Raw genomic sequence first — 461373 nt, 5'->3', positions numbered from 1 at the left:
CCTGCGATGATGCGTTTTTTCAGCCCTTCCGGGTCATTTTTGCGTTTCGTAATTTCGGACATGGTGCTCAATAAGGTGATTCTGACCGGGGAATGGTAGCACAGTGTTGAGGCGTAGCCCGCAATCGCGGCGTCAGCCTGGCACAGCCCGAAAGATTACAGGTATAATCCCGGACAATATTTAACAGATTCAGAGACGACAATGACAAAACTCACCTTACAAGAGCAGATGCTGAAAGCAGGTCTGGTATCCAGCAAAAAAATGGATAAGGTTCAGCGCACAGCGAAGAAATCCCGGGTTCAGGCGCGTGAAGCCAGAGCGGCGGTCGAAGACAACAAAAAAGCGCAGCTTGAGCGCGATAAGCAACTTAATGAGCAGCAGAAACTGGCCGTCCTGTCGAAAGAGTACAAAGCACAGGTTAAACAGCTGATTGAAATGAATAAAATCGAGGTGGCAAAAGGCGACATCAGCTTTAACTTTACCGACAACAACCTGATTAAAAAAATCGTGGTGGATAAGCTGACGCAGACCCAGCTGATTAATGGCCGTCTCGCCATTGCCCGCCTGACTGCTGACAAAAATGGCGAAAGCCAGTACGCCATCATCCCGGCCAGCGTGGCGGATAAAATTGCCCAGCGTGATGCCAGTGCTATCGTCCTGAACAGCGCACTGAGCGAAGACGTGCAGGATGAAGATGATCCCTATGCCGATTTCAAAGTACCGGACGACTTGATGTGGTAACCACGTACTGAGGCAGTCAGAAGGGGCTGGCGGCTGAGACGTGTAGAGGCTCACCGCTGACGGGATGTGTAAACGCTAATTCACTGGCGTGCAGCATCAGCCTCTCCGCCTGCTCAGCGCCCGGCAGCACCTGCCCGCCATAGAGATCACAGCCCAGAATCGGGTGCCCCAGATGCTGACAGTGAATGCGCAGCTGATGGGTACGCCCCGTTTCCGGCGTCAGCTCAACCCGCGTAACCGCCACCTCCATTCCTTCTTGTCCCTGCCAGTGGCTGCGCCCGATAACCCGGAAGCGCGATCGCGCAGGCTTTCCCTGAAGCGGGCAGACTGTCATGCGGGGAAACTGCGCCGGATCTTTCGCGATGGCGGCATCAATCACACCTTCATCCTCAGCCAGATGGCCGCACAGCAGCGCCTGATACGTTTTGCTCACGCTGCGCTGGCTGAACTGCTGACTGAGCGCCGCGTTGATCGCTTTATTCAGCGCGACGACCATCAGTCCCGAGGTGCCAAAATCGAGCCGGTGCACCAGCGTACAGCCCGGAAACAGTCTGACCAGCCGGTGATGCACTGAATCGAGGTTTTGCGGATTCTTACCGGAAAGGCTGAGCAGCCCGCTGGGTTTATTCACCACCAGCAGATGATCATCCTGAAACAGAAAGGTGATCTCGTCATGGCAGGGCGGAGCAATAAACGTATCGATAATGGCAGACATAGTGAAACCGGACGATGAAGGGCAGAGGATCATAACCGATTGCGTGTTGAGTGACGACTCCCGGCCTGTCAGGGCAGAGACAAACTGAAGGGATGCCAAAAAAACATTTAGTATTTTGTTCAGCAACTTGCGCTATTTTTAGTGATAAATTCGGGCAGTTCTCCCTTTTACGACTACAGTCTCTGGTGAGGTTGTTTTCAATTCGTACCAATGGAGGATTTTCTGTGTTAATTCAAAACGACGAGAAAGGCCACGTAATTATTGGCGAAGCGGCACTGAGCCTTGCCCTGGGTGAGAAAGAAATCAGTATCGCATCACTCTTTACTCAACTGGGACACATGGCGAAATCCGAGAGCAACCCCGACCGGCTGACGCAAATCTCCGAGGCCAGAAGCTGGCTGAGCAGTTTTACGTCTCCGGCGATTGCCCAGCAACAGGTGCCGTATCTGCAGACACTTACAGGCCTGAACGACGAACTGAACTAGCTGTAACTGAACTGACACCAGTGGACGTAGTCCGGCTCCGGCCGGAAAACGACGAAGCGAATAACCTCACAGGTTGCGCGAAAGCGTATACCGGCCGGAGAAACTGTCATGGACGACACTCCTCTCGCCAGAGCCTTTTTATCTCCCCACAGCCTGAACGATCCTCGCGCAGCCAGCCCTGTTGATCAGGACTGGCCAGACGATACCCTGTTAAAAACTTTCCCAGCTGCTCTCTACAGAAGCCTTAAGCGGCACGGCCGGAACAAGGCGAGGCGCTGAAGAAGGCGCGGGGCGGCTGACGGCGTGCTGAGCACCAGAAAGGCGGAACACCGCCACCGTTTTTTCCAGCTCCTCTGCCTGTGCTTCCAGTGAACTTGCTGCGGCAGAGGACTCTTCAACCAGTGCGGCGTTCTGCTGGGTCGTCGTGTCCATCTCTGCCATCGCCACGGCGATCTGGGAGATGCCCCGGTTCTGCTCGTCGGAGGCCGCAGCGATTTCGCCCATGATATCTTTTACCTGACTGACGGAGCGGACGATATCATCCATGGTGGACTCCGCGCGCTCTACAAATCCGGCCCCCTCACTGACCCGGTCCAGTGACTCACGGATCAGCGTTTCAATCTCTTTGGCCGCCAGCGCGCTGCGCTGTGCCAGATTTCTCACTTCACCCGCGACCACCGCAAACCCGCGTCCCTGTTCACCGGCACGTGCGGCTTCGACCGCAGCGTTGAGCGCCAGGATATTGGTCTGGAAAGAGATGCTGTTGATGACGTGAATGATTTCACCAATTTTGCCCGAACTCTGGCTGATGTTGTTCATTGTCACCGTCACATCACGGATGATCTCGCCACCACGACCGGCATTCACTGACGCCTCTGTCGCCAGCTGACTCGCATGATGCGCATTTTCCGCATTCTGTTTAACCGTCGACGACAGCTCTTCCATACTGGCTGCGGTCTGGACCACGGCCGCAGACTGCTGTTCTGTTCGGGAGGAGAGATCGGTATTGCCTGCTGCGATTTCCGCTGAGGCACGTGCCACGCTGCTGACGCCGTCACGCACGTTGGTGATGATGTTCTGCAGGCTGCTGTTCATGGCATCGACCGCCAGCATCAGCTGACCGAATTCATCGCCACGTGTTGTGGTCAGCGAGGTGGTTAAATCTCCCCCGGCAATACGCTGCGCGGCGCTCAGCGTCTCTTTCAGAGGCTGGGTAATGCTGTGGGTGATCCGCCAGGCGATCAGCAGACTCAGTACCACACAAATCAGTGCGGCAAAGGCAATGCGCCACTCTGCCTGTTTAATAAATTCCGCAGAGAGCTGTGACTGGAAAGCGAATGTATCGGAAACCGCCGCATTAAGACGCTCAGCGCTGGTGGTCAGACCCGCCGACTCACTTTTCTCTTTCTCTGCAGCATCGACATAGCGCGTTAACGCCTCGCGCTGCTGCGCCAGGGTGCTGAGGACCGTGCGGGAAACCTCGTTAATTGCAGGCTGTGCAAAGCTGTCCAGCTGCTCACTCAGCGTGGTGATCGCCGTGAACTCCTCAACAACCGACGCTCTGCTGGCCTCAGACGGTTTTTCCAGGAACGCCTGTTCAATGTTTGCGGCATCAAACAGCGCGGCGGCCAGACGCATGACCGGTAATCCGGCATCAGGGGTCAGTGCCAGATCCAGCGACTCCGACTGATGCGCAAGGGCAATCAGGGCGTCCGGTTTAATGGCATCAAAGACGTGAGATGTGGTCTGTGCGGCGGTGACAAATTTCTGTCGCTGCTTCTGATAATCGTTAAGCAACTGCCCCATCAGCGCGACTTTCTGCTGACCGAGTTCGTCCCACTGAAAGCCACTGAGGCGTTGATACAGCGTATCTAACTCCTTCAGCGCCTGTACGTTACGGGCGGCAAATTCCGGGTCTTTGGTGTACTGGTAGAGCGTGCGGTTGAGGCGAGCCTTACTTAAGGTGTTTACCATCTGAACAGTGATGGTGCGTCGTGCCGAGTTATCTTTGATACTGCTGAAACAATCGAAAGCGAGCCAGGTAATAGCCAGAGAGGCGGCGATGACGATGATAAAACCGGCACCCAGTTTTTTCCCAATTTTAATACCGGAGATGTGTTGAGCAAGGCCCATAAGTTTCACCTTTAATGAGGTTTCTGAAGCGGGATAGAGGCGATTAAATAATCTCTGTCATCTTCTTCTTATCGTCAGGGCGGGATGAAGCTTTAATAAAAATTATATATTTCAGTTTATCTTCTTAATTAGAATGCCATTGTTTTCACTGGAAACTATCCGCCTGCTAATCTTCAGAGGGGAACCTTAATGTCATTGATTTTAAAATCAAATGGGTATCTCTTGCGCTGGTGATGGCTTTACATTAATTGAAGAAATCTTTATTGATTAAGATCAATTTATTTACTCTTTTAAAGATAATATGTCAGACAGGCTAAGGGATTTGTTGCACAGAGCTGATTAATGCAGGTTGTTTAACTCACCCTTACGCACGCGAGCTTACATGAATGTCAGACTATAACTTTTACACCAGGGGCAGACACACGGTTGTAGTGAATCGATCAGACGTCACGCGTGCCGTCGCGCTGACAGAGCAGGGGTATAAAAAACAGTTTGAGGAGGTTCGCGCCCCGGATGAGCAGCAGGCAGTGACACGGCTGGCAGATATGCGCAGAAACCAGCGTATCGATCAGCACAACTTCCTCGCCGGTGCGGCGACGATGCCATTGATCGGTGTACTGACCGCGCTGGCAACTTTTCTGTTCTGGCGAAAAAAGCGCTGAAGTGAACCGGCTTCATTTTGCAGAAGCCGGACAAAGAGAGAGCATAGCGTCAGTAAGAAGGCGCATATTCTGCAACCGCTTACCTTCCCGTTTCACACCCTCCCGATTTATAAGCCCGCTCAGTCAGCCCGAGCGGGCTTTTTCATTCAGTGTAGCCATCCCCTGAGCCGCACCCTTATCTGATCCGGCGTGGATCGTAAAACAGTGAAATTATTATGCGTTCTTCACTGATAAGGCGGAATACCTCTCGCTGTTCGCGCCAGGGACGCATGCATTCCGGCTGATTCTGCATCACACTCGATTATCGCTTTACACCTATATAGTCCCCGAGCTATATTGATAAGTATATCTTGTGTGGCTGGTTAAAACGACCGACAGGTTTGATCGCTGGTTTCGCTTACTTAATGACACCGACCGTGCCTGTGTGCTGGCTGCATTAATGGTATTGCGGGAGAAAGGGCCGGGCCTGGCAAGACCTTATGCAGATACGCTCAGAGGTTCAGCCTATATCAATATGAAGGAGCTGCGTATTCAGAGCCGGGGTGATCCCATCAGGGCATTTTTTGCTTTTGACCCGAATCGTATTGCGGTCGTGCTCTGTGCCGGAAATAAGGCCGGCAGCGACAAACGCTTGTATCGGGAGATGCTTCCGATTGCCGATCGGGAATTCACACACTGGCTGAACACCTTTAAATATAGGGAGTAACGTGATGGGCAGAACGCTGGAACAGCTTATTGCGGATGAAAAACCGGACGTCGTTGCTGACGCTGAGGGGAAGGCAACGGATATCCTTCTTAACATACACCTTGCTGAACTGCGCGAAAAAGTGCAGAAAACGCAGGTTGAAATGGCGGAAGCGCTGGGCATCAGACAACCTACCGTTGCCGGAATGGAGAAACCAGGCCGTGACCTGAAGCTCTCAACCCTGAAACGCTATGTTGATGCGGCAGGCGGTAAACTGCGCCTGGTTGTGGAAATGCCGGACGGCTCACACTACGGGTTTGAGGTGTAATCCTCCCGCCCTGGATGACCTCCCGTATTGCCCGGAGAGAGAAAGCAAAAAGCCCGCTCAGGTTTCCCTGAGCGGGCTTTTCTAATTCTGGCTCCTCTGGCTGGGATCGCCTTTGCCAGTAATTGGTTGATAAGTAAGCTAAACCTGAATTCTCTTTCTGTCAAGACCACCAGAATGACCACCAATAGTTGGGTCTTAACTAACAATGTTTTCACGCTGTATCCAAATCGTGTTGTGAATCAAGGGAGGTCAGCCTTTGGCTAATCCCTTTTTCGTTTAAAGTGTCCATATTGTGTCCACGTGGATCACCCCCCGATGACTATGACGATTCGGTAATAAAAAACCTACCCACGCTTTTAGCATCAGCAATTTGCCCATCTTAACGGACATTATCCAACCGTTGCGTTCGGCCAGCCGCGATAAAAATACGGTGTTGGATTCCTGTGACTGATCGATGTGGGTAATCTGGATCTTCGCGAAAGAATCAGGCACCTAGTAGTCGGTTTATTACAGGCTGCAATTGCGCCTACCACCGCGCCGAGCGTGGTGTCATGCCATGACTCTTACCGCCGGGAATTAAGCGGGCCGCGAAAATCAGCACTGCGCACCCGGGAGCGTTACCGTGTTGGCTGTGCCGTGATGCTCCACCTCATCAAACGTAAATTTCTTTTTCCGACCAGTGCAAAACCTTTCCTACCGAGCCAGAACGACAGAACTGTGTCGCACCGGCAACTTGACAAGGTCGTTACTGTCGTCGAGTTGGTCAGCCTCAAATCCCCGGTTGTCGATAAGCGACAGACTAATCAGGCGGTCACTGATATTGTGGTAATGTTGTTACTGCCGAGGGTCAGCATAAACTGAGGCGTCAGGATGGCACCGGCACCAGTCATCACATCCTTCATCGTTAACCTTCCACCACTGAGAGCACATCACCTGCCTTGCCGACAGGTACAACTGATGGCAATCAGGAGGGGGTTATGATGGATGAGACAACAATCAGTCATCTAGGGAGTAAATTTTAGCCCTTAATAGTAGGAACCGATTTCTATGCACTTTTAAAAATGTGATTAGACGCTCGCCGAATACTCGTTTTCAAACCTCCCATGTCTGATTCGATGGGAAGTTGATCACTATGTTTACGTTAAAACTTGGACAAGTACTATCAAAAGAGTATTCTATATAAAAATTAATTCAAAACGGTTGTAACATGGAACTAATAGCTCTTTACATCGAAGATTTTAATGGCGTACTTGATAGCTTTATAAAGCTAAGTAGTAAATTTTCAATTAAATATGACCATAAAAACCTGACCATTCGTGAAGGGGTTAATCGTGATATATATTATGATGGCATCCCGTCGACTTTATTGATTGGACAGAATGGGACGGGTAAAACTACTATATTAACCTATATTGAAGATTTTCATTATGAAAATGAAAATACTGGATTTATGGTATGGTATTCTAATGATAAAATTCATATAACTTGCAAAGGAACTAAGCCGTCTCGTATTAATGCGCATTATCCAGTCGATGTAATTTATAACCCCATTAACTTTTTTTCCAAGAGTAAAATATTTACAATTAAATCTAATAATACTGTTGATTTTAACTCATATTTATTTGGCAGTAGAAAGGGCACAGCTAGGAATTTTATTGATATATCATTATCAAATACAGGCAGAGGCAAGGCAAATAAAAAACAAGAGATAGCTAAGATAGCTAGGTTTATTAATGCAGGGAAATCTCTACCGGATACTATTAATCAGGAGAAAATATCAATTCTAGCAAGGCTTTCACTTTATGGCGCGGAGCGGACAAAGAAAATCCTAAAAGACGCTGACTTCAGAAATAGGCATGGGGACATACTTGTTTCATTTTTTAATCATTATTACGAAAAATACAGAAGTACTCAGTTTCCACATGGATATCCTTCTAGAGAATATCAATTTATAAGGCATGATGATTTTTCTTCGTATGCTAATTTTAAAAATAGCAATTGGGGTCTGACATTTTTCTCTTTTATTTTTAGTAAGCTTTCAAATGAGAGAAAGTTAACTCATTCAGTAACTGATGTGATATTTTTTACGCTAACATCCATTCTGTATTCATTTTCTAAAAAGATAACAACCGAAAAAGATGGTGCAGATTTTTTATATTTGAAATTAGTTGTAGCTTCGTTTTTCTCCAATGATCGAAATTGCATAAATAAAATTGAGTGTACCGTTAAGGAACATTTCAATATTATTGATGAAGATAAGGTCATTAAAGAAATCATAAAGCTCAAAAAAGATATTGATCTATTTCAGTCAATAATATACAAGCTATTTGATAGTAACGAAAAATTAATAACTAAAAATTTAGAACTGAATTTTTATATAAGCTCACCTGGAAATGCCGCGGACTTAATAAGTATGTCAAATGCTTTGCCTAAAGAATTTGATGCTATATTTAGCATTGAATGGAATGGGTTAAGTAGTGGTGAGGTTTCGTTATTACATCTTTTCTCGAGTCTATATAATTCAATTTATAAAATATATTCCTCTAAAAACAAAAGCAAAATACTATTGCTACTTGATGAGATTGATTTGTATTTGCACCCTGAATGGCAACGGAAAATATTTTCTGATATTATAGATATGCTAAATGAATTCAACGATGGTGTAAGTTTTCAAATATTGATGTCATCGCATTCGCCTATAATTGCGTCTGATTTCTTACCCGTAGATATAATTTCTCTCAGTCGTGGTTGTAATAAAGAAATAGTCACAGGTAATCTTGATTCAATTGGTTTTGGAGAATCAATTGAAAAAACCATGAGTCAAGGTTTTTTCTTAAGAGCAACAGTAGGTGAAAGAGTTCTTAAAAAAGTGGAAGAATTAATTAAGAGAAAGAATGATAAATCATTCATTAACGATAATAAATATATAACCTCCTTGATAAAAAACAAATTCCTCACATATGTTCTGGGGATCAAAAATGATTAAAGTCCCGACTAGGTTTTCTTCCGAGTTCGTTGAGGAATATTATAATATTGTTTCTGATATGGTTTTTCTTAATAAGGTCAATGAGTACAATAATGACTCACAGGAATGCAGTGAGTTTATGTTTTACTTGAGTCAGAATTTTTGCAAAATAGTCACTGCGGATTTCAATGAACTCTTAGATATTTTAACAAACATAAACAATCTATTTCCTGTTATTTCCGAATGCTACAACCCCAAACATTTTTTCCAAGGAGTTGAGCTGAATCAAATACCTTCGATACTTGAAATAATTAGCATACATCTACGGGGAGATGTCAATCTTAATAAAATATGCGCACTAAAGAATGATGCAATACGTGAGATCTCATTTATAAATAGAAATCTTCAGAGTCATTTTGTTGGTTTGTATATCTCAGAATTAAATGACTCAAGTGATGCATGCTCAATAAAATCATGTTGCAAAAGAATTCACGCCACTTTAAATGATGGATATATAGATTTAGAAGTAATGCCTGAATGGGTTAGGATGTTAAAGGATATAATATCCTATGAGTCGATGCCTAGCGAAATTCTTCGTAAAATTGGTGATGAGCTTGCTTTGGATTATTGTCCTATGTGCAATGAATCTCAAGTGGGAAATATCACTGATGATAATAGGGTTTATAGACAGGCTCTTGATCATTTCCTACCAAAATCCAAGTATCCTATTTTTTCATTAAGCATCTATAACCTGATACCTTGTTGCAATACATGTAATTCTCTATTTAAAAGGGACAAGGATACTTTATATCCACTTCATGCGAACCCTTATATTCAGGGTGCTGATGAATATGTTATTTTCGACATCGAAAAACTAACGTTGGCAATGCTATATAAAAAAGAAGCTGGTTCGAGGGTGAAATTTATTGCAACAAACACGGCTGTTGATAATAACATAAAGTTATTCAAATTATTAGGCGTTTACAATAAAAGAGCAACCAAGGCGGAAATTTTTCGGCTTATGGGACTTTTTAAAAGCTATTATGAAAATTGGAGCGCATTTATGAACTATGAAGAATTCCTTATTAAGGTGGTTAATTATGATAGGTCTAAGCTACCATACGAAATCATTTATGGAAAATTCAAAATGGATCTATTAGGGTTCATGGAAGAGGTGAATCGTTAAACTTTTTTGAGCAATGAATAGTTCTATCGTACCTGACAGGACTGGCTGTATGTGGCAGTTGTCATCGAGCTCTTCACCTGGAATGTAGTTGGCTGGTCAATGATACCAACTCTCTCACGCGAACTGGCGCTGGATGAACTCATTGTGGCCCTGTGGCGACGAAAACCGGACGGTAAAGTTATATCTTGCATTCGGACTAGGGCAGTAAGTTCGGCAGCGACAACTGGAAGTGCTTCAGTAGGACAATAACCTAGCCCCAGCATGAGCCAGTATGGCAACTGCTGCAATAATGCTGTGGCAGAATGCTTTTTAAGCTCGCTAAAAAAGATTGGATCAGAAAACGGATATATAAAACTCGGGATATGGCCTGGGCTGATATCTTTGATTATATCGAAGTGTTCTATAACAGGACCCGACGCCTCAGCCACTTGGGAGGCGTCAGTCCTGAGACCTTTGAAAAGGCCTCGTCGTGAGGACAGGAAATGTCTAAGGTTGTGGGGTCAGTCCAGTGATGTCTCACGTTGAAGCCTCATGCTGCATGTTTGGTGGAGGCATTTATGTCAAAGTTTGAGTTTGGGAGAATAAATGAACTGCCTTATTAAGCACAGCCAGAGCTTTGTTATTGAAAGTATAGTCAAAAGACTAATCGAAGATGTCAATGAGTACTCTTATTTACTGACAACGGAAGATTGGCGGTTGCTGATGAGTTTGGATAATTTTGTTAGTGAACGGAAGATTTGTCAGAAGCAGTGTCTGGGCTGCTTGGAATTCGCTAGGACGATGACTATGCTTTCCAATTTCATTAAAGGGATCTGGAGCGCAAACAAGGAAAGTGAAGCGATCGTAACTGAGTTATGCCGTCTCTTTGACATTCAGGATGATTCCGATCATACCGTCCTTGCGCTGGACTTAGTCGTTTCTCCTGACTATGTAAAATCAAAAATTCCTGAAAAGTCCTTGCCAGACTATGAAATATACGTAGGCAAGGTCAAAGGGGAGGTTATTCGCTTGGCGTTGGATCATTTTCAACATGAACGGGCGAAGTGTAATGATACAATTCTTGCTTACGCGAATCTTGAGCGAGAGCAAATCATCGCTTATGAGCCAATAGAAATGCCTGTCGGAAAGGAATTGTTTTACGTTGATCAAAATGTTGTCAGCAAATATGGGCGTGATGAAAATTTTAGTCGGCAGGTTGATAATTTTAAAAGCAAGGTGGATTGCAAGTTCGTCTATAGCCCCTATGTGATTGAAGACGGTATTAAAATGAGTCGTGTTCGGCTTGCCGAGTACTTAGAGGCGATCGAAGCACTTACAGATAACACTATGCTGGTGCCCACTGAGAGCGGTGTGATGCTTGCGAGGGAAGATATTAAGGTTACGTTCGATCGTGTTTTGCTCTGGAGAAATGCAACGAGAGCGGCTGAGGATTTAAAAGTGAAACGGATGCACTTTAATCATTGGGGGTATCCTCATTACTCAAGGAAATCAAGGCTGTCGGATCGAGCCAATAAGAATATTGACGAGTTTTTGGCGTCGCTTCGTCCCTATTTAGATGATAGCTGCTGTGACTTTGATTTGAATGACTATGAAAGTGATCAAGCGTTGTGTCAAAGGCTGAGTGCGGCAACTATAGAGAAGTCATTTTCCTTGAAGGAACTTATTGATAAGTCGATCAAGCATGAGAGTGACGCTGAATGCATGACGCACATTGAGCATCTTTGCGACTTCTTTGACTTGATAAATTATAAGACGGAGTCTCTTTCTGAACTGAGCAAAATTCGTAGCAGCCTGCAGGATACCGAGCACTTGAAACATGCATGGAAAGCTGATTATTTTGTGACTAATGACAATAGACTACGTACACGTGGTGCTTTCATTTATTCTGTTCTTGGGTTAGATACAAAATTCATAAGCATCAAAGAGCTTAAAGAAATGGTCGTTAGTGAATTCAATAAATGATGGATGCACAGATTTTAGATGACGTCAGCGCTACCGCGACGTTCAATAGTGCCTCCCGAAGCAGCAGTATCAGTATCGGATGTAAAGATACTGGCAGTGTCAGGTAGGCTATCCAGGGCCGCATGGCCAGCTGCAGTAACACGGTCGTTGTCCGGATTTGATAAAGCCCGATTTCTGTTGCGATGAGCTACTACCTCCGTTGGAGCCGTAGATCTGATCAGCAAAGAATGTGTAATGACCATAAACCGTTTTGATCACAACCGAACCCGCTCAACAGATTTGGCAGGGCCAGACGGTATCTTGCGATTTGAGTGCTAATATTATTTTGGAAGACAAATAAGAATATAGGGAGGCAGTAATGCGGATTTCTCGAATCCGGTTAATTAATTTCGCCAACTTCTCTGATATTGATGTTGAAACGGGTGAGAGCATTGTTATTGTTGGTGAAAACAAGGTTGGCAAAAGCAATTTTATTCGCGGCCTGCAGCTGATTCTTGACCCTGGGTTGTCTGAGCGTGACCGTCAACTGGGTTTTGAACATTTTTGGGATGGATTGGGCGAAGAAAAATTGGGGGAGACCATCGAAATTTCGGTGGATCTTACGGATTTTACTGACGATGCACGATTGATGGCTCATCTGAACGATTGTGTTCTTAATCCGGGCCCACCTATGGTGGCCCGGCTTACCTACCGCTTTCAGCCCAAAACCGAGTTAAATCGAGCTCCTGAATCGTTAAAAGATTATGAGTATGTGATCTTCGGTGGCGCTGATCCTGACATGCATATTGGTGGTGCATTTCGACGTATGTTGCCCATCGATGTTCAAGGCGCGTTGCGTGATGCCGAGAAGGATCTTTCAAGCTGGCGTAATTCACCCTTAAGACCGCTTATTGAAGAACTATCCGCATCTCTGGACGACGAGACTCGTGAGGAGATTCAAACCTTGGTTGATAAGGCTCAGCGGGAACTAGCTGATCATGATGAGGTGGCAGCGACAGCCGAACGGATTAGCGAACGGTTGATTGCTATCGCAGGTAAGCAACATGCCGTTCCGGTATCGCTCGGACTTGCACCGACTCGCGTTGATGCGCTGCTACGTAGCCTTCGCTTGCTGCTTGACAGTGGCATTCGTGGCATTGGCGATGCAAGTCTGGGGACGGCTAATCTGATTTTTCTTGCCCTGAAAAGCCTCGAACTTGATCGTCTTGTTGATGACGGTGAACGAGACCATACGTTTTTCGTAGTCGAGGAGCCGGAAGCGCACCTACATCCGCACGTACAGCGCTTGGTCTACCGTTATTTCTTGGGTACTGACGGGGAAAATGGTGATGAAGGGACGCCGCTGACAACGATCCTGACCACCCATTCCCCACATATTGCCAGCGTCACGCCTGTTAGATCTATCGTTCTACTGCGTTATGACGCAGAGGACAAGAAGACAATTGCTGTTTCAACGGCAAACGCACCGTTTACGCGGCGGGATGAAGATGATTTGCAGCGCTATATTGACGTCACACGCGGTGAAATATTCTTTTCACGTGGTGTAATCTTGGTGGAAGGAGATGCCGAACGTTTTCTCGTCCCTGCATTCGCCGATGCTCTTGATATTCCTCTCGATATGCTTGGGATCACGGTGTGCTCTATCGGTGGAACAAATTTCACTCCGTATGTGAAGCTCTTGGGGCCACGGGGGCTCAATATTCCGCATGTGATTCTGACAGACCGCGATCCTATGGAGGGTGGAGTGCCGCTGGTTCGTAAGAGACTTATCAATATTTTAAGCGTGCTTGAGAACAATGTTGACCATGATGATATGGATACCGATGAGGTGATTGAATTTGCCGGGGGGTATGGATGCTTTGTCAATGAGATCACCCTTGAGCCCGAGCTGTTTACCGGTGGACTGGGCGAAGCCATGAAGTCGGTTATCGAGCAGGAATTGTCTCTTAGACGAGCTACTCTGAACGAGATACAGGCGTGGGTGGATGACACGGACCAGCTTGATAATGTCCGGTTGTTGAAACTGATTGAGCGAATTGGCAAAGGGCGGTTCGCCCAAGCGCTGGCACCTTCGGTGTCGGAGGATGTTTGCCCGAATTACATTCGTGAAGCACTGGAGCATATCCGTAATGCCGTCGCGTAGTGTCAGTGCAGCCTACTTGGCTCAGGCTGCCGAGCTGGCCGGGAATCCGGGCCAGTTAGCCGCGTATCACTCCCGGGGACACTGCGTGGTGCTCGCCGGGCCGGGTAGTGGTAAGACAAAGACGCTCGTGCTGAAGCTGGCCCGAATCCTGGCTGAGGATGTTCAGGCTCCACGTGGTGCGGCATGTATCACATACAGCCAAGAATGCGCACGTGAGCTAATCCGTCGTCTCGAAGCTCTGGGGCTCAGAGAGGCACCGAATCTCTTTATCGGAACTGTTCATGGGTTCTGTTTGCGCCATCTGTTGATGCCCTATGGACGACTGGCCGATCTGCCAATCCCATTTCCGATGTCAGTAGCGTCTCAGCGTGCGAGCGAACGGTTACTTCGACAATCCGGTGACCGTCTATTTGGCCCAAACCATCCTTATAAGGCTATTGATCTTGGGCGGCATCGCCGTTCAGTGCTGAACCGCAACAGCGCTGCCTGGCGTGCAGAGGAGGAGCTAGCAGCTTGGGCTGAGGCCTACGAAGCGGCATTGCGGCAGGAAGGGCTAATAGACTACGACGATATGGTGATATTCGGCCAGCGTCTGATCATTGAGCATGATTGGGTTCTGCCCCTAGTACAGGCGAAATTTCCGATCCTTGCTGTGGATGAATATCAGGACTTGGGCGTGGCGCTCCACCGTATGGTTAAACGCCTGGCTTTCGAGGGAGGCGTACGCTTATTTGCTGTGGGTGATGCAGACCAATCGATTTACGGTTTCACTGGTGCCGATGGTGCATTACTCCTAGAACTGGCAGGCAGGAGAGACGTTGAAACAGTTCGGCTCCAGTTGAACTATAGGTCAGGGGCGGGCATCGTCAATGCATCGGAGATGGTGTTGGGGGAGGTTCGTGGTTATCGAGCAAACGACCCGAACCGCCAGACAACCATTGCGTTCCAGCTGTGCCCGGATGGTTTGGTGGATCAGGCTGTCCATGCTGTCGCGCAGATTATTCCTGCTGCGTTGGCCGCTAAGCCGGGTCGAACGCTGGGTGACATCGCCATTCTGTACAAGGACTACCGTGCCGGCGATGTGGTGGCCGATGCGGTGACAGCTGGCGGTTTTGATTACATTCGTGTGGACACCGCAGCACCTTATCGCAAGGTTACCTTGACGAGCTGGGTGGAGGATTGTGCGGCATGGTGTGCTGGCGGTTGGCGTATTGGGCACCCTCAACTGCGCGGATTGATAGACCGTTATATAGCATTTCATCGGGCAAGGCTGGATGATGCATGCGCCCGGCGTAAGGGGCAGGAATTAACTAGGCTGCTTTGGGCGCTTCGTGCAGACCGACATCCTGCGTGCGATTTTGTCGCATCTTTGCGCAACGGTCTCGTTGATTCCATGCTGGCAACTGAGCCGACGCTTTCTGATCAGGCTGAGCAACTAGATCGCATGACTGCTGCACTTGCCGAAGGCGGTACGTTAGCGATGTTGGATATCACGAGCCTAGGTGGTCGTGACGGTTCACCTGAGCACCTCAATTTGCTGACACTTCACTCAGCAAAAGGTTGCGAATATGACGTGGTCATCATGGTCGGCTTAGATCTGGGGAATTTGCCGTGGCGCAATGAGGCGCCAGAGAAGCTGCGTGAAAGCCGTCGCCTTTTCTATGTGGGGCTGACCCGCGCACGGGACGAGGTGCATATGCTGTATTCCGGTTTTGTTGATGGTCGCTACGGCCCTATGCGTCTAGGGCGTTCCCCATTTCTGGATGAACTGGAGGTGCGTATGCGAGGGGCTGGTTTACAGTAGTCGGGAATAAATGCGTGATCGAATCTGTGGAAAGCCAGTAAAAGACAATGCCGGTGATCGCGCCACCTTCCAACACTCAACCTAAGGAACAATGCATCTTCCATATTTTAGTCTACCGAGCAGGCAAATTATCACCTGCGACTGAAACTGGATCGAAAATGAATCGTAATTTGATGGACAAAATTAGATTCTGTTAACGACTCACCAATAAAAAAATCAAATCAAAAAGCCTGCACAGCTTTACCTGAGTGGGCTCTTCAAATTGAGTGGGCTCGTACTTCATTTGTATTTCCTGCTACAAGGGATGATAATGTTTTAATAAAGCCACCCCTAATTCATAATGGGTGGTTTTATTTTGAACTAACTTGTAGTAAATAATTTTGACTTGTTGCTAGGCGCTTTAAAATCACTCAATCCTTTCTTTTGTCCTGCATCATGACAAACTAAATATATAGGATGTCGTTTATTGCCCCAATTGTTTCCATATCTATTATCTTGTTTTTCCCTTCAGCATGGTATTCACCGAACAGGGCAGGCTTTAAACGTGTATCCAGTCTGCGATCGGAAAGGATCTGAGCAGCAAAGTGAGCGCCAAACTGTTGCTGGAAAAAAATACCGCTACTGGTTGCTGCTCCACCGCCGTTAGCGGGACCGTTCAGATTTATATCAGACAAATTCCACCTTCATATATTGAATGCTGTGCTGACGCACTATCCTTACTGTTCTTGAAAACTATTTTACGGGTAGTTTGTCAATAAAACAGAGAAATAGTATCCAGAAAATTATCTTGTTGCTGAATGTGGAGCCGCTCAGGCAGAGTGGCTGATGCCAAATCAGTATTGGCAACCTCCACTCACAACCGCCTCTGACAGCGCCGCAAAAAACGCCCCTCTGACACCTTATCCGCAAAGGGGCGCACCAGCATTGCAACCTTCAGCGCTTCCATTTCATTGATATGGCAGTCGCCATCACGAAAGAGCGCCATCATACCGCGAAGCAGATAATCATACAGGGACGAATTCTTTTCATGAACCGAACTTTCCGTCCTATATTTTTGCAATGCTGTTACCACGGACTCATGGTCTTCCTGCGAAGCGCCGACGCTACTGCGGATATAACCCCAGTAATTGACAGTAGTCTTGTTTAACAAATAGAGAAAAGCGTCGCAAAGTTGCTCAAACTCATTTGCCTTAAAGTACACCCGGCGAGTGTAGATATTAAAAAAATCTTGTAGTTCATTCAGCAACGCCAGTAGACTCTGTTTGCTGTCTACTTGTTCAACAGAGATATTACTTTCCGGGTGGTAGTTGGAGTAAATATCATCGGATGTATAGGGGATATGGCGGGGGGCGCGAAATGGCAGTCGTTGCCAGCCCCTGCGTTCTGGAAAGTAATTAGCACAGTACCAGCTATCTGCTGCAGGGATAAATTTTTCCATCAGCCAGCAATATGTCGTCAACGCATCCCAGTAATTACGAGGTCCGATGGCGTCCTTTTCCATACTATCGATATCGTATCGACTGGGAGGTTGCCAGATTAGCGCCACGCGATGATTAGTAAGGCTATTAAAATTAGGGTCGCGGCTGGCTAATAGTGTGACGTGATGCCCTTCGTTCATTACTTTGTCTTTATGACGGGTAAAGACCATAATGCGCTCACGGGCAGGATTAAATATCGACCACTCGCCTTCGGTATCCAGATAATCATGATGTTGACAAAAGGTGCTGATGCGACCCCATAGCCAGTAAGGAATCGAAATAAGATGAATATTATCACCGAGGGGAGTACTGTTCGAGAAATCAACGGTGCGACAAATCCGGTCAATTTCTTCCATGCGCAGTTTATAGCACATCCAGAACTTATCAAAAGCTTCGCAGAGAGATTGAGTTTCATTTAGGGTAAGTACAAGGCGGCAATTACCAATATCGCAATAATAATTTTCGCCATGTAGTTCTTTTAAAACCCACGGTCTGACTCCCGCCTCCGGTGGGCTACCGACCCCTTCGAAGGCAGAATTTAGCAGGTCATTCTGACTCATCGTTAGCAAAACATGGCTATAGCGGCCATTACGAAAATCAATGAAACAGGAGAGGGGATTCCCCTTCAGGTTAGGTAAAAACGCCTGAATAAACACGTGATCATTCTGCAGTGTATAGGTATCACCAATAATGTGTTCATATGGATGCGTGTAATTTCGCCAGGCAGAAGATTCGTTATAGTCCCACAAGCCATAGTTTTTGATATTTAACAGTGCTCGCTCACCATAAAAAAGAGATACCCAGCTCTCGTGACAAAAACGATACAACAGCTCTGGGCAATGCAGATTTTTCAGCCAGTCGTGGATCAGTTCCGAATCAAGAAGACGATGTACTATATTCAGTTCCTTAAAAAAAGCCTCTTGTTTTTTGTATTCTGTGATTAATTTCGCTGACGCTTTCTCACTGAGGAAAATGTGAAACTCATTGATTTTAACATGCCATTTCTCCCTATGTTCATTAAAGCGATTGATAGTGGATAGATATTGATTCGTTGTGAATTTTTCACAACGTTTCACTTCGTATAACGAATAAATATCCTGATTGCCGTGCTGATGATGTGTGAAAATATCCGCCCCAAATTGTGATTGGCCGGAAATGCCAATCGTCATGGCATCAACTATTTCTCCGCTTTTTAGCCGTTTTTTTATGAGCTCACAACAAAATAGTTCAAACGTTTTCGGCTCCATAAGCTCCAGAGGTATATAAGCATCTGCTTTTCCTACTGGTGGTCCCAGCTTAACAATCTGTTGTTCAATAGTATTCAACTGACTCCCTCCGTAAAATTGGTGAAGATGACAGATTAGCGACCTGTGCTTAAATTTATAACAATCTGCGAACTGTATTACACCACTTCCTGTTGCTGTTTTTGCCCGACAGTGAAATCTTATGCCCGTGGCTTTAAATTCAGGGGCCGGTATTGGAACTCCGAGAAATGTTGGTTACTGTGGAAAAGAAAGCCCCGCGCTGGCTAATACGCTTACCCACCGCTGGCCCAAAAGCGGAAGATTGATTGCTTAAGCCTACGGCTTCGGGCCCGGATAAATCTAACCTTCACGCTACTGCTGATGCTCCTCCGAGACAGCCCTGATCCGGAAACCGCCTCGTATTTCGTTTATCCGATTCGCCATAATCCTTTGAACCGCAAAAACAGTTTTCTATTATCTGCCTTCTTAGTGACACATTTCGTTCCCACCAGCACCGCCCTCCGATGAATAACGGCTTTCTGCCCACTTCATTACGAAAAGGAAATCACCATGAATTTGATGAATAATTGCGCACCTCCCGCCAAGGATGTTATATCAAAATATAATATTTGGAGGTGCGCTATGTATAAAACTCGTCTTAAAAGGTCGGCGGATCCATCATGCTGGCGGTTCCTCCCGCCGTGCTTAAAACGCTGGAGCTATCTACGGACAGCGAAGTCGGCATGACCATTAACAATGGATGCTGATTATCGAACCCCAGAAACGACCTCATTATTCGCTTGAGGAGCTGCTGGCGCAGTGCGATCCGCACGCTGAAATGAGCGAAGAGGAACGGGAATGGATTGATGCGCCTGCGGTGGGCAAGGAGATCCTATAAATGGAAAGAGGGAAAATTTGGCTTGTTTCACTGGTTCCGATTGCTGGCCACGAGCAAAGTGGAAAACGTCCGGTACTTATCGTATCTAAGGCATCGTTTAACAAGCTGACCCGGCTACCGGTAGTGGTTCCAGTTACCAGCGGCGGTAACTTTGCACGTACAGCAGGTTTCACCGTTTCACTGGAAGGGGCGGGGACAAAAACAACGGGTGATGTTCGCTGCGACCAGCCAGAACCATTGATATGGTTGCCCGGAACGGCATGCGACTGGAACGCATACCTGACGCTGTGGTAAATGAGGTGCTTGCCAGGCTGGATGCGATTCTGAGTTAACATCAGAGACGCAGAAAAGCAAAAAGCCCGCTCAGGTTTCCCTGAGCGGGCTTTTCTAATTCTGGCTCCTCTGACTGGACTCGAACCAGTGACATACGGATTAACAGTCCGCCGTTCTACCGACTGAACTACAGAGGAATCGCTTGAACGGGGCGAATATTAGCGGCGCCGATCCCGCTTGTCAAAGCCCTGTTTAACGAAATGCGTTCGGATGCTCGTAAAAGCAGCGGATTGGTGAATTTTTCCCGAATCTGCTGGCTTTTCAAACTGCCAACAGGATCTCACTTTGCGGGCATTTCTCTGCAGATGTTAGAGGCATGTCAAAGTTTTGTTCTTTGCCGATGTCAAAACAGCCGTTTCAGTGCTTTTATGATAAAAATTTCAAAACGAGATTTTATGGAATAAATAAACTGCTTAGCGTTACGGTCGTCATTTTCCCCGGAAACTGAAACGGCAGGTCGGAAGTAACTGTTTGCAGATCAAGTGATTGTGAAAAGGAGTGGTCGATCACAAAAATAGCCAGAAGCCGAAGTCTAACCTCAAAATTCCCGAAACAGACGCCAGACAGGCTGGGTGAATGTAAAAGATATTTTTCATTCGCGGTCACAGCCGCTGAGCAAGTTAACAAATAAGAAGGGTCCCTATGAACATCAAAAAAACGATTGTCGCCTCACTGTTAGCCTGCATGTTACCTGCCGCGGTTATGGCAAAAGATATTTCGGTCGGCGTCTCAATGGCGCTGTTTGATGACAACTTCCTCACCATTCTGCGCACGGCCATGCAGAAAGAGATGCAGAAAGATGGCGTTAAAGGGCAGGTTGAGGATGCAAAAGGCGACGTTTCACAGCAGCTGCAGCAGGTGCAGAACTTTATCGGTCAGGGTGTCGATGCCCTGATCGTCAACCCGGTCGACACAAATGCGGTAAAACCGATTATGGATCAGGCGTCAAAAGCGGGCATCCCGCTGATCTTTGTTAACCGCCGTCCAGGGGCTGAACTCACCGGCAAAATGGCCTATGTGGGGTCCGATTCAGAACTGGCCGGGCGGTTACAGATGGAAGCGCTGGCTAAAGCAATGAACGGCAAAGGCAACGTCGCCATTCTGATGGGTGACCTGGCGAATGAATCGACCCGCGACCGTACCAAAGGTGTGGAAGAGGTGGCCGCTAAATATCCTGGCATCAAAATTGTTCAGAAGCAGACCGCCAAATTTACCCGTAACGACGCGGTGGATGTGGTCAGTAACTGGATGACGGCCGGTGATGAAATCAATGCTATCGCGTCGAACAACGATGAAATGGCAATCGGTGCGCTGCAGGCACTGGGTAAAAACCCGAACAAAATCCTGATTGCTGGCGTCGATGGTACACCGGATGCACTGCAGATGCTGAAGCAGGGCAAGATGGTCGCCACCGTCTTCCAGGATGCGAAGGGGCAGGGCGAAGGCTCGGTGCAGACTGCGATCAAACTGGTGAAAGGCGAACAGGTCCAGAAAATTATCAACATCCCTTACCAGCTGATTACCAAAGAGAACATGGAACAGTTTACCCAGCGTAACCTGAAATAATCGTTCCCGACTCAGCCTGACGGAGGTGATGTATGAACGCGTTTGCGCTTGAAGCCGAAGGCATCAGCAAGTTCTTCCCCGGCGTGAAAGCCCTCGACAACGTCTCGTTGCGGGTGCGTCCGGGAACGGTACATGCCTTGATGGGCGAAAATGGCGCGGGCAAATCCACTTTAATGAAGTGCCTTATCGGGATCTATCGTCCCGATAAGGGCACCATCAAAATTAAAGGGGAGCCGGTGCAGTTTCACGACACCATGGACGCGTTGCGTTCCGGCATTTCGATGATTCACCAGGAGCTTAACCTGGTGCCCTACATGACCGTCGCTGAGAATATCTGGCTGGGCCGCGAGCCGATGAAATTTGGTTTTGTCGATCACGCCCGGCTTAATCAGGTGACACAGGAACTGCTCAACCGCCTGAACATCCGCCTGAAAGCCGATCGGATGGTGGGTGAACTGAGTATCGCCTCACAGCAGATGGTCGAGATTGCCAGAGCGGTCTCCTGGGACTCGGACGTCGTCATTATGGACGAGCCCACCTCCGCGCTTACGGAAACCGAAGTGGCGCATCTCTTCACCATCATTCGCGACCTGCGCGAGCAGGGCAAAGCGATCATCTACATCAGTCACAAGATGGATGAAATCTTCACCATCACCGATGAGGTCAGCATTTTCCGCGATGGCAGCTGGATCGCCAGCGACCAGACGGAGAAGTATACCCGCCAGTCGCTGATCACCCAGATGGTCGGGCGTGAACTGACCCAGCTGTTTCCGAAATTTAACAGCGCCATTGGCGAAGAGGTGCTGACGGTGCGAAACCTCACCTGCAAAGATCGTTTCACCGATGTCAGCTTCAGCGTGCGGCGCGGGGAGATCCTCGGCGTCGCCGGGCTGGTGGGCGCCGGTCGCAGCGAGGTGATGGAGAGTCTGTTTGGCATGGAGAGCTTTGACAGCGGCGAGATCTTAATTGATGGCGTACCGGTGACGATCGACTCGCCGTCCACCGCGATCGAAAAGGGCATGGCGTTCCTGACCGAAGACCGTAAGAAATCCGGACTCTTTCTGGTGCTCTCGGTGATGGAGAACATGAGCATCGTCAATATGCCGGAGTACAGCGGTAAAAGCGGCTTTGTCAGCCATGTGAAGATGGCGCAGGACTGCATGGACCAAATCCGCCGTCTCAATATCAAAACCCCGACAATGGATCAGATCATCAATAACCTCAGCGGCGGAAATCAGCAGAAAGTCCTGATTGCCCGCTGGCTGCTGGCTCAGCCGAAGATTCTGATTCTGGACGAGCCGACCCGTGGCATTGACGTCGGCGCAAAAGCGGAGATTTACCGCTTAATCAGTGAACTCGCCAACCGTGGCGTGGCGATCATCATGGTCTCCTCTGAACTGCCGGAAATCCTTGGCATGAGCGACCGGGTGATGGTCATGCACGGCGGGCGTATAACCGGCATCCTCGATAAAGAAGAAGCCGATCAGGAAACCATTCTGTCGTTGGCATCCGAATGAGGCGCGAAACCACTATGAGCAATATGAAAGTTACTGCCACCCCGGCAGCCCCGCAGCAACCCTCTTTTTTTGCCAGTCTGCGTCATAAGCTGCCGAAAGATACCGGCATTTTTGTGGTGATGGTGGGGATTGCACTGATTTTTGAAATGTTCGGCTGGTATGTGCGTGACCAGTCTTTCCTGCTCAACACCAATCGCCTGATCCTGATTGTGCTGCAGGTGGCGATTATCGGGATTATTGCCGTCGGCGTGACCCAGGTCATCATTACGACCGGCATCGATCTCTCCTCCGGTTCCGTGATCGCCCTGGCGGCGGTGGTGGCTGCAAGTCTGGCGCAGACCTCCGACAGTCTCTCACCGATGTTCCCGTCACTGGTCAATATGCCCGCGGTCATCCCGGTTGCTGCCGGTATCGGAGTCGGGCTGCTGGCAGGGCTGGTCAACGGGGTGCTGATTACCCGTACCGGTATTCCGCCCTTTATCGCCACGCTGGGTATGATGGTGTCGGCTCGCGGCCTTGCGCAGTACTACACTCAGGGCAATCCGATCAGCTTCCTCTCTGACGGCTTTACCGCCATAGGCCAGGGCGCGATGCCGGTTGTGATTTTCCTGGCGGTCGCGCTGCTGTTCCATATCGCCCTGAAACATACCCGCTACGGCAAATATGTGTATGCCATCGGCGGCAACATGACCTCGGCGAAAGTCTCCGGGATCAACGTTAATAAGTATCTGATCATTGTCTACACCATTGCGGGTGCCCTGTCGGGTCTGGCTGGTGTGGTTCTGGCGGCGCGCGTCAGCAGCGGTCAGTCAAGCATGGGGATGTCCTACGAGCTGGACGCCATTGCCGCAGCCGTTATCGGTGGTAGCAGTCTGATGGGCGGCGTCGGGCGTATCACAGGTACATTGATTGGTGCGGTGATCCTCGGCCTGATTAAAAGCGGATTCACCTTCGTGGGTGTCGATGCCTACATTCAGGACATTATCAAAGGGATCATTATCGTGGCAGCCGTCTCTATCGATATGCATCGCAACCGCAAAAAACGCTGACCGGCAACCGTTGCCCTCTTCAGCGACAGGGAGAGGGCAGCACCTGCTGTTTATTCATCACGGCGCTTCATGATAAGAAATCCCGCTGATAGCGGTTACATCGTTTTCAGGCCGGTTAAGCCGCGATGCAGGCCAGACAGGCCTTCAGCCGATGTCATGCCCTTTCACTGCACTAAAACTGTACAACCCGTCATCACTTTTCTGCACACCCTCCTCGCAGCAAATGCACTGTCACAGTGCGTCCGGGCGGTCTGGCTTCCCGGCTCAGCCATTCCCGATCCTTATTAACCCCTAAGAGGTAATCAGAAACGCTTATTTTCCGGGCCGTTAGGAAAAATCCTGAGTCTAGTCAGGGAGCGATATTTAAACCTGGCCTGCATCTTGCAAAATCTCTCTCATCAGGCGAAGGACGCAGATCCTATTCGCTATTCAGGGCTAGTGACGGAGGCAAGATGAATTTAAGACGACTGAAATACTTTGTGAAAATCGTCGATATCGGCAGTCTGACGCAGGCAGCGGAAGTGCTGCATATCGCCCAGCCTGCACTCAGTCAGCAGGTCGCCACGCTGGAGAATGAACTGGATCAGCAGTTACTGATCCGCACCAAGCGGGGCGTCACGCCGACAGAGGCCGGTAAGATTCTCTACGGTCATGCGCGCACCATTCTGCGCCAGTGTGAGCAGGCCCAGACGGCGGTCATCAATGCCGGTCAGATCCTCAGTGGTCAGGTTTCAATTGGTCTGGCACCAGGTACCGCGGCCTCTTCGCTGACGATGCCGCTGCTGCAGACCGTTCGCGATCAGTTTCCTGAAGTCCTGGTCTACCTGCACGAAAACAGCGGTAGCGTACTGAATGAGAAAGTGATGTCCGGTCAGCTGGATATGGCGGTGCTCTACGACCGCGCGCCCACAGCCGGGATCAACAGCATGCCGCTGATGAAAGAGGATCTCTATCTGGTGGGCGCCACCGACTGCCCGGGTGCCAGCGTTGATCTGGCGGATGTGGCGCAGATGAGCCTGTTCCTGCCGCGCGACTACAGTGCGGTGCGTAAGCGGGTTGATGAAGCGTTTTCCCTGCGTCGCCTGAGCGCCCGCATTATCGGTGAGATTGAATCGATTTCTACCCTGACCGCCGCCATTTCCAGCGGCATGGGCGTAACCGTATTACCGGAATCCGCCGCCCGTTCGCTGGTGGGGTCGACGGATGCCTGGATGGCGCGCATCAACAGTCCCTCACTCAGTCTGCCGCTGTCGCTGAACATCTCCGCGCGGTTGCCGCTGTCGCCTTCCGCACAGGCGGTGAAAAACATCCTGCTGTCGCTGCTGAACACGCCGCTGAACGAGGAGCGGGAGCTGATGTTAGTGAGTTAATACTAGGGGGCCTGCCAGGCGCGGGGCGTTTTCACTTGGCGGTGGGGAGTGTTTACCTGGCGGCGGGCTGGCTCTGAGAAGGTTTCGCCCGCCAGGCGTGAGGGAGTTTCAGCCTGCCCGTGCAGGCGGACGCGTCAAGGGGCGGACGCCCGCCCCTTAACAATCCCGGCGTCCGGCAGCCTCCGCGCCCCGCGTTGCGGGGTACCTTCGTCACGCCCTGCGGCCGACGGACCGTCCGGACTCGCCATCCCTGGCTCGTGCCGTCCTTTCGCCGACGTCCTGTCGGCTCATCCTGGCCTCCGGTTGCTCCTCAGCGCGCCGGATGCCTCTCCCACACCCCCGCCTTTGATATCTTCGTTTTTCCTAAATGGAGCGTTGTCTGTTTGCACCGAAGCCAAAGACATTCTTTAAAACTCACCGCAGTAAAGTTCTTAACAGTAGAAGAAGAGATAACAGCGGGGAGGGAGGCCGTCTGAGCCGCTGAGCGGATGAGGGATTTCAGGACGAGCGACAGGGATGTCGCGAAGAGGCAGGGTCGCGCCAGGGATGGCGCGTCCTGCCGGTCCGTGAGAAATCCGGAAGAAGCGAAGGGACCGCGAAGCGGCGGTGAGGCAGGCCGGAGCCCGGGGTCAAGGGGGCGCGGCGACTGGCGCCCCCTTGTCGGTCGCCTGCAGAGGCGAAACTGAAACTGCCGGACTTATCCGGCGAACGAAACTTGCTCAGACTCAACCCGCGTAGCGACCTTCCCCAGCGCCCATTCACGCAACGAACAACCCCACCCTTTATTCCCTAAATTCATAAAGCCAAATTTTTTAGTATTTCCCGTTATCAATAATAGTTCTTACCATCACAGAATCAGATTATGTAAAGGGAGGTAAATACCGTGAATTTCCAGCAGCTTAAAATTATCCGCGAGGCGGCCCGCTGTGAATTTAATTTAACGGAAGTCGCTAACACGCTCTTTACCTCCCAGTCGGGTGTGAGTCGGCACATCCGGGATCTGGAAGATGAACTTGGCGTGGAGATCTTTATCCGCCGCGGTAAACGTCTGCTGGGAATGACCGAGCCGGGTAAAGCGCTGCTGACCATTGCCGAACGCATCCTTGATGAGGCGGGTAAAGTCCGCCGCCTGGCCGATGTGTTTACCAATGAAACCAGCGGTATCCTCACGATCGCCACCACCCATACTCAGGCGCGCTACAGCCTGCCGAAGATCATCAAAGCGTTTCGCCAGCTCTATCCGAATGTCCGGCTGGAACTCAATCAGGGCTCCCCGCAGGAGATTGTATCGATGCTGCTGGCGGGAGAGGCAGATGTCGGCATCGCCAGTGAGATGCTGGTTAACAACAGCAGCCTGGCGGCTTTTCCCTGGTTCAGCTGGCACCACGCCTTACTGGTGCCAAAAGGGCATGAGCTGGTGCAGAACCAGCCCGTTTCGCTGAGCACCCTCAGCCGCCATCCCCTTATTACCTACCGGCAGGGCATTACCGGCCGTTCCCGGGTGGATCGCGCCTTCCAGAGCGCCGGTCTGAAACCGGACATCGTACTCAGCGCTCAGGACTCCGACGTGGTGAAAACCTACGTTAAGCTCGGGTTAGGCGTCGGGATTCTGGCCGACCAGGCGTGTGAAACCGAAGAGAGTGAAGAGCTGGTGCGCATTGATGCCACCCATCTGTTCGATGCCAGCACCGTCTGGCTCGGCCTGAAGCGCGGTCAGCTGCAACGCAACTATGTCTGGCAGTTTCTGGAACTCTGCAACGCCAACCTGTCACTGGAGGAGATCAAGCGTCAGGCGCTCTCGTACAGCAGCGACGACGAGCCGGTTATCGACTTCCAGATTTAATCACTCCGCGCATCCGGCAGGATGCGCCGGGTTTCCCCCACGGCATAAAATTTCGAAAGCCTGCTTAAAACCTCTTCGCCAGCCTCTCTCTCACCCTGAAACAACATCCTGCACTCACCGGGCGCGATAAAGTGGAAGCAGCTCACTACAGGGGGATGTTATGTCGCAACTTCAACTCAACGACAGCGATCTGCTGCGCCAGCAGGCGCTGTTTGCCGGATGCTGGCAGGATGCGCAGCAGGGGGCCACGCTGCCGGTTACCAATCCCGCCACGGGTGAAACGCTGGCGACGATCCCGGCGCTGGGATACGCCGAAACGGAGCAGGCCATTGCTTATGCGGAAACGGTACGCATCAGCTGGGGCAGGACGCCCAATGCCAGCCGTGCCGCGCTGCTGGAGAAGTGGCATCAGCTGATTATTGAAAATGCCGATGACCTGGCAATCATCATGACCGCCGAACAGGGTAAACCGCTGGCAGAAGCCAGAGGGGAAGTGCTGTACGGGGCCAGCTTCGTGAAATGGTTCGCCGAAGAGGCGCGCCGCATTTATGGCGATACCATTCCCGCGCCCAGCGATGACCGCCGCATTCTGGTGCTGAAACAGCCGGTCGGCGTGGCCGCCGCGATTACACCGTGGAATTTCCCGATTGCGATGATCACCCGCAAGGTAGCGCCTGCGCTGGCGGCTGGCTGTCCGATCATCGTTAAACCTTCAGAACTGACGCCGCTCTCCGCGCTGGCGCTGGCCGTGCTGGCAGAGCGCGCCGGTTTCCCGCCCGGGGTATTGCAGGTAGTAACCGGCCTGCCCACGGAGATTGGCGCGGCCCTGACCGGGAGCCGCACGGTGCGCAAAATCTCCTTTACCGGCTCTACCCGGATCGGGCAGTTACTGATGCAGCAGAGCGCCGACAGCATCAAACGTCTGAGTCTGGAGCTGGGTGGAAACGCACCGCTGATTGTCTTTGAGGATGCCGATATCGAGGTTGCGGTGGCCGGGGTCATGCTCAGCAAATTTCGCAACGCCGGACAGACCTGCGTCTGCGCCAACCGCATTCTGGTGCAGCGCAGTATCTATGCGCGCTTTACCGCACGACTGCTGGAGGCGGTCGCCACGCTGAAAGTGGGCGATGGTTTTGCGCCTGACAGCACCATCGGCCCGCTGATCAATGACCGAGCGGTGGAAAAAGTGAATGGTCACATTGATGATGCGCTGAGCCAGGGCGCAACCCTGCTGACCGGCGGCATCAGCCAGGGCAATGGCACCTTTGTACAGCCTACGGTTCTGGGGGAGGTGACCGCCTCGATGCGCATCGCACATGAGGAGACCTTTGGCCCGGTCGCGCCACTGTTTATTTTTGACAGTGAAGAGGAGGCGATCGCCATGGCGAACGACACGCCCTATGGTCTGGGGGCCTACTTCTTCACCGAGAACATCCGGCGGGCGTGGCGGGTCGCGGAAGCGCTGGAGTTCGGGATGGTCGGCTTCAATACCGGTGCGATCTCACTGGAAGTGGCTCCCTTTGGCGGAGTGAAACTCTCCGGCATTGGCCGGGAAGGATCACGTTACGGCATTGATGAATATCTGGAACAAAAAACGTTTCATATCGGCAGTCTGTGAATAACGAGTAATTAAACGCCAGCCGGTTCATCCGGCTGGCGTTTTTTTTGTCGGCTATTCCGGATGATTTTTTTCGGCGTCAACGTATCGGGTTTAAAACATAAGAAATGATTCGGGATGTGAAGTGCTTCAGTAAACCGGCGGGGCAGGCTTCAGTTAATCATCCGCCTTGCCCGGAATATCCGCTTTGGTGCAATTTCCGTGCAGGCTGCACCAGCAGAGCGCAGGATTTTTGTGAAGTAAATCATCTGTTTAATTGTTCGGCAATTCCGCAAAAAATCATCCGGCAATACGGCAGAAAATTTTTTTGCGCTGTTTTAAACGCATTTTTATTTTTTGCCCGGCTGGCATACTTTCTGCATTAGCTTATTACCCGCGCAGAAATCGGCGGCTGAAAAACGAATTAACCAGCAACTGATGGGTGTAACAAATAAGGAATTATTCCATGTTAAGTTTCGACCCTGAAAACGTTTCTCTTCCGGCTGGCCATTATATTGGCGGCCAGCACGTGCAAGGCCAGGGTGCCCTGTCTGAGGTTAAACGCCCCTCAGACGGCCGGGTCTATGCGCAGCTACGGGACGCCACGCCAGAAGATGTCGATCACGCCGTGACCGTGGCGCATCAGGCGCTGAAAACCAGCGGCTGGTCAGGCTGCGCGCCACGGGAACGTGGCCGGGTTCTGCGCCGCTGGGCAGATCTGATTGAGCAGGATCCCCTGCTGGCCCAGCTGGAAGCGCTGGGATCGACCCGACCCATCAGCGACGTGGTGCAGCACGAAATCCCTTTCACGGCCGAAGCGATTCGCTTCTATGCCGAATGCGCTGACAAATACAGCGGCGATCTCTTTCCCACCCGCGACAGCAGCCTCGGCATGCTGATCGCTGAACCCTATGGCGTGATTGGCGCGATTACCCCGTGGAATTTCCCGTTGTCGATGGCGTCGTGGAAATGCGGTCCGGCGCTGGCGGCGGGCAATGCGGTGGTGCTCAAGCCGTCTGAACTGACGCCGTTCTCCACCGTGCGCATGGCCGAACTGGCGATTCAGGCGGGCTTACCGGCCGGGGTGCTGAACATCGTGCAGGGCAGTGGGGCGGTCACCGGCAGTGCGCTGGTGAAACACCCGCTGGTGCGCAAAGTCTCGTTTACCGGCTCGACGCAGACCGGTGCACGCATCATGAGCGACGCGGCACAGTTCGGCATGAAACCGGTCACGCTGGAGCTGGGAGGCAAAAGTCCGCAGCTGGTCTTTGATGATGCAGGCGACACTGAGGTGCTGGCCCAGCGCATTCTGCGCGGCTTCACCGCTAACGGCGGTCAGGCCTGTGTGGCGGGCACCCGCCTGATTGTGCAGCGCAACATCGCCGATCCGCTGGTTGAGCGGCTGGCGCAGCTCTGCCGGGAAGTGAAACCGGGCGTCACCTGGCAGGAGAGCAGCCGCTACGCGCCGCTGATTGATGCGCGCCAGGGCAACAAAGTCAGCTCGGTCATTGAGGCGGCGAAAGCGCAGGGTGCCGAGGTGATTGTCGGCGGCGCGCGTTTTGCCGACACCGACGAGGGCTGGTTCTGGCAGCCTACGCTGCTCAGCCACGTCACCCAGGATAACCCGGCGGTGCAGCAGGAGATCTTTGGCCCGGTGCTGACGGTGCAGACCTTTGATGATGAAGAGCAGGGACTGGCGATGGCGGCACATGCGATCTACGGCCTCTGTGCCGGGGTGCACACGCTGAGCCTGCCGCGTGCGCTGCGCGCCATGCGCGCCATTGACGCCGGCACCGTCTGGATCAACCGCTATGGCCGCTCCGGCGACTTCATCATCCCCACCGGCGGCTTTCTCGGCTCCGGCATTGGTAAAGATTTAGGGCGTCAGGCATTTCAGGCCTGCCAGCGCCAGAAGAGCGTTCTTATCGATTTCTAAGCACAACTGACGACTATGAGGGTGTGACATGGCTCTGTTTAAACCGAAATTTATCACGTTCGACTGTTACGGCACGCTGATTCGCTTCGATATGGCCGGCGCCGCGCAGCGCTGTTTCAGCGACCGCGTCGACCCGGCCGACATGGACGCCTTTACCCGGGACTTTTCAGCCTACCGCCTGGATGAAGTGCTGGGCGCATGGAAACCCTACTACGACGTGGTCAGCAATGCGATTCAGCGCACCTGTAAAAAATGGGGTGTTCGCTGGGAGAAAGCCGACAGCGACTTTATCTACACCGACTGCGCGAGCTGGGGCCCGCATCCCGACGTGCCGGCAGGTCTGGCGAAAGTCGCCGAAGCGTTTCCGCTGGTGCTGCTCACCAACTCAATGAAAGATCTGATCCCGCATCATATTCCGCGTCTGGGCGCGCCCATCCACATGACCATTACGGCGGAAGAGGCGGGTGCCTACAAACCGCAGATGAAGGGCTTCGAGTACATGCTGGACAAGCTCGGCTGCGGCCCGGAGGAGATCCTGCACGTCTCCTCCAGTTTCCGCTATGACCTGATGACCGCACACGATCTCGGCATCAAAAACAAAGTCTGGGTCAATCGCGGCCATGAGCCGGCAAACCCCTACTACGGGTACACCGAAATTAACGACATCGGCGGCCTGCCTGGCGTCGTCGGACTCTGAGGAACCCCCATGAAACTGGAATCGTTCTGGCAGGCCACGGCTCCCGCCTTTACCGGTGCCGCCCGCGAACCGCTGCCGGCCCACGCTGACGTGGTGGTGATCGGCGGCGGCTTCACCGGCGTCTCGGCGGCGCTCAGCCTGGCGCGCAGCGGAATCAGCGTTGTGCTGCTGGAGAGTGGCGAAGTTATGAGCCAGGCGTCGGCGCGCAATGGTGGCCACTGCAACACCGGTGTGGCGCAGAACTTCGCCGCGCTGGTGGCCAGTCAGGGCCTGGAGCAGGCCAGCCGCTTCTATCGGGCGTTTGACGATGCCGTGAGCTATGTCCGGCAACTGATCCAGGACGAAGCGATCGACTGCGACTTCCGGCTGTGTGGCAAGCTCAAGCTCGCCAGCAAAGCGTCTCATATGGCCGGGTTGCAGGAGGCTTATGAACTGATGCGCCGCACCGTTGACCCGGAGATCGCCCTGCTCGACAAAACGGCGGTGCGTGACGAGATCGCCAGCGATGACTTTCACGGTGGCCTGCTGCAGCAGCGTGGCGGTCAGATGCACATGGGCAAGTTTGGTGTCGGTCTGGCCGAAGCGGCCGCCCGCAGCGGCGCAAAAATTTTCCCCCATCACGCCGTGACGAAGTTAGAGCGGATGAAGGGGTATCAGCACCGGGTCCACACCGCGCAGGGCACGCTGCTGGCGGATAAAGTGCTGATGGCGACCGGCTGCTCCAACGTCGGTCCCTTTCCCTGGTTTCAGCGCCGCATCGTGCCGGTCGGCAGCTTTATTGTGGTGACGGAAGCGCTGGACCCGGCGCTGCTGCAACAGGTGCTGCCGCAGGACCGCACCTACGTCACCTCTCTGAATATCGGCAACTACTTCCGCACCACCGCCGATCGCCGTCTGGTGTTTGGCGGGCGCGCCCGGTTTGCGGTCAGCAATCCCACCTCGGACTCCCGCAGTGGCGAGATCCTGCGCCGGGCGATGACGCAGATGCTGCCCCAGCTCGGCCAGGCGCAGGTGGACTACTGCTGGGGCGGCATGGTCGATATGACGGCCGACCGTCTGCCTCACGCCGGTGAACAGGATGGCGTTTTCTACTCGCTGGGCTACAGCGGTCACGGCACCCAGATGTCGGTCTGGATGGGGCGGGTCATGGCCGACCTGCTGGCTGAAAAAGCGACGGACAATCCCTGGCAGCGTGAGACATGGCCCGCGCTGCCCGGTTATCACGGTAAGCCATGGTTTTTACCGCTCGCAGGACTCTATTACAAAGCAAAGGATCGCCTTTCATAACCCCCATCGGAGGCTGGCTGCCAGGTTGCCAGCACCGTAAGAAAATGATCCCCGGTTCGCCTGACTATTGAGGGTACAGAGATGAGTAAATTTGATAATAACGACGCTGATGCGGTAAATCCGGCACTGACGCGCATGATCACCGAAGGCACACTGTCACGCCGCAGCCTGATGAAAATCCTCTCCGCGGGTGCGGTGATGAGCAGCGGCCTGATCGGTTTTTCCGGGGCAGCACAGGCGGACGATAAGCCCGTGAAGGGCGGTAAACTGCGCGCGGCGATGTCGAATGCGTCGGCCACCGACACGCTCGACCCGGCCAAAAGTAACAACAGCGCCGACTATACCCGCCAGTTTATGTTTTACAGCGGCCTGACCGAGCTGGATAAAAATCTGATGGTGCAACCGGCCCTGGCGGAATCGGTGGAGTCGGGCGATGGCGTCACCTGGCATATCAAGCTGCGTAAGGGCGTGACCTTCCATGACGGCAAACCGCTGACCGCCAAAGATGTCATCTACTCACTCAGCCGCCACAAAGATCCGGCTATCGCCTCCATCGCTTTCAAGCTGGCCGACCAGTTCAAAACCTTCACCGCGGTCAATGACAATGAGGTGCTGCTGGAGCTGAACAGCGCCAACTTCGATGTCCCTTACATGCTGGCCACGCCGCCGTTTTTAATCGTGCAGGATGGCACCAAAGATTTCAGCAAAGGGATCGGCACCGGGCCGTTCATCTGCAAAGCCTTTATGCCCGGCGTGCGCGCCATCGGCACGAAAAATCCCAACTATTACAAGCCGGGCCTGCCGCACCTGGATGAGGTGGAGCTGATAGGCGTCACCGACGGTGCCGCGCGCGTCAATGCGCTGATGTCGGGCGATCTGCAGATCGTCGCGGCCATGACCGCCGCCGACTGCAAGCGCATCAAAGCCAGCAGCGACTTCGGCGTGCTGGAGAGTAAATCGGGGATGTACACCAACCTGATTATTCGCACCGACGTGAAGCCGGGAAGCAACGAAGATTTTGTGCTGGCGATGAAATATCTGCAGCCGCGCGAAATGCTGGTGAAAACGGTCCTGCAGGGCTACGGTGACGTCAGTAACGACACCCCGGTGCCACCGTGGCATCCGCTCTACAACGCCGACCTGAAACCGCGCCCGCTGGATGTGGAAAAGGCGAAATTCCACATCAAAAAAGCCGGGATGGCCGGGTCAACGGTGGAGATCGTAACCACGCCCAACATTGAAGGGGCAACCGAAGGCGGTCAGATGATCCAGCAGATTGCGCGCGGGGCCGGGCTTAACATCAAAGTGCGACGTGTGCCGTATGACGGCTACTGGTCGTCGCACTGGACTAAAGATCCCGTGGGATATGGCTCGATAAACCCGCGTCCGACGCTCGACATGCTCTTCTCACAGTTTTATCTCTCTACCGCGCCAAGCAACGAATCGGGCTGGAAAAATCCGCAGTTTGACCAGCTGGTGGTGGCGGCACGGGGGGAACGCGATCAGGCGAAACGCAAGCAGATGTATGGCGACATGCAGACGCTGATCTATGACCACTGCGGCACCCTCATCCCGACCTTTATCAGCTCCACCGATGGCTACAGCAAAAAGGTCAAAGGGGTGGAAGCCTGGCCGTCGGGCATGATGATGGGGTATCGCTTTCATGAGTTTGCCTGGCTGACCGCCTGATCCGGAACCTGAGTAAGGAGAACGCCGATGAACCGATATATGCTGTTCCTGATTGCCCGGCGAACCGGTGCCGGCATCCTGACGTTGCTTATCGTCTCGGCGGTGGTGTTTTTCATCACCAGCCTGCTGCCGGGTGACGCGGCGCAGATGATCCTCGGGCAGAACGCCACGCCGGAGACGGTGGCGGCGTTACGGCAGCAGCTGGGGCTGGATCAGCCTTTGCTGATGCGTTACGTCCACTGGCTGACAGGCATGTTGCAGGGCGATTTCGGCACCTCGTTTGCCAGCCATCTGCCAGTCGCACAGCTGGTGGCCCAGCGCATTCCGGCGACGTTTGAACTGGCGGGCATTACCACGCTGATCTGCGTGCCGCTGGCGCTGCTCATCGGCATCATCGCGGCGATGAATCGCGGGTCACGGCTCGATCGGGCGCTGGTTATCGGCACTATGGCAACGGTCGCCGTCCCGGAGTTTCTGGTGGCGACGGTCGCGGTGCTGATTTTCGCCGTCAGGCTGCACTGGGTGTCGGCGATGTCGTTCGGCAGCCCGGACAGCGACCTGCTGAGTTACCTCAAAGCCTATGCGCTGCCGGTGCTGACGCTCTGCTGTGTGCTGGTGGCGCAGATGGCCCGGATGACGCGGGCGGCGATCATCAATCAGCTCGACAGCCCCTATCTGGAGATGGCGCGGCTGAAAGGGGTGTCACCGCTCAGAGCCGTGCTGCGTCACGCCCTGCCTAACGCGGTTGGCCCGATTGCCAACGCGATTTCACTCAGCCTCTCCTATCTGTTTGGCGGGGTGATCATCATCGAAACCATCTTCAGCTATCCCGGTCTGGCCAGTCAGCTGGTGGATGCCGTCAGCAACCGCGATCTGCCGGTGGTGCAGCTCTGCGTCATGCTGTTCGCCGCCTGCTATCTGGTGCTGCTGCTGCTGGCCGACATCCTGACTATCGCCTTTAACCCGAAATGGAGAAGCGCATGAATACTCTTCTGCTGCCCTGGCGTTTCTTACAGTCACTCTCCTGGTCTGGCCGGATGGGACTGCTGATCTCCCTGTTCTGGCTGCTGATGGCGCTGTTCGGCACCGCGCTGGCCCCGCACAGCATCGATGATATCGGCGGCGGGCCGCTGATGGGCGGGCTGACGGCGGACAACCTGCTGGGCACCGACTATCTTGGCCGCGACATGCTGAGCCGCATTCTCTATGGCGCGAAGTTCTCAATCGGCCTGGCGCTGAGCGCGGCGCTGCTGGCCAGCCTGGTCGGCACGCTGCTGGCGCTGCTGGCGGCGGTCACGGGACGCTGGCTGGAGGAGTTACTGGGCCGTATCAACGATGCGCTGCTGGTGCTGCCGGGAAAAGTGCTGTCGCTGATGATCGTCGCCGTCTTTGGCTCGTCGCTGCCGATGCTGATCCTGACGGCGGTCTTTACCTACTGGCCGGGCGCATTCCGTATCGCCTTTGCCATGGCCAGCTCGCTGCGCAGCATGGACTACGTCCGCGCCTCACGGCTGCGGGGCGAAAGCCGCTGGCATATCGCCATTCACGACATATTGCCTAACATGGTGCACCCGATGCTGACCGACTTTGGCCTGCGCTTTGTTTACATCGTGCTGCTGCTCAGCGGCCTGAGCTTTCTCGGCCTGGGCGTGCAGCCACCCTATGCCGACTGGGGCACGCTGGTGCGTGAAAACATGCAGGGGCTGTTTGACGGCTCACCGGCGGTGCTGATGCCCGCGCTGGCCATTGCCAGTCTGACCATTGGCGCCAACCTGTTTATCGACAGCCTGCAGGCGATGCGTCCGCTGACGCTGGCGAAGGAGGGAGCATGAACGTGACACCCCATACGGCTATGCCGGTGATTTCGGTCGATAAACTGCGCGTCACCGCGCAGACCGATCGCGGCGAAGAGATCGACCTGGTTTCCGACATTCATTTTACCGTGCAGAAAGGCGAGGTGCTGGCGCTGATTGGCGAGTCCGGCTCGGGCAAAACCACCATCGCGATGGCCCTGATGGGCTACGCCCGCAGCGGCTGCCGGATTGCCGGGGGCAATATTCACGTCGCCGGCACCGACGTCAGCAGCCTGACGCCAGGCCAGCTGCGCGCCTTTCGCGGTAATAAAGTGGCTTATATCGCTCAGAGCGCCGCCGCGTCGTTTAATCCGGGCATGAAAATCCTCGATCAGGTGATTGAGCCGGTGGTCATTCACGGCACCCTGACCCGCAAAGCGGCGCGGGAAAAAGCGATTGGCCTGTTCCGTGAGCTGGCGCTGCCCAATCCGGAGAGCATCGGTGACCGCTATCCGCATCAGGTGTCAGGCGGTCAGCTGCAGCGTCTGATGACGGCGATGGCGCTGATTGGCGACCCGGACGTGGTGATTCTGGATGAACCCACCACCGCACTGGATGTGACTACCCAGGTCGAGGTGCTGAAAGCCTTTCGCCGGGTGGTGGTGCAGCGCGGCGTCACCGCCATTTACGTCAGTCACGATCTGGCCGTCGTGGCGCAGATGGCCGATCGGATTCTGGTGCTGCTGCGCGGCAAAATGGCGGAATATGGCACGACCGCACATCTGATTGGCGCGCCACAGGCGGAGTACACCCGCCTGCTGATGGATGCGGCGCGCCAGAAAGAGCGGCCCAGCAGCTGGTGTCCCGCGGCGGCCGATATTCAGCCGCTGCTGGAAGTGCGCGATCTCTGCGCCGGTTATGGCCCGCGCGACAGGGAGGGCCACCCGAAGGTGCGCATCCTGGAAGACGTCAACCTCAGGCTATGGAAAGGGCAGGCGATTGGCATTATCGGGGAGTCCGGCTCGGGCAAAACCACGCTTGCGCACGCCATCGCCGGGCTCAACGCCCCGAGTCACGGCCACATCCTGTTTAACGGTCACTATATCGCGGGCGATATGCAGAAACGCCCTGACAACGAGCTGCGACGCATTCAGTATGTGTTCCAGATGGCGGATACCGCCCTGAATCCGGCTCACAGTGTTGAGCGCATTCTGTCGCGTCCGCTGACGCTGTTTCATGGTCTGAGCGGTGCGGCCCGTCAGCAGCGGCTCAATCAGCTGCTGGATCTGGTGCAGCTGCCGCGCAGCGTGCTGGGACGGCGTCCCTGGGCGCTGTCGGGCGGCCAGAAGCAGCGCGTTAATCTGGCGCGCGCGCTGGCGGCTGAGCCCGATTTGATTCTGTGTGATGAGGTTACCTCGGCGCTGGACACCGTGGTGGCGGCCGCCGTGCTCGACCTCATCAGTGAACTGCGCCGGGAGCTGGGCCTCTCCGTGATCTTCATCAGCCACGACATGCATGCGGTGCGCGCCGTGTGCGACGAAATTGTGGTGATGAAAAGCGGGCGCATCGTGACCCAGCTGGCCCGCAGCGACTACGACAAGCCCACCAGCGAGCTCTACTTTGAGCGGCTGAAACGCGCTGTGCCTGAGCTGCGTCAGGGCTGGCTGGATGAGCATGAAGAGATTTTAAAAGCAGAGTAGGTGGCCGCTGGCGTCATGGCGTGCTCCTTTTCATTTACAACAGAGGTCGTTTTGTTATGCCTGCACCGATTCGTTATGTACAGGACAGTACGGACTTTCCCGACGCCGCCGATGTGGTGGTGATTGGCGCCGGTATTGCCGGGGCCGCCGCCACCTGGGAACTGGCGAAGCAGGGCGTTAAGGTTGTGCTGATCGAAAAAGGCCTGGTGGGGGCCGAGCAGTCGAGCCGCAACTGGGGATGGTGTCGTCAGCAGAACCGCGATGAGCGGGAGCTGCCGCTGATCATCTATGCCCTGCAACGCTGGGGGGAGCTGAACGCGGAAACCGGCGAAGAGCTGGGATTCCGTCGCAGCGGGCTGGTTTACGCCACGCGGGAAGAGTCAGACATCGCCGCCTGGGATGCGTGGATCCAGATGGCTAAGGGGTATGGCGTCAACAGCTCGATTCTTACCGCTGAGCAGGCAAAAGCGATGACGCCCGGCAGTACCACCGCCTGGCGGGGCGGCCTCTCTGCGCCAACGGACGGCCATGCGGAACCCCGCCTGGCGGCGCCGGGCCTGGTGGCGGGCGCGATGAAAAAAGGTGCGCTGCTGTTTCAGCAGTGTGCGGTGCGCGGGCTGGATATCGCCGCGGGTCAGGTCAGCGGCGTCTGGACCGAACGCGGGCTGATCAAAACCAGCCGGGTGATCTGTGCCGCCGGGGCCTGGACATCCATGTTCTGCCGTCGTCACGGCATCGATCTGCCGCTGGGCAATGTCATCGGCACGGCTTTCCGCACGCAGCCGATAGAGCAGGCGATTGCGATGCCGCTCTATACGCCGGGCTTCGCCTGCCGCCCGCAGATGGACGGCAGCTATACCGTCTCGGTATCGGGGCGCGGACGGCTGGAGCCGGGTGCGCAGGGGCTACGTTATGCCCGCCAGTTCTATCCGACATTTAAAAGCCGCCGCAAAAATCTCACCCTCAACCTTGGCCTGTCGCCCTTTTTCAAAGGCCCCGAAGCGATGGGGCGCTGGGCCTTTGATCGCCCGTCGCCGTTTGAGCGGGTGCGCATTCTCGATCCGGCGGCAGACAGCCGAATCGTGGAAGAGGGGCTGGCCGCGATGCGCCGTGAATATCCGGCGCTGGCGAATCTCAGGCTGGCCCAGGCGTGGGGCGGCATGATCGACAGCACGCCGGACGCCATTCCGGTGATCTCCACCGTGGCGAAACTGCCGGGGCTGGTGCTCTCGGCGGGCTACAGCGCGCACGGTTTTGGCATCGGGCCGGGTGCCGGACGCCTGGCAGCCGATCTGGCAACCGGGGCCACCCCGATTGTCGACCCTGCCCCTTATCGCTACAGCCGTCTGGTTGACGGCAGCGGATTAGACACCCCAGGCATGATGTAAGGAGAACGCAATGAGCCTGACACTACGCGCAATGACGCCAGATGATATTGAACAGTGCTACCGCATGACGCAGGCGCTGAAGTGGCCCCACCGGCGCGAAGACTGGCAGCTGGCGCTGCAGCTGGGCGAAGGCACGGTGATTGAAGAGCAGGGCAGAGTGATTGGCAGCGCCGTGCTCTGGCGCTGGGGCGAACACGCCGCCACGCTGGGACTGGTGATTGTGGATAATCAGCAGCAGGGGCGGGGCCTCGGCAAACAGCTGATGCTGGCGCAGCTGGAAAAAGTCCCCGACGGCAACGTGCGGCTGCACGCCACCGAAATGGGCAAAGGGCTGTATGAAAAGCTCGGTTTTGTCAGCTGCGGCGAGATCCGCCAGCACCAGACCCGCGCACTGGCGTCACTGCCCGACGTGGTGATCCCGGCCGGACTGCATCTGCGACCGGCGACACTGGCGGATCACGCCGCGCTGGTGAAGCTGGATCAGCAGGCGCACGGCATGCATCGTCCGGCGCTGTTCGACCATCTGCTGGGCGACTGTGAGACCCTGCTGTTACAGGACGATCAGCAGCAGATTCAGGGGTTCGCCAGCCTGCGCCGGTTTGGACACGGCTGGGCGATTGGGCCGGTGATCGCCGCGGAGCTGCCGGTGGCACAGGCGCTGGTGGCAACCCTGATGCAGCCACTGCAGGGCCAGTTTCTGCGCATTGATACCGACGCCAGCCTGCCGCTGGCCAGCTGGCTCAACACCCTCGGGCTGGATCAGGTGGATGCGCCGACCACGATGGTCCGGGGCACCCCCTGGACGCCACAGGGGATGCAGGCCTTTGGCTTAATGACCCAGGCGATGGCCTGATGCATATCGTCTATAAATCGGAACCGGAACGGGGACGGATCTGGCAGCGCTGGCTGGCGGAGCATGCCCCCGACATTCAGCTGCATATCTGGCCGGAGACCGGCGATCCGGCAGAGGTTGAGGCGCTGGTGGCCTGGCAGCCCCCCGCCGATATTCCGGCGCTGTTTCCCCGGCTGAAACTGCTGTTTTCTGTCGGCGCCGGCGCCGATCAGTTTGACTTCAGCGCGCTGCCGCCCGATCTGCCGGTCATACGAATGATTGAGCCAGGTCTGACGCAGGGCATGGTGGAATATGTCACCTTCGCGGTGCTCGGGCTGCATCGTGACATGCCACGCTATCTTCATCAGCAACGCCAGCAGCAGTGGCAGCCGCATCAGGTGAAGCCTGCGGCTCAGCGGCGGGTGGGCGTGATGGGGCTGGGCGAACTCGGTCAGGCTGCGCTGCAGCAGCTGGTCGCACTGGGTTTTGACTGCGCTGGCTGGAGCCGCACGCCGCGCCACGTGCCCGGCGTGCGCTGCTGGCACGGTGCCGGAGATCTGGCGGACTTTCTGGCGCACAGCGAGATTCTGGTCTGTCTGCTGCCGCTGACTGACACCACCCAGGGTCTGCTTAATCACACCCTGTTTACGCAGATGCCGCAGGGTGCGGCACTGGTGCAGGCCGGGCGCGGTCAGCAGCTTAATCATGACGCTTTGCTGCAGGCGCTGGCGAGCGGCCAGCTCCGCGCCGCCGTGATTGATGTCACCGACCCGGAGCCGTTACCGCCGGGCCACCCCTTCTGGCACCATCCCGCCGTGTGGCTGACGCCGCACATTGCCAGCCAGACACAGAATGAGAGCGCCATTGCGGCGCTGCTGGAGAACCTGCGCCGTTATCAGCGTGGTGAGCCGCTGCACGGTCTGGTCGACCGCTCACGAGGATATTGAGATGGAACATTTAGTGGCACTGCGCCGCGAACTGCATGCGCACCCGGAACTCGGTTTTCAGGAGCACCGCACCAGCGACAGGGTGGCGAACTTTCTGCAACAGCTGGGAATTGAGGTGCATCGTGGCATCGGCCAGACCGGCGTGGTCGGCATCCTGAAAAAGGGTAACAGCGAGCGGATGATTGGCCTGCGCGCCGATATGGATGCCCTGCCGATGCAGGATCAGAGCGGCACCGCCTGGCAGAGCAGCGTGACGCAGGTCAGTCACGCCTGCGGCCACGACGGTCACACCGTGATGCTGCTGGGGGCGGCAGAAAAACTGGCGCGCGACGTCAGTTTTGACGGCACCGTCTGCTTCATTTTCCAGCCCGCCGAAGAGGGGCTGGCGGGCGCGAAGGCGATGATCGACGACGGGCTGTTCAGCCGCTTTCCCTGTGAGGCGGTCTACGCCATTCACAACTGGCCGGAACTGCCGCTGGGCCAGGTGCAGACCCGGCCCGGCCCGATCATGGCGGCGGCAGACCGCTTCGATATCCGGGTGCTGGGCGGGGGAGGCCATGCCGCTCAGCCCCACCTGACCCGCGATACCCTGCTGGCGACCAGCGAGCTGGTGGTTCAGCTGAATACCCTGGTCTCACGCGCGCTCGACCCCTGTGAAACGGCGCTGCTCACCGTGACCCGGATGGAGGGCGGCTTTTCCCACAACATGATCCCGGCGGAGGCGAACATCACCGGTACGGTGCGCACCTTCAGCCCGACGGCACAGGCGACGATTGAAGCGCGGCTGCGTCAGATGGCGGAACATGTCACCGCCGCGCATGGCCTGCATGCCGAGGTACGCTATCTGCGCTACTACCCGGCGACCCTGAACAGCCCGGATGAGGCGCAGTTCTGCCTGCAGGCGCTGAAACAGGCGGGCATCGCCGCTGAAACCGCGCCGCAGCCCGCGCTCACCTCAGAAGATTTCGCCTTTATGCTGCAGGCGCGGCCCGGTGCCTATCTCTGGCTGGGGTCTGCGCCCTGCAGACCGTTACATCACGCCGCCTACGACTTTAACGATGCGCTGATCCCGCATGGCGTTAACGTGTTTGTCACCCTGATTCGTCAGGCACTGGCAGAGAAATTTCCCTGCTGAAAGCAGCGGGATTTTGACAGGAAATGCCGCTGCCTGCGGAATTACGGCAGCGTCGGAAACCAACAGGTTGCGATACTTGAGCCAACCGAACGTTACGTGGATGAGGGTTTAAAATGCAGAATGTCATGGCAGAGCAGCAAGCATACTCCGATAACAACCTGTTACTGGATGCACGTGAGCAGAACGTGCCGCGTGGCGTCGTCACCGCGCATCCGCTGGTGATCGAGCGCGCCAGAGGCAGTGAAGTATGGGACGTGGAGGGCAATCGCTATCTCGACTTTGTCGGCGGCATCGGCGTGCTCAATGTCGGTCACAATCACCCGGCGGTGGTCAACGCCGTGACCCGCCAGCTCGGTCTGGTCTCGCACGCCTGTTTTCAGGTGGTGGCTTATCCGGGCTACATCGCGTTAGCGGAGCGGCTGAACCGGCTGGTAGGCGGAGACGAAGCCTACAAGAGCGTCTTTTTCACCAGCGGCGCCGAAGCGGTAGAAAATGCGGTGAAGATTGCCCGCGCCCACACGCAGCGCCCCGGCATCATCGCCTTTGACGGTGCATTCCATGGCCGCACCCTGCTGGGGGTCACCCTGACCGGCATGTCCGCCCCTTATAAACAGAACTTTGGCCCGTTCCCTGGCGAGATTTACCGGCTGCCTTTCCCCAATCCGCTGCATGGCATTACGGAGGCGGATTGCCTCAAGGCGCTGGAGCAGCTCTTCGCAGTGCAGATCCTGCCTGAGCGGGTGGCGGCGATCATTATCGAGCCGGTGCAGGGCGACGGGGGCTTCCTGCCTGCAGGCCCGGCCTTTATGCAGGCGCTGCGCCGCATTACCAGCCAGCACGGCATTCTGCTGATTTGTGATGAAGTGCAGTCCGGCTTCGGGCGAACCGGCACCATGTTCGCGTTCCAGCAGCTGGGCATTAAACCGGATTTGATCACGCTGGCGAAAAGCCTGGGTGGCGGCCTGCCGATTTCCGGTGTGGTGGGACGGGCGGAGATCATGGACGCGCCAGCGCCGGGCGGACTGGGCGGCACCTACGGCGGCAATGCGCTGGGGTGTGCGGCGGCGCTGGCGGTGCTGGATCTGTTTGAGCAGGAGAACCTGCTACAGCGTTCCTGCCAGCTCGGTGAACAGCTCAATGCCCGGCTGCGGCAGCTGGCGGATAAATATGCCTGCATCGGTGATGTGCGCGGCGTGGGCTTTATGCAGGCGGTGGAAATCCTCGATTTCGAAACCGGCCGCCCGGATGCGGCCCTGACGCAGAAGATCCTCGACAGCGCCTGTCAGGAAGGACTGCTGCTGATCAAGTGTGGTCTGCATCGTAATACGATCCGTTTCCTGGCCCCGCTGGTGACGACCGACTCCCAGCTGGAAGAGGCGCTGCATATCTTCGATATCGCGCTGGCGCGTGCCACAGGCCGTCTGGGTTAAACTGCGATTCCTCATTGATTTTATTGAAGTAATTTAAAAACCTCCTGCTGGTATAACCACTGCGAAGCGCTGGCGCATTTACCGTAAAGCGTGATATATCTTCCGGAGGTTCTGAACATTTGCTTAAGCGCCTGGCCCGTCAGGCCAGGTTATTGCCAGCCTGCAATACTGACGCCTGATGGGCCAGGCTCTGACAATGAGGGGTGCTATGAACGGCTTAATGAAACTCGACCGCATCGACATCAACATTCTGGTGCAACTCCAGAAAGATGGCCGTATCAGCAACGTTAACCTCGCCGACGCAGTAGGCCTTTCCCCCAGCCCCTGTCTGCAACGGGTCAAACGTCTGGAACAGGCTGGTTTTATTACCGGTTATGAAGCCCACATCAATCTCACCCGCATTACCGATTCTGTGACGGTCTTTACCGAAGTCACGCTGTCGGGTCATCGCCGCGAAGATTTTATGAAGTTTGAAACGGCGATGCGCAGTGTCGATGAGCTGATGGAGTGCCATCTGATCACCGGCGGCTACGACTATCTGCTGCGCTTTATTACCCGCAGCATTGAACATTACCAGGAAGTGATTGAGAAAATGCTGGATGCGCAGATCGGCATCGACAAATATTTCAGTTATATCGTGATCAAATCGCCCATCATGAAAAGCAGCGTGCCGTTGCGTTCACTTATCGACAAGCAGAATTCTGTCGAACTCGGGGCGTAGTGACCAGAGCCGGGGGCCGATCCTCTGCGCTTTTTACGGCAGAGGGTCACTATCTCCATTCACCGCACCCGGCGCAATCCGCGCTCCGGGGGCTGTGCAGACCTGCACGGTTTACCCGGATTTTTCTCTTACCCGCCCATTCACTCTGCATCATGCATCGGCCTGACTCCCCTCAGCATAAAATTTCTTCCCGGCGCAAAATTCAGTCGCTGCATCCGGTTTCAGGGCGCGCTTCAGCCTCACCCGATCAGCGAACCCCCTTAGACTGTTTTTAACCGTTATCAGGAGTTGTTATGAGCTCATTACTGATTGCTGACCAGCAGTGGCAGCGCGATGCGTTCACCGTCTCCACCGACCGTCAGCGGCTCGACCTGGGGTGGATACACCACCAGCTGGCGGAGAAGTCCTACTGGGCACAGGGCCAGCCGCGCGAGAAAACCCTGCGGGCGATCGCCGGTTCGCTGCCGTTTGGCCTCTATCACCAGCAGGCGCAGATTGGCTTCGCCCGTCTTATCACCGATTACACCCGCTTTGGCTGGCTGTGCGACGTCATCATTGACGAAAACTGGCGTGGACACGGACTGGGCAGCTGGCTGGCGACCTGCGTCCGTGATCATCCGGAGCTGCAAACGGTGCATCGCTGGATGCTGTCGACCCAGGATGCGCATCAGGTCTACCAGCGTCTCGGCTGGCGTGTGGTGCAACACCCCGGGACGCTGATGGAATTTCCCCCTCCCTGACTCAGGAGTTAACCCGAGATGCGATACCGCGTTGGCGTGGATATTGGCGGATCCTTTACCGATTTTGCCGTGCTCGATCAGCAAACGAACCAGATTCATACCCTGAAAGTCCTGTCGCGCCCGGATCAGCCCGGCAGTGAAATCACCACCGGGCTGGCGCAGTTTCAGCAGCGTCAGGGGATCGACCCCGCGGAGATTGGCTACTTTACCCACGGCACCACGGTCGGCATCAACGCGGTGATCCAGCGGCGTGGCGTGCGGCTGGCGCTGTTCGCTACCGAGGGCTTCTGTGATGTGCTGGAGCTGGCCCGGCTGAAAATTCCCCATATTCATGACCTCTTTTCGCGGCGTCCTGCACCGCTGATCTCGCGCGACCGGGTTTTTGCCATCCGTGAACGCATGGACGCGCAGGGCAGGGTACTCCAGCCGGTGGACCGCCAGAGCGTACTCGACGCTATCGCGCAGGCGCGCGCTGCGGGCTGCCAGGGCATCGTGGTCTCCCTGTTGCACAGCTATCGCAACCGGCACAATGAAGCAGCCGTGAAAGCGATTATCAATGAGGAGGCACCCGAGCTGCTGACCTCCTGTTCTGCCGACATCTGGCCCATTATCCGCGAATATGAACGCACCATTACCGCGACCATCAACGCCTACGTGCAGCCGATGGTGATCCACTACCTCGAATCCTTTGAGCAGGCGCTGCAGCGGCTCGGCGTGCAGCCGCCGCCGCGCATCACCAAATCGAACGGTGGCGTCATGGGCGTCGACCAGGCGAAACGTGAATGTGTGCAGATGGTTCTCTCCGGCACCGCGTCCGGGGTCATCGGGGCCAGCTATCTCGCCAGCGCCTGTGGGTTCGGCAACATTCTCAGCCTCGATATCGGCGGCACCAGTGCTGACGTGGCGGTGATCATCGACGGCAATGTGGCGCAGGGCAACGGTGAAATCATCGGGGATTTCCCGATCTACATTCCCTCCGTTGCCGTTACCTCGGTGGGTCAGGGCGGCGGCTCGCTGGCGTGGATTGACGGGCAGGGCGTGCTGCAGATGGGCCCGGACAGTGCCGGATCGCTGCCTGGCCCGGTCTGCTTCGGGCGCGGCGGCACGCAGCCGACCGCCACCGACGCCTTTGCCGCCTGCGGCATGATGGGGCACGACGCGCTGGGCTACAACGCTGTCGCCGTCGATGTCGCGGCCGCCTGTGCCGCCTGGCAACCGCTGGCCGATGCCCTCGGCCTGACGGTGCAGGAGACCGCGCAAAACGCCATTGAGCTGGCCATCTCCGGTATGTACAGCGACACCAGCGGCCTGCTGTCACGGTTCGGCCTCGATCCGCGTGAATTCTGGTTCCTCGCCTTTGGCGGTGCCGGGCCGATGATGGGCTGTTTCCTGGCCCGTGAACTCAACCTGAAAGGGGTGATTGTGCCGCCGACGCCCGGGGTGCTGTCGGCGCTGGGCGGGCTGGTGGCTGACATCCGTAATGACTTTATCCGCACCCTCTACAGCGATCTGACTCCTGCCCTGGCCGATACCCTGGCCACGGAAGCGCAGGCATTGCAGCAGCGCGCCTGCGACTGGCTGGCTGAGGAGCACGGCAGCGCGATGCCTTACAGCCTGCAGTTCAGCGCCGATATGCGCTATCAGGGGCAGTCGTTTGAGATCGACGTGGCGCTGGAGCCAGGCTGGCTGACGCAGGCCGATTTTACGGCGCTGCATGACGCTTTCGATCGCCAGCATCAGCAGCTGTTTGGTCACTGTGATCCGCAGGCCCCGGTGCAGCTGATTAACCTGCGGCTGGTGATCACCTCACCGACGCCGAAACCGGTTATTGCCCCGCTGGCCCCGGCGACGGAACCGGTGCCGGTGCTGAAGCAGACGAAAGCGTGGATTGACGGGGCCTGGCATCAGGTTGATCTGGTGCTGCGGTCCGGGCTGCGCGCCGGCCATCAGCTCAGCGGCCCGGCCATCATTGCTCAGGATGACTGCACCACCTGTGTGCCGCCCGGCATGGGCGTCACGGTCGACACTTTTGGCAACCTGCTGATTACGGCGAACGAGGCATAACATGGCGATTGACGGACGTAACTTACAGATCCTGGCGAACTACTGCGCTGCCGCCGCCGATGCGATGGCCTTTACGCTGATGCGCACTGCGCACTCCACCTTCGTTAAGGAGACGGAAGATTTCTCCTGCCAGATTGTCAGCCGCAGCGGGCTGGCGTTTGCCTCACCCCGCAGTTTTGGTGCGCCCTGGTACAGCGGCATCGACTATGCGCCGGTGCTGGCGCTGATAGAGGAGTACGCCGAGGGGGACATCTGCATTACCAACGACGCCTACGCCGGAAACGTCGCGACCCACTCCCCCGACATCCACATCTGGAAACCGGTGTTCCACCAGGGCGAGATTGTCTGTTTCGTGGTGGGACATATTCACAACACCGATGTCGGCGGGGCCGTGCCCGCCTCGCTGTCGTGTTCGCTGACCGACATTGTGCAGGAGGGGATTCGCATCCCGCCGCTGAAGATCATGCGACAGGGTCAGCTCAACGAAGAGGTCGCCAGCATCATGCGGCTCAACGTGCGGGTGCCGGACCAGAACTGGGGTGACTTCAAGGCACAGCTGGCCTCGGTCAACGTGGGCGAGCGGAAAATTCACGACATTATTGCCCGCTTTGGCATCGACGATTTCCTGCAGGGCATTGAAGGCATTCTGGATTACGCCGAGGCGCAGGCGCGCACGATCATCGCGACCATTCCCGACGGTGAATACTTTTATGCCGACTACGCCGATGAGGATGGCGAGGGTGGCTATCCCTGCCGCATCGCCGTCACGCTGCGGGTGCAGGGCGACCGGCTGGAGCTGGATTACACCGGCAGCGACCCGCAGCTGGCCTCGTCGCTGAACATGCCCACGGGCGGACGGGAGCGACATCCGCTGGCGCTGGTCGGTGTCACCTATGTACTCTCCACGCTGGATCGCTCCCTGTTGCTTAACGCGGGCACGCTGCGGCCCACCCGCGCCATTCTGCCGCCGGGCACAGTCATGAACTGCGAGGCGCCCGCTGCGGTAGGCATGCGCTCGCTGACCTGTGCGCTGTCGCAGATTGCCACCGTCGGCGTCTTCTCACTGGCGATGCCCGATCGTCTGCCCGCCAACTCGCCCGGCGGCAACTCGATCATGAATATCCGCACCCAGACGCACAACCGCAGCGTGGTGGCTTCGCTGGGCCCGGTGGGCGGCGGTGCAGGCGGCACCCCGCGTCACGATGGCCCTGACGGATCCGGCGGTCTTTCCGCCTTCCTGAAGAATACCCCGATTGAGATCAACGAGGCAGAAGTGCCGATCCGTTTTCACCGCTACGGCCTGGCGCAGGACAGTGCCGGGGCGGGTCACTATCGCGGCGGCCTGGCGACAGAGATGGCGTTCGAGATCTTCTCGCCCAACACCACGATTACCGCGCGCAACCGCAACCGCTCGGTCTTCGCCTCGGCGGGGGGGGTGGGCGGACAGAGCGGGGCGCTCTCGCACTTCCAGACCCGGCGCAACGGCGAGGTCATCCGGCACGGCAACACCGATGTGATCCACTGCCAGCCGGGGGACGTGGTCGAAGTCCGCGGGCCGGGTGCCGGGGGCTACGGGCTGCCGTCACAGCGCGATGCGGAGGCGGTCCTGCAGGATGTGCGCTGCGGCTACCTCAGCCTCGACGCCGCCAGGGCGCAGTATGGCGTGGTGGTGGTGAATGACCGCGTGGATCGGGTCGCGACTGAGCAACTGCGTGCTGCCATGCCGCAACGGGTCACGCACCATTTTGAGCATGGCGAGGCGCGTCAGCGCTTTGAAAAACTCTGGACACCGCAGCGCTATCAGTCACTGACCACCTTTCTTGCCGCCGCGCCGGTCAGCTGGCGTCACTTCCTGAAAACCCAGGTTTTCCGGGCGGTCGCAGAGGCAGGCGAAACGGCGGACATGGCGCAGATATTCAGTGATTTGCGTCAGCGCTACCCGGCTATGGCGAACAATTAACGGCGATGGCGCATCGTCGACTACGCTTTAAGTCTGCATGGACTACAAGGGGAACCGCGACGATGAGCATGAAAACCAGTGATTTTTTTGTCCAGCGCCTGAAAGAGTGGGGTGTGAGCCGCATTTACGGCTATCCGGGGGACGGGATTAATGGCGTGCTGGGGGCCATTCAGCGCGCGAACGCCAAAGGGGACGGCATCGAATTTATTCAGGTGCGGCACGAAGAGATGGCCGCTTTTATGGCGGCCGGTCACGCGAAGTTCACCGGTGAGCTGGGCGTCTGCCTCTCAACCGGCGGGCCGGGTGCGACCCATCTGCTGACCGGGCTCTATGACGCAAAAATGGACCATGCGCCGGTGCTGGCGATTGCCGGACAGGCGGAAGCGACCGCGCGCGGGGCCAGTTATCAGCAGGAGATGAACCTGGACCGCATCTTCTCCGATGTGGCGAACTTCGTTCAGGAAGCCGCCACCCCGGCGCAGGTGCGTCACCTGCTTGATCGTGGCGTGCGGATTGCCAAAGCGCAGAATGGCGTGGCGGTGGTGATCCTGCCGAAAGATATTCAGGATGAAGCCTGGCAGCCGCCGCAGCATCTGCACGGCTTCACCCACTCCGGCAGTGGCTATCAGCGGCCGAAAGTGATCCCCTATGAGGAGGATCTGCAACGCGCCGCTGAGGTGCTCAACGCCGGTAAAAAAGTGGCGATTCTGATCGGGGCAGGCGCACGCAATGCCGCTGTCGAGGTGGTGCAGGTCGCCAATGTGCTGGGGGCCGGTGTGGCAAAAGCGCTGCTGGGCAAAGATGTGCTGCCGGACGATGCGCCCTTTGTGACCGGCTCGATTGGCCTGCTCGGCACCAAACCCTCATCCGATTTAATGCAGAACTGCGACACCCTGCTGATGATCGGCAGCGGCTTCCCCTGGACCGAATTTCTGCCGGAGGAGGGCAAGGCGCGAGCGGTGCAGATCGATATCGATCCCGCCATGCTCGGCCTGCGCTACCCCAGCGAAGTGAATCTGCACGGCGATGCGGCAGAAACCCTGCGCGCGCTGTTGCCGCTGCTGGAGCACAAAGAGGATCGCAGCTGGCAGGAAGGGATTGCGGTTCAGGTGCGTGACTGGTGGACGCTGATGGAGGAGCGCGCGATGGCACCGGCGAACCCGGTCAATCCGCAGCGGGTGGTGTGGGAGATGTCCCCGCAGCTGCCGGACAACGCCATTGTTACCTCTGACTCCGGTTCCTGTGCCAACTGGTTTGCCCGCGACTATCGCGTCAAACAGGGGCAGCGGGCCTCGCTCTCCGGCGGGCTGGCCTGCATGGGCGCAGCGGTGCCTTACGCCATTGCAGCGAAATTTGCGCACCCGGATAAACCGGTAGTGGCGCTGGTGGGTGACGGCGCCATGCAGATGAACAACATGGCTGAACTGATCACCATCCAGAAATACTGGCAACAGTGGGCCGATCCGCGCCTGATCGTCTGCGTGTTTAACAACGAAGATCTCAATCAGGTGACCTGGGAGCAGCGCGTGATGGAGGGCAACCCCCGCTTTGACGCCTCGCAGCAGGTGCCGGACGTGAAGTACGCGGAATTTGCCCGCTCGCTGGGCATGGTCGGGATTTTTGTGGATAACCCTGACGACCTCGTGGGGGCCTGGCAGCAGGCGCTCAGCGCCGATCGCCCGGTGCTGCTGGAGGTGAAAACCGATCCGGAAGTGGCGCCGCTACCGCCGCATATCACCTTTAAACAGGCAAAAGCCTTTATGGCCTCCATGGCGAAGGGCGATCGCGGCGCAGCGCAGATCATCAGCGACACCGCCAGCCAGCTGTTCCATAAAAGCACGAAGGGCTAAGCCAGGCGATGGCGCCTCGCTAGCCTTATCTGTCTCTCCCCGGATACGTTCGTATCCGGGTCTTATCGCTTCATCAAACGCAACAGGAGTCCTACTATGGCGGCTCAATCAGGCCCAGTCTGGTTTATATCGGGATGCTCGACCGGTTTTGGTCGGGAACTGGCGCAGCAGACTATCGCGCGGGGTTTTAACGTGGTGGTGACGGCCCGGAACCTGTCGGCCGTGGCCGATCTGGTGGAAGGTCATGATAATGCGCTGGCGGTCGCGCTGGATGTCACGCAGCAGGCGAGTATCGATCAGGCGGTGCAGGCGGCCATCGGTGCGTTCGGAACGATTGACGTGCTGGTGAACAACGCCGGTTACGGCTATCAGAGTTCGATTGAAGAGGGGGTGGAGAGCGAAATCCGCGCCCAGTTTGACGCTAACGTCTTCGGTCTGTTTGCCCTGACGCGCGCCGTGCTGCCCGCGATGCGCCAGGCGCGCAGGGGTCACGTTATCAACATTACCTCGGTGGCCGGATTGATCGGCTTTGCCAGCTCAGGCTATTACGCCGCCAGCAAACATGCGGTGGAGGGCTGGTCCGATGCGCTGGCCCAGGAGGCCGGGCCGCTGGGCATTCATGTCACCTGCGTCGAGCCAGGCCCGTTCCGCACCGACTGGGCCGGACGCTCGCTGCATCAGACGCCAAGCACGCTGCCGGACTATGCAGAGACCGCCGCCGCGCGAATGAAAGCCACCGCCGACTACAGCGGCACGCAGAAGGGCGATCCGGCGCGCGCCGCCGCAGCGATGATCGCAATTACTGAACATGATCATCCGCCCCGGCATCTGGTGATGGGAGCCTGGGGCCATGACGCCGTGACCAGCAAACTCAAAGAGCGGCTGGCGGAAATTGAGGCGTGGAAACAGACATCGGTGGAGACCGATTTTCCGGAATCGCAGTGAGTTGCAGGTGGCATGAAGCCGCCGCGGTTAAACCAGAAGCGATTTAAAAACAGGAAAGGCCCGAATATGGGCCTTTAAGCGCTAATCGGGGATGTTAGCTTCCTGCCTTTCGCGCGCGTTCAGTTCTTTTAACTTACGGCGCAACAGGGCAGATGAGGAGCGTTTTCTCGCCTGAGCTAACTGGGCTTTAATGGCGGGTAGGTCGGGCCTGTCCAGCCACTCAGCAATCAAAAGTGCCCTTAACTCCCTGTTCTCGGCATCAGCCGCATCTGTGATGCCATTGTGTTTATCGTAAAACGACATAGCAAGCTCTCCCTGTAGTCACTGTTTTATAAGCCTGGAAATAGTCCGGGATTAAAGGTTGCGGCGCTTTCTTCGGCAACCCGGTCCGGCGATTGTAGCGCAGTTCATTTTTTAAGCCAGGCAAAGCGTCGTAGATCTCCTCAAGGGGTGTCGGACGATTGCGGTCAACGATCTCTCCTGATGCAGCCTGGAAAACAAAACCGCCCACAAAGAAGCTTTCATGGTGTGCCATTAATGCCAGGAATACGCGTTTGATAACGACAGCACTGCCTAATCCTGCAAAGCTGATATGGCGGAAATCACCCAGGCATTCCATACCATCAAAGACGTCAAAACAAACTTCATAAATATCTTCTTCAATGCGCACTTCTCATCCCTGTCGTAACTTATAAATCCCTGAAACCCGATTTTCAGTTCCTGCGCAGCACCGTCAAACATCCATGGTAAAAATAAGGTTATTCATTCCAGCATTTCAGCCGCCGTTGCGGATTAACAACACCGTTTTGTAAGCCAGCCCGCAAAACCATTCACCTGTCACGCCCCCTTATCGCGCAGCCCTGCGCCATCATCGTGCTGAAAAAATAAACAGGCGCGCCCGTCCGCCACCATAAGAATTCGATCTTGTATCCCAGGCCGTATTCCATCTGGCATCCCTGCTTCAGAGCGTCCGGCCTGGTGTCAGCTGGCACGGTTCATGCACTACCTGACGGGTACAATTCTGGCGAGGTAATCCATGTTTGACTCCTTATTAGACGAAGATGCCACCACGATGGCCGCACTTATCCGCAGCGGGGAGGTGTCAGCCTGCGAGCTGACCGGGGCCGCACTGGAGCGAATGGCGGAACGGGAACCGGCAATACAGGCCTTTTGTACCCCCACACCCGAACTGGCGATGGCGCAGGCCAGGGCGCTGGATGCCCGTCGCGCTCGCGGAGAGACGCTGGGTGCGCTGGCGGGGGTGCCGCTGGCGGTGAAGGATTTGATCTGCACGGCCAGTGTCAGAACCACCTCCGGTTCGGCGGCTTACCGGGATTTCGTGCCGGAAGAGGATGACATCACGGTAGAACGCCTGCTGGCCGCCGATGCCATTCTGCTGGGTAAAACCACCGCACCGGAATTTGGCTACAGCGCGGTCGGGCACAATCCGCTGTTTCCGTCGCCGCGTAATCCCTGGGATCCTGAGATGACGCCCGGCGGCTCCAGTGCCGGCTCCGGTGCGGCCGTTGCGGCGCGGCTCTGCCCGATTGCGCTGGGCAGTGATGGGGGCGGATCGGTTCGCATTCCGGCGGCGCACTGCGGCATCTTTGGTTTCAAGGCGTCAATGGGGCGGGTGCCGCTCTGGCCCGGCTGCCGCGATGAACGCTATCCCGGCGTGTCGAGCTGGGAGTCGCTGGAGCACATCGGCCCGATGACGCGCACCGTGCGCGATGCCGCCCTGATGATGTCACTGATGGCGGGCCCGGATATGCGGGATCGTCACTCCATCCCCTGCAGCGACGTTGACTGGCTGGGCGCGCTCCGGCAGCCAGCCAGCAAACTGCGCATCGCGTTCAGCGCAGACCTGGGTTATGTCGCGGTGGACCCGGAAGTGCGGGCGGTGGTCAGTGCGGCCGTGCAGCGCTTTGCCGCTGAAACCGGCGCGGAACTGGAGCTGGCCGATCCTGGCTTCAGCGATCCGGCCGCCGCTTTCGGTGCGCTGGTGGCGATGGAGAGCGATCTCACCGGCATGCGTCAGATGATGGCGGAGCAGGGCAGCGCCATGTCACCCCATCTGATCGCCATGCTGCAGCGTGAGTGGCGGGCGGAAAACTTCACTGACGCTATCGCGGTGCGCAAAGCGGTCAGCAACAGCCTGTGGCGCTTTATGCAGCGTTACGACCTGCTGATCACTCCGACGCTGGCAGTGCCGCCGTTTCCGCTGGGAAGCCAGGGGCCGGAAATCATTGCGGGGCGGATGGTCCGCAGCGACCACTGGCTCTCATTCTGCTACCCGTTCAACTTCACCGGTCAGCCCGCGGCGTCGGTGCCCGCCGGTTTTACCGCCCGCGGCCTGCCCGTGGGTCTCCAGATTGTCGGACGGCATCTTGATGATGCCTTAGTGCTGGCTGCCAGTGCCGCTTTCGAGCGCATTCAGCCGTGGAATCACCTTCAACCGGGAATCACACAATGAAAACATCGTCTTCACCTGCGCTGGAGCAGGAGTTTGAACACCAGCCGGTGCCAGTGTCGCATCGTCACTCCACCCGCTCGGTCTCGGCAGTCTGGTTCGGTTTTCCGATGATCCTCACCAATGCGTTATTTGGCGGCATCATCACCTGGCATCTGGGCTTCTGGCCTGCACTGATCGCCATTCTGCTGGGAAATCTGGTGCTGTTTGCCTATGTTGGCGCGCTGAGCTGGTTCGCCGGAAACAGCGGCATGAATTTCGCCCTGCAGGCCCGGCGCACCTTTGGCAGCAAAGGCTATATCCTGGTCTCCGGTTTTCTCTCGACGGTGGTGATCGGCTGGTATGCCTTTCAGACCGGCCTCACCGGCACGGTGATTAATCAGACCTTTGGCTGGAACGCGCTGGCGGTGACGGCCTTTGCCATGCTGCTCTATACCGGCATCACCTTTCTGGGCGTGCGGGCGCTGTCGGTGCTGGGGATGATCGCCGCGCCGCTGTTTGTGGTGCTCGGCATCGTGGCGCTGTGGCTGATAGGGCGGGATCATGATTTCGCCGTCGTCACGCAGTGGCAGGGCAGCGCCAGCGCGGCGGGTGCCATGAGTATGGGCACCGCGGTCACGATGGTGGTCGCCGGTTTCGCCGACTCCGGCACCATGACGGCGGACTTTACCCGCTGGTCGAAGAATGGCCGCTCGGCGGTGATCGCGGCTTTTTCCGCTTTCCCGGTTGCCAACGTGATCTCCTACCTGTTCGGCGTGGTGATTGTGGCGGTAGGCGCGGCGGTTGACCCGCTGACCAACGGCGGAAATTTCCTGCCGATGCTGATGGGCCACAGCGCGTTTCTCTCGGTGGTCGCCTGTCTGTTTGTCTTTATTAACCTCGGATCGGTCTGCACACACTGTCTTTACAACGGCGCGGTGGGATTCAGTCATCTCTTCAGCAGCAAAATGCGGCTCTGGACGCTGATTCTGGGGGGCATCGGCGGCGTGCTGGCACTGGCGGGGGTCTGGTCTTACTTCCTGGAGTGGCTGAGCCTGCTGGGCATCGTGGTGCCGCCGTTTGGCGCAGTGATGATCGTGGATTTGATCTTTATGGCGCGCATCAGCGAACAGCGTCCGGCACAGCGTTTCCGCGGTACCGCGTTCGCCGCCTGGGCGATTGGCAGCCTCTGTGCGGTCATCGCTCATGTGGCCTTTCCGCAGTTCGGTGAAGCCGTCATCGGCCTGGTCACGGCCGCCCTCAGTTACAGCCTGATTAGCAAACTGCGCATGCCGCGCCCGGAAATGGAGAACAGTCATGCCCGACTACAGCGTTAATTCCACCCCCTACGCCTGGCCGTTCGATGGCCGTTTTACCCCGGCTGACACTGCCCTGATCGTCATTGATATGCAGACCGACTTCTGCGGCGTGGGTGGCTATGTCGATAGCATGGGCTATGACGTCAGCCTGACCCGTGCGCCCATCGCCCCGCTGCAGCAGGTGCTGGCCGCGATGCGTGCGCGGCAGTTTCCGGTTATTCATACCCGCGAAGGGCACCGGCCCGATCTCAGTGACCTGCCAGCCAATAAGCGCTGGCGGTCGCGGCGGATGAATGCCGGGATTGGCGATGTGGGGCCGTGTGGCCGCATTCTGGTGCGGGGTGAACCGGGCTGGGAGATTATCCCGGAGCTGGCGCCGCTGCCGGACGAAGTGGTGGTGGATAAGCCGGGCAAAGGCTCGTTTTACGCCACCGATCTGGAGCTGATTCTGCGCAGCCGCGGCATCCGCAATCTGATCCTGACCGGCATCACGACGGATGTCTGCGTTCACACCACGCTGCGCGAAGCCAACGACCGCGGCTTTGAGTGTCTGGTGCTCTCCGACTGCTGCGCGGCAACCGAACGGCGTCACCACGAGGCGGCGCTGAGCATGATCCATATGCAGGGCGGCATTTTCGGCGCGGTCGCCTCGTCTGCGGCGCTGCTGGACAGCCTGGGCGCATAGCGGTCTGCTGCTGATACGGATAGCCCGGGCGCACCGATGCGTTCAGGCTATCCTCCCGGCCGTTACGCCTGCGGCGTCGTCTCTGGCGCGGCGGAGGTCATCAGCGCCGCAAGCTGATCGGCGGGCACCGCCTGACTGAAGAGATAACCCTGCAACTGATTACAGCCTGCATCCGCCAGCGCCGACATCTGTCCCGGCGTCTCGACACCCTCCGCCGTCACCATCAGGCCCATGGCATGCCCCAGTTTCACCACCGACTCCACAATCGCCACGGAATTTTCTGCCACGCCCAGCGACTGGGTGAAAGAGCGATCGATTTTGATTTTATCGACCGGGAAGGTACTCAGATAGTTGAGGCTGGAGTAGCCGGTGCCGAAATCATCCAGCGCAATGCGGAAACCCGCTTCACGCAGCGCCACGATAATCGCGCGCGCCTCCCGTTCATCCTCAATCAGCACGCCTTCGGTGATCTCCAGCTCCAGGCGCTTCGGGTCGCCGCCGTGCTGGCTGACAATCGCCATAATCCGCTCGACAAAGCCCGCCGATCGGAACTGCACGGGCGAGACGTTGACCGCCACCAGCAGCGTCGGGAAACGCTGCTGCGTGGCACAGGCTTCAGCGAGCACCCACTCACCCAATGGCATAATCAGGCCGGTCTCTTCGGCAATCGCAATAAACTCACCGGGTGCGATCAGGCCGCGTGTCGGGTGGTGCCAGCGCAGCAGCGCCTCAATGCCGACCATCTGCTGACCGCCGATGTCCATCAGCGGCTGATACCACACCTCCAGCCCCTGACGGCTCTGCAGCGCGGAGCGCAGATCCGCCGCAATCGCCTGGCGGGTGCGCACCGACTCATCCATCGCCCGTTCAAACTGCCGATATTTACCACGCCCGCCGCTTTTGGCTTCATACAGCGCGATATCCGCTTTGCGCATCAGCTCCAGCCGATCGATACCGTCTCTGGGCGCGAGGGAGAGCCCGATACTGGCACCGCTCCACACCTCGCTGCCAAACAGCGTCACAGGCAGGGCCAGCTCGTCGACGATACGCTGGGCCAGACTCTGCGCCTGGCCCAGGTTTTCGACATCCGGCATCACCACAATAAATTCATCGCCCCCGATGCGTCCCACGGTGTCGCTGGCGCGCACTATCCGGCTCAGGCGCTGCGCCACGGCGATGATCAGCTCATCACCGGCGTGATGACCATAGGTGTCGTTGATGGTTTTGAAGCGGTCGAGGTCGATCAGCAGCAGGGCCACCCGCTGATCGTGGCGCGTCGCCAGCGCCAGCGCCAGCGCCTGCGTCATGCGCTCTTCAACCAGCGCACGATTGGGCAGACCGGTCAGCACATCATGAAACGCCAGATGCTGTGCCTGCGCCTCTGAGGCGCCGAGCCGCAGCATCGACTGCGACAGGCTGACCAGCGAATGCCAGAGCCGCCACACCATATAGAGACACAGCAGGGAGATTGCCAGCACCGCCAGCCCGGTTGAGGGGCCGATGGTCCTTAGCATCTGCGCACCGGGACGGGAGGGGATCCACTCCAGATACCCCACCGGATCGCCCGCCTGCGCCACCAGCAGATAGCGCGCTGCGCTGCCTCGCTGCGCCGTGCCGTCCGTGAAGTGCAGGTCCTGAAGCTGATTGCGTTCCGCCAGGCTCGCCAGATAGCCATCATCCAGAAATTTCAGGCTCACCAGCCGGAAACGGGGCAGGGTGCGGCTCTCCTGCTGAATATTGCCGACGGCCAGGGCGGCGGCACGGTTCGTGACCCGCGCATAGTCGGCCCTGTCCGGGCGCGCCGGATCGGTAACCAGCGTACTCTGCAACACCTCACCCGCCAGCAGATCGCTATCCGGCGCAGCGACCGGCTGGCCCTCGCGCCAGACTCTGACGATCTGGTTCTGCTGATCCAGCACCATAATCAGCTGATGACCGAACATTTCGTAGAGCCATTCACCGATGTTCTCATCCAGCCAGCGGTCGCTGTTGCTCGCGGAGAGGTGCTGCTCAAGCGGCGCCCAGCGCGACAGGCTGTGCAGCTGGCGCAGATGTTCATTCAGGCTCTGCGAAAACGAGGCTTCAATCATCCGCTGCTGTTGCTGCCGGGCTTCGGTGTTAGTGAGCGAGGTGCCGATAAACAGCGCCGTGCCGGCACCCGCAAAGGTGAGCAGCAGGATGGCGACCAGCGGTACCAGCACTTCACGCAGAAAACTGCGGCGGAAATCAGCGGAAAGTTTAATGCCATTAATCATATTGTTGTTTTTCTCAGCGACGGCGGGGCACAGTTTAAAATTAGCAGACAAGACTCTGTCGTCTACATTCAGCGGGGGTTATAGTGAGTCCGGCAGCAATTTTTGTTGTCCCAAAGGAACGAAAAGGGTCAGAAAAGCGAAACGGTTATATCAGGCGGGTTAATGATATCGGCCAGGGCCGCAGGCAACTTCTGTCACTGTCCGTCCTGGCTGAAAGGCAAAAGAGGCGCATCAGGGGCGCGGGCTGGCGAGGCTTTTCCTGTCAACTTTGCAGGTATGGTTCATACTTGAACCCATTGATTGTATTACAGACGGATGACCGTGAAGACAACGGTTACTGCATGTGTCACTTATCTGACAACCCGGTGTTGTCAGCTTACTAAAAGGGAAAATAATGCCATTGTTATTCGGTGAGTTATCTGGTTTCCCGTCGTGGGTACCTGTTGTATTACTCGTCTCGCTTTCATTTGTACTGGGTTTCCTGGGCCGTCTTATCCTGCTCGCGTTTATCCGCTACTGGCAGAGTCGCGACAGGAAGCTGTTCAAATCGCTGGAGAAGCACCTCAGTGGGTCGATGTTCTTTTTCATCCCGTTATTAATGATCAATGTGGGTCTTAATTACATTAACTTCCATCCTGACTCGCTGGATTTAATTACCAATATCATCAATGTCTTTATTATTATGTCGTTTTGCTCAGTGTTAATACGACTGACCAATGTGGCGCAGGATATGCTTTATATCCGCTACGACATCAATATCTCCAATAATCTGCGCGCGCGTAAAATCCGCACACAGATTATCTACGTCAAAAAAGTGGTTATTGTCATTCTGGTGTTATTCTGCCTGTCGCTGATTCTGCTGAGTTTCCCGAGCGTGCGTAAATTTGGCACCACCATCCTGGCAGGGGCCGGTGTGGCGGGGATTATCATAGGTTTTGCGCTACAGAAGTCGCTGGTCAATCTGTTCGCCGGTATCCAGATCGCCTTTACCCAGCCGATTAAAATTGATGATGCGGTGGTGGTAGAGAAAGAGTGGGGCTGGATTGAGGAGATTAACCTGACCTATGTGGTCGTGCGGATCTGGGATCTGCGCCGCCTGGTGCTGCCAATCACCTACTTTACCGAGAACCCATTCCAGAACTGGACGCGCAACAACGCTCAGATTCTCGGTTCGGTCTTTCTCTATGTGGACTACTCAATGCCGCTTGAGCCTCTGCGGACGCACTTTGAAAAGGTGCTGAGCGAAACCCGACTCTGGGATGGGGAAACCCAGGTGCTTCAGGTGACCGATACCACCGAGAAAACCATGACCATCAGGATGCTGATGACCGCGCAGAACTCACCAATCGCCTTTGATTTACGCTGCTACGTGCGGGAAAAGATGATCGAGTTTATTCAGCAGAACTACCCGGAAAGCCTGCCGCAGGTAAGGGCATCGCTGACGGATAGCGGGCGTGAAAAGGGAGAGAGAGGAGTGGCTGAGCAGGTTTCAGGCATGGCGGACTGAGTGGTTTTGAGCGCTCCAGGGAGGGTGACCGTCACCCCTGAATGACACAAATGAGCCCTGACAGGCTCATTTGTGCTTCTGGTTGCTTCGGGTGCCGTGACCTGAGTGGCGGTGCAGAAAATTCACACCAGGCGGATGCGCATACCGTGGATACCGGACGTTCGTAAGGGTGTTACAGAGCGTAGCCACAGAACAGGTACTGTAAGCAGGGTAGTGTCTGCTATGGGCGAGAAGCAGACGAGAATCGTCAATGGCATTCAATGCTCCGAGCGAGATGACATAGGCTAACTGAGCCGCCTGTTTGCGGAAATAATCGCTGTGAATGTTAAATGTGTTAACGCCAAATAACACAAATCACCTCATCTATGCCTGTCTGGCGTTATAGTATTTATACCTGTGTCATTAAAGTATTGAAAGAAATGTCAAAGCCTGAAAAACTCCTTACCGTCACCTGATATCAATTTTTTTAACATTTCATTAATAAATAATGAGGCTATTAATTTCAGGCAATTTAACTTACAGGCTGGGATAACTGACTATCATATTCATGCTGTGCTGCTATTACTGCTTCAAGATTTTCATTAGTCCATTCAAGTAAAGTGTGAAAAATTTTGTCTAGCGAGTGACCTAAGGGTGTCATTCGGTATTCGACGGCAATAGGTGAAGTGGCCACTACGCATCTTTCCACAATCCCATTTCGTTCAAGTTTGCGCAAACATTGCGTCAAAGCCTTCTGAGTTATCCCACCGATTTTACGCTTTATCTCATTGAATCTTATTGGCTTTTCGCTCACGGTCAATATTACCAGTACGGACCATTTATCGGATATCTGGTCTAAAATAATCCTATTAGGACAAGATGCAATTCTATTTGACGTTGTCATAAACTCGGTTTCCTAATTGCTACTTAGTAGATAAAAAGTGCCTGATTGACCTGTTCTGCATTCTGTATATCATCGAATCTGATTCCAGTGAAACTAAACCCTCTTAGGTCAGATCACTTTTCTCTTATACGTTGATGTTAAATTTAAAGGGTTAAATATGATTGCAGTGACAGGTGCAAACGGTAAATTGGGTAAGCAAGTCATTATGAAGCTTCTTTCCTTTTATCCTGCTGAAAAAATTGTTGGCCTTGCCCGGAACCCTCAAGACGCAGGAGATCTTATAAAGTTGGGGGTACAGATTAAACAAGCCGACTATGATAAACCTGAAACAGTATCAGCTGCGTTATTTGGCATTAAAAAACTGTTACTGATTTCGGCTGTGATTCCCAGTGAAAGGTTCAGACAGCATAAAAGCGTCATTGATGCTGCGCGCCAGGCTGGCGTGAGTTTAATTGCTTATACTAGCCAATTACGTGCGGATACTTCGGCGTTCTCGTTGGCAAAAAGTCATAGAGAGACGGAGAGTTATATTAAACAAAGTGGAATGGTGTACACCATCCTGCGTAATGGGTGGTACATAGAGAACCATACTGAGAATCTTAATAAGGCTCTCCAGCATGGTGTACTGTTAGGCTCATCAGGGAAAGGACGTTTTTCCTCTGCTACCAGGGGGGACTATGCTGAAGCTGCCGCTGTGGTTTTAACTCAGGCTGGGCACTCTGGAAAAGTATATGAGCTTGCGGGTAGTGATTCTTACTCCATGCCTGAGTTAGCTAGTCAACTTAGCGAGTTGAGCGGAAAAAAAATCGATTATCTCAATTTATCTTATTATGATCTTAAACAAGTGCTTTTATCAGTTAACATACCTGAAATGATTGCAGATGTTGTTATTGAAGCAGATAAGCTATCGCAAGAGGGCGAGTTATTTAGTGACAGTAATGATCTCTCTATCCTGCTAGGAAGAAAAACGCTATCTATTCAGCAGGTGATTATTAACGAAATAAAACAAAGACAGGAGTAATTCAATCTAATCCTGGTGTCGATATTAAGTTGTGTTTTTATATTTTCTGGTCTTGATACAGGCAGGGAAGCCCATTTGATTTTATCAATACCCGGTTATATGGCCCTGTTTTACAAGCATGTAAAGCTTTAGAATATCCAGTTTAGTCATGCTAGCCAGGACTGGTGTGGAAAGATCATCATACCAGCACGAGGGAACAAAGTTCGCTTAGCCTGAGTTGCTTTATTTATCTGCGGGTGACAATATTTTGCCTTTAGGTAAATTTCGGTTTTAGAAAAACTTGATAAAGTCATTCATCATAATAGTTGTAAAATAGAAAAGTAAGCGATGCTTTCTTCAGAAGTATTATGTAAACATATCTCTTTGTGTATCTCTATGGATATGCATAAGGTGAGGCTGAGGGGAAATTAGGATTGAATATTCGTAATATAAAAAAGACTTTAATGAAAGCGTTGGTAGCGTCTTTTTGCTTCTTTTTTATGACGTTTTCTAACGCAGAGTCGGGAGAAAGTCATGATTTCGCGCTTTCTAAGTCAGAAATCAATGGTGGAAAAGAAAAATATCCGCGATATTATGAAGTTGTGGCTAAGAACTTAGTCATTTCAGGATGCAGCCTCACTACTTCCTGTGCCAATTTAAGTTTAAAAAATGAAGGATTCATTCGCACAGGGTTTATTACTTATAAGCTGCGCTGGTTTAAATTTTTTGCGCAGGATGTTAGGTATTACCTCAATGAGATGTTCCGTCACCAATGAAACCCCTCTGCAGGCAACCGGCAGTTCAGGCGAACGCGAAGATCTTGAGGTGACCTTATGAGCAACGCCAGTGATAAATGACGCCGTAAGACCGGCCCAGATGATAACAGCTGTATATATCCTGCAATGCTTAATCCCTGTCCCGACAGCCCAATCCCTCCTTCAGCAATAAATGAGCGGATATCACATCGTTTACGGCTATATTGACGTTCAGTGAGAGAATAGACGGCGTGGCTTGTCGATCATGCTTATCAGATTCAGTGGCTATCAGGCTGACATTGATGAAGCGGTTACTAACCCGGTCAATTTTTTCGATTGAGGAGATTACCCTGAGCTATGTGGTGGTACGGATCTGGGATCTGTGCTGCCGATTACCGACTTTACCCAAAATCCTTCCCAGAACTGGACGCGCAACAACACTCAGATTCTGGGTTCAGTCTTTCTCTATGTTGACTACTCAATGCCGCTTAAGCCCCTGCGGACGCACTTAAAAAGGTGCTGAGCGAAACCAGCCTCTGGAATGGGGAACCTCAGGTGCTTCAGGTGACCGATCGATACTACCGAGCAAACCATGACCATCAGGATGCTGATGACCGCGCAGAGCTTACGCTGCTACCTGCGGGAAAAGATGATCGAGTTTATTCAGCAGAACTACCCGGAAAGTTTGGCGCAGGTAAGGGCGTCGCTGACGGATAGCGGGCGTGAGAAGGGAGAGAGGGGGGCTGAGCAAGTTTCAGGCGTGGCGGATTAAGTGGTTTTGAGCGCGCCAAGGAAGGGTCACTCCTGAATGAACACAAATGAGCCGTAACAGGCTCATTTGTGCTTCTGGTTGCTTCGGGTGCCGTAACCTGAGTGCCTGGTGCAGAAAATTCACACTAAGCGGATGCGCATATCGGATATTCGTCCGGATGTTACAGAGCGTAGCCACATACCAGGCACTGTAAGCAGGGTAATGTCCGCTATAAGCGAGAAGCAGACTTTCCAAAGTCCTTCGAACGAAGGCAGGCGGATATATTCTTATCAATTTCCCAGAAATTCTCCAGAGTAAATATCTGCTTACAGATGGATATTCAAATACATATCTTCGTTACATTTTAATGTTTTTTTATTGTTAAAAGTCTTAATTACTGTAAAAAAACAAATCTTCAAAATTTTACCCTGCCTGAACGGCAAATACCTTTTTGTTTGTTTTTAATAAGAATGCAACAAATTTAATCTAAAGATAACAATAAAGTAATTTGGTTGTTTTATCAGCATTTTCTCAAATTAATAGTGTATTCATCTCATCAGAAAAAGCTAATGTTACCGGTAACGCTGCCGATAGAAATTTTATCTTTTAGAGGGAGATTAAAATGTCGGTCATCAGAAAATTTAAACTTTCAAGAGTACTGCTCACCAGTGGCATATTCATCATCGTTATTCAGCTTTGCGTAGGATTAGTATTTCTCAACTATTTAAAGTCTGACAGAGATAATTTCAGAAACGCTGACGTTGTGAGTAAAAAAGTACGGCTTTTGAGCGACATCTGGACACAGTTAAACGAGGTGAGAGCAGACACTAACCGGATTGCTCTGTGGTTGATCAAAGATGGTCCGGGCAGTGAAAAAGTAAATTATTTTATTGCCCATGGTGAAAAGATCCTTAGTCAGTCAAGAAAAGATTTTTCCAGCTATCAGCAACTGGCTGATATCAGGGGAGTGCCAGAAGATATACAAAAATCTCTCCAGAAAAGCTTTCAGGCATATTCAGCCATTTTGCAGCAGTCGTTAAATAATGGCTATAAGAAGGATGTCAACCTTATGTTCTCGATTAATGCCGGCCCCTATAAGGATAAAATGCAAAGCGATTATGATGCATGGCGAAGCAGGGTGGCAGATATCAGCGTCCATATTTCCGAAAAAAGCAGCGAGACTTACTCTAAGGTGACTGTGTTTTTCTATGGAATGATAATTTTCAATCTCATATTTATTTTCGGACTTATCAGGGTGTTTAAAAACGTGCTTATCCAACCCCTGTCACAGGTTTATGCGCAACTGGAACGTATTCAGTCAGGCGACCTTACCAGTGAGGTTAAAACAGAATTCCCTCGCAAAACTGAAATAGGGGGATTATTCTTTAAACTCAGTGAGATGCAGTCAGGCCTTATCAGGGTAATTTCCGAGATAAAAGAGGGGTCACTGAATATTGTCAAGGGTATCAGTGAGGTGAGTTCCGGCAACAATGAACTTTCAGCCCGCACGGAACAGCAGGCAGCGTCTATTGTTCAGACAGCATCCAGTATGGAGGAAATGACTGTGGCGGTTAAAAATAACGCGCAAAACTCTGCTGATGTATCTGAACTGATTAACGACACCAGAACAAAGTCTGAACAGGGTAAATCCGTAGTCCTGTCACTGTCAGACAGGTTGAAAACCATGCAGGAAAAATCGTCAAAAATTAACGATATTACCGGCATTATTGAAAGCATCGCTTTTCAGACCAATATCCTGGCACTGAATGCGGCCGTTGAGGCAGCCAGGGCGGGCGAGCACGGAAAAGGATTCGCTGTCGTAGCCGGAGAGGTCAGGAATCTTGCGCAAAAAAGCTCATCGTCAGCGAAGGAAATCAGCGATCTTATTAGTGATTCAGTAACGGAAATTGAAGAAGGTGCAAAGCTATCTGATGTCGCTCAGGATTCAATTTCAGGCGTTTATGATGCGATACTGGAGATACATGATGTAATGCATAACATCAGAACCGCTACGGATGAACAAAGCAAGGGGCTTGAGCAAATCAACATTGCTATTTCTGAACTTGACACTGTTACCCAAAAAAACTCTGCACTGGCTGAAGAGACCTCATCAGCAGTAATGCTTGTTGAGAGTGAAACCGTGAATCTGAATCGTGTAGTTGATTCATTTAAAACCGGCTAATTCGATATGTCGCTTAACGAATAAATCAGATGGCGGGATATTCAAATGCTGAAAACAACTTTTGGATATCCTTGCTTTACGTCAATAGTGATATTTACATTAAGACTTCTCTGCGCCTGTTTGCTGCCTGACGGCCGTTTCCGGCACCTTTCCCTGTCCGTATCCTGAAAAGACGTCCCTGATGATCCCGGCATGTTTGCATTACTATGCGGTAAGATCTGTTCTACGCGGATTAGTAAATGCAATGTTGGAAACGTCCGCTTCTGTCGTGGACAGACCGTTGCGCCGCAACGGCCGCTATGAGCTAATTGTGGTCATCACGGTCGTCTTTTTACAGCTTTTACAGGCGTTACAACTTCAGTAAGGTCTTCGTCAGACCTGCCGGCTTTAAATATTGCAACGGCCTGACGCAGAAGGACAGCTTGCTCCTCAAGGGAAGGCGCCGCGCTGGCAGAATGTGCAACCAGCGGACTGATGGGATTTGAGGCTACGGAACAAAGCCCATTTCCGTATTCCGGTCTCGGATACTCAGGCGTACGGGCAGTTTGGAAACGCCATGGTGGTTCCGGTTTTTACTGCTGTGGAGCAGCTACTATTGCCGCTCATCGAACAACATCTTAGCCAAAAAACTTAGCGCCACAGGGCCATAATTTTTTTTAAGGCCGCGCATTATGCTGTTTTGCGCTGAATCGCGTCCGCTGTCACCAAATTGTCATGCCCACTCCCAATACTCTTTTTTATTTTTTTGGGGTCATTAGATGTCACTCCTTTCTGTAATCTCGTTACCGCTACGTTTACGCACGCGTCTTACCTGGCGTATGCCGCTTTGGCTCACCAGCCTTCACAGCCAGTTTTTGCTGTTTATCGTGCTGTTTTGTTTACTGCAGTTCGCGGGCGTAATACTGCTTAGTAATCACGTTAATCAGACGCAAATTTCACTTGAGCAAGCCAATCAACTGCGGGAAAGGTTGGCCCTGCTGGATAAAGCACGTATCGAGTTGCTCACTGCCAGTGATAACAGCCACCGCGCCGGTATCTATTTAATGCAGGATCAGCAAAGCGGCTCGGTCGATAGCTGGAAAAGTCTGGCGGCCGCCTCCAGGGATTCGTTAACAAAAGCCCAGTCGCTGTTCACCGCCTACCATGCTAAAGCGGACAGCCCCCTGGCTCAGGACTTCGCGATGTTAGCGGAAGGTTTGCAAGAGCAGTTGAAAGGGTTAGCAGCCAATGACATTAATGCCTTTTTTATTGTGCCGATGCAGGCATTCCAGCAGCAGTTTAACGATGCCTGGTTCAGCGAGCTTGAACAGGCCAACCATCAGTTGAGCAGCGTGAATCAACTTACCCTCAGTACACTGAAGCAGAGCCGCAATATGTCGCTGATCGTCAGTGCCATTTTGATGGCGCTACTGGTGCTGGCCTCCAGCCTGCTGATGCGCGGCGTGCTATTGCCGCTTCGACGAGCCAACCGACAGCTGGAACAGATTTCAACAGGCGACCTGGTACCGAACCATGACACGCCGGGTCGCCTGTGTTTAGAGACGCGCCAGCTGTTTCAGTCGATCGAATCGATGCGCTTCGGTCTGCAGCAGATTGTCAGTGACATTAATAATGTTGCGGTCAGCGTGGCGGCCGGTGCAGAAGATATGCAGCAGCATAACGAACAGTTCATGCAGCAACATCAGGCGCAGAATGCCAGCTTCCACTATCTGTCACAGCGTTTATACCGCGTGTCTGAAGAAGTCGAAATTGGTGCACAGCTCTCGCAGCAGGCCACACAGGAGGCGCAGTCAGCTGATGCTCTGATGCGCAATTGCGTCGCGGAAGTCGACAATATGGAACTTAAAATGCAACAGATCGTTGCTGCCTCGGGCGATATCGCCGGGATTGTCGCCATGCTGGATAGTCTGTCAATGCAAACCCGATTACTGTCGTTAAATGCCGCCATTGAATCCGCTCACGCCGGAACGTACGGCCGCAGTTTCTCCGTTGTCGCCAAAGAGATGGGACTGCTGTCGCAAAAGAGTGGTGAATCAACACGTCAGATTGATGGTTTAATTCAGCACACTCAGCAGCATGTGAATGATGGTTTTGACAAAGTTAAGGCGCTGGAAGTGCTGTTCACGCAAATCAGCGGCGCGGTTTCGGGGGTAGTAACACAATTGGATGAGTTACAGCAAAATAGCATCGCGCAAAGTCATCGCGTCAGTAAAATTGCGCAAGAAGTGGTGGAGATGAGTAACCAGCTGCAGCAAAACGAAGCGCTCAACGCCCATCAGGTCAATTCTGCTACGCAATTGCGTGAACTCTCTGATCGCCTCGCGCAGCGGGCACAGCAATTCCGCGTCGATGCAGCTTAAGTGCAGAGATAAAAAGCTCGTGAATGACGTAATACTTGTCAGTTAAGAGCTTAATGGGGATCGCAACAGATAACGTTGCATTGTATCACTGCAGACCGGGTTCCAGCATTTACTCAGGGCAGTCGCATCACGCCTGAACAGTCAAAATGCTTTCGCTTCCACAGGCTATTTATCAGTAAGCGTCGCATATTGACCGTGTTGACACTCGTATGGAGGTGTATCAGCTCAGACTTTAGCTGACAGGTTTTGTTGATTTGACACAATTAATCAGTGAGGGGCTGTTGTGAGCGGGAAGCAGACGTCAAAATGATAGCAGCAGGGACGTTCTGCCATAATAAATATAACAACCCGCTCGCGAACCCTTTTTGGTGTTGATTTTCAGACAGAAGTACAGGGCAGTATAAAACCTCCGTTTTTTACTGAAACCAGCCTACCCACGTTTTACTTTTTTAATTGCCATTTTTACTAACCAATATATGGCTAAAGCGTAAAACGCGATAACGGTCACAAGGGAAAAGAACGTAACCGGATCCGTACCGGCTTCGTATACGTCATCCTGATAACTGCTGAAAATTTGGTGAGAATGCTCAACGAGCCACGCCGTCAGCGGATAGAGTGGCATTCCGTAACGCGAAACCATAAAGGCCACAATAAAGCAGACGAAAAAAACCGCTGCTTTTCTAGCGAATTTTGCAGTTTGCAAAGTTACTTTCTCCCTGAACGTCAACATAGCCGTATGCCATCAGGCTGTTTCGCGAGCACGGCACGCGAATTTTTTTCTCCGGAGCAGCGCCTGTCTTACCGTATAGAAATCAGTACGCCGTACGAAGGTGATACACCCTTCACTTTCTCCGGAGACGTCTGGACTAAGAGGATGCAGGCTGAAACCGCCGCGGGCAACGCCATTGATGAAGATGGAATCACTCATCGTTTCCGAATTAAAGAGCGCAAACCACTCTGAATGATTTGAGCTGTTCCAGGTGTCGACGGCCCATCCTCTGATCCGGTTAGCGATACTGCCTTCTGGACGCGGAACAATCCAGTAGCGCCCGACCGGAATGGCACTGTCAGGCTTGTAGGTAAAATTTGGATCATTGGTATAAGGCTTTTGGCCGGAAAAGACCGGAAAGGTACCTACCCCGTAAACGTGCAGTTTTGCCTCGCCACCGCCCTTAGTCAGATCGTCGTAGCTCATTCTCATTAACTGCATTAAACGCTCCATGTAGGTTATAAGGCAAGCCAGTGAACCGGGCAATGTCATCATTCCACCCTGGAGAAGTTAACGGGCAGGCTGGCGCTTGACAGCCAGAGCTCTTCTGCAAGCCAGACAGCGTTATTTATCATAAGACTGCTTGCCGCGCTCCGTCAGGGCGCCTCGGCGCAATCCTGAACACAAATACTCACGTCCACTTCTGGGACAACGCGGAATTCGGCAGGCTAGGGTCCGTTATGAGCGATCTGCGGACGTTAGCCGCAACTCTCACAACTGATGTTAAATGACTAGATTCGTAATGACTAAATCAAAGCGGGGAAGGTCACTGTCGCTCTGTCCGAGTAATCTTTTTTGACTACAAGTATATCTGATCATTAAAGTTGGCTGACCTCGTATTGTTTGGTGCATACTCACAACATAAATCTTAGGCTTTAGCTTAAACATTTCTAATAACGGTAATATTCATAAAAAATGGAGGTGTTCATGGGCTGGGAACTTCATATCGTAAGAACAGAAAATTGGTTTGATAGTGCAAATGAGCCAATTAAGAGTGAAGAATGGCTTCAACTCGTTGATAGTGATGAAGAATTATCAATAGATAAAAAGAATGGTGATTTCTTTGCTACATGGAATGTCCATCAGCCACATGATGAACCCTGGCTTGAATGGTGTGATGGGCGGATTTACACTAAGCAGCCCTGTGAGGCCCTGTATTGTAAAATGTTGCAGATAGCGAGCAAGCTCGATGCTTTCGTTGTCGATGATGACGATCGCAAATATTTATTACCGAGTGATTTGAGAAATCCATCCTGGGCTAGTTTATCGGCTGACACTGTAAAGAAGAGTTCTTTATGGCGTAAATTAATTTCAAAGTTATTTTCATAATAATTAAAGCTAGCGGCATTAATAAATGCGTAAAGGTTCGATTACTTACTCAGTTTTTTCTATTAATATTTTATGCTGTTTGTAGATGTACAAGTTGTATCTTTCAGTTGACCTGCGAATCATAATTAGCATATCTCAATGTCCGCTTTTGGCACAAAGCGGACATTGTGCAGGCCAATGTCCTCTATGGGCAAAAAGCGGACATTATTCGGTTGATTTCAACTAATTTCCTGAAACCCGCTAACAATCAGTAATGAATCAGCCCGCCATCTACAGAATACTGGCCGCCAGTAACGTAGGATGCGTCATCGGATAGCAGAAAAAGCGCAACTGCAGCGGCCTCTTCTGCTGTTCCTGCGCGGCCCAAAGGAACCTGGCTTAACACAAACTCTTCGAACTGCTGACGCGACGTCTCTGGCATAAAATGCCTGAAGTTAGTTTCAATCGGACCCGGCACCAACGTGTTGGCGCGAATACCGCGTTCAGCCAGCGCAGATGCCCAACTTTTGACCATGGCAATAACGGCACCTTTCGTCGCTGCATACAGGCTCGTCATTGCCGCACCTTCATATGCCGATGAGGATGACGTTACCAGAACGGATGCGCCAGAATTAAGCGATTTGGAAAGCGCGGCCAGCTGTAGCATCGGACCGCGCACATTAGCATTCATCATATGATTGAAAGAGTCTGCAGTGACAGATTCCGGAGAGCCTACCTCTGCAAAGCCAGCATTAAGCCATAATCCATCAAGTGAACCCCAGCCTCTGATAGCTTCCCCCAGTCCGTTTATGTCAGCTTCGCTTGCAGCATCACTTTTCAGAATAAGCGATGTCGCAGGAAGTAAGCCGCGTGCACGTTCAAGCCTTTCTTCATTAAGCCCTGTAATGGCTACGTGGCCACCTTCAGTAACAATACGCTGAGCGCCTGCCAGCCCGATGCCACTGGTGCCGCCCGTGATCAGTATACGTTTACCCTGAAATCTACCCATGCTTACTTCCTTTATTTAGCTGCGGAATCAGCATTTACCTTACGTAATAAAAACACTATCAGTCATCTGTTTCATTACGTAACCATGGGAATGACAGGATTGCTGCGTGGACGCCCGCTTTTGGCACGAAGGGACTTATGAACAAGCCAGTGTCCGTTATAAGCGAAAAGAGCACATCTGTGGCTGTTATTACACTTAGATAATTTGCTTGCATAGGCTTGTATTCATTTACAGGGAGCATGTCACTGCGGCGAGCGAGAAGCACAGTCATCATCCAAAAATATTTCTAATGGTTTCGCTTTCGCTGTCGATAACCTGATGGCTGGCTGAGTGATGATTTCACTCAGCATTTATTTGTACATTTCAAACGATAAGGATATTTATGAACAAGCTTTGTGTTGCGGCGCTGTTGGCTCTGAGTTTAACCGGCTGTGCGCAGCAGACTTTCGTAATGAAACAGAATCAGGTTGGGGCGGCGACGAAAACCACCAGCCAGCCGTTCTTTGTTTCAGGTATCGGTCAGCGTAAGAGCATTGATGCGGCGCAGGTCTGCGGCGGCCAGGAAAAAGTCAGTCGGGTTGAAGTGCAGCAGACCTTTGTTAATGGCTTACTGGGCGTGGTGACGTTTGGTATCTACACGCCACGTGAAGCGCGCGTTTATTGCGCCATCTGATCATGCCTGAGGCCGGTTCGCCGGCCTCATTCTGCGCCTTTCATTAAATGATCGCTGATAGCTGTCGCCATGTTCGCCCCATCAGACAGCCTCTGTCCCGGCAATAACACGCACGCACAAAGAGGTTAATTCACCGTTTCAGGTGGGTTGTCGCCGATCTGCGCATGGTGCGCAAGTTCATACTCTATGAACGCCTCAATCATGCTCCTGTACACCTTCGCAATAATGACCTCAGGAAGTCCTTTCTCCGCCGCGAGTCGGCAGACTTTATCAATGACCTGCTGCACCCGGTCTGGCGCGCGCACTGCGGTGTGATCGGCTTTGAACGTTGCCGCAGCTTTCACACATTCAGCACGCTGAGCAATCATGCTCACCAGCTGAACATCGATCCGATCAATCTCTTTTCTGACCTCTTCAAGTGTGGCGAACATTATTTCTGAACCTGTGAGCTAGTACGATAGTTCGAAAAGATACAGCAGGTGTCGGCTGAAAACCAGCGGCAACGGGAAAAGGTAAGCCCGTCAGGCTTACCCCTCGTTACCCGGCTCAGGCCACGTTATTGCGTCAGCGAGAAGCCCGCGTCAAAATGGTTTGCCTTGTTATTGAACTGCTCGATCCGCGTTGCCAGCTGTGAAATATGGTCATAGCTGATGCGTTTGAAAAAATCATTATCACCGCTGTTGTGCACCAGCTGCGTGAAGGCGGATAACCAGCCGGCGCTGCTCGCTGTGGTGTCAGTGATGCTGAGCATGGCATCCCGTTCTTTCTGCGTGGCATGCTCACCGTGACTGATGCTATCCAGCTGTTGCTCAAACTGCGTGACGCCTGCCGTGTCGCCGTACTGGCGGGCGATATCCAGTGAGCGCTGGGTAAGATCCTGCAGGACAGCATCCTGCGCAGAGGCCTTATCTGACACAAATTTTTCCACTTCACGGTAACTCTCAGCCTGCTGATCCGCAGGAACAAATCGCTCAACCAGTTTATTTAACATGCCCTGGGTGACGGCCAGATCCATTGAAAGCGTTGTGGAGTTACCGGAGCCGGTATAGGAGTGCAGGGCATCGGAAATCAGTCCGGACATATCGGTTTTAGAAAGAGAGGAGTGGGACTGTAAAGCGGAAAACCAGGTGTCGATATCGTTGGTAATGCCGTTCGTCGTGCTGCTGTTTTTTTCGATAGTGCTGTTGCGTATCTGAATCACTTCTTTCAGGTTTTTATCTATTGCCTCCTTGCTGAGCTGTGTGGTCGAAGAAGGGGCATCTGCAATCAGCCTGTTGACCGTCTCCCGGGCAAGCGGAATAGTTTTGGGCATACTCTCCTGCTTGCTGAAAACGTCACTCTCTTTAAACCCGTTATCGATTGAGCTAATCATTACTCTCTCCATGTTGTGTGAAAGAAGCCTGATAATAATATCGGGTGTTCATAAGAAAACTTGACGCTTAACGGACAGAAGAGGGAAGCAGATTTCATCTGTTCAGTCAGTGATTATCTGAGATCAACGGATAATCAGAAGGTTAACGCGTTTTAGTGGCGATGTCCGGTTCAGGGACATTCGCCGAGATGATCCAGGCACCATTCCCACACCGCCTGCGCAGCCCTGCCAGGCAGATCCGTACGTTTGCGCACCAGATAATAGTCACCTGCGCTATCGCCCGCGTCAGCCACCACGACCAGCCGACCCGCTTTGATATCGGCCTGCACAAAAGCCCGGCTCGTCAGCGCCACGCCCTGGCCGGCCATCGCGGCATCCAGTGCAAGGGTGGTCTGGTTAAAGCGGGCGCCGGGCAGCTTTCCGTCCTGCTGCAGGAAGCGCGGCCAGCCGTCATGCGCGTCATGCAATAGCGGAAGCGACGCGATCTGACGGGCGGTCAGCGGCAGGCTGAGCCCCTCCAGAAGATGTGGGCTGGCAACGGCGATCAGATGCTGACGAAACAGCAGCGCGCTCTCCAGAGTCGCGGGCAGGGCGGTTCGTGACAGCCGCACCGCGATATCCACCTGGTCACGGGAAAAATCGGACAGGGCCTCGGTGGCGACGGTGCGCAACTCAATGTCAGGAAGATCTGCCTGAAGCTGGCCCAGCCGGGGGATCAGCAGTCTGGCGGCGACGGTCGGCGTCACGCTGATCGTCACCACATCCGGGCGCGCCAGCAATCGGTCCGTTGATTCGACCAGCATATCAAACGCGCGCGTCACGTCAGCAAGCCAGGCTGCCCCCTGCGGCGTCAGCGAAAGCCCGCGCGCAAGCCGGTTGAACAGGCGGATGCCCAGATGATCTTCCAGTGCGCGAATCTGCTGCGCAACCGCCCCCTGCGTGACGCCCAGCTCCGCCGCCGCCGCCCGGAAACTCAGCTTCCGGCCAGCGGCTTCAAACGCCCGCAGGGCATTCAGTGAGGGCAGAACGCGACGTGAGAGTGGCATAGTTATCCTGTAGTTTTTCTACATGCTCAGAGGATTATTTATCGCGCGATAATACACCGCTTTCCTGCGAAGATGCGTTTTTCACAGCAAAAGGAGCAAAAAATGACCGCAGAAAAAGTCGCCATCATTACGGCTGGTGGATCGGGCATGGGCGCAGCCGCCGCGCGCAGGCTGGCGGATGAGGGATACCGCGTCGCAATCTTATCCTCTTCCGGTAAGGGCGAGGCGCTGGCGCGGCAGCTGGGGGGGATCGGTGTGACGGGTTCCAATCAGTCACAGGCGGATGTGCAGCAGCTGGTAGAGCAGGTCATGCAGCGCTGGGGACGGATTGACGGCCTGGTCAACTCGGCGGGTCATGGCCCACGAGCCGACATTCCCGATCTGACGGATGACGCGTGGCAGACAGGCATGGAGGTCTATTTCCTCAGCGCCGTACGCATGGCGCGTCTGGTGGCACCGATCATGGCAGCTCAGGGTGGCGGGGCCATCGTCAATATCTCTTCGGCGTGGACCTTTGAGCCGACAGAGATGTTCCCGACCTCCGCCGTGTTTCGCGCCGGTCTCGCCAGCTTCACCAGACTCTTTGCCGACCGCTATGCCGCAGACAACGTCCGGATGAACAACGTGCTGCCCGGCTGGATTGATTCGCTGCCCGCCACCGACGAACGCCGCCAGAGCGTGCCGATGAAACGCTACGGCAAGGCTGAAGAGGTGGCCGCCACGATCGCCTTTCTGCTGTCCGAAGGTGCCGCCTACATCACTGGCCAGAATATCCGGATTGATGGGGGACTGACCCGCAGCGTCTGACACGCCATTCCCACATTCACCGCACCTTCACCCCGCCGTCACGCTGCTGTCATCTGAAGCCGTCAAGGTAACGCCATCCCGCAGTGATTTTTCACTGCGTTCCCACTCCGTAACCCGTGAGGATTTCATCGTGATGGAGTTATCCAGACATCCGACCACTGTCTACCAGGCGGTTGCCGCGCAGCTGGAGCAGGCGCTGAAAGAGCGTTACCGCTGCGGCGACTATCTGCCTTCCGAACAACAGCTGGCCGACCACTACGAAGTGAATCGCCACACGCTGCGCCGGGCCGTCGATGAGCTGGTGCAGAAAGGGCTGCTGCAACGCCGTCACGGCGTGGGCATCCTGGTGCTGATGCGCCCGTATGACTATCCGCTGCATGCCCAGGCGCGCTTCAGTCAGAACCTGCTGGAGCAGGGGAGTCACCCGACCAGCGAACGGCTGCTGGCGGTGCTGCGTCCGGCCAGCAGTGACGTGGCCAGTGCGCTGGGCGTGAAAGAGGGCGACAACGTCATTCATCTGCGCACCCTGCGCCGCGCCAACGGCGTGCCGCTCTGCCTGATTAACCACTTCCTTGCCGACCTCAGCTGGTGGCCGCAGCTTCAGCGCTTTAACAGCGGCTCGCTGCACGACTTTCTGGTGGAGCACACCGGCAAACAGCTGGTGCGCACCCAGACCCGCATCAGCACCCGCCGGGCGCAGGCGAAGGAGTGCCGTCAGCTCGATATCGCACTCCATGCGCCGCTGCTCTGCGTGCGGACCCTGAACAAAACCGCAGATGGTGCGCTGGCAGAATACTCCGTCAGCCTGACCCGCGGTGACATGATCGAACTGACTCTGGAGCACTGATGGAACAGCAAACGGATCGCCAGCGCTGGCTGTCGGTGCTGGCACACAGCAACGCCGCGCAGCTTGAAGCGCACTGGCAGGCGCTGAATCTTCACCCCGAGTTTACCCTGATCCGCCCGGCCGAAATCGGCATGACGCGGCTGCAGGCGCGAATGGGGGCCACCGGCAAACGCTTTGTGATGGGGGATGCCACGGTGACCCGCGCTGTGGTGCAGCTGAGCGACGGCACCCTGGGATACAGCTACCTGTTAGGACGCGACAAAGCGCACGCCGAGCGCTGCGCCCTGCTGGATGCACTGTTGCAGCAGCCGGAAACCCGGCCGCTGCTGGAAGAGAAGATTATTACCCCGCTGGCGGCGTGGCGTGATGAGCAGCGACAGCTGCGCGCGCGCGAAATCGCCAGCAGCAAAGTGGATTTCTTTACGCTGGTTCGCGGAGATAACTGATGACTTTACTGGCAAGTTTCAACCACCCTGTTGCGGACGCGCAGCGCGCCTTTCGCCGCATCCTGAAGGCGATGAGTGAACCGGGCGTGATGGTCTCGCTGCCGCTGCAGCAGGGCTGGGGTGCGCTCTCGCCGGCGGCCACGGCGCTGCTGCTGACGCTGGTCGATCAGGAGAGTCCGGTCTGGCTGGATGCGAAAATCGACAACGAACAGCTGCGCAACAATCTGCGCTTCCATACCGGCGCGCCGATCACCACCCGGCAGGATGCGCCTTTTGCCCTGAGCCATGCGGCGGCGCAGCCCGACCCGACGGCGTTTGCGGCGGGGGATAACCTGTCACCGGAAAAAAGCACCACGCTGATTATCGAAGTGCCCTCGCTGAATGGCGGTCTGACGCTGCGACTCTCCGGCCCCGGCCTGCGCGAAACCCGCGCCATTGCGCCGCAGCTGCCGGAGAGCGTGCTGGACTATCTGCGCACCCGGCCGCATCCGTTTCCGCAGGGCGTGGATCTCATCTTCACCTGCGGCGAAGCGATCATGGCCGTGCCGCGTACCACCGTTGTGGAGGTGTGCTGATGTATGTCGCGGTAAAAGGGGGCGAAAAAGCAATTACGCATGCCCACCAGCTGCAGGCCGATCTGCGCCGTGGCGATCGGGCCGTGGCTGAACTCGGCTGCGATCAGGTGGCGCAGCAGCTGGGTCTGGCGGTGGATAGGGTGATGACCGAAGGGGGGATTTACGATCCGGAACTGGCGGCGCTGGCGATTAAGCAGGCCAGCGGCGACCTGGTCGAGGCAATTTTTCTGCTGCGCGCCTATCGCACCACGCTGCCACGGCTGGCGGAGAGTCGCCCGCTGGCGACCGGGACGATGCGTATCGAACGCCGCATTTCGGCGGTCTATAAAGATCTGCCGGGCGGCCAGGTGCTCGGCCCGACCTGTGATTACAGCCACCGTCTGCTCGACTTCACGCTGCTGGCCAATGGCGAAACGCCTGCCGCGCCGCGGGATGATCGGCCTGTCGCGGAAAGCTGCCCGCACATGTTCAGCATGATGAGCCGCGAAGGGCTGGCGGCTGCGGAGGAGGATGACGGCAGTGAGCCGACCGATATCACCCGCGAACCGATGGCGTTTCCCGCCTCGCGCGCGGCACGGCTGCAACAGCTGGTGCGCGGCGACGAAGGCTTTCTGCTGGCGCTCGGCTACTCGACGCAGCGGGGCTATGGGCGCACCCACCCGTTTGCCGGGGAGATCCGCACCGGCTATGTCAGCGTCAGCATCTGTCCCGAAGAGCTGGGCTTTGAACTGGAGATTGGGGAAGTGCTGCTGACCGAGTGTGAGATGGTCAACGGCGTGGCCCACCGCGAAGATACCGCGCCGCACTTTACCCGAGGTTACGGGCTGGTGTTTGGCCGGGCGGAACGCAAGGCGATGGCGATGGCGCTGGTGGATCGGGCGCTGCAAAGCCGCGAACAGCAGGAGCGCATCACCAGCCCGGCGCAGGATGAGGAGTTTGTGCTGTCGCACGCCGACAACGTGGAAGCGGCAGGCTTCGTCTCCCATCTCAAGCTGCCGCACTACGTTGATTTTCAGGCGGAGCTGGCGCTGCTGAAACAGCTGCAGAATGACTATCAGGAGCGCAACCATGGCTGAACTGACGGGTTATAACAACGGTTATCTCGATGAGCAGACCAAACGCACTATTCGTCGCGCCATCCTGAAGGCGGTGGCGATCCCCGGCTATCAGGTGCCGTTTGCCGGGCGCGAGATGCCGATGCCTTACGGCTGGGGCACCGGCGGCATCCAGATCACCGCCAGTGTGATTGGCGATCAGGATGTGCTTAAGGTGATCGACCAGGGGGCTGATGACACCACCAATGCGGTGTCGATCCGCCACTTCTTTCAGCGGGTCAGCGGTGCGGCCACCACCGAACGCACCAGCGATGCCACGCTGATCCAGACGCGTCACCGCATCCCGGAAACGCCGCTGGAGGAGGATCAGATCCTGATTTTCCAGGTGCCGATCCCGGAGCCGCTGCGTTTTATCGAACCGCGCGAAACCGAAACCCGCCTCCTGCATGCGCTGAAGGAGTACGGCATCATGCAGGTGAAACTCTATGAAGATATCGCCCGCTATGGCCATATCGCCACGACTTATGCGTACCCGGTCAGGGTCAACGGCCGCTACGTGATGGACCCGTCACCCATCCCCAAATTCGACAACCCGAAAATGGACATGATGCCCGCGCTGCAGCTGTTTGGCGCCGGGCGTGAAAAGCGCATCTACGCGCTGCCGCCTTACACCCGCGTCGAAAGCCTCGATTTCGACGATCACCCGTTTACCGTGCAGCAGTGGGATGAACCCTGCGCGCTGTGCGGCTCGCGCCACAGCTATCTCGATGAGGTGGTGATGGACGATCAGGGCACGCGGATGTTTGTCTGCTCCGACACCGACTTTTGCCACCAGCAGCAGGAACAGCAACATGCACAGTGAACAGCCGCTGCTTGCGGTCAGCCAGCTCACCCATCTTTATGCGCCGGGCAAAGGGTTTGAGCAGGTCAGCTTTGATCTCTATCCCGGCGAGGTGCTGGGCATCGTCGGCGAGTCCGGCTCCGGTAAAACCACGCTCCTGCACAGCCTCTCGGCACGCCTCGCACCGCAGCAGGGCACGCTTCTCTATCAGGGGCGCAACCTCTGGCAGATGAGTGAAAGCGAGCGCCGTCACCTGCTGCGCACCGAGTGGGGCGTGGTGCATCAGCATCCGATGGACGGCCTGCGTCCGCAGGTCAGCGCGGGCGGCAACATTGGCGAACGGCTGATGGCGACCGGCGCGCGGCACTATGGCGACATCCGCGCAACGGCGAGCCGCTGGCTGCAGGCGGTGGAGATTGACCCCGGCCGCATCGACGATTTGCCCACCACCTTTTCCGGCGGCATGCAGCAGCGTCTGCAGATCGCCCGCAACCTGGTGACGCAGCCACAGCTGCTGTTTATGGATGAGCCGACCGGCGGGCTGGATGTCTCGGTGCAGGCACGCCTGCTGGATCTGCTGCGTACCCTGGTGCGGGAGCTGAACCTGGCGGTGGTGATCGTCACCCACGATCTCGGCGTGGCGCGCCTGCTGGCACATCGCCTGCTGGTGATGAAACAGGGGCGGGTGGTGGAGAGCGGTCTGACCGACCGGGTGCTTGACGATCCCCATCATCCTTACACACAACTGCTGGTCTCTTCGGTGCTCAATTAAATGACGACTATCAATCCGCGTCTGCAGGTCGGAAACCTGTGTAAAACCTTTGTGCTGCACAACCAGAACGGCGCGGCGCTGCCGGTGCTGCACAACGCCAGCCTGACGGTGGGCGAGGGCGAATGCGTGGTACTGCACGGTCACTCGGGCAGCGGCAAATCGACCCTGTTGCGCACGCTCTACGGTAACTATCAGCCCGACAGCGGCTATATCCGGGTCGCGCACCAGGGGGAATGGGTCGATATGGCGCAGGCCCCGGCGCGGCAGATTATCGCGCTGCGCCGCGACACGCTGGGCTGGGTGAGTCAGTTTCTGCGGGTCATCCCGCGCGTGCCGACGCTGGAGATTGTGATGCAGCCACTGCTGGAGCGCGGCGTCGACCGTCGGTTCTGCGAGGCGCGCGCCGCCGAACTGCTGAGCCGGCTCAACGTGCCGCAGCGCCTCTGGTCGCTGGCACCGTCCACCTTCTCCGGCGGAGAGCAGCAGCGGGTGAACATTGCGCGCGGCTTTATCGCTGACTATCCGGTGCTGCTGCTGGATGAACCCACCGCCTCCCTCGACAGCGTCAACAGCGCGGCGGTGGTGAGTCTGATTGAAGAGGCGCGCGCCCGGGGTGCCGCCATTGTTGGCATTTTTCACGATCGGGCGGTGCGCGAGCAGGTGGCCGATCGGCTGCATCTGATGCACCCCATTGAGACAGGAGCGCAGGCATGATCATCAACAATGTCAGACTGGTGCTGGAAAATGAGGTCATCAGCGGGTCGCTGGAGTTCCGCGATGAGCGTATCAGCAGCTTCAGCGAAACCCGCAGCCAGCAGCCGGGCGCGCTGGACGGCGAGGGGGCCTGGCTGCTGCCGGGGCTGGTGGAGCTGCACACCGACAACCTCGACAAGTTTTTCACCCCGCGACCCAAAGTGGACTGGCCTGCGCATTCGGCGATGAGCAGCCACGATGCGCTGATGGTCTCCAGCGGCATTACCACGGTGCTGGACGCCATTGGCGTCGGCGATGTGCGCGACGGCGGTCACCGGCTGGAGAATCTCAGCAGGATGATCGACGCCATCCGCGACAGCAACCGCAAAGGGCTGAACCGCGCCGAGCATCTGCTGCATCTGCGCTGTGAACTGCCGCACCCGACCACCGCGCCGCTGTTTGAGGCGCTGATGGGCACGCCGGAACTGGCGCTGGTCTCGCTGATGGATCATTCGCCGGGGCAGCGGCAGTATGCGTCGCTGACAAAATATCGCGAATATTACCAGGGCAAATACCAGCTGAATGACGCGGAGATGGATCAGTTTGAGCACGAGCAGCTCACGCTGGCGGCGGCCTGGTCGCAGCCCAATCGTCAGGCGATCGCCGGACTCTGCCGGGAACATGGCATCGCCATTGCCAGCCACGATGATGCCACCGCCGCGCATGTGGAGGAGTCCCACGCGGCGGGCAGCCGCATCGCCGAATTTCCCACCACCCTGGAGGCGGCGCGCGCCTCGCGCTATCGCAACATGCAGGTGCTGATGGGGGCGCCCAACATCGTGCGCGGCGGCTCGCACTCCGGCAACGTCGCCGCCTGGGAGCTGGCGTCTCACGGCCTGCTGAACATTCTCTCCTCCGATTACTACCCGGCCAGCCTGCTGGATGCGGCGTTCCGGCTGGCTGAGGATGAGCGCAACACGCTCGGCACGGCGCAGGCGATTGCGCTGGTCACCTGCAATCCGGCCCGCGCGCTGGGGCTTGAGGATCGCGGGGTGATAGCCGAAGGGTGTCGCGCCGATCTGGTGCTGGCGCACACCGCACATGGCTACCCGCATGTGCGCCATGTCTGGAGCAAAGGCCGGCAGGTCTACTGATGGCGCGGCTGATCTGGCTCACCGGTCCCTCCGGCTCAGGCAAGGATAGCCTGCTGGATGCGCTGCGGGCGGCACCGCCGCCGCGCCTGCTGATCGCCCATCGCTATATCACCCGCGCAGCGGATGCGGGCGGTGAAAACCATGTGGCGCTGACCGAGGCGGAGTTCGCCCGCCGCGCGGCGCTGGGGCTGTTCGCGGTGAGCTGGCAGGCGCACGGTTTCAGCTATGGCATTGGCTGTGAGACGGAGCAGTGGCTGCTGCGCGGACAGAACGTGGTGGTCAACGGGTCGCGGCTGCATCTGGCGCAGGCGCAGGCCCGCTTCGGTCCGCAGCTGCTGCCGGTCTGCCTGCAGGTCACGCCAGCGGTGCTGGCGGCGCGCCTGCGCCTGCGCGGACGGGAAGATGAGGCGGCAATCGCCCGGCGGCTGGCGCGTGCCGCCCAGCCACAGCCCGATGGCTGCCTGATCCTTAACAACGATGGCGCGCTGGCAGAGACCCTCCGGCAGCTGCGTCAGATAGTGGAGGCGGCGCAATGAAACTCACTTTTCTCGGCACCGGTGGGGTGACCGCCGCGCCGCTGCCGGGCTGCGACTGCCGTGCCTGCCAGCGGGCGCAGCGCCATAGCGATTACGCCCGTGCGCCCTGCAGTGCGTTGATTGAGACCGGGCGCGAGCGCATCCTGCTGGATGCCGGCCTGCCACTGCTGGCGTCGCGCTTTCCGCCCGGATCGCTGACGCGTATTCTGCTCACCCACTACCACATGGACCATGTGCAGGGACTGTTTGCGCTGCGCTGGGGGCGGGGGGCACCGATTCCGGTCTGGGGACCGCCCGACCCGCGCGGCTGTGACGATCTCTATAAACATCCCGGCCTGCTCGACTTTCGTCCCGCCTTAACCCCGTTTGTGGCACATGCCTTTGGCGAGTTACAGGTGACGCCGCTGCCGCTTCAGCACTCGAAGCTGACGCACGGCTATCTGTTCGACTGGCAGGGTCACCGGCTCGCCTGGCTGTGTGACACCTGCGGGCTGCCCCCCGACACCGCCGACTTTCTGCGCGGTCAGCCGCTGGATCAGCTGGTGATCGACTGCAACGACCCGCCGTCTGCCATGCCGCGCAACCACAACGATGTCACCCAGGCCCTGGCCATTGTGGCGCTGCTGCGGCCACGCCAGAGCTGGCTGACCCATCTCAGTCATGAGATGGACAACTGGCTGGCGGAAAATCCGCTGCCGGAGGGGGTGCAGGCTGCGCGTGACGGCCAGACGTTGCTGTGTGGCGCGCCCTGGCCTGTCACAGTTTGATCATCTGACTGTCATCCCGCTTTCATCGTGCCACGCCTTAATAACCGGCAGAACGCAATCAGAGATGACGGAGAACAGCATGGCACAGGCACTTCTGAAAACGGTGGTCGACCACGATCGGCCCCCGGTCAGTTTCAGCGGACAAAAAGTGTTGTCGGTGCAGGGATTGAGCAAAACCTACGGTGACACGCCGGTGCTGGATCGGGTCAGTTTCGATCTCCATGCCGGTGAGCTGGTGGCGGTGATCGGCCGCTCCGGTGCCGGGAAATCGACGCTGCTGCATATGCTTAACGGCACCATCAGCGCGACGGCGGGGGCGATTATCAGCCTGCATAAAGGGGAAGCCGAGCGTAACGTGGTCACCCTTAACAGCCGCCAGATGCGGGAATGGCGCAGCCAGTGTGGCATGATCTTTCAGGATTTCTGCCTGGTGCCGCGCCTCGACGTGCTGACAAATGTGCTGCTGGGCCGCCTGAGCCAGACCAGCACGCTGAAGTCCTTTTTTAAAATCTTCTCCGACCACGACCGGGCGCACGCTATCGAACTGCTGCAGTGGATGAACATGCTGCCGCAGGCGCTGCAGCGGGCAGAGAATCTCTCCGGCGGACAGATGCAGCGGGTGGCGATCTGCCGGGCGCTGATGCAGAACCCCAGAATCCTGCTGGCCGATGAGCCGGTGGCGTCACTCGATCCGAAAAACACGACGCGCATCATGGATGTACTGCGTCAGGTCAGCGAGCAGGGCATCAGCGTGATGGTCAACCTGCACTCCATTGAGCTGGTGAAACGCTACTGCACCCGGGTGATAGGCATCCAGCGCGGCGTGGTGCTGTTTGACGGCCATCCTTCCCGACTGACTGACAGCCTGCTGCAACAGCTGTACGGCGATGAACTTAACCAGATCCATTAACTTCCACAGCAAGAGAACAACTCCGAATGAAACTGACTTCTTTAGCACTACTGATCGGCGTTATGGCGTCGGGTGTCAGCGCAGCGGATGCGCCAAAACAGCTGAATCTGGGGATTCTGGGCGGTCAGAACGCCACCCAGCAGATTGGTGATAATCAGTGCGTGAAGGCCTTCTTTGATAAAGAGCTGGGTGTGGATACTCAGATGCGCAACGCCTCTGACTATTCGGGCGTGATTCAGGGACTGCTGGGCGGCAAAATCGATATGGTGCTGAGCATGTCACCCGCCTCTTTCGCCTCGGTCTACCTGCAGGACCCGAAAGCGGTGGAGGTGGTCGGCATCGTGGTGGATGACAAAGACAACTCACGCGGCTACCACTCAGTGGTGATCGTCAAAGCGGACAGCCCCTACAAAAAGCTGGAAGACCTGAAGGGGAAATCGTTCGGCATGGCCGATCCGGACTCGACCTCCGGCTTCCTGATGCCGAATCAGGCGTTCAAGAAGATGTTCGGCGGCTCGGTGGATGACAAATATAACAACACCTTCTCCAGCGTCACCTTCTCCGGCGGCCATGAGCAGGACATTCTGGGCGTGCTGAACAACCAGTTTGACGGCGCGGTCACCTGGACCTCGCTGGTGGGAGACTATAACAGCGGCTACACCTCGGGCGCGTTTGGCCGCCTGATCCGCATGGATCACCCCGACCTGATGAAGCAGATCCGTATCATCTGGCAGTCGCCGCTGATCCCCAACGGTCCGGTGCTGGTCAGCAACAAACTGCCTGCCGACTTTAAAGCGAAAGTGGTGGCGGCGATTAAAAAGCTGGATAAAGACGATCACGACTGCTTCGTGAAAGCGGTGGGCGGTAAGCAGCATATCGGCCCGGCCACCGTTGCCGACTATCAGAGCATTATCGATATGAAGCGCGACCTGATGAAAGGCAGCCGCGGCTGACGAACCTTCCTGACTTCCCCGCCTCGCGGGGAGAGTGGGACGCGGTCAGCGTCCCGCTGCTTTCACGCCGGAGATCCCCCTTGACCGACTTCGAACACTATTACCAGCGCATCCGCCGTCAGCAAAAACGTGACACGCTTATCTGGTCACTGCTGCTGGTCACGCTCTATCTGGCGGCGGGCAGGGTGGCAGAATTTAATCTGCTCACCGTCTGGCAGTCGCTGCCGCACTTCTTTGACTACCTGCATGAGATCCTGCCGGTGCTGCATCTGCCGCTGCTGTTTGCCGACGGCAAAACAGAAGGCTCACTGGCCTACTGGGGTTACCGTCTGCCGATCCAGCTGCCGCTGATCTGGGAAACCCTGCAGCTGGCACTGGCGGCGACGCTGCTGGCGGTGGGGCTGGCGGCAGTGCTCGCCTTTTTCGCCGCCGACAATACTCAGACGCCGGTCAGCGTGCGGATGGCGATTCGCGCCTTTGTCGCCTTTCTGCGCACCATGCCAGAACTGGCGTGGGCGGTGATGTTTGTCATGGCGTTTGGCATCGGGGCGATACCCGGCTTCCTGGCGCTGGCGCTGCACACGGTGGGCAGCCTGACCAAGCTCTTTTATGAGGCGATTGAGTCTGCGTCGGATAAGCCGGTGCGCGGCCTGGCCGCCTGCGGAGCCAGTAAACTGCAGCGGATGCGCTTTGCCTTCTGGCCGCAGGTGAAACCCGCCTTTCTCTCCTACAGCTTTATGCGGCTGGAGATTAACTTCCGATCCTCCACCATCCTCGGGCTGGTGGGGGCGGGCGGCATCGGCCAGGAGCTGATGACCAACATCAAACTCGACCGCTACGACCAGGTCAGCATCACCCTGCTGCTGATTCTGATTGTGGTGTCGCTGCTGGATACGCTGTCCGGTCAGCTGCGTCGTCGTGTCACAGGAGAGCGCGCATGATTCGTTCCGTTCCCGCCATCGCGCAGCTGAAGCAGCAGCATCGCGAGCTGTTTGCCGCGCAGCCGCGCTATCTGCGTCGTCTGGCACTGATAGCGCTGGCGCTCCTGCTCTACTACCTCTATTTCTTTTCGGTGTTCGGGCTGGAGGGATCGCGCCTGCTGGCGGGCTGCCAGCAGCTGGGGCGCTACTTTCTGCGGATGTTTGTCTGGCATGACTTTATGAACTGGCCCTTCAGCTACTATCTGTCGCAGGTCGGGATCACCCTGGGGATCGTGTTTGCCGGTACGCTGACCGCCTCGCTGATTGCGCTGCCGCTGTCGTTCCTGGCGGCGCGCAACGTGATGCACGATCGCACTGCGAAGCCGCTGGCGTTTCTGATGCGGCGACTGTTCGACCTGCTGCGCGGCATCGACATGGCGATCTGGGGGCTGATTTTCGTTCGTGCGGTGGGCATGGGGCCGCTGGCCGGGGTGCTGGCGATTATCCTGCAGGATGTCGGCCTGCTCGGCAAACTCTACGCCGAAGGGCATGAGGCGGTCGAACGTTCACCGGGCCGCGGGCTGGGGGCGGTGGGCGCTAACAGCCTGCAGAAACACCGTTTCGGCATTTTCACCCAGTCCTTTCCGCAGTTTCTGGCGCTGAGCCTCTATCAGATCGAGTCCAACACCCGCTCTGCGGCGGTGCTCGGCTTTGTCGGCGCGGGCGGGGTAGGCCTGGTCTACGCCGAGAATATGCGGCTCTGGAACTGGGATGTGGTGATGTTCCTGACGCTGATACTGGTCGGGGTGGTGATGGTCATGGATATGATCTCCAGTCGCCTGCGCAAACGCTATATCACCGGGAAGCCGGTGCCGCTGTGGCAGCCTGCTGCGCGCGATTAAGCCGTTCGCTGCGCTGCCAGGCGCGCTGTAACGCCTGCACCAGCTGCGCCTGCTGCCAGGGTTTGCCCAGCCGCTCACACAGCGGCAGCGTGACCGGCTGGTGGCGCAGATCCTGACCGCTGATTAACAGCGTGGCGAGATGCGGCCAGTTCTGCTGTGCCTGACGCACCACCTCCGCCCCATTGATTTCGCCGGGCAGCATCAGGTCGCTGATCAGCAGGTCGATATCGGGTGTCTGGCGCAGCAGCGCCAGCGCCGCTTCGCCGTCGCCACACTCCAGCGTCAGATAGCCCAGCTGGTGCAGATGTTCGCACAGGGTCTGCCGCACCGCCGGTTCATCATCCAGCACCAGCACCAGCCGGTTGCTGGCCACCGCCGGCAGGGCTGGCGGGGGAGGCGGCGCGACCGCTGCAGCGACCGCCTCCTGCGCGCGCGGCAGCAGAAGGCGCACCGTGGTGCCCTGGCCCGGCGCGGTTTCCAGCTCGATCTGACCGCCCGACTGCCGCACAAAACCGTAGACCATTGACAGGCCCAGCCCGCTGCCGCTGCCGGTGGCCTTAGTGGTAAAAAAGGGCTCGAAAACCTGTTCACGCACCTCCGCCGACATGCCGCAGCCCGTGTCAGTCACCTCAATTGTGACCCGGTCACGTTTCTCACTCCCCTCGATCCGCCGCTGATTCCAGATGCGCAGCCGGATTTCGCCGCTTTGCTGCTGCATCGCATCACGGGCGTTGACCACCAGGTTCATCAGCGCATTCTCCAGCTGACCGGCATCGATCCATGCGGGCCAGCCGGGATGCTGCGCATCGATAATCAGCTGCTGTCCGGGCAGCAGCGAGTGCTGTAATAATCCCTGCAGGTTGTCCACCAGCGTGACCACCGACACTGCGCGCGGAAACAGCGCCTGCTTACGAGAAAAGGCCAGCAGACGCTGGGTCAGCTGGGCGGCGCGGTCGGCAGCCTGGCGTGCCCGCTCAATCCGGCTGGCGAGCGGGCCGGGCATCAGCTGCCCTTCGGTCAGCGCCAGGCTGCCGATAATCACCGCCAGCAGATTGTTGAAGTCGTGCGCCAGGCCGCCGGTCAACTGGCCCACCGCCTTCATCTTCTGGCTGTGCTGCAGAGCCTCCTCCAGCGTTTTGCGCGAGGTGCGGTCAAGGACGGTGTTCACCATGCCGCGCCGGGGGATCGGGCTGAAGCGCAGCTCCAGCGTCCGGCCATCGGCCAGCCGGATCTCCTGCGGTTCGCCGGGATCGTGCAGATCCCCCGCCAGCGGAGCCAGCAGCTGCTGATAGTGGACGCCGCGATGGAGCTCCCGCGGCGCGATGCCGAGCAGTTCGGCATACTGCGCGTTCCACACCACCAACTGACCCTGATGGTCAAACAGGGCAAAGCCGTCGCGCATCGCCAGAAAGGTGGACTCCAGCTGGCTGCTCTTCTCTTTCAGCAGGCGTGAGGTGTGCGCCAGCGAGGCGGTATTGCGGGCAAAGACGTTAAAGGCCCGCGCCAGTTCGCCCAGTTCGTCGCGGCGCTGCAACCCCGGCACGCTGACGTTCTGCTCACCCTGTGCCAGCCGCGTCATGGCGGCAGCAATCGCCGTCAGGCTCGACCCGAGATTGCGGTAGATGTAGATCCCGGCATAGCCGGTGATCGCCAGCGCCAGCAGCACGAAAAGGGCGATAAAGCCGATGATGGAGTCCAGCTCGCGGTGGGTCGCCAGGGTTCGCGCTTCGCTCTGCAACGCCACCTGCTGCACCGAGGCACTGATATCCTCATTCAGCATCGCCACCAGCGCCTTAATCCGGTAGGTGGCGTAGGCGATCGCCAGATCGCTCTGTTCCAGCGCCTCCGCCAGCGGCAGCAGGCGCTGCTGGGTCGCCAGCAGTCGCGCAATGTTCTCGCCGGTGACGCCCGTCAGCGGCACGCTGCGCCACTGCGTCATCACCTGCTGCAGTTGCTCAATCACCGCAATCGGTGAGGGCGTGCGGATGGCGATGCTGAGCAGCCGCTCAGTCTGCTCGCGCAGTGCGTTATCCGGCGCGCGCTGCGGTTCCCGCTGCAGCCGCTGACTGATGTGGCCGAGCAGAATCTGCGACTGCCACAGGTCACTCAGCATGTTATTGCGCTGCAGGTGGCGCTGATGGCCGGTGAGCAGCAGGCGGTTAATCGTCTGCTCCAGCTCCAGGCTGCGGGCGCGGATACGGGCGATGCGCTCCGGCTGACGCGCGGCCAGCGGGGCGCTGGCGAGCAGGCTCAGCGACTGCTGCAGCGCCTGCTGATTCTGCTGAAGCCGCTGTGATTCGCTCTGATACTCCAGCGCGCCCACCACCTGCGACAGTCGCACGGCTGCCGTCGCCACATTGGCGGTGTCACGCGCCAGCGCCAGACTGCCGTTCATGTCCGCCAGCGTCTGCGCCTGTGCCTGCTCCTGAATCGTACCGGCATGGCGAAAACCGACGATCGCCACCACGCTGACCATCAGCGTGACGGCGACCACCAGCAGATTGAACATCAGCAGGCGGCCCCGCGCGCCAGCCTGCCACGGATAGGTGCGCTGCATCCCACCCCCTCTTTATCACGGCAACGATGGGCCGAGTATAGGAGCGGGCAGCCGGGTGAATATGACAAATATGAATGGCCGCTGACATTTTCCGTTTATCTGGCGTTGCTTAACTGACGGCTATCCACAGTCCGCAGGAGCGAGGCGATGACAGCCACACCGATACTGGAAATGCGCGGCATTACCCGGCGCTTCGGCAACTTTTACGCCCTGAAGGGGGTGGATCTCACGGTCTGGCCCGGCGAGGTTCATGCGCTGATGGGGGAGAACGGCGCGGGTAAAAGCACCCTGATGAAGATTCTGGCCGGGGCCTACAGCGCCAGCGGCGGAGAGATTCTGATCGAAGGCAAACCGCGGGCGCTGAAAGGGCCGAAAGCGGCGCTGGCCGCCGGGATCACCCTGATTTACCAGGAGATTAACCTGGCCCCCAACCTGACGGTGGCGGAAAACATTTTTCTCGGCAGCGAAATCGCCCCCGGCGGGCTGGTGAAGCGGCGGCAGATGGCGGAGGAGGCGCAGCGGGTGATTGACCGGCTCGGCGCGCAGTTCAGTGCCTGGGATGTGGTCAGCCGCCTCAGCATTGCCGAGCAGCAGCAGGTGGAGATCGCCCGGGCGCTGCAGCGTAACAGCCGCATTCTCGTGATGGATGAGCCGACCGCCGCGCTCTCGAACCGCGAAACCGAACAGCTGTTCGCGCTGATCAAACGGCTGCGCAGCGAGGGGATGGCGATTATCTACATCAGCCACCGCATGGCGGAGGTGTATGAACTGTCGGATCGCGTCAGCGTGCTGCGCGACGGCGAGTATGTCGGCAGCCTGACGCGCGATCAACTCAACGCCAGTGAACTGGTGCGGATGATGGTCGGACGGCCGCTCAGCGATCTCTTTAATAAAGACCGGTCGATTCCGCTGGGTGATATCCGGCTGGCGGTGAATCACCTGACCGACGGCGGCAAAGTGCACCCCAGCAGCCTGGCGGTGCGCGCCGGTGAGATTGTGGCGCTGGCGGGGCTGGTCGGCGCAGGCCGCAGCGAGCTGGCGCAGCTGATTTTCGGCGTTCACAAGCCGAAGGAGGGCGAGATCTGGATCGATGGCGAGAAGGTCACCATCCTCTCACCGCGCGATGCGATTGCGCGCGGCATCGGTTTCCTCACCGAGAACCGCAAAGAGCAGGGGCTGTTTCTGGAGATGGCGGCACAGGAGAACATCGTGATGGCGACGCTGGAGCGGGATGCCAGTTACGGCATGCTCAACCGCCGCAAAGGGCAGACCATCGCCAGCGAGGCGATTGCCTCCCTGAATATCCGCGTGCCGCATGCGCAGGTCCGGGCGGGCGGCCTCTCCGGGGGGAATCAGCAGAAGCTGCTGATCTCACGCTGGGTGGCGATTGGCCCGCGCATCCTGATCCTGGATGAACCGACGCGCGGCGTCGATGTCGGGGCCAAAAGCGAGATCTACCGCATGATGCAGGAGATGGCGCGGCAGGGCGTGGCGATTCTGATGATCTCCAGCGAACTGCCGGAAGTGGTCGGGATGAGCGACCGCGTTTACGTGATGCACGAAGGCACCATCGTCGGTGAACTGGAGGGCAGCCACATCAGTCAGGAAAATATTATGACGCTGGCAACCGGTGCGCACAGCGCAGCAGCAGGCGGAATCTGAGGAGATCACCATGACACAACTGGCCCGCACCCCCGCGCCCACGCTGAAACGCGCCCTGATGGGCGATCTGCTGCAGACGGTGGGGATCCTGCCGATTCTGATCCTCATCGTGGCGGTTTTTGGCTTCGTTACCCCCAACTTCTTTACCGAAGCGAACCTGCTGAACATTACCCGTCAGGCGTCGATCAATATCGTGCTGGCGGCGGGGATGACCTTTGTCATTCTCACCGGCGGCATCGACCTGTCGGTGGGGTCGATGCTCGGCACCACGGCGGTAGTGGCGCTGGTGGCCTCGCTCGACCCGATGCTCGCCTCCATGACCATTCCGATGGCGCTGGGCGCGGGTCTGGTAATGGGGCTGTTCAACGGCGTGCTGGTCGCCTGGGCCGGACTGCCGCCCTTTATCGTCACCCTCGGCACCTATACCGCCCTGCGCGGTGCGGCCTATCTGCTGGCGGACGGCACCACGGTCATCAACTCCGACATCAATTTTGAGTGGATTGGCAACGGCTACCTCGGCCCGGTGCCTTGGCTGATTGTGATTGCCTTCGCGGTGATCGCCCTCTGCTGGTTTATCCTGCGGCGCACCACGCTGGGCGTCCATATCTACGCGGTCGGCGGCAACATTCAGGCGGCACGACTCACCGGCATCAAGGTGGGCGGGGTGCTGCTGTTTGTCTACGGCATGAGCGGCCTGCTCTCGGGGCTGGGCGGTCTGATGAGCGCCTCCCGTCTCTACAGCGCCAACGGCAACCTCGGCGTCGGCTATGAGCTGGATGCGATTGCCGCGGTGATCCTGGGCGGCACCAGCTTCGTCGGGGGCATCGGCACCATTACCGGCACCCTGATTGGCGCGCTGATTATCGCCACGCTCAACAACGGTATGACGCTGATGGGCGTCTCCTACTTCTGGCAGCTGGTGATCAAGGGCGCGGTGATCATTATCGCCGTCCTGATCGACAAATACCGTACCCGTCATCATGTGAGTTAAGGCTGAAAGGCGGAGGCGCAATGTCGCCGCCGCCTCTGTAAAAACGCCATTAAGCGGTTGGCACTCTGATAACAGCAGGAGAAGGTCTATGCGTTTTAATCCGATTGTAACCGGGCTGCTGGCGGCAACGCTGTTCAGCGCCGGGCTGGCTCAGGCAAAAGAACTCAAATCCATCGGCGTCACGGTCGGCGATCTGGCTAACCCCTTCTTCGTGCAGGTCACCAAAGGGGCGGAGATGAAGGCGCGTGAGCTGGCGGGGGACAAGGTCAACGTGACGCTGGTCTCCAGCGGCTACGATCTCGGCCAGCAGGTGGGGCAGATCGATAACTTTATTGCGGCCAAAGTGGACATGATTATCCTGAATGCCGCCGACTCGAAAGGCATTGCCCCGGCGGTGAAGCGGGCGCGTGATGCCGGTATCGTGGTGGTGGCGGTCGACGTGGCGGCCGATGGGGCGAATGCGACCATTACCTCCGATAACACCCAGGCGGGCGCGATGGCCTGCAAATATATCTCTGACCGGCTGAAAGCGAAAGGCAACGTGGTGATCATCAACGGCCCGCCGGTGTCTGCGGTGCAGAACCGTGTTGAAGGCTGCATGAACGAACTGAAAACCCATCCCGACATCAAGCTGCTCTCTTACAACCAGAATGCCAAAGGCAGTCGCGAAGGGGGACTGGAGGTGATGACCGGTCTGCTCTCCGCTAACCCCAAAATCGATGCGGTGTTTGCCATTAACGATCCCACCGCCATCGGCGCGGATTTAGCCGCGAAACAGGCGCAGCGCAGTGAGTTCTTTATCGTCGGCGTCGATGGATCGCCGGATGGTGAAGAGGCGCTGAAGCGCAAAAATTCCCTGTTTGTCGCAACCCCGGCGCAGGACCCGCAGGTGATGGCGGCGAAGGCGGTGGAGATTGGCTACGACATTCTGCAGGGCAAACCGGCACCCGAAAAGCCGGTGCTGATCCCGGTGAAGCTGATCGATCGTGACAACATCGGCAGCTATCAGGGCTGGACGGTGAAATAAGGCGCAGGGCGGCATCTCCGGGTGCCGCTTCAGACTGCATCTGCCAGCTACGCATAACTTTATCGCGCAGGGAACACGGGCAGAGGAGGAAAGCGTCCCGCGCCAGGGACGGCGCGGGCCGAGTGGCCAGGGATGGTTTAAACGACTTTCCGATCTGACCGTGTTTCCTGCGCAGGCTCTGTCCTGCAGCTAACCGGGGCAGACTTTGTCAGCACCCTCAGGAGGCCACCATGCAACGTTCAGAGGTCAATCACTACCTGCAGCAGACACGCGAATTTTTCCGCCAGCAGGATGTGCATCTGCCGCCGTGGGCCGATTTCGGGTCAGGTCAGTGGCGGGCGCAGTCACCTGACGCGATGGCGGAGATTCTGGCACTGCGGCTGGGCTGGGATCTCACCAGTTTTGGCGCGGACGACTTTCTGCAGACCGGGCTGACGCTGTTTACGCTGCGCAACGGTTCACCCGGCGGACAGCCGTGGCACAAACCCTATGCGGAGAAGATCCTGCACGTACGCGACGGGCAGCTGACGCCGATGCACTATCATCCGCGCAAGATGGAAGACATCATCAATCGCGGTGGCGGGAATCTGATTGTCGAACTGCATAACCGCGACGGCGCGGCACTGGCTGACTCGCCGGTCACGGTATCGCTGGATGGTCTGCGCCAGACCCACGCTGCGGGTTCGCAGCTGCGGCTCTCACCGGGTGAGAGCGTGACGCTCGAGGCGGGCCTGTGGCACAGCTTCTGGGGCGAACCGGGTTTTGGCGACGTGCTGGTGGGCGAGGTGTCGATGCCCAATGATGACGAAAACGACAACGTGTTCCTGACGCCACTGGCCCGCTTCAATCCGCTTGAGGAGGATGAAGCGCCGCGCTGGCTGCTCTGTAATGACTACGCCCGCGGCTTTGTCTGACCCTCCCGGAGGCTGATCATCGCTGCGCGTGGTCGCCGAAAGCGGGCTGCCTCATCGTTCTTATGTTGCGCGCGGGCGGTTCACCAGACAGCCGAGCGTACTCGCGCGTAAACTGCGTCAGACTTTCATCGCCCACATCCGCCGCCACGGCGGCGACATTGCCGGGACGTTGCGCGACTCAGGCGATCTGGCTGGTGCGCGGGGCGGTTTCAGGTTTCATTACGTCAGCCGAAAAGACATAGCCCAGCCCGCGAATGGTGCGGATCAGATCGGGCTGATGCGGGTTGATTTCGATTTTGCGGCGCAGGCGCATGATCAGCACGTCGATGGTGCGGTCAAACACATCCAGACTTTCGCTGTGGGTCAGCTCCAGCAGTTGATCGCGGGTCAGCACCTTGCGGGCGTGACGCACCAGCGCCCGCAGCAGGCTGAACTCGCCCTGGGTCAGCGGCACCAGCTCGCGCTGCGGATTGAACAGCTGGCAGCGACTGTCGTCCAGCTGCCAGCCGCCGAATCGCCAGCCCGCCGGTTCCGGTTCGCTCTGGACAGGACGAGCGCCGCGCCGCAGGGCTGCCCGGGTGCGCGCCACTACCACGCGCGGATTAAAAGGTTTGGCAATGTAATCATCGGCACCCATCTCCAGGCCGACCACCATCTCCGCTTCGGAACCCATACCGGTCAGCATGATCACCAGCACCTCGGGGCGCTGACGCTGCAACTGCTGCAGCACCAGCAGTCCGTTGGTGTCGGGCAGCATCATATCGAGCATCACCAGCGTGATTTCCGGGTGCGTGCTGAGCATCAGCAGCGCCTCTTTTCCCTGATGACAGCAGTAGACCTTTAACTGATGTTCACCTAACGCATCCTGCAGGACGTCGCAGACAGCAGGATCATCATCCACCACCAAAATCGCTGGCTTCATGGCGCGGCCTCAATGTTACGAAAGAGTTAATTCAGGAGTCTACACAGGCCAGAAAAGTGCGCTGAGGCAGCGTGCTGAAACGTGACACGCCTCGCCCGTGAGTGTGCGGAAGCGTGCGCTGGCGCAGAGTTTTGCGGGGGTGGCACAGGGAGGCAGGAAAACGATTGCGCATCATCGGTGCATTGCACCATAATCGCGCCTCGTTTTGGTTCGGAATTCTCTGAGGCGCATCCGGCTCTGCCAGGTAATCGATTGCGTCGGTAAGTGGCATGGCAATTGCTTTGGGCAGTGGGTCAGTCAGGGATTTCAGACGATTCCGGCAGGTCAGTATGCAGCGGCCGGTATCCGCGTCCCGAAAACAGAATAATCAGCATGCAACCCCCTTTGGCAAGCGAGACCCACACCGGTGCGGTCTCCTGTATCGAGAGATGATGATGTTAGAAAAACTATTCAAACTCAAAGCGCATAACACGACGGTTCGTACCGAGATTATCGCCGGGATCACCACCTTCCTGGCGATGGCCTATATTCTGTTTGTTAACCCGAGCATCCTGGGCGCGACCGGCATGGATAAGGGCGCGGTATTTGTCGCGACCTGTCTGGCGGCGGCGATTGGCTGTGCGCTGATGGGGCTGATCGCTAACTACCCGATTGCACTGGCACCGGGCATGGGACTGAACGCCTTCTTCACCTACACCGTCGTACTGCACATGGGCTACACCTGGCAGATTGCGCTGGGTGCGGTGTTTCTCTCAGCAGTGATTTTCTTTGCGATGTCGCTGTTTAAAATCCGTGAGTGGATTATTGCCAGTATTCCGCTGCCGCTGCGCGCGGGGATTGGTGCCGGTATTGGCCTGTTTCTGGCGATCATTGCGCTGGAAGGCGCAGGCATTGTGGTCGATAACCCGGCGACGCTGGTGGGCATTGGCGATCTGACAAAACCGGGTCCGCTGCTGGCGATGCTTGGCTTTGTGGTGATTGTGGTGCTGGAAGCGCGTCGCGTAACCGGTGCCGTGCTGATCGGTATTCTGCTGGTAACCTTTATCTCTATGGGCATCGGCCTGTCGCCGTTTGCCGGGGTCTTCTCTGCACCACCATCGATCGCACCGACCTTTATGCAGCTGGATATCGCTGGCGCGTTTAACGTCGGCCTGGTCAGCGTGATTTTTGCCTTCCTGTTTGTGGATGTGTTTGATAACACCGGCACCCTGCTGGGCGTTACCAAGCGCGCCGGTCTGGCGGATGAGCAGGGTAACGTGCCGAAGATGGGCCGTGCGCTGATTGCTGACAGTGCGGCTGCGCTGTTTGGTTCACTGCTGGGCACCTCAACCACCACCAGCTATGTGGAGTCGGCGGCGGGCGTGAGTGCGGGTGGCCGCACGGGGCTGACGGCGATCGTGGTCGCCGTGCTGTTCCTGCTGGCGCTCTTCTTCTCGCCGCTGGCCTCCAGCGTGCCGGTCTATGCCACCGCGCCCGCGCTGCTGTTTGTGGCCGTGCTGATGACATCCAGTCTGGCGGATATTGACTGGAAAGATATCACGACTGCTGCCCCGGTGACGGTTACCGCGCTGACCATGCCGCTGACCTATTCCATTGCCAACGGTATCGCTTTTGGATTTATTACCTGGACGCTGGTGAAACTGCTGAGCGGTCGCGCCAGAGAGGTCAATGCCGCGCTGATTATCCTGTCGATTCTGTTTGTGATTAAGCTGGGCTGGCTGAGCGCCTGATGGTAGCCTGGCGGCCGGGGACGTTTCACCTGGCGGTGGGCTGGCTCTGAGAGGGGTTCGCCTGTCGGGCGGTGGGCTGGCTCTGAGCAGGTTTCGCCCGCCAGGCGTGAGGGAGTTTCAGTTCGCCCGTGCAGGCGGACGCGTCAAGGGGCGGACGCCCGCCCCTTAACAATCCCGGCGTCCGGCAGCCTCCGCGCCCCGCGTTGCGGGGTGCCTTCGTCACACCCTGCGGCCAACGGACCGTCCGGACTCGCCATCCCTGGCTCGTGCCGTCCTCTCGCCGACGTCCTGTCGGCTCATCCTGGCCTCCGGTTGCTCCTCAGCGCACCGGATGCCTCTCCCACACCCCCGCCTTTGAAATCTTCGTTTCTCCTGAATGGAGCGTTGTCTGCTGGCCTGAAGGCTAAGGCAGTTTCATTAACTCACCGCGATAAGAGAGCCAGATAAACTGAAGGGATAACAGCGGGGAGGGAGGCCGTCTGAACCGCTGAGCGGATGAGGGATTTCAGGACGAGCGACAGGGATGTCGCGAAGAGGCAGGGTCGCGCCAGGGATGGCGCGTCCTGCCGGTCCGTGAGAAATCCGGAAGAAGCGAAGGGACCGCGAAGCGGCGGTGAGGCAGGCCGGAGCGCGGGGTCAAGGGGGCGCGGCGACTGGCGCCCCCTTGTCGGTCGCCTGCAGAGGCGAAGCTGAAACTGCCGGACTTATCCGGCGAACGAAACCTGCTCAGACTCAACCCGCGCAGCGAACCCAGTAGCCCAGGCGACCAGCCGAACGAAATCTTCTGAGACTCCGCCCGCGCAGCAAGCGCCCTCAAGCCCCGTTCGTGCAGCGAACACCCCCCGGCAGCAACACTCTTACCGGAAAGGCGGCTCATTAAACGTCCGCAGCTTCCGCGAATGCAGCTTGTCACCCTCGGCGCGCAGCAGTTCTACCGCGTGGATACCAATCTGCAGATGCTCCGAAATCGCGCCTTCATAGAAACGGTTGGCCTGACCCGGCAGCTTGATTTCACCGTGCAGCGGCTTATCGGAGACGCACAGCAGCGTGCCGTAAGGCACCCGGAACCGGTATCCCTGTGCGGCAATGGTGGCGCTCTCCATATCGACCGCCACCGCGCGGCTCAGGTTAAAACGCAGCGCCGACGCAGAGTAACGCAGCTCCCAGTTGCGGTCATCCGTGGTCACCACGGTGCCGGTACGCAGCCGCTGTTTGACCTCTTCACCCGGCATATTGCTCACCGCTTTGGTGGCGTCATACAGCGCACGCTGCACCTCGGCGATGCTCGGCACCGGGATGTCAGGCGGCAGTACGCTGTCGAGCACGTGGTCGTCGCGCAGATAGGCGTGAGCCAGCACATAGTCGCCAATCCGCTGACTTTCGCGCAGACCGCCGCAGTGACCAATCATCAGCCAGGCGTGCGGGCGCATGACCGCCAGATGATCGCAGATTGTCTTGGCATTCGACGGGCCAACGCCGATGTTTATCAGCGTAATGCCGCGACGGTTGGGTGAGGTGAGATGCCAGGCGGGCATCTGGTGCTTCTTCCACGCGAGATCGGAGAGCATCGCCTCGCTGTCGGCCGTGTCGGCCGTCAGCACCACGTCCCCGGCGCAGGCCAGGCTGTCGTAGGGTGTCTCCGGGTCGCGCACCTGCTCGATCGCCCAGCGGACAAACTCATCAACATAACGGGTGTAGTTGGTGAACAGCACAAACGGCTGGAAATGTTCAACGCTGGTGCCGGTGTAGTGGCGCAGACGGGCCAGCGAGAAATCGGTGCGCAGCGCGTCGAAGTGGGAGAGCGGAAACTGAGCGTCGGCGTGGAACAGCCCGTCGGTGGTCTCATCCCCGATCTGCGACAGCTCGGTGGTCGGGAAGTGGCGTGCGATTCCGGCGCTCATGGTGCGATCCAGTGAGAGATCGGAGCCGTCAATCACGTAAGGATAGGGGATCTCCTGGCGGGAAGGCACCACGTCAATCTCCAGCTCATACTCCTTCTCCAGCATCGCCAGCTGTTCCGCAATGTAGTGGCGCAGCAACGCCGGGCGGGTAATGGTGGTGCTGTAACTGCCGGTATGCGTAAAGCGTCCCCAGGCGCGCGTGCGATTCTGCTGCGGGCCGTCACCGCGCCAGGTGATGCGCAGCTCCGGGTAAACAAACAGTCCCTGCTCCCGGGCGTCGGCATCGGGCAGCGTGCCGTTTTCGGTAAAGGTTTTAATCGCCGCACGCAGTGCATCGACCGCGCCACTGTAAAGGCGTTCAAGTTCATCCAGCGCCTGCTGGCTGGTCAGGTTTTTCCGTAATGTCGGCATGGTTTCTCCTTCCATTTTTTTCCGCAGTTTGCCCCAAGCTTAGCGGGTTTGTTGCAGAGATTGGTGAAGAATGTGTGATCGCCTTTTTTTTGCGCGAACCCGGCGGATAATCTGAACAGCGTGGCCGGATGCGCCCGTCAGCGGCGCTGAAAGCCCATAAGAAAATCTTCACGATCCAGGCCGGGGTTTTGTTTACGCTGCCCGCATTATAAAGGCGAAAAGAGGGCAGAATGGGTACCCGCTCGCGCGCGCTGTGCGTTCGTAACGTCGGGGAAATAAACAGGATTGCTACAGCGGGCAGGGCGACGGGGCAGAAAATACCGTGACAGCCCGAAAAAGTTTGTAACGATGATTAATTTGTCCCGGAAAGACTTTGCATATTTCTCTGCCCACTATCATCATTAGAACTCCTGTCCAGTCTCTTCTGATTTGGTAATCCTTTGCAAAATCCCGGCGTAGCAGTGATGCAGGCGATCAGGCGCACGGCGTGGTACCCGAAACGTCGCGCTTATCGCACGCTCTACTGGCGTGAAATATCGCCATTAGCAGTGCCTATCTTTTTCGAGAACGCCTGTGTGCTGTTGATGGGCGTACTGAGCACCTTCCTGGTCAGCTGGCTGGGCAAAGAGGCGATGGCGGGCGTGGGCCTCGCCGACAGCTTCAACATGGTGATCATCTCGTTCTTTGCCGCCATCGATCTCGGCACCACGGTGGTGGTGGCGTTCAGCCTGGCTAAACGCAACGGCAAGCGCGCCCGCGCCGCCACGCGTCAGTCGCTGGCCATGATGACGATACTCGCCTTCGTACTGGTGCTCGCCATCGAGTTCTGGGGGCATCTGATTATTGATGCGATTGCGGGATCGGCCGAACCCAAAGTCAAAGCGCTGGCGCTGAGCTACCTCCAGACCTCCGCCTGGAGCTATCCGGCTGCCGCCATCACCCTGATTGGCAGCGGGGCGCTGCGCGGCGCAGGCAACACCAAAATCCCGATGCTGATTAACGGCGGCATGAATATCCTTAACATCATCATCAGTAGTGTGCTGATCTACGGCTGCTTCTCCTGGGACGGTTTAGGGTTTATCGGTGCCGGACTGGGGCTGACCATTACCCGTTATATCGGGGCAATCGCCGTGATTTACGTGCTGATGATCGGCTTTAACGCCTCCCTGAAAATCACCCTGTCGAGCTATTTCCGGCGCTGGAACAGCAGCATCCTGATGGAAGTTTTAGGTATCGGCGTGCCTGCCAGCATCGAGTCGGTGCTGTTCAACGGCGGTAAACTGCTGACCCAGGTCTTTGTCGCCGGGATGGGCACCAGCGAGATTGCCGGTAATTTTATTGCCTTCTCGGTGGCGTCGCTGATCAACCTGCCGGGCAATGCGCTGGGGTCCGCATCGACCATTATTACCGGCAGCCGGCTGGGTAAAAATCAGGTGTTTCAGGCGGAGCGCCAGGTGCGGCATGTTTTCTGGCTGGCGACGATCTGTCTGAGCGCGATAGCGCTGATGACGGTGCCGCTGGCCGGATTGCTGGCGCGCTTTTACACCAGCGATCCCGAGGTGATAAACGTGACGAAACACCTGCTCTGGCTCAACGCCCTGTTCATGCCGCTCTGGGCCGCCTCCTGGGTGTTGCCCGCCGGACTCAAAGGCGCACGCGATGCGCGCTACACCATGTACGTGTCGATGTTCAGTATGTGGGGTGCGCGCGTGGTTGCGGGCTATCTGCTCGGCATTGAAGTGGGCATGGGCGTCACCGGCGTCTGGCTGGGGATGTTCCTTGACTGGACGGTGCGCGGCGTCTTCTTCTGGTGGCGACTCAACAGCGGCAAGTGGCTCGATCGCTATCGTCAGATGCTCGCCAGAATCGGTTAGCGGCCTGCTCACGCCTTCTCCGCTGCGGGGAGGCGTGGCGCATTCCGATGTAAAACACCCCAGCCGTCACATCTCCAGACTTTTACGCTACCGTTCAGGCAGTTGCACAATGCGCGACGCGCCCGGCCTGGCTATCGTCATTCGGATGCCCGGACCCGATAATCAGAAAGGTGATTCTATGAACCGTTTTAAAACGGCGCTGGCGCTTCTGCCGCTCCTCTGTAGCCCGTCAGTATGGGCAACGACCTTTGTTTATGTTTCGAATGCGGAGTCGGGCACCGTCTCCCGCTATACGCTTAATGAGGCCACTGGCAGCCTGCACTGGCGCGGCGAGACCCCCGCCGGGGGAAAGATTATGCCGCTGGCGGCCAGCCCGGATGGCCAGCACCTCTATGGCGCACTGCGCAGCCCGCCTTACGCCATCGTCAGCTGGCGCGTGACCCGTCCGCATGGCGATCTGCAGAGAATGGCGGTGACACTGGTCGCGGCCAGTTTTCCGTGGATCACCACCGACCGGCGCGGTCACTTTCTGCTGGCGGCCTCCTATGACAGCGATATCGTCACCAGCAACCGGATCGATAACCAGGGAAGAGTGACGGAGCAGGTCACGGGGAAGGTGAAGACCGGGCCGCACGCCCATTCGGTGATCACCGACGTCAGCAATCACGCCCTGTACGTCGGCAACCTGGGGACCGATCGGGTGCTGCAGTATGCCTTCAGTGACGATGGCGTCATCACCCCGCTGGGTAAAGGGTTCGTTCAGGGCGAGAAAAACAGCGGGGCGCGGCATTCGGTGATCTCACCGGATAATCGCTTCGTCTATAACCTCGCGGAGATGAGCGGCACCGTCACCCAGTTCTGGCGGGCGGCGGATGGCTCCCTGACGGCGTTGAAACGCTGGCCGAATGCGGTGGCGAAGCGCTATAACCTGCAGCACGGCGAGCAGCGCCCGGCGGGCTACAGCGATCCCACGCCACGTATCTGGGCGGCAGACATTCACATCACGCCGGACGGGCACTTTATCTATGTGACCGAGCGGACATCCAGCACCGTCAGCGGCTACCGGGTCGATAAAGCGTCTGGTGAGTTAACGCTGATCGGCAGCTGGCCGGTGGAAAAACAGCCGCGCAGTATCGCGATTGATGCACAGGGAAAATGGCTGATCGTCAGTGGAGAGAAAAGCGCAGTGATAAGCAGCTACGCCATCGATCCCGCCAGCGGCGAGCTGAAACGGGTGTCAGAAGCTCCCGCCGGTAAAGGGGCTAACTGGGTTACGCTCATCGCGCAGTAAAGCGGCGCCATCCGGTTGGTGGCTGGCCGGGCAGGGCGCGTTATGCCAGTTCCGGCATAAGCAGTGCAGAAATTTTTGGTTCAGATCCGGCGGATAAGCAGGTTTACTCAGGGCATCAACTGATGCGGAGAGTCTGAGATGAAACAGAAACAGAAAGCCTGGTTTGAACAGCTGCTGAGCGGCCCTGCGGCGGATGATGCCGGGCGCGATATTAACGTCGAACTGCTGCTGCCGCTGAGCCAGCTCTATGGGCTGGAGTATTACCCGGCGGTGCATCGCTACCATGAAAAATAGCGGTTGTTCTCTTCCCGGTTAAAGGCCCGCTTACTGAGCGGGCCTTTTTGCATTTTATAAGCGGCAATGACTTCCGCCCGCAACCCTGAGCGAGACAACATTTAATTCCCGCTCAATCCTCAGCGCTGTTACTTAAATCAGACATCCTGCGTCGATATTCCTTCACAACCGCATCGGATTACATTCACATCGTTAACACTCGCAAAAACACCCTTTGTAAATAATGCCCGTTCCGCCGTAGCGGATGGCACCATCACGGTGCTTTAGTCAGGAGCAGACGCAGAATGTCGCAGCTGGCGGGCAACAACACATCTGCAGGGGCAGCTGGTGCGGCAGGTGGCAAGCTTATGGCCCGCGCTATCCTCAGCACGATGTATCCTGGCAAGCAGGCCAGCGACCTGACGCAGGATGAGAAGCAGGTAGTCAGCTCGCTCAGCCAGCTGGCAGCACAACTATCGGCAGGAGTGACGTCCGGTTCTATAGAGGGCGAGGTTCAGGGGGCGGTTGCTGGAAAGAATGCGATTGAGAATAATGCGCTGGGAGCAATGGCTGGCTCGGATCTTGGGTTCTGGCTGGGTAAAACATCGGACTGTGATACGGCATGTAAGGCCGGTATAGCCAAAGGTGTTGCAGAGGGGAATCTTATTGTCTCTGCTGGCGTAGGTACAGCAGGCGGAGGAGCAATGATTGTTGCTGCTACTCCAGAAATAGCCGCTCTTGCTAAAACTGCTTTGGAGGGATGTAAAACCGCCCCAACAATTTGTCTGAATAATGCCGGTTTACAGGTTGCTGAAGCTGTTACGCCGGGAGGTATAGGTGCTGCTGGCGCTATAGGTGTTGGGAAGACAGCGGTAGAAGCCACGGCGGCGAAAGTGGAAACTGTGGCGGCTAATGCGGAGAAGAATACTGGGGAAAGTACATTTAATAATGTTTCCGAAAATGTTGCCTTTAGTTCAAAACAACTGGATAAAAAGTTTAAGCATGTAGGTGATTTTGGTGTGGTTACAACCAAGAAAAATAGTGAAACCATTGCTCAATATCAGACAGCTATTAAATCTCATTTAGATAATAAAACAACATATGAACATGGTACTTATTTGTTGGTTCCTGATTCAAAAGTGTTTTACAATCCTCAGACAAACAATGTTGTAGTGATTGATAAATCTGATAGTTTTGTCAGTGGATGGAAACTGGATCCTGCAACGAAGCAATATGAAAACTTCATTAAAAATGGAACGTTAAGATGAGTCTTGAACTTAAAGGTTACATTGAAAGTTTTATATCAGGAAAAATAGCAGCAAGCGAATTTGCAGATAATTACATGTGTAAATGGAAGCAGGAAAGAGATGGTAATTTACTTGGAAATGATGAGGGTAAGTTAAGTGAGTTATTATCCAGTGCTTTTTGCGCAGCTGATATGTATAACCCTGATGAAGACCGTGAAGAATATGAATTTAACGATGTAGAGTTACTAAATGAAGTTAATAAACTTGTATTAGTCTACGAAAAGGAATGAGAGATCCAGGATTTACGCCGGCATCTTTTAACTGTCACTCAGCCAGCGGACTTATTATCAGTTGCCCGTGTTCAACTGTGACTGTCACTGGCACACCGGTCATAAACCCCGCCTCTTCCAGCCAGTTCACCTTCAGGTTAAGGCTGGGGCAGCGACTGTAATAGGTAGTTATGTCGTTCCGGTCTAGGTGAGGGATGCTGGTATATCCCATCTACAGCCGCCGTAACGCCTTGGAAATACTCACTTCTGGCTTAGTATCTTGCGCAGCCATGATCAACTCTCAGATAGTTGGTGATGGTTAGCGGTGTTTATCTGCTGGGCGGCAGAGCGAGCATCCACTACGCGTCGGAGATGACAAGGCCGGTACTGGAGAGCTGGCAGCGGTATCTGTACCTGTACTGCAAGGAGAGGTTGAAGCTGTTCTCGAGCTGGACACAGCGGACGGCGCTCTAGCCACTTCAGGTTTGGTTCCGCTGGATGACGCGACAGAGTCTGATACTGGCAAATCCGGCGGCAGACCCGGAGCTGCCCCGGCTGAAGAAGCATCTGCCGCGCACCATCCTGAGCTTGGAGCAGGTAGAAGAGATACTCAGCCTGTGCAACCTGACGACGCTTCAGGGCGTCCGTGACCGTGCGCTGAGGGAGCTGCTGTGGTCAACGGGTAATGACAGCTGTGGCGGGGGTGAAAAAGTTGACCGGGTGCAGGCGCAGCGCCATGCCGGGGCGGTAGCGTGTGCGGGGGAAAAGGGCGTGTCAGGGCAAAAAGTTATCGCAGCTGAAACGTGACAGGAAAAAGCGGCTGTAAGTGGGGGAAAGCACAGGGAAAAGGTGGTTCGTCGCCAGACTGCGTGCCGGTTAATACACTAATGAATTTGGTGATAAGGCTGGAGCTTCAATCGGTATTGACTTCGGTCCCTATTTCCCAGGATTGTTGGGAGACTTAAGTCGTGATTATTCAACTAGCGTAGGTTTTGGTCCCGGTTCTGTAGGAAGCTCTGGCGGAAAAGATGGTATTGGTATTTCCTTTTCTATTGGGCCAGGCATTGATTTTACAGGTTCTGCCAATGGCTCTCATGCCGAAAAAGTAGATCTGAACGGTGACTCCACTAAGGGAAAGATATCACTATGATTTCAAATGATTTAGTTTCAAATGTATCATCTTTTATGTTGTTGTTTTTTTTAATTTTATGGGGCGGTTGTTTTTTTATTTTTGTTTATAGGTATCTTGGTGGGCCTAAGGTAGGTAAAGATTCCTTACTTTATTTTAATTATATTTTTTTAAACGGGATGCTTTATCAAACTACGCATTGGTTTTTCTTGTTCTTGGATATATTGCAGCAGCGATAGCTGAATATCGAAGAGAGGCTAATAATCTATTTTTAATATCTAATCTTTGCGGCGGGATTTCATTTCTTCTCTTTGCAATATATGGGAAGTTTTTTCACCAAAGATTAACTGATGATGAGAAACCATTTTATTTTATTAAGGTTTTTTTGACAAAAGCAGACCTATCCTTCGGCTCGATTTTTCTTTGGCTATCGAGAATAGCGTATGTAACATGGCTCATTGTTTTTATTGGCAACTAAAAATTGTTGAGCATAATGCACGGAGAAAAGATGATGATGAGTTGCAGAATGAATTTGGTGAAAACTGGATTCGTGGATGAAAGAGAGAATATACAGGCAGAGGGGCATGGTTATTATAAATAAATCAGATTCTGCTAAGCATATTCAGGATGCACTGGCAGCAGGTAAGACTACATCTTTAATCATTAAAATGGATGGAGAAAATAAAGAATGAATGATTCCGTTGAAAAACTGCTGTCAATTTGTAGTAACCCTCTTTCACCACTGGAAGGGGTTAAAGATTGCTCGAAGTTTTTTAGCTCCCCATTATCCTGTGAACTCAATACTCTGCTAGATAGAAAAAACGGATGCTATGGATTTGAGTCAGCTTTACACGTTTTTCCCTATCAAACAACCCATGAGGAAATCGGTTTAGCAGACTGGAATAACAAAAATCTCTGGATTTCTTCTTATGAAGATATGGCGATTGGTGCACTATATTTTGCTGAGGATATTTTTGGTGGCCAATTTTGTTTGAAGAGTGATGGTGTTTATTTCTTCGAGCCTGAAACTGCAGAATTCAAGAAATTGACTAATACCATAAATGAATGGTGCGAGATAGTATTATCTGATTATCAAGTCATTACTGGGTACACACTGGCTCATTCATGGCAAAAAATAAATGGCCCTATACCATCAGGACATCGTTTGGCTCCGAAAACTCCATTCGTTGCTGGAGGTTTATACGAGCTTGATAATCTTCATATTTGCAAGTCACTTAAGTTGATGAAAGCCGCAACTAATATCGCATTACAAATAAGAGACACTCCGGATGATAGTAGTGTACAACTAGTTGTAATAAATTAAATGTTATGTATTTCAACCTGAAGGACTTTTAAATTACAATTTACTTGCTGAGTTTCTCTCAAATCTGGAAAGCTGATTGTCGGAGTGCTGTTCAGGATTCGGACTACCATCATGACAGGGCTTGTCGCCAGCATCATATCCTTTTGGCTGGCGAGACAGCATTTGAAAAGGTATTGAAACAGCTAAGAATATAGAGAATATGACTTTATTTGAAGAGTGTCAAAAGGCACTTAGTGCCGATTTCGAAATTTTTGAAGGACAGGATGAGAAAAAAGCTCTTGAAATTCTTAATAGCTACCCTTTTGTAAAAGGAATTTTTTTGTGGGAAGAAATTGAATTTGTGGATTATGAAAGCATTGATGATTTATTAAATCTAACTACCATGAAAAATACAGAAATATACGTTCTTGTTGATGATTCCAGCATTCCGGTTTTCAGGACAAACTTGAGTCTGATAGCTAAAAATATTTATGACGTTATAGCTTTATCACCAAGGTTATTTATTTTTAATGATGAAATTATACTACAACCTTTATTTCCAACAGAAACCTTCCGTTTGGGAATAAGATCCAGATGAAATATAATCTGAAAAATAAACCTCAGACGGTTGGCTGGGGCTGATTTTTCAGTCAGTTACTTTTAAGTCGCCAGCTGGATGAGCAACTGCCCCAGCCTGGTGATCACTTCGATCTTCTGCCCGGTCGTAAAATCCAGCGTCTCCAGCCAGCGGCTGTTGAAGGTGAGCAGTGCCAGTGGGTTAGACTGGCCCTCATCAGGCCGGTATCCTGCACCCGGCCCGCGCCTGAATGGGCGTCAGTGGATTAACACAGGGCAAAGGGTTCTGGCTCACTGAAGTAGCAGGTATAACTGATGCTTATGCAGGGGCTGAGTTGCAAGGAAAAGAGGCACTTCCAATTGTTGCTGGGGCTGCTTTTGGTACGGGGGTTGATGCTGCAGGAGGCAGAGCAGTAGAGGTAGGGAATAAATATCTACCTTTAATTTCAGAAAAAGCAGCTGGTTTGGCTGGCGCTGTAATTGGTTCCGGAGCTTCAGAGGTCGCTGGCTCTGAACTTCAAAAACAGTTGGAGAATAAATAATGAAAAACATTATCCTAGTCATAAGGCTAATCTTTTTTTCTTTCTTATAACCACAATAACTCTATTTTTTGTTAGGTTAGGTGTGGCATCTTTTTTTATGATAAAAAATGGAGTCTTTGTTTATGAATGGCGAGAAAATATATTCGATTCGATACAAAGAGGTGCGGTTATTGGTTTGGTTTTAGGTGTTGGTATTATGTTTTTATCGAGATTAAAATGAAAGTAAGTTGAGAATAACTCTCTCGCCGATATCGCGCAGGCGCAGTCTGAAGGTAAAACGCTTGAGCAGAAAGCCGGTAAGCAGGTTGAAGCCGAAAATGAGCGCTATGAGAAGGCCAATTGCGGCGGCATGAGCGCCGAAACCTGCTCGGTGAAGATGTATCAAGAGCGGCGTGAAGCGCTGAAAGATATGGCGTCAGCGAGTGCAGAGTTTGGCAGCGACTTTAGATGTTGGCAGGTTGCAGGCTGATTATGCTAACCGTACCAGTGAGTTGCTGGAAAAAGCCCGAGCTGATGGTGGTCTGAGTCCGGCAGAACAGAACGAGCTTTCCATCCTTCAGGTAACGACGCTCCAGCTTGAGGCGGACAGAAATGCAGCGATTCATAATGCGTTGATGTCCGGTGATTCGGAAGAGGCGAAGCAGCTTGCGATAAACTCGCTGACTCAGGCGGTTTGAACAAGTGCAGCGGGATTAGCGGCAGGGGCTGGGAAGGCTGGGAAGGCTGGGAATCATTCATCTGGAATCAAAGATAATAGATTACCAATTCCTGAAGTAACAGTTGCAAAAAATGGATTTAAAATTGATTCTAATCCTAAGTATACACCGGGTGCGACTGGTTCCAGACCTAGTGCCGGGATAGAACCTAAGAATTCTTTGTCGCTCTTTGAGGATTCGACTGCTACAAAAGATCCTAAGATAAGACTATCAATTGATAATGATGGAAATATTCATCGATTCTTTAACACTAACAAAGATGGCTCTGGCACTTATCATTGGAGTGGTAGCACTAGTGATAGTAAAAATGCTTTAGGTAACAAAGAGCTGGGTAGCTTCAACAAAGAAATTAAAGAATTGAAGGGTAAAAAATGATCTTTGGCCAACCTTTTGAATTTGCTGTTTTTTATGAGGTTTTAGAAAAAACAGAGGATAACTACTGGAAGTATGGAATCTTTAGTTTTTTTATTGAGGATGAAATATATCCGTCGAAACGATCAAACTATACATTGCATATGGCTATTAATTATTTAAAAGATAGCCTGCAAGAAATAAATAGCTGTAAAAGTGTCGGTCTATCCTTGTCAGAAAATACGTCTGAATTGATAACGCAGCTGGCTCATTCACATGGTATGCTTCTTGATAGTGATCCTGATGATCTTGAAGTACCTGATTCTGAAACGTTTGGGGTTTTTTTAAGCCCTGTTGAAATATCAGATGTCGGATTTTATTTATTTTATTATCCCAAAGATAACGATGAAGAGTGTTTAATATATAGTTCAGATTATGGCAGCACTGCTAAAAAAACCACCTTAAAGAAAGGAACGGTCAATAACGTGCTCCAAAAACTTCCCTATCATGAAGCTATATAGAAATAAATCCCAGCCCCGCCTGAAGTGAACCCGAAAGTTGGACATCCAACAAACAGGGGCTCACTTCAAACCGGCTGGGATTTTGCTTTTTATCAGCCAGTTACCCTTCAGCCGCCAGCCGGATAATCAACTGTCCAGGCCCGGTGATCACCTCGATCTTCTGCCCGATGGTAAATCCTAGCGCTTCCAGCCAGCGGCCCTTGATGGTGAGTTGTGGCAGCGGGTTCGTCTGGCCCCTGTTAGGCCGGTATCTGACTCTGTAATAATGCGCAGCGGTTGTGGCCGTGCGGGTCTCTGGCTTATGATGCGTGTCAGCCATAATTAACTCCCATATAGTTAGTTGTGGTCAGCGGCTGTTACGGGTTGCCGCCCGCTTCAGCCGCGCTAAATATCGCTCGTTATGGGCTTGCTGTGCTTTCTTTCCTGTTTAAATATACACCTTCTGCTGCTCAAACTCGCTGAAAGCTGAGTAATAACCTGCGAGATGACTCTGAAAACGGATTTTTTTTCAGCTCTGCATTTCGCTTATCCCTTCTTCCTTTAGCCTCCCGGAATATCTGTTACGGATAAACTTTCATACTGCATATCCGTGTTAACCCGCCTTCACTCTGTACTGCGGATTGCGCCTCTGCTGATTATAAAATCAGTCATAGCGGCGGCAGCATTACGCTGTCGAATGGCGCTGGCATGGGTAAACAGATGCTTGCTAACGCCGCCTCCAACATACATGGCGGATGGTATGCTGGCGGGGCTGAGCGTAAGCGGCTACGTGAACAACGTGAACAGCACCATGAAGTCAGCGGTATGCGAAGGCATCATATTATCTGCGATAAGTTAAAACAGGTGCAGGACGTTTCAGACCTCAGCAGTGACGTGGCGAATCCGAATCTTATTCTTTAGCTTAGCGCCGCCAGAGTGAAGTAGCATTACCGAATTAATGCGGCTTAGCAGGATCCAATTTCTGCCGATAATGCGTTCATCGTTAGCCTGCAGCTACTCTGCTCGCACTTTCTGAAGTCTTACCTCTGCCTGTAGGTAAATCGAATGAGATAAATATGATCTTAGATGGCCGTGATATACATACAGAATCTGATCTTCATCGTATTCTGGCTGAGATAATGGATTTTGGCCCCTGTTACGGCAGGAATCTGGATGCTCTCTGGGATTGCCTGAGTAAAGATATTGAAAGGCCAATAATAATTACCTGGTGTCACTCAGATTTATCAAAAAAAGCCTGGAGAGCGGTTTGATAAAATCATCGAGGTTTTCGAAAGGGAAAGGCAGTAGGATATAGGTTTTTTCCCTGGAGGATAAATTTAATTACTGGCTCAAATAACCTCTTCTTAATATTCAGACTATGCGCTGAACAACTTTGCTTAATTCCCATGGATGTAAAAGATAAAAGCCTCATGCTTTCGCAACAGGCTTTTATCTTCCTTTTATCTCATCCTCAGTGCATCAATTGGCTAATCACACCGGTCACGTCGAATTTTTTATTAACGACACCTTCCGCTGAAGCCTTGTCCACCAGCTGTGGCAGATATTTGACCAGCAGATTCAGTGCATCATCGGTGTTGATACCCAGGCGTGAAGCGAGCTGTTCAATCGCTTCTGAGTGAATCATCTTCTGCACCATGTCACGGCTCAGGGCAACATTCTCCTCATTGCCGAGCCAGGAGTTCACTACCTCACTGTACTCACCACTCTGAAGATGGTTCACAATCGCGTGTAAACCGCCTTGCTGCTCAACCCACTCCAGCACACCTTTTACTTCCTGACTGGTCTGATTATTCAGGCCGCACATGGCCAGCACCTGGTCCAGTAAAACCATTCCGTTATTCCCCGATTTAAAAGATATCAGGACTGCCTGCAGGCTCTGATTTTATGAATGATGAACAGCACGATAACTGATCCCGCTGTCGCAATAGCAATGCTGTATATATTGAAACCGCTGACCTTGCCAAAGCCCAGAAAGGTGCTGACTAACCCGCCAGTCAACGCACCCACAATACCGAGTATCATGGTAATGAAAATACCCATATGTTCCTTACCCGGCATAATACATCTGGCGATGATGCCGGCCAGCAACCCAAATACTACCCATGACAATAGACCCATTTCCTGCATCCTTTATTTTTTATTAATCCTATCAGCGTTTAACTGTGGTTTAATTCGTCAATTAAGAGCGGGTGTATCGTACGCCGCCTGCCTTTTATCTGGCAATGGTGTTTTCTTAATTAAATTAAACGTATCGGAAACAACGGGAGAAGAATTATGAGCATTCTGGATAGTATTAAAAATATAGGTGAGGAGTTGTTAAATGCCGATAATAAGAATGTTGAAAATAAGCCTGATATCACCGCAGCAGGCAAGCGAACCTACACGGTAAAATCCGGTGACACGCTCAGCGCCATTGCAAAAGCATTCTACAGCGATGCCTCTCATTATATGAAAATCTTTGAGGCCAACAAAAATATTCTCAGCAATCCGGATAACATCGCGCCAGGTCAGGTGTTAATTATTCCGGAATAATCAGCAGCCAGCAGTTCACAGAGCGTGGCCTGCTGGTTTTTATTTGCCGCTTACAGTGATAAAGGATTTCTGACAGGGCAGAGAGCATTTACGGTGTTCTGGTTTAGTCAGCGTTGCGAGAAAACAGGGCTGTTGAGATGAACAAAGAGTGGGGCATCTGAAAAGCAAAAAAGTAGCTATCCGGGGATAGCTGCTTTTTCTAATCTGGCTCCTCTGACTGGGATCGCCTTTGCCAGTAACTGGCTAATATGCAAGCTAAACCCGAATTGCCATTCTGTCAAGACCACCAGAATGACCACCAATTTTGATCCCCCAAATGACCATGGGCTTTTCTGGCTCTGTTTAGCGCCGCTTTGTCGTTGGGCGAAGGCACCTGCAAAAAGCCGTGTGTCCACTGACTAATCTGTACCGGCTAAAGCCCTTTTTTACGGCAGTATTGCGCGAGCTCTGTTTCGCTGAGTGTGGCGGTTTCGATAATCACAGCCAGCTGGGCTTCGGCTGACCATTGGTCTGTGGTTTTGTCTGCACCCGGCACCAGTATTCCCTCTGCTTTCGCCTTGTTACGCCAGTAATGAAGGGTAGCTTCGGATATTCCTTCCATCTGTGCAACTGCGGTGACGGTCATGTTGTAGGGCGGTAGTAGTTTAGTCAGTGCGGCTGCTTTACGTTCTGGTGAAATTCGCTTCACTGTCTGTTCCCATCTTGTCATTAGTATTTTCGATGGGGGTGACAACTATCCTGACAGAGGGGGAGCTTGTGTAAGTGCAGGTTGCGTTAAATAATATAAGGCCAGCTTTTAGGGAGATGGCCTTATACTTTATAAACCTTATGCTAATAATTGACCTGGTTTATGGACAACATAAAACCTTAGGGCGGACTCCAACTTCAATACAGGAGGAAACAAACGATGACATTAACCAAAGTAATTGACTCTCGTGGGATGAAAGTTTTTTATCTTTAGCCTTATCTATCAATTTGTCAATATGTTCTTTGTTTACGAAATTAACAGCTAAAACAACTTCTCTTTGGCAATTAGGCGACGATACTATGTCTATTATGTGTTTTTTGACGTGACTGAAGTTGAAATTTGGAAGGTATGTTACCCTATTTATTTGAGAGTTAAAGCTTGGTATCTTCGGTTTATCTTTTGGGGTTTTTATTGATGGAGAGTATCCTTTTGTCCATAAACTCTTTTTATCTTCAATGTCTGAGTCGCTGAGAATGACTTTGCCCAAGTTTTTTATTGCCTGACTAACAACTTCTTGCATATCACTTGCACCGTGTGACTTTTTAGATTGTGCTTTACTATGGACAAGGGTAATACTTGGGGGCCCTGATTTTACTTTTTTGAAAATAAAGTGATCTGCCCACTCTTTACTACCTAAATCATCACAGATAATTATGTCTGATTGTTTTTCATAGTATTTCTCAACCTTATGGAATAGCGAGTGTGTTGGGAATTTTACGCTGTTTTTAGATATGAGTTTTTCTTCCTTTTCAGTACGTGCATACTTAAATGAATCAACGGCCTCATATATTCCCACTATAAAGCTAACGTTTTGAATCATGTTGGAGTCTTTGTAGAGTCTTTTATTTGTGTAAAAATAACTTAGTTCTGAAAAAGTTATATCAAAACATCCTTTTGAGTTTAAAAATGATATGATTGTTTTTCTTGTGTCATTGTCAGAGTTATATATGCTATATTTTGATAAGGCAGGTGATTTAAATCTAAATGAATTTTCATTTTTCTCTAAAAATAAGTAATTTTTAATGAGAGTATAGCTTTCCCCTTTTATTTCTTTTATAGTAAACATTTCCTTACTCGCTCTGAGTAAGCGTTTTCTCCTCTCGTCGGATATTGGTTTTGAATCATAATGTAACTCAAGACTTCCATCTATAGTTTCAATTAATCTATTAGCATTAATTAAAACACCAGTTGGGATGATTTCAGGTGGTAATTTCTTTAAATCTACAGATGATGAAAATTGCTCCATGAACTTATGGGTTTTGTTTTTTTCAATTCGCAATTTAAAACTGAAGCACCAATTTACTATGTTTTTAATTGAATCTTTTATGGAGTACTCTGTTATTCTGTTAGTGTTGATTGAAATTGAATAATTGCTTTTGCTTTCACTGAATTTAGCCGTTCTTGGAATTAACCTGTGGCTATTAAATGTCGGGAGGGAGTCTATGAGATTATGTGCTTCGTATGATTTTCTTAGTATATCGTATTTTCCGACAGACATCCCATTTACAGATAGTTTTTCACAGCAAGGATTGTTATTTTCATCTATATAGCTACTTAATTCACTGCTGGTAAAAAGATCCAAATATTCATTTAGTTCTGTAAATGGGTCTGAACAATTTTTTTGAAAAATAGCAAGATATTTGTCAAATTCGACTAGTATGATAAAGGCATGTTTTGTTTCCCTTGTATTTTTTAAAAAGCTAACCTTGCTTTCTATTTTAAAGCAGGCTGAAGATATTCTTGCGGTTTTACTTGAGTTAATTTTTAGTGTTTTTTTTATTTCATAGTAAAGGAAGTCGTCTTTTTTTTCTTTTGAAATATAACTAAAGCAATCTTCTATTTTTTTCTTTCTTAAGGTTTTTTTTAGCTTGTAAAACTTTGCTGATTTTGGGATTTCGAAATCCTGTAAATGAATTTTCATTATATCTCCAGGGATTAAGTCAAACCTTCAAAGGATATGTGATGATACTTATAATTTTTTGTATGGCAAGGGTTTTGTTGCCATTTTAAAGTAAGGTTTTGGTATGATAGTCTTCATCTTTTAAAGTTTATTCATTTTTTAAATATGATATTTTTATATTGCCATCGCCTTTAGTTTTAATGAATTATATCCTTATGGGCATGATGATTGACTCTGACCCAAAATCCCGCTCCATTCAGAAACAGAATTCCGGCATGATAAACACTCCCCAGAACGGAGGTGGTGCCGATGAAAAAGTCACGATTCACCGAAGAGCAGATTGTCTTTGCCCTGAAGCAGGCCGAGCTGGGAACGTCCGTGCCGGATGTCTGCCGTAAGCTGGGCATTTCTGATGCCACGTTCTATACGTGGCGTAAGAAATACGGCGGTATTTCCCCTCCTGAAATCAAACACATGCGGCAACTGGAAGAGGAAAATCTGCGACTGAAGAGGCTGGTTGCCGATCTGAGCCTCGACAAGGCGATGCTGCAGGACGTGCTGGCAAAAAAGAGCTGACGCTGGCACGCCTGCGCGAATGGGTCAGGGATTTGCAAGCCCGCTATGGGGCCAGCGAGCGGCAGATCTGTTTTGCACTACGGATCAGCCGCAGCTCTTTCCGCTACCGCTCTGTGGCGGCAGACGACAGCGCGCTCCGCCTTCGTATCAGGGAGATCACTGAAACCCGGGTCCACTATGGCTACCGCAGGGTTCACGTCATGCTCAGGCGGGAGGGCTGGCGGGATAATCATAAACGCATTTACCGACTCTATCGCGAGCAGGGTCTGTCCCTGCGTCTCAAACGCCCACGTCGAAATAAATCGGCACAGCGGCGACAGCCCCAGCCTCAGGGGTTGTATCCAAATCATGTCTGGGGCATGGATTTTGTCTCTGACGCCTTATTTGACGGGCGTCGGTTACGTCTGCTGACGGTCATTGAACTCTACACGCGCGAATGCCTGGGGATTTACGTAGGCCAGAATCTGCGCTCAACGGAGGTCGCAGAGATGCTGAACACCATTGCGCTCAGACGTCCTTTACCACAGTTGCTGAAAACCGATAATGGCTCTGAATTTGCAGGAAAAATGCTGGATAAGTGGGTATATGAGCGAGGGATCCGTATAGACTTCTCACGACCGGGAACGCCAACGGATAATGCCACAGTGGAGTCCTTCAACGGCAGGCTGCGGCAGGAGTGCCTGAACGAGAAATGGTTCATGTCACTGGAGGATGCACGGTGCAAAATCGAAGCCTGGCGCATACACTATAACCAGAGACGTCTTCATTCTGCGCTGGGCTGGATGACCCCGTCCGAATTTGCTGAAAAGTCTGTCGGTTGCCAGAACATGCAACCAACATGAAGCCGGTTATTCCTGATTATGACTGGAGCATATTCGGGGTCAGGGTCATCAACCGACATTACTAACTGATTATTGTGTTTAATACTGGGGGCAGGTCAGGGCTTCTCTAAATATTGATCCTCTGACTGAGATCGCCTTAGTCAGCCATGGGATGACCAATTAGCTAATTATGCCTGAGATTAACCAGAAAGTGGTATATCGTGACAGGTTTCGTGTTCCGAAGCCTCACCTCTTTCAGGATAACCAGGGTATCGGTTTTATCTCCCACGACGTTAAAATGCTCTAAATATTTAAAGCCATTATAGCTCCTGTTATAGCACTCTTTATGATACGTATCCGTCAGTGCAATGAAGTTATTGACGCTACACCAAGCAAAAAAGATGACCGTATCGAGTGATTGCTGATCATAAAGGGTAATTTTATCAATATGTTGTTTGATGTTATCACGATTCAAGCCTGTAAGGTTGAAGGCTTCCCCAATGGCTACCCGGCAAGAATTTCTTTGTGTGTAGAAGAAAAAGTCTATCTCGCCCGGAGCCTTGCCTCCGGGGCTTATACCTGATGGTTCCTGTTCGTGACAAGTGATACCGGCATATGTACCTCGATGCTTAAAAAGCGAGGCAAACCAGTTGTTGATAGCATTTTCATTGATGAGACTGTATTTTCCATTATCGTCTTTCTTGTTTAAATTAAATTTCATTCTTAACAGTTCACCGACGACCTCTCTAACATTTTCGAATAAGAAAGATTCGGTTGAGGGATTGTTGGCATTGATGATCAGGTCTATGTCAGATAGCGAGTGCGTAAATATTTGGCTATATGCACTCGCTAATTCATCTATAGTTTTTGGCGCGGAAAAATATTTTTTCGCCACCGCCATAGTGATTTCTGTATTCAGATCATCTGCAATGCCATTTTGAATATTAGTACGTAATTTAATCAGCTCGGCATCATCCAGTGGGGTCCTATGATAGTGTTCCCATTCATTCATTATTTCAATTGCCTGACTCCGATGATTCTGCCTGTGTTGTCTTTGTACGTAAATTTTGGTGATTGCTATTGTATATTTCTGGCATGGCAATAAATCACCCCAAAGAACGTCAATTTTTTCATTGTTTTCAAGTTTATATAGGCATGCCATCCAAGCCTGAACAAAAACGTCTTCTATTACAGTAGGCAAAGTGTCCTTGCAGGCGCGTAACCATTCATCCAGCACAGTTTGGTAGGAAGCCACATCCGCATTGGTTTTGACTAACAAATTGAATTTGGCGGAGAGTCGATTGCCGGCATAAAAAAGAGATTTTGTCTGCAGATATAAATTGTCATAAATATCGCTGGCGCGTTTAGAGTTGCTATCGATATACAATGTTGCAAGACAATTTCTGCGGAAATGATCACAATCAGTGCTATGGCTAACACTAATGTCTTGAACGTCGAGGTTATTTATTTGCTCTTCTTTTTCTGTTGAGGAGAGTAATGCATTATTGCAGATGGTTAGGGTTTTTACCTTGTATTCAATGGATTTCCAGAAGTCAATGGTTTGCTGATTTAAATATCTTGGTTGTTTATTGTAAAGTAGATCATTGGCTTGGGATAAAAGTTTTTCTGCATAGTCCATATAGTTATGGGTGCAGGCGAGGTTTAATGTTTTTATTATTTCATCTAATCCACTATTCGATAGTGTTTGGAGGTTGCCAGTGTAATGTTTTTCTATAAGAGATTTCACTCTCTGTTGTCTTTTTTTACGATTGGAGTGATGTAATAGCGAAAAAGCAAATTCAGCGTCAGGATGATCTTTCAGAAATGAGATTATACTTTCGAAGTTATCATCAGACCATGTGTCTACATTAGAGATAAGCAGGTGCCATAACGAGTAGTCTCCAGCAATAGAACCAAGGAACAATCCTTTTAGGCCATCATCAAAATCACCATAGGTACTATTTATTATCTTTAAGCACTCTCGATGAACAACATTGATGGCGGCACTATCTCGGTCTTTTTTAATCATATTCAACATGATCTGAAAATGACAGCGGCGAATTTGCAGATATGAATATTCACTGATATTTAAATCGGAATGTTGTCTGAAGAATTTAGTTCGGGTTCCAACAAGCATTCTGTATCGATCTAGCTGTCGCTCACTGAGTCGCCACCAGGGTAAGTTATCTAATAAGCTACAGACCCTTAGGTGTTTATTAGCATTGATAGATTCTCCGCTTAATCCATACTCAACGATATGGTAGATTTGATCTTCCAGCATGGAAATACAATCTGTACTCATTTCACCAGGGAAGTTCTGATGCTTTTCAAGAAAACGAAAGAGTAGATAGAGCCTGCCTGATATTGAAGTTCTAGCTTCAAGTCGATCGGGTTCAATTATATATTCTTGAATGCTCACAAGATATTGGACCGCTATTTTATCGAGGAGCGTATCCAGAATCGTTTTCTCGTAATTAGGCATGCCATTCCAGTCATTACGAATTGATGATTTACTCAATGTTTCAAGCAGTAAGCCAAGTTGTTGGCTTTCATTTTTGGAGAGTATGTTGTCAGTAAAATAGTGCCGGGAAAATTCATCACATACTTTGTCGAATATATGAGTGGCAAGGGTAGTATCCCCTTTGGGATGATGACTATCAAACAGTCGTAAAATCATATTTTTATAATATAAAACGGCGAGGCAGGCAGTATCTTTTCGTTGTAATAAATAATAGATATAGGCCGGGTTGTCGTGTTTTAATGCGCAAAGCAGTATATACTTCAACTCAGGATTTGTATCGGCAAGCGCAAATAATTTGTCCGTATAGCCCGATGTACTAAAGGAGTTATTATCTGCATGAAGATCAATGCTGATAATATGTAGCGGCAGGAAAAAATAGCGGCTTAATGTGTTAAATCCCAAGTCAGTCCAGCCTGAATAGTTTGCTTTTAACACGAAATCCAACGGCGCAGGTGATGTCGTTTCTAAATAGGTGACAAAGTCGGGGATAGTGAATCGATAGAATGGAGGGGCTTTATCTGTATCTGACTCGTTTTCAGCATGGTCTATATGCCAGGTTGAATCTGACATACAGAGCCAGTTGGCTGTCAATGTCTTGGGAGATACGTTGAGCTGTTTATCATGTTCTATTTTTTCTAACGCAGTTTGTGCAAGTCGATCTTTTTGCTCGTAACTGAGTTTGTTAATATCTATTTGGGTAAGAAATAGCTTGGGGAAAACTTGCGTAATAAGTAGCCATTTGTCAATGTCAAAGATGATTGCGCATCCATCTTCTTGTGGACTGGAAAATAATTCAGCAACAAGATTATCATGCAATTGCCGATAACCACTCCCGTATTTTAATTCTATAATATAATGGTCGTCACAAATTTCAATTTCTTTCAGATTTACCAGATTTACGTTAATCTCTTTGGCAGATAATAATTCTTCGGCTTTTGATCTGCTGATCGTGAAGTAAGGTTTAACGTCGTGAGCATAGAATACAGGATATAGTTTTTCTATGGTAGAGAGTAATTTTTTATTCTCGAACTGTTCTTCATCTGGAATTGAGCAGGGATTGAATTTACAATAGTCGTTGTAGAAGCTAAGGATTCCTGACTCTACCAACGCTTCAACAGTGACTTCACTCTTGAGGTTTAACTGATTTCCTTGTCTATCCGGCCAGGTTTTTTTTCCGCTAAGTAATTCATTTACATTTTCCCTATTCAACAGTAAGGGGGCAATGGTCGCATTGGCAAGCAGAGTGGCTAAGACAATGTCGCGCTGGATTTCATTTAAGGTCAGTAATTTTCTATCAGGGCCAGGGGATCTATCATGGTGTAGTTTAGAAAAGAGTTCTAAATATCTAAAGTTGTGCTGGGAGTGCATAATTTAATTCACCATTGAATATTGTATGTATAGTTATTATCTATTGGGAAAAGAGGACGATTTTATAGATTAATAATACATCATGTACATGATAGAAGAAAAGGCGCAGGTATCCATGCTGAAGAGGTTTACTGTTTTTTTTAATCAGACCAAAGCAAAAAGCCCACTTAAGTTTCCTTAAGCGGGCTTTTTGCAAAATTCTGGCTCCTCTGACTGGACTCGAACCAGTGACATACGGATTAACAGTCCGCCGTTCTACCGACTGAACTACAGAGGAATCGTTGGAACGAGGCGAATATTAACGGGGTCGCCCCGAGGTGTCAACAGCAAAAAATACATTATCATTCAACTGGCTAGGATTAACACAAAGCGATCGCGATTTAAGCAATTTGTACGCTGTCAGTGGCGATTCGGCTCAGGGGATCCTGCTGATAGAACTGACGCAGATGCTGATACATGGCCGGAAAGCGCTCAGCCAGCAGAACCGGGGCGGTAAAAAAGTATTCGGAGAGTACGGCGAAGCACTCAGCCGGATCGCTGGCGGCGTAGGGATCGATAGTTGCCGCCTGTTCTCCGACCAGCTCGACTTCACTCTCTATCTCCGCCATCGCAGCATGTAAATCCTTTTCCCATTGCGCCACGTCGCGCAGCGGGATCACCGGCACGCCGCTGGTGTAGCCACTGCCGCGCGCATCAAGTTTGTGGGCGACTTCATGGATCACCAGATTGAAACCAGAGAGATCGAAAGAGTCCTGAATATCGAGCCAGTTAAGCACCACCGGCCCCTGCGTCCAGCTCTGACCGGCGTGAACGGCAGGTGCACTGTGAACCAGCCCATCCTCATCCTGCCACTGATCGTCCACCTTAAACGGCTCTGGATAGATCAGCACATCATGAAAACCGTCCAGCCATTCCAGACCCAGTTTCAGCACCGGCAGAGAGAAGAGCAGGGCGATGCGCACGCTGCGCAGTTCATCCAGCGCTGTTCCTTCCAGCGGCACCAGCTTCTTCTGTTGCAGAAAGCGCTGCGCCAGCGCTGTAAGCACCTGCTGTTCGTCTTCACTGAGCAGGCTGAAGATAGGCTGGGCCAGCCCCTGCTGCCAGGGCAGCGCAGCCAGAAGGGTGTCGTTTTGCGTTTTCCAGGGCCATTTAAACATCGCAACTCCTGCACAGAACCGGACTCTTTCGCTATCCTGACGCGCCAGATATAAAAATGCCAGCATCGAATGCTGGCACCTTTGATCCGGCTGCAGGCCTGAGGGCTGTCTATTCAACCCGTTAGCGCGGCCGTTGTCTGTGATACAGCCCGCAAAGCGCAGGGCTGAAGGGCTAGTTGCGACCCACCCGCTGAAACTCAATCACCCAGACCCAGGGATTCACTTCCCAGCTGGTCGCGCCATACTGTTTTTGCCAGGCTTTGCGATAGGCCTCTTTCGGCGACTCTGAGTTCACGTTCATGGTGAAGAAGTTATTGAGGAAGTGCGAATCGGTCTGTACGCCCTCCGCCATAATGTCATCTTCGCTGATATCCTGAATCTTCTCAGCGCGAACGCCGGTGATCTCCAGATTGATGCGGCTGGCCCAGCGCGGCATGTGGATGGCGGTCTGCCAGCCAAACTCTTCCGCTTCCGGGGTACTCATCGCGTGCTGACCCAGCTCATTGCTATCGGCGCGGTACTGACAATATTCCGGCAGGCGGAACGGCGTCGGGTCACGCTCATATTCGGCCAGATCGCTCTCCGGCACCATCGGACCGCGCCAGGTTTCGCGTACCCACAGCAGATCACCCGGTTTGCCATAAGGACAGTGATAGCTGATGTCGCTCATCGACATCAGTTTATAGCCGTGCAGATGATTCGCACTGACATCAAAAGCGTGTACGCCTTCATGATGATCCTGACCCGGACCAAAAGCCTGAGTTTTCATAATGCGCCGGGTTTGCGTTTGCTGGCCAACCAACAGGGCACGGACACGCTGTTCGGAAAAAAGAATCGGCCGTTCTTTCATGGAATACCTCTTGTTATTAGTAAAACCCGGTTACTGCTGTATACGTCCATTTGCTTCACATCTCATAACTATCATAAAAGCTTTAAATCATTTTGCTTAATAATTTGTCGCCTGACAGTCACTTTAAAATTGTCACAGAGGTAGTCAGTATTCCGCAAAATGCAAAAAGTGCACCAGAGCTTATCATGCAACCTTCGCCAGACGACGAATAGCCGGGATACAGTACGTTATAACGGTAAAAATGGGAACCTTTTCAGATTTTTTCCCCTGTCAGCGGCCACACTTTTACAAATAATGACGTGACAAAAGCCTTTTTCGTACCCTTTGGCAAGGCTATCCTGTTCAGATTAAACATTACCCCCGTTAAACTAATCTTCTTAGCCACAATTTATTAAGGAAAGACTGAAAACCGATGAAATTGCGGTTATTGTCTGACAGAGATGCTATACAGATGATCCAGATCTCATTTTTCTGCCGGAAATCGCTGGCAGCCCCGCTCTTATCAACCGCTCTGTAAAAAAAATGTCATTAGCCAGTCGCTATGATGGCCTGACGTTCGCGCACCGATCACGACAGAGAACTGCTGTCGATCACCACAGGGAGATAGACTATGTCACTTACACTCTGGCAATCCCGTTATGAAAGCTGGTTTCAGGCGAACTGGGTCCATGACGACGGCGCGCACGATATCGCCCATCTGCGCCGTGTCTGGATGAGCGCACAGCGTATCCTGAACGGTACTCCCGCTGATCCGCTGGTGGTGCTCACCGCCTGCTATTTTCACGACGTGGTCAATCTGCCGAAGAATCATCCGGAACGTCATCTGGCCTCCACCTATGCCGCCACGGAAACCCAGCGCATTCTGCAGCAGGATTTCCTCGACTTCCCGGCTGAAAAGATAGAGGCGGTGATGCACGCTGTGAAAACCCACAGTTTCAGCGCCGGTATCCCGCCTCAGACCCTGGAAGCGAAAATCGTTCAGGATGCTGACCGGCTGGAATCGCTGGGCGCCATCGGGCTGGCACGGGTTTTCTATACCGCCGGGGCCCTGAACCGTCCGCTGTTCGACAGTCAGGACCCGCTGGCAAAAGATCGCGAACTGAATGATGCGCTGTGGACGCTGGATCATTTCCAGAAAAAGCTGCTGCGTCTGCCGGAAACGATGCACACGGAAGCGGGGCGGATGCTGGCTGAACATAACGCAGATTTCCTGGTGCGCTACATGGCGAAACTCTATGCAGAGCTCCAGGGTAATCTGGTGGGAATGGACGAGGCCGTACTGCGGGATTTCACGCCGCTGCGCAGTGAATATTAAATTTTTATGACAGTATGTTAATCGAAACGGTCATCCGGTAGCGTGTGAGCAATAACAAAAAAGGAGCTGCCTGATGACCGAAACTGTTAATTTAACGATTAAAATTGATCCTGAATTAAAAGAAACGATTAAACAGCTGGCGCTGGAAAACCAGATTTCCATGAGTCAGGAGATTGTGCAGCGGTTGCAGGCCAGTCTGGAAACGCATCCGCATCCGGCGATTGATAATCAGGACACTACCGAAGCGGCGGCGGAAGCCTCAGCCGCTTCTGATGCACAGGCCGATGGATTAAGCGCCAGCGAACTGAAACAGATACGGTTGCTGCTGAAAAAGCAGAGTAAGAAGAAGAAATAAACATGAAACCCGTCGCCAGACGGGTTTTTTTTGCATCAGGCTGGACTGTTTTGTGGTGAGACTGTGCCTGCGAAGAGAACAGGGTCAGATCGGAAAGACGCAAAAACCGTCATCCCTGACACGCTCGACCCGCGCCATCCCTGGCGCGGGACGCTTTCCTCTTCTGATCCTGTTCCCTGCGCGTTGAGCTTATTCGTTGCTGTTGAACTCGCTTTGTCTGGGCCTGCATCATCAGGTGGGTTTTCTTTTCAGGAATCAGGGGTTCAGCTGACGGATATGGGGCAGCAGCAGCTGCGCCACCGCGGCGAACACCGGGACCACCACCGAGTTACCAAACTGCTTGTAAGCCTGCGTGTCTGAGACCGGGATGCGGAACGGCTCGTGGCCCGGTACATCAAAGCCCATCAGCCGCGCACATTCGCGTGGTGACAAACGGCGCGGTCTGCGCGCCATGTTTGCGGCATCGTGAAACTCCGCTTCCCCCAGTGCGCTGTCCCAGCCGCGGTCAATCAGGATCTCCGAGCCATCTTTATAGTAGCGCGCCGACAGGGTGCGCACGCAGCAGTGCGGATTACGCGGATCGTTGAGGCCAAAGCCAAAGCCATTGCCTTTCGCCTTATGCTTTTTCGCATACTGATAGAGATAGCGCCAGAGCACCGGCGAGAGGATATATTTGTCATCCGGGTCGCTCTCCAGCAGGCTCTGCAGCGCAGGGACCTGAGCCGGGAAGAAGCGGCGGATATCGCGTAGCGTGAAATCCTGTTTTTTCAGGTCACGGCGGATCCCGACCAGCACAATCCGTTCGCGATGCTGCGGCAGGAAATGACGCGCATCGATCACTTTGGCATCCGGGCTGGTGTCACCGGCATCCGCGACGTCATAGCCCAGTTCATCCAGCGTCTCCATGATAATGGCGAAGGTGCGGCCCTTATCGTGGCTCTTGAGATTCTTCACGTTCTCCAGCACGAAGAAGGGCGGTTTCTTCGCGGCAAGGATGCGCGCCACGTCGAAAAACAGCGTCCCCTGCACCTGGCATTCAAACCCGTGTGCGCGGCCCAGCGCATTCTTTTTGCTGACACCCGCCAGTGAGAAGGGCTGGCAGGGAAAGCCCGCCAGCAGCACCTGATGATCGGGGATGGCAGCATCGATAGCGCGATAGATCGCCTCATCGTCGTTCAGGCCCGCTGGCTGTGTGACCTCACGGATATCGGTATTGAAGTGATGCTCCAGCGGATCGCTGTAGTGGTTAGCTTTATAAGTGCGAACCGCCTCTTTGTTCCATTCACTGGTGAAGACACACTTGCCGCCTATCGCCTCAAATCCTTTGCGAATGCCGCCAATCCCGGCAAAGAGATCGATAAAGCGAAATTCAGGATTATCATAATGGGCGGGCCGGGCCGGCAGCAGATCCTGCAGCAGAAGCTGTTCGGCTTCACTCAGCGGCGGCACGGCGCATTTGCCCTGGCGGATCCGGTTCAGGAGCGCGGGGCTCCAGCGGGAGAAGCCCGCCTGCTGCAGGCGGGCCGTAAGATCACGAACCGAATAGATTGCCAGGACCTGCTGTAAGCGATCGGACGCTTCAGGAAGTGAATGTGCAGCAGAAAGTGGTTCAGCGAGGGCGGCGGGATGCATGCGTTTTTCCTTAACAGTGAGGCGCCTATGCTATCACTCCTGAGGCAGTGAGGAAATTGCCCCGATGTGCCCTGAGCCGGCGCGCCGGAATCGTCTGTTTTTGCGGCGCACGTTGTGAAGGTTCGGTTGCCAGCTTTCGCTTTTCGTGGCGCAGACTAAAGTTGAATAACCAGCAAAAAAGGAGAGGCTATGGCTGATGTTCACTCCAGCGAAACACGCAGCAAAAATATGCGTGCCATTCGCGCTCAGGATACGGCCATTGAGCAACGTATTGCGCTGTTGCTGAAAGACCGGGGATTCAGCTTTCGTGTGCAGGATAAAAACCTGCCGGGACGGCCCGATTTTGTTCTCAACGACCAGCAGGCGATTATTTTTGTTCATGGCTGCTTCTGGCATCGCCATCACTGCTACCTGTTTAAACTGCCGGCCACCCGCACAGAGTTCTGGACGGGCAAGATTAACAGCAATGTTGAACGTGACCGGCGCTATGTGCAGCAGCTGCAGGCGAGTGGCTGGAAAGTGTTGATCATCTGGGAGTGCGCGCTGCGCGGCAAACTGCGGCTGGCGGATCAGGATCTGCTGGAGCGGCTGGAGGAGTGGCTGCTGGTCATGCCGGAGAGTGCCGAAATCGACCATCAGGGCATTCATCATTACAACGCTGATTGCTAATCAGAGTCATAATTGATTAGATCGACCTTTTCTCCGTGGCCAGGAAGGAGCCTGAGATGAGCAGCATAAAACTGACGGTAAAACGCCTTTACCAGCTTCGCGACGAGCGGATGGTGAATACCCGCGCCACTGCGCGGGTCTACAGCGGCGACAGGCTGATTGCCACAGAGGAGATCACCGGCATGACCGAAAGCCCGGTCAGCAAATACCTGCATGCTGAAGGAACAGCAGGCGAGACGATTCGGGTGGAGTGGGAATGTGAGGGCATCGCCGACATGACCGTAACGGAAATTGAGCGCTGCCCATGTTGTCAACATAACGAACCAGACTAAGGATACAATTTTGGCGGGAACCAGTTTACTGACTTTACTTGATGATATTGCAACACTTCTGGACGATATTTCCGTCATGGGGAAAGTGGCGGCGAAAAAAACGGCCGGCGTGCTGGGCGACGATCTGTCGCTGAATGCCCAGCAGGTCACCGGTGTGAAAGCCAACCGGGAGCTGCCGGTGGTATGGGGCGTGGCGAAAGGATCGTTTCTGAACAAACTGATCCTGGTGCCGCTGGCGCTGGTTATCTCTGCGTTTGCGCCCTGGCTGATTACGCCGCTGCTGATGCTGGGCGGAGCCTATCTCTGCTATGAAGGGGTCGAGAAGGTGATGCACAGCCTGCAGCATGACAAGCAGAGCAAATCGCCGGAGGCGCGCCAGCAGCGGCTTGATTCACTGGCGAAGCAGAACGCGGCAGAGTTTGAGAAAAAGAAAATCAAAGGCGCAGTGCGCACCGATTTTATTCTGTCGGCCGAAATCGTTGCCATTACCTTAGGCATCGTTTCCGAATCACCGCTGCTCAATCAGGTGATTATCCTGGCAGGCATCGCCATTCTGGTGACCATTGGCGTCTACGGCATCGTGGCGGCCATTGTAAAAATTGATGATCTGGGCTTCTGGCTGCGGGAGAAATCGTCGCGCGTTGCGCAGGGCATCGGCAGCGTGCTGCTGGCGGCGGCGCCCTGGCTGATGAAGATCCTTTCGGTCGTGGGCACCATCGCCATGTTCCTGGTGGGCGGCGGCATTGTGGTGCATGGCATTACGCCGCTGCATCACCTGATTGAAGAGGTCAGCGCTGGCTTCAGCGGCTGGATTGCGACGCTGCTCAGCAATGGCGCGAACCTGGTGCTCGGTTTTATCATTGGGTCGATCGTGCTGTTAGTGGTCAACCTTATTGCCAGAGTGCGTGGAAAATCGGTATAAAGCGCACTGCGATTTACGGTCAGGAGAATGACGATGAACGACGATATGTTTGAATTTGATATTGACGCACAGCTTGAGCAGGCAGAAGCGAAAGCAGAGAAAAAAGCCAGCGAAGTGCCGGACGATCTCGGTGATGAAGCCGATTGCGAAGGCTGTAAAATCTGACGTCAGCGTCGGTTCCTCATCAAAGCGGATAATATTTTTTATCCGCTTTTTTTATTTTCAATATATCCATCTGCTTAATTCCGAATTTGCCCTTTTTATGCGTGCCTTAACAGGCAGGAACCGCATTCGCCTGCTATAAAGAAAATAATCACTCAGGTTAATAAAAAGGAGCGCAGCATGGTTTTCGCAATCAGTGAAGAGGTTCAGCACAAGGAAGAAGGGCACACCATGGTGGTGACCGGCTACGCCAGTGGCATGGTCGAGTGTCGCTGGTACGACGGCTATGCGGTGCGCCGGGAAGCCTTTCGCAGCGATGAACTCTGCGCGCTGAATCCTGAGCAGCAGCTGGCGAGCTGAATCGCAGGCGGGCAGCGCGCCGCGAAGAACAGGCCCGTCAGGCTGCGGCGCTTTATCCCTGAAAGGCCTGCCACTCCGCAGGCCTGTTTTTCTATCCTGAAGCTTTATTGAGGCTCTGCGCCTCCACCGTCTGAACGCGGACACATTCCCTGTGCCGCTCCTGCTCAGACGTTGCCGTCGTTATCCTCCTCTACCGCCTGATAGATACGCTGCAGCACGTCAGGAAACGCTGACTGGACGCGGCTCCAGCTCGGAATAAAGGGCTTGTCGTTGGGACGTTCGATAAACGCCTGACCCGCCTCCAGAATCGACTGGGTAAACATCTCGACCGCCGCCTCTTCCACATGCTGATCGAACTTCAGGCCATTCATGACCGCTTCGTGGTTGTAGGTCTCCATCATATCCAGCGCATTGCGGTAGTAGGTCGCTTTCAGCACCCGGAATGAGTCGCTGGTGAGCGGAACGCCCATAGTGGCCAGCTTACGCAGCAGTGACTGAACAATGTCGCTGCTCATTCGCTTCAGGCCGCCTGTGCCATCATCTTCGGCCAGCGGCTGATGTTTATGGTCATAGTTATCGGCGATCTCGACCTGACACGACTGGCGGGTGGTGTAGTTGCGGTAAATCTCCGACAGCACGCCGATCTCCAGTCCCCAGTCGCCAGGAATTTTAATGCCGTTGAGGACATGGGTGCGCATGGCAAACTCGCCGGAGAGCGGATAGCGGAAGCTCGACAGGTAATCGAGATACTCTGAGTGGCCATAGACTTTCTGCAGCGAGCGCAGCAGCGGACCGACCAGCAGGCGGCCCACGCGGCCATTCAGCTTGCCGTCGGCCACGCGTGCATAGAAGCCCTTACAGAACTCATACTGAAACGCCGGGTTCGCCAGCGGATAGAGCAGACGTGCCAGCATGCCGCGCTCATAGGTGACGATATCGCAGTCATGCAGGGCCACACAGCTGGTGCGGTCGGAGGCCAGCGTGTAGCCGGTACAGAACCAGACGTTGCGCCCCTTACCCGGATTGGTGGGGGAGAGCCCCTCTTTATCCAGCTCCGCATCGATCGCCTTCAGCCGCGGGCCATCGTTCCACAGGATACGGTGGCGCTGCGGCAGCCGGGAGAAAAAGTCGCGGGCAAACAGGAACTGGTCGCGGTCGGCCCGATCCAGCCCGATCACAATTTCATCCAGGTAGGGCACTTTTGCCAGCTCATCGACGATATTGGTCAGTGCCGGACCTTCAAGTTCGGAAAACAGCGACGGCAGGATCAGCCCCATTTTGCGTTTGCGGGCAAAGCGAACCATCTCTTTTTCCAGCGACTCCACGCTGCGGTGGGTGAGGTTATGGAAGTTGGTGATTACGCCATTCTGATAAAAGTCACTCATCGCTTCATCCTTTTCATGCCCATGGGCAGCTCATTGAGGTTGAGTCAAAAAATAGTCGAGCCCTTCACGCCAGCCTTCAGGGCCGTGGTGAGCGGTGTGATAAACCTGCTGCTGATCGGTGCGGCTGAGGGTCACCGGCGTTTTACTGTAGCCTTTGATGACGACCGCATAATCCACCGTATCCAGCATCGGAGCGTCGTTTGGCCCATCCCCCAGCCCGATAGTGACGCGTGGCTCGCCGGGAGAGTGTGCCAGCAGCCAGCGCAGGGCTTCGCCTTTGCCACTGCCTGCCGGCATCACATGCCAGAAACGGCCGCCCTGAGTGAGCGCCAGCCCTTCTGCATGCAGTGCCTCATGAAACCGGTCAAAGGCCTCATCGCTGTCGCGCCAGACCACTACTTCTGACGCATCCCGCTGACGGGAGAGGGCCGCATCCGCTTCACTCAGACCGGTCATGGCGGCCACCTCCGGATCGGAGAAGTCGTGAAACCCGGTGAAGCGGAAGTGGCTTTTCAGTCCAGCCAGACGCTCACAGAGCGCCTCATAGCTGAGGGCGCTATCAGGCAGACGAATCCGTTGCTGATCCAGGGTCTGCACCACGGCACCGTTTTCCGCAATAAAGGGGGAACCGGCGATGCCGAGCTTTTTCTGCAGCGGGACAATTTCAGCTGCGGTCTTGCTGGAGCAGATGACCAGCGGCACCGCATGCTCCCGAAGTGTGGTCAGCCATTCCGTAGCCGCATCCCAGCGATAGCTGTGATGGTCGAGCAGTGAACCATCCAAATCGGTAATTACCATCAAGGGGTGCTGAAGATCGGGCATGAACAGGCTCCTTTCATCACGTTCGCCGCTAAAGCAGCGATTTTTCAATATTATAGTTGAATATGGCGCACACTTTTTTTCCTGCCACACCGGCCAGAAATCCAGGATTATTCTTAAAAACAGGCCCGCAGAAACGTGGGGGATGCAGGAATTGTGCAGGGCTAAGTGACTGTGCAGCGCGGTGTTTTTAATCTGTATCGCGTCAGCGTGAGTGGGGCGGTTGCAGAAACGTGCATATCTGATACTTGTTCAGTCCGGGCAATCAGGTATTCTGCAACGGTGTTAAGAATTCCCTGGTGTAACGAATTGAATTTTTACCCGGCTTCCATGCCGGGTATTTTTTTGAAATCGATTTCAGCGGTTAGCTTCACAGGCGCGACAGTCACTGATGTCGATCTCAAACGCCTCCCCCAGTTCGGCGCCGGAACGAATAAACTGACCATCAATCTCGCGTCGTGGCGACGGTCCCGCTTCCATAGCGTCCTGAATCTCACCCGATGTTCTGGCCTGAATCGCCGCCAGTAATCCTTCCATATCTACTCTGAGTTCGGCTGGCTGCGCCGCGCTGTCGTGCTTTTCCTCTGTCATTTTCAGACTCCTGAGAGCAAACAGAACTGTAAGTATAGAAGGCGGCAGAGAAAGGCGAGGAAGGGTTAATCGCAGATCAAAAAAAGCCCGCAGAGTGCGGGCAAAATCCTTGTTATTGCAGGTATGCTGCGCTGCCGGGGGGGCGATGCAGCAGGGAGAGTGTAACGGTCAGGCGCGTAAGAAATCCTGCCGTGCACTGTTAAAGAATCGAAAAAGGGCATCCTTACTCAGATTTACCTGACTTTTCCTGTTAACAGAGCAGATTCAGCTATAGTTGAGAATAAAGCTGAATTTTTTCAATACCTAAAGGAATGGTTATGGACCTCTTAAGAATTATTATCGCTATCCTGCTGCCCCCACTGGGCGTGTTCATGCAGGTCGGGTTTGGCGGCGCGTTCTGGCTGAATATCCTGCTGACCCTCTGTGGCTACATCCCCGGCATTATCCATGCCGTATGGGTCATTGCCCGCCGCTAACGCGCTGCATCCCTCAGGTTCTTCGGTTAGACTGTACGCAGTAAATCATCAGGAGAACCGACATGAAGGTAAATGACCGCGTCAGCGTCAGAACGGATGGCGGCCCGCGTCGCGTGGGCACCATTCTGGCGATGGAGCCGTTCAACGAGGGCACAATGTTTCTGGTTGCGCTCGAAGATTATCCGCTGGGCATCTGGTTTTTTAATGAGACGCATCAGCCGGATGGGATCTTCGTTGAGCCTTACCACGACGCCTGAGCCTGAAGCGCATAAAAAAGCCGCCTTTCCGGCTCCCGGAGGCGGCTTTTTGCACATAAAGGGGGCCTGAGCGCTGTCGCCCGCGACCCTGCTTAATGACTCAGAAGGTTTCCCAGTTTTCGTTGCTGCCAGCCAGCGCCGGGCGGGGCGCGACGGCCACCGTTTTAACCGGTGCAGCCGGACGGGAAGCCATCGCGGTCGCCGCCGGTGAAGCCTGCAGGCGGAAGGCGGCGACGGCCTGGGTCAGTTTACCCGCCTGATCCTCCAGTGACGCGGCGGCGGCTGTCGCTTCTTCTACCAGCGAGGCGTTCTGCTGAGTGACGTTATCCATCTCGGTCACCGCCTGGCTGACCTGCTGAATCCCGCGGCTCTGCTCGTCGGAGGCGGCCGCAATCTCTGACATGATATCGGTCACCCGACGCACCGCCTCGACAATCTCACCCATCGTATTCCCGGCTGCGCCCACCTGCTGTGAACCGTCGTTAATCAGTGCGACTGACTCGGCAATCAGGGACTCAATCTCTTTTGCCGCCTGCGCACTGCGCTGGGCCAGATTCCTCACTTCGCTGGCGACCACCGCAAAGCCGCGTCCCTGTTCACCGGCACGCGCCGCCTCGACGGCCGCGTTCAGCGCCAGGATGTTAGTCTGAAACGCAATGCTGTTAATGACGTTAGTGATCTCCGCAATCTTCTTCGAGCTGCCGGAAATATTGGTCATGGTTTTCACCACACCGCTGACCAGCTCGCCGCCGCTGCGGGCCTTGCCGGAGGCATCGGCAGCCAGCTGACTGGCGTGATGCGCGTTCTCCGCATTCTGCTTCACGGTGGCGGTAAGCTCTTCCATGCTGGCCGCGGTCTGTTCCAGCGCGGCGGCCTGCTGCTCGGTGCGGGAAGAGAGGTCGGTGTTACCGGCGGAGATTTCGCTGGATCCCTGATAAATGGCGACAGCGCCTTCTCGCACCGTTCCAACCGTGGTGACCAGTGCCTGCTGCATCAGTTGCAGGTTATGGATCAGCGTACCGATTTCACTGCGCCCACAGGGGAGCGGAGCGGAGGTCAGATCGCCCTGCGCGATGCGTTCGATGCGTTCCACTGACTGCCGTAAAGGATTAATCACAATCCGCCGCAGGAAGACAAAGGTCAGCAGAACCAGTATCAGTGCGGCCACAAACGCGACGCCCATCGCAATAAAACCGATGCGTGACTGCGCATCGGCTTCAGCGGTAATGGCATTCGCCCGGTCGGTCCGGATTTTAATCGCCTTCAGCAGCACCTGATTATATTCATCATCCAGCTTGCGGGTGACATCCGTCTCCTGAGCAATGATCCCCTCAAAGCTGCCCTGCTTGCCGGCATTGATCATCGGCAGCAGGCCTTTAGTAATGTAGTTATTGAAGCGTGCCTGCAGCGTGGCATCGAGTTCGGTATCAGAGGGTGACTTCACCTTACGCGCTTCATAGACCGCAAAGCCCTCTTTGGCCTGCTGGATACGTTTCTCGGCTGCCGCGACGTTCGCGCGAAACTCATCCATTTCGCCAATGCGGGCGGCCGCACCGGCCTGAATAATCGTCAGACGTGCCGTACGCAGATGGTTTGAACTGTTGGCGAGCCCCATACGAACCTGAATTTCATCGGTGGCATCATCGAGGGAGTGATTGCTTAAGGTAAGAAAGTAACTGGCGACGCCAATACAGAGTGCAAACAGCAGCAGAATGCCGCCGAAGATGAGGCTAAACAGCGGTACCAGGCGGAGATTCTGCCAGATGCCCGCGCTCTTTTGTCCATCATTATCTAATGCAGTGTTCATATCCTTGCTCTCTCAGGGCTGTTGTTATAAGGCTTAGCATCGGCAAAGGAGAGTAAAGGCTTAGCGGTAAGAGTGAGACGTGGCTCCCAGTTCTGAGCAAAAAAAAACCGGCCCATCGGAGCCGGTTTTTCTGGTTTAACGATCAGCGAATATTAACGTAAATACCCGAGGTCACATTATCGGTTAAACGCACCACATGATAAATCACCTGTTTATTATGGGTTTTGATTTTGCGTTTAATATTACCTTTGTGTGACGATACCGTTTTGGCCTTAATTTGCATTTTATCTGAGATCTGAATGGTGTCATGACCTGACATCCACATTTTCAGCATGTTTGACTCGGTCTGGCTCAGCGTCAGCGGGTGAACATCCATGCCCGAAGAGATGCGCGCAGACTGGTTGAGTTTCTTCTGCAAATAGGTGCTGAGTAAGGAATCCAGGGTCGACGTTTTCATCGATTTTGATGTAATAATCAGGTTCTTACGAACGTAGAGATATTCCTCAAAATGGATATTGCTAATCGCCATAAAGATAAAGAAGAGTGTATCAGGATGCTGCGTAATAATGCTGCGGATACGCTCACTGGAATCAGATTCATGAATGAAACAATCTTCATTAATAAATACGACACCAGGATTTAATTGCTCACATTTCTGCTGTAGTTGCTCAATGTCGGAGACGGAAGAGATATTTTTCTTCTTAACTCCTTTCAAAGACATGTAGTCTGTTAATCCCAGGCGTGTGTAGTTGCAGGAATCCATAATAATAGTTGGCATAATAGCGACCCTCACCAATTTGTTATCCGTTTAAATCAACGATGAATACGCGTTGCGATACGAGAGAGATTTCTTAGGTACTTTTTTATTCTGCTCGTGCAGTGTGGTAACAGGCAATCGCCCGTAAAAGTCTTCATCCCTGACCCGTTCTGCAAAAAATTTGTGCTGCCCTGACGTCACACATTCTCCGACTATGGCGGGGAGTGCCAGTGAAATGCCGGAGGTTAAGTATTACTCAATTTTTGGGAGCCTTGTCACTATCCCTGAAAACCCGGAGTTTTCTGATAGGACAATTCTCAAAAACATTTGTTTTACGAAAGTGTGATGTCTCAGCGTGCGTTGACAATGCCGGAAAAAACATTTTTTAACAAGAAAAATTCGTTAAAGATTTTTTCTTCGTAATTTCAATGGTTTGACCGATTTGCCTGCACATTCACAGTCTGAGAGCTTCTGTGAACCACCCAACTAAAATACGCGAAGCCCGGTTTAATAAGAATTATTTTCAGACTCTCAGCACATTTATCAGAATATCCTTAGTTGCATTCTGGAAAACATGGTTCGGAAAATGCACGGATGGTTTTGCGATACTTAAGTGTGGTGATGGAAAGATAGTTAGAAAGTTAATGTTCAGGTTCGGGATAGTTCTGTCAGGAACAGGGCGAGTAAATCAAATACTTCACCGAACAAATGCTCACAGAACGGGGCGAGAAGGGGCATCAGCAGGCTGATGGTTAAAATTCCGACTGATAAGGTAATCGGGAAGCCGATTGCGAAGATCGATAACTGTGGTGAAACGCGGTTTAACAAACCCAGTACCAGATTTAGCATGAGTAACAAAACGATTAAGGGCAGCGCTAACATCATGCCATTAAGGAAAATTAATCCGCCCGATTTCACCAGCGCCATAAAAGCATTGGCATTCAGCGGGTGACCGCCAATTGGCAGGGTATGAAAACTGTCCGCCAGTAACGACATCAGCCACAGGTGTCCGTTAAAGGTCAGGAACAGTAACATCGCCAGCATGTCGAGAAAGCGGGCCAGCACCGGCATGTTCAGACGGCTGCCGGGGTCGAAAAAGGTGGCGAACGACAGACCCATCTGCAGGCCAATCACTTCCCCGGCGCAGCGCACGGCTGCGAAGGCAAACTGCATGGTGAAGCCCAGTGCGATGCCAATCAGCATCTGCTGGATCAGCAGCCAGAATCCGGCAGGCGAAAAGAGCGTGACATTAACAGCAGGCAGCAGCGGCATCAGCAGCCAGGTGATCATCACCGCCAGTCCGATTTTGACACGCTTACTGACGGAACGTTCACTGAGGATCGGTGCGGTGGCGAACAACGCCATGATACGCACCAGTGGCCAGAAGAACTGGCTGACCCACTGAACCAGCTGGCTGCTGTCGAGAGTAATCATCAGCCGATGATGTAAGGCAGGTTAGTAAAGACGGTGCGGATATAGTCCAGCAGCAGATTCAGCATCCACGGGCCGGCAATAATTCCGGTGGTAGCCACCGCCAGGATCTTAGGAATAAAGGATAAGGTCTGTTCGTTGACCTGGGTCGCCGCCTGGATCAGGCTGATCAGCAGGCCGCTGACCAGCGCAGCCAGCAGCAGCGGGGCGGCCAGCATCAGGGCGACGCGCATCGCTTCCTGTCCCATTACCATTACTGATTCGGGTGTCATGTGTTGCTCCGGGAAGAAAAGGGGATCAGGAGTAGAAGCTTTGCGCCAGTGAACCGACCAGCAGCTGCCAGCCATCGACCAGAACAAACAGCATCAGTTTAAACGGCAGTGAGATGGTCGCGGGCGGCACCATCATCATCCCCAGCGCCATCAGCACGCTGGCGACGACCAGGTCAATGATCAGAAACGGGATAAAGACGGTAAAGCCAATCTGGAACGCGGTCTTCAGCTCGCTGGTCACGTAAGCGGGCAGCAGAATGCGCATCGGCACGGCTTCCGGACCGGCAATCGGTGCCACGTTTGCCAGCCGGGCAAACAGGGCTAAGTCCGCTTCACGCGTCTGGCGCAGCATAAAATCACGCAGCGGCTGGGCACCTTTCTCAATCGCCACATCCATGCTGATCTTGTCCTGACTGAAGGGCAGATAGGCATCCTGATAAATCCGGTCAAAGGTCGGCGCCATGATAAAGAAGGTCAGGAACAGCGACAGGCCAAGCAGTACCTGGTTTGGCGGGGCAGAGGGCGTGCCCAGCGCGTTACGCAGCAGACCAAACACAATGATGATACGGGTGAAGCTGGTCATCATCAGCAGCACCGCCGGAATAAAGGTCAGCGCCGTGATAAAGACCAGCGTCTGCACCGGCAGTGACCAGCTCTGACCGCCATTGGGCAGCGAATGACTCACCAGGCCCGGCAGCTGGGCATGGGCAACCGGTGCCAGTAACAGGAGTGGCAGTAAAGGAAGCAGTCGACGCATCATGGGTTTTTTCCGGGACGTTTAACCAGGTTCTGTAACAGCTGACGAAAATCCTGTGGTGCACTGTTGACCGGCGTCACTGACGCCGGTTCACCCGGCGGCAGGGTGTGCAGGTGAGTAATCTGCTGCGCGGTGATGCCCAGCACCAGACGGGCATCGGCGGTATCCACAATCACCACCCGCTCACGCTGGCCCACGGAGACACTGGCTGTGAGCTTCAGCTCCTGGCTGCTGACCTTTTTCGGCGCGAAGCCGACACGGCGTGCCAGCCAGGCGCAGGCCAGAATCAGTAAAATAATTAACGCTAATACGCTGCTGACCTGAGCCAGCATCGAGCCGGTGGAGATCGCCTGGGCCTGAGGTGCAGCCGGTTGCAGCGTTTGATTCTGGCTGGTCATATTCAGCGACTCAGACGACGCATACGTTCAGACGGGGTGATGATATCCGTGATGCGAACGCCATATTTGTCGTTCACGACCACGACTTCACCCTGAGCGATCAGGTAGCCATTAATCAGGATATCAAGCGGTTCACCCGCCAGGCCATCCAGTGACACCACGGAACCCTGCGTCAGACGCAGCAGCTCTTTGATGGTCATCTTGGTGCGGCCCAGTTCCACGGTGAGCTTCACCGGGATATCCATAATCAGATCGATGTCCTGCAGTGAGCCTGCCACATTCGGGCTGTCGAATGACTTAAAGACGTCATCGGTTTGCGGCGCGCTGCTGCTGCCGACCTGCTCATTCATCGCTTCAGCCCACAGATCGTCCGCAGAGATATCGTCAGACGGTTTATTACTGTCAGTCATGGGGCTGTTCCTCGTTCAGCGAATTCAAAATCGGGTTAATCAGGTGTTCGACACGGAGCGCATACTGGCCGTTCATCGTGCCATATTGGCTGGTTAAGACCGGGACGCTATCGACATGGGCGATAATGCGTTCCGGCTTCTCAATCGGCAGCACATCGCCGGGTTTCAGCTGCAGGATCCGTGACAGACGCAGCGAGGTTTCGGCAAAGTGAGCGATCAGTTCCAGCTCAGAGTGCTGCACCTGTTTGACCAGGTTGTCACGCCAGTGGTTATCTTCCTGGCGGGAGTTTTCGAGCGGTGGGTTCACCAGCAGCTCGCGCAGCGGTTCAATCATTGAAAACGGGATGCAGATATTAAACTCACCCACCAGGTTACCAATCTCCACCTGGAACGGCGTGTTAACCACGATATCGTTCGGTGAGGTGGTAATGTTGGTGAACTTTACCTGCATCTCTGAACGTACATATTCGACGTCCAGGGGATAAATCGCCTTCCAGGCGTCGCTGTAACCATCCAGCGCCAGCTTCAGCATGCGGCGAATAACCCGCTGCTCGGTATGGGTGAACTCACGGCCCTCGACCTTGGTCGGGAACCGTCCGTCGCCACCAAACAGGTTATCAACGGCGATAAAGACCAGGCTTGGTGAGAACACCACCAGCGCGGTGCCGCGCAGCGGTTTCAGGTGGATCAGGTTCAGGTTGGTTGGCACCGGCAGATTGCGGGCAAACTCATGATACGGCTGAATCTTGATCGCCCCGACGCTGACATCCGGGCTACGGCGCAGCAGGTTAAACAGCGCCATACGGAAACTACGGGCAAAACGCTCGTTAATGATCTCCAGCGCCTGTAAACGCTCGCGCACCACGCGGCGCTGGGTGTTCGGGTCGTAAGGACGAATATCGCCTTCCGGCCCGCTTTGTTTCTTTTCTTCTTCCGCGCTGCCACTGTCGCCGTTTAAAAGGGCGTCAATTTCAGCCTGGGAGAGAATGCTATCGCCCATTGATTCACCTCAAAATGAAGGCGGTAAACAGCACGTCGTTTACAGCCTGCGGAGGTTGACCTTTCACCAGCGGAGGTGTCAGCGCCTGTTTAATTTGTTCAACAAGCGCCTGTTTTCCCTGCTCTGTCGCCAGGGCCGAAGCACTCTGACGCGAGAGCAGCAGCAGCAGACGGCTGCGCACCTCAGGCAGATAGTCATTCATCCGACGACGGGTATCCTCATCGGCCAGACGCAGGGTAAAGCCTACGTACAGCACGCGGTCAGGATCGTTGTCGGGATTGACCAGGTTAACCGTAAATGTATCAAGTGCAAAAAAGACCGGAGCGGGAGGCGGTTCAACTTTCGCCACCTCAGGCTTATCGCCCTCGTGTTTGTTCATCATTCGCCAGACTGCATAGCCTGCCACGCTGCAAGCGGCCAGCGTCACAATGAGCAACACCGGTATTAAGAGTTTACGTTTGCGGCCTTTAGCTTTCGCGTTATCAGACATGGTTGCAGTTACTTCCTGTGAATTATGGGCAAGCCTCTCGGCTCACGGGACAGATTATCCCGCGTCTTAAGTCAAACCAATGGGCAGAATAGACGCGGGTTTTACGCTTACCTTCAGCGTTTATCGCTGTCAGGCAAAAGTGTCGACGGCGCTGTTACCGCTGACGCGAGCCTGAAGGGCGGCGGGGACGGCAATCGGCGTAATGTCGGTGTCACTGTCCTGGGGGAGGGAGAAGCGGCCATGCTGTCCGTCGCGGCGCGCCTCCTGTTGATTCTGGAAGCTCTGACTCTGCGCGGAACTGTCACTGCTCACCTGACTCTCGCCCAGGTTGATACCGCTCTCTGCCAGCGCGCTGCGCAGCTGCGGTATCGCGGCTTCCAGCGCCGATCTGACGTGGCTGTGGCTGGAAACCAGACTAATTTGTGCCTGGTCGTTATCCAGTTTCAGGCTGATCTGGATAGCGCCGAGGTCTTCCGGATGTAAACGCAACTCCGCGTTCTGCTGGCCGTTGCGACTGAACATCACAATCTGCTGACTCAGCGCCTGCTGCCACTCGTCGCTGCCCAGCTGCGCATTCAGCATCGGCGTTGAGGGGGTGCTGCTGGTCGCTGACGCGGTCACCGGCGCGGGCAGGGTTGCGCTCGTAATCGGGCCGCTGATGTTCAGACCAGTGTCGCTGGCGCTGCTGTGCGTCGCGGCCTGATCATCCTGCTTCATCATCGCACTCAGCGCCTGCTGGAAATGGCTGTCTGAGGCCAGGTTCAGGCTGCTGTTGCTGCTCTGCGCGGTGCTGCTGCTCTGGCTCGCCGCGTTGCTCGCCGCAGGGGCGTTCAGCGCCGCACCTTTTATCTCGTGCTTCTCATCTTTAGCCGGTGCAGTGCTCTGCGATGAGCTGCTCTCCGGTGTCGTGTTCAGCATCTGTGTCAGCGCGGTCAGCGCTTTACGGCCGCCATCGCTCTGACTGATCACCTCACCCGATTCACTGCTGACCGGCGGCGGCGTGCTGGCTGTCGCTGTGGCCGCACCCGGCAACATGGCGAACAGCGCCTGCACATTCTGTATCTCGCTGGCGCTTAAGGATGCCGCGTCAAGGCTCTCTTTATCATCGGCTGATTTTGACCCAGCTTTAATATTTTCCGGTTTCAGCAGGGCAGCCAGGGCAGCAGGATTATCCCGTGTTGCCAGCAGCGCACTGAGCGGAGAAGCCGGTCGACGCTCATCGGCCATTTCTGCTTTTGCGTCAGCGGATTGCGCCGCTTTTCCCTGCTGTTTTGCCAGGCCAAGCAGCTGGTTTCCCAGCGCGGTCAGAAAGTCCTGTGGCAGGGCATCTGACCCTGCCGCAGCGTCGGTTGCGACTGATGGTTCTGCGTCGGTTTTAGCCGTCGCTTTCATGGCAATGTTTGGCAGCGTAATCATTCGCCTCTCCTCAATGCGGCCCGTTGGGCAAATTCGTCCATCCGTTTCTGGTCGAGACGGTTTTCCTGTCGTAATGCATTTTCCGCTGCCCGCGTGATCAGGGTCTGATAGGCGTTCAGCCGCTGCTGTTTGTCACGCCAGTTGATCAGCGCCTGCTCCAGGCGCTGATTCCAGTTATTAAGCTGATTACGGTGCTGCTCAATCGCTTTTTCCAGCGTCTGAATAAACTGGTGATAGTTAGTCCAGCGAGTGCTGGCAATGCCGCTCGACATGTCATCGTTAAGTTTGTTGCGATATTCATCCTGATAGTCGAGCAGCATCGTCAGCTGCTCGTTGGCGGCATGCTGGCCGCGGCGCATATCGCCCAGATAGATGGCGGCCCGTTCGAGATCCTGCTCCGCTAAGTCGCGCAGCGTATCGATAGCATTTGCCGTTTTCATAGCCATTACCTCGCGTTAATCAGGTTGAGGCGCCAAACAGCGCATGGAGATGCAGGCTGGCGTCGTCATAATCGCTGCGCTCAAAGATGCCCTGTTGCAGGAAAGCTTCCATCTGCGGATAGAGCCGGATGGCTTTATCCAGCATCGGGTCGCTGCCGGCGGCATAGGCGCCCACGCTGACCAGATCGCGGTTACGCTGGAAGCTGGAGAGCAACTGCTTGAACTGGCGCACCTGAGCATAGTGGTTCTCATCGATCAGCGAGGTCATCGCACGACTGATCGACGCTTCAATATCAATGGCCGGATAGTGACCCGCTTCACCGAGCCGGCGCGACAGCACGATATGCCCGTCGAGAATTGCACGCGCGGAGTCGGCAATCGGGTCCTGCTGATCGTCACCTTCGGTCAGAACGGTATAGAACGCGGTGATGGAACCGCCGCCGTCGATACCGTTACCGGCACGCTCAACCAGCGCAGGCAGTTTGGCGAACACGGAAGGCGGATAGCCTTTGGTTGCCGGGGGTTCGCCGATCGCCAGGGCAATTTCACGCTGCGCCATGGCGTAGCGGGTCAGGGAGTCCATAATCAGCAGCACATGCTTGCCGCGGTCGCGAAAATCTTCCGCGATGCGGGTCGCGTAGGCGGCACCCTGCATACGCAGCAGCGGTGAAACGTCTGCCGGAGCGGCGATAACCACCGAACGGGCGCGGCCTTCAGCCCCGAGAATGTTCTCGATAAAATCTTTAACTTCGCGACCACGTTCGCCAATCAGACCAACCACGATCACGTCCGCTTTGGTGTAGCGCGCCATCATGCCAAGCAGCACGCTTTTACCCACGCCTGAACCGGCAAACAGGCCCATACGCTGCCCGCGACCCACCGTCAGCAGGGCATTAATGGCACGCACGCCGGTATCCAGTACGTCGGTAATCGGCGTACGCTGCAGCGGGTTAAAAGGCGGCGTGATCAGCGGGGCGCGATAGCCGGTATCCGGTGATGGCAGACCATCCAGCGGTCGGCCACTGCCGTCGAGTACGCGGCCCAGCAGTTCGGGGCCCAGCATCAGCTGTTTGCCCGCCTGCGGATTGTCGCCGCTCTGGCGCGCATAGACCCGCGCACCGGGTAAAATGCCGTCCACCTCTTCCAGTGGCATCATCAGCAGCTTCTGACCGTTGAATCCCACCACTTCGCTTTCGATTTCGCTGATGTTTTTGCCATCGTTGCGTTCGATGATGCAGGTTGCGCCCAGCGGCAGCTGTAAGCCTGTGGCTTCCAGCACCAGGCCGGTGGCGCGGGTCAGACGGCCATAACGGCGTACCGGCTGCACCTGGGAAATGCGTTTTTCAAAGGCATCCAGCGAGCCCAGCCAGCGGTTCAGACGGGTGGTCATCAGATTTCTCCCGGTGCGGCGAGGCGGCAGAGTTCCTGCCAGCGTGTCGCGACGCTGGCATCCAGATCGCCATCTTCCGCGCTGAGTTTGCAGCCGCCAGGGTGCAGGGTGCTGTCAGCGATCAACCGCCAGCCGTGCAGATCCAGCGTCGGACCCAGGGTCTGTTCAATGCGCTGCAGATCGTCAGGGTGGACGCGCAGCTGAGGTTTGCCGCTGAACATCGGTTCCTGTTGCAGTAAACCCTGAATCTGACGCAGCAGGGCGGTGCCATCCACCGTGGTGGCCTGGCCAATCACCGAGCGCGCGGCTTCCAGCGCCAGCTGCATCAGGCGGGCAGCGATGACGCTGTCCAGCGACTCCAGCGTGTTCTGAAACTCGGTGACCAGTTGGGACATCCGCGCCTGCAGGGGGGCCTGCTGCTGCTGAGCATCGGCCAGACCCTGCTGAAAACCGGCGTCGTAGCCCGCTTTCTGGCCTTCGGTGACGCCCTGCTGAAAGCCTTCGTTGTAACCCTGACCCTGCGCCTCTTTGCGCATCTGCTGCTGCAGACGTTCAAGCTGCTGCTGCTGCTCATCAACGCCGTCATCAGATTCAGCGATCTCGGGCAGTGCCTCCGGTTCAGGCTCATCAAAACGACCCAGATCGGTAGGCTGCCACAGCTGCCACGGGCGGGCAGAAAATGCATCAGACATAGGTTTCCTCGCCACCACCAATCACCATCTCGCCAGATTCGGCCAGGCGGCGAACAATCAGCAGGATTGCTTTCTGTTCGTTCTCTACAGCAGACATCCGCACCGGACCGCGGTTGGCCAGATCGTCGCGCAGAATGTCGGCCGCACGGGCTGACATGTTTTTGAGGAACTTCTCGCGCAGCGGCTGTTCGGCCCCTTTCAGTGCGACCAGCAGCTGCTCGGACTCCACTTCCTGCAACAGGCGCTGGATGCTGCGGTCGTCCACTTCCACCAGGTTTTCGAACAGGAACATCTCGTCGATAATTTTCTGCGCCAGCTCGCCATCGAAGTCGCGAACGGCTTCGATAACCGCCTCTTCCTGCTGGGTTTTCATCAGGTTGATGATCTCGGCTGCGGTTCTCACGCCGCCCATCTTCGCGCGCTTGAGGTTGGTGCCATCCAGCAGGCCGTTCAGCACTTCGGTCAGCTCGGCCAGCGCGGCAGGCTGCACCCCACCAAAGGTCGCGATACGCAGCATTACATCGTGGCGCAGACGCTCATCGAACAGCGCCAGAATATCGGCCGCCTGACCCCGTTTGAGGTGAACCAGGATGGTGGCGATGATCTGAGGATGCTCGTCGCGGATAAGGTCGGCAGCGGCCTGCGGCTCCATAAAGTTGAGCGTTTCCATCCCGCTGGTGGTTTCGCGCGTTTCGAGAATATCTTCCAGCAGACTGGCGGCACGCTCCTCGCCCAGCGCACGGGTCAGCACCGAGCGCAGGTATTCGTTGGAGTTCAGGCTCAGCGCCGCAAACTGCTCGGCATCGGTTTCGAACTCACGCAGTATCTCGGTCAGCTGCTTGTGTGACACCTGACGCATGCTGGCCATCGCGGCGCTGAGGTGCTGCACTTCGCGCTGGTTCAGATGTTTAAACACTTCCGCGGCGCGCTCTTCGCCAATGGTCATCATCAGGATGGCGCTTTTTTCAGTTCCGGTCAGACTCATAGCTCTTTACTCATCCATTCGCGAATCACCAGCGCAACAACGCGCGGATCGTTTTCTGACATGTCGCGGATGCGTTGACTCATCACTTCTGCGCTCATGCGGTTGTTAGACTTACGTTCCTGCTCCAGCTCATCTTTGCTGAGCTGCACACTAAAGGCTTCCTCTTCTTCCTGCTGCGTGGCGCGGGCGGCAACGGCTTCGGCGGCGGCTTTCTCGGCAGCCTGCTTACGCACCAGATGCGGACGCACCATCTTGCGGTAGAGAATGAAGGCCACCAGTGCAATCAACAGCCATTTACCCGCACTCATCAGCTGATCAAAGAAGGACTGCTGCTGCCAGAAGGGCAGGTCGGTGCTCACCGGCTCAGTCGAGTTGAACTGCGAGTTCACCACGTTGATGCTGTCGCCACGTGTCTGGGAGTAACCCATCGCTTCACGGGTCAGATCTTCAATCTGCTTCAGCTGCGCTTCATTCAGCGCGACCGTTTTGCCTTTGTCGTCGGTACGGAAGTTCACCACCACCGCAACGGAAAGCCGCTGCACGTCACCCACGTTGAGTTTGGTATGACGAATGGTGCGGTCCAGCTCGTAGTTCACGGTGTCATCACGACGTGAGTTGGTCGGCGTCGCGCTGGCTGTGGCGGTGCTGGTGGTCTGGCCGGCGTTGTTCTGTCCGTTAGCATTCTGACCATTGGCGTTCTGGCCATTGGCCGCAGTGTTATTTGGCGTTGTGACCGGCGCAGAGTTAGCTGGCGCAGGCTGGTTAGAGAGTGCGCCCGGCACGCCACCCGGATACGGGCTGCCCGACTGATCGCTGGTGCTGGTCTGACGCGAACGGATCGCCGTATTCGACGGATTCGCGTTAGGCTGATATTTCTCGTCAGTCTGCTCGCTGGTATCGAAGTTGATCTGCGCGGTGACCTGCGCATGCACGTTGCCCTGGCCCACGATAGGATTCAGGATCGCTTCAATACGTTGCTGATAACGCGCTTCCACTTCAGAGGCATATTTCAGCTGTGCATCATTCAGATCGCGCCCGACTGAGTCGGAGCGGGTCAGCAGGCGACCGGTCTGATCAACGACCGTCACGTTGCCCGGCGGTAAACCGGCGACGCTGCTGGAGACCATGTGGACGATGGCCTGAATCTGGCCTTCATCGAGCGCACGGCCAGGCTGCAGCGTTAAGGTGACAGAGGCAGACGGGGCTTTCTGCTCACGCACGAACAGGGTCGGTTTTGGCATCGCCAGATGGACACGGGCGCTTTTGACCGGGCCGAGTGATTCGATCGTGCGGGCCAATTCGCCTTCCAGCGCGCGCTGATAGTTAACCTGCTCGCTGAACTGGCTGATGCCGAACTTCTCTTTATCGAGCAGTTCAAACCCCACCGAGCCGCCTTTCGGCAGACCCTGCTGAGCCAGACGCAGACGCAGCTCGTGCACGTTAGCCTCAGGCACCATCAGTGCGCCGCCGTTTTCAGCGAAGCGATAGGGGATGTTCATCTGCGTCAGCTGCGTGACGATAGCCCCGCCATCTTCATCAGAGAGGTTGTTGTAAAGCACGCTGTAGCTGGGCTGCTTTGCCCACAGCACCATCGCGATGACGATCGCGATAACGGCGGCGGCGGCGACGATAAGAGGAATACGCGGATTGGCGCGCAGGCGAGCGAGCAGGTCACCGAAGCCTTTCTTTTCTTGATCTGTTGTGGCGGCTGTACTCGCATTCATGACCGATTCCTGCCTGACGTAATTGACCGGGTAAGTTGAGATGGCAAAACAGACTCCCTGACCTGCGTAGATAAAATTTCCACTTCAATGCCAGGCATTATTAGGTGATAAGCAAAATTCGATGCGTGGATAAGGTAGGTTTTTTGCTGTCATTTAGCGCCTTTGTCTCATTGACAACGTGTTAACTTTTGCCCACAGAAAAAATCCCACCCTCTTTTATAAGGTATCGTTCATGTCTATTCAGGCTATTGACGGCGTACTCCAGCAGCTTCAGGTCACCTCACTGCAGGCCAGCAACCGCAGCAGTGAAGCCACAAATCAGATCGACTTTGGTGCAACCATGAAGGCCGCACTGGATAAGATCAGCGAAACGCAGACGACCGCCCGCACCCAGGCGCAGGATTTTGAGATGGGGAAACCCGGCGTGGCGCTGAATGATGTGATGGTCGATCTCCAGAAATCCTCTATCTCCATGCAGATGGGGATTCAGGTCAGGAACAAGCTGGTCTCGGCGTACAGCGAGATTATGAATATGCAGGTGTAGGCGGGAAGCTGTCTGAGGCTGTTGAGGTTTTTCATACTGCCACTTTGGTGAAGCACATATGTAGAACAGAATCGCTCATTAATCTTTTAATGAGCGATAGCTGGCCGGTATTGTTCTCTGACATCCAGGCGCCATAAACCCGGTACACCATCTGCGCATCGGAGTGACCCATTTGCGATGCAACGTAGTTCGGGTTTGCGCCTGCTGAAAGAGCCCAGCATGCGAACGTGTGACGCGACTGATAGGCTTTCCGGTGACGCAGGCCTGCACGCCTCAGTGCGCCGGTCCATATTTGTCCCAGTGACTCTGTTGAGTAATATGCTCCCGACCTCCCGTTGACTGCGTTCACGCTGGGATTAAAGACGAATGTCTTCTGCTCCTCTATTCGCTCGCCATACTCCCTGGTATGAAAAGTAAAAGAGGTCTGAGGATACATTCTGGTCAACTCCCTTTGGTCACGCAGAATTTCGACAGCTGCATCCATCAGGCATATGACGCGGTTCCCTGCTTCTGTCTTCGGCGGCGTGAACAAACCCTGTGGCGTAAGGTTGCGGCTGACCGTCAGCTTTTTCGCCTCAAGGTCCACATCCTCCCATGCCAGAGCGCATATCTCGCCATGGCGTAATCCGGTCAGGATGGCGAGTGACCACATGTTCGCCGTCTGTCGTGTTGAGCATGCCGCGATGAGGCGAGGGTACTCTTCCCGGGTAATCGGATCCGGACGCTTATTGGATTTTTTGAGAGGTTTTATTCCTGTCATAGGATTTGCCTCGATATACCCGTTGCCATGAGCAAAGGCGAAGATCGCTTTCAGGTCTGCCATGCTGGAATTAACCGTGGCCGCCGTCCTGCCTTTCTTTTCTATATTCATCTTCCTGCCGGTAAAGTAGCTGCCATTGAGAAGTTCAATGCGCAGGTTGAGCAGGTCTTTCTGCATGACTGACCGGATGTGGTTTTTTGGCTTTAATATTGATAATGACTATATAGCCGGGTTTGACGAATGCGCATGGAGAGTGAATCTTTAATGGCTACAAATAATTTTAAACCACTTGCTATTGGCAGTGGGGCTAATGTCACTAGCCAGGCTGATTACGAAGCTCTGGCTGCTTTAGCTACTAATTTTCAGGCAGGAAAAGCCTCATCTGCCCAAGTTAATAAGGCACTCCGACAGGCCACAGTTATGGCTTATGTTTTGGCTTAATACATTTGTGATGCTGCCGCTGTGGACGTCCTAGACAATGGGTCGCCTGCAACTTTGCTAGCAAATCTAAAAGCAGAGCTTCTCTCTTCAAATACAGGACGTTAATTGGGAGCTGCGAAAGTATTTACTGCTTCGGGATCTTACACTAAAACACCGGGAACACGTCTGTTAAGAGTCAGGGTTTGGGGAGCTGGCGCTGGCGGACAAGGTATAAGCGCTGCTGACACAAGTTATACTTCTGGAGCGGCAGGAGCATAGGCGGAATCATATGTAGATGTATCTGGTGCAAGCAGCAGTATTCCCGTAATTGTAGGAGTAGGGGGGCAATGCAGTTGCAGCGGGCTCTGGTGCATTCGGTGGAGCAGGGGGAGAAAGTTTATTTGGTAGTTATATTACCTGCACGGGAGGTAAAACTAACGCATCAGGTACGACTGGAGGTATAGCGACAGGCGGTAATATTTTTAACGTTTTTGGACAAACAGGCCAGGGTGGTCGCTATGTTTCGTCACTATCATCGATAATTGGCGGGACTTGGTGCATATGGTGCATTGCCGCACTCATCAATACCCGGAGATACAGGTGGTTATCCTGGAGGAGGTGAAGCTGTGGGCTGTCTCTTATCTTCTTCCACTAGCTATGCGTCAGTTGCGGGTGCTTCAGGTCGGGTTATTATTGAGGAGTATGCATAATGAGTTCTTGTGCAGTCATTCAAAACGATATAGTTGAAGTTTTAAACACAATCATTGCAGATCCAGATTTTGAAATCGAAGGCTTTTACTAAATAGAATATGATTCAGATAAGGTCTTCTGCCAGAAAGGAATTTTTTATAATGAAAAGGATGGTGTTTTTTATGATGAAGAAGCTTTTAAATATATAAACGGCACTGAGATGTGAATTAAAAGCCCGTCATTTCGACGGGCTAGCCATTACTTTTTGAACTCTATGTCTGAAGGTTTCTATATTTTTTTCAAAAACAAAGTAAATGATAGCACCTAATAGCAATGAGGCTACTATCGATAGAAGCATCATAGGTATGCTGTCAGTGTACTTTTTTGCAAGCTGAGTCAACACAAACCAATGAGCTAAGTAGGTTGAGAAGCTATGATTTCCAATTTTACGCATTAGCGAACTTGAAAGAATACTTGATGTTACACCTGTGTCTAATAAAGAAAAATAGATAAAAATAGCCCAGACAATGCTTATAGATAGGTAACTTGTCGCCAGGTTTGGCACAATAACTGTACCAGTTATAAGCTTGCAGAAAGATGGTATTATTAATAGTATTAAAAACAATAAGGCAAGTATGTAAAAGCCGTATTTTCGAGGTGGGATATTCAGGTTTCTCAGAATGTAAGACAAAATAATCCCGACGATGAAACTAGATATATACCAGCGGGTTTCTATTGAGTTTTCCTGAAGTAGGCTAACAGGATAGAAGTATCTAAATGCAATAGTGATTAAAATTGCCAAAAACGCAACTGAGAACGCTCCAAATCGTTTTTTAATGGCCTGAAATGCTATCAAGAATATCGGCAGCATGAAATAAAACTTAAACTCTACTGGGATAGTCCAAAGGTGTGCAAATCCTTGCTGAAAAGCCAGGACGTTTTTTAGTGTTTCTGTATTATAATAGCCCATGTAAAAATAGAATACTGAAGCTATAAAAAATAGCGGTAATATCCTTAAAAATCTCCCAAGAAAGTATTCCGAGACGGATTTTATATTTATTCTCTTTTTTAAAAACTTATTTGTAAGCAAAAAAGCACTAAGAACAAAAAAGAGCCACACACCTATTTTCCCCGTTCCTCCTAAATAAGGCCTCGTAGCTGGTATGAACATAACTAACGCATGGGCAACCAGAACAACCAGCACTGCTAGTCCCCTGATTCCATCGGCTGCCGGGAAGTGACCGGCTAAGTTACTTCTTTGCTCTGTCAAAATTACACCATGTTCTGTTGGTTTAAGATTTTCCGCATACTTTGATTAATAAGTAGCTTACCGTCAAATGATAAATAAAAAAGCCCCGGCGATGGGGCAGAGTTATACCGCGCCTCTCTATGGAGGATACGGGGTGGGTGATTTGAGATTAGTCACAATGCAACCGCTAAGCCAACAAAAATCCCAGTGACCTCAGAGGCTTTACAAAACTGCGTCCCGCTTCAGCTTGCTCAAATCTATCGATAGATATTACTGTTCATCCATACAGTATTCATCAAAGAAGGATTTATCATGCCGCGTGACTACGAAATCATGATTGCTTTCCGGCAGGCTATAAAGCGCGATACTGCCGGTCGCTACACCATCAGCACACTGGATTTCATCAGAGAGCTTGACCGCATTAACTGGCATTACACGCTAAAGGCGGCCAACAAATGGATCGAGATGCACACCACAGCATTCCGCGACATCTCAACCACTGACGGCGAAGAGCGCCTGTTTCAGTTGTACAACCCGAATGGTGTTGTGTGATGTTTGCCCTGCTCGATGTTAATTCGTTTTATGCAAGTTGCGAAACAGTATTCAGGCCCGATTTACGGGGAAAACCGGTCGTAGTGCTTAGCAACAATGACGGATGCGTTATTGCCCGTTCAGCAGAGGCTAAAACGCTTGGGATACCCATGGGGGCGCCGTACTTCAAGCTGAAGAACGAGTTTCGCCGGCACAGGGTTCAGGTTTTCAGCAGTAACTATGCGCTTTATGCCGATATGAGTAACCGGGTGATGACGACGCTGGAGCAGATGGCACCCAGCGTGGAAGTCTACTCGATTCATGAGGCGTTTCTGGACCTGAGCGGTGTTCGCAATTGCATTGTTCTTGAAAACTTCGGCAGGGAGGTGCGGGAAACGGTTAAGCGTAATACGCATCTGACCGTTGGCGTGGGGATAGCTCAGACCAAGACGCTCGCCAAACTGGCTAACCATGCTGCAAAAAAATGGAAGCAGACAGGAGGAGTCGTTGACCTTTCGAATGTTGAACGTCAGCGTAAGCTCATGGCACTGGTGCCGGTTGAGGATGTCTGGGGCGTTGGTCGGCGCATCAGCAAGAAACTCAACGCGATGGGGATTCTGACCGCCAAAGACCTGTCAGAGCAAAGCACCTACACCATACGCAAACACTTTAATGTTGTGCTGGAACGAACCGTCAGGGAGTTACGCGGTGAGCCGTGCCTGCAGGTGGAAGAGTTCGCGCCCACAAAACAGCAAATCGTCTGCTCCCGCTCATTCGGTTCCAGAATCACGCAGTACGACGACATGCGCGAAGCTGTGTGCACTTTTGCAGCGCGAGCCGCAGGTAAATTACGCGGAGAGCGCCAGTATTGCAGTCAGATAGCAGTATTCGTAAGAACCAGCCCGCACGCGGTGGGTGAAGTGTTTTACGGCAACCAGTCCACAGGCAAGGTACTTACGCCAACTAATGACACACGCGACATTATCCGGGTGGCAATTGAGGCGCTTGATCGCATCTGGGTCGACGGACACCGCTATATGAAGGCAGGTGTAATGCTGGGTGACTTCTTCAGTCAGGGTGTATCGCAACTGAACCTGTTTGATGAAAACAAACCACAGGCCAACAGCGAGGCGCTGATGCGCGTTATGGACGGCATAAACCTCAGCGGGAAGGGTAATCTGTGGTTTGCAGGGCAGGGCGTTCAGAACACCTGGGCGATGAAGCGGGAAATGCTTTCACCGGCTTACACCACAAGATTCTCTGATCTGCCGGTGGTGTTTTGACCGCCCGGCTTTGATTGTAAGAGATAAAAAAACGGGGGCTGGCCTGAAGGAACTGCCGAGCAGGGAAAAGTCACAGCTGAGGTTCTGGCTTTGTACGATCCTTACCGGCCGATCATTTAGCCGTAGCACACATGTAGCACAAAAAAATACCGCAAATCATCTTAAAACCACCACTACGGCAGTTTGTGACTTGCAGTATGTCTCTGCAAAACAACGCTTCAATGCATAACAACCTGATATGCTAAATATTCAAAGTGAATTACGAGCATGCAGGTGTAGCAAAGCTGAACCGGCTGGACGGATAAAAACAGCGTGTGAAGGGTGAGGTCGCATAACGGACCTCCCTCCCGAGTCTGCACAGAAGAGGTGGGGCTGAGAACAACGGCGTCAGCAATCGCGCCACCCTTCGCTATACTCCTTCACATCCCGGGCGGCGAGGGAGGAAACGCGCTTTCTCCTGTATCGCTGCTCTGTTTCCCTTCGCTCCAGCAGGACGCCAGCATTATGAATAAAAGAGTCACCCTGATAGCCTGTCTGTTCGCCTTGTCAGCCCCCGCCTTCTCTGCGACGCAGTGCGGGCCGTTCTATCTGAAAGCGGATAAGAATCACTGGTTCTCCGTCAATGGCGAACGTGCGAAAACGCAGAAAGTGACGTTCAGTAAGGAGAAGGGGGATTACGAAAACGCAACGGTAAAGCTGCGGGTTAAAAACGCCCGGGCGCCGGGCATGGTTGATTTAGAGCAGACAACGCTTGCGGGGAAAGCAGAGCTCAGGGCTGAAATCGTCCGAACCAGCCAGAATCAGATTCGGATACGCGGATCTTACGATTGTGTACAGGCGGAGTAAGCCGGGCTGCCATAGCCGCCTCTGTCAGCGTGTCGCCGCTTCCGGTGGTCAGCATCGGACCCGGGCAGGCCATGCTTTGCTGCCTGCGTGCAAACGCCGTAATCATGGTCAGGCTATCAGACTAACGTGATGTCTTACACGCTGTGACCATATCTGAAATCGCGGCCTGAACGTCAGACGCCTTCGGGTCAGCGTAGAAGGTGGCACTGGTCTGATTGCGGCTAAACCTGTCAATTTCGACCCACGCGACCGTTTCGCCATCCTGTTCAAGGTTAAATCTTTTTGTTCCTCCCGGCAGCGGATCATCCTGAGCCAGGTAAAGCTGCTGATTCTGTGCCGCCTCACTCAGGCAAGACTCAAGCTGCCAGGGATGCCCGTCAAAATACGCCATTTTTACCTGAGGATGCAGTCCGACGCGTCCCATGTCCACGCATCCGCTCAGCAGAATCAGGCTCAGGGCAATAACGCTTTTTTTCATTCCAGACACTCTCATCGTTGCTGACACTCTGCGCCGTGACAAAGAAAACGGCTCCCTGTCATTCCGGACAGATGATAGCGTATTACGCAGTGATAATCCGGCTGCATCACGATGTTCGTGTGCTGTTAAGGCGTCGCAAAAGAGAAGGGGGAAAGCAGGCTGCGCATCAGACCGGTCAATCTTCAGCGGTCAAATAACTGTGGGGAGGGCGACAGAGAGCGTGACAGACCAGCGCGTCCGGAGGACGCGCCTCACAGGAGTTACTGCGCCTTGAAAGGATCTTTTTTATCGTCCTGGCTGTCGTCATTTTTGCGCGGCACTTCCCCGTGATCTTTTGGGGCATCCGTCGCAGGGTGATCATCTTCCTCATAAGCGTTGCCCACGTGCGGCGCTGCTTCCGGCAGACTCTTGCTCACATCACCTTCATGCTTACGTTCTTCGTTCGTTTTATGCTTAAACATCATTCGCTCCTTTTGGTTCCCAGTGCTGTAAGTCTAGACCAGCGCTGAGATCTCGCCTCCGGCCCTGTCAGAGACATCGACGTGAAGGGATCTCTCTTCACTACGGGTAACGCCAGCACCAGGCTGTCAGTAACTTCGATTAAAAAATTCGATTGAACTGATTAATAAAAGGCATATAGTGAGCTGCGTTACCAGGAGATAGAGATTATGTTACGAGATCATTTAAAGATTGAAGCGGAAGACCAGTTAATCGAGCAGCGGTCGCTGAGCCTGCGAAATCGGGGTCAGGAAGAGGTCACCGAGTGGATTATTGTTAACCGCGAAGGGGTTAAAAAGGGCGGCGTCACGCTGTTCGATAAACTCACAACCCGCCGCTCATGGCCGGTCAGCTACCGGATTATGCAGACCGACCTGCAGGGTAATGTGGTTGTCGATCGGCTGACCGACGCACTCTGATTTCCCGACATATTGCCACCACGGTTAAATGCAGAACCGATAACCCGCACCCGGCGGGTTTTTTTATGGCTGACGAAAGCGGCGCAGTTCGACCAGCGTGCCAATCAGCTTCAGGTTATCGCGCCGGGAGTGCAGCTCAGGGAAATTGATATTGACCGGCGCGAGCTCAAACTGCGTGACACCCTCTTCACTGCCTCGCTGACGCCAGGTTCGCAGCAGAGCGACCTGTTGCTGTAGCGCCAGCACGCTGTCGCCCGGCTGCGGTGACAGGCTGGGATCGATAATCACCACATCATCGCGCAGAATCGCCGGTGCCATCGACTGATCCTCTACCCGAAGGGCAAAACTCTGCTGAGACAGCGCCATATCGTTATGCATCAGACGATCCTGCCGGACAGAACCGGCATCACTTAGCCATTGCGCCACATCGCGCTGCGCCAGCAAAGGAATCTGGTGCAGCCCGGCCCAGGCGCTTTCGCTGAAAACAGGGCCATCACCCTCTATCAGAAAGGCCGGTGCGCAGCCCAGTGCTTCAGAGAGCCGGAGCAGGTTTTCGCCACGCGGCAGAGTCTCTTCTTTTTCCCATTGCGAAACAGCCACATGGGACACGTTTACCTGCTGCGCCAGCTGCTTCTGCGTTAACTGCAGTGACTTGCGTCGGAGTCGGATGCGATCACCCAGGGTTTCGTTTTTCATCTGCTTGACTTTTTGGTTAAGAGTGACTTAAGTATACTTAAACCTGGTATTTAAGCAATCTTAAATTCGTGGGGGAAAAGGTGGCTGTTAAGTATGCCGTGAGTTCCAGAGACCTTACCGGAAAAAGGGGTGTGGCATGGAAAGTAGTCTGATTACCAGTATGGGTGCGTTAGTTCTGGGTGGGGGCGCCGCAGCACTTTTCTGGAAACCGTTGTTGGCGGGTATCGCCTCAATCGTGACCAGTAATCGGGCAGGCGGCGAAATTATTACCAGTTACAAAGAGCAGGTGGTGTTGCTGAAAGAGAGCAATGCGCTGATACGGGAGGAGAATGATGAGTTACGCGAACGGCACGACAGAAATCTGCGGCGTATTGCCACGCTTGAAACCGATCTCCGGTTAATCAAAAACGCAGTGGGTATTTTACTGGCAATGACCGAAACCGATCAGAACGATAAGTTTCGTAATGAAATTGATCGGCTTATCTCAACTCTGGAGGATCGCAGCGATGACACCGATAAATAGTCCTTTGACCGTTCTGACATACCGGCGAAAAGTGATTCTCGGCGGAATTCTGCTGAGCTGTTCGATGATCTGCATCCTGATGACCATCATTTTTCTCTATGTCAGCAACACCGCAAATAAACGGGTCGAGGAGATCCGGGCGGATTACCGGGTCATCGCCGCACGCCGTGATGACAAAGTCGATCTGCTCACGGATCAGGTTGCGGCGTTGCAGCATAAGCTTGATGCGTTGCCCGATCGCACAGCAGATAAAACGGTCAACAAAGTTAAAGAGGTGGTGAAAGAGGGCGATTTACCTTCGGCCGAAACGGGGCAATAGCCGTAACTTCCGATTATTCTTAGAGCGGCTTCGCTATTATCAACTACGTTTAAATCTCCGGGCGACATTTTCTATCTTAAATGCAGGCCCGCTGATTGGCTGGTTGATGAACCGCAAAGCCTAATCACTTTGGAAAACTGACCAGAAGGAAAATTAGCATGAGCGATTCAACCGAAACCAAGACCAAAAACGATTATCTGCGTGACGTAGCGTCGCAGCTGAAAGAGATGCGCCACTATGCGCAGACCAACACTGAAACCCTCTCCAGCCACTGGTTAGCCTTTGATGCCGGTGAATATAAAGACAAGACCAACGCTGACCGAATCGACGCGTTGCTCAACAAACAGGGTAAACTGCTGGACGACCTGGATGCCGCCATTCAGGATATTGAGATTGAAATCAATCACAGTGAGCAGGAGAGCTGATTCCTCTCCCGCTGACTGATGCGGTGGCCGATCAGGGATTAATCGGCCACCAGCCACATTTCCGCTTCGTCGAACATCTCTTCCACGATACGCGCAACCGTCGCTTTATCGTTCTTACTCAAATCTGTGTCAATCGCATTACGCTCCATCGGCTTAACCTTAACTTCAATGTCAGGAAAGACCCGATGCACCCGCTTTTCCAGCTCCTCAAGAATCATCTCGCGAGCACCCGGTAAACCGGCAACGTTGCGCTTGTCATAAATCAATTCAACAAACATGATGGCAATCCATTCAGGGCAAAATCGCTGACCTATAATACTGTAAATAAAAACAGTAGCAAGGTTGCGCGCTGGTTTTGACGCAAATTTTTATGCCGTACGGGCCGCCATCTTCAGCTGGAAAAATGCGCGCGCATCGCGACATAATGGCGGCTTACTCTTCAGGAGGCCTGCGCGATGCGACAACTGGTAATCGATATTCTGCTTAAGCTGGCGAAAATGGATGTGGATGCGAAAGAGCTGACCGCTCAGATTGAAGCCCAGTCGCTGCTGGTTGCGGCGCTGCTGGTACAGGCAAAACAGGATAACTCCCTGACCATTACCGAAACCGTACAGGATGCGATTGTCACCGCCTCCCGCTCTTCAGCCGAATTTATGCAGTCCGATGTTGATTTGCTGCTGACCCACATTAATCGTCTGCTGGCCGTGGCCAGTTATGTTGAGGTGAAGGGCAGGACCCCCTGAACGCGCGGGCGGGGTGAAACTGACCTCTGAAGAAGATTAACCGGCACGCGTCTTCAGAGGTCGCCTCAATCAGAGTTCGTTTTTAATGCAGAACTCTTCCCAGCTCATCCCCAGTGACGCAGCATGCGATTTGAGATAAGCCTCGATAGCTTCAGCCGCCACCGCTTTATCCGGCTCAGCGAGCTGGATAGAAAAAATCATGCCATCCAGATTCTTCTGACGCAGGAAGGCTGCATAGATACGTTCAGCATGCCATTCGCGCAGCTCTCGCAGTGAGAGATTGGCCGCGCGGGCATCGCTCTCAGTCAGTTCATCAAGGGCAGCCTGAAAGTCCGGGTGGGCGGTAAAAAACATCTCGCGTGCCTGCGCGTAGTAGGCTTCTGGGGTTTTCATCATTCTGTTCCTGAAAGTCTGTTGCAGCGCGCCAGTGTAACGGGTTGTCTTACGGTTGTCAGGCACCGTCGCGCCGGAATGTCGCGGCGGGGGCCGCCCGCAGACGGCCGCGCCGGGAACGCCAGGTAACGGATAAGGTGAGAAATGGGCTGCAATCCGGGGGAAGCAGCAGCCCGAACCGTCAGATATCTTGCGCAGCGCGGGGAAAAAATTATAACGTAGCCGCCATTAACGCGATTTTAGGGATTAAACATGAAAAAGTGGATGCTGATTGCGGCGCTGGCACTGGGTGGCTGTGCGCAAATCAACGATTATGAAAATGCGGTGCAGACCCCGGCACCTGCCGATTTGCAGGGCAACTGGCAAACCGTCGGACCGCAGAGCGGTCTGATCAGCAGCCAGGCGACAGGCAGCATCATTATTAATGCGGATGGCAGCACGCTGGATTGCCGTCAGTGGCAGCGGGTGATCGCCAAGCCCGGCAAGCTGACCCGACTGAATGGCGACTACGTTAATGTGACACGTCAGCTGCGTGTGATGCCGCTGGATGTCGACAATGGCGAGCTTAGCTACGATGGCCTGACGCTGCGAAAAGTGGCCCGTCCGACGGTTGAGTGTCAGCAGGCGCTGGAGGAGATGGCAAAGCAACCTAAAGCCACGGTGATCCAGAATATCGAACCCCAGTTGCTGCGTACATCGATTACCGAGCACAACGCCCAGTCATAACCCCACCTGTAAAACAGCCCCGGCAGGGCAGAGCCATCCTGATGCTCTGACTGCCGGGGCTTCATACTGAGGTCAGCAGAAAATCAGTCCGCCACTACCCAGACGCTGACGCTGCCGCCGTTGCAGGCAAACACTGCGGTGCCGTGCTCATCGGCGGTGATTGTCTCTTCACGGTTACCCAGATAGTCGCGCCACACCTTACCGGCAAAGCCTTCACCCATGGGCACGCTTTTCTCACCCGCATCACCGTTTGACATAATCACCACGCAACCCGGCTGGGTTTCCGTGCCGCTGCGGCTGAAGGCGACACAGTTAGGATGATCAAAGTAGTCGGTCTGAACACCCCAGCCATACTGCTGCCGCGCCCGGATCAGGCCTTCGAGTTCCGGGATCACCGGCATCTCAATCTTATGCGTTTCACCGTCACCCCCCTCATCTTCGTAGGTCGCGCCGAACAGGTCAGGATAGAAAACGGTTGGCACGCCCTGTTCACGCAGCAGGATCAGGGCATAGGCCAGCGGTTTGAACCAGGCTTCAACCGGCGCCTCCAGCGACTGCAGCGGCTGAGTATCGTGGTTCGCCACGATAGTCACGGCGTGCCACGGGTCAGCAACCACCAGGGAATTGGCAAAAATCTGGCTCATATCGTAGGCACTGCCTGCGGTTGACGCCTGATGGAAGTTCATGTGCAGCGGGGCATCAAACAGCATGGTTTTGCCTTCCACCTGATGCACATACTCCTGCAGCTTCTCCGTTTCAAACGACCAGTATTCAGCGACGATAAACATCGGCTCTTCAGCCACCTCCTGAATATGGTCGATCCACTCCTTGTAGAACCACGCCGGGATATGTTTTACCGCATCCAGGCGGAAACCGGTGCAGGGAACCTGTTCCATCACCCAGCGCGCCCAGTATTTCAGCTCCTCTCTGACCGCATTGTTGCGGAAATCGATGTTGGCCCCCATCAGATAATCGAAATTACCCAGCTCGTTATCCACCTGGTCGTTCCAGCCTTCCGCGGTGTAATCGTTAATGATTTTAAACACACCGTTTTCGTCCGGATTTTCAATGTGGTCTACGCCGCTGAAACATTTGTGATCCCAGATGAATTTCGAATACTCCCCGGCGCGCGCCGGAAAGGTGAATTTCGTCCAGGCTTCACACTCGACGACCTCATCGTCAATTTCATCGCGGTTGTCCGGATTGACGCGGTTAACGCTGATCGCCTCTTTCTCGTCCGCGCCCATTTTGTGGTTCACCACCACATCGAGCAGCACCCCGATGTTATGGCTGCGCAGCGCCTCTGTGGCGGCCAGTAACTGCTGTTTGTCGCCATATTTGGTGGCAACCCCGCCTTTCTGATCGAATTCCCCCAGGTCAAAAAGATCATAGCTGTCGTAACCGACAGAATAACCACCCGAACCCCCTTTGTAACACGGTGGTAACCACGCCATCGTAATGCCAGTTTCGCTGAGCCACGCCGCGCGATCGGCGACTTCAGGCCACAGTTTGCTGCCATCCGGGTAATACCAATGGAAAAACTGTAATAACGTTGGGTTTTGCATGTACCGCTCTCCAGGGGGGATGATGAAAATCAAGTATGGAGTAAGCGGCAGAAAAGAGACGCCGCGCAGAAAAATAAATCTGGCGGCGTGGCAGAGCAGGGGATCAGGAGAGGGTTTCGCGGGGCACCATCACCACACCGCCCTGGTTACCATAGGCGGACATGACAGATTTCTGGCGGCTGCTCTGACCCACCAGCGCGGCCAGCTCATCCATCCGCGCCTGCAGCAGACGTTTCACTTCACTTTCGTTATCCAGGATATGCCGCAACACCGGGCGCAGCTGCTCCTGCGTCTGCGCCGACGGCGAGGCCTTATCTGTCGACTGGGCTAAATTCTGCACCGCGCTGACATACTCCATCTCCCTGCTGATCAATTCATCCCATTCGCCCTGTGCTGCGTGACGCAGCATGCCCTGGCTGAGATCGAGTAACTGTTGGTAAACGGCAATCAGATGCGGTGCAGTAGTCATTAAACGGCGTCCTGAATCAGGTTAGATTGAACTACTTCTTTCCACGCGTCCGCGATGTTGCGCAGCAGGCCTTCGACCTCCCCGACCGCTTCAACATCGTTGTGCAGGTTGGCCTGCAGCAGGCGACGCGTCATGTAGTTGTAAAGATCCAGCAGGTTATCTGCCAGTTCGTCACCACTGTTTTCAGCAAGCCCCTCTTTCAGGCCAGCTTCGATAATATTGATAGCTTTAGAAATTGAGGTGCCTTTACCTTCAATATTGCCATCCTGCATAAACAGACGGGCGCGGATCAGCGCGCTCAGTGCGCCGTCGAACAGCATCACGACCAGCTGCTGCTGGCTGGCGCTCATCACGGCACTTTCGACGCCAATTTTTGCATAGGCTTTGGTGCCTGTAGCGGTGTACATGGTCACTCCTATGATTTTTCAGAAGAACTTGACGTATCGAACTGCTGCGTCAGATAGGTACTGGTTGAGTTCAGTTTACTGATCGCCAGATCCAGCTGGGTAAACTGCGTTTTATAGCGCGCGATATCTGCGTCGATGCGGTCGCTGGTGGTGTTATAAAGGGCGGTTAAGTTGTTCAATGTTTTACTTACGCCGTCGGTCGCGGCCTGAACAATCCCTTTAGAGGCCAGCCATTCAGTCAGTTTGCTGTCTATCTTCGCGCTGATGCCGGTCTTACCATCACCGACGATCATCTCTTTGACGCCAGCGGCATCTTTATCCAGGGCTGCACTCAGCTTGGTGGAGTCCAGCTTCAGTGAGCCAGTCGTAGGGTCCGTGGTGACACCAATCTGACCCAGTGACTTGTAGGCGGATGAGCTCTGCGCATTGGTCAGCATGCTCTTCAGCTGGGTTTCAATGGTGCGTAAGGTACTGTCACCCAGCAGGGCGCCATTGCTGGAGTCCTGCGCATCGCTGTTGGTGTCGACTTTGGTATATTTGGTCAGCGTGTTGAACTGATCCAGCAACGTATTGTAAGCGTCGACCCAGGTGCTGATGGCGCTTGAGGCTTTTGACGTGTCTTTCGTAATGGTCAGCGTCTGGTCGCCTACCGTCTGCGCGGTAAGATTCAGGGTAATTCCTTCCAGCGCATCGCTGATCTGATTGCTGCTGTTCTCAATCGCGATGTTGTTTACCGTCAGTTTAGCGTTCTGCGCGGTAACGCTTTGCGTCATCGCATTGCTGCTGGCGGAGGCGTCGTAGCCAACGATCCCCTGCAGCGTGTCATCTCCGGTCACGGCAATCGTTGATACCGCATTGTCGCTGCCGGTTTTATTCGCACTGACAGAGAGACGGAAGCTGCCATCCGAGACTTTGATGATGCTGGCAGTGACGCCAGCGTTGGCACCGTTAATGGCGTCACGCATACCGGTCAGGGAGGTCTGTTCGTTGGTCAGCGTCACGCTTTTGCTGGTGCCATCTTTCAAGGTAATGGCAATGCTGCGGCTGGACGCGGAGCTGTCACCCAGCGCGGCGGTGTTGCTGCTCTGCACCGCTGAGGTCAGGACCTGTGCCTGTGCCAGCTGAGTAACACTGATAGAGTATTTACCCGCCACGGTGCTGCCAGAAGTGGTGGCGCTGAATGCGCTGGAGCTGCTGGTCGCCGTCGTTGCAGTAAAGAGATCGGCGCTGTTGAGCTTACTGTTCGCCGTCTGGAACGTCGTCAGTGAGCTTTTCAGCGTCGCGTAGGCGCTGAGCTTAGCGGTATACGCTGACTGTTGGGTAGAAATCGGTTTCAGCGCGGCTTTTTCAGCGGTCTGCAGACTGTCAAGCATGGTACTGAGTGGCAGGCCGGAACCCACACCAAGGTTGGAAATACTAGCCATGTTAATTCCTTTATAAGGTCGACAGGGAAAATGAATACCTGGGTTATCGGCCTTGAATGCGGAAAGTTTAAAGGTATTTGCCTTAGTGTAATGAGTTAAACAGGCACTATAGAGAAGGGTAATTCAGCGGTTAGAAAATTAATGAATCAGGTCTAAAGAAGTCGGAAAGGGTGGCGATAACCTCAAACGTGACAGGCAGAAGCAAAAAATTTCGCCTGGTACTAAAAAAATTCTAAAGGTTGTTTGACGGCAGACGATAACAACTTTGACGGCGCTGAAGCCGGCGGGTTGAAGCCCACACCTTAACCGAAAGACTTGATTAACAGGAAAATTTATCATGGCCCAAGTCATTAACACCAACAGCCTCTCGCTGATCACTCAGAACAACATCAACAAGAACCAGTCAGCTCTGTCTACTTCAATGGAGCGTCTGTCTTCTGGTTTACGTATCAACAGCGCGAAAGATGACGCTGCTGGTCAGGCGATTGCCAACCGTTTCACCTCTAACATCAAAGGTCTGACTCAGGCTGCCCGTAACGCCAACGACGGTATCTCTGCTGCGCAGACTACTGAAGGCGCGCTGTCAGAAATCAACAACAACTTACAGCGTATCCGTGAACTGACTGTTCAGGCTGCAAGTGGTACTAACTCAGATTCTGACAAATCTTCAATCCAGGACGAAATCAAATCACGTCTGGACGAGATTGACCGCGTTTCTGGTCAGACTCAGTTCAACGGCGTGAACGTGCTGGCTAAAGACGGCAAAATGAACATCCAGGTTGGCGCTAACGATGGCGAAACCATCACTATCGACCTGAAAAAAATCGACTCCAAGACCCTGGGTCTGGACAGCTTCAACGTCAACGGTCCTGCTGGTACCCCGACTGCAGCTGGCGCAACTGAGTTCAAAGCTGCTTACGGTTCTACCACTAACGTAACTGGCGCAACTGTTGCTGAATCAACTGCTAATGAGCTGTCTACCCGTCTGGGTGTGGCTGCTTCAGGTGTGGCTGTAGACTCTGGTACCGTCTACAAAGATGACAACGGCAAAATGTTTGCTAAAGTCACCGTAACTTCAGCAAGCGATGCTGAAACCAACAACCTGAAAGCAAATGGCTTTGACATCGCGAGCGGCGCTGCAAATGCTAAAACTTTCTATGTTGCTGTAGATCCACAGTCAGCTGATACCTCAACCACTACTGGCACCGCAGCGTTCAAACTGGACACGACTAACATGAGCCTGTCCAGCCTGACTTCAGGTGCATCAGCTAACCCACTGGCTAAGCTGGATGATGCGATTGCAAGCGTGGATAAGTTCCGTTCTTCACTGGGTGCGATTCAGAACCGTCTGAACTCAGCCGTGACTAACCTGAGCAACACCACCACTAACCTGTCAGCTGCACAGTCTCGTATTCAGGATGCTGACTACGCAACTGAAGTTTCAAACATGTCTAAAGCGCAGATCGTACAGCAGGCAGGTAACTCCGTGCTGGCGAAAGCGAACCAGGTTCCACAGCAGGTTCTGTCTCTGCTGCAGGGCTAATCATTCCCCTGAGGAATGGATGCAAAAACCCCGCTTCGGCGGGGTTTTTTTATGGGCGTAAAACAGAAGCGCCTGGCTGTTCTGACAGAATGGGCCCTTTTTGCTCTTTTACTTCACCGATTGAACCCAGGCACAAAGCCTATGCTAAAGCAAAATATGCGCTGCTCTTAGCCGGCTGTGACTAAGAGGAGTCAGTGAGAGAGAGCAAAATGCATCAACAAGACCTTGTCAGCATCATCATTACCGCAGACGTTGCCACCTGGTTTACTGAGGCGCTGGAGAGCGCGCTCAATCAGGATTATCAGCCGATCGAAATCATTGTGGCTGATTACAGTGACGCGCAATTCATTCATCAGACGCTGCAACGGTATCTTCCCCGGCACTGCGATGTTATCCGCTATTTAAAAACAGAAGGTACGGTCGTTCAGCTTCTGGAGGCAGCGGTTAGTGCTGCCCGTGGAAAATATATCAAGTTTCTCTCTGATGCCGATCTCCTTAAGCCTGACAATATCTCAACCTGCGTTGCTGGACTGAAAGCCTTTCCTGACTGCCGGGTCGCGTTGACACGGCGTGAGCGGGTGGGGCCACAGGGTGAAAGGCTTGACGGGCTTCTCTCCACTTCCGCCCTGAGCCAGGAAAATCTCATTATCAATGGCAGAGATTTTCTGCGTAATCAGACGCTGAAAGCATACAGTCTGCCGGGAGAACTGACGGCAGCGCTGTTTTACCGCGACGACATCAGCGCCAGCCTTATCGACCAGGCGCTGCTTACTCAGGGTAATCCGGCACTGCAGGCCATTCCGGCACTGGCCTTCTGCTACAGCCTTCTGAGTCATACTCATCTCCTCTGGTTTTCTGCGCCTTTGTGCTGCGTGCGTGCTTCAGATGTTGAGCGCCAGCCTCATCAACGCGAAAGTGATGAGCTGTTTACAAGCGGTCGTGAATATTTATATGAGCAAATCCGTCAGGAGAGCTGGTTCGGGGAGGCTGACCATGCGCCCCATCTGGCGCAGGTGGCCTGTTTAGAGCAGCCCGATCACTTTAGTCTGAGAAATCTGGCGGAGGAGCAACAAAAGAATTTTACGCTGGATGTGCTGGCAGCCTGGCGACGTTCGCGCACGCTGAATGCCATGCAGCAAAACAGGTTAACGGATATGGCCGCCGCTAACGCCCATGATGTGAGCGTGTTGGTGATCATCACCGTGACGGAAGAGAATGTCGCCGATCTGGAAACGCTGCTTAACTCAATCAGACAAGGTGAGAGAACCGGAGTCCGGTTCGAACCCGTCATCGTGACGCTGGATCTGGACTGTGTTGCTGACGCGGAATGCTATGCTGCGACGCAGCAGACTCGAATAAGCGTGATCAATCAGATTATCGACGCACGTCACGATGACTGGGTGATGTTTCTGGATGCCTCCTGCACGATGCATGATTCAGGAATGACCGCCCTCAGCGCCAGGCTGATCCCACAAAACAGTTATCTGGCGCTTTACGCGGATGAGTTTTTCTATATTGATAATGCGCCCGTGGGGGCCGCTTTCCGGCCTGATTTGAATCTCGATCTCTTACTCAGTTCACCGAAAACAATGGCGCAACACTGGCTGTTCCGGCGCGAATTACTTTTAGCGGCGGGGGGCCTGGATGCTGACTATCCGTCATCAGCTGAGTTTGATCTTATCGTTAAACTGATTGAGTCTCAGGGTTTCGAGGCCATCGGTCACGTGGCTGAGCCGCTGCTGACAGGGCAGCTTAAAAGCCGATCTATCCTGGAAGATGTGGCCATTCTTGAACGCCATCTGCAGAACCGTGGCTATCCCGATGGGCGGGCGGCGTTAGATAAATTTTTCAATTACCGCTTACGGTATAACCATCCTGATAAGCCGGTCGTCTCGATCGTTATCCTGGCGAACTGGCACCTTGCCTCACTGATTAGCTGTGTCACCACGCTGCTCGAGAAAACCACCTATCACCGCTATGAACTGATCATTATCTGCGATAACCAGGGAACGCCTGAGCGGGATAGATGGCTGTCCGATATTGGCAGCGTCGATCCTCAACGGATAAAAACGGTAATGTTCGACGGCGGATTCAGTCACGGTGCCATGGCGAATCGTGCCGCTGAACTGGCCGTGGGTGACTATCTGCTGTTTATGCATTGTGAAATGGCGGTTACTGATGGCGAGTGGCTCGACAATCTTCTTAATCATGGGCAGAGGCCGGAAGTGTTTGCCACAGGCGCAAAACATCTTTCGTCTGACAATAAAATTCGTCATGCGGGCTATGTTCTCGGTGTTAACGGAGCGGTCGGTGAGGTTTTCCGTGGCAACGATGATAATGAACCCAATTATCTGGGACGCATGCATCTCGATCAGAATTACAGCGCGGTGTCTGGCGAACTGGTGCTGATGCGTAAATCTGTCTTTGACGAGCTGGGAGGATTTGACGACAACAAACGTCTTTATGGCGATGTTGATCTCTGCCTGAAGGCGCGCGAGCAAGGGTATCTGACAGTCTGGACCCCCTATGCCCGACTGCATCGGCCGGCTGCCCGCAAAAGTCCTTTCCCGGATGAAACGGTACACGCCTCCACGAAATTAAAGCAACTGGAAGAAGATAAGGTCTACGCGCAATGGATGCCGGTCATCGCCAGCGATCCTGCCTATAACCCGAATCTCTCCCTGAGAAGCCGGCATTTTGAATTAAGAAATGATGAGTTCAGCTGGCAGCCACTCAGGGCAGAAAATCTGCCTTCATTCCTGGCGCACAATGCCGATATCTACGGCTGCGGTCACTACCGTATTACCCAACCGCTTAAAGCGATGATAGCGGAGGGCGTCGCTCAGGGTAGTAGCGGCATGACGCTGCTGACGTTAAGTGAAATGGGGCAGTTCAGACCGGACAGTCTGATTATTCAGCGTCGCTATTCACCGGCTTTTCACACCTGGATGGAACGGGTCGGTAAACTACACAACGTCTTTAAAGTGTTCGAGCTGGATGACTACATTATTAACCTCCCTATGAAGCATCATGGTCGTCAGGCGTACAAGCAGGAGACGGCAAAATTAATACGCAAGAGCCTGAGCTTCTTTGACCGCTTTGTGGTGTCGACAGCTCCACTGGCGGAAGCGATGAGGGATATGCATCCGGATATCGTTGTCGTAAAAAACCGCCTGCCGTCAGAAGCCTGGGGCACACTGCAATCCCTGCGCAATCAGGGCAGGAAACCGCGTGTAGGCTGGGCCGGAGGGATCAGCCATCGGGGCGACCTTGAGATGATTTTTGACATCGTGCGGGAATTGTCGGGAGAGGTTGAATGGGTGTTTATGGGCATGTGCCCGGATAAACTTCGACCCTATGTGCACGAAATTCACAGTGGCGTCGATCTGCCTCTTTACCCGGCCGCACTGGCGGCACTGAATCTGGACCTGGCGCTGGCACCTGTTGAAGACAACATATTCAACGCCTGTAAAAGTAATCTGCGGTTACTGGAATATGGTGCATGCGGCGTGCCGGTTATCTGCAGCAACGTGGCCTGCTACCAGCAGGATGATCTGCCGGTCACGCGGGTTAATAACAAATTTATCGACTGGCGCGAAGCTATCCGCATGCATCTGGCCGATCCCGACGCCAGCGCAAAAATGGGCAGAGAATTGCAGGCCATCGTCCGGCGAGACTGGATGCTGACAGGCGAAAATCTGCGTTTATGGGCACAGGCGTGGCGGCCCTAATCAGTTTCAGCAAAAGATAATGTCGGGCTATCACGTCAGATAGCCTGATGTAATGTCATGGTGACGCGGTCTGGAGATGCCATTAACGTGGCAGGCGGGAATGGTCATGTCTGAATTAAAACATCCGTATTATATTGTTTCACCTGACTATCGGGAGTCATCCGGTGGGATTCAGGCTTTGCACAAGCTCTGCCATCAGATAAACCTGCAGGGCGGTAACGCCTGGATGGTCGACTGCAATGTGATTAATGCCGCCTGGAAGACGCCAAGACTGGATGCGGAAACCTGGCGCCAGCATAAAAAAGCTCAGCTTACCCCCATCGCGGTCTACCCGGAGATCTATTCGGGCAATCCGCTTAACGCTGACGTCTGCGTGCGCTACATGTTAAATCATGAAGGGTTACTCAATGGAAACCGGTTAAACGAATCCGAAGAGGATCTCTTTTTCTGGTATAGCTCCCAACTGATTATCAATGAACCTGACGTTGATTTTCTGACGATGGTGGGGCCGGATTTAGAGCTGTTTTATGACGATGGCAGAGCAAAAACGACGACGCTTCTTTATCTGAATCGCGTACCGGTAGAGAAGGTGGATTTTACAACCTTACCGGACAACATCGTCATCATATCGGTGAAGAATCCTCGTCCTCTGGCGGAACTGGCTGAGATTCTGAAATCGGCCAGCGTGATGTATACCTTTGAATGGTCCGGGACCTGTAATCTTGCTGCGCTTTGTGGAACGCCTGTCGTCTCAATGGTTGCACAGGGGTATGAGAAACTCGCGATCTCAGAGGCGTCGATTCGCGATATGGGAGGGGCCGGGGTCTGCTTCAGTGATGATACCGCTGAATTAGAGCGCGAGCGTGCCCGGCTCTGGAAAGTTCGCGACCACATGAGAAAATTTGAAGCGGATTTCTCACAGCAGCTTCGTCACTTTTTTATTAAAACGCAGACGGCTGCCGGTATTAAAAATGAAGAGAAGGTTGTCTCAACGCAAAAGTGGCTTGCCGACTACCCGGTAAAAAATTACGCGCACAGCAGCGCAGAAACGGCTCTCTCTGTTCGCGTTATCATTCTGGACGATAATCCTGCCGTTGCGTGCGACAGCATACTTTCATCGCTCAGGTATGTGGGGCTGGAGGCTGAAATTTATGCTGTCGATGCCTCCGCTGAACAGGAGCAGGGCAAGGGTCACTTTAGCGGCTGGTTACATCAACTGCTTATCGAAGACCTGTGTGAATGGGTATTATTTCTGCGATCCGGTGACCTCATTTATCCGGAGCTGTTTTCCGGCCTTTGGCTTTTCAAAGAGCAAACCGCGGCGTCACTGGCATTTTATTCTGACCGGGTTGTCCGGCAGGCTGACGGCCTGTGTGAGATGTTTTTACCCGATTTTGATCGGGATTATTTTCTGGCGCTGCCCGAGCGATTTGCCCGAGGAGCCTTCTTCAGGCGCGAATTGTGTCTGGAGATTGTCCGCGCGCGAAATATTTCTCCTCACACTGTCGAAACAGCGTTTTTATTACAGCTGGTCAGTGCTGGCCTTGCTGCCGATATCCGGCACGTTCCGGTTCCGCTGATTCAGCTTTTATCAAAAGAACGTGAGCATACCTCTTTAAAGGAATCTCTGCTGGCTGAATATCTCGCGGGCAGCGAGTACAGCCAGGCGTCGGTTGAAAGAGAGGGCTCTGTTTTTACTGTCCGATACGGCGCCAGCGGAATCAGTAAGTTAACCGTTATTCTTGTCGTGGAAGATGACATTAACCGCACTAAGCGAGCAGTAGCGACCTTTGTCGATACCGTTGTGGATGTCGACTATGAAATTATTTTTATTGATAACGGCTCAACGGACCCGGCGGTCAGAGAGTGGCTCTCCTCTCTGGCAACGATGAATAACGCTATCTTCAGGGTCTTTTTTGTAGACGAGAAAATTAATGCTGTCAGCGCCATGAATTATGGCATTTCAGTGGCGCGAGGCGAATTTACACTCTGCCTCTCTGCGGGTATTTATTTTAATCATACGCGCTGGCTGGAAGCCTTACTGGATCACTGTGGCCGCGCTGAACTCCTCGCCTGTGCGCCTTTTCTGGTCGACAACCGTGAAGATCTTTACTCTTCCGGACGAATTGATGGCGGCTTTCGCCGGAAATATGGTCAGGCTGAAACCGCATCGTCAACAGACTCGCCAGGCCAGGCTGACCGGGTTGCTCCGCAGCAACATCTGCTGCTGACGACTGAATGTATTATGATCCGTACCTCATCCTGTCAGCAGGCAGGAGGGCTGGATGAGCAGTTTGCGACTCTTCCTGAGGCCATCAGCGATCTGCTGTTGCGGGCTTCAGTGCCAGGCGTGGTTAAAATAGCGGTTCCGCTCTCCAGAGTCAGTTATGACGACGTACTGACGGATGTGTCGTTAGTTTCCGGAAATAGCCTTTTTACAGAGAAATGGCTTCGATATATAGCCCACGACCCCGCCTCGAATCCCAATATCAGCCGTAAGGAGGGGGAGGTTGTCAGGGAAAATAATCGTCCGCTGCTGGCCGCCAGATTAGGCTTTCCACTCAGCGCCTTATGGGTGTTTAATGCCGACGACCATGACGAAGCTCAGCGTGTGAAAGAACTTTCCCGGCTGACTACAGCGTCGGACAGCCTGATTGCCGCACTGGACTGTCAACGCTCAACGCCTGTTGAACTTTATCGGCTGAACCCGGCGCATATTGTGTTCAGCGATAGCGTGGCGAGCCGCCATGCGCAGTTGATTAAAAACAAAGCAGTGCTTCCGGAGACCCGTTTCGTCGTTGAAGTCACCAGAGAGTCGTTTCGCAACGGGCAGTGTCCTGATGAAGGCCTGCAGAATGCTGATACGTTACTGGTCAGAAACAGTGCGGCGCTGACACTATTTCGTGATAAACACGCGGTGCTTCAGGCTGACAAACTCAGTACAGCATGGCAGCGGCTCGCTCCTCCTGAGGATCGTCCGTCTGAACATTCAGGCAAGCCCAGAGTGGGGGTGGTGCTGACAGATTTAATGACAGAAGACTGGATGCTGATTGATACCCTTATCAGAGAAATGAGCGAACGTGTTGACTGGATTATATACGGGGCCTGTCCTGATGCCTGGAAGCATACGGTCCACGAATATCATCGTAAAGTTCCGCACAGCAGGCTCCCGGCGATGTTTCAGTCACTGAAACTGGATCTGGCGCTGGCACCTCTTGCAGAGATACTTCCTAACCAGGCAGAAGGCCATCGGGTCATTGCGCAGTTAGGAGCCTGCGGTTATCCGGTGCTTGCCAGCGATCATGAGGCCTACAAAGCGATTGTCAGTGTTAAGCGCATTAAAAATAAAACGTCTCAGTGGCGATTTATGATTAATAAACTGATTAACAATCCCTCTATGATGCGAAGCCTGGGTGAGGCTCTGTATGAGGAAGTCAATACATGCTGGATTCATCTTCCGGGTGAACGCCCCGCATGGCTGAAGACGCAATCCTCATAAATTCCGTCGGAGCGGCATGTAGCAAAGCCGCTCAGACGACTTCGGTTTTTTGCAGAACCAGCCTCGGTCAGGCTGCCTGTACCTGCATCACAACTTTCCCCGCCCGTTACAGTTCCCGCCACGCTTGCCGATAACTCTTCACAGAACACTATAACTTTCGATGTTAACTTTTGTGGAGTGTCTATGCGCTTCAACTATGACCTGCTGCCGGGTGAGCGGCTGACGTTTGAAGAGATCGCCCGGCGTTATGCCCAGCAATACCCTGATGAAAAAGAGCTGACGGCACGTGCACTGCTGAGTCCCTCAACCGGGTTGCGAACCCTGAAGATACGCGCGGTCTTCGCCCAGGAAGAGAGCAACAGCCCGCTGGAGGATCTGCTGTTTATCTCCAGTGATAACGAGCGCAAGAATTACCTGCGCCGCTTTGAGCACTATCTGAAGCAGAATCTCTCTTTCCTCTATTTCCGCCGCAGCGAGAACGAAAAGCGCGACAACCTGTGGAAAGTGATGGGCAGCAGTCAGGTTTTTGCCATGATCGATCCGCAATCTGCCACGGCACAGAATCTGCTGCAGAGTCGCGGCTATAAACTGGTGATGATGCATCAGGATGAGGATGAGGCCTACTGGCAGCTCTTTAACCCGCAGGCGAACCCCTGTTTTCCGCAGTCGCAGACTATCCAGTTTATCGTGGTGCTGAGTACGCCAGAGCACAAGGTGCCTGCGGCGGTGATGCCGGGGACGGAAGTCGGACGACGCGTCAAGGCGCGGGTGCTGCAGCGGGCCAGCCAGGCGGAGTTTATCGCCGGTGTAAAAGCCCGCTACGGTGCCTGTGTCATGACCGGCACAGAGCTGACCGAACGGCATAGCTGGCCCTGGGTCGAAGCCTGCCATATCGACACCCAGGAGAGCGATGACGGGCTGGTGGCGGACAACAGCATCGATAACGGCCTGTTTTTACGCAGTGATTTGCAGCGGTTGTTTATTAACCGATTGATTAGCATTGATGGTGAGTCGGGACAGATCACTGTGCATCCCGGCGAGGATGCACAACAACATATTTTGCCCTGGTATCAGGAGCTGGATGGCCGGATTTGCAGCCTGTGGGCTGCGGTGCCACCCGCCACGCGGCAACGGCTGCGCGCCCGTCGATAATCCCCGCTGAAGAGTGCAGAAGGATCTGCATTCTGAGGTAACAAAAGTGAAATAGCCTCGTTTTACCCCGCCTATTCCTCCAATCGAAAACGCTACAGAATTGGATAATCATGCCGATAACATCATTAACGCAGGGTAGTCAACGTGAACGATTTCTATACCGCCGAAGGCGTGATGGACAAGCATTCGCTCTGGCAGCGCTACGTGCCGCTGGTGCGCCATGAAGCGCTGCGTCTGCAGGTTCGCCTGCCGGCCAGCGTTGAACTTGACGATTTGCTGCAGGCCGGGGGGATAGGGCTGTTGAATGCCGTAGAGCGTTATGACGCGCTACAGGGAACAGCCTTTACCACCTACGCCGTACAGCGTATTCGTGGCGCAATGCTCGACGAGCTTCGCAGTCGGGACTGGGCACCGCGCAGCGTGCGCCGCAACGCGCGTGAGGTGGCCGGAGCGATGCACAAGGTAGAACAGTCGCTGGGGCGTTCCGCCTCCGAGCAGGAAGTGGCGCAGCAGCTGAACGTTTCCATGGAGGAGTACCGGCAGATCCTGCTGGACACCAACAACAGTCAACTTTTCTCCTACGACGAGTATCGGGAAGAGCACGGCGACAGTGCGGAGCTGGTGACGGAAGGCCATGAGGAGGCTAATCCGCTTCATCAGTTGCTTGAAGGGAGTCTGCGTGAGCGCGTCATTGAAGCGATCGAAGCGTTACCCGATCGTGAAAAGATGGTGCTGACACTGTACTACCAGGAAGAACTGAACCTGAAAGAGATTGGCGCGGTGCTTGATGTGGGTGAATCCCGCGTCAGTCAGCTGCACAGTCAGGCGATTAAACGCCTGCGGGCCCGGCTTACGGGAGCGCGCTAGCAGTATCAGTTCCTGGCGATTCAAAAATATAAGAAACCGGGGACTCAGTAATGGGAGCCAAGACCAAGGCCAGACCGTTAAGTCGTTATCTTAAAGACTATAAACACAGCCAGAGCAACTGTTCGCATTGTGGCAAGGTATTAGATCGAATGGCGCTCGTTTTTCGTGGTCAGATCATCAATAAAGAGGCCATCGCTCGGATGGACCAGATGATTGATGAACAACTGTGGCTAAAGCTTCAGCCAGAGCTGACCGCGCTCTGTCGCTTCTGCAGCGATATTTTTTGCAATACTCATCCGAATTATTTCGACATTATGGCGTTCAAACAGTACCTGTTTGAACAGACAGAAATGAGCCCCAGCACGATTCGCGAATATGTGGTGCGGCTGCGTCGGCTGGATGAGATGCTTAAAGCCAAAAATTTCCCCGCCGACAGGCTTAAGGGAGAGAGCTGGCATCAGTGTCTGGAAAGCGATCTGCCGGATGCCGGAAATAATAATTACCGCATCGCGCTGCGCAAGTACGATCAATTCTTAGGCTGGCAGCAGGGGTAACCCTGGTCTGCACCGAGGGCTCCCCCGCGTGCCTGCGGCACGTTACTCTGTTATCCGCCTGCCGGGTAACGGAGAAGGGGGGAGCACGGCGCCGCTTCCTCACCGCATCGACGGTCACCTGAATCAGAGTGATCCTTTGCGCATCTTCTGCAACACTGTAAGGATAATTTGAATGCCCGAACGGAGGCAGCATTGTCTTTACATCTGTTACACCAATTCCCGCGTCTTGAACTGCTGGGCGCCCCGACACCGTTAGAACACCTGCCACGCCTCTCCGACTATCTGGGTCGCGATATTTTCATCAAACGTGATGACTTCACGCCAGTGGCGATGGGCGGCAACAAGCTGCGAAAACTCGAATTCCTGGCGGCCGATGCGCTGCGCGAAGGGGCGGATGTGCTGCTGACGGCGGGCGCGATCCAGTCCAACCATGTGCGCCAGACCGCGGCCGTGGCAGCCCGCCTCGGCCTGAAGTGCGTGGCACTGCTGGAAAACCCGATTGGTACCCACGCTGAAAACTACCTGAGCAACGGCAACCGCCTGCTGCTGGATCTGATGGATGCGGAGGTGATCGCCGTGGATGCGCTGCATAATCCCGCCGAACAGCTGGCTGAAGAGGCTACACGTCTGGAAGCGCAGGGATTCCGTCCTTATATCGTTCCGGTCGGCGGCTCAAATGCGCTGGGTGCGCTAGGCTATGTGGAGTGCGCCCAGGAGATTGCACATCAGAGCGAAGGCGTGGTGGATTTTGCCGCCGTCGTGGTGGCATCAGGCAGCGCGGGCACCCATGCGGGGCTGGCGGTCGGCCTGGAGCAGCTGCTGCCGGAAACCGAGCTGGTGGGCGTCACCGTTTCACGTCAGACCGACGCGCAGTTGCCGCTGGTTGAGCGGCTGCGTCAGTCGCTGGCAGCCTCACTGGAGGTGCAGGCAACGGCCCCGATCACGCTGTGGGATGAGTATTTTGCGCCCCGCTATGGTGAGCCAAATGAAGAGGGCATGGAGGCGGTGAAACTGCTGGCAAGGCTGGAAGGCATTTTGCTGGACCCGGTCTATACCGGCAAGGCGATGGCCGGCCTGATTGATGGCATCAGTCAGAACCGCTTCCGTCGCGAAGGCCCGTTGCTGTTTATTCATACTGGCGGCGCGCCCGCGTTATTTGCTTATCATCCTTCGATCTGAGACAAGCGAATAAAACAGTTTATACTCCGGGCGTTATCATTCCGGACTGGCAGCGACTCGCCGTGCTGCCCTTATAAAAACACACACACAATACTGTCAAAAATGGGGTAAATATGTCCTTTTCTCGTGCAGGTCGTCAGATGGTGATGGGCGTTATGGCCGTGGCGCTGATTGCTGGCGTCAACGTTAAAACCTTTGCAGCAGAAAATCTGCTGAACAAGATTAAAGAGCGCGGCACGCTACTGGTGGGTCTGGAAGGCACCTATCCGCCGTTCAGCTTCCAGGATGAGCAGGGCAAGCTGACCGGTTTTGAAGTGGAATTTGCGCAGCAGCTGGCACAGCACATGGGCGTTAAAGCGAGTCTGAAACCGACCAAATGGGATGGCATGCTGGCTTCCCTCGACGCAAAGCGCATCGATGTGGTGATTAACCAGGTGACCATTTCCGATGAGCGCAAGAAGAAGTATGACTTCTCTACGCCTTACACTATCTCCGGTATTCAGGCGCTGACCATGAAGGCCAATGCCAGCACCATCAGCAAACCGGCTGATCTGGCGGGTAAAAAAGTTGGCGTGGGTCTCGGCACCAACTACGAGCAGTGGCTGCGTGAGAACGTGAAGGGCGTGGACGTGCGTACCTATGATGATGACCCGACCAAATATCAGGATCTGCGCTCAGGTCGTCTGAATGCCATTCTGGTTGACCGTCTGGCGGCGCTGGATCTGGTGAAGAAAACCGGCGATACCATGGCGGTAGCGGGTGACGCTTTCTCCCGTCAGGAAGCGGGCGTTGCCGTGCGTAAAGGCAACGACGATCTGCTGAAGGCGATCGACCAGGCCATTGCTGATATGCAGAAAGATGGCTCGCTGAGCAAGCTGTCTCAGAAATGGTTTGGCGCGGACGTGACGAAATAATGCAGGAAAGCCTTCAACTGGTGCTGGATTCAGCACCTTTTTTATTAAAGGGCGCGCTGTTCACGCTGCAGCTCAGCATCGGCGGGATGTTCTTCGGCCTGCTGCTGGGCTTTCTGCTGGCGCTGATGCGGCTGTCTCACTTCTGGCCGTTTCGCGTGCTGTCGCGGATCTATGTCTCGATTTTTCGCGGCACCCCGCTGATCGCGCAGCTGTTTATGATCTACTACGGCCTGCCACAGTTTGGCATTGAGCTGGACCCGATCCCTTCGGCGATGATTGGTCTCTCGCTCAACACCGCGGCTTACGCCTCGGAGTCCCTGCGTGGTGCCATCGCAGCGATTGAGCGCGGACAGTGGGAGGCGGCGGCGAGTATCGGCATGACGCGCTGGCAAACCCTGCGCCGGGTTATCCTGCCGCAGGCGGCGCGCACCGCACTGCCACCGCTGGGCAACAGCTTTATCAGCCTGGTAAAAGATACCTCGCTGGCTGCGACCATCCAGGTGCCTGAGCTGTTCCGTCAGGCGCAGCTGATCACCTCGCGTACACTGGAAGTCTTTACCATGTATCTGGCGGCTTCGCTGATCTACTGGGTGATGGCCACGGTGTTGTCTGCGTTGCAGAGTCGTCTGGAACAGCATGTTAACCGTCAGGATTCGGAGTCGAAATGAGTGCCATCGAAGTCAGAAAGCTGGTGAAATCATTTAATGGCCAGACGGTGCTGCACGACATCGATCTTGATGTGGCCGCCGGTGAAGTGGTGGCGATTATCGGCCCCAGCGGCTCAGGTAAAACCACGCTGCTGCGCAGTATTAACCTGCTGGAAGTGCCGGACAGCGGCACTATCCGGGTCGGCGAGATTACGGTGGATGCCGCGCTGGCGCAGAGCAAACAGAAAGAGCAGGTGCGTCGTCTGCGTCAGCAGGTCGGTTTTGTCTTCCAGAACTTCAATCTGTTTCCCCACCGTTCGGTGCTGGAGAACATTATTGAAGGACCGGTGATCGTAAAAGGCGAAGCGAAGGCGGAGGCCGTCGCACGCGCCCGCACGCTGCTGGAGAAGGTCGGCCTGCACGGCAAAGAGGGAAGCTATCCGCGCCGTCTGTCGGGTGGACAGCAGCAGCGTGTGGCCATTGCGCGTGCGCTGGCGATGCGACCGGAGGTGATCCTGTTCGATGAACCCACCTCTGCGCTGGATCCGGAGCTGGTGGGGGAGGTGCTCAGCACCATTCGCGCACTGGCCGAAGAGAAACGCACCATGGTGATCGTCACGCATGAGATGAGCTTTGCCCGCGACGTGGCAGATCGCGCCATCTTTATGGATCAGGGGCGCATTGTGGAGCAGGGCGACGCGAAAGCGTTGTTCAGTAACCCGCAGCAGCCGCGTACCCGCCAGTTCCTCGACAAGTTCCTCAGTCAGTAATTCAGTGGCCTTCTCCGGAAGGCCGCATTGCTTTTTACTCCTCCCTGTTTAATCCGGAATAGCGCGCTCTCATGCTATTTCGGGTCGCTGTACCATAATGCGCTGATAAGCGGTTAAACCTTTTGCCACATCTGACAAATCTTTTCTTTTCATCAACGGCTGACTGGTTTTTATTTCTTCCGCTTTCTCTTATTTATCCCGTCAGCATTATCAAAGATTATTTTCCTTTAATTCATCGCTTCGGATGATATCGGGCGCAGAGCAGGGAAAATCAATAAGTGTAAGGAAACGTTCTGCTAAGTAAATAACGGTAACGTCAGGGCCAGATAATGGGTTTTAGGAGTTTCGCTACATTCAATGCGGCATCAATGGCGAATAATCGCTGGATAATCATAAAAGCCACAGAGATTTCCTCGCTTTCCTTTTCCGCATTCTGACCTACGCAGCAGGAGTCAATTAATGAGCCAGACGAAATCAGACCAGATATTGTGGGTAGACACCCTGAAGGGTGCCTGCATATTGCTGGTGGTCCTGTACCACACCGTGTTACCCGGTTTTGAAGGGACAATAAAATATCTCTCCGCCGGATGGGTCCCGGCCGAAATATGGATACAGTTTAATACGGTTCTGTCACCCTTAAGGATGCCAGCCTTTTTCTTTGTTTCGGGACTGCTGGCCGCCAACGGTATTCTGAACCGGCCCTGGAAACAGGTATTTACCAGTCGTATTACCAATCTTTTTTATCTCTATATTCTGTGGGGCTTTATTCAGTGGTGGTCCATTATTGGTATCTCCACGGAAATTACCGGGCAGCGTATTTCACAGAACCTGAATGCTGCGTATGCCGGTTCGCTGTTTGAGTTTCTCAAGCTGACCTTTATGGCGATGAGTACCTCCTGGTATCTCTATGGCTTAGGACTCTATTTCCTCTGCGCTAAAATTTTCCGTGAATATAAGCTGGCCCTGGTGGCGGTGGCTATCCTGCTTAATTATCTGGCGGTCGAGAAAGTGATCCCGTTCTGGGGACCACAGAGCCTGGCCCAGTATTTCCTGTTCTTCCTGTTAGGCGCGTTCTGGAGCCAGACCATGCTGCGTCTGAGTGAATGGCGTCGTGAGAACGTCATGCCCTGGGCGATACTGGCCGCCGTGGCGGGTATCCATGTGATCTTCGGTCTGGATAAGAGTCTGTTCCTGTGTGTGCTGGCGGTGTTGTTCAGTATTGCGGCCTGTCGCTGGCTGAATCAGCATTTCAGCATGCGTTATCTCAACTGGGTGGGCCGCAATACCCTGCAGATTTATGTGATTCACCGCATCTTTATCGAGTTCTTTGGTATGTCTGCGATCCTCTTCGCGCAGCGGCATCACCTGTTTGAACAGGCGTGGTTTTCATTTTTCTGGGCCTGCTTCTATCCGGTGGTGATCGTGGCGCTCTGCTCGCTCTGTTCCGTGGCGATCTGGTCGCTGACCAACCGCGGGGTGGGGCAGTCGCTGTTTCTGTTTCCGACGCTGCTTAAGCGGCAGCGGAATGTGGTTTCGCAGTAAAAGGGGAGCGCCTGGCGGCGGGGAGTGATTACCTGGCGGCGGGCTGGCTCTGTGAGGGTTTGGCCTGTCGGGCGTGGGAGTGATTACCTGGCGGTGGGCTGGCTCTGAGAGGGTTTGGCCTGTCGGGCGTGGGAGTGATTACCTGGCGGTGGGCTGGCTCTGAGAGGGTTTCGCCCGCCAGGCGTGAGGGAGTTTCAGCCTGCCCGTGCAGGCGGACGCGTCAAGGGGCGGACGCCCGCCCCTTAACAATCCCGGCGTCCGGCAGCCTCCGCGCCCCGCGTTGCGGGGTGCCTTCGTCACGCCCTGCGGCCGACGGACCGTCCGGACTCGCCATCCCTGGCTCGTGCCGTCCTTTCGCCGACGTCCTGTCGGCTCATCCTGGCCTCCGGTTGCTCCTCAGCGCGCCGGATGCCTCTCCCACACCCCCGCCTTTGAAATCTTATGTTTTCCGGGATGCAGAGCTATCTGCTGGCCTGAAAGCGCAAGACTCCTACACAATTCTCACTGCAATAAGAGAGCCACATAAAAAAGAAGAGATAACAGCGGGGAGGGAGGCCGTCTGAGCCGCTGAGCGGATGAGGGATTTCAGGACGAGCGACAGGGATGTCGCGAAGAGGCAGGGTCGCGCCAGGGATGGTGCGTCCTGCCGGTCCGTGAGAAATCCGGAAGAAGCGAAGGGACCGCGAAGCGGCGGTGAGGCAGGCCGGAGCCCGGGGTCAAGGGGGCGCGGCGACTGGCGCCCCCTTGTCGGTCGCCTGCAGAGGCGAAGCTGAAACTGCCGGATTCACCCGGCGAACGAAATCTGCTCAAACTCAACCCGCGCAGCAAACCCCATCAGTCCCAGCGACCCGGCGAACGAAACCTTCTCAGACTCCGCCCGCGCAGCAAACCTCACCAGCCTCAGGCAACCCACCCCCTTACCCGATGGTCATCAGGCTGGCGTTACCACCTGCGGCCGCGGTATTCACACTCAGTGAGCGCTCAATCAACAGACGCTCCAGCAGCAGATTCGTCTCGCCGCGGGCGAAGCCCTGCACCGACACAATCGCGCCGTCACGCGCGGCAATCTGTTCGCACAGGGCGCGCAGCTGATCGGCATCGCCGTGATAGATTACCGCGTCAAACTCCGCCGTCAGCGGGTCTCGCGCCAGCGTAATGCGCGCTTTCACCGCGTCCGGCAGCGAGGCACGCAGGGTGCGATGCAGCTCATCATCCTGCCACAGCGCTTTACTGCCGACGCTGGTCACGGCCGCCAGCTGAATCAACGCATCCTGCTCGTTGTCAGCCAGGCAGAGCACCTGATCGCGTGGCAACAGCGAGAAGGTATTGCGCTCACCCGTCGGGCCGGGCAGCAGCCGTACCACACCGGCCTGAGCCAGCTGGTCATAGCGATCACAGAGTTCAGCCAGCGCCGGTTTATCTTTGGCCCAGCTGCTGAGTGCCTGATGCGGAGCCAGCAGAGCGTGACGCAGTGTGCTGTCAGCCGGGCGCTCCGCATCCTGACGATCGAAGGTCAGACGCAGCGCGCCATCCGGACGATGTGCCAGCAGGCGGTAGAGATAGAGCGGACCGCCCGCTTTCGGACCGGTACCGGATAAGCCTTCACCCCCAAACGGCTGCACGCCAACAACGGCGCCCACCATGTTGCGGTTAACGTAGAGGTTACCGACCCGGGCGCTCGCCGTGACCTGCGCAATGGTCTCATCGATACGGGTATGGACACCCAGCGTCAGGCCGTAACCGGAAGCGTTAATCTGCTCAACCAGCTGCGGCAGCGTGTTGCGGGTGAAGCGCACCACGTGCAGCACCGGTCCGAAAATCTCTTTATCCAGGTCGCTGACCTGATCCAGCTCAATCAGCGTGGGTTTGACAAAGGTGCCGCTGTTCCACTCTTTGCTGTCCTGCGGATTATCCTGCACCGCCTGATAGACCGTGAAGCCTTTGTTACGCATCGCCTGAATATGGCGGTCGATATTGGCTTTGGCTTCGGCGTCAATGACCGGGCCGATATCGGTGGAGAAGCGCTCCGGGTTACCCATGCGGCACTCTGCCATCGCACCGCGCAGCATTTTCAGTGTATGGTCGGCGACATCTTCCTGGATGCAGAGCAGACGCAGGGCGGAGCAGCGCTGTCCGGCGCTGTCGAACGCCGAGGCAACGATATCAACCACCACCTGCTCGGTCAGCGCGGAGGAGTCAACGATCATCGCATTCATCCCGCCGGTTTCCGCAACCAGCGGCACTGGGCGGCCGTGCTGGTCAAGACGACCGGCGAGATTACGCTGCAGCAGGGTTGCCACGGCAGTGGAGCCGGTAAACATCACACCGCGCACCCGGTTGTCGCCGGTCAGCTGTGCGCCAACGGTTTCACCCTGGCCTGGCAGCAGCTGCAGCACGCCTGGCGGTACGCCCGCATCCAGCAGGATCTGCACCGCCTGCGCGGCAATCAGCGGCGTCTGTTCGGCAGGTTTGGCCAGCACGCTGTTGCCTGCTGCCAGTGCCGCCGCAATCTGACCGGTGAAGATCGCCAGCGGGAAGTTCCACGGACTGATGCAGACCACCGGGCCCAGCGGGCGATGGGTTTCATTGTCGAAATCGTCGCGCACCATGCCGGCGTAGTAATAGAGGAAATCGACCGCTTCGCGCACTTCCGCGATGGCGTTGTTGTAGGTCTTGCCCGCTTCACGCACCAGAATGCCCATCAGCTTCTGCATCTGGCCTTCCATAATCTGCGCCGCGCGCTCCAGAATCGCGGCACGCTCCTGCGGCGGGGTGGCAAACCAGATTGGCCCGCTGTTCACGGCGGCATCCAGCGCCACAGACACTTCCTGCTCTGTCGCTTCACGCACCTGACCCACGCGATCGCCAGGCACGGCCGGGTTCAGCACGTCGTGCAGCTCACCGGTGCCCGCTTCGCCATCGATCATCGGTTCGGCCAGGTAAGGGTGGGCGGCGCTGCTCAGCAGGGCGCTGGAGAGTGAGGCGAGGCGGTGTTCGTTGGCCATATCCAGACCCGCAGAGTTGACGCGGTTCTCGCCATAGAGGTCACGCGGCAGCGGGATCTTCGGATGCGGCAGGCCGATCGCGCCTTCGCTGGCCCCGAGTTTTTCAACGGCGAGCACCGGATCGGCAACCAGCTCGTCAATCGGCAGCGAGGTATCCGCGATGCGGTTAACAAAGGAGGTGTTGGCTCCGTTCTCCAGCAGACGACGCACCAGATAAGCCAGCAGGGTTTCATGCGTCCCCACCGGCGCATAGATGCGGCAGGGGCGATTCAGCTTCCCGTCCGCTACTTTGCCGACCACCTGCTCATAGAGGGGTTCACCCATGCCGTGCAGGCACTGGAACTCATACTGTCCCGGATAGTAGTTGTTGCCCGCCAGCTGATAGATGGCTGCCAGGGTATGGGCATTGTGCGTGGCGAACTGCGGATAGATCAGGTTCGGCACGGAGAGCAGTTTACGGGCGCAGGCCAGATAGGAGATATCGGTGTAGACCTTGCGGGTGTAAACCGGATAACCTTCCAGACCTTCCATCTGCGCGCGTTTGATTTCGCTATCCCAGTAAGCGCCTTTCACCAGACGGATCATCAGTCGGCGGCGACTGCGCTGAGCCAGGTCGATCAGCTCATCGATGACAAACGGGCAGCGTTTCATATACGCCTGGATGACGAAGCCGATCCCGTTCCAGCCTTCCAGCTCTGGCTCGAAACAGAGTTTCTCCAGCATATCCAGCGACAGTTCCAGCCGGTCAGCTTCTTCGGCGTCGATGTTGATGCCGATGTCATAGGAGCGCGCCAGCAGCGTCAGCGATTTCAGCAGCGGGTAGAGCTCTTCCATCACCCGCTCATACTGCGCGCGGCTGTAACGGGGATGAAGGGCTGACAGTTTGATGGAGATGCCCGGGCCTTCATAGATGCCCCGGCCATTGGAGGCTTTACCAATCGCGTGGATCGCCTGCTGATAGGAGAGCAGGTAGGCTTTGGCATCGCCTGCGGTCAGTGCCGCTTCGCCCAGCATGTCATAGGAGTAGCGGAAGCCTTTCTCTTCCAGCTTGCGGGCGTTCGCCAGGGCTTCGGCAATGGTTTCGCCGGTCACGAACTGCTCACCCATCAGTCGCATCGCCATATCCACACCTTTGCGGATCAGCGGCTCGCCACTCTTACCGATAATGCGGTTCAGGGAGCGTGACAGGTTTGCTTCGTTATGAGTGGAGACCAGGCGGCCGGTAAACAGCAGACCCCAGGTGGCCGCGTTGACAAACAGGGACGGGCTGCGTCCCAGGTGTGACTGCCAGTTTCCGTTGCTGATTTTGTCGCGGATCAGCGCGTCGCGGGTTGGCTTGTCGGGAATACGCAGCAGCGCTTCAGCAAGGCACATCAGCGCCACGCCTTCGTGAGACGATAATGAGAACTCCTGCAGCAGGCTTTGCACCATACCGGCGCGTCCGGTTGCACCCTTCTGGTGCCGCAGCTTGTCGGCAAGCTGATAAGCGAGCTGATGGGTTTTCTCTGCCAGCGGCGCCGGCAGGCGCGCCTGCTCCAGCAGCATCGGCACCGCATCCGTCTCCGGACGACGCCAGGCGGCGGTCACGGCGGAACGGGTCACGGACTGCGGTAAAATCTGCTCTGCGAAGTCAAGGAACGGCTGATGCAGCTCCTCTGGCTGGATGTCGTCAGACTCGGCGGCGACCTGTGCAGTGAGAGGGATCTCCGGCACGGCATCCCCGGTTTCCAGCTGGCCCAGGTAGTTAAAAATCGCCTGTTTGATCAGCCAGTGTGGCGTGCGGTCGATGCGCTGCGCAGCCAGTTTGATGCGCTCACGTGTCGCGTCATCCAGTTTTACACCCATGGTGGTTGTACCCATGACTTCCAGGCTCCTTAATAGTGGTTCGATACGGCGTGGGCTGCACTATCACTTAAGTTGCAACTTTGTGCAACCGTGTTAAATGTGAGCCAGTTAACACCCCTGTGACATCGCCAATTGTTAAATCTGACAATTCGGCACGGATATTGCTGCAAGATCCTCGCCAGGTTGGCAGACCCGATAAAATGCGGGTTTCCGGCAGGTTACACGGTGGTGCAACCGGATAACTGTGAGCGAGTGCAACCTCTGGACACTTTTTCACAACAGGTTAGTGAAATCACTGTAACGCCTGTGTTAAATCCATTGTGCGCGCCACGCCTTTCCGGCAGGATACCGCGCCGCTGGGAAATGACTGACGCCCTGACGAAAACAATCGGCCCGTTCTGCCCCGTTCCGGCAGGCGGGTAGCTGGCGATTTCTCTGGGATATCAAAAAATAAGTGGAGAGACAGATGAGTGTAAGTACACCAATGCTGGTGACCTTTGTGGTTTATATACTTGGGATGGTGTTAATCGGTTTTGTGGCCTACCGTTCGACCAAAAACTTTGATGACTACATCCTGGGTGGCCGCAGTCTGGGTAGTGTGGTCACCGCACTCTCTGCGGGTGCCTCAGATATGAGTGGCTGGCTGCTGATGGGATTGCCGGGGGCGATCTTCATCTCAGGGATCTCTGAGAGCTGGATTGCGATTGGTCTGACCATCGGTGCCTGGCTGAACTGGAAAATCGTCGCCGGCCGCCTGCGTGTTCAGACCGAACACCACAACAATGCGCTGACGCTGCCAGACTTCTTTACCAGCCGCTTTGAAGATCACAGCAAAATTCTGCGTGTGATTTCGGCCATTGTGATCCTGGTGTTCTTCACCATCTACTGCGCCTCTGGCGTGGTTGCCGGTGCGCGTCTGTTTGAAAGCACCTTTGGCATGAGCTATGAGACCGCACTATGGGCGGGGGCGGCAGCCACCATCCTTTATACGCTGGTGGGGGGATTTCTGGCGGTGAGCTGGACGGATACCGTTCAGGCCAGCCTGATGATTTTCGCCCTGATCCTGACGCCGGTGTTTGTGATTATCGCGGTGGGCGGCTGGTCTGATTCGCTGACGGTGATCGAAGCGAAAAGCCTGGAAAATCTCGACATGCTCAAAGGGCTGAACTTCGTTGCGGTGATCTCGCTGCTCGGCTGGGGCCTGGGCTACTTCGGCCAGCCGCATATTCTGGCGCGCTTTATGGCGGCGGATTCGCATCGCTCAATCCGCACCGCACGTCGCATCGGCATGGCGTGGATGGTGTTCTGTCTGGCGGGGGCGGTCGCTGTTGGCTTCTTTGGTATCGCCTACTTCCAGAACAACCCGACGCTGGCGACCGGCGTCAACGACAACGCAGAGCGCGTCTTTATCGAACTGGCACGCATCCTGTTTAACCCATGGATTGCCGGTATTCTGCTGTCAGCGATTCTGGCGGCGGTGATGTCAACCCTGAGCTGTCAGCTGCTGGTCTGCTCCAGCGCCCTGACTGAAGATCTCTACAAAGGCTTCCTGCGTAAAAACGCCAGCCAGCAGGAGCTGGTGTGGGTAGGGCGTCTGATGGTGCTGCTGGTGGCGCTGATCGCGATTGCACTGGCGTCTAACCCGGAAAACCGCGTACTGGGTCTTGTCAGCTACGCCTGGGCAGGCTTCGGGGCGGCCTTTGGACCGGTCGTGCTGTTCGGCGTCTGCTGGAAGCGCATGAACCGCAACGGCGCGCTGGCCGGTATGATTGTCGGTGCGCTGACCGTGCTGGTGTGGAAGCAGTATGGCTGGCTGGGTCTGTATGAAATCATCCCGGGCTTCATCTTCGCCAGCATCGCGATTGTGCTCTTCAGCCTGATGGGACGTGAACCTTCAGCCGAAGCGCAGCAGCGCTTTGCCGCCGCTGAGGCGGAGTTCCAGACCAAATAAGCAGAGCGTCAGGAGTGAAGGCCCGTCCCGCAGGGGGCGGGCCTTTTGTTACAAAGATAAAAGCCTCAAAAATGCAATTATCTCCATCAGCAACTTGTTTTTTTCGCAGCGATAATGATAATCGGTATCGTTTACACTTTACCTGAATTTACCGTTAATTGACGCTGCTTAACATTCAAGAGGCTGGCAATGTTCGTTCCCTTTCTCATCATGCTGCGCGAAGGACTTGAAGCCGCGCTGATTGTCAGCCTGATCGCCAGCTACCTCAAACGCACCCAGCGCACCCAGTGGTTTCCGGCCATGTGGGCAGGCGTCTTTGTCGCCGCGGCACTCTGCCTGGGGCTGGGTCTGTTTATCAATGCCACCACCGGCGAGTTCCCGCAAAAAGAGCAGGAGCTGTTCGAAGGCATTGTGGCGCTGATCGCCGTCGTGATCCTCACCTCCATGGTGTTCTGGATGCGCAGGGTGGCGCGCAATATCAAAGTTGAGCTGGAGCAGGCGGTCGACCAGGCGCTGCAACGTTCGGGCCGGGGCGGTCTGGCGCTGGTGCTGATGGTCTTTCTTGCCGTGGCGCGGGAAGGCCTGGAGTCAGTCTTCTTCCTGCTGGCCGCTTTTACGCAGGATGTCGGTTATGCGCCGCCGATTGGCGCGGTGCTGGGGCTGGCGACGGCGGTGGTGCTGGGCATGCTGCTCTACTGGGGCGGTATCCGCCTGAACATGGCGCACTTCTTCCGCTGGACCAGCGTCTTCATCCTGTTTGTGGCGGCCGGGCTGGCCGCAGGGGCGATTCGCGCCTTCCACGAGGCGGGTCTGTGGAATCACTATCAGGATGTGGCCTTCGATCTCAGCAATACCTTATCGACCCATTCGCTGTTTGGCACCCTGCTGGAAGGCGTGCTGGGTTATCAGGAGGCCCCCAGCGTCAGTGAAGTGACCCTTTACTTCGTCTACCTGATCCCGGCCCTGATTCTGTTTTTTATGCCTGCGCGTCCTGCTGCGTCGGCCACTGTGTAATACGACCTTTAACGGGCGCATCTTACGCCCGCAACGTGATAGGGAAAAAGAGATGACAATGCGTTTCCGCCGCAAGGCACTGCTGCTTCCTCTGCTGGCGATTTCTGCTTCTGCGGCGGCAGCCGTTCCTCAGGTTACCGTAAGCGTCAACGACAGGCAGTGTGAGCCGATGAGCTTAACGGTGAAGGCCGGTAAAACTCAGTTTCTGATTAAAAATAACAGCCAGAAAGCGCTGGAGTGGGAGATCCTGAAAGGTGTGCTGGTGGTGGAAGAGCGTGAAAACATTGCGCCGGGCTTCAGCCAGAAGCTGACCGCTAATCTGGAGGCCGGGGAATATGAGATGACCTGCGGTCTGCTGAGCAATCCAAAGGGCAAACTGATTGTGCAGGCGGGGGAGAGCGCGACGCCCGGCGCAACCTCCGCGCGGATGCAGCTGGAAGGCCCCATCACGCAATACAAAGCCTGGGTGACGGAGCAGGTGAATCAGCTGGTGAGCCAGACGCAGGCCTTCACCGATGCGGTCAAAGCCGGGGAGGTCGAAAAAGCCAAAGCGCTGTTTGCCCCGACCCGCCAGTATTACGAGCGCATTGAGCCGATTGCTGAACTCTTCTCCGATCTCGATGGCAGCATTGATGCCCGTGAAGATGACTATGAAAAGAAAGCGGAGGATCCTAAGTTCACCGGTTTCCACCGTCTGGAGAAAGCGCTGTTTGCGGAGAACAGCACTAAAGGGATGACGGGCTATGCCGACCAGCTCAACAAAGATGTGAAAGATTTGCAGGTGCGCATCAGTGAACTGGCCTTCCCGCCGGCCAAAGTGGTGGGCGGCGCGGCCGGTCTGATTGAAGAGGTTGCCTCAAGCAAGATCTCCGGCGAAGAAGATCGCTACAGCCGTACCGACCTGTGGGACTTCCAGGCAAATATTGATGGAGCACAGAAGATCGTTGAGCTGCTGCGCCCGCTGGTCAGCAAAGCCAATCCGCAGCTGCTGGCGAAGGTGGATGCCAACTTCAAAAAAGTGGATGCGATCCTGAGCAAATACCGCACGAAAACCGGTTTCGAATCGTATGAGAAACTGAGCACGGCTGACCGCAATGCGCTGAAAGGGCCTGTCACCGCCCTGGCGGAAGATCTTTCCTTACTTCGTGGCACGCTGGGTCTGGATTAATCATGAGTCGTAAGCCAGAGGACGCGCAGCAGCCTGCGCGTCGTCGTTTATTAAAAGGGCTGGGCCTGCTGGGAGGCGCCGCTGCCTTCTCCGGCGGTTGCCCGTTTCATGCCGCCGCCGACACGTTTTCGCCGGGTACGGTGACGCCTCAGGCGCGGCAGCAAAAGCAGCCGTTTTATGGTCAGCATCAGGCGGGGATTATCACGCCACAACAGGCATCGATGATGCTGGTGGCGTTTGACCTGCTCAGCAGTGATAAAGCCGATCTGGAGCGGCTCTTCCGGCTGCTGACCCAGCGCATCGCCTTTCTTACCGCGGGCGGGCCGGCACCGGTCGTCACCAACCCGCAGCTGCCGCCAATGGATTCGGGCATTCTCGGCCCGACTATCGCGCCGGATAATCTCACCATCACCGTGTCGGTCGGCAGCAGCCTGTTCGATGAGCGTTTTGGTCTGGCCCCGCATAAGCCGAAAAAACTGCAGCCGATGACGCGCTTCCCTAACGATTCGCTGGATGCTGCTCAGTGTCATGGCGATCTGCTGCTGCAGATCTGCGCCAACACCCAGGATACGGTGATCCATGCCCTGCGCGATATCATCAAGCACACCCCCGACCTGCTTGGGGTTCGCTGGCGACGGGAAGGCTTTATCTCTGACCACGCGGCACGCAGTCAGGGGCAGGAGACGCCGATTAACCTGCTGGGCTTTAAGGATGGCACCGCGAATCCGGATACGCACGACGCTGCCCTGATGAATCAGCTGCTGTGGGTGACGGCGGATCAGGATGAACCGGTCTGGGCACGTCATGGCAGCTATCAGGCGGTGCGGCTGATTCGCTTTCACGTGGAGATGTGGGATCGCACCCCGCTGGGCGAGCAGCAGACCATCTTTGGTCGCGATAAGCTGAGTGGAGCTCCGCTGGGGATGCAGCATGAGCATGATGTTCCTGACTATGCCCGCGATCCGGACGGGCAGGTGATTGCGCTGGATGCGCATATTCGCCTTGCTAACCCCCGCACGCCAGAGACGGCCAGCAGTCTGATGCTGCGCCGCGGCTACAGTTACTCCGCCGGGATCTCGGCGTCAGGACAGCTGGAGATGGGCCTGCTGTTTGTCTGCTATCAGCACGATCTGGAGCGCGGATTTCTGACGGTGCAGGGGCGACTGAACGGCGAGGCGCTGGAAGAATATATCCGGCCCTTTGGCGGCGGTTATTTCTTTGCGTTGCCGGGTGTCCCGGACGCCAGCCATTATTTAGCGCAACCCCTGCTGGAAGCCTGATTAAATTTCAACCACTGCGGACGGCCCGATTTCTGGCCGTCCGACTTTTCTTTCCCGTAACCTGACTGACTGAGTTTTAACTGAGAATCAGCCGGGGCTTCGCCGAATTAAAATAATATAACTTTTTGAAATAGCTGATTTTTACACGCACTGGTAAAATAAAGGCTTACCCGCGAATAGCAATTCCTTTGCCAGCAGTTAAAATTACTGTTGCAAAGGTTCAGCAAAATGATGCACTTTATTAAACAGGCGTAATCGGACGTGTCGATGTATCACACTGGAGTTCGCGCATGGGTCGAGTCTTTTATGGAAAGTCATTGTCAGTAAATAGATTGCGCCTGACCGCGAGGGCCATTCTGCCTCGTTATTTCTTCCTTCCTTCAACCAACTCTTTTGTCTTACCGTTTCCTTTTTTATCCGGTGTTCAGCCACGCTTCTGCGCTGCTGCATACCCACTATCCTGTCCTGTCATGGCTTAAAAGGAAGCCAACTGAAACCTCTAAAGCGTTCACGTAATCGTAACGGGCCACCGGCCTGACACGGGAAATGAAACCAACTGAAAGGTGCCACTATGGGAAGACAGAAAGCAGTGATCAAAGCGCGTCGTGAAGCGAGAAGAGTGCTTCGCAATGACTCACGGAGTCATCGTCAGCGCGAAGAAGAGTCGGTCACTTCGCTGGTGCATATGGGCGGACTGGATTCGATTGGCATGGCACGCGATGCGCGCGACCGGCTGCCGATTGAAGCCCGGAATGAGGCTCAGGCGCACTATCTTAATGCCATAGAGACGAAGCAGCTGATCTTCGCAACCGGTGAAGCCGGATGCGGTAAAACCTGGATCAGCGCCGCGAAAGCGGCTGAGGCCCTGATTCATAAGGATATCGACAGGATTATCGTTACGCGCCCGGTACTGCAGGCAGATGAGGATTTGGGATTCCTGCCCGGCGATATTTCTGAGAAATTCGCCCCTTATTTCCGTCCGGTTTATGACATTCTGGTTAAACGTCTTGGCGCATCCTTTATGCAATATTGTCTGCGTCCGGAAATTGCCAAAGTTGAGATTGCGCCTTTCGCCTATATGCGAGGCCGCACTTTTGAAAATGCTGTGGTGATTCTGGACGAGGCGCAGAACGTGACCGCCGCGCAGATGAAAATGTTCCTGACCCGACTGGGCGAAAACGTCACGGTCATTGTTAACGGCGATATTACCCAGTGCGACTTGCCCGCTGGGGTGCCTTCTGGTCTCGCAGACGCGCTGGCGCGGTTTGAAGAGGACGAGATGGTTGGCATTGTGCGCTTCGGCAAAGAGGATTGTGTGCGTTCAGCGCTGTGTCAGCGCACCCTGCACGCGTACAGCTAGTGTTCGATTGAGTAGAAGTGTAGCGCCCAAACCCGGCTCCGGCCGGGTTTTCTTATTATGGAGGGCAGGCTCCGCTGTCCATCGGGCTGCGCCCGCTGTCGCACCCCGGCGGGGCTTCTCACCCCCTCTCCATGCAATATGCAAAAAAAAGCCTGAACTTTCGTTCAGGCTCTTCTTCAGAATGTGGCGGTGAGAGGGGGATTGATTCGCTGCGCTCACCCTGCGGGCAGCGTCGCAGGCTCCGCTGTCCATCGGGCTGCGCCCGCTGTCGCACCCCGGCGGGGCTTCTCACCCCCTCTCCGTGCAATATGCAAAAAAAAAAGCCTGAACTTTCGTTCAGGCTCTTCTTCAGAATGTGGCGGTGAGAGGGGGATTGATTCGCTGCGCTCACCCTGCGGGCAGCGTCGCAGGCTCCGCTGTCCATCGGGCTGCGCCCGCTGTCGAACCCCGGCGGGGCTTCTCACCCCCTCTCCGTGCAATATGCAAAAAAAAAGCCTGAACTTTCGTTCAGGCTTTTCTTCGGAATGTGGCGGTGAGAGGGGGATTCGAACCCCCGATACGTTGCCGTATACACACTTTCCAGGCGTGCTCCTTCAGCCACTCGGACACCTCACCACATTTATTTCGCTGACCGCGCTGGGTCAACGGGGCGGTACTATAGGGAGTCGGCTGAAAACGGTCAAGCACTATTTTTTTCTTTTGATCTATTCGCTTAAGCTCTGAACGAATTGATTTATTCCGGCCTGAAACTGGCCATTTCTCCGCCTGATTTCCCGTCCTGTCCGCGCAGTGGGACAGAGCAGGGCAGCGGGCAGGACGACATCCTGAGCAACATCTCAAACCGGATGCCGTCCCGCGGATGGCTGAAATCAGCTCTTCACCCGGTTAGCGAAGCTTTTGCGCAGCTTCTGCAGCTTCGGCGGGATGACCGCCATACAGTAGCCGTTGCGCTGACCCGCGCCTTCCCAGTAATCCTGATGATAGGCTTCAGCAGGATACCACTCCTTCAGCGGCTCGATGGTCGTCACCACCGGCACATCATGGTCGGCCTGAGCTCGTTCAATGGCGGCACGCGCTTCCGCTTCCTGCTCAGCATTGGCCGGGAAAATGGCGGAGCGATACTGGGTGCCGATATCGTTACCCTGGCGGTTAAGCTGGGTCGGATCGTGCGTCACGAAGCTGATATCCAGCAGGTCGCCAAAACTCACCTGCTCGGGGTCAAACCCAATGCGGATCGCTTCCGCGTGGCCGGTCGCGCCGCTACAGACCTGCTCATAGGTAGGATTCGGGCGCGCGCCGCCGGTATAACCGCTTTCAACCGACTCTACGCCGATCACATCCTTAAAGACCGCTTCGGTACACCAGAAACAGCTACCCGCGATAACTGCGTATTCGATTGCCATAATATTTTACTCCTGTCAGGTCGAAAGAGGTGAATGGGGGCGCAGCGGAAGGCTTTCAACTAGATCAGCATCTCCGGTTTAAAATCTCCGCTCTTATCCAGCATTTTATCGCTCATCACGCTGAAGCGGCCTTCGCCGGTGTAGTGCAGGGTTGCCGGGTATTCGGGCTGTTCGGCCACATGTGCCTTAACGATCTCAAAAATAAACAGGTTGTAGTTAGCCACCATCGAGTCGTCATAGAGCTGGCACTCAAAGCTGGCAAAACATTCGGCAATCATGGGGGCGCTGACCACCTGACCCGGCTCCGGCGTCAGGCCGAACGCGGCGAACTTATCCAGCTGGTCGCCGTGGCTGTTGCCGACCGCCACCACCTCATCAATCAGTGAAGCGGCCGGGATATTGAGGACGCACTGGCCACTGTTGCGAATCAGGGCGTGGCTGTGATTCATACCGGCAATCATGCAGCCCACCAGAGAGGGCGAGAACTCCAGCACCGTATGCCAGCCGAGCGTCATGATGTCCTGCTCATTGTTATACTGCGAACTGAGCAGCAGCACCGGACCCGGTTCGAGATATTTACGGGCTTTACTGACCGGAAAGGCATATTTGTGCATGCGTTGGCTCATGGCTTAACTCCTTTAACGGAATGTCGTCATTAAGTGTAGAGCACGCAGCGCCTGCAGCAGGGGGTAAGGCAGAGGGGCGAGGGCGGGCAGCGCGGATATTTTTTCGCCCGCGCCGCGATCTTAATGTTTCCTTAATCTGCAGTCGCGATACTGGCGGCTCCTGTTGAGGAGGTTACTATGAAAACTGTGTCTGCTTCCCTGCCCGTTGCGGCTCCGCGTCCGCTGAGCGAATATGCTGCCCTGCTGATTACCGCAGCGACCCTTATTCTGTTCCTCAGTGCCTGGTTCAGCGCCTAACATCTGACCACGGCCCGGCAACCGCTTCTGTCCCGGCGGTTCTCCAGAAAAAACTGAAACCGGTGTAACTGGACGATACGGCTGACAATGCTCAGCCCAAGTCCGATGCCGCCGTAGCGACTGTCCATGCGGATAAACGCTTTACTCAGCTCACCACTTTTACTCTCATCAATGCCCGGCCCCTGATCTTCCACCACCAGCATCGGTTGCGGAGACGCGAGCAGCTGGACAGTGATCGTACTGTTGTCCGGGCTGTAGCGATGGGCATTCTCGACCAGGTTGCGCAGCAGCATCTTCAGCAGCGTCGCATCCCCGCGCACAAACTGCTCCTCCGGCAGATCGAGCAGCAGCGTCTGCTGATGCGCCTCCAGCATGATACTCAGCTCCGCCTCCATCGGCAGAATCACATCTGCAATCAGTCCCACGTTCTGGTAGGTGCCGGAGGTAAAGGACTGGCCGGCGCGCGCCAGACTTAAAAGCTGCGAGACGCTGTGCGTCATCTGATCCAGTCGCTGCACCAGCGGCTGCACTTTCACATCGCTGTTGCGCTCGATTAACTCCAGATGCAGCCGTAAGCCGGCCAGCGGTGTGCGCAGCTCATGCGCCACATCGGCGGTAAACAGACGTTCACGCTCCAGGCTGGTGTTAAGGCGCGCCACCAGCTGATTGATCGCCAGGGTGACCGCCTCGATTTCATGAACCGGACTGTGGCAGGTGATGGGATGGAGATTATCTTCACCCCGACTTTCCAGCTCACGCTGTAGCTGGTAGAGCGGCCGGGTGATCCATTTCACTGCCTGGTAGCAGAGCAGCAGCGTCAGCGTAATCATCACCAGGCTCGGCACCGCCAGGCTGGCGACCGCTTCATGGACCTCGCGCTTGACGTGGCTGTCCATGTTGCGCTTCTGCAGCTGCGCTTCCACCAGAAACTGAATCTGCTCTTTACTCTCATGCCAGAGCCAGACCACGCTGATTACCTGAAAGACCAGCAGGATCAGGCCGATGGTCAGGATCAGGCGAAAGCGCATACTGCGGTGATCGAATCGTCCTGTCATGTTGCCTCGCGCGGGGTCTCATGCGTGACCAGCGCATAACCAAATCCGCGTACGGTGCGGATGGCGCTTTTGCCGATTTTGTCGCGCAGATTATGAATATGAACTTCCAGCGTATTGGTCGACGGCTCGGTCTCCCAGTTATAGATATCCTGGTAGAGAATTTCGCGGTGAACCGGATTGCCGGCCTTCAGCATCAGCCGTGACAGGATCGCAAACTCTTTCGGGGTGAGATCCAGCAGCACATCGCTGAGCGTGATCTGACGGTGGGTCATATCCAGCGCCAGCGCGCCCACTCTGACCTGACTGTCGCCCTGATTGACGTGGCGGCGGATCAGCGCACGGATGCGCGCCAGCAGCTCATCCAGCGAGAACGGTTTGATCAGATAATCATCGGCACCCGCGTCCAGTCCGGCAATGCGTTCGCTGATGGTGTCGCGGGCGGTGAGGATCAGGACCGGGGTCATCTTCTTCTGCCGCCGCAGACGGATCAGGAAGTGCAATCCATCCTCGTCCGGCAGGCCGAGATCCAGCACCACCAGACTGTAGAGGCCGCTGGCATAATGCGCTTCCGCATCCCGTACGCTGGTGACGCCATCGCAGACATAACCTTCACCTTCCAGCGCCAGTATCAGACCCTGCAGCAGCAGGGCGTCATCTTCCACTATCAGTATCTTCATTCGTGTTGGCTCCGACACGACGTCAAAATATCATCCGCAGGCACATATTCGTGGGTTGCGGTGCCGGTTAATCCCAGCAGCGTTGAGAACAGATTATCCTGTGAGAAATCGTCTGTCGCCGCCAGTTTATTCAGGCAGGTGCGGTTAACCGCATAACGCTGCTGATAATCCGGGGAGAGCCAGATCAGCAGCGGCACATGCTTCTGCGTATCGGGCGCTATCGCATAGGGCAGTCCATGCAGGTAAGCCCCGTTTTCCCCCAGCGACTCGCCGTGGTCAGAGAGATAGACCAGGCTGGTGGTAAAGCGATCCTGATGCGCACGCAGCACGCCAATCGCCTTATCCACGATGTGATCCACATTGAGCAGCGTATTGTCGTAGGTGTTGATCAACTGCTGCTGTGAACAGTCCTGAATCTGATTCGTGTCACAGGTCGGCTCAAACTGACGGAACTGTGGCGGGTAGCGATGGCTGTAGGTCGGGCCATGACTGCCTATGGTGTGCAGAACGATAATCGCGTTGCCTTTTAGCTGGCTGATGTACTCATCCAGGCCGTGGAACAGCACGTCATCATAACATTCGCCCTCAATACACATGCCGGGCAAGTTCAGGCTGGTCATATCCTGATGCGGCACGCGATCGCAGGCCCCCTTACAGCCACCGTCATTCTCATTCCACAACACGCTGACCCCGGCGCGCTGAATGACATCCAGCACCCCCTCTTCATGGGCCGCCAGCACATCATCATAGTGGGCGCGCGGCATGTTGGAAAACATACAGGGCACGGACACTGCCGTCGCCGTTCCGCATGAGGTGGTGTGCGGGAAGTAAATCACATCATCTTTCGCCAGCAGGGGATTGGTCAGTCGGTCATAGCCGCCCAGCGAGAAATTCTGCGCGCGTGAGGTTTCACCGAGCACCACAATCGTCAGGTTCGGTTTGCCCCGGCTGTGGCTGGCGTTCAGATGGGCATCTTCACCGATCCGTACCAGCGGCACATTCTGCAACTCATGATGCTTATACCAGGAGAGCGTGGCGGCGATGCTGTTAGAGGGGCTCAGCGCTTTGACCAGCTCGCGGTTGTTGCGGAACAGCGAGGCGTAATCCTTATAGAAGAGCAGGGCGATCAGCGCGATTAGCGCCGCTGACAGCACAATGCTCAGCAGACGTGCCAGCACCCCGCGCCACTGCTGCCGTTTTATCCGCGGCCAGAACATCATCAGCGCCATCAGCACGCCTGAGGTGAGCAGGGTGAGGAGCAGCTGCGGTGTCAGCAGGGCAAAAGACTCGGAGGCAGTGGTATCCATCATGTTGGTGATCATCGAGCGATCGATCACGATGTTGTAGGTATGGATAAAATACTGCGCCGACGCTGAGAGCAGAATAAAGAGCGCCGCCAGCAGGCGATCCAGCCAGAAAAATGAGGCCAGCGTAAGCACGATATTGATGACGCTGAAGGCGACCAGCGGCATAGATAAAAACACCAGCGTGGTATGCAGGCTCGTCAGCGGCATCACCGCCAGCACCTGACGGTAATAGACCAGATTAAGGAAAACCGCGATATAGATCGCCGCCAGGAGGAGCAGAGTCAGGCGGCTAATCAGCGGCCTCTTCAGTGTAAACGCCATGTGTGCAGGCACCCGAGGAAAAGAAAGTGTGCTGAGAGTGCGCTTTCAATATTAGGAATACCTTAAGAAGCTTAAGCTTCGTTTCAGGCCGCCGGATCCCCGAAGCGAAGCGGCCGCAGCTCCGGCCAGCACTGGCCCTGCGGGGCAGCGGGTGAAACAGCACGCCCCCTGTTTTGGCTACTTTTCTGCTTACTTAACCGCAGCGGCTGGCATGAAAAGTGCATCTTTCTGGCATTACCCCTATTAATGACTACACTTAATCTGAAGATGTTCTCAGTGAGTCAGTATTGTCAGCAACGCGTTTGCACGTTTGAGGAGAGTGACCTATCTATTCACCCAGCTTTGCCCCTCAATCACCGCTTTATCAGAATTTCCCGCTTGCTGACCTGACTGCGTCAGGACATTCTTGTTTCAACTCAATGTGTTATTAAATCTGATTTTCAGGAGAAGTGACGTGACCCAGGTGGAAGAGACACATCCCACGTATCCGGCATTATGCAGCGGACAGTACGCCTTCTTTTTTGATGTCGACGGCACGCTGGCAGCGATACAGTCCCGTCCCGAAGCGGTATTCATTCCTCAGCAGGTCATTGCACAACTGCAACAGCTTTCTGACCAGTGTCAGGGCGCCCTCGCGCTGGTTTCCGGCAGACCCATTGCACAGCTTGATGCGCTGGCCGCGCCCTGGCACGGACCCGCTGCGGGCGTCCATGGTGCAGAGCGCCGCAATGCGCAGGGTGAGTTGCATCGCATCAGCCTGCCTGCCGAGGTCGAGCAGGCGCTCCGGCAGGAACTGCAGGATGCCATGGCAGGCTGGCCTGGTACGCAGCTGGAGGTGAAAGGCATGGCCTTTGCACTCCACTATCGCCAGGCGATGCAGCACGAGCAGGATGTGATGCGACTGGCCGAACAGTCCGTGAAGCGTTTTCCCGGACTGGCTCTGCAGCCGGGGAAATGTGTCGTTGAAATTAAACCGGCAGGCATCGATAAGGGCGCTGCGATCAGCGACCTTATGCAGCAGGCCCCGTTTGCCGGACGTACCCCCGTTTTTATCGGTGACGATTTGACCGACGAGAAGGGCTTTGTGGCGGTTAACGCGCAGCAGGGCATCTCGATTAAGGTCGGTGAAGGTTCCAGCCAGGCCCATTATCGGCTTACTGATGTCGATGCGGTTTACGGCTGGCTGGAAAAAACATTATTACTATTAGAGCAAGACAACGTCGGTAAGGAGTTTAGGTTATGAGTCGTTTAGTGGTTGTATCTAACCGTGTCGCCATGCCAGATGGGTCTAAAACCAGTGCAGGCGGTTTGGCCGTCGGCATCCTCGATGCCCTGAAAAGCACGGGTGGATTGTGGTTTGGCTGGAACGGTGAAATCAGCGAGTTTTCTGGTGAAGAAGAGGAGCAGGTCAGCGTTCAGGAACATGAGGGCATTGAGTATGCCTCCTTCCCGCTCAACCAGAACGAATATGATCTCTACTATTGCCAGTTCTCCAATACCGTCATCTGGCCCGCTTTCCATTATCGTCTCGATTTGGTGCAGTTCCAGCGTGAAGCCTGGGAAGGGTATTGTGACGTAAACGATATGGTTGCGCAGCGTCTGAAACCGCTGATTAAGCCTGATGATATTGTCTGGATCCACGATTATCACTTTTTACCGTTTGCCGCCGCGCTGCGCCGCGCGGGCATTAATAACCGCATTGGTTTCTTCCTGCATATTCCGTTCCCGACCCCGGAAATATTCAATGCACTGCCGCCGCATAAAGAGCTGCTGGAGATGCTGTGCGAGTATGATCTGCTCGGCTTCCAGACCGAATCTGACCGCGTGGCCTTCCTCGACAGCGTCAGCCAGCTAACGCAGTTGCAGAATAAGGGCGATAAAAAGCATCGCGCCTTTGGCAATACCTTTATGACTGAGGTTTACCCTATCGGGATTGAGCCGGACAGTATTAAAGAGATGGCCGAAGGACCTCTGCCGCCTAAGATGGCGGCGATGAAAAAAGAGCTGGGCGATGCGCGTAACATTATCGCCTGTGAGCGTCTCGACTATTCCAAAGGTCTGCCGGAGCGTTTTCTGGCTTACGAAGCGTTGCTGGAGAACTTCCCACAGCACCGCGGCAAAATCCGCTACTCGCAGATTGCACCGACTTCGCGCGGCGATGTGCAGGCGTATCAGGATATCCGTCATCAGCTGGAGACCGAAGCCGGGCGTATCAACGGTAAGTACGGCACGCTGGGCTGGACCCCGCTTTACTACCTTAACCAGCATTTTGACCGTCGCCTGCTGATGAAAATCTTCCGCCTGACTGACGTCGGCCTGGTCACGCCGCTGCGTGACGGGATGAACCTGGTCGCTAAAGAGTATGTCGCCGCTCAGGACCCGGACGATCCCGGCGTTCTGGTGCTCTCCCGCTTTGCCGGGGCCGCCAACGAGCTGACCTCAGCGTTGATCGTGAACCCTTATGACCGCGATGAAGTGGCGGCGGCACTGGATAAAGCGATTACCATGCCGCGGACGGAAAGGATCTCGCGCTACAACGACATGATGGCGGTATTGCGTAAGAACGATATTACCGCCTGGCGTGAAAACTTCCTGAAAGACCTGGAAGCCATTTCCCCGCGCAGCGCTGACCACGGCACCGATAATAAGGTCGCGACCTTCCCGAAACTCGCCTGACCTCGTTAACAACGGCGGCGATATCCCTGCGATATCGCCGCCGTTTTTCGTCCCACCGCTTTTCAAACCTTTCCGCAGGTACCACACCTTGTCTGATACGCCGTTTTCGGCGCATTTCGTCTGGCAGGCCGATCAGGGCGTGAGGCTGGCCCGATAAATGCAACCCACGCAGAAATCCCGTGCTGTGGGGCTTATCCGCTTTCTTTACCTTTTTAACTCAAGTTTTAGCCCGACGTGCCGATACTCATAGTGCCATCGTATGCGTACCCCTCAACTCATTCGGCTTTCTTATGTAAACCCTTGTTACATCAGGTGCCGGTTCCTTAGCGACCCCTTGTCACTGTTAACGCCAGGTTGTCAGAAGGCCTTCTCACAGCCGTTATACCCTGACGATTTATTTACATACCCGCAGCGTTGCTCCCCTTAAGTAACTAATTTCACAGCAAATACCCGGCCTGTATTTCAGCATAAAATGCTGATTACTCATCTTTAAATGGTTCTAAATAGGGTGTTAAAACGATTAACACCGATTATTCATTCCGGACTGCGCAAACGGTCGATTAACGCTGCTTTTACCCCCTATTAAACCTTTCTCAGGACAAATTGGACTTAAAATCGCTCTTTTTTGTTCAAAAAATGACCACTCGATAAGCAATGGTAAAGGGTTGTTGAAGAAATTTGCCTTAAAAGTGTGATCTGCGTCACACTTTATCTAAAATTTCTCCTGGCTGTCGTTGTAACCCGAAATCAGACGATATAGATTTGCGTTGTTTTCGGAATAGTCCTAAAAAAAGTAAGAAGGCGTCACGGAAGATGTCCGGAACTCGAAAATAAAATGGCATGGATTTTCGACCTTCGGTGGGTCTGAAACTCACAAAAAACAGAAGGCGAAAAACAGTGACATCAAATTTATGTGAAATTTTTTTGCCATCTTTTGATTTATCAAACAGCAGCTCGAACCGCAGATCATATTCTGCGATACAGTTACGTCGCATCTCTCAGGATGGAAAATAATGGGCACCTCTGAAGTACTGAAACATATTTACGATCTCAACTTGTCTTATTTACTGCTTGCGCAGCGTTTAATTAACCAGGATAAAGCTTCTGCAATGTTTCGCCTCGGCATTGACGAAAAAATGGCGAATGCATTATCAGAATTAACATTGCCTGAAATGGTAAAAATGGCAGAAACCAATCAGCTGGTTTGCCAGTTTCGTTTTACCGACAGCAGCACGATTAATCGCCTGACGCAGGAATCCCGCGTGGATGATTTACAGCAGATTCATACCGGCATTTTATTATCCAGCCGTTTACTGCGTAATGCGTCTAAAGAAGATCTGCCTGCTAAAAAGAGAGCAATGTCATGAGTGAGAAAAGTATTGTTCAGGAAGCGCGTGACATTCAGCTCGCAATGGAGTTGATTTCGTTAGGTGCACGCTTACAGATGTTAGAGAGCGAAACCCAGCTGAGCCGGGGTCGCCTGATCAAGCTCTATAAAGAACTGCGTGGCAGCCCGCCGCCAAAAGGCATGCTGCCGTTCTCCACGGACTGGTTCATGACCTGGGAGCAGAATATCCACGCTTCCATGTTCTGTAACGCCTGGAAATTTTTGCTGAAAACCGGCCTGTGCAGTGGCGTCGATGCCGTCATCAAAGCCTACCGGTTATACCTTGAGCAGTGTCCGCAATCGGACGAGGGCCCGCTGTTGGCGCTGACCCGCGCCTGGACCCTGGTCCGATTTGTTGAAAGTGGCATGCTGGAACTGGCTGACTGCAAATGCTGCAATGGCAGCTTTATTAACCATGCACATCAGCCGGTTGGCAGCTTTACCTGCAGCCTGTGCCAGCCACCATCACGTGCCGTAAAAAGACGTAAACTTTCTGCAGAATCTGCCGATATGTTTCCACAACTGCTGGATGAACAGGTTAAACACGCCGTTTAAGTTTGTTCGCACTGTGGAAGCCATCCAGCAGCGGTTAATACCGCTGCTTTTTTTTTGCTTCCGGTTTGAGAATAACGCCTGCGGCTCTCTGGCTTAACTTCCACCAACACGTTACGGACGTAAGGATTTTTTGTGCTGATAATTATAGGTTACCTGGTTGTTTTAGGCTCCGTGTTGGGCGGATATGCACTGGTCGGTGGCCATCTGGGCGCGCTTTATCAGCCAGCCGAATTATTAATGATCGGCGGCGCGGGTGCCGGTGCTTTTTTAGTCGGCAACAACGGCAAGTCGATTAAAAAGACCATGAAAGCGCTGCCGCTGTTATTTCGCGGCTCAAAGTACAACAAAGCGGTTTACATGGATCTGATGGCGCTGCTTTATCGTCTGATGGCCAAATCGCGTCAGCAGGGGATGTTATCGCTGGAACGCGATATCGAAGATCCCAGCCAGAGTGAAATTTTTGCTAATTATCCCCGCATTCTTGCCGATAAACAGTTAGTCGATTTCATTACTGACTATCTGCGTCTGATGGTCAGCGGCAACATGAACGCCTTTGAAATTGAGGCGTTAATGGATGAAGAGATTGAGACTTACGAACATGAGTGTGACGTACCAGCGCAGAGTATAGCGGCGGTGGGTGACGGACTGCCGGCATTCGGTATCGTGGCAGCGGTCATGGGTGTGGTTCACGCACTGGCGTCGGCCGACCGTCCGGCGGCGGAACTGGGTGCACTGGTGGCCCATGCGATGGTGGGAACCTTCCTGGGCATTTTGCTGGCCTACGGATTTATCTCTCCGCTGTCATCCGTTCTGCGTCAGAAGTGTGCGGAAACCACCAAGATGATGCAGTGCATCAAGGTGACGCTGCTGTCGAGCCTGAACGGTTATGCCCCGCAGATTGCGGTGGAGTTTGGTCGTAAGACGCTCTATTCCGCCGAGCGCCCGTCGTTCAGCGAACTGGAAGAGCATGTGCGTAACGCTAAGAACCCGGCTAAACAGACTTCGGACGAGGCTTCATGAAACACGGCAATCGCCCAATTGTGCTGATCAAAAAGCGCAAACATAAAGGCCATGAAGGCAGCCACGGTTCGTGGAAGATTGCCTACGCCGACTTTATGACGGCGATGATGGCCTTTTTTATGGTGATGTGGCTGCTGTCGATCGCAAACCCGCAGCAGCTGGTGCAGATAGCAGACTACTTTAAAACGCCACTGAAGGTGGCGATCACTGGCGGGCAGCGCAGCAGCGACAGCGAAAGCCCGATCCCCGGCGGCGGGGATGATCCGACGAAAAAGATCGGTGAAGTGAACAAAAAGGTCGATATGGATGCGCAGAAACGTCAGCTGGATGAGATCCGTCTCAACCGGCTGCGGGAGAAGCTCGATCAGATGATTGAGGCCGATCCGCGTCTGAAAACGCTGCGTCCGCATCTGATTATTAACATGGTGGAAGAGGGGCTGCGTATTCAGATTATCGACAGCCAGAATCGCCCGATGTTTAAGACCGGCAGTGCCGAGGTGGAGCCTTATATGCGCGACATTCTGCGTGCGATAGCGCCGATCCTCAATGACATCCCGAACCGCATCAGCCTGGCCGGACATACCGATGACTTCCAGTATGCGGGCGGCGACAAAGGCTACAGCAACTGGGAACTCTCGACCGACCGCGCTAACGCCTCCCGCCGTGAACTGGTGATGGGTGGCCTGGACAGCGGCAAAGTTTTGCGGGTGTTGGGTATGGCCGACACCATGCGCCTGAAAAATCGCGGCGGGAATGATGCAGTGAACCGCCGCATCAGCCTGCTGGTGTTGAACCATGACACCGAAGCGGCAATAGAAAAAGAGAACGCAGAAAGTGATGCCGTCCAGATCAGCGATCCGGCGGCCATTGAAAAAATTACCGCACCGCCAGCACCCCAGGGCAGCGCGGTGAATACAGCAGCCCCCTCACAGCCGAGGTGATTCCCGTGAGTATGGACATCAGCGATTTTTACCAGACGTTTTTTGATGAAGCCGATGAGCTATTAGCGGATATGGAACAACACCTGCTGGGCCTTGACCCGCAGGAGCCAGATTCTGAACAGCTCAACGCCATCTTCCGTGCCGCTCACTCCATTAAGGGTGGGGCCGGAACCTTTGGTTTTACGGTATTACAGGAAACGACTCACATCCTGGAAAACATTCTGGATGGTGCTCGTCGCGGCGAGATGCAGCTCAGCACCGACATCATCAACCTGTTTTTGGAAACCAAAGATATTATGCAGGAACAGCTCGATGCATATAAAACCGCGCAGGAGCCGAACGCGGAAAGCTTCAAATATATCTGTGAAGCACTGCGCCAGCTGGCGCTGGAGGCTAAAGGTCTGCCGGCAGAACTGCCGGTCAGCGTGGTGCCTGTCAGTGAAGAACCTGTCAGCACCAGCAGCAGTGGCCTGCGTGTTCAGCTGATCGACCTCAAAGAGAAAGAAGTCGATCTGATGCTGGAAGAGATGGGCAATCTCGGCACCCTGACCAACGTGCAGAAAGGCAGCACCACGCTGGATGTCTGCATCGATGGCGTGGGCAAAGATGACATCGTGGCGGTGCTCTGCTTCGTCATCGACGAAGCACAGATCCGCTTCCCGGAGGCGGACGACGCCGTTGCCGCACCGGTGGCGGCGGTTGCCGCGCCCGTGGTGGAAGAAGTCCACACGGCCAGCGTCACCGAACTGCCGGTGGCACCAGCGAAGCGTGAAAGCAAGCGCGCCGCGGCCCCGGCCAAATCAAGCGAATCCACCAGTATCCGCGTGGCGGTAGAGAAGGTTGATCAGCTGATCAACCTGGTGGGCGAGCTGGTGATCACCCAGTCCATGCTGGCGCAGCGTTCCGGCGAGCTGGACCCGGTCGCGCATGGCGACCTGCTGAACAGCATGGGTCAGCTGGAGCGTAATGCCCGCGATCTGCAGGAATCGGTGATGTCGATTCGTATGATGCCAATGGAATATGTCTTCAGCCGCTTCCCGCGTCTGGTGCGTGACCTGGCCAGCAAGCTCGGCAAAGAGGTTGAACTGACCCTGCTGGGCAGCTCGACTGAACTCGATAAGAGCCTGATTGAGCGCATCATCGACCCGTTAACGCACCTGGTGCGTAACAGCCTGGACCACGGTATCGAAACGCCTGAGAAACGCGTGGCGGCTGGCAAGGTTGCGACCGGTAACCTGACGCTCTCCGCGGAACACCAGGGCGGCAACATCTGCATCGAAGTCTCCGATGATGGTGCCGGCCTTAACCGTGAACGTATTCTGGCTAAAGCGCTCTCATCCGGCCTGCCGGTCAGCGAGAACATGAGCGATGAAGAGGTCGGCATGCTGATCTTCGCGCCAGGCTTCTCCACTGCAGAGCAGGTGACAGATGTTTCCGGACGCGGCGTAGGTATGGACGTGGTGAAACGAAACATTCAGGAGATGGGCGGTCACGTCGAAATCGCCTCGAAGCAGGGCAAAGGCACCACCATTCGCATCCTGCTGCCTCTGACGCTGGCCATCCTCGACGGCATGTCCGTTCGTGTGGCCGACGAAGTCTTCATTCTGCCGCTGAATGCGGTGATGGAGTCGCTGCAACCGCGCGCCGAAGAGCTGAAGCCGCTGGCGGGTGGCGAGTGCGTGCTGGAAGTGCGTGGTGAATATCTGCCGCTGGTTGAACTGTGGAACGTCTTTGATGTGCAGGGCGCGAAAACGGAAGCCACGCAGGGGATCGTCGTGATCCTGCAGAGCGCGGGCAAACGCTATGCGCTGCTGGTCGATCAGCTGATTGGTCAGCATCAGGTGGTGGTGAAGAACCTGGAGAGCAACTATCGCAAGGTGCCGGGCATCTCTGCCGCGACCATTCTGGGTGACGGTAGCGTCGCGCTGATTGTCGATGTCTCCGCCCTGCAATCTCTGAACCGTGAAAAACGTGTGGCCGGCGCTGCCGCCTGATTGAAAACGAAAAGGTAAATAACATGAATGGAATGGCAACCGTGACAAAAATTGCTGGCGAAACCGTAGGTCAGGAGTTCCTGGTTTTCACGCTGGGCGACGAAGAGTACGGCATCGATATCCTTAAGGTGCAGGAGATCCGCGGTTACGATCAGGTTACCCGTATCGCAAACACCCCTGACTTTATCCGTGGTGTAACCAACCTGCGCGGCGTTATCGTACCGATCATCGATCTGCGCGTGAAGTTTGCACAGCCCGATGTGGAGTACAATGACAACACCGTGGTCATCGTGCTGAATCTGGAAAACCGCGTGGTCGGCATTGTGGTTGACGGCGTCTCTGACGTGCTGTCGCTGACCCAGGATCAGATCCGTCCTTCCCCGGAGTTCGCGGTCACCATGTCTACCGAATACCTGACCGGTCTGGGTGCGCTCGGCGAGCGTATGCTGATTCTGGTCGACATCGAGAAGCTGCTGAGCAGCGACGAGATGGCGCTGGTCGATAACCTGCGCGCGTAAGGTGTTTATCACGGGCCGGTCTTAACCGGCCCGTGATCATTCTCACCGGTAATTATCCCTTTCTGTTCAGATAATAAACACGTCTCCCCCTCTGATTTTTTGCCTCCTCCTGCCGATACTTCAGACGTCACCTCAAATCACTTACTTTTTTCAGGGTTAATCATGTTAACGAAAATCCGTGTTGTCACCAGTCTGTTGCTGGTGTTGCTGGTGTTTGGGCTTTTACAGGCCATCTCCGGTTCTGTTTTTTACTCCGCGCTGAGCCACGACAAGCAGAGTTTCGCGGTCTCCCAGCTGGCGGCCAAAAATACTGAGGCACTGAACGACGCCTATCTCAGCCTGAATCAGAGCCGGGTCCTGCTGACGCGTGTTCAGTTACGTTTCGCCACCAGCAAACTGGAGGGCAAAACTGCCGACGTCGCGGGGCTGTTTGAAGAGAGCAAAGGATTCCAGCAGTCGGCAGAGGGCTTTTACCGGCTGTTCAAAGAGACACCGGACACTCCGGGACAGAATCAGCAACTTAACAGCCAGCTCGACCAGCGCTACGCGGATTATGCCGGGGCGCTGGGTGCCATGCAGACGGCGCTGCAGGCGGGCGATCTCACCGCCGCCGGTAAAATTCCGGTCGCCCCCAGTCAGAGTGCCTTTTTAACCCTCTATCGTGAGTGGCGTGCCGATCAGAATCGCCTGGCTTCGCTGGGCGCAGAGGCGAACAGCGCGGCCTACAGCCGGATGATGTGGATCCTGGGCACGATTCTGGTCGCCGTGCTGGCGGTGATTCTGCTCTGCTGGTCCGGACTGCGTAAAATCGTTCTGACGCCGCTGAACGAGAGCATCGATCACATCCGGCATATCGCCCGGGGTGATTTAACCCACACCATCGTCGTGGAAGGGCGCAACGAGATGACGCAGCTCGCCGCCAGTCTGCATGAGATGCAGCAGTCGCTGGTGCGTACCGTCAGCCAGGTGCGCGATGGCTCAGATGCGATTTTCACTGGTGCCAGTGAGATCTCCGCCGGGAATAATGATCTCTCCGCCCGGACGGAACAGCAGGCCGCCTCACTGGAGCAGACCGCAGCCAGCATGGAGCAGCTGACCGCCACCGTGAAACAGAACGCCGAAAACGCGCGTCAGGCGTCACAGCTGGCGCTCAGTGCCTCGCAAACCGCAGAAAAAGGCGGCAGCGTGGTGGATGGGGTGGTGAAAACCATGAGTGAAATTGCCGGAAGCTCGAAGAAGATTGCCGACATCACCAGCGTGATTGATGGCATCGCTTTCCAGACCAACATTCTGGCGCTGAACGCCGCCGTGGAAGCGGCCCGCGCCGGTGAACAGGGACGCGGATTTGCGGTGGTGGCAGGGGAAGTGCGCAACCTGGCGCAGCGCAGCGCCCAGGCGGCCAAAGAGATCAAAGGGCTGATCGACGACTCGGTCAACCGGGTCAGCATTGGCTCACAGCTGGTCGGCACCGCCGGTGAAACCATGAACGATATCGTCAGCGCGGTGACCCGCGTCACCGACATCATGGGCGAAATCGCCTCGGCCTCTGATGAGCAGAGTCGGGGAATCGATCAGGTGGGGGAGGCGGTCACCGAAATGGATCGTGTCACCCAGCAGAACGCCTCGCTGGTAGAGGAGTCTGCGGCCGCGGCGGCCTCGCTGGAAGATCAGGCCAGCCGGTTAAGCCAGTCCGTATCGCTGTTTAAAATCAGACGCGACGCTGCCCCACAGACCCTGACGAAGCATGTGCCGATCGCCGCCCCCGTGACCGCGCTGCCGGCCTCACGCAAAGCCCTGACGGCACCGGTCAGTGACACCCACTGGGAAACCTTCTGACCGCTGACAGAACGCCACACGCCAGTGAAACGCACTGGCGATCCGTGCGATTTAACGCTGCGCATCCTGCGGGCTGCGCAGCGCCCTCCGTGATTTTTCTGACTAAAGTCAAACTGATAGCCCCGCACTGATAAAAATAATTACAAAAGCCATTTTCGGTCTTCAGGTGCCGAAAAGCGTTAATTAATCCCGTAATCACGCCGATATAGCCGCTGCACCTTAATCAACCTGCAGGGGAACGAGATGTTAAAAAAAATAAAAGTGGTGACCAGTTTAATCGCCGTACTGGTTATCTTTGGCGCGCTCCAGTTAATTTCTGGCAGCCTTTTCTGGTCCGCTCTGAATAATGACAAAGCGGCTTTTGCACTGTCGCAGGTCTCTAACCGCAACGTCACCTCGATGACGGATGCCTATATCTCTCTGAACAACAGCCGCACCACACTGAACCGCGCCATGCTGCGGTTGCAGACCAGCATGGCGGCGCAGATGAACGGCGGTCAGCTGGATGATCTGATGAACCGCGCTAACAGTCAGTTAGCGGAAGCCGATCGTCACTTCAAAGTCTACTACGATCTGCCTGCCACGCCGGGCCTGGAAGTGGCGCTGCGTGACAGACTCGAAGCGGATTATGCGCAATATGAAAAAGGGCTGAAGGGGATGGTGGCGAGCCTGCAGGCCCGCGATCTGGAAGGGATGTTCAAACAGAACATCGAGCAGAAGCAGGTTGCCATGCAGGAGAGTTACAGCGCATGGCGTGAACGTCAGACTGAGCTTTCCGATCAGGGCATGGCGCAGAACCAGCGTGCCTTTACCCAGATGATGTGGCTGCTGGGCGCGATTGGTATTACGGTCATTGCCGTGATCGTCGCCTGCTGGTTTGGCCTGCGTCAGGTGCTGATTCAGCCGCTGCACCAGCTGCTGACCCAGATTCGTGCTATCGCGTCTGGCGATCTGACACAGCCGATTGTGGTTGATGGCCGCAACGAGATGAGCCAGCTGGCCGCAGGCATCCATGAGATGCAGCAGTCGCTGGTGATGACGGTCGGCAATGTGCGCGACGGCTCTGATGCCATCTTTACCGGCGCCAGCGAAATCGCTGCCGGTAACAACGATCTGTCGGCCCGCACCGAAGAGCAGGCCGCCTCGCTGGAGCAGACCGCAGCCAGCATGGAACAGCTGACCGCCACCGTGAAGCAGAATGCGGACAACGCCCGCCAGGCCTCTCAGCTGGCGCTGACCGCCTCGGAAACCGCTCAGCAGGGCGGAAAAGTGGTCGATGGTGTCGTCAGCACCATGAAAGAGATCGCGGGCAGCTCGAAGAAAATTGCTGACATCATCAGCGTTATCGATGGCATCGCCTTCCAGACGAACATCCTGGCGCTGAACGCCGCCGTGGAAGCGGCGCGAGCCGGTGAACAGGGTCGCGGTTTTGCCGTCGTGGCCGGTGAAGTCCGCAGCCTGGCGCAGCGCAGCGCACAGGCCGCCAAAGAGATTAAAGGCCTGATCGAAGATTCCGTGACGCGCGTCAACAGTGGTTCACTGCAGGTGGAAAGCGCCGGCAGCACCATGAGCGAGATCGTCGGGGCGGTCACCCGCGTTACCGACATCATGGGCGAAATCGCCTCGGCATCGGATGAGCAGAGCCGCGGTATTGAGCAGGTCGGACAGGCGGTGACGGAGATGGATCGCGTCACCCAGCAGAACGCCTCGCTGGTTGAGGAGTCGGCCGCCGCTGCCGCCGCACTGGAGCAGCAGGCCAGCGTACTGATGCAGGCGGTCTCCGTTTTCAAAATTTCCCGCGCCTGATTTTCCTTCCTTTGACTCTGGTGACGGCGTAAAGCCGTCGCCATCCATAAAGTTCCCTCACGTTGCGCCGATAAACAAAACGAATCGCAACCAATGAGGTGTTTATGTTTAGTCGAGTACGCGTTGTTTCCGGCCTGCTGTGTGTGCTGGCGCTGTTTGCGCTGCTGCAGCTGTTTTCCGGCGGAATGTTCTTCAAAACTGTCAGTTCAGATAAAGATAACTTTGCCTACAACCAGCGTCTGAATACGCTGCAGCAGGCTATGGGCACCTCATGGGTTTCGCTTGTTCAGGCGCGCAACACCCTCAACCGCGCCGGTATTCGTTTTCTGCAGGATGCGCAGATGGCGGGATCGGGTGCCAGCGTGAAAGAGCTGGTGGCACTGGCGGGTGAAGAGCTGAAACAGGCGGAAATCAACTATCAGATCTTCAACGATAACCTGTCGGAGAAGGGCAAAACGGCCGAAAACGTCCTGGCACTGCAGGCGAACTACAAGGCCTATCACGATGCGCTGGCGGAGCTGATGGTCTTCTTCACCACCGGCAACTTCAAAGGCTTTGTCGATCAGCCAACCCAGAGCTATCAGGACAAGTTCCAGAAAGATTACACCGCCTGGCTTGAGTACAACCAGGTCCTGGCGAAGCAGGGTGTCGAAGCTAACCAGCAGGCCTATACCCGTTCTATCACCATCGTGGTTGCCACGCTGGCGGTCACGCTGCTGATGATTATCCTGGTGTGGAACGTGATGCGCTCGGTGCTGATCCGTCCGCTGCGTCAGAGCATGGAACATATCCAGCACATTGCGCGTGGCGATCTGACTCAGCCGATTGAGATTAGCGTGCGAAACGAAATCGGTGAGTTACTGACCTCTCTGCAGCACATGCAGCAGGAGCTGGTGCGTACCGTACGTACCGTGCGTGATGGCTCTGACGCCATCTACACCGGTGCCAGCGAAATCGCTATCGGCAACAACGATCTCTCTTCGCGTACGGAAGAGCAGGCGGCCTCTCTGGAGCAGACTGCGGCCAGTATGGAGCAGCTGACGGCCACCGTGAAGCAGAACGCCGAAAACGCCCGTCAGGCGTCGAAGCTGGCGCTGACCGCCTCGGAAACCGCGCAGCAGGGCGGCAAAGTGGTGGATGGCGTGGTCACCACCATGAAAGAGATTGCGGGCAGCTCGAAGAAAATTGCCGATATCACCAGCGTCATCGACGGTATCGCCTTCCAGACCAACATTCTGGCGCTGAACGCGGCGGTTGAAGCCGCCCGTGCGGGTGAACAGGGGCGCGGTTTTGCCGTGGTGGCCGGTGAAGTGCGCAGCCTGGCGCAGCGCAGCGCCCAGGCCGCAAGAGAGATCAAAGGCCTGATTGAAGATTCCGTGAGTCGCGTGAATACCGGCTCGGTGCTGGTAGAAAGCGCCGGTGACACCATGAGCAACATCGTCAGCGCGGTAACCCGCGTGACCGACATCATGGGTGAAATCGCCTCTGCGTCAGACGAGCAGAGCCGCGGTATCGACCAGGTTGGCCTGGCGGTTACCGAGATGGATCGCGTGACCCAGCAGAACGCCTCGCTGGTCGAAGAGTCTGCGGCAGCCGCTGCGGCGCTCGAAGATCAGGCAAGTCACTTAAAACAGGCAGTTTCAGTGTTCAATATTGGTAAAGAATTTGTCGCTCAGGCCGTTAACAAGACAACGGCGACAAAAACCCTACAGCTTGATGCGCCGTTAGCCGTTGGCCGTCAGTCTGCTGCGCGCAGTGACGACAACTGGGAAACCTTTTAATCGCCCGTCGTCCGGCCGCCGTTTCGCGGCCGGACATCGCAGCAGAGTTAATGTATTCAGTTCGGGCCAGGTGCAGAGATGAAAAAATCGACGATATTAGATCAAAATGAGACGACAACGCTGCTGTCACAGATGGTGCAGCGCCTGCCGCTCTCCGATGCGCATTTTCGCCGTATCAGCCAGCTGATCTATCAGCGTGCCGGTATCGTACTGGCCGATCACAAGCGTGAGATGGTTTACAACCGTCTGGTTCGTCGTCTGCGCACGTTGAACATCGACGATTTTGGTCGCTACCTGGCGCTGCTGGAGTCCGACCCGAACAGTGCCGAGTGGCAGGCGTTTATTAACGCCCTGACGACCAACCTGACCGCGTTCTTCCGTGAAGCACATCACTTCCCGATTCTGGCGGAGCATGCACGTAAGCGCCAGGGCAACTTCAGCGTCTGGAGCACCGCGGCGTCAACCGGCGAAGAACCCTATTCGATCGCCATGACGCTGGCCGAAACGCTGGGGACCGGACCCGGCAAATTTCAGGTTCACGCCAGCGATATCGACACCCAGGTACTGGAAAAAGCGGTTTCCGGCGTCTATCGCCAGGAGGAGCTGCGCACGCTGTCACCGGCGCAGATGCAGCGCTTCTTTCTGCGCGGAACCGGGCCGCATGCGGGCATGGTGCGGGCGCGCCCTGAGCTCAGTGGGCTGGTCACGTTCGCCCAGCTTAACCTGCTGGCTAACGAGTGGGCGCTGCCGGGGCCGTTTGACGCCATATTCTGTCGCAATGTGATGATCTATTTCGATAAAGAGACGCAGGAGAAGATTCTGCGTCGGTTTGTCCCGCTGCTGAAGCCGGGCGGCATTTTGTTCGCCGGTCACTCAGAGAACTTCAGTCAGATCAGTAAAGAGTTCTGGCTGCGCGGACAAACCGTCTATGGACTGACGAAGGAAAGATGATGAGCAAAATCACCGTGATGTGCGTAGATGACTCTGCGCTGATGCGGCAACTGATGACGGAAATCATCAACAGTCATCCGGATATGGAGATGGTCGCTACGGCGCCGGATCCGCTGGTCGCCCGCGATTTGATCAAGCAGTTCAATCCGCAGGTGCTGACGCTGGATGTGGAAATGCCGCGCATGGATGGCCTCGATTTCCTGGAAAAACTGATGCGGTTACGCCCGATGCCGGTCGTGATGGTCTCCTCTCTGACCGGAAAAGGCTCCGAGATTACGCTGCGGGCGCTGGAACTGGGGGCGGTCGATTTCGTCACCAAGCCCCAGCTCGGCATCCGCGAAGGGATGCTGGCTTACAGCCAGATGATTGGCGACAAGATCCGCGCCGCGGCCCGTGCCCGTCTGCATAACCGCGCCGCGATGCCGGCCCCGGTGACGCTGAAAGCAGGGCCGCTGCTGAGTAGTGAGAAACTGATTGCGATTGGCTCCTCTACCGGCGGCACCGAGGCGATCCGTCATGTGCTGCAGCCGTTACCGGCGACCAGCCCGGCGCTGCTGATTACCCAGCACATGCCACCAGGCTTTACCCGCTCCTTTGCCGAGCGTCTGAACAAGCTGTGTCAGATCACGGTGAAAGAGGCGGAAGATGGCGAGCGTATTCTGCCGGGTCACGCCTATATCGCGCCAGGCGCGATGCATATGGAGCTGGCCCGAAGCGGTGCCAACTATGTTGTGAAGCTCAATGACGGCCCGCCGGTTAACCGGCACAAACCGTCGGTGGATGTGCTGTTCAAATCGGTGGCGATCAACGCCGGACGAAATGCGGTGGGGGTGATCCTCACCGGCATGGGCAACGACGGCGCCGCCGGGATGCTGGAGATGAACCGGGCGGGAGCCTGGACCATCGCCCAGAGCGAGGCCAGCTGTGTAGTATTTGGCATGCCGCGTGAGGCAATTGCCACAGGCGGTGTGAATGAAGTCGTGGATTTAAGCAACATCAGCCAGCACATGCTGGCGAAAATTAGCGCCGGACAGGCATTGCGTATTTAACAGGCCCGTCCTGCCGGGCGAGACAACTCAGGAGTAGATATGGCTGATAAAAACATGCGCTTTTTGGTAGTAGACGACTTCAATACGATGCGTCGTATTGTCCGTAACCTGCTGAAAGAGCTGGGCTTCAATAACGTAGAAGAAGCAGAAGATGGTGTGGATGCCCTTGGCAAACTGAAAGCAGGCGGTTTCGACTTCGTCATTTCTGACTGGAACATGCCAAACATGGATGGCCTGCAGCTGCTGCAGACCATTCGTGCCGACGCGGCGATGAGCACGCTGCCGGTGTTGATGGTGACCGCAGAAGCGAAGAAAGAGAACATTATCGCTGCTGCTCAGGCAGGCGCCAGCGGATATGTGGTGAAGCCTTTCACCGCCGCTACCCTGGAAGAGAAGCTGGGTAAAATTTTTGAAAAACTGGGCATGTAAGGAGATGTGATGAGCGACCTTCCGAAACCAACTATGGATGCCTCGGCACACGACATCATCAGTCGCATCGGGTCTCTGACCCGCATGCTGCGCGACAGCCTGCGCGAGCTGGGGCTGGATAAAGCCATCGCCGATGCCGCTGAAGCTATTCCTGATGCCCGCGACCGTCTGGATTACGTGGTGCAGATGACGGCGCAGGCCGCCGACCGTGCGCTGAACTGTGTTGAAGCAGCTCAGCCACATCAGGATAAAATGGAAGCCGGGGCAACTCAGCTGAAAGGGCGTTGGGATGAGTGGTTTGAGAACCCGATTGAACTGGGTGATGCGCGGGAGTTGGTGACGGATACGCGCGCATTCCTCGACGCTGTGCCAGAGCATACCTCCTTCACCAACAAACAGCTGCTGGCCATCATGATGGCGCAGGATTTCCAGGATCTGACCGGTCAGGTAATCAAGCGCATGATGGATGTGATCCAGGAGATTGAGCGCCAGCTGTTGATGGTGCTGCTGGAGAACATGCCGGAAGTCAGTGCAGAGAAGCGCCAGGAAGGCACCAGCCTGCTGAACGGGCCGCAGATCCACGCCGATGCTCCGGGCGTGGTAGCGAACCAGGATCAGGTTGATGACCTGCTGGACAGCTTAGGGTTCTGACCCGATGTTGTCCGCCTGCGGGCGGGCAACAGCGCTGTACTGCCGTAAAACAGGGTCACCCTCCGGTGGCCCCGTTCCGCATTGCCAGATTCATCCCCGAAAGAACGCCCTTTTTCCCCATCTTATCTCCGCTTTGACTTAAGCCAGATTTGGCATCCTATGCTCAGAATTCCTGCCAGCTGAGGTTTGTCGTGGCTGAAGAAAGCGACGAAGACAAAACAGAATCGCCCACGGCCCACCGACTTGAGAAAGCGCGTGAAGAGGGCCAGATTCCGCGTTCGCGCGAACTGACGTCATTACTGATGCTGCTGGCCGGCATCATGATCCTGTGGGTAGGCGGCAACATGATGGCGCACCGGCTGGCCGCGATGGTCGCCACCGGCCTCCGCTTTGATCATGGCATGGTCAGAGATGACAAAATCATTGTCAGCCACATCGGCGGACTGATCACGCAGGCGCTGATGGCGCTGCTGCCCCTGATGGGCGGGCTGGTGCTGGTGGCGATTGCCGCCCCCATGCTGCTGGGCGGTATCGTGTTCAGCGGCAAATCGATCAAGTTCGACCTGAAAAAACTGAGTCCGATGGCTGGTTTCAAGCGGATGTTTGCCGCTCAGGCCTGGACCGAACTGTTTAAAGGCGTGCTCAAAACCATTCTCGTCGGTGCCGTAGGCTGGTGGTACATCTGGAGCCACTGGCCGGAGATGCTGCGGCTGATCAGCGAAGCCCCGATTAACGCGCTGATCCACGGCATGGAGATGATCGCCGTCTGCTGTTCGCTGGTGATGCTGGGGCTGGTGCCGATGGTGGGATATGACGTCTTCTGGCAGCTCTACAGCCACTTCAAAAAGCTGAAGATGTCGATGCAGGAGATCCGCGACGAGCATAAGCAGCAGGAGGGTGACCCGCACGTTAAGGGGCGTATCCGCCAGCAGATGCGCGCCGCCGCGCGCCGCCGCATGATGGCGGATGTGCCGAAAGCTGACGTTATCGTCACCAACCCGACGCACTACTCGGTGGCGCTGCAGTACAACGAGAAGAAGATGAGTGCGCCAAAAGTCGTCGCCAAAGGCGCAGGCGAGATAGCCCTGAGAATTCGTGAACTGGGCGCGGAGCACCGCATCCCGGTTCTGGAAGCACCGCCGCTGGCGCGTGCTTTGTATCGACACACTGAGATTGGTCAGCACATCCCCGGCGCGCTTTATGCTGCCGTGGCAGAGGTACTGGCATGGGTCTGGCAGTCACGCCGCTGGAAGCGTGAAGGCGGCCTGATCCCAGCCAAACCAAAAAACCTGCCGGTTCCGGCAGAGATGGACTTTGCAGGAGAGAGCAAAAACGATGGCTAACAACCTGGCCGCAAAACTACGTTTACCGGGCAACTTTAAAGAGATGCAGTGGCAGGTGCTGGCAGGTCCGGTGCTGATCCTGATGATCCTGTCGATGATGGTGCTGCCTTTACCGCCATTCATCCTCGATCTGCTGTTTACCTTTAACATTGCGCTGTCAATCATGATCCTGCTGGTGTCGATGTTCACCCAGCGGACCCTGGAGTTTGCGGCATTCCCGACCATCCTGCTCTTCTCTACGCTGCTGCGCCTGGCGCTCAACGTCGCGTCGACCCGTATCATCCTGATGGAAGGACACACGGGTGCCGCGGCGGCGGGGCAGGTGGTGGAAGCGTTCGGCCACTTCCTGGTGGGCGGAAACTTCGCCATCGGTATTGTGGTGTTTATCATCCTCGTCATCATCAACTTCATGGTTATTACCAAGGGTGCCGGGCGTATCGCGGAAGTTGGCGCGCGCTTTGTGCTGGACGGGATGCCCGGTAAGCAGATGGCAATCGATGCCGACCTCAACGCCGGTCTGATCGGCGAAGATGAGGCCAAGCGTCGCCGTGCAGAGGTGACCCAGGAAGCGGACTTTTATGGCTCGATGGACGGTGCCAGTAAGTTCGTTCGCGGGGATGCCATCGCAGGCATCATGATCATGGTGATTAACGTCATCGGCGGCCTGCTGGTCGGCGTGGTGCAGCACGGTATGGATGTGGGTCATGCCGCAGAAACCTATACCCTGCTGACCATCGGTGATGGTCTGGTCGCTCAGATCCCGGCGCTGGTTATCTCCACCGCGGCCGGTGTTATCGTGACGCGCGTCGCCACCGATCAGGATGTGGGCGAGCAGATGGTCACCCAGCTGTTCAAAGATCCGCGCGTGCTGATGCTCAGCGCCGGGGTAATCGGTCTGCTGGGCCTGGTGCCGGGCATGCCTAACTTTGTCTTCCTGCTGTTTACCGCAGCCTTACTGGGTCTGGCCTGGTGGCTGCGCGGCCGCGAAATGCAGCCGAAGAAGAAAGTGGACAGTGCAGGCAGCATCAGTAACAAAGCGGCGGCGGACACGCCTGCCACCACGGAAGCCTCCTGGACCGATGTGCAACTGGAAGACACGCTGGGCATGGAAGTGGGCTACCGCCTGATTCCGATGGTCGATCATCAGCAAAATGGCGAGCTGCTGGGGCGTATCCGCAGTATCCGTAAGAAGGTCGCTCAGGATGTGGGTTTCCTGCCGCCGGTCGTGCACATTCGCGACAATATGGAGCTGCCGCCTGCACGCTACCGCATTCTGATGAAAGGGGTGGAGATTGGCAGCGGGGATGCGTACCCTGGCCGCTGGATGGCGATCAACCCGGGCACGGCGGCTGGCTCGCTGCCGGGTGAAGCGACAGTCGATCCCGCCTTTGGCCTGGCGGCGGTCTGGATTGACAGCGCGCTGAAAGAGCAGGCGCAGATTCAGGGCTTTACCGTAGTGGAAGCCAGTACCGTCGTCGCGACCCACCTGAATCACCTGATTGGTCAGTACGCCAGCGAGCTGTTTGGTCGTCAGGAAGCGCAGCAGTTGCTGGATCGGGTGACGCAGGAGATGCCGAAGCTGACCGAAGATCTGGTGCCGGGTGTGATCACGCTGACGACGCTGCATAAAGTGTTGCAGAACCTGCTGGTTGAGCGGGTGTCGATTCGCGATATGCGAACCATCATTGAAACGCTGGCGGAGCATGCGCCGGTGCAGAGCGATCCGCAGGAGCTGACCAGCGTCGTTCGTGTGGCGCTGGGCCGTGCGATTACCCAGCAGTGGTTCCCGGGTAATGATGAGGTGCAGGTGATCGGGCTGGACTCGACGCTGGAGCGGCTGTTGCTGCAGGCCCTGCAGGGTGGCGGCGGGCTGGAGCCGGGGCTGGCCGATCGGCTGTTAAGCCAGGCTCAGGCGGCGTTGCAGCGTCAGGAGATGCTGGGCGCGCCACCGGTGCTGCTGGTCAATCATCCGCTGCGTGCGCTGCTGGCGCGTTTCCTGCGCCGCAACCTGCCACAGCTGGTGGTAATTTCAAATCTGGAGCTGAGCGACAACCGTCAGATCCGCATGACCGCCACCATCGGAGGCAAATAATGCGCTGGCCAATTGCTCTGTTGTTGCTGCTGCCGCTGATGGCACAGGCGGCCGGCGGGGCCTGGAGTGGCAGTGCCAGCGGGCCACCGCTGGCAAACCGGGGCAGCTGGATGCGGTCGCAGCCGCTGACGCCCCCCACCGGTGTGGGCGGTGAGGTCAGCGTAATCAGCTGGCGTTATGAGCTGAGCCGGCCGGCGCCTTCCGGTCTGGAGGTGCGGCTCTGCGGCGTGCAGCGCTGCGCGACGCTGGAGGGGGCCAGCGGTGTGACGCGCGGGCTGGCCCATCTGAGTGCCGATGAACCGCTGCATATGGTGTTTGGTTTTGCCGGAAGCGGGGCGCTGCCGCCAGGTTTGCGGGTGGTCAGCAGCGAAGTGATGGTCAACTACGAGTAGGGCGTTTACCGGAGAGCCTGAAAGAAGCCTGAGATCCGGGAGATGTGATATCAGGGCGCGCTCAGCGCGGCCCTGGTGTCCGTTGAAAGATTTGCCTGTAAACGCGCCGTCAGGGCGACGTTCTTCACTTTCACGCCACCTGATTCTCTTTCTGCGCCAGAAACGTCTTCAGCGGGGTTACGCGACTGATCTCCTCCTGAGCGCGTACATCGTGCATCACTTCCCAGACATCAACACTGTTTTGCAGGTTAAGCCAGAACTCCACACTGGTCTCAAAGGCCGCAGCCAGTCTGAAAGCCATATCCGGTGTCAGCTTCCTGTTATTATTCACCAGAGCGCTGACGGTGTTACGGTGTACCTTCAGCATCTCTGCTAAATCAAGGATTTTCAGGCCAGCTGGCTCCAGGTATTCGTAAAGTAACACGTCGCCAACAGTAGTCGGTTTTCGGGTCGCCTGATTCATATCGTTGCTCTCTTCATCTCTTTCAGCGTCTGATAATGCTGCCGGCAGGGTGGCAGCGTCCGACATCAGGATGTCTGGTGATTATCATTTGTGTCTTTTGTAACTATGCGGGTCCAGATAAAGATCAACAGCCTTACCGTCGATCCATTTGAAAATCAGCCGGTATTGCTCATTGACTCTGATTGCCGCATATCCTTTCAGAGGTGGGTTCAGCTCCTCATAACGATTGCCTGGTGGTGATCTCAGATCCTGATAGTTTACCGCGGCATTAATAATATCGAGCTTTCTGGCCAGGGCTGATGAGAGTGTCATCGGGATTTTTCCGGAATGTTTCCCATATAAAAAAAGTCCCTGAGCCATTCATCCCTGAAACTGTCGATGTTCCTTAACGTTGCCACATCATGACCTCCCTGTATCATGTTGAAATCAGCTTAGCGCACCGTTGCACAGTGCGCAAGTGCTAATCAGGGTCAGCCATTTACCCCCTTCATTCCCTCTTCAGAGTAGCGGCCACCTTTGACTTCGATCTGCTGATGCAGGCCATTCAGCAGCCGGACATCGGCCTCTTCCAGTTCAATCTCTGCGGCCCCGGCATTTTCATGAAGCCAGACGAGCTGCTTCGTGCCTGGGATCGGCACCACTTTTTCATACTGAGCCAGTAACCACGCCAGCGCAATCTGCCCGCTGGTGGCATGATATTTCTCAGCCAGCGGCGCGATCGCGTTAAGAAGGCTGAGATTGTGGTCGAGATTTTGTTGCTGGAAGCGGTCATTATTTTTGCGGAAGTCGCCTTCAGTAAAATCGCTGTTGTTACGGTATTTACCGGTAAGAAAACCTCTGCCCAGCGGCGAGTAGGGCACCAGTCCGATGCCGAGCTGTTTCACCATTGGCAGGATCGCCGCCTCAATGTCCCGCGTCCAGAGTGAATACTCCGTCTGTAATGCCGCCAGAGGATGCACGGCATGCGCGCGCTTCAGCGTGGCGGCGGAGGCTTCGCATAATCCAATCTGTGCAATCTTGCCCTGCTGCACCAGACTGCTGAGGCACGCCATGCTCTCCTCAATCGGTGTCGCTGGACTGATACGATGCAGATAGAACAGGTCGATGCGCTCAACGCCCAGTCGTTTCAGCGACGCGTGGCAGCTGCGGATAATGTAGTCCGGCTCATTATTGATGGTGCGGGCATAGGCCTCATCCGCTGGCCGGGCGATGCCACATTTGGTGGCGACGGTAAATGTCTGCCGGTCGGCCTGGCTCAGCCCGGCAAGAAACTGACCGATCAACTGCTCGTTGTGGCCGCGGCCATAAAGATCGGCGGTGTCGATAAAGGTGATGCCGGTTTCGCGTAGCTGGTTAAGCAGCTGCAGTGAGTGGCGGTCGTCGGTATGACCATAAAATTCGCTCAGCCCCATTGCGCCATAACCGATCGCGCTGACCTCCAGCCCCTGAGATAACGTGCGTGTTTTCATTGTCTCTCCTCGTGAGTGAGCCGCCATTGTTTCACTCATGCCGACAGCCATGAATTGCTGTTCTGGCAATACCAGAAAGGTATCAGGCAGGTGAATAATTAACCGGAGCGGTGGTGGAGGTTATTAATTGCACAACTGAAAACGGCGGGAATGGGAAATTAACGCTTCGTTTTGAGAGCAGCGTAAATATATTTTCTCTGATGGAGTGCAGCTGTTTTTAAGGGATGGCTTACTTTTGAGGGGATAATTTTTCCAGCGCTGCGAGAACCGCCTCGTTTTTTTCATCGGCACGGATAGCGGCATAAACATCAATTGCCAGGTGCCGGGCCGCGCGTTCGCTCAGCGGCCGGTAGCAGAGTCCGGCCTGATTGAAGGTACATTTTGACCGGGGCATCAGGGCGAAACCCTTGCCTCTGGCGATATGGGACAGCATCAGCAGTGAATCTTCCGGCTCCCGCTGCCGTTTCAGCGCTACGCGAAGCGTAGCGAAGTAGCGCTCACATTTGTCGTAGAACAGCGGATTGGCACTGCGCGCGAACCAGAACAGGGGCAGGTCAGCCACGGCCTCAGGCGAAACCTGTTCCGCCCGGGCGGCAGGATGGGAGGCGGGCAGGACGACCAGCAGCGGCTCGCGGTAAACCCAGGCGTAGTGGACGGCCTCATCAGCCTCCGCGCCTTTTTCTCCGGTGAGGATTAAATCGAGCGTGTTACGGGCCAGGTTCTGCAGCAGCTGCGCGGAGGTCAGGCTGGGCATCTCCATCTCGTCACTGGCATGAAGTGCAACGAGCTGCTGGTTAAGCGGCGTGATAGCTTCAAAGTTCAGCGTTCGGGTTACGCCGATACGCAGGCGCGAGGCAACAGGGCCCGCATCCTGGGTTAAGGCTTCGAGGGCGATGAGGATCGCTTCCGCTTTAGCAACCAGGGCCTGCCCGGCTTCGGTGAGCGTCACCTCATGGGGTGTCCGGCTGAAGAGGGGCTGTCCCAGCAGATCTTCCAGACTCTGAATCTGGCGGGTCAGGGGAGGCTGCGTCATTCTGAGGCGTTCAGCGGCCCGGCGAAAGTTAAGCTCATGCGCGACCGCCAGAAAGCATTGCAACTGCTTTACCGCAGGAAGGTGACGGCTGATGAGATGCGCTGCTACAGACATGAGGTCGTTCTGCCACTCAGAGAAGGGGGAATAAAGACAGGAGCGGTCAGCGGCGGAGAGGGAAGGCCCTCTCCGCCGCGACGATTACATGCGCTCGACGGTGTCGATGCCCAGCGTATCCAGACCCTGCTTCAGCGTCTTCGCAGTCAGCGCAGCCAGCTGCAGCCGGCTCAGGCGGGTTGACTCTGACTCTGCCGTCAGGATCGGGCAGTGCTCGTAGAAGCCGGAGAAAAGACCGGCCAGATCGTAGAGATAGGCACACATCACATGGGGAGTGCCGTCACGGGCAACCTGAGTGATGATCTCTTCGAACTGCAGCAGGCGGGTCGCCAGCTGGGCTTCGCGCTCTTCGCTGATGACAATCTCTGCATCCAGCGAATCGGCATCAATACCCGCCTTGCGGAACACCGAGAGTACGCGGGTGTAGGCATACTGCATGTAGGGCGCCGTGTTACCTTCGAAGGCCAGCATGTTGTCCCAGTCGAAGATGTAGTCGGTGGTGCGGCTCTTGGAAAGGTCAGCATATTTCACCGCACTGATCCCGACCACTTCCGCCAGCGTTTTGACTTCCGCTTCGCTCATCTCCGGGTTCTTCTCGCGCACCAGCGTGTAAGCACGCTGATAAGCTTCATCCAGAAGGTCGGAAAGCTTGATGGTGCCACCGCTGCGGGTTTTGAACGGACGGCCATCTTTGCCCAGCATCATGCCAAAGGCATGGTGTTCGAGCGGCACCGACTCCGGAACATAACCGGCTTTACGCACGATAGTCCAGGCCTGCACCAGGTGCTGATGCTGACGGGAGTCAATGTAGTAAAGCACACGGTCAGCTTTCAGGGTCTCATAACGATATTTCGCACAGGCGATATCGGTCGTGGTGTAGAGGTAGCCACCATCCTTCTTCTGGATGATGACGCCCATCGGCTCACCTTCTTTGTTCTGGAACTCATCCAGGAACACCACGGTCGCGCCTTCACTCTCGACGGCTAACCCTTTCTGTTTCAGGTCAGCCACGATGCCAGGCAGCATATCGTTGTAAAGACTCTCACCCATCACATCGTCGCGGGTCAGGGTGACGTTCATGCGGTCATAAATCTTCTGGTTCTGACTCATCGTGATGTCGACCAGCTTCTTCCACATCTCACGGCAGTAAGGATCGCCACCCTGTAATTTCACCACGTAGCTGCGTGCGCGCTCGGCAAACTCAGGATCTTCGTCATAGGTGCGCTTGGCTTCACGGTAGAAGGCTTCGAGATCGGCCAGCGCCATCTCTGCGTGATTCTCGTTCTGCTGCTTTTCCAGGAACGCGATCAGCATGCCGAACTGAGTGCCCCAGTCGCCGACGTGGTTCGCACGGATCACCCGATGGCCGAGAAACTCCAGCGTACGAACAGCGGCATCACCAATGATGGTGGAACGGACGTGGCCCACGTGCATCTCTTTGGCGACGTTAGGCGCAGAGTAGTCGACCACGATCGTCTGAGGCTCAGCCAGCTGCACGCCCAGACGCGGCAGACTCAGGGCTTCACGGGCATGCTTCGCCAGCCAGGCGTGATCAAGGAAAATATTGATGAAGCCCGGTCCGGCGATTTCGACTTTGCTGGCGATGCCGGTCAGGTCGAGATGCTGGATCACCGCTTCCGCTAATTGTCGCGGAGCCTGTCCCAGCTTTTTCGCCACGGCCATAATACCGTTGGCCTGATAGTCTCCAAACTGGACCCTGGCGGACTGACGAACCTGCGGTTCGCAATCGGCGGGTGCGCCGGCTAAAACCATTGCCTGACTGACTTTTGCGGAAAGAAGTGCCTGAATATTCACCGAGTTACCTTCATAAGCTGAACAACGCCCGAGCCTGCTAAGCCGGACTGTCATCATCTTGCCTGACAGCATCGCGTCACGGACGGGCAGAAACGGATGAGGCAGACAAAACGGAAAAAAATGAGGGGGAAAGTATACGTGAAATGTCAGTGGGCGTCAGTAGCTGGATGAAGCGGGGAAACAGAGCCAGAGAAGATGTTTCCCGGAGGCATTAACGACGTCTCAGATGACGGCGGGGGTTCTTAACGCTTTTATCTTCACGCACCTTCCAGTGGCGGGAAATTGCAAATCCCATCAGTGCGATCAGGACAGCGACAACGATGAGCATAGACATAGAGCCATTCCTTTTGGTTGTGTTAGGTCAAATTTATAGGAAGGCAGGGAGAGCTGCAATTGATTGAGGTTGAAATGAGAGTTATCTTATTGTAATAAAGAAGTCTAATTTAATCATATATTTAATATAACTTCATCAAGGAACTCATGGTCCTAAACAGGAGATAAATCCGAAATGAAAGATGTTATTATGCGGTTTTGCGTTAAATTTCCGGTCAAATAAGATGAATCTTATCATTTATTACGCTTAACTCCCGGCGCACAATAAAGCAGACTGGTCACAAAAGTTAAATAAAGAGAGAGGAATAAGGGTTGTGAAGCATACTTTTCCGGCAGAATTGGATGATTTAAAGTCAGATTTAGAGCGTTTTGAAGAATCGTTGCAAAACTTTGCGCAGCGCCTGGGTTTGTCTCTTTGCGATCATGAAATCGACCATATTGCGGTGCGCTGTCATCAGGACACCACGGCGGCACGCTGGCAGAAGGGTCTGCAGCAGATGGGCACAGAATTTTCCTCCGCCGTCATCAACGGGCGACCGATTTGTCTGTTTAAGCTCGATCAACCCTTAACCGTGGCAGGGTGTCAGATTGATGTGGTGGAACTGCCGTGGCCGGGTGAAAAGCGTTATCGCCATGAAGGCTGGGAACACGTTGAGGTCGTGTTACGCGGCGATCCGGAGTCGCTGGGCATGCGCGCAATGGCCTTGCTCTCTGACCCGGCACTGACGCAGCCGGGCATTTCGTTTAAAACCAGCGCGCCGAAGGGAGAGAATGAGCGTCTGCCCAATCCGACGCTGGCGGTGACGGATGGACAGACGACAATCAAGTTTCATCCGTGGCGACTGGAAGAGATTGTCGCCAGCGAGCAGAACTAAATCCGGGCGGCGACCGCGCGTTTCAGGCGGGCGACCGCCTCGTCAAGCAGCGCGCGCGTGCAGCCGAAATTGAGCCGGACAAACTGGTCATTGCCAAATTCCCGGCCTGCGGTTAAGCCCAGACCGTGTTTTTCGAAGTAGAGCGCCGGGCTGGCGACGCCCAGTTCGCTGGCGTCGATCCAGGCCAGGTAGGTGGCTTCCGGCGCGGCGAGTGACAGGCCGGTCATTTTATTGACCTGCGACACCAGCCAGTCGCGGTTGCTGCGCAGGTAGAGGTTCTGCGCGTCCAGCCAGGATTCACCCTCGCGCCACGCCGCCGCCGCTGCCGTAATCGCCAGAATATCGACGTCAGGCACAATGCCGCGCCGCAACCGCGTAAAACGCGCGCGCAGTTCGGGATTCGGAATTATGGCGATGGATGCGCCAAGCCCGGCAATATTAAAGGTTTTGGACGGCGACATCAGGGTTACGCTGCGCTGCGCGGCGTCTTCGCTCAGGCTGGCAAACGGGATGTGCTGAACACCCGGCTCCAGCAGCAGATCGCTGTGGATCTCGTCAGAGCAGACAATCAAATCGTGCTTCTGCGCAAAGGCGAGCTGCGCCAGCAGTTCATCCCGGCGATAGACGGTGCCGCCCGGATTCTGCGGATTGCAGAGCATTAGCAGCCGCTCGCTGCCCGTCATCTCACCCTCAGCTGCCGTCATATCCAGCAGCCAGCGTCCCGCGCTCAGGGTCAGCGGCAGATTCAGCTGAGTGCGCTCCGCCAGCTTTGACGCCCCGCGAAACGGGGGATAAATCGGGGTCGGCGCTATCGTGCGTTCGTCTGAGGCCGTAAAGGCACGGACAGCCAGGTTCAGCCCGCTCACCACGCCGGGCAGTACCACAATCCACTCCGGATTTACGTGCCACTGATAGCGTGAGGCAAGCCAGGCGATCGCGCTGTCGATAAACTCAACGGGCGTGTCGCCGTAACCAAAAATCCCATGTTCGGCACGGGCTTTTATCGCGTTGATGATGCAATCCGGCGATCGGAAATCGGTATCCGCGACCCACAACGGCAGAATGTCCTGGTCCGCATATTTGTTCCATTTGAGACTATCGCTGTGACGGCGGTCTATCCGTTGGTCGAAATTGAATGCCATAGTTAACTTTCCCGGTAAACTCATTCCAGCAGCCAGACTAACTGATGAATCTGCCTTGAACCAGAGTCATGTAAAGGAGAAGAGAATGACCACACTGGAAATTTGCTGCTATGGCGTGGACTGCGCCGTGACCGCACAACAGGCGGGTGCCGATCGGGTTGAACTCTGTGCCGCCCCGCGCGAAGGCGGTCTGACCCCGTCTGCGGGGATGCTGAAGGCGGCCCGTCAGGCGGTTTCGATTCCGGTTCATCCTATTGTCCGGCCACGCGGGGGCGATTTTTGTTACACCGCACGTGAATTTGAAGCGATGAAATCGGACGTGGCGCTAATCCGTGAACTCGGTTTCCCGGGGCTGGTGATTGGTATGCTGGATGAAGATGCCCATATTCATCAGGGGCAGATGCGTCAGATTATGGCGCTGTGTGACGGCCTGAGCGTCACCTTTCATCGGGCCTTCGATCTCTGTCACAGCCCTAAGCGTGCCCTGGAAACATTAACCGATCTGGGGGTGGCACGGATTCTGACCTCCGGGCAGCAGCAGAGCGCCGAAAACGGAATTGCATTACTCCGGGAACTTAATGAGACCAGCACGGGTCCTACTATTATGGCGGGTGCCGGGGTACGTCTCAGCAACCTGCAAAAGTTTCTCGATATGGGCATTCGCGAAGTTCACAGCTCGGCCAGCCGCCTGATGGCCTCGCCGATGCGCTACCGCAAAGCGGGTGTTTCCATGTGTTCAGAAGCCGAAACCGACGAGTTCAGCCGCTACTGCGTCGACGGCGATGTGGTTGAGGCGATGAAAAGCGTGATGCAGATGAGCACCGTCCGGGTCGCCTGAGCTACAACAGATTTTGCCGCGCAGCACGCCGATCATTGACGTGGTGTTTGCAAGTACCAAACCCCAGTATGCTTGCTGGGGTTCTTTTTGTCTGAAATTAAGGTTCAGGATCAAATCAGCGTCGGCTCAGGTTTTGTAAAAGCCTGAGGTTTCTTTAAAACGCACTACCTGTCTCTGACTGAATAGTCTGTACAAGTAAAGCCAGGACTATGTATTACGCGTACGAATTTCTGGCTCTCTTTGCGTCTGATAAAGGCGGGTTTCAAAATTGTGTGATGATAGCTTTCACTAAAGAAATTATTAAAAAAACGGCATACAAAAACAGCGATGAAAGTGAAAGGTAATAGTAATTATCAATCCATACAGTGAGGTTGTAGTTCATGCCTTTCAGATGCTCGGTAATAGCAACGTGTTGTCTGGGCTGAAAAATGACCTTTTTTCCTTTTCTGAGTCTTGAGAAGAAATAGGACATGCCAAACGACCCCAAAAAACCCATAGACCCATAAAACCTGTAAAGGGGTGGTAATTCAAACCTGGCATCATGGTAAAAAGATAACAAAGATTCATATTTCTCTTTGTTAATGGAAAAGATCACGAACTGTATAATGGTAATAAAGGAAGGCACAAGGGCACAGCCCATAGCGAGATAAAAAAGCCTATTTTCCATATTATTTTAACCACATATCCATAAAATAATCGTTTGCTGCACTTGCAGCGGCCCCGCCGACTAGCGAACCCACTGCAGCACAGGCAACCACCCGGCACCAGAAGTATTCACAACACAATATCCGGGGGCAATATTACGCGCCATGATTCCTTTCTCCGTTCGTTATAAACCCGACATGATGAGTAATACAGACAGACGGCAGTACCGGTATGGATAAAAAGCTGGAGTAAATATAAATAATTCCATTAAGCAACGCAAAAGTGTTGAGCCCTGCCAGAGGCCATTCTAGCGATAGCCTGAAAATAACTGTCTGACGGTTTTCAGCCCAATACTTGCTATCCAGCTTGATACGGAATGGCTCCCTCGCTTTCCCTGCTGAATCCGGACGAGGAAAATACGTGCCGCCGCATCAGCGTGTTTTCATATCCCTTACAGCCGATCAGCCGGGTAGACCACCCGCACAATGAGCAGCCGTCGTTCAGATAAATTATTCACTGCCATCCAGGACTTTTACCGCAGAGAGCCACGCAAACCGCCGCACTATCCGTTACGCTTAGATCACCGCACCGCTTGAGGCATAACTCCGGGCGGCAGCTTCAATTCGTCACCGGTTGCCACTGTTTTTCACGGCAGGGTTTACACTTACAGCAACGTTGCCCGGAACTGACCCTATGAATCGCAATCAGAGTGCCGCTCTCATCCTGTTGCTGACTGCGCTGTACAGTGACAGCGTGGCGGCCAGCGCATGCCGGCCGCAGAGCACAACCATCACCAACAGCAATAACCTGATTCTGCTCGGCGGCAATGCCAAAGGCGCAGTGAAGCAGGTGATTGCGGGGGAATTTGGCAAGGATGTGAATTCTCAAAAGCGGGTGCTGGGCCAGTTTGACGCCTGCGGCGACCTGACCGTGGCTGACGTCAGCTATGACAAAAATGAGCGCAACGTTATCCTCAGTATGGAGCAGCACATTGCGAGAGTGCAGGGCGGCTGGGTGGCGGAATATGCCTGGATGGTGAAAGTGCTGAAAGAGGGCAAGGAAGTCGTGGTCGACAACCGACAGGGGACGATCAACTGGCAAAAAGGGGAGCATGGCAATATCACCAGCGCCTCTGACAAATTTATCAGCATGGGAAAAAGCGGTTTTACCGACACGACCTATCGCTATGATCGCCAGTTGCGCCTGGAGAAGAGCGTGGCGCGCGGCAGCGACCCGACGACCAACGGCGAGTTTCACTATCACTGGAATCCAAAGGGACTGGTGACACGCACCACTTCCGCCCGCAGCACGGACAACTACACCTACGATCCGCAATGGCGTGAAGTGCGTCTGAACGGCACGGCCAGCACGCCGCTGAGCACGATCCGCTCGGTGGACGAGTGCCAGTCATGGGATGAGGTCGGTAACTGCACCCTGAGCTACCTGCATGAGACCGAAATCTTCACGCGCGGCACCATCGAACGCCACCTCAGTTCTGCCTATAAATATGAGTACTGGGATCAGCCTGCGGCGGAGGAGTAACGGGCGATAGGATCATCGCCCGTTGGCGGCTTATTTCACTGTCTGACTAAAGGCATCCAGCGCCAGCAGGGCGTTGGCAATATCTTCCGGTGACAGATGAGGATTCAGGTTTTTCAGCGTATCCCCCTCACTGTTGGCCAGAGCGCCCACTTTCACCAGATTCTCCCAGCTTTCATTTTCAAGATGCATCTCGCGGAGCGTGGTCGGCATGTTGATAGAGCGATAGAAACGGATGTAGCGCGCAATTTCCTCGTCCGGACGCTGCTCCAGCACCATCTGCGTCAGTGTGCCATAGGCAACTTTTTCGCCGTGGGTCAGATGATGAATTTCACCATCAATGGCGGTAAAACCATTGTGAATGGCGTGAGCGGCTGCCAGCCCGCCGTTTTCAAAGCCCAGTCCTGAGAGCAGCGTATTCGCCTCAACCACCGCTTCCACGGCGGGCGTGACCCGTTTTTCGCTCACGGCGATATAGGCACTGTAACCCCACTTGAGCAGTGTTTCTTCGCAGGCACGGGCAATCGCCAGTCCGGCAAGGGTCGGATCGCCGTTGACCATGGATTTTGCATGGGAACGCGCCACGGCCTGTGCTTCAACCCAGGTGGCCAGCCCATCGGCAATGCCAGAGGCAAAGAGTCGCGCAGGCGCACTGGCGCAGACAGCCGTATCCACCAGCACCAAATCAGGGTTTTTGCTGTAAAAGCGATAGCTCTCAAATACGCCACTGTCAGAGTAGATGACCGACAGGGCGCTGCAGGGAGCATCGGTAGAGGCAATGGTCGGCACGATGGCTACCGGCTGCTGAAGTTCGTCCGCTACCGCCTTAACCGTGTCCAGCGTTTTGCCGCCGCCCAGCCCGACAATCACGTTACAACCCTGGCGCTTCGCCAGCGCACTGAGACGGGTGATCTCATTGCTGGAGGCCTCGCCGTTAAATTGCTGCCAGCTGAATTTCACTCCCGCGGACTGCAACGTCTGTTGCGTCCGTTCACCAATCAGCTTCCAGACAACCTCATCCGCCACCAGAAAAGCCTGATCGCCCAGTTCAGTCAGCAACGTTCCCAGCTCGTCCAGTACACCTGCGCCCTGCACATATTTACGGGGTGATGAAAAAATAAATTTACTCATAATCACGTCTCCTTAATATGAATAGCCCGACCCGATCCAGCCTGGCACAATCAGCCCGGAGTGGCAGCTGATCCCGCGCATTACGCTGTCAGGGCTGTTAAGCTGCCTGAACACCCCTTACCGGGCGAAATAACGGAGAATCATTATGAGCGCCACGCTCTTTTCATTTCTGTTTGCGATAACCATTCTGACGCTCACGCCTGGGTTTGACACCGCGCTGGTGCTGCGAACGGCCATTGCGCAGGGCTGGCGGCGCGCCTGGGCGACAGCGCTGGGTGTGACGCTGGGTTGTCTGCTCTGGGGGATCGCCGTCGGGCTGGGGCTGGGGGCGCTGCTGATGGCGTCTGAGATTGCCTATAACCTGCTGAAATGGCTCGGCGCGGCCTGGCTCTGCTATCTGGGCATTCGGTTGCTGGTCACCCCGCGTCAGCAGTCGCCTGCTGTAGCCCAGCCCGCGGTTCGCCAGCAGGGCTATCTGGCCTGCTTCAGTCGGGGATTGATGGGCAACCTGCTGAATCCGAAAGTGGGGGTCTTTTACGTCACCTTTCTGCCTCAGTTCATTCCGGCCGGAGCGTCAGTGCCGCTCTGGTGCAGCCTGATGGCGCTGGCTCACATGCTGCTGGGGCTGGTCTGGAATGCGGTGCTGATTGGCGGCAGCCACTTTTTCGCCGGTCATCTGCAAAAACCTGCGGTGCTGAAGGTGATGGATCGTTTGACCGGCTGCGTGTTTATTGGATTTGCGGCGAAACTGGCCTTGTCCCGCCGCTGAGACGTCAGGGTTTGGTGGCGACCAGCACGGCACGCAGGGGAGCGGGGTAGCCCTCAATCGTTTTGCTGGCGTCATCGGGGTCGAGAAACTCTGCCAGGGATTCGCTGGTCATCCAGTCGGTCCGGCGCTGCTCTTCCGTGGTGGTGCGGGCAAAATCAACGATCCGCACATCCACAAACCCGCTTTTTTCCAGCCAGCTCTTCAGGGCCTCGGCTGACGGAATAAAGAAGACGTTGCGCATCTGGGCATAGCGCTCGCCGGGCACCAGAACCTGATTCACATCGCCCTCAATCACCAGCGTTTCCAGCACCAGTTCGCCGCCGCTGACCAGCTGGTTTTTGAGCTGTAACAGGTGATCCAGCGGGGAGCGACGATGATAGAGCACGCCCATAGAGAAGACGGTATCAAACGCCTGCAGTGCCGGTAACTGCTCGATCCCCAGCGGCAGCATGTGCGCCCGGCGATCGTCATTGAGCAGCTTGCGCACGGCTTCAAACTGCACCAGGAAGAGCTGCATCGGATCGATGCCGACCACCAGATGCGCACCTGCACCGATCATGCGCCACATGTGATAGCCGCTGCCACAGCCCACATCCAGCACGGTGCGGCCCGCCAGGGGGGAGATGTGCGGCAATACGCGCTCCCACTTCCAGTCAGATCGCCACTCAGTGTTGATGTGCGTGCCATAGAGGGAGTAAGGCCCTTTGCGCCACGGCATCAGGTTACGCAGTAATTTTTCAATGCCCTGACGATGGCGATCGCTGATGTCATCACGGTCGGCGGTGACGCTGTGCAGCAGATCCAGCTTCTGGGGCGCGAGCAGCGGCAGATACTCCAGCGACTTGTACCAGTCGCGGAAGTGACCGTGCAGGTTTTCCCGCTGCCATTCACTGATTTGAGCCGGTAATACTTCCAGCCACTTCGCCAGCGGGCCTACCGCAATTTGCTGATAAAAACGGCCAAAGTCGATCATTTCAACGCCACCAGTGAGCCAAAGTTAAAGCACTGGAACCAGAGTTCGGCGTGCGGGAAACCGGCCTGCTTCAGGCGGGCTTTGTGGGCTTCAACGCTGTCGGTCAGCATCACGTTTTCCAGCATGCTGCGCTTCTGGCTGATTTCCAGTTCGCTGTACCCGTTGGCGCGCTTGAAGTCGTGATGCATGTTAAATAACAGCTCACCAACTTCCGCATCTTCAAAACTGAACTTCTCAGACAGCACCAGCGCGCCACCCGGTTTCAGTCCCTGCCAGATTTTCGTCAGCAGCGCCAGGCGCGCAGGCGGCTCCAGAAACTGTAACGTGAAGTTGAGCACCACCAGCGAGGCGTTCTCAATCTCAATATCGCGGATATCCGCTTCCAGCACCGTTACCGGCGTATCGGCGCGGAAGGCATCCAGATGACGACGGCAGCGCTCCACCATCGCGGGCGAGTTATCCACCGCGATGATCTCACAACCCGGCACATGAATATTGCGCCGCACCGACAGGGTGGCTGCGCCCAGCGAGCAGCCCAGGTCATACACCCGGCTCTGCGGGGTAACAAAACGTTCTGCCAGCATGCCAATCATCGAAATGATGTTGGAGTAGCCAGGCACCGAGCGCTGAATCATGTCAGGAAAGACTTCAGCCACGCGCTCGTCAAAAGTCCAGTCGCCCAGTTTTGCAATGGGCGCTGAGAAGAGTTGATCGCGGTCAGACATATCGAAAATCCGAAGAGACGACGGAAAGGGCGCTATTCTGGCAGAAAGTGGGGCAGGCTGCACCCCTTAACCCCGCCGCGCTTAATGGAGCGACAGCACCAGATCCCAGGGGAGATAGATCAGGTTAAAAATAACCATGCCGCAGAGGGAAAACAGCGTCAGCATCATGCCATATTTGCGACCGGTCATTGCGCTGTTGCGTAATCCCCAGGCGTGCAGAAACCGGCCGATGAAAAACAGCAGCGCGGTGAGATGCACCATCCAGATATCCGCGCCGTTCATCTCCATCACGACCAGCAGCAGCAGCGCCAGGGGAACGGTTTCGATGGCGTTACCGTGAATGCGAATCGCCATTTTCAGGTCGTGATAGCCGCCGTCGCCATAGGCCACGCGATAAAAACGGCGGAAACGCACGACGTCCAGCGTGAATTTCATGATCAGTAAGGCACCCAGTACCACGTATAACGCGCTTATCATTGTCACTCCGGTACGCATTCAGAAGAGGGGCTATTCTATCCAGCGTTCGGCACGCTGTCCCGTATGGCGTTCAAAACAGTGATGCCTGCTGCGGCCAGTCTGGCCCGTCACCGATGGCCGGATCGATCTCTTGCAGCTGCGGCCACAGCGCCTGCACCAGTGGAAAAACCTGGCCCATATCGGGCGTGTGCAGAAACAGCATGGCGTCACCCTGCTGCTGCCACTCAGCCAGTTTGCTGCGCCAGATCTGAAACAGCGGCACGCTCTCTTCCACGCTGTCGCTGCCGATAAAGCGCACCATCGGCTGTGATCCGGTGCGCAGCGCATGGGGCGGCACCCGCGGCTTCTGCGCGCGGGCGGCCAGCGCGGCCGGACTCTGTGAGGTGGAAGCATGCACCGGACGGCTGTCGAGCATCACGCGATTGATGCCGCGTGCCAGCAGGCCGCGGTTCAGCGCCCGCTCCGCCTCGCCTTTGGCAAAGAACGCGGGATGGCGCACCTCCACCCCGTAATCAAAACGGCGCGGCAGGCTGTCGAGAAAACGCCACAGGTCATCGAGCTGCGGCGGGGAGAAGCTGGCAGGCAGCTGCAGCCAGTACTGACCGATGCGATCGGCCAGCGGCTCCATCAGCCGCAGAAAATCGGTCAGCAGATCGTCGCTGTGCTGCAGCGCCGCCTGATGGCTGATGGTGTTGGGAAACTTAAAGCAGAAGCGAAATGCCTCGTGCGTCATGTCGCGCCAGCGCATCACCGTTTCGGCATTCGGCAGCGCATACAGCGTGGTGTTTCCCTCCACACAATGGAAATAGCGGGCATAGTCCGCCAGGCTTTCAATGCCCCAGCGTTTCCAGTGGGAGTGCTGCCACTGGGGCAGGCCAATACGCAGTGTCACGCGCGCTCCTCGCGGCCGGTTAAGATACCCTATTATCTGTCAGGCTCAGGCAGGGGGGCAAATGCACAGAGGAAATCGGTGCTTTGGCGCGGATATGTTTATCCTGCCTGGCTTTTTCCATTATAATGGCCGCCATTTTTGCGACAGCATCGCATCAGGTAACGCGGCCGGATGCTGTCAGCTGCAGCGGCGAAGTTAAAAGGATAGTGTTATGCGTACAGAATATTGCGGACAGCTCAATCTGTCTCATGTGGGTCAGCAAGTCACGCTTTGCGGCTGGGTAAACCGCCGTCGCGATCTGGGCAGTCTGATTTTTATCGACATGCGCGACCGTGAAGGCATCGTACAGGTGTTCTTCGATCCCGATCGTCAGGACGCGTTTAAGCTGGCTTCTGAACTGCGTAACGAATTCTGCATCCAGATTACTGGTACCGTGCGTGCGCGTGATGAGAAGAACAAAAACAGCGACATGGCGACCGGTGAAGTGGAAGTGTTCGCCCAGGAACTGACCATCATCAACCGCTCTGAACCCCTGCCGCTGGACTCTAATCAGACCAACAGCGAAGAAGCGCGCCTGAAGTATCGCTATCTGGATCTGCGTCGCCCGGAGATGGTGGCTCGTCTGAAAACCCGCGCCCGCATCACCAGCTTTGTGCGTCGCTTTATGGATGACGAAGGCTTCCTGGATATTGAAACTCCGATGCTGACCAAAGCGACACCGGAAGGTGCGCGTGACTATCTGGTGCCAAGCCGGGTTCACAAAGGGAAATTCTATGCGCTGCCGCAGTCACCGCAGCTGTTCAAACAGCTGCTGATGATGTCCGGTTTTGACCGCTACTATCAGATCGTGAAATGCTTCCGCGATGAAGATTTACGTGCCGATCGTCAGCCGGAATTTACCCAGATCGATGTTGAAACCTCATTCATGACCGCGGCACAGGTGCGTGAAACCATGGAGCGTCTGATTCGCAACCTGTGGCTGGACGTCAAGGGTGTGGATCTCGGTGAGTTCCCGCAGATGACCTTTGCGGAAGCGATGCACCGCTACGGCTCCGACAAGCCGGACCTGCGTAACCCGATGGAGCTGGTGGACGTAGGCGACCTGCTGAAAAACGTCGAATTCCAGGTCTTCTCTGGCCCGGCCAATGATGAAAAAGGCCGCGTCGCTGCGCTGCGCGTGCCGACCGGTGCACAGCTGAGCCGTAAGCAGATTGATGAGTATGGCAAGTTTGTCGAGATTTACGGGGCGAAAGGCCTGGCGTGGATGAAGGTCAATGTCCGTGCCGATGGACTGGAGGGCGTGCAGAGCCCGGTTGCCAAATTCCTGAACGCGGAGATCGTTGAGGGCATCCTGAGCCGTACCGGCGCGCAGGATGGCGACATCATCTTCTTTGGTGCTGACCGCGCTAAAGTAGTGGCTGACGCACTGGGTGCCCTGCGCCTGAAGGTAGGTCGCGAGCTGAACCTCACCGACGAGAACGCCTGGGCACCGCTGTGGGTAATCGACTTCCCGATGTTCGAAGAGGACGAGGAGGGCGGTCTGGCCGCGATGCACCATCCGTTCACGGCGCCAAAAGAGATGAGCGCCGAAGAGCTGGCGGCCGATCCGACCCGTGCCGTGGCGAACGCCTACGACATGGTGATCAATGGTTACGAAGTGGGCGGCGGTTCTGTGCGTATCCACAACGGCAACATGCAGCAGACGGTGTTCAGCATTCTGGGTATTGAAGAGCATGAGCAGCGTGAGAAGTTTGGCTTCCTGCTGGACGCGCTGAAGTTCGGTACGCCGCCGCATGCGGGCCTGGCGTTTGGTCTGGACCGTCTGACCATGCTGCTGACCGGCACCGACAACATCCGTGACGTGATCGCCTTCCCGAAAACCACGGCAGCCGCCTGTATGATGACCGAAGCGCCAAGCGAAGCGAACCCGGCTTCCCTGCTGGAGCTGGGCATTCAGGTGGTTAAAAAAGAAAAGCCTGAGAATAAATAATGGGCTATAAACACCCGGTTTCAGTGCTGGTAGTGATTTCGGCGCGTGATACTGGCCGGGTGTTGATGCTGCAGCGGCGTGACGATCCCGCGTTCTGGCAGTCGGTCACCGGCAGCCTGGAGCCGGGTGAGTCTCCGCTGGCGACCGCCTGTCGCGAAGTGAAAGAAGAGGTCGGTATTGATGTGCTGGCTGAGCGTCTGGAGATGGAAGATTGTCAGCGTCAAATCGACTTTGAAATCTTTCCCCATTTCCGCCATCGCTATGCACCGGATGTCACCCATAATCACGAGCACTGGTTTCGCCTGCAACTGCCAGCGGAGCGCGATGTGAGGCTGACCGAGCATCTGGCCTTTCGCTGGCTGGCAGCGGCGGAGGCGGCAGCATTGACCCGTTCATGGAGTAACCGCCAGGCAATCGAAGAGTTCGCCTGAAAACCTGTCGCCGCCCGCTATTCCGGCGACGGAGAGATGATAAGTTGAATCGGGTGAGTGTTAACACAACGACACCACACTATTAAACAGTCGGGCGTCATCGCCGCCGCGACAATGTTCCCCGCCAGCAAGAGGGCACCCGCGTCAGGTTGACCGCGAGGATGACGCGCAGGCTCGCCCGTCACGGGCTGACAGGTTACGACCTGTCTGAGCTACGCCGGAGGACAGGATCGCAGCCAGATCGCCCGCACCCTGTAAAAGATCGGAGAGAAGAGAAAATGGCAGGACACAGTAAGTGGGCTAACACCAAACACCGTAAGGCGGCGCAGGACGCGAAGCGCGGCAAAATCTTCACCAAAATCATTCGTGAACTGGTGACGGCAGCCAAGCTGGGCGGCGGCGATCCGGGATCTAACCCCCGTCTGCGTGCGGCGATGGATAAAGCGCTGTCTAACAACATGACGCGTGACACCATGGATCGCGCCATCGCGCGCGGTGTGGGCGGCGATGACAACGCCAACATGGAAACCATCATCTATGAAGGTTACGGTCCGGGTGGCTCCGCCATTATGATTGAATGCCTCAGTGACAACCGCAACCGTACCGTCGGCGAAGTGCGTCACGCCTTCACCAAAACCGGCGGCAACCTGGGAACTGACGGCTCCGTGGCCTACCTGTTTAACAAAAAAGGCGTCATCTCCTATGCGCCAGGCCAGGATGAAGATGCGGTCATGGAAGCGGCGCTGGAAGCGGGTGCTGAAGATGTGGTCAGCTACGACGATGGCGCGATTGATGTCTTCACCGCATGGGAAGAGATGGGCAGCGTGCGTGATGCACTGGAAGCCGTCGGCCTGAAAGCAGATACCGCAGAAGTCTCGATGATCCCGACCACCAAAGCGGAAATGGATGCGGAAACCGCGCCGAAACTGCTGCGTCTGATCGACATGCTGGAAGACTGCGACGATGTGCAGGAGGTTTATCACAACGGTGAAATCTCCGACGAGGTGGCGGAAACGCTGTAATGGCGTTGACCATCACCGCTTCAACCGGAGAGGCGTAATGTCGATTATCCTGGGTATCGATCCCGGCTCACGCATCACCGGTTATGGGGTTATTCGTCAGACTGGCCGCCAGCTCACCTACCTGGGCAGCGGCTGTATCCGCACCAACACCGCCGAGCTTCCCGCCCGCCTGAAGCTGATTTATGCGGGCGTCTGCGAAATCATCACCCAGTTCGCACCCGACTACTTCGCCATTGAACAGGTGTTTATGGCAAAGAATGCTGACTCGGCGTTGAAGCTGGGTCAGGCTCGCGGTGCGGCGATTGTTGCTGCGGTCAACCACGACCTGCCGGTGTTTGAATATGCCGCCCGTCAGGTTAAGCAGACGGTGGTTGGCATCGGCAGCGCCGAAAAAAGCCAGGTGCAGCACATGGTGCGGACCCTGCTGAAGTTACCGGCAAACCCGCAGGCGGATGCCGCGGATGCCCTGGCCATTGCGATTACGCACTGTCACGTGGCACAGAATGCGACGCGGATGAGTGACAGCAAGCTGGTACTCACGCGCGGACGATTGCGATCCGGTTAACGGTGGCGGCACCGTCTCACTCTCAGGCTGGATATTCATCCAGCCTTTTTTATGTTATAAAATCCGCCACATTCGTAAGTTAAGGAAGCATTCAGGTGATAGGTCGTTTACGGGGCAACATTCTGGAAAAGCAGCCGCCACTGGTGCTGCTTGAGGCACACGGCGTCGGCTATGAAATTTACATGCCTATGACCTGTTTTTATGAGCTGCCTGAACTTCAGCATGAAGCGGTGATTTTTACCCACTTTGTGGTGCGCGAAGATGCCCAGCTGCTGTTTGGTTTTAACAGCAAGCAGGAGCGCACGCTGTTCCGCGAACTGATCAAAGTGAATGGCGTCGGGCCAAAACTGGCGCTGGCGATCCTCTCCGGCATGTCGGCGCAGCAGTTTGTGACCGCGGTGGAAAAAGAGGAGATCGCGTCGCTGGTGAAACTGCCCGGCGTGGGTAAAAAGACCGCCGAGCGTCTGGTGGTGGAGATGAAGGACCGCTTTAAAGGGATGCACGGCGACCTGTTTGGCGGTGATTCAGCCTTTACACTCACCACGCCAGGGCCGGAAGCGGACACCAACGATGCGGAAGCGGAAGCGGTTGCAGCGCTGGTATCACTGGGTTATAAACCGCAGGAAGCGAGCCGTATGATCAGTAAAGTCGGTCGACCGGATGCGGATTGTGAAACCCTGATCCGCGAAGCGCTACGCGCCGCCATTTGAGGTAAGTGATGATAGAAGCCGACCGTCTGGTCTCCGCTGCCAGCGTTAACGAAGAAGAGATTATCGATCGCGCCATCCGGCCAAAACTGCTGAATGAGTATGTCGGACAGCCACAGGTGCGTGAGCAGATGGAGATTTTCATCAAGGCCGCGCAGCTGCGCGGTGATGCACTTGATCATCTGTTAATCTTCGGTCCGCCGGGGCTGGGTAAAACCACCCTGGCGAACATCGTCGCTAACGAGATGGGCGTTAACCTGCGCACCACCTCGGGCCCAGTACTGGAAAAAGCCGGGGATCTGGCGGCGATGCTGACCAACCTTGAGCCGCACGACGTGCTGTTCATTGATGAAATCCACCGCCTCTCGCCGGTCGTGGAAGAGGTGCTCTATCCGGCGATGGAAGATTATCAGCTGGATATCATGATTGGTGAAGGCCCGGCAGCCCGTTCGATTAAGCTCGACCTGCCGCCGTTTACCCTGATTGGTGCCACCACCCGTGCCGGCTCACTGACCTCGCCACTGCGCGACCGCTTTGGCATTGTGCAGCGGCTGGAGTTCTATCAGGTTAAGGATCTGCAGCATATCGTGGGCCGCAGCGCCGCCTGTCTCGGTCTGGCGCTGAGTGACGACGGTGCGTTAGAGATCGCCCGCCGCGCCCGCGGTACGCCGCGTATCGCCAACCGTCTGCTGCGCCGGGTTCGTGACTTCGCCGAAGTCCGGGCCAACGGTGAGATGAGCGGTGAAGTTTCCTGCAGTGCGCTTGATATGCTCAATGTGGACAGTGAAGGCTTCGACTATATGGACCGCAAGCTGCTGCTGGCCATTATCGATAAGTTTATGGGTGGGCCGGTCGGACTGGACAACCTGGCGGCGGCCATCGGTGAAGAGCGCGAAACCATCGAAGATGTGATTGAACCCTTCCTGATTCAGCAGGGCTTCATTCAGCGCACACCGCGTGGCCGTCTCGCCACGCAGCATGCTTATCGTCACTTCGGCATTACGCGCGAAGATTAAACGGCGGGCTTGCGCACCATGCTGAAGATAAACAGGATGGCGGCGCACAGCACCACTGACGGGCCGGCTGGCGTATCATAGAACGCGGAGAAGGTCAGCCCGCCGGTTACAGCGATGACCCCGATCACCACCGCGACGGCTGCCATGCCTTCCGGCGAACGAACAAAACGCCGGGCGGTCGCCGCCGGTATGATCAGCAGCGACGTGATAATCAGCGCCCCCACGAACTTCATCGCGACGCCGATGGTCAGTGCGGTGATCAGCATCAGGATCAGCCGGGTGCGCTGAATATTGACGCCATCCACCTGCGCCAGCTCCGGGCTGATGGTCATCGACAGCAGCGATCGCCACTGCCAGGCCATCACCAGCAGCACGACGACCACGCCACCGCCCATCATCCAGAGATCGTCTGGCGTCACCGCCAGCAGATCGCCGAACAGATAGGCCATCAGATCGACGCGCACATTTTTCATCAGGCTGACGACCACCAGACCCAGCGACAGCGCGCTGTGCGCCATGATCCCCAGCAGCGTGTCGATCGCCAGATGGGGGCGCCGTTCCAGCCAGACCAGACCCAGCGCCAGGCAGACCGTCACCAGAATGACCGCATAGTAGGGATTAACGTTAAACAGCAGGCCAAACGCGACGCCGAGCAGGGAGGCGTGTGCCAGAGTGTCACCGAAGTAGGACATCTTGCGCCAGACGACAAACGAACCCAGCGGGCCGGCAGCCAGCGCTAACATCACGCCGCCTATCCAGCCCGGTAATAACAACTCAATCATGATGAACCCTGTCCTTTGCGTAAAACGATACGTCCCTGAAGGTCGTGACGGTGATTATGATGGTGACGGTAGATCGCCAGCTCCTGCGCACCGCGCGGACCAAACATGGCGATAAATTCGGGATGCTGTGACACCGCTTCGGGGGTACCGGAACAGCAGATGTGGTGATTCAGGCAGAGCACTTCATCGGTTTTGGCCATCACCAGGTGGAGGTCGTGAGAGACCATCATCACGCCGCAGTTCAGTTCAACGCGCAGCTGATTGATCAGATCGTAGAGGGCGACCTGACCGTTGACATCCACCCCCTGCGTCGGCTCATCCAGCACCAGCAGCTGAGGCTGGTTGAGCAGGGCGCGCGCCAGCAGCACACGCTGCGTTTCGCCGCCCGAGAGTTTTTGCAGTGGGGCGTTGAGTAAGTGGCCCGCCTGCACGCGTTTCAGAGCGGGGAGGATCTCCGCCTGTTTACTGCCGCGGGTCAGACGCATAAAGCGTTCGACGGTCACCGGCAGCGTCGGATCGATATGCAGTTTCTGTGGCACATAGCCAATACGCAGATCGGCATGGCGCTGAACCGTCCCGCTGGTGGGGGTGAGCAAACCCAGCACCACACGGACGAGCGTAGACTTACCGGCGCCATTAGGCCCGAGCAGGGTGAGAATACGGCCAGGCTGCAACGCCAGGCTGACGCCCGATAAGACGTTGCGCTGGTTAAATTTTATCGAAACGTTATCAAGTGTGACAAGTGAGGTCATAGTATTTACAGGTTGCACAGAATTACGAATGTTATAATATCACATTCCACTTCATGGTCACGATGGAATGACGCAATATGTTACATAATAAAAAAGGCGCAATTTTCGCCTTATCGGCCCTCGCTGTTTCAGCTTCGTTAACCCTTCCTGCAGAGGCCAACGTCGTCGCCTCATTAAAACCGGTCGGTTTTATCGCCGCAGCCATTGCCGATGGTGTTACCCCGGTTGATGTTCTGCTGCCAGATGGTGCCTCTGAACACGATTATGCCCTGCGCCCCTCTGATGCAAAACGCTTAAAAAACGCGGACTTAGTCGTCTGGGTTGGCCCTGAAATGGAAGCGTTTATGGCGAAGTCTGCATCTGAACTTCCGGCCAAAAAAAATCTCGCTATGGTCGACATCGACGGCGTAAAACCGTTATTGATTAGCGGCGGTGAAGATGAAGATGAACACGCAGCGGAAAATTCTGAAGAACAGGATGCCGGTGCACATCACCATCATCACGGTGAGTTTAATATGCACCTGTGGTTGTCGCCAGAGATCGCGCGCAAGACCGCGGTTGCAATCCATGGAAAATTATTGGAACTTATGCCGCAAGATAAAGCCAAACTTGACGCCAACCTCCAGCAGTTTGAGGTAGCGTTGGCAGACACGGACAAACGCGTTAGCGCACAACTTGCTCCGGTCAGAAATAAAGGATATTTCGTTTTTCACGACGCTTACACGTACTTTGAAAAGCACTACGGTCTCTCGCCTGCCGGGCATTTTACCGTGAATCCTGAAATTCAGCCGGGCGCACAGCGTTTACACCAGATACGAACACAGTTGGTTGAGCAAAAGGCGGTCTGCGTCTTTGCTGAGCCACAATTCAGGCCAGCAGTCATCGATGCTGTTGCCCGCGGAACGCAGGTGCATAAAGGCACGCTCGACCCGCTGGGGACAGACATCAGTCTGGCAAAAGACAGCTATGTGAAATTCCTCTCACAGCTGTCGGGCCAGTATGAAAGCTGCCTGAAAGGAGCATGAGGAATAGGTAAAAGTGCAGCAGATAGCCCGCTCTGTCGCCCTCGCATTTAATAATTTGCCGCGCCCCCACCGCGTAATGCTGGGTTCTTTAACTGTAGTCACTCTGGCCGTCGCTGTCTGGCGGCCTTATGTTTACCATCCCACCGATGACGTGACGCCTATCGTCAAAACGATCGAGCTGGACAAAAGTGAACTTCGTACGCTGCTGCCAGAAGCCAGTGAGCCTATCGATCAGAGCACACCGGAACCGGACGAAGAGCTGCCTGCAGACGATGTCGACACCGACGTGCCGGATACGGCAGGCGTGCATGACTACACCGTCTCTTCCGGCGATACGCTGAGCAGCGCCCTGAATCAGTATGGCATCGATATCGCTGACATCAATGCGCTGGTGGTGAGCGACCGCGACCTGCGAAATCTGCAGGTGGGTCAGCAGCTGAGCTGGACGCTGGATGATGATGGCGGTCTGAAAACCCTGAGCTGGGAAATCTCCCGTCGTGAAACCCGCACCTATGAGCGCACCCCGAAGGGTGGCTTTAAGATGGAAGCGGAGATGCAGAAGGGCGAATGGCGCAACAGTGTCATGCAGGGCGAAGTGCGTGGCAGTTTTGCTGCCAGTGCCATGCGGGCCGGACTGAGCGGCGCTGAAGCAAGCGCCGTCATCAAAGCGATGCAGTGGCAGATGGACTTCCGCAAGCTGCGTGCCGGTGATCAGTTCAGCGTTCTCATGTCGCGCGAAATGCTGGACGGTAAAAGTGCACAGAGCCAGTTGCTGGGCGTGCGCCTGCGCAGCGGGGGCAAAGACTATTACGCGTTCCGTGCCGAAGATGGCAAGTTCTACGATCGCAGCGGCTCCGGCCTGGCGCGCGGCTTTATGCGCTTCCCGACGGTTAAGCAGTATCGTGTCTCCTCCAACTTTAATCCGCGCCGTCTTAATCCTGTGACGGGGCGTATTGCGCCGCACAAGGGCGTCGACTTTGCACTGCCGATCGGCACGCCGGTACTGGCTGTCGGGGATGGTGAGATCGTCGTGGCGAAAAATGGCGGTGCCGCCGGTAACTATGTTGCCATTCGTCATGGCCGTCAGTATATGACGCGCTATATGCACATGAAGAAAGTGCTGGTGAAGCCGGGTCAGAAAGTGAAGCGCGGTGACCGTATCGGCTTGTCCGGTAATACCGGACGTTCAACCGGGCCGCACCTGCATTTTGAAATCTGGATCAATAATCAGGCGGTCAATCCATTAACGGCGAAACTGCCGCGCATGGAAGGCCTGACCGGTAAAGAGCGCAGCGAGTATCTGGCGCAGGTGAAATCCTGGCTGCCGCAGCTGGGCCTTAAGTAAGCGATTTTCATCAGGTTGCACAAAAACCGACGGTTTCCCCGTCGGTTTTTTGTTATCCGGACCGTGATGATTGCAAATTTGTTTGCCGCCACTATCATTAGCCGGTCATTGCTTGAGGCGAGTGCATGGAAACCCGTAAAAAAAATAACACTGAATTCATTCCCGTTTTTGAACGATCTTTTCTCAAACCGAAATACTGGGGCAGCTGGCTGGCGATTGGCGCACTGGCCGGCCTGGCTTATTTACCGCCAAAAGTGCGTGATCCGCTGTTAAGCCGCTTAGGCCGGTTCGCCGGTAAGCTGGCAAAGGGGGCGCGTCGTCGTGCGCTGATTAACCTCTATTACTGCCTGCCGGAACTCAGCGAAGCGCAACGCGCCACGCTGGTGGACGAAATGTTTGCGACTGCACCGCAGGCGATGACGATGATGACCGAGCTGGTACTGCGCGATCCGGCCCGCATTCGTCAGCGTGTCGAATGGCATGGTCGTGAAATTATCGACCAGATGAAAGCCGCGCAGGAGAATGTGATTTTCCTGGTACCCCACGGCTGGGCGGTGGATATTCCGGCCATGCTGCTGGCGTCAGAAGGGCAGAAGATGGCGGCGATGTTCCATAATCAGAGCGATCCGCTGCTCGATTATGCCTGGAACACCGCGCGTCGTCGTTTCGGTGGCCGGATGCATGCCCGAAATGATGGCATTAAGCCGTTTATCAGTTCGGTGCGCCAGGGCTACTGGGGCTACTATCTGCCCGATCAGGACCATGGCGCCGAGCACAGCGAGTTTGTTGACTTCTTCGCGACCTACAAAGCAACGCTGCCCGCAGTCGGGCGGCTGATGAAAGTGTGTCGCGCCCGCGTGGTGCCGCTGTTCCCGGTCTATAACAGTGAACGGCATACTCTTGAAATCTATGTGCGTCCGCCGATGGATGATCTGCTGGAAGCGGATGATCATCAGCTGGCTCGCCGGATGAATGAAGAGGTGGAAATTTTTGTCCGCCCGCATCCCGAGCAGTACACGTGGATCCTCAAGCTGCTGAAGACCCGCAAAGAGGGTGACATCGAACCCTACTCGCGCAAAGAGCTCTATCCACGCAAATAGTCAGAAGGCCGCGCAAGCGGCCTTTTTTTATAACGCTTCCAGTTTGCTGCGACGCTTTCGCTCGCGCATAAACAGGATCACCAGACCAAACCACAGCACGCCACTGATAAAGTTGATCAGGCAGAACCAGAGTGTGCCACCGCTGAAGTAGCCACTCTTCGCCAGCTCAATCCCCACTGCCAGCGTCAGAATACTGATCATCCCCAGCATCGCCGCCACGCTGCCTTTACCCTCATTGCTGGCGTACAGCGTCAGGCGATAGAGCCCGGCGTTCACCATGCCTGCACCAAAAGCGTAGAGGCTGAGACCGGCCGTAATCAGCAGATAGCCATGGCTGTTCAGCAGGCTCGCCACCAGTGCCAGGCTCAGACCGATCAGAATCGGCCAGGCAGCAAACTTTACCGGCTGCTCAATCGGCACACGTCCCGCCAGCTTACTCAGCGTCAGGTTACCGGCGATCATCGCCATAAAGACCGGAAGCTGCAGCAGGGCATACTGCATCCGCGACAGGCCTTCGTCATGCATCAGGATCACCGGCGAGAGGGCAACCCAGGTGAGGATCGGGATAAAGACCATGCCGATGGCAAAAGAGCCGGACATCACCAGCCGATCCTTCATCAGCCGGCCATAGTTGCGCGCCAGACTGGGCAGGGCGATAGAGTGACTGCGGTCGCCCGCAGTTTCGGGCATGACCCGCCACAGCACCGCGAACGCCACCAGGCTGCAGGCGGCAAAAAGCCAGAACATGCTGCGCCAGCTGCCGACAGTCAGCCAGGCTGCACCGGCCAGCGGGCCGGCCAGGGGAGCCAGCAGCGCCACGTTGGCCATCAGCGCCATCATGCGCACCGCCAGCGACTCATCAAAAGCTTCCTGAATCGCGGCATAACCCACTGCGCCAATAAAGCAGAGGCTGATGCCCTGAATAAAGCGCAGGCTGACAAATTCCTCAATGGAGCTGACCCAGTTGGTCAGGATACAGGCGATGGCAAAAAACAGGATGCCGGCGAGCATCACCGGGCGGCGGCCAAACTTATCAGAGAGCGGACCAAGCAGCCATTGCAGTACCACGCCGCCAATCAGGTAGGCGGTCAGTGAGGTGGAGACCCACTCCGGGCCGACAGCAAATTCGCTGGTGACGATCAGCATGCCCGGCTGGATCATGTCGTGAGCAATATAGGTGGCAAACTCAAACAGCACTAATGCCAGAGGGAAAAGCAGAATCCGGCCGGTCAGCTGGCTGATGGGGTGAAAACGGGCCATCTGGCCTCCTTGTCAGAAAAGAAAACGCGACTGGCTGGCAGTCGCGTTACTGATTCTACACTGACAATGTCAATCCGGGCTTAATTAATCCACGCGCAGCACGCGGCTGGTATTGGTCGTGCCGGTGGCACCCATCACATCACCCTGCGTCACGATGACCAGATCGCCGGATACCAGGAAACCTTTGTCACGCAGCAGATTGACGGCATCGTGTGCCGCAGCCACACCGTCGTTGTTGCTGTCGAAGTAGACCGGGGTGACGCCGCGATAGAGCGCGGTGAGGTTCAGCGTGCGCTCATGGCGTGACATGGCAAAAATCGGCAGGCCTGAGGTGATGCGCGAGGTCATCAACGGCGTACGGCCCGACTCGGTCATGGTGATGATCGCGGTTACGCCCTGCAGATGGTTCGCGGCGTACATGGATGACATCGCAATCGCTTCTTCGATGTTATCGAACTGCACGTCCAGACGGTGTTTGGAGACGTTAACGCTCGGGATCTTTTCCGCGCCCAGGCAGACTTTCGCCATCGCCGAGACGGTTTCAGCCGGATACTGGCCTGCGGCGGTCTCCGCGGAGAGCATCACGGCGTCGGTGCCATCCAGTACGGCGTTCGCCACGTCCATGACTTCGGCACGGGTCGGCATCGGATTGGTGATCATCGACTCCATCATCTGTGTCGCGGTGATGATGGTGCGGTTAAGCTGGCGGGCGCGGCGAATCAACGCCTTCTGAATGCCGACCAGTTCCGGGTCGCCAATTTCGACGCCCAGGTCGCCACGGGCCACCATCACCACGTCAGAGGCGAGAATGATGTCATCCATCGCTTCCTGGCTGGCGACCGCCTCAGCACGCTCCACTTTCGCGACCAGACGGGCATCACAACCGGCTTCACGCGCCAGACGACGCGCCAGGTTCATATCCTCGCCACAGCGCGGGAAGGAGACGGCCAGATAATCGACCTTGATTCTGGCGGCGGTAATAATGTCCGCCTTATCTTTTTCAGTCAGCGCTTCCGCCGACAGGCCGCCGCCCAGCTTGTTGATGCCTTTATTGTTCGACAGCGGGCCACCCACGGTGACTTCGGTAAAGACTTTCATGCCCTGAACTTCCAGCACTTTGAGCTGCACGCGGCCATCATCCAGCAGCAGGATATCGCCTGGCACCACATCTTCCGGCAGGCCTTTATAGTCGATGCCCACCCGCTCTTTGTCGCCTTCCCCTTTACCCAGGGTGGCATCCAGCAGGAAGCGGTCGCCGATATTCAGGAAAACTTTGCCTTCTTTAAAGGTCGAAACACGGATTTTTGGCCCCTGGAGGTCGCCAAGGATCGCAACGTGGCGGCCCAGTTTAGCGGCAATCTCACGCACTTTATCTGCACGAAGCTGGTGATCTTCTGGCGTGCCGTGAGAGAAATTGAGTCGTACAACGTTCGCGCCCGCCGCGATGATTTTTTCAAGATTGTTGTCGCGATCGGTGGCCGGGCCGAGGGTAGTAACGATTTTGGTTCTTCTGAGACGTCTTGACATCGGGGACTCCGTAAACATTTAAGCGTGTCCGGATCAGTGGACACAGCATGGTTATCTATTCTATATGATCGACAGCGTGTGATACGACTCACATTGTAAATGTGATGTTAATTTTTTTGCGGTGCATCCTCTTTCCCTGGAGACTGCTTTTCGTAACGCGACGCTTTCAGCGCCTCTTCACGCGCTTCAGGTTTTCGCGGAACGGCGCACCCCGTTCAAGGGTAAAGCCGGTCGCTAACACATCGATCACGGTCAACTGCGCCAGGCGCGACACCATCGGCAAATAGACATCAGTATCTTCCGGGACATCAAGCACTAAAGCGATGGCGGCTTCATCGGCAAGGGGTGAATCGGGAGAGGTGATGGCAATAACGGTGGAACCGTTTACACGGGCCAGGCGAGCCAGTTCTACCATATTTTTTGTGCGCCCAGTATGTGAAATGAGAACAAAAACGTCACCGGCTCGACTATTTATGCAACTCATGCGCTGGATCACAATATCGTCAGACCAGATGACAGGAATATTAAAGCGCAGGAATTTGGTAAAGGCGTCATGGGCCACCACAGCGGAGGCGCCCAGACCGAAAAAGGCGACTTTATCGGCCTGCACAAGCTGAGTGACCGCCTGCTGCAGCCGCGAACTCTCCAGCTGATCCCGAACCCGCTGCAGACCTGCCAGCGCGGAGTCAAAGATTTTGTGGCTGTAGTTCTCCACACTGTCATCCTCCTCCACACCCCGGCTCACCCAGTTGCTGCCCTGCACCAGGCTTTGCGCCAGCTGCAGTTTAAAGTCGGGAAAACCGCGTGCGCCTAAACGGTGGCAGAAGCGGTTGACCGTGGGCTCACTGACGCAGGCTTCGCGTGCCAGAGTGGCAATGCTGGCGTGCATCGCCGCCTGCGGCGCCGCCAGAATCTGCCGGGCGACTTTCTGTTCCGCTTTACTCAGCGAAGCGAGCTGCACCTCAATTTTTTCCAGCATGTTCATAAGCTGATGACCATTATCATTTTTAGCAATTTCAGAAATCCCTGTCGTCAGAGCTGATTAACAGAGACTATATCGCGTCAGCGGGGGGCGGGCGCAGTGACGGACAAGCCGATTTGCGTTTTTTTTGGGATACTTTGACCCCGGGCAAATTTCACTGACACCCCCGGATACAGAAAAAACCGACAATCCGCACGCGTCATCACACCGGTTTTGCTTATCCGGTACAGAGTTAATGCGGTTAGCCCGGCGAGTTGGTTTACCTGGCGCAGGGAAAAAAGTACATTGTGCGGAAAGAAAATAATAACCTGGACCCGGTGGCAGAGGATGCATCACCACCGGACTATCCTGCAACGAGGAGAGGAAAATGGCGGTAACACAAACAGCCCAGGCATGCGATCTGGTGATTTTCGGTGCCAAAGGCGATCTTGCACGCCGTAAACTGTTGCCTTCACTGTACCAGTTAGAGAAAGCGGGTCAGATCCATGAGGAAACCCGCATTATTGGTGTCGGACGTGCTGAGTGGGACAAAGCGGAATACACCAAAGTGGTACGTGAAGCGCTGGAAACCTTCATGAAGGAGAAAGTTGACGAAGCGCTGTGGGATAAACTCAGCAACCGTCTCGACTTCTGCAACCTCGATGTCAACGACACCACGCACTTCCCTAAACTGGGCAAGATGCTCGATCAGAAAAACCGCACCACCATCAACTATTTCGCCATGCCGCCGAGCACCTTCGGTGCCATCTGTCAGGGACTGGGCACGGCGAAACTGAACGCCAAACCGGCGCGTGTTGTGATGGAGAAGCCGCTTGGCACTTCACTGGAAACCTCACAGGAGATCAACGACAGCGTTGGCGAATACTTCGATGAGAGCCAGGTGTTCCGTATTGACCACTATCTGGGCAAAGAGACGGTGCTTAACCTGCTGGCGCTGCGCTTCGCGAACTCCATCTTCGTGAACAACTGGGACAATCGTACCATTGACCACGTGCAGATCACCGTGGCCGAAGAGGTGGGTATCGAAGGTCGCTGGGGTTACTTCGACAAAGCGGGCCAGATGCGTGACATGATCCAGAACCATCTGTTGCAGATCCTGACCATGATCGCCATGTCGCCGCCGTCCGATCTCAGCGCAGACAGCATCCGCGATGAGAAAGTTAAAGTGCTGCGCTCGCTGCGCCGCATCGACCAGACCAACGTGCGTGAGAAAACCGTGCGCGGTCAGTACACCTCCGGCTTTATACAGGGTAAAAAAGTCCCCGGCTATCTGGAGGAAGAGGGTGCCAACAAATCGAGCGCGACCGAGACTTTCGTGGCGATTCGCGTCGATATCGACAACTGGCGCTGGGCGGGTGTTCCGTTCTACCTGCGTACCGGTAAGCGTCTGCCAACCAAATGTTCTGAAGTCGTGGTCTATTTCAAAAACCCTGAGATGAACCTGTTTAAAGACTCTTACTCAGAGCTGCCGCAGAACAAGCTGACCATTCGTCTGCAGCCGGACGAAGGGGTGGATATCGAAATCCTGAACAAAGTGCCAGGTCTCGACCACAAGCATAAGCTGCAGACCACCAAGCTGGATCTGAGCTACTCTGAGACGTTTAACCAGTCGCACCTGGCCGATGCTTATGAGCGTCTGCTGCTGGAGAGCATGCGCGGGATTCAGGCGCTGTTTGTGCGTCGCGATGAAGTTGAAGCGGCATGGACCTATGTCGACTCCATCATCAACGCCTGGGCTGCGGATGGTGACTCGTCTAAACCGTATCAGGCTGGCACCTGGGGTCCGGTGGCCTCCGTCGCGATGATTACCCGCGATGGCCGTTCCTGGAACGAGTTCGAATAATCGTCGTCATGAAGAAGCCCGCAACGCGGGCTTTTTTTTTGCCCGTCATCCGACTGGCGCAGGCAGATAAAACTGAACTGCCGTTTCAAAATGAGAGCAGGGTAATGGACGCTCCGGAAGCCGATCATGTATGGTAGTGTCATCATTACAGGGCAGGAGCCGAGGCTCCGTGACCGGGCTGCTATCCCGGTGTTATTAATCAAGGGGAACTGATGAAAAACTGGAAGATGAGTGCTGAACAGATTCTGACCACCGGACCTGTGGTGCCGGTCATCGTCGTGAATAAGCTGGAACATGCCGTGCCGATGGCAAAAGCGCTGGTGGCGGGAGGTGTCCGGGTGCTGGAAGTGACGCTGCGCACGCCCGTCGCGATGGAGGCGTTGCGTGCGATGATCAAAGAGGTGCCGGAGGCGATTGTGGGGGCGGGAACCGTCATCAATCCGCAGCAGCTTCAGCAGGTGACCGATGCCGGTGCGCAGTTTGTTATCAGTCCGGGGATTACGGAATCACTGCTGAAGGCCGCGGTGGAAGGGCCGGTTCCCCTGATTCCGGGTATCAGCACCGTCTCTGAACTCATGACCGGAATGGACTACGGTCTGCGCGAATTTAAGTTTTTCCCGGCCGAGGCGAATGGCGGTGTCAAAGCGCTGCAGGCCATTGGCGGGCCTTTCCCGCAGGTCCGTTTCTGCCCGACTGGCGGGATCTCTCCGGCAAACTACCGTGACTATCTGGCGCTGAAAAGCGTGCTCTGCATCGGCGGCTCCTGGCTGGTGCCGAATGATGCACTGGAAGCGGGCGACTGGGATCGCATCACCCGCCTGGCGCGTGAAGCCGTTGAAGGCGCGAAGTAAGCTGAAGCGGTGAGCGTCTGCTCACCGCACGCTGTTACCCCTGAACCGTCACCGCTGCTGCGCTGGCAACGGCACGCGAAATTGCCTCATCCGTCGTCTCACCGCTCGCCAGCGCCACGCCTAAACGACGCTGACCGCTGATCTCCGGCTTACCGAACAGGCGCAATTGCAGACCGGCACCCAGCGCCGCTTCGACGTTGACGAACTGCACATTCTGGCTGGTCAGTTGCGGCAGGATAACGGCCGAGGCGGACGGACCATACTGACGAATTGCGCCAACCGGCAGACCCAGGAACGCCCGCACGTGCAGCGCAAACTCTGACAGATCCTGCGAAATCAGCGTGACCATGCCGGTATCATGGGGACGCGGTGACACTTCACTGAACACCACCTCATCGCCACAGACAAACAGCTCGACGCCGAACAGACCATAGCCACCCAGCGCCTTGACCACCTGCGCGGCAACCTCCTGTGCCCGCTGCAGCGCCACATCACTCATCTGCTGCGGCTGCCAGGATTCGCGGTAGTCGCCATCTTCCTGACGATGACCAATCGGCGCACAGAAATGGATGCCGTCAACGGCACTGATGGTGAGCAGGGTGATTTCAAAGTCGAAGTTAACCACGCCCTCTACGATGACGCGACCGGCTCCGGCGCGGCCACCCTGCTGCGCATAGTCCCAGGCGCTGTCGAGCTGGCTGGCGTCACGGATAAAGCTCTGGCCTTTGCCGGAGGAGCTCATGACCGGTTTTACGATGCACGGAAAGCCAATCTCTGCGGCGGCTTCGTCAAAGCGCGCTTTGCTGTCGGCAAAGCGATAGCGTGAGGTCGGCAGGGATAACTCTTCCGCAGCGAGGCGACGAATCCCTTCACGGTTCATGGTCAGCCGTGCGGCACGGGCTGTAGGGACCACGCGCTGGCCCTGCTGCTCCAGCTCAACCAGGGTATCCGTGGCGATAGCCTCAATTTCCGGCACCACAAAGTCAGGTTTCTCCTGCGCGATTAACGCAGCCAGGGTCGCACCATCCAGCATGTTGATCACATGGCTGCGATGCGCCACGTGCATGGCCGGGGCATCCGGGTAGCGATCGACCGCAATCACTTCCACACCCAGACGCTGACACTCCAGCGCCACCTCTTTACCCAGTTCACCCGAACCCAAAAGCATCACACGTGTTGCCGCCGGACGCAGCGCCGTTCCGAGAGTTGTCATACATTCACCTAAGCAGTCAAAATTCGCGCGCAAGTATAAACGAAAACGTTTGCTTTCTCACCCTTCGTCCATACAACGCCGCCATTTGCCTTACTTTTCCCGCTCTGACGTTTCCTGACAACCCTTTCGCCAGGATAGCAGGCTGACATCGTGAACAGGAGCGGATGATGAACAACTGGTTGCAACAGATTCAGTCGGTACTGGCGAAGAAGGGCGGTGACGGTAAATCGGGCGGAGGCCTGAGCGATATGCTGGCACCAGGCGCGCTGGGGGGGCTGGCCGCAATGCTGATCAGCAGTAAGTCTTCCCGCAAACTGCTGACGAAATATGGCGGCCAGGCGCTGATTATCGGCGGCGGGGCGGCGGCGGGTGCGGTACTGTGGAACAAATACAAACAGCGGATCAGCGACGCGCATCAGAATGAACCGGACTTCGGCGTGTCGCAGACACCGGTCGATCTGCGCGCTGAGCGTCTGGTCACGGCGCTGGTGTTTGCCGCCAAAAGCGACGGACACATCGACGATCAGGAGCGTGCCGCTATTGAGCAGAATATTCATCAGTCCGGCTACGGTCAGGATGCGGAAAAGCTGATCCAGAAAGCGATGAATCGCCCGCTGGATCCGCAGTGGCTGGCCGCTGACGTGAAGAACGAGGAAGAGGCGCTGGAGCTCTATTTCCTCAGCTGCGCCGCCATTGACGTCGATCATTTCATGGAACGCAGCTACCTCTCTGCGCTGGGTGACGCGCTGAAAATCCCTCAGGATGTCCGCGACGGCATTCAGCAGGATATCCAGGCCGAAAAAGCCCGTCTTCCGGCCAGTTAACTTCTCCTGGCGGGCCTCAGAAGAGGCCCCGCCTGCCGCCGCTTCCTCGCTGCCCCCTGGCTTCCCGCCACTTAAGTGTTACGCTTACAGATCATGACGTTCACGGAGACGGATGGATGAAAGCTCCCATTGCAAAAAAAATTCCTCATGAAATGACGCTGCATGGCGAGACGCGCGTCGACAACTATTACTGGCTGCGCGACGATAAGCGCGAAAACAGTGAAGTGCTTGATTACCTGCGTGCCGAAAATAATTACGGCAAAAAAGTCATGTCGTCGCAGCAGCCGCTGCAGGACCGGGTATTAAAAGAGATCATCGACCGGCTGCCACCGGAAGATCATTCAGTGCCCTATGTCAAAAACGGCTACCGCTATCAGAGTCGCTATCAGAGCGGCAATGAGTATCCGGCCTATTACCGGCAGCCTGCGGCGAGCGAGGAGTCGGCGGAGTGGACCCTGCTGCTGGATGCCAACCAACGCGCGTCACACAGCGACTTTTACACCATGGGCGCGCTGCATATCAGCCCCGACAACCGCGTGATGGCGCTGGCCGAGGACTTTCTCTCGCGCCGCCAGTATGGCATCCGCTTCCGCAACCTTGAGAGCGGCAGCTGGTATCCTGAAGTGCTGAGCAACGCCTCCTCCAGCTTCGCCTGGGGTAACGACTCCCGCACGCTCTACTACGTGCGGAAACACCCGCAGACGCTGCTCTCTTATCAGGTCTGGCGACACGAGCTGGGATCGCCGCAGTCTGATGATCAGCTGGTTTATGAAGAGCAGGATGACACCTATCATCTGAGCGTCCACAAGACCACCTCAAAGCAGTTCATCATGATTGCGCTCTACAGCACCAACACCAGCGAGATTCAGCTGATCGATGCTGATTTCCCCGATGCGCAGCCGCATGTGTTTCTGCCGCGCCGCCGCGATCATGAATACAGCATCGATCACTACGAGCATCAGTTCTTTATCCGGTCTAACCGGGAAGGCGAAAACTTCGGGCTCTATCGCAGCCGTTATCTGGATGAATCCCGCTGGGAGACTCTCATCCCGGCGCGTGAAAACGTGGTGATGGAAGATTTCCAGCTGTTCCGCGACTGGCTGGTGGTTGAAGAGCGGCAGCGCGGCCTGACCAGCCTGCGCCAGATTAACTGGGCCAGCGGCGAAACCAGTGGCATCGCCTTTGACGATCCCACTTACGTCACCTGGCTGGCTTACAATCCGACGCCGCGCACCAGCAAACTGCGCTACGGCTACTCCTCAATGACCACACCGACCACGCTGTTTGAGCTGGATATGGACACGGGTGAGCGCCGCATCCTGAAGCAGAGCGCGGTCAAAGGGTTCAACGCCGATGATTACAAAAGCGAGCACCACTGGATAAAAGTCAGCGATGGTACCGAAGTGCCGGTGTCGCTGGTCTATCATCGCAGACACTATCAGCCCGGCCAGAATCCAATGCTGGTCTATGGCTACGGCGCCTATGGCAGCAGCATGGATGCCGATTTCAGCGTCAGCCGTCTGAGCCTGCTGGATCGCGGCTTTGTGTTTGCCCTGATTCAGGTGCGCGGCGGCGGGGAGCTGGGGCAGCAGTGGTATGACGGCGGTCGCCTGCTGAACAAAATGAACAGCTTCACGGATTTTATCGACGTGACTAATGCGCTGGTGGCGCGCGGGATAGGGCATCCGGAACGTCTCTACGCCATGGGCGGCAGCGCAGGCGGCTTACTGATGGGCGGGGTGATCAACATTGCACCGCAGCGCTTCCATGGCGTTGTGGCGCAGGTTCCTTTTGTGGACGTGCTTACCACCATGCTCGATGAGTCGATCCCGCTGACGACCGGCGAATATGATGAGTGGGGCAATCCCGGCGATCCGGAGTACTACCGCTACATCCGCCAGTACAGCCCCTATGACAACATTGAGGCAAAAGCCTATCCGCATCTGCTGGTCACCACCGGCCTGCACGATTCGCAGGTTCAGTACTGGGAACCGGCCAAATGGGTAGCGAAACTGAGGTCGATGAAAACCGATAATAATCTGCTGCTGCTCTGCACCGATATGGATGCCGGACACGGTGGCAAGTCGGGGCGCTTTAAAGCCTATGAAGGGATCGCGATGGAGTATGCCTTCCTGCTGGGGCTGGCGCAGGGCACCCTGCCCCCGGCAGAGGATTACTGAGGCTCAGTCAGGTATTTACGCAGCGCCTGCCGCAGTGGCGGGCGCAGATCGCTGACGTTATCCAGCATCCACTTCAGATAGCCCGGATCCTTACGCGCCACCACCGCAATCGCCTGACCACGGTATTTGCCGAATGGCAGAATGTCGTCGCGCTGGGCCGCCGGTTGTGAGCGCACAATCATCTCGGAGGCGTTCCAGCCCGAAGTCTCCATAATGCGGATCAGCAGGGCCGCCGTCACATAGCAGTCATAGAGCGCGCGGTGCGCATGCAGATCGGCTGGCGGGGTAACATCCAGCTTCAGGGAATGACGCAGGGCCTGGTTGCCATATTTAATGCCCGGCCAGAGCTGACGCGCCAGCTGCATGGTGCAGATCCATTCGCCAAACATCTCCGGCAGCATCCGGCGATCAAAGCTGGCGTTATGCGCCACATAGAAGGCACTGCCGTAGTAGCGCGGGATCGCCTCTTCAATGGTCGGTTTTCCGGCGACCATCGCTTCGGTGATGCGGTGCACGGCCATCGCCTGACGGCTGATGGGGCGGTCAGGCAGGATGAGATCGCTCATCGGATTCACAATCTGGCCATCGACCACATCGACTGAGGCCACTTCCACCACGCCACCCTGCAGGCCGCAGGTTTCGGTATCTATGACGCGAAACATCATTGCTTCATCTTCGGTTCATAAGGGAGGCGTGACAGGCTCAGTGACGCCTGGCGGTAATGCATCAGACGCTGACGAAACCAGTCACGCAGCGCTTCGGGCTGCTCCTGCGCCACCATTTCGGCAACCACCGGCATGTTATAGCGCTCTTTAAACGCCACGCCCGCAGCCGCTAAATCGACGTTTAACTTATCTTTCTCGTCCTGGGACAGCAGGGCAAGGTTATGGCTCATAATATTCTCCTGATGACAGGGGGCAAAAGTAATGTTTTCGCCGGTCTGAATCAAGGATTAAGGATCGCATTGCTGGCCTCGACAGTGCAAATGCAGCAGCGTATCCTTTTGCCTCGTTTATCGCCCTGGCTGCGGCTAAAAGGATGATCTGATGCAGAAAAAACACATTTCCCGCATGGTTATTACGCTGGTGGCAGCCGGTACGATGGCATTCAGCTCGCTGGCAGCTGCGCATGCCCATCTTCGCGCATCCACGCCGGCGGCCAAAGCAGAAGTAACAACCGCTACCGATGCGCTGACGCTGACTTTCACTGAAGAGATTGAGCCCGCGTTCAGCGGCGTTACGCTGCTTGACGATCATCAGAAGCCTGTTGCGACGGAGAAGGTGCGCGTAGCGTCCGGCCACAAAGATCGGCTGATTGTCAGCCTGCCTCAGCCACTGAAAGCGGGGCGCTATCAGGTTAACTGGCATGTCCTGTCGGTGGACGGACACAAAACCGCAGGAAGCTACCGCTTCAGCGTGCAGTAAACGTCGTGATGACCCTCTGGCCAGCGCTGCGCGCGCTCCATTTTGCTGCCGTGATGCTGCTGACCGCCAGCGCCTGCTACAGCGCGCTGCTGGCACCAGAACGTTATCGTCCACAACTGGCGCGGCGACTTAATCCGCTGATACACGGAAGTGCGTGGCTGGCCCTGATCAGCGCGCTGGCGATGCTGGCCTGCCAGAATGTGCTGATGAGTGGCGACAGCGCCAATCTGCTTCAGCCTGACGTCTGGCTGGCGGTGCTGGGCACCCATTTCGGTGCGGTGTGGCAGTGGGAAATCGTGTTCAGCGTGCTCGCCGTGTCGGCGTTATTACTGACCGCGCAACTGCGCCAGCAGGCCTTACTGCTGGCAGGCGTGCTGCAACTGGCCTGTATGGCCCTGACGGGGCATGCCGCGATGCGGGAAGGCTGGCCTGGCCTGCTGCATCAGATCAACCATGCGCTGCACCTGATTGCGGCAGCGTTCTGGGTGGGGGGACTTGTTCCGCTTCTGCTGCTGATGCGCGAAGCGCGCCAGATCGATCGCCGCACCGATGCGATCCGCACCATGATGCGCTTTTCGCGCTACGGTCATCTGGCGGTCGCGTTAACGCTGCTGACCGGCGGGGTGAACAGCCTGATGATCCTGGGCTGGCCGCTGACATGGCACGAATCCCGCTATAGTCTGTTGTTGCTGGGGAAAGTGCTGCTGGTGGCCCTGATGGTGGGAGTGGCGCTGATTAACCGTTACTGGCTGGTGCCGCGTTTCCGCGTCGCGGGTAGCGGCACCCAGCAAAAATTTATCCGCATGACACAGCTCGAACTGCTGCTGGCGTGTGGCGTGGTTGGGCTGGTCAGCGTGTTTGCCACGCTGTCGCCAGCCTGAATGTGATTTAAGAGAGAAAAGGGCAGTTATGTTGCTGAAGAAAGTGGTCCCCGCAATCCTGTTATTATCTGTATGCGGCCAGGCGCTGGCGGCACAAATCATTACCGTCAGCCGCTTTGAGATCGGTAAAGATAAGTGGCCGTTTAATCGTGAAGAGGTGATGCTGACCTGCGAGAAAGACGGTGCCATGTTTGCCATCAACCCTAGCACGCTGATGCAATACCCGCTGAACGACAAAGCGGATGCGCTGTTTAAGAGCAACCAGGTGAAAGCGCAGCCGATCAGCGTGATCCAGAGCGAGGATAAAGCGCATCCGGGCCAGATGATGAGCCTGCAGCCGATTGTTGAGCGCACTCAGGCGCTGTGCGGTAAGTAAGCCTGCCGGGTGCAGCATCACGCTGCGCCCGACTGTTTTTTGCCGTTGCGATCACAAACTGATCCTGTTTATGGCCCTGTGCCGTGCCTCAGCTGGCAATTCCTCCGCGCTGTTCTAATCTTAAGTTGCAAGGCGTTATCGCCTTCATAAATGCCAACTTTTAGCGCACGGCTCCTTGAGAGCCATTTCCCTGGACCGAATATAGGAATCGTATTCGGTCTTTTTTTGTTTAATTTATATTGAATTTTTCATCGGTGCGAAAAATATCCCGAACCTGTCCTGTTCAAATTATTCCCACCACTTATTTCTTACCCAATATATTGAGACGCTTTTTCGTTATAACAAAGTTATTTTTAGCGAAGAGTTTTTGCGCAAAATACTCCCCATATGCCACCTCATACCCTCGCCTGACAGACCTTAGTATATCGTGAAATGTTCAACGCATATGGCATAACCTTGCCCCGCTTTCTGCCCTCTGTCGTATTGACAGAAATTTTTCAGGCGACTGAGACCCACGTCTCACTTCAGGTGAAGATGGCTTCACAGCATCTCTGCCGACATTATCTGCGCTGGCTCAAGCTGTTTCACCCGTTGGCGCTGCACGACCCGAACGTTCCGCAGCGGACAACGAAGTCATCAGTCAGGCATCTTTAAAGATAAGGACATAGGTCTGATCAGACAGAAGAGGCACTTAGTTTTAAAGGTGTTCAGGGGGAAAGGGAAGGTGTGCGATCAAAGTTTGGTGATAAGCTATCAGGTAATGATCGTTTTATCTTCCTGTGGCACTATAAAACAGCCATTGTCATAAACGAGGGATTGAGTATGACTTCAGGAACAGCAGCGAGGCAGGAACCCGGACGTTACTATACATTTGAGTCGAGATTGCCTGAGGGCGTTTTTTTTGAGTTTCGTCCCAGTCATTTGCCCCGAAACGCAAAGCCTGTAACCGATGAAACCAGTGGTATGTGTATCGGATACACGGTCGCACAGGCTCCGGGATTATGGCAGATTTATGATGTCCAGGGGCATTTTGTCAGGCTGGAAGAAGCACCACTTGAAACACCATTATTTGATCCAACTGATATTGCCCTTTTTGGATTAGGGGTTTTCCGTATTCTTCGAACGGGACGAGTTCTGTTTGAATCAGGGGCACGTGCGGCACTTTCAGCAAAAATTAGTCAGGGTACGGTATCTCTTTTGCGAGGGCGGCTAAAATTTGGTCTGCATGCGCGCAGTCTCAAAATGACGGAAGCAGCCGCAAAGCATATGTACGATCCTGCTCGATATGTTCCTTTGCAAATTCAGGAAAAAACTATTCGTTATGGCAAGCGCATGCCAGATCCTCGTGAAGGAGAAGGAATGTTCCGTTACGAAACAGATATCTATAAATTGCGCTTCGATAAGCACCGTCGGGAGTATGTTTATCAGAAGTACAGATTTGAGGTGATTGTCAGAGAATCTGACTGGACAATATCTCATTTTAAATATTTTTATTAACTAACAGGAACATTTCCATGTTTGATCTCAGGAGTGAAGAATTTACTTTCTTAATCGCGCCTTATGAACGCGTGGTGGAGAATGAAGTCGATCCTGTTAACCATAACTGGGACTGGATAAAGTGCTGGGTAGAATTCTCGGTAAGCGGCCTTAACGTAGCGTTTAAAACGGAATTTACCGTTGGAGAATTGAAATTATTGAAAAAAGAATTTTCAGCTTTCCAGCAGGCGATAATTAATCAGCAAAAGCTTAAATCGTTCACATATCAAAGTGATATTCATCAGCTTGATATGATAGTGACAAATGAAAACAGTATTGATAGTGTCACGATTGAATTTACTCTTCGCCCGGAGCCCCATGCCGATAGTGTTCAGGTTAAAGGCAGTTTTGGCCTTGATGAAACCTATTTTCCCGATATTTTGAAGCGACTTGATGAAATGATTGAATGGCAGAATTAGGCTGATTATTCATTACATCTGTTTCCTCTCATGCGAGAGAACTGTCACCCTGAATACTGCAGGGGACGGGCTGATGCGTGATGCACAGGCCCGGCGTCCTTTTTCGGCTACGGGTGCTCGCCAGAAGGAGTCACTGCATTCTTAATCTGCCTGGTTCATGATGACCCTTTCGCTCATTTGCCGCTTTTTGCTGATTTTACTGCGCAGGTCATTAATCACTCCCCCTTTTCAGAATAATGATATTTTCAGCCTGCCCGCAGAATTATAAAATGCAGGTTTAACAGGGAGATATACCATGAAGAATGTTGTGCTAAGTATGCTTGCCAAGATTTCACAAATAGATGCAAGCACCAAACAACTCACCGCGCGCGTTGAGGCGCAGTCTCTGTTGATCAGTGCGCTGGTGCTCGCGGTAAGTAAGCAGGGCGGCGTGACGGAGATGATCGAGGGCGCGAACAAGGCGATCAACACGGTAATTGACTCCGCAGACTCAGATGAAATGCTCAAGTCTGATGCGGCGCTTCTTTTAAGCGAACTTCAGGATTTACTGATTATCTCCCGCGCGGTTGATGGCGCAGATGAAGAAATCAATCATGAGGCACTCAATGAACTGGCCGGGGTGACCTCACCCGCACAGCTTCTTCAGGAAGATAATTGATTCGTTGCCTCTGGCCCGCCGCGCGCGGGCTTTTCAGTTCCATTTCTCGTTGAGCAACGCTCTCAGATCCCTTTCAGACAGGCTGTCACCCAGGGTGAGATATTTCCGTGCAGGGCAGGGCGTTAAATGAAGCGACAGGGCAAAAAAGGCTCTGTCATTATCAAAGGAACGTTATGCAGCGCAATCAGAGACACCCATGAAACGTGCATTATTATGGCTGCTTCACTCTTTTTCAGATTGGATTGCTATTGCCGTTATTGTGGCGGGCATCTATCTCTTCATTAGCTTTGTGCCGCAGCATGCAACGCTGCTCAGTGTTGCATGGGTTGTCACCATTTCTTATCTCTATATCCGATACAGCCGCGGATAGTGATAACGTACTGCGTGTAATCCGCCCTGATTCTTAGCCCGGGAACCACCCGAAGAGGACACATTGTCGTAACGTAGCAGGGTCAGAAGCACCGCAAAACCTCATCCGTAATCGCTTCACGTTGACCATAGTCAATGTACTCTGCGAGCCTCCGCAAACGCGTAAATACGTTTATCCCGCGTATAAAAAAGCAGACTTACCCTGAGGCGGTGATATTCAACCAGGATGCGTTATGTTTTTGAAAAAAGTTATACCCTGTCTGATTTTAGCGCTGGCAAGTTCAGCTATGTCCGGCTGTGTGATGGCGGAACGTGGTCGTCATCATTATGGTCACGCTTCTGACTGGCATCATCATGGCCAATCGGCTATGCCAGATGCGTCGCAGCACATGGGGCCGCCGCCTGCGGCATCCCGGCATATGGGCCCCCCGCCTGTCCGGAACCCCTCTCAGCATATGGGCCCGCCGCCGGCACCGTCCTCTGACAGCGGCATCCATCGCTGGCATGCATAAGCGCCACGCATGTGGCACCGCCTTCACAGAATGCAACACAACCTCACTGGCTCGCACCCAAAGCTCAACGGCTAGCTTGTTATCACGGCCGTTTGGCTTATTCTGAACGTTCAATCAAATGGAGGAACGTTTATGAAAGCGGCAATAGCTAATAGTGAACACCAGGTTGAAATTGTTGAGAAGACACTGCGTCCTCTCAAAACCGGCGAAGCACGGCTCAGGATGGAATGCTGTGGTGTATGCCATACCGATTTGCATGTGAAGAACGGGGACTTCGGCGATAAAACCGGTGTCACGCTGGGTCACGAAGGTATCGGGATTGTTGAGGAGGTTGCGCCGGATGTGACCTCTCTCAAGCCGGGCGATCGCGCCAGCGTGGCCTGGTTCTTCAAGGGCTGCGGTCACTGTGAATACTGTAACTCCGGGAATGAAACGCTCTGCCGGGAGGTGGTTAATGCGGGTTATACCGCCGATGGTGGTATGGCTGAAGAGTGTATCGTGGTTGCAGACTACTCGGTCAAGGTTCCCGAGGGGCTGGACCCTTTTGCAGCCAGCAGCGTAACCTGCGCCGGCGTCACCACCTATAAAGCGGTGAAGGTCTCTGAGGTCAAACCGGGCCAGTGGCTGGCGATTTATGGTCTCGGCGGGTTAGGTAATCTCGCCCTGCAGTATGCCAAAAATGTCTTTAACGCCAAAGTGATCGCCATTGATGTGAGCGACGGCCAGCTGGCGCTGGCGAAAGAGATGGGAGCCGACCTGGTGGTGAACTCCGCCAGTGAAGACGCGGCGCGCTTTATTCAGGAAAAAACCGGCGGGGCGCACGCGGCCGTCGTGACCGCCGTGGCCAAAGCGGCCTTTAACTCGGCGGTAGATGCAGTCAGAGCCGGGGGACGGGTGGTGGCAGTCGGACTTCCGCCGGAAGCGATGAGCCTGAACATTCCACGTCTGGTACTCGATGGCATTCAGGTGGTGGGATCGCTGGTCGGCACCCGCAACGATCTGGCGGAAGCTTTCCAGTTTGCGGCGGAAGGAAAAGTGGTGCCTAAGGTCACCAAAAGAAAGATTGGCGAGGTGAATGACATCTTCGATGAGATGATCCACGGCAAAATTCGCGGCAGGATGGTGATCGACTTCACCGGTCAGTCTGCCTGATCAAAAGCACCTGACCTGATGCTGAAGCCCGCCCCGAGCGGGCTTTTTTGTGACTGAAGTGTTAAATGCCACGGGTTGTGCAGTTACCGCCTGGGTTAAAAACATTAATAAGCACTGCTTTATGTTTCATGATGTTTTTTTGGCTTGCACTTTACCGGTAACATTATAGTTTAAGAGGTGATGTCGGATTACACACAACTGAAGGAGGGTTATTTATGGCGAAACATCATCTGCTTAAATCCATTGAAATTGCAGCCATTGTGCTGTTTGTCCTGATACTGGCGTATCTGGCGATCACCGGGATTTTGTCCTCAACAGGTATGGACCACGCCTGGCCTTACCCCACTAAGTAACTGAATGCAGCACCAGGGAAAATCATCAATATTATAAACAGATAACCCCCAGCCCACACCTATGAGGCGGAATACCGGGTTACACCAGACTGACCGAAAGCAGCGTGAGCTCTTCCGTGTCCAGTGACAGACTTTTTTTCGTTTCGAACATAAACTGTTCCAGCGCCTCTTCCACATCATCCCCTTCGATAAAGGCGTGGGTGGTGACGTGATGTTCACCTTCCGGCTTAATGACGTAAGACACAAACCACTTTTTCTTCTGCATGATGCTTCTCCTTCTGATGCTATAACGCGTTGAGAGCGGGCAATCGGTCGCGTGCCATCCGGCATGGCGAACAGCGTGCTGCCGCGCTTGTCAGGGCTGATGACAGGGTTTAATCCAGCGGTGCGGGATGGAGCAGGTCGATCACATCATCGATCTCGTTACTGGCCGCATGACGATCGAGGGCGACAGCGTAGTAGCGTCCTTTACAGTAGTGCCGGGTCACCGCGACGCGATGGCCGGTATCGCTGTCCGCTTCGCCGCCGGTGGCGGACTGCAGATGGGGCGGGATCACCAGCTCACTTTCAAGTTGATCGGCTTCAATGATTAACGCGCCACCGTCGCTGGACAACAGCAGATGCTGAATGCGCATAGATTTTCCTCTCCGTCGGATTGCTGACCGGGAAAGTGTAGTTCACTCCGGCAGGTGTGCAGGGCGTAAGACGTGGTTCCCTGCTGGTCACGACATCGCAGGCCATAAAAAAGCCCCGCGAACGGGGCTTCTGAATCCATCTGTCACTCAGCTGGTCTGGTCAGCCAGCTTCGGGGCCAGAACGCGTTTACCCATCCGGATGCCGGGCTTCTCAACATATTTGTAGAGCAGCGATGCCAGCGCATAGGTCACCGGGATGGCGGAGACGCACACAATCAGAAAACGCATCAGATCGCTTTTGAATTCGATATCGGTGTGATTCAGCAGCAGCGCGATCAATGGAATGACAATCAGCAGGTGCAGCAGGTAGACCGAGAACGAGACGTCGCCCAGCCAGGTGCTGAGACGGTTGTTCAGCAGCTTACGCGGCAGAGCAATCAGCTGCGCCATCCGGCTGCCCTGTGGATACTGCCAGAGAATGGCTGTCATACCGACGATCATCAGCGCTTCCATAATCACCTGCAGCTTGATGAACCCCAGACCCATTGCCACGCTGGCAACCGGTCCCAGCAGCGCAAAGGCGACGTAAAGCAGCGATTTACGGCGGATGGCTTCTGCCAGCAGCATGCCCGACAGGAACATGTTCAGCTTAATCAGGATCATCGAAGGCATCTCAAACGCCTCATAATAATCGGCCAGCAGATAGCGTCCGGCGCAGCAGAGCACCATGATAGCGATCAGGGAGGCGGCATAGCCAAACCGCATCGTCACCAGCATGATGAACGGGAACAGCAGATAGAACTGCATCTCCAGTCCGATGCTCCAGTCAGGCAGTACGGTGTTAAACCCGTACTCGGGCAGCATGCCGAACAGGAAACTGAAGTGGGTCAGCACATTTGCCAGCGACTGGTCGGTGTAACGTGACGACTCGGTTGCCGTGCCGGAGTAGAAATGCGCGATGGTGTCACGCATCTCGCCAAACCACGGCCCGTAAATCAGGGCGATGATTAACAGCAGATAGTAGAGCGGCGCGATGCGGAAAAAGCGACGGATCCAGAACTTTTTGATCGTTGCGGCGCTTTGCCATGGCTCTTTCTGCTGTCGCTCGACATAGTTTTTCGCCATCAGGTAGCCCGAAAGCAGAATAAACAGATCGACACCGATGCCAGGGGATGAAATCAGTGTGATATGGCAGTGAATCAGCAGGCTGATATGACCTACCAGTACCCAGAGAGAGGCGATGCCGCGTAATCCCTCAAGCTCAGTTGACCAACCTCGTGTTGCAGACATAACTCTTCCTCGTTTTTATCCGACCTTCGGCGCTCACTAAGCCTCAAGGCAACAGATATGTAAACGACCCTTTACAAAAGTAAGAGGAATCTGAAGAAGAGAATGCTGAAAAAATCAACTTAAAAAGGGTAAAAACGCACAGAAAGTTAAGGGCATGCAGCCGCACACCCTTAACCATTATTACAGCCCGGAACCTCTGTCAGGCCAGTTTTAACAGGAGCATACCGGCCAGCAGCAGGCTCAGGCCAGCCCAGCCTTTGCGGTTCAGTCGCTGACCAAACAGTACCCAGCCCGCCGCGACGGTGGCGATAATGCCAAAGCCACCCCAGACTGCATAGGCTATCGACAGGTCGATCCCTTTCACCGCCTGGGCAAGCGCGCTGAACGCGAGCAGCACACAGCAGAGCGAAAGCAGCCCGAATAGACGTTTTTTAAATCCATCAGAATATTTAAGGAATATATTGGCGGCAATCTCCAGCAGGATAGCGAGTGCCAGCCAGGCCGCATGGACAAAATCAGCGATGACCATGGTTAACCTCCGCTGATGATTCGGTGCCGGTTTTGATCAGGACGATTCCAGCAATCAGTGTCATCAGGCCGCCAATCTTCAGCGGTGACAGCGACTCGCCAAACAGCTGCACGCTGAACAGCGTAATCAGCAGGATGCCGATACCTTCCCACAGGGCATAAGCCACGCCCAGGGCGATATGTTTGATGGCGAAACTCAGCAGAATATAAGAACAGGCAATCATAGCCAGCATCATCAGGTAGCCATACTGGCTGCCGCTGAGGCTGGACCATTTCATAAACAGCGTACCGATTATTTCAGTCACGATAGCAAGTGATAATAAAACCCAGGCGTACATGGGGATCTCCAGCAACGAATTAATGACGACCTGCCACGCGTGATTGCGCGCAGACTCAGAACCATATCGAAGCGGAAGGGGACTACAGGGCGTTACGCCAGTGCTTATCAGCGACGTTCCGGGCGGAAAGGAAAGCAGGGGAAATCAGGGAATACAACACAAAAAGTTTGCGCATAAAGTTTACAACGCATCCACATTGTTGCTTCTCATCAGTGGACGGAAAGTGCCTCCGGTTATCTACACGCAGGATTTATAGCATCCGGCATATCGTGAAATCAACAGCAGATGCTGCTTTGTTTGATTTTGATTAAGGTTTGATGATTTGCAGATGCAGGTTAACGGAAAACAATGTGTGGAATGGGGTGGGGAATAAAAAAAGCCGGGCAATAAGATGCCCGGCGAGGTTTAAAGTGACACTGTCACGATTTAGTCGCTGCGCTGTGGGGTGGTGCGCACAGGCGCCTCTCCGGCCACGTAGTAGGCCGCGGTGCTGCGCGGCAGCGGCTCGCGTCCACGGATCTTATCGGCAATCTTCTCACCGATCATGATGGTGGTGGCATTCAGGTTACCGGTGATGATCAGCGGCATGATGGATGCATCCACAACGCGTAATCCCTGCAGGCCATGCACCCGTCCTTCGCCATCGACGACCGCCATCGGGTCGTTGCCCATTTTACAGGTGCCGCACGGGTGATAAGCGGTTTCGCCGTGATTACGCACGAACTCGTCCAGCTCCTCATCCGTCTGACATTCAATCCCCGGGCTGATTTCACGGCCGCGATACTTATCCAGCGCGGGCTGGTTGATGATCTCGCGGGTGATGCGAATCGCATCGCGGAATTCATGCCAGTCCTGCTCATGCGACATGTAGTTAAACAGAATCGCCGGATGGCGGCGCGGATCGCGTGATTTCAGGCGCACATGACCGCGGCTGGGCGAACGCATCGAGCCGACGTGACACTGGAAGCCGTGGGCATCAACGGCATTGGAACCGTTGTAGTTAATCGCCACCGGCAGGAAGTGATACTGAATGTTTGGCCAGCTGAACTCTTCACGGCTGCGGATAAAGCCACCGGCTTCAAACTGGTTACTGGCGCCGACACCGGTGCCATTGAACATCCATTCTGCGCCGATTTTAGGCTGATTCCACCACTTCAGCGCCGGATAGAGGGAGACCGGTTCTTTACACTCATACTGCAGATACATCTCCAGATGGTCCTGCAGGTTTTCACCCACGCCTGGCAGGTCGTGAACCAGCGGAATATCAAACTGCTTCAGCAGTTCGGGCGAACCGACGCCAGAGCGTTGCAGGATCTGCGGCGAGGCGATAGCCCCGGCACAGAGCAGCACTTCACGGCGTGCGGTTGCCTTGTTCAGCGTGTTGCTTTCGCCCTGCAGAAACTCCACGCCCACCGCACGCTTACCGTCAAACAGGATACGGTCGGTGGTGGCATGCGTAATGATCTTCAGGTTGGCGCGGCCTTTAGCCTGATCGAGATAGCCGCGCGCGGTGCTGGAGCGGCGTCCCTGCGGCGTCACGGTGCGGTCCATCGGGCCAAATCCTTCCTGCTGATAGCCATTGAGGTCATCCGTGCGCGGATAGCCCGCCTGCACGCCCGCCTCAATCATCGCTTCAAACAGCACGTTGTTGCCCGCTTTTGGCGTTGCGACGCAGACCGGGCCGTCACCGCCGTGGAAATCGTTCGGGCCGATATCGCGGGTCTCCGCCTTGCGGTAGTAGGGCAGGCAGTCCAGATAGCTCCAGTCCTCTAACCCCGGCGCGCTGGCCCAGTTATCGAGATCCATGGCGTTACCACGGATGTAACACATCCCGTTGATCAGCGACGAGCCGCCCAGGCCTTTACCACGGCCACACTCCATGCGGCGATTGTTCATGTAAGGCTCAGGTTCCGTTTCATAGGCCCAGTTGTAGCGTTTGCCCTGTAACGGATAGGCGAGGGCGGCAGGCATCTGGGTGCGGAAATCAAAACGATAATCCGGGCCGCCCGCTTCCAGCAGCAGGACGCTGACGTTGCTCTCTTCGGTCAGACGGGTAGCCAGAACGTTTCCTGCGGATCCAGCGCCGATAATAATGTAATCAAATTCCATTCATCGTTCCTCAGGTTAAGGGTGATTAAAAGACTGACTGAAAACGCGTCAGCTCAACCTGCACTGACTTCACCTGGGTGTAACTCTGTAAGGTCATCAGGCCATTTTCACGGCCAATACCGGAGTGCTTGTAGCCTCCGACCGGCATCTCTGCGGCCGATTCGCCCCAGGTATTGATCCAGCAGATGCCGGCTTCAATCTGGTGGATGACGCGGTGCGCACGGTTGAGATCCTGCGTCACCACTCCGGCAGCCAGGCCATATTCGGTGTCATTGGCGCGGCGGATCACTTCCTCTTCGCTGTCATAGCTCAGGATCGACATAACCGGTCCGAAGATCTCTTCACGCACAATCTTCATCTCATCACGGCAGTCGGTGAAGACGGTGGGTGCCACCCAGGCCCCCTGATCGAAGTCGCCGCCGGTCAGGCGTTTGCCGCCGCACAGCACGCGCGCGCCTTCAGCGATGCCCGATTCGATGTAACGCATCACGTTGTCGCGATGAGTGAAGCTGACCAGCGGACCAAAATTAGTGGCCGGGTCGCGCAGATCGCCAGCCCTGATGCGGGCAACGCGCTCGCTGATTTTTGCCTCGAAAGCTGCCTTCAGCGACGCGGGGACAAAGACGCGGGTGCCGTTGGTGCAGACCTGACCGGAGCTGTAGAAATTCGCCATCATGGCGATGTCGGCGGCCAGATCGAGGTCGGCATCATCAAAGACGATCAGCGGAGATTTACCGCCCAGCTCCATGGTGACCTCTTTCAGGGTTGACCCCGCGGCATTGGCCATCACTTTTTTGCCGCTGACGACGCCACCGGTGAAGGAGACTTTGTCGATACCCGGATGTTCGGTCAGCAGCTGACCGGTGATCGCGCCGAGGCCTGGCAGCACGTTGAAGACCCCATCCGGCAGGCCCGCTTCGCTGTAGATTTCCGCCAGTTTCAGGGCGGTGAGCGGGGTCACTTCACTCGGTTTGAAAATCATCGCGTTACCCGCGGCCAGTGCAGGCGCAGATTTCCACAGGGCGATCTGAATCGGATAGTTCCAGGCGCCAATCCCGGCCACCACGCCCAGTGGTTCGCGGCGGGTGTAGACAAAAGAGGTGTCGCGCAGGGGGATCTGCTGGCCTTCGATGGCGGGGATCAGCCCGGCGTAATATTCCAGTACGTCTGCACCGGTGACGATATCGACAGCGGAGGTTTCGCTGTAAGGTTTACCGGTGTCGAGCATCTCCAGCTCTGCCAGCTCATCGTTACGCTGACGCAGAATATCGACGGCGCGGCGCAGAATGCGCGAACGCTCCATCGCGGTCATCGCGGCCCAGACCTTCTGGCCTTTTCTGGCGGCAGCAACGGCGCGATCGACATCTTCCTGGCCGGCGGCATGAACCTCTGCCAGTACGTCGCCGTTGACCGGATTGATCGTCTGGAACGTTTCGCCAGACGCTGCGGCCACATAGGCGCCATCGATGTAGAGTTTCTGCTCGTTGAATCGGGACATGTTTTCTCCTTCCGTTATTCGTGCTCGCCAGCCAGTTGCTGACGGATGAACTGGGTGGTCAGTGTGCGGGCGATGACCGGGTCAAAAGGCTTACCGCTCAGCGCTGCGCGCAGCCACAGACCATCTATCAGGGCGGCCAGACCATGCGCGGCAAGACGCGCTTTTTCCAGCGGCAGCTGACGCCGGAACTCCACCGCCAGAGTGGAGTAGAGCCGCCGGCTGCTGACCCGCTCCAGGCGGTTGAGCTGGGGCTGATGCATGCTGCTTGACCAGAAGTCGAGCCAGGCTTTCATCGCGGCGCTGTGCACCTGGGTTTCATCAAAATTCCCGTCAACGATGGCACACAGCCGCTGTTCAGCCGGGGCATCGGCCAGCGGCCGTAACCGCGTAAGTACCGCTTCGCGCAGCTGCCGCGTCACATCACGCATTGTGGCTTCCAGCAGGCCGTTCTTATCTTTGAAGTAGTGACTGATGATGCCGGTAGACACCCCCGCCCGCCGGGCGATCTGGGCGATAGTGGCATCATTGATTCCGACTTCGTTAATCGTACTCAGGGTCGCATCAATCAGTTGCCGACGTCGTATCGGCTGCATCCCTACTTTTGGCATAGCTCCGCTCCGGCTCCGCCCTCAAATTGTACCCCTATTTAAACTTTTTTTGATTGCACGTTCAATATAAAAAGAAATTTTGTTAGTGTAGTGTTCTTTAAATGTAGCGTAAGCGAAACGGCAATGAGTGCTAAGCTCACTTTAGCCGTTACGCTTAAACAGGAAGTGACAGAACGATATGAGGCCGCACGGCCTGAAAACCCCGTGAGCGGCAAATGTTATCCATTGCGTATTTTCAGGATATTAACCAGAGGTAATCGATGAATAATCCACCTGCCGGTGAAAAAGACAGACTCAATCCCGTTGTATTTTATACCTCTGCCGGATTGATTCTGACGTTTTCACTTTTGACGATTCTCTACAGTGAACAGGCCGCGAACTTGATCCTCAAGGCGGTTAACTGGGTCTCCGCCACCTTCGGCTGGTACTACATGCTGGCTGCCACGCTCTACATTGTCTTTGTGATCTACATGGCCTGCTCACGCTTTGGCTCGATCAAGCTGGGGCCGGAGCACGCCAAACCGGAATTCAGCATCCTCAGCTGGTCTGCCATGCTGTTTGCCGCCGGGATCGGGATCGACCTGATGTTCTTCTCGGTGGCTGAACCGGTGACGCAATATATGCAGCCGCCGGAAGGGGCAGGGCAGACGCTGGAGGCGGCCCGTCAGGCGATGGTCTGGACGCTGTTTCACTATGGCCTGACTGGCTGGTCAATGTATGCGCTGATGGGCATTGCGCTGGGCTACTTCAGCTATCGCTATAACCTGCCGCTGACCATCCGTTCCGCGCTCTATCCCATCTTCGGTAAACGCATCAATGGCCCGATTGGTCACACCGTCGATATCGCCGCGGTAGTGGGCACGATCTTCGGTATTGCGACCACGCTCGGCATCGGGGTGGTGCAGCTTAACTATGGCCTGAAGGTGCTGTTTGATATCCCGGAAGGACTGACCGCGCAGACCGCGCTGATCATCCTCTCGGTGGTGATCGCCACCATTTCGGTGACCTCCGGCGTGGATAAAGGTATCCGTCTCCTCTCCGAGCTCAACGTGGTGATGGCGCTGGGGCTGATCCTCTTTGTGCTGTTCTTCGGCAACACCGAATTTCTGCTGAATGCGCTGGTGCTGAACGTAGGGGACTACATCAACCGCTTCATGGGCATGACGCTCAACACCTTTGCCTTTGATCGTCCGACGCAATGGATGAACAGCTGGACGCTCTTCTTCTGGGCGTGGTGGGTGGCCTGGTCGCCTTTTGTTGGCCTCTTCCTGGCGCGTATCTCACGCGGTCGTACCATCCGCGAGTTCGTGCTCGGCACCCTGATCATTCCCTTCACCTTTACGCTGCTGTGGCTGTCGGTGTTTGGTAACGCCGCGCTCTATCAGATTATTCATGGCAATGCGGGCTTCGCTCAGGAGGTGATGAATCATGCAGAGCGCGGCTTCTACAGCCTGCTGGCGCAGTATCCGGCCTTTAAACTCAGCGCCTCTGTCGCGACGATCACCGGTATGCTCTTCTACGTCACCTCTGCAGACTCCGGATCGCTGGTGCTGGGGAACTTCACCTCACGTCTCAAAGACATCAACAGCGATGCGCCCAACTGGCTGCGTATCTTCTGGTCGGTGGCGATTGGGGTTCTGACCCTGAGTATGCTGATGGCGAACGGCATCTCGGCTCTGCAGAACACCACGGTGATCATGGGTCTGCCGTTCAGCTTTGTAATCTTCTTTGTGATGGCGGGGCTCTATAAATCGCTGAAGATTGAAGATCACCGTCGCGCCAGCGCCACGCGTGACACCGCGCCCTATCTGGCCCACGCTACGGATCGCCGCACCTGGAAAAAGCGCCTGTCGCGGCTGATGAACTATCCGGGGTCGCGCTATACTCAGCAGATGATGGAAAAAACCATCTTTCCGGCGATGGAAGAGGTCGCGAAAGAGCTGGAGCTGCGGGGTGGCCGGGTGTCGCTGGAGAGCGTCGCGCCGGATGAGGCCAACCCGATTGGCTATCTGGATCTGCGCGTGCATCTGGGCGAAGAGCAGGACTTCATCTATCAGGTCTGGCCGCAGCAGTACTCGATCCCGGGCTTTACCTATCGCGCCCGCAGCGGTAAATCGACCTACTACCGGCTGGAAACCTTCCTGATGGAGGGCAGCCAGGGTAACGACCTGATGGACTACAGCAAAGAGCAGGTGATCATCGACATTCTGGATCAGTACGAGCGGCACCTGAACTTCATCCATCTCAACCGTGAGGCACCGGGCAGCAATATCAGTTTCCCGAGCGCCTGACGCCAGGCCCGTCCGCACACTGCGGGCGGGCTTTTTTTTTGCCGTCAGCGGCAGGCAATGCCGCGCCGGACGCGGATATCGACTATCTTTAGGGCTTAACTGGCCTGATGCCTGAAGGTGTAGACAGGGAGTCATATGGGAAAAATATTCAGTACGTTTCTGCCGCTCTACACCACCACGCTGCTGATGCTGCTGGGCTCCGGTCTGCTGACCACCTATGTTTCACTCCGGCTGGCGAGCGAGCAGGTGAACTGGGCGCTTATCGGTGCCATCATCGCGGCAAATTATATTGGTCTGGTGATTGGAGGCAAAGTCGGGCACAACCTGATCGCCCGCGTCGGCCATATCCGCGCCTATGTCGCCTGTGCCGGGATCATTACCGCCTCGGTGATTGGCCACGGGCTGACCGACTTTATTCCGTTGTGGGTGTTTCTGCGTCTGATCATCGGGCTCTGCATGATGTGCCAGTATATGGTGCTGGAGAGCTGGCTCAACGATCAGGCGGAATCCTCTCAGCGCGGCATGATTTTCGGCCTATATATGGTCGCGACCTATCTGGGGCTGAGCGGCGGTCAGGTGGTGCTGAGCCTGCAGAGTGGTTTTGGCGTGAGTACGCTGCTGATCGTGGCGCTCTGCTTCGCGCTCTGTCTGGTGCCGATTGCGCTGACCACCCGTACCCATGTCAGGCCCATGACTCCCGCGCCGATGGAGCTGGGCTACTTTATCCGCACCATTCCCAAACTGCTCGGCACCACGCTGGTAACCGGCATGGTGATCGGGGCGTTTTACGGGCTGGCGCCGGTTTACGGCAGCAGCAAAGGCTTCACCACCAGTCAGACCGGCTACTTTATGAGCCTGACGATTTTTGCCGGTCTGGTTTCACAGTTCCCGCTGAGCTGGCTTTCCGACCGCTACGACCGTCAGCGGCTGTTATTTATCATCGCGCTGCTGTTTGCCGTCTCCTGCGTGCCGCTGATTATGCTGCCGCATCTTACCTTCCACTGGATGATAGGCATCGCCTTTGTGGCCAGCATGATGCAGTTCGCGCTCTATCCGCTGCAGGTTGCGCTGGCGAACGATCAGGTTGCCGCCGAGCGACGGGTGTCGTTAACCGCCTGTCTGCTGATGGCGTTCGGGATTGGTGCCAGCATCGGGCCGCTGGTGGTAGGGGCGCTGATGCAGCCGCTGGGCAGCAATATGCTCTATCTCTTCTTTGCCGTCTGCGCGCTGGTGACGGGCGGGCTGAGCTATGTGCGGACGCCACGTCCGCTGCCGACAACCGAAGTGCCGCTGCCGCATGTGGTGATGCCTGACAGTCTGGCGACCTCACCACTGGGTGCGGCCCTGAACCCGACGCTGGAAGAGGAGGTGATCCAGGCGTCAATGGGCGGTCAGGAGCCGGAAGAGGAGACCGATGAACCTGAAGAGCAGCCAGAAGCCGGTGAAGAGCCGGACGATCGTGCCCCGGATAAGACGCAGAACTAGCGCCGGGCCGCGGTCTGCACCCTTGAGGCAGAATGTCCCGATCTGACACCACTTTGTCTCTCCGCTGACTCGACAGCCGGGACGCCACGCGCGAAGCTGACGCATCATCCTGACAGGAGTGCCGCCATGCTCGAACTTCGCCCCAGCTGTGAACGCTGTGACTGTGACCTGCCGCCATCCTCGCTGGCGGCACGGATCTGCTCATTTGAATGCACCTTCTGCGCGGAATGTGCCGAACAACTGCAGCATCGTTGCCCCAACTGCGGCGGAGAGATGGTGCGCCGCCCGGTGCGTCCGGCTGTGAAGCTGGAGGCGTATCCGGCGAAAACGCGCCCCTGATCTGCCGCGGGGCCTGCCCGCTTTCCCACTGCGCTGCCGTTGCTTGTGTCGGTGCAGAGGCGGATCTGGCTATACTGTGCAGAGGCTTTAGCGACGCAGGCGGAGGATCAATGTCTTACCAGTTTCTGGAGGGGTCAGCGTGGCGGCATATCTGGGTCGTGGGCGATCTGCACGGCTGCCGCGCTGAACTGGATGCGCGGTTACAGCAGCATCAGTTTGATCCGCAGCAGGACCTGCTGATTGCCGTGGGTGACCTCATCGATCGCGGGCCCGACAGCCTGGGGTGCCTGGCGCTGCTGAAGCAGCCCTGGTTTCGCAGCGTGAAGGGCAACCATGAGGAGATGGCCCTGTCGGCGTTACAGGGTCACGAAAAGCAGCGCTGGCAGATGAACGGCGGCGGCTGGTTCTGGCGGCTGCGCGGCAGTGCTATCATTTCGGCGCGTCACGCGCTGCTGCGCTGTCGCGATCTGCCGCTGATCGTGCATTTACAGCTGGGGGCGCGCACCGTGGTGATTGCCCATGCGGATTACCCCGCCGCGGAGTACGCCCTGGATAAACCGCTGGACTGGGAGCAGGTGGTCTGGAGCCGTCAGCGGCTGGAGGCGCTTCAGTCCGGCGCAGAAAGCGGCATCCGCGGGGCAGATGCCTTTTATTTTGGTCATACGCCGCTGAAGGAGCCGCTGACGGTGGCTAACCTGCACTATATCGATACCGGTGCGGTGTTTGGCCATCATCTGACGATGGTTCAGCTGCAGTAACTTCAGCGGAACAGACGCCCGTCCCGCACCAGCTCGCGGGGGTAGCTGTTCTTGATACGGCTGCCGACTTTCTTTGCCAGCCCCAGCGGCTGCTGCTGATAAGTGACAATCATCTCATTACCGGCGGGTTCGCTTTCCGGATAGATATCCCGCCCGCGATACCACTCTTCTGCCTCGGCTGCCGTCAGTTCGAAGGCGTGCTTCGCATCCGGTTGCGCCAGCGCGATGACCGCCTCATGCTGCCAGCGATAGCCTTTCGCGAAGGTTTCAGCCAGCTTCAGGCCAATTCTTGAGAAACGCACTCTGCCCAGCAGCGGGGTGACGGCCGCCGGGAACAGCCAGATCTCTTTATCACGCTGCCACAGCACCAGCGAATCGTCCCAGCGGAGTGAGACGGCGGCGGCGGCCTGAATGATGTCGCTCTCCAGCTTGCGGCTGACGTGCGAGAAGGGCAGCTTGCCGACTTTATAGCCCGGTGCAGGCAGCGGATCGACCGACGCAGTTTTACGCAACCGGGCCACAAAAAAGCCTTCGCTGTCGAACATCTGCGGGAAAACGTGCAGATAGCCCTCTGGCGTGGCGGCCTGCTCCGCCCCCGCAAACAGTTCGTTGAGCGGCAGGATTTCCACGGCGTCGGGGTAACGCTGCAGCAGCCAGGCGATGACCTGCTGATTCTCAATCTGATTCAGGGTGCAGGTCGAGTAGACCAGCGTGCCGCCCGGTTTAAGGGCATGGAAGGCGCTGTCGAGCAGGTCGCGCTGGGTGGCGGCAATCTCTTCTGTACTGGCCAGCGACCAGTTTCTCAGGGCATCGGGATCTTTCCGCATCACCCCTTCGCCTGAGCAGGGGGCGTCAAGCAGGATGGCGTCAAACTGTTCCGGCAGCGCAGGACCGAATACCCGGGCGTCGAAATGTGTCAGCGCACTGTTGGTGACGCCGCAGCGGGTAATGTTGGCGTGCAGGACTTTCACCCGGCTGGAGGAGAACTCATTGGCCAGAATGATCCCCTGATTGCCCATCCGGGCCGCAATCTGGGTGGTTTTTGAACCTGGTGCCGCCGCCATATCCATCACGGCGCTGACCGCGGTCTGCGCGTCGAACAGGGCGGTGACCGGCAGCATGGAGCTGGCTTCCTGAATATAGAACAGGCCGCTGAGGTGTTCCGCGACGCTGCCCAGCGGCAGGCTCTCGTCTTCCCGGCTGATCCAGAATCCCTCTTCGCACCATGGCACCGGCGCAAGCTGCCACTCATAGTCAGCGGTAAGACGCAGGAAGTCAGCCACGCTGATCTTAAGGGTATTCACCCGCAACGTGCGGCGCAGCGGCTGCTGACTGATGGCGAGGAACTGCGCGAAGCTGGCCTCATCGGGCAGGCTCTGGCGCATTAAAGAGAGAAAATCGGCGGGGAAAAGCGAAGCAGCATCTGACACGGGCACATTCCAGTTAAGGCAAAGGCGGCAGTGTACCATGCAGAAAGGAAACGGGCAGCCAGGCTGCCCGTCTCAGGAGGAATAAGTCTGGCGCGGTTTTGAGCAGAGGCATACAGGCCGCTGAAAACGTGAAGCGATGGGAGCATACGCCCGGAGTAAAGCATAGCGGGCCAGGGAGGGTCCGCGCTGAGCCCGCCAGGGATGGCGGTTTTTGCGTCTTTGCGGAGGGCGTATGCTCCCTGAGCCTGCGGTACAAAGCAGCTATGCGGGCAGCACAGACTGCCCGCATAACATGACTTAGCGCGGAGACGGAATCGCCGTTCCCCAGTTGCGCCAATCCTTCGGCGCTTCATCCTGCAGCAGGAAGTGTTTATCCGGCGTCGCCTGCGGAGCCAGCGGCACCGTTGGCGGGGTGGCAAACTGGATGCCGCCGCGAATAAACTGCTGGAAGGTGCCGGTTTTCACCACGCCGCCAATCAGACCGAAGTCGAGGTTGTAGCCGGACGCCAGCCAGAACACCGAGTTATTCCGCACCAGATGCTGATACTTCTTGCTGATACGCAGAGCAATCTGCACGCGATCCGCCATATTGCCCAGCGACGTGCCGGTCACGGTGCCCACTTCCACGCCGCGGAACAGCACTGGCGTGCCCAGCGACAGGGAACCGGCTTCGGTGGCATCAACGTAAATATTCAGGCCATTCAGGTAGCGCGAATCGGTAATGGTGCTCTCCTGCAGCTCAAAGGTGCGCACGGCACCGCCTTTGCCCGGGTCCACGTTAACGTAAGGCTGCAACAGCGTTTCCAGATGATTCACTCCCGTTGCGGAAATCTCTGGAGAGACCACCGAGAAACGGCTGCCGAGGCGGGCAAAATCATCCACATATTCGGGATAGAGCACCGCTTTGGCGACGACCTGATTGTTATCTTTACTGAGCGAAAGCGACTCCACCTGGCCGACATTGATGCCCAGGTAACGAATCGGCATCCCGGCTGAAAGCTTGCTGGCGTCATAGGTGTGCAGGGTAATCTGACTGCCCACCGCGCGGGCGGCGGTTTCAGACGGGTAGAGCACACGCTTGACCCCTTTGGCCGACTTCGCACCGGTCATGTTGTCGAAGCTGATTGCACCTTTCAGCGCCCGGTTTAGCGGCGATGCCTGAACTGTCAGGCCGCTGCCGTTAAGACTGACGCGGGCGCCGCCCTCGGCCCAGAAGACGCTTTCGCTGGTCAGCAGCTTGCGATACTCCGGCTGGATGTGCACCGCGATATCAAAGGCGTCAGCGCGCGGCGTGACTTTCACAATCTCACCAACCTGAAACTTGCGGTACAGCACCACCGACCCCGCCTGCACGTCAGGCAGACTGTTGGCGGTCAGCGTCAGGGTGGTGGAGGGGCCATCACCGGTAATGCCTTCTTCCGCTTTTTCCGCATCGGCAAACAGCGGATAGGCGGTTTTCGGCTCGCCTTTCCTGCCCGGCTCCAGCCGGATGCCGCCATCGACCCATTCACGGGCGCTGGCACCTAACACCTGCATTCCGTCGAGACCAAATTTCACATCGAGCCGGCTGTTGACGATAAATTTGCTGTCCCCGTGCACCAGGCTGCGGTTCTCAGGATTCACCGCGACCACAAAATTGACGCCATTCTCATCCAGAGAGCGCGACATCACCTGACCAATCTGCATGCCGTGCAGCATCAGCGGCTGCCCCTGATCGATACCGTAGCTCTCCGGCGCACTCAGTCTGACCGTCAGCACGTTGGGTTTCTGCAGCAGCGTCTCATTTGACGCCAGCACGGTGTAGTGCTGCTGCGGCTCACCTTCGCCGGGAACCAGTTCCAGGGTGTTACCGGTCAGCAGCGCACTGAGGCTGGTATCGGTCAGGCTGATTTTCGGGCTGTGCATCTCAATGCGGGTGCCGCTGCGCATCAGACCGACCACCGACGGATCAATCGTCAGCTCGCCGGTCACCTTGCCGCCATCCTGCAGGTTGAGCTTAGTCAGCGTGCCGACCTCCAGTCCCTGATAGATCAGCGGCGTGCTGCCCGCTTTAAGGTTATTGCCGCTGGGCAGATCCAAGGTAATCAGCACGCCGCGCTGACTGTGCGCCAGGTCAGGGTAGAGCCGGTAGTTCTGCTCCGCTTTGGCCTCTCCGGCATTTTCCGGGGAGTCAAAGGCAATCGCGCCATTCACCAGCGCCGCCAGGCTCTCCAGCTGCACTTTGGCACCGCTCAGGCTGACGTCAGCATTGACGCCGGAGACGTTCCAGAAGCGACTGTTGGTTTTCACCAGATGGGTGAAGCGGCGGTCAATCAGCACATCAATCGCCACCCCGTCGGATTTGCTGTTGATGTTGTAGTCATAGACCCGGCCAACCGGAATCTTGCGGTAGTAGACCAGCGAACCGGTGTTAAGCGAGCCGAGATCGGGGGCATGCAGATGGATCAGCAGTTCGCCGGTGTTCACCCGATATTTCGGCTGGGTATCGAGCGCGGTAAAGGCCTCGCTGGGTTTCCCTTTGCCGGGCATCATCCCGATATAGTTACCGCCGACCAGCGCATCCAGTCCCGACACGCCAGCCAGTGAGGCTTTCGGCGTCACCAGCCAGAACTGGGTGTCTTCGCGCAGCGCGTCGCGCATATCGCTCTTGATGCTGGCTTTGATCTGAATGCGGCGATAGTCGTCGCTGAGATTAATGCCCTGCACGGTGCCCACTTCCACACCCTGATAACGGATCGGGGTACGGCCCGGCACAATCCCATCCGCCGTCTGGAAATTGATGGTGATGGTGGTGCCGCGCTCCTGGTAGTTGGTCCAGAGCAGCCAGCAGGCGATCAGCATCGCAATTATCGGCAGCAGCCAGAAGGGCGAAACTTTACGCTTATTGCGCAGCGTGGCGTTAGTCGGTGTAGTCGGCGTTTCCTGTTGCATGTGCATCCCAGAGCAGGCGGCTGTCCAGCCACTCAACAGACATAATGGTCAGGATAACGGCGGCGCCAAAAAAGAGCGCCGCCGGTCCCATGGTAAAAGCCAGCAGCTGATCGCGATTGACCAGCGACATGGTTAACGAAATGACAAACAGATCCAGCATTGACCAGCGGCCAACCCAGGTGACAAACCGCAGTAACCGGATGCGGGTGCGCAGCCCCTGTTCACAGCGGAAATGGATGCTGAGCAGCAGAGTCAGCATCACCAGCACTTTGGTAAAGGGCACCAGAATACTGGCGATAAACACAATCGCGGCGACCGGCACATTGCCTTCACCCAGCGACAGAATGCCCGAGAAGATGGTGTCCTCACGCCGTGAACCGTTGAGGTACACCACGGAAATAGGCAGCAGGTTCGCCGGGATCAGCAGCACAATCGAGGCAATCAGCGCCGCCCAGGATTTTTGCAGGCTGTGGCGGCGACGGAAGTCGAGCGGTGTGTGGCAGCGCGGGCAGCGCCCCCGTTCGTCCGGCAGGCCGGTATGGTGACAGTTCAGGCAGACCTGCATCTCGTCACGCGCCATATTGCCGGGCTGCTGCGGGTAGAAATGCTCCCACAGCTGCTCCATGTTGAGATGGATCAGCGTCAGCACGCTCAGCACCGTCAGGGCGATGTAAGCCGCCAGCCCATACCCAATCTCCAGCGAAGCATAGTCCTGCACCTTAATCGACGCCACGGCAATGCCGATCAGGTAGATATCGAGCATCACCCACTCTTTCAGCTTCTCCAGCATCAGCAGCACGGGCCGCAGGTTCATGCCCAGCCGGTGACCGATACCGAGATAGCAGATGCCGGCCACCAGGGTGATCGGCGCGCCCAGGGTGCAGAAGGCCACCATTGACGCCGTCAGGACATCCCCCTGCTGCGTCATCTGAATCACGCCTTCCAGCACGCTGGCATTGATGCGCATCCCCAGCAGACGGATATCCACCAGCGGCAGGGAAAACGCGAACGGCATCAGCACCATCATGGTGGCGGCCATGGCCATCAGACGTGTCATCGACCAGTCGTGACCGCTGACTATCCGGGCGTTGCAGCGCGGACAGTAGGCTGCCTGATGCGATTTCACATCCGGTAAGGAAAAAAGGGTATCGCATTGCGGGCAACGCTGATAACGTGCGTGAGGCAATGTCTGGCTGATAGCGTGAATTTTCATAGGGTGGTGCAATTTTCGCTCGTCAGAAGTAACAGATATCGGTCATTAAGACATTGTCTGTGTGCCTGTCTCGGGCATCACGCTTCGATCCACAGAATGCTAAGGTTATAGTAACTAACGCTATGATTCACCTTGTCGCTCTGGATAATTAAAACTTATTTTTAACGAACGGTCTCAATAAACCCGTTCAGATGTCATTGGTAACGGTTGAATAATGAACAAAACTGCCTTTTACGCCGATCTAAATCGCGATATGCGAGCCCTGCTGACGGGCGAAACGGCGTTTCTCGCCGCGATGGGAAACTTTAGCGCGCTGCTGTATGAACGTCTCGATGGCGTGAACTGGGCAGGTTTCTACCTGCTGACGGAAGCCGATACGCTGGTGCTGGGCCCGTTCCAGGGCAAAATCGCCTGTGTGCGCATTCCGGTCGGTAAAGGTGTGTGTGGCACGGCGCTGGCAGAAGAGAAAGTGCAACGCGTGGATGATGTGCATGCCTTCCCGGGCCACATCGCCTGCGACGCTGCCAGCAACGCTGAGATTGTGATTCCTCTGAAAGTGAATGGCACTGTGGTTGGGGTGCTGGACATCGACAGCGTGGATTACAATCGTTTTGACAGCGATGACGAATCAGGGCTGGTCACACTGACTGATGGGCTTTGTGAAGTGCTTGCGAACAGCGACTTAGAAAAATATCTGCAGCTGACGCGCAGCTAATCGACTGGATCACATGGCATTTAGCGATGTTGTCATTATAATGTCGCCTGTTCATGCCTGCGCTGGTCGGCAAACCCGTTGTAATCAGGAAATTTCATGGAAAATCAACCTAAGTTGAATAGCAGTAAAGAAGTCATCACTTTTCTGGCGGAGCGCTTTCCGCACTGCTTTAGCGCTGAAGGTGAAGCGCGTCCGCTCAAAATCGGTATCTTTCAGGATCTGGTCGAGCGTGTTCAGGGCGAAATGAGCCTGAGCAAAACACAGCTGCGTTCCGCGCTGCGTCTTTATACGTCGAGCTGGCGTTATCTCTACGGCATCAAAGCCGGTGCTATCCGTGTCGATCTCGACGGTAATGCCTGTGGCGTGCTGGATGAGCAGCACGTCGAGCATGCGCGTAAGCAGCTTGAAGAAGCGAAAGCGCGTGTGCAGGCACAGCGCGATCAGCAGCGTGCCGCCCGTCGTGAAGCGGGTGAAAGCGAAGAGGGCGCGGCACCGCGTCGCGCGCGCAAGCCTGCTGCACGTAAGCCTGCCGAGGGCGACGCCGCACGCAAACCGCGTCCGCAGACTGCTGCACCGCGTGCGACCGCCTCACAGCATCGCAAACCAGCCCCACGTCCGGAGCAGGAAGCCCGACCCATCACTGATACCTCAACTTTGCAACCCGGCCAGAGTATTAAAGTTAAAGCAGGCAAAAGTGCGATGGACGCTACCGTTCTTGAAGTATCGAAAGACGGCGTTCGGGTCCAGCTCGCTTCCGGCATGGCAATGATTGTGCGCGCAGAACACTTGCAGTTCTGAAACGGAGGCTAACCCCGGCATGAACACCCTTTTCAAAGTTGGACTTATTGCGGGCCTGCTGTTAGCAGGCCCAACGTTCGGCGCGGAGAATATCACCCGCGCCGATCAGATCCCCCAGCTTCACGAAGACCCGCAGGACCCGACGGTCAGTGAGCGTGTCACCTCACGCTTCACCCGTTCCCACTACCGCCAGTTCGACCTGGATCAGAACTTTTCAGCGAAGATTTTCGATCGCTATCTGAACATGCTCGACTACAGCCACAACGTGCTGCTGGCGTCGGATGTGGCGCAGTTTGCCAGCAAAAAAACCACCGTCGGCGATGAGCTGCGCAGTGGCAAGCTGGACCTCTTTTACGATCTCTATAATCTGGCGCAGAAACGCCGTTTTGAGCGCTATCAGTATGCGCTGACGGTGCTGGCGCGTCCGATGAACTTCAGCGGCAATGACACCATCGACATTGACCGCGGCAAGGCTCCCTGGCCGAAAGATGAAGCCGAGCTGAATGCTCTGTGGGATGCCAAGGTCAAATATGACCAGCTGAGCCTGAAGCTGGCGGGTAAAACCGACCAGGAGATTCGCGACGTTCTGACCAAGCGTTATAACTTCGCGATTCGCCGTCTCGCCCAGAGCAACGGTGAGGATGTTTTCCAGCTGGTGATGAACGCCTTTGCCCGCGAAATCGATCCGCACACCAGCTACCTGTCGCCACGTAACACCGAACAGTTCAACACCGAGATGAGCCTGTCTCTGGAAGGGATCGGTGCCGTGCTGCAGATGGATGACGACTACACCGTCATCAACTCGATGGTTGCGGGTGGACCGGCAGCGAAAAGTAAATCCATCACGGTGGGCGATCGCATCGTCGGCGTCGGTCAGCCCGGCAAGCCGATGGAAGATGTGATTGGCTGGCGTCTGGATGACGTGGTGGCGAAAATCAAAGGACCGAAAGGCAGCAAAGTGCGCCTTGAGATCCTGCCAGCCGGTAAGGGCACCAAAACCCGCACCGTGACGCTGACGCGTGAGAAAATCCGTCTGGAAGATCGCGCCGTCAAAATGAGTATTAAGAATGTCGGTAAACAGAAAGTGGGCGTGCTCGACATTCCTGGTTTCTATGTCGGTCTCACCGATGACGTGAAGGTTCAGCTGCAGAAGCTGCAGAAGCAGAACGTTGACAGCGTCGTGATCGATCTGCGGACCAACGGCGGCGGTGCGCTGACCGAAGCGGTATCGCTCTCCGGTCTGTTTATTCCGAGTGGTCCGGTTGTTCAGGTGCGCGACAATAATGGTCGGGTGCGTGAAGACAGCGACAACGACGGCGTGGTCTACTACAAAGGGCCGCTGGTGGTGCTGGTTGACCGCTTCAGCGCCTCCGCCTCTGAGATCTTCGCTGCTGCGATGCAGGATTACGGGCGTGCAGTGATTGTCGGCGAGCCGACCTTCGGGAAGGGCACCGTGCAGCAGTATCGCTCTCTGAACCGCATCTACGATCAGATGCTGCGTCCGGAGTGGCCGGCGTTAGGCTCCGTTTCCTATACCATTCAGAAGTTCTACCGGATTAACGGTGGCAGTACACAGCGTAAAGGCGTCACGCCCGATCTGCTGATGCCAACCGGGGTGGAAGCGGCTGAAACCGGTGAGAAGTTCGAAGATAACGCACTGCCGTGGGACAGCATCAAAGCGGCGACCTACGTCAAAACCGGCGACGTCAAACCGCTGGTGGCGCAGCTGACGAAGCAGCACGCTGAACGTATTGCCCAGGATCGTGAGTTCCAGTACATCATGAAGGACATTGCGCGTTTCAATGCCCTGAAAGATAAACGCAACATTGTGTCGCTCAACCTCGCTCAGCGCGAGAAAGAGAATCACGAAGATGATGCGTTACGTCTGGAGCGTATCAACGCGCGTTATCAGGCCGAAGGCAAAAAACCGCTGAAAAACCTGGACGAGCTGCCGAAAGATTATAAAGAGCCCGATCCTTACCTCGATGAGACGGTGAAGATTGCGAACGATCTGGCGCAGCTGGAGAAATCCCAGCCGGAAGCGCCCGCGGCGAAATAACCCGCGGCTATGAGAAAAAGCACCGCCTGGCGGTGCTTTTTTTTGCCTGCGGGAGGGCCATTACGCCGTAATCATTAGCCGCTGTAATCGTGCCAGCGTGAAGGTCGGCGCAGCAGGCGTGACAAAATGTAAAGTTATGTCTTTTTAGGCACTTAAACGTTAAGGTCGCTTGAAAAGCGGCCCAATGCACATAGGATATCTATCCGCGTATAGGCGCGTGAACTACTGAGGAAGATTAACGATTATGATGCGTATTGCTCTTTTCCTGATGACCAACCTGGCTGTGATGTTGGTATTCGGGCTGATTCTCAGCCTGACAGGGATCCAGTCAAGCAGTGTCCAGGGCCTGATGATCATGGCAGGCCTGTTTGGCTTCGGCGGTGCGTTTGTTTCACTGCTGATGTCGAAGTGGATGGCACTGCGATCGGTGGGTGGTGAAGTGATTGAACAGCCGCGCAATGAAACGGAGCGCTGGCTGATGGAGACGATCGGCCGTCAGGCTCAACAGGCGGGCATTGCGATGCCACAGGTCGCGATCTATCACGCGCCTGACATCAACGCCTTTGCCACGGGTGCACGTCGTAACGCCTCGCTGGTAGCGGTTTCAACCGGTCTGCTGCAGAACATGAGCCGCGATGAGGCTGAAGCGGTCCTGGCGCACGAAGTGTCGCATATCGCGAACGGCGACATGATCACCATGACCCTGATTCAGGGTGTGGTGAACACCTTCGTGATTTTCGTGTCCCGCATTCTGGCGCAGATCGCGGCGGGCTTCATGTCCGGCAACCGTGACGATGGCGAAGAGAGCAGCAACGGCAACCCACTGGTCTATTTTGCGGTGTCGATGGTGCTGGAGCTGGTGTTTGGTATTCTTGCCAGCATCATCACCATGTGGTTCTCCCGTCACCGCGAGTTCCACGCCGATGCCGGTTCAGCGAAGCTGGTTGGCCGTGAGAAGATGATTGCGGCACTGCAGCGTCTGAAAACCAGCTACGAACCGCAGGAGCCGAGCAGCATGATGGCGTTCTGCATCAACGGCAAAGGCAAGTCGTTCAGCGAGCTGTTTATGTCGCATCCCCCGCTGGACAAGCGAATTGAAGCCCTGCGCAGCGGCCAGTATCTGAAATAGCCCTGAGCGGCATAAAAAAGGCGACCCCCGGGTCGCCTTTTCTTTTTCTGCCCTCAGGCGCGGTTCTGCGTCATGCGTGACACGCTGACCAGCGCCGCCACGGCGGCAAAACTGCCCGCCAGCAGCAGCGAGGCGTGCGTGCCTTGCTCATCAAACAGATTAAACATCAGCGCAACCAGCGCGGCTCCCGCACTCTGACCCAGCAGACGCGCGGTACCCAGCATGCCGCTGGCACCGCCGCTGCGATGGCGGGGCGCTGAGGTGACAATGGTATGGTTGTTGGGCGACTGAAACAGCCCGAAACCGGCACCGCACAGCATCATGCGCCAGATGATATCGCCGTCGCCGGGATTCGCCGGTAGCCAGGCAAGCAGAAACAGCCCCAGCGCGAACATCGCCAGACCGATGCCCCCCAGCAGCCCGGCGTGCACCCGCCCAATCAGCCGGCCGGCAATCGGCGCAAACACCATGGTGGCCAGCGGCCAGGGTGTCAGGAGTAAACCGGTGGCCACCTCATCACGCTGCAGGACGTTTTGCAGAAAGAAGGGCAGCGACACCATGGCGAGCATCTGCGCGCAGAACGAACAGACCGACGTCCCCATCGACAGGCTGAAAATCGGGATACGCAGCAGGTCAACCGGTAACAGCGGCACGGTCATCGCGAGCTGGCGACGGATGAAGAACCACCCGACAACCAGCAGTCCGATCACTTCTGACAGCACCAGCAGGTGACTCTGACCCTGCGCAAAACCGCTCAATGCGGAGATGATCAGCCCAAAGAACAGGGCGTTCATGATGGCGCTGGGCACATCAAATTTCTGCGTAGTGGCTTTCTGCGGATTATCAGGCAGCGTCCGCAGCGCCAGCCAGAGTGCTACGGCACCCAGCGGGACGTTAATCAGAAACAGCCATTTCCAGCTCGCCACCGACAGAATGGCGGCCGCCACCGTCGGGCCCGCCGCCGTCGAAACCGCCACCACCAGCGAGTTGATGGCCATACCGCGCCCCAGATAGCGCTGCGGATAGATAATGCGTATCAGGGCGGTATTGACGCTCATCAGCGCCGCGCCGCCCAGCCCCTGCAGAACACGGGCGCAGGTCAGCATGGTGAGTGAGGTGGAGAAGGCGCAGAAGACCGACGTCACAATAAACAGCGCCAGACCTGTCTGATACACGCGACGATAGCCCAGCATGTCACCGAGGAAGGAGAGCGACAGCAGCGAGACGATAATTGCAATCTGATAGGCGTTCACTATCCAGATGGACTGCGCCGGGCTGGCGTTCAGTTCACGTGAGATGGTGGGCAGCGCCACGTTGGCAATCGCGCCATCTAATACCGCCATCGTGAGTCCGAGCGCGATGGTGATAATCGCCATATAGCGCTGAGCGCCGGGTAAACCATCCTGAGGAGGGGAGAGTGTCATAGGTTAATTACTAAAGAGGGTGAATATCATCATGCTAATGAAGTTGACGCGAAATTGCAGCGTTCGGAGGTGAAAAAGATCGCGTGACCGGCGACACCGGGGTGAAACCATTGCCGCTTTCCGCTGCGTCACTCTATACTGGCGTTCCGTCTTATTTCTGTAACTGATTGAACAAGGTGCGCGATGTCCTCTGCTGAAAATGGCAAACAGCCCGATTCCGTCTCCTCCGTGCTGAAAGTGTTTGGCATTTTGCAGGCGCTGGGTGAAGAGCGCGACCACAGCATCACTGAGCTGGCGCAGCGCGTGATGATGTCAAAAAGCACGGTCTACCGTTTTCTGCAAACCATGAAAACGCTGGGCTATGTCACCCAGGAAGGTGAAAGCGAAAAGTACTCCCTGACGCTCAAACTGTTCGAGCTGGGGGCGAAAGCGCTGCAGAATGTCGATTTGATCCGTAGCGCGGATCTGCAGATGCGGGAGCTGTCGCGTCTGACCCGTGAGACCGTGCATCTGGGCGCGCTGGAAGAGGAGAGCATTGTCTACATCCATAAAATCGACTCGCTCTATAACCTGCGCATGTATTCGCGCATTGGTCGCCGCAATCCGCTCTATTCCACCGCGATTGGCAAGGTGCTGCTCGCCTGGCGCGACCGCGAGGAAACGGAAGAGATTCTGCGGCAGGTGGAGTTCAGACGCAGCACGCCGAATACGCTGATGAGCGCGGACGCCCTGCTGGCGGCGCTGGACGAGGTGAAGGCGCAGGGTTATGGCGAAGATAATGAAGAGCAGGAGGAGGGGTTACGCTGCCTCGCTGTGCCGGTCTTTGATCGCTTCGGGGTGGTGATTGCCGGCCTCAGCCTCTCTTTCCCCACGATCCGTTTTTCAGAAGAGGCGCGTCAGGATTATGTGGAGATGCTGCAGCGGGCGGCGCGTACGATTTCCTCGGAAATGGGCTTTCACGCCTATCCTTTCTGAACAGAGCGGGCCATGCGGCCCGCGCTTTCATCAGTTATCGATCACTTCACCGCTTTTCTTCAGCAGCGGACAATCGGTTACGCCGACCACGCCGCTGTCCGTGTGCAGATACTGGGCGTTAATCACACCGCGCGCGGTAAGATAGCTGCACTGCAGGCCCAGTCCCGCTGCATTCTTAGTGCTGCCGGTTAACACGCCATAACCGGTAAAGAGCATCGCCAGCCAGATCACCGCCAGCAAGCCTACCATGCGAATAAACAGTTTCATTGTATCTCCTTGTGAAAGGTAACTCAGCGCTCCACCTGGTGCTGCCGGTCAGAATGATAGCAGCATGCCTGGCTTTTCGGCGGGAATCGATCAGAGATAACTGAAACGGCAAATTCTGCTTTGCCGTTAACCCCATTATCTTTTGTGATGGCGACAGGTAGAATACGCGGTTGTCGTGTTCTGGCGTTTTCACTTTGTTTTATGAGGCAGTTATGAATGAGTTAGCCGCAAATCCGGGCCCCCTGGTCAGCTATGGCCTGCTGGTCATCATTTTGATTGTGGCGTTTATCGCCTGGTTCTTCGTTAATCGTGCCAGCGTTCGAGCCGGTGAGCAGATCCGTTTGCTGGAATCGCTGCTGGAAGAGCAGAAAAAACAGAATCAGCTGCTGCGTCGTCTGATTGAGCTGCAGCCGGGCGCGGAGAGTAAAAAACCCGAGGATGAGCGGGAGAAGCGCGACTTTATCCGGTTAATCCCGGAACGTTAATCAGAACAGAGAGGCGGGATGAGCGGGAAGAATCCGTGGTATGACAGCAGCAAAGCGCACCATACGCCAGAGGGCTTCCGTAACCCTGAGCCGGAAGAGCGTCAGCCTGGCGATCTCCGGCGCTGGCGTCGGGAGCGAAAAGCGCAGGGTCTTCCGATGCCACCGCAACAGGGCTATAACGCTTTTGTTGAAGAGTGGTGGCAACCCGCCGATCTCAGCGGCAGTGACGATCGCCTCTGGTGGCTGGGCCATGCCGCCGTGCTGTTGCGGCTCAATCAGCGTTACATTCTGATCGATCCCGCCCTCTCATCCCGCGCCTCGCCGTTTTCTTTTGCCGGACCGCAGCGCAAAACCCCCGCGCCGCTCAGCATTGCCGACCTGCCGCATCTGGATGCCGTGCTGATTTCTCACAATCATTACGACCATCTGGATCGGCCGACGGTCAAAGCGATCGTCCGGCGTTTCCCGCAGGCCACCTTTGTTGTGCCGCTGGGCCTGGCGGCGTGGTGCCGCGCCCGGGGAGTGCAGCAGGTACATCAGGCTGACTGGTGGCAGCAGGTCAGGGTGGGCGATCTCTGTTTTGATGCGGTTCCGGCGCGTCACTGGAGTATGCGGTCGCCGCGCGATCGCAACCGTTCACTCTGGTGCGGCTGGGTCGTACGATCATCCTCCGTGCGCTTCTGGTTCTCCGGTGACAGTGGCTACAGCGACAGCCTGCTGGCGATCCCCGCCCGGCTAGGCCCCTTCAGCGTGACAGCCTTACCGATTGGCGCCTATGCACCGAAATGGTTCATGGCAGGCCAGCATATGGACCCCGATCAGGCCGTGGCACTCTGGCAGGCGGCGGGCAGACCGCTGACGCTGCCTATCCACTGGGGCGTATTTGAACTGGCTGATGAGGCACTGGATGCGCCTCCGCAGGAACTGGCTGCGGCACTGCGGCGGGCAGAGGAGGAGCAGGGCAGCTTCGCGCCCTGGCGAATAGGCGAAAGCCGCAGCCTGAATAATCCACCCCAGGAATAATCCTGGAGCCGGGGAAGACGGTTACACCGGCTTTTTTTAACAGAAATCTTTTTTTATCACATTGATGGTTAAATTTTTAATAAGCCGGATTCGCGCGGCTGCTTTTATTTGGAGCAGAGCGCAGGGCCGTTTCCTGTTTTTGGTGCAGGAGAGAAGATACCTGTACCAAATAAAAAGTCTCGTACAGGATTAACGTCAGGTTATTGCTGCTTCGCTTTCCTGTCGCTTCGCTTATCAATTCGCTTACTGCCATATTTGTGAAATATTAATTTCTTATGGTATCCATTGAGTTAGCCCGGACGAGAAGGCATCCGGAGGAAATGAACCTGCGGGTTCATTATATTTATGCCGGGTTTTAGCGCCGCGACAGAACAGGCTGTGTGAGCCTTCTGGCAATTGTGCGTGCTGCCTCTCTGAGACTTTAAAAATGGCTTGCCATTGTTTTTAGGATATGTGATAACAATTCGTGGGTTAAACGAGGTACAGTTCTGTTTATGCATGGCATCTTCAGTGAAGAAGTACGAGTAAAGACGTTGACGTTGAATACCGCTTCCTTGCCGAACCTTAATTAGTGCCTCATGCAGTAACGTCTCTGGTTTTTCTGTAAGACAGCCTTCGGGCTAAATAAACATCTAAAGGAATTTGCAAAATGGCAAAGATTAAAGGTCAGGTTAAGTGGTTCAACGAGTCTAAAGGTTTTGGTTTTATCACCCCTGCAGACGGCAGCAAAGATGTGTTCGTACACTTCTCTGCCATCCAGGGTAATGGTTTCAAAACCCTGGCTGAAGGCCAGAGCGTTGAGTTCGAAATTCAGGATGGCCAGAAAGGCCCGGCAGCTGTTAACGTCACTGCTATCTGATTCGACTCCGCCTCGGTGCATCGCACCCTGATATGGATTCTCAAAGCCCTGGCCGGTCGGCCGGGGCTTTCTTTATGCTTCCGATGCGTAAACGATAAGGTTACACTGCGCCGCGTTATCTGATGCCGGAGTCCCCTATGTCGTTGATTTGCCCGCTTTGCCACTCTCCTCTGACTTTCCATGCCCGCAGCTGGTCCTGCGAGAATCGCCATCAGTTTGATCAGGCGAAAGAGGGGTATGTCAATCTGCTGCCCGTTCAGCATAAACGGTCGCGTGAGCCAGGTGACAGTGCAGAGATGATGCAGGCTCGACGGGAATTTCTGCAGGCGGGCTACTATCAGCCGCTGCGTGAGCAGGTCGTCGCGCTGCTGCAACCGGTGCTGAACCTGCCGGAGAGCCAGATTCTGGATATCGGCTGTGGTGAAGGCTACTACACCGCTGCGCTGGCAGAGGCGGCAGGGGAAGGCGGACAGGTGTATGGCCTGGATGTGGCCAGAATGGCTATCCGCCTCGCCGCTAAGCGTTATCCCACGGTGCGGTTCTGCGTGGCTTCCAGCCAGCGTCTGCCTTTTGCCGATGGCTCGCTGGATGCCGTGGTGCGGATTTACGCGCCCTGCAATGAAGCGGAACTGGCCCGCGTCCTGAAGCCCGGCGGCACGGTACTGACGGTAACGCCGGGACCGCATCATCTGCAGCAGTTCAAAGCCCTGATCTATCGTGACGTGCAGCTGCATGCGCCAGAGCAGAAAACCTACCCGGGGTTCCGGCAGATGGCGCAGCATACGCTGCGTTATCCGATGGCGCTGACGGGCGGGGCCGCAACGACCCTGCTGCAGATGACGCCTTTTGCGTGGCGGGCGCGGGAGGCGGTCTGGGAGACGCTGCAGCAGAGCGAGTCGTTCAGTTGTGATGCCGACTTTACCCTGACGCAGTGGCAGCACGACTAGCGCGCCTCAACCAGCGTGTTATAGATGCGCTCCAGATCGTCGAGCTGCTGCACCGCAATCAGCAGCCGGCGCTGCTCCAGCTGAATGACCAGAATGCCATCCTCAGAGAGATTCATGCCCTGAATCCGCCGGTAATCAATCCAGACACCGGCATAAAATAACCCTTCGGCCTTCATCAGTAGCGTGGGCCTGCGCAGCCAGAAAAGCCAGAACGCCAGAAAGCTCAGCACCATCAGCAGGGTGGTGGTGAGCTGCGGGCCGTGATGGCTGATGTTGTTTCCCAGCAGAATCAGCAGCAGCCCGATGAAAATCAGGCTGTCGATTTTGTGCCGTCGCTGCAGGGCGACCCGCAAGCGGACAGGCCCGCGTCGACGCGGCAGAATCACCTCGTCATAAAGGGCAAACAGCAGCAGGGCGGCAATGCAGAGCGCGATCAGCGCATCAGTTAATGACATAACATCTGGCCTCAAACGGGGTGAGCTCAGCCGGTTGTGGCTCAGCTCACTACGCTTAAAAGCCGGGCGCCAGCGCGCCCGGCCGGGTGAGATTACAGACCGAGCAGGCCGATCCAGTAACCAAAAATACCGATGGCAAAGAAGCCGACGATAATCCACAGCGCGTTGACCTTACGGCGCAACAGCCACATACAGCCGAAGGTCAGCAGCAGCGGCACGATGCCTGGCATCAGCTGATCGAGGATCGACTGCACCGTGGTGACGGTGGTCTTACCGGTGGAGTCGGTGATACGCGACACCACCAGCGGGATGTTGACGTGCGTCCACTTGTTTACCAGCGCGCCCATCACAAACAGGCCCAGAATTGAGGCGCCCTCCGTGAGTTTCTGCAGGAATCCGCCGCCCATATCGCTGACGATATCGATCCCTTTGCGATAGCCATACGCCACGCCGTAGTAGCGGGTCAGCAGGCGCGCCAGGTTAAACAGCACAAAGAACAGCAAGGGGCCCAGCAGGCTGCCGCTCATCGCGATGCCGGCACCCAGCGCGGCAAACACCGGACGCACGGTGCCCCAGAAGATCGGGTCGCCGACACCGGCCAGCGGGCCCATCAGACCGACTTTCAGGCCGTTGATGGCACCGTCGTCGATAGGCGCGCCGTTGGCACGCTGCTCCTCCATCGCCATGGTAACGCCGAGCACCGGCGCGGCCACATAAGGGTGGGTATTGAAGAACTCCAGATGGCGCTTGATTGCCTGCCTGCGCTCATCATTATTCTCCGGATAGAGACGGCGGATCACCGGCACCATTGAGAAGCAGAAGCCCAGCGCCTGCATACGTTCAAAGTTCCACGATCCCTGAAACAGGTTCGAGCGCATAAAGACAGCGCGGACGTCACCGGGTGTCAGTTTCTTTTCGACTTTCGTAATATCAACCATGTGATCACCTGTTCCTTAATCGAGTTCGTTATCAAGATCGTTCGCGGTCGCCGGGCCGGAAGGGGCCCCCGCTACACGGTTGTATTTCGGGCTGAGCTGAATGTAGAGCACCGCCATCACCACGCCAATGACCCCCAGCGCCACCAGGTTAAAGTTGGTAAAGGCCGCGGTGACAAAGCCGAGATAGAAGAAGGGCATCAGGTAGCCCGCGCGCATCATGTTGATGACCATCGCGTAACCGACCACCACAATCATGCCGCCCGCGATATTCAGACCATTGGTGACCACTTCAGGGATTGAACTGAGCAGGGCGTGAACCGCACTGGTGCCGACGGAGATCGCCACAATCAGCGCCGGAATAGCGATACGCATCGCCTGCAGCAGCAGGGCAGAGACATGGATCCAGGAGATAGCGGTGAGGTTGCCTTTCTCTGCGGCTTTGTCCGCGGCATGCTGGAAGGCGACGGTCAGGGTTCGCACGATGATGGTCAGCACCTGTCCGGCTGCGGCCAGCGGGATGGCCAGCGCGATACCGGCTCCCACACTCTGACCGCCTGCGATAACCAGAATGGTGGAGATGATGGAGGCGAGAGCAGCATCGGGGGCCACGGCGGCACCGATGTTCATCCAGCCCAGCGCAATCATCTCCAGCGTCCCGCCGATGATAATGCCGGTTTTCATATCTCCCAGCACGATACCAATCAGGGTACAGGCCACCAGCGGACGGTGAAACTGGAACTCATCCAGAATCGACCCCATGCCGGCAATACAGGCAACAATAAAAATCAGAATAATTTGTAGCGAGGTTATTTCCATCATACTTCTTGTCCTCAGCAGGATAGCGAAAATGAGCCCGGAAACGCAGGCGCAGCAGCTCTTCTGTTACGCGTTTACTTTCGCAATCAGATCCATCATTTTCAGTTTCTGATCGCTGGAAACCTTACGCACTTCCAGTTCAATATTGCGTTCATTCAGTTTGCGGAAGGCGGCGATATCTTTTTCATCCACCGAAACCGCATTGTTGACCTGGGTTTTTCCCTGACGGAACGCCATCCCGCCGATGTTGACGGTCCTGATATCGACACCCTGTTCCACCACGCGCAGAACGTCGGTGGGGTTGGTAAACAGCAGCATCACCCGATCCTGACCATACTTTGGGTTATTCCACACCCGAACCATCTTATCGACATCGACCACATGCGCCGTCACGCCGGGCGGCGCGACCTGCGTCAGCAGGGTTTTGCGGACGTGATCCTTTGCCACCTCATCGCTGACCACAATAATGCGCTGAACGTTTGTCTCTTTGGTCCAGCGCGTCGCGACCTGGCCGTGGATCAGGCGATCATCGATACGTGCCAGCCCGATCTTCATATGGTCGCCGGGAGCCATCGGCTTAGCCGGTTGCGCGGGCGCAGCCGGTTTCACGGCGGCGGGCGCGGGCACCTCCTCTTTGGCTTTCAGCGCTTTAACGCCTTCACGGCCGGTCTCAACCGCCACCGCCACCAGCTCGTCGAGCGTCGGGTTGTCATCGCGCGCCATCAGCGTTTCGACCAGCATCGGGATATTGACACCGGCGATGACCTCATACTGCGGTTTATCCACCACGATACGGCTGGCCGCATTAAACGGACTGCCACCCCAGGTATCGACTAAAAAGAGTACCCCCTGCGTCGTATCCAGTTTTGCCAGCTGCGTTTCATATTTTTCGATCAGTGTTTCTGCATTTTCACCCGGCACAAAGTCTATCCAGCCGACGTTCTCCTGCTCACCTAACAGCATTTCTGCCGTTTTAAGCAGTTGTTCCGCTGCCCAGCCGTGAGTACCAATTACAATCGCAATGGTCACGTGCTACCTCCGTTCACTAAAGAAGCTCATCTGAGTAAATGGCCCTGTCAGAATCGTTTCGGTTATTTTTAACAGGGTGCTGGCGATGACTGGCTGAGCGCCAGAAATCATCGGTTCACACCGTTAAGGCGGTTAGGTCGCGATTTATTTTAGTGATCGAAAAAATAAATTTTGTGACATTGGTCAGTTATTTACCCCACGGCAGAACGAGTGAATCGTTTTATGCATACGATCAACCTCATTGCAGATTGTAAAAATAAGAAAATTTTTTGACGCCATTTACCGACCTGATACATTAGCCTTCTGTTTATTACTCAGGAGTGTCGGGCTTCAGCCCACCTTTATGGATCGTCACCGACGTCGCTTAATCTGTTCTTTGCGCCTGCTGGCGCGTCACCTTTCGCCTGACGGCGTTTTCTCTGTTTTCCCGACGACCCGGATGTCACGCCTCGCTGCGCCGACAGACACCGGCTTACTCTTTTCCCTGTTCAGGAGTCATAAATAATGGAATTTTTATTCGACCCCTCAATCTGGGCGGGTTTACTGACGCTTGTCGTACTGGAAATCGTCCTGGGCATCGACAACCTGGTGTTTATTGCCATTCTGGCCGACAAACTGCCGCCGAAGCAGCGTGATAAAGCGCGCCTGATCGGCCTGTCGCTGGCGCTGGTGATGCGTCTGGGTCTGCTCTCGCTGATCTCCTGGATGGTTACGCTCACCACGCCGCTCTTCAGCGTCGGCGGTTTCAGCTTTGCCGGTCGTGATTTAATCCTGCTGGCCGGGGGCCTGTTCCTGCTGTTCAAAGCGACCATGGAGCTACACGAAAGGCTGGAGAACCGTCAGCTCGAGGGCGGCGGGAACCGCGGTTATGCCAGTTTCTGGGCCGTGGTGACACAGATTGTGGTACTGGACGCGGTCTTCTCACTGGATGCCGTTATCACCGCCGTGGGTATGGTGAACCACCTGCCGGTAATGATGACCGCCGTGGTGATTGCGATGGGTGTGATGCTGCTGGCGTCCAAGCCATTAACCAACTTCGTTAACGCGCATCCGACGGTGGTGGTGCTCTGCCTGAGCTTCCTGCTGATGATCGGTCTGTCGCTGGTGGCAGAAGGCTTTGGTTTCCATATTCCGAAAGGCTACCTCTATGCGGCGATTGGCTTCTCAATCCTGATTGAGCTGTTCAACCAGATTGCGCGCCGGAACTTTATCCGCCATCAGTCAAACCGGCCGATGCGTGAGCGCACCGCAGAGGCGATTCTGCGCCTGATGGGCGGTCGCAACCGCGCGCAGACGGCGAGCAGCAGCAATGCAGGCAGCAGCGAAGAGTCTGCGCTGGCCGAGGCGATGCCGCAGGAAGCTTTTAAAGATGAAGAGCGCTTCATGATTAATGGCGTACTGACGCTGGCGTCCCGCTCCATCCGCAGCATCATGACGCCGCGCGGCGAGATCTCCTGGGTCGATGCGAACCGTCCGCTGGATGAGATTCGCGATCAGCTGCTGGATACGCCTCACAGCCTCTTCCCGGTCTGCCGGGGCGAGCTGGATGAAATTATCGGTGTGGTGCGGGCGAAAGAGCTGCTGGTGGCGCTGGAGCATGGCGTGGATGTGGCGACGTTTGCAGCGAATACGCCTACCATCGTGGTGCCTGAAACGCTGGACCCGATTAACCTGCTTGGCGTGCTGCGTCGTGCACGTGGCAGCTTCGTCATCGTCACCAATGAGTTTGGCGTCGTGCAGGGGCTGATTACGCCGCTGGACGTGCTGGAAGCGATTGCGGGTGAATTCCCGGATGAAGATGAAACGCCGGAGATCGTGGCTGATGGGGATGGCTGGTTAGTGAAGGGCGGCACCGATCTGCACTCGCTGCAGCAGCTGCTCGACTTCCATGAACTGGTCGATCCGACCGAAGATCACGCCTCGCTGGCGGGTCTGCTGATTGCGCAGAAAGGGCAGTTGCCGCTTCCGGGCGACGTGATCGATATCAGCCCGCTGCACTTTCAGATTATCGAAGCGACCGACTACCGTATCGATCTGGTGCGCGTTACCAAAGATAAGCCACACGATGAGGATGAAGAGGCGTAACGCTTTTCGATGCGCGGTCCGTTACTGAGGCCGCGCTGACTCTCTCCGACAGCCGCTGCCTGACCGCCGCGGCTGTTTTTTTATCGGTGGCGGCAAAGCGCCAGGGCACATCGCTTCCGACGCGTCCGGTTATGAGGGCTGCCGCACCTCCAGCCGGTGCTGCGTCAGCCAGGCCGGAAAGTCCTCCAGCGGCATCGGGCGGGCGAAATAATAGCCCTGCAGATGATCCACCCCGCGTTCGCACAGGTAGGCGGCCTGCTCAGCCGTTTCTACTCCCTCGGCCACCAGGCTGATGTTCAGGCGCTGCGCCAGGGAAATCACCATATCCGTCACCGTCGCGTTGATCGCGTCCGTGCCGATGGCCGCCGTAAATATCTTGTCGATCTTCAGCACGTCAGGCTGCAAATCCTTCAGATAGGAGAGTGAGCTGTGACCGGTGCCGAAGTCGTCAATCGCCAGCCGCACGCCGATCTCGTGCAGTTGCGCAATCACCGACTGATCGACCACCGGCAGGGCATCCCGCTCGGTCAGCTCGACCACCAGTTTCGGCACCGGATTGGCGGGCCACCAGAGGTTCTGCAGATCCTGCAGGATGGCACGGTCCCGGAAATGGCTGGCAGCGACATTGATAGCGATATGGAAGTCGCGGTCATCCGGTAGCTGGGGTAACTGCCTGACCACCTCATTCAGCACAAAGCGGGTCAGCGGCTTAATCAGGTTCTGACGTTCGGCCAGCGGGATGAACACATCCGGTGCAATCCAGCCCTGGCGGGGGTTATGCCAGCGCAGCAGCAGCTCAATGCCGTCGCACTCGCCGCTGCTGCTGTTGATCAGCGGCTGACAGTAGACCATAAACTCATTAGCCGTGATGCCATAACTGATTTGCCAGCTCAGGCTCATCCGGTTTGCGGTCGCCAGCCAGACAATGTAGCCCATCAGCAGACTGAGCAGCAGCGCCAGCGGCAGTTGTGAGGGCAGGGTTGCCAGCGCCAGTCGGGTCGGTGAGGGACCATAGAGCGTCAGAGTAAAGGGGTAACGCAGCGAGCCCTGCTCATAGCTCACCTCATCTTCCGAGGGTACGGTCGGCTCAATAAGGGGATTACCATACTCCAGACTCTGGCCGTTAACGTTGAACACGGCACGTTCCACCCAGGGCAGCTGCGGTTCGAGCACATAGTTGCTCATCATCTCGATGTTAATCACCTGCAGAATCCCGGCGCGGTTATCGAGGCTTCTGGGGGTCCACAGCAGCAGAACCGGCGAGCCTTTCAGCAGGTATTGGTCGGTGGACAGGGTCATGCGCTGGTTATTAAAAGCTAAATCGGGGTAGGTCTGGCTGAAGGGGATGGCGCGAGGCCCGTAAATACTGGAGCAGTAGATGCTGTCGTTATCTACCAGCAGAATCGCCCGGACGGTCTGCAGGGAAGAGATTTTTTCAATCAGCGGAAAGCGAACGTCCTGACAGGGGACGCCGACCAGACCCAGCGTGTTATTGGCGGATACCTCCAGCGGCGAGAACATCCGGTCAAAGCGCATAATCGCTTTGTCGGCAAAATCCATTGCCTGCTGCTCAATACGTGACTTCTCTTCGATATAGCGAAAGGCCAGCGTGAGTATCAGCACTACGGTGGCGATTGACAGTGCAATAAGCAAACGCTTTCGTCTGAATTGTCCAACAAATTGCTGGGCCATATACATCAGTATCCACCTTCCCTAAAGCCAGAAAAAAGCAAAAAATATCGGGGTTAATATCGGCACGGCCCCATTAATATTGAGGCCGGAATGCAGAAAAGCGGGTCTGGATAGCTGCTCAGGCCGGACGGCTGCGCGGAAAATACTCTACCGTGTAAACCTGCGCTGAGATAGCGCAGGATGCGGATTTGATTACGTTTGCACGTTATTTGAACGTTTATACGTTTCGCTTAATCACACTGTACTTTAATGGCCAGACCGCCGCGGGAGGTTTCACGATACTTGGCATTCATGTCCTTGCCGGTTTCATACATCGTCTCGATAACCTTATCCAGAGAGACGCGCGGCTCACTGGTGCGGCGCAGGGCCATACGCGCGGCGTTAATCGCTTTGACAGAGGCGATAGCATTACGCTCAATGCAGGGCACCTGCACCTGTCCGGCGACCGGGTCACAGGTCAGACCCAGGTTATGCTCCATGCCGATCTCAGCCGCTACGCAGACCTGCTCCGGGCTGCCGCCCAGTAGCTCTGCCAGCCCGGCCGCCGCCATGGAGCAGGCAACGCCGACTTCACCCTGGCAGCCCACTTCTGCGCCCGAGATGGACGCGTTCATCTTATAGAGCACGCCAATCGCCCCCGAGGCGAGAAAATATCGCAGGAAGATATCGGGCGTTACGGGTTCGATAAAGTGATCATAGTAGGCGAGCACCGCAGGCACGATACCGCAGGCACCGTTCGTCGGGGCGGTCACCACCCGGCCGCCCGCCGCGTTCTCTTCATTGACGGCCAGCGCAAACATATTGATCCAGTCGATCACAATCATCGGGTCGCTGGAGTGTTTGGTTGAGGAGGTGAGCAGGCGACGCAGCGACGCGGCGCGGCGTGGCACACGCAGAGGACCGGGCAGGACGCCCTCGGTATTCAGACCGCGATCGATACAGGCCTGCATCGTCTGCCAGATCGTAGCGAAGTAGGCATGGATCTCGTCGCGGCTGTGCAGCGCCAGCTCATTTTTCATCACCAGACCGGAGAGTGACAGGCCGGTTTCACGGCAGTGCGCCAGCAGATCTTTGGCAGAGTGGAATGGCCATGGAACCGAGACCTCATCCAGCGCCGACTGGCCGAAATGCTCTTCATCAACAATGAACCCGCCACCCACGGAATAGTAGGTTTTTGACAGGATCAGCAGGTCGCCGGCAAAGGCCAGCAGGCGCAGGCCATTTTCATGCAGCGAGAGATTCTCACTGCGAAATACCATGCCGCCTTCGCGCGGGAAGTCGACTTCGTGTGCCCCTTTCGCCACCAGCAGTCGCTCACGCTGCTCAACGTCTTTGATAAAGGCGGGGATCGCATCAATATCGACGGTGTCCGGCGATTCGCCCGCCAGACCCATAATGATGGCGATGTCGGTGTGGTGACCCTTGCCGGTCAGCGACAGGGAACCGTAGACATCCACAGCGATCCGGGTGACCTCCTGCAGCTTTCCCTGTTCGCACAGCAAGTCCACAAACTGTTTACCCGCTTTCATCGGGCCGACAGTATGCGAACTCGAGGGGCCGATGCCCACTTTGAACATGTCGAAAACACTAATCACAGGTGACACTCCTCACAATTATTCTCACTCTGCCGGGGCAGTTTATGGCGCTAATAGTAATGGTCATGCACCGGAAAAGAGCAGCTTTTCGCATGAAATAAACTTATCAAAACCGATAGAAAATATTATAGCGGGGCCCGGCAGGGAGTTGACGGGCTTCCGGGAGAATGGTGCGGGAAAAAGGGGGTCAGAAAGCGATCTGCGTGCTCAGTGCGCGGATAATTCCGGCGGTCATCCCCCACACCAGATAATCCTGATAGCGTGACAGCCAGACCGGGTGCCGGACACCGGCCCGGTGAACCTCCAGCGAACTGTAGCGGCTGAGCTGTAACGCCTCAGCCAGCGGCATCTCAAAGGCGCTGTGCACCTCATCCGGGTTGAGGGTTAAACGCAGATTGGCCGGAATAATCCCCAGCACCGGCGTCACCTGAAAACCGGTACTGCTGGTCACCGCAGGCAGCGAACCGAGTATCTCGACCTGCTGCGGTTCGATGCCCACTTCTTCATGGGCCTCGCGGAGTGCTGTGGCGATCAGCGAAGCGTCGTCGTCATCCTGCATTCCGCCGGGAAAGGCGACCTGTCCGGCATGTTTGCGCAGGGCGTGCGAGCGCTGCGTCAGCAACAGGCCCGGCTCAGGCCGCGCCACGATGGGCACGAGGACTGCCGCGTGCCGGCCAGAGAGGCGCTGCGTCGTGCGCGCCGGCTGCTGCAACAGAAAACGGCAGCGAAAAGTCTCAAGCGTCAGAGCCAACTGAACCTCCCGATTGTTCCAGTGCCGGTAAGATCCGGCTCACTTTGTCCAGCGTCTCCTGATATTCCGCGTGCGGATCGCTGTCTGCCACCAGGCCGCCACCGGCTGCACAGTAGAGCTGCTGGCCCTCAGCAATCAGGGTGCGAATGGTGATGCTGCTATCCATCCGCCCACAGAGGCTGAGATAGCCAATGCTGCCGCACCAGGCGTTGCGCCGCTGGGGCTCCAGCTCATCGATGATCTCCATGGCCCGGATCTTGGGCGCGCCGGTAATCGAGCCTCCCGGAAAACAGGCCCGCAGCAGGTCGGTGGCCTGCAGAGGGTCGGGCAGCCGCGCACGAACCGTACTCACCAGATGATGCACGGCGGGGAAGGGTTCCACCTCAAACAGTGCCGGCACGGTAACGGAGCCGGGCTGCGCCACGCGGCCAATGTCATTGCGCAGTAAGTCGACGATCATCAGGTTCTCGGCCCGATCTTTCTCCGCATGGCGCAGCGCCTCCGCCTGCTGCGCATCCGCTATCGGGTCCGCGCAGCGTGGCCGGGTTCCCTTAATCGGGCGGGTTTCGATCTGCCGGTTATTCAGCGAGAGGAAACGCTCCGGCGACAGGCTGAGGATGGCACTCTCCGGCAGGCGAAGAAAAGCGCTGAACGGCGCACGGTTAGCGTCATTCAGCTGACAGAACGCCTGCCACTCATCTCCCTGATAAGCCGCCTGGAAACGCTGTGCCAGATTAACCTGGTAGCAGTCTCCGGCCTGGATATAGTCCTGAACCGCCGCGAAGCGGGCGGCATAGTCGGCGTAGCTCAGATTAGAACGCCAGCCGCTGGTCAGTGAAAAGGGCAGCGCCTCACGCGCGGGCCACTGTGTCAGCCAGGCGAGCCGCGCCTGCGCCGCCTCCAGCGCCACCAGGGTCAGGGTCTGCTGATGGTGATCGGCAATCAGCGCCCAGTCATAGATCCCTACGGCCATATCGGGCGTGATGAGGTCCGCCTCGGCCCTGGCGGGCAGCGTTTCAAACCGGCGGCCCAGGTCGTAGCCAAACAGACCCAGCGCGCCGCCCTGAAACGGCAGCGTCTCACTGGCGGCAGGCGTCACGCCCAGCGCATCGCACTGCTGCTGCACCAGCAGCAGAGGGTCGGCGGCCGATTCACGGGTGCCGCTGCGATCGCTGATTGAGGTGATCGCCCCGCGGGTCACCAGGGTGGCGCGGGGATTAGCCGTCAGAATATCAAAGCGGTTATCGCTGTGGCTGGCCTGGGCGGAGGAGAGCAGCATCGCCCAGGGCAGATGAGCAATGGGGGCAAAACGCCGGGTCAGCGCATCCGGGGTATAATCAAGCGTGAGGGTTTCAACAATCATCGGGCAGAAAAATCAGCAAGCAAAGAGGCGGTCAGACTGACATATTTTTTCCTGACTGGCACCTGTTAGTTCCGCGTGGGATACTGTCTGACCCAATACAGGAGTAAAACATGTTTACAGGATTACCGGCGCTCTCTCATGAGCAGCAGCAGCAGGCCGTCGAGCGTATTCAGGAGTTGATGGCAGGGGGTTTATCGAGTGGTCAGGCTATCGCCCAGGTGGCGCAGGAGATCCGGCAGACTCACTCGGGCGAACAGATCCGGGCGCTATTCGACGACGAAGATGACGAAAACGAAGAAGAATAACGCCCGCTCTGCTTAACGTGCAGCGATAATTTTTATCTCAATTTTGTACTTTGGATTTAACAGCCCGGCCTGAACCGTACAGCGCACCGGTGCATTACCGGGAGAGACCCAGGCGTCCCAGGCGCGGTTCATGGCAGGGAAATCAGCCTTATCCACCAGAAACAGCGTGGCATCAAGAATTTTGCTCTTGTCACTGCCGAGACGCGTCAGCATCGCATCAATCACCGCCAGCGCATTGGCCGTCTGCGCTTCGGCGTCGGCGTCCAGGTTTTCCGGTACGCTGGTGTAGTAGATCGTGTCATTGTGGATCACGGCTTCGGACATGCGGTGTTCCGGGTCAATACGGGTAATACTCATCGGCTTCTCCCTGAATAAAGTGGCAGGTAGCCTGCCATATTCCCCGCATCGCTGTCACCCCTCACAGGCAGCGCTTAACAATCGCCTGCCTGTCTGCCATCACCTGAGGTGCCATCCGGAAGGTGGTAAAATATTTGACCTCTGCCCCTCGCCCGTGAGGCGAGACATCCGCAAAGATAGAATCCTCCCAGGTAAAGACGCTGATCGCACTGCCGCCGGGCCGGGTATGGGTCGTGTCATCGCGGGCAACCACGCTGGTCGTGGACCAGCCGCGATAAATGCAGTCGCTGAGTTGAGGAACGGTGCGGGTGCTCTGGCCCTGAAAGAGGGGTTCCTGCAGACGCGCCTGATCGGGGGTGGGGGCCTGACAGCTGCAGAGCAGCAGCACGCCAGTCAGAGAGCCGATGCGGAAAGTATTCATAGCAATCCTCCGCCTGAGTCAGGCAGTCGGGTTAAGGCCATCTGCTTAACGCAGCCGGAAGACATCGTTAAGCCAGTCTCAGCACGTCAGCTTACGGTTGCCACATCCCAACGGTAAGCCGATTTAATCATTATAATCCGGGCGGTTATTTCCTGCTGTTATCCTCTGTATTTGCTGACTGCGTCACAGGCTTTAGCGGACAGGCGGGGACGGAATGCGGCAGCGGCCGGCTGGCGAGGCGCGGGAATGCAGGACAGGCCAGGCGTAAAAATGGTATAAATCAGCGAAATATCGCGCCACAGGATGAGGATGAGCACATGGCGAATACGCAGTATCTGTTTTGGGTGATGGCGGGCGCACTGACGCTGCTGTTTATTGTAATTTCGGCCTTTGTCGGTCTCTCTAAAGGCAGTAAGCAGGGTTTTATCACCTTTGCTCTGCTGTTTATTGCCATGCTGGCGGGCGCGTTTTATATCCGGCACTAGCACAGCGCGGCGTCACCTCGCGATCGTTTTCAATCTGTTACAACGATCTTACGCCTGGCTCACAGTTCACAAGGAAACTCAGCGGCCTCCGGCGCCGGTTAACTATGCTCAGATCAAATAGCAGTGCTGCTATTTATCACCGGAGGTAATTATGTCTGAACGTCCAGATTACGATGAGCCATTGCCAGATGATGCTGAGATCTACCCGGAAGATGAAGAAGAAGATGAGGAAGACGATCCGACCGTAAGAGATGTCTGACACCGGTCGCCCCTCTGCTAACACCGCAAAACCGCCTGTGCGCCGTTTTGCGGTTCTTTATTTCCGCAGCAGATTCATATGCGATGAAAATAGCGTTCAATCCCTGCTTAAATAATCCTGCGCACGCACAACGTTAATGAAACCCGCCTCTTTTCCGTCGCACTGGGTTATTTCCTCTCCGTTTCTTCCCCGCATTCACGGACACCGCGAATTAAACGTTCAGTGGATGTGACTTTATGCCGCAGGGGAAGCGCTAACAGCACGTTCAGGAGAACACGCACGCTGTCGGAGAACTGACCATTCCTGTATAACTTATTGATAAGCCTCCGTTTTGCTTTGTCTGTGCAATACTGACATAATTACAGTGTTTTTGCCGTTCTTAGTGAGGGTATGTGGCAGACGATTTTGCAGTGGATGGCGCGCTGGCGCTGGGTATCCCGGGTTTTAAGCCGCGGGAAGCACAACGCGAGATGGCGCAGGCGGTCTCTGAAGCCGTAAAAGGGCAGGGTGAACTGGTCGTCGAAGCCGGTACCGGTACCGGTAAAACTTACGCTTATCTGGCACCCGCCCTACGGGCCAATAAAAAAGTGATTGTCTCGACCGGATCCAAAGCGCTGCAGGATCAGCTCTATGGGCGCGATCTGCCCACCATGGTCAGGGCGCTGAAGTTTAAAGGCAAAACCGCGCTGCTGAAAGGCCGCTCTAACTACCTCTGTCTGGAACGCATGGAACAGCAGTCGATGGCGGGTGGCGATCTCACCGCGCAGGCGCTCACCGATCTGGTGACGCTGCGCAGCTGGTCATCGCAGACCGAAGATGGCGACATCAGCAGCTGCGCGGGCGTGACCGAAGACAGCCCGGTCTGGCCACTGGTCACCAGCACCAACGATAACTGCCTGGGCACCGACTGCCCGCGTTACAAAGAGTGCTTTGTGGTGAAGGCGCGAAAGCGCGCCATGGACGCGGATGTGGTGGTGGTGAACCACCATCTTTTTCTCGCCGACCTGGTGGTTAAAGAGGGCGGTTTTGGGGAACTGATCCCTGAAGCGGATGTGATGATCTTTGACGAAGCCCATCAGTTGCCCGACATCGCCAGCCAGTACTTTGGCCAGCAGCTCTCCAGCCGTCAGTTGCTCGACCTCGCCAAAGATATCATCATCGCCTACCGCACCGAGGTGCGCGATGCCCAGCAGCTGCAGAAATCCGCTGACCGTCTGGCGCAGTGCGCGCAGGACTTTCGCCTGTCACTGGGCGATCCCGGCTATCGCGGGAATCTGCGTGAGCTGCTGAGTGACAACGCCATTCTGCGGATGTTTACGCTGCTGGATGATGCACTCGAACTCTGTTACGACGTCATCAAGCTCTCTCTGGGACGTTCAGCCCTGCTGGATGCCGCTTTTGAGCGCGCCGCGCTCTATCGTACCCGGCTGAAACGGCTGCGGGCCATCAACGAGCCGGGCTACAGCTACTGGTATGAATGTACCTCACGTCACTTTATCCTGGCGCTGACGCCGCTCTCCGTCGCGGAGCGTTTTCGTGAAGTGATGGATAACCGTAAAGCCGCGTGGATCTTTACCTCAGCCACCCTGGCAGTGGATGAGAAGATGGCGCACTTCTCGGAACGGCTGGGTGTCAATGCGGCAAAAAGCCTGATCCTCAACAGCCCGTTCGACTTTGCGAAGCAGGCGCTGCTCTGCGTGCCGCGCAATCTGCCGGAGCCTAACCGTCCGGGGGGCGCCCGCCAGCTGGCCGCGATGATGAAGCCGCTGATTGATGCCAACAAAGGTCGCTGCTTCTTCCTCTGTACCTCACACCTGATGATGCGTGAGCTGGCGGCCGAATTTCGCGCCTCCATGACGCTGCCGGTGCTGGTGCAGGGTGAAACCAGCAAAGGCCAGTTGCTGCAGCAGTTTATTGAGAAGGGGAATGCGCTGCTGGTCGCGACCAGCAGTTTCTGGGAAGGGGTGGATGTGCGCGGGGATGCCCTGTCGCTGGTGATCATCGACAAACTGCCTTTCACCTCACCGGAAGATCCGCTGCTGAAAGCCCGGATGGAAGATTGCCGGATTCGCGGCGGCGATCCCTTTGCGGATGTGCAGTTGCCGGACGCGGTGATCACCCTGAAGCAGGGCGTGGGACGGTTAATCCGTGACACCGACGATCGCGGCGTGCTGGTGATTTGCGATCAACGGCTGGTGTCACGCCCTTACGGCGCGCTGTTCCTGAACAGTCTGCCGCCGACGCCGCGCACCCGGGACATCCGTCGCGCCATCGCCTTTATCCGCCAGCAACCCGAACCAGACGCATAATTCTGTGCTAAGATGCGCGCCGTTTTCTTTCTTCTGAGGTAGTCATGTCAGCCCGAATTTTAGCGCTGGATACGGCGACAGAAGCCTGTTCAGCCGCCTTGCTGAATCAGCAACAGATCGATGCCCGATTCGAAATCGCCCCGCGCGATCACACCCAGCGTATTTTGCCGCTGGTCGAAGAGCTCCTGCTCGCCGGTCAGCTGGAACTGACCGATCTGGATGCGCTGGCCTTTGGGCGCGGCCCCGGCAGCTTTACCGGCGTCCGTATCGGTATTGGTATTGCGCAGGGCCTGGCACTGGGCGCAGCCCTGCCGATGATCGCGGTCTCGACGCTGGCGACGATGGCGGAAGGGGCGTGGCGTCTGCACGGCGCCCGTCGCGTACTGACCGCTATTGATGCGCGAATGGGTGAAGTCTACTGGGCAGAGTATCAGCGGGATGAGCAGGGGCGCTGGCAGGGTGAAGCCAGCGAAAGCGTGCTGACGCCCGAGGCGGCGGTGGCAAGAATGCAGGCGCTTACCGGTGAGTGGATGACCGCCGGCACCGGCTGGGAAGCCTTCCCGGCATTGCAGCAGGGGCACGCACTGACGCTGACCGCCAGTGAGGTGACCCTGCCTGCCGCACAGGATATGCTGCCGCTGGCGATGCTGGCGCTGGCGGACGGAGATACCCTACTGCCGAAAACGGCGGAGCCGACCTACCTGCGCAATGAAGTTGCCTGGAAAAAGTTACCTGGCCGCTAAGTCGCACGCAACTTATTGTTATGCGTCCAGTCTAAGACTTTACCTAACGGGAGAGCGTCTATGTCGTCAATGTGTGGTAAAGGGCTTTCAGGTCTGCTGCTGACCTGTGTGCTGGTGTTAACGGGTTGTGTCTCTATTCCTGACACGCTGCAGGGCAGTTCCCCTCAGCCTCAGCAGGATCTGCTGCGGGTGATGAATGACCCTGCTATCTATGTCGGCCAGGAGTCGCGTTTTGGCGGTAAGGTGGTGAACGTCACCAACCTGAACGGCAAAACCCGTCTGGAGATTGCGGCACAGCCGCTGGATGAGAGCGCCAGACCGCGTCTGGGCGCGGCGTCAGTCGGCCGGATCTATGCTGACATCCACGGTTTTGTTGACCCGGTGGATGTCAGAAATCAGTACGTCACGGTGCTGGGCACGCTGAAAGGCACGGAGCAGGGCAAAATCGGCGAGGCAGATTACAAATTTGCCGTCATCGATGTGCGTGGTTATCAGCGCTGGCGTCTCGCCCAGCAGGTGACCGCCCCGCCACAGCCGATGGACCCCTGGATCTGGTACGGTCCGACCCGCCATCGCGGGGGATACTGGGGACCCAATCCCTACTGGGGCATGGTTAACAGTGGCCCGACCGAGGTGCAGACCATACTGACCGAGTAACATTAAGACCTGCTATTCAGCCCGGTCGCGGTGCTCGCTGCCGGGCTTTTTATTTGTCTGTTTTCACAGCACGAAATTTAGTGATGGACTTCGCAACCTCAACATGCCGAAACAGGCAAACTGGTACAATCAGTTAAAATATTGTTAACAAACCAGATTGGCTGAGGCGGCGATGGAAATACAACATAATTATCGGGGTGGATCCTTGAATAAGGTTTGGCTGAAACGCTACCCGGCAGATGTGCCTGCCGAAATAAGTGCAGATCGTTATACCTCGCTGGTCGATCTGTTTGAGCAGGCCGCAAAACGCTACGCCGATCAACCCGCGTTCCTGAACATGGGTCAGAAAATGAGTTATCGCCAGCTGGAGGAGAAGAGCCGCGCCTTTGCCGCTTATCTCCAGCATGAACTGGGCCTGAAAGCGGGTGACCGGGTGGCGTTAATGATGCCTAACCTGCTCCAGTATCCGGTGGCCCTGTTTGGCGTGCTGCGCGCGGGAATGGTGGTGGTCAATGTCAATCCGCTCTACACGCCGCGAGAGCTGAAACATCAGCTTAACGACAGCGGCGCCAGCGCCATCGTTATCGTCTCCAACTTCGCGCACACGCTGGAAAAGGTGGTGGGGGAAACCGCGGTCCGTCACGTCATCCTGACCCGGATGGGCGACCAGCTCGCCCCCATTAAGGCGACGCTGGTGAATTTCGTCGTCAAGTATGTCAAAAAGCTGGTGCCGAAATACCATCTGCCGGGCGCTATCTCATTCCGTCAGGTTCTGGACGTGGGGGCGACGCTCAATTATCGCCGTCCGACCGTGTCGAATGACGATCTCGCCTTCCTGCAATATACCGGCGGCACCACCGGGGTGGCCAAAGGGGCGATGCTGACGCATCGCAACATGCAGGCGAATCTCGAGCAGACGAAAGCGACCTACGGCAAACTGCTGCGTGACGGCAAAGAGTGCGTCGTCACCGCGCTGCCGCTCTATCACATCTTTGCATTAACGGTGAACGGGCTGCTTTTCCTTGAGCTGGGCGGCCAGAACCTGCTGATCACCAATCCGCGCGATATTCCTGGCTTCGTTAAAGAGCTGAGCAGGTTTCCGTTTACCGCCATCACCGGGGTCAACACGCTGTTTAATGCGCTGCTGAACGATGAGCAGTTTACGAAACTCGATTTCTCCACGCTGCGGCTTTCCGCGGGCGGGGGGATGGCGGTGCAGAAAGTCGTGGCTGAACGCTGGGAAAAGCTGACCGGGCACTATCTGCTGGAAGGCTACGGCCTGACGGAGTGTTCGCCGCTGGTTTCGGTCAATCCCTACGACATCAGCTGTCATACCGGCAGCATCGGCCTGCCGGTGCCCTCGACCGATGTGCTGATCCTGGATGAAGCGGGAAATGAAGTGGCACCAGGCGAGCCGGGTGAGCTCTGCATCAGCGGCCCGCAGGTGATGCTGGGTTACTGGCAGCATCCGGAAGCGACGGCGGAAGTCCTGAAAAATGGCTGGCTCCATAGCGGTGATATTGTTACCGTTGATCAGGAAGGCTTTATTCGCATCGTCGACCGTAAAAAAGATATGATTCTGGTGTCAGGCTTTAATGTCTATCCGAATGAAATCGAAGATGTGCTGATGCAGCACCCGAAAGTGCGCGAAGCCGCGGCCATCGGGGTTCCCAGCGATCTTTCCGGTGAGGCGGTCAAAGTCTGCATCGTGAAAAAAGAGGCGTCGCTGACGAAGGAGGAGGTGCTCGATCACTGTCGCCGTCAGCTGACCGGCTACAAGGTACCCAAAATCATTGAGTTTCGTGATGAGCTTCCCAAGACCAACGTTGGCAAGATCCTGCGGCGCGAGCTGCGTGATGAGGTGAAATCCGGCACCCGCTGAATCCGGATAAGAATTGAGGTTGAACGCCGGCATGTCCGGCGTTTTTATTGTTTTTAACATGGAGCGCCGCGCGGAGTCTGCTGCGGTGGAAATCAGACGTGAACTATTCCCTTATCGACCAGGATGATCAACTGGCAGACGTGTGCCAGAAAGCGCGCCAGCACGCGGCGGTGGCACTGGATACCGAGTTTGTGCGTACCCGCACTTATTACCCTCAGCTTGGCCTGATCCAGCTGTATGACGACGAACAACTGGTGCTGATAGACCCGCTCAACATCCGCGACTGGTCACCCTTTGTGGCGCTGCTGACCGACACCGCCGTAACCAAATTCCTGCATGCGGGCGGCGAAGATCTGGAGGTGTTCCTGCACCGTTTTGGCGTGCTGCCGACTCCGATGATCGACACCCAGATTCTGGCGGCCTTCTCCGGCCAGCCACTCTCCTGGGGCTTCGCCGCGATGGTGGCGCACTTCACCCAGGTTGAACTCGATAAAAGCGAATCACGCACCGACTGGTTAGCCCGCCCGCTGACGGAGCGCCAGTGTGTCTATGCGGCAGCCGACGTTCACTACCTGCTGCCGATTGCCCGTCAGCTGATGGTCAATACGGAAGAGGCGGGCAACATGGCCGCCGCACTCAGCGAGTGCGATAACCTCTGTCAGCGCCGTCTGGACAGTCTGGCCCCGGAAGAGGCCTGGCGCGATATCACCAACGCCTGGCAACTGCGTCCGCGTCAGCTGGCGGCGCTGCAGCGCCTGGCGGCCTGGCGTCTGACGCTGGCGCGTGAAAAGGATATGGCGGTTAACTTTGTGGTGCGCGAAGAAAACCTGTGGAAGGTGGCGCGCTTTATGCCGGGCTCGCTGGGTGAACTCGATCATCTGGGGCTGTCAGGACACGAAATTCGTTTTCACGGCAAAACGCTGGTCGCGCTGGTGGCGGAAGCGGCGGCACTGGAGGAGAGTGAATTACCGGCTCCGCTGGGAAATCTGATCGACCATCCGAATTACAAATCGGTCTTCAAAGCGATGAAGGCGCTGGTGCAGCAGGTCAGTGAGCAGAGTGGCTTCAGTCAGGAGTTGCTGGCGTCACGCCGTCAGATTAATCAGGTGCTGAGTCAGCACTGGGGCATTAAGCCGCAGGGGCGTCCACCGGAGTTACTGACCGGATGGCGGGGCGAACTGCTGAAACCCGGCATCGATGAGATCCTGGCGGGTTGCTGACCGGATAAATTTCCCCTGCCACTGCGCAGGGGAAATTCAGGCGGCGGTCAGAATCATTTAGTCGCGTCTTCCGTCTCCGGAAGCGTCACGTTCAGCTCCAGAATCGAGATATCATCACCTTTCTGATCGAGCTGTACCGTGACCATCTCTGGATCGATCTTCACATATTTGCAAATCACTTCCAGAATGTCGCGCTTAAGTTGCGGAAGATAGTGGGGCTCACTGTCGCCCCTTCTCCGTTCTGCCACGATAATCTGCAGCCTTTCCTTGGCTATGTTGGCAGTGTTCTTCTTCCGGGATAAAAAGAAATCAAGTAATGCCATGGTTTATCCCCCGAACAGGCGTTTCAGGAAACCCTTCTTCTCTTCTTCAATAAAGCGGAAGGGGCGTACTTCACCGAGCAACCGTTCAACGGTATCGGCATAGGCTTTGCCAGCATCAGATTCACCGTCCAGAATCACCGGTTCGCCCTGGTTGGAGGCACGTAATACCGACTGATCTTCCGGGATGACGCCGACCAGAGGAATGCGCAGGATTTCCAGCACATCTTCCATGCTCAGCATATCGCCACGGCTGACGCGACCCGGGTTGTAGCGGGTCAGCAGCAGGTGCTCTTTTACCGGCTCCTGACTGTTTTCTGCGCGACGGGATTTAGAGGAGATGATGCCGAGGATACGGTCGGAGTCACGGACTGAAGAGACTTCCGGGTTGGTGGTGATGATGGCTTCATCGGCAAAATAGAGCGCCATCAGGGCGCCGGTTTCAATCCCTGCCGGTGAGTCGCAGACGATGAAATCGAACTCCATCGCGGCCAGATCGTTCAGGACTTTTTCAACGCCTTCACGGGTCAGCGCATCTTTGTCGCGAGTCTGTGACGCAGGCAGAATGTAGAGCTGCTCGGTGCGTTTGTCGCGGATCAGCGCCTGGTTCAGGGTGGCATCGCCCTGGATGACGTTGACGAAATCGTAGACCACACGGCGCTCACAGCCCATGATCAAATCCAGATTACGCAGACCGATATCGAAGTCGATCACGACCGTTTTCTTGCCTTTCTGCGCTAAACCGGTGGCGATGGCCGCGCTTGACGTGGTCTTACCAACGCCCCCTTTACCGGATGTAACTACAATAATGCGTGCCATAAATGTTGATTTCCTTAACAAAAGAAAAGGGGCCTAATTAAGTGTCTGGATAGTCAGCGCGCCATCCTGCAGGCACAGGCGCGCAGCTTTACCAAAAAATTCTTGCGGGATCTGATCCATGATCCAGTACTCCCCGGCAATCGAAACCAGCTCAGCGGCCAGGTTAGTACAGAATATCTGGCAGTTGCGGTCACCGCTGGCACCCGCCAGGGCGCGACCGCGCATCATGCCGTAAATGTGAATATTGCCATCAGCAACCAGTTCGGCACCGGCGCTGACGCTGCTGGTGATGATCAAATCGGCATCACGTGCATAAATCTGCTGGCCTGAGCGCACCGGGGTGTTCACGATGCGCGTTTTCGCGGCCATTGCTTCCGCGGCCACCGGCTGCGGTTCAGGCACAGCGGCAGGGGCTTGCGCCTGCGGCCTGGCCTCTTTACCCTCTGCCAGCACCGGCAAACCGGCACGGGCGATCATGCGTTTCAGCGCCTCATCCTTGCAGCCGCTTACGCCAACAATGCGTAAGCCGGTGGCAAGAATCGCCTGCTGCAACTGCTTCCAGTTAACATCGGCACTCAGGGTGGCAACGTTAAGCACCACCGGGGCGTTTTTCAGGAAGTCCGGAGCCTGGTCAATCTTGTCCTGAAGTGCCTTGCGAATCACCGCCGGGTCATGGTGATGCAAATGGACGACAGACAGGGTGAAACTGCTACCTTTGAATTCGATTGGCGTTTGCGACATCTGTCCCGACTCAGTCCTGTTTTCACTACCGTCAGCCAGGCGATGATAAAATCGTCACTGAAGCGCTAACGGTGAATATTCGAAGTTCTGCAAGCATGTTATAGTTACAGCTATATTCAGACAAGCCTCAACCCCGGTTAATTCGAGTAAAAAATATGTTTTGTGTGATCTACAGAAGCCCGTTACGTGACCAGACTTATCTCTATGTTGAAAAAAAGGACGATTTCTCCCGCGTGCCGGAGGAATTGCTGAAAGGGTTTGGCAAGCCGCAGCTGGCGATGGTGCTAAAGCTGGCGGGGCGCGACAGGCTGGCAAATGCGGATATCAATAAAGTTAAGCAGGGATTGAGCGAGCAGGGCTATTATTTGCAGATTCCACCGCCGATCGAAAGTCTGCTGAAAATTCATTTAGAGGCCGATAAAAAAGTTTAACTCGGATTCTTCTGTAAATATAAATCCTGCCGTCGCGATTTTGTCAGGATAATATTGCTCTGAGGCTGCGCAGAATTAACGGCGCAGCTTATCTGTTTTCACTCTCATTAAATTTCCTGCCCGGTTTTTTGTCCTTATTTGTACGATTATTCAGCACTTCGGCGGTGCTGTTTACGCTTTTTGACAAATTCCGCACCCCGGACCGTTAAAAGGATCTTATTATCTCGCCATGAGGCTGGCAGATCGACCAGCGCAAAAGCAAACATCAACCCGCCAGCAGTGCTGGCATCACACTAACCTGAACAGGGGATGAGCATGTATCAGCATCGTAACTGGCAAGGCGCTCTGTTAGATTTTCCGGTCAGCAAAGTGGTTTGCGTCGGCAGTAATTACGCAAAACACATCAAAGAGATGGGGAGCGCCACCCCGACAGAACCGGTGATCTTCATCAAGCCGGAAACGGCGCTCTGTGATCTGCGTCAGCCGCTCTCTATCCCGGATGCGTTTGGTGAAGTGCATCATGAAGTTGAACTGGCCGTGCTGATTGGCGCAACCCTGAAACAGGCAACCGAAGAGCATGTGGCGAAGGCCATCGCAGGCTATGGTGTGGCGCTGGATTTGACGCTGCGTGACCTGCAGGCCGGGCTGAAAAAAGCGGGCCAGCCGTGGGAAAAATCGAAAGGCTTCGACAATGCCTGCCCCATCTCCGGTTTTATCCCGGTCGCGGAGTTCAGTGACGATCCGCAGAATGTGGAGCTTAAGCTGCTGGTGAATGGTGAAGTGCGTCAGCAGGGCAGCACGGCCGATATGATTCATAAAATTCTGCCGCTGATTGCCCACATGAGTCGCTACTTCACGCTGCGCGCCGGCGATGTGATTCTGACCGGTACGCCGGAAGGGGTGGGTCCGATGCGCGCAGGCGATCAGCTCGAAGTCTCTCTGGCGGGGCATGGGATCAGCACGCGCGTGCTCTAAAGACTTGCATCACCACCGCATAGGCTTTATAAGGTGCGGTTTAGGCACACTGCGGACAATCATCATGACTGACACCCCTTTCTGGCAACATAAACGCCTGGCACAAATGAGCGATGAGGAATGGGAATCCTTATGTGATGGATGCGGCCAGTGCTGCCTGAATAAGTTGCAGGACGCCGACACGGATGAGATCTATTTCACTAACGTCGCCTGCAACCAGCTCAATATCAAAACCTGCCAGTGCCGCAACTATGAGCGCCGCTTCGAGTTAGAAGAGGATTGCATCAAGCTGACGCGTGAAAACCTGACCACCTTCAACTGGCTGCCGCGCACCTGCGCCTACCGGTTGCTGGGCGAGGGCAAGGGCTTACCGGCCTGGCATCCGCTGCGCGCCGGTTCGAAAGCGCAGATGCACGCACAGCGTATTTCGGTGCGCTACATTGCGGTTCGCGAGAGTGAAGTGCGGGACTGGGAAGATCACATCATCGATCGGCCCGATCGCAACGGCTGAGTGCCGCTGTCCCGGACAGGATGTAAAAAAGGCTGCCACGGGCAGCCTTTTTTCTGTTCAGCGACCAAACAGGTCGCGCCGTTTTGCTTTAAAAGGCTGGGCAATCAGCACCAGCACCGCCACCAGCAGATAAGCGGCAAATACCCCAATCATCCATTGCGGCATACTGAGCGTCAGAAAGGTCCAGCTGCGCTCGGCGCAGTCACCGCTGGCGAGAAACACCGACGGCAGCCACTTATCCAGTGGCAGACCGCTGGGGAAGCGGGCGGCAAAGTCACAGGTGGTAAAGGGGTTAGGGTGCAGCTGAATCATGGTGTGTTCCCAGGAGAGACGCAGACCTTCCCAGGCACTGTAGATCCATAACGCCAGCGCCGCCAGACGCAACGGCGATTTTGGCGCAATCGCGCCGACCAGACCCGCGCCCATCACACCAAACAGCGCGTTGCGCTCGTAGATACACATGACGCAGGGCTTCAGGCCCATCACATGCTGAAACCATAATGCCGTGAGCTCCAGCGCCAGCGCAGTCAGTGCCAGTAATAACCAGGCTCCGCGGCCCCGGGAACAGTGATTCAGATATCGCAACATATTGCATTCCCTGTAAACGTTAATGCCACGCAGTGTAAACCAAAAGCGGGGGCAAACCAGCCCGGGCCAGGGAAAAATCGTATCCAGACATGACCTCAGACTGATCCAGAACAGGTTATGTGAAAATAAGCCGCGTGTTTTGCGATTATGGGGCGTCTGGCATTTTGCTGCGCAATCAGCTTTACTCCGTTAGCCCCCAGGAGCACGGGAGAGGCAACCTGAAATATGCGCTGCGCCCGGTTTTAATGGTTGCGCAGGCTATATCCGCTATAGGGCGTCTGGTATGATGAGTGCCCATCACGATTAGAAAAGCAACGAGAACACATTGCTATGGTTATAAAGGCGCAGAGTCCAGCGGGATTTGCTGAAGAGTACATTATTGAAAGCATCTGGAACAGCCGCTTTCCCCCGGGGTCGATTCTTCCTGCTGAGCGTGAGCTTTCTGAATTGATCGGGGTGACACGTACGACCCTGCGTGAAGTGCTGCAGCGCCTGGCGCGTGATGGCTGGCTGACGATTCAGCACGGTAAACCGACCCGGGTGAACGATTTCTGGGAGACTTCTGGCCTGAATATCCTCGAAACCCTGGCGCGTCTCGACCACGACAGCGTGCCGGTGCTGATCGACAACCTGCTGTCAGTGCGCAGCAATATCTCTTCCATCTTTATCAGCCGTGCACTGCGTCATCATCCTGACAAGGCGCGTGAGGTGCTGGAGACGGTCGATGCGACGGCCGACCAGGCGGATGCCTATACCGAACTCGACTATCGCGTCTTCCGCGGTCTGGCATTTGCTTCAGGCAACCCGATTTATGGTCTGATCCTCAACGGCCTGAAAGGGCTCTACACCCGCGTGGGACGTCACTACTTCTCAAATCCCGAAGCCCGTCAGGTGGCGCGTGATTTTTATCTGACGCTGCTGGCGCTGTGTGACACATCGCCGGGACAGGATGAGATTGTGGAGGTGGTGCGCAACTACGGTCGCCGCAGCGGTGAAATCTGGCACAGCATGCAGAAGAATCTGCCTGACGATCTCGGCAATAAACGATAAAAAAACCGGACATCGCGTCCGGTTTTTTATGCGGTCAGAGTGAGGTATTTCGCGGCGGGTTGCGGTCCAGCAGCTCAACGCTGCCATCCTCATTCTGTTGCTCCAGAATCACATCAAATCCCCACAGCCGATGCACGTGCTTCAGCACTTCTCGGCGGCTCTTGTCCAGCGGCGTGCGGCTCTGCGGTACATAGCGCAGGGTCAGCGAACGGTCACCGCGCAGATCGACATTATAAACCTGAATATTGGGTTCGAGATTGCTCAGATTGTACTGGGCGGAGAGCTGCTGGCGAATCGCCCGATAGCCGGCCTCATCGTGAATGGCGGCGATTTCGAGATAGTTGTTGCGGTCATCATCCAGCACGGTAAACAGCCGGAAGTCGCGCATCACCTTCGGCGACAGGAACTGGCTGATGAAGCTCTCATCCTTAAACTCGCGCATCGCAAAATGGAGCGTATCCAGCCAGTCAGAACCCGCAATATCCGGGAACCAGTAGCGATCCTCTTCGGTAGGGGACTGACAGATACGCTTGATATCCTGCATCATCGCGAAGCCCAGAGCATAGGGGTTAATGCCGTTATACCACTGGCTGTTGTAGGGCGGCTGATAGACCACATTGGTATGGCTGTGCAGAAACTCCATCATGAAGCGTTCCGACACTTTACCTTCGTCATAGAGGTGATTAAGGATGGTGTAGTGCCAGAAGGTTGCCCAGCCCTCATTCATCACCTGAGTCTGCTTCTGCGGATAGAAATACTGGCTCACCTTGCGCACAATGCGCAGGATCTCACGCTGCCACGGCTCCAGCAGCGGCGCATTCTTCTCCATGAAATAGAGCAGGTTCTCCTGCGGCTCAGAAGGGTAGCGTGCGGCTTCGAACGTGACTGCCTCTTTTTCACGCCGCGGCAGCGTGCGCCAGAGCGTGTTCACCTGACTCTGCAGATACTCCTCCCGGCTTTTCTGGCGGGCTTTCTCCTCCTGCAGGGAGATCTTCTGCGGGCGTTTATAGCGATCCACGCCATAATTCATTAAGGCGTGGCAGGAGTCGAGCAGCCGCTCCACCTCTTCAACGCCATAGCGCTCTTCGCAGTCACTGATATAGTTTTTGGCAAACAGCAGGTAATCGACAATCGATCCGGCATCCGTCCAGCTACGGAACAGGTAGTTATTTTTGAAGAAAGAGTTATGACCATAGCAGGCATGTGCCATCACCAGCGCCTGCATGGTCATGGTGTTCTCTTCCATCAGGTAGGCGATGCAGGGATTGGAGTTGATGACAATCTCATAGGCCAGGCCCTGCTGACCGTGCTTATAGCGCTGCTCGGTTTCGATAAACTTTTTGCCGAATGACCAGTGTGAATAGTTGATTGGCATGCCGACGCTGGAATAGGCATCCATCATCTGTTCAGAGGTAATCACTTCGATTTGGTGCGGGTAGGTATCCAGACGGTAGAGCTTCGCGACGCGGTCGATCTCCGCTAAGTAGACATCAAGCAGTTCGAATGTCCAGTCTGGTCCGTCATTGAGTCGTTTGCTGTCTCTGATGGCTTCGTCAAAGATTGTCGTCATAGCGCACCTCTTTGTGGCAAACCGGCTGACCCGAAAGACAACCCGTTCTGGTTATTTAAGGCTTCATCCTGAAAAAGGGAACCCGAAAAAAACTGAGCGAACACAACAATGATAGCCCACTGTCGCCTATCCGAAATGCGAACTCAAATGAAATCTTTGGCACAAAATCATTAAGTGTGAGGCAAAAGGGAATTTAACCGTTTTTAATTCGAACCATTAGCCAGATGGCAGGATAAAGTCCTGTTTATAAGTGGAATGTATGAGGTTGAATGATTCTCCTGCCATGCGCAGATTTAACTGCCTTTGTTGTCATTTATTTCTGCTTTTAAGGAATAAGGCGCATAAAGCGCTGAAATTCATCGTGCAGCAAGATTTTAGTTACCTGAAAAGTGAAAAAGATGTGAAATGGATGCTGTGATTTCGGGGTGGTGTCCGCTGCGGTGATCCGCTGACTATCATCTTCTGAACAGTGAATTATGCTTTTAGACGTTGGATGGGGAAACTATGCACGTAGTGATTCTTGGAAGTGGGGTTGTCGGCGTAGCCAGTGCCTGGTATCTGGCGCGAGCCGGACATCAGGTCACCGTCATCGATCGTCAGCCTGCCGCGGCGATGGAAACCAGCGCGGGCAATGCCGGTCAGATCTCGCCAGGTTATGCCGCCCCCTGGGCCGCGCCAGGCGTGCCGCTGAAAGCGGTAAAGTGGATGTTCCAGCGCCACGCGCCGCTGGCTATCCGGCTGGATGGCAGCAGCTTTCAGCTGGAGTGGATGTGGCACATGCTGCGCAACTGCGACATCAACCACTATCAGCAGAATAAAAGCCGCATGGTGCGGATTGCCGAATACAGCCGGGACTGCCTGAAAGCGCTGCGGAGTGAAACCGGCATCGCCTATGAAGGTCGTCAGGGCGGAACGCTGCAGCTGTTCCGCACCCAGCAACAGTTTGACAGCGCCAGCAAGGATATTGCGGTGCTGCGTGACGCGGGGGTGCCTTATGAACTGCTGCAGGCCGATGAGCTGTCACGCGTGGAACCTGCACTGGCGGCAACCCGGCATAAACTCACCGGTGGATTACGTCTCCCCAACGATGAAACCGGCGACTGTCAGCTCTTTACCCAGCGGCTGGCAAAGATGGCCGAAGAGGCGGGCGTGGTATTCCGCTTCAACACCCCGGTCGATCATCTGCTGCGCGACGGAAATCGCATTTATGGCGTGAAGTGCGGTGATGAGATCATCAAAGCAGACAGCTATGTGGTGGCCTTTGGCTCTTACTCCACGGCGCTGCTGAAGAACGTTCTGAGCATCCCGGTTTATCCGCTCAAGGGTTATTCACTCACCATTCCAATCAAAAATCCCGACGCCGCACCGGTTTCCACCATCCTCGATGAAACCTACAAAGTGGCGGTGACTCGGTTTGACGATCGCATCCGCGTTGGCGGGATGGCAGAGATTGTTGGTTTTAACACCAAACTGACCGAAGCGCGGCGGGAAACGCTGGAGATGGTGGTCAGTGATCTCTATCCTGAAGGCGGTCATCTTGCACAGGCGAGTTTCTGGACCGGTTTACGTCCGATGACGCCAGACGGTACGCCAATTGTTGGCGCCACCCCCATCTCTAATCTCTGGCTCAACACCGGTCACGGAACGCTGGGCTGGACGATGGCGTGTGGTTCAGGGCAGTTACTGGCCGATCTGATCTCCGGTAAAACGCCGGCGATTGCGGCGGATGACTTAGCGGTATTCCGCTACTTACCTGGTTTCGCGGCGACCTCATCGCCGCTGCGTAACGCCAGCGCAACTCGTTAAGTATTCAGGGAGAGAGAGGATGTCACGTCCGATTGTCGCGACCATCAACCCGGAGGCGTTACGTCATAACCTGGCTATCGTGCGCCAGGCCGCCCCCGCATCCCGCGTCTGGTCAGTGGTTAAAGCCAATGCTTACGGCCACGGTATTGATCGGGTACGCGAGCCGCTATCTGACACCGATGGCTTCGCGCTGCTCAATATGGAAGAGGCGATCCTGCTGCGCGAGCGCGGCTGGAACAAACCGATTCTGCTGCTGGAAGGCTTTTTCAGGCCGGAAGATTTGCAGCTGATCGACCGCTATCGCCTGACCACCAGCGTTCACAGTAACTGGCAGATCAAAGCGCTGGCGAACGCCAGACTCTCAGCGCCGGTGGATATCTATCTTAAGGTCAACAGCGGGATGAACCGGCTCGGATTTCGGCCGGAACAGGTCAGCGGAGCCTGGCAGAGCCTGCGTGCGCTGAGCAACACAGGCGAGATGACGCTGATGGCGCATTTTGCCGACGCCGAAAACCCCGAGGGACTGATTGCGCCCATGCAGCGCATTGAGCAGGCGGCAGAAGGACTCAACTGTCCGCGGTCGCTCTCCAACTCCGCCTGTACGCTGTGGCATCCCGAAGCGCATTTCGACTGGGTTCGCCCGGGTATCGTGCTCTATGGTGCGTCACCCAGCGGCGACTGGCAGGATATCGCGGGCAGCGGCCTGAAACCGGTGATGACGTTAAGTAGTGAGATCATCGCCGTGCAGCAGTTGCAGGCGGGCGACGGGGTCGGCTACGGCTACCGCTATCATGCCAGCGCCGCGCAGCGGATTGGCGTGGTCGCCTGTGGTTATGCCGACGGCTATCCACGGCATGCCCCGACCGGCACCCCTGTCTGCGTCGACGGCGTGATGACCCAGGTTGTCGGCGCGGTGTCGATGGATATGATCACGGTGGATCTGACCCCCTGTCCCCAGGCGGGAATCGGCTCAGCGGTTGAGCTGTGGGGCGAGCAGGTGAAAATCGATCAGGTGGCGAAAGCAGCCGGAACGGTAGGGTACGAGCTGATGTGTGCGCTGGCACCCCGCGTTCCGGTCACCCTCAGCTAAGCGCGGTCAGACTGCCGCGCATTTTTCTGCTGCAGCGCCAGGCGATAAAGGCCAGCGCTGCACCCATCAGCATCATCAGACTCAGTGACAGCTTCTCCGCCACCGGCAGTGTGACAACAATCAGGCTGCCTGCGGCACCGCCCGCCATCTGAATAAATCCCTGTAACGCCGACGCCACACCCGCCTGCTGCTGGTAAGGCTCCAGCGCATAGCTGGTGGCCGGGCCGACGGTGAAGGCCAGACCGGCAACAGAAACCGCCACCGGGAACATGTAGAGCGCCCAGTGCGTCTGCATCGCCGCCGGGAAGATCTGCATCCCGGCAACCAGCAGCACCGCGCCCAGCAGCATGGTGAAGAACCCCATCGCCAGGCAGAAAGGCCGGCCCGCCTTGCGAATCGCTTTATTGACGAACATGCTGACAAACATGATCCAGAAACCATTTGCGCCAAAAGCAAAGGAGAACTGGATCGGCGTCAGCCCGCCTTCGGTCATCAGCACCTGAGGTGCCAGCGATACGTAGGTCAGCACCATGCCCAGTGCACCGGCATTGGCGAACGCAAACGCCAGAAAGCGTGGCTGACGCAGGATGGCGGCGTACTGCTTCACCGGTAAGCCTTTTACCCGCAGGGTATCTGCCGGACGCGTCTCGGGCAGGCCAATCAGCACCAGCAGCGTAATCACTAAACCATAGGCGCAGAGGAACCAGAAGGGCGCGCGCCAGCCGAAGTCGCTGGCCAGCAGGCCGCCCAGCAGCGGGGCCAGCGCCGGGACAATGTTCAGTGCGCCATTCAGAAAGCCGTAAGCGCGGGCAGCGGCATCGCCACTGAGGCGGTCACGCACGCCGCTGAAGGCGACGACCGCGCTGCAGCAGACGCCGCAGCCCTGCACCAGACGGGCAATCACGAACAGCGGGAAGGAGGTGGCGGTGGCGGCAATCACACTGCCGGCGATGTAAAGCGCCAGCCCCAGCAGGGCGATGGGCTTACGGCCATAATTGTCCACCAGCGGCCCGGTCACCAGCTGTCCCAGCCCCATCACCAGCAGAAAGAGAGGAATGGTGGTCTGCACCAGACTGACCGGGGTATTCAGCCCTTCAGCAATCTGCGGCAGCGTGGGCAAATAGAGGTCAATGCCTAAGGGTGCCAGCAGCACCAGGCTTAATAACAATAAAGTAAATTTTTGCATAACAACCAGAGGGTAAACGTTCTGTTAAAAAACGAGCCGAAGAGGGTAATGATTCAGAGGGGAAAAAGAAAGCGTAAGCTGTGCGGAAAGTGCGATGCCTGCTTTTTACAGGCATCGCGGCTTTAACTCAGTAAGCGCCGTCGCGACGTAACACGACGCCTGCGGTTTTGAACAGAATGGCAATGTCGGTCCAGAGTGCCCAGTTTTTCACATACCAGGAGTCAAAGTAGACGCGGGTATCGTAGTCGATATCGTTGCGTCCGCTGACCTGCCACAGGCCGGTCATGCCGGGCTTGGCCATCAGATAGTAATCCACATCGCCGGCGTAACGCTCCAGCTCCGCCTCAATTACCGGGCGCGGGCCGACCAGGCTCATCTCACCGCGGATCACGTTCCACAGCTGCGGTAACTCGTCGAGGCTGGTTTTACGCAGGAAGCCACCGATACGGGTAATGCGCGGGTCATTCTTCAGTTTGAAATCTTTGTCCCACTCCATTCGGGCTTCTTCACTTGTCGCCAGCAGCTTCTCCAGCACCTCTTTAGAATTGGTCACCATGGAACGGAATTTCAGACATTTGAATTTTTTGCCATCCTGACCCACACGCTCATGCCCATAAATCGCATTGCCGCCATCGCGCTTCACCATAAAGCAGAGCAGGGCGAAGATCGGGCCGAGGAACAGCAGCAGCATGGAGGCGACGACAATATCAAAGGTCCGCTTCAGGAAGCGCGAAGAGTGCTTCGCCAGGTTGTTGCTGACACGCAGGATCATCACTTCATGACTGAAGATAAAGGACATGTCGGTGCCGTAGAGCGGCACGCCGCGCAGCGTCGGGATCACGGAAACCGAACGGCAGTTCATCTTCGACAGGAATTTCAGCCAGCGGTCACGCATCGGCTGCTGCTCATACTCCATGGCCACAATAAACTGCACGTTGTCGCGGTCAATGGTCTGCCAGTTGATGTCTTTCCAGGTGATTACTGGCACGCCATTGACGCTCTGCTGAGAGGGCTCATCGTCGACAGAGATAAAGGCCTGCACGTTGTAGCCCAGGATCTCCTCACTCTGCAGGGCGGCATAGGCTTCGGTTGCGTTGCGGCCGGAGCCGATGATGATGGTCTCTTTCTGCCACTGGCCCGCCCGGTTAATGGCGCGTTTGACCAGCGTTCGCATCAGCGGCAGCAGCAGCAGGGCATATGTCCAGCTGAAAACCCACACCATGCGGGAGAAGTCCCATTTCGAAAACGCGATCAGCGCGAGGTCGAGCAGTGAGAAAACAAACAGCGTTTTCACAATCTCCTTCAGCTCGAACCAGAAGGGTTTGCGATAGGTGTAGTGACGCAGACGAACCCAGAACCAGCCGGTGCACATCACGGACATAATAAACTGCGCCACAAAACGGTATTCAATCTGATGCGGGGGAATAAACGTATCCAGCTCGCCCCAAATACCCTGAATGGTTGCGGCGGATAAAAATAATGCGAGGTTGAGTGCAATCAGATCGGAAAAGCTCAGGGCGAATTTCACGATGATATTTTTACGCGTGCCGCTCCATGAGCGGCTCGGGCTATTCATTATCAATGTACTTGCCATAAAACCTGCTCTCTTTCTTAAGTAAAAGATGGCCTGACCAGAATCAGGGACGCGCTCAGGAGTGAGCCACCGAAAAATTAAAAAATAATTTTCAGTCTGTTGCAGTCAGTAAAGCCAGTACAGCTGCAAAAAAGATGAAGATTAAAGCGTGATGGTACTCACGAAATGTTGCAGCATTGAGAATGAGTATGCAGGAGATATTTGACGGCGTTAATACGGAAAAAATCTGAAAACAACAAAAGTGATTAAAGTTTTAAACGGCTAACGCCATGTAATATAAGGATAAAATAAGCAGGGGTGCAGTTATAACTAAACTGTTTAAGACGCTTTTTAGGAATTACCGCCAAATCTCGCGACTGGCGGTAGTGATAAGGCATCAGGCGGGTCTTTTTAAAATCCAGCGGTCCTGCTCTTTATCATAATGACCAATCTGCAGATCCACCGGTTTTCCATCAATCCACGCCGGTACGCTGGTATCGCGATCCCAGCCGTCGAGTTGGGTAATTAAGCCGGGATTGGTGTGACAGGGAATGCTGACGGTGTCAGGGTGCTCACCGTCAAGATCGGCATCAACAATCTCATAACGACCAATTTTAACCACGTGTCCCATTCATTTCTCCCGTTTTTTCTGGCACAGAGCTGTAAGCTTAGCGTATCAACAGAAAATAACGTGGCTGAATGATTAGGATTATTCCTTCTCTTCTGCCGGCCGGACACCAATTTTCACGATACGATTATCCTCTTTTTCCGCCACGGTCCAGGTCAGCTCATTCCACTCAACCTGATCCCCGACCACGGGCGCGCCACCCAGCATGCCCAGCATCAGCTGTCCCAGCGACTGCTGATCGTTGGTGCTCTCATCCAGTTCCAGCCCGTAGATCTGCGCGACGTCGCGGAGACGTGCTTCTGCATCCAGAATAAAGTCACCAAAGAACCGCTGGTCGAGCGAAACTGGCGGCGACTGACTGAACATTTTGCCCAGGGCTGGCAGATCGCGCTCACGGCCAATCACGCAGATCACATCGTTCTCTCTGAGGCGTGTCCCGCCGTTGGGATGCATCAGCACATTGTCACGAAACAGGGCGGCGATGCGGGTCTCGCGCGGCATCTTCAGATCGCGCAGCGCAGCCCCGATACACCACTTGTCGGCGCTGAGCTGATAAACAAACTGCTCCCACGGATTCTCCGGATGGATATCCAGACCGATACGGCTGATGGGTGAGGCCGTCGGCGGCACCACCACCTTGGCTTTTTTTGCCGCAAAGCCCAGCGAGGTTCCCTGCAACATCAGCGAGACCAGCACCACAAAGAAGGCGATGTTGAAATAGAGTGAGGCGTTTTCTAATCCGGCCATCATCGGGAACACCGCCAGGATAATCGGCACCGCTCCGCGTAACCCGACCCAGCTGATAAAGAAGCGTTCACGGGTGGTAAAACTGCGGAACGGCAGCAGGCCAACAAATACCGACAGGGGGCGCGCCACCAGAATCAGCCACAGTGAGAGGATCATCGCCGGCACGGCGATGTGCCACAAGTCGGAAGGGGTGACCAGCAGCCCCAGCACAATGAACATGCCTATCTGGCTCAGCCACGCCATACCATCAAAGGTCTGCAGAATACCGTGGCGGTTGCGAATCGGGCTGTTGCCGAGTAAAAAGCCGCACAGATAGACCGCCAGAATGCCGCTGCCCTCCAGTACGGTGGTCAGCGCGAACACCAGAATGCCGCCACTCAGCGCCAGCAGCGGATAGAGGCCACCCGCCAGGCTGATGCGGTTAATCAGCTGCTGCAGCGCCCAGCCGCCGCCCAGGCCCAGCACGATCCCCAGCCCGAACTGCTGCACCAGGTGCACCAGAAACATCCAGTCAAGCCCGCTGCGACCCTGTTCGATCATCTCAATCAGGGTGATGGTCAGAAACACCGCCATCGGGTCGTTGCTGCCGGACTCGATTTCCAGTGTCGAGCTGACGCGCTCGTTCAGGCCCTTATCACCCAGCAGGGAGAAGACCGCGGCGGCATCCGTGGAGCCGATAATCGCGCCAATCAGGAATCCCTGCATCATATCCAGCTTAAACAACCAGGCGGCAACCACACCGGTTAAGCCGGCGGTTATCATGACGCCGATGGTGGCCAGCGACAGCGCGGGCCCCAGCGCGACCTTAAACGAGCTGGCTTTGGTGCGCATACCACCATCCAGCAGGATGATTGCCAGCGCCAGGTTGGAAATCAGATAGGCCGCCGGATAGTTATCAAAGGCGATGCCTCCGATACCATCGACCCCGGTCAGCATACCCAGCGCAAGGAAGATGACCAGAATAGGAATGCCCAGCCTGGATGAGAAAGAGCTGAGCAGAATGCTCGATGCGACCAGCACGGAACCGATGATAAACAGACTGTAGACGATAGTGTGGTTCAAACCCGGTCTCCTGAGATATGACGGTGCGATGCCCAAGCGGTGATAAATATCCATGCTATCTCTGAAAGATAATGGTTTATCAAGGAGTTGTCATTGTGAAAATGCACATTATACGAATTGCTTAAACGTATACGGAATCAGATTAATGTGAAGAATGAGGGGGTTGGCAGGCAAGGGGAGGAAAACAGGTTGTTTTAACAGGTTATTCAGCTGATAAAAAAAGCCGGTGGTTAACCGGCTTCGTGTAAAAAAGAGCGTCACTCTGCAATGTCTGCGAATCAGGCTTCCGTGGCCTGTTTGTGAAACAGTGAACGAAACACCGGGTAGATATCTTCCGGTTCACGGATGTGCTCAATTGCAAAGTTGTCGAACATCGCCTGCAGATGCTCATATTCGCGCCACAGCGTCTGATGGGCACGGCGGGTGATTTCGATATAACTGTAATAGCGCACCACCGGCAGAATGTGCTTCGCCAGAATCTCATGACAGAGGGGCGAATCGTCGGCCCAGTTATCGCCATCGGACGCCTGCGCCGCATAGATGTTCCACTGCGCCGGGTCATAGCGATCCTTCACCACCTCATCCATCAGTTTCAGCGCACTGGAGACGATGGTTCCGCCCGTCTCCTGCGAGTAGAAGAACTCCTGCTCATCCACCTCTTTCGCCTGGGTGTGGTGACGGATGTAGACCACATCGACGTTCTTGTAGGTGCGGCTCAGGAACAGGTAGAGCAGGATATAGAAGCGTTTCGCCATATCCTTGGTCGCCTGATCCATGGAGCCGGAGACATCCATCAGACAGAACATCACCGCCTGGCTGGAAGGCTCCGGGCGCTTCTCAAAGTTTTTGTAGCGCAGGTCGAAGGTGTCGATAAAGGGCACCCGCTCAATGCGGGCCCGCAATTCGGCAATCTCTTTACGCAGCCGCTCCTCCTCCAGCAGCTGTGCCGGTTCGGTGTTCTCCACCTGCAGAAGCGTCTCTTCCAGTTCGTGCAGCATCCGGCGTTTGCCCGCCGTCATCGCCGTACGCCGCGCCAGCGAGTTCTGCAGCGAGCGCACCACGCTGATATTGGCGGGTACGCCGTTAGAGGTAAAACCCGCCCGGTGGGTCTTATACTCGTTCAGCTGACGATGCTGGTTGCGGCGCAGGTTAGGCAGGGCGAGGTCTTCAAACAGCAGGTCGAGATACTCATCTTTCGAGATCTGAAAGACAAACTCATCCTGACCTTCACCATCCTGACTGGCATTGCCCTGACCACTGCCGCCACCGCTGCCCCCACCCTGAGGCCGTTCGATGCGGTCATTCTGCACAAAATGGTCGTTACCCGGATGGACCCGATGGCGATTTCCGCCCCGTCCCTGATGGAAGATCGGCTCATTGATGTCGTCAATCGGGATTGAGACAGACTCACCGCTGCTGACGTCGGTCACCGAGCGTTTATTGATGGCCTCGGAGATCGACTGCTTGATTTGTGACTTGTAACGGCGCAAGAAACGCTGGCGGTTGACCGCGCTCTTGTTTTTGCCGTTCAGCCGGCGATCGATGAAATAGGCCATGGTATTCCCCCAAACTGCATTGTAAGCAGGCCGGGCGAACCCGACCTGTGGTGCCGGTCTGACAACCCGGCATGCTTACAGACTCTTATCAGGACGACTTGCGCACTCGCAGATACCACTCACAGAGCAGGCGAACCTGTTTGCGGGTATAGCCTTTTTCCATCATGCGATCGACAAAATCATCATGCTTTTTCTGCTCATCGGTAGAGGTCTTGGTGTTGAACGAGATGACCGGCAGTAACTCTTCCGTGTTCGAGAACATCTTTTTCTCGATGACGGTGCGTAATTTTTCGTAACTGGTCCAGTTCGGATTACGACCGTTATTGTGTGCCCTGGCACGCAGCACGAAGTTCACGATCTCGTTACGGAAATCTTTCGGGTTACTGATCCCGGCGGGCTTCTCAATCTTCTCCAGCTCCGCGTTGAGCGATTCACGATCGAACAGCTGTCCGGTATCGGGATCGCGGTACTCCTGATCCTGAATCCAGAAGTCGGCGTAAGTAACGTAACGGTCAAAGATGTTCTGACCATATTCAGAGTAGGATTCCAGATAGGCGGTCTGAATCTCCTTGCCGATGAACTCAGCATACTTAGGAATCAGATAGCCTTTAAGGTGCTCAAGGTACTTCTCAGCCTGCTCCTGCGGGAACTGCTCACGTTCAATCTGCTGCTCCAGCACATAGAAGAGATGGACCGGGTTAGCCGCCACTTCTGTGTGGTCAAAGTTAAACACCCGCGACAGAATCTTAAAGGCAAAGCGGGTCGACAGGCCGTTCATTCCCTCATCCACACCGGCGTAGTCGTGATACTCCTGCCACGACTTCGCTTTCGGGTCGGTATCTTTCAGGCTTTCACCATCGTAGACCCGCATTTTGGAGTAGATGCTGGAGTTCTCCGGATCTTTCAGACGCGACAGGATGGAGAAGCGGGCCAGCGTTTCCAGCGTACCGGGCGCACAGGGCGAGGTGGCCAGCTCACTGTGGTTCAGCAGCTTGTCATAAATCTTGATCTCTTCAGAGACGCGCAGGCAGTAAGGCACCTTAACGATGTAGACACGGTCAAGGAACGCCTCGTTGTTTTTGTTGTTGCGGAAGGTGACCCATTCGGATTCATTGGAGTGCGCCAGAATGATGCCGTTGAAGGGCAGCGCCGAAATTCCTTCGGTGCCGTTGTAGTTCCCCTCCTGAGTGGCGGTCAGTAACGGATGCAGCACCTTGATCGGCGCTTTAAACATCTCCACGAACTCCATAATCCCCTGGTTGGCGCGGCAGAGGGCACCGGAATAGCCATAAGCATCCGGATCGTTCTGCGCGTGGTTCTCCAGTTTACGGATGTCCACTTTACCCACCAGCGCGGAGATATCCTGGTTGTTCTCATCACCCGGTTCGGTTTTCGCGATGGCCAGCTGTTCCAGGATGGATGGCCAGACTTTTACCACCTTAAAACGGGAGATATCGCCACCGAAATCGTGCAGCCGTTTAGCCGCCCACGGCGACATGATAGTGCCCAGGTAACGACGCGGTACGCCATACTCTTTCTCAAGGATGTGCGCATCTTCCTGCGGGTTAAACAGGCAAAGAGGGTGATCGTTTACCGGACTGCGCTCGCCGTCGGCGCTCAGCACATAGATGGGCACCCGCTGCATCAGCGACTTGAGTCGTTCTGCCAGTGACGATTTACCGCCACCGACCGGGCCGAGCAGATAGAGTATCTGTTTCTTCTCTTCCAGTCCCTGGGCGGCATGTTTCAGGTAAGAGACAATCTGTTCAATCGCCTCCTCCATACCGTAGAACTCCTCAAACGCCGGATAGCGTCCCATCACACGATTGGAGAATATTCTGGAAAGGCGTGGCTCCTGAGCAGTGTCGACCATTACCGGCTCTCCGATAGCCATTAACAGTCGTTCTGCAGCGTTGGCGTATGCACTGCGATCCTGCTTACAGATGGCAAGAAATTCCTGCAGTGTGAACTCTTCGTCCTTGGCAGCTTCATAACGCTGACGATAGTGATCGAATATATTCATAGCGATGCCCGTCCTTTCGTTTTTAGCACAGGTAAGGAGCGTAATTAGAGGCTTGTAGCAGCTCCCGGAAGATATTCTCTGTTGAGTACAGCAACCCTTATGCCAACCTGATCTTTTTTATCGGGATACACAACGTTTGTGGTTACTCTGCTCGTCCAAACTCTTTGCTGTTACTTCTAACTGTAGATGGCTTCTAAGAAATTTCCTCCGTGGGTTTGCGTGAATGCGGGGAAGATCAACGGCAATTTTGATTTGTTGTGAGATGGGTTCAACTGACTGAAGCATTAACTTAACGTACTTTTAACCTTTAATGCCACCTGCATCGGTAACTGACTTAAAGGATTTTGATATAAGTTAATCCAGCGGTAAAAAACCGTTAGACTTAGGGTTTGATTGTTATATTTATGGAATGAATAAATTGTGAACCAATTCAAATTTAAGACGCTTGTTGCCCTTCTGCCCTGTTATTTACTTACCGGGCAGGCGAGTGCCGATCCGCTTTCTCTGGGGGCATCGGTCATCTACGCAGAGTCACCCTATCGCGGCGGACAGGACCGGTATCTTCCGGTTCCGGTGATCAACTACGAAGGTGAAAACTTCTGGTTCCGCAGCCTGCAGGGTGGTTACTACCTGTGGAAAGATCAGCAGAATCAGCTGTCGCTGACCCTGCTGGGGTCACCGCAGGAGTACAAACCCAGCGACAACGATCTGGGCGATATGAAAGGACTGGATAAGCGCCGCATGACGCTGATGGGCGGTGCCACTTACCGTCACACGGCAGACTGGGGGATTGTCCGCACCGCGTTGCTGGGTGATGTGCTGAACAACAGCAATGGTGTCATCTGGGACCTGACCTATCTCTATCGCTTCCAGATGGGCGACTTCAGCCTGACGCCAGGCATCGGTGCCATGTGGAACAGTGCCAATCAGAACCGTTATTACTACGCTGTCTCCGGTCATGAGAGCGCCCGGACCGGCATCAGTCGTTATAATCCGGATGACAGCTGGTCACCTTATGTTGAGCTGAGCGCCAGCTATCAGATTGACACGCAGTGGAACGTCGGAGTAGTAGGGCGTTACACCCGCTTTGACAGCGAAATCAAAGACAGCCCGATGATTGATAAAAGCGGGCAGGCGACGGTCTGGACCGGCGTCAGCTACAGCTTCTAAGTATGCACTAAAAGAGGGCGTTTACCGCCCTCTGTTCTTTTACAGGGCCCCGTAATGGGGTAAGGGAAGAGAATGCGCAACAGAATGACGTTTGCCGGCCATGCGTCGCTGCCGGTTATTGGTCAGGGCAGCTGGTTTATGGGTGAAAATCCGTCGCAGCGTGCCCGTGAAGTCGCTGCCCTGCAGGCCGGACTCGACTGCGGGTTACGGCTGATCGATACGGCCGAAATGTATGCGGATGGCGGCGCAGAAGAGGTCGTCGGTGAGGCGCTGCGCGGCCGCCGCGATCAGGCCCTGCTGGTCTCCAAAGTCTATCCCTGGAATGCAGGTCACTCGGATGCGATTGAAGCCTGCGAGCGCAGTCTGCGCCGGTTACAGACGGATTACCTCGACCTCTACCTGCTGCACTGGCGCGGAAATATTCCACTGGAAGAGACACTGCGCGTGATGGAAACGCTGCAGCAGCAGGGCAAGATTCGTTTCTGGGGGGTGTCAAACTTCGATACAGATGACATGGCCGAACTGTGGGATGAACCCAATGGGGAACACTGTGCGACCAATCAGGTTCTCTACCATCTGGCGTCACGCGGTATTGAGTTTGATCTGTTGCCAGCCTGTCAGCAGCGTGGCGTGCCGGTGATGGCCTACTGTCCCCTGGCGCAGGCGGGTCGGCTGCGGGATACGCTCTTTACCGATCCTCTGCTGACTCAGATTGCACAGCAGAAGGGCATCAGCGTGGCGCAGCTTCTGCTGGCGTGGGTGATTCGTCAGCCTGGCGTGATCGCTATCCCTAAAGCCAGCTCTGTGGCCCACGTGCAGGAGAATGCTGCGGCGCTGGAGGTGGTGCTGACCGACGAAGAGCTTCAGCTTATCGATCGCGCCTGGCCTGCACCGCAGCATAAATTACCGCTGGATATCGTTTAGCCGATAGCCTTGTCGCTGGCGGCGGCTTTCTTTTTCAGACGGAACGTCGTGGCCAGCCGTGCCGGTTTCTCGCCCGCACTGCGCAGCGGTTTACTGATGCGCGCGGTTTCCACGCAGACCATCGTTTTATAACCCTCATTCGCCATATCGGCCATGCTACAGGAGAGTTCTACGCCGGGGTTCCAGGTGACAACGTCACTATGATGGTGATGATAAACCTCGACCTGACGCTGACCCGCTGTGTCATGAATCACCGAGCAATCTTCCGGCGCGGTGAAGATGCGGTCGATGCGGCCTGGATAACGCTGTCTGCCGTCGCTGCTGCCGGTCTCGCCGTTGTTCACTTTATCGATATAGCTGTTGCCGAGACCGGAGACCTCTACACCGCTGATATCGCTCACGCTGAAGTAGCTGTGCAGCGCCGCCGTGGCCTCATAATCACCATAGGCTTCCAGCTCAATCTCGCAATGCTCACCCAGACGGAAGCGGGCAATCAGGGTGAACTCATGTGGCCAGAGTTTCAGCGTCTGGGGATTGCTCTCCAGCACCAGCGTCAGCATCACCCCCTCGTCATTTTCGTCATGCGCGGTCAGCTTCCACGGCTGAACCCGGGCAAAACCGTGTGCCGGTTCACCAGCGGGGCCAAACCAGGGCCAGCAGATCGGCACGCCGCCGCGAATGGCTTTACCCGGTGAGAAGAGGCTCTTATCACTCAGCCAGAGCACCGGCTTTTCACCGCTGGGTTGCCAGGCGATCAGATGTGCGCCCTGCAGCGTAATTGCCGCCCGGACTTTAGGATGGCTGACGACAATGGTCGGCAATTCACCCACCTGGCGCTGCGAGAGGTAAGGGGAGATCTGCGTGACTACCGGCAGAGAAAACAGTTTGTCTTGCATGTTCGATTCCTTCCTGTGCGGATCAAAAAAAGGGCGACCGAAGTCGCCCTTATTCTCAATGATGTCTGGCTGCCTTATTTAGCAGAAACCAGTGCAATCAGGTCGAGAACTTTGTTTGAGTAGCCAGTTTCGTTGTCATACCAGGAAACCAGTTTCACAAAGTTGTCGTTCAGCGCGATACCCGCTTTAGCGTCAAACACGGAAGTCAGGACTTCGCCGTTGAAGTCGGTAGAAACCACGTCATCTTCAACGTAGCCCAGAACGTCTTTCATCTCGCCTTCTGCAGCAGCTTTAATTGCAGCACAGATTTCTTTGTAAGATGCCGCTTTTTCCAGACGCACGGTCAGGTCAACAACGGAAACGTTAGGGGTTGGAACGCGGAACGCCATACCGGTCAGTTTGCCGTTCAGCTCTGGCAGAACTTTACCAACGGCTTTCGCTGCGCCGGTTGATGAAGGGATGATGTTCTGCGATGCGCCGCGGCCGCCGCGCCAGTCTTTGTGAGACGGGCCATCAACGGTTTTCTGCGTAGCAGTGGTCGCGTGAACGGTGGTCATCAGGCCTTCAACGATACCAAACTTGTCGTTGATAACTTTTGCCAGCGGAGCCAGGCAGTTAGTGGTGCAGGATGCGTTAGAAACGATATCCTGGCCTTCATATTTGTCGAAGTTTGCACCACGAACAAACATTGGGGTGTCATCTTTAGATGGACCGGTCAGAACGACTTTCTTAGCACCTGCGGTGATGTGTTTGCGTGCGGTTTCGTCGGTCAGGAAGATACCGGTTGCTTCTGCAACAACGTCAACGCCTGCTTCATCCCACTTCAGGTTAGCCGGGTCACGCTCAGCAGTAACACGGATTTTTTTACCGTTTACGATCAGTGCGCCATCCTGAACCTCTACGGTGCCGTCGAAACGACCGTGAGTAGAGTCATACTTCAGCATGTACGCCATGTAATCCGCGTCCAGCAGGTCGTTGATAGCAACGATTTCGATGTCAGAACGCTTCTGTGCAGCACGGAAAACGATGCGACCGATACGGCCGAAACCGTTGATACCTACTTTGATAGTCATATATTCCACCAGCTATTTGTTAGTGAATAAAAGGTTGCCTGTAAAATTACAAAAACCTTACCAGGCGTCAAGCGGAATCGTGTCAATTGTTGCGACAAATCAATTCGCCTGAGAGGAATTATTCGGTGCGCAACCGCTTGCGCGCCGCCAATGATATCGCGCTTCATTGAATCAATCGCCGAATATATAGGGATGCTCCGGATAAAAGGTGATCGAAGTCACAAATCCGCTTTGCGAAGGGCAGAGTGAAAGGGTGAGCACAAAAAAAGACCCGGGTTATGTTGATCATTTGTTAGAATAATAGACGAAATTTTCAGAATGGCACTGCCCGGAATCCTAAAATGGCTAAAGAGACCGCACCCGAAGCAAAAATTGCGCAGCTGACTGAAATGCAGCGCTACGTTACTCAGCATCGCGGAACGGAACCGCCTTACAGCGGCGCCCTGTTGCACAACAAGCAGGAGGGCATCTATCACTGTCTGGTGTGTGAAGCGCCCCTTTTTCTGTCAGAAACCAAATATGACTCAGGCTGTGGCTGGCCTAGCTTCTATCAGCCGGTCAGTGATGAGGCGATTCGCTATATCGAAGACAACTCTCACGGTATGCAGCGTGTGGAGATCCGCTGCGGCAGCTGTGACGCGCACCTCGGGCATGTTTTCCCGGATGGTCCGCAGCCTACCGGCGAACGCTACTGTGTAAACTCCGCCTCGCTGAATTTCACCGATGAGCAGGGCGAACAGACCAGAGGGTAAGGGCGATGAAGGAACAACTGGAAGCCATGCTGGCGTCAATGACGCCGGAAGTCTATCAGCGTCTGGCAACGGCGGTGGAGATCGGTAAGTGGCCGGACGGCGTGGCCCTGACCCAGGAGCAGCGTGACAACTGCCTGCAGCTGGTCATGATGTGGCAGGCGAGACACAACGATGCGCCGCAGCACATGACCATCGGCAAAGGGGGGGAGATGGTGATGAAGTCAAAAAAAGAGCTGAAGGAAGAGTTCGGTATTGAATCGGACGTGACCCGTATTCATCTGCACTAAAAAAAGCTGGCGTCCTGCCAGCTCTGTTTTAAATCAGAACCGCGCCCTGCGCGGTCATCTGCGCAAAGGCGATCTCGCTGTCTTCAGGATTCAGATTCACGCCGCGGCAGCCCTCTTTGACCACCTCAACGTGATAACCCAGCTCCAGTGCATCCAGCACGCTGTATTTAACGCAGTAGTCGGTCGCCAGCCCGAGCATCACCAGATGAGTGATGCCACGCTCGCGCAGCCAGCTGTCCAGCTCGGTTTTACGGCGATGACCATTGTCAAAAAAGGCGCTGTAACTGTCGACATCCTGGTCCTGACCCTTGTGGAAGGTTGCATCGAACAGCGAACGATCCAGGCCGGGGTGAAAGTCTGCACCGGCCGAGCCCTGTATGCCGTGATCCGGCCACCAGATCTGTGCCAGACCGTTCAGCTCACCCAGCGTATAGACCGGCTCACCGGAGACCGAGGCGAAACTGCCATGGTCGGCCGGATGCCAGTCCTGCAGGGCCAGCACGCATTCCCCGTTCTCGCGAAAGGCTCGCGCATAGCGATTTGCCACGTCGACCGTCTGGTCTCCCTCATGGACTGCCATCGGGCCGCCGGGGCAAAAATCGTTCTGTATATCAATAATGATGAGTGCCCGCTTCATTCTGATTCGCTCCGTAGTCAGTCTTCGGTCAGTTCGCCGCGCAGATTCTGCTGCATCCGGGCGCGGATTTGATCGGCAGAGAGATCCTGGCTGAGTAAAAAGTGTAGTTTGGTCAGTGCCGCTTCCACGGTCAGATCCGATCCGCTGATCACGCCCGCGTGTTCCAGCGCATTGCCGGTGGCGTAGCCGCCCATATTGACCTTGCCTGAAATACACTGGGTGAGGTTCACCACGACGATGCCACGTTCGCTGGCCTGTTGCAGTTCAGCCAGAAACTCTTTGTTCTGTGGCGCATTACCTACGCCATAGGAGCGGAGGATCAGCGCTTTCACCGGCTGACGCAGGAAGTTACGCACCACATCCGCAGAGATACCCGGATAGATAGTGACCACGCCAATCGGCTGCGGGGTAATGGTGTGAACTTTCAGCTCACCCTGACCGGCAGGGGCCGGCGGCGTGTTGAGGCGGCGGATATGAATACCCGCTTCCAGCAACGCCGGAAGGTTAGGCGAGGCAAAGGCGTTAAAGCCATCGGCATGCGCCTTGGTGGTCCGGTTACCGCGATAGAGCGTGTTGTTGAAAAACAGCGACACTTCGCTAATCGGATAGTTGGCCGCCACATAAAGGGAGTTCAGCAGATTCTGCTGACCGTCCGAGCGTAATTCCGCTAGCGGAATCTGCGAGCCGGTGACGATAACCGGCTTGGCCAGATTCTCCAGCATAAATGAGAGCGCGGAGGCGGTGAAGGCCATGGTGTCTGTACCATGCAGGATCACAAAGCCGTCATAGCGATCGTAGTTCTGGCGGATATCTTCAGCGATAGACTGCCAGTCCTCCGGCGTCATGTCAGAGGAGTCGATCAGCGGCTGATATTCGTGAATCGTGAAATCAGGCATTTCAGGGCGGTGGAACTCCGGCATGTCTGCCAGCTGTTGTTGCAGGTGGCCGGAAACCGGAATATAGCCCTGCGCCGAACGCTGCATACCGATTGTCCCGCCCGTGTAGGCTACATAGATATTTTTCTTTTGCATGAAAACACTCAGACTTGCCGTAAAACGCGCAGTATAAGGGGAATAGCGGGGAAAAGCAGCCCGACCAGCGGCCGGGCTGCGAGGTTTATCGCACTTCGCCGCAGTTGAGGCAGAATGCGTAACGGTTTTGCGGATCGTTGAGATGGTCCAGCAGACCCGGCTGGGCTTTCATCGCACTCATCACATCCAGCATGGGGGCGGGCAGCCAGGCCTTAAGCGTGGCAGGCAGCACGGCCTGCACTGAGGCATTCATCTGACCCAGGATCAGATCCAGGAAGCCGGGCTCATCCTGATACCAGCTTAGCTGCGGCTTGCTGACTTTGGCCAGCTCACCCGCTTTCTTCACCGCATCGTCAAAGTCACCCAGCGCATCCACCAGACCATTGGCTTTCGCATCGCTGCCGGTCCAGACGTGGCCCTGAGCAATCGCATCGATCTGTTCCGGCGTTTTATGGCGGGACTTCGCCACCAGGCCAACGAAGTTGCGGTAGCCATTTTCGATGGTCAGCTGCATCAGCTGCTGCACTTCAGCAGGCAGCGCCTTGGTGGTGGAAATATCCGCCAGCGGCGAGGTTGCGACACCATCGGTGTGAACCCCGATGCTGTCCAGGCTGTTTTCCAGGGTATTGATGACCCCGAAGATGCCAATCGAGCCGGTGAGCGTGCTGGGGTTCGCCACGATATAACTGGCAGGCGTTGAGATCCAGTAGCCGCCGGATGCGGCCATACCGCCCATCGAAACCACAATCGGTTTGCCCGCTGCCTGCGCCGCCGCCAGCTCTTCGCGAATCGCTTCAGAGGCGGTGACGCTGCCACCCGGGCTGTTCACCCGCAGAATAATCGCTTTGATTTTGGGATCGAGACGCGCATCGCGGATCTGCGCCGCCGTGGTGTCGCCACCGACGTTGCCCGGTGTCTCTTCACCATCCATGATGGCACCGCTGGCCAGCACCACGGCGATGTTGCCATCCTGCTGTGCTGAGGCGGACTTCACGCTGTAGTCATAGATGCTGACGCTGCGGTAATCGTTCGTCTGCTTATCCAGACCAAAGGTTTTTACCAGCTCCTGATCGGCCGCCGCGCGCGAGTCCAGAACATCGACCAGCTTGTTATCCAGCGCATATTGCGCGGTGTCACCTTTGACTGCATTCAACCCGGCAATAATCGCCGCCGCACCCGGGAACAGCTGTTCCGGCGTAATCTGACGATTCGCCGACACGGTGTTCAGGTAGTTCTGCCACAGCTGACCAATCCAGCGGCTGTCTGCGTCACGGGCGGCAGGGGACATATCATCACGCAGGAAAGGTTCGACCGCCGATTTGTAGGTGCCGACGCGGAAAACGTGCGAGGTCACTTTCAGCTTCTCCAGCAGGGTTTTGTAATAAAGCCCGTTGGTGGCTAAACCGTGCAGATCCACGGTGCCCTGCGGTGAGAGATAGATTCTGGTGGCGTAGCTGGCAAGGTAGTACTGCGCCTGGCTGTAGCTGTCGCCCAGAGCATAAATCGGCTTGCCGCTGTCACGAAATTCCCGCAGCGCTTTACCCACATATTGCAGTGACGGCTGATCGCCGCCCGCAAACTCACGTAAATCGAGCACCATCCCTTTGATGTTGCTGTCATCTTTCGCCTGGCGAATGGCATCGACCACATCAAACAGTGAGTTTTCCTGCAAACGGTCGCTGCTGGCGCCCAGTAACTGACGGCCAATTTTGCTGAGGCGGTTGCTCACTGAGGGTTTATCGACCAGCACACCGCTGAGATCGACTTTCAGTGCACCCTGCTGAATGGGGGCTGAACTGCTGCCTGAGCCACTGACCTGCAGCCAGATCCCTACACCCACCACAATCAACAAAATCAGGAAAATATTCAGAATGAATTCCCTGATAAAATTTAATACCCGCCAGCTCCAGCGGAACAGACCTGCGATTATTCGCCACAATGTGCGCATCAGACTCTCCATAAATATGTAGCAGGAAGTGGCCGCCGCGCGGCCCCGGCTTCCCCGACGAGCTCATCCTAAAGAGCGCCGTGTTAAAAGTCAGCAGGAAATCACCGCGCACTGTTACAAAAAATCTGGCTGTGCCAGGATGAAGGCAACAATACAGAGATCGGGAGAGAAACATGGACGCCCTTGAATTACTGGTAAATCGTCGTTCGGCCTCACGCCTGAGTGAACCTGCCCCGGCGGGTGAGATCCTTGAAAATATCCTGCGGGCGGGCATGCGCGCCCCGGATCATGGCACCCTGCAACCCTGGCGGTTCGTCATTGTGGAAAAAGAGGGGCGCGACCGGATGAGCCAGCTGCTGGAGCGGGCGGCACGGGAAAAACAGCTGGATGAAAAGGCGATTAACAAAGCAAGTCAGTCGCCGTTTCGCGCTCCGATGATCATCACGGTGGTGGCCCACTGCGAGGAGCATCATAAAGTGCCGCGCTGGGAGCAGATTGCCTCAGCCAGCTGTGCGGTCATGGCAATGCAGATGGCCGCCGTCGCGCAGGGTTACAACGGCATCTGGCGCAGCGGTCCCTGGACCGATGACGAGCAGGTGCGGCAGGCATTTGGCTGCCGGGAGCAGGATGCCATTGTCGGCTTCCTCTATCTGGGCACGCCACAACTGAAATCGGGCACCACGGTTCTCCCGCCTGACACCACGCCTTTCGTGCGTTATTTCTGATCCTCTTTATCCGCTGGCAGCAGGGCGTTCTGAGCCCTGCTTTTTGCACGGTTCCTGTGCGAACGATCGCTAACACTGCGCGTCATGCTTACGCCAGCAGGCCTGCCAGGCTAACATAGCCCTGAATTTACACCGACAGCCGAGCCGGTTACTCTCCGTTTCCCTGATGTTAAGGAATAGCTGATTCAATGCGTTTGTTTATTGCGGAAAAACCGAGCCTGGGACGTGCGATTGCCGATGTACTGCCGAAACCGCATCGACGGGGTGATGGATTTATTGCCTGCGGCAACGATCAGATTGTTACCTGGTGCGTAGGGCACCTGCTGGAGCAGGCGCAGCCTGACACATATGACAGCCGCTATGCACGCTGGTCGCTGGCGGACCTGCCGATTATTCCCGAAAAATGGCAGCTGCAACCGCGCCCGTCGGTCGCGAAACAGCTGAAGGTGGTCGAGGGACTACTGGCGCAGGCGACAGAAGTGGTGCATGCCGGTGACCCGGATCGCGAAGGTCAGCTGCTGGTCGATGAAGTGCTCGACTATCTGAAACTGCCCGCGGAAAAACGCAGCAAAGTGCAGCGCTGCCTGATCAACGATCTTAACCCGCAGGCGGTGGATCGGGCGGTCAACCGTCTGCGTGAGAATCGCGAATTTATTCCGCTGTGTGTTTCGGCGCTGGCTCGCGCCCGGGCAGACTGGCTCTATGGCATTAACATGACCCGCGCCTGGACACTGCTGGGGCGAAATGCAGGCTATGATGGCGTGCTGTCGGTTGGCCGGGTGCAGACCCCGGTGCTCGGGCTGGTGGTGCGGCGCGATGAAGAGATTGAAAACTTCCTGCCGAAAGAGTATTTCGAAGTTAAAGCCCACATCGTCACGCCTGATGGCACCCGGTTTGTGGCCAGCTGGATCCCCAGCGAAGCCTGTGAGCCGTGGCAGGATGAAGAGGGCCGTCTGCTCAGACGCGCCCTGGCAGATCATGTGGTGGCCCGGATTACCGGTCAGCCAGCGACGGTCACGGCCTACAGCGATAAACGGGAAAATGAGGGGGCACCACTGCCATTCTCCCTCTCCAGCCTGCAGATTGAGGCGGCAAAACGTTACGGGCTGAGTGCGCAGACGGTACTGGATACCTGTCAGCGGCTGTATGAAACCCACAAGCTGATTACCTATCCCCGTTCGGACAGCCGCTACCTGCCCGAAGAGCATTTTGCCGGGCGTCATGCAGTACTTAAGGCGATTCAGGCGCATCAGTCACTGTTGACCCCGCCCGCTGATTTCGATGCGGATCGGCGCAACCGCTGCTGGGATGATAAAAAGGTGGACGCCCACCACGCCATTATTCCGACGGCCCGCGCCGGCACGGTAAAGCTTACGGAAAACGAGCAGCATATTTATGAGCTGGTGGCGCGCCAGTATCTGATGCAGTTCTGCCCGGATGCGGTGTTCCGTAAGTGCGTCATCGACCTCGAAATTGCCGGGGGAAAATTTGTTGCGAAAGCGCGTTTCCTGGCGGAGGCGGGCTGGCGTGCACTGCTGGGCAGCAAAGAGCGTGACGAGGAGAATGACGGCATGCCGCTGCCGGTGGTGGCGAAAGGGGATTCGCTGTTGTGCGAGCGCGGCGAGGTGCTGGCGAAGCAAACCCAGCCGCCGCGTCCGTTCACCGATGCCACGCTTCTCTCTGCGATGACCGGCATTGCCCGGTTCGTTCAGGATAAAGAATTAAAGAAAGTGCTGCGTGCGACCGATGGTTTAGGAACGGAAGCGACGCGGGCTGGCATTATTGAACTGCTGTTTCGTCGTGGTTTCCTGGTGAAGAAAGGGCGATACATCAACGCGACCGAGGCCGGACGCGCCCTGATTCACTCGTTGCCCGATCTGGCTGCCCGCCCGGATATGACGGCGCAGTGGGAGTCGACACTGACCCGTATCAGCGAAAAGGCCTGTCGTTATGAGGAATTTATGCAACCGCTGGTCCAGACCTTAACCGGTCTGATCCACCAGGCGCGACAGCAGCCTGCGGCGCATGCCTTTCGGGGATTACCCTCCACCGGACAGAAGCGTCCGGTGCGCAAAACCAGACGTAAAGTGAAGGAGACGGAATGAGGCGTTACTCAGTATTGATGGTGCTGGCCCTGTCGCTGGCAACCAGCGCAGTTCAGGCCAACGGTCGCTATCAGTCGATGCCACCCGGCAATAACGGTGTGAACACCGATGTGGTAGTGGATATGCCGCCGGAAGCCTGGACGCAGGCAGAGCGACGTCAGCCAGACTGCCTGCGCTGCTGTATTTTTGAAAACCGTAACTACAGTGAAGGCGCGGTGGTGAAGTCGGAAGGGGTGCTGCTGCAGTGCGCCCGGGATGAACACTCCATCGGCACCAACAACCTGATCTGGAAGATCGTGAAATAAGTGTCGCGTGGCGCTCTGCCACGCGACCATCAGTTAAAAGCGAAACAGCGACCAGATGGGAGCGTGATCAGAGGGCTTCTCCATGCCACGGATCTCATAATCAATGCCGGTCTCAACGCAGTGTGCTGCCAGATTTTTGCTTGCCAGCACCAGATCGATGCGCAGGCCGCGATTATCATCGAAACCTTTTGAACGGTAATCAAACCAGGAGAAGCGATCGGCGACCTCCGGGTTATGTTCACGCCAGGTATCAACCAGGCCCCAGCCCAGCAGCCGATCCATCCACTCGCGCTCTTCCGGCAGGAAGGAGCATTTACCGGTTCTCAGCCAGCGCTTGCGGCTATCCTCGCCAATTCCAATATCCCGATCGGTGCTGCTGATGTTCATGTCACCCATGATCAGAACCGGTTTATCGGCAGGCAGATCTTCGGTCAGCAGACGCTGCAGGTCGCGATAGAACTTCTCTTTTGCCGGAAACTTGGTGGGATGGTCGCGGCTTTCACCCTGCGGGAAATAGCCATTAATGACCGTGATGTCGCCGATCGGGCTGGGAATTTCCGCCATGATCAACCGGCGCTGTGCCTCTTCATCCTCTCCCGGAAAGCCCCGGCTCACTGAAACCGGCTGCATTCTGGTGAGCAGTGCCACGCCGTAGTGGCCTTTCTGACCGTGATAGAAAACGTGATAACCCAGCTTTGCGACCTCTTCCAGCGGGAACATTTCGTCATGGACTTTGGTTTCCTGTAAGCCAATGACATCGGGCTGATGCTGTTCAACCAGCGCCTGAAGCTGATGAGGGCGGGCGCGCAACCCATTGATGTTGAATGAAACAAATTTCATGAGGTCAACCATGGTTCAGAAAATGAGAGGCGGTGATGGTAGCGATTTTTACTGAAAAAGTCATGGCAGAAGAGGGGGCAGAACGTTTGAAAACGTGTAGGTGCTCTGTTAGCAGGGAGTTCTCATCCCTCTCCCCGCAGAACAGGAAGCTGATGTATCGATTTGGGGAAAGTGTGCTGAATGCAGGATGGTGGTGGGAGAAGGATGATTCGGCGCGTTGCGCCTCACCCTGCGGGCCGCGCTGAAGCGCGTTGTCTCGAGATGCTCGACCCGAACCTTAGTCGAAGGTTCTCATCCCTCTCCCCGCAGAACAGGAAGCTGATGTATCGATTTGGGGAAAGTGTGCTGAATGCAGGATGGTGGTGGGAGAAGGATGATTCGGCGCGTTGCGCCTCACCCTGCGGGCCGCGCTGAAGCGCGTTGTCTCGCGATGCTCGACCCGAACCTTAGTCGAAGGTTCTCATCCCTCTCCCCGCAGAACAGGAAGCTGATGCATCGATTTGGGGGAAATGTGCTGAATGCAGGATGGTGGTGGGAGAAGGATTCGAACCTTCGAAGTCTGTGACGGCAGATTTACAGTCTGCTCCCTTTGGCCGCTCGGGAATCCCACCGGGGATAATGCTGGCTTGAGGCGTATTCAGATTCAGATGGTGGTGGGAGAAGGATTCGAACCTTCGAAGTCTGTGACGGCAGATTTACAGTCTGCTCCCTTTGGCCGCTCGGGAATCCCACCATGGCCTGAATCTTTCACTCTCAAAGCGGGGCGCATCATACCAAATGCGATAAGGGTGTAAAGCGCCCACTGGCAAAACAGGAACTGTTTGCCCACTTTTTACGCGTAGCGCTGAATCCACAGTCAATTCAGCGCGCTGGCTGATTAAAGAATAATCGTACGGTTGCCATAAACGAAGACTCGCTGCCCCAGCACTTTATAGAGGGCGTTGCTCAGCACGTTTTTTTCGACGTCACGACCTGCACGCATCATCTCGTCAGCGGTATAGCTGTGATCGACATTAATCACATCCTGCATGATGATCGGGCCTTCATCGAGATTGTCATTCACGTAGTGCGCGGTGGCACCAATGATTTTCACGCCACGCTCGTAGGCCTGATGATAAGGCCGGGCACCGATAAAGGCAGGCAGGAAAGAGTGGTGAATGTTAATAATCTGGTTCGGGAAGCGCTGCACAAAGGCAGGGGTCAGGACGCGCATATATTTCGCCAGCACCACATAATCGGGCTGATAGCGGTCAATCTCTTCCACCATGCGGTTATCGTGCTCTTCCCGCGTCAGTCCCTCGTGACTCACCAGAACGAAGGGAATATCAAACCGCTCAACCAGCGAACGCAGCGTGTCATGGTTACCAATGACCGCGGCAATCTCCATATCCAGACCGCCAAACGCGCTCTTCATTAACAGGTCGCCCAGGCAGTGCGCCTCTTTGGTGACCAGAATCACCACGCGACGGCGGCCGGCGCTGTGCAGTTCACGCACTGACCCCTGGGGCAGGGCGCTGTCGAGATCGGCCAGCAGGGTGTTGTCGTTGAAGATGCCTTCCAGCTCGGTACGCATGAAAAAACGCCCGGTGCGATGATCAACAAACTCATTGTTCTGCACGATATTGAGTTCGTGCTTGTAACAAATATTGGTGATTTTGGCGATCAGACCTTTTGCATCGGGACAAATGGTTCGTAAAACTTTTCTTTGCATGGTTTGCGCTTGCATCTCAATCAGAGTCCTGTCAAAGCATTAGGGGTTAAACTGCGGGCTCAGCCTTCAGCTCAACCACAACATTTTTTGTATTTCTTATCACTGCCGCACGGGCAACGATCGTTGCGCCCAACGGGCGGCACGGAACCGTCAACATAGTACCAGCGTTGATCCTCGCGAAGAAAGCGGGAACACTCATGAATGGCATGAATGTTCGTTTTCTCGCGGTATCGCGCAAAAAAAGTCACGAACGCTTCATTATCATGGCTTCCATGATTACAACGGGTTACATTCAGACTAAGCCACTCGGTACCGGAAAAACTTTCAGATAAAAGCCCTGACATCTCCGGATGACGTTTGTCAGGATGCCAGGTCGCGACCAGATATTCGGCATTGTGCTTAACATAGGCACAATAGCGGGAGCGCATAAGTTGTTCAGCCGTAACAGGAATCTGGTTACCCTGCAGAAAGGGCTCGCAACATACGCTATACTGCTGTCCGCTACAACATGGGCAGGTTTCTGACACATTAGCTCCCGAAAATGATGAGTCGGTTTCATAAGCGCGCTATGTTAGCTGACCCCACGCTGTGACGCTACGTATTGACGGCAGGACCAGATACAAATGAGAAAGGTAAAAATAGGATTGGCGCTGGGGGCCGGCGCAGCGAAAGGATGGGCGCACATTGGCGTGATCAACGCACTGGAGCGTGCGGGTATCGGGATCGACGTCGTGGCGGGTTGCTCTGTCGGCGCGCTAGTCGGGTCAGCCTATGTGAATAACCGGCTGCCGCTGATGGAAAAGTGGGTCAGTGCGTTTCGCTACTGGGATGTGATCCGGCTGATGGATGTCTCCTGGCAACGGGGCGGACTGCTGCGCGGTGAGCGGGTCTTTAACCATGTGCGTCAGCTGATCCCCAATGATGCGATAGAGCAGTGCAGTAAACCTTTCGGCGTGGTGGCCACCAATCTCAGCACGGGGCGGGAGCTCTGGCTGACGGAGGGTGATCTGCATCAGGCGGTTCGCGCTTCCTGCAGTATGCCAGGTTTATTACCGCCGGTGGGCTACAATGGGTATTGGCTGGTGGATGGTGCCGTCGTCAATCCGGTGCCGATCTCACTGACCCGCGCGCTGGGTGCAGACATTGTGATTGCGGTTGACCTGCAGCATGACGCGCATTTAATGCAGCAGGATCTGTTTTCCGTTACGCCTAAAAATAGTGAAGAAGAAGCCGCTGCAGCGGCATTGAGTTGGGGTGGAAAGCTGCGTCAGCGACTGGTGAGTTTCACCCAGCGCCGTGCGTCTCAGTCACCGGGTGCGATGGAGATTATGTCAACCTCTATCCAGGTGCTGGAAAATCGCCTGAAGCGCAACCGTATGGCAGGCGATCCACCCGATGTTTTAATACAGCCGGTCTGTCCGCAGATTTCAACGCTGGACTTTCATCGGGCTGAAGAGGCCATTGAGGCAGGCAGGGCCGCCGTGGAAAAGAAAATGGATGAACTGTTACCACTGGTCCGTGGCAGATAATCAGGTTGTTCATTCAAAACGGTGACTTTACGCAATTCTGAAGGCGCAACTGCGTTTTATGAACCACTATTGAATTATCTGGCAGGCAGGGGGAAAGAATGGAAAAACCACTACTCGGCAAAAAGATACTCATTGTCGAAGATGAGGCTGTTTTCCGTTCGTTGCTGGACCAATTTTTGTTATCGATGGGTGCTGTAACGTTAAAAGCGGAAGATGGACTGGAAGCAATTGCACAACTACAACAGCATACTGTCGACCTGATCATCAGCGATCTCGAAATGCCCCGTATGAGCGGCATTCAGTTTGTTGAGCACATTCGTACCCGCGGTAACGTTGTGCCGATTTTGATTATCTCAGCGACAGAAAATATGTCTGACATCGCACATGTGCTGCGCCTTGGCGTGCAGGATGTGCTGCTTAAGCCACTGAAAAATCTGGAACGATTCCGCGAAGCGGTCTATGAATGTCTCTATCCCTCAATGTTCACCTCAAAGGTGGAAGAGGATGAGCAGCTGTTTCAGGACTGGGATGCCCTGGTCCGCGACCCGAAAGCGGCTGCCAAACTGCTCAAACAACTCCAGCCGCCGGTGCAACAGACCGTCGCCAACTGCCGGGTCAACTATCGTCAGCTGACGATGGCCGAACAGCCGGGCCTGGTGCTCGACATTGCGGCGCTCTCTGAAAAGGACCTGGCCTTCTACTGTCTGGACGTCACCCGTGCGGGTGATAATGGCGTGCTGGCCGCTCTGCTGCTGCGTGCGCTGTTTAACGGCCTGCTTCAGGAGCAGCTCTCCGGGCAAAAACAGCGTCTGCCGGAACTTAACGGGCTGCTCAGACAGGTCAATCTGCTGCTGCGCCAGGCGAACCTCAGCGGCCAGTTCCCTCTGCTGGTGGGCTACTATCATCGGGGTCTGAAAAATTTGATCCTGGTCTCGGCCGGATTAAATGCCACGCTTCACGTTGATACCCATCAGATTCAGCTTAGTAATGGTGTTCCCCTTGGCACTATGGGTAGCACCCACCTCAATCAAATCAGTCAACGCGCAGACAACTGGCAGTGCCACGTCTGGGGCGCGGGTGGTCGCATTCGGCTGATGCTGTCAGCAGAAGAATAAACGGCAAAAATGGAAAGATTCTGGCGCTGAGGACAGGGCCAGAACTTAGCTTTACAGTTGGGTAATAGTCTTAATTTCGACGGATTGATGCCTTCCAGGATAAATCCGTTCGATACTAACTGATATACTCATTTTCGATTTTAAACCGACATATCAAGTATTAACTTGAACGGCCTATGAGAGAGGTAACTTAATGTCTGCCAATAATACCAAAGTAAAAAAAGCGGTAATCCCGGTCGCGGGTTTGGGTACGCGTATGCTCCCGGCCACCAAAGCGATTCCAAAAGAGATGTTACCGCTGGTTGATAAGCCGTTAATCCAGTATGTCGTTAACGAGTGTATCGCTGCAGGCATCAACGAGATTGTGCTGGTTACGCATTCATCTAAAAATGCCATCGAAAACCATTTTGATACCAGCTTCGAACTGGAATCTATGCTGGAAAAACGTGTTAAGCGTCAGCTGCTGGATGAAATCCAGTCAATCTGCCCGCCACACGTGACCATCATGCAGGTTCGTCAGGGTATCGCGAAAGGCCTGGGCCACGCAGTGATGTGTGCACACCCACTGATCGGTAACGAGCCGTTTGCCGTTATCCTGCCAGACGTCATCATCGACGAATATGAATCTAACCCAACCAAAGATAACCTGGCCGAGATGCTGACCCGTTATGAAGAGTCAGGCCGCAGCCAGATTATGGTTGAGCCGGTTGCCGATGTAACCGCTTACGGTGTTGTCGATTGCCAGGGCGCAGAACTGAACCCAGGCGACAGCGCACCAATGGTGGGTGTGGTTGAGAAACCAAAAGCGACCGAAGCGCCATCTAACCTGGCGGTCGTAGGTCGTTATGTTCTGTCTGCAGACATCTGGCCTCTGCTGGCGAAGACGCCTCCGGGTGCGGGCGGCGAAGTTCAGCTGACCGACTCTATCGCCATGCTGATGGAAAAAGAGACCGTTGAAGCTTATCACCTGAAAGGCGTAAGCCATGACTGTGGTAACAAACTGGGCTACATGCAGGCTTTCGTTGAGTACGGTGTTCGTCATCCGGTATTGGGCAAAGATTTCTCTGAATGGCTCGATAGCGCAGTTGGCAACAAAAAGTAATTTATAAACACAGGATAACTCGATGAAAGTCACTGTATTTGGTATCGGCTATGTCGGTCTGGTTCAGGCTGCGGTGTTAGCCGAAGTCGGACATGACGTTCTCTGCATTGATGTCGACGCAAACAAAGTCGAAAATCTGAAAAAAGGCATCATTCCTATTTTCGAACCAGGTTTAACCCCGCTGGTAATGTCCAATTACGAAGCGGGTCGTCTGAAGTTCAGCACTGATGCTGCACAGGGCGTAAACCATGGTGTTATGCAGTTTATTGCAGTAGGTACACCACCGGATGAAGACGGCTCTGCCGATCTGAAATATGTGACCGCCGTAGCGCGCACCATTGCGCAGCATATGAACGATCACAAAGTGGTTATCGACAAATCAACCGTACCGGTTGGCACAGCAGACAAAGTTCGTGCGGTGATGGCGGAAACGCTGAAATCGCGTGACGCCAACATCACCTTTGATGTGGTGTCGAACCCGGAATTCCTGAAAGAAGGTGCGGCAGTGAATGACTGCATGCGTCCTGAGCGCATCGTTGTCGGTACCGACAACGATGACGTGGTCGAGCTGTTACGCGAGCTTTATGAGCCGTTTAACCGCAACCACGATCGCATGATCATGATGGATATCCGCAGCGCAGAGCTGACCAAGTATGCAGCAAACTGCATGCTGGCGACCAAAATCAGCTTCATGAATGAGATGTCCAACCTGGCTGAACGTTTAGGCGCGGATATTGAAAAAGTACGCCAGGGCATCGGTTCCGATCCCCGTATCGGCTACCACTTCATCTATCCTGGCTGTGGCTACGGTGGCTCCTGCTTCCCGAAAGATGTGCAGGCGTTAATCCGTACAGCGGAGTCTATTGGCTATCAGCCACGTCTGTTGCAGGCTGTGGAAGATGTCAATGACAACCAGAAAAACAAGCTGCCAACCTTCATCAAACGCCATTTTGGCGACGATCTGAAGGGTAAGACGTTTGCTCTCTGGGGCCTGTCATTTAAGCCGAACACTGACGACATGCGTGAAGCCTCCAGCCGTGTGCTGATGGAAACGCTGTGGGAAGCAGGCGCGTCTGTTCAGGCGTTTGACCCGGAAGCAATGGATGAAGCGCAGCGTATCTATGGTCACCGTAGCGATCTTAAGCTGATGGGAACCAAAGAAGCGGCACTGCAGGGCGCAGACGGTCTGGTCATCTGTACGGAGTGGCAGAACTTCCGTGCACCAGACTTCGACGTTATCAAAAATGCGCTGAAAGAAGCCGTGATTTTTGATGGTCGTAACCTGTATGATCCAGAGCGTATCAGCAAACGCGGTTTCGTTTATTATGCAATCGGCCGCGGAGCGTCTATTCAAACTGCATAATTAACGAGGGATTTATGAACTTTCTGGTCACCGGCGCCGCAGGCTTTATTGGTTTTCATGTCAGTCAGCGTCTGCTGGCCGCCGGTCACCAGGTTGTCGGTATCGACAACCTGAATGATTATTACGACGTAAATCTCAAGCGTGCCCGTCTCGATTTAATTAATGCTGAACCTGACTTTACTTTTATCGAGCGGGATCTGGCCGACCGTGACGCGATAGCGTCACTGTTCGGGCAGTATAATTTTCAGCGCGTTATTCATCTTGGCGCGCAGGCTGGCGTCCGCTACTCCATCGAAAATCCCCATGCTTATGCAGACTCCAATCTGACAGGTCACCTCAATATTCTTGAAGGCTGCCGTCATCATAAAATTGAACATCTGCTCTACGCGTCGTCGAGTTCCGTTTATGGCCTGAATCGTAAGATGCCGTTCTCAACGGACGACAGTGTGGATCATCCTGTCTCTTTATATGCAGCGACGAAGAAAGCGAATGAGTTAATGTCTCATACTTACTCGCACCTTTATCAGCTGCCGACCACTGGATTACGCTTCTTCACCGTCTATGGCCCGTGGGGCCGTCCGGATATGGCACTCTTTAAATTCACCCGCGCAATGATTGCCGGTGAGGCGATTGATGTCTATAACCAGGGCCAGATGAAGCGCGACTTTACCTATATTGATGACATTGCTGAAGCGATTGTGCGTCTGCAGGATGTCATTCCGCAGCAGGACGATCACTGGACGGTTGAATCGGGATCGCCAGCAACCAGTTCAGCACCGTATCGTGTTTATAATATCGGTAACAGTCAGCCGGTAACGCTGATGAGCTATATTGAGGCGATTGAGAAAGCACTGGGGATGACCGCGAAGAAAAATCTGATGCCGATGCAGCCCGGTGATGTGCTGGAAACCAGTGCCGACACCGAAGCCCTGTTTAAGGCGATTGGTTTTAAACCTCAGACCAGTGTGGAGGAGGGCGTAAAGCGCTTCGTTGACTGGTATCGTGATTTCTATCGCGTCTGAATAAAAAAGGAAGCGTACGCTTCCTTTTTTTTATTCCACCTCAGGCTGCCCGTCGGGCAGCAAAATAACGCGCCGTTACAGTAAAAAATCGTCCAGCTTTTTACCCTCTTCTTCCAGCGCTTTTTTAATTATGGCTGGCGTGCGGCCCTGACCGGTCCAGGTCTTTGACTCACCTTTTTCATCGGTATAACCATATTTAGCCGGACGCACCGAACGTTTGCTTTTTGCTGTCGCGCGGGTATCAGTCAGCATGCTGACCAGCTCAGAAGGGTCAATACCATCAGCCAGCAGCATTTCACGATACTGATTCAGCTTGCGCGCGCGCTCTTCATTTTCAGCCTGGAAATGCGACTCTTCTTCGCGACGTTCTTTTACCACTACGTCCAGTTTTTCCAGCATCTCTTCCAGTGTTTCAATGGAATACTCTCTGGCCTGGGCGCGCAGCGTACGAATATTATTAAGAACTTTTAGTGCTTCGCTCATTGTCCTGGTCTCTGAATAAGGGAGAAGTTGTGTTGCCCGCTAATAGTAGTGGTGACATTAAATAACTTCAATCACAAACGTATTTCTTCAGCGAATAAAATGAAAATTAAAAAATAATGTTCATCATAAAAAATCAAAGCGATGCCCGGAAGAAATAATCTCCCCTCTGTCGTTATGAAATAAATTTAATGTATTTAAGTTGCTGCGAATAATGTCATCTCTTTTATTGCGGTTAAAATAAGAAAAACCTATTTCACTCTGCGACAGAGCCCATCGGCACTGGAAACGGTTCCTGATGAAAATTCCGGCTATCTGTCAGGCATTCTCCCTCTCTCAGCAGCAATGCATGGGCTGTGCTTTGTGATAATATGCGCACCATTCTGTTCAGTCCTGATGAAGATACGCTCCTATGGCCCAACTCTATTTCTATTACTCTGCAATGAACGCAGGGAAATCGACCGCACTGTTACAATCCTCCTATAACTATCAGGAGCGGGGCATGCGCTCGCTGGTCTACACTGCCGAAATCGACAACCGTTTTGGTGCCGGTCAGGTAAGCTCACGTATCGGACTCTCGTCACCAGCCTTGCTCTATAATGCCGATACCGCGCTGTTCAGCGACATTGCGGCGGAACATGCCGCACAGCCTATTCACTGCGTGCTGGTCGATGAGAGCCAGTTTCTCACCCGTGAGCAGGTCAAAGCGCTCTCTGATGTGGTCGACGATCTTGATATTCCGGTGCTCTGCTATGGCCTGCGTACCGATTTTCGCGGCGAACTCTTTGTTGGCAGTCAGTATCTGCTGGCGTGGGCCGATAAGCTGGTCGAACTCAAAACCATCTGTCACTGTGGCCGCAAGGCCAGCATGGTGCTGCGACTGGACAGCGAAGGGAAGCCTTTCAGTGAAGGTGAGCAGGTAGTCATCGGGGGGAATGAACGCTACATCTCGGTCTGCCGTAAGCACTATAAACAGGCCATAGAGCAGGGCTCGCTGCAGGCGATTCACGGCGCACATACGCCCGTCATCTGACACGTTTTTCAGCCAGTAAAAAACCCGCCGCGGCGGGTTTTTTTATCAGGTTATCAGAACGGTACTATCAGACTTTCTTCGCTTTCTTCTCCGCTTTAACTTCTTTTACCGGCTGTTCAGCGACCGCTTCGGCAACGCTTGAGAAAGGTTCGACAAACTCACGGCCGTAGTAGGTGTCGAGCATAATCTGTTTCAGCTCGGCAATCAGCGGATAGCGTGGGTTTGCGCCGGTACACTGGTCATCAAACGCATCATCGGCCAGCTTATCGACTTTGGCCAGGAAGTCCGCTTCCTGCACGCCAGCTTCGCGGATAGAGGTCGGAATGCCAAGCTCGGTTTTGATCTCATCCAGCCAGGCCAGCAGCTTCTCAATTTTCTGCGCGGTGCGGTCGCCAGGGGCGCTCAGGCCCAGGTGGTCAGCAACTTCCGCGTAGCGACGGCGCGCCTGTGGGCGGTCATACTGGCTGAACGCGGTCTGCTTGGTCGGGTTGTCATTTGCGTTGTAGCGGATGACGTTCGAGATTAACAGGGCGTTAGCCAGACCGTGCGGAATATGAAACTCTGAACCCAGCTTATGCGCCATGGAGTGACAGACCCCAAGGAAGGCGTTAGCAAAGGCGATACCGGCGATAGTGGCCGCATTGTGAACACGTTCGCGCGCCACCGGATTTCTGGCACCTTCCGCGTAGCTGGCGGGCAGGTTCTCTTTCAGCAGTTTCAGTGCCTGCAGTGCCTGGCCGTCTGAGTATTCATTCGCCAGCACAGACACATAGGCTTCCAGCGCATGGGTAACCGCATCCAGGCCGCCGAAGGCGCAGAGTGAGCGGGGCATTTCCATCACCAGGTTAGCATCGACAATCGCCATATCCGGGGTCAGCGCATAGTCAGCGAGAGGATATTTCTGGCCTGTCGCATCATCGGTGACGACGGCAAACGGTGTCACTTCTGAACCGGTGCCGGATGTGGTGGTGATGGCCACCATGCGCGCCTTGACGCCCATTTTCGGGAACTTGTAGATACGTTTACGGATATCCATGAAGCGCAGTGCCAGCTCTTCAAAGTGGGTTTCCGGATGTTCATACATCACCCACATGATTTTCGCTGCGTCCATCGGGGAGCCGCCACCCAGCGCGATGATCACGTCCGGTTTAAAGCTGTTCATCTGCTCGGCACCTTTACGCACAATGCTCAGCGTCGGATCGGCTTCCACTTCAAAGAAGACTTCCGTTTCAATACCGTGTGATTTCAGAACGCGGGTGACCTGATCGGCATAACCGTTATTGAACAGGAAGCGGTCAGTCACGATAAAGGCCCGTTTCGCGCCGTCCGTTGCCACCTCTTCCAGCGCAATGGGCAGGGAACCGCGACGGAAGTAGATAGATTTAGGAAGTTTATGCCACAACATATTCTCAGCTCGCTTGGCGACAGTTTTGGTGTTGATAAGGTGTTTCGGACCGACGTTCTCTGAAATCGAGTTGCCGCCCCAGGAACCACAACCCAGCGTCAGAGAGGGGGCCAGTTTGAAGTTGTAGAGGTCCCCGATACCGCCCTGAGAAGCGGGCGTATTGATCAGAATACGCGCGGTTTTCATCCTGTCGCCAAAGTAGTGCACACGTTCGGTCTGGTTATCCTGGTCGGTATAGAGGCACGAGGTGTGGCCGATACCGCCCATGGCGACCAGTTTTTCTGCTTTATCTACCGCGTCGTTGAAATCTTTCGCCCGGTACATTGCGAGGGTTGGCGAAAGTTTTTCATGGGCAAAGGGTTCAGATTCGTCCACCAGCTTCACTTCGCCAATCAGGATTTTGGTGCTGGGTGGCACGCTGATGCCTGCCATCTCCGCAATTTTGAACGCGGGCTGGCCGACGATGGCGGCATTCAGACCGCCGTTTTTCAGAATGATATTCTGTACCGCGCTCAGCTCCGCGCCCTGCAGCAGGTAACCGCCGTGGCTGGCAAAACGCTCACGCACTGCGTTGTAGACCGCATCAACCACGATGACCGACTGTTCCGACGCGCAGATCACCCCGTTATCAAAGGTCTTGGACATCAGAATCGAGGCGACGGCCCGTTTCAGGTCGGCGGTTTCATCAATCACCACTGGCGTATTACCGGCACCGACGCCGATGGCGGGTTTACCGGAGCTGTAGGCCGCTTTCACCATGCCCGGACCGCCAGTGGCGAGGATCAGGTTAATGTCAGGGTGGTGCATCAGCTGGTTTGACAGTTCAACGGAGGGGGCATCGATCCAGCCGATAATATCTTTTGGCGCACCGGCTGCAATGGCAGCCTGCAGCACGATGTCCGCCGCTTTGTTGGTAGCATCTTTGGCACGGGGGTGTGGCGAGAAGATAATACCGTTGCGGGTTTTCAGGCTGATTAACGCTTTAAAGATGGCGGTAGAGGTGGGGTTAGTCGTCGGCACAATACCGCAAATCAGACCAATAGGTTCGGCGATAGTGATGGTGCCGAAGGTGTCATCGGTGGCTAACACACCGCAGGTCTTTTCATCTTTATAGGCGTTGTAGATATATTCTGACGCAAAATGATTTTTAATGACTTTGTCTTCGACAATGCCCATGCCGGATTCGGCAACGGCCATTCTGGCGAGAGGAATACGAGCGTCTGCGGCGGCGAGGGCGGCGGCACGGAAAATGGCGTCGACCTGCTGTTGAGAAAAATTGGCATATTCACGCTGGGCTTTTTTTACACGTTCAACCAGTGCATTGAGTTCAGCGACATTCGTAACGGCCATGGTGTTCTCCTGAGGAAGTTAAACTTTTTTAGTAAACAATCCTGCGCCCTGAGTATAGTCACGCTGTCATAACCCGTCCGATCGGCCCGGAATGCATGGATTTTCAACTGTTTACTAAAAGAGTCTTGTCAGGCAGTCCGTCAGATTTTCATTGAGACTGCTAATACTTCCGTTACGAAAAGATTACCTGGTTTGGGGTAGGGTAATTTTGATGCAAATCAATTTAACCCCAAGCTGACACCTTTCAGCCGGGCTTTTTGCGCCACCTTGTTTCGAATCTGTTTGCACCATGTAAGCCGGCTTGCCATAGCGACAAAATCCAGTCTCATTCGGAACGCTGGGGGATTCCGCTATGGGTTCCGCCTTAAGTGGCATAAATAGCGGCGTATGCATCTGGCGTCTGTGCCGCTTTTCACTTACATTAGGCGCGATTTCCCCCCCCTGCGTTACGGAGCCATGTCGTGAACCCTGCACTGTTAGATCTTTCAGGCTATATAAAATTCTTTGTCGGGCTGTTCGCGCTGGTTAATCCGGTCGGCATTATTCCGGTTTTCATCAGTATGACCCGCTATCAGGCGGCAGCTGAACGCAATAAAACGAATTTAACCGCCAACCTGGCGGTGGCTATTATCCTCTGGACCTCGCTGTTCCTCGGCGATGCGATTCTGCGGGTGTTTGGCATCTCGATTGACTCGTTCCGCATTGCGGGCGGGATTCTGGTCGTGACCATTGCGATGTCGATGATCAGTGGCAAGCTGGGCGAGGATAAGCAGAACAAACAGGAGAAGTCAGAAACGGCCATTCGTGAAAGCGTTGGCGTGGTGCCCCTGGCGCTGCCCCTGATGGCTGGTCCGGGTGCCATCAGTTCGACGATTGTCTGGAGCACCCGCTATCACAGCTGGCTTAACCTGCTGGGCTTTACGCTGGCGATTGCCATTTTTGCCTTATGTTGCTGGCTGCTGTTTCGGGCCGCGCCTTTAATGGTGCGGATACTGGGACAGACCGGCATTAACGTGATTACCCGTATCATGGGACTGTTACTGATGGCCCTGGGTATTGAGTTTGTGGTCACCGGCCTGAAGTCTATATTTCCCGGACTGCTCAATTAACGCCTCACTTATTTCAGGCAGCGAAGTGGAAAACTGATCCGTAATGGTGCAATCGACGGTTTTATTGCACCATCACAATGCAATTATTCGTCACGCTTAAAAGATTCAGCCGATTATAAATTTCATTACTGCTGGCCGGTTCACAGACTTTTGTCAGCGAAATAATGTCACGATTTTCACACCATATTCTTCTGTCTTGATTCTTCCCTCCCTCATAAACACCCACCTGAGAGCAATAAGGCTGGATTTTTCTCACATCAGATGCCGACTTTGGAAGATAAGTGCCAAAAACCTTGCGTATTCATGATGCAAAGCATGTCTGCACAGGGTTTCCGACTAAAACGCCTATTTTTCATATCGATATGATATTTTCAGGTCGAAAATTAACACTTTCGCTGCGTGACAACTCGTGATAAAAGAGAATTAGTTAACATTTTAGCTATTTTACTTTGGCGCCCTCTGATGGCTTCTGATAATTTCTGGCCCAGCGTGAATTTTTTTCTCCGAAAGTGCAAAGTGAGAACGCTTTTTGCTTAAGCCTGTCGGGATACTTAAAAAAGGTTGGCGTTTCGGATGACTGGGATGATGAATGTGCAGCAACAGCGGCTGACTCTCGCCGCACTGTTAATAGCGTTTACGCCGGCTTATGCCGCCACGGTTCCGCCCGGAACGACGCTGGCCGCGCAGCAACAGATTGTGATTAACAATGGCAGTGAAGTCTCTTCGCTGGATCCCCATAAAACCGAAGGTGTGCCGGAATCCAATATTATTCACAACCTGCTGGACGGTCTGGTTAACACCGATAATTTCGGTAAGGTCGTCCCCGGCGTTGCCCTGAGCTGGGAGAATCCGCAGCCCACCGTCTGGATCTTCCATCTGCGGGATGATGCTAAGTGGAGTAATGGTGAGCCGGTGACCGCCGCAGATTTTGTCTACAGCTGGCGTCGGCTGGTGGACCCTGCCACCGCGTCGCCTTACTCCAGCTATCTGCAGGCCGCCCATGTTGCCGGGATCGATGCGATTCTGGCTGGTAAAGCGTCACCCGATCAGCTGGGCGTGAAAGCGCTGGATGACCACCGGCTGCAGATTACGCTCACTGAACCGGTGCCTTATCTGGTAGCCATGCTGGCGCACACGGCGCTGAAGCCGGTTTATGGACCCGCTATCAAAGAGTGGGGCGATGCCTGGACCCGGCCGGGTCACTATATCGGTAACGGTGCTTATACCTTAAGCGACTGGGTAGTGAATGAAAAAATTGTTCTGAAGCGCAATCCTCACTACTGGGACAATGCCCATACGGTGATTGAGCAGGGGACCTTCCTGCCCATCGCCTCTGAAAACAGCGATATCAACCGCTACCGCAGTGGCGGAACGGACATCACCAACAGCGCCCTGCCGCCGGAGATGTTTGGCAAGCTGCGCAGGGATCTCGGCGATGAGGTGAAGATCAGTCCGCTGCTCTGCACGTTTTATTATGAAATCAATAACAAAAAGGCGCCGTTCACCGATCCACGGGTGCGCGCCGCCCTAAAAATGACCCTCGACCGTGAGGTGATTGCCAGAAAAATTATGGGGCAGGGACAGATTCCGGCTTACAGCCTGACGCCGCCCTTTACCGCCGGTATTAAGCTGACACCGCCAGCCTGGTTTACCTGGACGCAGGCGCAACGCAATGAGGCGGCGAAAAAGCTGCTGGCAGAGGCGGGATTCAACGCCGCCAATCCGCTGACCTTCACGCTGCTCTATAACACTTCCGATCAGAATAAACGGCAGGCGATTGCGGCCGCTTCAATGTGGCAGAAAAATCTCGGCGCAAAAGTCACCCTGCAGAATCAGGAGTGGAAGACGATGCTGGAGACCCGTCATCAGGCCCAGTATGACGTGGTGCGAGCCACCTGGTGCGCCGATTACAATGAGCCTTCAACCTTTCTCAACATGCTGATCAGCAACGCCTCGATCAATACCGCCTTTTACAGCAGTGCGGCCTTTGACGAGCTGATGGCGAAGAGTCTGACGGCGGGCAGTGAGGCGCAGCGCGCGGAGCTCTATCAGCAGGCTGAAACACAACTCGACAAAGACTCACCCATTGTGCCAGTTTACTACCGCGTCAGTGTGCGCCTGGTGAAGCCCTGGGTTGGCGGTTTCACGGGCAAAGACCCGCAGGATATGACAGACCTGAAGTACTATTTTATTAAAAAACACTGATCTGCTCGCCGTCCTGGCGAGACAGACGGGAAGCGCATCAGCAAACAGACCAATTTTTTGGGGTCACTCTCCCGGGTTAAGGGAGCCCGGAAACGGGGGACGCCGCGGCAGAACAGCGCTGCGGTGACGATAATAAAACTGGAGTGTAATAATGAACAACATCACGAAAAAAAGCCTGATAGCAGCGGGCGTCTTCGCCGCAATAAGTGCCCTGGCAGGGAATGCGGCTTTCGCGGCGACCGTGCCTGCAGGCGTTGAGCTGGCAGCCAAACAGGAACTCGTTCGCGGCAATGGCGATGAAGTGCAGTCGCTCGACCCGCACAAAATCGAGGGCGTGCCGGAAGATAACGTGGCGCGCGATCTCTATGAAGGTCTGCTGGTCAATGACAGCAACGGCAAACCGATCCCGGGCGTTGCGGAAAGCTATGAAAATAAAGATTTCAAAGTGTGGACTTTCCACCTGCGTAAAAATGCCAAATGGTCTAACGGCGAGCCGGTAACCGCGCAGGACTTCGTCTACAGCTGGGAGCGTCTGGTTGACCCGAAAACGGCTTCACCCTACGCCAGCTATCCTCAGTATGGTCATATCCTGAACGTTGATGACATCATCGCAGGTAAAAAGCCCATTACCGATCTGGGCGTGAAAGCGATTGATGACCACACGCTGGAAGTGACCCTGAGTGAGCCGGTTCCCTATTTTGATAAGCTGCTGATCAACTCCGTGATGTCACCGGTTTATAAACCGGCGATTGAGAAATTCGGCGAACAGTGGACTCAGCCGCAAAACTGGGTCGGCAACGGTGCCTTTAAGCTCGACGCACACGTCATTAACGAACGCATCACGCTGGTGCGTAACCCGAACTACTGGGACAACGAGCACACCGTGCTGAACAAGGTTACCTACCTGCCAATCAGTTCTGAAGTCAGTGACGTCAACCGTTACTTCTCCGAGAACGGCAGCGACATGACCTATAACAATCTGCCGATCGAGCTGTTCAAAAAGCTGCAGCGCGAAAACGGTAAAGAGCTGCACGTCGATCCTTATCTCTGCACCTACTACTACGAAATCAATAACCAGAAAGCGCCATTTACCGATCCGCGCGTTCGTGCCGCCCTGAAGCTGGGTCTGGACCGTGACATCATGGTGAATAAAGTGCTGGCGCAGGGTCAGAAGCCGGCCTACAGCTTCACACCGCCAGCCACCGACGGTATGGAAATCCTGCCGCCAGACTGGTTCAAGTGGTCACAGGATAAACGTAACGCCGAAGCGAAAAAACTGCTGGCTGAAGCGGGCTACACCGCGGATAAACCGCTGACCTTCAACCTGCTCTACAACACCTCCGATCTGCACAAGAAGCTGGCGATTGCCGCCTCGTCGATCTGGAAGAAAAACATCGGTGTGAATATCAAGCTGGAAAACCAGGAGTGGAAAACCTTCCTGGACACCCGTCATCAGGGTAACTTCGATGTGGCGCGTGCGGCCTGGTGTGCGGACTACAACGAACCGACTTCCTTCCTGAACATCATGCTCTCTAACAGCAGCAGTAACACCTCGCACTATAAGAGCGATGCGTTTGACAAAGTGGTGCGTGACGCGATCAAAGCGCCGGATGCCAAAGGCCGTGCAGCGGACTATCAGCAGGCCGAGCAGATCCTGGATAAAGACAGCACCATCGTACCGGTTTACTACTACGTGAATACGCGTCTGGTGAAACCTTACGTTGGTGGTTACACCGGTAAAGATCCGCTGGATAAAACGCTGTCTAAAGACTTCTACATCATTAAACACTAATAGCGTTCAGGCTATCAGCAGTGGCGGCGCTTCTCGTGCCGCCTTTTTACTATTTTTTATATGTTGTGAAGCAACAGCCTGGTAGGTACGGCAATGTTAAAATTCATCCTGCGTCGCTTGCTTGAAGCGATTCCGACGCTGTTCGTCCTGATTACCATCTCCTTCTTTATGATGCGACTGGCACCCGGCAGCCCCTTTACCGGCGAGCGCACCCTGGCACCGGAAGTGATGGCCAACATTGAGGCGAAATATCACCTCAACGATCCTATCGGTAAGCAGTATGTCGATTACCTGGTCCAGCTGGCCCACGGCGATTTCGGCCCATCCTTTAAATACAAAGATTATTCGGTTAACTATCTGGTCGCGCACGCGTTCCCGGTCTCGGCAAAACTGGGTCTGGCCGCGTTCCTGCTGGCGATCGTGCTCGGCGTCACGGCTGGGGTCATCGCCGCGCTGAAACAGAACACATTGTGGGACTTCGCGGTAATGGGGGTGGCAATGACCGGCGTGGTAATACCCAGCTTTGTGGTCGCGCCGCTGCTGGTCCTGCTGTTCGCGATCAGCCTGAAATGGCTGCCGGGCGGGGGCTGGAATGGCGGGCAGTGGAACTACATGCTGCTGCCGATGGTGGCACTCTCACTGGCTTACATTGCCAGCATTGCCCGTATCACCCGTGGATCGATGATTGAAGTGATGCACTCCAACTTTATCCGCACGGCTCGCGCCAAAGGCTTACCGCTGCGCCGCATTGTGCTGCGTCATGCGCTGAAACCGGCTCTGCTGCCGGTCATCTCCTATATGGGACCCGCCTTTGTCGGCATCATCACCGGTTCGATGGTGATCGAATCGATCTACGGTCTGCCGGGAATCGGTCAGCTGTTTGTTAACGGCGCACTGAACCGCGACTACTCGCTGGTGATGAGCCTGACGATTCTGGTCGGTCTGCTGACCATCCTGTTTAACGCGATTGTCGACGTGCTCTATGCCGTCATCGATCCCAAAATTCGTTACTGATTGCGGAGTTCGCCATGATGTTAAGTAAGAAAAACAGCGAAGCTCTTGATGCGTTCAGTGAGAAGCTGGAAGTAGAAGGGCGCAGTCTCTGGCAGGACGCGCGTCGTCGTTTTATCCATAACCGGGCCGCGCTGATCAGCCTGCTGGTGCTGCTGGTCATTACGCTGTTTGTGATTATCGCGCCGATGGTGGCGCAGTTCACCTACGACGATACCGACTGGGCGATGATGTCTTCACCGCCGGATACCACTTCCGGTCACTGGTTCGGCACCGACTCGTCGGGGCGTGACCTGCTGGTGCGTGTGGCCATTGGCGGCCGGATCTCCCTGATGGTCGGCGTCGCCTCCGCCCTGATCGCCGTGGTGGTCGGTACCCTGTATGGCTCTATTGCCGGTTACCTGGGCGGCAAAACCGACTCGGCGATGATGCGTGTTCTGGAAATCCTCAACTCCTTCCCGTTCATGTTCTTCGTGATCCTGCTGGTGACCTTCTTTGGTCGTAACATCCTGCTGATCTTTGCCGCCATCGGCATGGTTTCGTGGCTGGATATGGCGCGTATTGTGCGCGGCCAGACGCTGAGCCTGAAGCGCAAAGAGTTTATCGAAGCCGCCCATGTGGGTGGGGTATCGACCTGGAAAATTGTGGTGCGCCATATCGTGCCCAACGTGCTGGGGGTAGTGGTGGTTTACGCCTCACTGCTGGTGCCCAGTATGATCCTGTTTGAATCCTTCCTGAGCTTCCTGGGTCTGGGCACGCAGGAACCCCTGAGCAGTTGGGGCGCACTGCTGAGCGACGGAGCCAACTCCATGGAAGTGTCGCCGTGGCTGTTGCTGTTCCCGGCGGGCTTCCTGGTGGTCACGCTGTTCTGTTTCAACTTTATTGGCGATGGCCTGCGTGATGCCCTCGACCCGAAAGATCGTTAAGGAGTTTCCCGATGACTATTCATGAATTTCAGCCAGCGATGGCGGCCCGCGCGGGAAGCGAACAGCTACTTACGGTCAAAGATTTACGCGTCACCTTTGGCACGCACGATGGTGATGTCACCGCGGTGAACAATCTGAACTTCTCGCTGCGCGCAGGGGAGACGCTGGGCATTGTCGGTGAGTCCGGTTCGGGCAAGTCACAGACCGCCTTTGCCCTGATGGGGCTGCTGGCGAAAAACGGGCGCATTGGCGGTTCTGCGCTGTTCAACGGCAAAGAGATCCTGAATCTGCCGGAAAGCCAGCTTAACCGGCTGCGCGCTGAGCAGATCGCGATGATCTTCCAGGACCCGATGACCTCGCTCAATCCCTATATGCGGGTCGGCGAGCAGCTGATGGAAGTGCTGAAACTGCACAAGGGGATGAGCAGCGCACAGGCTTTCGAAGAGTCGGTGAGAATGCTGGATGCGGTGAAGATGCCGGAAGCGCGCAAGCGAATGAAAATGTATCCGCATGAGTTCTCCGGTGGGATGCGCCAGCGCGTGATGATCGCCATGGCGCTGCTCTGCCGTCCAAAGCTGCTGATTGCCGATGAACCCACCACGGCGCTGGATGTGACGGTGCAGGCGCAGATCATGACGCTGCTCAATGATCTGAAGCGCGAGTTCAACACCGCCATCATCATGATCACCCACGATCTCGGCGTGGTGGCGGGGATCTGCGACAAAGTGCTGGTGATGTACGCCGGACGCACCATGGAGTATGGCCGCGCCCGCGATGTCTTTTACCAGCCCGCCCATCCTTATTCGATCGGCCTGCTCAATGCCGTACCACGCCTGGATGCCGAGGGCGAGAGCCTCACGACCATTCCGGGGAATCCACCCAATCTGCTGCGTCTGCCGCAGGGCTGTCCGTTCCAGCCGCGCTGCCCGCACGCGATGGATATCTGCACCCAGTCGCCGCCGCTGGAGCCGTTTGGCGATGGCCGTCTGCGTGCCTGCTTTAAGCCGGTGGAGGAGTTAGTATGAGCACCGTAGCTGAAAAGAAAGTGTTACTGGAAATCGCCGACCTGAAGGTGCATTTCGACATCAAAGATGGCAAGCAGTGGTTCTGGCAGCCTTCAAAGACCCTGAAAGCGGTGGACGGGGTCAGCCTGCGTCTCTATGAAGGGGAAACCCTGGGCGTGGTGGGCGAGTCCGGCTGCGGCAAATCGACGCTGGCGCGCGCCATTATCGGGCTGGTCAAAGCCACAGAAGGGCGTGTCGCCTGGTTAGGCCGCGATCTGCTCGGTCAGAGCGAAGAGGAGTGGCGCAAGGCGCGCAGCGACATTCAGATGATCTTCCAGGACCCGCTGGCTTCTCTGAATCCGCGTATGACTATCGGCGATATCATCGCCGAGCCGCTGCGCACCTATCATCCGAAGATGGCGCGTCAGGAAGTGAAAGACCGCGTCAAAAATATGATGATGAAGGTGGGCCTGCTGCCGAACCTGATTAACCGCTATCCGCATGAGTTTTCGGGCGGCCAGTGCCAGCGTATCGGCATCGCCCGTGCGCTGATTCTGGAGCCAAAGCTCATTATCTGTGATGAGCCGGTATCGGCGCTCGACGTGTCGATTCAGGCGCAGGTGGTGAATCTGCTGCAGCAGCTGCAGCGTGAAATGGGACTGTCGCTGATCTTCATCGCGCACGATCTTGCCGTGGTGAAACATATCTCTGATCGCGTGCTGGTGATGTATCTGGGACATGCGGTGGAGCTGGGCACCTACAGCGAGGTCTATGGCAATCCGCAGCACCCTTATACCCGGGCGCTGATGTCTGCCGTGCCGATTCCCGATCCCGATCTGGAGAAGAACAAGCAGATTCAGCTACTGGAAGGGGAGCTGCCGTCGCCGATCAATCCGCCGTCAGGCTGTGTGTTCCGCACCCGCTGTCCGATTGCCGGACCGGAGTGTGCGAAAACCCGTCCGCTGCTGGAAGGCAGCTTCCACCATGCGGTCTCCTGTCTCAAGGTCGACCCGCTCTGAAGCAAAACGCCGGGCAATTGCCCGGCGTTTTCTGTTCTGGGATGCTGCGCCACGACGTCATTCACGTCACCGCGCATCTACGGTCTATTCACGCCACAGGATATGACACAGCTTGTGATCTTTTTCACGGCACAGCAGCACGCGCGCAAAGACGTCGGTGATCGGCTCACCGTCCGCTTCACCCAGCCCAATCACCACCTCGGCGAAAAAGTCAGGGTTCAGATCGAAATCAACATGATCTTTCCAGTCTTCAGACGGGTCGAACAGCTCTGCGCCACCGCGCTCCTCAAACTGCAGATTGAAGAGAATGATGTCTGCCGGATCGAGATTGTCACCTGCCAGTTCGAGAAAAATATCGTAGGCCTGTTCCAGCGTTTCATCTTCGGTAAGGCGATTATTTAAATCCATAGTCTGTCCTGTCTGCCTGCGGCCATTTACACAATCTGGCTCGTTTTACAGTAAAGGGCTGAAGAAGTAAAACAGTCGTTCAACAATGCGCTGCCACCAGGCACGTTTTGCCCAGCGCTTACCCTCCAGCAGGCGCGACCGCGCGATATAGTCATCCTGTACGCAGGCCAGGTCACTGCCGAAGCCCGCATCATCCACTACCAGCGTCACCTCGAAATTAAGCCATAAACTGCGCATATCGAGATTCACGGTGCCGACCAGGCTCAGCTGTCCGTCCACCAGCACGCTCTTGGTATGCAGCAGGCCATCTTCAAACTGGTAAATCTTCACGCCCGCCTCCAGCAATTCACTGAAGAAGGCGCGGCTGGCCCAGCCGACCAGCAGCGAGTCATTGTGACGCGGCAGGATCAGGCTGACGCTGACGCCACGCTGCGCCGCCGTGCAGATCGCATGCAGCAGGTCGTCGCTGGGCACAAAGTAGGGGGTCGTCATGATTAGCTGCTCACGTGCCGAATAGACGGCGGTCAGCAGGGCCTGATGGATCATATCTTCCGGAAAACCGGGACCGGAGGCGATCACCTGCACGGTGTGGCCGCTCTCCTGTTCAAACGGCATGATGTTGCGATCGGGCGGGGGCGGCAGAATGCGCTTACCGGTCTCAATTTCCCAGTCGCAGCTGAAAACAATCCCCATCGCGGTCGCGACCGGGCCTTCCATACGCGCCATCAGATCAATCCACTGACCCACACCGGCACTCTGTTTAAAGAAGCGGGGGTCGACCAGATTCATACTGCCGGTGTAGGCGATGTAGTTATCAATCAGCACGATTTTACGATGCTGGCGCAGATCCATCCGCCGCAGGAAGACGCGCAGCAGGCTCACCTGTAACGCTTCCACCACGTCAATGCCGGCGTTGCGCATCATGCCCGCCCAGGGGCTGCGGAAAAAGTTTACGCTGCCCGCTGAGTCCAGCAGCAGACGGCAGTGGACGCCACGGCGCGACGCCGCCATCAGCGATTCGGCAACTTCATCTGCCAGACCACCGGGGTGCCAGATGTAAAACACCATCTCGATATTATGGCGGGCCAGCTGGATGTCACGAATCAGTGCCTGCATCACATCATCGGCGCTGGTTAACAGTTGCAGCTGATTTCCCTTTACCCCGGCAATGCCCTGACGATGGTAGCAAAGCTCAAATAACGAGCGCGCGACGTCGCTGTGTTCCGTCGCGAAAATCTCGCGGCACTGCTTCAGATCATTCAGCCAGCGGGCCGTTGATGGCCACATGGTGCGGGCGCGCTCCGCGCGACGTTTACCCAGGTGCAGTTCTCCAAAGGAGAGATAAGCGATAATGCCGACCAGCGGCAGAATATAGATAACCAGCAGCCATGCCATCGCCGAAGTGACAGCCCGGCGCTTTATCAGGATGCGCAGTGTGACACCGGCAATCAGCAGCCAGTAACCAAACAGCAGTAACCAGCTGATCAGCGTATAAAAAGTGGTCATAAAGTGGACATCCCGTTCGCGCTTCCGTCTGGCAAGTTTACGTGCAGATGACGGCTAACGAAACCTTTATCCCTGACGAGAATAATGAGAGAACAGATTGGGTATTGTCGCAGAGATCTCTATAATGCGGCGGCGTAGACGATGGCAGAGAGGAAGTGATGAAACGAAGCAGAAATGAAGTGGCACGCTGGAGAATGTTACGACAGGTTCACCGTCGCCGTTCACGCTGGCTGGAAGGGCAGTCACGCCGCTATAAGCGCATCCATTGTATCCGCCACCAGCTGGCCCAGCAGCAGCGCCGATCAATTCTGTTCATTACGCAGATGGTCTAATCCCGCACCTCTTCAGCCCGCCCTGTAAGCCGATACCCTGTGAGGCAGCAGGCGGGCTGCGCATTGTCCGGGGCACCCTCAGGCTTCAAAAAAGCCCTGCTCGGCCAGTAACCGGCGCGCCTGAGCCTGCTCCTGAGGCGACGCTCCCCGATCGTTGACCTCGAGCATCAGACAGGGCATTGCGCTGCCCAGCGCCGCTGGCCGGCGATAACCCTCCCGATCGTACCATTCGTAACTCCACCGGCCTGATTTGCGCTGATAGTAGATCGTCAGCCAGGCAGAGCAGTTCGCCGGATAACCGCTTAATACTTCTATTTTAGGATCGGCCAGCGCGGCAAGCCGGGATAAAAGCGTGTCAGCCAGAGTGAGAACCGGAACAGGATAGGTTTTATTCATAGTGAGCTCGCGACAGTGCGGTGCATCCATTCAGAGGTGTAAATCACGAATAGTAAATGTAGACAGAGGTAACAGATAAATCCTCTCACCGGTCAAAAAAAGCCGTAAGTAAAAAGGATCAGGCGGAAAAGGGGCGGGTCTGAGGGGGCTGACAGGGGATGTGTACAAAGCGAGAAGAAACTTGTACAACTTTACATTGTTTTAAGTCTATGTATTAAATGAATTTAATGAAAAATGTCACGCTTTGGGTGATTTTTCGCGCTAAATACCTGTACAGGAGGGGCGTTTTTGTATAACTTTACCGCATCGCTTAGTAACTTTAACGACGCCTTTAAGGGACAATCATGCAGACTAACGTACATATTCCCGCTTCAGTTTCAGACATTACCGCCTATCTGCACAGTGCTGCACAGCCTTCACAGCAGGCGATCCTGGGGTCGGTTGTCACGGAAATTATTCGTTCCGGCCGCAGCCTGAACCGCAAAGCGATCTGCTCAAAACTGATTAGCCGCCTGCAGCATGTTACCAGCCCGGAAGAAGAGCAGCACTATCACGCGCTGATTGGTCTGATTCTGGATCGCGGCTGATATAAAGATAACAGAGTATGAAGAACAGGACAGTCAATCAGCTGTCCTGTTCTTTAATGCCTTTTACCCTGTCAGCCGTTTATGGTCAGCCGGGATGAAGCGGCTTCGTCATCATCAGCGTGACATTTACCAGCTGCAACGCTGCTGCCAGCACAATCAGCATCACTATTGTCTGTTTCTTCCTGCGCCATCCCTGCGTCCGCCAGAGATAAATAGCCCTGCCAAGCAGTAAAGCGATGACCAGCAGCAGCGCCAGAATAACAATCTGCATATTCCCTCTCTTTGCGAAAAAAAATGGCTTCTGCGCCAGGCACAGAAGCCATTTTTCATACTCAGATGCAATCAGAAGACGCGTTTGAACGGCTTAACCGCGACCTGACTATAGACGCCCGCCGCAATGTAGGGGTCATCCTGCGCCCAGGATTGCGCCGCTTCCAGCGACGGGAACTCCGCAATGACGGTGGAACCGGTAAAGCCCGCCACGCCGGGATCGTTACTGTCCACGGCAGGCATCGGGCCAGCGATAATCAGGCGTCCCTCTTCGTGAAGCAGTTTGAGCCGTGCCAGATGGGCAGGGCGCACGGCGTTACGCTTTTCCAGTGAATCTGCAGTATCTTCTGCATAAATGACGTAAAGCACTCAGGAACTCCCATTAACCAGAATTTTGCACACGTTAAGGGATTGCCCTTCAGAGTGCAAACGAAAACTCCGGCGGCTGGAAGGCGCAGCATAAAGGGCTAAATGCGCTTTTCTGATGGCGTGAGGGCGGGAGTTATTGAAACTGATTGCTATTTGCATTTAAAATCGCTGCTTCATTCAATCACTGCGACTGTTATGACCACGCTGACTATGCCCTTACCCAAACGCACGCCACTCTCCATGTTGCTGTCTGTTGTTCTGCATGGGGCCGTCATTGCCGGAATTCTGTATGCGTCATTCCAGCAGGTGACGGAAGTGCCAAAGGCCTCTCAGCCCATCAGCGTCACCATGGTTGCCCCGGAAGTTCAGCCCGAGCCTGCTCCGGCTGTTGTGCAGCCGCCTGCGCCTGAGCCGCAGCCAGAACCTCAGCCAGAACCGGAACCTCAGCCGGCACCGGAACCGCCGAAAGCGGAACCGGTGCCGATACCCAAACCTGAGCCGAAGCCCAAACCAAAACCCAAACCTAAAACCGAGCACAAGCGGGAGAAACCTCTACGCGACGTGAAGCCGCGTCAGGAGAGTAAACCGCAGGATAATCCGTTCCGGCAGGAGACGCCGGCGACCCAGACCCGTCCAGCCACTGCGCCAAAAGCGACTCCCTCACCGACACCATCGGTATCAACCGGCCCGAAAGCGCTGAGCGTCAGTAAGCCAGGCTATCCTCAGCGCGCTTATGCGCTGCGGGTTGAAGGGCGCGTGCGGGTGAAGTTTGACGTGGACAGTGACGGTCGGGTAGAGAACATTCAGATCCTCTCTGCGGAACCGCGCAATATGTTTGAGCGCGACGTAAAGCAGGCGATGAAAAAGTGGCGTTACCAGAGCGGTCGCCCGGGTCAGGGACTCACAATGAATATCGTCTTTAAGCTTAAAGGCGGGGCCAGCATAGAGTAAGAGGCCGGGTCAGGCGGAGATGCCTGACCCGTTTTTTTATTCGCCGGGCTGCTGATTGGCGCGGCCGGCTGGCAGCGGACGGGAATTGCCCGCACTGTCCACGGCCACATAGATAAAGACCGCTTCGGTGGCACAATAAGTCTGTCCAATCGGCTCAGACGACACTTTCTTGATCCACACTTCGACGTTAATGGTCATCGAACTGTTGCCGGTCCGGATACAGCGCGCATGACAGCTCACGACATCCCCTACCGCCACCGGCTTAAGAAATGACATGCCGTCGACACGCACCGTCACCACGCGGCCTTCCGCGATCTCTTTAGCCAGAATCGCGCCGCCCATATCCATCTGTGACATCAGCCAGCCACCAAAGATATCGCCGTTAGCGTTGGTGTCTGCCGGCATGGCGAGCGTACGCAGCACCATTTCACCTTGCGGTAATTTATGTTTTTCGCCCATTGCTTCCCGTTCTTATGCAGATGAATGCTGAAAAAAAGCCCGGCGAACCGGGCGGGTGATTATTTTTGTTCCTGCTGCGGCATCTGTCGCCAGATATAGAGCCCGCTAAGCAGGGTAAACAGTAAGGTCAGACCGGTGAGACCAAACACTTTAAAGTTAACCCAAAACGCCTGGGATAACCAAAAGGCGACGTAGATGTTCACCAGGCCGCAAATCAGAAAGAAGAGTGCCCAGGCGACGTTCAGACGACGCCAGACCGCGTCCGGCAGCTGAAGCTCTTTACCCAGCATGCTCTGGATCAGCGGCTGCTTCATAAACCACTGGCTGTAGAGCAGGGCGAGCGCAAACAGGCTGTAGATGACCGTTACTTTCCACTTAATAAACTCATCGTTGTGGAACACCAGCGTCAGGGTGCCAAAGACCGCGACCAGCACAAAGGTGAAAATGGTCATCTTTTCCAGTCTGCGATAGAGCACCCAGCTGACGACCAGCGCCAGACCGGTCGCGACAATCAGTGCGCCCGAGGCGACAAAGATGTCGTAGAGCTTATAGAAGATGAAAAAAACTACCAGGGGGAGAAAGTCGAGTAACTGCTTCATAGTGATTCCCGTCAGGGTTGCATGCCAGTGCGCCCGCAGGCGCACCGTCCGTCAACGTAACAGCATATAGAGCCGATAGAGATAGATGATCAACAGGGCTGAAACCAGATTGCCAGCCGCGGTAAAAATGACCGACGAAACATTCAGCGGCAGCACGGTCAGCGAAGCGAAGAAGAGCATCACAACCACTTTCGCCAGCAGCCAGAGCAGGATGGCGGGGGCGATCAGCTTCACGTTCTTCCAGGCCATGCGCATGCTGGCGCGCATGGCGGCAAACACGCCCATCTTCTCACTGGCAAGCATCACGGGCGCCAGTGACAGCAGGATCGTCAGCAGAATACCGGGGACCACCAGCACCATAAAGCCAAGCTGGGCCACCAGCGTCATCAGAAAGGTCAGCAGCAGCAGTCTGGGCAGCAGCGGCGCAGAAGTCCCGATAGCCCGCAAAGCGCTGACCCGCTGACCGGAAGAGACCATCGGAATCAGGCAGAGCATGCCGCCCAGCAGCAGCGTGTTACCCACCAGCGCAGCGAAGGTGCTGGCAGCCGAAGCCCGCAGCAGAACCTGCTGCTGTTCCGGCGACATGCTCTGCACTATCTCAAACAACGATCTGGCACTGTCGTCACCCTGCTGCAGAATGGCCATCTCATCGACACCAGGCGTCAGCACATGCACCAGCATGACAGTGATAAAAGCGGTCAGCAGCGACAGCAGCAGCAGGGTAGCCAGCTGATGTCGCGCAAAATTTCCAGTGTCACGGTATAACGAGCTTGCCGTGATAGACATGTACACTCCTTGGAGGAACCGGGTTAATTAACCCGGCGATTGTACATGTTCTGGCAGCTCACGGGCACCCGCTGTGGCATAACTTTCTGTCACGACAGGTAAAGATGGCGAAAAAAGCGGGGGAAGGCCATAGCGGGCGCGGGCCCGATCGCAGGCTTCGTTGTGAATGCCGCCTTCTCCTGACAGCGAGAACTCCCGACAGGGAGTGGGACGCTGTTCATAGATTCCGCATGAAACGCATCCGCCGATCTCTCCCTGCAGGGCGACACAGCGCGGGGTGCGATCGTTGGTGCCCCGCATGTTACGCATGAGCAGGCTGAGCGGCTCGGTCAGGTCGGTCGGCACCAGACCGCCCGCATCGTCGGCTTCCGCCCAGTAAAATGAGACGCGAAAATGGGCGCAGCAGGCGCCACAGCTGATACAAGGATTTAATGTGTCACTCATTTGATCACCCGCCCCTCCCGAGGCATCGAACCAAAATCAACCAGGAAGAGAAGCAAAATAGGGCCGCCGGAATTTTTCAGCAAGGGGAATTTGCGGGCGCCGAAGCGTGCCGAAATTGATCTAAATCAATTCATTGTTTTTTAAGCAATTTATCTGAAGCGTTCAGAGTGCAATTTCCTGTAAATCGCGTTAAATAACTGCCAGCAAAAAAATGATAATCCCCCGCGACATCAACATTAAGCAAAGGAGTGATAATGAAACTGGCAAAATGCGCGATGCTGCTGGCGCTGGCTTTACCCCAGCTGGCGATGGCCCATGAAGCAGGCGACTTCTTTATGCGTGCCGGCAGTGCAACCGTACGCCCCACCGAAGGCTCCGATAATGTGTTAGGCATGGGGGAGTTCAGCGCCTCCAACGACACGCAGCTCGGCCTAACCTTTACCTATATGGCGACGGACAATATCGGGGTGGAACTTCTCGCCGCCACGCCGTTCCGTCACAAAGTGGGTCTTGGCCCGACCGGCACGCTGGCTACCGTGCGCCAGTTACCGCCGACGCTGATGGCGCAGTACTACTTCTTCGACAGCAAAAGCAAAGCCCGTCCCTACGTGGGCGTGGGCGTCAACTACACCACCTTCTATGATGCCGATTTCAACCAGACCGGTCGCGACGCAGGCCTGACCGATCTCAGCGTCAAGGATTCGTGGGGCGTGGCGGGTCAGGTCGGCCTGGATTATCAGATCAACCGCGACTGGATGCTGAATGCGTCGGTGTGGTACATGGATATCGACACGGAAGTGAAGTTTAAAGCGGGAGGCGAGCAGCAGAACATCAATATGCGCATCGATCCGTGGGTCTTCTTCTTCGGGGCAGGTTACCGCTTCTGATGAGAAAAAGGCCGCTGATTCAGCGGCCTTTTTTGTGTCTGTATAACGTTATTTAATCTGCATGTTGTTCACGACAGATTTCACGCCCGGTACGCTGCGCGTCACCTGAACAGCACGATTAGCCATTTGTGGCGATGACACAAAACCGCTCAGCTGAACTTTACCCTTAAAGGTTTCTACGTTGATTTCAGTTGATTTCAGCGAGTCATCCTTCAGCAGTTCACCTTTCACTTTCGTGGTCACAACGGTGTCATCGATGTAGCCACCGGTTCCCTCTTTGGTTGCGGTTGGCGCACAGGCGCTCAGTGTCAGCGCAACCACACCCGCCAGTACAGCACCTGTCAGCAGTTTAACGAATTTCATTGCTTTCTCTCCCTGTCACAAAATGGATGCGACGTTACTGTAACGGCGCTTTGTCATTGTGGTGCAGATTCTGAAAAAAGGGCAAATGGCGGAATGAAAAAAAAGGAAACAAATCATGCCTTATCGCGTGATAAGGCATGCTGACAGGATTAACGACTGGCGGCTTTCAGGCGACTGACAAAGTTCTTCAGTTCGCTCAGCATCACGTCCGGTTCGGCGTGGTGCTTCTCAATGATTCTGACAATGGCGGAACCGGAGATGGCTCCGGCGGCACCGGCGGCAATCGCTTCCTTCACCTGCTCAGGTTCTGAGATACCAAAGCCCTGCAGTGGCGGAGCGGCATGGTATTCGCGCAGCTTGTCGATCAGGTGCTGTAGCGGCAGGCTGGCACGGTTTTCAGCCCCGGTCACCCCGGCACGTGACAGCAGGTAGGTGTAGCCCCGGCCGTGCGACGCGATCTCACGCAGCAGCGTATCGCTGGCATTAGGTGGACAGATAAAGATAGGGGCCACGCCGTGACGCATCGCCGCCTGGCGGAACGGCGCCGACTCTTCAACCGGCACATCGGCGACCAGAACCGAATCGACACCGGCTTCGGCACAGCGTGCATAGAACGCATCCACGCCGTTGGTGAAGACCAGGTTGGCATACATCAGCAGGCCAATCGGCAGGTCAGGATATTTACGGCGGATTGTCGCCAGCATTTCAAAGCACTGGCTGGTGGTGGTGCCTGCGGCGAACGCACGTAAGGTCGCATTCTGAATGGTCGGGCCATCCGCCAGCGGGTCGGAGAAAGGAATGCCCAGCTCCAGCGCGTCCGCACCGCCTTCAACCAGCGCGTCAATCACGCGCAGGGAGAGCTCAGGTGAGGGGTCGCCCAGCGTGACGAACGGGACGAAAGCGCCTTCGTTGCTGGCTGACAGGCGCGAAAACAGTTGATTATAACGTTCCATCAGATTTCTCCCTGCGCAGTCAGAATGTCGTGAACGGTGAAAATATCTTTATCGCCGCGGCCGGAAAGGTTAACCACAAGCAGCTGCTCTTTCTCCGGCTCCTCCTGAATCATCTTCAGGGCGTGCGCCAGGGCGTGAGAGGATTCCAGCGCCGGAATAATCCCTTCCGCCCGGCAGAGCTGTTTGAAGGCAGCCAGCGCTTCGTTATCGGTAACCGAGACGTAATCCGCCCGACCCGTGCTGTTCAGGTGCGCATGCTGAGGCCCGACCGACGGGAAGTCGAGACCGGCAGAGATGGAGTAGGACTCTTCAATCTGGCCGTCTTCCGTCTGCATCATCGGCGCTTTCATGCCGAAGTAGATACCGACGCGACCATGCTTCAGCGGTGCGCCATGCTCGCCGGTTTCGATGCCGTGACCCGCAGGCTCAACGCCGATCAGCTTCACGCTGGTTTCATCGATAAAGTCAGCAAACATGCCGATAGCGTTGGAGCCCCCGCCCACGCAGGCGAGAATAGCGTCGGGCAGGCGACCCTCTCTTTCCAGAATCTGTTTTTTCGTCTCTTCGCCGATCATGCGCTGGAACTCACGCACGATGGTCGGGAAGGGGTGCGGGCCCGCGGCGGTGCCGAGCATGTAGTGCGCCGTTTCGTAGCTGCCAGACCAGTCGCGAAGCGCCTCGTTACAGGCATCTTTCAGCGTGGCAGAGCCGCTGTGAACCGGGATCACCTCCGCGCCCATCAGTCGCATACGGAAGACGTTAGGCGACTGACGCTCCACATCTTTCGCGCCCATGTAGATACGGCATTTCATGCCCAGCAGCGCACAGGCCAGTGCAGAGGCCACACCGTGCTGACCGGCGCCGGTCTCGGCGATAATTTCGTTTTTACCCATGCGCTTAGCCAGCAGTGCCTGACCCAGCACCTGGTTAGTTTTGTGCGCACCGCCGTGCAGCAGATCTTCTCGCTTAAGGTAGAGGCGCGTTTTGGTGCCTTTGGTCAGGTTTTTGCACAGCGTCAGCGCGGTCGGACGACCCGCATAGTTCTTCAGCAGTTCGGTAAACTCTTCCTGGAAGGCAGGATCTTTCTGCGCGTCGACAAACGCCTCTTCGAGCTGGCGCAGGGCAGGCATCAGGATCTGCGGAACATACATTCCGCCAAATTCGCCAAAGTAGGGATTCAGTAACGTCATCTTTTCTCTTCCTTTCTCAGGCCCGCCGTCGGGCAGGCCAGGCAAATCAGTACGCGCGCAGTGTCTGGAACACGGCGGCAATTTTACGGGCATCTTTGATGCCGGGCGCGCTTTCCACGCCAGAGTTGAAGTCAAGTCCGGCACAGCCCAGCTGCGCGGCTTCAACACAGTTGTCCGCACCCAGGCCACCGGCCAGCAGCACATTGTTCAGCGTCTGACCCTGCAACAGGGACCAGTCGAAACGCTGACCGGTACCACCGTTACCATTGTCGAACACATAACGGTCAACATGTGGCCAGTCGCGCGCCGGGAGATGGCCTTCGATGCGCAGTGCCTTCCATATCTGCACGTTGGCAGGCAGGGCGGCGCGCAGATCGGCGACAAACGCCGGCGTTTCATCGCCATGCAGCTGAACCGCAGAGAGAGAAAGGGCGCTGACCTGCGTGACAATGTCACTCACGCTGGCGTTCCGGAACACGCCAACGTAACGCAGCGGGGCCGCGGCGATCACACTCTGCGCCGTGGCGGTATCAATCTGACGCGGCGATCCCTCTGCAAAGATCAGGCCACCAAAGAGTGCACCCGCTTCATAGGCGGCACGCGCATCTTCGGCACGGGTCAGGCCGCACACTTTGTTGCTGCCCAGGGTAACCCGACGCACCGCGGCTGTCAGATCTGCCTCTTCCATCAGGGAGGAGCCGATCAGGAAACCATTGGCGAAGTGGCTCAGCTCGCGAATGTCCGCATAGCTGTTGATACCCGATTCGCTGATCACCGTCACGCCATGCGACAGGCGAGGCGCCAGCTGGCGGGTGCGGTTAAGGTCGATAGAGAGGTCGCGCAGATCGCGGTTGTTGATGCCCACCACTTTCGCCTGCAGGGCGATAGCACGCTCCAGCTCCTCTTCATTACTGACCTCAGTCAGAATGCCCATCTTCAGGCTGTGTGCCACCGCGGCCAGCTGACGATACTGCTCATCATCCAGAACCGACAGCATCAGCAGAATCGCATCCGCCTGATAGTAACGCGCCAGATAGATCTGGTAAGGATCGATAATAAAATCTTTGCACAGCACCGGCTGCGTGATGGCTGCGCTGACAATCGGCAGGAAAGCGAAGTCACCCTGAAAATATTTTTCATCGGTCAGCACAGAGACCGCTGACGCATAGTGGCGGTAGACCCCGGCAATCGCGGCCGGATCGAAGTCCTCGCGAATCACGCCTTTCGACGGAGAGGCCTTTTTACACTCCAGGATAAACGCGGTTCTGGCCCCCTGCAGCGCGTCGTAAAAATGACGGCTGGAAGGCTCAATGCTGTTCTGAAAGGTGGAGAGAGGCTGCTGCTGCTGACGGGCTTCAACCCAGATCGCTTTGTCCTGAACAATTTTTTCTAACACGGTGCCTTTCATGATTACCCTCTTGCTGCCAGTGCGACAACGCGCTCATAAGCCTGTCCGCTGCGGATGGCGTTAAGCGCCTGCTGTGCGTTTTCACGCAGGTCTTCCTGACCAAATACTTTAAGCAACATCGCCACGTTAACGGCGACAGCTTCCTCATGAGCCTGCTGGCCATTACCCTGGAGTAAAGCTGTCAGAATGTCACGGTTTTCTTCCGGGGTGCCGCCCGCCAGCGCCTCTTTCGGGTGGAAGCCAAAGCCAAAGTCTTCAGGAGAGAGCTGATAACGGGTGATTTCCCCCTCGCGCAGCTCGGCGACGTGCGTCACATCGTGCAGAGCCACCTCATCCATGCCGCCGCCGTGGACCACAGCTGCACGCTGGTAGCCCAGCACTTTCAGGGTCTGAGCAATCGGCATCACCAGTTCCGGGCTGTAAACACCAATCACCGCCAGCGGAGGACGCGCCGGGTTGATCAGCGGACCCAGCACATTGAACAGCGTGCGGGTCTTCAGCTGCTGACGTACCGGCATCGCGTGGCGGAATCCGGTGTGATACTGCGGCGCAAACAGAAAGCAGACGTTAAGATCGTCCAGCGCCTTGCGCGCCCGGTCAGCAGGCATATCCAGATTGATGCCAAAGGCCGCCAGCAGGTCGGAGGAGCCCGATTTGCTGGAGACGCTGCGGTTGCCGTGCTTCGCCACCTTCAGACCGCAGGTCGCCGCCACCAGGGCGCTGGCAGTGGAGATATTGATGCTGTTGCTGCCGTCGCCGCCGGTGCCCACGATGTCGGCAAAGGTATAATCCGGGCGCGGGAAGGGGCGGGCATCTTCCAGCAGCGCGGTCGCGGCCCCGGCAATCTCTTCCGGCGTTTCGCCCCGCACCTTCATGGCGATTAAGGCGGCGGCGAGCTGCGTCGGTTCCAGCTGGCCGGTGATAATGGCGCTGAACAGCTGATGACTCTCAGCCTGATTCAGCGTCTGCGCCTGGTAAAGTTTTTCCAGTGTCTGTTGCATAGTCATTCTCCCTGTTACTTCGCCAGCGCCCAGGCCAGCGTCTGCTCAAGCAGACGCGCGCCCTGAGAAGTCAGAATGGATTCAGGATGGAACTGGAAGCCGCACACCCGGTCGGTCTCATGACGCACCGCCATTACCATCCCGTTGAAACTGGCGTTGACCGTCAGCTCATCCGGCGTGTTGCTGCCCACCAGTGAGTGGTAGCGCGCCACCGGCAGCGGATTGCTCAGGCCGGCAAACATCGCCTCGCCGTCATGGTCAATAGAGGAGGCTTTGCCGTGCAGGATCTCACCAGCCTGACCCACGTGGCCGCCGTAGGCTTCAACGATCGCCTGATGCCCCAGGCAGATGCCGATAATCGGCAACCGTCCCCGCAGTACCCGCAGTAACTCCGGCATACAACCGGCATCTTTTGGCGCGCCGGGGCCGGGCGAGAGCATCAGCACCGGGTCTTCCATCCGCTGCAGCTGCTCAATTAAGAGCTCCGCAGGCAGGTTGTTTCGATAGATCACCACGTTGTGACCAAACGTCCGCAGCTGATCAACCAGGTTATAGGTAAAGGAATCGATGTTATCGAGCAGCAGAATATCGGCCATCAGAAGATCTCCTTGCAGTGATGGGCAGTCGCGATAGCGCGCAGAACGGCGCGGGCTTTGTTGCGGCTCTCATCCGCTTCAGCCTGCGGATTGGAGTCCAGCACCACACCGGCACCCGCCTGGACGGTGGCCACGCCTTCTTCAACGTAGGCCGAACGGATCACGATGCAGGTATCGAGATCGCCGTGAGCCGTGAAGTAGCCCACCGCGCCGCCGTAGCTGCCGCGGCGGGTGCGTTCCGCCCCGGCTATCAGCTGCATGGCGCGCACCTTCGGCGCCCCGCTCAGGGTGCCCATGTTCATACAGGCGCGATAGGCATGCAGCACGTCAAGGTCATCACGCAGCGTGCCCACAACGCGGGAGACCAGATGCATGACGAAGGAGTAACGGTCTACCTTAGTCAGGTCTGCCACGTAACGGCTGCCCGGCACGCAGATACGCGCCAGATCGTTGCGCGCCAGATCCACCAGCATCAGGTGTTCCGCCAGCTCTTTATGGTCGGTTCGCATCTCCAGCTCAATACGGCTGTCAAGATCGCGATCCAGCGAGCCATCCGCATGGCGGCCACGCGGGCGGGTACCGGCAATCGGGTAGATCTCAATCTGACGCGAGATGGCGTCATACTTCAGTGAACTCTCCGGCGAGGCACCAAACAGCGAGAAATCCTGATCCTGCATAAAGAACATGTAGGGGCTGGGATTGCTGTTCTTCAGCGTGTCATATGCCGCCAGCGGTGAAGGGCATGGCAGCGAGAAACGGCGTGAAGGGACGACCTGGAAAATTTCGCCGATGCGAATCGCCTGCTGCATGCTGCGCACCACGTCGCAATACTCTTCATCACTCTGGCTGGTGGTCAGCGTCATCTGCTCCACCTTTTGTACCGGCAGGGCTGGCGCGGGCTGAAGCATCTGGCCATGCAGCTGCTCAATGCGGCGCTGCAGGCGCTGGAATTCGCTGGTGGACGGACAGAACAGGCTGGCCTGCAGACGTGCGCTGCGGCTCTGGTGATCGATCACCAGTAAGGTCTCGGCCAGGTAGAAGCAGTAGTCGGGGCAGCGCTGCTGATTATCCAGCGCTGGCAGGGTTTCAAAACCGGCAACCAGATCATAAGCAAACAGACCGCCCAGCAGCACCGCTTCCCGTTCGTCGGCAGGGGCGTTAACCAGTTGCGGAATCAGACGCAGCGCGTCAAACACCGACAGGGCCTTGAGGCGGGAATCTTCATCCTGCTGCTGATCGCTGCTCTGCGGGAAGGTCAGGACACGGCCATCGGGACGCACCTGATTCATCACTGACGCGGGCAGGGCTTCATCCAGCAGCGGCAGCAGGGCGCGGCCATTTTCTGACAACGCCTGCACGGTGACTTCGCTGCCCAGTGCGCTGACACGCAGCGCACTGTCGACGATCAGCAGGCTTTTCAGGTTGCGTTTGCTGTCGATATCAGCGGATTCGAGCAGCAGGGTTGCCGGACGTGCGCCGCACAGCTGGTGAAACACTGCGGCCGGATCTTCGCGGTAGGGCGCGGTGCCGGTAATCAACTTCACTGTAGGTTTCGCATTTGGCATGATGATTTCTCTGAATTTCGCTCAAAAAAAAGCCCGCTCGGTGGCGGGCTCAGGTATCTGCACAGCGTTTACGCAAAATGTGCACGACCGTGTCGCCCGGTTTCGGGAACATCGCGCCAGCCATGTAAATGCGTAATTGTAATCGCCATGATGAAATACCCGTTACGTGTGAACTTGTGTACTAGTTAACGGGTTCGGGGCGGAAATGTCAATACACTTTTTCACTGAGCGTTAAAATCGTTATCATGCTGGCCGGTTTAGTTTCAGCAGGAGTTCTCTTGAGCGATATCGCCCGTTTCCCGGTTTATGATCTACACAGCCACACGCGCGCTTCCGATGGTTTACTGACGCCCGCCGTGCTGGTGCAGCGCGCGGTAGAGATGCGGGTTGGCGTTCTGGCAATCACCGATCACGACAGCGTGGACGGGGTGGACGAGGCGCAGCAGACCGCCCGTGACCACGATCTGCCGATAAAAGTGCTGGCCGGTGCTGAGATTTCTACCCTGTGGGAGAATCATGAGATCCATATCGTGGGGCTGAACATCGATATCCATCATCCGGCGATGGTGACCTTTCTGGCGGGGCAGCTGGCCTGCCGGCAGCGGCGCGCGGAAGAGATTGGTGAGCGGCTGGCGAAGGCACGTATTCCCGACGCGCTGGCGGGAGCGGCCCGACTGGCCGGGGGCGGCATCATTACCCGCGGACACTTTGCCCGCTTTCTGATTGAGCAGGGCAAAGCCGGTGACATGGCCCAGGTTTTCAAAAATTACCTGGCGCGAGGCAAAACCGGCTACGTGCCGCCACAATGGTGTACAATTAAACAAGCCATTGATGCGATTCATCATTCTGGTGGTTGCGCCGTGCTGGCTCATCCGGGCCGGTATGGTTTATCGGCGAAGTGGCTGAAACGGCTGATCGCCCACTTCCGTGAAGCGGGGGGCGATGCCATGGAAGTGGCACAGTGCCAGCAGCCACCTAATGAGCGCACGCAACTGGCGCAGTACGCCAGAGAGAATGACCTGGCCGCATCGCAAGGTTCAGATTTTCATCAACCCTGCCCGTGGATTGAGCTGGGCCGCAAACTCTGGCTGCCCGGCGACGTTGAGCCGGTCTGGGAACGCTTTCCGGACCTCGCTCCCGCAGTGGCAATCACGGAAAGGTGACACGAGGTTTCTATGAGTCAACTGTTTCATATTCATCCGGACAATCCGCAGCCGCGCCTGATCAACCAGGCGGTCGACTACCTGAACAAAGGCAGCGTCATCGTCTATCCCACCGATTCCGGCTATGCGCTGGGATGCCGGCTGGAAGAGAAGGGCGCGATGGAGCGTATCTGCCGTATCCGTCAGCTCGATGGACACCACAATTTCACCCTGATGTGCCGTGACCTCTCCGAGCTGTCGGTCTATTCTCAGGTGGGAAACTCGGCCTTTCGCCTGCTGAAAAACAACACGCCAGGTAACTACACCTTTATTCTCAAGGCGACCAAAGAGGTGCCGCGCCGTCTGATGAACGAAAAGCGTAAGACCATCGGTCTGCGTGTGCCGTCCAATCCGGTGGCGCTGGCGCTGCTGGAAGCTCTGAATCAGCCGATGATGTCGACCTCGTTGATCCTGCCGGGCAACGATTTTACGGAATCCGATCCGGAGGAGATTCAGCACACCATTGGCAAGCTGGTCGATCTGATCATCGACGGCGGAACGCTGGGGCAGCAGCCGACCACGGTGGTCGATCTGACCACCGATACGCCGGAAATTGTGCGTGAAGGTGTGGGCGATACCCGCCCGTTCCTGTAATCAATCCGGCTCAGACACCGCGCGTCGGTGTCGGGGCCAGATTTGACTGCAACCAGCTTTTAAACTGGCCGTAGGGAATATAAAGTGAAACGTCTTTCAGGATCACTTTCCCGTTACGGCCATTTTTAATGGCATCGGAATAACCGACAATCACGCCGCTCAGCGTTTCATCGCGGTTATAAACACCTCCGCCCGACATTCCCTGAACCACGCCTGCATTAGAGGCCATCGCAATGCAGGGACTTTTATTCCATTTATTCCGAATAGCCGTGCGGGCTAAATTCACCCCCGTCGACTCTACCGGCATCGCGGAAATAAAGCTGTATCCGTACATTTTAACGGGATCGCCAATATCACCACTGCGGAATTTCGCCAGGGTGGTGGCATCATTCTTGTGATAAATAATCGCAAGGTCGCAATAGGGATGATAAGACTTCACGCGCTGCACGGCGGTTTTGGCGACGTGCGCTGCGGTAAGGCTATATTCAGGCGTCAGTGGAATGCTGGTGCCCAGTGTGCCGAAACCGAGGATCGTCGGGATGCCGGTCACGCTCATATCTACGTGCTGCATCGCCGTACGACTGTACTCAGTATGGCCCACGGAACACCCGCTCAGCACCAGTGCAGCCAGCACCGGGCACAGAAACAGGTTTCTCATGATGGCATTCTTTATTCCGGCATGTCGCAAAATCCCTGGTGAAGACTTATGACATGCAAGCAAGGTTCATCAGTGAACCGTATTAACGCAACAATTCCGGATGCGCCGGTTTATTGGATTATCTGAAAACACGATTTTTATTAACGAATAACAAAGGGCCGTACTGTTATGATGCAGGACCATGAAATTTCAGGTGCTGCTTTTTTATTGTGCTGCTGAGAGAAAGTGTATCAGCTTAATAGTGTCAGACAATTTATTAAAGCTAATAAGAATTAAATACCCCTGAAAATAGGGTTTTAACAGAATCTGCATTAGGAATAATCTTACCAGAGCCGTTTATTCAGATTACCAGGCTGACTAAAGATAATCTTACGGTTTTTTATGCTGCCTTTGAAGGGGGAGCCAGAGGATTAGATTCGCAGATAAATCTCTGGAAGTTTAAGATAGTGTTAAGTTTTTGATCGTTACGGCCTCTTTTCATTGCCCCGCCAGTGTTTAAAAAATTTAATTTTCTTCAGCTATAAAGTTTTCGCCACCGGCGTTTTATTCAGTATATTTCCTTAACTGAGTCTGCTGTTATTTTAATCATGTATGTAAATAATGAGGAATATCATTATCCGGTCTCTATGCTTTTTTAGTGGTTATTTGCAGAAGCACAAAGGGCGTTACATCGGGGTTAAATGCCTGTATAATGGGCCCAAGTTAATAGGTTAACCTGTTGATAAAGAAAGAATTATCACCCTGCCATGACGCCTGGGAAGGCGACAAAGAGGAAGCTCAATGAGCGAAAAGTTACAGAAAGTCTTAGCGCGTGCCGGTCATGGCTCGCGTCGTGAAATCGAATCAATGATTGCCGCTGGCCGTGTCAGCGTCGACGGAAAGATCGCCACCCTGGGCGACCGTGTCGAAAGCAGCAAATCCCTGAAAATCCGTATTGATGGCCATCTGGTTTCGATTGCTGAATCAGCAACCGAAGTCTGCCGCGTGCTGGCCTATTACAAACCAGAAGGTGAACTCTGTACCCGCAGCGATCCTGAAGGGCGCCCGACGGTCTTCGATCGCCTGCCGCGTCTGCGCGGTTCACGCTGGATTGCCGTCGGCCGTCTGGATGTGAACACCTGTGGTCTGATGCTGTTCACCACGGACGGCGAGCTGGCGAACCGTCTGATGCATCCCAGCCGTGAAGTGGAACGTGAATATGCGGTGCGCGTCTTTGGCCAGGTGGATGATGATAAAATTCGTCAGCTGAGCAAGGGCGTTCAGCTGGAGGATGGCCCGGCTGCGTTCAAAACCCTGCGTTTTGGCGGCGGAGAAGGGATCAACCAGTGGTATAACGTGACCCTGACCGAAGGACGTAACCGTGAAGTGCGTCGGTTATGGGAAGCGGTTGGTGTCCAGGTCAGCCGTCTGATGCGCGTTCGCTATGGCGATATTACCTTACCGAAAGGCCTGCCGCGCGGCGGCTGGACGGAGCTGGATCTGCCGGCGGTAAACTATCTGCGTAACCTGGTAGAGATGGATGATGAGACGGTGACCAAACTGGTCGTTGAGAAAGATCGTCGTCGCACCAAAGCAAACCAGATCCGTCGTGCGGTAAAACGCCACAGCAAAGTCAGCTCGACCCCTCGTACGCCGCGCCGCAATCCGGGCAGCAAACGCAATTCCGGTTAATTATGCCGGCAGGATAAAAAAACGCAGCCTCCGGGCTGCGTTTTCTTTTTCTGTCACCAGTCGATACCCTGCTGGGCCTGTATACCGGCATCAAAGGCGTGCTTAACCGGGCGCATCTCCGTAACGGTATCGGCCATCTCAGTCAGGGTGCGGTGACAGCCGCGTCCGGTAATAATGACGCTCTGCTGCGCCGGGCGCTGCTGCAGCGCGGCGATCAGCGCCTCCAGCGGCAGATAACCCATGCTCACCATATAGGTAATTTCGTCCAGTACCACCAGATCGATCTGCGCATCGGCCAGCATCCGCCGGGCATGCTGCCAGACTGCCAGACAGGCGGTGGTGTCCGTCTCACGGTTTTGCGTCTCCCAGGTAAAGCCGGTGGCCATAACCTGAAATTCCACCCCGTGCTGCTCCAGCAGGTTTCGCTCGCCGTTCGGCCAGTCACCCTTGATGAACTGGACTACCGCCACGCGCTTGCCATGTCCGGTGGCGCGCAATGCCGTGCCGAAGGCCGCGGTTGTTTTGCCTTTGCCGTTGCCGGTAAACACCATCAGAATGCCGCGAACCGCTGTCGCGGCGGCGATACGCGCATCCACCTGCTCTTTCAGGCGCTGCTGACGCTGCTGATGACGATCGTCAGCCACTATTCCGCGGCTCCGGGTTTCCTGCCCGGCTGCGCATCGAAGCTCATCCCGGTTTTGCGGCGGCTGTCATCGCCCATCAGATAGAGGTAGAGCGGCATCAGATCGGCAGGCGTTTTCAGTTTATTTGCATCTTCCTGCGGGAAGGCGCTGGCGCGCATTTTGGTTCGCGTGCCGCCCGGATTGATACAGTTCACCCGCAGCGACTGGCTCTTATACTCATCCGCCAGCACCTGCATCATTCCTTCCGTTGCAAATTTAGAGACCGCATAAGCGCCCCAGCCTGCACGACCGGTGCGGCCCACGCTGGAGGTGGTGAATACCAGCGAACCCGCCTCTGACTTCAGCAGCAGCGGCAACAGGGCCTGAGTCAGGAAGAAAGTGGCATCCAGATTGACATCCATCACCTGACGCCAGATCTGCGGATCGAGTTCAGCCAGCGGCACGATTTCACCGAGCAGACCGGCATTATGCAGCACGCCATCGAGACGCGGAAACTGTTGCGCCAGCTGGTCGGCAACCTGCTGGCAGCGTTCTGGTGTGGCCTCGGCCAGGTCCAGCACCACCTGGTGAGCAGGGCGTTTATTGAGTTGATTGATCGACGTTCTGACCCGTTCGAGTTTTTCCGGGTTGCGGCCCATCAGGATCACTTCTGCGCCATAGCGGGCATAGGTCAGCGCCGCTTCCTGGCCGATGCCATCTGACGCGCCCGTGACCAGAATAATACGATGATTGAGCAGGTCACTTTTCGGTTGATAATGCACAGCGGGGTCCTCCGGCGAAAACAGCATGATTCCGCTTTATGCCTGAATTTACGAATGGGTGCAATCGCCAGCCCGCGCAATCTGTGCCAGCTGCTGGCATTTCAGGCGACGGGACAGGGTAAAACGGCTAAACTGGCGAACTGTTTTTGATTCTTTTTTACTAAGGCGACCTGATGGATTTTATTTCAACGTATGGACTCTTTTTAGCGAAAGCGGTGACGCTGGTGGTTGCGGTCGCGGCGATTGTCATGATTGTGATGAATGCGGCACTGCGTAAACGCTCGCAAAGTGGTCAGCTGCGCCTGACCCATCTGGGTGATGACTATCAACAGATGAAAGAAGATCTGCAGCTGGCAAAAATGAAACCGCAGGCGCAGAAGGTCTGGCTGAAAAACCATAAAAAGAGCGAAAAGCTGAAAGCCAAAGCGGAAAAACAGGCGGCGAAGCAGGGCGCGCGCGGTGGCGAGAAGCCGACGCTTTATGTGCTTGATTTCAAAGGTAGCATGGATGCCAGTGAGGTCACGTCGCTGCGTGAAGAGATTTCAGCCGTGCTGGCAGTTCAGCAACCGGGCGATGAAGTGCTGCTGCGTCTGGAAAGCCCTGGCGGTGTGGTGCATGGCTATGGTCTGGCCGCGTCACAGCTGCAGCGTCTGCGCGACCACGGGCTGCGCATCACCGCGGCCGTGGACAAAGTGGCAGCCAGCGGCGGATATATGATGGCCTGTGTGGCCGATCGCATTGTGGCGGCCCCGTTCTCCATTATTGGTTCAATCGGTGTGGTGGCCCAGATCCCTAACTTCAACCGTCTGCTGAAGCGCAATGACATCGATATCGAACTGCACACGGCCGGTCAGTACAAGCGAACGCTGACGCTGTTTGGCGAGAACAGCGAAGAAGGGCGGGAGAAATTCCAGCAGGATCTCGACGAAACGCACCTGCTGTTCAAGCAGTTTGTGCATCAGATGCGCCCGTCGCTGGATATTGATAAGGTCGCGACCGGTGAACACTGGTATGGCCGCCAGGCGCTTGATCTGGGGCTGATTGATGAGATCGGCACCAGCGATGATTTAATCATCCGCCAGATGGATCAGTTCAACGTGCTGGGGGTGCACTTCGCCCGCCGTCGTAAAATGATGGATCGCTTTACTCAAAGCGCGGGCTCGGTGGCAGAGCGTCTGCTACTGAAACTCTGGCAGCGCGGCGAAAAGCCGCTGCTGTGATGCGAAACCCGGCCTGTGCCGGGTTTTTTTATTCCAGGTGATAGTGCGGCGACAGGACCACCGCCAGATGTTTGAAGACGTTAAACACCGCTGTGGTTTTAGCCGTCGGCAATCCCTGATCGTCGAGAAAAAACGGGCCGCGAAAAACCAGCACATCACCCTGCTGACTGACGTCATCCGCCTGCATGCCCGCTAAATAATCATCATGTTCTTTAATCAGGGCGTTGGCCTTTTCCAGCAACGCCTGGCGGGAAATAGCCTGGGTCGGTGTCTGCATTTATTTGCTCCTTTTTTGACAGCACTCGAATCCTTTCTATATTACTGACGAGTCTGCTGGCATGACAACCCGCCCTGACCGATGAAAACCTGGCGTAACGACGGGCTGAATGCTAATTAAGTTGCGTAACAGATTTTATCAGGTAGAGTGTGGGCGATTCCGATTTCAGGGATTTTGCACCAGGATGTGCGAAGAGTTCAGATGGAAAAATCATGCTTTATCATGCAGTTGCATTTAGCCGGATCATCTGTTCTGAGATTGACCCCTCCGCCTTGAAATGTTAGACAGGCGCAGCAATATTGAACCCGATGGGTTTTTGGGCATCCAATCCTCTCCCGTTAAGCAGGATGTTTTCATTAGGTAAAGGTAAATATGGGTAAAGCACTCGTTATTGTTGAGTCCCCGGCAAAGGCCAAAACAATCAATAAATATCTGGGCAATGACTACGTGGTGAAATCCAGCGTGGGTCATATCCGGGATCTGCCGACCAGTGGTTCAACCGCAAAGAAAAGTGCTGACGCCTCGACAGATAAGAAAGTCAAAAAAGTTAAAAAAGATGAGAAAGCCGCCCTCGTCAGCCGCATGGGTGTTGACCCCTATCATGGCTGGGAAGCGGATTATCAGATCCTGCCCGGCAAAGAGAAGGTGGTGGCAGAACTGAAGGCGCTGGCCGCCAATGCTGACCACATCTATCTCGCAACCGACCTTGACCGCGAAGGGGAAGCCATTGCCTGGCACCTGCGGGAAGTGATCGGAGGCGATGACTCACGCTTCAGCCGCGTGGTGTTTAACGAAATTACCAAAAATGCGATTCGTCAGGCGTTTGAAAAGCCGGGCGAACTCAACATCGACCGGGTCAATGCTCAGCAGGCGCGCCGCTTTATGGACCGCGTGGTGGGTTACATGGTGTCACCGCTGCTGTGGAAAAAGATCGCCCGTGGCCTCTCAGCCGGTCGTGTGCAGTCAGTGGCCGTTCGCCTGGTAGTGGAACGTGAACGTGAAATTAAAGCCTTTGTTCCCGAAGAGTACTGGGAAGTTAATGCCGCCCTGACCACGCCAAACGGCGATGAGCTGTCGATGGACGTGACACACCGAGGCGACAAGGTGTTCCGCCCGGTCAACCGTGATGAAACTTACGCCGCAGTAGCGCTGCTGGAAAAAGCGCGCTTTGAAATTGTGGATCGTGAAGATAAGCCGACCAGCAGTAAGCCGGGTGCGCCCTATATCACCTCGACGCTGCAGCAGGCGGCCAGCACCCGTCTGGGCTTTGGCGTTAAAAAGACCATGATGATGGCGCAGCGCCTCTACGAAGCGGGTCACATCACTTACATGCGTACCGATTCGACCAACCTGAGTCAGGATGCGGTCGCCATGGCGCGGGGCTACATCGAAAACAACTTCGGTAAAAAATATCTGCCAGACAGCCCCGTCACTTACGCCAGTAAAGAGAACTCTCAGGAAGCGCACGAAGCGATTCGTCCTTCCGATGTGGAAGTCGTGGCGGAAAAACTGAAGGATATGGAAGCGGATGCGCAGAAGCTCTATCAGCTGATCTGGCGTCAGTTTGTCGCCTGCCAGATGACCCCGGCCAAATATGATTCCAGCACCATCACGGCCGCCGCTGGTGAGTTTAAACTCAAAGCGAAAGGCCGTATTCTGCGCTTCGACGGCTGGACTAAAGTGATGCCTGCGCTGCGTAAGAACGATGAAGATCGCACGCTGCCTGCGGTCAGTGTGGGGGATAGCCTCGACCTGCAACAGCTGCTGCCGGGTCAGCACTTCACCAAGCCACCGGCACGCTTCAGCGAAGCCTCGCTGGTGCGTGAGCTGGAGAAGCGCGGTATCGGCCGTCCGTCGACCTACGCCGCCATTACCTCGACCATTCAGGATCGTGGCTATGTCCGGGTAGAAAACCGCCGTTTCTATGCGGAAAAAATGGGTGAAATCGTCACCGATCGTCTGGAAGAGAACTTCCGCGAGCTGATGAACTACGATTTCACCGCGCGCATGGAGGACAGCCTGGACCAGGTCGCCAATAACCAGGCGAAATGGAAAGCGGTGCTGGACCACTTCTTCAGCGACTTTACCGAGCAGCTTGAAAAAGCTGAAAAAGATCCTGAAGAGGGCGGCATGCAGCCCAATCAGATGGTGCTGACCTCGATTGACTGTCCGACCTGTAGCCGTCCGATGGGGATCCGCACCGCCAGCACCGGTGTCTTCCTGGGCTGTTCCGGCTATGCGCTGCCTCCGAAAGAGCGCTGCAAGCAGACCATCAACCTGATTCCGGAAAACGAAGTTCTGAACATTCTGGAAGGGGACGATGCCGAAACCAACGCCCTGCGTGCCCGTCGTCGCTGCCAGAAGTGCGGCACAGCGATGGACAGCTACCTGATCGACAATGAACGCAAACTGCACGTCTGTGGTAATAACCCGGAGTGTGATGGTTACGAAATCGAGAAAGGTGAGTTCCGCATTAAGGGATATGACGGCCCGGTCGTAGAGTGCGAGAAGTGCGGTTCGGAGATGCATCTGAAGATGGGACGCTTTGGCAAGTACATGGCGTGTACCAACGAAGAGTGCAAAAACACCCGCAAAATTCTGCGCAGTGGGGAAGTGGCGCCACCGAAAGAAGATCCGGTGCCGCTGCCTGAGCTGGCGTGTGAGAAGTCAGATGCCTACTTTGTGTTGCGCGACGGGGCAGCGGGCGTTTTCCTGGCAGCCAATACGTTCCCGAAATCGCGCGAAACGCGTGCGCCGCTGGTGGAAGAGCTACTGCGCTTCAAAGATCGTCTGCCTGAGAAGCTGAAATATCTGGCAGACGCGCCGGTCGCCGATCCGGAAGGGAACAAAACGCTGGTGCGGTTCAGCCGCAAGACTAAGCAGCAGTATGTCTCCTCAGAAAAAGAGGGTAAAGCCACCGGCTGGTCAGCCTTCTTTATTGATGGCCAATGGCAGGAAGCGAAAAAGTAATCTTATCAGGCCAGCGTTCGCTGGCCTTTTTCTGAGCCTTATATCAATCCGTTCTATTCTCACACTTAAACTGATATAGTTGTTATAGCATTTCCGACCTTTCCTGATGCATAGCCTTTCTTCACCCTTGCGACTGTCGGTCAAGCGGGGATGCGACTCTGTAACTTACCAGGACAAAACAGATATGAAATTACAGCAGTTGCGCTATATCGTCGAAGTGGTGAACCATAACCTCAACGTCTCTTCGACGGCGGAAGGTCTCTATACCTCGCAGCCCGGCATCAGTAAGCAGGTCCGGATGCTGGAAGATGAACTGGGTGTGCAGATTTTTGCCCGGAGCGGGAAACATCTCACGCAGGTCACGCCAGCCGGGGAAGAGATCATTCGTATTGCGCGTGAAGTGCTCTCCAAAGTGGATGCCATTAAATCGGTTGCCGGTGAGCACACCTGGCCCGACAAAGGTTCGCTCTATGTGGCGACCACCCATACCCAGGCGCGCTACGCGCTGCCCGGCGTGATCAAAGGCTTTATCGAACGCTATCCACGTGTCTCTTTGCATATGCATCAGGGATCGCCGACCCAGATTGCCGAAGCCGTTTCCAAGGGCAATGCCGATTTTGCCATTGCCACCGAAGCGCTGCATCTCTATGACGATCTCATCATGCTGCCGTGCTACCACTGGAATCGGGCGATTGTGGTCACTGCCGATCACCCGCTGGCCGGAAAAGGGCAGGTGACCATTGAAGAGCTGGCGGAGTATCCGCTGGTGACTTACACCTTTGGCTTTACCGGGCGGTCAGAACTGGATACCGCCTTCAACCGCGCCGGGTTAACACCTCGCATCGTCTTCACCGCCACCGACGCAGACGTCATCAAAACTTATGTCCGTCTGGGGCTGGGTGTCGGCGTCATCGCCAGTATGGCGGTTGACCCGGTCTCCGATCCCGATCTGATTCGCATTGAAGCCGCGGATATCTTTACCAACAGCACCACCAAAATAGGCTTCCGTCGCAGCACCTTCCTGCGCAGCTATATGTATGATTTCATCCAGCGTTTTGCCCCGCACCTGACGCGTGACGTGGTGGATACCGCCGTTGCGCTTCGCTCTAATGAAGACATTGAAGCGATGTTTAAAGATATCAAGCTACCGTTTAAATAGGGTTTATCCCCTGCGCGACAACATAAGGCTGCCTGGTGCAGCCTTTTTTGTTGCCAGCCTTTAGCGCCAGATGAGACTGAAAGTTTTTATGATTTTTTTGTAAATGAAACATTGATCACATGTTTTCCGGTTCGGCTTTCTTAAATGCGAATCACAACACATTTTTAACTATGTCACTTTGCGACATGCCAGGATTATTCCCATACTCCAGTTAACCGCCTATGTTGGAAGCCAGTAAACATCAGGCTCTGGGGTTTGCTCTTTAGTTTTAAATGGATCTGAAATGGAATTAACTCAAATTGATTAGTGCTTCATTTAATTAAAGAGTGGTTCCGCTGTTAATGATTTCTGGCGTTATTTAAGACTATTGATTAATACCGTTAATCGTTTTACTCAATAAAAATAACTGGATTTTTGGCCTTAACGCGTTTAGGATTCCTCCTAAATCTTAATCGTTGTTATCAATCATTTTGTTGAGAGTGATTATCAGAAACTATGAATACACGACTGACTGTAGAACCGGGTTTCCCGGTAAAAAGCACCAAGGTTGAGCGTACTGGTAACACCCGTCGCAAAGCCTGGTTAACCGTATTCGCTGCCTCTGCGCTGTTCTGGGTGGTTGTCGCGTTAATGATTTGGCGTATCTGGGGCTAAAGCCATGTGGGCAAACACACTCAGCCATAAACGTTCTCTGACGGCGCGTCAGACCAAGCCGGTCAGCTGCAAAGCGAAAGAGCCGCTTGCAAAGGACGAAAAAGTGTCTATCCCCGAGTCATGGGATTTGAGTGATAACCAGCGACTTTTTATTGAGTCGTTTCTGCAGCCTGAAACTAAATAACGTTGTCTGACTCTCTTTAGTCACCGCTCTTTTATTACCGGACATTCCGGCGGGCTTTTATAAATGCCCCTTTCCACATCCAGTACGACCCAAGGGTGTCGCCAGAGTAAGGTGACCGCAAAAAACTTTTACGCCCGATTCCGGCGAAGGAGTGAACCAAATGAATATGATTAAAATGTCCTGGCTTAGCGCGTATGCGTTCTCCTTTGCGTTCTGGTCTGCGGCGGTGTGGATAACGCTTTAATCTGAATTACCTCCCCTTTTTATGATGCCTCGTGATTTTCACGGGGCATTTTCGTTTATGGGCGATTGTAGCAATTTGTGTTGTAATCAAAACGTTAACGAATTTGTGGACTATCTTTAACATAAACCTTTGTCTCTCTAAGGTTTAAAGACCATGAATGAAAGGAGGAGCTATGTCGTCTACCCTACGCGAGCAGAGTCAGGAAATACTGCAGGTCGACAGCAAAAAATATCATATCTTCAGTCTTCCCCGCGCTGCTCAACACCTCGGCAATATCGATAACCTGCCGAAATCGCTCAAAGTTCTGCTGGAAAACCTGCTGCGCTGGCAGGATGGCGACTCCGTCACCGCGGAGGATATCCAGGCGCTGGTTGACTGGCAAAAAGAGGCGCATGCCGATCGCGAAATTGCCTACCGGCCAGCCCGTGTTCTGATGCAGGATTTTACCGGCGTGCCGGCCGTCGTTGACCTGGCCGCCATGCGCGAAGCGGTGAACCGGCTGGGCGGCGACGTCGCGAAGGTGAACCCCTTGTCGCCGGTCGATCTGGTGATTGACCACTCCGTGACCGTTGACCATTTTGGCGATGATGATGCGTTTGAAGAGAACGTCCGGCTGGAGATGGAGCGCAACCATGAACGCTACGTCTTTCTCCGCTGGGGGCAAAAAGCGTTCGATAAATTCCGCGTCGTGCCGCCGGGCACCGGTATCTGTCACCAGGTGAACCTGGAGTATCTCGGCAAGGCAATCTGGCATGAAACCCTGAACGGTGAAGAGTATGCCTGGCCCGATACGCTTGTCGGTACGGATTCCCACACCACCATGATCAACGCGCTGGGCGTGCTGGGATGGGGAGTTGGGGGGATTGAAGCTGAAGCGGCCATGCTCGGTCAGCCGGTTTCTATGCTGATCCCGGATGTGGTTGGCTTTAAGCTGACCGGCAAACTGCGTGCCGGCATCACGGCAACCGACCTGGTTCTGACCGTGACCCAGATGCTGCGTAAGCACGGTGTGGTCGGCAAATTTGTTGAGTTCTATGGCGATGGCCTGGCCGATCTGCCCCTGGCTGACCGCGCCACCATTGCCAATATGGCACCCGAATATGGTGCAACCTGCGGATTCTTCCCGGTGGATGATGTCACCCTGAGCTATATGACGCTGACGGGGCGTGATGCTGAGCAGGTCGCGCTGGTGGAGGCCTATGCCAAAGCGCAGGGCCTGTGGCGTCATGCCGGGGATGAGCCGCGCTTTACCAGTTCTCTGGCGCTGGATATGAACGACGTAGAGTCCAGCCTCGCCGGACCCAAACGTCCGCAGGATCGGGTGTCGCTGGGGGATGTGCCTGCCGCGTTTGATGCCAGCAACGAGCTGGAAGTCAACCAGGCGCAGAAACCCCATAAAAATGTCACCTATACCGACAGTGACACCGGCCTGACACATACCCTCTCAGACGGTGCCGTGGTAATCAGTGCTATCACCTCCTGTACCAACACCTCTAACCCCAGCGTGCTGATGGCGGCCGGTTTACTGGCGAAGAAAGCGGTTGAGCGCGGCCTGAAACGTCAGCCGTGGGTCAAAGCTTCCCTGGCTCCCGGTTCTAAAGTGGTGTCAGACTATCTGGCCGTGGCACAGCTGACCCCGTGGCTGGATAAGCTGGGCTTCAACCTGGTCGGCTATGGCTGCACCACCTGTATTGGTAACTCCGGGCCGCTAAAAGATGAAATCGAGTCCGCTATCAAAGCGGGCGATCTTACTGTCGGGGCTGTCCTCTCCGGTAACCGCAACTTTGAAGGCCGTATTCATCCGCTGATCAAAACCAACTGGCTGGCTTCACCGCCGCTGGTGGTGGCGTATGCACTGGCGGGTAACATGAAGATCAACCTGCAGACGGAACCGCTGGGCAAGGATCAGCAGGGCCAGCCGGTCTACCTGAAAGATATCTGGCCGACCCCGGAAGAAATTGCCACGGCGGTGCAGCAGGTCACCAGCGATATGTTCCATAAAGAGTACGCTGAAGTCTTCGACGGCACGCCGGAGTGGCAACAGATCAAAGTCAGTGAGGCAGCGACTTACGACTGGGACGAAGGGTCAACCTATATCCGGCTTTCGCCTTTCTTTGATGATATGGAGAAAGAGCCGAAGCCGGTGCAGGATATCCGCGGCGCGCGGATCCTTGCCGTGCTGGGTGATTCCGTTACCACTGACCATATCTCGCCAGCGGGCAGCATCAAAGCGGAGAGTCCGGCCGGACGCTATCTGCTCTCTCACGGCGTGGAGCGCACCGACTTTAACTCCTATGGTTCGCGGCGCGGTAATCATGAGGTAATGATGCGCGGTACCTTTGCCAATATCCGTATCCGCAACGAGATGGTGCCGGGTGTGGAGGGCGGTTATACCCGACACTATCCGAGTGGCGAACAGCTGGCCATCTATGATGCGGCGATGAAGTATCAGGCGGACGGTGTCCCGCTGGCCGTGATCGCCGGCAAAGAGTATGGCTCCGGTTCAAGCCGCGACTGGGCGGCAAAAGGGCCGCGTCTGCAGGGGGTCAGGGTCGTCATTGCTGAATCGTTTGAACGTATTCACCGTTCAAACCTGATTGGTATGGGCATCCTGCCACTGGAGTTCCCGCAGGGCGTGACCCGCAAAAGCCTGGGACTGACGGGCGAAGAGCGCATCGACGTGGAAAATCTGCAGGCCCTGACGCCAGGCTGCAGCGTTAAAGTGACACTGACCCGCGCCGATGGCAGCAAGGAAGAGCTGGATACCCGCTGTCGCATCGACACCGGTAATGAGCTGACCTACTACCGCAACGACGGTATCCTGCACTATGTGATTCGCAACATGCTGAACTGAGTGACAAAAAAGCCGGGGAAACCCGGCTTTAATTTGCTGAAGAGCAATTTCCAGTCTGCTGTAAGACCGGAGCTGCACAGGTAAGACGGTCAGATCGGAAAGTCGCTTAAGCCATCCATGGCCGCTCGGCCCACGCCGTCCCTGGCGCGGGACGCTTTCCTCTTCTGACCGTCTTCCCTGCGCTTTACGTTAGCCATGGCGGTCAGGCTCGCCCGGATGTGGCTTCGTCAGCGCATTCAGTCCTTACGACTTCGGCAGCAGATGTCCCATCTTCTCGGCTTTAGTGTCGAGATAGTGCGCATTCTTCGGGTTACGGCCAACAACCAGCGGCACACGCTCCACGATATTGATCCCGGCTTCGCTGAGGATCTCCACTTTGCGTGGGTTGTTGGTCAGCAGGCGCACTTCATTCACGCCCAGCAGTTTGAACATGTCGGCACACAGGGTAAAGTCGCGCTCATCAGCGGCAAAGCCAAGCTGATGGTTCGCCTCGACAGTATCGTAACCTTTATCCTGCAGCGCATAGGCGCGGATCTTATTCAGCAGACCGATATTACGGCCTTCCTGACGATGATAGAGCAGGACGCCGCGACCCTCTTCTGCGATGGCGTTAAGGGCGGCTTCCAGCTGAAAACCACAGTCGCAACGCAGGCTGAAGAGTGCGTCGCCGGTCAGGCATTCGGAGTGAACGCGCGCCAGTACCGGCTCATTATCGTTAATATCGCCAAAGACCAGGGCAACATGGTCATGTCCGGTTGCCAGTTCTTCAAAACCAACCATCAGGAAATCTCCCCATGGCGTGGGCAGTTTGGCTTCTGCCACCCGTTTAAGCTGCATGTGACTCTCCAGAACCTTCAGAGGATGCACTATCATCATGATAGTGCACAGGCCAGTGTGGCCTGACAAACGTGCAATATTGTGCCACAACCCTGAGTCGGGCTGGTAATCTCTCATACCAATTGCATTGATAAAGCACAATTATCCAATCTGCAACAGGTATGTTATTCTTTTTTAAGCTAAAGTTATGCATGCTTTGTGACCTGACACCGGGATAAGGGAAGAGATGTTTAAGATTTCGCGCCGTACCACCCTGGGAATGCTGCTGCTGCTGATCATGCCCGTTACCGTCTGGCTTAGCGGCTGGCGCTGGCAACCCGGCGAAAGCAACGCCCTGCTGAAAACGCTGTTCTTCATGACCGAAACGGTCACCAGCCCGTGGGGCATTGTCACCAGCGTGCTGCTGAGCGCCTGGATGCTCTGGTGCCTGCGCTTTCGCCTGAAGCCGGCGATCCTGCTGCTGCTGATCATGAATGCCACTATTCTGGCGGGGCAGTACACCAAATCTTTCATCAAAGAGCAGATCCAGGAGCCGCGTCCCTATGTCATCTGGCTGGAACAGCATCACGGACTGGATGAAAAAACCTTTTATGAACTGAAGCGCAAACAGCGTGGTGAGATGGTAACGTCGCTGATCGCCGATGAGACACAGATTCCCGGCTGGCTGAAACGGCACTGGGCCTTTGAAACCGGTTTTGCCTTTCCGTCAGGCCATACGATGTTTGCGGCCAGCTGGGCGCTGCTGGCCTTAGGGCTGCTCTGGCCGCGCCGTCACTATAAAACAGTAGTGGTGATCTTTCTCTGGGCCACGGGCGTCATGGCGAGCCGGATGCTGCTGGGCATGCACTGGCCTCGCGATCTGGCGATGGCCACCGTGATCTCCTGGATACTGGTGACCCTGGCGACCTGGCTGGCCCAGCGCGTCTGCGGCCCGCTCACGCTGCCACCTGAAGAGCAAAAAGAGGTGGCACAGCGGGAGCCCTGATTGTAATTCCCCGCGAAGACCCCATATTATTGATCGGTCTTGCGCAAAAGCGACTCGGCCAATGCTGCTGGGAGCAGCATTTTTGCTGTAATTTTGGCATAATTCTACCTGACAACCTCACAACAGGACGCACTGTGAAATATTTGCTGATTTTTTTAGTGGTACTGGTCATTTTCATTGTTTCCGTCACCTTAGGCGCGCATAACGACCAGGTCATTACTTTTAACTATCTGCTGGCGCAGGGTGAGTTCAGCATCTCGACCTTACTGGCATCACTGTTTGGCGCAGGGTTTGTCCTCGGCTGGGTCATCTGCGGCCTGTTCTGGTTACGCACCCGCGTCGCACTGGCGAATGCCAACCGTAAAATCAGGCGTATGCAGACGCAGATTGAACAGAGCACCACGCTGGCGACCACGCCATCCTCTCCGGCCGGCCGGGAATAATCCCCGATGCATGAATTGCTGTTTCTGTTACTGCCGGTTGCGGCTGCGTATGGCTGGTATATGGGCCGCCGTAGCGCGCATCAGGATAAGCAACAGGAAGCCAACAGACTCTCGCGTGAATATGTTGCTGGCGTAAACTTCCTGCTTTCTAACCAGCAGGACAAAGCGGTCGACCTCTTTCTGGATATGCTGAAAGAGGACAGCGGCACCGTAGAAGCACACCTCACACTGGGTAATCTGTTCCGGTCGCGTGGCGAAGTAGACCGCGCCATCCGAATCCATCAGGCTTTAATGGAAAGTGCCTCTCTGAGCTACGAGCAGCGCCTGCTTGCCGTGCAGCAACTGGGCCGGGACTACATGGCGGCGGGCCTGTATGACCGCGCCGAAGATATGTTTAAACAGCTCACCGATGAAACCGACTTTCGGGTGGGGGCGTTGCAGCAGCTGCTGTTAATCCATCAGGCCACCAGCGACTGGCAGCAGGCGATTGAAGTGGCAGAGCGGCTGGTTAAGCTCGGTAAAGAGAAACAGAAAGGCGAAATCGCTCACTTCTACTGTGAACTGGCGTTGCAGGCGATGAGCAGCGACGACCTGGATCGTGCCATAAGCCTGCTGAAGAAAGGGGAGGCGGCCGATCGCAACAGCGCCCGCATCTCCATCATGATGGGCCGTATTCTGATGGAAAAAGAGGATTTCGCCCGTGCGGTGGGGCATCTGCAGCGGGTGCTGGATCAGGATAAAGAGCTGGTCAGTGAAACACTCGCGATGCTGGAAACCTGCTACCAGCGACTCAACCAGCCTGAGGCCTGGGCGGCGTTTCTGCAGCGCTGCGTCGATGAGAACACCGGTGCGGCAGCGGAGCTCTATCTCTCCGATATTGTTGAGCAGCAGCAGGGTTCAGAGGCGGCCCAGAACTACATCAGTCGTCAGTTGCAGCGTCATCCCACCATGCGGGTGTTCCATCGCCTGATGGATCTCAACCTGCTTGAAGCCGAAGATGGACGGGCCAAAGAGAGCCTGATGGTGTTGCGTGACATGGTGGGTGAACAGATTCGCACCAAGCCCCGCTATCGCTGCCAGAAGTGTGGTTTTACCGCTCACGCGCTCTACTGGCACTGCCCATCCTGCCGCACCTGGTCTTCCGTTAAGCCTATCCGGGGACTCGACGGCCAGTAATCCGGCCGACGCAGTCCGGTGTAAATCATCGCATTATAGTTACAACATACTATAAGAGTAAGCTGGCACCGGGAGAAGCAGCCGTGCATTTATTGCCTGGCAGAGGGGCACGGCGATTGTGATGCTCCGGAGCCGCAGGTAGAATGCTTGCCGTTTGTCTATTGCGCCTGCGGGTGCCTACTGCAGAGGAAATGCCATGCCTTCACCCCACCACGTGACCGCCTCGCCGATTCTGGTAGCGCTGGATTATCATGACCTCGACAGCGCATTGCGTTTTGTCGACCAGATCGACCCCCGCAGTTGCCGCCTGAAGGTAGGCAAAGAGATGTTTACGCTGTTTGGCCCGTCGCTGGTCAGAACCCTGCAGCAGCGCGGCTTTGAGATCTTCCTCGACCTGAAATTTCACGATATTCCTAACACTACCGCGCATGCTGTGGCGGCCGCGGCCGATCTCGGTGTCTGGATGGTCAACGTCCACGCCAGCGGCGGGGCGCGGATGATGAATGCGGCGCGTGAAGCGCTGGTTCCTTATGGCAACGATGCCCCCTTGCTGATTGCGGTCACCGTACTGACCAGCATGGATGCCGATGATCTGAACGGGCTGGGCATCACGCTCTCGCCGGCTGAGCAGGCGGAGCGACTGGCGAAACTGACTCACGCCTGCGGGCTGGATGGCGTCGTCTGCTCTGCGCAGGAAGCCGTTCGCTTTAAAGAGGTGATGGGCAACGACTTCGCGCTGGTCACGCCTGGGATTCGTCCGGCAGGCAGTGAGGCAGGCGATCAGCGCCGCATCATGACGCCTCAGCAGGCGAAGCAGGCAGGCGTGGACTATATGGTTATTGGTCGTCCGATTACCCAGGCGGCCGATCCGGCTGCCGCACTGCAGGCAATTCTGCACTCTCTGGAGATACGCTAATGGCCAATGATAATCCACTGGTTTACTCAACCGACAGCGGCCGAATTACCCAGCCGCTTCCGAAAGCGGAACGGCCCAAAGGGGATGGCATTGTGCGCATCCAGCGTCAGACCAGCGGCCGTAAAGGCAAAGGGGTCTGCCTGATTAGCGGGATTGACCTGGATGATGCGGCACTGGCACTGCTGGCGGCGGAGCTGAAAAAGAAGTGCGGCTGTGGCGGATCCGTTAAAGAGGGCGTGATCGAGATTCAGGGCGATAAACGCGATCTGCTGAAAAGTCTGCTGGAAGCCAAAGGCATGAAGGTGAAACTGGCGGGCGGCTGATAAAAAATCGGGCTACAGATGTAGCCCGATTGTAACGCAGATGCTTAGCGTAGCCGATTATAGTTTTAATAAGGTCCTTAGTGGACCTGATGACCGATAATACCACCCACAGCGGCGCCGCCGACTGTTCCGAGTGCGCTACCATTGGTCAGAACTGAACCCCCAATTGCGCCCGCACCCGCGCCAATCGCGGTGTTACGGTCACGTTTGGACCAGTTAGAGCAGCCGCTCAGTGCGACGGCTAAGGTGGTCGCCAGTACAACGGCAGTGATTCGTTTCATTGTTGTTGTCATACACTTCTCCTTTGATGTGCTCACAGAGGCAACACTCTTAGTATAGCTCCGATATTGACTCAGCCCGCTTGTGCCGCATCATTGCCGCGTCCGTGACGGCATCGAAATGTGATCACCATGGACAAACCGTTTGTAGCGGATGAGTAGCCATGCTGTCCCAACAGGTCCATGCATTGCCGGAGAGAATTTTAATCGTTCTGCGGAAATTCCGAAGATAGAAAATTCTTAAATCACGGCACATTTTTGCATTCACAGCCATTCCTTCTGCGTTTATAGCTAATCGCTCCATAACCCTTTGTCGGCCAACTCCGCAAAATTCAGGGACGATTGTCAGCAGGAGAAGAGTCATGCTGGAACACCTTAAACAACAGGTTCTGGAAGCGAATCTGGATCTACCCAAATACAACCTGGTGACCTTCACCTGGGGCAATGTCAGCGCAATCGATCGCGAACAGGGCCTGCTGGTGATTAAACCCTCTGGCGTACGCTACGAGGTCATGAAGCGCGACGACATGGTCGTGGTCGATCTCACGACGGGTGAGGTGGTGGAGGGAGACAAGCGTCCCTCATCGGACACCGCGACGCACCGTGCGCTCTATCTCGCCTGGCCGGAGGTGGGGGGCATCGTCCATACCCATTCACGGCATGCGACGATCTGGGCGCAGGCAGGACGACCGATTCCCGCCTGGGGAACCACCCATGCCGATGATTTCTACGGAGAGATCCCCTGTACCCGCTCCATGCGCAGCGAAGAGATTCAGCACGATTATGAGTGGAACACTGGAGAGGTGATTATCGAAACCTTTGCGCAGCGTGGCCTGTCTCCCTCCGCGATTCCGGCGGTGCTGGTCAACTCACATGGCCCGTTTGCCTGGGGGAAGGATGCCCACGCGGCTGTCCACAGCGCCGTCGTGCTGGAGGAGGTGGCCTACATGGGCTTATTCAGCCAGCAGCTGACGGCAAACCTGCCGCCCATCCAGCAACCGCTGCTTGACCTTCACTACCTGCGAAAGCACGGCGAAAATGCCTGGTACGGGCAGAAATAATCATCAGGACGCTTCGGCGTCCTTTTTTTTACCCGCTTTACGCCGGGTGGCACGTTCTCTGTTCTGTTTTTTTCTGACTTTTCAACAGCCGAAACCTGCGGCCACCCCGTTTTAAGACGACTGCCGGATGACTGCACGCCGGTCCGCTTTATCTATTCAGTGCGCGTTAAGCATCGGACTGGTGCTGCCTGACCGCATGCTGACAATGTGTAACGTGCCTAATCTATTTCTGACGAGCCTGTCAGGGATCACTCTGGATTTTGTGTTGTAAATCAATCTCTCATTTGGTCTGGCCTCACTCTGCATTACGCTGATGTCGCGTATTAAACGCATCAAATATAAACAGAGGATGAGACAATGACAGTAATTAACCAACCCACTTGCAGATTATTTACCGAAGCCGGCAACACCACGCAGTTAGTCGCCTATTACGAAGAAGGGCGTCGGACGATGTGGATGATGCTGCGTGCGCAGCCGCGCCCGAGTTTCAACCATGAACTGATTGAGGAGATCATGAATCTGAGCTACGCCGCACAGCGTTCTGGTCTGCCCATCGATTTCTGGGTCACCGGGTCACTGGTGCCGCAGATGTTCAACGCCGGTGGCGATCTGCGCTTTTTCGTCGAGTGCATCCGCAATAACCGCCGTGAGGCGCTGCGGGCCTATGCCCGTGCCTGCGTGGACTGCATTCACTCGGCGGCGCGCGGATTTGATACGGGAGCGGTAACGCTGGCGATGATCGAGGGAAGTGCCCTGGGCGGTGGATTCGAAGCGGCGCTGGCGCATCACTTCATTCTGGCGCAAAACAATGCGCGGATGGGGTTCCCGGAAATCGCCTTTAACCTGTTCCCTGGCATGGGCGGTTACTCGCTGGTGGCCCGTCGTTCCGGCATGAAGCTGGCCGAGGAGTTAATCTGTGAAGGGGAGTCCCACAGCGCAGAGTGGTATGAAACGCGCGGTCTGGTGGACAAAGTCTTCCAGCCGGGCGACAGCTACCGTGCCACCCGCACCTTTATCGATACCTTACGGCCGAAGCTGAATGGCGTGCGGGCGATGCTGAAAGCGCGTCAGCGCGTGCTGCAGTTGTCACGCGCCGAGCTGATGGATATCACCGAGGATTGGGTCGATTACGCCTTTACGCTCGAACCTAAAGACATTGCTTACATGGAACGCCTGGTTCAGTTACAAAACCGCCACAGCGCATCACTGCGTAAAGCGGGATAACCGGACTCAGCGTTAAACGCGGGCAGGATGCTTAGCCAGCCAATGCCCAAATTGCTCCGCGGGCATTGGTTTTGCGTAGTAGTAACCCTGACGCCCATCCACACCACTTTTGAGAACAAACGACTCTTCATCCGGGGTTTCAATGCCTTCCGCGATGACCTGCAAATCGAGCGCTTTGGCAACGGCGACGATGGCGCGCACCAGCGACTGGGAAACCGGCTGCGTACTAATATTGCGGATAAAGCTCTGATCGAGCTTGATGGCATTAATCGGCACACGGGCCAGCTGCGACAGCGAGGAGTAACCGGTGCCGAAGTCATCAAGATGAATCTTCGCGCCCAGATCCTGAAACTGCTTCATCAGCTTCAGTGCTTCGGTCTCATTCTCAATCAGGCAGCTTTCAGTCAGCTCAATGTCGATGGGGCAGTCGGTAAGCCCCGCCTCATGCAGCGCCTGTTTCAGGTCGGTGTAGATGCTTTGATCGATCAGCTGGCGGGCTGAGACGTTCACGGCGACGCGCAGAAAAATGCCCTCCTGGCGCCAGGCAATGATCTGCTTCAGCACGTTAAGCATCACCCAGCGGCCCAGCGGCACAATCAGTCCCGACTCTTCAGCATAGGGAATGAAATCGGCCGGCGAGACCAGGCCCCGTTCCGGTGAGTTCCAGCGAACCAGGGCTTCCGCACTGCGGACTTCGCCATCGCTGTCGATTTTGGGCTGGTAGTAGACCAGCAAGTGGTCGAGTTCCAGCGCCTTGCGCAGATTGGTGTCCAGCCAGAGGTATTCAAAAACCCGCTGGTTCATCTCGGCGGCAAAAACGCAGAATTTGCCGCGACCGTTCTCTTTGGCGTGATACATCGCGGTATCCGCATTACGAATCAGGCTTTCACGATCTTCGCCATGCAGCGGCGCGAACGCGATGCCGATTGAGCAGCCGCTGTAGACTTCGATCAGGCCGATACGGAACGGCTGACGCAGCCGCTCCAGAATGCGTGAGGCCATCGCCTCCAGCGCGGCCTGGCTGGTGTGCTCGGCCAGCACCACAAACTCGTCACCGCCCAGCCGGCCCAGCGTCTGATCTTTGCCCAGACAGCTCAGGATCGCCAGCGACACCGCCTGCAGGAGCTGGTCGCCAAACATATGGCCGTAGGCGTCATTCACTTTCTTGAAATTATCGAGATCCAGGTAAACCACACCGGTCTCATCTCCCCCGGAACGCTCCAGCGCCAGGCTAATCTGTTGATGGATGGCGTTACGATTGGGTAAACCGGTCACCGTATCGGTGTTAGCCAGTACCCGGAGCCGTTCCTGAGCCCGACGCTCCTCGGTGATGTCGGTCCCGGAACAGATGAGGAAAATTTCATTTTTGCCACTGCCGCTGTGAACAAACTTATTACGAAACAGAAAGAGTCGCTGGCCTTTGCGGGTTTTGACCCAGCGTTCGACCTCATAGGAGTTGCCGTCGCGAAAGAAGCCCGCAATGTTGCGGCGCGACTGGGACGCTTCCTGTTTGGTCATAAAGAGCTGGAAGACGTTGCGGCCAATCACCTCATGCTCATTCAGGCCGGTATATTCTTCACTGAGACGGTTAAAACGCTGAATATTGCCGCGCTGGTCGAGGATGACAATCACCGAGTTGGCTTCAGAAACCACCTGTTCGGCGAAAGAGAGTCCCAGCGTTAGATCGCGTGCAACCGCCGAGGTGTCGCCCCAGGCGGAGGCGGTGCCTGCCCAGGATGCCTGGTTCACTTTACGCCCGACAAAATGCATAGGCACATCAATGCCCTGCAATGTCATGGTCAGGTTAATGCTTGACGTGATGACGGGCATCGCGCGAATCATCGCGGCCTGGCCGGGGGTCAGCGGCAGGGCGATATTGGTCTGTGACGACTCATCTTCAGCAAAATGTAGCGCATCGCTGTCCGCGGTCAGACGCCAATGAGGGCTGGTTGTACCAAACAGGGTGTACAACAAGGTTTGCCCTTGTTCATCGGTCATGGAAACTTCCTCCGGGAAGTGCTCTGCAGGCGTTATCTCATTATTTTAGCAACAGTATTCATCATCTGACGCCAGCACAAGATGCAAACCAAATATATTTTTCCATCCAGATAAGAATGGCACAAAAAAGCCCCGGCGGTGCGGGGCATTAAGCCATGATCAGCAGGGACATTTCCCCAGTTTTCCCGCCTGACTCGGGAAGCGCGCATCCAGACAGTAACGGTGGAAATCGCGCTCGTTCATCGTCGGCTGGCCAGGATGATGCTGCCGCATATGCTGCAGATATGTTTCATAATCCTGTACCCCGACCATTAAGCGAAAGCACTGCTGCAGGCCGCGCCAGAAGCCGCGCCAGCTGAACGCGACAGGAGCAGAGGCCGTAAGGGGATGACAGCCGATAATCTGCCATTTCCCCTGCGGCCGCTGGAACTGATGAATCGCATCAGACATGGCGCACCTCCTTGTTACGCAGCGCCACCGATGACTCATGGGTGGTTGGCTTGTCACTGCGCAGCGCCTTGCGGATAACAAAGAACGCGGCGATCAGCATCGTCACGGCCACCAGCATAAAAAAGGCACACAGCGCCGCGTTGATCTGATTGCTGAACACGATGGTCTGCATGTCCGCCACGCTTTTTGCCGGGGCGATGATCACGCCATCCTCCACGCCTTTGCGGAACTTGCTGGCCTGCGCCAGGAAGCCGATAGCAGGTTTCTCATGAAAGATTTTCTGCCAGCCTGCAGTCATGGAGGTGATAAACAGCCAGACGGTGGGCAGGATGGTGACCCAGGCGTAGCGCTGCTTTTTCATTTTGAACAGCACGACGGTGCCGAGGATCAACGCCATCGACGCCAGCATCTGATTACCGATACCGAACAGTGGCCAGAGCGTATTAATGCCGCCCAGTGGATCCACCACGCCCTGATAAACAAAGAAGCCCCAGCCCGCAACGGCGACGGTGGTGCCCGCCATATTGCCCAGCCAGGAACGGTTGTTCGCCATGGAAGGCACCACGGTGCCCACGAGATCCTGCACCATAAAACGGCAGGCGCGGGTGCCGGCATCGACCGCAGTCAGGATAAACAGTGCTTCAAACAGGATGGCGAAGTGGTACCAGAACGCCATCATCGCCCGGCTGTTAAAGATCTCGGTGATGATATGGGCCATGCCCACGGCGAAGGTCGGTGCACCGCCGGCGCGCGACAGAATCGAGCCTTCGCCCACGTCACGGGCGATGCCGCTCAGCATTTCAGGCGTCACCACAAAGCCCCAGCTGTTAATCACCTGTGAGGCGCTCTCCACGGTGGTACCAATCAGCGCCGCTGGCGAGTTCATGGCAAAGTAGACGCCGGGGTCCAGCACCGAGGCGCAGATCAGCGCCATAATGGCCACAAAAGACTCCATCAGCATCGCGCCGTAGCCAATAAAGCGGATATGGCTTTCGCGCTCCACCAGTTTAGGCGTGGTGCCGCTGGACACCAGCGCATGGAAGCCTGAGATCGCGCCACAGGCGATGGTAATAAACAGGAAGGGGAACATCGCCCCGGAGAAGACCGGACCGGTGCCGTCGATAAAGCGGGTTACCGCCGGCATTTTCATCTCCGGCATGGCAAAGACAATGCCCACCGCCAGGCCGACAATCACGCCGATTTTGAGAAAGGTCGAGAGATAGTCACGCGGTGCCAGCAGCAGCCAGACCGGCAGCACTGAGGCAATAAAGCCGTAGATGACCAGCACCCAGGTCAGCGTGGTGCCTTTCAGGGTGAAGAAGGGGCCCCAGTAGGGGTGTTGCGCCACATCGCCGCCATAGATAATCGCCGCCATCATCAGCACAAAGCCAATCAGCGATACCTCCGCGATTTTACCCGGACGGATAAAGCGCATGTAGAGACCCATAAACAGCGCGATAGGAATGGTCGCGGCTATCGTAAACAGCCCCCACGGACTGTTAGCCAGCGCCTTCACCACCACCAGCGCCAGCGCCGACAGGATAATGATCATCACGCCCAGCGCGCCGAGCATGGTCACCACACCGGCAAACGCGCCGAGTTCCTGACGGGCCATCTCACCCAGCGAACGACCATCCCGGCGGGTTGAGATAAACAGGATCAGGAAATCCTGAACCGCGCCCGCCAGCATTACCCCCACAAGGATCCAGATAGTACCGGGCAGAAAGCCCATCTGCGCCGCCAGAATCGGCCCGACCAGGGGGCCGGCACCGGCAATCGCCGCAAAGTGATGGCCGAACAGCACCCATTTATTGGTCGGGACATAATCCAGCCCGTCGCTCAGCCGCTCGGCCGGGGTCATCCGGCGGTCGTCCAGCTCGAAGATATTACGGGCAATAAACAGGCTGTAGAAACGATACGCGATGCTGTAACAGGCGACAGCGGCTATCACCAGCCAGACTGCGTTGACGTGTTCGCCGCGGCTGAGGGCCAGCATGGCAAAAGCGCCTGCGCCGATTAACGCCACCACTAACCAGATCGCGCTGGTTTTGACGTTTTTCATGACTAACTCCTTGTAGGGATCGAGAGGAAGGCGATCGAAAACAACGAGTTAAACTTAATGTAATGGAATGTAAGTGAAAGTTAATCAGTGGAGAAGTGTGAAGCGGGGTACAAATATAACCTGTTTGCAACCTGAACGGGGGCGGGAACGGGCGGGATAACCGGAGTTATCCCGCCGGATGGCGTAAGTCAGCTGGAACTCAGACGGCGGGGCGCGCCACGACGCTGCGGGTTTCCATACGGACTTCGGCGATGGTGACATCAATCACGTCAGTCACACGGTAAACCACCTCGCCTTTAATCTGAACGCTGCCATTCTCCTGGCTGCAGACCATCTCATCACGCACCGCGTGAATGAACGGAGCAGGGATAAAGGCCACCGCGCCATACTCCAGCAGACGAACGCGCATACCGCCGCGTGACACGTCGATAATCTCGGCGCTGAAACGACGATCGGTGCCGGCAAACGGCGCAAGATAACGGGCGTAGAGCCAGTCACCCACATCACGCTCGGCCATGCGGTTCAGACGACGGCGCTCGCTCATCGTGACCGTCACGGCATCGTCCGGACGGGCGATCGTCTCGCCACGGATGATCGCTTTCAGCAGGCGATGGTTGATCATGTCGCCAAACTTACGGATGGGTGAGGTCCAGGTGGCGTACGCCTCCAGTCCCAGCCCGAAGTGCGGGCCCGGCTCGGTGCTGATCTCGGCAAAGGTCTGGAAGCGACGGATGCGGCTGTCCAGGAACGGCGTCGGCTGGGCATCGAGTTCACGACGCAGCACGCGGAAGCCTTCCAGGGTAGTAATCGCCTGAGCATCCACGGTAATGCCATGATTCGCCAGCACTGCGGCGGCCTGTTCAGCATTGGTGGCATCGAAACCGGCATGGACGTTGTAAATACCAAAGCCGAGACGGTCACGCAGCACCTTCGCCGCACAGATGTTTGCCAGGATCATCGCCTCTTCAACGATGCGGTTAGCGATGCGACGCGGTTCCGCGACGATCTCCAGCACTTCACCTTTTTCTCCCAGCAGGAAGCGGTAGTCAGGACGATCTTTGAACACCAGCGCGTGGGTCTGACGCCACTCGCTGCGCGCCTGGCAGAGGCGATGCAGCAGACGAATCTGTTCTGCAATCGCGTCACTCTCCGGCTGCCAGCTGCCGCTGTTTTCCAGCCAGTCAGAAACGTCGTCATAAGCCAGCTTGGCTTTGGACTCGATCCAGGCTGCAAAGAAGGTGACATCATCCGCCAGGCTGCCATCGGCGGCCACGGTGACGCGGCAGGCCAGCGCCGGACGGCGGACATTCGGACGCAGCGAGCAGACATCATCAGAGAGTTCGCGCGGCAGCATCGGGATGTTAAAGCCCGGCAGGTAGTTGGTGAAGGCGCGCTTCGCTGCCAGCTTATCCAGCTGACTGCCTTCCGCGACATAAGCGGTCGGGTCGGCGATAGCGATGGTCAGGGAGAGCGAGCCATCCGCCTGCGCTTCCACATAAAGCGCATCATCCATATCCTGGGTGCTGGCGCTGTCAATGGTGACAAAATTGAGCGCGGTCAGATCTTCGCGCGTCAGATTCTCATCCATCATCTCGCCAAAGCTGACATCCGGCGCTTCACGCTCAAGGTTGTGACGCGACAGCGTCACCCACCACGGCGCCAGATGGTCATCCGCTTTGACGATAAAATCGGTAATTTCGGCGTAAAAACCGCGGTCGCCTTTCAGAGGATGACGACGCATTTCAGCGACAGCCCAGTCGCCATTCTCAAAATCATGGCTGACATCGCGCGCCGGGCGGCACGGGATAGCCTCTTTCAGCAGGGGATGGTCGGGCACGATCGACAGGCGATCGTCTTTCTTCTGTACCCGGCCGACAAAACGGCTCAGAAACGGCTCAACCAGGGTTTCCGGTTCAGCACTTTCGCGGTCTTTATCGGTGTGGATCACAGCGACGATACGATCGCCATGCATCACTTTCTTCATCTGCGGAGGCGGAATGAAGTAACTTTTCTGCGCATCGACTTCCAGAAAGCCGAAGCCTTTTTCGGTGCCTTTTACCACGCCTTCTGCACGTGGTGTCTGTGAATGGAGCTTCTCTTTCAGCTGCGCGAGCAGCGGGTTATCCTGGAACATAATTTTTACGTTTCGTGGCCTGAATGCGGCTGACAGTTTTACGCGAATCGACGCCGCGCGGCAAGGCAAAAAGCCGGACGAACCGGCTTTTCAGAGGGGCTGACAGGCGATCAGGCGATGCGCTGATCGGCCTGCGCCTGGGAGAGTTCCAGCTTCACGGGCACCGACTTGGAGGTCGGTGTACCGCTGCCATCACCAAAGCTGTTCAGCGGCACCAGCGGGTTGGTTTCCGGATAGTAGGCCGCCAGATTTCCGCGCGGAATATTATAAGGAACCAGCTTGAAACCGCTGACGCGACGGGTGATGCCATCATTCCACAGCGTTTCGATATCGACATTCTGGCCTTCGGTAAAGCCCAGATCCGCCATATCGTCCGGATTGATAAAGACCACTTCTCGCTGACCAAACACGCCACGATAACGGTCATCGAGGCCGTAGATGGTGGTGTTGTACTGGTCGTGTGAACGCAGGGTCTGCAGGGTAAACGGCACCGCCTGATCCAGCGCCGGGAACAGCGAGTCCGGCAGCATCGACGCATTAAATTCCGCTTTCTGGCTTGGTGTATTGAAGCGTAACTCCGCAGCGGCATTGCCCAGGTAGAACCCGCCAGGAATATCGCATTTCGCGTTAAAGTCGGCAAAGCCCGGAATGGTCGCGGCGATATGGTCGCGGATCAGGTTGTAGTCACCCGCCAGGTCGCGCCACTTCACTTTGTCATCACCCAGCACCGCCTGCGCGATCCCGGCGACGATGGCCGTTTCAGAGCGCTGCGTTTCCGCCAGCGGAATGCCGATCCCTTCGGAGGCGTGCACCATGCTGAACGAGTCTTCGACGGTAATAAACTGATTGCCGGTTGCCTGGCGGTCACGTTCCGTGCGGCCCAGCGTCGGCAGAATCAGCCCTTCATGACCCGGCACCAGGTGGCTGCGGTTCAGCTTGGTGCTGATGTGTACGGTCAGACCACAGCGCGATAACGCCTCTTCCGTGCGCGGTGAATCGGGCGCCGCCGCGGCCAGGTTGCCACCCAGCGCAATCAGCACTTTGACTTCATTACGCAGCATGGCATTCAGCGCTTCAACGGTGTTGTGGCCCGCGGCACGCGGTGGCTCGAAACCAAAATGGTTGCCCAGCGCATCCAGGAACGCCTGCGTCGGTTTCTCATCAATGCCCATCGTCCGGTTGCCCTGCACGTTACTGTGACCGCGCACCGGGCAGAGACCTGCGCCTTTTTTGCCCAGCTGGCCAAACAGCAGCTGCAGGTTGGTGATTTCACGCACCGTGTCTACCGAATGCTTGTGCTGTGTGATCCCCATCGCCCAGGTGCAGATCACCCGGTCAGCGCTCTGATAGATGGCCGCTGCTTCACGGATTTGCGCCTGCGTCAGGCCCGACTGCGCCACAATCTGCATCCAGCTGGTGTTGTCTACGGCGTCAAGGTAGGCCTCAATGCCGTTGGTCTTGGCATTGATAAAGGTCTGATCGAACAGGCCGCTTTCACCTGCCGCCAGGCGGGCACGGTGGGTTTCCAGCAGGGATTTCACCATGCCGCGCACGGCGGCCATATCTCCGCCCAGATTCGGCTGGTAGTAGGAGGAGCTGATGGTGCCGGCTTTAGAGGTCACCACTTCCAGCGGTTTCTGTGGATCGGCAAAGCGTTCCAGACCGCGTTCGCGCAGGGTGTTGAAGGTCACGATTTTTGCGCCGTGGTCGGCAGCGTGACGCAGGCTGTGCAGCATGCGCGGATGGTTGGTGCCGGGGTTCTGACCAAAGACAAAAATCGCATCCGCATGGTCAAAATCGTCCAGACGAATGGTGCCTTTACCGACGCCAATGCTGCGCTTCAGCCCGGTGCCGCTGGCTTCGTGACACATATTGGAGCAGTCAGGAAAGTTATTGGTGCCCACCAGGCGACCAAACAGCTGATAGAGCCAGGAGGCTTCATTGCTGGCGCGACCGGAGGTGTAAAGCTCCATCTGATCCGGATTGTCCATCGCCTTAATGTGCTGCGCGATCAGCGCAAAGGCGTCGTCCCAGCTGATTGGCTCATAGTGGTCAGTTTCGGCGTTGTAGCGCAGCGGATGCGTCAGACGACCCTGATATTCCAGGAAGTAGTCACTCTGGGTGTAGAGGGTGGTTACGCTATGCCGGGCGAAAAAGTCGGTATCAACCACCCGGCGCGTCGCTTCCCAGGTCACCGCTTTTGCGCCGTTTTCGCAGAAGCTGAAGGTACTTTTATTGTCATCACCCCAGGCGCAGCCCGGACAGTCAAAACCGCGTGCTTTGTTCATGCGCATCAGGTTGCGCATATTTTTCAGGGCCGCTTTGCTGTCAAGAACGAAACGCGTGGTGGCTTCCAGTGAACCCCAGCCGCCCGCAGCCGCGCGGTAGGGTTTGATTTGGCGTTTAAATTTCATATTGAGTGCAGGCTTTTTATAGTAAGAATAATTGTTTGATGATTGTTATCAGGTTATAGCCTGATGGTGAAGGGGAGTGTGCAATTATCGTCATACCTTGTCTAATTGATTGACATAATGGTGCGATAGCTGGCGTTTATCGTGCATCGGCCAGAAGTGTGATGCTGGTCAGATTTTACCCAGTTTTAACGCGCTGATAACGGGAGTTCTCTCGGTAACGGGCTAATACTTGCTGTTTATCATCAGAGAGGGCGCGACACCATGAAACAGCTGACCAGCCAGATCCACGCGTTCGGCAAAGCGCTAATGATGCCAATCTCGGTGATCGCCGCCGCAGGGATCTTTCTCGGGCTGGCGGCGGCGATGCAGAACCCGGCGGTGACCGGTGAGGCGTTTGTTCAGATGGCGGTGCCGCAGGTTATCATTGGCTTTATCCGCAAGATCGCCGGTGCGCTGTTTACAAACCTGCCGCTCTTCTTTGCCGTGGCGAGTGCTATCGGGCTGGCAAAAGCGGAGAAGCCCACGGCCGCGTTTGCTGCGGTGATTGGCTACATCGTGATGAATGTCGGCATCAGCGCCACCCTGGCGGCCAAAGGGATCACGGCCGCCACCACCACACCGGCCGCTCTGCAGCAGGCGGGGATGGATCAGACGACGGCGATGATGACCTCGGCGGAATATATCAGCATGCTGGGGGTTTTTACCTACAACATGAGCGTGCTGGGTGGGGTGATTGCCGGGCTGATAACGGTCGCGCTGCACAACCGCTTTTACACCCAGCAACTGCCCACCGCGATCAGCTTTTTTGGCGGGCGTCGTTTTGTGCCGATCGTCACCGTCGTCTGCCTGCCGCTGGTGGGGGTGCTGCTGGCGCTGGTCTGGCCGACCATTGGCCAGGGGATCGCCTGGATCGGCGCGATGATCGGCAAAAGTGGCCAGTATGGCGCGTTCCTGCTGGGGGCATTTGAACGCATTCTGATCCCCACCGGCCTGCACCATATCCTCAACGAAACCGTTCGCTTCACCCCGATCGGCGGTATGGCCGTGGTCGATGGCCAGACCATTGTCGGTGCGCTCAACATCTTCAACGCGTCGCTGACCCATCCGGGGTCGATCCCGGATGCGACGCTGCGCACCGCCACGCAGTTTCTGGCGCAGGGCAAAATTCCGGTCATGATGTTTGGCCTGCCCGCCGCTGCCCTGGCGATCTATCACACCGCACGGCCAGAGCATAAACAGCGGGTCAAAGCGCTGGTGATGGCGGGCGCGCTGACCTCGTTCACGACCGGTATTACGGAACCGCTGGAGTTCTGCTTTATTTTTGTCTCGCCGGTACTCTATCTCCTGCACGCCTTCCTGACCGGTCTCTCCTTCATGCTGATGTCGATGCTGCACCTGATGATTGGCAATGTGCAGGGCGGCATCATCGACCTGGTGGTATTCGGCATGCTGGGCGGGGCGAAAACGCACTGGTGGTGGACACTGGCGCTGGGGGCCGTCTATGCACCGCTTTACTATTACGCTTTCCGGCTGGTGATCACCCGGATGCATGTCGAAACGCCGGGCCGGGAATCGGAAGAGGAGAAACCGCAGCAGGTCGCTGCGGATGAGCGCACCCAGGTGATTATCAGCGGGCTGGGCGGGCAGGCCAATATCGAGGATGTCGATTGCTGCTTTACCCGACTGCGGGTACGGGTCAGAGAGATGAATCAGGTGGTGGATCAGACGCTGATGAGCACCGGTGCCAACGGCGTCAATCGCGTCAGCGAGCATGATGTTCAGGTAATTTACGGGCCGCAGGTCGAGAAAGTCGCCAGTGAGGTAAAGCGGGCGCTAGGCGTAGCTTAGCGACAGCCTGTTTCGGGTCATCAGCGGGCGGTCTGCCGGAAAGGGGGAGAAAGGCTGCACGCTGCCGCTCCGCTTATTGTAACTAAAAAAAGTTCAGCCCTAATGGGCTGCTTTTTTTTGCCGATATAGCCACTAATCCTCCCAATTTCCGGAACGTAGCGATGTCGTTAAAAAAGTCCTCCCTGATTATTTTTTCTTTCCTGCTGGCGCTGTTTCTTACCAGCGTGGCAATCAGTACCTGGCTGCTTGTTCAAAGCAATCACTCCCTGAATGCGGTTAACAAAGAGATCCGCGTTGTGCTGTCGGTGATCGACCCTATCAACCACAGCCGTACGCTGCGTGTCCGCCTGATGGAGTACATGAAGTCGATAGAGGGCAGTGAGGCGAATAACCCGGCCACGCTGGACAGCGTTCGCACCGTTGCCGGTAAGGCGGATGCGGCGTTTGAGGCCTATATGAACGCGCCGCGTCTGCCGGGCGAAGAGGCTGAAGCGGAAGCCTATCGTCAGGCCTATCAGGCCTATCGCCAGCAGGGCCTGCAGCCGTTAATTGAAGCAGCAGAAGCGCACGACCAGCTGCGATTCAAAAACCAGATTGCCACCGTGGTGCGTCTGGATCGCCAGTATGAAATCATTCTGGATCGGGTGCTGGCGCAGCATGAAACCTACGCCAGAAAACTCAACAGTGATGCGCAGAGTCATTTCACCACCGGCATTACCCTGCTGGGACTGTTTGGCGTGCTCTTTTTTGCCATCATCATCGCGATCTACATCTTCATGAAGCGCTACGTGCTCTCCCCGCTGAATGATGCGCAGGAACACTGCAGGCTGATTGCGGCGGGCGTGCTGGACAGCAGCGTCCCGGTCAGGGCGAACTCCCGCAGTGAAATTCAGCTGCTGATGGGCTCGCTGGAGCAGATGCGCAGCGCGCTGACCTCTATCATTCTGCAGGTTCGTGACTCGACCCGCTCCGTCTCCACCGCGTCACAGGAAATTGCTGCGGGCAACATCGATCTCGCCTCACGCACCGAGCAGCAGGCAGCCGCGCTGACCGAGACCGCCGCCAGCATGGAGCAGCTGGGCGCAACGGTGAAACAGAACACCGAAAACGTCTTTGAAGCCTGCCGCCTGACCAGTGAAGCGGTGAAAAATGCCGAAAGCGGTGAGAAAGTGTCGCAGGAAGTGGTGGTCTCAATGGGGCTGATTAACGCCAGCTCGAAGAAGATTGAAGAGATCACCACCGTTATCGACAGCATCGCTTTCCAGACCAATATTCTGGCGCTGAACGCAGCGGTGGAAGCGGCCCGCGCCGGGGAGCAGGGTCGCGGTTTTGCGGTGGTGGCGGGCGAAGTCCGGAACCTGGCGCAGCGCAGCGCCACGGCCGCTAAAGAGATTGAGAGCCTGATTGCCGAATCGGTCGCCATCATTCACGCCGGTTCTGATCAGGTCAGCCGCACGGGTGAGGCGATGAGCGCGATTATCTCCTCGGTCAGCCAGGTTAACCTGCTGATGGAGCATATCTCTACCGCGTCAGATGAGCAGAGTCGCGGCATCGGTCAGATTGAACAGGCCGTGACCGAAATGGACAGCGTGACGCAGCAGAACTCGGCGCTGGTGCAGGAGTCTGCAGCGGCCTCCGCCTCGCTGGAAGAGCAGGTGCAGTACCTGACGCAGTCGGTATCCACGTTCCGTCTCGCCAGCCATTAACCGGCGGTTCCGCGCGGCGCCAGTGCCGCGCGAAACCTGCTGCCGGTAAGGCAGGTTATCCGGGCAGCTTGCCCTGAGGTCAGTGCGTCGGGAGAGTTTGATTCAGCGCCTTGTCGCCGGCCGGGAAACGGCGGATGATAAGGCTTTCCTCTGAATATGTGGTGGTCATGCTAATCAGTACAGAAAGTGCCCGCAGCCACAGCGCCGACACCCGTCTGGCCTGTACGCTGGCGGCCGCTGCGGGGGCGCTGAACACCGCCGCCTTTGAGATTGTCGGTTTCTTTTCTGCCAACATGACCGGCAATGTCTCGCTGCTCTCCGATCATCTGGCAAAAGCGAATCCGGGAACCGGCCTCTTTTTTCTCGCCATCGTCATCCTCTTCATCGCCGGGTCGGCGCTCTCCACCCTGGTTATCAATTCCGGTCGCCGCAGAAACATCCGCACTATTTATGCCTTTGTCATCCTGGCTGAAGGCGCTGCGCTGATGGTACTGGGGGTGATAGAGAATCACTTTCCGCCGCTGTCGCCGGGCGTGGTGTTAATCCTGAGCCTGAGCTTTCTGATGGGGCTGCAGAATGCGGTGGTCACACGGATTTCGGACGCCCGCGTCCGTACCACCCATGTCTCCGGCACGGCGACCGATATCGGGATTGAGCTGGCGATGCTGTTTGAGGTGCTGCGACGTAAAATCTCCCCGAAAGAGGCACCGCTCTACCTGAGTCGGCTGCGGCTGCATGTGCTGACGCTGCTCGCATTCCTGGCGGGCGGTATAGCCGGAATAGGGCTCTACAGGCTGCTCAGCTACGACTTTCTGCTGCTGGTGGGGTTCGGCCTGATCTGCCTGGCGCTGAACGCCATTTTCCGGCCGCGCAAATGAACCGTGCGGTTAAACCTTCAGGGCCAGCACAGGGTAACCTCTAAACCCCAATCAATTCAGAGCGCTGGATTACGCCATGGAAGGCCTGATTTTGAAGGTCGACTCTATCAGCAGCTCAGCATTCCGCTCGCATGATGCAATCTTGCGCCGGTACATCGACAAACTGGACGCCCGTTTTAAAGTTGGCACTCCAAACTACAGTCTTGAAGAGATTAACGTCACTGAAACTTCCTATGAACTCAAGATTGGCTCTGTCGCTAAGTATCTGCTGATTGACTGAGGAGGCATAGGCGAAGCTTGGCCAAAAGAAAACCAATTACAGACTTCAGTTGGCCGATTTCGGCATTCAACTCTTAAATAGTCTGCGCGTTAAAGCCTATATCAATTCGTGCTTGGATCTAAGCTCCTTATAATTCTTTTCCAAAGGTAATCAGCCATACCTCAATGCTTTGTGCGTAAATGACCCATGTATGGACAGGCTGAATACCTAACATATCCTCGAAGGTAAATCAGCGATATCTTTATAGATGAACAGTGCCCATGATTTTCATGAATGTTGATTTTATTGATTTTTATGTTGCATTTTCGTATGGCCATAATGCTTTAGGATAGCGGTGGTGGAGGCTGGTGCAACTCCAGCACTGATGCTTTGGCTTGAACATACGTCAATTAACCGTACTATCATTTTTTTGAAGCAACGGAAGCATTTATGATGGGTATAGCGGCCAATGAATCAGGCAAAGCTATTTCGCCACCCTAAAGAAAGCGATTAGAAAACCCGCTACTTGGCGGGTTTTTTGCTATCTGCCTGGTATGATCATGTTCCCAACGCATTTTGCGTACGGTGTGCCATCATAATTATGGCAACTGCTTACTCTATCCCAGCCAGGCTGTAATAAAGAGCCAGCAACAATACCAAAGACAAGACTAATAGCTAGGTACCATGGGACCCGATCGCCCGGGGTTGGTTTGCGGTCAATAAAGGCTCCAAAACGGCGGAATCCATAAAATAACAGCCATAATGCAGGTACTAAAACTGCACCTGCAATTGTTAACAGGCCAAATGTGAACAAAGGCATGATCCATCTCCTTATTGAAAGTTAAGATTATTTACCAGCCATTAATTGCCGATTCAAATAATTTTACCTGCGAATTATGGATATGAGTTCTTTACCACACTGAGAGGTTAAGGCGGAGTTGACCTCTCCCCGTTGATCAATACATTGCGACGTTAGTAATGTCTTCATAAGCCACATGAGGACATCCCTATGAAGAAGCGTCTTTCCGACGAACAAATCATCATTATTTTCCGCAAGGCTGAAGCCGGGTTTCTGCCCGTGAGCTCTGCCGTAAGCAAGCTATTTCCGACGCCACCTTTTACATTTGACGTAAGAAGTATGGCGGTATGGAGGAGTCCGAGGTTAAGCGCCTGATGGGGCTAAAGGAAGAGAACGCCAGGTTCAGGAAGCTGCTTGCCGAAGACATGCTGGATCATGCTGGATAAGGAGGCGCTTCAGATGGCTCTGGGGAGAAAGTACTGACGACAGGCCAGAAGCAGGGAGCCGTAGTGTTGATGTGTGATGCAACCGGTCTGTCGCAACGTTGTGCCAGCAGACTTACAGGCTTGTCCCTGACGAACTGCCGTTATGATGCTCAGCGTCCGGCTGCTGATGCACATTTATCAGGGCGTATTGATGAGCTTGCGATTAAACGAACACGACGCCGTAAGGGCTGGGGACCGTACATGTTCCGCCTCTGCGCCCGGATGCGCCGAACCTTACATGGTCGATAAATTTCTTTATGGGCTTACTTGCCAGCGGCCGCAGGATTAAGTGCCTGACCTGTTTAAATGATTTCACGAAGGAGACTTTAAGTTATTTCAGGCGTTCTGGTCACGCGTATTCTGGACAGCATAGCGCTGTCTCAAAGATATCCGATGACAATAAAAATCAATCAAGGCCCGGAATTTACCTGCTGCGCACTCTATCAATTGGCCGTTGAGCATGGTGTGGATACAGCTTATCCCGTCAGGCAAGCCAACGCAGAACGGATTTATTGAAAGTTCAAAGGATGATTTAGCGATGAATATCTGAAAGAACACTGGTTTAGCGATATTTTTCATGCCCGGAAAATGATTAATGACTGGCGGCAGGGCTATAACGAGATCCGTCCCCATTCATCGCTGGCTTACCAAGCACCAGCTGAATTTGCAACGGACTGGTGAAACAGGAAATATGAAGAAAATCAGCCGACATTACTAACTGAAGGTTTTATCTTATTATGGGGGCAGCACAACCTGCTTATCAAAACTCTCCATCGCGAACATGCATCAGATCCGGATTGAGCTCGCAATGAAGTTAAAGGATATGAGGCTGGGGCGCCGATTGATATACCAATTGGGCGCTGGATTGATTTGTGCGTTCAGGTCTACTCAAAATAAGAATTGGCACCAAAGTGGAAAATGAAATCCTTAAGGCATTGGTAAAATATAGGGTGATGTTCAGTCTGATTCATATCCTAAAAGCTCAGTAAATAATTTGGAAAGATATGCCTAAATCATTCCAGTCAAGATGAGGTTAACACCTCCTGACTATTAAATTTTTGTTTTGTTGATGACTTTATCTTGATTCATCATATAGGTGATTATTTTGTCTTGGCCTCTGATTTCGATGATTCAGAAACCGTGGTAATTGACGCCCCAACTCCCGCCAATGTGGCCGTCAAAGATAAATGGCGTACTCTTTTGCAGAATCGCGCCATCCTCCTCATGATCGTGACCATTAAAGACTTCTCTGACGTTCTGGTACGAAGAAAACAAATTCAGCATTTCATCGCACTCTGCCGCAAATTTGGTCTCTCCAGCCGGATTAATATGCATGAGCACCAAGATGTTTCTGGCATTCTTGTGCTTCTCAAGATGGTCTTTAAGCCAGCTAAGGTCAGGACAAAGATAAGCACCTGCATAATCCGAAGTATTAAGAAAAATAAACGCATCATCTTCAACTACAAATTCATGATTGAATTCTGTTTTAAAGCAATCCTTCCATGGTTTTTCATCAACAGTATCGTGATTTACCTTAGTAACATAATACGGCATATCAAGTTCGTTTAATTTGTCTCTCACCGGCATAATGAATTTGCTATCGCCATGAACCAAATCACCATTAAAAACTAAAAAATCGATTTTCTCTTTTTTGTTAAATCCATTAACTGTCGAGATAAAACTGTTAGCAAAAGCCTGGTAGTCAGTATCTTTTTGACCAAAGTGAAGGTCAGAGGCTACACAGATACGAAGAACGTCTTTTCTCATGGAGAAAAACTTCGAATCACAGCTAACTAAAGACAGACCTGCAGAAATTGCTAAAAAACCCCTTCTGGTAAGTATATTGCCCCTAAGGAATTTATTAAAATTAGTATTGCGTGATTTATATCATACTACTAAAAGCGAAAAAAACCTGGCGACCAGGTAATGAATCAACCGTACCTCAATGAGCAAGTTGCGGGGGATGTAATTTGAGATTAGTTATTCGTAACCGAAGCCTCTAGCCGAAAATTTCAACACCATCCTCAGCTTTACAATTTTGCTTCCCGTTTCGCATTGATTAAATCCATCTATCGCTATTGTTGTTTATTCATGCAGTATTTATCAGAAGAAGATAATTGATGGCGAGAGACTATGAGAAACGGCCTGCATTCAAACAGGCTATAACGCTGAACCGACTGGGGCGGCAGATAGTGACGACCAGTGCATTCCAGGCGAAGCTGGAGGCCGTTAACCATCACTGGACGTTGCAGCAGTGCAATCAGTGGATACGGCGCGAACAGGATATGTTCATGGAACAGGCGACAGAGCCCGAACCACATGCTCCGCATAGAAACGCAAGGCGGATTTGCTATGTTAGACCGATCTCTTCAGGCCCGACCAGGTGATACGGTATCATTCCAGTTTGATGACTACCTGCAACTGGGGAATTATTCAATACAGGGATTATCACTCAGGATGGTGAGACGATAGAGGGTCATGAACTACAGGGCATCATCGTGTTGGATAAGGTTACAGCTGAAGTTTGATCAGTGTTCGAGTCAAACCGACCCACAATTTGAAGCCCACCTGCAACAGGCATAGTATCATGTGAGAAGAAAAGAAATCTGAGGTGAAATTTCATTTAGTACATCGCGTAGTACGTAACACTAAATGGAAATTTAATTAACACCTGACTAATTGATTGGTAATTAAAATCGACATTAAACAACTGATTTACCTGTGTAACCTGGAACGCGAACGCCATTTCGGGCGCGCCGCGGAAGCCAGTTTCGTTACACAGCCGACACTCTCTATGCGCCTGAAAAATCTGGAGCGAGAGCTGGGCCTGCCGCTGATTAACCGCAGTAATAACTTCGCCGGATTTACGCCAGAGGGCGATCGCGTGCTGGCATGGGCGCGGGAAATCGTTTCGGTGTATCAGGGGCTGAAGCTGGAAGTCGAATCACTGAAACATGGGGTAAACGGCACGCTGCGGGTGGGAGTGGTTCCGCAGTGCAGCATGGCTCTGCCGCTGCTGCTGAAAGTGGTCCAGGAGAGATATCCGCAGCTCGACTACCGCATCGCGGTGCTGAGCGCTGATCAGCTGCTGGATGCGCTCAACAGTCACACCGTGGATGTCGGCATCGGCTTTTTTGAGATGGCGACCCTGCGCGAACTCCATTTTCAGACCGAGCTGCTGGCGGACCGCGGCGTTGAAGCGGTGTTCCATCCTGACCATTTCCCGGCGCTGGTGGGTGATACGCCGCTGGCGCTGTCGGATCTGGCGCAACAGCCGCTCTGCCTGGCGGAGCCGACCCGCTATTTTCGCCGTTATCTCGACATGGCCTTTCGTGAGGCAGGTCTGGTACCACGGGTGATTGTCGAGAGCGCGTCCGTCATGCAGCTGATGCAGTGCGCCCAGGTCGGGCTGGGGCTGCTGGTTTCACCAGTGGGGCATCTGTTGCCCGCTTCACTTCAGGGGCTGCAGCAGCGCGCCATCACGCTGCCACCCATGGCACGTCAGGCGGCGCTGGTTATCGCCGAGCCTGGCCGTGCCACCCCGCTGGCCCAGCACTTTTTCGATGAAGCACGCGCGCGGCTGCCGATGTAACCGGCGGCAGGCTCGCACTTTTTACGATTACTGCGCTTCGCCCAACGCGTAAAAGAGGCGACTGTTCCAGTTGCCTATCGCGACACGCTGAATCAGCGCGAACAGCGCATCATTCTCCCAGCCCGCTTCCATGAGGGGCTGCAGATGGGCCGCGCTGAAGCGCTCCGGTGAGCGGGTAAGCTGCGCCGCCAGTGCGATAATCTGCTGTTCTGCGCCGCGTGATCCGGCATCATCGACCCCTTCAATCAGACTCGCCTGACCGTCCAGCAGCCGGAAAAGCCAGCGACTGCCGAGGATGCGGGCGGCGACCGCCTCTGGCAAGGCAGGTTCGTCAGAGAGGTGCTGACGCAGCTGCGCCCAGCCATATAACGCCGCAGGATCGTGTGCTAGCACCCAGACTGCCTCCTGCATACCCGGCAGTGACTGGCAACGGGTGATTGCTGCGAGCTGCTCCGCGCTGGCATAACGCAGCTCCAGCGGCTTCAGCACCGGCTGCCAGCGGGCGGGCTGATCGAAGCCGGTTGCCTCTGCATCGGGGGGCGCGGTGCTGCCGGGCAGCCAGCGAACCGGCTGAGCCTGCAGTGCCTGTAAGCCCGCCACCACCCGCGCCTGATAACTGACAAACCCGATCACCTGATTCAGCGTCACGATATCGGGCTCGGTCAGGCCAACCCCATCCAGTGCGGTAATGGCGCTGCCGTTGATCAGCTCAGGCTGCATCGCCAGCTGACGGGCGTACTGCGTGATCTGGGTCAGGCGGTTGTTACTTTCGCGTGAAGAGTCGGGGCCGGGCAGCGGATTCAGGCGGGCAGAGTAGTGGTTACACAAGCGCTGGATCCCCGCCACCTGCGCGACGGTCAGGGCGGTGCTGAGGCGGTCGTAGAGCGTTAACGTATGGGTGAGCGACGTGGTCACCCGATCGGGAAACAGCAGCTGCGCCAGATCGCGTGCGGCCAGCAGGGCGGGCTGCTGCGAGCGCAACAGGGCGTGCATCCCGGCGTGATCGGCGTGGCAGCCCAGCAGAAAGCGGTCATCGATATGGGCGGCCTCGGGCACCAGCGGCGCGGCCTGAGAGGTTCGTGGACTGGTCTGGCTCTCGTAAAACCAGTGGTTATGGCCCGGATAGCGGCGTTGTTCCATGATCAATCCTTTTGCAGATTCGGGTTCGGTATGCAGGCGGCAGAATCTGAAAATGTGCATAAACCGAAGGGCAGGCTTATCGTCGCTGATGGCCGGGCCGGGGCAAAAGAATGATCGGTGATAATTAATAGCGTTACGCTATAACGGCAGAAAAATCAGGGAGTGAGGCGGGGCGGGGGCAAAAAAAGAGGGCGAGCCAGGCTCGCCCTCAGGGAACTTATTTCAGTTCCAGTTCGTTCATCGCGGCGATGCTGAAGCCGCCATCAACGTGAACGACTTCACCGGTGATGCCGCCTGCCAGATCAGAGCAGAGGAACGCGGCAGAGTTGCCGACATCTTCGATGGTGACGGTACGGCGAATCGGGGTGACCGCTTCGCAATGCGCCAGCATCTTACGGAAATCTTTGATGCCTGAAGCGGCCAGGGTGCGGATTGGACCTGCAGAGACGGCGTTAACACGCACGCCTTCCGGGCCCATGGCGTTTGCCATGTAACGCACGTTCGCTTCCAGGGACGCTTTCGCCAGACCCATCACGTTGTAGTTCGGGATCGCGCGCTCAGCACCCAGGTAAGAGAGGGTCAGCAGGCCGGAGCCTGGATTCAGCATCTCACGGCACTCTTTCGCCATCGCAACGAAGCTGTAAGCACTGATGTCATGCGCGATTTTAAAGCCTTCGCGGGTAACGGCGTTCACATAGTCGCCATCCAGCTGGTCGCCAGGCGCGAAGCCGATAGAGTGAACGAAACCGTCAAATTTCGGCCAGGTTTTTGCCAGTTCAGTGAACAGAGATTTGATGCTCTCATCTTCTGCTACGTCACATGGCAGCACGATGTCTGAACCCAAATCTTTAGCAAACTCTTCCACACGACCTTTTAACTTGTCGTTCTGGTAGGTGAAAGCCAGTTCTGCGCCCTGTTTGTGCATCGCCTGTGCAATACCGTAGGCGATGGAAAGTTTACTGGCAACGCCAGTAATCAGAATGCGCTTACCGGAAAGAAAACCCATAGCTGTAATCCTTATGGTCATTGTTGTTGGCGGCCGCATGATTAAAAAGTAAGCGACCGACGTTAATCGACGTGCGGATTCTAGCACGTCTCTCATAAATCAGGTAAACCGGCCCGCAATTTCCGCGACGGGCAGCAAAATCAGCGCTCGCGTCGCCAGGCTTCGGCACTCAGCGCTTCGCCGAAGTGGCTGCTGATCAGGCGTCGGGTCAGATCTTGCAGCGGTGAGGCCAGCACATCCGCGGTGCCGCCGCGCTCGACCACTTCGCCCTGATGCATCACCAGCACCTTGTCGCTGATATGTTTCATCATGCCCAGATGCTGCGTCACATAAATGTAGGAGATACCGTGTTTTTCCTGCAGCTCCAGCATCAGGTTCACCAGCTGAGAGCGCATGGTCATATCCAGTGAGGCCAGCGCTTCATCGGCCACGATCACTTTGGGCTGCAGGATCAGCGCACGGGCCAGACCCAGACGCTGCTTCTGACCGGGTGCCAGCATATGGGGATAATAACCGGCGTGATCGCGCAGTAATCCCACCTGCCGCAGGGTTGCGATGATGCGCTTCTCGCGCGCTTCCGCATTGAGATCGGTGTTGAGCCGCAGCGGAAAATCGAGAATCTGACTGATGCGCTGGCGCGGATTCAGGGAGGTGGAGGGGTCCTGAAAAATCATGCGGATGCGCTGACTGCGGTAGCCATAATCGCCGAAGGTCAGCGGATGATCGTCAATCAGAATCTCACCCTCCGTCGGCGCGACCATGCCGCTTAGCATTTTCGCCAGGGTGGATTTTCCTGATCCGTTCTCACCGATGATGGCCAGCGTCTGCCTTTCACGCAGGGTAAAGCTCACCGATTTCACCGCCTCGACATGCTGACGGCGGAACAAACCGGTGCGATAGCGAAACGTTTTACTCAGGTTGCGCACTTCCAGCAGGGTTTCCATGTTACTGGCCCTCCATATTGAGCGGGAAATGGCAGGCATAAAGATGCGTTTTACTACCGGTCAGCCTCGGCGTTTCAATACATTTGCGCTGGGCGTAAGGACAACGCGGCCCCAGCCGGCAACCTATCGGCAGGCTCTCCAGCGAAGGGATCGCCCCGGAGAGGGTGTTGAGACGACTCTTGTGCGGCAGCGCACGCCCGAAATCGGGCATCGCCCGAATCAGCGCCTGGGTATAGGGGTGATGCGGTGTGCTCATCAGATCGTCGCTCTGCGCGGTTTCTACCGTCTGGCCGCAGTACATCACGTTAATCCGATCCGCCCACTGGCTCATGGTGCGCAGGTCATGACTGATCAGAAGAATGGTGGTGTTGTTATTCTGATTCAGGCGGCTCAGCAGGCGGAAAATCTGCGCCTGCGTGGTCGGCTCCATGGCGTTGGTGGGTTCATCCGCGATCAGCAGACGCGGCTGATTCGCCAGCGCAATGGCGATCATCACTTTCTGGCACTCGCCTTCGGTCAGCTCATAGGGGAAGCTGCGCATGATATCTTTGTGGTCTTTGATACCGACGCGATGCAGCAGCTCGATGGCCCGGGTTTTGCGCCAGAACCAGAAACGTTTCAGCCACGGCCCTTTATACGTCCAGCGCGGGATTACCTGCATCAGCTGACGACCGATACTTTCGGAGGGATCGAGACAGGATTGCGGCTCCTGAAAAATCATCGAGACGTTATGCCCGATAATACGACGGCGCTCGCGCGGCGTCAGGCGCAGCAGATCCACATCATCAAACACCATACGATCTGCGGTCACGCGCCAGTTGTCATTGGTTACGCCGCAGATGGCCTTTGCCACCAGACTTTTGCCTGAGCCGGACTCCCCGACCAGACCGCGGATTTCCCCTTCACCCAGCGTCAGGTTTACGCGGTCCACCGCTTTGACCGGTCCGTCAGCGGTCATAAATTCGATGGTGAGATTACGGATATCGAGTAACGGCATCTATTCCACTCCCGCTTCGACGGCGCGACGGATGCCGTCACCGAGCAGGTTAACAATTAATACGCTGACCATCAGCGCCACACCCGGCAGCATCACGGTCCAGGGGGCCACGTAGATCAGCTCCAGCGAGTCGCCCAGCATCGCCCCCCACTCGGGTGAGGGCAGCTGCGCGCCCAGGTCGAGAAAGCCGAGTGCGGCAATGTCCAGAATCGCCATCGACAGCGCACGGGTGATCTCCGTGATCAGCAGCGGCAGAATGTTCGGCATAATGGCGTAGCGCAGGATGTTGCGGCCGCTGGCCCCGTCCAGACGCGCGGCGACCACATACTCTTTTTCCAGCTCATCATGCACCGCGCTGTATATCTCGCGTACCAGGCGAGGCATCAGCGCCAGCCAGACCGCCAGCAGCGCATGCTCCAGTCGCGGCCCGAGAAAAGCCACGACAATGATCGCCAGCAGCAGCGAAGGAATAGAGAGCAGCGTATCCAGTACATGGTTCATTACCGCCGAGCGGATGCCGTGGGTCATGCCGGCCAGCACGCCCAGTATCAGGGCGCCCAGCGTGGCGAACAGCGTGACCAGCATCGCTGACCCTACCGTCGGGCCTGCACCGCTCAGCAGGCGGCTCAGCACATCCCGCCCAAGATCGTCGGTGCCGAGGAAAAAGGAGACGTCGCCATAGCGTGACCACGACGGCGGCAGCAGCTGATACCCCAGGAACTGCTGATCGATGCCGTAAGGCGCGATCAGCCCGCCGAACAGGCAGAGCAGCAGCAGGGCGCCAAAGCCATACAGCCCGACCATCGAAATCGGATTGCCGTAGAAATGGTGCCAGCTCTGACGAAACGCGCTGGGCAGGCGTTTCTCGGCATAGATATTATCTAAGGGCATACCATTCCTTATGTTTTAGCGGATTCATTGCCGCGCCAATCACATCAGAGATGACGTTGACCAGGATCACCAGCCCGCCAATCACCATCACCCCGGCGGAGATAGCCGCATAATCCTGCTGACGAATCGCATTGATCAGCCAGCGGCCCAGTCCGGGCCAGTTGAACACCATCTCGGTAATCATCGCCAGCGTCAGCATGGTGGAAAACTGCAGCCCCAGACGCGGGATGACCGGCGGCAGGGCGTTATGCAGCACGTGCCGGCGGATCACCGTAAAGCGCGACAGCCCCCGGGTAGCGGCTGCTTTAATATAATTTTTATCCATCACGTCGCTGGTGCTGTTGCGCAGCAGGCGGATCACCTCTGTTGTGGGGGCCATCGCCAGCACCAGCACCGGCAGAATCAGGTGGGTCAGCGCGCTGATGATCATCTCGTGACGCCAGGGCGAAGGACTCAGCCAGGCATCGATCAGCGCAAAGCCCGTGATATTCTGCACCGGGTAGAGCAGATCGTGGCGACCCGACACCGGCAGCCAGCCGAGCGTCAGCGAGAAGAAAAGCGTGAACAGCAGCGCCAGCCAGAAAATCGGCGCGGAGAAGCCGAACAGCGCCAGCGCACTGATGGTTTTATCCTGCCATTTATTGCGCATCACCCCGGCGCAGATCCCCAGCGGGATCCCTACCAGCAGCGCGAACAGAAACGCCAGGATGCAGAGCTCCATCGTCGCCGGGAACACCTCGCGCAGTTGCAGGCCAATCTCCTGACCGTTGGTGCTGGAGACGCCAAAGTCGAACTGCAGCATTCCTTTAAACCAGAACCACCAGGCGTCCGAAAGCGCAGCGCCTTCCAGCGGGGCGTTGGGGGTAAAGTAGCTCAGGCTGAAGCTGACCAGCGACAGCAGAAACAGGGTAATGACCAGCAGCAGCAGACGCCGCAGAAGATAGATAATCACTTACTTTTCCTTATCGCTTTCACGATAAACCCCGGCAAACGAGGCGTTGCCAAACGGACTCAGCACCAGCCCTTTAATATCATGGCGGAATGCCTGCAGACGCAGCGAGGAGGCCAGCGGCAGCACCGGCAGCTCCTGCGCCAGAATCTGCTGCGCTTTGTCATAGCTGTCGATGCGGCCAGAGAGCTGCTGCGACAGCAGAGCATTCTGCAGCGTTTCATCAAAGGCGGGTGAGCACCAGTGCGCGTAATTGGTCTGGGAGCGAATTGCCGCGCAGCTGAGCAGCGGACGGAAAAAGCTGTCCGGGTCATTACTGTCAGTGGCCCAGCCAGAGAGGGTCAGATCGTGATTCATCGCCATCAGCTGCGCCTCCTGGAAGCGCCCCTCCACCGGCACAATCGTCAGCCGGACACCCACCTGGGCCAGATCCGCCTGCAACAGTTCAGCCGTTTTCAGCGGGCTGGGATTCCAGGATTGTGACGCTGCGGGCACCACCAGCCGCAGATGCAGATCGCTGATGCCCAGCGCGGCCAGCGCTTCGCGTGACTTCGCCGGGTCATAGCCAGTAATACGCGCATCATTGTCATACGCCCAGGAGGCGCGCGGCAATATCGACGCGGCCGTTTCGGCCGTTCCGTAATAGATGGACTCCATCAGGCGTTCGTTGTTGATCGCCAGCGCCAGCGCATGCCGCACCTCAGGCCGGTCCAGCGGCGGCTTGCGGGTATTGAAGGCCAGATAGGCGATGTTCATGCCAGGGCGCAGCGTCATCCGCAGGCGCGGGTCATCGCGCAGGATACTGAGCTGACTGGCGGCCGGGTAGGCCAGCACGTCACACTCACCGGTTAACAGTTTCGAGAGTCGCCCGGTGCCGCCGGAACCGAGATCGATGACCGCCTGTTGCAGACGGGGCACGCCTTTCCAGTAATGCGGATTGCGCGCCAGACGGATGTACTGGCCGATGCGATATTCGCTGAGCTGATAAGGGCCGGTGCCCACCGGCTGCCGGTCCAGCTCCTCCTGATGCCCCTGCGCCGTCAGCTGATCGGCATACTCTTTCGAGAGGATCGGCGCATAGTGCGTCGCCATGTGCCACAGGAACGACGCATCCGGGCTGTTGAGCCGGAACTCGACCGTCCGGTTATCGATCTTCTTCACGCTCTGAACAGAATCGGCGAACTGCAGGCTGTCAAAGTAGGGGTAGTTGCCGCCATTCACGTTATGCCACGGGTGATGGCGATCAAACATGCGGGCGAAGCTGAAGACCACATCGTCAGCATTGAGGGTGCGGGTGGGGCGGAACTGATTCGTCTGCTGGAAGGCGACGCCACTCCGCAGGTGAAAGCGGTAGGTCGCGCCGTTATCGCGCACTTCCCAGCTGGAGGCCAGATCGGGTTTCAGCCGGTAGGTATAGGGGTCGACATCCAGCAGCCGGTCATAAAGCTGAGCCGCCAGGGTATCTACCGTCAGCCCGCTACTGGCCATCTGCGGATTAAAGGTGTTCAGCGTGCCGCTGACGCAGTAGACAAAGCCGGACTGGCGAATATCACCCACCGGTGCTGACCATGCAGGGGCACTCAACACGCTGAGGCTGAGCAACAGCGAACTTAGTAGTTTTGACATAGAACTCAACGATTTTGAGGCATTGAACAGAGTGTATCGCAAAGCGAGCGTTGTCCCAAAACCTGCAACCGCCGTCAGCCTGATTTTCATCCTCTGCGGGGCAAAAGGGCGCACAGAAGGTGGGGTAATGAGAAATATTCTCAATTACACCTTTACAGATGATAATAAGAATGATTATTATTCATATGCACTTCGACGGTGGCTCTGCCGAAGAGGAGCACGACATTGCTCACATTGCTTCCAGTATTGTTGCCCGCCTGATGGCGGGCTTTTTTTTGCCCGACGCAGCCTGAGTGGGAAAGAAAGCAGAATAGTGAACCCGGCTTTACCCCGGTGCATCAATCAGCCGTGCAGCAGGCGGATCAGTTCTCGGCTTTGATATCGTGCTTTTTCATCATTGCGCGCAGCTGGTGGTAGGTGACGCCGAGCAGACCGGCAGCGCGGCGCTGGTTGTAGCGTGCCTGTTGCAGACTCGCTTCCACCAGATCCCGCTCCTGCTGGTTTTGCCACTGTCGCAGATCGAGCGGCAGTTCGGGCAGCGCAGCGCTATCCGCAGCCGGGTTTAACGGCATTCTGGCGACCGGTTGCTGGCGCGAAGCAAAAGGATTGATAATGATGTTATCCAGCGGCTGCTCGCTGCTGTTATGCCGGTAGACTGAGCGCTCCACCACATTTTTCAGTTCACGCACGTTGCCGGGCCAGTGGTAATCGAGCAGCGTCTGCTGCGCGCGGGCCGTAAAGCCGGGAAAGAGTAACAGCCCCAGCTCCCGGCACATCTGGATGGCGAAATGCCCGGCCATCACCAGAATATCGCTGCGGCGTTCGCGCAGTGGCGGCAACTGCACCACATCGAAAGCCAGACGATCCAGCAGATCGGCGCGGAATTTGCCCGCTGCCGCCAGCGCAGGGAGATCTTCGTTGGTGGCGCAGACCAGACGTACATTGACCTGCAGGGAGTGGTTGCCGCCGACCCGCTCCAGCTGACCATACTCAATCACCCGCAGCAGTTTCTCCTGCACCAGCATGGGTGCGGTTGCCAGCTCATCCAGAAACAGTGTGCCGCCATCGGCCCGTTCAAAACGCCCAAGATGACGCTTCTGCGCGCCGGTAAACGCGCCCGCCTCATGGCCGAACAGCTCCGAATCCAGCAGATTCTCGTTGAGGGCGGCGCAGTTCAGCGAGATAAACGGCCCCTGCCAGCGATCGGAAAGATAGTGTAACCGGCTGGCGATCAGCTCTTTACCGGTTCCGCGCTCGCCAATCACCAGAACGGGTTTCTCCAGGGGGGCGAGTTTAGAAACCTGCTCCAGCACCTCCAGAAAATTGTTCGACTCACCAAGAAGATTATCATTAGTTCCGGTCATGATGAATTTCGCTACCCGTTAATCATTTTGACTATCTTAAAGCAGCCGTGAGAGGCTGTAAAATTTAAAAGATGATTGAAATCAATTATATATAAAATTGGCATGCATCTTGTATTAATCCAGCAGGGCAACACTGTTTAAGACTTTTAAAAGAGGAACATCATTATGGGTATTTTTTCTCGTTTCGCCGACATCGTGAATGCCAATATCAATTCGCTGCTGGAGCGTGCGGAAGATCCACAGAAACTGGTGCGGCTGATGATTCAGGAAATGGAAGACACCTTAGTCGAAGTGCGTTCTACCTCTGCGCGGGCGCTGGCAGAGAAGAAACAGCTGTCCCGTCGTATTGAGCAGGCGGAGATTCAGCAGGCGGAGTGGCAGGAAAAAGCGGAGCTGGCGCTGCGCAAAGATAAAGACGACCTGGCCCGCGCTGCGCTGATTGAAAAACAGAAGCTGACTGATCTTATCGCCTCGCTGAAGCAGGAAGTCACTCATGTTGAAGAGACGCTGGAACGCATGAAGGGCGAAATTGGCGAGCTGGAGAAAAAGCTGAGCGAAACGCGCGCCCGTCAGCAGGCCTTAACGCTGCGTCATCAGGCGGCGTCGTCGTCACGCGATGTGCGTCGTCAGCTGGACAGCGGTAAAATTGATGAAGCGATGGCGCGTTTTGAATCCTTTGAACGCCGTATTGATCACATGGAAGCGGAAGCGGAAAGTCACGGCTTTGGTAAAACCAAAACCCTGGACCAGCAGTTTACCGATCTGAAAGCGGACGATGAGATCAGCCAGCAGCTTAATGCGCTGAAAGCCAAAATGAACCGCAGTGAGTAACCTTCGACGTTGCAAAAAGTGATTAAGGAGAGTCAATGAGCGCACTTTTTCTCGCCATACCGCTGACGATTTTCGTGCTGTTCGTGGCACCCATCTGGTTATGGCTGCATTACAGCAACAAACGCAACGGCGGTTCGGAACTGTCGCAAAGCGAACTTCAGCGCCTGCAGCGTGTGACCCAGGATGCGCAACGGATGCGCGAACGGATTGACGCGCTGGAAGCGATTCTGGACGCCGAGCATCCTAACTGGAGGCAGCCATGATGAAAGGCCGCAAGTTATGGCGTAAGCCAGACGAAGGAAAGCTGATGGGGGTCTGTGCAGGGCTGGCCGAGTATCTCGACATCCCGGTTCGCCTGCTGCGGATCATCGTGGTGTTATCCCTGTTCTTTGGTCTGTTTGTTTTTACGATTATCGCCTACTTTGTGCTGGGGTTTGTGCTGGATGAGAAGCCCGCCTCGGCCGCAGAAGGGGAACGCCCGCCCAGCGCCAGCGAACTGCTGGACCAGCTGGAAAGCGCACTGCAGCGTGATGAACGCAGCGTGCGCGATGTGGAACGCTACGTAACGTCTGAAACGTTCAGCGTACGCAGTCGCTTCCGCCAGATCTGAAACCGCCTGTACCGGGCCGTTTCAGGCCCGTTCGTTCACGCAATGGAGGTGTTATGTCTTTTTCGCGATCCACAATGTTCCGTCACCGCGCGGCACCTGCATTGAAGTCGGCGGCCAGATTCATCATTATCAATGCTGTTACCTATGGTCCGGCCGGTGTGACGGGCTGGGCGGTGAAATCGGTAGCGCGACGCCCGTTACGTCTGCTGCTGGCCGTGGCGCTGGAGCCACTGCTGAAGCGGGTGATGAATCGGGTTGCGTCGCGCTTCATCAGGGAGAAAGATGAAAAGACTGCAAACTGAACTACTGGCGTTAATGAACCGCGGCGTCGATCGCCATCTTCGTCTGGCGGTCACCGGATTAAGCCGCAGCGGTAAAACCGCCTTTATCACTTCTCTGGTTAACCAGCTGTTAACCGTTCACAGCGGCGCTCGTTTGCCGCTGTTTTCCGTTGTGCGGGATGAGCGTCTGTTAGGTGTTAAGCGCGTGCCGCAGCGCGACATGGGCACCGCACGCTTTACCTACGACGAAGGGCTGGCACAGCTCTACGGCACGCCACCCGCCTGGCCTGTGCCCACCCGTGGCGTCAGCGAAATGCGTCTGGCGCTGCGTTACCGTCCCAACGATTCCCTGCTGCGCCACCTGAAAGAGACCGCGACCCTCTATCTGGAAATTGTTGATTATCCTGGTGAGTGGCTGCTGGATCTGCCGATGCTGGCGCAGGACTACCTCGCCTGGGCCCGGCAGATGAACGGACTGTTGCAGGGCGACCGCGCGGAGTGGGCCGCGCCGTGGCGCGCCCTCTGCGAGAACCTGGACCCGCTGGCACCCGCCGATGAAACCCGGCTGGCAGAAATCGCCGCCGCCTGGACCGACTATCTGCACCGCTGTAAAGCCGAAGGCTTACACTTTATCCAGCCTGGCCGCTTTGTCCTGCCCGGTGATATGGCGGGCGCGCCTGCGCTGCAGTTCTTCCCCTGGCCAACCACCGATGAGGCCCGGCTGACGAAGCTGGCCCAGGCGGACAAGGGCAGTAACTTCGGCATGTTGCAGCAGCGGTTTAACTACTACTGTCAGCATGTCGTGAAAGGCTTCTATAAAAACCACTTTCTGCGTTTCGACCGCCAGATTGTTCTGGTTGACTGCCTGCAACCGCTGAACAGCGGGCCGCAGGCGTTTAACGACATGCGTCTGGCCCTGACGCAGCTGATGCAGAGTTTTCATTATGGCCAGCGCACGCTGTTTCGCCGGCTCTTCTCGCCGGTAATTGATAAATTGCTGTTTGCTGCAACCAAGGCCGATCACATCACCAGCGATCAGCATGGCAATATGGTTTCGCTGTTGCAGCAGCTGGTGCAGGATGCCTGGCAGAACGCGGCGTTTGAAGGGATCACGATGGAATGCATCGGACTGGCTTCGGTTCAGGCGACGCAGAGCGGGCTGGTCGATCACCGTGGCGAAAAGATCCCGGCACTGCGCGGCAACCGGCTGGATAATGGCGAGCCGCTGACCGTCTATCCTGGCGACGTTCCGCCGCGTCTGCCCGGCAATGCCTTCTGGCAGCAGCAGGGTTTTCAGTTTGAACAATTCCGCCCGCAGCAGCTCGACGTCGATCGTCCGCTGCCTCATATCCGCATGGATGCCGCGCTGGAATTTTTGTTGGGAGATAAATTGCGATGAGTGATCCGCTGAAGCCGCGTATCGATTTTGCCCGTCCGCTGGAGGAGAGCCGCGCCACGCCACTGCGCCCGGCACACGCCTTTGATGCAGAGGCCGATGCCGCCTTTCTGGCGGTACAGGATGAAGATGTTGCCGTTGAAGAGGAGGGCGCAGGCGAACGGGCAGTGGAGGCCGCGCTGAAACCGAAGCGCAGCCTGTGGCGTAAACTGGTGACTGCTGGCGCACTGCTGTTTGGCGTCAGCGTCATTGCTCAGGGCGTGCAGTGGACCCATGACGCCTGGCTGGCCCGCGACTGGTTCTCACTGGGCAGCGGTGTAGCTGGTGGCCTGATCGTCCTGGCGGGGGTGGGTGCCCTGACCACGGAGTGGCGTCGTCTCTATCAGCTGCGTCAGCGCGCTGAAGAGCGCGATGTCGGGCGTGAACTGCTGCACAGTCATGGCATCGGCAAAGGCCGGGCCTTCTGTGAAAAGCTGGCGCAGCAGGCGGAACTGGACCAGGCGCATCCGGCTTTGCAGCGCTGGCACGCGTCCCTGCATGAAACCCAGAACGACAGTGAGATAGTCCGTCTCTATGCGCAGCTGGTGCAGCCGGTGCTGGATCGCCAGGCGCGGCGTGAAATCAGTCGCCATGCAGCCGAGTCCACCCTGATGATTGCGGTCAGCCCGCTGGCGCTGGTCGATATGGCGTTTATCGCCTGGCGCAATCTGCGGCTGGTCAACCGTATCGCTGCCATCTACGGCATCGAACTGGGTTACTTCAGCCGTATCCGCCTGTTCCGTCTGGTGCTGCTTAACATGGCTTTTGCCGGGGCGTCAGAGCTGGTGCGGGAAGTGGGGATGGACTGGATGTCGCAGGATATCGCCGCCCGGCTCTCAACGCGTGCCGCGCAGGGCATTGGTGCCGGTTTACTGACCGCACGTCTGGGTGTGAAAGCGATGGAGCTTTGCCGCCCGCTGCCCTGGCTGGAGCAGGATAAGCCCCGGCTGGGCGATTTCCGGCGTGAGCTGCTGGGACAGATGAAAGAGGCGCTGCAGAATGGCAACAACAAATCCTCCTGAAGCGCATCTGCAAGCATGAAGGCGGCCTGGCCGCCTTCATGCTTATTCAATCGGCAGAGACCCCCCTCTATTATTCCTCGCAGCCTGATGAAACGGCGTAATGTCCCCTCTCATGTGAAGGACCGCACCCTGCCATTACTATTCACCCGTATCATTTTCCCGCGCAGTACAAAACGCCATCATCCACGCCAGAAGTGTCAACTTTTCCTGACAGAGTTCTTTCTGCCAGTGCGCGACTTAGCGTATCATTGCACCATCTGAACCTGATTAAGGCGAACGCAATGCGTCTGGAAGTGTTCTGTCAGGACCGTATCGGTCTGACGCGTGAACTGCTCGACCTGCTGGTGGCACGCAATATTGATTTACGCGGTATCGAAATTACGGCGATTGGGCGTATCTATCTCAACTTTGCTGCGCTGGAATTTGATGCCTTCAGCAATCTGATGGCTGAAATCCGGCGTACGCCAGGCGTGACAGATGTGCGCACTGTCACGTACATGCCTTCTGAGCGGGAACACCGTGCGCTGAGTGCGCTGCTGGTGGCGATGCCCGATCCCGTGTTCTCTGTCGATCTGAAAAGTAAGGTTGAGCTGGCCAATCCGGCGGCACAGAACCTCTTCAATCTCGATGAAGAGAAGATGCGCAATTTCAGCGCCGGTCATCTGATCACCGGCTTCAACTTCATGCGCTGGCTGGAGAGCGATCGGGTGGAAGCGCAAGCGCAGCATGTCGTTATTGAGGGCCGGGATTTTCTGATGGAAGCGCGTCCCATCTATCTGCCGGGTGAAGAGGGCCAGAGCGACCGGCCGGTCGGCGCGATGGTGATGCTGAAGTCGACCGCCCGCATGGGCCGTCAGCTACAGAATCTGGTGGTCACAGACGATTCGGAGTTTGATCACATCATTGCCGTGACGCCGAAAATGCGGCAGGTGGTGGATCAGGCCCGCAAGCTGGCGATGCTGGATGCGCCGTTGCTGATTGTGGGCGACACCGGCACCGGGAAAGACATGCTCGCGCGCGCCTGCCATCTGCGCAGCGCCCGCGGCAAGAATCCTTTCCTGGCGCTGAACTGCGCCTCACTGCCTGACGACGTTGCGGAAAGCGAGCTGTTTGGACATGCTGCTGGTGCCTATCCTAATGCGCTTGAAGGCAAGAAGGGCTTTTTCGAACAGGCGAACGGCGGCTCGGTGCTGCTGGATGAAATCGGTGAGATGTCGCCGAGAATGCAGACCAAACTGTTGCGTTTTCTCAATGACGGCACCTTCCGCCGCGTCGGTGAAGAGCATGAAGTGCATGTGAATGTGCGGGTGATCTGCGCCACGCAGAAGAACCTGATTGAGCTGGTACAGCGCGGAGAGTTCCGCGAAGATCTCTTCTACCGTCTCAACGTCCTGACGCTGCAGTTGCCGCCTCTGCGCGACCGTCCGCAGGATATTCTGCCGCTGACCGAGATGTTTGTTGCCCGCTTTGCGGATGAACAGGGGATGGCGCGTCCACGCCTCTCTCCGCAGCTCAACGCGTTTCTGACCCGCTATGCCTGGCCGGGCAACGTACGTCAGTTAAAGAATGCGCTTTACCGGGCGTTAACCCAGCTGGAGGGTTACGAACTGCGTCCTCAGGACATCGTACTGCCTGAGCAGGCGCTGGATGTGTCGCTGGGTGATGAGGCGCTGGAAGGAACGCTGGATCAAATCACCAGCCGTTTTGAGCGCTCAATCCTGACGCGGCTTTACCTCTCCTATCCCAGCACCCGAAAACTGGCAAAACGGCTCGGCGTGTCACACACGGCGATTGCCAATAAGCTGCGGGAATATGGTCTGGGGCAGAAGCGCAGCGACAGCGAATAGGCTATGCGCGAAAGGGAAAAAGCGGATAACCGGGTTATCCGCTTTTTTTATTACTTCAGCGCGGCCAGCGCTGCGTCATAATCAGGTTCGTTGGTGATTTCATCCACCAGCTGGCTGTAAAGCACTTTATCATTCTCATCCAGCACCACCACCGCACGCGCGGTCAGACCTTCCAGCGCACCATCGGCAATTTCCACGCCATAATCATACTTAAACTCTGAGCCGCGCAGCGTCGACAGGGTCACCACGTTGCTCAGGTTCTCTGCGCCACAGAAGCGCGACTGGGCAAACGGCAGGTCAGCAGAGATACATAACACCACGGTGTTATTCAGTTCGCTGGCTGCCTGATTGAATTTACGCACTGATGACGCACACACGCCGGTATCCACACTCGGGAAAATGTTCAGAATTTTGCGTTTTCCTGCATACTCAGAGAGCGCAACGTTAACCAGGTTCTTCGCCACCAGGGTGAACGCTTTGGCTTTATCGCCCGCCTGAGGGAACTGACCTGCAACCGGGACGGCATTACCCTGAAAATGAACAGTCTGAGACATAGTGATTCCTTTTGATGATAAAAAAGCGCTGATACAAAAAGGCTAAACTTAGCCGTTGTTTATGACATAAATGTTAAGGGTTTACGAGTTCAATTGTCGAAATCTCTGTGGCGGTCTGCCACTGCATCTTTCATTCTGGAGTGGAAATGAGAACGGTAAAAAGTTATCCCGAAGCCTGGCCGTTGCATACCCCGTTTGTCATTGCCCGTGGAACCCGAACCGAAGCGAAGGTGGTGGTGGTTGAGATTGAAGAGGCGGGCGTCAAGGGGGTAGGTGAGGCGACGCCTTATGCCCGCTACGGCGAAACCGAGGCCTCTGTACTGGCGCAGATCGCCTCTCTGCTGCCCGCGCTGCAGCAGGGCATGACGCGCGAGGCACTGCAGCAGGCGCTGCCCGCCGGTGCCGCGCGTAACGCTATCGACAGCGCGCTGTGGGATCTCGCCGTTCATCAGCAGAAAAGCAGCCTGTGGCAGCTGAATGGCGTGATCGCGCCCCCGGAGGTGGTGACCGCCCAGACGGTGAGCATCGACACACCGGCAGCGATGGCCAGCAGCGCGCTGGCGCTGTGGCAGCATGGTGCCAAGCTACTGAAAATTAAGCTGGATGATAATTTCATTACCGAGCGCCTGATGGCGATCCGCGCAGCGGTGCCGGAAGCCACCCTGATTGTCGATGCGAACGAATCCTGGCATGCAGAAGGGCTGGCGGCGCGCTGCCAGCTGCTGGCCGATATCGACGTGGCGATGCTGGAGCAGCCGCTGCCCGCCGGCGAAGATGCGGCGCTGGAAAACTTTATTCATCCCCTGCCGATCTGTGCCGATGAGAGCTGTCACACGCGTGACAGCCTGCCGGCGCTGCGCGGCCGTTATGAGATGGTCAATATCAAGCTGGATAAGGCTGGCGGGCTGACCGAAGCGCTGGCGCTGGCCGAAGCGGCGCAGCAGCAGGGCTTTGCGGTCATGCTTGGCTGCATGCTCTGCACTTCGCGGGCGATACGCGCCGCACTGCCTCTGGTGCCGCAGACCCGTTTTGCCGATCTTGATGGCCCGACCTGGCTGGCGGTGGATGCCGAACCACCGATTAACGTGCGGAACGGTCAGTTGCTCATTGCTGCCAGCGCAGCAGGTTAACCATCACCTCAAGGTAGACTTCCGTCGCTTCATCCACGGAGATTACCGGCAGTTCCGCGGTCACGCAGGGCAGGCTGAGATCTTTGCACCAGCTGCCGAAGGAGCCGGGAGTGTCATATCCGACGCTGGTGACGCGGGGGAGGCCGGTATGATCGGCTAGCCAGCCGCCTATCTCTGACTGATGCGGGTCATCAATGCACCCCAGCGGCTCATGCCAGGAGACGATCCAGCGAGGTTTGATCTGATGAATCAGGGCGCAGAGCGCCTGTGTTTCCGGTTCTGAGGCGGGATGATTGCCGGTTGAGAGCGCCACATCGCGCGCATCGGCGGCGCTGTTCCAGCGATAAACGGTATCGCCCGACTGCCAGTTTGCGGCCGGAAAGTTACGGTTGAGATCCACGCCACTGGCATTCGCGCGCAACCCCAGCTGACAGCCGTCTGGATTAACCGCTAACACCACATGATGCCGCCGCATGCCATCGGGCAGCGTCCGCAATGCCGCGGAGAGCGTGGCGATAGCCGCATTCTCATCCCCATGGGTGCCTGCCAGGATCAGCCCGCTCTCCGAATCGCCCAGCGGAGCCGGAAACCAGAGCAGCGGTGCGCCCAGGAGTGAGCGACCATACTGCTGATACGGAACGTCCAGCTTGCCACGCAGCGGGCGCGGATGAAGTGGCGACATAATGATTTCCTCGAAGGGTTTTATTAAAGGTAGCGGAAAAGCAGAAGGCGGAAAATAGTTATTTATCCATCAGCGATTTGCGTTAAAGTGCCCTGCACAAGCTGCATCGCGTTCGGCGTCGTGCAGCGCTTCTTTGGGGTAAAGGAGTGATTATGGTTAAAACCTTTCGCATGACGCTGGCCGCCATCAGTCTGAGCAGCCTCTTCACACCCGCCCTCGCGGCGAATCCACCCGCTGGCGCGCAGCTGGCTGAGCAGCAGCAGATCGTGCGTCATATCAAGGATGAACCCGCTTCGCTCGATCCGCTTAAAGCGGTCGGCCTGCCAGAGATTCAGGTCATTCGCGATCTCTTTGAAGGCCTCACCAATCAGGATGCGCACGGCAAAATCGTACCGGGCGTGGCCCAGAGCTGGAGCAGCAGCGACAACAAAACCTGGATCTTTACGCTGCGCAACAACGCACGCTGGTCGAATGGCGAGCCGGTAACCGCGCAGGATTTTGTTTACAGCTGGCAGCGGCTTGTCGACCCTGAAAACAGTTCACCGTCGGCCTCGTTCGCCGCCTTAAGCGGTATTGAGAACGCGGCGGCGATCGCCAAAGGTCAGATGACACCGGATAAGCTGGGTGTGGTGGCGCAGGATAACAGCCGCCTGAAGGTCACGCTGGATCGTCCGGTGCCGTGGTTCCCGGCGCTGGTGGCTAACGTGGCGCTCTTTCCGGTGCCGCAGAAGACCCTGGCGCAGCAGGGCGACAGCTGGACCGCGCCCGGTAAACTGGTCGGCAACGGGGCCTATCAGCTCAGCGAGCGCGTGGTAAACGAGAAAATTGTCCTGACGCGCAATCCGCACTACTGGGATGATGCCCATTCGGTTTTGACCCGGGTGACGTTTGTTCCGATCAATGAAGAGTCGAGTGCCACCAAGCGTTATCGCGCCAACGACATCGATATCACCGAATCATTTCCTAAAGAGATGTATGGTCTGCTGAAGAAAAGTCTGCCGGGTGAGGTCTACACGCCTGACCAGCTGGGTACCTATTACTATGCGTTTAATACGCAGAAAGGCCCGACGGCTGACGCACGGGTGCGCAAAGCGCTCTCCTGGTCTATTGATCGCCGGATTATTGCGGAAAAAGTGCTGGGAACCGGTGAAAAACCCGCATGGCACTTTACCCCGGATGTCACCGCTGGCTTCAGGCCGCTGCCTTCCTTCCTGCAGCAACATGATCAGAACAATCTCAACGCGCAGGCAAAAGCACTGCTCACCGCAGCGGGCTATGGCCCGGCTAAACCGCTCAGGCTTAAGCTGCTTTATAACACCTCGGAGAGCCATCAGAAGATTGCTATCGCGGTGGCGTCTATGTGGAAAAAGAACCTTGGCGTGGATGTCTCGCTGGAAAATCAGGAGTGGAAAACTTACATCGACAGTCGTAACAGCGGCAATTTCGATGTGATCCGGGCATCCTGGGTCGGCGATTACAATGAGCCATCCACTTTCCTGAATCTGCTGACCTCCGGCAACAGCAGCAACATTCCCCGCTTCAGCAACGCGGATTACGATGCCGTGCTGGCCAAAGCGAGTCGCGAGACCAGTGACGAGGCGCGCAACAGCGATTACAACCGCGCGGAACAGATTCTGGCGGATCAGGCACCCATCGCCCCGATCTATCAGTACACCAATGGCCGCCTGATTAAACCCTGGGTCAAAGGGTATCCCATCACTAACCCCGAAGATGTCGCCTACAGCCGCGAGCTCTGGATCGAGAAACATTAAGCCTCCGGTGGCTGTTCATCCGGCCACCGGCTGACATCTTTCTACACAGCCCGGAGATTGCAACTCATCGCCGCCACGCTAGACTGTATCGTATTGATTTTGATAGTGAGGGGACGGTGTGGACGTAATTGAAGGAAAAGCATTGCAGGTTTCAGACGCCATCATTTCCTGCCAGCTTGATGGCAAGGGCGGCATGATCCCGATCGCGGAAGATGAGGTGATTCAGTGCGAGCAGCCCTGCTGGCTGCATCTGAACTACACCCATCGTAAAAGCGCAGAGTGGCTGCAGTCGACGCCTCAAATTCCCGATGCCGTCCGTGATGCCCTGGCGGGCGACAGTATGCGTCCGCGCGTCAGCCGTCTGGGTGATGGCTTCATGATTGTGCTGCGCAGCGTTAACCACAACAGCGACGCGCGCCGTGACCAGCTGGTCGTGATGCGGGTCTTTATCAACGACAAGCTGATTGTTTCGACACGCCGGCGCAAAGTCTCTGCCGTGGATGAAGTACTGACCGACCTGCAGAACGGCAACGGCCCGATCGATTGCGGCAGCTGGCTGGTCGATGTCTGTGATGCCCTGACCGATCACACCAGCGAATTTATCGAAGAGTTGCATGACAAAATCATTGAGCTGGAGGATGCACTACTGGATCAGCGGATGCCCGCGCGGGGTGAGCTGGGTCTGCTGCGCAAACAGCTAATTGTGATGCGACGCTATATGGCTCCGCAGCGCGATGTCTATGCCCGGCTGGCGAGCGAAAAACTGGCCTGGATGGATGACAACGAGCGGCGTCGGATGCAGGAGATTGCTGACAGGCTGGGACGCGGGCTGGATGACCTGGATGCCGGCGTGGCGCGAACCGCCATTCTGGCCGACGAGGTTGCCTCTGCCATGGCCGAATCGATGAACCGGCGCACCTATACCATGTCAGTCATGGCGATGATCTTCCTGCCAGCCACCTTCCTGACCGGTCTGTTCGGCGTAAACCTCGGCGGCATTCCGGGCGGAGAATGGCGATACGGCTTTTCCATTTTCTGTCTGCTGCTGGTGGTTCTGGCTGTCGGCGTCGCCGGTTATCTGCGTAAACGGCACTGGCTGTAGCGCGACGGGGAGGGGCCATCTCAGCCCGGGCGCTGAAATTCGATGAAAGGCGGCAAAAGCTGATCGATATCAAGAACCCGATGTCGCCGTTGACGCAAACTCTCTCCCGCAGGTGAATGCAACGTCAAGCGATGGGCGTTGCGCTCCATATTGTCTTACTTCCTGATTTAGAATTAATGCATAGCACATTTAATTCGAAACATGCCGGCCAGTGCGCCGGCTTTTTTTTGCCTGGCTGGCTGGAACGCCGTTCCTTACCTAAGCTTAAAGTCCATTCGCAAGAAAAGGAGTACGGCATGAGCGCGATTTATAACAGCGAGCCGATCCCCACGGATCCGACCCCGATTCCTGACCCGATCCCCCATCCGCAACCTCAGCCCGATCCGCCGACGGATCCGGAGTTTCCGCCGATAATGGATCCACCGCCACACCGCAACATATAAAAGAAGGGCGTGCTGCCAGCAGCACGCCCTTCTGTTTTTCCGGCACTTACTTAATCTGAAGCACATCCAGACGTGCGCCTGTGACAGGGGCATCTTCATCATCGAGCCGCCAGCCTGCCGGCTGCAACGGCAGCGTTTCGCGGTCAAAGGCGATATCGCCCCCGTCCACCACCGCATCGCCATGTTTGATGCCTTTGAAGTCGAACAGATTGACATCGGCGAGATGCGACGGCACGACATTCTGCATCGCACTGAACATCGTTTCGATACGGCCCGGGTAGCGCTTATCCCAGTCACGCAGCATATCGGCTACCACCTGACGCTGCAGGTTTGGCTGAGAACCGCAGAGGTTGCAGGGGATAATCGGGAACTGACGCGCTTCCGAGAAGCGGATGATATCTTTTTCACGGCAGTAGGCCAGCGGGCGGATCACAATCTGCTTGCCATCATCGCTCATCAGCTTCGGTGGCATGCCTTTCATTTTCCCGCCATAGAACATGTTGAGGAACAGCGTCTGCAGAATGTCATCGCGGTGGTGGCCCAGGGCAATTTTCGTGCAGCCCAGCTCCGTGGCAACGCGGTACAGAATGCCACGGCGCAGGCGTGAGCAGAGAGAGCAGGTGGTTTTCCCTTCCGGAATCTTCTCTTTGACGATGGAGTAGGTATCTTCTTCGATAATCCGGTACTCCACACCCTGAGACTCCAGATAGGCCGGGAGGATATGCTCAGGGAAGCCAGGCTGCTTCTGGTCTAGGTTAACGGCAATCAGGCTGAAACTGACCGGGGCGCTTTTTTGCAGACTGCGCAGAATTTCCAGCATGGTATAGCTGTCTTTTCCGCCCGACAGGCAGACCATGATGCGGTCACCTTCTTCGATCATATTGAAATCTGCAATGGCTTCGCCGACATGACGGCGCAGGCGTTTCTGCAGTTTATTGAGGTTGTACTGTTCTTTCTTGTCAACCGTTTGATTATCTTGCATTTTTACCTATCTCTAAAACCAGAAAGCGTAGCCTGAGGGCAAATCAACGTGCGCATTCAGCCAGCCACTTCTCTGCGGTGTCACGAATATGCAGCGTATGGTACGGATTGTTGCCGCGAATGCCAGTGCCGGAGTGAAGTAATCCGCGGATTAAGACGCCAGAGTTCACCTTCCGCACGTTGCGTAAAGGCAAACGGGGAGATAAAGGGATGTTGCAGCATTTCACAGTGGCGCATGCGGCGGAGAAAAGTCAGCGTTACCTCCTCAGCTGGCGGGGACCTCTTTCCACTGACAGTCGATTTCATCACTGTGCGAGGAGCAGGAGGGGGATGAAGCCTGGTCAGTCGCGGTTCGCGCGTTATCGTTCTTTGTCGCGCAGCCTGCGATCATAAAAATGAAGGAGAGGATTAACAGATATTTCATTGATGCCACCGGTTCAGCAAATTAACCAGCATGAGCAGGTAAAGATCAATCAGACATAAACAGGCACTATTATATCGTGAGTGAAATTTGACCCATATCAAATTTAAATATTTTGCTTTTTAAATCGGGAGTTCTGCGTGAGTCAGGCTGGGATAGATTAAACGGAGTGATCTGAAAGTCGCACGCGGTTTAATCTGTGTTGAGCGGAAAAGATTATAATCAGCTTCATCGACAGGCTGGTTTAATGGCCTGAATCGAACTCTCTGTTAATTTCAGACTGCACTTTATTCTCTGGAAAATGAAATAGTAAACAATCAGTTGTTTGTTTCTTGAGAACGTGTCCACCCGGATGAAAAAGCATAACGTCGTCGGGCTGGGCTTTATCCAACGTAAAATCAACAGACAGACATCCGGGGATTCGTTTCGCACATTTCGGCAATACTGCGGAACAAAGGAACCGTTTAATATCCCTCTGTGCAATCAGGTTAAAAAAGGAGTGGTGATTAACCACGATGAGAAAGCCGGATAACGATCACAAAATAAAAAAGTCTGGTGTGAAATTTTTCATGACGCTGCTGCTTTTTTTAATCTGTTATGTCGCCGTAATGTATGGTGGCGTTCTGCTGCTGCTGAACCGGCATGGCTTACTCCATTTTCTGCTGCACTGAATTTAATTAGCCGCAGGCTTTAAAGATCCAGCGATAGGCATGGTGTAAAAAATGCCTGAGTACGCCAAGAATGTTTTCAGCGCCTTCCTCAGCCAGACATTGTCCGGTTTCAAGCGCATTATTCACTGAGTTGCGATGGTCCAGAATCATGATAATGGCCACCGCAGCCGTGAGCAGGATAACCGTCAGCAGGCTTAGCCCGCGCCAGTTGCTTTTACGTGCGGTCGCGGACAGGGCATTGTCTGCAGGGTCAGAGTCAGGGCGCATTGGTCTCCGGCTGTCATCATTTCGCTGATAAATAATACCGGATTATGTCATTAATTTCTGACCGGCTCCATGTGTCAGGTCAGGGGATGGTCATTCTGAAGGGTGAGAGTGGATCAGGCTGTTAACAACGTCGGCAGCAGGCAAGGGGAGCGCCATCGTCTGCGCCGACATTTTCTGGGGCTGGTATTCCCCGGGCTGGCGCACCGGCCCGGTGAGGCAGGGCAGATGCTCACATCATCTCCAGCGACTGCACCCCTTTAATCTCCATCACCTTATCGTAAAGATGCGCGTCATTTGACCTGCGCGACAGCGTAACCTGCACGCTGAGTTCACACAGTCCGCTTTCCTGATCGCGATTAATCACCGTCACGTTGCCGTAGCGGATGCCTTCCCGCTGCATCACCAGCAGCACCAGCGGCACACTCTTCGGCTTCAGGAATACCAGCAGGGTATGGTGTTTACCGATTAACACGTGGCTCAGACGGCGGAACACTTCCAGCACGACCAGCGCCAGTACGGTGCCATAGATGCCGATCTCATACATGCCGCTGCCGATGACAAGGCCAATCGCTGCGGTTACCCATAAACCCGCCGCCGTGGTTAAGCCTTTCACCACCTGCTTCTGGATCATGATGGTACCCGCGCCCAGGAAGCCCATGCCGCTGACCACCTGCGCCGCAATACGGCTGGGGTCCAGCGCGACATGGTCGCTGTTCAGCATATCGGCAAAGCCATATTTCGACACCAGCATGAACATCGCACTGCCGATCCCGACCAGGATGTGGGTGCGAAGTCCGGCTTCTTTGGCCCGCATCTGCCGCTCCAGGCCGATGAGGCCGCCTAGAATACCGGCCAGCGCAATGCGAATTAACATATCCATTAACATGGCTTTACTCCGAAATAAGGGGGGCCGGAAAAGGGTGACAGTTCAGTGTTACCAGGTAAACAAGATAATTCTGCTTGCAAAACACGCCGCAGAAATTTGTAAAAAGCTGTTTCACCTCTCGACCACTTGTGCTGCCTGACATATGCTGAGCCAGCCTATTATCCCAATTCCCGGAGTCCGACTGATGAAAGCAGCCACCTTTTTGCTGGCCGGTGCCGCGTTATTCCTCTCTGCCTGCAGCAGCCACAGTGATGATAACGAGCCACCGCAACAAGCCACCGCCGCCCATGTTCAGCCCCGCGTGGTGATGTCTTCTCTGGCAGAAAGCACCTGTGAAAATGCAGGCGGAACCCTGGCTTTTTCGCATCAGCTGGATGGATCCCGGGTGGGGATGTGTCAGTTAGTGAACGGGCGTCGTTGTGATGAGCAGGCGCTGATCGGCGGGCACTGCGCGCGCTGATAGACAGGCCGGATTGCTCCGGCCCGCACCCTCAGACAGAGAGTCGGTTCGGGCAGTTTTCACCGCGATCGAGCTGACTGAGATTGCTTAACGTGGTTTCAGAAATGGCGGTCAGGGCTTCGGCGGTTAAAAACGCCTGATGGCCGGTGAAGAGCACGTTATGGCACGCCGACAGACGGCGGAAGACATCGTCCTGAATCACATCATTCGACTTATCTTCAAAGAACAGGTCGCGTTCGTTCTCATAAACATCCATGCCGAGCGCGCCAATCTTCTGCTGCTTCAGCGCATCAATCGCCGCCTGTGAATCGATCAGGCCACCGCGGCTGGTATTGATAATCATGACGCCGTCACGCATCTGGCTGAACGCCTCGGCGTTGAGCAGATGGTGATTTTCCGGCGTCAGCGGGCAGTGCAGCGTAATGACGTGCGACTCCGCAAACAGCGTCTTCAGATCGACATACTCCGCGCCAAGTTCCAGCGCCTGCTCGCTTGGCCAGGGATCAAACGCCAGCAGCCGCATGCCAAAGCCCTTCAGGATGCGCATGGTCGCAATGCCGATTTTACCGGTGCCTATCACGCCCGCCGTTTTGTTATGCATGTTAAAGCCGGTCAGGCCGTCGAGTGAAAAGTTCGCGTCACGGGTGCGCTGATAAGCACGATGAATACGGCGGTTCAGCGTCATCATCAGGCCGATAGCATGCTCCGCGACCGCTTCCGGCGAATAGGCGGGCACACGCACCACCTCCAGGCCCAGCTCTTTTGCAGCGTCCAGATCGACATTATTAAAACCGGCGCAGCGCAGCGCGATATACTTCACACCCAGCGCGGCCAGCTCTTCCAGCACCGGTCGGCTGCCATCATCATTGACAAAGATGCAGACCGCATCGCAATCCACTGCCGTTTTTGCTGTGCTTTCAGTGAGTAAAAAGTCGAAGAACACCAGTTCAAAGCCGAACTGCTGATTGACCTGCTCAAGGTATTTCTGATCGTAATGCTTGGTGCTGTAAACCGCGATCTTCATCGTTGTGCTCCTGCAGAGGTGATAGACCAAGGATAACGTTTTCTGACGGACTTTGCTGAAACCGCTGAAATGCGTCCGGGGCAGACCTTCACCTCGCGCAATTTACATGCCATCATCATGGTCAGGATAGGGTGAGGAAAAGGATTATGGCTTTTATGCCACGGAGAGTCCGGCGGCGGCTGGCGGCTATTCTGGCGCTGATTCTGCTGCTGCTCGGCCTGATGTTAACAGTGACACAATGGCTGCCCCGGCTGGTCGGGATCTGGCTGCCGCAGGAGACACGCATTGAGCTGTCTGGCGCACCGCGCTGGCGGGAGGGAGGCCTGTGGTTGCCAGAAATTCGTTATCTGGCGGGCGACTGTACGCTGGCAACGGTAGAAGCCGTCTCGCTGGGCTGGCATCAGTCGCGCTGGAAACTTAACGCGGCCGCGCTGACGCTGGACAGCGCCTGCCTGCAAAAACTGCCGACGGCCGACGACAATCCCGGTTCGCCCAGAACGCTGGCCGAATGGCAGGCAATGCTGCCGGGTGCCGATGTCCATCTGGATAAGCTGACGGTGGCCCCGTGGCAGACCTACGCGGGTGCACTGGATCTCACGCTGGAAAAAGATCGCCAGCGTCTGACTTATCGGGGTGACAATCTGCAGCTGGCGGCAACGCTGACCGGTCAGCAACTGGCAGTCGACCATCTGACGCTGACCCATCCGGCACTCTCTGAACCCATCACCCTCAAGGGTCATCTTGAACTTCCCACCTTTGCCAGTGACCTGCCGGTAAATGGCGAGGTGGCCGGACAACTGGCGCTGGCTGCGCTGCCGCATCCGCTTCAGCTCAGCCTCAGCTGGCAGCAGCAGCAGGGCGTAGTTGTCGCAACGACGGCGGAACAGGATCGCCCGCTTCTGCGTCTGCCCTGGCAGATCAGTCGCGACCAGATTCAGATTGAGAAGGGGGAATATTACTGGCCGTTCACCGCCCAGCCGCTCTCCGGCTTTGTTAATCTGACGCTGGAGAACTGGCAGTCGGGGCTTGAACAGAGCCAGATCAGCGGACGCCTCAATCTGCTGACCCGCGGGCGCGGCGGCAAGGGCAACGTTGTACTGGGTCTCGGCCCCGGCCACCTCAGCCTGACAGAGAGCCATCTGCCGTTTCAGCTGACCGGCGAAAGTAAGCTGGCGGAACTGCAACTCTACGGCTCTATTCCGGGCGTGCTCAGCGGGTCACTCCTCGATCCTCAGCTGCAACTCCAGCCTAAATCGCTGCTGCGCCTGCGGGGCCGCCTGCTCTCCACACTGGAGGTGGACGAGGCGCGCTGGCCGCTGGCGGGTGTGCGCCTCTCATCGCAGGGGATTGATGGCCGTCTGCAGGCGATTCTTAACGCGCACGATGCCAGTTTTGGCCGTTTCCGGCTGCATCTCGATGGGCGTGCCAGCGACTTCTGGCCTGATAAGGGCGAATGGAACTGGCGTTACTGGGGCGGAGGCGAGATGCTGCCGCTTCAGGCACGCTGGGATGTCAAAGGCACGGGCGGCTGGCACGATACGCTGATCCATCTGGATACGCTCTCCACCGGGTTTAATCAGCTGGCCTACGGCAGTGTCAACGTCGCCAGTCCGCGTCTGACGCTCACTGAACCCGTTAACTGGCAGCGCGATGCGGCCCACCCGGCGTTTAATGGCCATTTCCGGCTGCAGGCGGGCGAGACCCGGTTCAGCTATGGCGGCAGGCTGGCTGATTCTACGCTCGATTTCGAGGCGAAAGGCCGTGACCCCGGCGACTTTATCTGGCGGGGCAGCCTGAATGCCGGCAGGATTGGCCCGCTGCGGGTCAATGGTCGCTGGGATGGCGAACGGCTGCGTGGTCAGGCCTGGTGGCCGTCACAGTCGCTCCGGGTGTTTCAGCCGTTAATCAGCCCGGACATGAAAATGCAGATTCAGGATGGTCAGCTGCAGGCGCAGTTCGCCTTTTCCGCTGCCCCCGATCAGGGTTTTCAGGCCGGTGGACACTGGTCGGTGAAGCAGGGCAGCGTCTGGACGCCGGACAGCCAGATCAATGGTATCGACTTCTCACTGCCCTTTCGCTTCAGGGCCGGGCAGTGGCAGTTTGGTCAGCATGGCCCGGTTTCCCTGCGCATTGCCGAGGTAAAAAACCAGTTTGCGATGCAGAATATCCGTGCCGATCTGCAGGGCAGCTGGCCGTGGAGCGAAGCCGCGCCGCTGAGGTTGCAGGATGTCAGTCTGGAACTCCTCGGCGGGCAGATTACGCTGCCCGCATTGCAGATGCCACAGCATGAGCCTGCGCGGGTAACGCTGCGTCAAATCAGCCTCAGCGAGCTGGTGACCGCACTGAAGCCTAAGCAGTTCGCCATGTCGGGACGGGTTAACGGTGAACTGCCGCTGTGGCTCAATAATCCCCGCTGGCTGGTCGAGAAAGGGTGGATAGCCAACAGCGGCCCTCTGACTTTCCGGCTGGACAACGATATGGCGGATGCCATTACCCGTAATAACGTCGCCACCGGCGCGGCGCTGGACTGGCTACGCTATATGGAGATCTCCCGCAGCTGGGCGACGATTAATCTGGATAACCTCGGCGACCTGAGCATGACGGCGGAGGTGCAGGGCGTCAGCCGGTTCAGCAACCGTCGTCAGACGGTGAATCTTAACTACCATCATCAGGAAAATCTGTTTCAGCTCTGGCGCAGCCTGCGCTTTGGCGATAATTTGCAATCCTGGCTGGAACAACACGCGACTTTGCCATCGAACAAGGACACTTCACCATGAGCCTGAGGGCACTACTGGTTCTGGCAGCCGGACTGCTGAGCATCGGCTGCGTGCCGCGCATTGAGGTTACGGCACCCAAAGATCCCATCACCATCAATATGAACGTAAAAATTGAGCATGAGATCCACATCAAGGTGGATAAAGACGTGGAAGCGTTACTGAAAAACCAGAGCGGTCTGTTCTGAGGAGAGCACGTATGAGACGCAAAAGCGCGGCGCTGCTACTCGCGCTGATGATGATGCAGCCTGCCTGGGCGCTGACGCTGGATCAGGCCCGGCAGTCGGGGCTGGTGGGCGAAACGCTCTCCGGCTACCTCGCGGCGCGCGCCGGAGACAGCGAAACCCAGGCACTGGTGCAGCGCATCAACGCCGGACGGCATCAGCAATATCAGCGGCTGGCAGAACAGAACAATCTCTCCACGGCGGATATCGCCAGCATTGCCGGGCAGAAACTGGTGAGCCGGGCGGCGGTGGGGGAATATGTGCGGGGCATTAACGGTCAGTGGCTGAGAAAAGAGGCTCCGGGCACGCCGTAAGCCGCAAAAAAAACCGGGCGCGTGGCCCGGTTGAGTGTGCGTCTCATCCTGAGATGAGCGCCTTTTAAGCGGTGACGATCTGTTTGATCGCGTCTTTCGCTTCAGCGGTCGCTTTGCTGGCCACTTCAGGACCGTAGGCGATACCTTCAGCAAACACGAACTCAACGTCAGTGATGCCGATGAAGCCCAGGAACAGCTTAACGTATGGCGTCAGCAGATCGGTCGGGGTATCTTTGTGAATCCCGCCACGGCTGGTGATCACAACCGCTTTTTTCCCTTTAACCAGACCTTCCGGGCCTGCTTCGGTGTAGCGGAACGTCACGCCTGCACGGGCAATCAGGTCGAAATAGTTTTTCAGCTGGGTCGGGATGTTGAAATTGTACATCGGTGCCGCAATAACCACTTCGTCATGTGCCTGCAGTTCTTCAATCAGCGCGTTGGAGAGATCCAGCGCTTCCTGCTGGCGCGGAGACAGCGGCGTGTCAGAAGGACGCATAGCACCGACCAGTTCACCATCCAGAACCGGAATCGGGTTCGCCGCCAGATCACGAACGGTCACGTCTTTACCCTGGGCTTTTGCCTGTTCAACGTAGAAGTCAGCAAGCTGGCCTGATTGTGAGTAGCCTGCGAGGATGCTTGATTTCAGAACTAAAACTTTGCTCATGGTGATTTCCTGTCTGTAACGCGGAAGGGTTTCCGCTCAATGGTTTACACTCTACGGTTATCAATGGCGCGGTGAAAGCGCAATATTTCGAGAGCTATGTTCGAATTTATTGAATAAGCGTAACCGGGGCACGTCCCCGGAACAGTTCAGAATGTGCTATTATGCGCGCAATTATTTTCACTGAATCAGCTGGTTATCCCGGCGTCCAGGGCGCTGTTTCTGCAGCGACACTGTCTGAGTAAGGTACGTCACTATTATGTCATCTCCCGATACGTCTCCACTGACCGCGCTCCGGGCCAGGCTCGACGGCTTAATGCTTCGCGATCGCCAGCGGCTGCAGCGCCGTCTGCAGGGGGCCAGAAAAGTCAAAAGCCCCGAGGCACAACAGGGCATAGCCCGCGAGCTGGAGCAGGACGTTTTCGCCGCTGAACAGCGTGTCGCCCAGCGGCGCGCGGCGACGCCAGCCATCACCTTCCCGGACAATTTGCCTGTCAGCCAGAAACAGCAGGATATCGCTGAGGCGATTCGCGATCACCAGGTCGTGATTGTGGCCGGGGAAACCGGCTCCGGTAAAACCACGCAGCTGCCGAAAATCTGTCTGGCGCTGGGGCGCGGCGTGACCGGATTGATTGGCCACACCCAGCCCCGTCGCCTGGCGGCACGCACCGTGGCCAATCGCATCGCCGATGAGCTGAATACCTCGCCCGGCGGCTGTGTCGGCTATAAAGTGCGGTTTAATGACCAGGTGAGCGAGCTGACCCAGGTCAAGCTGATGACCGATGGAATCCTGCTGGCGGAGATCCAGCAGGATCGTCTGCTGATGCAATATGACACCATCATCATCGACGAAGCGCATGAGCGCAGCCTGAATATCGACTTCCTGCTCGGTTATCTGCGTGAGCTGCTGCCGCGGCGTCCCGATCTCAAGGTGATCATCACCTCTGCGACCATCGACCCGCAGCGTTTCTCGCGGCATTTCAACAATGCGCCGGTTATCGAAGTCTCCGGCCGCACCTTCCCGGTGGAAGTGCGCTACCGGCCGGTGGTTGAAGAGGCGGAGGATGGCGACCGTGACCAGCTGCAGGCGATCTTTGATGCCGTCGATGAACTCGGACAGGAGAGCCGGGGCGATATTCTGATCTTCATGAGCGGCGAGCGCGAAATCCGCGATACCGCCGACGCGCTGAATAAACGCGACCTGCCGCACACTGAAGTGCTGCCGCTGTATGCACGACTGTCGAACGCCGAACAGAACCGGGTGTTTCAGTCACACAGTGGCCGCCGCATCGTGCTGGCCACCAACGTGGCGGAAACCTCGCTGACGGTGCCCGGCATCAAATATGTGATTGACCCCGGCACTGCGCGTATCAGCCGCTACAGCTTCCGCACCAAAGTGCAGCGTCTGCCGATTGAGCCGATTTCTCAGGCCTCGGCCAATCAGCGTAAAGGACGATGCGGACGTGTTTCCGACGGTATCTGTATCCGCCTCTACTCGGAAGAGGATTTCCTGAGTCGTCCGGCCTTTACTGACCCCGAAATTCTGCGCACCAACCTGGCGTCGGTGATCCTGCAGATGACCTCGCTGGGGCTAGGCGATATCGCGGCGTTCCCCTTTGTGGAAGCGCCCGATAAGCGCAATATTCAGGATGGTATCCGCCTGCTGGAAGAGCTGGGCGCGCTGACGCTGAATGAAGAGACGGGTCACTACACCCTCACCGGCTCCGGGCGACAGCTGGCGCAGTTGCCGGTCGATCCGCGCCTGGCGCGAATGGTGCTGGAGGCGCAGCGGCTGGGCTGTGTGCGCGAAGTGATGATCATCACTGCGGGCCTGTCGATTCAGGACCCGCGCGAGCGTCCGGCAGAGAAGAAGCAGGCCTCTGATGAAAAACACCGGCGCTTTGCTGACAAAGATTCCGATTTCCTGGCCTATGTCAATCTTTGGAACTATCTGGCGGAGCAGCAGAAAGCCCTGTCCGGCAACCTGTTCCGACGCCAGTGCAAAAGCGACTTTCTCAACTATCTGCGCGTGCGGGAGTGGCAGGATATCTACACCCAGCTGCGGCAGGTGGTGCGCGAACTGGGTATTCCGGTCAACAGCGAACCGGCCCCGTTACAGCAGGTTCACTGTGCGCTGTTGAGTGGTCTGCTGTCGCACATCGGACAGAAAGATGCCGACAAGCAGGAGTACACCGGCGCGCGCAATACCCGCTTCGCCATCTTCCCCGGCTCCGGGCTGTTTAAGAAGCCGCCGAAGTGGACCATGGTGGCAGAGCTGGTCGAAACCAGCCGCCTCTGGGGGCGGACGGCGGGACGCATTGAGCCGGAGTGGATTGAACCGCTGGCGCAGCATCTGACGAAGCGCAGCTACAGCGAACCGCACTGGGAGAAATCGCAGGGGGCGGTGATGGCAACCGAGAAGGTCACGCTCTATGGCCTGCCGATTGTTGCCGCGCGCAAGGTCAACTACGGCAGTATCGATCCCACCCTGAGCCGCGAACTCTTTATCCGCCACGCCCTCGTCGAGGGCGACTGGCAGACGCGTCACGCTTTCTTCCGCGCCAATCAGAAACTGCGCAGCGAAGTGGAAGATCTGGAGCATAAATCCCGTCGCCGCGACATTCTGGTCGATGACGAAACGCTGTTTGCTTTTTATGATCAGCGTATCGGCAAAGAGGTGGTCTCGGCCAGACATTTTGACAGCTGGTGGAAACGGGCCAGCCGCGATAACGCCGACCTGCTCAACTTCGACAGGCAGATGCTGATCAAAGAGGGCGCGGACAAGGTCAGTCAGCTCGACTATCCCAACTTCTGGCATCAGGGCAACCTGAAACTGAAGCTGAGTTACCAGTTCGAGCCAGGCGCAGATGCCGATGGCGTGACGGTCCATATACCGCTGCCGTTGCTGAATCAGGTTGAGGATAGCGGCTTTGAATGGCAGATCCCCGGCGTGCGCCGTGAGCTGATTATTGCGCTGATTAAGTCGCTGCCGAAACCGCTGCGCCGCCATCTGGTGCCTGCTCCTAACTACGCCGAGGCGTTTCTGGGAAGGGTGACGGCGATGGAGATGCCGCTGGCAGATGCGCTGGCGCGCGAGTTTCGCCGCATGACCGGCGTTACGCTGGAGCGGGAGAACTGGCAGTGGGAACAGGTGCCCGATCATCTGAAAATGACCTTCCGGGTAGTCGACGAGCACAACCGTAAACTGCTGGAAGGCAAGGACCTCACCGCGCTCAAGGCCCAGCTGAAGGACAAGGTGCAGGAGACGCTGTCGAAAGTGGCCGATGACGGGCTGGAACAGAGCGGGCTGCATCTCTGGAGCTTTGGCGAACTGCCTCGCAGCTATGAACAGAAGCGCGGCAGTTACCAGGTGAAAGCCTGGCCTGCGCTGGTGGATGAAAAAGAGAGCGTCGCGATCCGCCTGTTTGACAGTGAGCAGGAGCAGCAAAAAATGATGTGGCGTGGCCAGCGTCGTCTGCTGCTGCTGAATGTGCCGTCGCCGGTGAAGTATCTGCACGAGAAGTTACCGAACAAGGCCAAACTCGGACTCTACTTTAACCCCTATGGCAAAGTGCTGGAGCTGATCGACGACTGCATCGCCTGCGGCATCGATAAACTGATGGGGGAAGCGGGCGGCCCTGCCTGGGATCAGGCCTCGTTCGAGCAGCTGCGTGACAAAGTCCGCGGTGAGCTTAATGAGACCGTGGTGACGATAGCTAAGCAGGTAGAGCAGATTCTGACGGCGGTCTTTAACATCAATAAACGGCTGAAAGGCCGGGTGGATATGACCATGGCGCTGGCGCTGTCCGATATCAAAGCGCAGTTAAACGGACTGGTCTATCGGGGCTTTGTCACCGGCAACGGCTGGCAGCGACTGGCCGACACGCTGCGTTATCTGCAGGGTATCGAGCGGCGACTGGAGAAACTGCCTGCCGATCCGCACAGCGATCGGGCGCGGATGCTGAAAGTTCAGGCGGTGGAACAGGCGTACCAGGCGTGGCGCAACAAGCTGCCGCCGCAGCGTCAGGATGATGAAGAGGTGCTCAGCATTCGCTGGATGATTGAAGAGCTGCGCATCAGCTACTTTGCTCAGCAGCTGGGTACGCCTTATCCAATCTCAGATAAGCGTATTCTGCAGACGATGGAGCAGATAGCGGGCTGAAAGCCGGGTGCGCACGGAGCGTGCGCACCCGACAACCACTCAGGCTGCACGCAATTACTGCGCGAGGGATTCCAGCTTATCTTTAAATGAGGTGACCGCAATCGCGCGGTTGTCCGCCAGATAGCGATCCTTTGCCGCGGGAGCGGAGCTCTGCACCGCAATCAGCTGCCAGCCTTTGTCGCTGTTGAGCAGCAGCGGTGAACCGCTGTCGCCGGGCAGGGTATCGCACTGATGTGACAGCACGGCGCGCTGCGCCCAGCCGGTAATCAGACAGTTGCTGTGGGAATAGAGGGTATCCAGGTGATCGGCCGGATAGCCCGCCTGCGTCACTTTACGGCCGGTCAGCTTCAGGGCGGCCGTCAGGTCGCTGCGCGAGCCCTCAAACAGCGGGATAGGGGTAATGGCCGACGGTGGATTGCGTAATATCACAATGCCATAGTCATACGGCGCCGCACTGCTCGGCACGATCCAGCCTTCACCATCCGCCTTTAACTTGGAGGCCAGCGAGGGCTCAACCCGCGCATCAATGTCATGCAGTTCATAGCGCCAGCCTTTGTCGCTGGCCATAAAACGCAGCGCAACCGGCTTATCAAAGTTACCCGGCGGGGCGAGCAGACAGTGTCCGGCCGTCAGCGCCAGATGGGGAGAGATGAGCGTGGCTGTACAGAGGTTACCGCTTTCTGTTTCGAGCTGACCAATCGCATCCCAGGGAGCAGCGGTGATATCCGTGATTGCCTGGCGATGATCCTTGCCGAAGAACAGCATCTTAATTTCAGCCGGTGTCGGCGAATCATCGTCATCATCGGCATGAACCGTCGTGGCAAAGCTGAAAAGTCCAACCATTAACAAGGTAGCCAGGCGCATAGAAATCTCAATGGCGAGAAAATAGACGTTATTGTTATCACGTAAGAACGGTAACTATAGTCGGTGAGCGTTAAAAAAGGGAGTTTTATCGGTTAATCAGTACGCTACAGCAGTTAAATAAAGAAGCTGGCAGCAACGATGCCACACAGGATCATAACAAGCAGAATAATTTCGAAGCGATAGCGACGCACCATTTCATCCACTCCAGTAAAGAAACACCCGGCAGAACCGGGTGTTTTTAAGCATTATCGCGTGGCTGTGCGCCTGAGGGCGATCTTATTTAGCCGCTGATTTAACAACTTTCTTGTGGTGAACTTTCTTAGCTGCCTGCGCTTTCTGAGCAGGTTTTACCGCTTTCTTGTGATGAACTTTTTTCGCAGCCTGGGCTTTCTGTGCAGCGGGCTGAGTGGCTTTTTTGTGGTGAACTTTTTTAGCTGCCTGCGCTTTCTGGGCAGCAGGTTTTACCGCTTTCTTGTGGTGAACTTTTTTAGCTGCCTGCGCTTTCTGAGCAGCATCTTTTTTCACCGCTTTTTTGTGGTGAGTCTTTTTAGCAGCCTGCGCTTTCTGTGCTGCTTTATGGTGTTTCTTGTGTGCAGTTTTGTGAACGGTTTTAGCCGGTGCAGCTGCGGTGGTTGTGGTGGTCGCTGTTGCGGCTGGCGCAGCGGCTGGCGCAGCTGTGGTTTCAGCAGCGAAAGCAACAGAAGACATACCCATAGCAGCGGCGACAACCAGTGCAAATAATTTTTTCATTGCAAATCCCTCGGACTCTTTTTTCATGTGTAGCCCACTGCGGGGCCGGTGAAGAGACTATAGGGAAATCAACAAAGCCTGTCCGTGGGTGTTTGGTATCGGCGTGTAACCGATTGTACAAAGGGGGAAAGGGCGGCGTGATGGCCGCCCGTAGGGTCAGTTCTTCAGATAACGCTGTTCAAGATGCTGGCGGAAATAAGCCGGGTTCAGCGCTTCGCCTGTCGCATTGATCAGCAGCTGGTCGGTGGAGAAGCGGCTGCCGTGCTGCCAGATGTTCTGTTGCAGCCAGTCGAATACCGGCTGCAGTTCGCCGTGCTGAATCAGTTCGCTGAGCTGAGGAATGGCGGTCTGGACGGAGCGGAACAGCTGCGCGGCGTACATCGCGCCCAGCGTGTAGGTGGGGAAGTAGCCAAACGCGCCATCGGTCCAGTGAATATCCTGCATACAGCCATCGCGATAGTTGCCGCGGGTATCCAGACCCAGCGACTGCATCATCTTCTCATCCCACAGCGCCGGAATATCCTCAACCTCTATCTCCCCTTCAATCAGCGCCTGTTCGATTTCGTAGCGCAGAATGACATGAGCCGGGTAGCTTAGCTCATCGGCGTCCACCCGGATCAGGCCCGGCTTCACCTGCTGGGTCAGACGGATGAAATTATCCGCCTGCAGGGCAGGCTGGTCGCCAAAGGTGGCGATGATGGTCGGCAGAATGCGCTGCAAAAATTCGCGGCTGCGACCGAGCTGCATCTCCATGAACAGGCTTTGTGACTCGTGGATGGCGGTGGAACGCGCCAGCGCCACCGGCTGCCCCCGCCACTGCTGCGGCAGATTCTGCTCATAGCGGGCGTGGCCGGTTTCATGGATCACACCCATCATGGCGCTGAGAAACTCAGCCTCATTGTAACGGGTGGTAATGCGTACATCTTCCGGCACGCCGCCGCAGAAAGGATGTGCGCTGATATCCAGGCGACCATGATTGAAGTCGAAGCCCAGCGTTTCCATGATGCTCAGCCCGAGCTGGCGCTGCGCAGGCACGGCGAACGGCCCCTGCGGCGTGACGATCGGCTGTTGTGCCTGCTTCTCCACGACCTGCTGTAACAGATCGGGCAGCCAGCTTTTCAGTTCGCCAAACGTCGCATCCAGCCTGGCGCGGGTCATGCCCGGTTCATAGAGATCGAGCAGGGCATCGTAACGCGAGCAGCCGCTGGCATCGGCGCGTCGCTGCGCCTCTTCTCGGCTCAGGCGCACCACCTCTTTCAGGTTGGTGGCAAAGCCCTGCCAGTCGTTAGCCGGGCGCTGAGTGCGCCACGCATGTTCACAAACCGAACCAGCAATCGATTTGGCTTCCACAAAGTCGTCAGGCAGCAGGCTGGCCTGCTGGTAAGCACGCTGCATTTCATGAAGATTGGCCCGCTCAACATCGTTCAGCGACGCCTGCTCTGCGGCCTTCAGCCACTCTCCGACCTGGGGAGCCGTCAGGATCTGATGCTGCAGAACGCTCATCTCGGCCAGGGCTTCACCCCGGGCCTGACTGCCGCCTGGCGGCATGGTGGTCTGCATATCACAGCCGGCGATGGCCGTGACATGGCTGAAACGGGAGAGGCGCTGGAAGGTCGCGCTAAGGTGCTGATACGCTGAGGTCACGTGAGACTCCTTGAAGTGTTTAACGCAGCGGAATTTCCCGCAAGGGTAGATCAACCGGCCAGCAAAAGCGAACGCTGGCTCCGCCCAGCGGGCTGGCCTCAATGGTGACCTGGCCGCTCAGCGCCTGCGCAATAGAGTGGACAATCGCCAGCCCCAGTCCGCAGCCGCCCGTCGCGCGATCGCGGCTCGGATCGAGCCGGACAAAAGGTTCGAAGACCCGTTCCCGCTCTTCTGGCGGAATGCCCGGACCATCATCCTCCACCTGCAGGCAGCCGGTTGCGCCGTCGAACCATAAGCTCACCCGCAGTCGCTGCTGCGCATAACGCAGCGCATTATTGACCAGATTATCCAGCACCCGCTCCATCAGGCGGCTGTCAGAAATCCCGATATTTTCACGCTGTGGCAGGTCGAGATCGATCCGGACATCGGGATTGATGGTGCGGAAGTCATCGAGGCGCTCGCGCAGCCAGCTGGCGAGATCCTGCGACTTCAGATTGAGGTCCACGCGTGGCCGATCCAGCCGCGCATAGGTCAGCAGCTCCTCAATCAGGCTTTCGAGCTGACCGATGTCGCGGTTCAGCGCCACCCGTTCGGCGTCCGTGAGGTTATCGCTCATCTCCAGCCGGTAGCGCAGACGCACCAGCGGCGTCCGCAGCTCATGGGCGATGCCGTCGATCAACTGCTTCTTACTGGCGACCAGGGTGTTGATGTTTTCCGCCATCTGGTTAAAGGCGATACCGAGCCGGAACAGGCTGGAGGTGCTGTCAAAATGGGTGCGCACATCCAGCTCACCGCGACCAAAGCGCTGAGCCGCTTTTTCCAGCCGCTGCATCTCCTGCCAGTGGGGGCGCAGCCAGATAAACACCGGCAGCGCCAGTGACATGCCGATAAAGACCAGCAGGGCAATATCGAGCAGCCGCATCTGATGCAGATAGAACAGATAGGGGATGGGCCCCACCGACAGCACGTAGTGGCTGCGCGGGATATGCTGCAAAAAGGTGTACTGGTCGTCGAGCGCCACAATCTCACCGGCGTGCAGGCGGCGCATGTTGGTCTCATCGAGCTGGAATTTGTTCATTGGCTCGATATGCAGGTCAAACGAGAGGCCAAGATCGAGGCTCTTAATGGTTTTGTTCCAGTCGCGCGGCGGGATCTCCCGCAGTTCGCTGCGGATCAGATAGAGCGAGCTGGCCATCAGGTCATTCATCGACTGTCGGCCTGCGCGCTCGGCGGTGAACTTATAGACCAGTCCCACCAGCAGCGCCATCACCAGAAAGCAGACAAACAGCAGCAGATAGAACTGAATAAAAAGCTTTCTCATAGGACGCGGGTATCCCAGGCCTGAGGCGCAAACAGGTAGCCTTTGTTGCGGATGGTCTTGATACGAAACGGCTCGGTGGCGCTGTCGTGCAGCTTTTTGCGCAGGCGGGAAATGGCTACGTCGATGCTGCGATCCAGACCGTCATAGCTGACGCCGCGCAGGGTTTTCAGCAGCGCATCGCGGTTAAGCGTCTGACCGGCATGGCTGGCGAGGACCCAGAGCAGGTCAAAATCGGCCGTAGAGAGGGCGATCTGTTCGTCAAACAGCGTCACCTGTCGATTGAGGGCATCGATGGTCAGCGAGCCAAAACGCAGCATACGGTTCGCGGCAGGAATGGCGGGCGCATCCTCCGGCTGCGTCTGCTGAGACTGACGCAGATGCAGGCGCAGACGGGCCAGCAGGACCGCAGGTGGCGTGGTCTTCAGGATGTAATCCTGCGCGCCCATCTCCAGCGCCAGAATGTGATTCATGTCGCTGTCGAGTGAGGTGAGCAGCACAATGGGCCCCTGCCAGTTGGCCCGTAAATCACGGCAGATCGTCATGCCATCCTTGCCGGGCAGCATGATATCCAGCATCACCAGATCGGGTTGCTGTTCGGCAATCACCGCTTCAGCGCGGTCGCCGCGCGTCTCAACAATCACTTCAATGTCATGACGACCCAGGTAGGCCGCAATCAGTGAACCCACTTCGGGTTCATCTTCTACATAAACAATTTTGTTCATAGTTTACAAAGCAGAGACAGGGATGGACGAAAGCATATCTTTTCCTGGTCCTGAGCTCTACGCTACCGCACGAAATATCCTTAGCTTGCTGGTATATAACCGGCAAAATGTGCAATCATTAGCGCGGCCTTTTTGCGCCAGGTTTGGGATATCGTTGATTATTATGAGGAGCATTAGTGTGTCTGATAAAGAGCTGGCATCAGCCATATACCCTGACCGCATCTGCTTCAATTACAGTGACTTTCTTTCCGCTTCCTGCAAAAAACGCTGGAGCTTTGTCGATGCGATTTATGGCGTGATGCCGATATTTGGCATGGTGACACGGAAATCAGCCCACCGCTTACAGAGCAGTGACGACCCGTTAAAAGAATTAGCATTACAAATCATTTCTACCCAGGTGAGTGACGAAATTAACATCGCGCGCCTGGTCACTCTCGCGGAACAGCAGCAGATCAGCCGCTTTGATATCCAGCTCCCTTATCCGCTGTCGGCGGAGCAGCTGGATGCCATTCATCATGAATATGCCAAGCCGCTGAATCTCACACAGCAGGATGACCTGCTGTGTGTGTCGATTCCGGTGCAGTCACACTAAGCGCGCCTTTCGCGCTACCTCGTCAGCTGCCACACGGCGGGCAGCATGGCCGCGATCAGTAATCCCATCACAATCCGCTCCGGTGCGGTCAGCGCAGAGGCCGCGCGGCCTCCGCGGCGGGCAAAGAGAAACAGCAGCAGGCCTGGGGTATAGAGCACCACCGACATCATCAGATGCAGGGGGCCTGAGGCATAAAGCAGCCAGATGCCATACAGGCTGGCACCAAGACCGATCGTCATTGCCAGCGGCTTGTGCTGTCCGCGCACGACTTTGATCAGATATAACCCCACCAGCAGATAGGGCACCAGAATCATCTCCGAGGCGATGGTCAGCAGGTTGTTGTAATCCGCGCCGGTCACGGCGATCAGAATCAGGCAGACCTGAATACTGCCGTTAGTCAGCCACAGTGAGGCAGCGGGCGCGTTGTGGCGGTTTTGCCGGGCAATGCTGCGAGGAAAGGCACCCTGCTGCGCGGCAATCAGCGGCACTTCGGCAGCCATAATCGTCCAGCTCAGATAGGCGCCGCAGACGGAGATGATCAGGCCGATGGCAATCACCGCATCGCCCCAGTGTCCCATCAGTCGCGTCATCAGTCCCGCCATGGAGGGGTTGCGCATCCCGGCCAGTTCGGCACGGGGCACCACGCCCAGCGACAGCAGCGTCACCAGCAGATAAACCAGCAGGGCGGCCAGTACCGCCAGCAGGGTGGCGCGTCCCACATCTTTTTTCTGACGTGCGCGGGCAGAAACCACCACGGCACCCTCAACCCCGATAAAGACCCACAGAGTGATCAGCATCGTCTGTTTGACCTGCTCCCACAGGGGTTGCCCCAGCGTGACGCCGGAAAAGTCGACCCGGAAGCGATCGTAGTTAAACGCCATCACCGCCAGCACGATAAACAGCAGCAGCGGCACCAGTTTGCCCAGCGTCGCCATCAGATTGATACTGGCCGCAGTCTGTACCCCGCGCAGTACCAGCCAGTGAACCAGCCACAGCAGCACCGAGGCCCCCAGCATCGCCTGCCAGGTGTTGCCATCCCCAAAGATCACCCGATCCGGGGTATCCGTGAAAAAGCTCAGGGCGGAGAAGACGATCACCAGATAGGAGACGTTGGCGATGACAGCACAGAGCCAGTAGCCCCAGGCGGAGCAGAAGCCTGTCAGTTCACCGAACCCGGCGCGGGCGTAGGTGAAGATGCCGCCGTCGAGTTCAGGTTTCAGGCGGGTCAGCAGCAGCATCGCCAGCGACAGAAAGATGATGCCGACGCCGGTAATCAGCCAGCCCAGCAGCAGCGCCGCCGGACCCGCCACCGCAGCCATATTTTGCGGCAGACTGAACACGCCGGCACCCAGCATGGAACTGAGTACCAGCGCCGTCAGCGCACCGAGACCTAATTTTTTCTCCAAAACAACCTTCCCGCTAGCATATATGGCTGGATAAATCGGATTTCATCGCTGGGTTATCGCAGACTCGCGGCAGAAAACAGGGACAAACTCCGGCAAAACAGGCGGCAGATTTTACGGAGTGTGGCGGGGGATGGCAATGCGTGACTATGCAAATCCGCGCAGGAATTATGCAAACAGCAGGGCGGCGGGCGCCGCCCTGAAGAGATTACTTAAACAGGTCAGCGGTGACGGTCAGGTTACCGCCACTCTGGTTCTGCCACTGACGGGTCACGTGATAAAACTTCGCACCTTTATCAGACGCACGCTTCGCCACTTCTTCAGAAACTTCGGTAGGGGAACCGAAGTGACCGGTAAAGGTCACGGTGTCGAACGGCTGCATCTGCGCGGCCGTAATCGCGTTCACTTCCTGCACGGATTTGCCGTTTGGCAGATTCACCGTGTAGCGCTTGCCGGTTGAGCTCTGGGTTTCGAAGAAGCGGCCCACTTTATTGCTCGGTGTCTCAGAGGAGGCGACGCCAGGGATTTCAACCTGAGCGGCCGCTGCACCACCCGCAGCCAGTGCAGCTTTACCCGCTTCTGAGTCGGCAGGAATCGCGTTCGGCGTCTGAACCACACGCGCTTTAGCATCCGCTTTATAGACGTAGGCCGTGATGTACTGGTTGCCGCCGCTGTTGGCGTCAATCTGACGAACAATAAAGAATGAGGCGGCACCTTTCTCTTTAGCCGCTTTTGAAATTGCATCGTTGACATCAGGCTGGCTGGCAAAGAAGCCGCTGACGGAAACGGTGTCGAAAGGTTCGAGCTTATAAGCTTCAGCCTTTGGCAGTTCGTTGACGCCGTTAAAGCGACGGTATTGGGTGGTTTCGGAAGCGGCCGGGGCATCAGCCTTGTAGAGGTCGGCAGTAACGCGCCAGTTGCCGCTGTTGCCGTTGCTGTCGTTGATCCCCTGAATGTAAAAAGAAGCAGCGCCCATCTCATCTGCACGCTTAGAGACCGCATCGGCTGCGTCGCCAATTGCGTTGAAACGGCCGGTGATATTAATACGTTCGAATGGCTTCAACGCGGCCGCTTTTTCTGGCGTTAACTCCTGCGCAGCGAATGCATTAGCTGCCAGCAGGGACAACAGAGTGGACGCCAGAATAGTGTTCTTCAGCTTCATAAAAATAATCCTTCGCCTTACGCAAAAATGAGTACGAAAACGTGCTGGACTCTTGATGTATAACAGATTAGCCGCTGATTATTGCATGTTATAAACAGACTGTCGCAGCGATTTTTTGCGCGATATCGCGTTATTCAACTCCCTGTTTTTCATCTGACTGTCATGAAATGCGTTTAAGGCGTCATTTCTGGGCGCTGTTACCACTAAAAACGGTAACACTTAGCGATATAACAGTTAATGCATTGTTAATTAAGGGTTTTTATTGTTGATTAATTCGTCCGGAGCGCAATTTTCATAGCAGATTATCTGCTGATGACGCGTTTTAATAGCGTAATAATGCAGGATTTCAAAGCGAATACTGAATAATCAGGTGAATGTCTCCATCTGCGGTAACCGCTGTGGATCAGGCGTCACAATTTAAGTAGGTTATAAACACTTTGAAATATCTGCATTTCGACTATAAGCAGCTGAAACCGCGTTTCGGCTGCGCTGTCGTGGTGCGGATTCGGGCCATCATCCTTTAACCGATGAAAGGAAACACTATGTTAATTGGAATACCCAAGGAAAGGTTGCCAAACGAGTCGCGCGTGGCAGCCACGCCAAAGACCGTGGAACAACTGATCAAACTGGGTTTCAGCGTCACGCTTGAGCATGACGCCGGTAAACGCGCCAGTTTTGATGACGAAAGTTACCTTGCTGCGGGTGCCACCCTCAGCGACCGTCAGCAGGTCTGGCAGGCCGATATCGTCATGAAGGTAAACGCACCCGATGACGACGAAATTGCGCTGACCCGTGCAGGCAGTACGCTGGTCAGTTTTATCTGGCCCGCCCAGAATCCGGCGCTGCTGGAAAAGCTGGCTGCCCGTCAGGTGACGGTGATGGCGATGGATTCGGTGCCGCGTATTTCGCGCGCGCAGTCGCTGGATGCCCTGAGCTCGATGGCCAACATCGCCGGTTATCGCGCTATCGTCGAGGCGGCACATGAATTTGGCCGCTTCTTTACCGGTCAGATTACCGCGGCAGGTAAAGTGCCACCGGCAAAAGTGATGGTGATTGGGGCTGGCGTGGCGGGACTGGCTGCGATAGGCGCGGCGGGCAGCCTGGGCGCCATCGTCCGGGCGTTTGATACCCGTCCCGAAGTCAAAGAGCAGGTGCAGAGTATGGGCGCCGAATTCCTCGAACTCGATTTTGAAGAGGAGGCGGGCAGTGGGGATGGCTATGCCAGAGTCATGTCCGACGCCTTTATCAAAGCGGAGATGGCGCTGTTCGCCAGCCAGGCCAGAGAGGTGGACATCATTGTCACCACCGCGCTCATCCCAGGCAAACCGGCTCCGAAACTGATCACCGAAGAGATGATCGCCAGCATGAAGCCGGGCAGTGTGATTGTGGATCTGGCGGCGCAGACCGGCGGCAACTGTGCGCTAACCGTCGCCGACCAGGTGACCGTGACACCGAATGGCGTGAAAATTATCGGCTATACCGATCTGCCCAGCCGGCTGGCGACGCAGTCCTCCCAGCTGTACGGCACCAATCTCGTCAACCTGATCAAGCTGCTCTGCAAAGAGAAAAATGGCGAAATCCAGGTCGATTTTGAGGATGTGGTGGTGCGGGGCGTGACGGTGGTGCGCGACGGCGAAATCACCTGGCCCGCGCCGCCGATTCAGGTCTCTGCTGCCCCTCAGGCCAGACCTGCTGCCGCAAAACCCGCTGAGAAACCGGAAGCAAAACCGGCCTCGCCGTGGCGCACCGCGCTGCTGATGGCTCTGGCAATCGTGCTGTTTGGCTGGCTGGCCAGCGTGGCACCGGCAGAGTTCCTCTCCCATTTTACCGTGTTCGCGCTCTCCTGCGTGGTTGGCTACTACGTCGTCTGGAACGTCAGCCATGCACTGCATACCCCCCTGATGTCCGTGACCAATGCCATCTCCGGCATCATCGTCATCGGAGCGGTGTTGCAGATGGGGCACGGTGGCTGGGTCACCTTCATCTCCTTTATTGCCGTGCTGATTGCCAGCATCAATATCTTTGGTGGCTTCACCGTCACGCAGCGCATGCTGAAAATGTTTCGTAAGGGGTAATTCATGTCTGGCGGATTAGTCACTGCAGCCTATATTGTGGCTGCCATTCTGTTCATCTGTAGTCTTGCCGGTCTTTCGCGTCATGAGACCGCTAAACGGGGCAATATTTTCGGCATCAGCGGGATGGCGCTTGCCCTCATCGCAACCATCTTCGGCCCGGACAGCGGCAATGTGGCCTGGATCCTGCTGGCGATGGTGATTGGCGGTGCAATCGGCATTCGCCTGGCAAAAAAAGTCGAAATGACCGAAATGCCAGAGCTGGTGGCGATTCTGCACAGCTTTGTGGGTCTGGCCGCGGTGCTGGTCGGGATTAACAGCTATATCGACCATGCGCCAGGCCTGCCGGCCGCGATGGAGAATATCCATCTCAGCGAAGTCTTTATCGGGATCTTTATCGGTGCCGTTACCTTTACCGGCTCACTGGTGGCGTTTGGCAAGCTGTGCGGCAAAATCTCCTCACGACCGCTGACGCTGCCCCACCGTCATAAGCTCAATCTGCTGGCGCTGGTCGTCTCCTTCCTGCTGCTGCTCTGGTTTGTTGACACCAGCAGCACCGCGGCGCAGGTGTTTGCCCTGCTGCTGATGACGGTCATTGCGCTGGCCTTTGGCTGGCATCTGGTTGCCTCCATTGGCGGTGCAGATATGCCGGTTGTGGTGTCGATGCTTAACTCTTACTCAGGCTGGGCTGCGGCCGCGGCCGGTTTTATGCTCAGCAATGACCTGCTGATCGTGACCGGGGCGCTGGTGGGCTCATCCGGTGCGATCCTCTCCTACATCATGTGTAAAGCGATGAACCGTTCGTTCATCAGCGTGATTGCGGGCGGCTTTGGAACCGAAACCAGCAGCGGCGATGAGAGTCAGGAAGCAGGAGAACATCGCGAGATCTCCCCTGAAGAGACGGCTGAGATGCTGAAGTCCTCTGCGTCGGTGATTATCACGCCAGGCTACGGCATGGCGGTGGCACAGGCCCAGTATCCGGTAGCGGATCTGACCGCCCGACTGCGTGCACTCGGCATCCGGGTGCGTTTCGGTATTCATCCGGTGGCGGGCCGCCTGCCAGGACACATGAACGTGCTGCTGGCAGAGGCCAAAGTGCCGTATGACGTGGTGCTGGAGATGGATGAGATCAACGATGACTTCAGTGAAACCGATACGGTGCTGGTTATCGGTGCGAATGACACGGTGAACCCGGCGGCGCAGGATGATCCCCGCAGCCCGATTGCCGGCATGCCGGTGCTGGAGGTGTGGAAAGCACACAATGTGGTGGTCTTCAAACGTTCAATGAACACCGGCTATGCCGGGGTGCAGAATCCGCTGTTCTTTAAAGAGAACAGTCAGATGCTGTTTGGCGATGCCAAAGCCAGCGTTGAAGCGATTATCAAAGCGCTGTAACAGAAAAGGGGCGGCTAATCAGCCGCCCTTTTTTTGCGGAGGTTTAATCCTCCTCATCCTCTTCATCATCCAGATCAATCGGCGATTTAAAATCGTCTGGCTTAATCGCCAGCAGATCGCAGCGCAGGTGATCGATCACCTGTTCCGCCGTATTACCCAGGAATGCAGCCGAAAGTCCGGTGCGTCCGATGGTGCCCAGCACCACCACACCGGCACCCAGATGCGAAGCCAGATCCGGGATAACCTCCTCAGGCAGCCCTTTGGCAACGTGGGTGAACTCTTCACCAATGGAAAATTTCTGCCGCAACGCTTTCATGGCCACCAGATGCTGACCGCGGATGGCGTCGTTATAGACGCTGGGGTCGAAATCAGGCAGCTCAATCGCGATGTTGATCGGCGTAATCGGGTAGGCGCCGACCAGATGCACCTCGGTCTGGTTGACCTTTTCCGCCAGCTTCACCGTTTCACGAATCAGCTTCTGATTCAGGCCATCATGGTGCGGCTCTTCGCTGGCAAGATTGACGGCGACGATAGCTTTACCGCCCTCCGGCCAGGGCTGATCTTTCACCATCCAGACCGGGCAGGGGCATTTACGCAACAGATGCCAGTCGGTGGGGGTAAAAATCACGGACTCCAGACGATCATGCTGGTGGGCCATTTTCAGCACAAGGTCATGCTGATGGGCGAGCACTTCCTGGATAATCGCTTCATAGGGGCGGTTATGCCAGATAACCTTGATGTCGATTTCGACACCGGCATCCAGATAGGCGCGGGCCTGTTCACGAATCCATTCGGTGCG

At 55.7% G+C, this 461373-nt stretch carries 426 protein-coding genes, 5 tRNA genes, 2 other RNA genes, 15 pseudogenes and 1 other annotated feature (2 of these 449 cut by a window edge); of the genes and pseudogenes, 260 read left to right on the top strand and 188 right to left on the bottom strand.

Annotated features, from left to right (window positions below):
- Nucleotides 1-62 carry the 5' portion of a TetR/AcrR family transcriptional regulator gene (locus AC6I7A_RS11935; RefSeq protein ID WP_058956729.1) on the bottom strand. It extends 571 nt beyond the left edge of the window, so 62 of the gene's 633 nt are visible here — the first part of the coding sequence; the start codon lies at nt 60-62; its stop codon lies beyond the left edge, outside the window.
- A 139-nt stretch (nt 63-201) separates the two neighbouring features.
- On the opposite strand from AC6I7A_RS11935, the gene AC6I7A_RS11930 reads away from it, so the two are divergent.
- Nucleotides 202-741: a DUF2058 domain-containing protein gene (locus tag AC6I7A_RS11930; RefSeq protein WP_046102161.1), complete on the top strand. Its 540-nt coding sequence runs from the start codon at nt 202-204 to the stop codon at nt 739-741.
- Nucleotides 742-757: 16 nt separating this feature from the next.
- On the opposite strand, the gene AC6I7A_RS11925 is transcribed toward AC6I7A_RS11930, so the two are convergent.
- On the bottom strand, nt 758-1456 hold the full coding sequence (locus AC6I7A_RS11925; RefSeq protein ID WP_058956652.1) for an RluA family pseudouridine synthase: 699 nt from the start codon (nt 1454-1456) through the stop codon (nt 758-760).
- A gap of 224 nt (nt 1457-1680) precedes the next feature.
- Between AC6I7A_RS11925 and AC6I7A_RS11920 the strand changes: the two genes are divergently transcribed.
- Nucleotides 1681-1941 carry a hypothetical protein gene (locus AC6I7A_RS11920; RefSeq protein WP_058956651.1) on the top strand — a complete coding sequence of 87 codons (261 nt, stop codon included), beginning with the start codon at nt 1681-1683 and terminating at the stop codon, nt 1939-1941.
- Between the two features lie 210 nt (nt 1942-2151).
- Here AC6I7A_RS11920 and AC6I7A_RS11915 read toward each other — a convergent pair whose 3' ends face one another.
- Nucleotides 2152-4074, bottom strand: a complete 1923-nt coding sequence (locus AC6I7A_RS11915) for a methyl-accepting chemotaxis protein (RefSeq protein WP_058956650.1) — start codon at nt 4072-4074, stop codon at nt 2152-2154.
- 431 nt (nt 4075-4505) lie between these two features.
- Here AC6I7A_RS11915 and AC6I7A_RS11910 point away from each other — a divergent pair, with 431 nt between their 5' ends.
- The 3 genes from AC6I7A_RS11910 (at nt 4506) to proR (ending at nt 5749) form a co-directional block, all read left to right on the top strand.
- On the top strand, nt 4506-4736 hold the full coding sequence (locus tag AC6I7A_RS11910; RefSeq protein ID WP_498003664.1) for a hypothetical protein: 231 nt from the start codon (nt 4506-4508) through the stop codon (nt 4734-4736).
- Between the two features lie 352 nt (nt 4737-5088).
- On the top strand, nt 5089-5442 hold the full coding sequence (locus AC6I7A_RS11905) for a type II toxin-antitoxin system RelE/ParE family toxin (protein WP_058958419.1): 354 nt from the start codon (nt 5089-5091) through the stop codon (nt 5440-5442).
- 4 nt (nt 5443-5446) lie between these two features.
- Nucleotides 5447-5749 (top strand): transcriptional regulator ProR, encoded by a 303-nt coding sequence (proR, locus tag AC6I7A_RS11900; protein ID WP_058958418.1) that lies wholly within the window; start codon nt 5447-5449, stop codon nt 5747-5749.
- Nucleotides 5750-6100: 351 nt separating this feature from the next.
- Here proR and AC6I7A_RS11895 read toward each other — a convergent pair.
- Nucleotides 6101-6651, bottom strand: a pseudogene (locus AC6I7A_RS11895) (phage late control D family protein); the annotation flags it as partial.
- A 305-nt stretch (nt 6652-6956) separates the two neighbouring features.
- On the opposite strand from AC6I7A_RS11895, the gene AC6I7A_RS11890 reads away from it, so the two are divergent.
- The 6 genes and pseudogenes from AC6I7A_RS11890 to AC6I7A_RS11865 all read left to right on the top strand — a co-directional run bounded on the left by AC6I7A_RS11890 (nt 6957) and on the right by AC6I7A_RS11865 (nt 15809).
- Nucleotides 6957-8735: an AAA family ATPase gene (locus AC6I7A_RS11890; protein ID WP_498003662.1), complete on the top strand. Its 1779-nt coding sequence runs from the start codon at nt 6957-6959 to the stop codon at nt 8733-8735.
- Nucleotides 8728-9900 (top strand): hypothetical protein, encoded by a 1173-nt coding sequence (locus AC6I7A_RS11885; RefSeq protein WP_058958416.1) that lies wholly within the window; start codon nt 8728-8730, stop codon nt 9898-9900. Before AC6I7A_RS11890 ends, AC6I7A_RS11885 begins: the two co-directional genes overlap by 8 nt.
- 36 nt (nt 9901-9936) lie before the next feature.
- Nucleotides 9937-10373, top strand: a pseudogene (locus tag AC6I7A_RS11880) (DDE-type integrase/transposase/recombinase); the annotation flags it as partial.
- A 112-nt stretch (nt 10374-10485) separates the two neighbouring features.
- Nucleotides 10486-11862, top strand: a complete 1377-nt coding sequence (locus tag AC6I7A_RS11875; RefSeq protein WP_058958415.1) for a hypothetical protein — start codon at nt 10486-10488, stop codon at nt 11860-11862.
- 358 nt (nt 11863-12220) lie between these two features.
- A complete protein-coding gene (locus AC6I7A_RS11870; RefSeq protein WP_058958414.1) occupies nt 12221-14005 on the top strand; it encodes an ATP-dependent nuclease in 1785 nt (594 codons plus the stop codon).
- Nucleotides 13992-15809 (top strand): ATP-dependent helicase, encoded by a 1818-nt coding sequence (locus AC6I7A_RS11865; RefSeq protein ID WP_058958413.1) that lies wholly within the window; start codon nt 13992-13994, stop codon nt 15807-15809. Before AC6I7A_RS11870 ends, AC6I7A_RS11865 begins: the two co-directional genes overlap by 14 nt.
- Nucleotides 15810-16252: 443 nt before the next feature.
- On the opposite strand, the gene AC6I7A_RS11860 is transcribed toward AC6I7A_RS11865, so the two are convergent.
- On the bottom strand, nt 16253-16483 hold the full coding sequence (locus tag AC6I7A_RS11860; RefSeq protein ID WP_058958412.1) for a hypothetical protein: 231 nt from the start codon (nt 16481-16483) through the stop codon (nt 16253-16255).
- 179 nt (nt 16484-16662) lie between these two features.
- Complete coding sequence (locus AC6I7A_RS11855; RefSeq protein WP_058958411.1) at nt 16663-18612, bottom strand: hypothetical protein; 1950 nt, start codon at nt 18610-18612, stop codon at nt 16663-16665.
- 561 nt (nt 18613-19173) lie between these two features.
- On the opposite strand from AC6I7A_RS11855, the pseudogene AC6I7A_RS11850 reads away from it, so the two are divergent.
- Nucleotides 19174-19429 (top strand): annotated as a pseudogene (locus tag AC6I7A_RS11850) (AbrB/MazE/SpoVT family DNA-binding domain-containing protein).
- Nucleotides 19430-19761: pseudogene (locus tag AC6I7A_RS11845) on the top strand (type II toxin-antitoxin system PemK/MazF family toxin).
- A 62-nt stretch (nt 19762-19823) separates the two neighbouring features.
- Here the strand turns inward: AC6I7A_RS11845 and AC6I7A_RS11840 are convergent.
- Nucleotides 19824-19899, bottom strand: a tRNA-Asn gene (locus AC6I7A_RS11840).
- Between the two features lie 505 nt (nt 19900-20404).
- Here AC6I7A_RS11840 and AC6I7A_RS11835 point away from each other — a divergent pair.
- The 24 genes from AC6I7A_RS11835 to AC6I7A_RS11720 all read left to right on the top strand — a co-directional run bounded on the left by AC6I7A_RS11835 (nt 20405) and on the right by AC6I7A_RS11720 (nt 51818).
- Nucleotides 20405-21328: a sugar ABC transporter substrate-binding protein gene (locus AC6I7A_RS11835; RefSeq protein WP_009089392.1), complete on the top strand. Its 924-nt coding sequence runs from the start codon at nt 20405-20407 to the stop codon at nt 21326-21328.
- 32 nt (nt 21329-21360) lie between these two features.
- A complete protein-coding gene (locus tag AC6I7A_RS11830; protein ID WP_046102148.1) occupies nt 21361-22845 on the top strand; it encodes a sugar ABC transporter ATP-binding protein in 1485 nt (494 codons plus the stop codon).
- A gap of 23 nt (nt 22846-22868) precedes the next feature.
- Nucleotides 22869-23894 (top strand): ABC transporter permease, encoded by a 1026-nt coding sequence (locus tag AC6I7A_RS11825; protein ID WP_181161923.1) that lies wholly within the window; start codon nt 22869-22871, stop codon nt 23892-23894.
- Nucleotides 23895-24346: 452 nt separating this feature from the next.
- The gene (nac, locus tag AC6I7A_RS11820; RefSeq protein WP_009089395.1) at nt 24347-25264 is read left to right on the top strand and encodes a nitrogen assimilation transcriptional regulator NAC; all 918 of its coding nucleotides are present in this window, start codon (nt 24347-24349) and stop codon (nt 25262-25264) included.
- Between the two features lie 883 nt (nt 25265-26147).
- Entirely contained in the window at nt 26148-27107 is a 960-nt protein-coding gene (cbl, locus tag AC6I7A_RS11815; protein WP_009089396.1) for an HTH-type transcriptional regulator Cbl, read from the top strand.
- A gap of 160 nt (nt 27108-27267) precedes the next feature.
- Entirely contained in the window at nt 27268-28725 is a 1458-nt protein-coding gene (locus AC6I7A_RS11810) for an NAD-dependent succinate-semialdehyde dehydrogenase (RefSeq protein ID WP_058958300.1), read from the top strand.
- 445 nt (nt 28726-29170) lie between these two features.
- The gene (locus tag AC6I7A_RS11805) at nt 29171-30640 is read left to right on the top strand and encodes an aldehyde dehydrogenase family protein (protein WP_058958299.1); all 1470 of its coding nucleotides are present in this window, start codon (nt 29171-29173) and stop codon (nt 30638-30640) included.
- 28 nt (nt 30641-30668) lie between these two features.
- Entirely contained in the window at nt 30669-31337 is a 669-nt protein-coding gene (locus AC6I7A_RS11800; protein WP_046102145.1) for a haloacid dehalogenase type II, read from the top strand.
- Between the two features lie 9 nt (nt 31338-31346).
- Nucleotides 31347-32624, top strand: coding sequence for an NAD(P)/FAD-dependent oxidoreductase (locus AC6I7A_RS11795; RefSeq protein ID WP_058958298.1), 1278 nt, complete (start codon nt 31347-31349; stop codon nt 32622-32624).
- Between the two features lie 81 nt (nt 32625-32705).
- Nucleotides 32706-34313 (top strand): ABC transporter substrate-binding protein, encoded by a 1608-nt coding sequence (locus AC6I7A_RS11790; protein ID WP_046102144.1) that lies wholly within the window; start codon nt 32706-32708, stop codon nt 34311-34313.
- Between the two features lie 27 nt (nt 34314-34340).
- Nucleotides 34341-35297: an ABC transporter permease gene (locus tag AC6I7A_RS11785; RefSeq protein WP_046102143.1), complete on the top strand. Its 957-nt coding sequence runs from the start codon at nt 34341-34343 to the stop codon at nt 35295-35297.
- On the top strand, nt 35294-36145 hold the full coding sequence (locus tag AC6I7A_RS11780) for an ABC transporter permease (RefSeq protein WP_058958297.1): 852 nt from the start codon (nt 35294-35296) through the stop codon (nt 36143-36145). Before AC6I7A_RS11785 ends, AC6I7A_RS11780 begins: the two co-directional genes overlap by 4 nt.
- Nucleotides 36142-37806 carry an ABC transporter ATP-binding protein gene (locus AC6I7A_RS11775; protein WP_009089411.1) on the top strand — a complete coding sequence of 555 codons (1665 nt, stop codon included), beginning with the start codon at nt 36142-36144 and terminating at the stop codon, nt 37804-37806. Before AC6I7A_RS11780 ends, AC6I7A_RS11775 begins: the two co-directional genes overlap by 4 nt.
- 56 nt (nt 37807-37862) lie before the next feature.
- Nucleotides 37863-39194 carry an NAD(P)/FAD-dependent oxidoreductase gene (locus tag AC6I7A_RS11770; protein WP_046102142.1) on the top strand — a complete coding sequence of 444 codons (1332 nt, stop codon included), beginning with the start codon at nt 37863-37865 and terminating at the stop codon, nt 39192-39194.
- A 10-nt stretch (nt 39195-39204) separates the two neighbouring features.
- A complete protein-coding gene (locus AC6I7A_RS11765; protein WP_058958296.1) occupies nt 39205-40047 on the top strand; it encodes a GNAT family N-acetyltransferase in 843 nt (280 codons plus the stop codon).
- The gene (locus AC6I7A_RS11760; protein WP_058958295.1) at nt 40047-40973 is read left to right on the top strand and encodes a 2-hydroxyacid dehydrogenase; all 927 of its coding nucleotides are present in this window, start codon (nt 40047-40049) and stop codon (nt 40971-40973) included. Before AC6I7A_RS11765 ends, AC6I7A_RS11760 begins: the two co-directional genes overlap by 1 nt.
- A 1-nt stretch (nt 40974) precedes the next feature.
- Nucleotides 40975-42108 (top strand): M20 aminoacylase family protein, encoded by a 1134-nt coding sequence (locus AC6I7A_RS11755; protein ID WP_009089419.1) that lies wholly within the window; start codon nt 40975-40977, stop codon nt 42106-42108.
- A 113-nt stretch (nt 42109-42221) separates the two neighbouring features.
- Nucleotides 42222-43538: a 4-aminobutyrate--2-oxoglutarate transaminase gene (gene gabT, locus AC6I7A_RS11750; RefSeq protein WP_009089421.1), complete on the top strand. Its 1317-nt coding sequence runs from the start codon at nt 42222-42224 to the stop codon at nt 43536-43538.
- Nucleotides 43539-43746: 208 nt separating this feature from the next.
- Entirely contained in the window at nt 43747-44259 is a 513-nt protein-coding gene (locus tag AC6I7A_RS11745) for an Lrp/AsnC family transcriptional regulator (RefSeq protein WP_009089422.1), read from the top strand.
- A 293-nt stretch (nt 44260-44552) separates the two neighbouring features.
- On the top strand, nt 44553-44999 hold the full coding sequence (locus tag AC6I7A_RS11740; protein WP_058958294.1) for a GNAT family N-acetyltransferase: 447 nt from the start codon (nt 44553-44555) through the stop codon (nt 44997-44999).
- A gap of 18 nt (nt 45000-45017) precedes the next feature.
- The gene (locus AC6I7A_RS11735; RefSeq protein ID WP_058958293.1) at nt 45018-47063 is read left to right on the top strand and encodes a hydantoinase/oxoprolinase family protein; all 2046 of its coding nucleotides are present in this window, start codon (nt 45018-45020) and stop codon (nt 47061-47063) included.
- 1 nt (nt 47064) lies between these two features.
- On the top strand, nt 47065-49023 hold the full coding sequence (locus tag AC6I7A_RS11730; RefSeq protein WP_498003650.1) for a hydantoinase B/oxoprolinase family protein: 1959 nt from the start codon (nt 47065-47067) through the stop codon (nt 49021-49023).
- Between the two features lie 62 nt (nt 49024-49085).
- Complete coding sequence (locus AC6I7A_RS11725; RefSeq protein WP_009089428.1) at nt 49086-50873, top strand: thiamine pyrophosphate-requiring protein; 1788 nt, start codon at nt 49086-49088, stop codon at nt 50871-50873.
- Between the two features lie 96 nt (nt 50874-50969).
- Nucleotides 50970-51818, top strand: a complete 849-nt coding sequence (locus AC6I7A_RS11720) for an oxidoreductase (RefSeq protein WP_009089430.1) — start codon at nt 50970-50972, stop codon at nt 51816-51818.
- A gap of 81 nt (nt 51819-51899) precedes the next feature.
- Here the strand turns inward: AC6I7A_RS11720 and AC6I7A_RS11715 are convergent, their stop codons facing one another.
- Together AC6I7A_RS11715 and AC6I7A_RS11710 are read right to left on the bottom strand one after the other, a co-directional pair.
- Entirely contained in the window at nt 51900-52121 is a 222-nt protein-coding gene (locus tag AC6I7A_RS11715) for a hypothetical protein (RefSeq protein WP_009089432.1), read from the bottom strand.
- On the bottom strand, nt 52105-52488 hold the full coding sequence (locus AC6I7A_RS11710; protein WP_230200888.1) for a hypothetical protein: 384 nt from the start codon (nt 52486-52488) through the stop codon (nt 52105-52107). The genes AC6I7A_RS11715 and AC6I7A_RS11710 overlap by 17 nt, the downstream gene beginning before the upstream one ends.
- Before the next feature lie 366 nt (nt 52489-52854).
- On the opposite strand from AC6I7A_RS11710, the gene AC6I7A_RS11705 reads away from it, so the two are divergent.
- The 3 genes from AC6I7A_RS11705 to biuH are packed head-to-tail and all read left to right on the top strand — an operon-like array spanning nt 52855 to nt 56271.
- Complete coding sequence (locus AC6I7A_RS11705) at nt 52855-54291, top strand: amidase (RefSeq protein WP_498003648.1); 1437 nt, start codon at nt 52855-52857, stop codon at nt 54289-54291.
- Complete coding sequence (locus AC6I7A_RS11700; RefSeq protein ID WP_009089438.1) at nt 54288-55604, top strand: purine-cytosine permease family protein; 1317 nt, start codon at nt 54288-54290, stop codon at nt 55602-55604. Before AC6I7A_RS11705 ends, AC6I7A_RS11700 begins: the two co-directional genes overlap by 4 nt.
- The gene (gene biuH, locus AC6I7A_RS11695) at nt 55585-56271 is read left to right on the top strand and encodes a biuret amidohydrolase (protein ID WP_058957636.1); all 687 of its coding nucleotides are present in this window, start codon (nt 55585-55587) and stop codon (nt 56269-56271) included. The genes AC6I7A_RS11700 and biuH overlap by 20 nt, the downstream gene beginning before the upstream one ends.
- 62 nt (nt 56272-56333) lie before the next feature.
- Here biuH and AC6I7A_RS11690 read toward each other — a convergent pair whose 3' ends face one another.
- Complete coding sequence (locus AC6I7A_RS11690; protein WP_058957637.1) at nt 56334-58526, bottom strand: putative bifunctional diguanylate cyclase/phosphodiesterase; 2193 nt, start codon at nt 58524-58526, stop codon at nt 56334-56336.
- A 394-nt stretch (nt 58527-58920) separates the two neighbouring features.
- On the opposite strand from AC6I7A_RS11690, the gene AC6I7A_RS11685 reads away from it, so the two are divergent.
- The gene (locus AC6I7A_RS11685) at nt 58921-60033 is read left to right on the top strand and encodes a mechanosensitive ion channel family protein (protein ID WP_058957638.1); all 1113 of its coding nucleotides are present in this window, start codon (nt 58921-58923) and stop codon (nt 60031-60033) included.
- A 511-nt stretch (nt 60034-60544) separates the two neighbouring features.
- Here AC6I7A_RS11685 and AC6I7A_RS11680 read toward each other — a convergent pair.
- Nucleotides 60545-60916 (bottom strand): winged helix-turn-helix transcriptional regulator, encoded by a 372-nt coding sequence (locus AC6I7A_RS11680; protein ID WP_072215496.1) that lies wholly within the window; start codon nt 60914-60916, stop codon nt 60545-60547.
- Nucleotides 60917-61073: 157 nt separating this feature from the next.
- On the opposite strand from AC6I7A_RS11680, the gene AC6I7A_RS11675 reads away from it, so the two are divergent.
- From AC6I7A_RS11675 to AC6I7A_RS11650, 6 genes and pseudogenes are all read left to right on the top strand, one after another.
- Complete coding sequence (locus AC6I7A_RS11675) at nt 61074-61937, top strand: SDR family oxidoreductase (protein ID WP_058957639.1); 864 nt, start codon at nt 61074-61076, stop codon at nt 61935-61937.
- 413 nt (nt 61938-62350) lie between these two features.
- Nucleotides 62351-62692, top strand: coding sequence for a hypothetical protein (locus AC6I7A_RS11670; RefSeq protein WP_153009206.1), 342 nt, complete (start codon nt 62351-62353; stop codon nt 62690-62692).
- Nucleotides 62693-63006: 314 nt separating this feature from the next.
- A pseudogene (locus AC6I7A_RS11665) lies at nt 63007-63443 on the top strand (mechanosensitive ion channel family protein); the annotation flags it as partial.
- 601 nt (nt 63444-64044) lie between these two features.
- A complete protein-coding gene (locus tag AC6I7A_RS11660; protein WP_058957640.1) occupies nt 64045-65604 on the top strand; it encodes a methyl-accepting chemotaxis protein in 1560 nt (519 codons plus the stop codon).
- A gap of 453 nt (nt 65605-66057) precedes the next feature.
- Nucleotides 66058-66238 (top strand): annotated as a pseudogene (locus AC6I7A_RS11655) (DNA cytosine methyltransferase); the annotation flags it as partial.
- Nucleotides 66239-66362: 124 nt separating this feature from the next.
- Nucleotides 66363-67964, top strand: coding sequence for a methyl-accepting chemotaxis protein (locus AC6I7A_RS11650; RefSeq protein ID WP_058957641.1), 1602 nt, complete (start codon nt 66363-66365; stop codon nt 67962-67964).
- 430 nt (nt 67965-68394) lie between these two features.
- Here the strand turns inward: AC6I7A_RS11650 and AC6I7A_RS11645 are convergent, their stop codons facing one another.
- Entirely contained in the window at nt 68395-68667 is a 273-nt protein-coding gene (locus AC6I7A_RS11645; protein WP_058957642.1) for a hypothetical protein, read from the bottom strand.
- Between the two features lie 39 nt (nt 68668-68706).
- The gene (locus AC6I7A_RS11640) at nt 68707-69228 is read right to left on the bottom strand and encodes a DUF2778 domain-containing protein (protein WP_230200871.1); all 522 of its coding nucleotides are present in this window, start codon (nt 69226-69228) and stop codon (nt 68707-68709) included.
- A gap of 432 nt (nt 69229-69660) precedes the next feature.
- On the opposite strand from AC6I7A_RS11640, the gene AC6I7A_RS11635 reads away from it, so the two are divergent.
- On the top strand, nt 69661-70062 hold the full coding sequence (locus AC6I7A_RS11635; protein ID WP_058957643.1) for a hypothetical protein: 402 nt from the start codon (nt 69661-69663) through the stop codon (nt 70060-70062).
- A gap of 247 nt (nt 70063-70309) precedes the next feature.
- Here AC6I7A_RS11635 and AC6I7A_RS11630 read toward each other — a convergent pair whose 3' ends face one another.
- Entirely contained in the window at nt 70310-71050 is a 741-nt protein-coding gene (locus AC6I7A_RS11630; protein ID WP_058957644.1) for an SDR family oxidoreductase, read from the bottom strand.
- A 382-nt stretch (nt 71051-71432) separates the two neighbouring features.
- Between AC6I7A_RS11630 and AC6I7A_RS11625 the strand changes: the two genes are divergently transcribed.
- Nucleotides 71433-71723 (top strand): Bor family protein, encoded by a 291-nt coding sequence (locus AC6I7A_RS11625; RefSeq protein ID WP_058957645.1) that lies wholly within the window; start codon nt 71433-71435, stop codon nt 71721-71723.
- Nucleotides 71724-71848: 125 nt separating this feature from the next.
- Here the strand turns inward: AC6I7A_RS11625 and AC6I7A_RS11620 are convergent, their stop codons facing one another.
- The 3 genes from AC6I7A_RS11620 to AC6I7A_RS11610 form a co-directional block, all read right to left on the bottom strand.
- The gene (locus AC6I7A_RS11620; protein WP_058957646.1) at nt 71849-72157 is read right to left on the bottom strand and encodes a chorismate mutase; all 309 of its coding nucleotides are present in this window, start codon (nt 72155-72157) and stop codon (nt 71849-71851) included.
- A 122-nt stretch (nt 72158-72279) separates the two neighbouring features.
- Nucleotides 72280-73095: a hypothetical protein gene (locus tag AC6I7A_RS11615; protein ID WP_058957647.1), complete on the bottom strand. Its 816-nt coding sequence runs from the start codon at nt 73093-73095 to the stop codon at nt 72280-72282.
- A 170-nt stretch (nt 73096-73265) separates the two neighbouring features.
- The gene (locus AC6I7A_RS11610) at nt 73266-74141 is read right to left on the bottom strand and encodes a LysR substrate-binding domain-containing protein (protein ID WP_058957648.1); all 876 of its coding nucleotides are present in this window, start codon (nt 74139-74141) and stop codon (nt 73266-73268) included.
- Nucleotides 74142-74243: 102 nt separating this feature from the next.
- Between AC6I7A_RS11610 and AC6I7A_RS11605 the strand changes: the two genes are divergently transcribed.
- From AC6I7A_RS11605 to phnE (AC6I7A_RS11535), 15 genes are all read left to right on the top strand, one after another.
- Nucleotides 74244-74948 (top strand): SDR family oxidoreductase, encoded by a 705-nt coding sequence (locus AC6I7A_RS11605; RefSeq protein ID WP_058957649.1) that lies wholly within the window; start codon nt 74244-74246, stop codon nt 74946-74948.
- A 133-nt stretch (nt 74949-75081) separates the two neighbouring features.
- A complete protein-coding gene (phnF, locus tag AC6I7A_RS11600; RefSeq protein WP_009089462.1) occupies nt 75082-75795 on the top strand; it encodes a phosphonate metabolism transcriptional regulator PhnF in 714 nt (237 codons plus the stop codon).
- Nucleotides 75795-76241 carry a phosphonate C-P lyase system protein PhnG gene (gene phnG / locus AC6I7A_RS11595; protein ID WP_058957650.1) on the top strand — a complete coding sequence of 149 codons (447 nt, stop codon included), beginning with the start codon at nt 75795-75797 and terminating at the stop codon, nt 76239-76241. The genes phnF and phnG overlap by 1 nt, the downstream gene beginning before the upstream one ends.
- Nucleotides 76241-76816 carry a phosphonate C-P lyase system protein PhnH gene (phnH, locus tag AC6I7A_RS11590; RefSeq protein ID WP_009089466.1) on the top strand — a complete coding sequence of 192 codons (576 nt, stop codon included), beginning with the start codon at nt 76241-76243 and terminating at the stop codon, nt 76814-76816. Before phnG ends, phnH begins: the two co-directional genes overlap by 1 nt.
- On the top strand, nt 76816-77892 hold the full coding sequence (locus AC6I7A_RS11585) for a carbon-phosphorus lyase complex subunit (RefSeq protein ID WP_058957651.1): 1077 nt from the start codon (nt 76816-76818) through the stop codon (nt 77890-77892). Before phnH ends, AC6I7A_RS11585 begins: the two co-directional genes overlap by 1 nt.
- Nucleotides 77885-78733, top strand: coding sequence for an alpha-D-ribose 1-methylphosphonate 5-phosphate C-P-lyase PhnJ (locus tag AC6I7A_RS11580; RefSeq protein WP_058957652.1), 849 nt, complete (start codon nt 77885-77887; stop codon nt 78731-78733). The genes AC6I7A_RS11585 and AC6I7A_RS11580 overlap by 8 nt, the downstream gene beginning before the upstream one ends.
- Nucleotides 78723-79484: a phosphonate C-P lyase system protein PhnK gene (gene phnK / locus AC6I7A_RS11575; RefSeq protein ID WP_058957653.1), complete on the top strand. Its 762-nt coding sequence runs from the start codon at nt 78723-78725 to the stop codon at nt 79482-79484. Before AC6I7A_RS11580 ends, phnK begins: the two co-directional genes overlap by 11 nt.
- A complete protein-coding gene (gene phnL, locus AC6I7A_RS11570) occupies nt 79485-80198 on the top strand; it encodes a phosphonate C-P lyase system protein PhnL (protein WP_058957654.1) in 714 nt (237 codons plus the stop codon).
- Nucleotides 80195-81331 (top strand): alpha-D-ribose 1-methylphosphonate 5-triphosphate diphosphatase, encoded by a 1137-nt coding sequence (phnM, locus tag AC6I7A_RS11565; protein ID WP_009089476.1) that lies wholly within the window; start codon nt 80195-80197, stop codon nt 81329-81331. The genes phnL and phnM overlap by 4 nt, the downstream gene beginning before the upstream one ends.
- Nucleotides 81331-81867, top strand: coding sequence for a ribose 1,5-bisphosphokinase (phnN, locus tag AC6I7A_RS11560; RefSeq protein ID WP_058957655.1), 537 nt, complete (start codon nt 81331-81333; stop codon nt 81865-81867). The genes phnM and phnN overlap by 1 nt, the downstream gene beginning before the upstream one ends.
- Nucleotides 81864-82634 carry a phosphonate metabolism protein PhnP gene (gene phnP / locus AC6I7A_RS11555; RefSeq protein ID WP_058957656.1) on the top strand — a complete coding sequence of 257 codons (771 nt, stop codon included), beginning with the start codon at nt 81864-81866 and terminating at the stop codon, nt 82632-82634. The genes phnN and phnP overlap by 4 nt, the downstream gene beginning before the upstream one ends.
- Before the next feature lie 79 nt (nt 82635-82713).
- The gene (gene phnC, locus AC6I7A_RS11550; protein WP_009089482.1) at nt 82714-83544 is read left to right on the top strand and encodes a phosphonate ABC transporter ATP-binding protein; all 831 of its coding nucleotides are present in this window, start codon (nt 82714-82716) and stop codon (nt 83542-83544) included.
- Between the two features lie 26 nt (nt 83545-83570).
- A complete protein-coding gene (gene phnD, locus AC6I7A_RS11545; RefSeq protein ID WP_058957657.1) occupies nt 83571-84497 on the top strand; it encodes a phosphonate ABC transporter substrate-binding protein in 927 nt (308 codons plus the stop codon).
- Nucleotides 84498-84577: 80 nt separating this feature from the next.
- Entirely contained in the window at nt 84578-85438 is an 861-nt protein-coding gene (gene phnE, locus AC6I7A_RS11540; protein ID WP_046102120.1) for a phosphonate ABC transporter, permease protein PhnE, read from the top strand.
- Entirely contained in the window at nt 85435-86319 is an 885-nt protein-coding gene (gene phnE, locus AC6I7A_RS11535) for a phosphonate ABC transporter, permease protein PhnE (RefSeq protein ID WP_058957658.1), read from the top strand. The genes phnE (AC6I7A_RS11540) and phnE (AC6I7A_RS11535) overlap by 4 nt, the downstream gene beginning before the upstream one ends.
- Here the strand turns inward: phnE (AC6I7A_RS11535) and AC6I7A_RS11530 are convergent.
- The gene (locus AC6I7A_RS11530; protein WP_058957659.1) at nt 86273-88876 is read right to left on the bottom strand and encodes an ATP-binding protein; all 2604 of its coding nucleotides are present in this window, start codon (nt 88874-88876) and stop codon (nt 86273-86275) included. The two genes, phnE (AC6I7A_RS11535) and AC6I7A_RS11530, sit on opposite strands and share 47 nt — an antisense overlap.
- Before the next feature lie 147 nt (nt 88877-89023).
- Here AC6I7A_RS11530 and AC6I7A_RS11525 point away from each other — a divergent pair, with 147 nt between their 5' ends.
- The 4 genes from AC6I7A_RS11525 to AC6I7A_RS11510 all read left to right on the top strand — a co-directional run bounded on the left by AC6I7A_RS11525 (nt 89024) and on the right by AC6I7A_RS11510 (nt 93470).
- Nucleotides 89024-90538, top strand: a complete 1515-nt coding sequence (locus AC6I7A_RS11525) for a sugar ABC transporter ATP-binding protein (RefSeq protein WP_058957660.1) — start codon at nt 89024-89026, stop codon at nt 90536-90538.
- Between the two features lie 10 nt (nt 90539-90548).
- Nucleotides 90549-91529 carry an ABC transporter permease subunit gene (locus AC6I7A_RS11520; protein WP_009089493.1) on the top strand — a complete coding sequence of 327 codons (981 nt, stop codon included), beginning with the start codon at nt 90549-90551 and terminating at the stop codon, nt 91527-91529.
- Between the two features lie 88 nt (nt 91530-91617).
- Nucleotides 91618-92556 carry an ABC transporter substrate-binding protein gene (locus tag AC6I7A_RS11515; RefSeq protein ID WP_058957661.1) on the top strand — a complete coding sequence of 313 codons (939 nt, stop codon included), beginning with the start codon at nt 91618-91620 and terminating at the stop codon, nt 92554-92556.
- Nucleotides 92557-92786: 230 nt separating this feature from the next.
- Nucleotides 92787-93470: a D-lyxose/D-mannose isomerase gene (locus AC6I7A_RS11510; protein WP_058957662.1), complete on the top strand. Its 684-nt coding sequence runs from the start codon at nt 92787-92789 to the stop codon at nt 93468-93470.
- 178 nt (nt 93471-93648) lie between these two features.
- Here AC6I7A_RS11510 and AC6I7A_RS11505 read toward each other — a convergent pair whose 3' ends face one another.
- On the bottom strand, nt 93649-94392 hold the full coding sequence (locus AC6I7A_RS11505; protein ID WP_058957663.1) for a response regulator: 744 nt from the start codon (nt 94390-94392) through the stop codon (nt 93649-93651).
- Nucleotides 94393-94823: 431 nt separating this feature from the next.
- On the opposite strand from AC6I7A_RS11505, the gene AC6I7A_RS11500 reads away from it, so the two are divergent.
- Nucleotides 94824-96122, top strand: a complete 1299-nt coding sequence (locus AC6I7A_RS11500) for an NCS2 family permease (protein ID WP_219854812.1) — start codon at nt 94824-94826, stop codon at nt 96120-96122.
- Between the two features lie 857 nt (nt 96123-96979).
- On the opposite strand, the gene AC6I7A_RS11495 is transcribed toward AC6I7A_RS11500, so the two are convergent.
- The gene (locus tag AC6I7A_RS11495; RefSeq protein WP_046102104.1) at nt 96980-98434 is read right to left on the bottom strand and encodes an AMP nucleosidase; all 1455 of its coding nucleotides are present in this window, start codon (nt 98432-98434) and stop codon (nt 96980-96982) included.
- Between the two features lie 464 nt (nt 98435-98898).
- Between AC6I7A_RS11495 and AC6I7A_RS11490 the strand changes: the two genes are divergently transcribed.
- The 5 genes from AC6I7A_RS11490 (at nt 98899) to AC6I7A_RS11470 (ending at nt 103409) form a co-directional block, all read left to right on the top strand.
- Entirely contained in the window at nt 98899-100308 is a 1410-nt protein-coding gene (locus AC6I7A_RS11490) for an EmmdR/YeeO family multidrug/toxin efflux MATE transporter (RefSeq protein ID WP_058957664.1), read from the top strand.
- 178 nt (nt 100309-100486) lie between these two features.
- On the top strand, nt 100487-101599 hold the full coding sequence (locus AC6I7A_RS11485; RefSeq protein ID WP_058957689.1) for a lactonase family protein: 1113 nt from the start codon (nt 100487-100489) through the stop codon (nt 101597-101599).
- A gap of 138 nt (nt 101600-101737) precedes the next feature.
- Complete coding sequence (locus AC6I7A_RS11480; protein ID WP_195910811.1) at nt 101738-101893, top strand: hypothetical protein; 156 nt, start codon at nt 101738-101740, stop codon at nt 101891-101893.
- Between the two features lie 284 nt (nt 101894-102177).
- Nucleotides 102178-103140: a colicin D domain-containing protein gene (locus AC6I7A_RS11475; RefSeq protein WP_082668196.1), complete on the top strand. Its 963-nt coding sequence runs from the start codon at nt 102178-102180 to the stop codon at nt 103138-103140.
- Entirely contained in the window at nt 103137-103409 is a 273-nt protein-coding gene (locus AC6I7A_RS11470) for a colicin immunity domain-containing protein (protein ID WP_058957665.1), read from the top strand. The genes AC6I7A_RS11475 and AC6I7A_RS11470 overlap by 4 nt, the downstream gene beginning before the upstream one ends.
- A gap of 34 nt (nt 103410-103443) precedes the next feature.
- Here the strand turns inward: AC6I7A_RS11470 and AC6I7A_RS11465 are convergent, their stop codons facing one another.
- Complete coding sequence (locus tag AC6I7A_RS11465) at nt 103444-103620, bottom strand: SymE family type I addiction module toxin (RefSeq protein ID WP_230200872.1); 177 nt, start codon at nt 103618-103620, stop codon at nt 103444-103446.
- Nucleotides 103621-103716: 96 nt separating this feature from the next.
- Here AC6I7A_RS11465 and AC6I7A_RS11460 point away from each other — a divergent pair.
- The 4 genes and pseudogenes from AC6I7A_RS11460 to AC6I7A_RS11445 all read left to right on the top strand — a co-directional run.
- Nucleotides 103717-104072, top strand: a pseudogene (locus AC6I7A_RS11460) (site-specific tyrosine recombinase XerC); the annotation flags it as partial.
- A gap of 232 nt (nt 104073-104304) precedes the next feature.
- Nucleotides 104305-104538 carry a polymorphic toxin type 25 domain-containing protein gene (locus tag AC6I7A_RS11455; protein WP_153009210.1) on the top strand — a complete coding sequence of 78 codons (234 nt, stop codon included), beginning with the start codon at nt 104305-104307 and terminating at the stop codon, nt 104536-104538.
- Nucleotides 104539-105205: 667 nt separating this feature from the next.
- Nucleotides 105206-105841 carry an SMI1/KNR4 family protein gene (locus tag AC6I7A_RS11450; RefSeq protein ID WP_072215497.1) on the top strand — a complete coding sequence of 212 codons (636 nt, stop codon included), beginning with the start codon at nt 105206-105208 and terminating at the stop codon, nt 105839-105841.
- A gap of 199 nt (nt 105842-106040) precedes the next feature.
- Entirely contained in the window at nt 106041-106418 is a 378-nt protein-coding gene (locus tag AC6I7A_RS11445) for a CDI toxin immunity protein (protein ID WP_058957667.1), read from the top strand.
- A 62-nt stretch (nt 106419-106480) separates the two neighbouring features.
- Here AC6I7A_RS11445 and AC6I7A_RS11440 read toward each other — a convergent pair.
- A pseudogene (locus AC6I7A_RS11440) lies at nt 106481-106615 on the bottom strand (SymE family type I addiction module toxin); the annotation flags it as partial.
- Nucleotides 106616-106647: 32 nt separating this feature from the next.
- On the opposite strand from AC6I7A_RS11440, the gene AC6I7A_RS11435 reads away from it, so the two are divergent.
- The 4 genes from AC6I7A_RS11435 (at nt 106648) to AC6I7A_RS11420 (ending at nt 108526) form a co-directional block, all read left to right on the top strand.
- Complete coding sequence (locus AC6I7A_RS11435) at nt 106648-106938, top strand: hypothetical protein (RefSeq protein ID WP_072215498.1); 291 nt, start codon at nt 106648-106650, stop codon at nt 106936-106938.
- Nucleotides 106939-107360: 422 nt separating this feature from the next.
- Entirely contained in the window at nt 107361-107615 is a 255-nt protein-coding gene (locus AC6I7A_RS11430; RefSeq protein WP_058957668.1) for a hypothetical protein, read from the top strand.
- A 198-nt stretch (nt 107616-107813) separates the two neighbouring features.
- On the top strand, nt 107814-108029 hold the full coding sequence (locus AC6I7A_RS11425; RefSeq protein WP_230200873.1) for a hypothetical protein: 216 nt from the start codon (nt 107814-107816) through the stop codon (nt 108027-108029).
- A complete protein-coding gene (locus AC6I7A_RS11420) occupies nt 108026-108526 on the top strand; it encodes an immunity 42 family protein (protein ID WP_498003629.1) in 501 nt (166 codons plus the stop codon). Before AC6I7A_RS11425 ends, AC6I7A_RS11420 begins: the two co-directional genes overlap by 4 nt.
- A 100-nt stretch (nt 108527-108626) precedes the next feature.
- Here the strand turns inward: AC6I7A_RS11420 and AC6I7A_RS11415 are convergent, their stop codons facing one another.
- Nucleotides 108627-108845, bottom strand: coding sequence for a SymE family type I addiction module toxin (locus AC6I7A_RS11415; RefSeq protein ID WP_058957669.1), 219 nt, complete (start codon nt 108843-108845; stop codon nt 108627-108629).
- A 368-nt stretch (nt 108846-109213) separates the two neighbouring features.
- On the opposite strand from AC6I7A_RS11415, the gene AC6I7A_RS11410 reads away from it, so the two are divergent.
- Nucleotides 109214-109426: a hypothetical protein gene (locus AC6I7A_RS11410; RefSeq protein WP_058957670.1), complete on the top strand. Its 213-nt coding sequence runs from the start codon at nt 109214-109216 to the stop codon at nt 109424-109426.
- A gap of 155 nt (nt 109427-109581) precedes the next feature.
- On the top strand, nt 109582-109776 hold the full coding sequence (locus AC6I7A_RS11405; RefSeq protein ID WP_498003626.1) for a barstar family protein: 195 nt from the start codon (nt 109582-109584) through the stop codon (nt 109774-109776).
- A gap of 200 nt (nt 109777-109976) precedes the next feature.
- Here the strand turns inward: AC6I7A_RS11405 and AC6I7A_RS11400 are convergent, their stop codons facing one another.
- Together AC6I7A_RS11400 and AC6I7A_RS11395 are read right to left on the bottom strand one after the other, a co-directional pair.
- Nucleotides 109977-110357, bottom strand: a complete 381-nt coding sequence (locus tag AC6I7A_RS11400) for a YidB family protein (protein ID WP_058957671.1) — start codon at nt 110355-110357, stop codon at nt 109977-109979.
- Between the two features lie 26 nt (nt 110358-110383).
- The gene (locus AC6I7A_RS11395) at nt 110384-110644 is read right to left on the bottom strand and encodes a GlsB/YeaQ/YmgE family stress response membrane protein (protein ID WP_058957672.1); all 261 of its coding nucleotides are present in this window, start codon (nt 110642-110644) and stop codon (nt 110384-110386) included.
- 240 nt (nt 110645-110884) lie between these two features.
- On the opposite strand from AC6I7A_RS11395, the pseudogene AC6I7A_RS11390 reads away from it, so the two are divergent.
- A pseudogene (locus AC6I7A_RS11390) lies at nt 110885-111058 on the top strand (LysM peptidoglycan-binding domain-containing protein); the annotation flags it as partial.
- Between the two features lie 415 nt (nt 111059-111473).
- Here the strand turns inward: AC6I7A_RS11390 and AC6I7A_RS11385 are convergent.
- Nucleotides 111474-111746: pseudogene (locus tag AC6I7A_RS11385) on the bottom strand (transposase); the annotation flags it as partial.
- Between the two features lie 160 nt (nt 111747-111906).
- Nucleotides 111907-113727: a hypothetical protein gene (locus AC6I7A_RS11380; protein ID WP_498003624.1), complete on the bottom strand. Its 1821-nt coding sequence runs from the start codon at nt 113725-113727 to the stop codon at nt 111907-111909.
- A gap of 288 nt (nt 113728-114015) precedes the next feature.
- On the opposite strand from AC6I7A_RS11380, the gene AC6I7A_RS11375 reads away from it, so the two are divergent.
- Nucleotides 114016-115124 (top strand): IS3 family transposase gene (locus AC6I7A_RS11375; RefSeq protein ID WP_498004861.1). Its coding sequence is split into 2 segments (ribosomal slippage): nt 114016-114277 and nt 114277-115124, totalling 1110 coding nucleotides; the frame shifts between segments, so codons are not numbered across the junction.
- A 163-nt stretch (nt 115125-115287) separates the two neighbouring features.
- Here the strand turns inward: AC6I7A_RS11375 and AC6I7A_RS11370 are convergent.
- From AC6I7A_RS11370 to AC6I7A_RS11355, 4 genes are all read right to left on the bottom strand, one after another.
- Complete coding sequence (locus tag AC6I7A_RS11370; protein ID WP_058957676.1) at nt 115288-118992, bottom strand: hypothetical protein; 3705 nt, start codon at nt 118990-118992, stop codon at nt 115288-115290.
- 201 nt (nt 118993-119193) lie between these two features.
- Nucleotides 119194-119269: transfer RNA gene (locus tag AC6I7A_RS11365), tRNA-Asn, on the bottom strand.
- 103 nt (nt 119270-119372) lie between these two features.
- Entirely contained in the window at nt 119373-120149 is a 777-nt protein-coding gene (gene mtfA, locus AC6I7A_RS11360) for a DgsA anti-repressor MtfA (protein WP_195910812.1), read from the bottom strand.
- A 172-nt stretch (nt 120150-120321) separates the two neighbouring features.
- The gene (locus AC6I7A_RS11355; RefSeq protein WP_046102090.1) at nt 120322-120999 is read right to left on the bottom strand and encodes an ASCH domain-containing protein; all 678 of its coding nucleotides are present in this window, start codon (nt 120997-120999) and stop codon (nt 120322-120324) included.
- A 610-nt stretch (nt 121000-121609) separates the two neighbouring features.
- Between AC6I7A_RS11355 and AC6I7A_RS11350 the strand changes: the two genes are divergently transcribed.
- Nucleotides 121610-122314, top strand: a complete 705-nt coding sequence (locus AC6I7A_RS11350; protein WP_009089521.1) for a phosphohydrolase — start codon at nt 121610-121612, stop codon at nt 122312-122314.
- Nucleotides 122315-122387: 73 nt separating this feature from the next.
- Nucleotides 122388-122669, top strand: coding sequence for an Arc family DNA-binding protein (locus AC6I7A_RS11345; protein ID WP_009089522.1), 282 nt, complete (start codon nt 122388-122390; stop codon nt 122667-122669).
- A 255-nt stretch (nt 122670-122924) separates the two neighbouring features.
- Here the strand turns inward: AC6I7A_RS11345 and dcm are convergent, their stop codons facing one another.
- Nucleotides 122925-124301, bottom strand: a complete 1377-nt coding sequence (gene dcm / locus AC6I7A_RS11340) for a DNA (cytosine-5-)-methyltransferase (RefSeq protein WP_058957678.1) — start codon at nt 124299-124301, stop codon at nt 122925-122927.
- A 189-nt stretch (nt 124302-124490) separates the two neighbouring features.
- On the opposite strand from dcm, the gene AC6I7A_RS11335 reads away from it, so the two are divergent.
- The 5 genes from AC6I7A_RS11335 to AC6I7A_RS11315 all read left to right on the top strand — a co-directional run bounded on the left by AC6I7A_RS11335 (nt 124491) and on the right by AC6I7A_RS11315 (nt 126746).
- Nucleotides 124491-124970, top strand: a complete 480-nt coding sequence (locus AC6I7A_RS11335; RefSeq protein ID WP_009089525.1) for a very short patch repair endonuclease — start codon at nt 124491-124493, stop codon at nt 124968-124970.
- A gap of 56 nt (nt 124971-125026) precedes the next feature.
- Nucleotides 125027-125302 carry a hypothetical protein gene (locus tag AC6I7A_RS11330; RefSeq protein WP_009089527.1) on the top strand — a complete coding sequence of 92 codons (276 nt, stop codon included), beginning with the start codon at nt 125027-125029 and terminating at the stop codon, nt 125300-125302.
- A 10-nt stretch (nt 125303-125312) separates the two neighbouring features.
- Nucleotides 125313-126224, top strand: a complete 912-nt coding sequence (locus AC6I7A_RS11325) for a DUF808 domain-containing protein (RefSeq protein WP_009089528.1) — start codon at nt 125313-125315, stop codon at nt 126222-126224.
- Between the two features lie 33 nt (nt 126225-126257).
- Nucleotides 126258-126389 carry a hypothetical protein gene (locus AC6I7A_RS11320; RefSeq protein WP_003854444.1) on the top strand — a complete coding sequence of 44 codons (132 nt, stop codon included), beginning with the start codon at nt 126258-126260 and terminating at the stop codon, nt 126387-126389.
- A 177-nt stretch (nt 126390-126566) separates the two neighbouring features.
- Nucleotides 126567-126746, top strand: a complete 180-nt coding sequence (locus AC6I7A_RS11315) for a YodC family protein (protein ID WP_009089530.1) — start codon at nt 126567-126569, stop codon at nt 126744-126746.
- A gap of 164 nt (nt 126747-126910) precedes the next feature.
- Here AC6I7A_RS11315 and AC6I7A_RS11310 read toward each other — a convergent pair whose 3' ends face one another.
- The 3 genes from AC6I7A_RS11310 to AC6I7A_RS11300 all read right to left on the bottom strand — a co-directional run bounded on the left by AC6I7A_RS11310 (nt 126911) and on the right by AC6I7A_RS11300 (nt 129541).
- Entirely contained in the window at nt 126911-128131 is a 1221-nt protein-coding gene (locus AC6I7A_RS11310) for a glycosyltransferase family protein (protein ID WP_009089531.1), read from the bottom strand.
- Nucleotides 128132-128161: 30 nt separating this feature from the next.
- Complete coding sequence (locus AC6I7A_RS11305; RefSeq protein ID WP_058957679.1) at nt 128162-128953, bottom strand: mannosyl-3-phosphoglycerate phosphatase-related protein; 792 nt, start codon at nt 128951-128953, stop codon at nt 128162-128164.
- Nucleotides 128954-129307: 354 nt separating this feature from the next.
- A complete protein-coding gene (locus tag AC6I7A_RS11300) occupies nt 129308-129541 on the bottom strand; it encodes a DUF2525 domain-containing protein (RefSeq protein ID WP_058957680.1) in 234 nt (77 codons plus the stop codon).
- Between the two features lie 317 nt (nt 129542-129858).
- Here AC6I7A_RS11300 and AC6I7A_RS11295 point away from each other — a divergent pair, with 317 nt between their 5' ends.
- Nucleotides 129859-130017: a YqaE/Pmp3 family membrane protein gene (locus AC6I7A_RS11295; protein ID WP_009089537.1), complete on the top strand. Its 159-nt coding sequence runs from the start codon at nt 129859-129861 to the stop codon at nt 130015-130017.
- Between the two features lie 62 nt (nt 130018-130079).
- Nucleotides 130080-130274, top strand: coding sequence for a protein DsrB (gene dsrB / locus AC6I7A_RS11290; protein WP_009089538.1), 195 nt, complete (start codon nt 130080-130082; stop codon nt 130272-130274).
- Nucleotides 130275-130374: 100 nt separating this feature from the next.
- Here dsrB and AC6I7A_RS11285 read toward each other — a convergent pair whose 3' ends face one another.
- The 15 genes from AC6I7A_RS11285 to fliF all read right to left on the bottom strand — a co-directional run bounded on the left by AC6I7A_RS11285 (nt 130375) and on the right by fliF (nt 144243).
- On the bottom strand, nt 130375-132081 hold the full coding sequence (locus tag AC6I7A_RS11285; RefSeq protein ID WP_058957681.1) for a methyl-accepting chemotaxis protein: 1707 nt from the start codon (nt 132079-132081) through the stop codon (nt 130375-130377).
- A gap of 142 nt (nt 132082-132223) precedes the next feature.
- Nucleotides 132224-132859, bottom strand: a complete 636-nt coding sequence (rcsA, locus tag AC6I7A_RS11280) for a transcriptional regulator RcsA (protein WP_009089542.1) — start codon at nt 132857-132859, stop codon at nt 132224-132226.
- A 627-nt stretch (nt 132860-133486) separates the two neighbouring features.
- Nucleotides 133487-134272: a flagellar biosynthetic protein FliR gene (gene fliR, locus AC6I7A_RS11275; protein ID WP_009089544.1), complete on the bottom strand. Its 786-nt coding sequence runs from the start codon at nt 134270-134272 to the stop codon at nt 133487-133489.
- A complete protein-coding gene (gene fliQ, locus AC6I7A_RS11270) occupies nt 134272-134541 on the bottom strand; it encodes a flagellar biosynthesis protein FliQ (RefSeq protein ID WP_003854466.1) in 270 nt (89 codons plus the stop codon). The genes fliR and fliQ overlap by 1 nt, the downstream gene beginning before the upstream one ends.
- A gap of 25 nt (nt 134542-134566) precedes the next feature.
- Nucleotides 134567-135298 (bottom strand): flagellar type III secretion system pore protein FliP, encoded by a 732-nt coding sequence (gene fliP, locus AC6I7A_RS11265; RefSeq protein WP_009089546.1) that lies wholly within the window; start codon nt 135296-135298, stop codon nt 134567-134569.
- Entirely contained in the window at nt 135298-135696 is a 399-nt protein-coding gene (gene fliO, locus AC6I7A_RS11260) for a flagellar biosynthetic protein FliO (protein ID WP_046102081.1), read from the bottom strand. The genes fliP and fliO overlap by 1 nt, the downstream gene beginning before the upstream one ends.
- 2 nt (nt 135697-135698) lie before the next feature.
- Nucleotides 135699-136106 (bottom strand): flagellar motor switch protein FliN, encoded by a 408-nt coding sequence (gene fliN / locus AC6I7A_RS11255; protein WP_058957683.1) that lies wholly within the window; start codon nt 136104-136106, stop codon nt 135699-135701.
- Complete coding sequence (gene fliM, locus AC6I7A_RS11250) at nt 136099-137106, bottom strand: flagellar motor switch protein FliM (RefSeq protein WP_009089551.1); 1008 nt, start codon at nt 137104-137106, stop codon at nt 136099-136101. Before fliM ends, fliN begins: the two co-directional genes overlap by 8 nt.
- 4 nt (nt 137107-137110) lie before the next feature.
- On the bottom strand, nt 137111-137596 hold the full coding sequence (gene fliL / locus AC6I7A_RS11245) for a flagellar basal body-associated protein FliL (protein WP_009089553.1): 486 nt from the start codon (nt 137594-137596) through the stop codon (nt 137111-137113).
- Between the two features lie 129 nt (nt 137597-137725).
- On the bottom strand, nt 137726-139012 hold the full coding sequence (locus AC6I7A_RS11240) for a flagellar hook-length control protein FliK (RefSeq protein ID WP_058957684.1): 1287 nt from the start codon (nt 139010-139012) through the stop codon (nt 137726-137728).
- Nucleotides 139009-139452 (bottom strand): flagellar export protein FliJ, encoded by a 444-nt coding sequence (gene fliJ / locus AC6I7A_RS11235; protein WP_009089556.1) that lies wholly within the window; start codon nt 139450-139452, stop codon nt 139009-139011. The genes AC6I7A_RS11240 and fliJ overlap by 4 nt, the downstream gene beginning before the upstream one ends.
- Nucleotides 139453-139471: 19 nt before the next feature.
- A complete protein-coding gene (gene fliI, locus AC6I7A_RS11230; RefSeq protein WP_009089558.1) occupies nt 139472-140842 on the bottom strand; it encodes a flagellar protein export ATPase FliI in 1371 nt (456 codons plus the stop codon).
- Nucleotides 140842-141534, bottom strand: a complete 693-nt coding sequence (gene fliH, locus AC6I7A_RS11225; protein WP_046102078.1) for a flagellar assembly protein FliH — start codon at nt 141532-141534, stop codon at nt 140842-140844. Before fliH ends, fliI begins: the two co-directional genes overlap by 1 nt.
- Complete coding sequence (fliG, locus tag AC6I7A_RS11220) at nt 141527-142519, bottom strand: flagellar motor switch protein FliG (protein ID WP_009089561.1); 993 nt, start codon at nt 142517-142519, stop codon at nt 141527-141529. The genes fliH and fliG overlap by 8 nt, the downstream gene beginning before the upstream one ends.
- Entirely contained in the window at nt 142516-144243 is a 1728-nt protein-coding gene (gene fliF / locus AC6I7A_RS11215) for a flagellar basal-body MS-ring/collar protein FliF (RefSeq protein WP_009089564.1), read from the bottom strand. Before fliF ends, fliG begins: the two co-directional genes overlap by 4 nt.
- 232 nt (nt 144244-144475) lie before the next feature.
- Between fliF and fliE the strand changes: the two genes are divergently transcribed.
- Nucleotides 144476-144787: a flagellar hook-basal body complex protein FliE gene (gene fliE, locus AC6I7A_RS11210; protein WP_009089566.1), complete on the top strand. Its 312-nt coding sequence runs from the start codon at nt 144476-144478 to the stop codon at nt 144785-144787.
- A gap of 31 nt (nt 144788-144818) precedes the next feature.
- Here the strand turns inward: fliE and AC6I7A_RS11205 are convergent, their stop codons facing one another.
- Entirely contained in the window at nt 144819-145724 is a 906-nt protein-coding gene (locus tag AC6I7A_RS11205; protein ID WP_058957685.1) for a tyrosine-type recombinase/integrase, read from the bottom strand.
- 69 nt (nt 145725-145793) lie between these two features.
- Between AC6I7A_RS11205 and AC6I7A_RS11200 the strand changes: the two genes are divergently transcribed.
- Nucleotides 145794-145988 (top strand): hypothetical protein, encoded by a 195-nt coding sequence (locus AC6I7A_RS11200; protein ID WP_230200875.1) that lies wholly within the window; start codon nt 145794-145796, stop codon nt 145986-145988.
- 907 nt (nt 145989-146895) lie between these two features.
- Here AC6I7A_RS11200 and AC6I7A_RS11195 read toward each other — a convergent pair.
- On the bottom strand, nt 146896-147927 hold the full coding sequence (locus AC6I7A_RS11195) for an acyltransferase family protein (RefSeq protein WP_498003616.1): 1032 nt from the start codon (nt 147925-147927) through the stop codon (nt 146896-146898).
- 291 nt (nt 147928-148218) lie between these two features.
- Between AC6I7A_RS11195 and AC6I7A_RS11190 the strand changes: the two genes are divergently transcribed.
- The 3 genes from AC6I7A_RS11190 (at nt 148219) to AC6I7A_RS11180 (ending at nt 150566) form a co-directional block, all read left to right on the top strand.
- Complete coding sequence (locus AC6I7A_RS11190; protein WP_058957687.1) at nt 148219-148458, top strand: hypothetical protein; 240 nt, start codon at nt 148219-148221, stop codon at nt 148456-148458.
- Nucleotides 148458-149720, top strand: a complete 1263-nt coding sequence (gene umuC, locus AC6I7A_RS11185) for a translesion error-prone DNA polymerase V subunit UmuC (RefSeq protein ID WP_058957688.1) — start codon at nt 148458-148460, stop codon at nt 149718-149720. The genes AC6I7A_RS11190 and umuC overlap by 1 nt, the downstream gene beginning before the upstream one ends.
- A 504-nt stretch (nt 149721-150224) precedes the next feature.
- Nucleotides 150225-150566 carry a hypothetical protein gene (locus AC6I7A_RS11180; protein ID WP_058958309.1) on the top strand — a complete coding sequence of 114 codons (342 nt, stop codon included), beginning with the start codon at nt 150225-150227 and terminating at the stop codon, nt 150564-150566.
- 121 nt (nt 150567-150687) lie between these two features.
- Here AC6I7A_RS11180 and AC6I7A_RS11175 read toward each other — a convergent pair whose 3' ends face one another.
- Together AC6I7A_RS11175 and AC6I7A_RS11170 are read right to left on the bottom strand one after the other, a co-directional pair.
- Nucleotides 150688-151044 carry a hypothetical protein gene (locus tag AC6I7A_RS11175; protein WP_046102076.1) on the bottom strand — a complete coding sequence of 119 codons (357 nt, stop codon included), beginning with the start codon at nt 151042-151044 and terminating at the stop codon, nt 150688-150690.
- A 260-nt stretch (nt 151045-151304) separates the two neighbouring features.
- A complete protein-coding gene (locus tag AC6I7A_RS11170; protein WP_046102075.1) occupies nt 151305-151505 on the bottom strand; it encodes a hypothetical protein in 201 nt (66 codons plus the stop codon).
- Between the two features lie 207 nt (nt 151506-151712).
- Here AC6I7A_RS11170 and AC6I7A_RS11165 point away from each other — a divergent pair, with 207 nt between their 5' ends.
- The gene (locus AC6I7A_RS11165) at nt 151713-151961 is read left to right on the top strand and encodes a hypothetical protein (protein ID WP_046102074.1); all 249 of its coding nucleotides are present in this window, start codon (nt 151713-151715) and stop codon (nt 151959-151961) included.
- Nucleotides 151962-152024: 63 nt separating this feature from the next.
- Here AC6I7A_RS11165 and AC6I7A_RS11160 read toward each other — a convergent pair whose 3' ends face one another.
- Entirely contained in the window at nt 152025-152657 is a 633-nt protein-coding gene (locus tag AC6I7A_RS11160; RefSeq protein ID WP_058958301.1) for a helix-turn-helix domain-containing protein, read from the bottom strand.
- A 136-nt stretch (nt 152658-152793) separates the two neighbouring features.
- Here AC6I7A_RS11160 and AC6I7A_RS11155 point away from each other — a divergent pair, with 136 nt between their 5' ends.
- The 3 genes from AC6I7A_RS11155 (at nt 152794) to AC6I7A_RS11145 (ending at nt 153924) form a co-directional block, all read left to right on the top strand.
- On the top strand, nt 152794-153180 hold the full coding sequence (locus AC6I7A_RS11155; protein WP_009089595.1) for a hypothetical protein: 387 nt from the start codon (nt 152794-152796) through the stop codon (nt 153178-153180).
- Nucleotides 153164-153499, top strand: coding sequence for a hypothetical protein (locus AC6I7A_RS11150; RefSeq protein ID WP_058958302.1), 336 nt, complete (start codon nt 153164-153166; stop codon nt 153497-153499). The genes AC6I7A_RS11155 and AC6I7A_RS11150 overlap by 17 nt, the downstream gene beginning before the upstream one ends.
- Nucleotides 153500-153657: 158 nt before the next feature.
- Entirely contained in the window at nt 153658-153924 is a 267-nt protein-coding gene (locus AC6I7A_RS11145; protein ID WP_009089598.1) for a hypothetical protein, read from the top strand.
- A 38-nt stretch (nt 153925-153962) separates the two neighbouring features.
- Here the strand turns inward: AC6I7A_RS11145 and AC6I7A_RS11140 are convergent, their stop codons facing one another.
- The gene (locus AC6I7A_RS11140; protein ID WP_009089600.1) at nt 153963-154202 is read right to left on the bottom strand and encodes a DinI-like family protein; all 240 of its coding nucleotides are present in this window, start codon (nt 154200-154202) and stop codon (nt 153963-153965) included.
- A gap of 177 nt (nt 154203-154379) precedes the next feature.
- Between AC6I7A_RS11140 and iraP (AC6I7A_RS11135) the strand changes: the two genes are divergently transcribed.
- Nucleotides 154380-154667 (top strand): anti-adapter protein IraP, encoded by a 288-nt coding sequence (gene iraP / locus AC6I7A_RS11135; protein ID WP_009089602.1) that lies wholly within the window; start codon nt 154380-154382, stop codon nt 154665-154667.
- 69 nt (nt 154668-154736) lie between these two features.
- Here the strand turns inward: iraP (AC6I7A_RS11135) and AC6I7A_RS11130 are convergent, their stop codons facing one another.
- Nucleotides 154737-155060 (bottom strand): DUF6388 family protein, encoded by a 324-nt coding sequence (locus AC6I7A_RS11130; RefSeq protein WP_009089604.1) that lies wholly within the window; start codon nt 155058-155060, stop codon nt 154737-154739.
- 252 nt (nt 155061-155312) lie between these two features.
- Between AC6I7A_RS11130 and yedD the strand changes: the two genes are divergently transcribed.
- Nucleotides 155313-155786: a lipoprotein YedD gene (yedD, locus tag AC6I7A_RS11125; RefSeq protein WP_058958303.1), complete on the top strand. Its 474-nt coding sequence runs from the start codon at nt 155313-155315 to the stop codon at nt 155784-155786.
- 83 nt (nt 155787-155869) lie between these two features.
- Here the strand turns inward: yedD and amyA are convergent, their stop codons facing one another.
- From amyA to fliD, 4 genes are all read right to left on the bottom strand, one after another.
- Nucleotides 155870-157351: an alpha-amylase gene (gene amyA / locus AC6I7A_RS11120; protein WP_046102069.1), complete on the bottom strand. Its 1482-nt coding sequence runs from the start codon at nt 157349-157351 to the stop codon at nt 155870-155872.
- Nucleotides 157352-157454: 103 nt separating this feature from the next.
- On the bottom strand, nt 157455-157820 hold the full coding sequence (gene fliT, locus AC6I7A_RS11115; protein WP_009089609.1) for a flagella biosynthesis regulatory protein FliT: 366 nt from the start codon (nt 157818-157820) through the stop codon (nt 157455-157457).
- A complete protein-coding gene (gene fliS / locus AC6I7A_RS11110; protein ID WP_009089611.1) occupies nt 157820-158227 on the bottom strand; it encodes a flagellar export chaperone FliS in 408 nt (135 codons plus the stop codon). The genes fliT and fliS overlap by 1 nt, the downstream gene beginning before the upstream one ends.
- Nucleotides 158228-158235: 8 nt before the next feature.
- Complete coding sequence (gene fliD / locus AC6I7A_RS11105) at nt 158236-159651, bottom strand: flagellar filament capping protein FliD (RefSeq protein ID WP_009089613.1); 1416 nt, start codon at nt 159649-159651, stop codon at nt 158236-158238.
- Between the two features lie 337 nt (nt 159652-159988).
- Here fliD and AC6I7A_RS11100 point away from each other — a divergent pair, with 337 nt between their 5' ends.
- The 11 genes from AC6I7A_RS11100 (at nt 159989) to AC6I7A_RS11050 (ending at nt 176049) form a co-directional block, all read left to right on the top strand.
- Entirely contained in the window at nt 159989-161194 is a 1206-nt protein-coding gene (locus AC6I7A_RS11100; protein ID WP_009089615.1) for a FliC/FljB family flagellin, read from the top strand.
- Between the two features lie 209 nt (nt 161195-161403).
- Nucleotides 161404-164925 (top strand): glycosyltransferase, encoded by a 3522-nt coding sequence (locus AC6I7A_RS11095; protein ID WP_058958304.1) that lies wholly within the window; start codon nt 161404-161406, stop codon nt 164923-164925.
- Between the two features lie 106 nt (nt 164926-165031).
- Nucleotides 165032-168424, top strand: a complete 3393-nt coding sequence (locus AC6I7A_RS11090) for a glycosyltransferase family 2 protein (protein WP_058958305.1) — start codon at nt 165032-165034, stop codon at nt 168422-168424.
- A gap of 183 nt (nt 168425-168607) precedes the next feature.
- Nucleotides 168608-169576: an HNH endonuclease signature motif containing protein gene (locus tag AC6I7A_RS11085; RefSeq protein ID WP_058958306.1), complete on the top strand. Its 969-nt coding sequence runs from the start codon at nt 168608-168610 to the stop codon at nt 169574-169576.
- Nucleotides 169577-169720: 144 nt separating this feature from the next.
- The gene (locus AC6I7A_RS11080; protein WP_058958307.1) at nt 169721-170443 is read left to right on the top strand and encodes an RNA polymerase sigma factor FliA; all 723 of its coding nucleotides are present in this window, start codon (nt 169721-169723) and stop codon (nt 170441-170443) included.
- Nucleotides 170444-170493: 50 nt separating this feature from the next.
- Entirely contained in the window at nt 170494-170997 is a 504-nt protein-coding gene (gene fliZ, locus AC6I7A_RS11075) for a flagella biosynthesis regulatory protein FliZ (RefSeq protein WP_009089624.1), read from the top strand.
- Between the two features lie 192 nt (nt 170998-171189).
- The gene (locus AC6I7A_RS11070; RefSeq protein WP_046102064.1) at nt 171190-172176 is read left to right on the top strand and encodes a D-cysteine desulfhydrase; all 987 of its coding nucleotides are present in this window, start codon (nt 171190-171192) and stop codon (nt 172174-172176) included.
- 113 nt (nt 172177-172289) lie between these two features.
- Complete coding sequence (gene tcyJ, locus AC6I7A_RS11065) at nt 172290-173090, top strand: cystine ABC transporter substrate-binding protein (protein WP_009089627.1); 801 nt, start codon at nt 172290-172292, stop codon at nt 173088-173090.
- The gene (tcyL, locus tag AC6I7A_RS11060; RefSeq protein ID WP_009089629.1) at nt 173090-173758 is read left to right on the top strand and encodes a cystine ABC transporter permease; all 669 of its coding nucleotides are present in this window, start codon (nt 173090-173092) and stop codon (nt 173756-173758) included. Before tcyJ ends, tcyL begins: the two co-directional genes overlap by 1 nt.
- Nucleotides 173755-174507 (top strand): L-cystine ABC transporter ATP-binding protein TcyN, encoded by a 753-nt coding sequence (gene tcyN, locus AC6I7A_RS11055; protein ID WP_009089631.1) that lies wholly within the window; start codon nt 173755-173757, stop codon nt 174505-174507. The genes tcyL and tcyN overlap by 4 nt, the downstream gene beginning before the upstream one ends.
- A gap of 459 nt (nt 174508-174966) precedes the next feature.
- Nucleotides 174967-176049 (top strand): acyltransferase family protein, encoded by a 1083-nt coding sequence (locus tag AC6I7A_RS11050; protein WP_058958308.1) that lies wholly within the window; start codon nt 174967-174969, stop codon nt 176047-176049.
- A gap of 917 nt (nt 176050-176966) precedes the next feature.
- On the opposite strand, the gene putA is transcribed toward AC6I7A_RS11050, so the two are convergent.
- On the bottom strand, nt 176967-180914 hold the full coding sequence (putA, locus tag AC6I7A_RS11045) for a trifunctional transcriptional regulator/proline dehydrogenase/L-glutamate gamma-semialdehyde dehydrogenase (RefSeq protein ID WP_058958332.1): 3948 nt from the start codon (nt 180912-180914) through the stop codon (nt 176967-176969).
- Nucleotides 180915-181365: 451 nt separating this feature from the next.
- Here putA and putP point away from each other — a divergent pair, with 451 nt between their 5' ends.
- The 5 genes from putP to phoH all read left to right on the top strand — a co-directional run bounded on the left by putP (nt 181366) and on the right by phoH (nt 187672).
- Nucleotides 181366-182850 carry a sodium/proline symporter PutP gene (putP, locus tag AC6I7A_RS11040; protein WP_058958333.1) on the top strand — a complete coding sequence of 495 codons (1485 nt, stop codon included), beginning with the start codon at nt 181366-181368 and terminating at the stop codon, nt 182848-182850.
- A gap of 189 nt (nt 182851-183039) precedes the next feature.
- Nucleotides 183040-183864: an iron uptake transporter permease EfeU gene (gene efeU, locus AC6I7A_RS11035; RefSeq protein ID WP_058958334.1), complete on the top strand. Its 825-nt coding sequence runs from the start codon at nt 183040-183042 to the stop codon at nt 183862-183864.
- Between the two features lie 52 nt (nt 183865-183916).
- A complete protein-coding gene (gene efeO, locus AC6I7A_RS11030; RefSeq protein WP_058958335.1) occupies nt 183917-185032 on the top strand; it encodes an iron uptake system protein EfeO in 1116 nt (371 codons plus the stop codon).
- A gap of 2 nt (nt 185033-185034) precedes the next feature.
- Entirely contained in the window at nt 185035-186312 is a 1278-nt protein-coding gene (gene efeB, locus AC6I7A_RS11025) for an iron uptake transporter deferrochelatase/peroxidase subunit (protein WP_058958336.1), read from the top strand.
- Nucleotides 186313-186883: 571 nt separating this feature from the next.
- Nucleotides 186884-187672 carry a phosphate starvation-inducible protein PhoH gene (gene phoH / locus AC6I7A_RS11020; protein ID WP_009089645.1) on the top strand — a complete coding sequence of 263 codons (789 nt, stop codon included), beginning with the start codon at nt 186884-186886 and terminating at the stop codon, nt 187670-187672.
- Between the two features lie 527 nt (nt 187673-188199).
- Here phoH and AC6I7A_RS11015 read toward each other — a convergent pair.
- The 6 genes from AC6I7A_RS11015 to eptA form a co-directional block, all read right to left on the bottom strand.
- A tRNA-Ser gene (locus AC6I7A_RS11015) sits at nt 188200-188287 on the bottom strand.
- 254 nt (nt 188288-188541) lie between these two features.
- The gene (msrA, locus tag AC6I7A_RS11010; protein ID WP_058958337.1) at nt 188542-189075 is read right to left on the bottom strand and encodes a peptide-methionine (S)-S-oxide reductase MsrA; all 534 of its coding nucleotides are present in this window, start codon (nt 189073-189075) and stop codon (nt 188542-188544) included.
- Nucleotides 189076-189134: 59 nt separating this feature from the next.
- Complete coding sequence (locus AC6I7A_RS11005) at nt 189135-189701, bottom strand: flavin reductase family protein (RefSeq protein ID WP_181161902.1); 567 nt, start codon at nt 189699-189701, stop codon at nt 189135-189137.
- Between the two features lie 293 nt (nt 189702-189994).
- Entirely contained in the window at nt 189995-191053 is a 1059-nt protein-coding gene (gene pmrB, locus AC6I7A_RS11000) for a two-component system sensor histidine kinase PmrB (RefSeq protein WP_058958338.1), read from the bottom strand.
- Nucleotides 191050-191730 (bottom strand): two-component system response regulator PmrA, encoded by a 681-nt coding sequence (gene pmrA / locus AC6I7A_RS10995; RefSeq protein ID WP_058958339.1) that lies wholly within the window; start codon nt 191728-191730, stop codon nt 191050-191052. The genes pmrB and pmrA overlap by 4 nt, the downstream gene beginning before the upstream one ends.
- Nucleotides 191727-193358, bottom strand: coding sequence for a phosphoethanolamine transferase EptA (gene eptA, locus AC6I7A_RS10990; RefSeq protein ID WP_058958340.1), 1632 nt, complete (start codon nt 193356-193358; stop codon nt 191727-191729). The genes pmrA and eptA overlap by 4 nt, the downstream gene beginning before the upstream one ends.
- Before the next feature lie 454 nt (nt 193359-193812).
- Between eptA and otsB the strand changes: the two genes are divergently transcribed.
- From otsB to flhE, 18 genes are all read left to right on the top strand, one after another.
- The gene (gene otsB, locus AC6I7A_RS10985; RefSeq protein WP_058958341.1) at nt 193813-194601 is read left to right on the top strand and encodes a trehalose-phosphatase; all 789 of its coding nucleotides are present in this window, start codon (nt 193813-193815) and stop codon (nt 194599-194601) included.
- Nucleotides 194598-196034 carry an alpha,alpha-trehalose-phosphate synthase gene (otsA, locus tag AC6I7A_RS10980; RefSeq protein WP_009089660.1) on the top strand — a complete coding sequence of 479 codons (1437 nt, stop codon included), beginning with the start codon at nt 194598-194600 and terminating at the stop codon, nt 196032-196034. The genes otsB and otsA overlap by 4 nt, the downstream gene beginning before the upstream one ends.
- A gap of 1013 nt (nt 196035-197047) precedes the next feature.
- Entirely contained in the window at nt 197048-197401 is a 354-nt protein-coding gene (gene flhD / locus AC6I7A_RS10975; protein WP_009089661.1) for a flagellar transcriptional regulator FlhD, read from the top strand.
- Nucleotides 197398-197976: a flagellar transcriptional regulator FlhC gene (flhC, locus tag AC6I7A_RS10970; protein WP_009089663.1), complete on the top strand. Its 579-nt coding sequence runs from the start codon at nt 197398-197400 to the stop codon at nt 197974-197976. The genes flhD and flhC overlap by 4 nt, the downstream gene beginning before the upstream one ends.
- Before the next feature lie 132 nt (nt 197977-198108).
- Complete coding sequence (motA, locus tag AC6I7A_RS10965; RefSeq protein ID WP_009089665.1) at nt 198109-198996, top strand: flagellar motor stator protein MotA; 888 nt, start codon at nt 198109-198111, stop codon at nt 198994-198996.
- Nucleotides 198993-199937: a flagellar motor protein MotB gene (gene motB / locus AC6I7A_RS10960; RefSeq protein ID WP_009089667.1), complete on the top strand. Its 945-nt coding sequence runs from the start codon at nt 198993-198995 to the stop codon at nt 199935-199937. Before motA ends, motB begins: the two co-directional genes overlap by 4 nt.
- An 11-nt stretch (nt 199938-199948) precedes the next feature.
- On the top strand, nt 199949-201931 hold the full coding sequence (cheA, locus tag AC6I7A_RS10955) for a chemotaxis protein CheA (protein ID WP_181161907.1): 1983 nt from the start codon (nt 199949-199951) through the stop codon (nt 201929-201931).
- Between the two features lie 23 nt (nt 201932-201954).
- Nucleotides 201955-202449, top strand: coding sequence for a chemotaxis protein CheW (gene cheW / locus AC6I7A_RS10950; protein WP_009089670.1), 495 nt, complete (start codon nt 201955-201957; stop codon nt 202447-202449).
- A 162-nt stretch (nt 202450-202611) separates the two neighbouring features.
- Entirely contained in the window at nt 202612-204285 is a 1674-nt protein-coding gene (locus AC6I7A_RS10945) for a methyl-accepting chemotaxis protein (protein WP_140028663.1), read from the top strand.
- A 243-nt stretch (nt 204286-204528) separates the two neighbouring features.
- On the top strand, nt 204529-206091 hold the full coding sequence (locus AC6I7A_RS10940; protein ID WP_498003598.1) for a methyl-accepting chemotaxis protein: 1563 nt from the start codon (nt 204529-204531) through the stop codon (nt 206089-206091).
- Between the two features lie 104 nt (nt 206092-206195).
- Nucleotides 206196-207872, top strand: coding sequence for a methyl-accepting chemotaxis protein (locus tag AC6I7A_RS10935; protein ID WP_046102009.1), 1677 nt, complete (start codon nt 206196-206198; stop codon nt 207870-207872).
- Between the two features lie 78 nt (nt 207873-207950).
- A complete protein-coding gene (gene cheR / locus AC6I7A_RS10930; RefSeq protein WP_009089677.1) occupies nt 207951-208823 on the top strand; it encodes a protein-glutamate O-methyltransferase CheR in 873 nt (290 codons plus the stop codon).
- Nucleotides 208823-209872, top strand: a complete 1050-nt coding sequence (locus AC6I7A_RS10925; protein ID WP_009089678.1) for a protein-glutamate methylesterase/protein-glutamine glutaminase — start codon at nt 208823-208825, stop codon at nt 209870-209872. Before cheR ends, AC6I7A_RS10925 begins: the two co-directional genes overlap by 1 nt.
- A 39-nt stretch (nt 209873-209911) precedes the next feature.
- Nucleotides 209912-210301, top strand: a complete 390-nt coding sequence (cheY, locus tag AC6I7A_RS10920) for a chemotaxis response regulator CheY (protein WP_003849158.1) — start codon at nt 209912-209914, stop codon at nt 210299-210301.
- Between the two features lie 9 nt (nt 210302-210310).
- Complete coding sequence (gene cheZ, locus AC6I7A_RS10915) at nt 210311-210952, top strand: protein phosphatase CheZ (RefSeq protein WP_009089682.1); 642 nt, start codon at nt 210311-210313, stop codon at nt 210950-210952.
- Between the two features lie 191 nt (nt 210953-211143).
- Entirely contained in the window at nt 211144-212295 is a 1152-nt protein-coding gene (gene flhB / locus AC6I7A_RS10910) for a flagellar biosynthesis protein FlhB (RefSeq protein WP_046102008.1), read from the top strand.
- Nucleotides 212288-214387, top strand: a complete 2100-nt coding sequence (flhA, locus tag AC6I7A_RS10905; protein WP_046102007.1) for a flagellar biosynthesis protein FlhA — start codon at nt 212288-212290, stop codon at nt 214385-214387. Before flhB ends, flhA begins: the two co-directional genes overlap by 8 nt.
- Nucleotides 214387-214779: a flagellar protein FlhE gene (gene flhE / locus AC6I7A_RS10900; RefSeq protein WP_009089686.1), complete on the top strand. Its 393-nt coding sequence runs from the start codon at nt 214387-214389 to the stop codon at nt 214777-214779. Before flhA ends, flhE begins: the two co-directional genes overlap by 1 nt.
- Nucleotides 214780-214909: 130 nt before the next feature.
- On the opposite strand, the gene AC6I7A_RS10895 is transcribed toward flhE, so the two are convergent.
- From AC6I7A_RS10895 to AC6I7A_RS10870, 6 genes and pseudogenes are all read right to left on the bottom strand, one after another.
- Complete coding sequence (locus AC6I7A_RS10895) at nt 214910-215242, bottom strand: HigA family addiction module antitoxin (protein ID WP_058957342.1); 333 nt, start codon at nt 215240-215242, stop codon at nt 214910-214912.
- A gap of 84 nt (nt 215243-215326) precedes the next feature.
- Nucleotides 215327-215661, bottom strand: a pseudogene (locus tag AC6I7A_RS10890) (type II toxin-antitoxin system RelE/ParE family toxin).
- Between the two features lie 51 nt (nt 215662-215712).
- Nucleotides 215713-216711 carry an aldo/keto reductase gene (locus AC6I7A_RS10885; protein WP_058957341.1) on the bottom strand — a complete coding sequence of 333 codons (999 nt, stop codon included), beginning with the start codon at nt 216709-216711 and terminating at the stop codon, nt 215713-215715.
- 229 nt (nt 216712-216940) lie between these two features.
- A complete protein-coding gene (locus AC6I7A_RS10880) occupies nt 216941-217858 on the bottom strand; it encodes a LysR family transcriptional regulator (protein WP_058957340.1) in 918 nt (305 codons plus the stop codon).
- Between the two features lie 84 nt (nt 217859-217942).
- Nucleotides 217943-219673, bottom strand: coding sequence for an arginine--tRNA ligase (argS, locus tag AC6I7A_RS10875; RefSeq protein ID WP_009089696.1), 1731 nt, complete (start codon nt 219671-219673; stop codon nt 217943-217945).
- A gap of 211 nt (nt 219674-219884) precedes the next feature.
- Nucleotides 219885-220007, bottom strand: coding sequence for a hypothetical protein (locus tag AC6I7A_RS10870; RefSeq protein ID WP_009089698.1), 123 nt, complete (start codon nt 220005-220007; stop codon nt 219885-219887).
- 313 nt (nt 220008-220320) lie between these two features.
- Here AC6I7A_RS10870 and AC6I7A_RS10865 point away from each other — a divergent pair, with 313 nt between their 5' ends.
- Complete coding sequence (locus AC6I7A_RS10865; protein WP_009089700.1) at nt 220321-220881, top strand: VOC family protein; 561 nt, start codon at nt 220321-220323, stop codon at nt 220879-220881.
- On the opposite strand, the gene AC6I7A_RS10860 is transcribed toward AC6I7A_RS10865, so the two are convergent.
- Nucleotides 220878-222023 carry a MalY/PatB family protein gene (locus tag AC6I7A_RS10860; protein WP_058957339.1) on the bottom strand — a complete coding sequence of 382 codons (1146 nt, stop codon included), beginning with the start codon at nt 222021-222023 and terminating at the stop codon, nt 220878-220880. The two genes, AC6I7A_RS10865 and AC6I7A_RS10860, sit on opposite strands and share 4 nt — an antisense overlap.
- Before the next feature lie 85 nt (nt 222024-222108).
- On the opposite strand from AC6I7A_RS10860, the gene cutC reads away from it, so the two are divergent.
- The gene (gene cutC / locus AC6I7A_RS10855) at nt 222109-222861 is read left to right on the top strand and encodes a copper homeostasis protein CutC (protein WP_058957338.1); all 753 of its coding nucleotides are present in this window, start codon (nt 222109-222111) and stop codon (nt 222859-222861) included.
- Between the two features lie 1338 nt (nt 222862-224199).
- A complete protein-coding gene (locus AC6I7A_RS10850; RefSeq protein WP_058957336.1) occupies nt 224200-225048 on the top strand; it encodes a hypothetical protein in 849 nt (282 codons plus the stop codon).
- A 30-nt stretch (nt 225049-225078) separates the two neighbouring features.
- On the opposite strand, the gene AC6I7A_RS10845 is transcribed toward AC6I7A_RS10850, so the two are convergent.
- Complete coding sequence (locus AC6I7A_RS10845; protein ID WP_009089706.1) at nt 225079-226176, bottom strand: glycerol dehydrogenase; 1098 nt, start codon at nt 226174-226176, stop codon at nt 225079-225081.
- A gap of 145 nt (nt 226177-226321) precedes the next feature.
- Here AC6I7A_RS10845 and AC6I7A_RS10840 point away from each other — a divergent pair, with 145 nt between their 5' ends.
- On the top strand, nt 226322-226945 hold the full coding sequence (locus AC6I7A_RS10840) for a LysE family translocator (protein ID WP_058957335.1): 624 nt from the start codon (nt 226322-226324) through the stop codon (nt 226943-226945).
- Nucleotides 226946-226949: 4 nt separating this feature from the next.
- On the opposite strand, the gene cmoB is transcribed toward AC6I7A_RS10840, so the two are convergent.
- The 4 genes from cmoB to AC6I7A_RS10820 all read right to left on the bottom strand — a co-directional run bounded on the left by cmoB (nt 226950) and on the right by AC6I7A_RS10820 (nt 230012).
- Nucleotides 226950-227918 (bottom strand): tRNA 5-methoxyuridine(34)/uridine 5-oxyacetic acid(34) synthase CmoB, encoded by a 969-nt coding sequence (cmoB, locus tag AC6I7A_RS10835; protein WP_058957334.1) that lies wholly within the window; start codon nt 227916-227918, stop codon nt 226950-226952.
- Nucleotides 227915-228643, bottom strand: a complete 729-nt coding sequence (cmoA, locus tag AC6I7A_RS10830) for a carboxy-S-adenosyl-L-methionine synthase CmoA (protein WP_009089712.1) — start codon at nt 228641-228643, stop codon at nt 227915-227917. The genes cmoB and cmoA overlap by 4 nt, the downstream gene beginning before the upstream one ends.
- An 81-nt stretch (nt 228644-228724) precedes the next feature.
- Complete coding sequence (locus tag AC6I7A_RS10825) at nt 228725-229120, bottom strand: MAPEG family protein (protein ID WP_058957333.1); 396 nt, start codon at nt 229118-229120, stop codon at nt 228725-228727.
- Between the two features lie 70 nt (nt 229121-229190).
- Nucleotides 229191-230012, bottom strand: a complete 822-nt coding sequence (locus AC6I7A_RS10820) for a DUF72 domain-containing protein (RefSeq protein WP_046101991.1) — start codon at nt 230010-230012, stop codon at nt 229191-229193.
- Nucleotides 230013-230223: 211 nt separating this feature from the next.
- On the opposite strand from AC6I7A_RS10820, the gene aspS reads away from it, so the two are divergent.
- The 6 genes from aspS (at nt 230224) to ruvB (ending at nt 235743) form a co-directional block, all read left to right on the top strand.
- Nucleotides 230224-232002, top strand: coding sequence for an aspartate--tRNA ligase (gene aspS, locus AC6I7A_RS10815; RefSeq protein ID WP_058957332.1), 1779 nt, complete (start codon nt 230224-230226; stop codon nt 232000-232002).
- Nucleotides 232002-232433: a dihydroneopterin triphosphate diphosphatase gene (nudB, locus tag AC6I7A_RS10810; RefSeq protein ID WP_046101989.1), complete on the top strand. Its 432-nt coding sequence runs from the start codon at nt 232002-232004 to the stop codon at nt 232431-232433. Before aspS ends, nudB begins: the two co-directional genes overlap by 1 nt.
- A gap of 278 nt (nt 232434-232711) precedes the next feature.
- Nucleotides 232712-233455, top strand: a complete 744-nt coding sequence (locus AC6I7A_RS10805; RefSeq protein ID WP_009089723.1) for a YebC/PmpR family DNA-binding transcriptional regulator — start codon at nt 232712-232714, stop codon at nt 233453-233455.
- A 37-nt stretch (nt 233456-233492) separates the two neighbouring features.
- Nucleotides 233493-234020, top strand: coding sequence for a crossover junction endodeoxyribonuclease RuvC (ruvC, locus tag AC6I7A_RS10800; protein WP_009089725.1), 528 nt, complete (start codon nt 233493-233495; stop codon nt 234018-234020).
- 95 nt (nt 234021-234115) lie between these two features.
- A complete protein-coding gene (gene ruvA, locus AC6I7A_RS10795; RefSeq protein ID WP_009089727.1) occupies nt 234116-234730 on the top strand; it encodes a Holliday junction branch migration protein RuvA in 615 nt (204 codons plus the stop codon).
- A gap of 8 nt (nt 234731-234738) precedes the next feature.
- Nucleotides 234739-235743: a Holliday junction branch migration DNA helicase RuvB gene (gene ruvB, locus AC6I7A_RS10790; RefSeq protein ID WP_009089728.1), complete on the top strand. Its 1005-nt coding sequence runs from the start codon at nt 234739-234741 to the stop codon at nt 235741-235743.
- Here ruvB and znuB read toward each other — a convergent pair.
- On the bottom strand, nt 235740-236525 hold the full coding sequence (znuB, locus tag AC6I7A_RS10785; protein WP_009089730.1) for a zinc ABC transporter permease subunit ZnuB: 786 nt from the start codon (nt 236523-236525) through the stop codon (nt 235740-235742). The genes ruvB and znuB overlap by 4 nt on opposite strands.
- Nucleotides 236522-237277 (bottom strand): zinc ABC transporter ATP-binding protein ZnuC, encoded by a 756-nt coding sequence (znuC, locus tag AC6I7A_RS10780; RefSeq protein WP_058957331.1) that lies wholly within the window; start codon nt 237275-237277, stop codon nt 236522-236524. The genes znuB and znuC overlap by 4 nt, the downstream gene beginning before the upstream one ends.
- A gap of 77 nt (nt 237278-237354) precedes the next feature.
- On the opposite strand from znuC, the gene znuA reads away from it, so the two are divergent.
- The 3 genes from znuA (at nt 237355) to lpxM (ending at nt 240747) form a co-directional block, all read left to right on the top strand.
- Entirely contained in the window at nt 237355-238302 is a 948-nt protein-coding gene (znuA, locus tag AC6I7A_RS10775; protein ID WP_058957330.1) for a zinc ABC transporter substrate-binding protein ZnuA, read from the top strand.
- Between the two features lie 13 nt (nt 238303-238315).
- Complete coding sequence (gene mepM, locus AC6I7A_RS10770; protein ID WP_046101985.1) at nt 238316-239647, top strand: murein DD-endopeptidase MepM; 1332 nt, start codon at nt 238316-238318, stop codon at nt 239645-239647.
- A gap of 125 nt (nt 239648-239772) precedes the next feature.
- On the top strand, nt 239773-240747 hold the full coding sequence (gene lpxM / locus AC6I7A_RS10765) for a lauroyl-Kdo(2)-lipid IV(A) myristoyltransferase (protein WP_498003587.1): 975 nt from the start codon (nt 239773-239775) through the stop codon (nt 240745-240747).
- Between the two features lie 27 nt (nt 240748-240774).
- Here the strand turns inward: lpxM and AC6I7A_RS10760 are convergent, their stop codons facing one another.
- The 3 genes and pseudogenes from AC6I7A_RS10760 to AC6I7A_RS10750 form a co-directional block, all read right to left on the bottom strand.
- Nucleotides 240775-242007, bottom strand: coding sequence for an MFS transporter (locus AC6I7A_RS10760; protein ID WP_058957328.1), 1233 nt, complete (start codon nt 242005-242007; stop codon nt 240775-240777).
- A gap of 84 nt (nt 242008-242091) precedes the next feature.
- Nucleotides 242092-243534, bottom strand: coding sequence for a pyruvate kinase (gene pyk / locus AC6I7A_RS10755; protein ID WP_009089741.1), 1443 nt, complete (start codon nt 243532-243534; stop codon nt 242092-242094).
- A 107-nt stretch (nt 243535-243641) separates the two neighbouring features.
- Nucleotides 243642-244519 (bottom strand): annotated as a pseudogene (locus AC6I7A_RS10750) (MurR/RpiR family transcriptional regulator).
- A 364-nt stretch (nt 244520-244883) separates the two neighbouring features.
- Between AC6I7A_RS10750 and zwf the strand changes: the two are divergent.
- Nucleotides 244884-246359, top strand: coding sequence for a glucose-6-phosphate dehydrogenase (gene zwf / locus AC6I7A_RS10745; protein WP_058957327.1), 1476 nt, complete (start codon nt 244884-244886; stop codon nt 246357-246359).
- Nucleotides 246360-246571: 212 nt separating this feature from the next.
- Entirely contained in the window at nt 246572-247210 is a 639-nt protein-coding gene (locus AC6I7A_RS10740; protein ID WP_009089747.1) for a bifunctional 4-hydroxy-2-oxoglutarate aldolase/2-dehydro-3-deoxy-phosphogluconate aldolase, read from the top strand.
- Nucleotides 247211-247244: 34 nt separating this feature from the next.
- On the opposite strand, the gene purT is transcribed toward AC6I7A_RS10740, so the two are convergent.
- Nucleotides 247245-248423 (bottom strand): formate-dependent phosphoribosylglycinamide formyltransferase, encoded by a 1179-nt coding sequence (purT, locus tag AC6I7A_RS10735; RefSeq protein ID WP_058957326.1) that lies wholly within the window; start codon nt 248421-248423, stop codon nt 247245-247247.
- Between the two features lie 167 nt (nt 248424-248590).
- Here purT and AC6I7A_RS10730 point away from each other — a divergent pair, with 167 nt between their 5' ends.
- Both AC6I7A_RS10730 and AC6I7A_RS10725 read left to right on the top strand, forming a co-directional pair.
- Entirely contained in the window at nt 248591-249247 is a 657-nt protein-coding gene (locus AC6I7A_RS10730) for a tellurite resistance TerB family protein (RefSeq protein WP_058957325.1), read from the top strand.
- Nucleotides 249248-249363: 116 nt separating this feature from the next.
- On the top strand, nt 249364-251427 hold the full coding sequence (locus AC6I7A_RS10725) for a prolyl oligopeptidase family serine peptidase (protein ID WP_058957324.1): 2064 nt from the start codon (nt 249364-249366) through the stop codon (nt 251425-251427).
- Here AC6I7A_RS10725 and exoX read toward each other — a convergent pair.
- Together exoX and AC6I7A_RS10715 are read right to left on the bottom strand one after the other, a co-directional pair.
- The gene (gene exoX, locus AC6I7A_RS10720) at nt 251421-252092 is read right to left on the bottom strand and encodes an exodeoxyribonuclease X (protein WP_181161900.1); all 672 of its coding nucleotides are present in this window, start codon (nt 252090-252092) and stop codon (nt 251421-251423) included. The two genes, AC6I7A_RS10725 and exoX, sit on opposite strands and share 7 nt — an antisense overlap.
- The gene (locus AC6I7A_RS10715) at nt 252089-252322 is read right to left on the bottom strand and encodes a DNA polymerase III subunit theta (protein WP_046101977.1); all 234 of its coding nucleotides are present in this window, start codon (nt 252320-252322) and stop codon (nt 252089-252091) included. The genes exoX and AC6I7A_RS10715 overlap by 4 nt, the downstream gene beginning before the upstream one ends.
- Nucleotides 252323-252473: 151 nt before the next feature.
- Between AC6I7A_RS10715 and copC the strand changes: the two genes are divergently transcribed.
- The 9 genes from copC (at nt 252474) to AC6I7A_RS10670 (ending at nt 259107) form a co-directional block, all read left to right on the top strand.
- Nucleotides 252474-252851 (top strand): copper homeostasis periplasmic binding protein CopC, encoded by a 378-nt coding sequence (gene copC / locus AC6I7A_RS10710; protein WP_058957323.1) that lies wholly within the window; start codon nt 252474-252476, stop codon nt 252849-252851.
- Nucleotides 252852-252856: 5 nt separating this feature from the next.
- Nucleotides 252857-253732: a copper homeostasis membrane protein CopD gene (gene copD, locus AC6I7A_RS10705; protein ID WP_498003582.1), complete on the top strand. Its 876-nt coding sequence runs from the start codon at nt 252857-252859 to the stop codon at nt 253730-253732.
- A gap of 28 nt (nt 253733-253760) precedes the next feature.
- A complete protein-coding gene (locus tag AC6I7A_RS10700) occupies nt 253761-254108 on the top strand; it encodes a YebY family protein (protein ID WP_009089760.1) in 348 nt (115 codons plus the stop codon).
- 726 nt (nt 254109-254834) lie between these two features.
- Nucleotides 254835-255605: a hypothetical protein gene (locus tag AC6I7A_RS10695; RefSeq protein WP_230200851.1), complete on the top strand. Its 771-nt coding sequence runs from the start codon at nt 254835-254837 to the stop codon at nt 255603-255605.
- 17 nt (nt 255606-255622) lie between these two features.
- Nucleotides 255623-256063, top strand: coding sequence for a WapI family immunity protein (locus AC6I7A_RS10690; RefSeq protein ID WP_058957321.1), 441 nt, complete (start codon nt 255623-255625; stop codon nt 256061-256063).
- A 295-nt stretch (nt 256064-256358) separates the two neighbouring features.
- Nucleotides 256359-256721, top strand: a complete 363-nt coding sequence (gene iraP / locus AC6I7A_RS10685) for an anti-adapter protein IraP (RefSeq protein ID WP_033736214.1) — start codon at nt 256359-256361, stop codon at nt 256719-256721.
- A 196-nt stretch (nt 256722-256917) separates the two neighbouring features.
- Complete coding sequence (locus AC6I7A_RS10680; RefSeq protein ID WP_009089766.1) at nt 256918-257091, top strand: hypothetical protein; 174 nt, start codon at nt 256918-256920, stop codon at nt 257089-257091.
- 643 nt (nt 257092-257734) lie between these two features.
- The gene (gene adhP / locus AC6I7A_RS10675) at nt 257735-258754 is read left to right on the top strand and encodes an alcohol dehydrogenase AdhP (protein WP_058957319.1); all 1020 of its coding nucleotides are present in this window, start codon (nt 257735-257737) and stop codon (nt 258752-258754) included.
- A gap of 215 nt (nt 258755-258969) precedes the next feature.
- Nucleotides 258970-259107, top strand: a complete 138-nt coding sequence (locus tag AC6I7A_RS10670) for a hypothetical protein (RefSeq protein WP_009089769.1) — start codon at nt 258970-258972, stop codon at nt 259105-259107.
- Nucleotides 259108-259186: 79 nt separating this feature from the next.
- Here the strand turns inward: AC6I7A_RS10670 and AC6I7A_RS10665 are convergent, their stop codons facing one another.
- The 8 genes from AC6I7A_RS10665 to betI all read right to left on the bottom strand — a co-directional run bounded on the left by AC6I7A_RS10665 (nt 259187) and on the right by betI (nt 266113).
- Complete coding sequence (locus tag AC6I7A_RS10665) at nt 259187-259372, bottom strand: hypothetical protein (RefSeq protein ID WP_009089771.1); 186 nt, start codon at nt 259370-259372, stop codon at nt 259187-259189.
- A 109-nt stretch (nt 259373-259481) separates the two neighbouring features.
- Nucleotides 259482-259742: a hypothetical protein gene (locus AC6I7A_RS10660; RefSeq protein WP_058957318.1), complete on the bottom strand. Its 261-nt coding sequence runs from the start codon at nt 259740-259742 to the stop codon at nt 259482-259484.
- A gap of 147 nt (nt 259743-259889) precedes the next feature.
- Nucleotides 259890-261032, bottom strand: a complete 1143-nt coding sequence (locus AC6I7A_RS10655) for an acyltransferase family protein (protein WP_058957317.1) — start codon at nt 261030-261032, stop codon at nt 259890-259892.
- 199 nt (nt 261033-261231) lie between these two features.
- A complete protein-coding gene (mdtI, locus tag AC6I7A_RS10650) occupies nt 261232-261561 on the bottom strand; it encodes a multidrug/spermidine efflux SMR transporter subunit MdtI (RefSeq protein ID WP_058957316.1) in 330 nt (109 codons plus the stop codon).
- Nucleotides 261548-261898, bottom strand: coding sequence for a multidrug/spermidine efflux SMR transporter subunit MdtJ (mdtJ, locus tag AC6I7A_RS10645; protein ID WP_058957315.1), 351 nt, complete (start codon nt 261896-261898; stop codon nt 261548-261550). Before mdtJ ends, mdtI begins: the two co-directional genes overlap by 14 nt.
- Before the next feature lie 426 nt (nt 261899-262324).
- The gene (gene betA / locus AC6I7A_RS10640) at nt 262325-264007 is read right to left on the bottom strand and encodes a choline dehydrogenase (protein WP_058957314.1); all 1683 of its coding nucleotides are present in this window, start codon (nt 264005-264007) and stop codon (nt 262325-262327) included.
- Between the two features lie 25 nt (nt 264008-264032).
- Nucleotides 264033-265505 carry a betaine-aldehyde dehydrogenase gene (gene betB / locus AC6I7A_RS10635; protein WP_058957313.1) on the bottom strand — a complete coding sequence of 491 codons (1473 nt, stop codon included), beginning with the start codon at nt 265503-265505 and terminating at the stop codon, nt 264033-264035.
- A 14-nt stretch (nt 265506-265519) separates the two neighbouring features.
- The gene (gene betI, locus AC6I7A_RS10630; protein WP_009089782.1) at nt 265520-266113 is read right to left on the bottom strand and encodes a transcriptional regulator BetI; all 594 of its coding nucleotides are present in this window, start codon (nt 266111-266113) and stop codon (nt 265520-265522) included.
- 260 nt (nt 266114-266373) lie between these two features.
- Here betI and AC6I7A_RS10625 point away from each other — a divergent pair, with 260 nt between their 5' ends.
- From AC6I7A_RS10625 to AC6I7A_RS10610, 4 genes are all read left to right on the top strand, one after another.
- On the top strand, nt 266374-268404 hold the full coding sequence (locus tag AC6I7A_RS10625) for a choline transporter (protein ID WP_058957312.1): 2031 nt from the start codon (nt 266374-266376) through the stop codon (nt 268402-268404).
- 135 nt (nt 268405-268539) lie between these two features.
- Nucleotides 268540-269889 (top strand): MFS transporter, encoded by a 1350-nt coding sequence (locus tag AC6I7A_RS10620; protein WP_058957311.1) that lies wholly within the window; start codon nt 268540-268542, stop codon nt 269887-269889.
- 126 nt (nt 269890-270015) lie between these two features.
- Nucleotides 270016-270228, top strand: coding sequence for a DUF1272 domain-containing protein (locus AC6I7A_RS10615; protein WP_058957310.1), 213 nt, complete (start codon nt 270016-270018; stop codon nt 270226-270228).
- 110 nt (nt 270229-270338) lie between these two features.
- Nucleotides 270339-270986, top strand: a complete 648-nt coding sequence (locus AC6I7A_RS10610) for a metallophosphoesterase (protein WP_058957309.1) — start codon at nt 270339-270341, stop codon at nt 270984-270986.
- A gap of 2 nt (nt 270987-270988) precedes the next feature.
- Here the strand turns inward: AC6I7A_RS10610 and rsmF are convergent, their stop codons facing one another.
- From rsmF to yebS, 3 genes are all read right to left on the bottom strand, one after another.
- Nucleotides 270989-272455, bottom strand: a complete 1467-nt coding sequence (gene rsmF, locus AC6I7A_RS10605) for a 16S rRNA (cytosine(1407)-C(5))-methyltransferase RsmF (protein ID WP_195910806.1) — start codon at nt 272453-272455, stop codon at nt 270989-270991.
- A 258-nt stretch (nt 272456-272713) separates the two neighbouring features.
- Complete coding sequence (locus tag AC6I7A_RS10600) at nt 272714-275347, bottom strand: PqiB family protein (protein WP_058957307.1); 2634 nt, start codon at nt 275345-275347, stop codon at nt 272714-272716.
- Nucleotides 275316-276560 carry a membrane integrity lipid transport subunit YebS gene (gene yebS / locus AC6I7A_RS10595; RefSeq protein WP_009089797.1) on the bottom strand — a complete coding sequence of 415 codons (1245 nt, stop codon included), beginning with the start codon at nt 276558-276560 and terminating at the stop codon, nt 275316-275318. Before yebS ends, AC6I7A_RS10600 begins: the two co-directional genes overlap by 32 nt.
- Before the next feature lie 214 nt (nt 276561-276774).
- On the opposite strand from yebS, the gene AC6I7A_RS10590 reads away from it, so the two are divergent.
- The 4 genes from AC6I7A_RS10590 (at nt 276775) to htpX (ending at nt 281261) form a co-directional block, all read left to right on the top strand.
- A complete protein-coding gene (locus AC6I7A_RS10590) occupies nt 276775-277275 on the top strand; it encodes a GAF domain-containing protein (protein ID WP_058957306.1) in 501 nt (166 codons plus the stop codon).
- 96 nt (nt 277276-277371) lie between these two features.
- Nucleotides 277372-278073, top strand: a complete 702-nt coding sequence (gene proQ / locus AC6I7A_RS10585; RefSeq protein ID WP_009089801.1) for an RNA chaperone ProQ — start codon at nt 277372-277374, stop codon at nt 278071-278073.
- A gap of 19 nt (nt 278074-278092) precedes the next feature.
- A complete protein-coding gene (gene prc / locus AC6I7A_RS10580; protein WP_009089803.1) occupies nt 278093-280132 on the top strand; it encodes a carboxy terminal-processing peptidase in 2040 nt (679 codons plus the stop codon).
- A 244-nt stretch (nt 280133-280376) separates the two neighbouring features.
- Complete coding sequence (htpX, locus tag AC6I7A_RS10575; RefSeq protein ID WP_009089804.1) at nt 280377-281261, top strand: protease HtpX; 885 nt, start codon at nt 280377-280379, stop codon at nt 281259-281261.
- Between the two features lie 53 nt (nt 281262-281314).
- Here htpX and AC6I7A_RS10570 read toward each other — a convergent pair whose 3' ends face one another.
- Complete coding sequence (locus tag AC6I7A_RS10570; protein WP_058957305.1) at nt 281315-282685, bottom strand: MFS transporter; 1371 nt, start codon at nt 282683-282685, stop codon at nt 281315-281317.
- A gap of 183 nt (nt 282686-282868) precedes the next feature.
- Between AC6I7A_RS10570 and kdgR the strand changes: the two genes are divergently transcribed.
- Entirely contained in the window at nt 282869-283660 is a 792-nt protein-coding gene (gene kdgR / locus AC6I7A_RS10565; RefSeq protein ID WP_046101956.1) for a DNA-binding transcriptional regulator KdgR, read from the top strand.
- A gap of 30 nt (nt 283661-283690) precedes the next feature.
- Here the strand turns inward: kdgR and AC6I7A_RS10560 are convergent, their stop codons facing one another.
- Nucleotides 283691-283927 (bottom strand): YobH family protein, encoded by a 237-nt coding sequence (locus AC6I7A_RS10560; RefSeq protein ID WP_009089809.1) that lies wholly within the window; start codon nt 283925-283927, stop codon nt 283691-283693.
- Nucleotides 283928-284139: 212 nt separating this feature from the next.
- Between AC6I7A_RS10560 and AC6I7A_RS10555 the strand changes: the two genes are divergently transcribed.
- The 4 genes from AC6I7A_RS10555 to rlmA all read left to right on the top strand — a co-directional run bounded on the left by AC6I7A_RS10555 (nt 284140) and on the right by rlmA (nt 287241).
- Entirely contained in the window at nt 284140-284412 is a 273-nt protein-coding gene (locus tag AC6I7A_RS10555) for a YebO family protein (protein WP_009089811.1), read from the top strand.
- Nucleotides 284413-284430: 18 nt separating this feature from the next.
- Nucleotides 284431-285435: an MBL fold metallo-hydrolase gene (locus tag AC6I7A_RS10550; RefSeq protein ID WP_058957304.1), complete on the top strand. Its 1005-nt coding sequence runs from the start codon at nt 284431-284433 to the stop codon at nt 285433-285435.
- A gap of 649 nt (nt 285436-286084) precedes the next feature.
- Nucleotides 286085-286294: a transcription antiterminator/RNA stability regulator CspE gene (cspE, locus tag AC6I7A_RS10545; protein ID WP_003852684.1), complete on the top strand. Its 210-nt coding sequence runs from the start codon at nt 286085-286087 to the stop codon at nt 286292-286294.
- A 137-nt stretch (nt 286295-286431) separates the two neighbouring features.
- The gene (rlmA, locus tag AC6I7A_RS10540; RefSeq protein WP_058957303.1) at nt 286432-287241 is read left to right on the top strand and encodes a 23S rRNA (guanine(745)-N(1))-methyltransferase; all 810 of its coding nucleotides are present in this window, start codon (nt 286432-286434) and stop codon (nt 287239-287241) included.
- Here rlmA and AC6I7A_RS10535 read toward each other — a convergent pair.
- The 4 genes from AC6I7A_RS10535 to manX form a co-directional block, all read right to left on the bottom strand.
- Nucleotides 287238-287696 (bottom strand): DUF986 family protein, encoded by a 459-nt coding sequence (locus AC6I7A_RS10535; RefSeq protein ID WP_009089817.1) that lies wholly within the window; start codon nt 287694-287696, stop codon nt 287238-287240. The two genes, rlmA and AC6I7A_RS10535, sit on opposite strands and share 4 nt — an antisense overlap.
- Before the next feature lie 92 nt (nt 287697-287788).
- Complete coding sequence (locus AC6I7A_RS10530; protein WP_009089819.1) at nt 287789-288634, bottom strand: PTS mannose transporter subunit IID; 846 nt, start codon at nt 288632-288634, stop codon at nt 287789-287791.
- 15 nt (nt 288635-288649) lie between these two features.
- Nucleotides 288650-289450: a PTS mannose/fructose/sorbose transporter subunit IIC gene (locus AC6I7A_RS10525; RefSeq protein WP_009089820.1), complete on the bottom strand. Its 801-nt coding sequence runs from the start codon at nt 289448-289450 to the stop codon at nt 288650-288652.
- 66 nt (nt 289451-289516) lie between these two features.
- Entirely contained in the window at nt 289517-290479 is a 963-nt protein-coding gene (manX, locus tag AC6I7A_RS10520) for a PTS mannose transporter subunit IIAB (protein WP_058957302.1), read from the bottom strand.
- A gap of 504 nt (nt 290480-290983) precedes the next feature.
- On the opposite strand from manX, the gene AC6I7A_RS10515 reads away from it, so the two are divergent.
- Nucleotides 290984-292564 carry a TerC family protein gene (locus tag AC6I7A_RS10515; RefSeq protein WP_046101951.1) on the top strand — a complete coding sequence of 527 codons (1581 nt, stop codon included), beginning with the start codon at nt 290984-290986 and terminating at the stop codon, nt 292562-292564.
- Between the two features lie 129 nt (nt 292565-292693).
- Here AC6I7A_RS10515 and pdeD read toward each other — a convergent pair whose 3' ends face one another.
- The 4 genes from pdeD to pabB form a co-directional block, all read right to left on the bottom strand.
- Nucleotides 292694-294262 (bottom strand): cyclic di-3',5'-guanosine monophosphate phosphodiesterase PdeD, encoded by a 1569-nt coding sequence (gene pdeD, locus AC6I7A_RS10510; RefSeq protein ID WP_058957301.1) that lies wholly within the window; start codon nt 294260-294262, stop codon nt 292694-292696.
- Between the two features lie 224 nt (nt 294263-294486).
- A complete protein-coding gene (locus tag AC6I7A_RS10505; RefSeq protein ID WP_046101949.1) occupies nt 294487-295851 on the bottom strand; it encodes an L-serine ammonia-lyase in 1365 nt (454 codons plus the stop codon).
- 187 nt (nt 295852-296038) lie between these two features.
- The gene (locus tag AC6I7A_RS10500; protein ID WP_058957300.1) at nt 296039-296602 is read right to left on the bottom strand and encodes a CoA pyrophosphatase; all 564 of its coding nucleotides are present in this window, start codon (nt 296600-296602) and stop codon (nt 296039-296041) included.
- Nucleotides 296586-297965: an aminodeoxychorismate synthase component 1 gene (pabB, locus tag AC6I7A_RS10495; RefSeq protein ID WP_046101947.1), complete on the bottom strand. Its 1380-nt coding sequence runs from the start codon at nt 297963-297965 to the stop codon at nt 296586-296588. The genes AC6I7A_RS10500 and pabB overlap by 17 nt, the downstream gene beginning before the upstream one ends.
- 110 nt (nt 297966-298075) lie before the next feature.
- Between pabB and AC6I7A_RS10490 the strand changes: the two genes are divergently transcribed.
- Nucleotides 298076-298270: a YoaH family protein gene (locus AC6I7A_RS10490; protein ID WP_009089830.1), complete on the top strand. Its 195-nt coding sequence runs from the start codon at nt 298076-298078 to the stop codon at nt 298268-298270.
- 12 nt (nt 298271-298282) lie between these two features.
- Here the strand turns inward: AC6I7A_RS10490 and AC6I7A_RS10485 are convergent, their stop codons facing one another.
- A complete protein-coding gene (locus AC6I7A_RS10485; RefSeq protein ID WP_009089831.1) occupies nt 298283-298627 on the bottom strand; it encodes a RidA family protein in 345 nt (114 codons plus the stop codon).
- 61 nt (nt 298628-298688) lie between these two features.
- Nucleotides 298689-299048 (bottom strand): hypothetical protein, encoded by a 360-nt coding sequence (locus AC6I7A_RS10480; RefSeq protein WP_009089833.1) that lies wholly within the window; start codon nt 299046-299048, stop codon nt 298689-298691.
- Nucleotides 299049-299365: 317 nt separating this feature from the next.
- On the opposite strand from AC6I7A_RS10480, the gene AC6I7A_RS10475 reads away from it, so the two are divergent.
- The 6 genes from AC6I7A_RS10475 (at nt 299366) to rnd (ending at nt 306603) form a co-directional block, all read left to right on the top strand.
- Nucleotides 299366-299533: a hypothetical protein gene (locus AC6I7A_RS10475; RefSeq protein ID WP_009089835.1), complete on the top strand. Its 168-nt coding sequence runs from the start codon at nt 299366-299368 to the stop codon at nt 299531-299533.
- Nucleotides 299534-300184: 651 nt separating this feature from the next.
- Nucleotides 300185-302101 (top strand): DNA repair helicase YoaA, encoded by a 1917-nt coding sequence (gene yoaA / locus AC6I7A_RS10470; protein ID WP_058957299.1) that lies wholly within the window; start codon nt 300185-300187, stop codon nt 302099-302101.
- A gap of 44 nt (nt 302102-302145) precedes the next feature.
- On the top strand, nt 302146-302844 hold the full coding sequence (tsaB, locus tag AC6I7A_RS10465) for a tRNA (adenosine(37)-N6)-threonylcarbamoyltransferase complex dimerization subunit type 1 TsaB (protein ID WP_058957298.1): 699 nt from the start codon (nt 302146-302148) through the stop codon (nt 302842-302844).
- A 60-nt stretch (nt 302845-302904) separates the two neighbouring features.
- Entirely contained in the window at nt 302905-303501 is a 597-nt protein-coding gene (locus tag AC6I7A_RS10460) for a Slp family lipoprotein (protein ID WP_033736224.1), read from the top strand.
- 205 nt (nt 303502-303706) lie between these two features.
- Nucleotides 303707-305383 (top strand): long-chain-fatty-acid--CoA ligase FadD, encoded by a 1677-nt coding sequence (gene fadD / locus AC6I7A_RS10455; protein WP_140028620.1) that lies wholly within the window; start codon nt 303707-303709, stop codon nt 305381-305383.
- A 98-nt stretch (nt 305384-305481) separates the two neighbouring features.
- Complete coding sequence (rnd, locus tag AC6I7A_RS10450; RefSeq protein WP_058957296.1) at nt 305482-306603, top strand: ribonuclease D; 1122 nt, start codon at nt 305482-305484, stop codon at nt 306601-306603.
- Nucleotides 306604-306656: 53 nt separating this feature from the next.
- Here the strand turns inward: rnd and minE are convergent, their stop codons facing one another.
- Genes minE through minC form a run of 3 tightly spaced genes read right to left on the bottom strand, consistent with a single transcriptional unit; the run spans nt 306657 to nt 308483 of the window.
- Nucleotides 306657-306926 (bottom strand): cell division topological specificity factor MinE, encoded by a 270-nt coding sequence (gene minE / locus AC6I7A_RS10445; RefSeq protein ID WP_009089844.1) that lies wholly within the window; start codon nt 306924-306926, stop codon nt 306657-306659.
- Nucleotides 306927-306929: 3 nt separating this feature from the next.
- A complete protein-coding gene (minD, locus tag AC6I7A_RS10440) occupies nt 306930-307742 on the bottom strand; it encodes a septum site-determining protein MinD (RefSeq protein WP_046101942.1) in 813 nt (270 codons plus the stop codon).
- A gap of 33 nt (nt 307743-307775) precedes the next feature.
- A complete protein-coding gene (gene minC, locus AC6I7A_RS10435) occupies nt 307776-308483 on the bottom strand; it encodes a septum site-determining protein MinC (RefSeq protein ID WP_058957295.1) in 708 nt (235 codons plus the stop codon).
- 155 nt (nt 308484-308638) lie between these two features.
- On the opposite strand from minC, the gene AC6I7A_RS10430 reads away from it, so the two are divergent.
- The 3 genes from AC6I7A_RS10430 (at nt 308639) to ycgN (ending at nt 310400) form a co-directional block, all read left to right on the top strand.
- The gene (locus tag AC6I7A_RS10430) at nt 308639-308914 is read left to right on the top strand and encodes a YcgL domain-containing protein (RefSeq protein WP_009089851.1); all 276 of its coding nucleotides are present in this window, start codon (nt 308639-308641) and stop codon (nt 308912-308914) included.
- Nucleotides 308915-309229: 315 nt separating this feature from the next.
- Nucleotides 309230-309889 carry a fumarylacetoacetate hydrolase family protein gene (locus AC6I7A_RS10425; RefSeq protein WP_058957294.1) on the top strand — a complete coding sequence of 220 codons (660 nt, stop codon included), beginning with the start codon at nt 309230-309232 and terminating at the stop codon, nt 309887-309889.
- Nucleotides 309890-309953: 64 nt separating this feature from the next.
- Nucleotides 309954-310400, top strand: coding sequence for a cysteine cluster protein YcgN (ycgN, locus tag AC6I7A_RS10420; RefSeq protein WP_009089856.1), 447 nt, complete (start codon nt 309954-309956; stop codon nt 310398-310400).
- 57 nt (nt 310401-310457) lie between these two features.
- Here the strand turns inward: ycgN and dsbB are convergent, their stop codons facing one another.
- Nucleotides 310458-310988: a disulfide bond formation protein DsbB gene (gene dsbB / locus AC6I7A_RS10415; RefSeq protein ID WP_009089859.1), complete on the bottom strand. Its 531-nt coding sequence runs from the start codon at nt 310986-310988 to the stop codon at nt 310458-310460.
- Nucleotides 310989-311318: 330 nt separating this feature from the next.
- Here dsbB and fadR point away from each other — a divergent pair, with 330 nt between their 5' ends.
- Nucleotides 311319-312038 (top strand): fatty acid metabolism transcriptional regulator FadR, encoded by a 720-nt coding sequence (gene fadR, locus AC6I7A_RS10410; RefSeq protein ID WP_009089861.1) that lies wholly within the window; start codon nt 311319-311321, stop codon nt 312036-312038.
- 34 nt (nt 312039-312072) lie between these two features.
- Here the strand turns inward: fadR and AC6I7A_RS10405 are convergent, their stop codons facing one another.
- Nucleotides 312073-313608 (bottom strand): SpoVR family protein, encoded by a 1536-nt coding sequence (locus AC6I7A_RS10405; RefSeq protein WP_009089862.1) that lies wholly within the window; start codon nt 313606-313608, stop codon nt 312073-312075.
- 504 nt (nt 313609-314112) lie between these two features.
- Here AC6I7A_RS10405 and AC6I7A_RS10400 point away from each other — a divergent pair.
- Together AC6I7A_RS10400 and dadX are read left to right on the top strand one after the other, a co-directional pair.
- Nucleotides 314113-315414: a D-amino acid dehydrogenase gene (locus AC6I7A_RS10400; protein ID WP_009089864.1), complete on the top strand. Its 1302-nt coding sequence runs from the start codon at nt 314113-314115 to the stop codon at nt 315412-315414.
- 19 nt (nt 315415-315433) lie between these two features.
- Nucleotides 315434-316504: a catabolic alanine racemase DadX gene (gene dadX / locus AC6I7A_RS10395; RefSeq protein WP_009089866.1), complete on the top strand. Its 1071-nt coding sequence runs from the start codon at nt 315434-315436 to the stop codon at nt 316502-316504.
- Here dadX and AC6I7A_RS10390 read toward each other — a convergent pair.
- The 6 genes from AC6I7A_RS10390 to yeaG form a co-directional block, all read right to left on the bottom strand.
- Nucleotides 316497-317690 carry a multidrug effflux MFS transporter gene (locus AC6I7A_RS10390; protein WP_058957293.1) on the bottom strand — a complete coding sequence of 398 codons (1194 nt, stop codon included), beginning with the start codon at nt 317688-317690 and terminating at the stop codon, nt 316497-316499. The two genes, dadX and AC6I7A_RS10390, sit on opposite strands and share 8 nt — an antisense overlap.
- A 127-nt stretch (nt 317691-317817) precedes the next feature.
- On the bottom strand, nt 317818-319284 hold the full coding sequence (gene wbaP, locus AC6I7A_RS10385) for an undecaprenyl-phosphate galactose phosphotransferase WbaP (protein WP_033736229.1): 1467 nt from the start codon (nt 319282-319284) through the stop codon (nt 317818-317820).
- 376 nt (nt 319285-319660) lie between these two features.
- On the bottom strand, nt 319661-319894 hold the full coding sequence (locus AC6I7A_RS10380; RefSeq protein WP_009089872.1) for a DUF1480 family protein: 234 nt from the start codon (nt 319892-319894) through the stop codon (nt 319661-319663).
- A gap of 78 nt (nt 319895-319972) precedes the next feature.
- Nucleotides 319973-321700, bottom strand: a complete 1728-nt coding sequence (locus AC6I7A_RS10375; protein ID WP_009089874.1) for a potassium/proton antiporter — start codon at nt 321698-321700, stop codon at nt 319973-319975.
- Nucleotides 321701-321978: 278 nt separating this feature from the next.
- Entirely contained in the window at nt 321979-323256 is a 1278-nt protein-coding gene (locus tag AC6I7A_RS10370; protein ID WP_058957292.1) for a YeaH/YhbH family protein, read from the bottom strand.
- A gap of 88 nt (nt 323257-323344) precedes the next feature.
- The gene (yeaG, locus tag AC6I7A_RS10365) at nt 323345-325279 is read right to left on the bottom strand and encodes a protein kinase YeaG (protein WP_009089877.1); all 1935 of its coding nucleotides are present in this window, start codon (nt 325277-325279) and stop codon (nt 323345-323347) included.
- A 420-nt stretch (nt 325280-325699) separates the two neighbouring features.
- On the opposite strand from yeaG, the gene AC6I7A_RS10360 reads away from it, so the two are divergent.
- Both AC6I7A_RS10360 and AC6I7A_RS10355 read left to right on the top strand, forming a co-directional pair.
- Entirely contained in the window at nt 325700-326449 is a 750-nt protein-coding gene (locus AC6I7A_RS10360) for a MipA/OmpV family protein (RefSeq protein WP_498003557.1), read from the top strand.
- Between the two features lie 72 nt (nt 326450-326521).
- Nucleotides 326522-327373 (top strand): aldo/keto reductase, encoded by an 852-nt coding sequence (locus AC6I7A_RS10355; protein ID WP_058957290.1) that lies wholly within the window; start codon nt 326522-326524, stop codon nt 327371-327373.
- On the opposite strand, the gene AC6I7A_RS10350 is transcribed toward AC6I7A_RS10355, so the two are convergent.
- Together AC6I7A_RS10350 and gapA are read right to left on the bottom strand one after the other, a co-directional pair.
- Nucleotides 327370-328269 carry a D-hexose-6-phosphate mutarotase gene (locus tag AC6I7A_RS10350; protein WP_046101934.1) on the bottom strand — a complete coding sequence of 300 codons (900 nt, stop codon included), beginning with the start codon at nt 328267-328269 and terminating at the stop codon, nt 327370-327372. The two genes, AC6I7A_RS10355 and AC6I7A_RS10350, sit on opposite strands and share 4 nt — an antisense overlap.
- Nucleotides 328270-328343: 74 nt before the next feature.
- Nucleotides 328344-329342, bottom strand: coding sequence for a glyceraldehyde-3-phosphate dehydrogenase (gapA, locus tag AC6I7A_RS10345; protein WP_046101933.1), 999 nt, complete (start codon nt 329340-329342; stop codon nt 328344-328346).
- A 341-nt stretch (nt 329343-329683) separates the two neighbouring features.
- Between gapA and msrB the strand changes: the two genes are divergently transcribed.
- Both msrB and AC6I7A_RS10335 read left to right on the top strand, forming a co-directional pair.
- Entirely contained in the window at nt 329684-330094 is a 411-nt protein-coding gene (gene msrB / locus AC6I7A_RS10340) for a peptide-methionine (R)-S-oxide reductase MsrB (protein ID WP_046101932.1), read from the top strand.
- A 5-nt stretch (nt 330095-330099) separates the two neighbouring features.
- Nucleotides 330100-330381: a YeaC family protein gene (locus AC6I7A_RS10335; protein ID WP_009089887.1), complete on the top strand. Its 282-nt coding sequence runs from the start codon at nt 330100-330102 to the stop codon at nt 330379-330381.
- A 28-nt stretch (nt 330382-330409) separates the two neighbouring features.
- On the opposite strand, the gene pncA is transcribed toward AC6I7A_RS10335, so the two are convergent.
- The 3 genes from pncA to sppA form a co-directional block, all read right to left on the bottom strand.
- Nucleotides 330410-331018 (bottom strand): bifunctional nicotinamidase/pyrazinamidase, encoded by a 609-nt coding sequence (gene pncA / locus AC6I7A_RS10330; protein WP_058957288.1) that lies wholly within the window; start codon nt 331016-331018, stop codon nt 330410-330412.
- Between the two features lie 17 nt (nt 331019-331035).
- Nucleotides 331036-332049, bottom strand: coding sequence for an asparaginase (gene ansA, locus AC6I7A_RS10325; RefSeq protein WP_009089890.1), 1014 nt, complete (start codon nt 332047-332049; stop codon nt 331036-331038).
- An 85-nt stretch (nt 332050-332134) separates the two neighbouring features.
- Complete coding sequence (gene sppA, locus AC6I7A_RS10320) at nt 332135-333997, bottom strand: signal peptide peptidase SppA (RefSeq protein WP_058957287.1); 1863 nt, start codon at nt 333995-333997, stop codon at nt 332135-332137.
- A gap of 173 nt (nt 333998-334170) precedes the next feature.
- Here sppA and AC6I7A_RS10315 point away from each other — a divergent pair, with 173 nt between their 5' ends.
- The 3 genes from AC6I7A_RS10315 (at nt 334171) to AC6I7A_RS10305 (ending at nt 337132) form a co-directional block, all read left to right on the top strand.
- Nucleotides 334171-334722, top strand: a complete 552-nt coding sequence (locus AC6I7A_RS10315; RefSeq protein WP_058957286.1) for an NAD(P)H nitroreductase — start codon at nt 334171-334173, stop codon at nt 334720-334722.
- 188 nt (nt 334723-334910) lie between these two features.
- On the top strand, nt 334911-336827 hold the full coding sequence (locus AC6I7A_RS10310; protein ID WP_058957285.1) for a DNA topoisomerase III: 1917 nt from the start codon (nt 334911-334913) through the stop codon (nt 336825-336827).
- A complete protein-coding gene (locus AC6I7A_RS10305; protein WP_009089895.1) occupies nt 336824-337132 on the top strand; it encodes a YnjH family protein in 309 nt (102 codons plus the stop codon). The genes AC6I7A_RS10310 and AC6I7A_RS10305 overlap by 4 nt, the downstream gene beginning before the upstream one ends.
- A 33-nt stretch (nt 337133-337165) precedes the next feature.
- Here AC6I7A_RS10305 and xthA read toward each other — a convergent pair whose 3' ends face one another.
- From xthA to AC6I7A_RS10270, 7 genes are all read right to left on the bottom strand, one after another.
- The gene (xthA, locus tag AC6I7A_RS10300) at nt 337166-337972 is read right to left on the bottom strand and encodes an exodeoxyribonuclease III (RefSeq protein ID WP_058957284.1); all 807 of its coding nucleotides are present in this window, start codon (nt 337970-337972) and stop codon (nt 337166-337168) included.
- 188 nt (nt 337973-338160) lie between these two features.
- A non-coding RNA gene (locus tag AC6I7A_RS10295) (RtT sRNA) lies at nt 338161-338288 on the bottom strand.
- Between the two features lie 41 nt (nt 338289-338329).
- A non-coding RNA gene (locus AC6I7A_RS10290) (RtT sRNA) lies at nt 338330-338457 on the bottom strand.
- Between the two features lie 41 nt (nt 338458-338498).
- Nucleotides 338499-338583 (bottom strand) — tRNA-Tyr (locus AC6I7A_RS10285).
- 37 nt (nt 338584-338620) lie between these two features.
- Nucleotides 338621-338705 (bottom strand) — tRNA-Tyr (locus tag AC6I7A_RS10280).
- A gap of 144 nt (nt 338706-338849) precedes the next feature.
- Complete coding sequence (purU, locus tag AC6I7A_RS10275) at nt 338850-339698, bottom strand: formyltetrahydrofolate deformylase (RefSeq protein ID WP_009089897.1); 849 nt, start codon at nt 339696-339698, stop codon at nt 338850-338852.
- A gap of 56 nt (nt 339699-339754) precedes the next feature.
- Complete coding sequence (locus AC6I7A_RS10270) at nt 339755-340210, bottom strand: YchJ family protein (RefSeq protein WP_072215524.1); 456 nt, start codon at nt 340208-340210, stop codon at nt 339755-339757.
- A gap of 96 nt (nt 340211-340306) precedes the next feature.
- Here AC6I7A_RS10270 and rssA point away from each other — a divergent pair, with 96 nt between their 5' ends.
- From rssA to AC6I7A_RS10245, 5 genes are all read left to right on the top strand, one after another.
- Nucleotides 340307-341212 (top strand): patatin-like phospholipase RssA, encoded by a 906-nt coding sequence (gene rssA, locus AC6I7A_RS10265; protein WP_009089899.1) that lies wholly within the window; start codon nt 340307-340309, stop codon nt 341210-341212.
- A 98-nt stretch (nt 341213-341310) separates the two neighbouring features.
- Nucleotides 341311-342327 carry a two-component system response regulator RssB gene (rssB, locus tag AC6I7A_RS10260; protein WP_009089900.1) on the top strand — a complete coding sequence of 339 codons (1017 nt, stop codon included), beginning with the start codon at nt 341311-341313 and terminating at the stop codon, nt 342325-342327.
- Nucleotides 342328-342520: 193 nt separating this feature from the next.
- Nucleotides 342521-343429 carry a UTP--glucose-1-phosphate uridylyltransferase GalU gene (gene galU, locus AC6I7A_RS10255; RefSeq protein WP_009089901.1) on the top strand — a complete coding sequence of 303 codons (909 nt, stop codon included), beginning with the start codon at nt 342521-342523 and terminating at the stop codon, nt 343427-343429.
- A gap of 22 nt (nt 343430-343451) precedes the next feature.
- Entirely contained in the window at nt 343452-344792 is a 1341-nt protein-coding gene (locus tag AC6I7A_RS10250; protein ID WP_046101926.1) for a UDP-glucose dehydrogenase family protein, read from the top strand.
- 14 nt (nt 344793-344806) lie between these two features.
- The gene (locus AC6I7A_RS10245; protein WP_058958168.1) at nt 344807-345814 is read left to right on the top strand and encodes an NAD-dependent epimerase; all 1008 of its coding nucleotides are present in this window, start codon (nt 344807-344809) and stop codon (nt 345812-345814) included.
- Nucleotides 345815-345889: 75 nt separating this feature from the next.
- Here AC6I7A_RS10245 and hns read toward each other — a convergent pair whose 3' ends face one another.
- Nucleotides 345890-346297 carry a histone-like nucleoid-structuring protein H-NS gene (hns, locus tag AC6I7A_RS10240; protein ID WP_058958169.1) on the bottom strand — a complete coding sequence of 136 codons (408 nt, stop codon included), beginning with the start codon at nt 346295-346297 and terminating at the stop codon, nt 345890-345892.
- 409 nt (nt 346298-346706) lie between these two features.
- Between hns and tdk the strand changes: the two genes are divergently transcribed.
- Nucleotides 346707-347327, top strand: a complete 621-nt coding sequence (gene tdk, locus AC6I7A_RS10235) for a thymidine kinase (RefSeq protein ID WP_009089905.1) — start codon at nt 346707-346709, stop codon at nt 347325-347327.
- Nucleotides 347328-347394: 67 nt separating this feature from the next.
- Here the strand turns inward: tdk and adhE are convergent, their stop codons facing one another.
- Complete coding sequence (adhE, locus tag AC6I7A_RS10230; RefSeq protein ID WP_058958170.1) at nt 347395-350082, bottom strand: bifunctional acetaldehyde-CoA/alcohol dehydrogenase; 2688 nt, start codon at nt 350080-350082, stop codon at nt 347395-347397.
- A 461-nt stretch (nt 350083-350543) separates the two neighbouring features.
- On the opposite strand from adhE, the gene AC6I7A_RS10225 reads away from it, so the two are divergent.
- The 7 genes from AC6I7A_RS10225 (at nt 350544) to oppF (ending at nt 359148) form a co-directional block, all read left to right on the top strand.
- Entirely contained in the window at nt 350544-351191 is a 648-nt protein-coding gene (locus tag AC6I7A_RS10225; protein ID WP_009089907.1) for a YchE family NAAT transporter, read from the top strand.
- A 582-nt stretch (nt 351192-351773) separates the two neighbouring features.
- Nucleotides 351774-353396, top strand: a complete 1623-nt coding sequence (locus AC6I7A_RS10220) for an ABC transporter substrate-binding protein (RefSeq protein ID WP_058958171.1) — start codon at nt 351774-351776, stop codon at nt 353394-353396.
- A 151-nt stretch (nt 353397-353547) separates the two neighbouring features.
- A complete protein-coding gene (gene oppA, locus AC6I7A_RS10215; protein WP_058958172.1) occupies nt 353548-355188 on the top strand; it encodes an oligopeptide ABC transporter substrate-binding protein OppA in 1641 nt (546 codons plus the stop codon).
- Between the two features lie 93 nt (nt 355189-355281).
- Nucleotides 355282-356202, top strand: coding sequence for an oligopeptide ABC transporter permease OppB (oppB, locus tag AC6I7A_RS10210; RefSeq protein WP_009089910.1), 921 nt, complete (start codon nt 355282-355284; stop codon nt 356200-356202).
- Between the two features lie 14 nt (nt 356203-356216).
- Nucleotides 356217-357125 (top strand): oligopeptide ABC transporter permease OppC, encoded by a 909-nt coding sequence (gene oppC, locus AC6I7A_RS10205; RefSeq protein ID WP_046101922.1) that lies wholly within the window; start codon nt 356217-356219, stop codon nt 357123-357125.
- An 11-nt stretch (nt 357126-357136) separates the two neighbouring features.
- Nucleotides 357137-358150: an ABC transporter ATP-binding protein gene (locus AC6I7A_RS10200; protein ID WP_009089912.1), complete on the top strand. Its 1014-nt coding sequence runs from the start codon at nt 357137-357139 to the stop codon at nt 358148-358150.
- Nucleotides 358147-359148 (top strand): murein tripeptide/oligopeptide ABC transporter ATP binding protein OppF, encoded by a 1002-nt coding sequence (oppF, locus tag AC6I7A_RS10195; protein WP_009089913.1) that lies wholly within the window; start codon nt 358147-358149, stop codon nt 359146-359148. The genes AC6I7A_RS10200 and oppF overlap by 4 nt, the downstream gene beginning before the upstream one ends.
- An 84-nt stretch (nt 359149-359232) precedes the next feature.
- Here oppF and AC6I7A_RS10190 read toward each other — a convergent pair whose 3' ends face one another.
- Both AC6I7A_RS10190 and cls read right to left on the bottom strand, forming a co-directional pair.
- The gene (locus tag AC6I7A_RS10190) at nt 359233-359556 is read right to left on the bottom strand and encodes an HI1450 family dsDNA-mimic protein (RefSeq protein ID WP_009089915.1); all 324 of its coding nucleotides are present in this window, start codon (nt 359554-359556) and stop codon (nt 359233-359235) included.
- A 45-nt stretch (nt 359557-359601) separates the two neighbouring features.
- A complete protein-coding gene (gene cls, locus AC6I7A_RS10185) occupies nt 359602-361062 on the bottom strand; it encodes a cardiolipin synthase (RefSeq protein WP_009089916.1) in 1461 nt (486 codons plus the stop codon).
- 158 nt (nt 361063-361220) lie between these two features.
- Here cls and AC6I7A_RS10180 point away from each other — a divergent pair, with 158 nt between their 5' ends.
- Complete coding sequence (locus AC6I7A_RS10180) at nt 361221-361394, top strand: YciY family protein (RefSeq protein ID WP_128084052.1); 174 nt, start codon at nt 361221-361223, stop codon at nt 361392-361394.
- Nucleotides 361395-361472: 78 nt separating this feature from the next.
- On the opposite strand, the gene AC6I7A_RS10175 is transcribed toward AC6I7A_RS10180, so the two are convergent.
- Nucleotides 361473-361790 carry a hypothetical protein gene (locus AC6I7A_RS10175; RefSeq protein WP_009089920.1) on the bottom strand — a complete coding sequence of 106 codons (318 nt, stop codon included), beginning with the start codon at nt 361788-361790 and terminating at the stop codon, nt 361473-361475.
- A gap of 344 nt (nt 361791-362134) precedes the next feature.
- On the opposite strand from AC6I7A_RS10175, the gene ycgZ reads away from it, so the two are divergent.
- Nucleotides 362135-362377 (top strand): regulatory protein YcgZ, encoded by a 243-nt coding sequence (gene ycgZ / locus AC6I7A_RS10170; RefSeq protein ID WP_009089921.1) that lies wholly within the window; start codon nt 362135-362137, stop codon nt 362375-362377.
- 85 nt (nt 362378-362462) lie between these two features.
- On the opposite strand, the gene AC6I7A_RS10165 is transcribed toward ycgZ, so the two are convergent.
- Nucleotides 362463-362648: a hypothetical protein gene (locus AC6I7A_RS10165; protein ID WP_058958173.1), complete on the bottom strand. Its 186-nt coding sequence runs from the start codon at nt 362646-362648 to the stop codon at nt 362463-362465.
- A 71-nt stretch (nt 362649-362719) separates the two neighbouring features.
- The gene (locus AC6I7A_RS10160) at nt 362720-363016 is read right to left on the bottom strand and encodes a YciI family protein (RefSeq protein WP_009089924.1); all 297 of its coding nucleotides are present in this window, start codon (nt 363014-363016) and stop codon (nt 362720-362722) included.
- Nucleotides 363017-363211: 195 nt separating this feature from the next.
- On the opposite strand from AC6I7A_RS10160, the gene tonB reads away from it, so the two are divergent.
- Nucleotides 363212-363967 (top strand): TonB system transport protein TonB, encoded by a 756-nt coding sequence (gene tonB, locus AC6I7A_RS10155; protein WP_058958174.1) that lies wholly within the window; start codon nt 363212-363214, stop codon nt 363965-363967.
- Nucleotides 363968-364003: 36 nt separating this feature from the next.
- Here the strand turns inward: tonB and yciA are convergent, their stop codons facing one another.
- From yciA to AC6I7A_RS10135, 4 genes are read right to left on the bottom strand one after another with little or no spacing between them, the layout of a single operon-like run.
- On the bottom strand, nt 364004-364426 hold the full coding sequence (gene yciA / locus AC6I7A_RS10150; protein ID WP_009089928.1) for an acyl-CoA thioester hydrolase YciA: 423 nt from the start codon (nt 364424-364426) through the stop codon (nt 364004-364006).
- 59 nt (nt 364427-364485) lie between these two features.
- Nucleotides 364486-365025, bottom strand: a complete 540-nt coding sequence (locus tag AC6I7A_RS10145; RefSeq protein WP_046101919.1) for a septation protein A — start codon at nt 365023-365025, stop codon at nt 364486-364488.
- Between the two features lie 51 nt (nt 365026-365076).
- Nucleotides 365077-365811, bottom strand: coding sequence for a YciC family protein (locus tag AC6I7A_RS10140; protein WP_058958175.1), 735 nt, complete (start codon nt 365809-365811; stop codon nt 365077-365079).
- 27 nt (nt 365812-365838) lie between these two features.
- Entirely contained in the window at nt 365839-366255 is a 417-nt protein-coding gene (locus AC6I7A_RS10135) for a YkgJ family cysteine cluster protein (RefSeq protein WP_009089933.1), read from the bottom strand.
- Between the two features lie 254 nt (nt 366256-366509).
- Here AC6I7A_RS10135 and ompW point away from each other — a divergent pair, with 254 nt between their 5' ends.
- Nucleotides 366510-367142 carry an outer membrane protein OmpW gene (ompW, locus tag AC6I7A_RS10130; protein WP_009089935.1) on the top strand — a complete coding sequence of 211 codons (633 nt, stop codon included), beginning with the start codon at nt 366510-366512 and terminating at the stop codon, nt 367140-367142.
- Nucleotides 367143-367190: 48 nt separating this feature from the next.
- Here ompW and AC6I7A_RS10125 read toward each other — a convergent pair whose 3' ends face one another.
- The 6 genes and pseudogenes from AC6I7A_RS10125 to AC6I7A_RS10100 all read right to left on the bottom strand — a co-directional run bounded on the left by AC6I7A_RS10125 (nt 367191) and on the right by AC6I7A_RS10100 (nt 374218).
- Entirely contained in the window at nt 367191-367505 is a 315-nt protein-coding gene (locus AC6I7A_RS10125) for a BON domain-containing protein (protein ID WP_009089937.1), read from the bottom strand.
- Between the two features lie 149 nt (nt 367506-367654).
- Nucleotides 367655-368458 carry a tryptophan synthase subunit alpha gene (gene trpA, locus AC6I7A_RS10120; RefSeq protein ID WP_058958176.1) on the bottom strand — a complete coding sequence of 268 codons (804 nt, stop codon included), beginning with the start codon at nt 368456-368458 and terminating at the stop codon, nt 367655-367657.
- Nucleotides 368458-369648 carry a tryptophan synthase subunit beta gene (gene trpB / locus AC6I7A_RS10115; RefSeq protein ID WP_009089941.1) on the bottom strand — a complete coding sequence of 397 codons (1191 nt, stop codon included), beginning with the start codon at nt 369646-369648 and terminating at the stop codon, nt 368458-368460. Before trpB ends, trpA begins: the two co-directional genes overlap by 1 nt.
- 46 nt (nt 369649-369694) lie before the next feature.
- On the bottom strand, nt 369695-371056 hold the full coding sequence (trpCF, locus tag AC6I7A_RS10110; protein ID WP_058958177.1) for a bifunctional indole-3-glycerol-phosphate synthase TrpC/phosphoribosylanthranilate isomerase TrpF: 1362 nt from the start codon (nt 371054-371056) through the stop codon (nt 369695-369697).
- A 2-nt stretch (nt 371057-371058) separates the two neighbouring features.
- Nucleotides 371059-372653: pseudogene (gene trpD, locus AC6I7A_RS10105) on the bottom strand (bifunctional anthranilate synthase glutamate amidotransferase component TrpG/anthranilate phosphoribosyltransferase TrpD).
- Nucleotides 372653-374218: an anthranilate synthase component 1 gene (locus AC6I7A_RS10100; protein ID WP_154928221.1), complete on the bottom strand. Its 1566-nt coding sequence runs from the start codon at nt 374216-374218 to the stop codon at nt 372653-372655. Before AC6I7A_RS10100 ends, trpD begins: the two are co-directional and overlap by 1 nt.
- Nucleotides 374219-374241: 23 nt before the next feature.
- Nucleotides 374242-374343 (bottom strand) — a sequence feature (Trp leader region).
- A 153-nt stretch (nt 374344-374496) separates the two neighbouring features.
- On the opposite strand from AC6I7A_RS10100, the gene rnm reads away from it, so the two are divergent.
- Both rnm and AC6I7A_RS10090 read left to right on the top strand, forming a co-directional pair.
- Nucleotides 374497-375381 carry an RNase RNM gene (gene rnm / locus AC6I7A_RS10095; protein ID WP_058958473.1) on the top strand — a complete coding sequence of 295 codons (885 nt, stop codon included), beginning with the start codon at nt 374497-374499 and terminating at the stop codon, nt 375379-375381.
- 12 nt (nt 375382-375393) lie between these two features.
- Nucleotides 375394-376014 (top strand): L-threonylcarbamoyladenylate synthase, encoded by a 621-nt coding sequence (locus AC6I7A_RS10090; RefSeq protein WP_009089952.1) that lies wholly within the window; start codon nt 375394-375396, stop codon nt 376012-376014.
- A 10-nt stretch (nt 376015-376024) separates the two neighbouring features.
- Here AC6I7A_RS10090 and AC6I7A_RS10085 read toward each other — a convergent pair whose 3' ends face one another.
- Nucleotides 376025-376672 (bottom strand): hypothetical protein, encoded by a 648-nt coding sequence (locus AC6I7A_RS10085; RefSeq protein ID WP_009089953.1) that lies wholly within the window; start codon nt 376670-376672, stop codon nt 376025-376027.
- A gap of 780 nt (nt 376673-377452) precedes the next feature.
- On the opposite strand from AC6I7A_RS10085, the gene rluB reads away from it, so the two are divergent.
- Nucleotides 377453-378343 (top strand): 23S rRNA pseudouridine(2605) synthase RluB, encoded by an 891-nt coding sequence (gene rluB / locus AC6I7A_RS10080; RefSeq protein ID WP_058958472.1) that lies wholly within the window; start codon nt 377453-377455, stop codon nt 378341-378343.
- Between the two features lie 53 nt (nt 378344-378396).
- Here rluB and cobO read toward each other — a convergent pair whose 3' ends face one another.
- Together cobO and AC6I7A_RS10070 are read right to left on the bottom strand one after the other, a co-directional pair.
- On the bottom strand, nt 378397-378987 hold the full coding sequence (cobO, locus tag AC6I7A_RS10075; RefSeq protein WP_046101914.1) for a cob(I)yrinic acid a,c-diamide adenosyltransferase: 591 nt from the start codon (nt 378985-378987) through the stop codon (nt 378397-378399).
- Entirely contained in the window at nt 378987-379748 is a 762-nt protein-coding gene (locus tag AC6I7A_RS10070; protein WP_046102053.1) for a YciK family oxidoreductase, read from the bottom strand. Before AC6I7A_RS10070 ends, cobO begins: the two co-directional genes overlap by 1 nt.
- Before the next feature lie 173 nt (nt 379749-379921).
- On the opposite strand from AC6I7A_RS10070, the gene sohB reads away from it, so the two are divergent.
- A complete protein-coding gene (sohB, locus tag AC6I7A_RS10065; protein ID WP_009089960.1) occupies nt 379922-380968 on the top strand; it encodes a protease SohB in 1047 nt (348 codons plus the stop codon).
- A gap of 28 nt (nt 380969-380996) precedes the next feature.
- Here the strand turns inward: sohB and AC6I7A_RS10060 are convergent, their stop codons facing one another.
- On the bottom strand, nt 380997-381245 hold the full coding sequence (locus AC6I7A_RS10060) for a YciN family protein (protein ID WP_009089962.1): 249 nt from the start codon (nt 381243-381245) through the stop codon (nt 380997-380999).
- 372 nt (nt 381246-381617) lie between these two features.
- Here AC6I7A_RS10060 and topA point away from each other — a divergent pair, with 372 nt between their 5' ends.
- The 5 genes from topA (at nt 381618) to acnA (ending at nt 389310) form a co-directional block, all read left to right on the top strand.
- On the top strand, nt 381618-384215 hold the full coding sequence (gene topA, locus AC6I7A_RS10055; RefSeq protein ID WP_058958471.1) for a type I DNA topoisomerase: 2598 nt from the start codon (nt 381618-381620) through the stop codon (nt 384213-384215).
- A 184-nt stretch (nt 384216-384399) separates the two neighbouring features.
- Nucleotides 384400-385374, top strand: coding sequence for an HTH-type transcriptional regulator CysB (gene cysB / locus AC6I7A_RS10050; protein WP_009089966.1), 975 nt, complete (start codon nt 384400-384402; stop codon nt 385372-385374).
- A 495-nt stretch (nt 385375-385869) separates the two neighbouring features.
- Nucleotides 385870-386028, top strand: a complete 159-nt coding sequence (locus AC6I7A_RS10045) for a YmiA family putative membrane protein (protein WP_009089968.1) — start codon at nt 385870-385872, stop codon at nt 386026-386028.
- 4 nt (nt 386029-386032) lie between these two features.
- On the top strand, nt 386033-386212 hold the full coding sequence (locus AC6I7A_RS10040) for a YciX family protein (RefSeq protein ID WP_009089970.1): 180 nt from the start codon (nt 386033-386035) through the stop codon (nt 386210-386212).
- 416 nt (nt 386213-386628) lie between these two features.
- Nucleotides 386629-389310 carry an aconitate hydratase AcnA gene (gene acnA, locus AC6I7A_RS10035; protein WP_009089971.1) on the top strand — a complete coding sequence of 894 codons (2682 nt, stop codon included), beginning with the start codon at nt 386629-386631 and terminating at the stop codon, nt 389308-389310.
- A 243-nt stretch (nt 389311-389553) separates the two neighbouring features.
- Here the strand turns inward: acnA and ribA are convergent, their stop codons facing one another.
- Entirely contained in the window at nt 389554-390147 is a 594-nt protein-coding gene (gene ribA / locus AC6I7A_RS10030; RefSeq protein WP_033783243.1) for a GTP cyclohydrolase II, read from the bottom strand.
- A gap of 226 nt (nt 390148-390373) precedes the next feature.
- Between ribA and pgpB the strand changes: the two genes are divergently transcribed.
- The 5 genes from pgpB (at nt 390374) to yciH (ending at nt 393990) form a co-directional block, all read left to right on the top strand.
- Nucleotides 390374-391132, top strand: coding sequence for a phosphatidylglycerophosphatase B (gene pgpB / locus AC6I7A_RS10025; RefSeq protein WP_009089974.1), 759 nt, complete (start codon nt 390374-390376; stop codon nt 391130-391132).
- A gap of 134 nt (nt 391133-391266) precedes the next feature.
- Nucleotides 391267-391575: a LapA family protein gene (locus AC6I7A_RS10020; RefSeq protein ID WP_058957886.1), complete on the top strand. Its 309-nt coding sequence runs from the start codon at nt 391267-391269 to the stop codon at nt 391573-391575.
- Nucleotides 391576-391581: 6 nt separating this feature from the next.
- Nucleotides 391582-392751 (top strand): lipopolysaccharide assembly protein LapB, encoded by a 1170-nt coding sequence (gene lapB, locus AC6I7A_RS10015; RefSeq protein WP_046101908.1) that lies wholly within the window; start codon nt 391582-391584, stop codon nt 392749-392751.
- 196 nt (nt 392752-392947) lie between these two features.
- On the top strand, nt 392948-393667 hold the full coding sequence (gene pyrF, locus AC6I7A_RS10010; RefSeq protein ID WP_167336720.1) for an orotidine-5'-phosphate decarboxylase: 720 nt from the start codon (nt 392948-392950) through the stop codon (nt 393665-393667).
- Nucleotides 393667-393990 carry a stress response translation initiation inhibitor YciH gene (gene yciH, locus AC6I7A_RS10005; RefSeq protein WP_058957885.1) on the top strand — a complete coding sequence of 108 codons (324 nt, stop codon included), beginning with the start codon at nt 393667-393669 and terminating at the stop codon, nt 393988-393990. The genes pyrF and yciH overlap by 1 nt, the downstream gene beginning before the upstream one ends.
- A 77-nt stretch (nt 393991-394067) precedes the next feature.
- Here yciH and osmB read toward each other — a convergent pair whose 3' ends face one another.
- The gene (gene osmB, locus AC6I7A_RS10000; protein WP_003853848.1) at nt 394068-394283 is read right to left on the bottom strand and encodes an osmotically-inducible lipoprotein OsmB; all 216 of its coding nucleotides are present in this window, start codon (nt 394281-394283) and stop codon (nt 394068-394070) included.
- 347 nt (nt 394284-394630) lie between these two features.
- Here osmB and araD point away from each other — a divergent pair, with 347 nt between their 5' ends.
- Nucleotides 394631-395329: an L-ribulose-5-phosphate 4-epimerase gene (gene araD / locus AC6I7A_RS09995; RefSeq protein ID WP_009089984.1), complete on the top strand. Its 699-nt coding sequence runs from the start codon at nt 394631-394633 to the stop codon at nt 395327-395329.
- A 357-nt stretch (nt 395330-395686) separates the two neighbouring features.
- Nucleotides 395687-396553 carry a crotonase/enoyl-CoA hydratase family protein gene (locus tag AC6I7A_RS09990; protein ID WP_009089985.1) on the top strand — a complete coding sequence of 289 codons (867 nt, stop codon included), beginning with the start codon at nt 395687-395689 and terminating at the stop codon, nt 396551-396553.
- Between the two features lie 12 nt (nt 396554-396565).
- On the opposite strand, the gene pdeR is transcribed toward AC6I7A_RS09990, so the two are convergent.
- The 5 genes from pdeR to AC6I7A_RS09965 form a co-directional block, all read right to left on the bottom strand.
- Nucleotides 396566-398551, bottom strand: a complete 1986-nt coding sequence (gene pdeR, locus AC6I7A_RS09985; RefSeq protein WP_009089987.1) for a cyclic di-GMP phosphodiesterase — start codon at nt 398549-398551, stop codon at nt 396566-396568.
- 159 nt (nt 398552-398710) lie between these two features.
- Entirely contained in the window at nt 398711-399001 is a 291-nt protein-coding gene (locus tag AC6I7A_RS09980) for a YbdD/YjiX family protein (RefSeq protein WP_058957884.1), read from the bottom strand.
- Complete coding sequence (locus AC6I7A_RS09975; protein WP_058957883.1) at nt 398994-401063, bottom strand: carbon starvation CstA family protein; 2070 nt, start codon at nt 401061-401063, stop codon at nt 398994-398996. The genes AC6I7A_RS09980 and AC6I7A_RS09975 overlap by 8 nt, the downstream gene beginning before the upstream one ends.
- Before the next feature lie 199 nt (nt 401064-401262).
- Nucleotides 401263-403197, bottom strand: a complete 1935-nt coding sequence (locus AC6I7A_RS09970; protein ID WP_058957882.1) for an exoribonuclease II — start codon at nt 403195-403197, stop codon at nt 401263-401265.
- A 110-nt stretch (nt 403198-403307) separates the two neighbouring features.
- The gene (locus AC6I7A_RS09965) at nt 403308-405611 is read right to left on the bottom strand and encodes an FdhF/YdeP family oxidoreductase (RefSeq protein WP_058957881.1); all 2304 of its coding nucleotides are present in this window, start codon (nt 405609-405611) and stop codon (nt 403308-403310) included.
- Between the two features lie 261 nt (nt 405612-405872).
- Between AC6I7A_RS09965 and AC6I7A_RS09960 the strand changes: the two genes are divergently transcribed.
- The 6 genes and pseudogenes from AC6I7A_RS09960 to AC6I7A_RS09935 all read left to right on the top strand — a co-directional run.
- The gene (locus tag AC6I7A_RS09960; protein ID WP_058957880.1) at nt 405873-407459 is read left to right on the top strand and encodes a PTS transporter subunit EIIC; all 1587 of its coding nucleotides are present in this window, start codon (nt 405873-405875) and stop codon (nt 407457-407459) included.
- Between the two features lie 161 nt (nt 407460-407620).
- Nucleotides 407621-409165, top strand: a complete 1545-nt coding sequence (locus AC6I7A_RS09955) for a methyl-accepting chemotaxis protein (protein WP_009089998.1) — start codon at nt 407621-407623, stop codon at nt 409163-409165.
- A gap of 167 nt (nt 409166-409332) precedes the next feature.
- Nucleotides 409333-410043 carry a YoaK family protein gene (locus AC6I7A_RS09950; RefSeq protein WP_046101899.1) on the top strand — a complete coding sequence of 237 codons (711 nt, stop codon included), beginning with the start codon at nt 409333-409335 and terminating at the stop codon, nt 410041-410043.
- Between the two features lie 76 nt (nt 410044-410119).
- Complete coding sequence (locus tag AC6I7A_RS09945) at nt 410120-410323, top strand: hypothetical protein (RefSeq protein WP_058957879.1); 204 nt, start codon at nt 410120-410122, stop codon at nt 410321-410323.
- 988 nt (nt 410324-411311) lie between these two features.
- Nucleotides 411312-412267 (top strand): annotated as a pseudogene (locus tag AC6I7A_RS09940) (integrase core domain-containing protein).
- A gap of 132 nt (nt 412268-412399) precedes the next feature.
- Nucleotides 412400-412483, top strand: a pseudogene (locus AC6I7A_RS09935) (hypothetical protein); the annotation flags it as partial.
- A 234-nt stretch (nt 412484-412717) separates the two neighbouring features.
- Here the strand turns inward: AC6I7A_RS09935 and AC6I7A_RS09930 are convergent.
- Entirely contained in the window at nt 412718-413353 is a 636-nt protein-coding gene (locus tag AC6I7A_RS09930; RefSeq protein ID WP_498003531.1) for a metallophosphoesterase family protein, read from the bottom strand.
- 928 nt (nt 413354-414281) lie between these two features.
- Between AC6I7A_RS09930 and AC6I7A_RS09925 the strand changes: the two genes are divergently transcribed.
- Nucleotides 414282-415178, top strand: coding sequence for a LysR family transcriptional regulator (locus tag AC6I7A_RS09925; protein WP_033736237.1), 897 nt, complete (start codon nt 414282-414284; stop codon nt 415176-415178).
- Between the two features lie 27 nt (nt 415179-415205).
- Here AC6I7A_RS09925 and AC6I7A_RS09920 read toward each other — a convergent pair whose 3' ends face one another.
- From AC6I7A_RS09920 to sapA, 7 genes are all read right to left on the bottom strand, one after another.
- Nucleotides 415206-416318, bottom strand: a complete 1113-nt coding sequence (locus AC6I7A_RS09920; protein ID WP_058957875.1) for a CMD domain-containing protein — start codon at nt 416316-416318, stop codon at nt 415206-415208.
- A gap of 217 nt (nt 416319-416535) precedes the next feature.
- Nucleotides 416536-417324: an enoyl-ACP reductase FabI gene (gene fabI / locus AC6I7A_RS09915; RefSeq protein WP_009090006.1), complete on the bottom strand. Its 789-nt coding sequence runs from the start codon at nt 417322-417324 to the stop codon at nt 416536-416538.
- Nucleotides 417325-417464: 140 nt separating this feature from the next.
- The gene (sapF, locus tag AC6I7A_RS09910) at nt 417465-418268 is read right to left on the bottom strand and encodes a putrescine export ABC transporter ATP-binding protein SapF (RefSeq protein ID WP_058957874.1); all 804 of its coding nucleotides are present in this window, start codon (nt 418266-418268) and stop codon (nt 417465-417467) included.
- A gap of 1 nt (nt 418269) precedes the next feature.
- Nucleotides 418270-419265 carry a putrescine export ABC transporter ATP-binding protein SapD gene (sapD, locus tag AC6I7A_RS09905; protein WP_009090009.1) on the bottom strand — a complete coding sequence of 332 codons (996 nt, stop codon included), beginning with the start codon at nt 419263-419265 and terminating at the stop codon, nt 418270-418272.
- Nucleotides 419266-420156 (bottom strand): putrescine export ABC transporter permease SapC, encoded by an 891-nt coding sequence (gene sapC / locus AC6I7A_RS09900; RefSeq protein WP_009090011.1) that lies wholly within the window; start codon nt 420154-420156, stop codon nt 419266-419268. It lies immediately after the preceding gene.
- Nucleotides 420143-421108, bottom strand: coding sequence for a putrescine export ABC transporter permease SapB (gene sapB, locus AC6I7A_RS09895; protein WP_009090012.1), 966 nt, complete (start codon nt 421106-421108; stop codon nt 420143-420145). The genes sapC and sapB overlap by 14 nt, the downstream gene beginning before the upstream one ends.
- A complete protein-coding gene (sapA, locus tag AC6I7A_RS09890) occupies nt 421109-422731 on the bottom strand; it encodes an ABC transporter substrate-binding protein SapA (protein ID WP_058957873.1) in 1623 nt (540 codons plus the stop codon).
- 170 nt (nt 422732-422901) lie between these two features.
- On the opposite strand from sapA, the gene AC6I7A_RS09885 reads away from it, so the two are divergent.
- Complete coding sequence (locus AC6I7A_RS09885) at nt 422902-423024, top strand: hypothetical protein (RefSeq protein WP_258195962.1); 123 nt, start codon at nt 422902-422904, stop codon at nt 423022-423024.
- A 69-nt stretch (nt 423025-423093) separates the two neighbouring features.
- On the opposite strand, the gene pspF is transcribed toward AC6I7A_RS09885, so the two are convergent.
- On the bottom strand, nt 423094-424095 hold the full coding sequence (gene pspF, locus AC6I7A_RS09880; protein WP_058957872.1) for a phage shock protein operon transcriptional activator: 1002 nt from the start codon (nt 424093-424095) through the stop codon (nt 423094-423096).
- A gap of 165 nt (nt 424096-424260) precedes the next feature.
- Between pspF and pspA the strand changes: the two genes are divergently transcribed.
- The 7 genes from pspA to tyrR all read left to right on the top strand — a co-directional run bounded on the left by pspA (nt 424261) and on the right by tyrR (nt 430121).
- Entirely contained in the window at nt 424261-424926 is a 666-nt protein-coding gene (pspA, locus tag AC6I7A_RS09875; RefSeq protein ID WP_009090020.1) for a phage shock protein PspA, read from the top strand.
- Between the two features lie 35 nt (nt 424927-424961).
- Nucleotides 424962-425189, top strand: coding sequence for an envelope stress response membrane protein PspB (gene pspB, locus AC6I7A_RS09870; protein ID WP_009090021.1), 228 nt, complete (start codon nt 424962-424964; stop codon nt 425187-425189).
- Entirely contained in the window at nt 425186-425536 is a 351-nt protein-coding gene (pspC, locus tag AC6I7A_RS09865; protein ID WP_009090023.1) for an envelope stress response membrane protein PspC, read from the top strand. Before pspB ends, pspC begins: the two co-directional genes overlap by 4 nt.
- 53 nt (nt 425537-425589) lie before the next feature.
- Nucleotides 425590-425838 carry a phage shock protein PspD gene (gene pspD, locus AC6I7A_RS09860; protein WP_009090024.1) on the top strand — a complete coding sequence of 83 codons (249 nt, stop codon included), beginning with the start codon at nt 425590-425592 and terminating at the stop codon, nt 425836-425838.
- Entirely contained in the window at nt 425819-427216 is a 1398-nt protein-coding gene (locus tag AC6I7A_RS09855) for a YcjX family GTP-binding protein (protein WP_058957871.1), read from the top strand. Before pspD ends, AC6I7A_RS09855 begins: the two co-directional genes overlap by 20 nt.
- The gene (locus tag AC6I7A_RS09850) at nt 427213-428274 is read left to right on the top strand and encodes a TIGR01620 family protein (protein ID WP_058957870.1); all 1062 of its coding nucleotides are present in this window, start codon (nt 427213-427215) and stop codon (nt 428272-428274) included. Before AC6I7A_RS09855 ends, AC6I7A_RS09850 begins: the two co-directional genes overlap by 4 nt.
- 281 nt (nt 428275-428555) lie before the next feature.
- Nucleotides 428556-430121, top strand: coding sequence for a transcriptional regulator TyrR (tyrR, locus tag AC6I7A_RS09845; RefSeq protein ID WP_058957869.1), 1566 nt, complete (start codon nt 428556-428558; stop codon nt 430119-430121).
- A 50-nt stretch (nt 430122-430171) separates the two neighbouring features.
- On the opposite strand, the gene tpx is transcribed toward tyrR, so the two are convergent.
- Nucleotides 430172-430675: a thiol peroxidase gene (gene tpx / locus AC6I7A_RS09840; protein WP_046101893.1), complete on the bottom strand. Its 504-nt coding sequence runs from the start codon at nt 430673-430675 to the stop codon at nt 430172-430174.
- 146 nt (nt 430676-430821) lie between these two features.
- Between tpx and ycjG the strand changes: the two genes are divergently transcribed.
- Nucleotides 430822-431805, top strand: coding sequence for an L-Ala-D/L-Glu epimerase (gene ycjG / locus AC6I7A_RS09835; RefSeq protein WP_058957868.1), 984 nt, complete (start codon nt 430822-430824; stop codon nt 431803-431805).
- On the opposite strand, the gene mpaA is transcribed toward ycjG, so the two are convergent.
- On the bottom strand, nt 431780-432487 hold the full coding sequence (gene mpaA, locus AC6I7A_RS09830; RefSeq protein WP_058957867.1) for a murein tripeptide amidase MpaA: 708 nt from the start codon (nt 432485-432487) through the stop codon (nt 431780-431782). The two genes, ycjG and mpaA, sit on opposite strands and share 26 nt — an antisense overlap.
- Nucleotides 432488-432639: 152 nt before the next feature.
- Here mpaA and AC6I7A_RS09825 point away from each other — a divergent pair, with 152 nt between their 5' ends.
- The 3 genes from AC6I7A_RS09825 (at nt 432640) to ynaL (ending at nt 435804) form a co-directional block, all read left to right on the top strand.
- Nucleotides 432640-434259, top strand: coding sequence for a peptide ABC transporter substrate-binding protein (locus AC6I7A_RS09825; protein WP_058957866.1), 1620 nt, complete (start codon nt 432640-432642; stop codon nt 434257-434259).
- Nucleotides 434260-434377: 118 nt separating this feature from the next.
- Nucleotides 434378-435361 carry a zinc transporter ZntB gene (zntB, locus tag AC6I7A_RS09820; RefSeq protein WP_009090042.1) on the top strand — a complete coding sequence of 328 codons (984 nt, stop codon included), beginning with the start codon at nt 434378-434380 and terminating at the stop codon, nt 435359-435361.
- Between the two features lie 116 nt (nt 435362-435477).
- Entirely contained in the window at nt 435478-435804 is a 327-nt protein-coding gene (gene ynaL / locus AC6I7A_RS09815; protein WP_140925444.1) for a proline-rich small protein YnaL, read from the top strand.
- A 46-nt stretch (nt 435805-435850) separates the two neighbouring features.
- Here the strand turns inward: ynaL and ttcA are convergent, their stop codons facing one another.
- The 4 genes from ttcA to AC6I7A_RS09795 form a co-directional block, all read right to left on the bottom strand.
- Nucleotides 435851-436786, bottom strand: a complete 936-nt coding sequence (ttcA, locus tag AC6I7A_RS09810; RefSeq protein WP_009090046.1) for a tRNA 2-thiocytidine(32) synthetase TtcA — start codon at nt 436784-436786, stop codon at nt 435851-435853.
- A 264-nt stretch (nt 436787-437050) separates the two neighbouring features.
- Entirely contained in the window at nt 437051-437209 is a 159-nt protein-coding gene (locus tag AC6I7A_RS09805; RefSeq protein ID WP_190311342.1) for a hypothetical protein, read from the bottom strand.
- A 674-nt stretch (nt 437210-437883) separates the two neighbouring features.
- Complete coding sequence (locus AC6I7A_RS09800; protein ID WP_058957865.1) at nt 437884-438144, bottom strand: hypothetical protein; 261 nt, start codon at nt 438142-438144, stop codon at nt 437884-437886.
- Nucleotides 438145-438373: 229 nt separating this feature from the next.
- Nucleotides 438374-439030, bottom strand: a complete 657-nt coding sequence (locus tag AC6I7A_RS09795) for an MgtC/SapB family protein (RefSeq protein ID WP_033736241.1) — start codon at nt 439028-439030, stop codon at nt 438374-438376.
- 184 nt (nt 439031-439214) lie between these two features.
- Between AC6I7A_RS09795 and AC6I7A_RS09790 the strand changes: the two genes are divergently transcribed.
- The gene (locus tag AC6I7A_RS09790; protein ID WP_009090053.1) at nt 439215-439490 is read left to right on the top strand and encodes a putative hemolysin; all 276 of its coding nucleotides are present in this window, start codon (nt 439215-439217) and stop codon (nt 439488-439490) included.
- A gap of 31 nt (nt 439491-439521) precedes the next feature.
- Here the strand turns inward: AC6I7A_RS09790 and AC6I7A_RS09785 are convergent, their stop codons facing one another.
- A complete protein-coding gene (locus tag AC6I7A_RS09785; RefSeq protein WP_009090054.1) occupies nt 439522-440514 on the bottom strand; it encodes a 2-hydroxyacid dehydrogenase in 993 nt (330 codons plus the stop codon).
- Between the two features lie 146 nt (nt 440515-440660).
- Here AC6I7A_RS09785 and AC6I7A_RS09780 point away from each other — a divergent pair, with 146 nt between their 5' ends.
- Genes AC6I7A_RS09780 through AC6I7A_RS09770 form a run of 3 tightly spaced genes read left to right on the top strand, consistent with a single transcriptional unit; the run spans nt 440661 to nt 443826 of the window.
- On the top strand, nt 440661-443291 hold the full coding sequence (locus tag AC6I7A_RS09780) for a YdbH family protein (RefSeq protein ID WP_058957864.1): 2631 nt from the start codon (nt 440661-440663) through the stop codon (nt 443289-443291).
- The gene (locus AC6I7A_RS09775; protein WP_009090058.1) at nt 443288-443476 is read left to right on the top strand and encodes a YnbE family lipoprotein; all 189 of its coding nucleotides are present in this window, start codon (nt 443288-443290) and stop codon (nt 443474-443476) included. The genes AC6I7A_RS09780 and AC6I7A_RS09775 overlap by 4 nt, the downstream gene beginning before the upstream one ends.
- An 11-nt stretch (nt 443477-443487) precedes the next feature.
- Complete coding sequence (locus AC6I7A_RS09770) at nt 443488-443826, top strand: YdbL family probable chaperone protein (RefSeq protein ID WP_009090060.1); 339 nt, start codon at nt 443488-443490, stop codon at nt 443824-443826.
- Nucleotides 443827-443890: 64 nt separating this feature from the next.
- Here the strand turns inward: AC6I7A_RS09770 and AC6I7A_RS09765 are convergent, their stop codons facing one another.
- On the bottom strand, nt 443891-444490 hold the full coding sequence (locus tag AC6I7A_RS09765) for an FMN-dependent NADH-azoreductase (RefSeq protein ID WP_009090062.1): 600 nt from the start codon (nt 444488-444490) through the stop codon (nt 443891-443893).
- Between the two features lie 256 nt (nt 444491-444746).
- Between AC6I7A_RS09765 and hrpA the strand changes: the two genes are divergently transcribed.
- Nucleotides 444747-448649: an ATP-dependent RNA helicase HrpA gene (gene hrpA, locus AC6I7A_RS09760; protein WP_058957863.1), complete on the top strand. Its 3903-nt coding sequence runs from the start codon at nt 444747-444749 to the stop codon at nt 448647-448649.
- A 54-nt stretch (nt 448650-448703) separates the two neighbouring features.
- On the opposite strand, the gene AC6I7A_RS09755 is transcribed toward hrpA, so the two are convergent.
- From AC6I7A_RS09755 to rstA, 6 genes are all read right to left on the bottom strand, one after another.
- Nucleotides 448704-449513 carry a trypsin-like serine peptidase gene (locus AC6I7A_RS09755; protein WP_009090066.1) on the bottom strand — a complete coding sequence of 270 codons (810 nt, stop codon included), beginning with the start codon at nt 449511-449513 and terminating at the stop codon, nt 448704-448706.
- Nucleotides 449514-449626: 113 nt separating this feature from the next.
- Entirely contained in the window at nt 449627-449707 is an 81-nt protein-coding gene (ydgU, locus tag AC6I7A_RS09750) for a small membrane protein YdgU (RefSeq protein ID WP_009090068.1), read from the bottom strand.
- Nucleotides 449708-449789: 82 nt separating this feature from the next.
- Nucleotides 449790-450263, bottom strand: a complete 474-nt coding sequence (gene asr / locus AC6I7A_RS09745; RefSeq protein ID WP_058957862.1) for an acid resistance repetitive basic protein Asr — start codon at nt 450261-450263, stop codon at nt 449790-449792.
- 156 nt (nt 450264-450419) lie between these two features.
- Complete coding sequence (locus AC6I7A_RS09740) at nt 450420-451907, bottom strand: carboxypeptidase M32 (RefSeq protein ID WP_058957861.1); 1488 nt, start codon at nt 451905-451907, stop codon at nt 450420-450422.
- Between the two features lie 19 nt (nt 451908-451926).
- Nucleotides 451927-453228, bottom strand: a complete 1302-nt coding sequence (gene rstB / locus AC6I7A_RS09735; protein ID WP_009090073.1) for a two-component system sensor histidine kinase RstB — start codon at nt 453226-453228, stop codon at nt 451927-451929.
- Nucleotides 453225-453950, bottom strand: coding sequence for a two-component system response regulator RstA (gene rstA, locus AC6I7A_RS09730; RefSeq protein ID WP_009090075.1), 726 nt, complete (start codon nt 453948-453950; stop codon nt 453225-453227). Before rstA ends, rstB begins: the two co-directional genes overlap by 4 nt.
- Before the next feature lie 178 nt (nt 453951-454128).
- On the opposite strand from rstA, the gene AC6I7A_RS09725 reads away from it, so the two are divergent.
- Nucleotides 454129-454542, top strand: a complete 414-nt coding sequence (locus AC6I7A_RS09725; protein ID WP_058957860.1) for a hypothetical protein — start codon at nt 454129-454131, stop codon at nt 454540-454542.
- Nucleotides 454543-454556: 14 nt separating this feature from the next.
- On the opposite strand, the gene AC6I7A_RS09720 is transcribed toward AC6I7A_RS09725, so the two are convergent.
- Both AC6I7A_RS09720 and ydgH read right to left on the bottom strand, forming a co-directional pair.
- The gene (locus AC6I7A_RS09720) at nt 454557-455948 is read right to left on the bottom strand and encodes a basic amino acid/polyamine antiporter (RefSeq protein WP_058957859.1); all 1392 of its coding nucleotides are present in this window, start codon (nt 455946-455948) and stop codon (nt 454557-454559) included.
- A gap of 205 nt (nt 455949-456153) precedes the next feature.
- Nucleotides 456154-457107: a DUF1471 family protein YdgH gene (gene ydgH, locus AC6I7A_RS09715; protein ID WP_046101882.1), complete on the bottom strand. Its 954-nt coding sequence runs from the start codon at nt 457105-457107 to the stop codon at nt 456154-456156.
- Nucleotides 457108-457649: 542 nt separating this feature from the next.
- On the opposite strand from ydgH, the gene pntA reads away from it, so the two are divergent.
- Both pntA and pntB read left to right on the top strand, forming a co-directional pair.
- Nucleotides 457650-459182 carry a Re/Si-specific NAD(P)(+) transhydrogenase subunit alpha gene (gene pntA / locus AC6I7A_RS09710; protein ID WP_058958410.1) on the top strand — a complete coding sequence of 511 codons (1533 nt, stop codon included), beginning with the start codon at nt 457650-457652 and terminating at the stop codon, nt 459180-459182.
- A gap of 3 nt (nt 459183-459185) precedes the next feature.
- The gene (gene pntB, locus AC6I7A_RS09705) at nt 459186-460574 is read left to right on the top strand and encodes a Re/Si-specific NAD(P)(+) transhydrogenase subunit beta (RefSeq protein WP_058958409.1); all 1389 of its coding nucleotides are present in this window, start codon (nt 459186-459188) and stop codon (nt 460572-460574) included.
- 43 nt (nt 460575-460617) lie between these two features.
- Here pntB and uspE read toward each other — a convergent pair whose 3' ends face one another.
- A protein-coding gene (gene uspE, locus AC6I7A_RS09700; RefSeq protein ID WP_046101879.1) for a universal stress protein UspE crosses the window boundary here: on the bottom strand, nt 460618-461373 show its 3' portion. 201 nt of this gene lie beyond the right edge of the window; 756 of the gene's 957 nt are visible here — the last part of the coding sequence; its start codon lies off the right edge, out of view — the gene reads right to left on this strand; its stop codon occupies nt 460618-460620.

This window comes from Type-F symbiont of Plautia stali (genome assembly GCF_059731105.1).
The sequence above is the reverse complement of the archived record's forward strand: the minus strand, read 5'-3'. Positions and strand labels throughout refer to the sequence as shown.

Coding starts and splice junctions, on each gene's coding strand:
- AC6I7A_RS11930 (WP_046102161.1), top strand. CDS start 202: ATGACAAAACTCACCTTACAAGAGCAGATGCTGAAAGCAGGTCTGGTA.
- AC6I7A_RS11925 (WP_058956652.1), bottom strand. CDS start 1,456: ATGTCTGCCATTATCGATACGTTTATTGCTCCGCCCTGCCATGACGAG.
- AC6I7A_RS11915 (WP_058956650.1), bottom strand. CDS start 4,074: ATGGGCCTTGCTCAACACATCTCCGGTATTAAAATTGGGAAAAAACTG.
- proR (WP_058958418.1), top strand. CDS start 5,447: ATGGGCAGAACGCTGGAACAGCTTATTGCGGATGAAAAACCGGACGTC.
- AC6I7A_RS11890 (WP_498003662.1), top strand. CDS start 6,957: ATGGAACTAATAGCTCTTTACATCGAAGATTTTAATGGCGTACTTGAT.
- AC6I7A_RS11885 (WP_058958416.1), top strand. CDS start 8,728: ATGATTAAAGTCCCGACTAGGTTTTCTTCCGAGTTCGTTGAGGAATAT.
- AC6I7A_RS11875 (WP_058958415.1), top strand. CDS start 10,486: ATGAACTGCCTTATTAAGCACAGCCAGAGCTTTGTTATTGAAAGTATA.
- AC6I7A_RS11870 (WP_058958414.1), top strand. CDS start 12,221: ATGCGGATTTCTCGAATCCGGTTAATTAATTTCGCCAACTTCTCTGAT.
- AC6I7A_RS11865 (WP_058958413.1), top strand. CDS start 13,992: ATGCCGTCGCGTAGTGTCAGTGCAGCCTACTTGGCTCAGGCTGCCGAG.
- AC6I7A_RS11835 (WP_009089392.1), top strand. CDS start 20,405: ATGAACATCAAAAAAACGATTGTCGCCTCACTGTTAGCCTGCATGTTA.
- AC6I7A_RS11830 (WP_046102148.1), top strand. CDS start 21,361: ATGAACGCGTTTGCGCTTGAAGCCGAAGGCATCAGCAAGTTCTTCCCC.
- AC6I7A_RS11825 (WP_181161923.1), top strand. CDS start 22,869: ATGAAAGTTACTGCCACCCCGGCAGCCCCGCAGCAACCCTCTTTTTTT.
- nac (WP_009089395.1), top strand. CDS start 24,347: ATGAATTTAAGACGACTGAAATACTTTGTGAAAATCGTCGATATCGGC.
- AC6I7A_RS11810 (WP_058958300.1), top strand. CDS start 27,268: ATGTCGCAACTTCAACTCAACGACAGCGATCTGCTGCGCCAGCAGGCG.
- AC6I7A_RS11805 (WP_058958299.1), top strand. CDS start 29,171: ATGTTAAGTTTCGACCCTGAAAACGTTTCTCTTCCGGCTGGCCATTAT.
- AC6I7A_RS11800 (WP_046102145.1), top strand. CDS start 30,669: ATGGCTCTGTTTAAACCGAAATTTATCACGTTCGACTGTTACGGCACG.
- AC6I7A_RS11795 (WP_058958298.1), top strand. CDS start 31,347: ATGAAACTGGAATCGTTCTGGCAGGCCACGGCTCCCGCCTTTACCGGT.
- AC6I7A_RS11790 (WP_046102144.1), top strand. CDS start 32,706: ATGAGTAAATTTGATAATAACGACGCTGATGCGGTAAATCCGGCACTG.
- AC6I7A_RS11785 (WP_046102143.1), top strand. CDS start 34,341: ATGAACCGATATATGCTGTTCCTGATTGCCCGGCGAACCGGTGCCGGC.
- AC6I7A_RS11780 (WP_058958297.1), top strand. CDS start 35,294: ATGAATACTCTTCTGCTGCCCTGGCGTTTCTTACAGTCACTCTCCTGG.
- AC6I7A_RS11775 (WP_009089411.1), top strand. CDS start 36,142: ATGAACGTGACACCCCATACGGCTATGCCGGTGATTTCGGTCGATAAA.
- AC6I7A_RS11770 (WP_046102142.1), top strand. CDS start 37,863: ATGCCTGCACCGATTCGTTATGTACAGGACAGTACGGACTTTCCCGAC.
- AC6I7A_RS11765 (WP_058958296.1), top strand. CDS start 39,205: ATGAGCCTGACACTACGCGCAATGACGCCAGATGATATTGAACAGTGC.
- AC6I7A_RS11760 (WP_058958295.1), top strand. CDS start 40,047: ATGCATATCGTCTATAAATCGGAACCGGAACGGGGACGGATCTGGCAG.
- AC6I7A_RS11755 (WP_009089419.1), top strand. CDS start 40,975: ATGGAACATTTAGTGGCACTGCGCCGCGAACTGCATGCGCACCCGGAA.
- gabT (WP_009089421.1), top strand. CDS start 42,222: ATGCAGAATGTCATGGCAGAGCAGCAAGCATACTCCGATAACAACCTG.
- AC6I7A_RS11745 (WP_009089422.1), top strand. CDS start 43,747: ATGAACGGCTTAATGAAACTCGACCGCATCGACATCAACATTCTGGTG.
- AC6I7A_RS11740 (WP_058958294.1), top strand. CDS start 44,553: ATGAGCTCATTACTGATTGCTGACCAGCAGTGGCAGCGCGATGCGTTC.
- AC6I7A_RS11735 (WP_058958293.1), top strand. CDS start 45,018: ATGCGATACCGCGTTGGCGTGGATATTGGCGGATCCTTTACCGATTTT.
- AC6I7A_RS11730 (WP_498003650.1), top strand. CDS start 47,065: ATGGCGATTGACGGACGTAACTTACAGATCCTGGCGAACTACTGCGCT.
- AC6I7A_RS11725 (WP_009089428.1), top strand. CDS start 49,086: ATGAGCATGAAAACCAGTGATTTTTTTGTCCAGCGCCTGAAAGAGTGG.
- AC6I7A_RS11720 (WP_009089430.1), top strand. CDS start 50,970: ATGGCGGCTCAATCAGGCCCAGTCTGGTTTATATCGGGATGCTCGACC.
- AC6I7A_RS11715 (WP_009089432.1), bottom strand. CDS start 52,121: ATGTCGTTTTACGATAAACACAATGGCATCACAGATGCGGCTGATGCC.
- AC6I7A_RS11705 (WP_498003648.1), top strand. CDS start 52,855: ATGTTTGACTCCTTATTAGACGAAGATGCCACCACGATGGCCGCACTT.
- AC6I7A_RS11700 (WP_009089438.1), top strand. CDS start 54,288: ATGAAAACATCGTCTTCACCTGCGCTGGAGCAGGAGTTTGAACACCAG.
- biuH (WP_058957636.1), top strand. CDS start 55,585: ATGCCCGACTACAGCGTTAATTCCACCCCCTACGCCTGGCCGTTCGAT.
- AC6I7A_RS11690 (WP_058957637.1), bottom strand. CDS start 58,526: ATGATTAATGGCATTAAACTTTCCGCTGATTTCCGCCGCAGTTTTCTG.
- AC6I7A_RS11685 (WP_058957638.1), top strand. CDS start 58,921: ATGCCATTGTTATTCGGTGAGTTATCTGGTTTCCCGTCGTGGGTACCT.
- AC6I7A_RS11680 (WP_072215496.1), bottom strand. CDS start 60,916: ATGACAACGTCAAATAGAATTGCATCTTGTCCTAATAGGATTATTTTA.
- AC6I7A_RS11675 (WP_058957639.1), top strand. CDS start 61,074: ATGATTGCAGTGACAGGTGCAAACGGTAAATTGGGTAAGCAAGTCATT.
- AC6I7A_RS11660 (WP_058957640.1), top strand. CDS start 64,045: ATGTCGGTCATCAGAAAATTTAAACTTTCAAGAGTACTGCTCACCAGT.
- AC6I7A_RS11650 (WP_058957641.1), top strand. CDS start 66,363: ATGTCACTCCTTTCTGTAATCTCGTTACCGCTACGTTTACGCACGCGT.
- AC6I7A_RS11640 (WP_230200871.1), bottom strand. CDS start 69,228: ATGATGACATTGCCCGGTTCACTGGCTTGCCTTATAACCTACATGGAG.
- AC6I7A_RS11635 (WP_058957643.1), top strand. CDS start 69,661: ATGGGCTGGGAACTTCATATCGTAAGAACAGAAAATTGGTTTGATAGT.
- AC6I7A_RS11630 (WP_058957644.1), bottom strand. CDS start 71,050: ATGGGTAGATTTCAGGGTAAACGTATACTGATCACGGGCGGCACCAGT.
- AC6I7A_RS11625 (WP_058957645.1), top strand. CDS start 71,433: ATGAACAAGCTTTGTGTTGCGGCGCTGTTGGCTCTGAGTTTAACCGGC.
- AC6I7A_RS11615 (WP_058957647.1), bottom strand. CDS start 73,095: ATGATTAGCTCAATCGATAACGGGTTTAAAGAGAGTGACGTTTTCAGC.
- AC6I7A_RS11610 (WP_058957648.1), bottom strand. CDS start 74,141: ATGCCACTCTCACGTCGCGTTCTGCCCTCACTGAATGCCCTGCGGGCG.
- AC6I7A_RS11605 (WP_058957649.1), top strand. CDS start 74,244: ATGACCGCAGAAAAAGTCGCCATCATTACGGCTGGTGGATCGGGCATG.
- phnF (WP_009089462.1), top strand. CDS start 75,082: ATGGAGTTATCCAGACATCCGACCACTGTCTACCAGGCGGTTGCCGCG.
- phnG (WP_058957650.1), top strand. CDS start 75,795: ATGGAACAGCAAACGGATCGCCAGCGCTGGCTGTCGGTGCTGGCACAC.
- phnH (WP_009089466.1), top strand. CDS start 76,241: ATGACTTTACTGGCAAGTTTCAACCACCCTGTTGCGGACGCGCAGCGC.
- AC6I7A_RS11585 (WP_058957651.1), top strand. CDS start 76,816: ATGTATGTCGCGGTAAAAGGGGGCGAAAAAGCAATTACGCATGCCCAC.
- AC6I7A_RS11580 (WP_058957652.1), top strand. CDS start 77,885: ATGGCTGAACTGACGGGTTATAACAACGGTTATCTCGATGAGCAGACC.
- phnK (WP_058957653.1), top strand. CDS start 78,723: ATGCACAGTGAACAGCCGCTGCTTGCGGTCAGCCAGCTCACCCATCTT.
- phnL (WP_058957654.1), top strand. CDS start 79,485: ATGACGACTATCAATCCGCGTCTGCAGGTCGGAAACCTGTGTAAAACC.
- phnM (WP_009089476.1), top strand. CDS start 80,195: ATGATCATCAACAATGTCAGACTGGTGCTGGAAAATGAGGTCATCAGC.
- phnN (WP_058957655.1), top strand. CDS start 81,331: ATGGCGCGGCTGATCTGGCTCACCGGTCCCTCCGGCTCAGGCAAGGAT.
- phnP (WP_058957656.1), top strand. CDS start 81,864: ATGAAACTCACTTTTCTCGGCACCGGTGGGGTGACCGCCGCGCCGCTG.
- phnC (WP_009089482.1), top strand. CDS start 82,714: ATGGCACAGGCACTTCTGAAAACGGTGGTCGACCACGATCGGCCCCCG.
- phnD (WP_058957657.1), top strand. CDS start 83,571: ATGAAACTGACTTCTTTAGCACTACTGATCGGCGTTATGGCGTCGGGT.
- phnE (WP_058957658.1), top strand. CDS start 85,435: ATGATTCGTTCCGTTCCCGCCATCGCGCAGCTGAAGCAGCAGCATCGC.
- AC6I7A_RS11530 (WP_058957659.1), bottom strand. CDS start 88,876: ATGCAGCGCACCTATCCGTGGCAGGCTGGCGCGCGGGGCCGCCTGCTG.
- AC6I7A_RS11525 (WP_058957660.1), top strand. CDS start 89,024: ATGACAGCCACACCGATACTGGAAATGCGCGGCATTACCCGGCGCTTC.
- AC6I7A_RS11520 (WP_009089493.1), top strand. CDS start 90,549: ATGACACAACTGGCCCGCACCCCCGCGCCCACGCTGAAACGCGCCCTG.
- AC6I7A_RS11515 (WP_058957661.1), top strand. CDS start 91,618: ATGCGTTTTAATCCGATTGTAACCGGGCTGCTGGCGGCAACGCTGTTC.
- AC6I7A_RS11510 (WP_058957662.1), top strand. CDS start 92,787: ATGCAACGTTCAGAGGTCAATCACTACCTGCAGCAGACACGCGAATTT.
- AC6I7A_RS11505 (WP_058957663.1), bottom strand. CDS start 94,392: ATGAAGCCAGCGATTTTGGTGGTGGATGATGATCCTGCTGTCTGCGAC.
- AC6I7A_RS11500 (WP_219854812.1), top strand. CDS start 94,824: ATGATGTTAGAAAAACTATTCAAACTCAAAGCGCATAACACGACGGTT.
- AC6I7A_RS11495 (WP_046102104.1), bottom strand. CDS start 98,434: ATGCCGACATTACGGAAAAACCTGACCAGCCAGCAGGCGCTGGATGAA.
- AC6I7A_RS11490 (WP_058957664.1), top strand. CDS start 98,899: ATGCAGGCGATCAGGCGCACGGCGTGGTACCCGAAACGTCGCGCTTAT.
- AC6I7A_RS11485 (WP_058957689.1), top strand. CDS start 100,487: ATGAACCGTTTTAAAACGGCGCTGGCGCTTCTGCCGCTCCTCTGTAGC.
- AC6I7A_RS11480 (WP_195910811.1), top strand. CDS start 101,738: ATGAAACAGAAACAGAAAGCCTGGTTTGAACAGCTGCTGAGCGGCCCT.
- AC6I7A_RS11475 (WP_082668196.1), top strand. CDS start 102,178: ATGTCGCAGCTGGCGGGCAACAACACATCTGCAGGGGCAGCTGGTGCG.
- AC6I7A_RS11470 (WP_058957665.1), top strand. CDS start 103,137: ATGAGTCTTGAACTTAAAGGTTACATTGAAAGTTTTATATCAGGAAAA.
- AC6I7A_RS11465 (WP_230200872.1), bottom strand. CDS start 103,620: ATGGGATATACCAGCATCCCTCACCTAGACCGGAACGACATAACTACC.
- AC6I7A_RS11450 (WP_072215497.1), top strand. CDS start 105,206: ATGAATGATTCCGTTGAAAAACTGCTGTCAATTTGTAGTAACCCTCTT.
- AC6I7A_RS11445 (WP_058957667.1), top strand. CDS start 106,041: ATGACTTTATTTGAAGAGTGTCAAAAGGCACTTAGTGCCGATTTCGAA.
- AC6I7A_RS11435 (WP_072215498.1), top strand. CDS start 106,648: ATGGGCGTCAGTGGATTAACACAGGGCAAAGGGTTCTGGCTCACTGAA.
- AC6I7A_RS11420 (WP_498003629.1), top strand. CDS start 108,026: ATGATCTTTGGCCAACCTTTTGAATTTGCTGTTTTTTATGAGGTTTTA.
- AC6I7A_RS11415 (WP_058957669.1), bottom strand. CDS start 108,845: ATGGCTGACACGCATCATAAGCCAGAGACCCGCACGGCCACAACCGCT.
- AC6I7A_RS11410 (WP_058957670.1), top strand. CDS start 109,214: ATGGGTAAACAGATGCTTGCTAACGCCGCCTCCAACATACATGGCGGA.
- AC6I7A_RS11405 (WP_498003626.1), top strand. CDS start 109,582: ATGATCTTAGATGGCCGTGATATACATACAGAATCTGATCTTCATCGT.
- AC6I7A_RS11400 (WP_058957671.1), bottom strand. CDS start 110,357: ATGGTTTTACTGGACCAGGTGCTGGCCATGTGCGGCCTGAATAATCAG.
- AC6I7A_RS11395 (WP_058957672.1), bottom strand. CDS start 110,644: ATGGGTCTATTGTCATGGGTAGTATTTGGGTTGCTGGCCGGCATCATC.
- AC6I7A_RS11380 (WP_498003624.1), bottom strand. CDS start 113,727: ATGAAAATTCATTTACAGGATTTCGAAATCCCAAAATCAGCAAAGTTT.
- AC6I7A_RS11370 (WP_058957676.1), bottom strand. CDS start 118,992: ATGCACTCCCAGCACAACTTTAGATATTTAGAACTCTTTTCTAAACTA.
- mtfA (WP_195910812.1), bottom strand. CDS start 120,149: ATGTTTAAATGGCCCTGGAAAACGCAAAACGACACCCTTCTGGCTGCG.
- AC6I7A_RS11355 (WP_046102090.1), bottom strand. CDS start 120,999: ATGAAAGAACGGCCGATTCTTTTTTCCGAACAGCGTGTCCGTGCCCTG.
- AC6I7A_RS11350 (WP_009089521.1), top strand. CDS start 121,610: ATGTCACTTACACTCTGGCAATCCCGTTATGAAAGCTGGTTTCAGGCG.
- AC6I7A_RS11345 (WP_009089522.1), top strand. CDS start 122,388: ATGACCGAAACTGTTAATTTAACGATTAAAATTGATCCTGAATTAAAA.
- dcm (WP_058957678.1), bottom strand. CDS start 124,301: ATGCATCCCGCCGCCCTCGCTGAACCACTTTCTGCTGCACATTCACTT.
- AC6I7A_RS11335 (WP_009089525.1), top strand. CDS start 124,491: ATGGCTGATGTTCACTCCAGCGAAACACGCAGCAAAAATATGCGTGCC.
- AC6I7A_RS11330 (WP_009089527.1), top strand. CDS start 125,027: ATGAGCAGCATAAAACTGACGGTAAAACGCCTTTACCAGCTTCGCGAC.
- AC6I7A_RS11320 (WP_003854444.1), top strand. CDS start 126,258: ATGAACGACGATATGTTTGAATTTGATATTGACGCACAGCTTGAGCAG.
- AC6I7A_RS11315 (WP_009089530.1), top strand. CDS start 126,567: ATGGTTTTCGCAATCAGTGAAGAGGTTCAGCACAAGGAAGAAGGGCAC.
- AC6I7A_RS11310 (WP_009089531.1), bottom strand. CDS start 128,131: ATGAGTGACTTTTATCAGAATGGCGTAATCACCAACTTCCATAACCTC.
- AC6I7A_RS11305 (WP_058957679.1), bottom strand. CDS start 128,953: ATGCCCGATCTTCAGCACCCCTTGATGGTAATTACCGATTTGGATGGT.
- AC6I7A_RS11300 (WP_058957680.1), bottom strand. CDS start 129,541: ATGACAGAGGAAAAGCACGACAGCGCGGCGCAGCCAGCCGAACTCAGA.
- AC6I7A_RS11295 (WP_009089537.1), top strand. CDS start 129,859: ATGGACCTCTTAAGAATTATTATCGCTATCCTGCTGCCCCCACTGGGC.
- dsrB (WP_009089538.1), top strand. CDS start 130,080: ATGAAGGTAAATGACCGCGTCAGCGTCAGAACGGATGGCGGCCCGCGT.
- AC6I7A_RS11285 (WP_058957681.1), bottom strand. CDS start 132,081: ATGAACACTGCATTAGATAATGATGGACAAAAGAGCGCGGGCATCTGG.
- rcsA (WP_009089542.1), bottom strand. CDS start 132,859: ATGCCAACTATTATTATGGATTCCTGCAACTACACACGCCTGGGATTA.
- fliR (WP_009089544.1), bottom strand. CDS start 134,272: ATGATTACTCTCGACAGCAGCCAGCTGGTTCAGTGGGTCAGCCAGTTC.
- fliQ (WP_003854466.1), bottom strand. CDS start 134,541: ATGACACCCGAATCAGTAATGGTAATGGGACAGGAAGCGATGCGCGTC.
- fliP (WP_009089546.1), bottom strand. CDS start 135,298: ATGCGTCGACTGCTTCCTTTACTGCCACTCCTGTTACTGGCACCGGTT.
- fliO (WP_046102081.1), bottom strand. CDS start 135,696: ATGACCAGCCAGAATCAAACGCTGCAACCGGCTGCACCTCAGGCCCAG.
- fliN (WP_058957683.1), bottom strand. CDS start 136,106: ATGACTGACAGTAATAAACCGTCTGACGATATCTCTGCGGACGATCTG.
- fliM (WP_009089551.1), bottom strand. CDS start 137,106: ATGGGCGATAGCATTCTCTCCCAGGCTGAAATTGACGCCCTTTTAAAC.
- fliL (WP_009089553.1), bottom strand. CDS start 137,596: ATGTCTGATAACGCGAAAGCTAAAGGCCGCAAACGTAAACTCTTAATA.
- AC6I7A_RS11240 (WP_058957684.1), bottom strand. CDS start 139,012: ATGATTACGCTGCCAAACATTGCCATGAAAGCGACGGCTAAAACCGAC.
- fliJ (WP_009089556.1), bottom strand. CDS start 139,452: ATGAAAACGGCAAATGCTATCGATACGCTGCGCGACTTAGCGGAGCAG.
- fliI (WP_009089558.1), bottom strand. CDS start 140,842: ATGACCACCCGTCTGAACCGCTGGCTGGGCTCGCTGGATGCCTTTGAA.
- fliH (WP_046102078.1), bottom strand. CDS start 141,534: ATGTCTGATGCATTTTCTGCCCGCCCGTGGCAGCTGTGGCAGCCTACC.
- fliG (WP_009089561.1), bottom strand. CDS start 142,519: ATGAGTCTGACCGGAACTGAAAAAAGCGCCATCCTGATGATGACCATT.
- fliF (WP_009089564.1), bottom strand. CDS start 144,243: ATGAATGCGAGTACAGCCGCCACAACAGATCAAGAAAAGAAAGGCTTC.
- fliE (WP_009089566.1), top strand. CDS start 144,476: ATGTCTATTCAGGCTATTGACGGCGTACTCCAGCAGCTTCAGGTCACC.
- AC6I7A_RS11205 (WP_058957685.1), bottom strand. CDS start 145,724: ATGCAGAAAGACCTGCTCAACCTGCGCATTGAACTTCTCAATGGCAGC.
- AC6I7A_RS11200 (WP_230200875.1), top strand. CDS start 145,794: ATGGAGAGTGAATCTTTAATGGCTACAAATAATTTTAAACCACTTGCT.
- AC6I7A_RS11190 (WP_058957687.1), top strand. CDS start 148,219: ATGCCGCGTGACTACGAAATCATGATTGCTTTCCGGCAGGCTATAAAG.
- umuC (WP_058957688.1), top strand. CDS start 148,458: ATGTTTGCCCTGCTCGATGTTAATTCGTTTTATGCAAGTTGCGAAACA.
- AC6I7A_RS11180 (WP_058958309.1), top strand. CDS start 150,225: ATGAATAAAAGAGTCACCCTGATAGCCTGTCTGTTCGCCTTGTCAGCC.
- AC6I7A_RS11175 (WP_046102076.1), bottom strand. CDS start 151,044: ATGAAAAAAAGCGTTATTGCCCTGAGCCTGATTCTGCTGAGCGGATGC.
- AC6I7A_RS11170 (WP_046102075.1), bottom strand. CDS start 151,505: ATGTTTAAGCATAAAACGAACGAAGAACGTAAGCATGAAGGTGATGTG.
- AC6I7A_RS11165 (WP_046102074.1), top strand. CDS start 151,713: ATGTTACGAGATCATTTAAAGATTGAAGCGGAAGACCAGTTAATCGAG.
- AC6I7A_RS11160 (WP_058958301.1), bottom strand. CDS start 152,657: ATGAAAAACGAAACCCTGGGTGATCGCATCCGACTCCGACGCAAGTCA.
- AC6I7A_RS11155 (WP_009089595.1), top strand. CDS start 152,794: ATGGAAAGTAGTCTGATTACCAGTATGGGTGCGTTAGTTCTGGGTGGG.
- AC6I7A_RS11150 (WP_058958302.1), top strand. CDS start 153,164: ATGACACCGATAAATAGTCCTTTGACCGTTCTGACATACCGGCGAAAA.
- AC6I7A_RS11145 (WP_009089598.1), top strand. CDS start 153,658: ATGAGCGATTCAACCGAAACCAAGACCAAAAACGATTATCTGCGTGAC.
- AC6I7A_RS11140 (WP_009089600.1), bottom strand. CDS start 154,202: ATGTTTGTTGAATTGATTTATGACAAGCGCAACGTTGCCGGTTTACCG.
- iraP (WP_009089602.1), top strand. CDS start 154,380: ATGCGACAACTGGTAATCGATATTCTGCTTAAGCTGGCGAAAATGGAT.
- AC6I7A_RS11130 (WP_009089604.1), bottom strand. CDS start 155,060: ATGAAAACCCCAGAAGCCTACTACGCGCAGGCACGCGAGATGTTTTTT.
- yedD (WP_058958303.1), top strand. CDS start 155,313: ATGAAAAAGTGGATGCTGATTGCGGCGCTGGCACTGGGTGGCTGTGCG.
- amyA (WP_046102069.1), bottom strand. CDS start 157,351: ATGCAAAACCCAACGTTATTACAGTTTTTCCATTGGTATTACCCGGAT.
- fliT (WP_009089609.1), bottom strand. CDS start 157,820: ATGACTACTGCACCGCATCTGATTGCCGTTTACCAACAGTTACTCGAT.
- fliS (WP_009089611.1), bottom strand. CDS start 158,227: ATGTACACCGCTACAGGCACCAAAGCCTATGCAAAAATTGGCGTCGAA.
- fliD (WP_009089613.1), bottom strand. CDS start 159,651: ATGGCTAGTATTTCCAACCTTGGTGTGGGTTCCGGCCTGCCACTCAGT.
- AC6I7A_RS11100 (WP_009089615.1), top strand. CDS start 159,989: ATGGCCCAAGTCATTAACACCAACAGCCTCTCGCTGATCACTCAGAAC.
- AC6I7A_RS11095 (WP_058958304.1), top strand. CDS start 161,404: ATGCATCAACAAGACCTTGTCAGCATCATCATTACCGCAGACGTTGCC.
- AC6I7A_RS11090 (WP_058958305.1), top strand. CDS start 165,032: ATGTCTGAATTAAAACATCCGTATTATATTGTTTCACCTGACTATCGG.
- AC6I7A_RS11085 (WP_058958306.1), top strand. CDS start 168,608: ATGCGCTTCAACTATGACCTGCTGCCGGGTGAGCGGCTGACGTTTGAA.
- fliZ (WP_009089624.1), top strand. CDS start 170,494: ATGGGAGCCAAGACCAAGGCCAGACCGTTAAGTCGTTATCTTAAAGAC.
- tcyJ (WP_009089627.1), top strand. CDS start 172,290: ATGTCCTTTTCTCGTGCAGGTCGTCAGATGGTGATGGGCGTTATGGCC.
- tcyL (WP_009089629.1), top strand. CDS start 173,090: ATGCAGGAAAGCCTTCAACTGGTGCTGGATTCAGCACCTTTTTTATTA.
- tcyN (WP_009089631.1), top strand. CDS start 173,755: ATGAGTGCCATCGAAGTCAGAAAGCTGGTGAAATCATTTAATGGCCAG.
- AC6I7A_RS11050 (WP_058958308.1), top strand. CDS start 174,967: ATGAGCCAGACGAAATCAGACCAGATATTGTGGGTAGACACCCTGAAG.
- putA (WP_058958332.1), bottom strand. CDS start 180,914: ATGGGTACAACCACCATGGGTGTAAAACTGGATGACGCGACACGTGAG.
- putP (WP_058958333.1), top strand. CDS start 181,366: ATGAGTGTAAGTACACCAATGCTGGTGACCTTTGTGGTTTATATACTT.
- efeU (WP_058958334.1), top strand. CDS start 183,040: ATGTTCGTTCCCTTTCTCATCATGCTGCGCGAAGGACTTGAAGCCGCG.
- efeO (WP_058958335.1), top strand. CDS start 183,917: ATGACAATGCGTTTCCGCCGCAAGGCACTGCTGCTTCCTCTGCTGGCG.
- efeB (WP_058958336.1), top strand. CDS start 185,035: ATGAGTCGTAAGCCAGAGGACGCGCAGCAGCCTGCGCGTCGTCGTTTA.
- phoH (WP_009089645.1), top strand. CDS start 186,884: ATGGGAAGACAGAAAGCAGTGATCAAAGCGCGTCGTGAAGCGAGAAGA.
- msrA (WP_058958337.1), bottom strand. CDS start 189,075: ATGGCAATCGAATACGCAGTTATCGCGGGTAGCTGTTTCTGGTGTACC.
- AC6I7A_RS11005 (WP_181161902.1), bottom strand. CDS start 189,701: ATGAGCCAACGCATGCACAAATATGCCTTTCCGGTCAGTAAAGCCCGT.
- pmrB (WP_058958338.1), bottom strand. CDS start 191,053: ATGACAGGACGATTCGATCACCGCAGTATGCGCTTTCGCCTGATCCTG.
- pmrA (WP_058958339.1), bottom strand. CDS start 191,730: ATGAAGATACTGATAGTGGAAGATGACGCCCTGCTGCTGCAGGGTCTG.
- eptA (WP_058958340.1), bottom strand. CDS start 193,358: ATGGCGTTTACACTGAAGAGGCCGCTGATTAGCCGCCTGACTCTGCTC.
- otsA (WP_009089660.1), top strand. CDS start 194,598: ATGAGTCGTTTAGTGGTTGTATCTAACCGTGTCGCCATGCCAGATGGG.
- flhD (WP_009089661.1), top strand. CDS start 197,048: ATGGGCACCTCTGAAGTACTGAAACATATTTACGATCTCAACTTGTCT.
- flhC (WP_009089663.1), top strand. CDS start 197,398: ATGAGTGAGAAAAGTATTGTTCAGGAAGCGCGTGACATTCAGCTCGCA.
- motB (WP_009089667.1), top strand. CDS start 198,993: ATGAAACACGGCAATCGCCCAATTGTGCTGATCAAAAAGCGCAAACAT.
- cheA (WP_181161907.1), top strand. CDS start 199,949: ATGGACATCAGCGATTTTTACCAGACGTTTTTTGATGAAGCCGATGAG.
- cheW (WP_009089670.1), top strand. CDS start 201,955: ATGAATGGAATGGCAACCGTGACAAAAATTGCTGGCGAAACCGTAGGT.
- AC6I7A_RS10945 (WP_140028663.1), top strand. CDS start 202,612: ATGTTAACGAAAATCCGTGTTGTCACCAGTCTGTTGCTGGTGTTGCTG.
- AC6I7A_RS10940 (WP_498003598.1), top strand. CDS start 204,529: ATGTTAAAAAAAATAAAAGTGGTGACCAGTTTAATCGCCGTACTGGTT.
- AC6I7A_RS10935 (WP_046102009.1), top strand. CDS start 206,196: ATGTTTAGTCGAGTACGCGTTGTTTCCGGCCTGCTGTGTGTGCTGGCG.
- cheR (WP_009089677.1), top strand. CDS start 207,951: ATGAAAAAATCGACGATATTAGATCAAAATGAGACGACAACGCTGCTG.
- AC6I7A_RS10925 (WP_009089678.1), top strand. CDS start 208,823: ATGAGCAAAATCACCGTGATGTGCGTAGATGACTCTGCGCTGATGCGG.
- cheY (WP_003849158.1), top strand. CDS start 209,912: ATGGCTGATAAAAACATGCGCTTTTTGGTAGTAGACGACTTCAATACG.
- cheZ (WP_009089682.1), top strand. CDS start 210,311: ATGAGCGACCTTCCGAAACCAACTATGGATGCCTCGGCACACGACATC.
- flhA (WP_046102007.1), top strand. CDS start 212,288: ATGGCTAACAACCTGGCCGCAAAACTACGTTTACCGGGCAACTTTAAA.
- flhE (WP_009089686.1), top strand. CDS start 214,387: ATGCGCTGGCCAATTGCTCTGTTGTTGCTGCTGCCGCTGATGGCACAG.
- AC6I7A_RS10895 (WP_058957342.1), bottom strand. CDS start 215,242: ATGAATCAGGCGACCCGAAAACCGACTACTGTTGGCGACGTGTTACTT.
- AC6I7A_RS10885 (WP_058957341.1), bottom strand. CDS start 216,711: ATGAAAACACGCACGTTATCTCAGGGGCTGGAGGTCAGCGCGATCGGT.
- AC6I7A_RS10880 (WP_058957340.1), bottom strand. CDS start 217,858: ATGTCTGTAGCAGCGCATCTCATCAGCCGTCACCTTCCTGCGGTAAAG.
- AC6I7A_RS10870 (WP_009089698.1), bottom strand. CDS start 220,007: ATGTCTATGCTCATCGTTGTCGCTGTCCTGATCGCACTGATGGGATTT.
- AC6I7A_RS10860 (WP_058957339.1), bottom strand. CDS start 222,023: ATGGCATTCAATTTCGACCAACGGATAGACCGCCGTCACAGCGATAGT.
- cutC (WP_058957338.1), top strand. CDS start 222,109: ATGACCACACTGGAAATTTGCTGCTATGGCGTGGACTGCGCCGTGACC.
- AC6I7A_RS10850 (WP_058957336.1), top strand. CDS start 224,200: ATGAATCGCAATCAGAGTGCCGCTCTCATCCTGTTGCTGACTGCGCTG.
- AC6I7A_RS10845 (WP_009089706.1), bottom strand. CDS start 226,176: ATGAGTAAATTTATTTTTTCATCACCCCGTAAATATGTGCAGGGCGCA.
- AC6I7A_RS10840 (WP_058957335.1), top strand. CDS start 226,322: ATGAGCGCCACGCTCTTTTCATTTCTGTTTGCGATAACCATTCTGACG.
- cmoB (WP_058957334.1), bottom strand. CDS start 227,918: ATGATCGACTTTGGCCGTTTTTATCAGCAAATTGCGGTAGGCCCGCTG.
- cmoA (WP_009089712.1), bottom strand. CDS start 228,643: ATGTCTGACCGCGATCAACTCTTCTCAGCGCCCATTGCAAAACTGGGC.
- AC6I7A_RS10825 (WP_058957333.1), bottom strand. CDS start 229,120: ATGATAAGCGCGTTATACGTGGTACTGGGTGCCTTACTGATCATGAAA.
- aspS (WP_058957332.1), top strand. CDS start 230,224: ATGCGTACAGAATATTGCGGACAGCTCAATCTGTCTCATGTGGGTCAG.
- nudB (WP_046101989.1), top strand. CDS start 232,002: ATGGGCTATAAACACCCGGTTTCAGTGCTGGTAGTGATTTCGGCGCGT.
- AC6I7A_RS10805 (WP_009089723.1), top strand. CDS start 232,712: ATGGCAGGACACAGTAAGTGGGCTAACACCAAACACCGTAAGGCGGCG.
- ruvC (WP_009089725.1), top strand. CDS start 233,493: ATGTCGATTATCCTGGGTATCGATCCCGGCTCACGCATCACCGGTTAT.
- ruvB (WP_009089728.1), top strand. CDS start 234,739: ATGATAGAAGCCGACCGTCTGGTCTCCGCTGCCAGCGTTAACGAAGAA.
- znuB (WP_009089730.1), bottom strand. CDS start 236,525: ATGATTGAGTTGTTATTACCGGGCTGGATAGGCGGCGTGATGTTAGCG.
- znuC (WP_058957331.1), bottom strand. CDS start 237,277: ATGACCTCACTTGTCACACTTGATAACGTTTCGATAAAATTTAACCAG.
- znuA (WP_058957330.1), top strand. CDS start 237,355: ATGTTACATAATAAAAAAGGCGCAATTTTCGCCTTATCGGCCCTCGCT.
- lpxM (WP_498003587.1), top strand. CDS start 239,773: ATGGAAACCCGTAAAAAAAATAACACTGAATTCATTCCCGTTTTTGAA.
- AC6I7A_RS10760 (WP_058957328.1), bottom strand. CDS start 242,007: ATGGCCCGTTTTCACCCCATCAGCCAGCTGACCGGCCGGATTCTGCTT.
- pyk (WP_009089741.1), bottom strand. CDS start 243,534: ATGTCAAGACGTCTCAGAAGAACCAAAATCGTTACTACCCTCGGCCCG.
- zwf (WP_058957327.1), top strand. CDS start 244,884: ATGGCGGTAACACAAACAGCCCAGGCATGCGATCTGGTGATTTTCGGT.
- AC6I7A_RS10740 (WP_009089747.1), top strand. CDS start 246,572: ATGAAAAACTGGAAGATGAGTGCTGAACAGATTCTGACCACCGGACCT.
- purT (WP_058957326.1), bottom strand. CDS start 248,423: ATGACAACTCTCGGAACGGCGCTGCGTCCGGCGGCAACACGTGTGATG.
- AC6I7A_RS10730 (WP_058957325.1), top strand. CDS start 248,591: ATGAACAACTGGTTGCAACAGATTCAGTCGGTACTGGCGAAGAAGGGC.
- AC6I7A_RS10725 (WP_058957324.1), top strand. CDS start 249,364: ATGAAAGCTCCCATTGCAAAAAAAATTCCTCATGAAATGACGCTGCAT.
- exoX (WP_181161900.1), bottom strand. CDS start 252,092: ATGATGTTTCGCGTCATAGATACCGAAACCTGCGGCCTGCAGGGTGGC.
- AC6I7A_RS10715 (WP_046101977.1), bottom strand. CDS start 252,322: ATGAGCCATAACCTTGCCCTGCTGTCCCAGGACGAGAAAGATAAGTTA.
- copC (WP_058957323.1), top strand. CDS start 252,474: ATGCAGAAAAAACACATTTCCCGCATGGTTATTACGCTGGTGGCAGCC.
- AC6I7A_RS10700 (WP_009089760.1), top strand. CDS start 253,761: ATGTTGCTGAAGAAAGTGGTCCCCGCAATCCTGTTATTATCTGTATGC.
- AC6I7A_RS10690 (WP_058957321.1), top strand. CDS start 255,623: ATGTTTGATCTCAGGAGTGAAGAATTTACTTTCTTAATCGCGCCTTAT.
- iraP (WP_033736214.1), top strand. CDS start 256,359: ATGAAGAATGTTGTGCTAAGTATGCTTGCCAAGATTTCACAAATAGAT.
- AC6I7A_RS10680 (WP_009089766.1), top strand. CDS start 256,918: ATGAAACGTGCATTATTATGGCTGCTTCACTCTTTTTCAGATTGGATT.
- adhP (WP_058957319.1), top strand. CDS start 257,735: ATGAAAGCGGCAATAGCTAATAGTGAACACCAGGTTGAAATTGTTGAG.
- AC6I7A_RS10670 (WP_009089769.1), top strand. CDS start 258,970: ATGGCGAAACATCATCTGCTTAAATCCATTGAAATTGCAGCCATTGTG.
- AC6I7A_RS10665 (WP_009089771.1), bottom strand. CDS start 259,372: ATGCAGAAGAAAAAGTGGTTTGTGTCTTACGTCATTAAGCCGGAAGGT.
- AC6I7A_RS10660 (WP_058957318.1), bottom strand. CDS start 259,742: ATGCGCATTCAGCATCTGCTGTTGTCCAGCGACGGTGGCGCGTTAATC.
- AC6I7A_RS10655 (WP_058957317.1), bottom strand. CDS start 261,032: ATGTCTGCAACACGAGGTTGGTCAACTGAGCTTGAGGGATTACGCGGC.
- mdtI (WP_058957316.1), bottom strand. CDS start 261,561: ATGGTCATCGCTGATTTTGTCCATGCGGCCTGGCTGGCACTCGCTATC.
- mdtJ (WP_058957315.1), bottom strand. CDS start 261,898: ATGTACGCCTGGGTTTTATTATCACTTGCTATCGTGACTGAAATAATC.
- betA (WP_058957314.1), bottom strand. CDS start 264,007: ATGGAATTTGATTACATTATTATCGGCGCTGGATCCGCAGGAAACGTT.
- betB (WP_058957313.1), bottom strand. CDS start 265,505: ATGTCCCGATTCAACGAGCAGAAACTCTACATCGATGGCGCCTATGTG.
- betI (WP_009089782.1), bottom strand. CDS start 266,113: ATGCCAAAAGTAGGGATGCAGCCGATACGACGTCGGCAACTGATTGAT.
- AC6I7A_RS10625 (WP_058957312.1), top strand. CDS start 266,374: ATGAATAATCCACCTGCCGGTGAAAAAGACAGACTCAATCCCGTTGTA.
- AC6I7A_RS10620 (WP_058957311.1), top strand. CDS start 268,540: ATGGGAAAAATATTCAGTACGTTTCTGCCGCTCTACACCACCACGCTG.
- AC6I7A_RS10615 (WP_058957310.1), top strand. CDS start 270,016: ATGCTCGAACTTCGCCCCAGCTGTGAACGCTGTGACTGTGACCTGCCG.
- AC6I7A_RS10610 (WP_058957309.1), top strand. CDS start 270,339: ATGTCTTACCAGTTTCTGGAGGGGTCAGCGTGGCGGCATATCTGGGTC.
- rsmF (WP_195910806.1), bottom strand. CDS start 272,455: ATGGTACACTGCCGCCTTTGCCTTAACTGGAATGTGCCCGTGTCAGAT.
- AC6I7A_RS10600 (WP_058957307.1), bottom strand. CDS start 275,347: ATGCAACAGGAAACGCCGACTACACCGACTAACGCCACGCTGCGCAAT.
- yebS (WP_009089797.1), bottom strand. CDS start 276,560: ATGAAAATTCACGCTATCAGCCAGACATTGCCTCACGCACGTTATCAG.
- AC6I7A_RS10590 (WP_058957306.1), top strand. CDS start 276,775: ATGAACAAAACTGCCTTTTACGCCGATCTAAATCGCGATATGCGAGCC.
- proQ (WP_009089801.1), top strand. CDS start 277,372: ATGGAAAATCAACCTAAGTTGAATAGCAGTAAAGAAGTCATCACTTTT.
- prc (WP_009089803.1), top strand. CDS start 278,093: ATGAACACCCTTTTCAAAGTTGGACTTATTGCGGGCCTGCTGTTAGCA.
- htpX (WP_009089804.1), top strand. CDS start 280,377: ATGATGCGTATTGCTCTTTTCCTGATGACCAACCTGGCTGTGATGTTG.
- AC6I7A_RS10570 (WP_058957305.1), bottom strand. CDS start 282,685: ATGACACTCTCCCCTCCTCAGGATGGTTTACCCGGCGCTCAGCGCTAT.
- kdgR (WP_046101956.1), top strand. CDS start 282,869: ATGTCCTCTGCTGAAAATGGCAAACAGCCCGATTCCGTCTCCTCCGTG.
- AC6I7A_RS10560 (WP_009089809.1), bottom strand. CDS start 283,927: ATGAAACTGTTTATTCGCATGGTAGGCTTGCTGGCGGTGATCTGGCTG.
- AC6I7A_RS10555 (WP_009089811.1), top strand. CDS start 284,140: ATGAATGAGTTAGCCGCAAATCCGGGCCCCCTGGTCAGCTATGGCCTG.
- AC6I7A_RS10550 (WP_058957304.1), top strand. CDS start 284,431: ATGAGCGGGAAGAATCCGTGGTATGACAGCAGCAAAGCGCACCATACG.
- cspE (WP_003852684.1), top strand. CDS start 286,085: ATGGCAAAGATTAAAGGTCAGGTTAAGTGGTTCAACGAGTCTAAAGGT.
- rlmA (WP_058957303.1), top strand. CDS start 286,432: ATGTCGTTGATTTGCCCGCTTTGCCACTCTCCTCTGACTTTCCATGCC.
- AC6I7A_RS10535 (WP_009089817.1), bottom strand. CDS start 287,696: ATGTCATTAACTGATGCGCTGATCGCGCTCTGCATTGCCGCCCTGCTG.
- AC6I7A_RS10530 (WP_009089819.1), bottom strand. CDS start 288,634: ATGGTTGATATTACGAAAGTCGAAAAGAAACTGACACCCGGTGACGTC.
- AC6I7A_RS10525 (WP_009089820.1), bottom strand. CDS start 289,450: ATGGAAATAACCTCGCTACAAATTATTCTGATTTTTATTGTTGCCTGT.
- AC6I7A_RS10515 (WP_046101951.1), top strand. CDS start 290,984: ATGGAATTTTTATTCGACCCCTCAATCTGGGCGGGTTTACTGACGCTT.
- pdeD (WP_058957301.1), bottom strand. CDS start 294,262: ATGTATATGGCCCAGCAATTTGTTGGACAATTCAGACGAAAGCGTTTG.
- pabB (WP_046101947.1), bottom strand. CDS start 297,965: ATGATTGTTGAAACCCTCACGCTTGATTATACCCCGGATGCGCTGACC.
- AC6I7A_RS10490 (WP_009089830.1), top strand. CDS start 298,076: ATGTTTACAGGATTACCGGCGCTCTCTCATGAGCAGCAGCAGCAGGCC.
- AC6I7A_RS10485 (WP_009089831.1), bottom strand. CDS start 298,627: ATGAGTATTACCCGTATTGACCCGGAACACCGCATGTCCGAAGCCGTG.
- AC6I7A_RS10480 (WP_009089833.1), bottom strand. CDS start 299,048: ATGAATACTTTCCGCATCGGCTCTCTGACTGGCGTGCTGCTGCTCTGC.
- AC6I7A_RS10475 (WP_009089835.1), top strand. CDS start 299,366: ATGGCGAATACGCAGTATCTGTTTTGGGTGATGGCGGGCGCACTGACG.
- tsaB (WP_058957298.1), top strand. CDS start 302,146: ATGTCAGCCCGAATTTTAGCGCTGGATACGGCGACAGAAGCCTGTTCA.
- AC6I7A_RS10460 (WP_033736224.1), top strand. CDS start 302,905: ATGTCGTCAATGTGTGGTAAAGGGCTTTCAGGTCTGCTGCTGACCTGT.
- minE (WP_009089844.1), bottom strand. CDS start 306,926: ATGGCATTACTTGATTTCTTTTTATCCCGGAAGAAGAACACTGCCAAC.
- minD (WP_046101942.1), bottom strand. CDS start 307,742: ATGGCACGCATTATTGTAGTTACATCCGGTAAAGGGGGCGTTGGTAAG.
- minC (WP_058957295.1), bottom strand. CDS start 308,483: ATGTCGCAAACGCCAATCGAATTCAAAGGTAGCAGTTTCACCCTGTCT.
- AC6I7A_RS10430 (WP_009089851.1), top strand. CDS start 308,639: ATGTTTTGTGTGATCTACAGAAGCCCGTTACGTGACCAGACTTATCTC.
- AC6I7A_RS10425 (WP_058957294.1), top strand. CDS start 309,230: ATGTATCAGCATCGTAACTGGCAAGGCGCTCTGTTAGATTTTCCGGTC.
- ycgN (WP_009089856.1), top strand. CDS start 309,954: ATGACTGACACCCCTTTCTGGCAACATAAACGCCTGGCACAAATGAGC.
- dsbB (WP_009089859.1), bottom strand. CDS start 310,988: ATGTTGCGATATCTGAATCACTGTTCCCGGGGCCGCGGAGCCTGGTTA.
- fadR (WP_009089861.1), top strand. CDS start 311,319: ATGGTTATAAAGGCGCAGAGTCCAGCGGGATTTGCTGAAGAGTACATT.
- AC6I7A_RS10405 (WP_009089862.1), bottom strand. CDS start 313,608: ATGACGACAATCTTTGACGAAGCCATCAGAGACAGCAAACGACTCAAT.
- AC6I7A_RS10400 (WP_009089864.1), top strand. CDS start 314,113: ATGCACGTAGTGATTCTTGGAAGTGGGGTTGTCGGCGTAGCCAGTGCC.
- dadX (WP_009089866.1), top strand. CDS start 315,434: ATGTCACGTCCGATTGTCGCGACCATCAACCCGGAGGCGTTACGTCAT.
- AC6I7A_RS10390 (WP_058957293.1), bottom strand. CDS start 317,690: ATGCAAAAATTTACTTTATTGTTATTAAGCCTGGTGCTGCTGGCACCC.
- wbaP (WP_033736229.1), bottom strand. CDS start 319,284: ATGGCAAGTACATTGATAATGAATAGCCCGAGCCGCTCATGGAGCGGC.
- AC6I7A_RS10380 (WP_009089872.1), bottom strand. CDS start 319,894: ATGGGACACGTGGTTAAAATTGGTCGTTATGAGATTGTTGATGCCGAT.
- AC6I7A_RS10370 (WP_058957292.1), bottom strand. CDS start 323,256: ATGGCCTATTTCATCGATCGCCGGCTGAACGGCAAAAACAAGAGCGCG.
- yeaG (WP_009089877.1), bottom strand. CDS start 325,279: ATGAATATATTCGATCACTATCGTCAGCGTTATGAAGCTGCCAAGGAC.
- AC6I7A_RS10355 (WP_058957290.1), top strand. CDS start 326,522: ATGCGCAACAGAATGACGTTTGCCGGCCATGCGTCGCTGCCGGTTATT.
- AC6I7A_RS10350 (WP_046101934.1), bottom strand. CDS start 328,269: ATGCAAGACAAACTGTTTTCTCTGCCGGTAGTCACGCAGATCTCCCCT.
- gapA (WP_046101933.1), bottom strand. CDS start 329,342: ATGACTATCAAAGTAGGTATCAACGGTTTCGGCCGTATCGGTCGCATC.
- msrB (WP_046101932.1), top strand. CDS start 329,684: ATGGCTAAAGAGACCGCACCCGAAGCAAAAATTGCGCAGCTGACTGAA.
- AC6I7A_RS10335 (WP_009089887.1), top strand. CDS start 330,100: ATGAAGGAACAACTGGAAGCCATGCTGGCGTCAATGACGCCGGAAGTC.
- pncA (WP_058957288.1), bottom strand. CDS start 331,018: ATGAAGCGGGCACTCATCATTATTGATATACAGAACGATTTTTGCCCC.
- ansA (WP_009089890.1), bottom strand. CDS start 332,049: ATGCAAAAGAAAAATATCTATGTAGCCTACACGGGCGGGACAATCGGT.
- sppA (WP_058957287.1), bottom strand. CDS start 333,997: ATGCGCACATTGTGGCGAATAATCGCAGGTCTGTTCCGCTGGAGCTGG.
- AC6I7A_RS10315 (WP_058957286.1), top strand. CDS start 334,171: ATGGACGCCCTTGAATTACTGGTAAATCGTCGTTCGGCCTCACGCCTG.
- AC6I7A_RS10310 (WP_058957285.1), top strand. CDS start 334,911: ATGCGTTTGTTTATTGCGGAAAAACCGAGCCTGGGACGTGCGATTGCC.
- AC6I7A_RS10305 (WP_009089895.1), top strand. CDS start 336,824: ATGAGGCGTTACTCAGTATTGATGGTGCTGGCCCTGTCGCTGGCAACC.
- xthA (WP_058957284.1), bottom strand. CDS start 337,972: ATGAAATTTGTTTCATTCAACATCAATGGGTTGCGCGCCCGCCCTCAT.
- purU (WP_009089897.1), bottom strand. CDS start 339,698: ATGCAAGCGCAAACCATGCAAAGAAAAGTTTTACGAACCATTTGTCCC.
- rssA (WP_009089899.1), top strand. CDS start 340,307: ATGAGAAAGGTAAAAATAGGATTGGCGCTGGGGGCCGGCGCAGCGAAA.
- rssB (WP_009089900.1), top strand. CDS start 341,311: ATGGAAAAACCACTACTCGGCAAAAAGATACTCATTGTCGAAGATGAG.
- galU (WP_009089901.1), top strand. CDS start 342,521: ATGTCTGCCAATAATACCAAAGTAAAAAAAGCGGTAATCCCGGTCGCG.
- AC6I7A_RS10250 (WP_046101926.1), top strand. CDS start 343,452: ATGAAAGTCACTGTATTTGGTATCGGCTATGTCGGTCTGGTTCAGGCT.
- AC6I7A_RS10245 (WP_058958168.1), top strand. CDS start 344,807: ATGAACTTTCTGGTCACCGGCGCCGCAGGCTTTATTGGTTTTCATGTC.
- hns (WP_058958169.1), bottom strand. CDS start 346,297: ATGAGCGAAGCACTAAAAGTTCTTAATAATATTCGTACGCTGCGCGCC.
- tdk (WP_009089905.1), top strand. CDS start 346,707: ATGGCCCAACTCTATTTCTATTACTCTGCAATGAACGCAGGGAAATCG.
- adhE (WP_058958170.1), bottom strand. CDS start 350,082: ATGGCCGTTACGAATGTCGCTGAACTCAATGCACTGGTTGAACGTGTA.
- AC6I7A_RS10220 (WP_058958171.1), top strand. CDS start 351,774: ATGATGAATGTGCAGCAACAGCGGCTGACTCTCGCCGCACTGTTAATA.
- oppA (WP_058958172.1), top strand. CDS start 353,548: ATGAACAACATCACGAAAAAAAGCCTGATAGCAGCGGGCGTCTTCGCC.
- oppB (WP_009089910.1), top strand. CDS start 355,282: ATGTTAAAATTCATCCTGCGTCGCTTGCTTGAAGCGATTCCGACGCTG.
- oppC (WP_046101922.1), top strand. CDS start 356,217: ATGATGTTAAGTAAGAAAAACAGCGAAGCTCTTGATGCGTTCAGTGAG.
- AC6I7A_RS10200 (WP_009089912.1), top strand. CDS start 357,137: ATGACTATTCATGAATTTCAGCCAGCGATGGCGGCCCGCGCGGGAAGC.
- oppF (WP_009089913.1), top strand. CDS start 358,147: ATGAGCACCGTAGCTGAAAAGAAAGTGTTACTGGAAATCGCCGACCTG.
- AC6I7A_RS10190 (WP_009089915.1), bottom strand. CDS start 359,556: ATGGATTTAAATAATCGCCTTACCGAAGATGAAACGCTGGAACAGGCC.
- cls (WP_009089916.1), bottom strand. CDS start 361,062: ATGACCACTTTTTATACGCTGATCAGCTGGTTACTGCTGTTTGGTTAC.
- AC6I7A_RS10180 (WP_128084052.1), top strand. CDS start 361,221: ATGAAACGAAGCAGAAATGAAGTGGCACGCTGGAGAATGTTACGACAG.
- AC6I7A_RS10175 (WP_009089920.1), bottom strand. CDS start 361,790: ATGAATAAAACCTATCCTGTTCCGGTTCTCACTCTGGCTGACACGCTT.
- ycgZ (WP_009089921.1), top strand. CDS start 362,135: ATGCAGACTAACGTACATATTCCCGCTTCAGTTTCAGACATTACCGCC.
- AC6I7A_RS10165 (WP_058958173.1), bottom strand. CDS start 362,648: ATGCAGATTGTTATTCTGGCGCTGCTGCTGGTCATCGCTTTACTGCTT.
- tonB (WP_058958174.1), top strand. CDS start 363,212: ATGACCACGCTGACTATGCCCTTACCCAAACGCACGCCACTCTCCATG.
- yciA (WP_009089928.1), bottom strand. CDS start 364,426: ATGGGCGAAAAACATAAATTACCGCAAGGTGAAATGGTGCTGCGTACG.
- AC6I7A_RS10145 (WP_046101919.1), bottom strand. CDS start 365,025: ATGAAGCAGTTACTCGACTTTCTCCCCCTGGTAGTTTTTTTCATCTTC.
- AC6I7A_RS10140 (WP_058958175.1), bottom strand. CDS start 365,811: ATGTCTATCACGGCAAGCTCGTTATACCGTGACACTGGAAATTTTGCG.
- AC6I7A_RS10135 (WP_009089933.1), bottom strand. CDS start 366,255: ATGAGTGACACATTAAATCCTTGTATCAGCTGTGGCGCCTGCTGCGCC.
- ompW (WP_009089935.1), top strand. CDS start 366,510: ATGAAACTGGCAAAATGCGCGATGCTGCTGGCGCTGGCTTTACCCCAG.
- AC6I7A_RS10125 (WP_009089937.1), bottom strand. CDS start 367,505: ATGAAATTCGTTAAACTGCTGACAGGTGCTGTACTGGCGGGTGTGGTT.
- trpA (WP_058958176.1), bottom strand. CDS start 368,458: ATGGAACGTTATAATCAACTGTTTTCGCGCCTGTCAGCCAGCAACGAA.
- trpB (WP_009089941.1), bottom strand. CDS start 369,648: ATGACGTTACTGAATCCCTACTTTGGCGAATTTGGCGGAATGTATGTT.
- trpCF (WP_058958177.1), bottom strand. CDS start 371,056: ATGAAAGGCACCGTGTTAGAAAAAATTGTTCAGGACAAAGCGATCTGG.
- AC6I7A_RS10100 (WP_154928221.1), bottom strand. CDS start 374,218: ATGCCAAATGCGAAACCTACAGTGAAGTTGATTACCGGCACCGCGCCC.
- AC6I7A_RS10090 (WP_009089952.1), top strand. CDS start 375,394: ATGAGTCAACTGTTTCATATTCATCCGGACAATCCGCAGCCGCGCCTG.
- AC6I7A_RS10085 (WP_009089953.1), bottom strand. CDS start 376,672: ATGAGAAACCTGTTTCTGTGCCCGGTGCTGGCTGCACTGGTGCTGAGC.
- rluB (WP_058958472.1), top strand. CDS start 377,453: ATGAGCGAAAAGTTACAGAAAGTCTTAGCGCGTGCCGGTCATGGCTCG.
- sohB (WP_009089960.1), top strand. CDS start 379,922: ATGGATTTTATTTCAACGTATGGACTCTTTTTAGCGAAAGCGGTGACG.
- AC6I7A_RS10060 (WP_009089962.1), bottom strand. CDS start 381,245: ATGCAGACACCGACCCAGGCTATTTCCCGCCAGGCGTTGCTGGAAAAG.
- topA (WP_058958471.1), top strand. CDS start 381,618: ATGGGTAAAGCACTCGTTATTGTTGAGTCCCCGGCAAAGGCCAAAACA.
- cysB (WP_009089966.1), top strand. CDS start 384,400: ATGAAATTACAGCAGTTGCGCTATATCGTCGAAGTGGTGAACCATAAC.
- AC6I7A_RS10045 (WP_009089968.1), top strand. CDS start 385,870: ATGAATACACGACTGACTGTAGAACCGGGTTTCCCGGTAAAAAGCACC.
- AC6I7A_RS10040 (WP_009089970.1), top strand. CDS start 386,033: ATGTGGGCAAACACACTCAGCCATAAACGTTCTCTGACGGCGCGTCAG.
- acnA (WP_009089971.1), top strand. CDS start 386,629: ATGTCGTCTACCCTACGCGAGCAGAGTCAGGAAATACTGCAGGTCGAC.
- ribA (WP_033783243.1), bottom strand. CDS start 390,147: ATGCAGCTTAAACGGGTGGCAGAAGCCAAACTGCCCACGCCATGGGGA.
- pgpB (WP_009089974.1), top strand. CDS start 390,374: ATGTTTAAGATTTCGCGCCGTACCACCCTGGGAATGCTGCTGCTGCTG.
- lapB (WP_046101908.1), top strand. CDS start 391,582: ATGCATGAATTGCTGTTTCTGTTACTGCCGGTTGCGGCTGCGTATGGC.
- pyrF (WP_167336720.1), top strand. CDS start 392,948: ATGCCTTCACCCCACCACGTGACCGCCTCGCCGATTCTGGTAGCGCTG.
- yciH (WP_058957885.1), top strand. CDS start 393,667: ATGGCCAATGATAATCCACTGGTTTACTCAACCGACAGCGGCCGAATT.
- osmB (WP_003853848.1), bottom strand. CDS start 394,283: ATGACAACAACAATGAAACGAATCACTGCCGTTGTACTGGCGACCACC.
- araD (WP_009089984.1), top strand. CDS start 394,631: ATGCTGGAACACCTTAAACAACAGGTTCTGGAAGCGAATCTGGATCTA.
- AC6I7A_RS09990 (WP_009089985.1), top strand. CDS start 395,687: ATGACAGTAATTAACCAACCCACTTGCAGATTATTTACCGAAGCCGGC.
- pdeR (WP_009089987.1), bottom strand. CDS start 398,551: ATGACCGATGAACAAGGGCAAACCTTGTTGTACACCCTGTTTGGTACA.
- AC6I7A_RS09980 (WP_058957884.1), bottom strand. CDS start 399,001: ATGTCTGATGCGATTCATCAGTTCCAGCGGCCGCAGGGGAAATGGCAG.
- AC6I7A_RS09975 (WP_058957883.1), bottom strand. CDS start 401,063: ATGAAAAACGTCAAAACCAGCGCGATCTGGTTAGTGGTGGCGTTAATC.
- AC6I7A_RS09970 (WP_058957882.1), bottom strand. CDS start 403,197: ATGTTCCAGGATAACCCGCTGCTCGCGCAGCTGAAAGAGAAGCTCCAT.
- AC6I7A_RS09965 (WP_058957881.1), bottom strand. CDS start 405,611: ATGAAATTTAAACGCCAAATCAAACCCTACCGCGCGGCTGCGGGCGGC.
- AC6I7A_RS09960 (WP_058957880.1), top strand. CDS start 405,873: ATGAAACAGCTGACCAGCCAGATCCACGCGTTCGGCAAAGCGCTAATG.
- AC6I7A_RS09955 (WP_009089998.1), top strand. CDS start 407,621: ATGTCGTTAAAAAAGTCCTCCCTGATTATTTTTTCTTTCCTGCTGGCG.
- AC6I7A_RS09950 (WP_046101899.1), top strand. CDS start 409,333: ATGCTAATCAGTACAGAAAGTGCCCGCAGCCACAGCGCCGACACCCGT.
- AC6I7A_RS09945 (WP_058957879.1), top strand. CDS start 410,120: ATGGAAGGCCTGATTTTGAAGGTCGACTCTATCAGCAGCTCAGCATTC.
- AC6I7A_RS09930 (WP_498003531.1), bottom strand. CDS start 413,353: ATGAGAAAAGACGTTCTTCGTATCTGTGTAGCCTCTGACCTTCACTTT.
- AC6I7A_RS09920 (WP_058957875.1), bottom strand. CDS start 416,318: ATGGAACAACGCCGCTATCCGGGCCATAACCACTGGTTTTACGAGAGC.
- fabI (WP_009090006.1), bottom strand. CDS start 417,324: ATGGGTTTTCTTTCCGGTAAGCGCATTCTGATTACTGGCGTTGCCAGT.
- sapF (WP_058957874.1), bottom strand. CDS start 418,268: ATGGAAACCCTGCTGGAAGTGCGCAACCTGAGTAAAACGTTTCGCTAT.
- sapD (WP_009090009.1), bottom strand. CDS start 419,265: ATGCCGTTACTCGATATCCGTAATCTCACCATCGAATTTATGACCGCT.
- sapC (WP_009090011.1), bottom strand. CDS start 420,156: ATGCCCTTAGATAATATCTATGCCGAGAAACGCCTGCCCAGCGCGTTT.
- sapA (WP_058957873.1), bottom strand. CDS start 422,731: ATGTCAAAACTACTAAGTTCGCTGTTGCTCAGCCTCAGCGTGTTGAGT.
- AC6I7A_RS09885 (WP_258195962.1), top strand. CDS start 422,902: ATGATTATTATTCATATGCACTTCGACGGTGGCTCTGCCGAAGAGGAG.
- pspF (WP_058957872.1), bottom strand. CDS start 424,095: ATGACCGGAACTAATGATAATCTTCTTGGTGAGTCGAACAATTTTCTG.
- pspA (WP_009090020.1), top strand. CDS start 424,261: ATGGGTATTTTTTCTCGTTTCGCCGACATCGTGAATGCCAATATCAAT.
- pspB (WP_009090021.1), top strand. CDS start 424,962: ATGAGCGCACTTTTTCTCGCCATACCGCTGACGATTTTCGTGCTGTTC.
- pspC (WP_009090023.1), top strand. CDS start 425,186: ATGATGAAAGGCCGCAAGTTATGGCGTAAGCCAGACGAAGGAAAGCTG.
- pspD (WP_009090024.1), top strand. CDS start 425,590: ATGTCTTTTTCGCGATCCACAATGTTCCGTCACCGCGCGGCACCTGCA.
- AC6I7A_RS09855 (WP_058957871.1), top strand. CDS start 425,819: ATGAAAAGACTGCAAACTGAACTACTGGCGTTAATGAACCGCGGCGTC.
- AC6I7A_RS09850 (WP_058957870.1), top strand. CDS start 427,213: ATGAGTGATCCGCTGAAGCCGCGTATCGATTTTGCCCGTCCGCTGGAG.
- tyrR (WP_058957869.1), top strand. CDS start 428,556: ATGCGTCTGGAAGTGTTCTGTCAGGACCGTATCGGTCTGACGCGTGAA.
- tpx (WP_046101893.1), bottom strand. CDS start 430,675: ATGTCTCAGACTGTTCATTTTCAGGGTAATGCCGTCCCGGTTGCAGGT.
- ycjG (WP_058957868.1), top strand. CDS start 430,822: ATGAGAACGGTAAAAAGTTATCCCGAAGCCTGGCCGTTGCATACCCCG.
- mpaA (WP_058957867.1), bottom strand. CDS start 432,487: ATGTCGCCACTTCATCCGCGCCCGCTGCGTGGCAAGCTGGACGTTCCG.
- AC6I7A_RS09825 (WP_058957866.1), top strand. CDS start 432,640: ATGGTTAAAACCTTTCGCATGACGCTGGCCGCCATCAGTCTGAGCAGC.
- ynaL (WP_140925444.1), top strand. CDS start 435,478: ATGCAACGTCAAGCGATGGGCGTTGCGCTCCATATTGTCTTACTTCCT.
- ttcA (WP_009090046.1), bottom strand. CDS start 436,786: ATGCAAGATAATCAAACGGTTGACAAGAAAGAACAGTACAACCTCAAT.
- AC6I7A_RS09805 (WP_190311342.1), bottom strand. CDS start 437,209: ATGAAATATCTGTTAATCCTCTCCTTCATTTTTATGATCGCAGGCTGC.
- AC6I7A_RS09800 (WP_058957865.1), bottom strand. CDS start 438,144: ATGCGCCCTGACTCTGACCCTGCAGACAATGCCCTGTCCGCGACCGCA.
- AC6I7A_RS09795 (WP_033736241.1), bottom strand. CDS start 439,030: ATGTTAATGGATATGTTAATTCGCATTGCGCTGGCCGGTATTCTAGGC.
- AC6I7A_RS09790 (WP_009090053.1), top strand. CDS start 439,215: ATGAAAGCAGCCACCTTTTTGCTGGCCGGTGCCGCGTTATTCCTCTCT.
- AC6I7A_RS09785 (WP_009090054.1), bottom strand. CDS start 440,514: ATGAAGATCGCGGTTTACAGCACCAAGCATTACGATCAGAAATACCTT.
- AC6I7A_RS09780 (WP_058957864.1), top strand. CDS start 440,661: ATGGCTTTTATGCCACGGAGAGTCCGGCGGCGGCTGGCGGCTATTCTG.
- AC6I7A_RS09775 (WP_009090058.1), top strand. CDS start 443,288: ATGAGCCTGAGGGCACTACTGGTTCTGGCAGCCGGACTGCTGAGCATC.
- AC6I7A_RS09770 (WP_009090060.1), top strand. CDS start 443,488: ATGAGACGCAAAAGCGCGGCGCTGCTACTCGCGCTGATGATGATGCAG.
- AC6I7A_RS09765 (WP_009090062.1), bottom strand. CDS start 444,490: ATGAGCAAAGTTTTAGTTCTGAAATCAAGCATCCTCGCAGGCTACTCA.
- hrpA (WP_058957863.1), top strand. CDS start 444,747: ATGTCATCTCCCGATACGTCTCCACTGACCGCGCTCCGGGCCAGGCTC.
- AC6I7A_RS09755 (WP_009090066.1), bottom strand. CDS start 449,513: ATGCGCCTGGCTACCTTGTTAATGGTTGGACTTTTCAGCTTTGCCACG.
- ydgU (WP_009090068.1), bottom strand. CDS start 449,707: ATGGTGCGTCGCTATCGCTTCGAAATTATTCTGCTTGTTATGATCCTG.
- asr (WP_058957862.1), bottom strand. CDS start 450,263: ATGAAAAAATTATTTGCACTGGTTGTCGCCGCTGCTATGGGTATGTCT.
- rstB (WP_009090073.1), bottom strand. CDS start 453,228: ATGAGAAAGCTTTTTATTCAGTTCTATCTGCTGCTGTTTGTCTGCTTT.
- rstA (WP_009090075.1), bottom strand. CDS start 453,950: ATGAACAAAATTGTTTATGTAGAAGATGAACCCGAAGTGGGTTCACTG.
- ydgH (WP_046101882.1), bottom strand. CDS start 457,107: ATGAAGCTGAAGAACACTATTCTGGCGTCCACTCTGTTGTCCCTGCTG.
- pntA (WP_058958410.1), top strand. CDS start 457,650: ATGTTAATTGGAATACCCAAGGAAAGGTTGCCAAACGAGTCGCGCGTG.
- pntB (WP_058958409.1), top strand. CDS start 459,186: ATGTCTGGCGGATTAGTCACTGCAGCCTATATTGTGGCTGCCATTCTG.